Origin of the sequence: Pseudotenacibaculum sp. MALMAid0570 (genome assembly GCF_040151415.1) — a bacterium.
In the GTDB taxonomy this organism is placed as follows: Bacteria; Bacteroidota; Bacteroidia; order Flavobacteriales; family Flavobacteriaceae; genus Polaribacter.
This window is the reverse complement of sequence record NZ_JBDKWF010000047.1, coordinates 1-384645: the sequence shown is the minus strand read 5'-3', so window position 1 is coordinate 384645 and position 384645 is coordinate 1. Positions and strand designations below refer to the sequence as shown.

The 384645-nt window shown below is 32.0% G+C and carries 347 protein-coding genes, 3 tRNA genes, 2 other RNA genes, 2 pseudogenes and 1 riboswitch; of the genes and pseudogenes, 175 read left to right on the top strand and 179 right to left on the bottom strand.

Translation table 11 applies throughout. The annotated features are described in order from the left end of the window. On the bottom strand, nt 1–1374 hold a 1374-nt coding region (locus tag AAON49_RS08180; RefSeq protein WP_349554021.1), incomplete at its 3' end, for an endonuclease. 169 nt (nt 1375–1543) lie between these two features. Here AAON49_RS08180 and pheT point away from each other — a divergent pair. Continuing rightward, the gene (pheT, locus tag AAON49_RS08175; protein WP_349554020.1) at nt 1544–3970 is read left to right on the top strand and encodes a phenylalanine--tRNA ligase subunit beta; all 2427 of its coding nucleotides are present in this window, start codon (nt 1544–1546) and stop codon (nt 3968–3970) included. Nucleotides 3971–3981: 11 nt separating this feature from the next. After that, nucleotides 3982–4998 (top strand): quinone-dependent dihydroorotate dehydrogenase, encoded by a 1017-nt coding sequence (locus AAON49_RS08170; RefSeq protein WP_349554019.1) that lies wholly within the window; start codon nt 3982–3984, stop codon nt 4996–4998. Here the strand turns inward: AAON49_RS08170 and AAON49_RS08165 are convergent. Further along, complete coding sequence (locus AAON49_RS08165) at nt 4984–5877, bottom strand: spondin domain-containing protein (RefSeq protein ID WP_349554018.1); 894 nt, start codon at nt 5875–5877, stop codon at nt 4984–4986. The two genes, AAON49_RS08170 and AAON49_RS08165, sit on opposite strands and share 15 nt — an antisense overlap. Nucleotides 5878–5964: 87 nt before the next feature. On the opposite strand from AAON49_RS08165, the gene AAON49_RS08160 reads away from it, so the two are divergent. From AAON49_RS08160 to AAON49_RS08145, 4 genes are all read left to right on the top strand, one after another. Next, nucleotides 5965–6582: a LysE family translocator gene (locus AAON49_RS08160; protein ID WP_349554017.1), complete on the top strand. Its 618-nt coding sequence runs from the start codon at nt 5965–5967 to the stop codon at nt 6580–6582. Nucleotides 6583–6643: 61 nt separating this feature from the next. Continuing rightward, nucleotides 6644–7162, top strand: coding sequence for an RNA polymerase sigma factor (locus AAON49_RS08155; RefSeq protein ID WP_349554016.1), 519 nt, complete (start codon nt 6644–6646; stop codon nt 7160–7162). A 47-nt stretch (nt 7163–7209) separates the two neighbouring features. After that, the gene (locus AAON49_RS08150; protein WP_349554015.1) at nt 7210–8127 is read left to right on the top strand and encodes a FecR family protein; all 918 of its coding nucleotides are present in this window, start codon (nt 7210–7212) and stop codon (nt 8125–8127) included. After that, the gene (locus AAON49_RS08145; protein WP_349554014.1) at nt 8127–10454 is read left to right on the top strand and encodes a TonB-dependent receptor plug domain-containing protein; all 2328 of its coding nucleotides are present in this window, start codon (nt 8127–8129) and stop codon (nt 10452–10454) included. The genes AAON49_RS08150 and AAON49_RS08145 overlap by 1 nt, the downstream gene beginning before the upstream one ends. Here the strand turns inward: AAON49_RS08145 and AAON49_RS08140 are convergent. Further along, nucleotides 10445–10864 carry a hypothetical protein gene (locus AAON49_RS08140; RefSeq protein WP_349554013.1) on the bottom strand — a complete coding sequence of 140 codons (420 nt, stop codon included), beginning with the start codon at nt 10862–10864 and terminating at the stop codon, nt 10445–10447. The genes AAON49_RS08145 and AAON49_RS08140 overlap by 10 nt on opposite strands. Before the next feature lie 100 nt (nt 10865–10964). Between AAON49_RS08140 and AAON49_RS08135 the strand changes: the two genes are divergently transcribed. From AAON49_RS08135 to AAON49_RS08115, 5 genes are all read left to right on the top strand, one after another. After that, entirely contained in the window at nt 10965–11819 is an 855-nt protein-coding gene (locus AAON49_RS08135; protein ID WP_349554012.1) for a hydroxymethylglutaryl-CoA lyase, read from the top strand. Between the two features lie 77 nt (nt 11820–11896). Continuing rightward, nucleotides 11897–13405, top strand: a complete 1509-nt coding sequence (locus AAON49_RS08130; RefSeq protein ID WP_349554011.1) for a bifunctional metallophosphatase/5'-nucleotidase — start codon at nt 11897–11899, stop codon at nt 13403–13405. 108 nt (nt 13406–13513) lie between these two features. Further along, nucleotides 13514–14695 carry a putative porin gene (locus AAON49_RS08125; RefSeq protein WP_349554010.1) on the top strand — a complete coding sequence of 394 codons (1182 nt, stop codon included), beginning with the start codon at nt 13514–13516 and terminating at the stop codon, nt 14693–14695. A gap of 17 nt (nt 14696–14712) precedes the next feature. Continuing rightward, entirely contained in the window at nt 14713–15252 is a 540-nt protein-coding gene (locus AAON49_RS08120; protein WP_349554009.1) for an FMN-binding protein, read from the top strand. Then, on the top strand, nt 15249–15749 hold the full coding sequence (locus AAON49_RS08115; RefSeq protein ID WP_349554008.1) for an Aq_1264-related membrane protein: 501 nt from the start codon (nt 15249–15251) through the stop codon (nt 15747–15749). The genes AAON49_RS08120 and AAON49_RS08115 overlap by 4 nt, the downstream gene beginning before the upstream one ends. Here AAON49_RS08115 and AAON49_RS08110 read toward each other — a convergent pair. Continuing rightward, a complete protein-coding gene (locus tag AAON49_RS08110) occupies nt 15746–17011 on the bottom strand; it encodes a sterol desaturase family protein (protein ID WP_349554007.1) in 1266 nt (421 codons plus the stop codon). The genes AAON49_RS08115 and AAON49_RS08110 overlap by 4 nt on opposite strands. Before the next feature lie 88 nt (nt 17012–17099). Between AAON49_RS08110 and guaB the strand changes: the two genes are divergently transcribed. Both guaB and AAON49_RS08100 read left to right on the top strand, forming a co-directional pair. Further along, complete coding sequence (gene guaB, locus AAON49_RS08105; protein WP_349554006.1) at nt 17100–18575, top strand: IMP dehydrogenase; 1476 nt, start codon at nt 17100–17102, stop codon at nt 18573–18575. A 25-nt stretch (nt 18576–18600) separates the two neighbouring features. Next, nucleotides 18601–19467 carry a hypothetical protein gene (locus AAON49_RS08100; RefSeq protein ID WP_349554005.1) on the top strand — a complete coding sequence of 289 codons (867 nt, stop codon included), beginning with the start codon at nt 18601–18603 and terminating at the stop codon, nt 19465–19467. A gap of 7 nt (nt 19468–19474) precedes the next feature. On the opposite strand, the gene AAON49_RS08095 is transcribed toward AAON49_RS08100, so the two are convergent. Genes AAON49_RS08095 through AAON49_RS08075 form a run of 5 tightly spaced genes read right to left on the bottom strand, consistent with a single transcriptional unit; the run spans nt 19475 to nt 24784 of the window. Then, nucleotides 19475–20809, bottom strand: coding sequence for a DUF58 domain-containing protein (locus AAON49_RS08095; protein WP_349554004.1), 1335 nt, complete (start codon nt 20807–20809; stop codon nt 19475–19477). A gap of 7 nt (nt 20810–20816) precedes the next feature. Beyond that, nucleotides 20817–21854: an AAA family ATPase gene (locus tag AAON49_RS08090; RefSeq protein ID WP_349554003.1), complete on the bottom strand. Its 1038-nt coding sequence runs from the start codon at nt 21852–21854 to the stop codon at nt 20817–20819. A 1-nt stretch (nt 21855) separates the two neighbouring features. Further along, entirely contained in the window at nt 21856–23079 is a 1224-nt protein-coding gene (locus AAON49_RS08085) for a DUF4350 family protein (protein ID WP_349554002.1), read from the bottom strand. After that, nucleotides 23076–23822, bottom strand: a complete 747-nt coding sequence (locus AAON49_RS08080; protein ID WP_349554001.1) for a hypothetical protein — start codon at nt 23820–23822, stop codon at nt 23076–23078. Before AAON49_RS08080 ends, AAON49_RS08085 begins: the two co-directional genes overlap by 4 nt. Continuing rightward, on the bottom strand, nt 23819–24784 hold the full coding sequence (locus AAON49_RS08075) for a stage II sporulation protein M (RefSeq protein WP_349554000.1): 966 nt from the start codon (nt 24782–24784) through the stop codon (nt 23819–23821). Before AAON49_RS08075 ends, AAON49_RS08080 begins: the two co-directional genes overlap by 4 nt. 21 nt (nt 24785–24805) lie before the next feature. On the opposite strand from AAON49_RS08075, the gene AAON49_RS08070 reads away from it, so the two are divergent. Beyond that, a complete protein-coding gene (locus AAON49_RS08070; RefSeq protein ID WP_349553999.1) occupies nt 24806–25615 on the top strand; it encodes an RDD family protein in 810 nt (269 codons plus the stop codon). 47 nt (nt 25616–25662) lie between these two features. Here the strand turns inward: AAON49_RS08070 and AAON49_RS08065 are convergent, their stop codons facing one another. The 12 genes from AAON49_RS08065 to AAON49_RS08010 form a co-directional block, all read right to left on the bottom strand. After that, nucleotides 25663–26184 (bottom strand): OmpH/Skp family outer membrane protein, encoded by a 522-nt coding sequence (locus tag AAON49_RS08065; protein ID WP_349553998.1) that lies wholly within the window; start codon nt 26182–26184, stop codon nt 25663–25665. Nucleotides 26185–26256: 72 nt separating this feature from the next. Continuing rightward, nucleotides 26257–27168, bottom strand: coding sequence for a tRNA (adenosine(37)-N6)-dimethylallyltransferase MiaA (gene miaA / locus AAON49_RS08060; RefSeq protein WP_349553996.1), 912 nt, complete (start codon nt 27166–27168; stop codon nt 26257–26259). Next, complete coding sequence (locus tag AAON49_RS08055; protein ID WP_349553994.1) at nt 27169–27993, bottom strand: ion transporter; 825 nt, start codon at nt 27991–27993, stop codon at nt 27169–27171. A gap of 33 nt (nt 27994–28026) precedes the next feature. Beyond that, nucleotides 28027–32070, bottom strand: coding sequence for a hypothetical protein (locus AAON49_RS08050; RefSeq protein WP_349553992.1), 4044 nt, complete (start codon nt 32068–32070; stop codon nt 28027–28029). Between the two features lie 7 nt (nt 32071–32077). Further along, a complete protein-coding gene (locus tag AAON49_RS08045) occupies nt 32078–33562 on the bottom strand; it encodes a C1 family peptidase (RefSeq protein WP_349553990.1) in 1485 nt (494 codons plus the stop codon). Nucleotides 33563–33659: 97 nt separating this feature from the next. After that, entirely contained in the window at nt 33660–35636 is a 1977-nt protein-coding gene (locus tag AAON49_RS08040) for a DUF3858 domain-containing protein (protein WP_349553988.1), read from the bottom strand. A 44-nt stretch (nt 35637–35680) separates the two neighbouring features. Continuing rightward, a complete protein-coding gene (locus AAON49_RS08035) occupies nt 35681–36760 on the bottom strand; it encodes an exonuclease domain-containing protein (RefSeq protein WP_349553986.1) in 1080 nt (359 codons plus the stop codon). A 12-nt stretch (nt 36761–36772) separates the two neighbouring features. Continuing rightward, nucleotides 36773–37438: a YggS family pyridoxal phosphate-dependent enzyme gene (locus AAON49_RS08030; protein ID WP_349553984.1), complete on the bottom strand. Its 666-nt coding sequence runs from the start codon at nt 37436–37438 to the stop codon at nt 36773–36775. 2 nt (nt 37439–37440) lie between these two features. Next, nucleotides 37441–38676 carry a DUF1015 domain-containing protein gene (locus AAON49_RS08025; RefSeq protein WP_349553982.1) on the bottom strand — a complete coding sequence of 412 codons (1236 nt, stop codon included), beginning with the start codon at nt 38674–38676 and terminating at the stop codon, nt 37441–37443. Nucleotides 38677–38679: 3 nt separating this feature from the next. Next, nucleotides 38680–39630, bottom strand: coding sequence for a D-2-hydroxyacid dehydrogenase (locus AAON49_RS08020; protein WP_349553980.1), 951 nt, complete (start codon nt 39628–39630; stop codon nt 38680–38682). Nucleotide 39631: 1 nt separating this feature from the next. Then, nucleotides 39632–40696 carry a 3-phosphoserine/phosphohydroxythreonine transaminase gene (serC, locus tag AAON49_RS08015; protein ID WP_349553978.1) on the bottom strand — a complete coding sequence of 355 codons (1065 nt, stop codon included), beginning with the start codon at nt 40694–40696 and terminating at the stop codon, nt 39632–39634. Between the two features lie 67 nt (nt 40697–40763). Continuing rightward, a complete protein-coding gene (locus AAON49_RS08010; protein WP_349553976.1) occupies nt 40764–41825 on the bottom strand; it encodes an acyl-CoA reductase in 1062 nt (353 codons plus the stop codon). Nucleotides 41826–41895: 70 nt separating this feature from the next. On the opposite strand from AAON49_RS08010, the gene AAON49_RS08005 reads away from it, so the two are divergent. Beyond that, the gene (locus tag AAON49_RS08005) at nt 41896–42246 is read left to right on the top strand and encodes a 4Fe-4S dicluster domain-containing protein (RefSeq protein ID WP_349553974.1); all 351 of its coding nucleotides are present in this window, start codon (nt 41896–41898) and stop codon (nt 42244–42246) included. A 68-nt stretch (nt 42247–42314) separates the two neighbouring features. Here the strand turns inward: AAON49_RS08005 and AAON49_RS08000 are convergent, their stop codons facing one another. Then, nucleotides 42315–44987 carry a TonB-dependent receptor gene (locus tag AAON49_RS08000; RefSeq protein ID WP_349553972.1) on the bottom strand — a complete coding sequence of 891 codons (2673 nt, stop codon included), beginning with the start codon at nt 44985–44987 and terminating at the stop codon, nt 42315–42317. Between the two features lie 205 nt (nt 44988–45192). On the opposite strand from AAON49_RS08000, the gene ychF reads away from it, so the two are divergent. The 3 genes from ychF (at nt 45193) to AAON49_RS07985 (ending at nt 47660) form a co-directional block, all read left to right on the top strand. Then, nucleotides 45193–46284, top strand: coding sequence for a redox-regulated ATPase YchF (gene ychF / locus AAON49_RS07995; protein WP_349553970.1), 1092 nt, complete (start codon nt 45193–45195; stop codon nt 46282–46284). 66 nt (nt 46285–46350) lie between these two features. Next, the gene (locus tag AAON49_RS07990; protein WP_349553968.1) at nt 46351–47148 is read left to right on the top strand and encodes a DUF6597 domain-containing transcriptional factor; all 798 of its coding nucleotides are present in this window, start codon (nt 46351–46353) and stop codon (nt 47146–47148) included. Nucleotides 47149–47210: 62 nt separating this feature from the next. Beyond that, complete coding sequence (locus AAON49_RS07985) at nt 47211–47660, top strand: DUF6265 family protein (protein ID WP_349553966.1); 450 nt, start codon at nt 47211–47213, stop codon at nt 47658–47660. 374 nt (nt 47661–48034) lie between these two features. On the opposite strand, the gene gcvT is transcribed toward AAON49_RS07985, so the two are convergent. After that, nucleotides 48035–49120, bottom strand: a complete 1086-nt coding sequence (gcvT, locus tag AAON49_RS07980; protein ID WP_349553964.1) for a glycine cleavage system aminomethyltransferase GcvT — start codon at nt 49118–49120, stop codon at nt 48035–48037. 145 nt (nt 49121–49265) lie between these two features. Here gcvT and AAON49_RS07975 point away from each other — a divergent pair, with 145 nt between their 5' ends. Next, complete coding sequence (locus tag AAON49_RS07975; RefSeq protein ID WP_349553963.1) at nt 49266–50897, top strand: aminopeptidase P N-terminal domain-containing protein; 1632 nt, start codon at nt 49266–49268, stop codon at nt 50895–50897. Between the two features lie 34 nt (nt 50898–50931). Here the strand turns inward: AAON49_RS07975 and AAON49_RS07970 are convergent, their stop codons facing one another. Both AAON49_RS07970 and lysA read right to left on the bottom strand, forming a co-directional pair. Continuing rightward, a complete protein-coding gene (locus AAON49_RS07970) occupies nt 50932–53244 on the bottom strand; it encodes a type IA DNA topoisomerase (protein WP_349553962.1) in 2313 nt (770 codons plus the stop codon). Between the two features lie 146 nt (nt 53245–53390). Continuing rightward, the gene (gene lysA, locus AAON49_RS07965; RefSeq protein WP_349553960.1) at nt 53391–54599 is read right to left on the bottom strand and encodes a diaminopimelate decarboxylase; all 1209 of its coding nucleotides are present in this window, start codon (nt 54597–54599) and stop codon (nt 53391–53393) included. A 199-nt stretch (nt 54600–54798) separates the two neighbouring features. Here lysA and AAON49_RS07960 point away from each other — a divergent pair, with 199 nt between their 5' ends. Both AAON49_RS07960 and AAON49_RS07955 read left to right on the top strand, forming a co-directional pair. After that, a complete protein-coding gene (locus tag AAON49_RS07960; RefSeq protein WP_349553958.1) occupies nt 54799–56655 on the top strand; it encodes a DNA topoisomerase IV subunit B in 1857 nt (618 codons plus the stop codon). A gap of 191 nt (nt 56656–56846) precedes the next feature. Next, on the top strand, nt 56847–59516 hold the full coding sequence (locus AAON49_RS07955) for a DNA gyrase/topoisomerase IV subunit A (RefSeq protein WP_349553956.1): 2670 nt from the start codon (nt 56847–56849) through the stop codon (nt 59514–59516). A 1-nt stretch (nt 59517) separates the two neighbouring features. Here AAON49_RS07955 and AAON49_RS07950 read toward each other — a convergent pair whose 3' ends face one another. After that, the gene (locus tag AAON49_RS07950) at nt 59518–60657 is read right to left on the bottom strand and encodes an ABC transporter substrate-binding protein (RefSeq protein WP_349553954.1); all 1140 of its coding nucleotides are present in this window, start codon (nt 60655–60657) and stop codon (nt 59518–59520) included. A 71-nt stretch (nt 60658–60728) separates the two neighbouring features. Then, a riboswitch (cobalamin riboswitch) is annotated at nt 60729–60974 on the top strand. 86 nt (nt 60975–61060) lie between these two features. Between AAON49_RS07950 and AAON49_RS07945 the strand changes: the two genes are divergently transcribed. Continuing rightward, the gene (locus tag AAON49_RS07945; RefSeq protein ID WP_349553952.1) at nt 61061–62965 is read left to right on the top strand and encodes a TonB-dependent receptor plug domain-containing protein; all 1905 of its coding nucleotides are present in this window, start codon (nt 61061–61063) and stop codon (nt 62963–62965) included. Between the two features lie 101 nt (nt 62966–63066). Here the strand turns inward: AAON49_RS07945 and AAON49_RS07940 are convergent, their stop codons facing one another. Together AAON49_RS07940 and AAON49_RS07935 are read right to left on the bottom strand one after the other, a co-directional pair. After that, a complete protein-coding gene (locus tag AAON49_RS07940; RefSeq protein WP_349553950.1) occupies nt 63067–63579 on the bottom strand; it encodes a DUF7935 family protein in 513 nt (170 codons plus the stop codon). A gap of 72 nt (nt 63580–63651) precedes the next feature. Further along, a complete protein-coding gene (locus AAON49_RS07935) occupies nt 63652–65400 on the bottom strand; it encodes a hypothetical protein (protein ID WP_349553948.1) in 1749 nt (582 codons plus the stop codon). Nucleotides 65401–65572: 172 nt separating this feature from the next. Between AAON49_RS07935 and AAON49_RS07930 the strand changes: the two genes are divergently transcribed. Further along, a complete protein-coding gene (locus tag AAON49_RS07930) occupies nt 65573–66493 on the top strand; it encodes an ABC transporter ATP-binding protein (RefSeq protein ID WP_349553947.1) in 921 nt (306 codons plus the stop codon). Nucleotides 66494–66510: 17 nt separating this feature from the next. Next, nucleotides 66511–67626 (top strand): ABC transporter permease, encoded by a 1116-nt coding sequence (locus tag AAON49_RS07925; protein WP_349553945.1) that lies wholly within the window; start codon nt 66511–66513, stop codon nt 67624–67626. Between the two features lie 50 nt (nt 67627–67676). Here AAON49_RS07925 and AAON49_RS07920 read toward each other — a convergent pair whose 3' ends face one another. Then, nucleotides 67677–67976: an ArsR/SmtB family transcription factor gene (locus AAON49_RS07920; RefSeq protein WP_349553943.1), complete on the bottom strand. Its 300-nt coding sequence runs from the start codon at nt 67974–67976 to the stop codon at nt 67677–67679. A gap of 349 nt (nt 67977–68325) precedes the next feature. Between AAON49_RS07920 and AAON49_RS07915 the strand changes: the two genes are divergently transcribed. From AAON49_RS07915 to AAON49_RS07870, 10 genes are all read left to right on the top strand, one after another. Then, nucleotides 68326–70647 (top strand): ATP-dependent helicase, encoded by a 2322-nt coding sequence (locus AAON49_RS07915; RefSeq protein WP_349553941.1) that lies wholly within the window; start codon nt 68326–68328, stop codon nt 70645–70647. Between the two features lie 63 nt (nt 70648–70710). Further along, nucleotides 70711–71346, top strand: coding sequence for a DUF4290 domain-containing protein (locus AAON49_RS07910; protein ID WP_349553939.1), 636 nt, complete (start codon nt 70711–70713; stop codon nt 71344–71346). Continuing rightward, nucleotides 71347–72660, top strand: coding sequence for a UDP-N-acetylglucosamine 1-carboxyvinyltransferase (gene murA / locus AAON49_RS07905; RefSeq protein ID WP_349553937.1), 1314 nt, complete (start codon nt 71347–71349; stop codon nt 72658–72660). It abuts the gene before it with no gap. 108 nt (nt 72661–72768) lie between these two features. Beyond that, entirely contained in the window at nt 72769–73302 is a 534-nt protein-coding gene (locus AAON49_RS07900; protein ID WP_349553936.1) for a nucleotide exchange factor GrpE, read from the top strand. Between the two features lie 72 nt (nt 73303–73374). Next, complete coding sequence (gene dnaJ / locus AAON49_RS07895; RefSeq protein ID WP_349553935.1) at nt 73375–74496, top strand: molecular chaperone DnaJ; 1122 nt, start codon at nt 73375–73377, stop codon at nt 74494–74496. Nucleotides 74497–74658: 162 nt separating this feature from the next. Further along, an RNA gene (gene rnpB / locus AAON49_RS07890) (RNase P RNA component class A) lies at nt 74659–74973 on the top strand. A 194-nt stretch (nt 74974–75167) separates the two neighbouring features. Next, the gene (locus AAON49_RS07885) at nt 75168–77435 is read left to right on the top strand and encodes an aconitate hydratase (protein WP_349553934.1); all 2268 of its coding nucleotides are present in this window, start codon (nt 75168–75170) and stop codon (nt 77433–77435) included. Between the two features lie 118 nt (nt 77436–77553). Beyond that, the gene (locus AAON49_RS07880) at nt 77554–78240 is read left to right on the top strand and encodes a Crp/Fnr family transcriptional regulator (RefSeq protein ID WP_349553932.1); all 687 of its coding nucleotides are present in this window, start codon (nt 77554–77556) and stop codon (nt 78238–78240) included. 63 nt (nt 78241–78303) lie between these two features. Next, the gene (locus AAON49_RS07875) at nt 78304–79161 is read left to right on the top strand and encodes an anti-sigma factor (RefSeq protein WP_502942927.1); all 858 of its coding nucleotides are present in this window, start codon (nt 78304–78306) and stop codon (nt 79159–79161) included. A 71-nt stretch (nt 79162–79232) separates the two neighbouring features. Further along, a complete protein-coding gene (locus tag AAON49_RS07870) occupies nt 79233–79796 on the top strand; it encodes a TlpA family protein disulfide reductase (protein WP_349553929.1) in 564 nt (187 codons plus the stop codon). Nucleotides 79797–79861: 65 nt separating this feature from the next. Here AAON49_RS07870 and AAON49_RS07865 read toward each other — a convergent pair whose 3' ends face one another. From AAON49_RS07865 to AAON49_RS07800, 14 genes are all read right to left on the bottom strand, one after another. Beyond that, a complete protein-coding gene (locus AAON49_RS07865) occupies nt 79862–80215 on the bottom strand; it encodes a hypothetical protein (RefSeq protein WP_349553928.1) in 354 nt (117 codons plus the stop codon). Between the two features lie 114 nt (nt 80216–80329). After that, on the bottom strand, nt 80330–80896 hold the full coding sequence (locus tag AAON49_RS07860) for a hypothetical protein (RefSeq protein ID WP_349553927.1): 567 nt from the start codon (nt 80894–80896) through the stop codon (nt 80330–80332). Between the two features lie 5 nt (nt 80897–80901). Then, nucleotides 80902–82077, bottom strand: coding sequence for an aspartate aminotransferase family protein (locus tag AAON49_RS07855; RefSeq protein ID WP_349553926.1), 1176 nt, complete (start codon nt 82075–82077; stop codon nt 80902–80904). Nucleotides 82078–82089: 12 nt separating this feature from the next. Beyond that, nucleotides 82090–83688 (bottom strand): OstA-like protein, encoded by a 1599-nt coding sequence (locus AAON49_RS07850; RefSeq protein WP_349553925.1) that lies wholly within the window; start codon nt 83686–83688, stop codon nt 82090–82092. Between the two features lie 65 nt (nt 83689–83753). Then, a complete protein-coding gene (locus tag AAON49_RS07845; protein WP_349553924.1) occupies nt 83754–85025 on the bottom strand; it encodes an adenylosuccinate synthase in 1272 nt (423 codons plus the stop codon). Nucleotides 85026–85050: 25 nt separating this feature from the next. Next, nucleotides 85051–85500, bottom strand: a complete 450-nt coding sequence (locus tag AAON49_RS07840) for a Fur family transcriptional regulator (RefSeq protein WP_349553922.1) — start codon at nt 85498–85500, stop codon at nt 85051–85053. Nucleotides 85501–85568: 68 nt separating this feature from the next. Beyond that, nucleotides 85569–87785: a RelA/SpoT family protein gene (locus AAON49_RS07835; protein ID WP_349553921.1), complete on the bottom strand. Its 2217-nt coding sequence runs from the start codon at nt 87783–87785 to the stop codon at nt 85569–85571. 82 nt (nt 87786–87867) lie between these two features. Next, nucleotides 87868–89100: a M48 family metallopeptidase gene (locus AAON49_RS07830; protein ID WP_349553920.1), complete on the bottom strand. Its 1233-nt coding sequence runs from the start codon at nt 89098–89100 to the stop codon at nt 87868–87870. An 11-nt stretch (nt 89101–89111) separates the two neighbouring features. Continuing rightward, a complete protein-coding gene (locus AAON49_RS07825; protein ID WP_349553919.1) occupies nt 89112–89552 on the bottom strand; it encodes a nucleoside deaminase in 441 nt (146 codons plus the stop codon). 2 nt (nt 89553–89554) lie between these two features. After that, nucleotides 89555–90340, bottom strand: a complete 786-nt coding sequence (locus AAON49_RS07820) for a TrmH family RNA methyltransferase (RefSeq protein WP_349553918.1) — start codon at nt 90338–90340, stop codon at nt 89555–89557. A 14-nt stretch (nt 90341–90354) separates the two neighbouring features. After that, complete coding sequence (locus tag AAON49_RS07815) at nt 90355–91398, bottom strand: acyltransferase family protein (RefSeq protein WP_349553917.1); 1044 nt, start codon at nt 91396–91398, stop codon at nt 90355–90357. 92 nt (nt 91399–91490) lie between these two features. Continuing rightward, nucleotides 91491–92810 (bottom strand): amidohydrolase family protein, encoded by a 1320-nt coding sequence (locus tag AAON49_RS07810; RefSeq protein ID WP_349553915.1) that lies wholly within the window; start codon nt 92808–92810, stop codon nt 91491–91493. A gap of 11 nt (nt 92811–92821) precedes the next feature. After that, a complete protein-coding gene (locus AAON49_RS07805) occupies nt 92822–95785 on the bottom strand; it encodes an amidohydrolase family protein (RefSeq protein ID WP_349553914.1) in 2964 nt (987 codons plus the stop codon). A 91-nt stretch (nt 95786–95876) separates the two neighbouring features. Continuing rightward, the gene (locus tag AAON49_RS07800; RefSeq protein ID WP_349553913.1) at nt 95877–96965 is read right to left on the bottom strand and encodes a DUF3810 domain-containing protein; all 1089 of its coding nucleotides are present in this window, start codon (nt 96963–96965) and stop codon (nt 95877–95879) included. 138 nt (nt 96966–97103) lie between these two features. Between AAON49_RS07800 and dnaB the strand changes: the two genes are divergently transcribed. Both dnaB and AAON49_RS07790 read left to right on the top strand, forming a co-directional pair. Beyond that, the gene (gene dnaB / locus AAON49_RS07795) at nt 97104–98627 is read left to right on the top strand and encodes a replicative DNA helicase (RefSeq protein WP_349553911.1); all 1524 of its coding nucleotides are present in this window, start codon (nt 97104–97106) and stop codon (nt 98625–98627) included. A gap of 205 nt (nt 98628–98832) precedes the next feature. Further along, on the top strand, nt 98833–100056 hold the full coding sequence (locus AAON49_RS07790) for an asparagine synthetase B (protein ID WP_349553910.1): 1224 nt from the start codon (nt 98833–98835) through the stop codon (nt 100054–100056). Between the two features lie 150 nt (nt 100057–100206). Here the strand turns inward: AAON49_RS07790 and AAON49_RS07785 are convergent, their stop codons facing one another. Then, entirely contained in the window at nt 100207–100617 is a 411-nt protein-coding gene (locus tag AAON49_RS07785) for an ester cyclase (RefSeq protein WP_349553909.1), read from the bottom strand. A gap of 185 nt (nt 100618–100802) precedes the next feature. Between AAON49_RS07785 and AAON49_RS07780 the strand changes: the two genes are divergently transcribed. Next, complete coding sequence (locus AAON49_RS07780; protein ID WP_349554027.1) at nt 100803–101648, top strand: transketolase; 846 nt, start codon at nt 100803–100805, stop codon at nt 101646–101648. A gap of 136 nt (nt 101649–101784) precedes the next feature. Next, nucleotides 101785–102918, top strand: coding sequence for an N-acetyl-alpha-D-glucosaminyl L-malate synthase BshA (gene bshA / locus AAON49_RS07775; protein WP_349553908.1), 1134 nt, complete (start codon nt 101785–101787; stop codon nt 102916–102918). Here the strand turns inward: bshA and aroB are convergent. Next, nucleotides 102915–103973, bottom strand: coding sequence for a 3-dehydroquinate synthase (gene aroB, locus AAON49_RS07770; RefSeq protein WP_349553907.1), 1059 nt, complete (start codon nt 103971–103973; stop codon nt 102915–102917). The two genes, bshA and aroB, sit on opposite strands and share 4 nt — an antisense overlap. Nucleotides 103974–104060: 87 nt before the next feature. Between aroB and AAON49_RS07765 the strand changes: the two genes are divergently transcribed. The 3 genes from AAON49_RS07765 (at nt 104061) to typA (ending at nt 107391) form a co-directional block, all read left to right on the top strand. Beyond that, on the top strand, nt 104061–105221 hold the full coding sequence (locus AAON49_RS07765) for a proline dehydrogenase family protein (protein ID WP_349553906.1): 1161 nt from the start codon (nt 104061–104063) through the stop codon (nt 105219–105221). Beyond that, nucleotides 105221–105520: an LETM1 domain-containing protein gene (locus tag AAON49_RS07760; protein ID WP_349553904.1), complete on the top strand. Its 300-nt coding sequence runs from the start codon at nt 105221–105223 to the stop codon at nt 105518–105520. Before AAON49_RS07765 ends, AAON49_RS07760 begins: the two co-directional genes overlap by 1 nt. 98 nt (nt 105521–105618) lie before the next feature. Next, entirely contained in the window at nt 105619–107391 is a 1773-nt protein-coding gene (gene typA, locus AAON49_RS07755; RefSeq protein ID WP_349553903.1) for a translational GTPase TypA, read from the top strand. Between the two features lie 93 nt (nt 107392–107484). Here typA and AAON49_RS07750 read toward each other — a convergent pair whose 3' ends face one another. Further along, nucleotides 107485–108009: a thioredoxin family protein gene (locus AAON49_RS07750; protein ID WP_349553902.1), complete on the bottom strand. Its 525-nt coding sequence runs from the start codon at nt 108007–108009 to the stop codon at nt 107485–107487. A 346-nt stretch (nt 108010–108355) separates the two neighbouring features. Between AAON49_RS07750 and hisG the strand changes: the two genes are divergently transcribed. The 8 genes from hisG (at nt 108356) to hisIE (ending at nt 115404) form a co-directional block, all read left to right on the top strand. After that, nucleotides 108356–109213 (top strand): ATP phosphoribosyltransferase, encoded by an 858-nt coding sequence (gene hisG / locus AAON49_RS07745; protein WP_349553901.1) that lies wholly within the window; start codon nt 108356–108358, stop codon nt 109211–109213. Further along, nucleotides 109214–110506: a histidinol dehydrogenase gene (hisD, locus tag AAON49_RS07740; RefSeq protein WP_349553900.1), complete on the top strand. Its 1293-nt coding sequence runs from the start codon at nt 109214–109216 to the stop codon at nt 110504–110506. After that, the gene (gene hisC / locus AAON49_RS07735; protein ID WP_349553899.1) at nt 110496–111533 is read left to right on the top strand and encodes a histidinol-phosphate transaminase; all 1038 of its coding nucleotides are present in this window, start codon (nt 110496–110498) and stop codon (nt 111531–111533) included. The genes hisD and hisC overlap by 11 nt, the downstream gene beginning before the upstream one ends. Continuing rightward, nucleotides 111530–112666, top strand: coding sequence for a bifunctional histidinol-phosphatase/imidazoleglycerol-phosphate dehydratase HisB (gene hisB, locus AAON49_RS07730; RefSeq protein WP_349553897.1), 1137 nt, complete (start codon nt 111530–111532; stop codon nt 112664–112666). Before hisC ends, hisB begins: the two co-directional genes overlap by 4 nt. Beyond that, nucleotides 112666–113247, top strand: a complete 582-nt coding sequence (gene hisH / locus AAON49_RS07725; RefSeq protein WP_349553896.1) for an imidazole glycerol phosphate synthase subunit HisH — start codon at nt 112666–112668, stop codon at nt 113245–113247. Before hisB ends, hisH begins: the two co-directional genes overlap by 1 nt. A 1-nt stretch (nt 113248) precedes the next feature. After that, nucleotides 113249–113974, top strand: a complete 726-nt coding sequence (hisA, locus tag AAON49_RS07720) for a 1-(5-phosphoribosyl)-5-[(5-phosphoribosylamino)methylideneamino]imidazole-4-carboxamide isomerase (protein ID WP_349553895.1) — start codon at nt 113249–113251, stop codon at nt 113972–113974. Between the two features lie 81 nt (nt 113975–114055). Beyond that, nucleotides 114056–114811: an imidazole glycerol phosphate synthase subunit HisF gene (gene hisF / locus AAON49_RS07715; protein ID WP_349553893.1), complete on the top strand. Its 756-nt coding sequence runs from the start codon at nt 114056–114058 to the stop codon at nt 114809–114811. Then, a complete protein-coding gene (hisIE, locus tag AAON49_RS07710) occupies nt 114808–115404 on the top strand; it encodes a bifunctional phosphoribosyl-AMP cyclohydrolase/phosphoribosyl-ATP diphosphatase HisIE (protein ID WP_349553892.1) in 597 nt (198 codons plus the stop codon). Before hisF ends, hisIE begins: the two co-directional genes overlap by 4 nt. Nucleotides 115405–115438: 34 nt before the next feature. Here the strand turns inward: hisIE and AAON49_RS07705 are convergent, their stop codons facing one another. The 3 genes from AAON49_RS07705 to AAON49_RS07695 form a co-directional block, all read right to left on the bottom strand. Continuing rightward, on the bottom strand, nt 115439–116386 hold the full coding sequence (locus AAON49_RS07705) for a DUF5694 domain-containing protein (protein ID WP_349553891.1): 948 nt from the start codon (nt 116384–116386) through the stop codon (nt 115439–115441). Nucleotides 116387–116473: 87 nt separating this feature from the next. Next, nucleotides 116474–117286 (bottom strand): LytTR family DNA-binding domain-containing protein, encoded by an 813-nt coding sequence (locus AAON49_RS07700; RefSeq protein ID WP_349553890.1) that lies wholly within the window; start codon nt 117284–117286, stop codon nt 116474–116476. Nucleotides 117287–117307: 21 nt separating this feature from the next. Then, nucleotides 117308–118135, bottom strand: coding sequence for a DUF1853 family protein (locus AAON49_RS07695; RefSeq protein WP_349553889.1), 828 nt, complete (start codon nt 118133–118135; stop codon nt 117308–117310). Between the two features lie 109 nt (nt 118136–118244). Here AAON49_RS07695 and AAON49_RS07690 point away from each other — a divergent pair, with 109 nt between their 5' ends. Further along, entirely contained in the window at nt 118245–118916 is a 672-nt protein-coding gene (locus AAON49_RS07690; protein WP_349553888.1) for a DUF2461 domain-containing protein, read from the top strand. A gap of 1 nt (nt 118917) precedes the next feature. On the opposite strand, the gene AAON49_RS07685 is transcribed toward AAON49_RS07690, so the two are convergent. From AAON49_RS07685 to AAON49_RS07670, 4 genes are read right to left on the bottom strand one after another with little or no spacing between them, the layout of a single operon-like run. Continuing rightward, nucleotides 118918–119277 (bottom strand): DUF1801 domain-containing protein, encoded by a 360-nt coding sequence (locus tag AAON49_RS07685; RefSeq protein ID WP_349553887.1) that lies wholly within the window; start codon nt 119275–119277, stop codon nt 118918–118920. A gap of 12 nt (nt 119278–119289) precedes the next feature. Beyond that, nucleotides 119290–119700, bottom strand: coding sequence for a hypothetical protein (locus tag AAON49_RS07680; RefSeq protein WP_349553886.1), 411 nt, complete (start codon nt 119698–119700; stop codon nt 119290–119292). Between the two features lie 13 nt (nt 119701–119713). Next, a complete protein-coding gene (locus tag AAON49_RS07675; protein WP_349553884.1) occupies nt 119714–120172 on the bottom strand; it encodes a YciI family protein in 459 nt (152 codons plus the stop codon). 55 nt (nt 120173–120227) lie between these two features. Then, complete coding sequence (locus AAON49_RS07670; RefSeq protein ID WP_349553883.1) at nt 120228–121565, bottom strand: MATE family efflux transporter; 1338 nt, start codon at nt 121563–121565, stop codon at nt 120228–120230. A 46-nt stretch (nt 121566–121611) separates the two neighbouring features. On the opposite strand from AAON49_RS07670, the gene AAON49_RS07665 reads away from it, so the two are divergent. Genes AAON49_RS07665 through AAON49_RS07650 form a run of 4 tightly spaced genes read left to right on the top strand, consistent with a single transcriptional unit; the run spans nt 121612 to nt 124308 of the window. Continuing rightward, nucleotides 121612–122058, top strand: coding sequence for an acyl-CoA thioesterase (locus AAON49_RS07665; RefSeq protein ID WP_349553882.1), 447 nt, complete (start codon nt 121612–121614; stop codon nt 122056–122058). 32 nt (nt 122059–122090) lie between these two features. After that, nucleotides 122091–123209, top strand: coding sequence for a DEAD/DEAH box helicase (locus AAON49_RS07660; protein ID WP_349553881.1), 1119 nt, complete (start codon nt 122091–122093; stop codon nt 123207–123209). A 5-nt stretch (nt 123210–123214) separates the two neighbouring features. After that, entirely contained in the window at nt 123215–123835 is a 621-nt protein-coding gene (locus tag AAON49_RS07655) for a trimeric intracellular cation channel family protein (RefSeq protein WP_349553880.1), read from the top strand. Nucleotides 123836–123846: 11 nt separating this feature from the next. Further along, on the top strand, nt 123847–124308 hold the full coding sequence (locus AAON49_RS07650) for a MaoC family dehydratase (RefSeq protein WP_349553879.1): 462 nt from the start codon (nt 123847–123849) through the stop codon (nt 124306–124308). A 55-nt stretch (nt 124309–124363) separates the two neighbouring features. Here AAON49_RS07650 and AAON49_RS07645 read toward each other — a convergent pair whose 3' ends face one another. Continuing rightward, nucleotides 124364–124804 carry a hypothetical protein gene (locus AAON49_RS07645; RefSeq protein WP_349553878.1) on the bottom strand — a complete coding sequence of 147 codons (441 nt, stop codon included), beginning with the start codon at nt 124802–124804 and terminating at the stop codon, nt 124364–124366. Between the two features lie 129 nt (nt 124805–124933). On the opposite strand from AAON49_RS07645, the gene AAON49_RS07640 reads away from it, so the two are divergent. Together AAON49_RS07640 and AAON49_RS07635 are read left to right on the top strand one after the other, a co-directional pair. After that, on the top strand, nt 124934–125377 hold the full coding sequence (locus AAON49_RS07640; RefSeq protein ID WP_349553877.1) for a hypothetical protein: 444 nt from the start codon (nt 124934–124936) through the stop codon (nt 125375–125377). Nucleotide 125378: 1 nt separating this feature from the next. Then, nucleotides 125379–125579 (top strand): helix-turn-helix transcriptional regulator, encoded by a 201-nt coding sequence (locus AAON49_RS07635; protein WP_349553876.1) that lies wholly within the window; start codon nt 125379–125381, stop codon nt 125577–125579. 51 nt (nt 125580–125630) lie between these two features. On the opposite strand, the gene AAON49_RS07630 is transcribed toward AAON49_RS07635, so the two are convergent. Next, nucleotides 125631–126686, bottom strand: a complete 1056-nt coding sequence (locus AAON49_RS07630; RefSeq protein ID WP_349553875.1) for a glycoside hydrolase family 113 — start codon at nt 126684–126686, stop codon at nt 125631–125633. 384 nt (nt 126687–127070) lie between these two features. On the opposite strand from AAON49_RS07630, the gene AAON49_RS07625 reads away from it, so the two are divergent. Beyond that, nucleotides 127071–129428, top strand: coding sequence for a TonB-dependent receptor (locus AAON49_RS07625; RefSeq protein WP_349553874.1), 2358 nt, complete (start codon nt 127071–127073; stop codon nt 129426–129428). On the opposite strand, the gene AAON49_RS07620 is transcribed toward AAON49_RS07625, so the two are convergent. Further along, nucleotides 129425–129922, bottom strand: coding sequence for a mechanosensitive ion channel domain-containing protein (locus AAON49_RS07620; RefSeq protein ID WP_349553873.1), 498 nt, complete (start codon nt 129920–129922; stop codon nt 129425–129427). The two genes, AAON49_RS07625 and AAON49_RS07620, sit on opposite strands and share 4 nt — an antisense overlap. A gap of 186 nt (nt 129923–130108) precedes the next feature. On the opposite strand from AAON49_RS07620, the gene AAON49_RS07615 reads away from it, so the two are divergent. The 3 genes from AAON49_RS07615 (at nt 130109) to AAON49_RS07605 (ending at nt 132113) form a co-directional block, all read left to right on the top strand. Beyond that, nucleotides 130109–131146 (top strand): helix-turn-helix domain-containing protein, encoded by a 1038-nt coding sequence (locus AAON49_RS07615; protein WP_349553871.1) that lies wholly within the window; start codon nt 130109–130111, stop codon nt 131144–131146. A gap of 110 nt (nt 131147–131256) precedes the next feature. Further along, nucleotides 131257–131610 carry a hypothetical protein gene (locus AAON49_RS07610; RefSeq protein WP_349553870.1) on the top strand — a complete coding sequence of 118 codons (354 nt, stop codon included), beginning with the start codon at nt 131257–131259 and terminating at the stop codon, nt 131608–131610. A 35-nt stretch (nt 131611–131645) separates the two neighbouring features. Then, nucleotides 131646–132113 (top strand): YHS domain-containing (seleno)protein, encoded by a 468-nt coding sequence (locus tag AAON49_RS07605; protein ID WP_349553869.1) that lies wholly within the window; start codon nt 131646–131648, stop codon nt 132111–132113. Between the two features lie 53 nt (nt 132114–132166). Here AAON49_RS07605 and AAON49_RS07600 read toward each other — a convergent pair whose 3' ends face one another. Next, nucleotides 132167–134395 (bottom strand): vanadium-dependent haloperoxidase, encoded by a 2229-nt coding sequence (locus tag AAON49_RS07600; RefSeq protein ID WP_349553868.1) that lies wholly within the window; start codon nt 134393–134395, stop codon nt 132167–132169. 533 nt (nt 134396–134928) lie between these two features. Between AAON49_RS07600 and AAON49_RS07595 the strand changes: the two genes are divergently transcribed. Then, the gene (locus AAON49_RS07595; protein ID WP_349553867.1) at nt 134929–135369 is read left to right on the top strand and encodes a hypothetical protein; all 441 of its coding nucleotides are present in this window, start codon (nt 134929–134931) and stop codon (nt 135367–135369) included. A 56-nt stretch (nt 135370–135425) separates the two neighbouring features. Here AAON49_RS07595 and AAON49_RS07590 read toward each other — a convergent pair whose 3' ends face one another. Then, the gene (locus AAON49_RS07590; RefSeq protein ID WP_349553866.1) at nt 135426–138668 is read right to left on the bottom strand and encodes a S41 family peptidase; all 3243 of its coding nucleotides are present in this window, start codon (nt 138666–138668) and stop codon (nt 135426–135428) included. A 326-nt stretch (nt 138669–138994) separates the two neighbouring features. Between AAON49_RS07590 and AAON49_RS07585 the strand changes: the two genes are divergently transcribed. The 8 genes from AAON49_RS07585 to AAON49_RS07550 all read left to right on the top strand — a co-directional run bounded on the left by AAON49_RS07585 (nt 138995) and on the right by AAON49_RS07550 (nt 145719). Beyond that, on the top strand, nt 138995–140686 hold the full coding sequence (locus tag AAON49_RS07585; protein WP_349553865.1) for a patatin-like phospholipase family protein: 1692 nt from the start codon (nt 138995–138997) through the stop codon (nt 140684–140686). A 120-nt stretch (nt 140687–140806) separates the two neighbouring features. Next, complete coding sequence (locus AAON49_RS07580; RefSeq protein WP_349553864.1) at nt 140807–142204, top strand: tyrosinase family protein; 1398 nt, start codon at nt 140807–140809, stop codon at nt 142202–142204. Beyond that, on the top strand, nt 142201–143061 hold the full coding sequence (locus AAON49_RS07575) for a copper chaperone (RefSeq protein WP_349553863.1): 861 nt from the start codon (nt 142201–142203) through the stop codon (nt 143059–143061). The genes AAON49_RS07580 and AAON49_RS07575 overlap by 4 nt, the downstream gene beginning before the upstream one ends. A 31-nt stretch (nt 143062–143092) precedes the next feature. Continuing rightward, nucleotides 143093–143539, top strand: a complete 447-nt coding sequence (locus AAON49_RS07570; RefSeq protein ID WP_349553862.1) for a DUF7868 domain-containing protein — start codon at nt 143093–143095, stop codon at nt 143537–143539. Nucleotides 143540–143635: 96 nt separating this feature from the next. Then, complete coding sequence (locus tag AAON49_RS07565; protein ID WP_349553861.1) at nt 143636–144139, top strand: hypothetical protein; 504 nt, start codon at nt 143636–143638, stop codon at nt 144137–144139. A 113-nt stretch (nt 144140–144252) separates the two neighbouring features. Next, the gene (locus AAON49_RS07560; protein ID WP_349553860.1) at nt 144253–144687 is read left to right on the top strand and encodes a MarR family winged helix-turn-helix transcriptional regulator; all 435 of its coding nucleotides are present in this window, start codon (nt 144253–144255) and stop codon (nt 144685–144687) included. A gap of 56 nt (nt 144688–144743) precedes the next feature. Then, complete coding sequence (locus AAON49_RS07555; protein ID WP_349553859.1) at nt 144744–145277, top strand: cytochrome b; 534 nt, start codon at nt 144744–144746, stop codon at nt 145275–145277. Nucleotides 145278–145287: 10 nt separating this feature from the next. Then, nucleotides 145288–145719, top strand: coding sequence for an antibiotic biosynthesis monooxygenase family protein (locus AAON49_RS07550; RefSeq protein WP_349553858.1), 432 nt, complete (start codon nt 145288–145290; stop codon nt 145717–145719). A gap of 265 nt (nt 145720–145984) precedes the next feature. Here the strand turns inward: AAON49_RS07550 and AAON49_RS07545 are convergent, their stop codons facing one another. Beyond that, a complete protein-coding gene (locus AAON49_RS07545; protein ID WP_349553857.1) occupies nt 145985–147163 on the bottom strand; it encodes a tetratricopeptide repeat protein in 1179 nt (392 codons plus the stop codon). 757 nt (nt 147164–147920) lie between these two features. Between AAON49_RS07545 and AAON49_RS07540 the strand changes: the two genes are divergently transcribed. The 6 genes from AAON49_RS07540 (at nt 147921) to AAON49_RS07515 (ending at nt 154146) form a co-directional block, all read left to right on the top strand. After that, complete coding sequence (locus AAON49_RS07540) at nt 147921–149708, top strand: ATP-binding protein (RefSeq protein WP_349553856.1); 1788 nt, start codon at nt 147921–147923, stop codon at nt 149706–149708. Nucleotides 149709–149719: 11 nt separating this feature from the next. Next, nucleotides 149720–150814 (top strand): response regulator, encoded by a 1095-nt coding sequence (locus AAON49_RS07535; protein ID WP_349553855.1) that lies wholly within the window; start codon nt 149720–149722, stop codon nt 150812–150814. A gap of 484 nt (nt 150815–151298) precedes the next feature. After that, nucleotides 151299–152156 (top strand): AraC family transcriptional regulator, encoded by an 858-nt coding sequence (locus AAON49_RS07530; protein WP_349553854.1) that lies wholly within the window; start codon nt 151299–151301, stop codon nt 152154–152156. A gap of 231 nt (nt 152157–152387) precedes the next feature. After that, entirely contained in the window at nt 152388–153038 is a 651-nt protein-coding gene (locus AAON49_RS07525) for a hypothetical protein (RefSeq protein ID WP_349553853.1), read from the top strand. Between the two features lie 96 nt (nt 153039–153134). Then, nucleotides 153135–153899 carry a DUF3108 domain-containing protein gene (locus AAON49_RS07520; RefSeq protein ID WP_349553852.1) on the top strand — a complete coding sequence of 255 codons (765 nt, stop codon included), beginning with the start codon at nt 153135–153137 and terminating at the stop codon, nt 153897–153899. Then, entirely contained in the window at nt 153874–154146 is a 273-nt protein-coding gene (locus AAON49_RS07515; RefSeq protein ID WP_349553851.1) for a hypothetical protein, read from the top strand. Before AAON49_RS07520 ends, AAON49_RS07515 begins: the two co-directional genes overlap by 26 nt. A gap of 819 nt (nt 154147–154965) precedes the next feature. Here AAON49_RS07515 and AAON49_RS07510 read toward each other — a convergent pair. Beyond that, nucleotides 154966–155508 (bottom strand): DUF4251 domain-containing protein, encoded by a 543-nt coding sequence (locus AAON49_RS07510; protein WP_349553850.1) that lies wholly within the window; start codon nt 155506–155508, stop codon nt 154966–154968. Nucleotides 155509–155625: 117 nt separating this feature from the next. Here AAON49_RS07510 and AAON49_RS07505 point away from each other — a divergent pair, with 117 nt between their 5' ends. Next, nucleotides 155626–156330: a pseudouridine synthase gene (locus AAON49_RS07505; protein ID WP_349553848.1), complete on the top strand. Its 705-nt coding sequence runs from the start codon at nt 155626–155628 to the stop codon at nt 156328–156330. Here the strand turns inward: AAON49_RS07505 and AAON49_RS07500 are convergent. The 7 genes from AAON49_RS07500 to AAON49_RS07470 form a co-directional block, all read right to left on the bottom strand. After that, complete coding sequence (locus AAON49_RS07500; RefSeq protein ID WP_349553847.1) at nt 156317–157411, bottom strand: hypothetical protein; 1095 nt, start codon at nt 157409–157411, stop codon at nt 156317–156319. The two genes, AAON49_RS07505 and AAON49_RS07500, sit on opposite strands and share 14 nt — an antisense overlap. Beyond that, nucleotides 157402–158517 (bottom strand): hypothetical protein, encoded by a 1116-nt coding sequence (locus AAON49_RS07495; RefSeq protein ID WP_349553846.1) that lies wholly within the window; start codon nt 158515–158517, stop codon nt 157402–157404. Before AAON49_RS07495 ends, AAON49_RS07500 begins: the two co-directional genes overlap by 10 nt. 97 nt (nt 158518–158614) lie before the next feature. Further along, nucleotides 158615–159157, bottom strand: coding sequence for a PepSY-associated TM helix domain-containing protein (locus AAON49_RS07490; RefSeq protein WP_349553845.1), 543 nt, complete (start codon nt 159155–159157; stop codon nt 158615–158617). A gap of 48 nt (nt 159158–159205) precedes the next feature. Beyond that, nucleotides 159206–161194 carry an alpha-ketoacid dehydrogenase subunit alpha/beta gene (locus AAON49_RS07485; RefSeq protein WP_349553843.1) on the bottom strand — a complete coding sequence of 663 codons (1989 nt, stop codon included), beginning with the start codon at nt 161192–161194 and terminating at the stop codon, nt 159206–159208. Nucleotides 161195–161247: 53 nt separating this feature from the next. Further along, complete coding sequence (locus AAON49_RS07480) at nt 161248–162390, bottom strand: methionine aminotransferase (RefSeq protein ID WP_349553841.1); 1143 nt, start codon at nt 162388–162390, stop codon at nt 161248–161250. Nucleotides 162391–162451: 61 nt separating this feature from the next. Further along, nucleotides 162452–162931 (bottom strand): Lrp/AsnC family transcriptional regulator, encoded by a 480-nt coding sequence (locus AAON49_RS07475; RefSeq protein ID WP_349553839.1) that lies wholly within the window; start codon nt 162929–162931, stop codon nt 162452–162454. 86 nt (nt 162932–163017) lie between these two features. Further along, entirely contained in the window at nt 163018–164067 is a 1050-nt protein-coding gene (locus AAON49_RS07470) for a M14 family zinc carboxypeptidase (RefSeq protein WP_349553837.1), read from the bottom strand. A 341-nt stretch (nt 164068–164408) separates the two neighbouring features. On the opposite strand from AAON49_RS07470, the gene AAON49_RS07465 reads away from it, so the two are divergent. Beyond that, a complete protein-coding gene (locus tag AAON49_RS07465; RefSeq protein ID WP_349553835.1) occupies nt 164409–164774 on the top strand; it encodes a helix-turn-helix domain-containing protein in 366 nt (121 codons plus the stop codon). A 6-nt stretch (nt 164775–164780) separates the two neighbouring features. Here AAON49_RS07465 and AAON49_RS07460 read toward each other — a convergent pair whose 3' ends face one another. The 5 genes from AAON49_RS07460 to AAON49_RS07440 all read right to left on the bottom strand — a co-directional run bounded on the left by AAON49_RS07460 (nt 164781) and on the right by AAON49_RS07440 (nt 169472). Then, entirely contained in the window at nt 164781–167234 is a 2454-nt protein-coding gene (locus tag AAON49_RS07460; protein ID WP_349553833.1) for a M1 family aminopeptidase, read from the bottom strand. Nucleotides 167235–167363: 129 nt separating this feature from the next. Beyond that, nucleotides 167364–167894 (bottom strand): GFO_1091 family lipoprotein, encoded by a 531-nt coding sequence (locus tag AAON49_RS07455; RefSeq protein ID WP_349553831.1) that lies wholly within the window; start codon nt 167892–167894, stop codon nt 167364–167366. Between the two features lie 58 nt (nt 167895–167952). After that, nucleotides 167953–168483, bottom strand: coding sequence for a GFO_1090 family protein (locus tag AAON49_RS07450; RefSeq protein WP_349553829.1), 531 nt, complete (start codon nt 168481–168483; stop codon nt 167953–167955). A gap of 34 nt (nt 168484–168517) precedes the next feature. Continuing rightward, entirely contained in the window at nt 168518–168976 is a 459-nt protein-coding gene (locus tag AAON49_RS07445) for a PG0215 family putative anti-sigma factor (RefSeq protein ID WP_349553827.1), read from the bottom strand. Further along, complete coding sequence (locus AAON49_RS07440) at nt 168963–169472, bottom strand: GFO_1088 family ECF-type sigma factor (RefSeq protein ID WP_349553825.1); 510 nt, start codon at nt 169470–169472, stop codon at nt 168963–168965. The genes AAON49_RS07445 and AAON49_RS07440 overlap by 14 nt, the downstream gene beginning before the upstream one ends. 155 nt (nt 169473–169627) lie before the next feature. Between AAON49_RS07440 and AAON49_RS07435 the strand changes: the two genes are divergently transcribed. After that, a complete protein-coding gene (locus AAON49_RS07435; protein ID WP_349553823.1) occupies nt 169628–171115 on the top strand; it encodes a S41 family peptidase in 1488 nt (495 codons plus the stop codon). Then, on the top strand, nt 171115–172569 hold the full coding sequence (locus tag AAON49_RS07430; RefSeq protein WP_349553821.1) for a GFO_1087 family putative carboxy terminal peptidase: 1455 nt from the start codon (nt 171115–171117) through the stop codon (nt 172567–172569). The genes AAON49_RS07435 and AAON49_RS07430 overlap by 1 nt, the downstream gene beginning before the upstream one ends. A gap of 4 nt (nt 172570–172573) precedes the next feature. Here AAON49_RS07430 and AAON49_RS07425 read toward each other — a convergent pair whose 3' ends face one another. Beyond that, on the bottom strand, nt 172574–173467 hold the full coding sequence (locus AAON49_RS07425; protein WP_349553819.1) for a DUF72 domain-containing protein: 894 nt from the start codon (nt 173465–173467) through the stop codon (nt 172574–172576). Nucleotides 173468–173503: 36 nt separating this feature from the next. Here AAON49_RS07425 and AAON49_RS07420 point away from each other — a divergent pair, with 36 nt between their 5' ends. The 4 genes from AAON49_RS07420 to AAON49_RS07405 are packed head-to-tail and all read left to right on the top strand — an operon-like array spanning nt 173504 to nt 176980. Next, nucleotides 173504–174544, top strand: a complete 1041-nt coding sequence (locus AAON49_RS07420; protein WP_349553817.1) for a WD40/YVTN/BNR-like repeat-containing protein — start codon at nt 173504–173506, stop codon at nt 174542–174544. After that, a complete protein-coding gene (locus AAON49_RS07415; protein ID WP_349553815.1) occupies nt 174545–175096 on the top strand; it encodes a hypothetical protein in 552 nt (183 codons plus the stop codon). A 1-nt stretch (nt 175097) separates the two neighbouring features. Continuing rightward, complete coding sequence (pepT, locus tag AAON49_RS07410; protein WP_349553813.1) at nt 175098–176339, top strand: peptidase T; 1242 nt, start codon at nt 175098–175100, stop codon at nt 176337–176339. A 5-nt stretch (nt 176340–176344) separates the two neighbouring features. Beyond that, complete coding sequence (locus AAON49_RS07405) at nt 176345–176980, top strand: HAD family hydrolase (RefSeq protein WP_349553811.1); 636 nt, start codon at nt 176345–176347, stop codon at nt 176978–176980. Here the strand turns inward: AAON49_RS07405 and AAON49_RS07400 are convergent. Next, a complete protein-coding gene (locus AAON49_RS07400; protein WP_349553809.1) occupies nt 176972–177511 on the bottom strand; it encodes a lysophospholipid acyltransferase family protein in 540 nt (179 codons plus the stop codon). The genes AAON49_RS07405 and AAON49_RS07400 overlap by 9 nt on opposite strands. A 44-nt stretch (nt 177512–177555) precedes the next feature. On the opposite strand from AAON49_RS07400, the gene AAON49_RS07395 reads away from it, so the two are divergent. Then, nucleotides 177556–178845, top strand: coding sequence for a DNA recombination protein RmuC (locus AAON49_RS07395; RefSeq protein ID WP_349553807.1), 1290 nt, complete (start codon nt 177556–177558; stop codon nt 178843–178845). Here AAON49_RS07395 and AAON49_RS07390 read toward each other — a convergent pair. Together AAON49_RS07390 and glyA are read right to left on the bottom strand one after the other, a co-directional pair. After that, on the bottom strand, nt 178842–180539 hold the full coding sequence (locus AAON49_RS07390; RefSeq protein ID WP_349553805.1) for an FG-GAP-like repeat-containing protein: 1698 nt from the start codon (nt 180537–180539) through the stop codon (nt 178842–178844). The genes AAON49_RS07395 and AAON49_RS07390 overlap by 4 nt on opposite strands. A 48-nt stretch (nt 180540–180587) precedes the next feature. Next, on the bottom strand, nt 180588–181859 hold the full coding sequence (gene glyA / locus AAON49_RS07385) for a serine hydroxymethyltransferase (RefSeq protein ID WP_349553803.1): 1272 nt from the start codon (nt 181857–181859) through the stop codon (nt 180588–180590). A gap of 99 nt (nt 181860–181958) precedes the next feature. On the opposite strand from glyA, the gene fahA reads away from it, so the two are divergent. Continuing rightward, nucleotides 181959–183239 (top strand): fumarylacetoacetase, encoded by a 1281-nt coding sequence (fahA, locus tag AAON49_RS07380; RefSeq protein WP_349553801.1) that lies wholly within the window; start codon nt 181959–181961, stop codon nt 183237–183239. 57 nt (nt 183240–183296) lie between these two features. Here fahA and AAON49_RS07375 read toward each other — a convergent pair whose 3' ends face one another. Then, nucleotides 183297–184874: a DEAD/DEAH box helicase gene (locus tag AAON49_RS07375; RefSeq protein WP_349553798.1), complete on the bottom strand. Its 1578-nt coding sequence runs from the start codon at nt 184872–184874 to the stop codon at nt 183297–183299. Beyond that, a complete protein-coding gene (ytxJ, locus tag AAON49_RS07370; RefSeq protein WP_349553796.1) occupies nt 184867–185259 on the bottom strand; it encodes a bacillithiol system redox-active protein YtxJ in 393 nt (130 codons plus the stop codon). The genes AAON49_RS07375 and ytxJ overlap by 8 nt, the downstream gene beginning before the upstream one ends. A gap of 232 nt (nt 185260–185491) precedes the next feature. Between ytxJ and AAON49_RS07365 the strand changes: the two genes are divergently transcribed. Next, entirely contained in the window at nt 185492–187954 is a 2463-nt protein-coding gene (locus AAON49_RS07365) for an ATP-binding protein (protein WP_349553794.1), read from the top strand. A 75-nt stretch (nt 187955–188029) separates the two neighbouring features. On the opposite strand, the gene AAON49_RS07360 is transcribed toward AAON49_RS07365, so the two are convergent. After that, complete coding sequence (locus AAON49_RS07360; protein WP_349553792.1) at nt 188030–192274, bottom strand: DUF8693 domain-containing protein; 4245 nt, start codon at nt 192272–192274, stop codon at nt 188030–188032. A gap of 329 nt (nt 192275–192603) precedes the next feature. Between AAON49_RS07360 and clpB the strand changes: the two genes are divergently transcribed. Next, nucleotides 192604–195207, top strand: coding sequence for an ATP-dependent chaperone ClpB (gene clpB / locus AAON49_RS07355; RefSeq protein WP_349553790.1), 2604 nt, complete (start codon nt 192604–192606; stop codon nt 195205–195207). Between the two features lie 49 nt (nt 195208–195256). Here the strand turns inward: clpB and AAON49_RS07350 are convergent, their stop codons facing one another. From AAON49_RS07350 to AAON49_RS07340, 3 genes are read right to left on the bottom strand one after another with little or no spacing between them, the layout of a single operon-like run. Continuing rightward, nucleotides 195257–195856 (bottom strand): hypothetical protein, encoded by a 600-nt coding sequence (locus tag AAON49_RS07350; RefSeq protein ID WP_349553788.1) that lies wholly within the window; start codon nt 195854–195856, stop codon nt 195257–195259. A 26-nt stretch (nt 195857–195882) separates the two neighbouring features. Next, nucleotides 195883–197700: a UvrD-helicase domain-containing protein gene (locus AAON49_RS07345; RefSeq protein WP_349553786.1), complete on the bottom strand. Its 1818-nt coding sequence runs from the start codon at nt 197698–197700 to the stop codon at nt 195883–195885. Next, the gene (locus AAON49_RS07340) at nt 197700–199706 is read right to left on the bottom strand and encodes an ATP-dependent nuclease (protein WP_349553784.1); all 2007 of its coding nucleotides are present in this window, start codon (nt 199704–199706) and stop codon (nt 197700–197702) included. Before AAON49_RS07340 ends, AAON49_RS07345 begins: the two co-directional genes overlap by 1 nt. Before the next feature lie 133 nt (nt 199707–199839). On the opposite strand from AAON49_RS07340, the gene AAON49_RS07335 reads away from it, so the two are divergent. The 3 genes from AAON49_RS07335 (at nt 199840) to AAON49_RS07325 (ending at nt 201599) form a co-directional block, all read left to right on the top strand. Then, entirely contained in the window at nt 199840–200436 is a 597-nt protein-coding gene (locus tag AAON49_RS07335; protein WP_349553782.1) for a TetR/AcrR family transcriptional regulator, read from the top strand. 47 nt (nt 200437–200483) lie between these two features. Beyond that, nucleotides 200484–200975 carry an acyl-CoA thioesterase gene (locus AAON49_RS07330; protein WP_349553780.1) on the top strand — a complete coding sequence of 164 codons (492 nt, stop codon included), beginning with the start codon at nt 200484–200486 and terminating at the stop codon, nt 200973–200975. Between the two features lie 129 nt (nt 200976–201104). Further along, on the top strand, nt 201105–201599 hold the full coding sequence (locus AAON49_RS07325) for a histidine phosphatase family protein (protein WP_349553778.1): 495 nt from the start codon (nt 201105–201107) through the stop codon (nt 201597–201599). 40 nt (nt 201600–201639) lie between these two features. Here AAON49_RS07325 and AAON49_RS07320 read toward each other — a convergent pair whose 3' ends face one another. Continuing rightward, the gene (locus tag AAON49_RS07320; RefSeq protein ID WP_349553776.1) at nt 201640–203265 is read right to left on the bottom strand and encodes an aryl-sulfate sulfotransferase; all 1626 of its coding nucleotides are present in this window, start codon (nt 203263–203265) and stop codon (nt 201640–201642) included. A 56-nt stretch (nt 203266–203321) separates the two neighbouring features. Continuing rightward, nucleotides 203322–204080 carry a DUF6503 family protein gene (locus AAON49_RS07315; protein ID WP_349553774.1) on the bottom strand — a complete coding sequence of 253 codons (759 nt, stop codon included), beginning with the start codon at nt 204078–204080 and terminating at the stop codon, nt 203322–203324. Nucleotides 204081–204175: 95 nt separating this feature from the next. Here AAON49_RS07315 and smpB point away from each other — a divergent pair, with 95 nt between their 5' ends. The 5 genes from smpB (at nt 204176) to AAON49_RS07290 (ending at nt 207850) form a co-directional block, all read left to right on the top strand. Next, complete coding sequence (gene smpB / locus AAON49_RS07310) at nt 204176–204637, top strand: SsrA-binding protein SmpB (RefSeq protein ID WP_349554026.1); 462 nt, start codon at nt 204176–204178, stop codon at nt 204635–204637. Next, nucleotides 204634–205575: a geranylgeranylglycerol-phosphate geranylgeranyltransferase gene (locus tag AAON49_RS07305; RefSeq protein ID WP_349553772.1), complete on the top strand. Its 942-nt coding sequence runs from the start codon at nt 204634–204636 to the stop codon at nt 205573–205575. Before smpB ends, AAON49_RS07305 begins: the two co-directional genes overlap by 4 nt. Beyond that, complete coding sequence (locus AAON49_RS07300; protein ID WP_349553770.1) at nt 205575–206159, top strand: Maf family nucleotide pyrophosphatase; 585 nt, start codon at nt 205575–205577, stop codon at nt 206157–206159. The genes AAON49_RS07305 and AAON49_RS07300 overlap by 1 nt, the downstream gene beginning before the upstream one ends. 51 nt (nt 206160–206210) lie before the next feature. Then, nucleotides 206211–207164, top strand: a complete 954-nt coding sequence (locus tag AAON49_RS07295; protein ID WP_349553768.1) for a transketolase family protein — start codon at nt 206211–206213, stop codon at nt 207162–207164. A 74-nt stretch (nt 207165–207238) separates the two neighbouring features. Further along, nucleotides 207239–207850 (top strand): porin family protein, encoded by a 612-nt coding sequence (locus AAON49_RS07290; protein WP_349553766.1) that lies wholly within the window; start codon nt 207239–207241, stop codon nt 207848–207850. Between the two features lie 73 nt (nt 207851–207923). Here the strand turns inward: AAON49_RS07290 and AAON49_RS07285 are convergent, their stop codons facing one another. Further along, on the bottom strand, nt 207924–208811 hold the full coding sequence (locus AAON49_RS07285; RefSeq protein WP_349553764.1) for an FKBP-type peptidyl-prolyl cis-trans isomerase: 888 nt from the start codon (nt 208809–208811) through the stop codon (nt 207924–207926). A gap of 75 nt (nt 208812–208886) precedes the next feature. Between AAON49_RS07285 and AAON49_RS07280 the strand changes: the two genes are divergently transcribed. Together AAON49_RS07280 and AAON49_RS07275 are read left to right on the top strand one after the other, a co-directional pair. Then, complete coding sequence (locus tag AAON49_RS07280) at nt 208887–209273, top strand: RNA-binding S4 domain-containing protein (protein ID WP_349553762.1); 387 nt, start codon at nt 208887–208889, stop codon at nt 209271–209273. Further along, nucleotides 209270–209773, top strand: coding sequence for a phosphoribosyltransferase family protein (locus AAON49_RS07275; RefSeq protein WP_349553760.1), 504 nt, complete (start codon nt 209270–209272; stop codon nt 209771–209773). Before AAON49_RS07280 ends, AAON49_RS07275 begins: the two co-directional genes overlap by 4 nt. On the opposite strand, the gene AAON49_RS07270 is transcribed toward AAON49_RS07275, so the two are convergent. Continuing rightward, nucleotides 209765–210283 (bottom strand): shikimate kinase, encoded by a 519-nt coding sequence (locus AAON49_RS07270; protein WP_349553758.1) that lies wholly within the window; start codon nt 210281–210283, stop codon nt 209765–209767. The two genes, AAON49_RS07275 and AAON49_RS07270, sit on opposite strands and share 9 nt — an antisense overlap. A 93-nt stretch (nt 210284–210376) precedes the next feature. Here AAON49_RS07270 and AAON49_RS07265 point away from each other — a divergent pair. From AAON49_RS07265 to AAON49_RS07255, 3 genes are all read left to right on the top strand, one after another. Then, nucleotides 210377–210449, top strand: a tRNA-Lys gene (locus AAON49_RS07265). Between the two features lie 25 nt (nt 210450–210474). Beyond that, nucleotides 210475–210559 (top strand) — tRNA-Leu (locus AAON49_RS07260). A gap of 65 nt (nt 210560–210624) precedes the next feature. Further along, a complete protein-coding gene (locus AAON49_RS07255) occupies nt 210625–211446 on the top strand; it encodes a carboxypeptidase-like regulatory domain-containing protein (RefSeq protein WP_349553756.1) in 822 nt (273 codons plus the stop codon). 198 nt (nt 211447–211644) lie between these two features. On the opposite strand, the gene AAON49_RS07250 is transcribed toward AAON49_RS07255, so the two are convergent. The 11 genes from AAON49_RS07250 to AAON49_RS07200 all read right to left on the bottom strand — a co-directional run bounded on the left by AAON49_RS07250 (nt 211645) and on the right by AAON49_RS07200 (nt 225771). Continuing rightward, nucleotides 211645–212475 carry a prohibitin family protein gene (locus AAON49_RS07250; RefSeq protein ID WP_349553754.1) on the bottom strand — a complete coding sequence of 277 codons (831 nt, stop codon included), beginning with the start codon at nt 212473–212475 and terminating at the stop codon, nt 211645–211647. A gap of 193 nt (nt 212476–212668) precedes the next feature. Next, nucleotides 212669–214693 carry a vWA domain-containing protein gene (locus tag AAON49_RS07245; protein WP_349553752.1) on the bottom strand — a complete coding sequence of 675 codons (2025 nt, stop codon included), beginning with the start codon at nt 214691–214693 and terminating at the stop codon, nt 212669–212671. Nucleotides 214694–214879: 186 nt separating this feature from the next. Next, nucleotides 214880–215626 carry a 3-oxoacyl-[acyl-carrier-protein] reductase gene (gene fabG, locus AAON49_RS07240; protein ID WP_349553750.1) on the bottom strand — a complete coding sequence of 249 codons (747 nt, stop codon included), beginning with the start codon at nt 215624–215626 and terminating at the stop codon, nt 214880–214882. A gap of 108 nt (nt 215627–215734) precedes the next feature. Continuing rightward, nucleotides 215735–218698: a M16 family metallopeptidase gene (locus AAON49_RS07235; RefSeq protein ID WP_349553748.1), complete on the bottom strand. Its 2964-nt coding sequence runs from the start codon at nt 218696–218698 to the stop codon at nt 215735–215737. A 95-nt stretch (nt 218699–218793) separates the two neighbouring features. Next, the gene (gene sucD / locus AAON49_RS07230; RefSeq protein WP_349553746.1) at nt 218794–219669 is read right to left on the bottom strand and encodes a succinate--CoA ligase subunit alpha; all 876 of its coding nucleotides are present in this window, start codon (nt 219667–219669) and stop codon (nt 218794–218796) included. 69 nt (nt 219670–219738) lie between these two features. After that, the gene (locus tag AAON49_RS07225) at nt 219739–220665 is read right to left on the bottom strand and encodes a UDP-3-O-(3-hydroxymyristoyl)glucosamine N-acyltransferase (RefSeq protein WP_349553744.1); all 927 of its coding nucleotides are present in this window, start codon (nt 220663–220665) and stop codon (nt 219739–219741) included. A gap of 49 nt (nt 220666–220714) precedes the next feature. Beyond that, nucleotides 220715–221281, bottom strand: coding sequence for an elongation factor P (gene efp, locus AAON49_RS07220; RefSeq protein WP_349553742.1), 567 nt, complete (start codon nt 221279–221281; stop codon nt 220715–220717). A 13-nt stretch (nt 221282–221294) separates the two neighbouring features. Continuing rightward, on the bottom strand, nt 221295–222077 hold the full coding sequence (gene lpxA / locus AAON49_RS07215) for an acyl-ACP--UDP-N-acetylglucosamine O-acyltransferase (RefSeq protein WP_349553740.1): 783 nt from the start codon (nt 222075–222077) through the stop codon (nt 221295–221297). Between the two features lies 1 nt (nt 222078). Further along, nucleotides 222079–223470 carry a bifunctional UDP-3-O-[3-hydroxymyristoyl] N-acetylglucosamine deacetylase/3-hydroxyacyl-ACP dehydratase gene (locus AAON49_RS07210; RefSeq protein ID WP_349553738.1) on the bottom strand — a complete coding sequence of 464 codons (1392 nt, stop codon included), beginning with the start codon at nt 223468–223470 and terminating at the stop codon, nt 222079–222081. Further along, nucleotides 223463–224503 carry a UDP-3-O-(3-hydroxymyristoyl)glucosamine N-acyltransferase gene (gene lpxD, locus AAON49_RS07205; RefSeq protein WP_349553736.1) on the bottom strand — a complete coding sequence of 347 codons (1041 nt, stop codon included), beginning with the start codon at nt 224501–224503 and terminating at the stop codon, nt 223463–223465. The genes AAON49_RS07210 and lpxD overlap by 8 nt, the downstream gene beginning before the upstream one ends. Before the next feature lie 29 nt (nt 224504–224532). Further along, nucleotides 224533–225771, bottom strand: a complete 1239-nt coding sequence (locus AAON49_RS07200) for an HD domain-containing protein (RefSeq protein ID WP_349553734.1) — start codon at nt 225769–225771, stop codon at nt 224533–224535. 150 nt (nt 225772–225921) lie between these two features. Here AAON49_RS07200 and porX point away from each other — a divergent pair, with 150 nt between their 5' ends. The 5 genes from porX (at nt 225922) to AAON49_RS07175 (ending at nt 233672) form a co-directional block, all read left to right on the top strand. After that, nucleotides 225922–227469, top strand: coding sequence for a T9SS response regulator signal transducer PorX (gene porX / locus AAON49_RS07195; protein WP_349553732.1), 1548 nt, complete (start codon nt 225922–225924; stop codon nt 227467–227469). A gap of 23 nt (nt 227470–227492) precedes the next feature. Further along, a complete protein-coding gene (gene tsaE / locus AAON49_RS07190) occupies nt 227493–227909 on the top strand; it encodes a tRNA (adenosine(37)-N6)-threonylcarbamoyltransferase complex ATPase subunit type 1 TsaE (RefSeq protein ID WP_349553730.1) in 417 nt (138 codons plus the stop codon). Continuing rightward, nucleotides 227906–229102, top strand: a complete 1197-nt coding sequence (locus AAON49_RS07185; protein ID WP_349553728.1) for an alanine dehydrogenase — start codon at nt 227906–227908, stop codon at nt 229100–229102. Before tsaE ends, AAON49_RS07185 begins: the two co-directional genes overlap by 4 nt. Before the next feature lie 90 nt (nt 229103–229192). Then, on the top strand, nt 229193–233245 hold the full coding sequence (locus tag AAON49_RS07180; protein ID WP_349553726.1) for a choice-of-anchor L domain-containing protein: 4053 nt from the start codon (nt 229193–229195) through the stop codon (nt 233243–233245). Between the two features lie 52 nt (nt 233246–233297). After that, nucleotides 233298–233672, top strand: a complete 375-nt coding sequence (locus AAON49_RS07175; protein ID WP_349553724.1) for a DUF4258 domain-containing protein — start codon at nt 233298–233300, stop codon at nt 233670–233672. On the opposite strand, the gene AAON49_RS07170 is transcribed toward AAON49_RS07175, so the two are convergent. From AAON49_RS07170 to AAON49_RS07160, 3 genes are read right to left on the bottom strand one after another with little or no spacing between them, the layout of a single operon-like run. Beyond that, complete coding sequence (locus AAON49_RS07170) at nt 233669–234256, bottom strand: YdeI/OmpD-associated family protein (protein WP_349553722.1); 588 nt, start codon at nt 234254–234256, stop codon at nt 233669–233671. The genes AAON49_RS07175 and AAON49_RS07170 overlap by 4 nt on opposite strands. Before the next feature lie 3 nt (nt 234257–234259). After that, nucleotides 234260–234670: a VOC family protein gene (locus tag AAON49_RS07165; RefSeq protein ID WP_349553720.1), complete on the bottom strand. Its 411-nt coding sequence runs from the start codon at nt 234668–234670 to the stop codon at nt 234260–234262. Nucleotides 234671–234715: 45 nt separating this feature from the next. After that, a complete protein-coding gene (locus AAON49_RS07160; protein ID WP_349553718.1) occupies nt 234716–235378 on the bottom strand; it encodes a TrmH family RNA methyltransferase in 663 nt (220 codons plus the stop codon). A gap of 80 nt (nt 235379–235458) precedes the next feature. Between AAON49_RS07160 and AAON49_RS07155 the strand changes: the two genes are divergently transcribed. After that, nucleotides 235459–236142, top strand: coding sequence for an SIR2 family NAD-dependent protein deacylase (locus tag AAON49_RS07155; protein ID WP_349553716.1), 684 nt, complete (start codon nt 235459–235461; stop codon nt 236140–236142). On the opposite strand, the gene AAON49_RS07150 is transcribed toward AAON49_RS07155, so the two are convergent. The 8 genes from AAON49_RS07150 to AAON49_RS07115 all read right to left on the bottom strand — a co-directional run bounded on the left by AAON49_RS07150 (nt 236123) and on the right by AAON49_RS07115 (nt 241357). After that, nucleotides 236123–236590, bottom strand: a complete 468-nt coding sequence (locus AAON49_RS07150; protein WP_349553714.1) for a DUF6495 family protein — start codon at nt 236588–236590, stop codon at nt 236123–236125. The two genes, AAON49_RS07155 and AAON49_RS07150, sit on opposite strands and share 20 nt — an antisense overlap. 58 nt (nt 236591–236648) lie before the next feature. Then, a complete protein-coding gene (gene rplI, locus AAON49_RS07145) occupies nt 236649–237101 on the bottom strand; it encodes a 50S ribosomal protein L9 (RefSeq protein ID WP_349553712.1) in 453 nt (150 codons plus the stop codon). A 16-nt stretch (nt 237102–237117) separates the two neighbouring features. Beyond that, nucleotides 237118–237417, bottom strand: a complete 300-nt coding sequence (rpsR, locus tag AAON49_RS07140; protein ID WP_349553710.1) for a 30S ribosomal protein S18 — start codon at nt 237415–237417, stop codon at nt 237118–237120. A gap of 3 nt (nt 237418–237420) precedes the next feature. Continuing rightward, on the bottom strand, nt 237421–237762 hold the full coding sequence (gene rpsF, locus AAON49_RS07135; RefSeq protein ID WP_349553709.1) for a 30S ribosomal protein S6: 342 nt from the start codon (nt 237760–237762) through the stop codon (nt 237421–237423). A gap of 142 nt (nt 237763–237904) precedes the next feature. Continuing rightward, complete coding sequence (locus tag AAON49_RS07130; protein WP_349553707.1) at nt 237905–238768, bottom strand: TraB/GumN family protein; 864 nt, start codon at nt 238766–238768, stop codon at nt 237905–237907. Nucleotides 238769–238851: 83 nt separating this feature from the next. After that, nucleotides 238852–239940: a hypothetical protein gene (locus AAON49_RS07125; RefSeq protein ID WP_349553705.1), complete on the bottom strand. Its 1089-nt coding sequence runs from the start codon at nt 239938–239940 to the stop codon at nt 238852–238854. A gap of 24 nt (nt 239941–239964) precedes the next feature. Next, nucleotides 239965–240807, bottom strand: a complete 843-nt coding sequence (locus AAON49_RS07120) for a hypothetical protein (protein WP_349553703.1) — start codon at nt 240805–240807, stop codon at nt 239965–239967. Beyond that, on the bottom strand, nt 240797–241357 hold the full coding sequence (locus AAON49_RS07115) for an RNA polymerase sigma factor (protein ID WP_349553700.1): 561 nt from the start codon (nt 241355–241357) through the stop codon (nt 240797–240799). Before AAON49_RS07115 ends, AAON49_RS07120 begins: the two co-directional genes overlap by 11 nt. A gap of 122 nt (nt 241358–241479) precedes the next feature. Here AAON49_RS07115 and AAON49_RS07110 point away from each other — a divergent pair, with 122 nt between their 5' ends. Next, entirely contained in the window at nt 241480–242634 is a 1155-nt protein-coding gene (locus AAON49_RS07110) for an NAD-dependent epimerase/dehydratase family protein (protein ID WP_349553698.1), read from the top strand. 63 nt (nt 242635–242697) lie between these two features. Here AAON49_RS07110 and priA read toward each other — a convergent pair whose 3' ends face one another. Continuing rightward, entirely contained in the window at nt 242698–245142 is a 2445-nt protein-coding gene (gene priA / locus AAON49_RS07105) for a replication restart helicase PriA (protein ID WP_349554025.1), read from the bottom strand. A 64-nt stretch (nt 245143–245206) separates the two neighbouring features. Between priA and AAON49_RS07100 the strand changes: the two genes are divergently transcribed. Beyond that, nucleotides 245207–246445 (top strand): T9SS type A sorting domain-containing protein, encoded by a 1239-nt coding sequence (locus AAON49_RS07100; protein WP_349553693.1) that lies wholly within the window; start codon nt 245207–245209, stop codon nt 246443–246445. Continuing rightward, nucleotides 246438–247331: an alpha/beta fold hydrolase gene (locus AAON49_RS07095; RefSeq protein ID WP_349553691.1), complete on the top strand. Its 894-nt coding sequence runs from the start codon at nt 246438–246440 to the stop codon at nt 247329–247331. Before AAON49_RS07100 ends, AAON49_RS07095 begins: the two co-directional genes overlap by 8 nt. 75 nt (nt 247332–247406) lie before the next feature. Here the strand turns inward: AAON49_RS07095 and AAON49_RS07090 are convergent, their stop codons facing one another. After that, nucleotides 247407–248570: a THUMP domain-containing class I SAM-dependent RNA methyltransferase gene (locus AAON49_RS07090; protein WP_349553690.1), complete on the bottom strand. Its 1164-nt coding sequence runs from the start codon at nt 248568–248570 to the stop codon at nt 247407–247409. Nucleotides 248571–248743: 173 nt separating this feature from the next. Between AAON49_RS07090 and AAON49_RS07085 the strand changes: the two genes are divergently transcribed. The 8 genes from AAON49_RS07085 (at nt 248744) to AAON49_RS07050 (ending at nt 255790) form a co-directional block, all read left to right on the top strand. Then, the gene (locus AAON49_RS07085; RefSeq protein ID WP_349553689.1) at nt 248744–249469 is read left to right on the top strand and encodes a class I SAM-dependent methyltransferase; all 726 of its coding nucleotides are present in this window, start codon (nt 248744–248746) and stop codon (nt 249467–249469) included. Beyond that, entirely contained in the window at nt 249466–250143 is a 678-nt protein-coding gene (locus tag AAON49_RS07080; RefSeq protein ID WP_349553688.1) for a ZIP family metal transporter, read from the top strand. Before AAON49_RS07085 ends, AAON49_RS07080 begins: the two co-directional genes overlap by 4 nt. 175 nt (nt 250144–250318) lie before the next feature. Next, nucleotides 250319–250645, top strand: coding sequence for a hypothetical protein (locus AAON49_RS07075; RefSeq protein WP_349553686.1), 327 nt, complete (start codon nt 250319–250321; stop codon nt 250643–250645). 18 nt (nt 250646–250663) lie between these two features. Beyond that, a complete protein-coding gene (locus tag AAON49_RS07070; protein ID WP_349553684.1) occupies nt 250664–251626 on the top strand; it encodes a hypothetical protein in 963 nt (320 codons plus the stop codon). Nucleotides 251627–251633: 7 nt separating this feature from the next. Next, nucleotides 251634–252188: a hypothetical protein gene (locus AAON49_RS07065; protein ID WP_349553682.1), complete on the top strand. Its 555-nt coding sequence runs from the start codon at nt 251634–251636 to the stop codon at nt 252186–252188. Next, nucleotides 252185–254113, top strand: a complete 1929-nt coding sequence (locus AAON49_RS07060; RefSeq protein ID WP_349553681.1) for a sensor histidine kinase — start codon at nt 252185–252187, stop codon at nt 254111–254113. The genes AAON49_RS07065 and AAON49_RS07060 overlap by 4 nt, the downstream gene beginning before the upstream one ends. A gap of 145 nt (nt 254114–254258) precedes the next feature. Then, on the top strand, nt 254259–254900 hold the full coding sequence (locus tag AAON49_RS07055; RefSeq protein ID WP_349553679.1) for a response regulator: 642 nt from the start codon (nt 254259–254261) through the stop codon (nt 254898–254900). A gap of 77 nt (nt 254901–254977) precedes the next feature. Then, complete coding sequence (locus tag AAON49_RS07050) at nt 254978–255790, top strand: hypothetical protein (protein WP_349553678.1); 813 nt, start codon at nt 254978–254980, stop codon at nt 255788–255790. A 33-nt stretch (nt 255791–255823) separates the two neighbouring features. Here AAON49_RS07050 and AAON49_RS07045 read toward each other — a convergent pair whose 3' ends face one another. Beyond that, the gene (locus tag AAON49_RS07045; protein ID WP_349553677.1) at nt 255824–258007 is read right to left on the bottom strand and encodes a RecQ family ATP-dependent DNA helicase; all 2184 of its coding nucleotides are present in this window, start codon (nt 258005–258007) and stop codon (nt 255824–255826) included. A gap of 155 nt (nt 258008–258162) precedes the next feature. Between AAON49_RS07045 and AAON49_RS07040 the strand changes: the two genes are divergently transcribed. The 4 genes from AAON49_RS07040 to lptB are packed head-to-tail and all read left to right on the top strand — an operon-like array spanning nt 258163 to nt 261068. Further along, on the top strand, nt 258163–259134 hold the full coding sequence (locus AAON49_RS07040) for a KpsF/GutQ family sugar-phosphate isomerase (RefSeq protein WP_349553675.1): 972 nt from the start codon (nt 258163–258165) through the stop codon (nt 259132–259134). Continuing rightward, nucleotides 259135–259950 carry a twin-arginine translocase subunit TatC gene (gene tatC, locus AAON49_RS07035; RefSeq protein ID WP_349553674.1) on the top strand — a complete coding sequence of 272 codons (816 nt, stop codon included), beginning with the start codon at nt 259135–259137 and terminating at the stop codon, nt 259948–259950. Further along, entirely contained in the window at nt 259934–260290 is a 357-nt protein-coding gene (locus AAON49_RS07030) for a carboxymuconolactone decarboxylase family protein (protein WP_349553673.1), read from the top strand. The genes tatC and AAON49_RS07030 overlap by 17 nt, the downstream gene beginning before the upstream one ends. A gap of 43 nt (nt 260291–260333) precedes the next feature. Beyond that, the gene (gene lptB, locus AAON49_RS07025) at nt 260334–261068 is read left to right on the top strand and encodes an LPS export ABC transporter ATP-binding protein (RefSeq protein WP_349553671.1); all 735 of its coding nucleotides are present in this window, start codon (nt 260334–260336) and stop codon (nt 261066–261068) included. Here lptB and AAON49_RS07020 read toward each other — a convergent pair. Then, complete coding sequence (locus AAON49_RS07020) at nt 261065–261832, bottom strand: CDP-alcohol phosphatidyltransferase family protein (protein ID WP_349553670.1); 768 nt, start codon at nt 261830–261832, stop codon at nt 261065–261067. The two genes, lptB and AAON49_RS07020, sit on opposite strands and share 4 nt — an antisense overlap. 104 nt (nt 261833–261936) lie before the next feature. Here AAON49_RS07020 and AAON49_RS07015 point away from each other — a divergent pair, with 104 nt between their 5' ends. The 3 genes from AAON49_RS07015 to AAON49_RS07005 all read left to right on the top strand — a co-directional run bounded on the left by AAON49_RS07015 (nt 261937) and on the right by AAON49_RS07005 (nt 265234). After that, nucleotides 261937–262905, top strand: coding sequence for a YheT family hydrolase (locus tag AAON49_RS07015; RefSeq protein ID WP_349553668.1), 969 nt, complete (start codon nt 261937–261939; stop codon nt 262903–262905). 73 nt (nt 262906–262978) lie between these two features. Next, nucleotides 262979–264049, top strand: coding sequence for a putative type IX sorting system protein PorV2 (locus AAON49_RS07010; RefSeq protein ID WP_349553666.1), 1071 nt, complete (start codon nt 262979–262981; stop codon nt 264047–264049). A 3-nt stretch (nt 264050–264052) separates the two neighbouring features. Beyond that, on the top strand, nt 264053–265234 hold the full coding sequence (locus AAON49_RS07005) for a lipoprotein N-acyltransferase Lnb domain-containing protein (RefSeq protein WP_349553664.1): 1182 nt from the start codon (nt 264053–264055) through the stop codon (nt 265232–265234). Here the strand turns inward: AAON49_RS07005 and AAON49_RS07000 are convergent. The 31 genes and pseudogenes from AAON49_RS07000 to AAON49_RS06850 all read right to left on the bottom strand — a co-directional run bounded on the left by AAON49_RS07000 (nt 265214) and on the right by AAON49_RS06850 (nt 295610). Further along, nucleotides 265214–266596 (bottom strand): exopolysaccharide biosynthesis polyprenyl glycosylphosphotransferase, encoded by a 1383-nt coding sequence (locus AAON49_RS07000; protein ID WP_349553663.1) that lies wholly within the window; start codon nt 266594–266596, stop codon nt 265214–265216. The genes AAON49_RS07005 and AAON49_RS07000 overlap by 21 nt on opposite strands. Nucleotides 266597–266677: 81 nt before the next feature. Next, nucleotides 266678–267898, bottom strand: a complete 1221-nt coding sequence (locus AAON49_RS06995; RefSeq protein WP_349553661.1) for a glycosyltransferase family 4 protein — start codon at nt 267896–267898, stop codon at nt 266678–266680. Further along, nucleotides 267891–269213 carry an acyl-CoA synthetase family protein gene (locus AAON49_RS06990; RefSeq protein ID WP_349553659.1) on the bottom strand — a complete coding sequence of 441 codons (1323 nt, stop codon included), beginning with the start codon at nt 269211–269213 and terminating at the stop codon, nt 267891–267893. The genes AAON49_RS06995 and AAON49_RS06990 overlap by 8 nt, the downstream gene beginning before the upstream one ends. Nucleotides 269214–269217: 4 nt before the next feature. Continuing rightward, a complete protein-coding gene (locus AAON49_RS06985) occupies nt 269218–270237 on the bottom strand; it encodes a glycosyltransferase family 4 protein (protein ID WP_349553658.1) in 1020 nt (339 codons plus the stop codon). Further along, on the bottom strand, nt 270224–271546 hold the full coding sequence (locus tag AAON49_RS06980) for an O-antigen ligase family protein (RefSeq protein WP_349553657.1): 1323 nt from the start codon (nt 271544–271546) through the stop codon (nt 270224–270226). The genes AAON49_RS06985 and AAON49_RS06980 overlap by 14 nt, the downstream gene beginning before the upstream one ends. Further along, nucleotides 271543–272613 carry a glycosyltransferase gene (locus tag AAON49_RS06975; RefSeq protein ID WP_349553655.1) on the bottom strand — a complete coding sequence of 357 codons (1071 nt, stop codon included), beginning with the start codon at nt 272611–272613 and terminating at the stop codon, nt 271543–271545. The genes AAON49_RS06980 and AAON49_RS06975 overlap by 4 nt, the downstream gene beginning before the upstream one ends. Continuing rightward, the gene (locus AAON49_RS06970; protein WP_349553654.1) at nt 272614–273171 is read right to left on the bottom strand and encodes a GNAT family N-acetyltransferase; all 558 of its coding nucleotides are present in this window, start codon (nt 273169–273171) and stop codon (nt 272614–272616) included. After that, nucleotides 273168–273467 (bottom strand): annotated as a pseudogene (locus tag AAON49_RS06965) (glycosyltransferase); the annotation flags it as partial. The gene AAON49_RS06970 and the pseudogene AAON49_RS06965, both read right to left, overlap by 4 nt. Then, nucleotides 273424–273771: a glycosyltransferase gene (locus AAON49_RS06960; protein ID WP_349554024.1), complete on the bottom strand. Its 348-nt coding sequence runs from the start codon at nt 273769–273771 to the stop codon at nt 273424–273426. The gene AAON49_RS06960 and the pseudogene AAON49_RS06965, both read right to left, overlap by 44 nt. Before the next feature lie 542 nt (nt 273772–274313). Beyond that, nucleotides 274314–275012 (bottom strand): WbqC family protein, encoded by a 699-nt coding sequence (locus AAON49_RS06955; protein ID WP_349553653.1) that lies wholly within the window; start codon nt 275010–275012, stop codon nt 274314–274316. Between the two features lie 10 nt (nt 275013–275022). Further along, nucleotides 275023–275640 (bottom strand): PIG-L deacetylase family protein, encoded by a 618-nt coding sequence (locus tag AAON49_RS06950; RefSeq protein ID WP_349553651.1) that lies wholly within the window; start codon nt 275638–275640, stop codon nt 275023–275025. Next, nucleotides 275640–276641 (bottom strand): glycosyltransferase family 2 protein, encoded by a 1002-nt coding sequence (locus tag AAON49_RS06945; protein WP_349553650.1) that lies wholly within the window; start codon nt 276639–276641, stop codon nt 275640–275642. Before AAON49_RS06945 ends, AAON49_RS06950 begins: the two co-directional genes overlap by 1 nt. Nucleotides 276642–276644: 3 nt before the next feature. Continuing rightward, nucleotides 276645–278024, bottom strand: coding sequence for a hypothetical protein (locus tag AAON49_RS06940; protein ID WP_349553648.1), 1380 nt, complete (start codon nt 278022–278024; stop codon nt 276645–276647). Further along, nucleotides 278017–279477 carry a hypothetical protein gene (locus AAON49_RS06935; RefSeq protein ID WP_349553646.1) on the bottom strand — a complete coding sequence of 487 codons (1461 nt, stop codon included), beginning with the start codon at nt 279475–279477 and terminating at the stop codon, nt 278017–278019. Before AAON49_RS06935 ends, AAON49_RS06940 begins: the two co-directional genes overlap by 8 nt. A 1-nt stretch (nt 279478) precedes the next feature. Then, entirely contained in the window at nt 279479–280174 is a 696-nt protein-coding gene (locus AAON49_RS06930) for a glycosyltransferase family 2 protein (protein ID WP_349553645.1), read from the bottom strand. After that, the gene (locus AAON49_RS06925; RefSeq protein WP_349553644.1) at nt 280162–280863 is read right to left on the bottom strand and encodes an acylneuraminate cytidylyltransferase family protein; all 702 of its coding nucleotides are present in this window, start codon (nt 280861–280863) and stop codon (nt 280162–280164) included. Before AAON49_RS06925 ends, AAON49_RS06930 begins: the two co-directional genes overlap by 13 nt. Continuing rightward, complete coding sequence (gene neuC / locus AAON49_RS06920) at nt 280863–281996, bottom strand: UDP-N-acetylglucosamine 2-epimerase (protein ID WP_349553642.1); 1134 nt, start codon at nt 281994–281996, stop codon at nt 280863–280865. The genes AAON49_RS06925 and neuC overlap by 1 nt, the downstream gene beginning before the upstream one ends. Then, nucleotides 281989–283029, bottom strand: coding sequence for an N-acetylneuraminate synthase (gene neuB, locus AAON49_RS06915; RefSeq protein ID WP_349553641.1), 1041 nt, complete (start codon nt 283027–283029; stop codon nt 281989–281991). The genes neuC and neuB overlap by 8 nt, the downstream gene beginning before the upstream one ends. Then, nucleotides 283026–284216, bottom strand: coding sequence for a glycosyltransferase (locus AAON49_RS06910; RefSeq protein ID WP_349553640.1), 1191 nt, complete (start codon nt 284214–284216; stop codon nt 283026–283028). Before AAON49_RS06910 ends, neuB begins: the two co-directional genes overlap by 4 nt. Beyond that, nucleotides 284213–285364: a glycosyltransferase gene (locus AAON49_RS06905; protein ID WP_349553638.1), complete on the bottom strand. Its 1152-nt coding sequence runs from the start codon at nt 285362–285364 to the stop codon at nt 284213–284215. Before AAON49_RS06905 ends, AAON49_RS06910 begins: the two co-directional genes overlap by 4 nt. 1 nt (nt 285365) lies before the next feature. Further along, a complete protein-coding gene (locus AAON49_RS06900; protein WP_349553636.1) occupies nt 285366–286313 on the bottom strand; it encodes a class I SAM-dependent methyltransferase in 948 nt (315 codons plus the stop codon). After that, nucleotides 286301–286645 carry a Wzt carbohydrate-binding domain-containing protein gene (locus tag AAON49_RS06895; RefSeq protein WP_349553634.1) on the bottom strand — a complete coding sequence of 115 codons (345 nt, stop codon included), beginning with the start codon at nt 286643–286645 and terminating at the stop codon, nt 286301–286303. Before AAON49_RS06895 ends, AAON49_RS06900 begins: the two co-directional genes overlap by 13 nt. Before the next feature lie 122 nt (nt 286646–286767). Further along, nucleotides 286768–287553, bottom strand: a pseudogene (locus AAON49_RS06890) (ABC transporter ATP-binding protein); the annotation flags it as partial. Nucleotides 287554–287555: 2 nt separating this feature from the next. Beyond that, a complete protein-coding gene (locus tag AAON49_RS06885) occupies nt 287556–288419 on the bottom strand; it encodes an ABC transporter permease (RefSeq protein WP_349553632.1) in 864 nt (287 codons plus the stop codon). 10 nt (nt 288420–288429) lie between these two features. Further along, a complete protein-coding gene (locus AAON49_RS06880; protein WP_349553630.1) occupies nt 288430–289737 on the bottom strand; it encodes a glycosyltransferase family 39 protein in 1308 nt (435 codons plus the stop codon). Next, on the bottom strand, nt 289727–290854 hold the full coding sequence (rffA, locus tag AAON49_RS06875) for a dTDP-4-amino-4,6-dideoxygalactose transaminase (protein ID WP_349553628.1): 1128 nt from the start codon (nt 290852–290854) through the stop codon (nt 289727–289729). The genes AAON49_RS06880 and rffA overlap by 11 nt, the downstream gene beginning before the upstream one ends. Nucleotides 290855–290857: 3 nt before the next feature. Further along, nucleotides 290858–291526 carry an acetyltransferase gene (locus AAON49_RS06870; protein WP_349553627.1) on the bottom strand — a complete coding sequence of 223 codons (669 nt, stop codon included), beginning with the start codon at nt 291524–291526 and terminating at the stop codon, nt 290858–290860. Further along, nucleotides 291513–292121: a methyltransferase domain-containing protein gene (locus tag AAON49_RS06865; RefSeq protein ID WP_349553625.1), complete on the bottom strand. Its 609-nt coding sequence runs from the start codon at nt 292119–292121 to the stop codon at nt 291513–291515. The genes AAON49_RS06870 and AAON49_RS06865 overlap by 14 nt, the downstream gene beginning before the upstream one ends. Nucleotides 292122–292135: 14 nt before the next feature. Next, a complete protein-coding gene (locus AAON49_RS06860) occupies nt 292136–293068 on the bottom strand; it encodes a glycosyltransferase family 2 protein (protein WP_349553624.1) in 933 nt (310 codons plus the stop codon). Nucleotides 293069–293081: 13 nt separating this feature from the next. Continuing rightward, nucleotides 293082–293759 carry a WbqC family protein gene (locus AAON49_RS06855; RefSeq protein WP_349553622.1) on the bottom strand — a complete coding sequence of 226 codons (678 nt, stop codon included), beginning with the start codon at nt 293757–293759 and terminating at the stop codon, nt 293082–293084. Nucleotides 293760–293762: 3 nt separating this feature from the next. Further along, a complete protein-coding gene (locus AAON49_RS06850) occupies nt 293763–295610 on the bottom strand; it encodes a DCC1-like thiol-disulfide oxidoreductase family protein (RefSeq protein ID WP_349553621.1) in 1848 nt (615 codons plus the stop codon). A gap of 137 nt (nt 295611–295747) precedes the next feature. Here AAON49_RS06850 and ftcD point away from each other — a divergent pair, with 137 nt between their 5' ends. Both ftcD and AAON49_RS06840 read left to right on the top strand, forming a co-directional pair. Then, complete coding sequence (ftcD, locus tag AAON49_RS06845; RefSeq protein ID WP_349553619.1) at nt 295748–297442, top strand: glutamate formimidoyltransferase; 1695 nt, start codon at nt 295748–295750, stop codon at nt 297440–297442. Nucleotides 297443–297509: 67 nt separating this feature from the next. Further along, the gene (locus tag AAON49_RS06840; RefSeq protein ID WP_349553617.1) at nt 297510–298442 is read left to right on the top strand and encodes a bifunctional helix-turn-helix transcriptional regulator/GNAT family N-acetyltransferase; all 933 of its coding nucleotides are present in this window, start codon (nt 297510–297512) and stop codon (nt 298440–298442) included. Here AAON49_RS06840 and aroQ read toward each other — a convergent pair. Continuing rightward, nucleotides 298437–298850, bottom strand: a complete 414-nt coding sequence (aroQ, locus tag AAON49_RS06835; protein ID WP_349553615.1) for a type II 3-dehydroquinate dehydratase — start codon at nt 298848–298850, stop codon at nt 298437–298439. The two genes, AAON49_RS06840 and aroQ, sit on opposite strands and share 6 nt — an antisense overlap. Before the next feature lie 123 nt (nt 298851–298973). Between aroQ and xerD the strand changes: the two genes are divergently transcribed. Next, on the top strand, nt 298974–299873 hold the full coding sequence (gene xerD, locus AAON49_RS06830) for a site-specific tyrosine recombinase XerD (protein WP_349554023.1): 900 nt from the start codon (nt 298974–298976) through the stop codon (nt 299871–299873). A 159-nt stretch (nt 299874–300032) separates the two neighbouring features. Here the strand turns inward: xerD and rny are convergent, their stop codons facing one another. The 4 genes from rny to AAON49_RS06810 all read right to left on the bottom strand — a co-directional run bounded on the left by rny (nt 300033) and on the right by AAON49_RS06810 (nt 302417). Beyond that, nucleotides 300033–301598 carry a ribonuclease Y gene (gene rny / locus AAON49_RS06825; protein ID WP_349553614.1) on the bottom strand — a complete coding sequence of 522 codons (1566 nt, stop codon included), beginning with the start codon at nt 301596–301598 and terminating at the stop codon, nt 300033–300035. A 49-nt stretch (nt 301599–301647) separates the two neighbouring features. Beyond that, a non-coding RNA gene (ssrS, locus tag AAON49_RS06820) (6S RNA) lies at nt 301648–301764 on the bottom strand. A 51-nt stretch (nt 301765–301815) separates the two neighbouring features. Then, a complete protein-coding gene (locus AAON49_RS06815) occupies nt 301816–302106 on the bottom strand; it encodes a cell division protein ZapA (RefSeq protein WP_349553613.1) in 291 nt (96 codons plus the stop codon). A 20-nt stretch (nt 302107–302126) separates the two neighbouring features. Then, nucleotides 302127–302417 carry a coiled-coil domain-containing protein gene (locus AAON49_RS06810; RefSeq protein WP_349553612.1) on the bottom strand — a complete coding sequence of 97 codons (291 nt, stop codon included), beginning with the start codon at nt 302415–302417 and terminating at the stop codon, nt 302127–302129. 158 nt (nt 302418–302575) lie between these two features. Between AAON49_RS06810 and AAON49_RS06805 the strand changes: the two genes are divergently transcribed. The 5 genes from AAON49_RS06805 to AAON49_RS06785 all read left to right on the top strand — a co-directional run bounded on the left by AAON49_RS06805 (nt 302576) and on the right by AAON49_RS06785 (nt 309604). Beyond that, entirely contained in the window at nt 302576–304267 is a 1692-nt protein-coding gene (locus tag AAON49_RS06805) for a M23 family metallopeptidase (RefSeq protein ID WP_349553610.1), read from the top strand. A 15-nt stretch (nt 304268–304282) separates the two neighbouring features. Next, nucleotides 304283–306733, top strand: a complete 2451-nt coding sequence (locus AAON49_RS06800; RefSeq protein WP_349553609.1) for a TonB-dependent receptor — start codon at nt 304283–304285, stop codon at nt 306731–306733. An 11-nt stretch (nt 306734–306744) separates the two neighbouring features. Beyond that, the gene (locus AAON49_RS06795; protein ID WP_349553608.1) at nt 306745–307590 is read left to right on the top strand and encodes an acyltransferase family protein; all 846 of its coding nucleotides are present in this window, start codon (nt 306745–306747) and stop codon (nt 307588–307590) included. Nucleotides 307591–307986: 396 nt separating this feature from the next. Then, complete coding sequence (locus AAON49_RS06790) at nt 307987–309072, top strand: amidohydrolase family protein (protein ID WP_349553606.1); 1086 nt, start codon at nt 307987–307989, stop codon at nt 309070–309072. 73 nt (nt 309073–309145) lie between these two features. Continuing rightward, entirely contained in the window at nt 309146–309604 is a 459-nt protein-coding gene (locus tag AAON49_RS06785) for a hypothetical protein (RefSeq protein ID WP_349553605.1), read from the top strand. A 15-nt stretch (nt 309605–309619) separates the two neighbouring features. Here the strand turns inward: AAON49_RS06785 and bcp are convergent, their stop codons facing one another. Next, complete coding sequence (gene bcp, locus AAON49_RS06780) at nt 309620–310069, bottom strand: thioredoxin-dependent thiol peroxidase (RefSeq protein WP_349553603.1); 450 nt, start codon at nt 310067–310069, stop codon at nt 309620–309622. A 106-nt stretch (nt 310070–310175) separates the two neighbouring features. Here bcp and AAON49_RS06775 point away from each other — a divergent pair, with 106 nt between their 5' ends. After that, nucleotides 310176–310832, top strand: coding sequence for an endonuclease III domain-containing protein (locus tag AAON49_RS06775; protein WP_349553602.1), 657 nt, complete (start codon nt 310176–310178; stop codon nt 310830–310832). 247 nt (nt 310833–311079) lie between these two features. On the opposite strand, the gene AAON49_RS06770 is transcribed toward AAON49_RS06775, so the two are convergent. Next, entirely contained in the window at nt 311080–311664 is a 585-nt protein-coding gene (locus tag AAON49_RS06770; protein ID WP_502942930.1) for an RNA polymerase sigma factor, read from the bottom strand. A gap of 220 nt (nt 311665–311884) precedes the next feature. Between AAON49_RS06770 and uvrA the strand changes: the two genes are divergently transcribed. From uvrA to AAON49_RS06740, 6 genes are all read left to right on the top strand, one after another. After that, nucleotides 311885–314677 (top strand): excinuclease ABC subunit UvrA, encoded by a 2793-nt coding sequence (gene uvrA, locus AAON49_RS06765; protein WP_349553599.1) that lies wholly within the window; start codon nt 311885–311887, stop codon nt 314675–314677. A gap of 4 nt (nt 314678–314681) precedes the next feature. Continuing rightward, complete coding sequence (locus AAON49_RS06760) at nt 314682–315797, top strand: MauE/DoxX family redox-associated membrane protein (RefSeq protein WP_349553598.1); 1116 nt, start codon at nt 314682–314684, stop codon at nt 315795–315797. Nucleotides 315798–315898: 101 nt separating this feature from the next. After that, the gene (locus AAON49_RS06755) at nt 315899–316099 is read left to right on the top strand and encodes a hypothetical protein (protein ID WP_349553596.1); all 201 of its coding nucleotides are present in this window, start codon (nt 315899–315901) and stop codon (nt 316097–316099) included. Between the two features lie 64 nt (nt 316100–316163). After that, nucleotides 316164–317255: a hypothetical protein gene (locus AAON49_RS06750; RefSeq protein ID WP_349553594.1), complete on the top strand. Its 1092-nt coding sequence runs from the start codon at nt 316164–316166 to the stop codon at nt 317253–317255. Between the two features lie 103 nt (nt 317256–317358). Further along, a complete protein-coding gene (locus AAON49_RS06745) occupies nt 317359–320409 on the top strand; it encodes a ligand-binding sensor domain-containing protein (RefSeq protein WP_349553593.1) in 3051 nt (1016 codons plus the stop codon). A 2-nt stretch (nt 320410–320411) separates the two neighbouring features. Next, the gene (locus AAON49_RS06740) at nt 320412–321161 is read left to right on the top strand and encodes a LytR/AlgR family response regulator transcription factor (RefSeq protein WP_349553592.1); all 750 of its coding nucleotides are present in this window, start codon (nt 320412–320414) and stop codon (nt 321159–321161) included. Between the two features lie 35 nt (nt 321162–321196). Here AAON49_RS06740 and AAON49_RS06735 read toward each other — a convergent pair whose 3' ends face one another. The 5 genes from AAON49_RS06735 to AAON49_RS06715 all read right to left on the bottom strand — a co-directional run bounded on the left by AAON49_RS06735 (nt 321197) and on the right by AAON49_RS06715 (nt 325648). After that, nucleotides 321197–322132 (bottom strand): pyridoxal-phosphate dependent enzyme, encoded by a 936-nt coding sequence (locus tag AAON49_RS06735; RefSeq protein ID WP_349553591.1) that lies wholly within the window; start codon nt 322130–322132, stop codon nt 321197–321199. A 56-nt stretch (nt 322133–322188) separates the two neighbouring features. After that, nucleotides 322189–322264: transfer RNA gene (locus AAON49_RS06730), tRNA-His, on the bottom strand. A 54-nt stretch (nt 322265–322318) separates the two neighbouring features. Beyond that, a complete protein-coding gene (gene bshB1 / locus AAON49_RS06725; RefSeq protein WP_349553590.1) occupies nt 322319–323035 on the bottom strand; it encodes a bacillithiol biosynthesis deacetylase BshB1 in 717 nt (238 codons plus the stop codon). Continuing rightward, entirely contained in the window at nt 323032–324198 is a 1167-nt protein-coding gene (locus AAON49_RS06720; protein WP_349553589.1) for a trans-sulfuration enzyme family protein, read from the bottom strand. The genes bshB1 and AAON49_RS06720 overlap by 4 nt, the downstream gene beginning before the upstream one ends. Before the next feature lie 37 nt (nt 324199–324235). Further along, complete coding sequence (locus AAON49_RS06715; protein WP_349553588.1) at nt 324236–325648, bottom strand: MATE family efflux transporter; 1413 nt, start codon at nt 325646–325648, stop codon at nt 324236–324238. 185 nt (nt 325649–325833) lie between these two features. Here AAON49_RS06715 and AAON49_RS06710 point away from each other — a divergent pair, with 185 nt between their 5' ends. Next, entirely contained in the window at nt 325834–326538 is a 705-nt protein-coding gene (locus tag AAON49_RS06710; protein ID WP_349553586.1) for a Rossmann-like and DUF2520 domain-containing protein, read from the top strand. Then, nucleotides 326522–327049, top strand: a complete 528-nt coding sequence (locus AAON49_RS06705) for a KdsC family phosphatase (protein ID WP_349553584.1) — start codon at nt 326522–326524, stop codon at nt 327047–327049. The genes AAON49_RS06710 and AAON49_RS06705 overlap by 17 nt, the downstream gene beginning before the upstream one ends. Here AAON49_RS06705 and AAON49_RS06700 read toward each other — a convergent pair whose 3' ends face one another. Together AAON49_RS06700 and AAON49_RS06695 are read right to left on the bottom strand one after the other, a co-directional pair. Next, nucleotides 327050–327604 carry a hypothetical protein gene (locus AAON49_RS06700; protein WP_349553583.1) on the bottom strand — a complete coding sequence of 185 codons (555 nt, stop codon included), beginning with the start codon at nt 327602–327604 and terminating at the stop codon, nt 327050–327052. 59 nt (nt 327605–327663) lie between these two features. Beyond that, complete coding sequence (locus AAON49_RS06695) at nt 327664–328305, bottom strand: protein-L-isoaspartate(D-aspartate) O-methyltransferase (RefSeq protein ID WP_349553581.1); 642 nt, start codon at nt 328303–328305, stop codon at nt 327664–327666. Nucleotides 328306–328503: 198 nt separating this feature from the next. Between AAON49_RS06695 and AAON49_RS06690 the strand changes: the two genes are divergently transcribed. From AAON49_RS06690 to AAON49_RS06680, 3 genes are read left to right on the top strand one after another with little or no spacing between them, the layout of a single operon-like run. Then, on the top strand, nt 328504–329469 hold the full coding sequence (locus AAON49_RS06690; RefSeq protein WP_349553580.1) for a Gfo/Idh/MocA family protein: 966 nt from the start codon (nt 328504–328506) through the stop codon (nt 329467–329469). 25 nt (nt 329470–329494) lie between these two features. Continuing rightward, on the top strand, nt 329495–330382 hold the full coding sequence (locus AAON49_RS06685) for a 3-hydroxybutyryl-CoA dehydrogenase (RefSeq protein ID WP_349553578.1): 888 nt from the start codon (nt 329495–329497) through the stop codon (nt 330380–330382). After that, entirely contained in the window at nt 330360–331001 is a 642-nt protein-coding gene (locus AAON49_RS06680) for an acyloxyacyl hydrolase (RefSeq protein ID WP_349553576.1), read from the top strand. Before AAON49_RS06685 ends, AAON49_RS06680 begins: the two co-directional genes overlap by 23 nt. 48 nt (nt 331002–331049) lie before the next feature. Here the strand turns inward: AAON49_RS06680 and AAON49_RS06675 are convergent, their stop codons facing one another. From AAON49_RS06675 to AAON49_RS06660, 4 genes are read right to left on the bottom strand one after another with little or no spacing between them, the layout of a single operon-like run. After that, nucleotides 331050–332162 (bottom strand): efflux RND transporter periplasmic adaptor subunit, encoded by a 1113-nt coding sequence (locus AAON49_RS06675; protein ID WP_349553574.1) that lies wholly within the window; start codon nt 332160–332162, stop codon nt 331050–331052. 54 nt (nt 332163–332216) lie between these two features. Next, a complete protein-coding gene (locus AAON49_RS06670) occupies nt 332217–333455 on the bottom strand; it encodes an ABC transporter permease (RefSeq protein ID WP_349553572.1) in 1239 nt (412 codons plus the stop codon). A 2-nt stretch (nt 333456–333457) separates the two neighbouring features. Further along, a complete protein-coding gene (locus AAON49_RS06665; protein ID WP_349553570.1) occupies nt 333458–334687 on the bottom strand; it encodes an ABC transporter permease in 1230 nt (409 codons plus the stop codon). A gap of 2 nt (nt 334688–334689) precedes the next feature. Continuing rightward, complete coding sequence (locus tag AAON49_RS06660; RefSeq protein WP_349553569.1) at nt 334690–335394, bottom strand: ABC transporter ATP-binding protein; 705 nt, start codon at nt 335392–335394, stop codon at nt 334690–334692. A 178-nt stretch (nt 335395–335572) separates the two neighbouring features. Here AAON49_RS06660 and AAON49_RS06655 point away from each other — a divergent pair, with 178 nt between their 5' ends. Together AAON49_RS06655 and AAON49_RS06650 are read left to right on the top strand one after the other, a co-directional pair. Next, entirely contained in the window at nt 335573–336001 is a 429-nt protein-coding gene (locus AAON49_RS06655) for a thiol-disulfide oxidoreductase DCC family protein (RefSeq protein ID WP_349553567.1), read from the top strand. Continuing rightward, nucleotides 336002–336658 carry an HAD family hydrolase gene (locus AAON49_RS06650; protein WP_349553565.1) on the top strand — a complete coding sequence of 219 codons (657 nt, stop codon included), beginning with the start codon at nt 336002–336004 and terminating at the stop codon, nt 336656–336658. On the opposite strand, the gene AAON49_RS06645 is transcribed toward AAON49_RS06650, so the two are convergent. Genes AAON49_RS06645 through AAON49_RS06625 form a run of 5 tightly spaced genes read right to left on the bottom strand, consistent with a single transcriptional unit; the run spans nt 336650 to nt 341875 of the window. Next, nucleotides 336650–337810: a peptidase MATCAP family protein gene (locus AAON49_RS06645; RefSeq protein WP_349553564.1), complete on the bottom strand. Its 1161-nt coding sequence runs from the start codon at nt 337808–337810 to the stop codon at nt 336650–336652. The genes AAON49_RS06650 and AAON49_RS06645 overlap by 9 nt on opposite strands. Nucleotides 337811–337839: 29 nt before the next feature. Beyond that, nucleotides 337840–338670 carry an N-formylglutamate amidohydrolase gene (locus AAON49_RS06640; protein ID WP_349553563.1) on the bottom strand — a complete coding sequence of 277 codons (831 nt, stop codon included), beginning with the start codon at nt 338668–338670 and terminating at the stop codon, nt 337840–337842. Nucleotides 338671–338672: 2 nt separating this feature from the next. Next, entirely contained in the window at nt 338673–339515 is an 843-nt protein-coding gene (locus tag AAON49_RS06635; protein WP_349553562.1) for a sulfurtransferase, read from the bottom strand. Beyond that, entirely contained in the window at nt 339515–340549 is a 1035-nt protein-coding gene (gene gshB, locus AAON49_RS06630) for a glutathione synthase (RefSeq protein ID WP_349553560.1), read from the bottom strand. Before gshB ends, AAON49_RS06635 begins: the two co-directional genes overlap by 1 nt. Nucleotides 340550–340561: 12 nt before the next feature. After that, on the bottom strand, nt 340562–341875 hold the full coding sequence (locus tag AAON49_RS06625) for a dicarboxylate/amino acid:cation symporter (RefSeq protein WP_349553558.1): 1314 nt from the start codon (nt 341873–341875) through the stop codon (nt 340562–340564). A gap of 209 nt (nt 341876–342084) precedes the next feature. Between AAON49_RS06625 and AAON49_RS06620 the strand changes: the two genes are divergently transcribed. The 4 genes from AAON49_RS06620 to AAON49_RS06605 are packed head-to-tail and all read left to right on the top strand — an operon-like array spanning nt 342085 to nt 347755. Beyond that, complete coding sequence (locus tag AAON49_RS06620) at nt 342085–345897, top strand: DUF8693 domain-containing protein (protein WP_349553557.1); 3813 nt, start codon at nt 342085–342087, stop codon at nt 345895–345897. Between the two features lie 48 nt (nt 345898–345945). Further along, the gene (locus AAON49_RS06615; protein WP_349553556.1) at nt 345946–346257 is read left to right on the top strand and encodes a DUF6787 family protein; all 312 of its coding nucleotides are present in this window, start codon (nt 345946–345948) and stop codon (nt 346255–346257) included. Between the two features lie 5 nt (nt 346258–346262). Next, nucleotides 346263–346889, top strand: a complete 627-nt coding sequence (locus AAON49_RS06610) for an NUDIX hydrolase (RefSeq protein ID WP_349553554.1) — start codon at nt 346263–346265, stop codon at nt 346887–346889. A 56-nt stretch (nt 346890–346945) separates the two neighbouring features. Next, nucleotides 346946–347755 (top strand): lysophospholipid acyltransferase family protein, encoded by an 810-nt coding sequence (locus tag AAON49_RS06605; protein ID WP_349553552.1) that lies wholly within the window; start codon nt 346946–346948, stop codon nt 347753–347755. Nucleotides 347756–347814: 59 nt separating this feature from the next. Here AAON49_RS06605 and AAON49_RS06600 read toward each other — a convergent pair whose 3' ends face one another. Then, on the bottom strand, nt 347815–348285 hold the full coding sequence (locus AAON49_RS06600) for a Dps family protein (RefSeq protein ID WP_349553551.1): 471 nt from the start codon (nt 348283–348285) through the stop codon (nt 347815–347817). Between the two features lie 98 nt (nt 348286–348383). Here AAON49_RS06600 and AAON49_RS06595 point away from each other — a divergent pair, with 98 nt between their 5' ends. Continuing rightward, the gene (locus AAON49_RS06595; RefSeq protein WP_349553549.1) at nt 348384–349325 is read left to right on the top strand and encodes a hydrogen peroxide-inducible genes activator; all 942 of its coding nucleotides are present in this window, start codon (nt 348384–348386) and stop codon (nt 349323–349325) included. 35 nt (nt 349326–349360) lie between these two features. On the opposite strand, the gene AAON49_RS06590 is transcribed toward AAON49_RS06595, so the two are convergent. Next, on the bottom strand, nt 349361–350980 hold the full coding sequence (locus AAON49_RS06590) for an ABC-F family ATP-binding cassette domain-containing protein (RefSeq protein ID WP_349553547.1): 1620 nt from the start codon (nt 350978–350980) through the stop codon (nt 349361–349363). A 240-nt stretch (nt 350981–351220) separates the two neighbouring features. Between AAON49_RS06590 and AAON49_RS06585 the strand changes: the two genes are divergently transcribed. From AAON49_RS06585 to AAON49_RS06570, 4 genes are all read left to right on the top strand, one after another. After that, nucleotides 351221–352600 carry a TlpA family protein disulfide reductase gene (locus tag AAON49_RS06585; protein WP_349553546.1) on the top strand — a complete coding sequence of 460 codons (1380 nt, stop codon included), beginning with the start codon at nt 351221–351223 and terminating at the stop codon, nt 352598–352600. A gap of 138 nt (nt 352601–352738) precedes the next feature. Continuing rightward, entirely contained in the window at nt 352739–354496 is a 1758-nt protein-coding gene (locus AAON49_RS06580; protein ID WP_349553544.1) for a DEAD/DEAH box helicase, read from the top strand. Between the two features lie 128 nt (nt 354497–354624). Then, complete coding sequence (locus tag AAON49_RS06575; RefSeq protein WP_349553542.1) at nt 354625–355260, top strand: hypothetical protein; 636 nt, start codon at nt 354625–354627, stop codon at nt 355258–355260. A gap of 192 nt (nt 355261–355452) precedes the next feature. Beyond that, nucleotides 355453–355620 carry a hypothetical protein gene (locus AAON49_RS06570; RefSeq protein WP_349553541.1) on the top strand — a complete coding sequence of 56 codons (168 nt, stop codon included), beginning with the start codon at nt 355453–355455 and terminating at the stop codon, nt 355618–355620. Nucleotides 355621–355695: 75 nt separating this feature from the next. On the opposite strand, the gene capB is transcribed toward AAON49_RS06570, so the two are convergent. The 3 genes from capB to AAON49_RS06555 form a co-directional block, all read right to left on the bottom strand. Then, nucleotides 355696–356940, bottom strand: coding sequence for a cysteate-C-fatty acyltransferase (gene capB / locus AAON49_RS06565; protein ID WP_349553539.1), 1245 nt, complete (start codon nt 356938–356940; stop codon nt 355696–355698). Nucleotides 356941–357065: 125 nt separating this feature from the next. Next, a complete protein-coding gene (gene capA / locus AAON49_RS06560) occupies nt 357066–358103 on the bottom strand; it encodes a cysteate synthase (RefSeq protein WP_349553538.1) in 1038 nt (345 codons plus the stop codon). 58 nt (nt 358104–358161) lie between these two features. Beyond that, nucleotides 358162–360258 carry a S9 family peptidase gene (locus tag AAON49_RS06555; RefSeq protein ID WP_349553536.1) on the bottom strand — a complete coding sequence of 699 codons (2097 nt, stop codon included), beginning with the start codon at nt 360256–360258 and terminating at the stop codon, nt 358162–358164. 137 nt (nt 360259–360395) lie between these two features. Between AAON49_RS06555 and AAON49_RS06550 the strand changes: the two genes are divergently transcribed. Genes AAON49_RS06550 through AAON49_RS06540 form a run of 3 tightly spaced genes read left to right on the top strand, consistent with a single transcriptional unit; the run spans nt 360396 to nt 361361 of the window. Further along, nucleotides 360396–360716 (top strand): YbaB/EbfC family nucleoid-associated protein, encoded by a 321-nt coding sequence (locus tag AAON49_RS06550; RefSeq protein WP_349554022.1) that lies wholly within the window; start codon nt 360396–360398, stop codon nt 360714–360716. Beyond that, complete coding sequence (locus AAON49_RS06545; protein WP_349553535.1) at nt 360716–361021, top strand: DUF2752 domain-containing protein; 306 nt, start codon at nt 360716–360718, stop codon at nt 361019–361021. The genes AAON49_RS06550 and AAON49_RS06545 overlap by 1 nt, the downstream gene beginning before the upstream one ends. Before the next feature lie 10 nt (nt 361022–361031). Then, complete coding sequence (locus AAON49_RS06540) at nt 361032–361361, top strand: CCC motif membrane protein (RefSeq protein WP_349553534.1); 330 nt, start codon at nt 361032–361034, stop codon at nt 361359–361361. 26 nt (nt 361362–361387) lie between these two features. Here the strand turns inward: AAON49_RS06540 and AAON49_RS06535 are convergent, their stop codons facing one another. The 4 genes from AAON49_RS06535 to AAON49_RS06520 all read right to left on the bottom strand — a co-directional run bounded on the left by AAON49_RS06535 (nt 361388) and on the right by AAON49_RS06520 (nt 364217). After that, nucleotides 361388–361843, bottom strand: a complete 456-nt coding sequence (locus AAON49_RS06535) for a DUF5362 family protein (protein WP_349553533.1) — start codon at nt 361841–361843, stop codon at nt 361388–361390. 25 nt (nt 361844–361868) lie between these two features. Next, nucleotides 361869–363107 carry an ornithine--oxo-acid transaminase gene (gene rocD / locus AAON49_RS06530; RefSeq protein WP_349553531.1) on the bottom strand — a complete coding sequence of 413 codons (1239 nt, stop codon included), beginning with the start codon at nt 363105–363107 and terminating at the stop codon, nt 361869–361871. 176 nt (nt 363108–363283) lie between these two features. After that, nucleotides 363284–363667 carry a DUF6768 family protein gene (locus AAON49_RS06525; protein WP_349553530.1) on the bottom strand — a complete coding sequence of 128 codons (384 nt, stop codon included), beginning with the start codon at nt 363665–363667 and terminating at the stop codon, nt 363284–363286. Further along, nucleotides 363657–364217, bottom strand: coding sequence for an RNA polymerase sigma factor (locus AAON49_RS06520; protein ID WP_349553528.1), 561 nt, complete (start codon nt 364215–364217; stop codon nt 363657–363659). The genes AAON49_RS06525 and AAON49_RS06520 overlap by 11 nt, the downstream gene beginning before the upstream one ends. Before the next feature lie 134 nt (nt 364218–364351). Between AAON49_RS06520 and rlmD the strand changes: the two genes are divergently transcribed. The 9 genes from rlmD (at nt 364352) to AAON49_RS06475 (ending at nt 371270) form a co-directional block, all read left to right on the top strand. After that, nucleotides 364352–365806 carry a 23S rRNA (uracil(1939)-C(5))-methyltransferase RlmD gene (rlmD, locus tag AAON49_RS06515; RefSeq protein WP_349553526.1) on the top strand — a complete coding sequence of 485 codons (1455 nt, stop codon included), beginning with the start codon at nt 364352–364354 and terminating at the stop codon, nt 365804–365806. A gap of 81 nt (nt 365807–365887) precedes the next feature. Continuing rightward, nucleotides 365888–366340 (top strand): DUF6452 family protein, encoded by a 453-nt coding sequence (locus AAON49_RS06510; RefSeq protein WP_349553524.1) that lies wholly within the window; start codon nt 365888–365890, stop codon nt 366338–366340. Next, nucleotides 366321–367013, top strand: coding sequence for a DUF6048 family protein (locus AAON49_RS06505; protein ID WP_349553522.1), 693 nt, complete (start codon nt 366321–366323; stop codon nt 367011–367013). The genes AAON49_RS06510 and AAON49_RS06505 overlap by 20 nt, the downstream gene beginning before the upstream one ends. A gap of 59 nt (nt 367014–367072) precedes the next feature. Then, nucleotides 367073–368023 (top strand): isopenicillin N synthase family dioxygenase, encoded by a 951-nt coding sequence (locus AAON49_RS06500; protein ID WP_349553520.1) that lies wholly within the window; start codon nt 367073–367075, stop codon nt 368021–368023. Nucleotides 368024–368030: 7 nt separating this feature from the next. Then, entirely contained in the window at nt 368031–368354 is a 324-nt protein-coding gene (locus tag AAON49_RS06495; RefSeq protein ID WP_349553518.1) for a translation initiation factor, read from the top strand. A 56-nt stretch (nt 368355–368410) separates the two neighbouring features. Then, nucleotides 368411–369355, top strand: coding sequence for a DUF1835 domain-containing protein (locus tag AAON49_RS06490; RefSeq protein WP_349553516.1), 945 nt, complete (start codon nt 368411–368413; stop codon nt 369353–369355). Nucleotides 369356–369360: 5 nt separating this feature from the next. Continuing rightward, the gene (locus AAON49_RS06485) at nt 369361–370230 is read left to right on the top strand and encodes a nucleoside phosphorylase (RefSeq protein WP_349553514.1); all 870 of its coding nucleotides are present in this window, start codon (nt 369361–369363) and stop codon (nt 370228–370230) included. Continuing rightward, nucleotides 370231–371091 (top strand): substrate-binding domain-containing protein, encoded by an 861-nt coding sequence (locus AAON49_RS06480; protein ID WP_349553512.1) that lies wholly within the window; start codon nt 370231–370233, stop codon nt 371089–371091. Nucleotides 371092–371111: 20 nt separating this feature from the next. Further along, a complete protein-coding gene (locus AAON49_RS06475) occupies nt 371112–371270 on the top strand; it encodes a hypothetical protein (RefSeq protein WP_349553510.1) in 159 nt (52 codons plus the stop codon). 60 nt (nt 371271–371330) lie between these two features. Here AAON49_RS06475 and AAON49_RS06470 read toward each other — a convergent pair whose 3' ends face one another. Then, entirely contained in the window at nt 371331–371996 is a 666-nt protein-coding gene (locus tag AAON49_RS06470; protein ID WP_349553508.1) for a uracil-DNA glycosylase, read from the bottom strand. A 128-nt stretch (nt 371997–372124) separates the two neighbouring features. Between AAON49_RS06470 and AAON49_RS06465 the strand changes: the two genes are divergently transcribed. Together AAON49_RS06465 and AAON49_RS06460 are read left to right on the top strand one after the other, a co-directional pair. Then, nucleotides 372125–374329 carry an endonuclease MutS2 gene (locus tag AAON49_RS06465; protein ID WP_349553506.1) on the top strand — a complete coding sequence of 735 codons (2205 nt, stop codon included), beginning with the start codon at nt 372125–372127 and terminating at the stop codon, nt 374327–374329. Between the two features lie 96 nt (nt 374330–374425). Then, complete coding sequence (locus tag AAON49_RS06460; protein ID WP_349553504.1) at nt 374426–375574, top strand: hypothetical protein; 1149 nt, start codon at nt 374426–374428, stop codon at nt 375572–375574. Between the two features lie 62 nt (nt 375575–375636). Here AAON49_RS06460 and AAON49_RS06455 read toward each other — a convergent pair whose 3' ends face one another. Both AAON49_RS06455 and AAON49_RS06450 read right to left on the bottom strand, forming a co-directional pair. Next, nucleotides 375637–375861 carry a DUF8828 family protein gene (locus AAON49_RS06455; protein ID WP_349553502.1) on the bottom strand — a complete coding sequence of 75 codons (225 nt, stop codon included), beginning with the start codon at nt 375859–375861 and terminating at the stop codon, nt 375637–375639. Between the two features lie 5 nt (nt 375862–375866). Continuing rightward, a complete protein-coding gene (locus tag AAON49_RS06450) occupies nt 375867–377237 on the bottom strand; it encodes an MATE family efflux transporter (RefSeq protein WP_349553501.1) in 1371 nt (456 codons plus the stop codon). Nucleotides 377238–377355: 118 nt separating this feature from the next. Between AAON49_RS06450 and tpx the strand changes: the two genes are divergently transcribed. From tpx to ribB, 6 genes are read left to right on the top strand one after another with little or no spacing between them, the layout of a single operon-like run. After that, on the top strand, nt 377356–377853 hold the full coding sequence (tpx, locus tag AAON49_RS06445) for a thiol peroxidase (protein ID WP_349553499.1): 498 nt from the start codon (nt 377356–377358) through the stop codon (nt 377851–377853). Nucleotides 377854–377863: 10 nt separating this feature from the next. Further along, a complete protein-coding gene (locus tag AAON49_RS06440; protein ID WP_349553497.1) occupies nt 377864–378244 on the top strand; it encodes a diacylglycerol kinase family protein in 381 nt (126 codons plus the stop codon). Nucleotides 378245–378286: 42 nt separating this feature from the next. Further along, the gene (locus tag AAON49_RS06435; RefSeq protein ID WP_349553496.1) at nt 378287–380761 is read left to right on the top strand and encodes an FtsK/SpoIIIE family DNA translocase; all 2475 of its coding nucleotides are present in this window, start codon (nt 378287–378289) and stop codon (nt 380759–380761) included. Continuing rightward, nucleotides 380754–381419, top strand: a complete 666-nt coding sequence (gene lolA1 / locus AAON49_RS06430; protein WP_349553494.1) for an outer membrane lipoprotein periplasmic chaperone LolA1 — start codon at nt 380754–380756, stop codon at nt 381417–381419. The genes AAON49_RS06435 and lolA1 overlap by 8 nt, the downstream gene beginning before the upstream one ends. A gap of 3 nt (nt 381420–381422) precedes the next feature. Continuing rightward, on the top strand, nt 381423–382874 hold the full coding sequence (locus AAON49_RS06425; protein WP_349553492.1) for an LptF/LptG family permease: 1452 nt from the start codon (nt 381423–381425) through the stop codon (nt 382872–382874). Beyond that, nucleotides 382871–384019 (top strand): 3,4-dihydroxy-2-butanone-4-phosphate synthase, encoded by a 1149-nt coding sequence (gene ribB / locus AAON49_RS06420; RefSeq protein WP_349553490.1) that lies wholly within the window; start codon nt 382871–382873, stop codon nt 384017–384019. The genes AAON49_RS06425 and ribB overlap by 4 nt, the downstream gene beginning before the upstream one ends. Here the strand turns inward: ribB and pepE are convergent. Further along, nucleotides 384009–384645 (bottom strand): dipeptidase PepE (pepE, locus tag AAON49_RS06415; protein ID WP_349553488.1); only part of this gene is annotated, 637 nt, incomplete at its 5' end. The two genes, ribB and pepE, sit on opposite strands and share 11 nt — an antisense overlap.

Sequence of the window (384645 nt, the reverse complement as noted above, 5' to 3'; positions counted from 1 at the left end):
ATTTCCGTTAAAGGTAACAATACCTGAACCAGTAGTTACATCAGCTACACTTGTAATTGCAGCAATAGCACTGCTATTAGCAATAACAAAAACATCACCATTAGCTAAAGTACCGGATAATTGATAGGTACTTCCCCAAGAGCCAGAACCGTTGGTTGCTTTTCTAAGATCGTAAGCGGAAAGATCAACAGCGCTTCCTGTAAAATTGGCAATTTCCAAAGCTTTATTATTAGATGAACCTTCTATATATTCTGAGAGTAGCAATTCTGTAGCCGTTCCTCCTGAAGAGGCATTGGTTGTCACATTCACGGTATTACTAGATGGAGATTCATTTCCAGCAGCATCTTTTGCTTTTACAGAAAAAGTATAAGCAGTACTGGCAGCAAGACCAGTTACAGTGTATGTAGTTGTAGATGAAGAACCTACTAAAGAAGCTCCATTATATACATCATAAGAGCTTACAGACACGTTATCTGTAGATGCAGTCCATGATAACATGGTTGAAGAACTAGTTGTGTTGCTCGCTAATAAGTTAGTTGGAGCTGTTGGAGCTTCCGTGTCTGGAGTTCCACCACCAAATAAATCTTCAGCTTGAGGGCCTCCCCAAATTTGAGTTGCAAAAGCTGGATTATCAATAAAAGGATTTCTATTTCCTTGCAAGCCTTCTAAAACAGGATTACGTTGTAACTCTATAGCTGAGACAGGATCTTCGGCATTCCATTCAAGGAATAGCATAATCATATTATTATCTGAGGCAACAGGAGTTCCAACACCAACAGCGGTTGGTAAGGTTTGATTTCCATAACGTAAATACATATACATCATCATACGAGCAACATCTCCTTTCCATTCGTCACCTGGATACCAATATCCTTCAGCAGTAATATATGAAGCAGTACCGCTTCCGTCAGCAAATTTTCGATTGCTTCTAGATGTGTTTCTAGTTCTATCAGCTGGTCTAAGATTATGAGCATCTGTTCCAGCGCCTGCGCTACTGGTTACCAACGGTGGATTGGCAAGAGATTTAGAGAAAACATGTTCTCTATTCCAAACAAAAGTTGCACCACTACCTGTATCTTGTAGTGTTTTATCTCTGGTTCTATCATTAGTAATATCACCATCATTGTCATCCCAACCATAAATCAAAACAACTTTTGTATTGTCATTTGGATCAAGATCGGTAAGTCTAAGAGCATCCCATACAGCCGGAGTATAGGTTAAATTTGTAGTATGAGTTGTAATAATTTTGGTTGACAACTCATTTTTAAGGGCAGTTCCCGTTAATGTGAGATTCACATCGTTGTAATAACTGGGAATTTGAGCAAATACTACTACAGACCATAGCAGCATAAAAAACAGTAGTGTTTTTTTCATGTAGGGTTAGTTTAAGTTAGTTAATTTTTACAAAGCAAACTAACTATAAATTGCAGTTGTATAATATCAACAAATCATTAATTATCAAATAGATATTAACAGCTTGTATTTCCTCGAAAAAATCAACAAAAATGGTTACATTTGCGGCTGAATCCAGAAGAAAAATTCAATGAAGATATCATACAATTGGCTGAAACAATTCTTACAAGTAGAATGGAATGCAGAAAAAACAGGTGAGTTATTAACTGACCTTGGTTTAGAAGTGGAAGGAATTGAAACAAGAGAATCAATTAAAGGAAGCTTGGCAGGTGTTGTAGTAGGAAAAGTTCTTACTTGTGAGCAACACCCTAATGCAGATAGATTAAAAGTTACTACAGTTGACCTTGGAAAAGAAGAACCTGTTCAAATTGTGTGTGGTGCGCCTAATGTTGCTGCTGGACAAACAGTTCCTGTAGCTACTATTGGAACAATTTTATATGATGACAAAGGTGAAGGTTTTAAAATTAAGAAAGGAAAGATAAGGGGAGAAGAGAGTCATGGAATGATTTGCGCTGAAGATGAACTAGGTTTAGGATCCAGTCACGATGGAATCATGGTTTTAGATAAAGACCTAAAAGTTGGTACTCCAGCTTCAGAAGTTTTTGATATTGAAATTGATCAAGTCTTCGAAATTGGACTAACACCCAATAGAGCTGATGCTATGAGTCATTTTGGTGTTGCAAGAGATTTAAGAGCTGGATTGATTCAACACGGAATTAACTTAGAATTAATTTCTCCTTCAGTAAGTAATTTTCATGTAGATGAAAGAACTTTAAGAATAGAGGTTGAAGTAGAAAATAAAGAACTGGCACCTCGTTATTGCGGTATTTCTATTACTGATATCGAAGTAAAAGATTCTCCGGAATGGATTCAAAATAGATTAAAAGCTATTGGTTTAACTCCAAAAAACAATGTTGTAGATATTACGAATTACGTTATGCATGAGTTAGGTCAGCCATTGCATGCTTTTGACGCTCAACAGGTTAAAGGAAATAAGATTGTTGTAAAAACCTTAGATGAAGGAACAAAGTTTACTACTCTTGATGATGTAGAAAGAGAACTTCATAAAGATGATATCATGATATGTGATGCAGAAGACAATCCTTTATGTATTGCTGGTGTTTTTGGAGGTATTGGATCTGGTGTTACAGAAAAAACAAGTTCTGTCTTTTTAGAAAGTGCTTATTTCAATCCAGTTTCTGTTCGTAAAACAGCAAAAAGACATGCTCTAAATACTGATGCTTCTTTTAGATTCGAACGCGGTATTGATATCAATTTTACTGAATATGCTCTGAAGAGAGCAGCTTTACTATTAGAAGAATATGCTGGAGGGAAAATTGCTTCTGATGTGATGGACTTCTATCCGGAAAAAGTTGAAGATTTTCAAGTGTTTTTATCTTATGAAAATGCTTTCAGATTGATTGGGCAGGAAATTGATAAAGAAACTATCAAGAATATTTTAGCCTCTTTAGAAATTAGGATTAGTAGCGAAACGGAAGGAGGTTTAGGATTAACAATTCCTTCATATCGTGTTGATGTACAGAGAGAAGCAGATATTATAGAAGAAATATTAAGAGTTTACGGATACAATAGTATTAATTTCTCTCATAAGTTAAATACATCCATTTCTTTTGATTCTGATAAAGAAGTCAAAATAGAAAATATTGTAGCTAATCAATTAACCTCTTTAGGTTTTTATGAGACTATGGCCAATTCTTTAACTAAAGAAGAATACATTTCTCTTACAGAGAATTTAAAATCAGAACATAATGTTGAAATGTTAAACCCTTTAAGCAACGATTTAAAGGTGATGAGACAATCTTTGCTATTCAGCGGTTTAGAGTCTATTTCATACAACATCAATAGGCAGAATAATTCTCTGAAATTATATGAATTTGGTAAAACCTACCATAAGTATGAAAGCGGTTATCAAGAAAATAAACACTTAACATTATTTGTTTCTGGTGACCGAACTAAGGAAAGTTGGAAAGTTGATAATAAAACTTCAGATTTCTTTTATGTAAAAGGAGTTGTTAACTCAATTTTTGGAAGATTAGGAATGAAGAATTTAAAATCTTCACCCATTAAATCAGATGTTTTCTCTGAAGGAATCACGTTAAGCTTAGGGAAGAAGAAATTAGCAGATGTTGGAGTGGTAAAGAAAAAAGTCTTAAAGGAATTTGGAATCAAGCAAGAAGTTCTTTTTGTAGATTTTGATTGGTCAACGACATTGGAATTAACAGGGAATAAAAAAGTAAAGGTTATGGATTTGCCTAAGTTTCCTGCTGTAAAAAGAGACCTAGCATTACTATTAGATCAAAAGATTTCATTTAAAGAAGTTTACAACTTAGCTTTTCAATCAGAGAGAAAGTTGTTAAAAGATGTAGATCTTTTTGATGTATATGAAGGTAAAAACCTTCCTGAAGGAAAAAAATCCTATGCTGTTAGTTTTGTATTACAAGACGAAAGTAAAACACTTGCCGATAAGCAGATTGATAAGATAATGCAAAAATTGCAACAGACATTTGAAAAGAATTTAGATGCTGTTTTGAGATAGAATACGCTAACATGTACAAATTACTCATTCGCCCATTATTGTTCTTATTTGACCCTGAAAAGGTTCATTATTTTACTTTTTCTCTAATCAGAACTCTATCAAAGATTCCTCTTTTGCCATCTTTATTTAGAGGCTTGTATCTAGTTAATGATAAACGATTGGAAAGAAACTTATTTGGGTTAACTTTTAAAAACCCTGTTGGTTTAGCTGCTGGATTCGACAAAGATGCTAAGCTCTATAATGAGTTGTCAAATTTCGGGTTTGGATTTGTAGAAATAGGAACAATTACACCAAAACCTCAAGAAGGAAACCCTAAAAAAAGGTTATTTCGTTTAAAGTCTGATTCTGCGATTATCAACAGAATGGGGTTTAACAATGGAGGTATTGAACTAGCAGTAGAAAGATTAAAGAAGAACAAAGGAGTTTTAATAGGAGGTAACATAGGTAAAAATAAGGTTACTCCAAATGAAAATGCAGTTGATGATTATGTAATTTGTTTCAATGCATTGTTTAACTATGTAGATTATTTTGTGGTAAACGTAAGCTCTCCAAATACACCTAATTTGAGAGCCTTACAGGACAAAGAACCTCTTACTCATTTGCTAAATACTTTACAAGAATTAAATTCACAGAAAGATTCTAAAAAGCCAATTTTATTAAAAATTGCTCCAGACTTAACTGATGAACAATTGCTAGATATTATTGATATTGTTTCTGAAACTAAAATTGATGGAGTTATTGCCACCAATACTACTATTTCAAGAGAAGGACTACAATCCTCAAATAAAAAAGAGGTAGGAGGGTTAAGTGGAAAACCATTAACAAGTCGTTCAACAGAAGTCATTCGTTTTTTGTCTGAAAAATCTAACAAAGCCTTTCCTATTATTGGAGTAGGAGGTATACATTCTTCCAAAGATGCTTTAGAAAAAATTGAAGCAGGAGCAGACCTGGTTCAACTGTATACAGGTTTTATCTATGAAGGACCTAGGTTAATTAAACAAATCAATAAGTCTTTATTGAATAACTAATTTTTGAGTTTTCACTTTATTGTCTTTAGAAATCAACTTTAAAATGTAAACTCCTTGCTCTAATTCTGAAAAATCATAGTCAGTCAAACCACCTTCTTTTGAAGAAACCATTTTTCCTAGAATATTATATAGTTTTACCTTTTTTATATCAATTCCATTATCATTAGATATTTTAATTGATCCACTAGTCGGATTAGGATAAATCTTAATGTTATCTATAGAATCTATTGTATCTACACTTAAAACTGATTGTAAGACTATAGTAATAGTTCCCATTTTGTTTCCATTTATTGGGGCAGAATTAATCATAGAAATTGGCTGAAAAGGGTTCGTAACCAAATTTGCAGATGAATAATCAGTTCCACTATCAGTGCCGGCATCATAAGCAAACATATCTAATGTCACAGAAGTTTTCCAATCTCCATTAGTATCTAATAAATTGTAACTGTTTAAGACCACAAACCAATCAGGACTTGGAGCAATCATGGAAACCAAGGTTAATAAGGGGAAACTTTCATCTACTTGAAGACTTGATAAGACAATATTTCCTGTTGCTGTTCCTAATGATGACCCATTTATATATTGATCTGCTTCTCCATTAGTAATTTCAGTATTTACTTCGCTATTAAAAACGGTGTTGTTTCCTCTTTCAGCTACATCTTTAATTCCTAGAGTGGCCAACTGACCAAGTTCAAGAAAAGTATTAGGAGTTTTATGAGTGGCTCCTACCAATTTAGACCAATGTGCACTATTTGGAACACTAGTGTGATCAGTTACATTCCAAATACTATTGAATGTTACTCTATAAGTAGCTACAGATTGACCTGCAATTAAAATAGATGAAAACAAGAAAATGAATAGGAAAGCTACTTTTTTCATATTTGTTAGTCAATAAATAATTATTTTCGTCTCAATATTTTTAAATGCCTTACATAGAAGGTGTTTTTTTAACAAGTTTACATTCAATTGGATATAGAAATATTACTTTCATTTGTTGCTTCTGTTGCTGCTCTAGCTTTCTCTCCAGGACCTGATAATATATTTGTTCTAATGCAAAGCGTAGTCTATGGCAAAAAGTACGGTTTAGCAACTGTAGTTGGATTAATGACAGGCTGTATTATTCATACAACGTTGGTGGCATTTGGAGTTTCAGCAGTTATTACAAATACACCAGAAATTTTTTATGGAATTAAAATTTTAGGAGCAGTTTACTTGATATATTTAGCGTATAAAGTATTTAAAAGCAGTTCAGACATCACCATGAGTAGTGATAATCTAGAGAAGAAATCGCCAATACAATTGTTTAAAGTAGGCTTTCTAATGAATGTCTTAAATCCTAAAGTAACAATCTTCTTTTTAGCATTATTTCCAGGTTTTTTATTTTCAGATTCATTGTCTAATGTGTTACAGTTTTATGTTCTTGGAGCATTGTTTATTTTAACATCTTTCGTAATTTTTTCAGCGATAGCTTTGTTAGGAGGTACTATTTCTGAAAGAATTCAAAACAATAGGAAAATTGGTGTTTGGCTAAAATGGTTGCAAATAATTGTGTTTATAGGAATAGCTATTTTTATATTACTCTAAATACAAATTGATAGCCTAGAATTGAAAATAAAAAACTAAGTTTGCCAGAGAGCATTAACCAATGAACAAGCCCTTGAATTCAGTTTGTGAAAAACGAGTTTTTGAAAAAGTCTTTCGTGAATATTCGAAGTCTGTTAGGAATTTTATCCTGTTTAAATGCGGGAACCCAGATCAGGCGGATGATTTAACGCAGGATGCTTTTGTAAAACTTTGGAATAACTGTGCCAAGGTTCCTTATGAGAAGGCAAAATCATTTCTTTTTGCTGTAGTTAAAAACGATTTTTTTAATCAAGTAGAACATCAAAAAGTAATTTTAAAGTATCAACAAACAAAAAGAGATTCTGTAAATAAAGAAACTCCCGAGTTTGTTTTAAGAGAAAAAGAATTTCAAAAGGAGTTAAATGATGCGATTAATTCATTAACAGAAAAGCAAAGAGAAGTATTTCTGTTAAATAGAATAGAGAAGAAAAAATATAAAGAAATAGCCGAAATGTTAGAGATATCACAGAAGGCTGTTGAAAAAAGAATGCACCAAGCAATGTTGCATTTAAGAACTAAGATTAAGAATTATAAATTATAAGTAGGGTTTTTTCTAAAGAAACTGTTCTTTAGATGAAAATGAATTATATGGAGCAACACTACGATGATACTTTTTTAGCTAGATGGCTTAGCAATAAATTGACTTCTGAGGAACTTCAAGAGTTTGAAAATTCTAAAGACTTTATAAAGTATAGTCAAATTGTTGAGATGTTAGATACTGCTCAAGTGGATAATTTTGATGTAGAAAATAATCTTCAGGCTACACTAGAGAAACTTAATTCAACAATAGAAAGCAAGAAGAAAAAAGTAATTCCTTTATGGAGTTATGCGGCAGCAGCTTCAGTAGCCTTATTGTTTTTTGTTTATTCATTCTTTTTTACAGAAGCAACAACTATTTATACAACGCAATTAGCTGAACAAAACAATTTTGAGTTACCTGACGGATCTTTGGTGAATTTAAATGCAGGATCAAAATTATCTTTTGAAAAATCTGATTGGAAGAATAATCGTTCTTTAGATTTAGAAGGAGAAGCATATTTTAGGGTAGAAAAAGGAAGCACATTTGCTGTAAATACAAAAGACGGTCAAGTAACGGTCTTAGGAACTCAATTTATAGTTAACTCAAGAGATAATTATTACAATGTTGTATGTTATGAAGGAAGAGTACAAGTTGTAACTGCAAATAATGACTCTATAGTCCTTACCAAAGGAAAAGCATTTTCTATTAGTAAATCTGTTAAGCAAGAATATCAAATAGATGATATCGAGCCAAGTTGGATTAATCATATCAGCTCTTTCAAAGAAACATCAATAGAACTTGTTTTATCTGAAATAGAAAGGCAGTTTGGTATTACAATCAAAGGAAAAGAAAATGTTAAAACATCACTATTTACAGGGAGTTTTTCACATAAAGATATTAAATTAGCTCTTCAAACCGTTTTCACCGCCATGGAAATTAAATATTCAATAGAGGCCAGTGGAGATGTTGTTATTGAAAAGCATTAATGAACAAACAACTTTTACTAGTCCTCTTCTGTCTTTTTGCATTTTTTGCAAATGCTCAAGAACAATCTTTTAGTTATAATAATACGCCTTTAGTAGAAATTATAACCGACCTAGAAGATCGTTATGATATTCGTTTTTCTTACAAAAGTAATTTGATTCTTAAGGAAGTATTTTCTTATAAAGGAAAAACCGATTTAAAAGCATTTTTAAATACTATATCTGAAGAAATGAATCTTGAATTCATTTTTATAGGGAAAGAAAATGTTGTTATTAAATCGTCTTTTGATTCATCTTATGATTCCAACAAGTTAAATGAAGTAGTTTTAACTACTGAATATTTAACTTCTGGTTTTGACCAAAATAAAAAGGATGGTTCTCTAACAATGAAACCTACAAAACTAGGTGTTTTACCAGGACTAACAGAACCAGATGTTTTGCAAAGTTTACAATTGTTGCCAGGAATTTCGAGCCCAACAGAATCTGCCTCAAATCTTCATATTCGTGGAGGAACTCCTGATCAAAATTTAATTCTGTATGATGGAATTAAAATTTATCATCAAGGGCATTTATTTGGAATGATATCGCCTTTTAACCCTTATGTTGTTGAATCGGTTAATGTAATTAGAAGTGGAACAAAATCTGAATTTGGAGACCGAATTGCGGGAGTTATTGATATCAACTCTCTAACCGAAGTACCACGTAAACTTTCTGGAGGTGCAGGAGCAAATTTCTTACACGGAGATTTTTTTGTAAAAGCACCAATAAAAAAAGATAAATCAGGTTTTTTATTCTCTGTACGTAGATCGATAAATGATGTTTTGAACTTACCTACGTTTAACCTTTTTAGCGATAAAGTTTTTCAAAATACTAGAATTGAAGAAGTAAACAATATTGTACAAGAAGAAGAACTACAAGTTTTAAATGATAAATTTAATTTTTTAGATATCAACACAAAATTTATTTTTCAACCCAATGAGAAAAATAAAATAAGCCTTAGTGCTTTGCTAGTTGATAATGAGTTGAATTATGCTAATGTAGATAGTGATGGTTTTGGAACAAGTGATCGTTTAAATCTTAATAACAAAGGGTTGAGTGCAAATTGGGCGTATCAATCCAAAAAACCATGGAATTTTAAAGCATCTATAAACTATTCTGAGTTTAACTCTGATTATGAGTTTGCTCAGATTGTACCAGTGATTGGTAATGTGAACACAGCTGCTAATAGTAATAAAGTTGAAGATTTTGGTTTTCAATTCCAAGCTAAAAAAAATATAAATGATTATTGGAAACTGAAAACAGGTTATGAATTGATTAATTATAAGGCAGATTATAAATTGTCTTTCAATAATTCTGCAATTACAATTGAAGATATCAGAACTAAATTGTCTATTCATAACATCTATACGGCTACAGAATATCAATCCGATAAATTTTTTATAAGAGCAGGAGTTAGAACAAGTTTTTACTCTCAGTTAGAAGAAGTTTTTGTAGAACCAAGATTATATTCACATTATAATTTGAGTGATTCTTTTAAACTGAAAGCTTCTGCAGAAGTAAAAAATCAAGGTATTAGCCAGTTGGTATCATTTGGTTTTAATGACCTTGGCGTAGGTGAAGCTGTTTGGGTATTAGCCGATGAAGAACAAGCAGTACCTGTTCTTAACAATAAACAATTTACATTTGGTTTCTTCTTTAGTAAAAATGGTTGGAAAATAGATATCGAATCGTACTACAAGAAGGTAAAAGGATTAACTACGTTTACTTCTAGTTTTGCTACAAACCCATTCTCAGAGATTTATTCTTCAGGAAATAGTAGCATTTTTGGAGTAGATATACTACTAAAAAAGAAAATTAACAGATTTAGAACTTGGTTAGGATATACTTATAGTAAAAACACTTTTGAATTCCCTGATTTACAACAAGAAAAGTTTGCTGGAAATTTTGACCAAAGACATGTTCTTTCTATAACAAACTCCTTAAAATTGGACAAGTTTCAATTTTCATTAGGCTGGCAATTTGCTTCAGGAAGGCCATATTCTCTGGCTGAACTTGTTGGAGGCGAATTAACTTCACCAAAACAAAATAATGCTAGATTGTCGCATTACCATAAATTGGATGCAAGTGCTTTTTATGATTTCTATTTAGATAGTAAGAGCAAGATAAAAGCTAGATTAGGAGCATCAATTATCAATCTTTACAATAGAGATAATGAAATTGATAGATCTTTTGGAACTACTGATGATGGTAATGGAAATACAGTGTTAACAGAACTAACTAGTGTAGGATTAGGGATTACCCCCAATGTAGTTTTTAGAATCTATTTTTGAGTATGTTTTTTTAAGTGTTTGATTGCGCTTATATGTAATTGGTCTTTATCAAATAAAAAAACAGGATCTTTTTTATAAAATTCAATTTTTTGTATGTGTTCTATCCTATAAGCTAGAGTCCCTTTGTCATTAACATCTTCATAAATTTGAAGCTTATCATCATTATTAATATACCGTGCATTTTCAATAAAAAAGATTCCTTTTGCTTTTTCATTTTTCTTCATTCTCTCAACAATAGATTTCTTCATTTGTCCATAAATAAAACTATTACTGGTATCACTTTTCATTACTGTTTCAATCTCTAAATAAACCCAATCTCTATCAAAAGAGTCTTCAGTTGAACTAAGGCAAGAATACATAACAGAACCTAATAAAACTAATATGAAACCTCTAAGAATATTTTTTCTCATAAACAATGCATTTTGATTATGTGTGAAAGATAGTTTTCTTCTACAGAAGAGACAAATTAATCTATGATTTGTAATTGCTATTTATCGTATATTTGACACAATGAACCAAGTCAAGATCATTGAATGCCCTCGAGATGCTATGCAGGGTATTAAAAGCCACTTTATTCCAACAGAAGCTAAAGCTCAATATATCAATTCTTTGTTACGAGTTGGGTTTGATACAATTGACTTTGGAAGTTTTGTGTCTCCAAAAGCAATTCCTCAGATGAGAGATACTGCAGCTGTTTTAGAAAAATTAGATCTTTCTAAAACAACAAGCAAATTGTTAGCCATTGTAGCTAATGTCAGAGGGGCTAATGATGCTTCTCAATTTGATGAGATTGATTACTTAGGATATCCTTTCTCTATTTCTGAGAACTTTCAAATGAGAAATACGCATAAGACGATTGCTCAGTCTATTGAAACACTGCAAGAAATATTAGCGATTGCAAATAGGACTAATAAAGAAGTAGTAGCATACCTTTCGATGGGATTTGGAAACCCTTATGGAGATCCATGGGATGTTGATATTGTAGGTGAATGGACAGAAAAGCTATCTACAATGGGTGTGAAAATCTTGTCGTTGTCTGATACAATCGGAAGCTCTAACCCAGAAGTAATCAACTACTTATTCTCTAATTTAATTCCTAAATATCCCGAAATAGAGTTTGGAGCTCATTTGCATACGACTCCAAATACTTGGCATGAAAAAGTTGACGCTGCTTATAAAGCTGGTTGTAGACGTTTTGACGGCGCAATTAAAGGATATGGAGGTTGTCCAATGGCAAAAGATGAGTTGACAGGTAATATGCCTACAGAAAAGCTAGTTTCTTATTTCACTGAACAAAAAGCAGAAACAGGAATTAGACCCATGAGTTTTGAAAGTGCATACAATCAAGCACTACAAATTTTCTGATTCTTCTAAATAATTAAGCATTTATACCCGTTAATTTCTGAAAATTTGGATGTAGATTTGTTACAAACCAAATTACCATGAAGCAAATCAAACTACTTATTGCATTTCTATGTTTTTCATTTTTGTTCTCTTGTAAGCAAGATGATCAAAAAATTGAGTTTACGTTACTTCAAGTGAATGATGTTTACGAAATAGCTCCTATACAAGGTGGAAAATATGGAGGAATGGCGCGTTTAGAAACAATACGTCAAGAACTATTAAAGGAGAATTCAAATACAATGCTAGTAATGGCTGGAGATTTTCTAAATCCTTCATTATTAGGAACTATGAAATATGAAGGAGATAGAATTCGTGGAAAACAAATGGTAGAAGTAATGAATGCCATGAGTTTTGAAGTAGTTGCTTTTGGAAATCATGAGTTTGATTTGAGTAATAATGATCTGCAAAAAAGAATGGATGAAAGTAAGTTTCCTTGGATTATAGGAAATGCTATGAATGTAAAAGGAGATAGTTTGGTTCCTTTTTACCAAAATAGAAATGAAAAAACAGAGCGAGTAAAAGGATCTTATATCAAAGAAATTTCTGATAAAGACGGAACTACAATCAAGATAGGATTCATTAGTGTTTGTATTCCTTCAAATCCAAGAAGTTATGTGAAATACACAGATATGTATGAAGAGATTCAAAGAGAATATAATGAGATAAAAGATAAGGTAGATATTGTTTTTGGTTTAACACATGTAAAAGTAGAGCAAGACAAAAAAATAGCTGAACTGCTTCCCAAGATTCCTTTAATTATGGGTGGTCATGAGCATACGCATAAGAACGAAACAGTAGGAGAGGTGTCTATTCGCAAGGCAGATGCCAATGCTAAATCTGCCTATATTCATAAAGTTACTTATGATCAAAAAGAAAAGAAAACTTCTATAACTTCAACTCTTAAAGAGATTACTGATGAAATAGCAAGCGATGCTACCGTAAAAAGGGTTGTTGATAAATGGCAAACCATTATGGACAATCAAATATCTCAAGTTGTAGAGAATCCTTACGATGTTATTTACACAACGGATGTTCCGTTAGATGGTAGAGATACACCAATACGATCTGTTCAAACCAACTTAGGAGAAATTGTTACTAAGTCTATGGCATTTTCTTATCAAAATAAAGTGGATTGTTCTATTGTGAATGGAGGATCTATACGAATAGATGACGAATTGATAGGAGACATCAATAGTGTAGATATTTTTAGAGTACTTCCTTATGGAGGAGAAGTATATAAAGTACAAATGAAAGGAAGTTTACTTTCTGAAGTTTTAGACTTTGGAAAGAATGCTGCAGGAACAGGAGCCTATTTGCAGAGAGATGGAATTCTATATGAGAATAATCAATGGAAAGTGAATCAAAATAAGATAAATCCTAACAAAACATATACTGTAGCCATTAGTGATTTTCTATTAAAAGGATTGGATATACCTTTTCTAACAGAAGACAATAAAGGAATCATTTCAATATATAAACCTAATACTAAGGAACTTGCATATGACATTAGAAAAGGTGTCATAGCTTATTTAAAAACACTCAATTAAATCTTCTTATTTTTATTTAAAATAAATCTAAATAAAGTTTTTTTCATTCAATTTGTTGGCTATATTTGCGGCATCAAATAAACACTATTTAAAATTAATCTAAATAAAATGAAAAGAGCAATAATAGCTTTATCAATGGCTTTTTCAGTTTCTGCTTTCTCTCAAACTGTAAATCAAGATTCAATAAACAACCCTCAAAATCAAATTAATGCCGCTCAAAGAATTTTGACTGGAAACATCAATACTGGAGTTACAGTTGGAGGATATGGTGAAATTACATATAACAATCCAACAGGTAAAAATGCAGAAATGGATGTGCAAAGATTAGTATTACTTTTTGGATATAAATTTGATGATAGAACACAGTTTGTAACAGAGATTGAACTTGAACATGTAAATCAAGTATTTGTAGAGCAAGCATTTTTACAATATAGTGTTAGTGATAATTTTAACTTTAGAGGTGGTTTAATGTTAGTTCCTATGGGGATTGTAAATGAGTATCACGAACCTACTACTTTTAATGGAGTAGAAAGACCGAGTATTGATGGAGCAATTGTACCAACAACATGGAGAGAAATTGGTTTTGGTGTTACTGGAAAGTTTGATGAAGCGTCATTACGTTATCAAGCCTATATTTTTAATGGATTTAAATCAGTAGAATCTGATGGTAATGGTAATATTACAAATGGACTAATTGGTGGAAGTAAAGGATTACGTGGAGGTAGACAAAAGGGAATCCAATCAACCTACAATAATGCTAATTTTTCTGCTAAGTTAGATTACTATGGACTACCTGGATTACGTTTAGGATTATCGGGTTATTTCGGGAGAACTCAATCACCTGCTGATGTTCAAGACATTGATGGGGCTGATGTAGGAATCTCTATGGTAGGTTTTGACGCAAGATATGCTAAAAGAAGATTTACAGCTAGAGGTCAGTTTATTTATGCAAGTTTATCAGATACAGATTTATACAATACAGCTACTGGTGGTAATCTAGGAAGTGCTTTACAAGGATATTACTTAGAGGCAGCTTATAATTTAATTCCACTAGGAAAAAGGCAACAACTTTTTGGATTTGTAAGATATGAAGACTATGACACTCATGCCTCTGTTGATGGAGCTTTAGTAAGAAATGATGCTTACAATAGAGATGAGTGGACTCTTGGATTAAGTTATAAGATTGCACCTGGAGCTGTTGTAAAAGCAGATTATCAGATTAAGAATAATGCAGCTGCAGGAAGTACAACAACAAAACAATTAAACTTCGGAATTGGAGTTTGGTTCTAAAAAATTATTTTTGCAACATGAAAAATAAGCGTTTTTCCATATTTCTTTTTTTACCAGTTCTTTTGTTTTTATGCTCTTTCGGTTTACCTAAAGTAATAGAAAAAAAAGTAAGGAAAGAGATTGGGAAAACGTTTGATATTAAAGAATTCTCTTTACAGCCTCTTAAAGTATCTCCAGAAGTAAATAAGTTATTACCCAACAAAATAAAAGGAGAAAAACTATTTAAAATAGAAAACAAAGAGAAAGTTCTTGGGTATGCTTTTGTAGATAAAGCTCCTAGCAGAACAGATGAGTTTGATTATTTAATTCTGTTGAATAAAGATTTAATCATTGCCAAAACAAAAGTGCTAATTTATAGAGAAGACTATGGAGGTGAGATTGGAAGCAAACGATGGTTAAAACAATTTGACGGTTTGAATTCAGAAAAAGAAGTTGTTTATGAAAAAGATATTATCCCAATTTCTGGAGCTACAATTTCTGCATTGTCAATGACAAAGGCAGTAAATTCGTTTCTTGGAAATTTAAAAATACTCATTAAACAGAAAGTTTTTGAATGAAAATCCATGGTATCATTGCTACATTTCCTAAAGAATTAAAACTTTTAATTCTTTTCTTTTTAATTCCGCTTAGTATTGGTTTCTATTCAGGAATTTCTTTCGTTAGAACTACCACAGGAGCAAATCCAACTGGAATAGAACAACGATATTTAGGAAATGAAGATGATGAGAATGCAACTAAAATGCTATTCAAAAAATCGGAAGGAGAAATACTTACAACAATTCATAGCCATTTGTTATCACTGTCAGTAATCTTTTTTATTGTAGCATTAATAGTGGCTACCACTAGTATTTCCAAAAAAATCCAATTATTCTTAATGATTGAACCCTTTATTTCTTTACTAGTTACATTTGGTGGAATTTACTTCTTATGGAAAGGATTTACTTGGGTGAAATACATAATTATGCTTTCAGGATTCTTAATGACTGCTACTTACACGATTTCTATCTTAATTGTTTTCAAACAATTATTCTGGTTCAAAAAAAGAACTACTTAAGCAAAACTGTTTACAGTCTTTCTTTTCTCGAAATACAAAAAGTATATTGAGCTTATGACACTTGCTAAAAAATAGAAAGCAACCAATGAGCTTCCAAAAGAAAGAAAAGCATTCAATCCAAACCAATCTGCGGTAGTATAAATTATATAGAATCCAAGGATGCTCCTTGCACTTTCAAAGACTAAAGAAAATTTATTTCCATCCATTACAGAAGTGTAGGAATAAATACCAAGAAATAAGATCAAACCGTAGATTAATAAGTTGTCAAAACCAATGTTTCCATAATTGTAAAACATAAATAAGATCAAGATCAAAGTAATTACAAAATGCATAATTGAATAAGCAGCAAGTAATTTAGAAGGACTAGTTCGATACTTTTCATATGTATACGGGTCTTCTATAATCTGAACAGGATATTTTTCTTTTACATCTTTTGGTCTCCAACCTGTGGGCATAAACCAAATACGAAGTTTGTCAAAGTAATTTGTTGTCCTCCAAGCATCTTGAATCAATCTCCATAAATGCTGAAAGTTAATCAACACGGGGTTCCATGTTTTAGCTGGTTTCAAAACACCATAAACAGGAGGAACATCATCTAACTCTTCCTGAAAAGTTCCAAAAGCTCTATCCCAAACACAAAAAATAGCGGCTAGGTTTTTATCTAGATAGATATCATTGATGGCATGGTGTACTCTATGTTGAGATGGAGTTACTATGATGTACTCTAAGAGACCTAATTTTCCAATATGTTTGGTATGATACCAAAATTGCGCAAACAAATGAATTGGTAATAGTAAATTGATTACTTCAGAAGGAACTCCTAACAAAGCAGCTGGAATTAAAAGAATGCCAATATATCCGAAGAAATTTGAAATAGATTGTCGCAATGCACACGCCAAATTAAACTCTTCACTGCTATGATGAATTACATGCTGATTCCAGAAATAATTGACATGATGAGAAAGTCTATGGTTCCAATAACTAGCAAAATCGATGGCTATAAAAGCAATAATGTAAACTAAAACCGAACTTTCAACAGAAAATAATGCTAATTTTTCTAACAAAAAAGGATAGGATACTATTACTATAACTAATCCAATAGAATCTTTAATAATATTTGTCAATCCAGAGCTAAGACTAGATATAGTGTCTAATACACGGTGTGTTTGCTTCTTTACAAAATATCCATAAGCAATCTCAAAAAGAACTAAAAACGTAAAAAAAGGGATTGCATAAAGTAACGCGTTCGCGTAAGTTTCCATCAAAAAAAAATTTTCATCAAAATACAAATTTAGATTTAGATAATTAGTTGTAAATTTGCTTGCAATTAATTTTTAAGTTGATTGCACTATGATTGCTCACGATTCCAAATTTGTAGGAGAAGGTTTAACATACGATGATGTACTTTTAGTACCGGCCTTTTCTGAAGTTCTTCCAAGAGAAGTTAATATCCAAACAAAATTTACTAGAAACATTACAATCAATGTTCCGATTGTATCGGCAGCAATGGATACTGTAACTGAATCTGCAATGGCAATTGCTATAGCTAGAGAAGGAGGAATAGGTGTGTTGCATAAGAACATGACTATAGAACAACAAGCTCAAGAAGTACGCAAAGTAAAAAGAGCAGAAAGCGGAATGATCATTGACCCTATAACTTTACCTGAAACAGCTATTGTTATAGATGCTAAAAATGCGATGAGAGAGCACAAAATTGGAGGAATTCCAATTGTAGATTCAAATGGAAAACTTGTAGGAATAGTTACCAATCGTGATTTACGTTTCGAAAAAAACAATGAGCGTTCTATATTGGATGTTATGACTTCTAGTAATTTAGTTACTGTTTCAGAAGGAACTTCTTTAACAGATGCTGAAGTTATTTTACAAGAAAACAAAATTGAAAAATTACCTGTGGTTAACTCCGATGATAAATTAATCGGATTGATCACTTTTAGAGATATCACCAAATTAACTCAGAAACCGATTGCCAATAAAGACAGTTATGGTCGTTTACGTGTAGCTGCAGCATTAGGAGTGACTCATGATGCTGTTGATAGAGCAGGAGCATTAGTAAAAGCAGGTGTAGATGCTGTTATTATTGATACTGCACATGGACACACAAAAGGAGTAGTTACTGTTTTGAAAGAAGTAAAGAATTCTTTCCCAAAGTTAGAAGTGGTTGTAGGAAATATTGCAACACCAGAAGCTGCAAAATATTTGGTAGAAGCAGGAGCTGATGCAGTTAAAGTGGGGATTGGCCCAGGATCTATTTGTACAACTAGAGTGGTAGCAGGAGTTGGATTTCCTCAATTTTCTGCTGTATTAGAAGTTGCTGCAGCGATCAAAGGTACTGGAGTTCCAGTTATTGCTGATGGAGGAATTAGATATACAGGAGATATCCCTAAAGCTATTGCTGCTGGAGCTGATTGTGTAATGCTAGGTTCTTTATTAGCAGGAACAAAAGAATCTCCGGGAGAAACTATTATTTACGAAGGAAGAAAGTTTAAGTCTTATAGAGGAATGGGATCAGTTGAGGCGATGAAACAAGGATCTAAAGACAGATATTTCCAAGATGTAGAAGATGATATCAAAAAGTTAGTTCCCGAAGGTATTGTGGGACGTGTTCCTTATAAAGGAGAGCTGTTTGAAAGCATTCATCAATTTGTAGGAGGTTTACGTGCAGGAATGGGGTATTGTGGATCTAAAGATATAGAGACCTTAAAAAATAACGGAAAGTTTGTTAGAATTACTGCATCTGGAATCAATGAAAGTCATCCGCATGATGTAGCCATTACAAAAGAAGCTCCTAATTATAGTAGAAGGTAAACTGTTGACTTAAAAATGCTATACTATGAATGACTTAAATTATGTAGAATTTAAAAAGCAACGAGATTTAGGGGCTTTAATTTCTGATACTGTAAAGTTCTTACGAATAGAGGGGAAACCTTTTTTCATTACTATTATTAGGGCATCTATAATTCCTATGATTATTGCAATTGCTGGAGCTTTATATTATACTTTTACTGTTGCGGAATCGAGTTATTTAAATTCAGGAAATCTATTTAGCTCAGGTAACATTTTACTATCCTTACTAGGATATTATGGAACGCTAATACTTGTAAATGCTTCCATATCAAATTCAGCGCTATCTTATATCAAATCATATGCGTTTAACAGAGGTGTTATAAATTATGAAGATATTCAAGAAACAACAAAAAGTAAGTTTGGTTCTGTTTTAGGGCTAAGTTTCCTTAATGCAATTGTTATGGCAGTTGGATTTATGTTTTGTTTTTTACCAGGAATTTATTTTGCAGTTGTTTTGTCAGTTTCTACAAGCATTTTAATGTTTAATAACCTCGGAGTTTTTGACGCTTTTGGAGATGCATTCAATTTTATAAAAGGAAATTGGTGGGAAACGTTTGGAGTTTTATTAGTAGCAGGTTTAATAATTATCGTTTTAAATATAATTTTAAATCTTCCTGCTATGATTTATCAATTTGGAACTGACGGTTTTAATTTTTTTACTATAGAAAATACTGTAAGCGCTACAGAATTATTTTCAGATCCAGTATTCTTGATTTTAACGGTGTTGTCTTATTTGATAAATTATTTTTTCCATGCTGTTGGTGTTGTTCTAAGTGCCCTTATTTACTTTGATATTGAGGAACAAAGAAATCCAAGTGCTCCTGATATTATTGATGAAATTGGCGGTGTATAATTCTAATTTATACTAACCCTCTAGACTTTAATTCTAGGTATTTATTAATTGTATCATCGGTAAGATCTTGAGGTCTTGTTAATACAGATTGGATTCCATATTTTTTAAGTTCACTTACAATTTGCTTTTTCTCATACATGAATTTTTCGGCAATAATTGTATCGTACACTTCTTGAATATTTCTTGGAGTTTTTTCTAGTAAAGAATTCAATTCGGTATTCTTAAAAAAGACAACCAAAAGTAGATGATTCTTAGCCAAAGCTCTTAGATAACGAATTTGCCTATTCAAACCATCCATAGTTTCAAAGTTTGTATAGAGAATTAACAAACTTCTATTGGTTATTTTTCTTTTGACAACATTATACAATTGACTAAAATCTGATTCTGAAAAATTAGTATTGATGTTATATAAAGCTTCAGAAATCAAATTCATTTGTTTGTTTCTCTGCTCAGCAACAATCATATCTTCCACTTTACCTGAAAAGGTTAGCATACCAGCTCTATCTTGTTTTCTTAGCGCAGCATTACTAACTGCCAGCGTAGCATTGATTGAGTAATCTAGCAAAGACAAACCATCAAAATGCATTTGCATCGTTCTTCCTTTGTCTATAATAGAATAGATTGGTTGTGATTTTTCTTCGATATACTGATTTACCATCAATTGATTTCTTTTGGCGGTAGCTTTCCAGTTTAATGTTCTAATATCATCACCAGCCACATACTCTTTGATTTGCTCAAATTCTAAAGAATGACCAATTCTACGTACTTTCTTAGAACCATACGTATTAGAATCTGTAAATGCATTAATAGCAAAGCTTCTTAGCTTTAAAAATGATGGATAACATTTTAACTCTTTCTCTTCACCAAGTATATATTTCCTTGTAGCCAATTGCAAAGGTGAACTTAGATAGATGTTTACATGGCCAAAGTTGTATATTCCTCTTTTAGTTGGTGTAAGTTCATAGTCTATTCTCTTTTGTTTTCTTTCAGGTTTTACAACAATCCTAAAAACAAAATTTCTTTTTTGAAATTGAAATGGTAATTCTTCAATTACAGAAATATGAGCCGGAAACTTGTATTTATTCTCTATTATTAATCGAATAGCATTCTTATCTCCGTTAGACAAACGTTCTGGCAACATACGTTCTAAGGTGATTCCCTTTTTCACAGAGTATATAACAATAATATCTATGATAGTTAGTAAAGAAATAACCCATAGTAAGATTTTAGCTACTATGAATATAAATGGAGTAAAAAAACCTAATACAAATAGACCTGCATTAATTCCTAAGAATAGAAATAAGCGGTTATTTAAAAATAAAGAATGATATAGGTTTTTCATTGTTAGTTTACCTTGGAATTTCTACAGACTCAATGATTTGTTGAACAATTTGCTGACTGGTTAATCCTTCCATTTCACGTTCTGGAGTTACAATTACTCTATGTTGTAATACTGGAATTGCCGCTCTTTTAATATCTTCTGGAGTTACAAAATCTCGTCCTTGTATAGCCGCAAAAGCTTTTGAAGCTCCTAAAATTGCAATACTTGCTCTTGGTGATGCTCCTAAGAACAATAACGAATTTGTTCTTGTATTCACTACAATATCAGCGATGTATTTTAAAAGGTTAGCTTCTATTTGTATTTGATTTACAAGCGATCTATACTTTTCAATATCTTTTCCAGTAATAATAGTATCTACTTTTTGTAGCTTTTGCGTGTTCTCAAGTTGTTGTTCTCTTGTGATAATCTCTAGTTCATCTTCTGCATTTGGATATTCTACATTAATCTTAAACAAAAAACGATCTAACTGAGCCTCTGGTAATCTGTATGTTCCTTCTTGTTCTATTGGATTCTGAGTAGCCAAAACAATGAAAGGATTTCCCATTTCGTAGGTAGTTCCATCAATAGTTACTTGCTTTTCTTCCATTACTTCAAATAAAGCGGCTTGTGTTTTTGCTGGAGCTCTGTTGATTTCATCAATTAAAATCATATTGGAAAAAATAGGGCCTTTTTTAAATTCGAAATCAGAGTTTTTTACATTAAAAACAGAAGTACCTAATATATCTGAAGGCATTAAATCTGGAGTAAATTGAATCCTACTAAAATCTACAGACAAGGTTTTAGATAATAACTTTGCTGTAATGGTTTTCGCAACACCAGGCACACCCTCTATAAGCGCATGACCATTGGCTAACATTGCTACCAATAATAGATCAACCATGTCTTTTTGCCCCACAATTACCTTATGAAGCTGTTCTTTTATTTTAAAGATACTTTCTTGTAGCTCTGATAAATCGATACGATTCTCAAACTCAACGTTTTGATCTGTTTTTACTTCTTCCGATGCTTTGTTTTCGTTGGAAATATTTTCGTTTTGTTCTTCCATATTATTTTCGTTTCAAAAAATTATCAATCATTTTATTTAATACCATCAAATCTTCTTCTGAACATTCTTCCTTTTTGTTTAAGGCGAGTATTGTATTAATCAGGTATTTTGTATTGTGTAAGTTGTTTCCAGATTTTGAAGCCAGTTTTTCTATAAATGACTTATTTAAATTATTTGTGTCAATTAAATAACGGGTTCTTATTTTTTCTAAAAAGAATAGAATCTTTTTATCTACTAAACTCTTATGATTTTCATTCTTTAAATAAAGATTTGAAATCGTATGCGTAAATTCTAAAGTTGAATTTTTTGGAGGTAAAATAACTGGAATAGCCCGTTGTTTTCTTCTTGCATTAAATAATAGAAAGATTAACAAACCAAAGAGGCCTAAATATAAAAACCATTTTAAAGGTTCATTATTCAAGAAAAAGACGAAAACTGATTTGGCATTTCCCTTATCATCTTCTCCAGAATTGTCTATTCGACTCCATTTTATTTGAGAGTCCCATAAAGTTTCTTCATCAGGAAGATAAGAGAGAACATTTTCTGCATATGCATGATTTTTATTCAGCATATTATAATTTGTAAATGCAATGGGTTGTGTATGAAGATAAATAGTTCCTTTACCGTGATATATTTTTATAAAAACAGGCCTTTCTTTACCGTCAATATTCTGAGTTCCTAAAACAACAGTATTTTTCTTGTTGAATGATGAAAAGTAGTTTCTTCTTAGATTTCTATCAAAACTAAAAGTAGTCTCATCAAAGTCTTTATTTTCTAATGTTAGATTTCCTTTAAGGTTTTTAAGATGTGAAATAGAATATGAAAGCTGATCTAAATTTATTGTTTCTACTTCTAAGGCATCTTTCAAAGCTGAATTAAAATAATTTAAAGAGAAAAACGCATTGCTACCTTGTTCTATATAATAGAGTAGTTGCTCTACACCATCATCAGTAATTTTACTAGCCGAGTTTTTAATGCATACATAGTTGAAGTTATAGTCTTCTTCAAAAAATGTTATTGTTAGATAATCATAGATATTTTGATCTATAAGGTGATTCTTTTTGTAATCAAATAATTCTTCAAACTCATTATAAACAATATAAGTTCCAAAAGGGCTTTTAGATTTTTCCTTGAAATTCTCATTCCAATTAGTCTTTTTACATTGAGTAAGTAAAGAACTAACAAGAGCAATCATCAACCATATGTAGAGTCTTCTTAATTTCATTTGATACCCTTTATAAATGATTGATATTTTTCTTCTATGATTGCAAACTTGAATTCATCAATAGAAAATTCTCCATACCATACATAACTATAGATATAAGAAAGGTATGAAAATGCAGATCTCATTTTTTTGTCTTTCAATTCAAATTGATATTCTGCATTGGTTTTATCTTTATGATACTCTATATGATTTTTTTGCGATAAGTTTTTCAATAATGATAAATAGTAATAGCGAGTGGCTAATCTGTAATCTTTTTTCTTGACAGCTAGTTGCAAAAGCTTTTCATAATCATTTTCATCGATGTTTTCTTCTTCACTTATCAGTTTTTTTACATCTTCTTTTTGAACTTTACTTACTTTCCAAAAACTAGTGTCTAAATTAAAAAAGACTTTTAAAACAATTAGAACAACAACTATACCTAGTAATATTGGAAAAATAGTTGACATAAAAGAACCAAAGGCTGCTGAAGAACCATTAGATGTTTCAGTATTTACTTCCGGAACAATAGGGTCTGGCTCAGATTCTTTAACATAATCATCATATGTAAATTCTTTCCCAGAGTATTTGTCTTTTAGTTCCTTTTTGAAAGTACGTTCTTTGGAATATTCTATACTCTTAACAAAACTAGTATCTATACTAATTTTTGATTTATCATCATTACCAATAGTAAACTCATAATTAGTTTGCGAGTATGAGTAACTAAAAAGCAATAAGAATGTTATGGAAAAGAAATGCTTTATCATCGTTTTCCATGTTTTTTAGCAACCTGAAAAGGAAGAACAAAGTAATAATATGAAATAGTAACCAGACAAAACAGAATAATCAAATAGCAAAAGATGGTTGGCATTGTATTGGAATATCTAGTTACGTATCCTTCTAAAAATCCTGCTATAAAAGTAAAAGGTATGGTGCTTAAAAAGATAAAGAAAGCATTTCTTAGCCCAGTTTTAAAGGATTCAAAACGCTTTAATGTACCAGGAAACAATATACTCGCACCAATAATATATCCTGCAGCTGATTCTATAATCATACTGAAAATTTCATAAGTACCATGAATCCAAATTCCTTTTACACTATCCCATAATGTGTTTTGTTGGTAAAAGAAGGCTTGAAAAACAGCTACCATAATTGAATTATACACAATATAAACACCTGTTCCTATACCGATAAATAATCCAGAGAGAAACATTTTTAATCCAACCCATAGGTTGTTGTTAAAAATACCAATAAAACTTCCCCAATTGCTACCACCTTTATATACAGCCAAAGTATCTCCACTTTCTATATTCTCTAGAGTTTTATTTACATAACTATCTCCAAGAATTTGTCTTGCGAAAGATTCATCATTAAAAGTAGAAAGGAGGCCAACAAAAAAGAATACGAAAAATACAGCAAAAGCTGTATAGATATATTTTCGATATCTATAACATAACAAGGGAACCTCATCAAAAAAGAAATAAAGAATAGGATTCTTGTCAACTCTTTTGGTATGGTATACTTTAGAATAACTAGTTTTTGCTAACTTATTTAAGTAAGGAACAACTTTACTTTTAGGATAGAATGACTGTGCGTAAGCTAGATCATTCATGATCTTAATATGTAAGTCAGCTAATTCGTCGGGATTTTTTTTCTCTTTATTTGAAATTACTCTCTCAAATTCTAGCCATTTTTCTTTATTTTGCTTGATAAAAGCGACCTCTCTCATTGAAGCTAAAATAATGAATGCATGAAAACACTCCAAATAAATACAACACAAAATGTAAATATCAATTTTACACTGGCTAGCGAGTTTCAAAGAGTCGGTGCTTTTTTGATTGACAACGTGCTTAAGTTTGCTTACTTATATTTTATTTATTGGGTAATTCCTGTGAACGTAATTAATGCTATGGCTGATGATGAGTGGTCTATAGCTGCTATTCATATATTAATCTCTTTGCCAGTTACATTTTACTCTTTGTACACAGAATCTTTAATGAATGGTCAAACAATAGGGAAGAAGGCACTTAATATAAAAGTGGTAAATATAGGCGGATTTAAACCTTCTATTACCGATTATATGATTAGATGGTTTTTAAGAATAGTTGATTTTAACTTGTTTTTTATACTTGTTGTTTATGCTTATGCTTTAGGATGGGATCAATATATAGGTCTGATAATCGTTCTTTTTTTAATAGGTAAGTGCATTGGAATTATTAGTGTAGTAATTTCAAATAAGAATCAGAGAATAGGAGACATGTCTGCAAACACAGTAGTTATTTATTTAAAAGACAATGCAAAGTTTTCTCAAACAATTTTAGAGGAAATAACAGACAATTATATTCCTAAATACCCGAACGTAATAAAGTTATCTGATAATGATGCTAGGATTATTAAGGATACGTTTACTGTTGCTTCTAGAACAAAAGATTATAAGACTTTAATTAAATTAAGAAACAAAATAGAAGAAGTAGCACAAATAAAGTCTGAAGAAAGTAGTGATATCGACTTTATTGATAAAGTTTTAAAAGATTATAACTACTATACTCAGAATATGTAATAAAAAAAGGGAAGCTAAAAGCTTCCCTTTTTTACAAAATATTTTTTTTACTTTTTATTTTGTTCAGGCATCTTAATTCCTAGTTTGGTCATTACTTTCTTAGTGATGTCAAATTTTTCATCAACATAAGCAAATTCATTTCCTGAGATTGTTAAAACCTGAGTGTAACCTTCCGCTTTAGCAACTTCAGAAATAACACCTCTTAATTTTTTATATAAAGGACGCATTAATTCATCTCTTTTAAGTTGAACTAATTTACTTCCGTTTTGTTGAGTTAATTGTAGCTTTTTTTCCATTTCAGCTAATTCTTCAACTTTGATCTTTTTAAAATTGTCTGAAATCTCTTTCCCAAGTTTTTGAAAACTTTCAACTTTAGCTTTATACTCATCTAACTTAATTTGATAAGAAGAGTCTAATCTTTTAGCATATGAGTTTAGCATTGATAGGACTTTCTTCGTTTCAGGCATTAAGCCAACAATTAAATCTGAATCAATAGATCCTACTTTTGTTTGTCCAGTAGCAAACATACTTGTTAAGAAAAGTGCTACAGTTAGTATTCTTAGTTTCATAATTATTAAATAATTTGCAGCAAAGATAAAAAAGCGCTTGATGTACAAAAATTTAATCGTCTTTAAAAAGCGTTAAAGTTTTTTGAGTATAGAGTTTATAATCTCTTGTCTTTCAGTTTTAAAGTCGAACCAAAGAATTTCTGAATCCTTTCTGAACCAAGTAAGTTGTCTTTTTGCAAATCGTCTGGTGTTCTTTTTAATTTCTTCAATAGCAAATTCTTTTGTGAAATCACCGTCGAAAAAAGAAAACAATTCTCTATAGCCAACCGTTTGCAGTGCATTTAGATTTTTATGTTGATGCAGTTTTTTTGCTTCATCAATTAATCCAGCTTTTATCATCAAATCAACTCTAAGATTAATTCTCTCATAAATTTTCTCCCTGTCACCATTCAAACCTACTTTGATTGAATTGAATTTTCGTTTGTCTTTTGCTTTTCCTATAAAACTAGAGTAGGGTTTACCAGTACCGATACAAATTTCTAATGCTCTTGTTATTCTTTGCGGATTGTCTATTGCAATGCTATTGAAAGTTATGGGATCTAATTCTCTTAATTTTTCTTGAAGAGAAGACAATCCATTTTGATTTAATTCATTTTGGAGTTTTTCACGAATACTTTTATCTACTTTAGGAAATTCGTCGAACCCTTTTAAGACAGCATCTACATAGAGTCCGCTTCCACCAACCATAATTAATACATCATGCTTTTCAAATAACTCATCTATTTTTTTTAAAGCATCTTTTTCAAAGTCACCAACGTTGTAATCTTCAAAAATACTTCTATTTTGTATGAAATGATGTGGAGCAGCGGCTAGTTCCTCAGGTTCTGGAACAGCGGTTCCAATGTTCATTTCTTTATAGAATTGGCGTGAGTCGCAAGAAATAATCTCAGTATTAAAATGTTTTGCCAACTCAATACTCAATGAGGTTTTCCCAATAGCAGTTGGGCCTATTACTGTAATAAGAGTTTTATTTAATGCGCTCATTTATTCATTGAGTTTGTTACCGCAATGATAACAAAATTCAGCTCCATCTTGATGATTTTCTTTCAAACAATTGGGACAAGCTTGTGTGTTGGTATGGATAATGTTTTTTACCATTTCTGAACCAACAATTCCGGTTGGAATAGCAATAATAGCATAACCTAATATCATAATCGCACTTGCAATCAATTGTCCAAGAGGAGTGCCAGGGGCAATGTCTCCATATCCAACTGTAGTCAAAGTTACAATGGCCCAGTAAACGCTTCTCGGGATGCTTGTAAACCCATTTTCAGAACCTTCTACCATATACATTATTGTTCCTAAAATGATACAGAGTATTAATACAAAGAAAAGAAAGACAGCTATTTTGGCTCTACTTGCTCTTAGGGCAACTAAAAGCCGGTTAGATTCTCCAATATAGCGTGCTAATTTTAGGATTCTGAAAACTCTTAATAGTCTGAGTGCACGAAGTGCAGCTAGATTATGTGACCCAACTAAGACTAATGATATATATTTTGGAATTGTAGAGAGTAAATCTATAATTCCATAGAAGCTAAAAACATACTTTAAAGGTTTTTTTATACAGATGATTCTTAAAATATATTCGATTGAAAAAAGAATGGTAATTACCCATTCTGCAATATCTAAGAATTTACCATATTTCTGATTTATACTCTCAACACTTTCTAGCATTACAAAGAGTATACTAGCTAGGATAGCTATGAGAAGTACTACATCAAAGAGTTTTCCAGATGGAGTATCGGCTTCATAAATAATTTCATGAAGCCGATGTTTATATGATGTCTTTTTTTGTTTATTTTGATTCAAGAATTATCAATTGATAGCACAATATACTACAAATTAATTTTTTCTGATGAAGATAAAGTCACCACCTTCATCTCCAACTTCTTGAATGGTTCCGTATTGAGGAACATTTTTACTATTGTTCATTACGGGTTCTTCAATACGATCAAATATCCTTCTTGCAGTTAGATATAACTCGTTGTTGTTTCTAAGTCTATCAATAAGATATTTCAAGAATACACTTTTATTAGGAACAGTTTTTAGAGTTCCACTGGTAATCGCTTTTCTACTAGGGAGTTCAAATTTTCTTGTAATCGATTTAGGAGCTGTTTTATAGGAACGAGTTTTAAAAATACTTCCACTGAAACAAGCATCAGAAATTAATAGAGTATGTTTGGAGTTGATTCCTTTGATATAATCTTTGATAGTAGAATTACTAATCATATTCAATCCGTACTCTGGGTCAGCATCGGAAGGTAACCAACTTCCAGTTTCGGTAGCTTCGTCATAAATACCATGACCTGCATAGAAAATAAGTACGTTGTCTTTATTTGTTACTTTTTTCTTAAGTTTTACAAATTCTCTTAAGATTTGATTTTCTGTAGGACTGTTATTTAAAAGAACAACATTTTCTTCTTCGAAACTATATTTGCTAACTAACAAGTCTTTTAAATCTTTAGCATCTTTTGTTGGTAATCCTTCTAAATCAGGAACATTACTAGCATCATTGTAATCGCTAACTCCTATTAAAAGGGCATAATACTTCCCAAAACCGATGTCTAACTGATCTTCTTTTTTAATAACATCAGTTTTTACAACATCAACTTCTGGCGATTTTCTTTTGATTCTAAATGTCTTTGTTGAAGAAGCTTGTTTAATGTCTGTTGCTTTTACTACCAAATCATTACTTCCAATCTTTAAAGGAACACTTGCATAAAAAGTACCGTCTTCATTTACTGTAGCATCTACACCATTGATTAAAATCTCATAGATACCATCTTTGTCAGTAGCTTTTCCTCTTACTTCAATTCTTTTTGTCTTAACAATCTTAAACCCACGCTTTAGATCTACATCTGGCTCAGTGATGACAACAACAGGAGGGTTGTTGTATGAGCTTGTTTGGTATTTTATGTTCAAATAATCTATAGAAATCTTTTGTTCATGATAGGCAGTAAATCCTAATTTAGTTCCAAAGAAACTCTGGAAAGGAGCTTCGTTCATATATTGACCATTGATATAGAAACGTAGTAATTTTCCGGACTTAACTATTTTGATTTTATTAGCTTCGCCAACTCCTGTTTTTACAGCACTATTTGAAGTAAAAGGAATAATCTTACCATATTTATCATTGTCGAATTTCCTAAACATGTAGCTTCCATTTGTGCTAATTAGGAAGGTATATTCATTACTTGAATTTTTACGTCCAAAAGTTAATCCGTATAAACCTGTGGCTCCAGCTTTTTGTCTACTAATGGAAGTTTCGATAATGAAATCTCTGCTGGTATCAATGTTAATATCCTTGCTAATGAAAATTCCACCTTCTTTCTTACGATGAATGTTCAATTTTCCATTACTAATACCTGATGTGTAGTTATCTACGTTATCCATAGACCATCCATTCGTATTGCTAGAAAAACTTTCGTTTAATGGAAGTCTTAGAACTTTATTATTAGTAACAACTGTATTAGTTGTACCTAAGTATTTTATTCTAATATAATCAACTGCTACAGCTTGGTTATTATACACAACAAAACCTAAGTCATTACCATAAAAACTTTCAAATTCTGTTTGATAAACATAGTTTCCATTAATATAAAACTTGTATTTACCATTCTCTTTTTTGACTTTTAATGTATTGGATTTAGCATTACCACTTTTTACATAACTTGAAGTCGTCCATTTTTTAATAACTTGTTCAGAGTTGTTAACCATTCTGGCTACTTTATAATAACCACTAGAAGAAATATAAAAACGGAAATCACTATCACCTTTTTTTCCAAAGATTAAACCATATCCATAGTTGTTAACACCACTTATTTTGTCAAGTTTTGTTTCAATTTCAAAATCCTTACTAGTATCAATATAGTTGCTGCCATAGCTGGCCCATCCTTTTTCATTTCTTTTATGCTTTAGATAGTACTTTCCATTCTTAATACTAAAATCTTTCTTATCATCACTACCTATAAACCAATTGTTACTATTACTGTTGAATTGATCGCTAAAGTGATAACCAGAATTACTATACGTATAATTACTAATATTATCCGTTACGTTTGTGTTTGTGTTATAAGTAGTTTTCTTTTTATCTAAATATCCAACACTTAAGTAGGCTACAGATATTTTTTGTTTGTCATACAAGATGTACCCCAATCGATCTCCAAAGAACTCAGGGCTATAGTCTGTATATACCTTGGTATTATTGATGTAATATTCAAGTTTACTACCATTCTTAACCACTTTTAAAACATTATATGCGCCATTTCCTTTTCTAATAGCGCTTGAAGGAGACCATTGCTTCAAATAGTTATCCTTACCATTTTTCATTTTGTTAATGCAGTAATTTCCTTTGCCACTGACGTAAAATAGATTTTGATTGTTAGAATCTTTACGACCAAAGACAATTCCGTAACCATTGTTTTGAATTCCACTTTCTTTTTTAATATCCGCTAAGATTTTAAAATCTCGTGAAGTATCTATATACTTTACAATGGTAGAAGACCAACCTCCTTTATCTCTCTTATGGTCAAAATAGTAATTTCCATTTTTGATATCTAAATCAATATTTTGATTTTTAGAAGTAGACCAATTGTTTTTGTTAGAAGTATATCCATCAAAAAGAATAGTTTCTTTACTAGCATGCGTATTCGTATTTGTTGTTGTATTGGTTGTATTTGTGTTTGTTGTGGAACCACCACTCGTATACATCATACTTAAATATCCTACCGATATTTTTTGTTTATCGTATACAATAAATCCAGTCCTACTTCCATAGAACTTTGTTGAGTAGCTTGTATACACTAATTTACTGTTGATATAAAATTCAACTTTACTACCTTTCTTTTGTACCTTTAAGTAATTGTATTGACCATTTCCTTTTTTGATATGACTGGAAGATGTCCAGTTTTTCACATAGGTTCTTTCTCCATTTACAAACTTGTTAATAATAAAAGAACCTCCAGCAGAAATAAAGAATTGATTCTGATTGTCTTTATCTTTTCTTCCAAATACAATTCCAAAACCGTTTCCTTGAACACCACTTACTTTTTTTATTTGTGCAGTGATGTAAAAGTCTCTAGATGTATTGATGTATTTATAAATACTTGATGATGTTCCGCCAGAAGAAGTTTTTCTATCTATAATATAATCACCACCTTGTATTTTTAACTCATAGTCAGAAGTATTTGATTCAGCCCAATCATTATTGTTGTTATTGAAGCCTTCAAACAAGATGGTTTTTGAACTTGTATTTGTATTTGATGTTGTAGTTGAACTAGTATATTTAACTCTGAAATAGTCAACTGCTACTTTTTGATTTCTGTACAAACGGAATCCCATTTTATTTCCTTTGAATTTTTTAAAATCCATTCCATAAACATAAGATCCGTTGATGTAGAAGGTAATTCTATTTCCTTTCTTTTTGATTTTTAGTTTGTTCGTTGCGTAATTGCCTTTTTTTAGATATGAAGATTCAGTCCAACTTTTGATATTTGAGTAGGTACCACTATTAGACTCTGCAACACGATAATATCCTGTAGCGGTATATCCAAATTCGGTATAATCATCACTGCTTTTGTAGTCAAATAAGAATGAAATTCCATAATCTTGTTCACCAGAAATCTTTAAAATTGAGGTTTCTATTTCAAAATCCTTAGAAAAATTTATAAAAAAAGTACGTGTAGTAAAATCTCTACTACCTTGTTTTTCTTTATGCTCAAAATAGTACTTGCCATTAGAAACATAAAGCTCTCTAATTTCATTATTTCCTTTTGTCCAGGTTCCTTGACTATCGAATTCTTCTTGATAGACATAAGTTTGAGACCATAAGTTTGAACTGCATACTATAAAGAGGGATAGGAATACAATAATGGTTTTAAGTTTCATGATCTTTTTATTGGTGATTTACAGATATAAATATAGGAACTACTTTAGAACTAGACGAATTAGAAGATGCTTTAAATGCAATCTTATTAGAATCAAAAGTTAATTCAGATCCTTTAAACATTTTGTATTGCAAGGCTTTCTTCATATTTGCAACAAAATCTCCTGAACCGTATCTTACTTTGCTAATAATGGTATTGATGTTTAATCGTTCCTTGCTATACAATACGCATAAAATATCTTGCCCAGGTTTGTTATCAAACTCTATATAATAATCTTCATTTGGAATAGCAATCTCACTATTGGTATAATTAAAGAAAGGGCTGAAATTTTCGAAAGGATATAATTTGTTTACAGATTTGTCTGAGCCTCCATAACCAATCAGATAAACATAACCTCTTTGTTTACTCTTTAAGTAGATTCTAAACTGAGTTCCTGAAGAGTAAGCCTTATCGATAGAGTAGGTAGTTTTAATTTTCTTACTATTACCAGCTTTAACAATATTAAAATTTCGCTTCGCTTCACTAGAAAGAGTTGGAATCATATTTCTACCGTTGCTTAATTTTAATGTGATTTCTCCTGAAAGGTTATAGTATTTGGTTACGGTAGTATTAGTGTTATTGTCTATTTTATTTGGGATAGACTTGGCATTGTCTACCAAAACGTAGGCTGTTTTCGTATACTTTTTAAAATCGTTATAGCGAACCCAAAAGAAACCACCATTTCTAAAACGAGTTCCCCAAGAGTTCATAATTTCAAAAGCGCCTCCATATTTAGTATCGTCATATCCAACAACTACCATTGCATGTCCGCCTCCAAAAGCATTTGCTGGCGGAGTCCATAGCTCACCAAAACCGCCCAATTTTCCGTATCTGAACATTCCAATTACTACAGGGTTTTTATTGGCTATTGCCTTTTTTACTTTTCCAACTAAATTGTACGGATTGTCCCATTTAGCCAAACGTTCAAAGGTTAAAATTTTATGATTTTTAGCTTTTTGCAGCGCATAACTTGTAGGTTTGGTCGTACAGTTATTTGGGTTATAGCTAAATTCGCTTTTCTTTAAAATTCCTGAGTTATTCATTAATTTCATAGCATCAGCTATGTATGAACCTCTAGTACAATTATTATCTCCAGTGGCTTTAATTTGATTATAAACAAAGGAAGGTGAAAAAGCATTTTGATTAATTTTAGTTTTGTTGTACTTCCAATTATTTTTTATGGCAAAAGCAATTGTTCTTGCACCATAACCACTTGCCCAACCTACACAAGAAGGTTGTCTTCCTTGATCTCCAGGAGTGGGAGCGTAGGCTTTAAGACTAAAACTTTTAGGAAGATTGGTGTAGCTCCGAGTAAGTATTGGAGCCGACATTGGAATAGATTCGTACTTTTCTTGGCTAAAATCTAATCCGGTGCCTCTATCTTCATCTTGTTGAGAAAAAGTATTGAAAACAGTAAATAGGAGGAAGGCTAAAATCAGGCTTACTTTTTTCATGATAGTAGTTTTAACAGGTTGATTTTCAAAAGTCTCATTAAATATAGAAAAAAAAAATACGTCATTTGACGTATTTAAAACAGGAAAACCCCTAAAATTACTTCTTTTGTATTACTATATGCGAACTTTGAGCTTTAACCATTGTATTGTATAATTCTTTTAGAACATTGTAATCCTTTCCTAAGTATTTAGCTTTGTTGATTTGCAATTGTGAGAGTATGCTAATTTTTTTCTCGTCTTTTTTTACTTTTAGAACATAACTACCACCATTTCCTGGTAAATTATATTTGATGTCTTTAGGATAATCAATTACAACATACCCATCTGGAATCATAAAATAAATATAAAAGATCTCTGATCGATTATGTCCATAATTGATAGGGAATAAACGCTCTTTCATTTTGAAAGGATTGGTTTTATATCTATGCAGTAGAAATGGATTTACTTTTATATTAGAAGTTGAAATATCATTTAAATATAAATTAAAATGAAACTCTTCTTGCAACGCTTTTCCAACATCATCTAAAAAAAAATTCTTGTAATTTTCAATCTCTAGATCTACATTTTCAGATTCTAAAGATTCCAAGTAAAGGTCATTATTGGTCTCTTTAATTTTTTTTCTATTATCTGTCGCATAATAACCAGTAGTTTTTATACTGATTTTTCCTTCAAATTTTTCTGATTCAGGAATAAACTCGATTCTTGACTTTATCAAAGATTTGTTGTTCGAAATTGGCTTAATTTTTTGCCAATAACTTCCAACACCATAATTATGGTCTTTGAATAGATTAAAAATACGGACATCATCATTAAGGCATTCATAAGGCAATTGTCCAAAAGAAATGTTCTTTCTGGAAGCGTCTAAAACATATTTTTTTCCTTCAATTTCTATAGCTACTACTAAATAATTAAAGCTATTAGGTGTGGGATGCAACTTTGTAATCTTTCCATTATTTCTAGTTGACAATAAACCTATATTAGCATCAAAGTTATATGCTCTAAGAGCATTTAAAAGTGACATGTTAATTTCTGAAACAGAAGCAACTTTCTCCTTAAAAGCCTTGTTATAGTTAACTTTTTTATACAAACCAATTTTTTTATTCCATGCATAATGGTTTTGTATATACTTAAATATTTCGTTTGCTATTTTTAACCTAGAGCCATTGTTTACTGAATTCTGGGGAATTCTTTTCTTAAAGAAGCTACTCTTATTGATACTTGAAAGATAAATTGATTTTAATCTTTTGTCAATTGCTTTCCAACCTTTAATTACACCTACCTCCGAGTTTACAGAAAACTCTTCGGTAAACGTCAATTTAGAGATGAAGTTTTCGCTACTAGTCATATACTTTTCTTTATGGAAAGCAGGAACAGAATCAAAAATATAATGTACATAATAGCATTCATGCTTATTTTTAATACACTTTTTTTTCATTTTAATTTCTTTGAATGAAGGTTTAAGCAAACCGTTCAATCTTATGTAAAAATCATAGTTGGTGGCATTTAATAATTTATAATCAACCTTGAGCTTAGGAATATTAGATTGAAACCTTTGGTCAAGAATGTAAGAATCTCTAGTTGTGTATGTATATTTAAATTCAATTACAGAACCTTCATTTACTTTTGGAAGCAAATAGATAATATAATGGTTATTATCATCAATCTTTTGTATAATGGCATCTTTTGGATCCATAGTTTCTTTGATAATTTTCCCATCATTTGATAAGTTGTAAGTTATCCCTTTGACATCAGAAATACCTTCAACTCTAACATATGAAGAATATTTACTTGGTTTGAAAACATGTATTTTAAACTTAGCTCTATCGAGTTCCTCTTTGTTGAAGAACTTAATTCTTACATAATAATCTCTAGTATAGCTATAGTACTTTTTTGGATTGGAATATATAAACACCTTTTCATCTAAAACAACTGCTCCTACACTGGAGTCTTTTTCGAAAAATTTCATTTTTAATTCTTCTAAAGAAACTTTCCCCATTTTTTGAGACCTGTTTTCTTGAGAAGAACAATAAAAGCTACTAATAAATAAGGATACTAATAGGATAATTCTTTTCATAGTTTTTTTAATTGATAGAGCAATCTAAAAAAACTATTTGAAAATTAAAAACGAATAATACGAGGAACAGAATTGTTTTTCAAGTAATTCTTAACAATGCTTTTAGCAAGCTGTTTGTTTTCTGTAGGTGTTAATATAGACCGTAAAATATCTAAATGAGATTCTTGAAACGATAAATTGGTAAAACCATAACCAACAACTTCATTATTCTCAACCAAAATAATTGCATTTTCTTCTAACTCACGACCTTTATGTTGAAGGATAAAATCGCTATGAGCGAAATTCTCTTTTGTGTTTTTTCTTTTTTTGCTAAAGTTGAATTTAGGTTGCAAAGTGTCTAACTCTATATTATATCTTAATCTGTTAAATAGTTCATTTCCAGTAAATTCATAAGTGACATTGTGAACTCTTTCTTGAATTTTTTGAGCTCTTTTACTTTCTTTTAAAAAGAGTCTAGTAACTTCAGATTTTAAGTTTTTTCCCTTTCCTAAATAGATTACTTTTCCTTGAGAATTATGGATGTAAAAAACACCCATTTTCTCTGGGATATTTTCTAAAATAGAGTTCAGTTTATCCTTAAGATTTCTATTATCAAAATATTTGATGGATTGCTGAATAATTTCTTTGTTACTGTCTTTGTCTAATAATAGCTTAAATAACTGTACAGTGGCCATTGCATCTCCAGAAGCTCTGTGTCTATTGCTCATTGGAATGCCTAAAGATTTGCATAATTTGCCCAAACTGTAAGAGTCTTCATCAGGAATTAATTTTCTACTTAATTCTACTGTGCATAGCGTATTCTTCTGATAATCAAATCCTAAACGTTTAAACTCTGTGTTTAAAATCCGAAAATCAAAAGAAGCATTATGAGCTATTATAGTACAATCTTTAGTGATTTCTATAATGCGTTTAGCAACTTCATAAAATTTAGGAGCATTTCTAAGCATTTTATTATTAATTCCCGTGAGTTTTACAACAAACTCTTGAATTGGTTTCTCAGGATTAACAAGACTGATGAATTGGTCGGTTACTTCATGACCATCAAACCTGTAGATGGCTACTTCAGTAATACCTTCTTCATTATACTTACCACCAGTAGTTTCTATATCTAAAACTGCGTACAACTTTTTCTTTTTCTAGATTACATAATTTCGTGCCCCAAATATAGAACTTCCAACTCTAATCATAGTGCTACCTTTTTCAATTGCAATTTTATAGTCTCCACTCATTCCCATAGATAAAATACTAAGTGAAGAATGTTGCATGTTAAGCTCATCAAAAAGCTCTTTTAAAGAGCTAAACTCATCAGCTACAATATCAAGATTATCTGTAAAACTTGCCATTCCCATCAAACCAACTACAGAAACATTGGTTAATTCTTGAAACTCTGATGAGTTTAAAATATTTTTAATTTCATCAAAAGGAAGTCCAAATTTAGTTTCTTCTTTTGCAATTCTTGCTTGAAGTAAACAATGGATGATTCTATTGTGTTTTTTGGCTTGCTTGTCTATCTCCTTTAAGGTTTTAAAACTATCTACACCATGGATAAGGTCGACAAAATGAGCCATATATTTGACTTTGTTTCTTTGTAAATGACCTATCATATGCCATTTAATATCTTTTGGTAAGACTTCATATTTACTTACCATTTCCTGAATTTTATTCTCACCAAAAACTCTTTGCCCAGCATCATAAGCTTCTTTAATGTCAGATATAGGTTTCGTTTTAGAAACGGCAACCAATGTTACATTCTCTGGTAAAGATGCATTAATAGTTGACAAGTTATCTTTGATAAAATTCATAATTAAAATTCATACATGATTAATCCACTTCTCAATTTTGGTTCAATATAACTACTTTTTGGAGGCATTTTTAATTCAGCGTCTGCAATCTCTTTCATTTCATTGATAGATATTGGTACCATTCCAAACCCTACTTTATAATTTCCACTATCTACATTGGTTTTAATAGACAAAATATCCAATTTGTTATTTGTATAACCAATACGATTATTGTGATTTAAATCATCAATACCTAAAATGGGTTTTAGAATTGTTCTGTAGAGTATTTCTGTATCTAATTTGCTTAAAGCATCGTTAAACTCATACTGATTCTTTCTAAGGTATAAAGAATAAAACTCACCATTTAAATACATACTAAAATGATGTTTCTGCGATGGCTTGTATAAATTAGTTCCTTTGTTTTCAATTCTAAAGGATGTATCTAATTCAATTAAAAACTCTTCAACACTTAACCCGTTAAGGTCTTTAATAAGGCGATTAAATTCAGCAATTTGCAAATGAGACTCTGGAATTAAATAACTCATAAAAAAGTTATAATTCTCATGTCCATTATGATTTGCATTTTCTGATCTTAAATCATCTGCCAATAGGGCTGAAGAGGCACTTCTGTGGTGTCCGTCAGCAATATATAAGTTATTTATTCCTTCAAAAAAGCTAATGATTTTTTCTACATAATCTGCATCCTGCACTAACCATAGACGATGGAGCTTTTTATCGGTTGTAGAAAATTCATACTCAGGTCTTTCTTGCTTGATATTTTCTATAAAATTGTTGAAGCTTCTATCATCTTCATAAGTAAGCAAAACAGGTTCTGCGTTAAAGCCCGTTGCTTTCAAATAGGTTTCAAATAAAACTTCTCTTTTATGAAGAGTTCCTTCGTGTTTTTTAATAAAACCATTTTTATAATCTTCAACAGCAGTAGCAGCAATAATACCACAAAATGTATTATGAAAATCTGAGCTTTCATAGATGTAAAACGATGGTAATTGATCATGAACAAAGATTTTACTCTCTTTGAATTCTTCATAACGGTTGTGAACCATTTGAAATCGCTGTTCTCCAGATATTTCCTGATGATACTTATAACCAGGATTGATAATATGTAAGAAAGTAAAAGGATTAAAATCTAATTTAGCAGCTAACTCTTCATCAGTATAGGCCTCATAGGATTTTGAAGAAACCAAAGCAACTTTATCTCTGCTAGGTCTCACTCCTTTAAAAGGTTTTACTGTAGCCATATATTATTTTAGCAATTTAGTAATTTGACTTGCTAATTCGGTTCCAATTCTGTCTTGCGCTTCTAATGTAGCAGCACCAATATGAGGTGTTAAAGAAATTTCAGGATTCATTAACAACTGCACTTCAGGTTTTGGTTCATTTTCAAAAACATCTAAACCAGCAAACTTTACTTTTTTACTTTCTATTGCATTTACTAAAGCTACTTCATCAATAACTCCACCACGAGCGGCGTTTACAATACCTACTCCTGTTTTCATTTTTTCAATCTCATTAGCTCCAATAATGTATTCGTCTTGTGCTGGTACATGAAGCGTTATGAAATCACTTTCTTTTAATAAAGTATCTAAATCAGAAGTTTCAATATGTATGGTAATGTTTTGTCCATTAAAGAAATCAATTGTAATAGGAGCTCCTTCGCTAAATGCGTCATTGGCAAGTACTTTCATTCCCAATCCTAAAGCAATTTTAGCAACTTCTTGACCGATTCTTCCAAATCCTATGATTCCGATTGTTTTTCCTCTTAATTCGATTCCTGAACCGTAAGCTTTTTTTAATTCTTTGAAACGTAAATCTCCTTCAAGAGGCATTTCTCTATTGGATTGGTGTAAAAATCGAACCATTCCGAATAAATGAGCAAAAACCAATTCTGCAACTGAACTTGAAGAAGCAGCAGGAGTATTGATTACATGCAATCCTTGATCTTTTGCATATTGAACATCAATATTATCCATTCCTACACCACCACGACCAATTAATTTTAAACTCGGACAAGCGTCAATTAATTCTTGTCTTACTTGAGTTGCACTTCTTACCAAAATTGCATCAATTTGATGTTCGTTGATGTAATTTTCTAATTGTTCCTGAGCTACTTTAGTTGTAATTACTTCAAAACCTTCTTTTTGAAGTGCATCAATTCCGCTTTGAGAAATTCCGTCGTTTGCTAATATTTTCATTTTATGCTTTTCTTTCTAGTTCTTGCATTACATCTACCAACGCCTGTACACTATGTAAAGGTAATGCATTATACATGCTAGCTCTGTAACCTCCAACACTTCTATGACCGTTCAATCCGTTTATTCTAGCTTCTTTCCATAGAGAATCAAAAGTATCTTTTAATGCATCATTTGTAAGTGTAAATGTTGCATTCATATTACTTCTGTCTTCAGTATCTACAACTCCAGTAAACAAAGGATTTCTATCGATCTCATTATATAGCAAATTTGCTTTTTTCTCATTTACTTTTTCAATAAATGGAATCCCTCCAAGGTCTTTTAACCACTCTAATGTTAGCATAGAAACATAAACAGGAAAAACAGCAGGTGTATTAAACATACTATCTTTTCCTAAATGAACTTTATAATCTAACATCGAAGGAATAACTCTATCTACTTTTCCTAAGATTTCTTCTTTAATAATTACTACTGTAGTTCCAGCAGGTCCCATGTTTTTTTGAGCACCAGCATAGATTAAATCAAATTTTGAAAAATCTAGCTGTCGTGAAAAAATATCTGAACTCATGTCACAAATCAACGGAACATTTGTTTCAGGAAAATCCTTCATTTGTGTTCCAAAAATGGTGTTATTACTAGTACAGTGGAAATAATCTGCATCTGAAGGAACCTCATATCCTGTTGGGATATATGTAAAGTTTTTATCCTGAGAAGAAGCTACTTCGATTAACTCACCAAATAATTTTGCTTCTTTAATAGCTTTAGAACTCCATGTTCCGGTATTTAAATAACCAGCTTTATTATTCAATAAATTGTAAGCAGTCATTAAGAACTGTGTACTAGCTCCTCCTTGTAAAAATAATACTGAATAACCTTTATCTTCTAATCCTAATAATTCTAAAACTAATGATCTAGCATTTTCCATGACATCTACAAAAGGTTTACTTCTGTGTGAAATCTCTATTAATGAAAGGTCATCATTATTAAAGTTAATAACAGCTTCTGAAGCTTTTTGTAATACTTCTTCAGGTAAGATACAAGGACCTGCGCTAAAATTATGTTTTTTCATGAGTTGTTGCGTTGTTTTAACAAGTGGCAAATTTCCTAATTTTTAATGGATAATAAAGCAATTACGCTCAAATTGTGGATAAAAAATGTAAAGTGTTGATACCATCTGCATAGTCCCATAATTCTGGATGTTGAGTTTGGCCAAATTTCACTTCGTTTTCTATAAAGTTATTGGCAACAATACATTGAATATTTTCTGCGTCTTGTTGTAATTTAATCTTTAAATCTAAAGGGTTTTCGTAATATTCATAAAACACGCTAGCAATGGGTGATGCATAGCTTTCATCTTCTTTGATCATTAAGAATCCATTCTCCAAAATATCAAACTCACTCATTAAATACACAGCTTTATTATAATCGTAGTTATTGGCGTATTTGGCATTGTTGATAATTTCATTTTTTTGATACATTCCTTTAAAAAAGGCATCAAAATCAAAGTTTTTTGGAACAAATAATTTAGAAACACTCCTACAACCCAATCCGAAATAACGGAAAACATCTTCACTCAAATTCTCGAAGTCATCCTGAGTTTCATTTCCTTGTATAACAGCCACAGAGTTTCTATTTCTTCTTATAATGTTCGGTTTGTCTTTAAAGTAGTACTCAAAATATCTTGCGGTGTTATTACTTCCTGTGGCAATTACAGCATCATAGTCTTCTAATTTTTCTTCAGTAAAGGAGATTTGTCCTTTAAAAGATTCATTGGCGTATTCTAAATACTTAGCAAGAAAGGGTAGTAAGTGTTTATCATTTGAAGATTGTTTTACGAGAACAGAATGTCCAGCAATAAGAACAGATAAAAAATCATGAAAACCAACGAGAGGAATGTTTCCTGCCATCACAATTGCAACTTTTTTAGAGTTGTTTTCCTGAATACTTTCATTGGAGATCCATCTTTCAAGATTTTCTTTCTGTAAAGCTTTGCTCCAGTTTTCTAAAGAGAATAAAATATTTTCTTTTGTAAACCAAGTATTGCTTTCTTCAGCTAGTTTTATTTGATGTTTGAAACCATCAAAGAAGATTTCATTATTAAGAATTTCTTCTTGCTTTTTTATCTCTTTTCTCGAAAATTGGTTTAAAAATTTACCTAATTCGGAAAAAGTGTTAATTCTACTTTGAATACTACTCATTTCTTTTGGTTACTACTTTTTTAGCGCTTATTTTTGCGCAGCAAAGTTACACAAACTAAAGCGAATAACGATGGCGATAATTATAACTGATGAGTGTATAAATTGCGGGGCTTGTGAACCCGAATGCCCAAATACAGCAATTTATGAAGGAGCTGATGACTGGAAATATTCTGACGGTACTGATCTTTCTGGAAATATTGTATTACCTAACGGAAATGAAGTAGATGCTGATGAGGAGCAAGAACCTGTTTCTGATGAAATCTATTATATAGTTGTAGATAAATGTACAGAATGTAAAGGTTTTCATGAAGAACCACAATGTGCGGCTGTATGTCCTGTAGATTGTTGTGTGCCAGATGAAGATAATGTAGAAACAGAAGAAGAGTTATTGGCGAAGCAACGTTTTATGCACGATGATTAAATAATATATGATATAAAGAAAAGGCCGAACTTTTAAAGTTCGGCCTTTTTTATGGTATGTATAAATGATTAGAATTTGATAGTTACTCCAGCATTTACAATAGTTCCGTTGAATCCAAATTGATTTACTTCCCATGGATATCTAAAACGACCTCCAAGATCAGTTACAAAATCACCTTTTGTATCAATTTCATCAGGATATACGTTGAATAAATTATTTATAGATACATTTCCTGATATCTTATCAGAAAAGTCATAGTTAATAATAAAATCAGTAACAATTTTTCCAGCAAAAGTTTGATCATATGCAGCATCATCTATTGGAAGAGCAGAACCTCCAGGTCCTAATGGAGCTCCGTTTAAACCATTGTTAGAATGCTGCCAAGCAACTTCACCAAAATATGTATTGTTAAAAGAGAAAGTCCATTTAGAAAGATTATAATCAAACCCTAAAAGGATTTTAGATTTTGGTCTAGCAGATGTGATTCTCGATTGTTCTTTACGGTTAAAAATTTCATAACCATTTGCTGCTAATAGAGATGGAGTTGCAATTTGCCCTTCTATTTTAGTTTCATTGAAATTAGCAGCAAAATTAACATCAAGTGTATTTTCACCAATCTCAATATTTCTGTAATTAGCAACAAAATCTACTCCTGTTGTTTTTGTATTTACAGCATTTACAAAGAATTTTAAACTTGTAATATCATTATCTGATAAGATTTGTTCTACTGGGTTTGTTGGACTTCCTGGCGATCCGTTGATATATCCAATCTCTCCAGTAAATAAAACTCTGTCATCAACTTTTACATTATAGAAGTCTAATGATAAAGAAAATTTAGGCTCAGGTTTGTAAGTAATCCCTAGAGTAAAGTTTTTAGAAGTCTCAGCAGTTAATTGCGGAACTCCTAAGCCACTTCTAATAATAGGGTCAACGTTGTTGAAAGTACCTTGGTTAGAAACCGTACCGCCAGAAATTAATGTTTGAACATTACTTAAATAAATTTGATGTAATGATGGGGCTCTAAAACCTGTACTATAAGATCCTCTAATAGCGCCTTTGTTTCCTAAAGAATATCTAGAGCTAACCTTCCATGAAGTATTACTACCAAAATCACTAAAGTCTTCATATCTAAGTGCTCCAGTTAATAAGAAACTAGTAGTTGGTTCCCATTCTACATCTACATAACCTCCAAAACTACTTCTAGACTCATCTACTACATTAGATGGTTGTAATCCTGGAAAAGATTGTACTCCACCACCTACATAAGATTCCTCTTGCCCAGCAACAGCCTCAAAATTTTCAATTCTTATTTCAGAACCAAATCCTAAGCTTACTTTATCAAAATTTCTTGAGACGTCTAGGTTAGCTAGTGTATTGCTAAATCTATAACCACCTACATCAAAAGAAGTTGGACTAGCAGCACCCAATGCAGGATTAAGACTATTATTTACTTCATAATCAACTGAGTTTTTCCCATAAGTAGCACTTAAATCTATATTGAATTCACCAGATTTCCATTTAGATCCTAATGTAAAGTTTACATCGTTTACGTCTGTTTCAAAAGTAGGTTGGAAACCTTGATATACTGTAAAGAATTGATGTAATAAGTTATGTGGATCTGGAACCCAGTATGGAGCTCTATACAAAGCAAAACTCTTACCGTATCTTGTAGTAATACCACCAAAAGAGTAAAATTCTCCTTCTCTGTTGCTATAAGGGAAAGCAGCATTGTAAAATAGATCAGTTTTATTTAATTCAGGTTGACCTACTGTCATTCCTAAATCAGGATTTTGAGCCAACCAATCTCCCCAAATAATATTATCAGCAGCAACACCAAATAAAACATCTTCTCCGGGAGTACCAGCTCTATTGGTTTTTTCCTGAGAATAATAACCTAAACTTAAGTTTACAAAACCTCCATTTTGTCCAACATTAAATGCTGTGTTAAAATCGGCTCCATAATTAAATCCGTCTCCTTCAGTTGTTACTCCAGAATTTACATTTATAGTAGAATATTCTACATTTCTTTTCAATACCATATTAATTACACCCGCAATTGCATCTGATCCATATTGAGCAGAAGCACCATCACGAAGTACTTCTATTCTTTCAATAGCAGCAGCAGGAATACTCTTAAGGTCAACACCAACTTCACCTTTACCAGGCGTATCATTGATATACACTAACGCACTTAGGTTTTTACGTTTTCCATTTACAAGAACTAATGTTCTACTAGGGCCTAAACCTCTTAAATCAGCTGGGTCAAAATGAGCCGTTGCATCAGATATAGTTTGGTTAGTTGAATTAAAAGATGGGATTTTATAGGTTAGCATTTTATCGATTGTAGGTTGCCCAGTTGCTACCAAATCTCCTACGCTAACATTGTCGATTGGAACAGGAGAGTTTAAAATTGTTCTAGGTTTAGAACGGTTACCTGTTATAACAATTTCATTTAAGGTTTCGCTATCTGATAAAGTAACGTCGATTATAGATTTTCCATTGACACTAACTTCTTGTGTGCTAAAACCTACGTAACTAAAAACAAGAATAGCATTGTTTCCGACAGTAATGGAATATTTACCATTTTCATCTGTGGTTACTCCGTTGGTTGTTCCTTTTTCAAGAACATTTACCCCAAAAAGAGCTTCTCCATCATTAGCTTTTACAGTTCCGGAAACATTTACTTGCGCAAAAGTTCCCAATGCACTACAAAAGAATAATAGTAAAAAAAAATTTCTCATAATTGTAATTGATGTTTGGTTAGGTAGTAAATATATAAAAAAATAACAGTTGCAAATGATTAGTAATGAGATATTTATTTACATAAGCTAGTTTTTTTCATAGCTTTTTGCTATATGAATAAAAGTTTTCAATACAATTATTTGTCTATATCGTATTCTTGATGCGCTTGAAAATAGTATCTTTGCGGCTTTAAAAATCTAAGAGATGAAAGCTGGAATTGTAGGATTACCTAACGTAGGAAAATCAACACTATTTAACTGTCTATCCAATGCAAAAGCGCAAAGTGCAAACTTCCCTTTTTGCACTATTGAGCCCAATTTAGGCGTTGTAAATGTTCCTGATCCTCGTTTAGAGAAATTAGAAGAACTGGTGAATCCAGAGAAAGTTTTACCTGCTACTGTTGAGATAGTAGATATAGCTGGATTAGTTAAAGGAGCAAGTAAGGGAGAAGGTTTAGGGAATCAATTCTTAGCAAATATTAGAGAAACAGATGCTATTTTGCACGTATTACGTTGTTTCGATAACGATAATATTATTCATGTAGATAACTCTATAGATCCAGTAAGAGACAAAGAAACAATTGATATTGAACTTCAATTAAAAGATTTAGAAACAGTTCAGAAACGTTTAGAGCGTGTAAAGAGAACTGCTAAAACTGGAAATAAAGAAGCGCAAGCTGAATTAGAAGTATTGTTAAAAATAGAAGAAACTTTGTTAGAGGGAACTTCTGTTCGTGCTATAGAGTTCAATGAAAAAGAAGAGGAGTTTGTAAAACCATTACAATTTATTACTTCGAAACCTGTATTATATGTTTGTAATGTAGATGAAAACTCTGCTGTACCAGGAAATTCTTATGTAGATGCTGTAAAAGAAGCTGTGAAGCATGAAAATGCTGAAGTAATAGTACTTGCCGTAGGTACAGAAGCCGATATTACGGAATTAGAAGACTATGAAGAGCGTCAGTTGTTTTTAGAAGATATGGGCTTAGAAGAAGCAGGCGTGTCACGTTTAATTAGATCTGCTTACAAGTTATTAAGTTTACAAACTTATTTTACTGCTGGGGTAAAAGAAGTAAGAGCTTGGACAATTCCTATTGGAGCAACTGCTCCACAAGCAGCTGGAGTGATTCACACTGATTTTGAAAAAGGATTTATTAGAGCGGAAACCATAAGCTATGAAGATTATGTTACTTATGGAACTGAAGCTAAGGTGAAAGAAGCTGGAAAAATGCGAGTAGAAGGAAAGGACTACATTGTTCAAGATGGAGATGTAATGCATTTTAGGTTTAATGTCTAGAAAACTTATCAGATATAAAATAAAAATCCTGTTCCTAAAGAGCGGGATTTTTTGTTTCTTGTCTGTATGATATATGAGCAAGAATTTCCAAGAAAAGAACTAAAACCAATTATTCAAAAATTTTGGATAATTGATAGTGTAGAAGATGCTACTATTAGAAAGGAAAAAATCATTCCAGATGGATATCCAGAAATGATTTTTCACTATGGAGATCCTTATAAAATTAATATTTCAGGTACTTGGGAACAGCAAAGCAATCAGCTAATAGCTGGTCAAATTAGAAATCATTTTTTCTTGGAAAATATAGGTGTTTCTAGAATGTTTGCTATTCAGTTTCAACCTTGGGCTATTAAAGAATTATTTGCTCTTGAAATGTCTTCTATAACAGATCAAGTAATAGAAATGCCTAATCCTATAAAGAAAGCTATGAACTATGTAAATGGAGTAGCTACCAGCAGTTCTTCTTTTCAAGAGAAAGTAAGACTAATAGAAGAATGGTTCTTGAACATGAAGGTAAAACCTTTTAATTCTAAAAGGGATGCAGTACGTTATATTCATGAAAAAAAAGGATTAATTCAACTTCACGAGCTAGAAAACTTGTGCAAAACATCTGAAAGAACCCTAGAACGTTATTTTAAATCCTATGTTGGTCTTTCTCCAAAATTCTACAGCCGTATTATTCGTTTTTCATCTATTTTTAGATTGATTCAAGAAGGTGATATAGATTGGCAAGATATTGTATACAAGGCAGGTTATTATGATCAATCACATTTTATAAAAAATTTTAAAGAGTTTACAGGTGAAGATCCATCTCGTTATGGATTTTCAGAAAAGAACATGGCAAATTTCTTTTTGAAAAAATAGTGTCGGTTTCTTACAATTCTTTTTAAATCATGCCATTTACTTTTGAAGAAAAATCAAATCACATGAAACATATTAAAATCTTATTGGTATTACTTATTCTTCCCTTTTTAACTTCTTGTGAAAAGAACGAGTTGAAAGATGTTGAGTTTTTAGTTGGAACATGGAAAGTTGAAGGAAGAGAAAGTTATGAGTCTTGGGAGCAAATAGAAGGCAAGTTATCAGGTGAGTCTTATAAAATTAAAGAGGGAATTAAAAAAGTTTCAGAAAGTTTAAAAATAGAATCTAAAGACAATCAAATTGTCTATACAGCCACTGTTTTTAATCAAAATCAAGGAAAAGGAATTTCATTTGTTTTGAATACAGATAATAAACAATTATTTTCATTTGAAAACCCAAACCATGATTTTCCAAATAAGATTCAGTATAAAGTTCTCTCTGAAAAAGAACTAGAGGTACATGTGTTAGGGAATGATGGAAAAGGTTTTTCATATAAATTAATCAAAAAGGATTAAAATTCATCTAAGAAGTAGATCAAATCAACCCTATTTATTTTGTGGTAGGTTTTACATATTTAAATATAAACAATGTGAATGTGATAGTAATTTCACAAAGATTTGTTAAAGAATAATTAGTTGTGTAACTAGAGTTAAAAATATCAGTCTTAGTAGTATAAAAACATAAAAAAAATACTCTAAAATGATAACAGAAAATAAAAACATCAGAAAGATTAAAGAAGTAGCACCACAATCGAAAAGTTTAATTTGGAATACCAAAAGAAACCATAGCTATAAGAGTAGAATTAGTTTCTACAGTTAAATAAAAAACAATTGAATAAAAAAAGCGGCATTTATAAATGTCGCTTTTTTTATGCTGAAAAGATATAGTTTTACCCTTTGTAGAAAGGTAACTTTACAATAGTAGCAGGAATTTGTTTTTTACGAACTTGAATAAAAATTTCAGTTCCTGATTTTGTATGGGGTCTATTTACATATCCTAGCCCAATTCCTTTTCCTAAGGAAGGGCTCATAGTTCCTGAAGTTACACTTCCAATTAGATTTCCTTCAGCATCAACAATTTCATATCCTTGTCTTGGAATTCCTCTTTCTGTCATTTCAAAAGCCACTAATCTTCTGGTAATTCCTACTTCTTTTTGCGCTTTTAAATTGTCAGAATTCACAAAGTTTTTGGTAAACTTAGTAATCCAACCTAATCCAGCTTCAATAGGAGAAGTAGTATCATCAATATCGTTTCCATATAAACAATAACCCATTTCTAACCTTAGCGTATCACGAGCAGCCAATCCAATAGGTTTAATACCCCAATCAGCTCCAGCTTCAAAAACTTTGTTCCATACTTCTTCCGCTTGTTCGTTTTTTACATAGATTTCAAATCCTCCAGAACCTGTATATCCAGTCGCAGAAATAATTGCATGATCAACACCAGCAAAATCAGCAACTTTAAATTTGTAAAAAGGAATTTCAGCTAGATTAACAGATGTTAATGATTGCATTGCTTCAATTGCTTTCGGACCTTGAATAGCTAATAAGGAATAGTTATCGGACACATCTTTCAATTCAGCTCCAATACCATCATTGTGTTTGCTAATCCAATTCCAATCTTTTTCAATATTTGAAGCATTAACAACCAATAAATATGTTTCTTCCTTTACTCGATAACATATCAAATCATCTACAATTCCGTTTTGATCGTTTGGGAAGCAACTATATTGAGCATCTCCTATGTTTAATTTTGATGCATCGTTGGAGGTAACTTTTTGAATTAAAGTCAATGCATTTGGGCCTTCCACCAAGAATTCACCCATATGACTTACATCAAAAACCCCAACACCTTCACGAACAGTTTGGTGTTCTACTGTTACACCTTCATATTGTACAGGCATATTATAACCTGCAAACGGAACCATTTTTGCTCCTAAAGCTTCATGTACATGTGTTAAAGCTGTATTTTTCATTGTTTGTTTATTTGATGATTTGTGAAGGCAAATGTATTGAAAATTCAAAGAAAATCGTGTAGCTAAACGAAACCAAAAATTTTGTTAATTATTTTAACGAAGAGAGAATTAATAGTAGATTTGGTTTTCTCAAAAAAACCAATTCATGAAAAAATTATTTTCGTCACTTTTTATGCTGGCATTTATTGCCTTGGGTGTTGCTCAAGATGGAACTCCAACAGATTATTTATCTAAAGAATTTCACAAATCTAGAAGAGATCTTCTTAGGAGCAAAATGCCTAAAAATTCTGTTGCTGTTGTTTTTGCAAACCCAGTGAGAAATAGAGCAAATGATGTAGATTATGTGTATCATCAAGATCCTAACTTTTATTACTTAACTGGATACAGAGAACCCAATGCTGTATTGGTGATTTTTTCTGATGACCAAACTGATGAAAATGGAAATAATTACAACGAAGTAATTTATGTACAACAAAGAAATGCTAGAGCTGAGATGTGGAATGGGAGAAGATTGGGAACCGAAGGGGCAAAAAAACAACTAGGTTTTTCCAAAGCATATAACGGAATTGATTTTGTGAATTCTAAAATTAATTTTAAAGAGTTTGATAAAGTATTTATCGATGGTAAATTCAAGGATGATTATAGAAACCTAGGTGGCGGAACAGATATTTATGATTTGGTAGTTTCTTTTAAAGAAAAATCTGGTTACAATCCTGATAGCTATATTTCAAACGTGAAGAAATATTTCTATAGTCAAATCAAAGAAACTCCAGTAGAAAATAGAGCTAATGTTATTTCTGTAATTAAGAGATATGAAAATCAATATACAGAGCTAAAGAAAGATGCTATCATTCAGGGTTATATTAATGCTGCAGATGAAAAATTAGCCAAAGAAATGCAACAAAAGGTTGCTTTAGCAATGAAGCCTAAAACTAACGTTGATCTAGATTTTATGGGAGCTGCTTTGGCTGATATGAGAGAGATTAAAACAGAGGAAGAGATTAAGTTGCTAACTAAAGCTATCCGAATTTCAGCTGTGGGTCAAATTGAAGTAATGAAGGCGATGAAACCTCATATGTCTGAGACAGAGTTACAAGGAATTCACGAGTTTGTTTACAAAAAATATGGAGCTGAATATGAAGGATATCCATCAATTGTTGGGGCTGGAAATAACGGATGTATCTTGCATTATATAGAAAACAATAAAACCAAAGTAGGAAACGATTTGGTATTAATGGATTTAGGAGCTGAGTACAGAGGATATACAGCTGATGTTACAAGAACGATTCCTGCTAACGGAAAATTTACTCCTGAGCAAAAAGCTATTTATGATATTGTATATAAAGCTCAAGAAGCGGGTATTAAAGCAAGTGTTGTTGGAGCTGGATTTAACGCACCAAATATGGCTTCAAAAGCGGAGATTAACAAAGGTTTATTAGCATTAGGGATTATCAAATCTATTGATGAGAGACATAATTATTTACCGCATGGAGTTTCTCATTATTTAGGATTAGATGTTCATGACCCAGGAACATACAGTAAATTCCGACCTAACACTGTGATTACGGTAGAACCAGGAATCTATATTCCAGAAGGAAGCCCTTGTGATAAAAAATGGTGGGGAATAGCAGTTCGTATTGAAGATGATATCTTAATTACAGAAAAAGGACCTGTAAATCTTTCTGCTGAAGCGCCAAGAACTTCTGATGCTATAGAAAAGATGATGGCTAAACCAAGTGTTTTAGATGCTTTCTTACTGCCTGATTTAGATAAATAAAAAGAAAAATAAAAAAGCGCCAATCGGCGCTTTTTTATTGACTAATAATTTTAAAAACTAATTCTTTTGTTAATGGTTGCCCACTGGCAATTTTTTTAAGCCTTTCAAACGGAAAAATAAAGTCACAACCTTGTTTGTATTCAGAACAGCCGTAAGCCGATTTCCCTTTTAATATTGTTCCTTTTTGGCATTTAGGACAAGGAATTTTATCGTTTTGAGAATTCTCTACTCTTTTCGAAATAACAGATTCTTTCTTAGTTTCTAGTTTGATTGTATAGTTTTCATCAAAACGAAGTAAGCCTTCTACAGATCCCAATTCGGCTTTAAAACCTTTTAAATTTGTCGTAGAACCTTTTTCTAGCAAACGTACTATTTGATTCTCTGAAATCTTTTTTTCATAAATTTTAAAAGGTATTTTGAAAACACATCCTTCTTGATAAGCTGAGCAACCAAATGCAGTTTTTCCTTTCAATAAAGTACCCTTTTTACATTTTGGACAGATTTTGCCAGCAACTTGTTTTTTGGTTTTCTTTTTTGATGATTTTTCTTTTGTATCAATATCAATTGCAGATGTAGTGTGAGATATACGAACTTTGGCTTTACTAGAGCGGACTTCATATACCAAATCATCTACCATTTTTTTCATATTCTTGATAAAAGTTCCAGCATTAAATTCACCTCTTTCTATTTCTTTCAAACGCTTTTCCCATCTCCCAGTAAGCTCTGCAGATTTTAATAATTCATTATCAATTAATTCAATCAACTGAATTCCAGTTTGAGTAGGGACTACCAATTTCTTTTTTCGTTCTATGTATTTTCTTCGAAAGAGCGTTTCTATAATACTAGCACGCGTAGAAGGTCTACCAATTCCATTTTCCTTCATCAATTCTCTCATTTCATCATCATCAACTTGTTTACCAGCTGTTTCCATAGCTCGTAGCAAACTTGCTTCTGTATAATTTCTTGGAGGTTTGGTTTCTTTCTCTAAAAAAGAAGGTTCATGTGTACCTTTTTCACCTTCAATAAAAGAAGGAAGAGTTTGATTATCTTTCTTTTCATTGTCTTTTATCTTAAATACCACTCGCCAACCTTGAGTTAGGATTTCTTTTCCAGTTGTTTTAAAAGGAACTTCAGCAGCTTTAGCAAATACAGAGGTGTTTGACACTTCACTATCATCATAAAAAACAGCGATAAAACGCCTAGTTATTATATCATATACTTGTTGTTGATTGTACTGCAAATTCGCTTCAATCCCAGTAGGAATGATTGCATGATGATCGGTTACCTTGGCATCATCAAAAACCTTTTTTGTTTTTCTTATTTTCTTACCTAATAAAGATTGTGTAAGTTCACTGTACTTAGTGAGTCTTTTTAGAATATTAGGAACTTTAGGATATAAATCATTGGGTAAAAAAGTAGTATCAACTCTAGGATAGGTAACTACTTTCATTTCATATAATTTTTGAACAATCTTTAAAGTTTCATCTGCCGAAAATCCAAATTTATTATTACAATATACTTGTAGTCCTGTGAGGTCAAACAATTTAGGAGCATAATCTTTACCTTTCTTTTTAATTACAGAAACAATTTCAAAGTCAGCAGCTTTTACTTTTTCAGCTAAGATTTGTCCATCTTCTTTTTTGGTAAAACGCCCATCTTCATAATTAAACAAAGTGTTTTTATACGTAGTTTGCAATTCCCAATAAGGTTTTGGCTTGAAGTTTTGAATTTCTTGATAACGATTAACTAGCATTGCTAGGGTAGGAGTTTGTACTCTTCCTATTGACAAAACTTGTTTATAGCCGCCAAATTTAACTGTATATAAACGAGTAGCATTTAATCCTAATAACCAATCACCAATGGCTCTAGAATAGCCAGCATAATACAAATTGTCATACTTTTCTGAGGATTCTAAATTCTCAAAACCTTCTTTGATTGCTTCTTCTGTTAAGGACGATATCCATAATCGTTTTACTTTTCCTTGATAATTTGTTTGATTGATAACCCAGCGTTGTATTAACTCTCCTTCTTGTCCAGCATCACCACAATTGATAATAACTTCTGCTTTTTCAAACAAACTCTTCACAATATTGAATTGTTTTTGAATTCCAGAATCATTGGTAACCTTTGTAGAGAATTTTTCTGGAAGCATTGGTAAGTTGTTTAAATCCCAACTTTTCCAATGAGGTTTGTAATCTTTAGGTTCTAAAAGAGTACATAAATGTCCGAAAGTATAAGTAACGGCATAGCCGTTTCCTTCAAAGTAACCATCACGTTTTGTGTTGGCTCCTAGAATGTTAGCAATTTCTCTAGCAACACTAGGTTTTTCTGCAATACAAACTTTCATCTATTCATTTTGAATAGCGGAAATTAATAAAATATTTGAGAAGATTGACATAAATAAAAGAGCGCTTATAAAGCGCTCTTTTTTGGCAATCAACCAAAATCACCAACCAGATTTGTATTACCATTAATCAATTCAAATCTGGATTTTTATATTAGATCTACAACTTCTTGATTTTTTAAAATATCTTCAAAAGTTTCTCTTTTTCGAATCAAATAATCTTTTCCTTCATAAATCATTACTTCTGCTGGACGATAACGTGAATTGTAGTTAGATGACATAGAAAAACAATAAGCACCAGCATTATGAAAGCACAAAATATCTTCTTCAGAAATTTCAGAGATTCTTCTATTTGAACCAAAAGTGTCTGTTTCACAAATATATCCAACCACAGAGTAGTAACGATCTCTACCAGAAGGATTTGAAATATTGCTAATATGATGATATGAATCATACATCATTGGTCTAATCAAATGATTGAAACCGCTATCAACACTAGCAAAAACAGTTGAAGTTGTTTGCTTTACAACATTTACTTTGGCTAAAAAGAAACCAGCTTCGGAAACCAAAAATTTTCCAGGCTCAAACATCAATGTTACTTCTTTTCCTATCTCATCACAAAACTCATTAAAACGTTGCGAAAGTTGTACACCTAGCTGTTCAATATCTGTGCATATGTCTCCTTCTTTATAAGGAACTTTAAAACCGCTACCAAAATCTATAAAATCAATATTCTCAAATTGCTTAGCAACATCAAACAAAATTTCAGTAGCTCTGATAAATGTGTCAATATCTAAAATATCAGAACCTGTATGCATGTGTATTCCGTTAATATGCATTCCAGTATTTTCAACTACACGTTTGATATGAGGAACTTGATGAATGGAAATTCCAAACTTCGAATCTATATGACCAACAGAAATTTTACTATTTCCTCCTGCCATTATATGTGGATTGATGCGAATACAAACAGGAATGTCTGGATGCTTTTGTCCAAACAATTCCAAAATAGAAAGGTTATCTATATTAATTTGTACTCCTTTCTTAGCAACATTTTCTATTTCTTCTAATGAAACACCATTAGGTGTATATATAATCTTTTGTGGTTCGAAACCAGCTTCCAATCCTAATTGTACTTCTTGAATAGAAACAGTATCGAGACCTGAATCTAACTTCTTAAAATATTTTAAAATATTAATGTTTGATAATGCTTTTACAGCATAATTTAGTTGTAAGCTATTTACCTTATCAAAAGCCTTTGTTATTCTTTGGTATTGTAATGCAATTGTATCTGTGTTATACACGTACAAAGGACTCCCATATTTCTCTGTTAACTCTAATAAAATGTCTGATTCCATGCTGTCAATTTCAATACGAAAGTAGAAAATAATCCATCTTAAAAACAATATGTATTAAAATACAACAAATTGTTATTTTTTGTAAAAATATAATCATTCAGCTAGTGAAAACTCTGTTAATAACTAATGTTCATGGTCATTTTGATTTTTAACGAGAAATCCTATTTTAGCAACTACTTCAAAACTGCAGTTAGATTTTATGGCTCAAGAAACTAAGTATACTGAGGATAATATACGATCTCTAGATTGGAAAGAACACATCAGGATGAGACCCGGTATGTATATTGGGAAGTTAGGTGATGGTTCTTCGGCAGATGATGGTATTTATATTTTGGTAAAAGAAGTACTAGACAACTCAATTGATGAGTATGTTATGGGTGCTGGAAAGACAATTGAAATTTCTATACAAGGGAACAAGGTTACCGTACGTGATTATGGTCGTGGAATTCCTTTAGGTAAAGTGGTTGATGTTGTTTCTAAAATGAATACGGGAGGAAAATATGATTCCAGAGCATTTAAGAAATCTGTTGGGTTGAATGGAGTTGGTACCAAGGCAGTAAATGCATTGTCAACATATTTTCGTGTAGAATCTAATAGAGAAGGTAAATCTGCTTCAGCAGAATTTGAGCAAGGAAATTTAGTTAATCAAGAAAAGTTAGATGAAACCTCCAGAAGAAAAGGAACAAAAGTTTCTTTTATTCCAGATGAAAGTATTTTTAAGAACTACAAATTCAGAAATGAGTATGTAGCAAAAATGCTGAAAAACTATGTGTACCTAAATCCTGGATTGACAATTATTTTTAATGGAGAGAAGTATTTCTCAGAAAATGGTTTGAAAGATTTATTGGAAGACAACAATAATCAAGATGATATGTTGTATCCAATTATTCATTTGAAAGGTGATGATATTGAGGTAGCTATTACGCATAGTAAGACACAATATTCAGAAGAATATCATTCTTTTGTTAATGGTCAGCATACAACACAAGGAGGAACACATCAAGCAGCATTTAGAGAAGCTGTTGTAAAAACTGTACGTGAGTTTTATGGAAAAAACTTTGAAGCTTCTGATGTTCGTAAATCCATTATTTCCGCTGTAAGTATCAAAGTAATGGAACCGGTTTTCGAAAGTCAAACCAAAACAAAACTTGGGTCCACTGAAATGGGCGGAGGCTTGCCAACTGTTCGAACGTATATCAATGATTTTGTTAAAACAAACCTTGATAATTATCTGCATAAAAATGCAGATACAGCAGAAAAACTTCAAAAGAAAATACTACAAGCAGAAAAAGAACGTAAAGAACTTTCTGGAATTCGTAAACTAGCAAGGGAGAGAGCTAAAAAAGCCAACTTGCATAACAAAAAATTACGCGATTGTAGAGTTCACTTTGGAGATACCAAGAAAGAAAACTATTTAGACACCACATTATTTATAACAGAGGGTGATTCTGCTTCTGGATCCATTACTAAATCTAGGAATGTAAATACACAAGCAGTTTTTAGTTTAAAAGGTAAGCCTTTAAATTCTTATGGTTTGTCTAAAAAGATTGTATATGAGAATGAAGAATTCAATCTTTTACAAGCTGCTTTGAATATAGAAGATGGTTTGGAAGATTTAAGATATAACAACATTGTAATTGCCACAGATGCAGATGTTGATGGAATGCATATTCGTTTGTTATTGATTACGTTTTTCTTGCAGTTTTTTCCTGAGTTAATCAAAGAGGGACATTTGTATATTTTAGAAACACCTTTGTTTAGAGTAAGAAACAAGAAAGAAACGATATACTGCTATTCGGAAGAAGAAAAACAACAGGCAATAGATAAATTAAGAGGAAAACCAGAAATCACACGATTTAAAGGATTGGGTGAAATCTCTCCTAATGAGTTTGTGCATTTTATTGGAGATGATATTCGTTTAGACCCAGTAATGCTGGATAAAGAAATGTCGATAGATCAAATGTTGCAGTTCTACATGGGTAAGAACACACCAGACAGACAAAAGTTTATTATTGAGAACTTAAAAGTAGAATTAGATATTGTAGAAGAAGCGTGAAAAAGAAGGCCATAAATATTGTTATTATACTAGCCTTGATTATTATTATATCATGGTTTTTTGAAATAGATTATCAAAATCTCTCTTTTAGTAATAACAGATCACCTTATTTAGGAATTCTCTCCATGGCTCTTCTAATTTTAGCAATGAGAATGGTAAAAAGGCAGCAAAAAAAGTAAACCTGCAATTGAATGAGTGAAGAAATTAACGAACAAGAAGAATTTGACGAAGAATTAAGTCAAGCATCAACTACTGAAGCTACAGAAACCATTACGAAAGTAACTGGAATGTACAAAGAATGGTTTTTAGATTATGCTTCTTATGTAATCTTAGAAAGGGCTGTGCCGGGAATCAATGATGGATTCAAACCAGTGCAACGTCGTATCATGCATTCTATGAAAGATTTGGATGATGGGCGTTATAATAAGGTCGCCAATATAGTAGGACATACTATGCAATATCATCCTCATGGTGATGCATCTATTGCAGATGCTATGGTGCAAATGGGACAGAAAGAGTTGTTGATTGATATGCAAGGAAACTGGGGGAATATTCTTACAGGTGACAGAGCTGCAGCTTCTCGTTATATTGAAGCACGTTTATCGAAGTTTGCTTTAGATGTTGTGTTCAATCCAAAAACAACAGAATGGCAAGCATCATATGACGGGCGTAAAAAAGAACCGGTTCATTTACCTGTTAAATTCCCATTATTGCTAGCTCAAGGAGCAGAAGGAATTGCTGTAGGTTTATCAACTAAAATTCTTCCTCATAACTTTAATGAACTTATTGATGCCTCAATCAAATACTTAAAAGGAAGAAGTTTTAAGATTGTTCCTGATTTCTTAACAGGAGGTATAGCTGATTTTTCAAATTATAATGATGGAAAACGCGGAGGTAAAGTTCGTGTTCGTGCTAAAATATCTCAACTCGATAAAAAGACATTAGTCATTACCGAAATTCCTTTTGGAACTACCACATCGTCTTTAATAGATAGTATCTTAAAAGCCAATGACAAAGGGAAAATAAAGATCAAACGTATTGAAGATAACACTGCAGCTAATGTTGAAATCCTTGTTCATTTGCCGCCAAATATTTCGCCAGATAAAACCATAGATGCCTTATATGCATTTACAAATTGTGAGAACTCTATTTCGCCTTTATGCTGTATAATTGAAGATAATAAACCAAGATTCATTGGAGTTTCTGAAATGCTAAAATCATCTACAGATTATACTGTAGAACTCTTAAAAAGAGAGTTAGAAATTCAACTAAATGAATTAGAAGAACAATGGCATTTTGCTTCATTAGAAAGGATTTTTATTGAAAACCGAATCTACCGAGATATTGAAGAAGAAGAAACATGGGAAGGTGTTATTGCTGCTATAGATAAAGGATTAGAACCTCATGTTAAACATTTAAAAAGAGCGGTAACTGAAGAAGATATTGTTCGTCTTACTGAAATCAGAATTAAGAAGATTTCAAAGTTCGATATAGACAAAGCAAAGCAATTCATTGAAGGTTTAGAAGAGAAAATAGAGCAAGTAAAGCATCATTTAGCCAATCTGATTGAATTTGCTGTAGATTATTTTAAAGAACTCAAATCTAAATACGGTAAAGACAAAAAACGTAAAACAGAGATAAGAACCTTTGATGATATTGTAGCTACTAAAGTTGTAATTAGAAATACCAAACTTTATGTAAACAGAGAAGAAGGATTTGTTGGTACTTCCTTACGTAAAGATGAATATGTAACAGATTGTGCCGACATTGATGACGTAATCATCTTTAGAAAAGATGGTAAAATGATGGTTACTAAAGTTGCTTCAAAGACTTTTGTTGGAAAAGACATCATTCATGTTGCTGTATTTAAGAAAAAAGACAAACGTACAGTTTACAACATGATGTATCGTGATGGTAAAGGCGGACCTAGTTATATGAAACGTTTCAATGTTACTGGTGTCACTCGAGATAAAGAATATGACCTCGCTAATGGCAGTAAATCATCGTTGGTTCACTATTTTACAGCCAATCCTAACGGAGAAGCCGAAGTAGTAACAGTATTATTAAGAGCTGTAGGTAGTGTTAAAAAGCTCAAATGGGATATAGACTTTGCTGATCTTGCAGTGAAAGGTAGAGGCGTAAGAGGAAATACAATTACCAAATACGCTATTCGAAAGGTTGAATTCAAAACTGCTGGAGTTTCTACCTTAAAACCTAGAAAAATTTGGTTTGATGATGCTGTACAGCGCTTAAATGTTGATGATAGAGGGGAATTGTTAGGAGAGTTTAGAGCAGAAGATAAGTTGTTAATAGCAACACAATCAGGGAAAATAAAAGCAGTTTCTCCAGATTTACAAATGCATTTTGAAGAGGATATGATTGTTTTAGAAAAATGGGTGCCCAAAAAACCTATTTCCGCAATCTATTTTGATGGAGATAAATCTAAATACTATGTCAAGCGTTTTTTAATTGAATCTCCAGATAAGGAAGAAGTATTTATATCTGATCATCCAAACTCTCAACTTGAAATTATAGCTACAGACTATAGACCAGTAGGTGAAATAGTATTCTCTAAACGATCTATAGAAAATAAAGAAATCAATTTTGAAGAATTTATTGCAGTCAAGGGAATCAAAGCTCAAGGAAATCAGTTAACATCTGAAAAGATTAAACAAGTAAATCTTTTAGATTCTTTACCTTATGATGAACCTGAAGAAGAACCAATAGAAGAAGTAGAAGTAGTAGATGAAGAAGTAGTAGAAAATTCAAAACAGAATACTACTTCAGTAGAAAAGGAAACTCCAGAAGAGAATTCACCAGACGATACTAATAGTGGCGATGGTCAAATAACTTTATTTTGAGCTATTTCATACGCTCAAAAAAAGTAAGCTCATAATCAGGAAGTAATTCTGGATTGGTGATTTTAATGATATCCTTTAAAACAAGATCTGGTCGAGTAGGAGCTAGTTCAAAATAAATAACTCCGCCTGTTTTTCCTGTTTTAGTTGAAGGTGTATAAATGTTGTTATTTTTAAATGCTTTAAAATCTGCGTAATGCTTATTCGCTTCTAACATTTGTTCTTTTGAAGAAAAATAACCTGGAGCTATCCAAAAATCTGCATCTTGCCCTTTGTCAAAAACACTTTCGAAACTTAAATTCAAGCTTCCTTTACCTTCAGAGTCAGCCCATAAATATTCAACATTAGCATCTTTTAAAAATTGAGCTACAAAGCTTTCGCCACCTGGCAAACTCCAAACATCATTTCGCATAATAGCTCCAGATAAGATAGAAGGTTTATTCTTCGATGTTTTGGCAATCTCTATAGCAGCTAAGTAATCTGATTCTATTTTGTTAAATATACTGTCTGCTTCTTTTTTCTTATCAAATAATGCTCCAAAAAACTTAATCCATTCAGCTCTTCCTAATGGAGTTTCCTCTAACCAATCTCCATTGATAATTACTGGAATTCCATTTTGCTCTATTAAATTGTAGGTTTTATTCGTTTTAGTCATAGAAAACCCTACCACAACATCAGGATTTAATTCAAAAAGAACTTCGGTATTCATTGAAAATTCTTTTCCTAATTCTTTTACAAAACCTTGTTCAATTCTTTTTCTTGTTCTTTCAGAAGAAACATATTTGGTGTTTTGAAATCCAACCAATCGATTTTCCACTTCTAATAATTCCAACATTGGAATATGAGTTGTAGATGTTACTACGATATTTTCAATAGGAGTAATTATTTGTGCCAAACTTTCTGAAGAGTCAACTTTATTTACAAGTAGGTACTCAAATTGTTCTTTCGCCTTAGGATACGGAGTCTTGATTGTTATTTTTTTACTTTTATTAAAATACTGAATATCAAAGCTTTTAGAATGCTTTATTTCAAGTGTAAGTTTATTTTTAGTCTCTTTGCTTTTTTTTCTAGAATCTTTACTGCATGAAAAGCAAAAGAAAGAAAATATAAGCGCTAAACAGAGTGCAAGACTATGATGTTTCATAAAGTGTATTTGGAAGAACAAGATTACAAAATGTTTTATAAACACTTAGTTAAACTAAATTATTTTGTTATACATTTGCGCTGATTTTTGGTTTTACTACCAACATCGTTGTTAGTAAATTAAAAGGGAATTTGGTGAAAATCCAAAGCTGTTCCCGCAACTGTAAGTTTATGTCGAACATGTTTCGGCACCTCTTTTTTAAGAGAAGCTATTACTACAAATACCACTGGTCAGATGTCGAAATAAATTCGACAGAAGCTGGGAAGGTTTAATAGTTTAAAACAAGCCAGGAGACCTGCCTAAAATCACGAGTAAAAACTTTCGGGATAAAAGTTTGTGCACTATACCAACATGTGATACAAAAATTTTACCTGATTTATTTGTAAAAATTAAATCATTAAAAATGAAAAAACAATGGATGCTTGTAGGTGCTTTTGCCTTAAGTCTATTGGGCTCTGCCTACGCGCAAGAAAAAAAAGAAACTGAAAAAAGAGAAAAGTTAGATGAAATAGTTATCGACTCTCGTTTCAAAATTAAAAAAGAAAACTCTGGTAAAGTTGTTCATAAGATAACACCAGCTGTAATTGAACAAAACAAAGGGAAAACAGTAATTGATTTGATCAATAGAGTTTCTGGAATTGAAATTAATGGAAACACTAGTGTTTATGGACAAAATCTTGGATACTTTGTTCGCGGTGGACGTTCTAATGAAGTAGTAATTTTGATTGATGGTTTACAAGTTGTGAATCCGTTACAAAACAGCTTCGATCTTCGGTACATTGATCTTGAACAAGTAGAATCAATTGAAGTTAGTAAAGGAGCTTCAAGTACTTTATATGGGTCTGGAGCAGCTACAGCTGTAATTGATATCCGTACTAAAAAAGCTTCTGAAGGTTCAATTAATGGAACAATTGGAACTTTTCTAGGAACTAACCAAACTCAAGATTCAGAAAATGTTGGAAGTTTGATACAAACTAACTTTGGCATCAATGGGAAGACAGATGATTTTAATTATTTAGTTACATTTTCATCTTTTGAATCAGCTGGAATGACGGCAGCTAAAGACGAAACTTTGAATCAAATCTTTACTGAAGATCCTTTCAGAAGAAATAACTTTGATGTACGTTTAGGATACGATTTTTCAGAAAAGTTTACGACCAACGCGACTTTCTCTATCAATAATTTTAACTATAGTTATGATGCAGGGTCTTTTGTTGATGCAGAAAATAGAGCAAGAGAAACCAACACTCGTTTTGGATTATCTTCTGAATATCGTTATGACAAAGGGACAGTAAACGTAAATTTTGCTTACAGTAAATTTGATGTTAATCGTGTAAATACTTCATTTCCTGGGAAAAGTAACGGTAGTAACACTATGATTGATGCTTTTATAAAGCATAACTTTGATAAAATCAAGTTGATTGCTGGTGTTAACTTCCAAAGTAATGAGATTCAAACATTTTCTATTCCTTTCGGAGCAACTGAATTAACTGAAACTCAGTTTGCACAAGACCCAAAGACTACAATTACAGATCCATATGCAAATATTGTATACATCTCTGAAAATGGATTCAATGTCAATGCTGGTGTACGCTTAAATAATCACAATATTTATGGTAATCATCTTGTATACAATTTTAACCCGTCTTATCGTTTTACAAATGAAAATGGTTACACACGTATTTTTGGATCATATAGCACTGCATTTGTTGCACCATCAATCCAAGAGTTATTTTCTTCATTTGGAAACCCTGAGTTAGATCCGCAAGAAAGTACTACGTATGAGTTTGGAGCTGAGTATAAGCGTAACACATTTACGGTAAATGTTGTATACTTTAATAGAGATGTAGAGAACATTATTGTTTATGATTCAACATTATTCAAAATGGTTAATGGGGGTGACACAACGATCAATGGAGTAGAAGTAAACTCTTCTTTTGATATTATTGATGATTTGGTGGTGAATGCTAATTATACATATACAAAGAATGATGATATTGCTATTCGTATTCCTAAGAACAAATTCAATGCTGGAGTTACTTACAGCTTATCAGATAAAACAAACTTCTTACTAGACTATCAATATGTAAGCGATCGTGATGATACTGATTTTAGAGATTTCTTAAATGTTCAGAATGTTACTTTAGAGTCTTACTCTTTACTAGATTTAGGAGCTACTCATAAATTGATGAAAGGTCTTACCTTGTACGGAAATGTAACAAATTTACTTAATGAAGATTACCAAGAGATTTTTGGATTTTCAACAAGAGGAGTTAACTATAAATTCGGACTCCGTTTTAAATTTTAATTCCTGATTCTTCAGGATTCCCCCGATTTTTGCTTTATTGTAGAATTGCAAAAAGAAAAGCGCCGATTTCTCGGCGCTTTTTACTTTCTATTTATAAAATATTATAAAAGTCTTCTAACTTCTTTTTTCAAAAACGCCACAGCAGTGTTGGTTTGTGGTTCTTTTTTAGAATACTCTAAAAGAACCTTTTCTCTAAAATCATTGGCAGAATCTGAAGTGTCTGCAACTAACCTTAAGGTATTAATCATGGCAGATTTTGAAGCAATAATTACATTCCAGCATTCATCCGTAATATAGAGTTGTTGTACCATATTATGTTCAAATTCTTGATCTATATTACCCATCAACAATTGTAAATAAGCTTCTTTATTATCTCCAATCGGTTTCACCCTTAATAATAGCTTTACAGGATTAATTCGTTCACAAAACAATAGCATTCTTTCATAAGCTTGAAGCTTGATGGGTAAAGATTCTTTTTTCTTTTCAGCTAAGAGTTCCAGTTTCTTTTCACTATTTCCTTGTTTTAAGAAACCACTAAATATAAAGTAGGCAACTCCTCCAGTTACAATTGCTGGTAGTGCATAAGCCAAACCTTCTAAAATTTTGTCTTCCATAATTCAAAAATATTCTTTTTGAATGGGATGGTCAAAATTTTATCAGCATTTATAAATAGTTGATTCTCTTTATTATTTGCCTTTTAAGAAATCGAAGACTTCTTTATTACTGTAGACATTCCATGCGCTTAATTGATATAATAGATTTACTTGCTCTTTTGTGAGGGAAATCCCATTAATTAAACCATTCTCACCAATAAGTTTATACAAAGGAAAGTCTGGAAATTTTCCATTAGGACCTTTGCATATCTCTTTTTTTACTTCATCAGGTAAATCTTTATACCAATCATATACAAATTCATTATAGACCCATAAAACTTCAACAGATTGGTTTTCTTTAATCCCCCACCATTTATTTGCTTTTGTCTTCAATTTCGTTTTTGTCATTACAGTTTTACCTTCTTTCTTAGCTTTTGCCAAACCTTCATAAACTATATTAAAATCTGATTGTTTGAAAACTTGATTATGTATTTGGTTTCCAGTGTTGTATCCGAATAAAGGAAATAAATCAGAAGATACTTGACTTGGTAATGGTGGACAATTAGCACTTGGCTCTAATGTAACGTCTAACGGAGTATTTGTATTAATAAATACCACTGCTTTTTTTACGCCACGTTGCAACAAAGAGATAAGGCCAAAATTCTCTAAGTTTCCTCCATCAGTAAAACGATATTTTTGAGCATCTTCTACAACTCCATTTTCAGAAATAGGCCAATATTCTTCTTCAGGAATCAATTGATCTGCGGAAAAATGTGTTAATATTTCTGAGCCTACTTGCGCTAAAAGACTAGAACTAAACATAGCTCCATAAGCAGCACTGCTGGTTCCAGTTGCATCAACAGCTTCAAAACGTTGTTTTGCTAATTTTACTCGAAGTTTAGTAGCTTGATTGTTTAATAATTGTCTATTCTGAGAACGAAGTAAGTCACTACCAAATCCAAAAGACTCAACAAAACCACCACCAGCATTAAAACTAATTGTTTTACCTGTTAAGATCTCAGTATCTGTTACTCCAATAGGATTGTTAGAACCTATATATAAAGGTGTGTAATTGAATACAGATAAATTTTCTGGGTTTTTAATTGGTAAATATTTATTTGGAGCTAATAAGCTTGAATTAACAATCAAAAAAGGTCTTTTTATATCTCCTTTTTGATTGTGAACCGTAATAAAATCACTAACCTTTAATTTAGGATTTCTGTCTAAAATAGCATTTCTAGTACTGTCATTTAATGTAAAATACTTTGGATGCTTTGGGTCATATAAGCCATAAGGCTTTAAGTAAGTACTACCTACAGCGTCAATCCATACATAATCCATCTTTTGTAAAATACCTAGAGTAAGTGAACCTAGAGCTAGCCTTTCTAAAGCATCATCAATCAAATGCTTTGAGATTACTTCTCCCATAAAACCTTTAGGCATATAACCTAAAAGCTCCATGCTAATTTCATTTGGTTTTGCAATAGTTCCTAGAAGTTGTTTGTCATTTTCAGCACCACTATTATAGTAAGTAAAAATAGTAGAAGCCCAAGAACCTCCAGAGACAGCAGATATATAGCCAATATCATTCCATAATCCCAAGCTATCAAGGCCTTTCATTTGCCCTAAAGCACAATTCATTGCTCTAGTACCACCTCCCGAAAAGCATACTCCAGTAGAAGGTAAATTCAATTTTGCTTCTGGGAAATCTAGAGGTGTATTTGCCGTATCCCATGCCAAAACAGTAGCTTTTGTTCTACATCCCAAGCAGAAAACTATTGAAAATGCTAAGACTATTGTTGCTTGAATATAAATATTAGATTTGATTTTAGTTGAATTCATAATAGGTTGATTTTGAGTGGTTAACATACAAAATCTTACCACGCCATTTATAGGTAATTCTACGCGTTTACGATAGAAGATGACAATTCATCTATCAAAAATTACATTTCAGTAAGAAGATTTTTACACAGCATGTCAATTTTATGACTTTTGAGGCATAATTCAATTAGATATGATACAAGTAACCAATCTTTCCAAATCGTATTCAGATATCAAAGCAGTAGATGGTGTAAGTTTCTTTATAAAAAGGGGAGAGGTTTTCGGTCTTTTAGGACCAAACGGAGCTGGAAAATCAACTACTTTACATATGATGAGTTCACTTTTAAAAAGTGATACAGGAACCATACAAATTGATGGGGTTACATTAAATGGAGACTCAAAAAAATTCAAACAACTTATAGGTGTTGTTCCTCAAGAAATATCATTATATGAAGAATTATCGGCTTATGATAATTTAATGTTTTGGGGTAACCTATATAAAATACCGTCAAAAGAGCTAAAAGAAAGAATATCTAAAACCTTACAATTAATAGGTTTATTTGATCGTAAAAATGATTTGATAAAGACATATTCAGGAGGAATGAAAAGACGAATTAACATTGCTGCTGCTTTATTGCATCAACCTAAAGTGTTGTTAATGGATGAACCAACTGTAGGAATTGATCCCCAAAGTAGAAATCACATTTTCGAAGTAATTGAAGAATTAAATAAACAGGGAATGACAATTATTTACACAACGCATTATATGGAAGAAGTAGAGCGATTGTGTAATAGTATTGCAATTATTGATTCAGGTAAAATCATTGCTCAAGGAACACAAGAAGAATTACAAGAATTAGTTCCAGCAAAAGAAATTGTTGAATTAGAATTTAATTTTCTCTCTGAAAACCAAGTTATTCAATTAAAGGAAATGCTTTCATATCAAATGATCCAAAAAGAAAATAAATTAATTATTGAGTCTTCAGTAAGGGAGCTTTCGCAAATAATAACAGCTTGCAATAGTCTCGATTTAACTATTAAAGACATTCAACTTCAAAAAATAAATTTAGAAACAATCTTCTTGAATCTAACAGGAAAGCAATTACGTGATTAATTATAAAACAACCAGACATGATACTTACGATATTAAAAAAAGAATTAAAAATTTATTTCTCTGATAAGAAAGGAGTGCTTTTAACATTCTTACTGCCGGTTATCTTAATCAGTTTATTTGCTTTCTCCTTTGGAGGAGTAGGTAGAAAGAAAAGTTCACCAAGACCTTCTACTTTGGTCATTGTAGATAAAGATAGTACAGAAACGTCTATGAATTTCATATCCAAATTAGAACAGCAGCCTACATTACGTTTAGTAAGATATCAAGAAGCAGAAGCAGAAGAACGTATCCGTAAAGGAAAAAGTACAGCAGCTCTTATTGTAAAAGAGGGTTTTGGAAGGGCAGTGAAAGATCAACAAAGTTTGCCTCTAGAACTAAAATATGATGTTGCTAGAGAAATACAAACAAGAATGATATTGGCGGTTGTAAGAGGAAATTTAGTTAGAAACTATGGAAACATTGAAGCTTTAAATAATGTACATGTAAAGATGACTTCTGTTATTAAGCCTAGTAACAATAAGCCAAATCCTGGTTTAGTACAGGCGGTAGCTGGGACAGCTATTATGATGCTGTTGTTTACCATAGCTGCTATTGGAGGTGGATTATTAGAAGAAAAAGAAGCAGGAACTTTAAAACGATTGTTAAGCTCTCCTATAAAACCGATGGATATTCTGTTTGGAAAAATGCTAACAGGAATTATTATATCCATTTTACAATTAACTGCTATGTTTGTCTTTGCCTGGTTGGCATTCGGTTTACCAATTTTTATGGATACAGTATCTTTAATCCTGCTTATTTTGACTATTTCCTTTGCTGTTTCAGGTTTTGGAGTGTTGCTTGTGTCAACTGTAAAAACTCGTCAACAACTTCAAGGTATGAGCACCATTATCATTATTTTAATGTCAGCAATTGGAGGTAGTATGATTCCAATTTCGATGATGCCTGCATTTATGCAGAAGGCAGCTGTAGTTAGTGTTAACTATTGGGGTATTCAAGGCTTTTTTGATATTTTCTGGAGACAATTAACACTTGTTGAAATTCTACCAAAAATGGGAATCTTAATGGCTATAGGATTTGGAATGACATTAATTTCTATGCGATTATTTAAGAAAAATATAGTGTCAATAGAATAAAAGCTACTAAGCTCAATGCTAAGGGGGTTATTGCAAAGAGCTTTTGTAGCTTATTTTAGGGGGGTAGGGGTATGATTTTTCTTTTCTTTCCAAAGTTCTTTATACTGATCTATCCATTTAAATGCTGGAACTAACATCTTTGGCTCTACCTTACACAAGCGTTCTCTTCCCTTTTTATTGATGCTTATAATTCCACATTCATTTAGAATTTTTAAATGCCTTGAAATTGCTGGACGACTAATTTCATAATTCTTTGCTACGTTGTTAACATTCATCGATTGCTCTGCTAAAAGTTTGATAATATCTCTTCTAACTGGATCTGCAATAGCTTGATAAACGTCTCTTCTCATAAGTTTTTGATAATTAATCTGTTACAAATATATATGTAACCATTCGGTTACGCAAATTTTTTTACAAAAAAATGCACAAAAAATTCATAAACCCTTTATAGAGTAGGGCTGTAGAGTGTAAAAAAAAATTAAGTGAAGGTTTAAATAAGATAGTTTTTTAACTTTTCAATCTTTTAAAATCAATAATCTGAGAGTAAATTAGTTACCAGAATTACAATTAAATGTGGTTTTAGTTTTGTTATGCGTTTTTGTTTATCCAATTGTTACTTACTAACCCAAAATTGTCAATAACTTTACTTGTCGCTATGCATTGCTAATGGTATTTTAGCGTCTCCAATTTCGAGTTCACTTGAAGCACTATTTAGATACATTAAATCCGGCACAAAAAGCTGCGGTATTACAAAAAGATGGCCCAATGATTATAATTGCTGGAGCCGGATCAGGTAAGACCAGAGTACTTACATTCCGTATTGCACATTTAATGCAAGAAGGAGTTGATGCTTTTAATATTCTAGCATTAACATTTACTAATAAAGCAGCCAGAGAGATGAAAGATAGAATTGCATCTGTGGTAGGAGTAAGTGAAGCCAAGAATCTTTGGATGGGAACATTTCACTCAGTTTTTGCAAGAATCTTAAGAGCAGAAGCTGATAAACTAGGATTTCCATCTAATTTTACTATTTATGATACGCAAGATTCTGTTCGATTGATTACGTCAATCATCAAAGAAATGGGATTGGATAAAGATCGTTACAAACCTAAGCAGATTTTAAACCGTATCTCTTCTTTTAAAAATAGCTTAATAACCGTTCGAGCTTATTTTAATAACTCAGATTTACAAGAAGCTGATCTAATGGCTAGTAGACCTAAAGTGGGAGATATTTATAAAGAATACGTAGAACGTTGTTTTAAATCAGGAGCGATGGACTTTGATGATTTATTACTTCGTACTAATGAATTACTAGCAAGACATCCTGATGTCTTGGCTAAATATCAAGATAGATTTCGGTACATTCTAGTTGATGAGTATCAAGATACAAATCACTCTCAATATTTAATTGTACGTGCATTAGCCGATCGCTTTCAAAATATTTGTGTAGTAGGAGATGATTCTCAAAGTATCTATGCGTTTCGTGGGGCGAATATTCAAAACATTCTCAATTTTCAAAAGGATTACCCAGATGTAAAAACATTTAAGTTGGAGCAAAATTATCGCTCCACTCAGAATATTGTAAATGCTGCCAACTCTGTTATTGAAAAAAACAAAACGAAACTAGATAAACAAGTATGGACTTCAAATGACAAAGGTGAGTCAATTAAAGTAATGCGAACTATTTCTGATGGTGAAGAAGGACGCTTTGTTGCACAATCTATATTTGATAACAAAATGAATAAGCAATTGCAAAGCGATCAGTTTGCAATTTTGTATCGTACCAATGCGCAATCTAGAGCTATGGAAGACGCATTACGAAAAAAGGATATTCCTTATAGAATATATGGAGGCATCTCTTTTTATCAACGAAAAGAGATTAAGGATTTACTATCCTATTTAAGAATGCTCATTAACCCAAATGATGAAGAAGCATTAAAACGAATTATCAATTACCCCGCAAGAGGAATTGGAGCAACCACTATCGATAAGCTAACCATTGCTGCTAATCACTATAAAAAATCCATTTTTGATATCATCAAGAATTTGGATAAGATAGATTTAAAGATCAATACAGGAACAAAAACCAAATTGCAAAATTTCCTAAACATGATCTTACGTTTTCAAATTGATGCCCAAAAATTAAATGCATTTGAAATAGCTGATTTGGTTGTAAAGCAAACACAACTTATTAAAGATCTTGAAAAAGATGGTACTCCAGAAGCGGTAAGTAAAGTTGAGAATGTTCAAGAGTTACTTAATGGAGTCAAAGATTTTATTACAGATAGAATTGAAACAGGAGAAGATTCTTCTCTAACAGCCTTCTTAGAAGATGTTGCTTTGGCCACCGATTTTGATTCAGATAAAAAAGATGACAAACCTAGGGTTTCTTTGATGACAATTCACTTAGCAAAAGGATTGGAATTTCCTTATGTATACATTGTAGGATTAGAAGAGAATTTATTCCCTTCCGCAATGAGTATGAATACGCGAGCAGAATTAGAAGAAGAAAGACGTTTATTTTATGTAGCATTAACAAGAGCTGAAAAACAAGCTTATTTAACATATGCTCAAACTCGTTATCGTTGGGGTAAGCTTACCGATGGAGAACCTAGTAGGTTTTTAGAAGAAATTGATGAGCAATTCTTAGAGTATTTAACACCTAAAGTAATTGAACCTTCTGTAAATAGATTTGTAGACCAAAGTATTTTTGGTGATGCCCCAAAGAAGATTCGCTTTCAAAAGCCTATTCAAAGAAAGAGAGCAGAAAGAGAGCAGGCGAAAAAAACAAACTTCACACCTCCTAAGAACCTTAGAAAGGTTTCTCAAACGCAATCAAATGCTAACTTATTTGATGATAAAATTACTGTAGGCAACTTCGTAGAACACAATAGATTTGGTAAAGGAGAAGTTATTGGATTAGAAGGAGCAGGGGCCAATAAAAAAGCAGAAATATTGTTTGGAACAGTAGGAAAAAAGAAACTATTATTACAATTTGCAAAGCTTAAAATTATTGGATAAATCGATGCAATCGAACCAAATAATACGTATTTTGCAAAGCATAAAACTTCATAAGAAAGATAGATGACATTTGATTTAGAATACAATTCAGAAAGAACCACCATGATTATTCCTGAATATGGAAGACATATTCAAAAACTAGTAGACCATTGTGTGAGCTTAGAGTCCAAAGAAGAACGAAATAAAATGGCGCAAGCTATTGTTGATGTTATGGGTAATTTACAACCTCACTTACGTGATGTCCCAGATTTTAAACACAAATTGTGGGATCAATTACATATCATGTCTGACTTTAGATTAGATGCAGATTCGCCTTATGAAAAACCATCTAAAGAAGAATTACAAGAGAAACCAGAACCTTTAAATTACCCGAAATCAGCTTCAAAATATCGTTTCTATGGGAACAATATTCAAATTATGATTGATACAGCGCTTACATGGGACGGAGGTGAAATGAAAGATGCTTTAGTTTATACTATAGCAAATCACATGAAAAAGTGTTTTTTAAGTTGGAACAAAGACACAGTTGAAGATGATGTTATTTTTGAGCATTTATTTGAATTATCTGACGGAAAATTAGATTTAAGGAATTCTGAAGAACCATTATCTGAATCTAAAGATTTACTGAAAAGTAGAAGAGGTCAAGGTCAGAACAAAGGGAAAGGGAAGAATCAACAACATAAAAATAGAAAAAGATAAATGGCTTCTTTTAAAATTGAAGGCGGACACCAATTAAATGGATCTATAACGCCACAAGGCGCTAAGAATGAAGCATTGCAAGTAATATGCGCTGTTTTGCTTACCCCAGAAAAAGTGCGTATTGATAATATTCCCAATATTATTGATGTTAACAAACTGATATTTATCCTAGGAGAATTAGGAGTGAAAATTGAAAAGCATTCTGTCAATAGTTATACGTTTCAAGCAGATGATATCAACTTACAATACTTAGAATCTGCCGATTTTAAAAGAGACGGGAGTTCTTTACGGGGCTCAATAATGATTGTAGGTCCTTTGTTAGCTAGATTTGGTCGAGGATATATCCCTAGACCTGGAGGAGATAAAATTGGTCGTAGAAGATTGGATACACACTTTGAAGGATTTATTCGTTTAGGTGCAAAATTCCGTTACAATAGAGAAGAATATTTTTATGGTGTTGAAGCTGAAAATGGGTTAACAGGTACAAACATGTTACTCGATGAAGCTTCAGTTACAGGAACAGCCAATATTATCATGGCTGCTGTTCTAGCTAAAGGAACTACAACAATCTATAATGCAGCTTGTGAGCCTTATATTCAACAATTATCTAAAATGTTGAACAGTATGGGAGCTAAAATAGGAGGAGTTGGCTCAAACTTGTTAACCATAGAAGGAGTGGATTCTTTAGGAGGTTGCTTACACAGAGTACTGCCAGATATGATTGAAATAGGAAGTTGGATTGGAATGGCTGCTATGACACAATCTGAGTTAACCATTAAAAATGTTAGTTGGGATGACCTTGGACAAATTCCAGATGTATTTAAAAAATTAGGAATTCAATTAGAGAGAAGAGAGGATGATATCTATATTCCTCAACAAGATTCTTATGAAATACAAACTTATATTGATGGATCTGTGTTAACAGTTGCAGATGCGCCTTGGCCAGGATTTACGCCAGATTTACTAAGTATCGTTTTAGTAGTTGCTACCCAAGCTAAAGGAACAGTTTTAGTACATCAAAAGATGTTTGAAAGCCGCTTGTTCTTTGTCGATAAGTTAATCGACATGGGAGCAAAAGTAATTTTATCAGATCCACACAGAGCTGTAGTCATTGGACATAACAGACAATCTCAGTTGAAAGCGACTAAGATGACATCGCCGGATATTAGAGCCGGAATCTCGTTGTTAATTGCAGCCTTGTCAGCTAAAGGAACAAGCATCATTAATAATATAGAGCAAATAGATCGTGGGTATGAAGATATTGAAAATCGTTTACGCTCTTTAGGTGCTAAGATTGAAAGAATTAAAGACTAATTTATTAGTCAAACAATAATAAACAAGATAATAGTGCCACTTTGGCACTATTTTTTTGTTGGCAAAATTATTGACTATAAAATGTAAACATTTTAATCATTACTAAAAATGAGTAAAGAAGAAAAGATACACGAAGAAGAAATTAAAAATCAAGAGCAAGAAGCTCAATCAGAAGAAAATCAAGAGGTTGTAAAAGAAGAACCAACTGCTGAAGATTTATTACAACAAGAAAAAGATAAATATTTACGTCTGTTTGCAGAGTTTGAAAACTATAAAAAACGTACAACAAGAGAACGAATAGAATTGTTTAAAACTGCCAGTCAGGAACTCATGACATCTTTACTGCCAATCTTGGATGATTTTGACAGAGGTTTGACAGAAATCAAAAAAGCAAAAGACAAGGAGCTGTTAAAAGGGATGCAGCTGATTAATGATAAATTTAAAAGCACCTTAACTCAAAAAGGGTTATCTGAAATTAAAGTAAAACAAGGAGATACTTTTGATGCTGAAGTTCACGATGCAATAACTCAAATTCCTGCACCTAATAATAAGTTAAAAGGGAAAATTATTGACGCAGTTGAAAAAGGGTACAAGCTTGGAGATAAAATTATCAGACACCCAAAAGTGGTTGTTGGACAATAAAAACGATTAACAATTTACAATTAGCAATGTTCAATTGAAAATTGACCACTGATAATTACTCATTGAATAACTATGGCTAAACAAGATTACTACGAAGTATTAGGGATTTCTAAATCAGCTTCGGCAGCTGAAATAAAGAAGGCTTACAGAAAGATGGCAATAAAATACCATCCTGATAAAAATCCTGATGATAAAGGCGCAGAAGAAAAATTCAAACAGGCAGCGGAAGCTTATGAAGTATTAAGTGACGAAAATAAGAAAGCTCGTTACGATCAGTATGGACATGCAGCTTTTGAAGGAGGTCAAGGTGGATTTGGCGGCGGCGGAATGAATATGGATGATATCTTCAGTCAATTTGGAGATATATTTGGAGGAGCTTTCGGAGGTGGATTCGGAGGATTCGGAGGAGGATCAAGACAAGCTAGAGTCAAAGGAGGAAATTTGAGAATTCGCGTAAAACTTACTTTAGAAGAAATTGCAAAAGGTGTAGAGAAAAAAGTAAAGGTTCGTCGTAAAGTTCAAGCCGATGGAGTTTCTTATAAAACCTGTTCAACTTGTAATGGATCTGGTCAACAAATGCGTGTTACCAATACTATATTGGGAAGAATGCAAACAGCAACTACCTGCGGAACATGCCAAGGAACTGGAGAAGTTATTAGTAGCAAACCCAATGGATCGGATTCTCAAGGATTGATTGTAAAAGAAGAAACAGTTTCTATCCAAATACCAGCTGGAGTTACCGAAGGTGTTCAGTTAAAAGTTGGAGGAAAAGGAAACGAAGCGCCTGGGAAAAACTCTATATCAGGAGATTTATTAGTGTTGATAGAAGAAATTCCACATGAAATATTAAAAAGAGAAGGTACCAATGTACACTATGACTTGTATGTAAACCTTTCTGAAGTAATTCTTGGAACTAGTAAAGAAATTGAAACAGTTACAGGAAAAGTAAAAGTTAAAATAGATGCAGGTACTCAATCAGGAAAGATATTACGATTAAAAGGAAAAGGGTTGCCAAGCATAGAGCGTTATGGAACAGGAGATTTCTTAATTCATATCAATGTTTGGACTCCTCAAGAGCTAACTAAAGAACAACGTCAGTTTTTTGAGAAAATGATTGATGATGAGAACTTTACACCATCGCCTAAAAAGTCAGATAAATCTTTTTTTGAAAAAGTAAAAGACATGTTTTCTTAAATAAAGAGAATTTTTTCAAAAAATGTTTTCTCAATTTAAATAAAATATTAAATTTGTCTTGTTGTTGGTAAAACAACAACACTTTTTCTTTTTCATAGCAATTTTTCCCACTCAATCTTTGAGTGGGTTTTTTTATGAATAAAGATGTATTTTAGACAACATAAAGCAGGCCTATCTTATCGCCACGCTTTTGGCGTGGAGGAAAGTCCGGACACCATAGAGTAGCATAGCGGATAACATCCGTCCGGTGTAAACCGAGGACCAGTGCAACAGAAAGCAAGTACAGTTCGGCTGTAGTGAAACCAGGTAAACTCTATGCGGTGCAATGCCACGTATATTGGAGCTTCGAAATTTCGTAAAAGGGTTACTCGCCCGATTCCAAGGGGTAGGCAGATAGATTCTAAGAGTAATTTTAGAACTAGATAAATGATAAGACTCACTTGAGTACAGAATCCGGCTTATTGGCCTGCTTTTTCATACATTATTTACGTTTCTTGATTATCAACTTGATAATATAAGCTGCTTTTTTTAGTTAAAAATTACAAATAATTCATTTATAGAGATATTAAATGAATTATATCTATTAATTAATCGATTTTAGTGTTTATCTTTCAAATGTCATTAGAAAGCATTAATTTTGTGCGACCAAAAACACTTAAAAACAAATATTTATGGCTTTTGATATTCAGATGATCAAAGAGGTCTACCGTAATGTTGCTGAAAGAGTAGATGCGGCAAGAGAAATTACAGGCAAACCTCTTACACTAGCAGAAAAGATATTGTACTCTCATTTATGGGATGGAAACCCTAACAAAGCATTTGTTAGAGGTAAGGATTATGTAGACTTTGCACCAGACAGAATTGCTTGTCAAGATGCAACAGCGCAAATGGCCTTATTACAATTTATGCAAGCTGGTAAAAACAAAGTTGCTGTTCCAACAACAGTACATTGTGATCATTTGATACAAGCAAAAGTAGGAGCAGGTAAAGACCTTCAAAATGCACTTAATACAAGTAATGAGGTTTTTAATTTCTTAGAATCTGTTTCTAATAAATATGGAATTGGATTTTGGAAACCTGGAGCAGGTATTATTCACCAAGTTGTTTTGGAAAACTATGCTTTCCCTGGAGGAATGATGATAGGTACAGATTCGCATACAGTTAATGCTGGTGGATTGGGAATGGTTGCCATCGGAGTTGGAGGAGCTGATGCTGTAGATGTAATGGCAGGTATGCCATGGGAATTAAAATTCCCAAAATTGATAGGTGTAAAATTAACAGGAAAACTATCTGGATGGACATCACCTAAGGATGTTATTTTGAAAGTTGCTGATATCTTAACAGTAAAAGGAGGAACAGGAGCTATCGTAGAATATTTTGGCCCTGGAGCTACGGCAATGTCATGTACAGGTAAAGGAACTATTTGTAACATGGGAGCAGAAATTGGAGCCACAACTTCTACTTTTGGTTATGATGAAACAATGGAACGCTATCTAAGAGCTACAGAAAGAGCAGATGTTGCAGATGCAGCTAATGAAGTGAAAGAGTACTTAACTGCAGATCCAGAAGTTTATACAAACCCTGAGCAATATTTCGATCAAGTTATTGAAATCAATTTATCGGAGTTAGGACCATTATTAAACGGACCTTTTACACCAGATCTTTCTACTGAAGTAGGAAAAGATATGACAGCGAAAGCTACAGAAAACGAATGGCCTTTACAAGTGGAGTGGGGATTGATAGGTTCTTGTACAAACTCTTCATATGAAGATTTATCAAGAGCTTCTTCTATTGCACAGCAAGCTTTAGACAAAGGATTAGAAACTAAGGCAGAATTTGGAATTAATCCGGGATCTGAAAAAGTTCGTTATACTGCTGAAAGAGATGGAATCTTAGAAATTTTTGAAAAACTAGATGCTAAGATTTTTACAAATGCATGTGGACCATGTATTGGTCAATGGGCTCGTTATGAAGATCCAAAGAATGCCCCAAAGAATAGTATTGTACATTCTTTCAACAGAAATTTTGCAAAAAGAGCAGACGGAAACCCAAATACTCACGCTTTTGTAGCATCGCCAGAATTGGTAGCAGCAATTGCTATCTCTGGAAGATTGGATTTCAATCCAATGACAGATTCTTTAATTAATAAGAATGGAGAAGAAGTAATGTTAGATGAACCTACAGGTTGGGAATTACCTCCAAAAGGGTTTGAAGTAAAAGACAATGGTTATCTTGCTCCAGAAGAAGATGGTAGTCACGTTCAAGTAAATGTAGACCCTAGTTCTGAAAGACTTGAATTATTAACTCCATTTGTTCCAATTGGAAGCGAAATTAAAGGAGCTAAATTATTAATTAAAGCTCACGGTAAATGTACAACGGATCATATTTCTATGGCAGGACCATGGTTACGCTATAGAGGACACTTAGATAATATTTCGAACAACTGTTTAATTGGTGCAGTAAATGCATATAATATGCAAACTAATTTTGTTAAGAGTCAGATTGATGGCGAATATGATGCAGTACCAAAAACACAAAGAGCTTACAAAGAAGCAGGAATTCCTACTATTGTAGTTGGAGATCACAACTACGGTGAAGGTTCTTCTCGTGAGCATGCTGCAATGGAGCCACGTCATTTAGGTGTGGTAGCTGTATTGGTAAAATCGTTTGCTAGAATTCATGAAACAAACTTAAAGAAGCAAGGAATGCTTGGATTAACTTTTGTAAATGAAAGTGATTATGATTTAATTCAAGAAGATGATACATTCAACTTTTTAGATCTGAATGAGTTTACTCCTGGAAAGCCATTAACTATTGAAGCAGTTCATGCAGATGGGACTAAAGACATTATCATGACAAACCACACATACAACGTTGGTCAAATAGAATGGTTCAATGAAGGATCGGCATTAAATTTAATCAAAAAGCAAAACGCTTAATTATTGATAATTTCCTACTTAAAAGCTCCTGAATTTTCAGGAGCTTTTTTTATGATAAAAATTTCTGTTGCTGTAAGGCTTTAAACCTTTTTAAGACAAAAAGTGAAACAAGCTTTTTATGAAATCCTCTATTTGGTATTTTGACGATGTTAACTTATTCAAGATTCTTTGTCCACATAAATACCCAGCATATACAAAAGATCATAATCTTGATGTATATAGGAAAAGTGACTATATCTATTTTGAAGAAGACAATGCCAACAAAATTTATTTGATAGATTCTGGTAAAGTAAAGATTGGTTACTATACAGAAGAAGGAGATGAAATTGTAAAAGCAATACTTACAAAAGGCGAAATTTTTGGAGAAAAAGCTATTCTAGGAGTAGATAAAAGAAACGAGTTTGCTCAATCTATAGATAACAATACTTCCATTTGTCCAGTATCTAAAGATACAATGTACAGCTTAATGAGAGACAACGTGTCAGTAAGCTTTAAGATTTATAAATTTATTGGTTTGCGTATGAAAAAATTAGAACGCAGATTACAGTTATTACTTTTTAAAGATGTGAGAACTCGATTCCTTGAATTTTTAAATGAGTTGTGTGAAGAGTATGGATATGATTGTGAACAAACAGGAGATAAAGTCATCATTCACCCTTATACTCAGAAAGATATAGCTAGTCTTATAGGAACTTCTAGACCTACTTTAAACTCAGTGATGAACGAATTAAAAGAAGCGAGAGAGATTAGTTTCAATAGAAAAGAAATCCGTTTTTTGAATAAAAGTTTCGTAAATGTAAGCTAGCTTACATTTTATTTTTTTTTGCCAACCTAATTTTGACTCAGTTTAATATTAAATATGGTTAAAATGAGAAAAATTTTAGGATTGTTAATTGCAGCTAGCCTTTTTACTGCATGTAACGACAATGATGATGTAATTACAACATCAGACTTAACACTTAATTTATCAGGATTAGAAGCTTTAGGAAATGATTATGTTTACGAAGGTTGGGTAATTGTAAACGGTAACCCGGTTTCTACAGGAAGATTTTCTAGTGTTTCATTTCCACAAACATTTCAAGTAGATACAGATGATTTAAACAATGCAGCAGCATTTGTATTAACAATTGAACCTAGCGTTGATCCAGATCCAGCACCTGCAGCTACTAAGATTTTGAGAGGTGCTTTTTCAGGAAATTCAGCAGCAGTTTCTACAGAAATTGTTGGTGACTTTACTAACGCGGCAGGTTCTTTCTTTTTAAGAACTCCAACTGATGAAACAGGAACAAACAATGGAAACGATCATTATGGCGTATGGTTTGGGGTACCAGGAATGCCACCAACACCAGACTTTACATTACCTACTTTACCCGATGGTTGGGCATATGAAGGTTGGGTTATTGGTGATGCTGGTCCTATTTCTACAGGAACGTTTACAGCTTTTAATACAATGGATTCTGGAAACCCGTTAAGCGGAACTCAAAACAATGCAGGTCCACCAATTCCAGGTGAAGATTTCTTCAATAATGCGCCTACAGGAGAAACATTTCCTTTAGATGTTAGAGGAAGAATGGTCGTAATTTCTGTTGAACCCGTTCCAGATAACTCTGCAGCACCTTTTACATTAAAGCCACTAGTAGGGACTGCTGGACAAGCTACAGCACCTTCTACTCATCAATTTGCTGCTAACTTAGGATCATTACCTACAGGAACTGTAAGTAGATAAAACAATATTTATTTTATTTTGTTAGTATTATAGCGTAGTTTCGACTTAGATTCTACGCTATATTCTTTATTATGAAGCTTAAAAGATCTCAAATATTTAATATAATCACTGTGGTGATTATTCTACTATTAATTATCCCTCAAACTAGAAAAACTATTCAAGTTTCTATTCATAAAGTATTTGCATTATTTAGCCCATCAATAGAGAATGAAGCAGATAGGAAAGAACTAAGTACATACAACTGGACTCTATTAGATAAAGATGGAAATGAATATAATATGGTAGATTCAAAAGATAAAGTTCTGTTTGTAAATTTGTGGGCTACTTGGTGCCCGCCATGTGTAGCTGAACTTCCTAGCCTACAAAAATTATATACTGATTACAGTGATAAAGTGACATTTTTATTTGTTACAAATGAAGAAATGGAAAAAGTAACTCTTTTTCTAGAGAAGAGAGATATGACAATTCCGGCATTTCAACCAGCTAGTGTAATTCCTCAAGAATTGTACAGTAGATCTATTCCTGCTACTTATATTATTGGAAAGAATGGACAAATTCATGTAGATAAAAGAGGGGCAGCAAACTGGAATAGTGATAGTGTGAGAAATCTTTTAGACAACCTATTGCAAGAATAAAAAAATGCCCGAAGCAACATAATGTTGCATTCAGGCACCCAACTAACCAACCGTTGTAATTATAATTATGATTGTTTTATCGTTAAAGGAACTCTATAGATTTCTCCTTTCTTCAATCCTTTAACATTAACTTTTTGATAATTCAATTTACTCTTTAAGTACTTATCTACAGTGTTACTTTTTGTATCTACTGAGACAATGATTAATTGATTTTGATTGTTTACAATTAAAGAAACATTAGCCTTAATATCTGAGTTGTCAACTAGATACGAAGGAACTTGAGTTCCTAAAATTGATACAATTTCGCTACGTAGTTCATTTTTACTTTTTGTAGCTAATGGTTCTGTTTCATTTGCAAAAGCAGTTAATGTTGCAAAACATAATGCTATTGCGGTAATTGTTAATTTAAGTTTTTTCATGATGATTTATTTAGATTAAACGTACACTCATAAGACTACGCAGAATCTAAAATGTTTCACTAAAAGAAAGAGTTTAATAAAAACTTAACGTGTTTTAACAATTTTTTGTAAAAATCACTTCAATTCATAAAATGATTTTAAAACAGACTGGAAAGTATCTTGATATCTTTTTTTTCTGTCGTATAAAGTCCAACAGATAACCATGTATATATTTTCTTTTCCTTGTATAAATGAAAAGCTATAAGCAATTTTATGACCTTCTACTATTCCTGAGGCTTCTTGAATAACTGATATAAGTTTTTTGTTTCTAAAATTTCTAGGACTGGAAGTTTTAAAATCTACAATTACTTCTTTAAAACTACTCATTTGTATCATTTGATAGTTTTTAGCCACAGAAAGCGAATCGATGTATTCTCCAGAATCTTTAAAAACATCAACAAAATCTTTACTAGGCTCATCAATAATAACACAATATGTTTCTTTAAGTGCATTCATATATTGAAGAGATGCTTCATCATTTAATTCTGTAGTCACTTTCATATATGAAGGTAATTTTATACCATATCTATTTTCTATGACAACATCTTGAAACTTTACATTCTTTTCAGGAGTATTCAAGACATCCATACAAGAAGTAAAAATAGTAACTTGTAATAGTAGTAATAGGAAAGTTCTTTTCATAGCTTTTAGAGTTTGTTTAATGTTGATAATATAATGTCACAACCTTCAATAATTTCTTCGTCTGTAATGGTTAGAGGAGGAGTAATTCGGATTGCTTTTCCTTCAAAAAGTAAGAAAAATAAAATTAACCCTTTTTCTAAGCATTGATGAATTACTCTAGAAGCTATCTCAGGAGACTCAAGAATAGCTGCTAACATCAAGCCTTTTCCTCTGATTTCTATGATGTTAGGGTGCTTTAAATGCTTTCTAATAATTGCTTCTTTTCTTAGTGTTTCAGAAATTAGATTGGATTTTTTAATTGTTTGTATGGTTGCTACACCCGCAGCTGATATTATAGGATGACCCCCAAAAGTAGTAATGTGACCTAATTTTGGAGACTCTTTGAGTAAAGACATCAAATGTGCTTTTGCAAGAAAAGCACCTATAGGCATTCCGCCACCTAATCCTTTTCCTGTAATGATAATATCGGGAATAACATTATAATTTTCAAAACCCCAAAACTTCCCTGTTCTTCCAATTCCGGTTTGAATTTCATCTAAAATGAATAAAGCACCAACTTCTTTACAGCGTTGTTCTATTTTTTTTAAATAGTTGTTCTGAGGAACAATAAAACCTGCACCACCTTGTATGGTCTCTAAAATAACTGCGGCAGTCTTGTTTGTAATTTTTAATAAATCCTTATCATTATTATAACGAATGAATTTAGTTCCTGGAATTAATGGTCTAAAGGCTCTATTTTGTTGTTCGGCTCCAGAAACACTCATAGCACCTTGTGTATTTCCATGATAAGAATTGTTAGCTGCTATAATTTCTGTTCTATTTGTTGCTCTTTTAGCTAGTTTTAATGCTCCCTCACATGCTTCAGTACCTGAGTTAGTAAGGTAAACACTATAATGTTCTTTTTGTAATGTTTCACTTAAAAGTTTACACAATTCTAATTGAGGCTTTTGAATAAACTCACCATAAACCATTACATGTGTGTACAAGTTTAATTGTTTCTGTATCGCTTCGTTTACCTTTGGATGTTGATGACCTAAGCTATTTGCTGAAACGCCAGCTACAAAGTCTAAGTATTTTTTTCCTTGTGAATCGTAGATATAATTCCCTTCGGCTTTACTAATTTCGATAGCTAAAGGGTAAGGACTTGTTTGAGCTTGGTATGTAAAGAAATCATCTTTCATCAAAGTCCAAATTTAAGGATTTGATTTTTCTTTCTTTTCCCTTGATTTCTTTTCTTGCTTTTTACCAATAGTACCTTTAAAAAGTGGTTTTCTAACAGTTTTGCCATCTTTTATAAAGATATCGTCTTTAGTTTTTGGTTGCTCGTCTTCTCTCCAAAGAAAGCCTTGTAATTTTCGATCTACTTCTGGAAACTTTGATGGAGGATAGGTTTTTCCATCAGATTGTTTTAGACACTTAATCTGATCTATTTCATTATCTATCAATTCAAATTCAATATTACTACACAATTGTTTTGTAATAGTTTCTAAAACACCATTGTCATTTCGGTTGAAATTTACAGCTTGCCCATTTCCTTTAACCAACAAAGTACGAAGTTTATTTTCTATAAACTTACCATACATATTCTTTCCCTTTATTTGGTTAAAGTTTTTTGGGTCTAATGAATCTTTTTGAATGATAAATGAATTCCCTAAAATTTTAAGAGAATCTAACTTATCGGTTTCTTTGTCTGATAAAAGCTGAATGCTATCTCCGGTAATTTGACTTTTTCCAGACCAAATCACAGGGCTAAAATACATCTTGGTTATTCCAGACGCCTGGTTTGTATGTAATGAATCGCATTTCCCTTGAAGATCACTTTTAAAAATTTTCACATTGTTATAAGTGCGAATGACTCTTTGATTCTTTTTACCTGTAACCAATAATGTATCACCATGAACAAACATTGAATCTTTTTCCATTACTGAAATAGCCACAGCTTTTTTGATCATAAAAATCGAATCTAATTTTTCATAATACTCTGCATAATTACCTTTTGCTAAGAAATTCTCAGCGGTATCTATAACTTGTATGTTATTTGTGGCTGATGCAAATCCTCTGGGTTTGTCATAATATAAGCTATCACCTTCTATAGTTCTATTATCTATATAGAGTTTAGCATTTTTCACAAAGTGAGAGACATCTGTTTTGGTATTGTAAAAACCTCGTTCTGATTCTATTTTATTACCATCTTTTTTACCTGTGATCGTAGACGGACCATAGAGATATGCGTGACCAGAGTTGGTATAGTAATCAAGATGGTTTGACTCGATAAGATTATCTGGATTATCAATAGTAACCTTTGTAGTAGCAGTAAATTTTTTATTTTCTAAATAATAATTACCATTCTTGCTATTTAAGGTATTTGTTTCATCTTTTATAGTAGCGTAATCTTGGTAATATAACTTTTGCTTCTCTCTATTAAAGTAGAGTGTATCTGTAGTTAAGGTCATTTGAGTGTCTTTCAACACAACATTTCCCCAAGAGATTGCAATCTTAGCATTTCCATCATAATCAACATAATCACTGGTTTGTCTTATGGTATCGCCTTGATTTATAACAACATTTCCAATGGCTTTGAAGAAATTGTCTTTCCTATAATAAAAAGCTTTTTGACAATCGAGAATAGCTCCTTCATGTTCAATTTTCACTTTTCCTATTAAAATTGTTGCGCCAGGATGTTTTTCTTCATCAGTGTAACTTAACTCACTTTTAAGAATCTTGATTTTTCTTTGTTGAGAAAATCCAACAAAACAAGAAAGGACAAATATGGCTAACAGTATCTTTTTCAACGATATTCTATTTTTGAGCTAAAATACTGAAAAGAGTATGCCAAATTCTTAAATTTTAGATAAAACTAACGAGTAATCGTTTGTTTTCTATCGGGTCCAACTGAAACAATTTTGATTGGAACTTCTGTTTCCTTCTCAATAAAATCGATGTAATCCAAAAGGTTTTTTGGTAATTGACTTTCTTCTGTTAAAGTTGTTAAATCTTTTTGCCAACCTTTGAATTCTGTATAGATAGGAGTAACGTTTTCGGGTTCTATATTGTAAGGTAAGTGACTAATTTCTTCTCCTTTATATTTGTATGAAGTACACACTTTTAAGGTGTCAAAACCAGAAAGCACATCACCTTTCATCATCATTAATTGCGTTACACCATTTACTTGAATCGCATATTTTAAAGCTACTAGATCTAGCCATCCACAACGTCTTGGTCTTCCAGTTGTAGCTCCAAACTCATGACCTACTTTTGCCATTGTGGCTCCATTATCGTCAAATAATTCTGTAGGAAATGGTCCAGATCCTACACGCGTAGTATAGGCTTTAAATATTCCAAAGACATCACCAATTCTATTAGGAGCAACGCCTAAACCAGTACATGCTCCAGCAGCAGTTGTATTAGAAGATGTTACAAAAGGGTAGGTCCCAAAATCGATATCTAGTAAAGATCCTTGAGCTCCTTCAGCAAGAATAGATTTATTTTCTTTGATGGCATTATTCAAAAACTCTTCGCTATCTATAAATTGTAAAGTTCTTAGCTTATCTACACCTTTACAAAACTCTTGTTCTAACTCTTCCAAATCATATTGAATATCTACATCAAAGAAGTCTAACATTTTAATATGTTTATTGGTAAGAGCTTTGTATTTATCTTTCCAATTATCTAATTCAAGATCACCAACACGCATTCCGTTTCTACCGGTTTTGTCCATATAAGTTGGACCAATACCTTTTAAAGTAGAACCTATTTTAGCTTTTCCTTTGGATGTTTCAGAAGCAGCGTCTAATAATCTATGAGTTGGTAGGATTAAATGCGCTTTTCTAGAAATTAAAAGCTTCTCAGTGTAAGCGATATTATGTTTGTCTAAGTTTTCTAGTTCTTTCTTAAAAATAACAGGGTCTATTACAACTCCATTTCCTACTACATTTAAAGCAGAATCATGAAAAATTCCGGAAGGAATAGTATGCAATACATGTTTATGTCCGTCAAAAATTAAAGTATGCCCTGCATTTGGTCCTCCTTGAAAACGTGCTATAATATCATAGTTCTTAGTAAGAACATCTACAATTTTACCTTTTCCTTCATCTCCCCATTGTAGTCCTAGTAATAAATCTACCGCCATGTAATAAGTTAGTTATGTTGTGTTGTTAGTTGTCTGAATTTCTTTTTTTTCCGTAAAAATAAAGTGAGTGATTGTGAATGTCTATGTCAAAGACTTCTTCAATCGTTTTTTTAATAATCTGGATTCTTGGATCACAGAACTCTTTTACTTCACCTGTATCTGTAAGAATCACATGATCGTGTTGTTTGTCGAAATAACTTTTCTCATATCTAGCCATTGTTTGACCGTCAAATTGATGTTTTCTTACCAAACCACAATCTAATAGAAGATCTATTGTATTGTATAGAGTAGCTCTACTTACACGATAGTTCTTGTTTTTCATTTTAATATATAATGATTCTATATCAAAATGTTCTTCTACGTCATATATTTCTTGTAGGATAGCATATCGCTCTGGAGTTTTGCGATGCTTGTTTTCTTCTAAAAAGCTTGTAAAAACCTTTTTAACAATTTCTTGGTTTTCGTTCGAGCCCATAATCCATTTATTAAAAGACAAATTTAAGCTTATTATTCGGAAATAAACATGTTTTTTAAGAAGGTTATTTACATTGTATTAACACGTTCTACCTTTTGAACTCCATCAACTTTTTTAATACTGTCTATTAGTTTAGAAAGTTGAGTTCTGTTTTTAACACTTAAGGAAAGTTTTCCTTCAAAAACACCTTCGTTTCCAGCAATATTAATGCTGTGAATAAACACATTCATATTATTAGAGATAATACGTGTTAGATTGTTTACGATTCCTTTATTATCTACACCGCTAACTTTTAGAATTGCTTTAAATTCTTGGTTTGAAGAATCAATCCACTTAGCTTTAATAATTCTATAAGCGTAATTAGATTGCATAGAAATAGCATTCGGACAATCTTTCTTATGCACTTTAATTCCTTCGTTAATAGTAATAAAACCAAAGACATTATCTCCAGGAATTGGATTACAACATTTAGAAATCTTATAGCTTAATTTTTCATCATCATTCCCAAAAACTAAATCATCATACTTGTTTGTAACCTCTTCTTTATCTATGACTTCTTTTGAAGGAGCTCTTTTTAATCGACTTTTGAAAAAACTCATGAATCGATTGTTTCGTTGACTCACAAATGCTTTAAGCTGAGTATTGTCAATTGCTCCATTTCCTATTCTGAAAAATAAATCGAAACTAGTTTTTAACTTAAAGTAGTTTACTAGTTCATTCACGGTTTTTTCATTAAAAGGAATTTTAAGATGTCTTAGTTTACGGCTTAAGATTGCTTTACCTTCTTCGGCAATCTTTTTTTCCTCTTCTTTTAAAGCTGTTTTTATTTTAGATCGAGCTCTTGCAGTAATGACAAAATCGAGCCACCTAGCATTCGGTTTATTATTTGATGAAGTGAGTACTTCTACTTGATTCCCACTACTTAACACATGACTTAAAGGAACTAATTTTCCGTTTACTTTGGCGCCTCTACATTTTAATCCAACATCTGTATGTATAGAAAAGGCAAAATCTAGAGCAGATGCTCCCTTTGGAAGGGATTTTAAGTCCCCATTAGGAGTAAAGACATAGATTTCTTTTGAATACAGGTTTAGTTTAAAATCCTCAACAAAATCAACAGCATTGATATTTTCATTTTCAAGAGTCTCTTTTAAACGATTTAACCATCCTTCTAATCCGTTTTCATTTTCTTTTCCTTGTTTGTATTTAAAGTGAGCAGCATATCCTTTTTCTGCAATTTCGTCCATTCTTTCGGATCGAATTTGAACCTCAACCCATTTAGCTTCAGGCCCAATTACAGTAATATGTAATGCTTCATATCCAGTTGTTTTGGGTTGGGAAATCCAATCACGCAAACGAGAAGGATTGGGTTTGAAATAATCTGTTACAATAGAATAAATTTTCCATGCATCAAACTTTTCATCATCAGAGCTAGGTTTGTAAACGATACGAATGGCAAACTTGTCATAAACTTCTTCAAAGGATACATTTTGCTTTCGCATTTTTCTACGGATAGAAAAAATAGATTTGAATCTACCTTTGATAACGTATGAAAAATTTTCATTCTTCAATCCGCTTTTTAGAGTATTGGCAAAAGATTGAATATAGTTTTCTTGTTCTTCTTTGCTTTCCTTAATCTTACTAGCAATATCGTTGTAAACTTCTGGTTCTGTATATTTTAAACCTAAGTCTTCTAACTCAGTTTTTATGTTATATAATCCTAATCGATGGGCAAGAGGAGCATAGATGTATAAAGTTTCAGATGCTATTTTTACTTGTTTGTGTGGAGGCATAGCATCCATGGTTTGCATATTGTGTAATCGATCTGCAACTTTAATTAGAATAACACGAACATCGTCATTTAAGGTTAACAACATCTTTCTGAAATTCTCAGCTTGAATAGAATGATCCTTATCTTTTTTTAGATTGGATATTTTCGTTAAACCGCTAACAATTCGCGCAATGGTTTCTCCAAAAAGACGTTCAATGTCATCAACAGTATAAGGAGTATCTTCAACCACATCATGTAAAAGAGCAGCAGCAATAGATGTAGCTCCTAAACCAATTTCATTAGCTACAATTTTTGCTACAGCTATGGGATGAAATATATAAGGCTCTCCAGTTTTTCTTCGTTGCTCAGAATGTGCTTCAACGGCAATATTAAAAGCTTTCCGTATCATTAATTTATCAGAACGCGATAAAGTTTGATAGGAATCTTTTAGGAGATCTTTATATCGTTTTGCAATCTCTTTATTTTCTTCTTCTATGGTTGCTGTATACTTCAATTGTCAGTGAATCTTTATCCTTTGTCAAAGGATAGAATGAAAGTAGTACAAAAAAAAAGTTTGAGCAAGTTTTTAGAATGGATTAATTCGTCAAATTTTTAACTCTTTTCATGAGCGTTGGATGTGAGTAATGAACAAAAACATAAGAAGGATGAGGGGTTAAATTACTTAAGCTGTTTTTAGATAGTTTTTTTAGTGAAGACACTAAAGGTTTACTTGCATAAGTTTCTTTCGCATAGTTATCTGCTTGGTATTCAAATTTTCTTGAGATATAGTTCATTACCAATCCTGTAATCTCAGATATTGGCGAGTATAAAATTCCAAATGCAATCAAACCAATATGAAAACTATGATTAGAAACTCCTAATGCTTCTGATAAAATGGGAGAGTTGATAAATAAAGATAGAATAAACAGAGTAAGACCTGTGAGTAGAATAGAGGTGATTAAGTTAAATATGATGTGTTTTCTTTTGTAATGCCCCACCTCATGTGCTAATACAGCAACGATTTCTTCTTTTTCTAAATCGTTGATTAATGTATCGTACAAAGTAATTCTTTTCTGACTACCAAAACCAGAGAAATAAGCATTAGCTTTTGTAGATCGTTTAGAACCGTCTATGACGAAGATATTCTCTAAAGTGAAACCAACTTTTTTTGCATACTCTGTAATTGCGTCTTTAAGTTCACCATCTTCAAGAGGAGTTTGTTTATTAAATAATGGAACAATTAATTTTGAATAGAACATATTCATAAAAAGAGAAAAAACTGCTACCAATCCCCATGCATATAGCCAAAATTGCTCCTTAGTTAATTCATAAAACCATATAATTAAAGCTAATATTCCCCCTCCAAGAATAGCTGTCATGATCCATCCTTTTATTTTATCTAAGAGAAAAGTTTTGCGAGTAGTTTTGTTAAATCCAAATTTCTCTTCAATAATAAAAGTTTTATAATAAGAAAAAGGAAGCGTTAAGATATCACTACCTATCATAATAATACCAAAGAAAATTAAGGCAATTATAATTGAGTTGTCTGAGTAAGATCGTGCAAAGTTGTCTACAATTTCAAATCCATCTGCAAAGAAAAAAGTTAGGGTTAAAGCAATAGAAAACAAAGAGGTTAGATTTCCGAATTGGTAATTTGTTTTTTTGTAAGCTTGCGATTTCTTGTATTCTTCTTCGTCATACACATCATTCAGTTGTTCAGGAATTTCATCATCAAAATGTTTTGCGTTTAGTGAGTCTAAAATTTTATCAATTATGAAATTGAAAACTAAAATTCCAATTAGAATATAAAAAAGTGTAGTTGGTTCCATTTAGTTATGTTTTAGTCTTCTCCGATATCTTCATTCCATAATTCAGGTTTTTCCTGAATAAAAGTTTCCATGAGTTCAATGCATCGATTATTATTAACAACTTTTACATCAACTCCTTTGCTCATAAGTAATTCCTCTTCACCCATAAAAGTTTTGTTTTCACCAATAACCACTTTAGGTATTCCATACAAAAGAATTGTTCCAGAACACATTGAACATGGAGATAGGGTAGTGTACAGAATAGAATTTTTATATACACTGGCAGGTTGACGTCCGGCATTCTCCAAGGCATCCATTTCTCCATGAAGAATGGCGCTTCCTTTTTGTACACGACGATTGTGTCCACGACCAATGATCTTTCCTTCATGAACAATTACACTTCCAATCGGAATTCCTCCTTCGTTATATCCTTGTTCTGCTTCTTTTATAGCTTCTAATAAGAATTGATCCATAGTTATTTTTTACGTTGTCTTTTTGCTTCAAAGATTAAAATAGCTGCTGATACAGAAACATTCATGGAATCGATTTCTCCTTCCATAGGAATGTTAATACATTGGGCGGCATGTTCTCTCCAAATCTCCGTTAAACCTGTGGCTTCAGTTCCTACAACAAGTGCTGCTCCTTTTGTATAATCCTCTTGGGTATACTCATTAGAATTCTGTAATGTGGCACTATAAATTGAAATATCTTTTTCTTGCAAAAATTTAACTATATCTTCTGAACTTCCTGTAGCAACTTGATTTGTAAATAAACATCCCACACTAGAACGAATTACATTAGGGTTGTATAAATCAGTTTTTGGATTTGCAATAATTACTGCATCTAAATTCGCAGCATCAGCAGTTCTCAATAAAGCTCCTAAATTACCAGGTTTTTCAATAGATTCGGCAACTAAAACTAACGGGTTGTTGTTTTTAAAAATAATAGAATCTAAGGTTAAATTTTTCGACTTTACAACAGCAATTACACCTTCTGTAGATTCTCTGTAAGCTATTTTTTGATAGATTTCTGGTGTAACTTCAATAAGTTCTGCATTGGTAAAATGATTTAAGTAATCGTCATCAATTTTACTAGAAAGAAATAGGAGAGAGGTGATTATATAATTTCCTTTTTGAGCTAAAAGAATTTCACGTTTTCCTTCAATAACAAATAAACCTTGTTTCTTACGTTCGCGAGATTTTTCTTGTAGTTTGAGAATGTTTTTAATCAATGGATTTTGAAGACTTTCAATTTGCTTCATAATGGGAAAAGACTTTACTGGGCTAATTTAATGCTTTTGATTTTCTTTCGTAATGGAGTTTCAATGTATTTATAAGTTATTGAAGAAGTTACAATGAGTACAAGAAAACATCCGTAAAAAATAATGGTCTTATCTGTAATTCCTAAATACATTAAGAGTCTTCTTGTAATACTAAAAATAGGGATTTGTAAAATATACACTCCATAACTTATTTCGCCTAGATGAATAAACAGTTTTGACTTAGATAGTTTTGATATCCATCCATGATCATAGGATATTAATAAAATCATCGGAGCAAAAATAATTGCCAATAAACCATTGTGATAGTCAATGGCATTCCCGTATGCCAAAATTAATGCACACAGAATAATAAGTCCTAGTATGAAGAATGAATTATTACGAGTCTTATACTCACGTTGAACAAAGTATAAACCTATTAGGTTTCCAATTAAAAATTCATTCAGGTGTATAACAGGGAAATAGAATAGTAGATTGTGGCTTATTGTATGCTGACCTTGATAATGTTCAGAGTAAAAGAAATAGAAAAATACAAGTTGACTAATTACAAAGAAGAACAAGATAGGTAGAGCTAATTTTTTGTAATTAAATTTTTTATATAAATAGTTGAACAAGAGAGGAAAAGTAACATAAAAGAAGAATTCAACACTTAGAGACCAGCCAGGAAAGTTAAGCGTCAAAACTTTTGCAGGCACCCAGCTTTGCAGGAGTGTTATGTTTAAAATTAAATCTATTGGCTTAACATCTACATTGGTCGCAACTAAATAATAACCCACTAGAATTAAAGTAGCTAATAAATACACTGGATAGATTCGTGCAAATCGATTCCTAAGATAATTGAGTACTGAAATTTTTTGTTTCTTGTGATAAGCAATAATCATGACAAATCCAGAAAGCACAAAGAAATAACTCACTCCAATATTTGCTCCTAGAAACATTGTCTTTTGCAAGTTGAAAGGAAAAATATCTATTCCGTAATGGAAAATAACAATCAAAGAGGCTGCTATAAAGCGTGTAAATGTGAGTTGTTCAATTCTCATTTATGAGGTTAACTTCTAGCAAATATATTTAATATAAATAAAGCACCGCTTTACAAACGGTGCTTTATATAATTTTTTGAGAAAACTACTTATTATTTCCCGTTAATCTTTTTGTCATATCGTTTCCAAAGTGTTGTTTGATGCGATTCTAGACTGATCTTTCTTCCTTGAATGAAGGCTTGTATAACAATATTGGTACGCATGTCTAAAGCATCACCTTCAGAGATAAATAGAGTTGCATCTTTACCAGTTTCTAAAGTACCAGTAATATCTTCTACTCCTAAGGCTTTGGCAGCATTTCCAGTAATCATCTGTACTGCTTTTTCTTTATCAACTCCATAGGCTGCGTAAGTACCTGCATAAAAAGGTAGATTACGAGTATTCATACGCTCCATTTGTCCTTCCATTCCAATGGCAACAGTAATTCCTGCATCCATTAAAATTTTAGCATTTCTAAAAGGAAGATCGTAATCGTCATCTTCATTGTTAGGAATTCTATGTGCTCTGTCTACAACCACTGGTATATTGTTTTTTACCAAAAGATCAGCTACTTTTTCAGCATCGTTTCCGTGCACAATTACAAGGTTATTAATACCAAGAGATTTGGCTGTATTTACAGCATCTGTAATTTCTCTTGATCCACTTACATGCAAGTAAAGCTTTTGAGATCCGTTAAACAATCCTTTGGTAGCTTCATAAGCTAGATTTACTTCTTTTTTGTTTCCTGCTAAATATCTTTTAGCATTTGTGAAATAATCTTTGATAGATTGAACATTCTTAGGATAGTTTTTATCCGGTTTTAAACTAGGATCTTCACCAAGCCACCAACGACCACTTGTAAAACTACCAGGCCAGTTGATGTGGATTCCGTGATCAGCTTTAATAGCAGCATCTTCCCAATTCCAAGCATCTAATTGCATTACAGAAGCTGTTCCAGAAATGGTTCCCCCTCTAGGAGTAATTTCTGCAACTAAAACTCCATTTGGTCGCATAGACTCTACAACTTTACTCTCTGCATTATAAGCAATTAAACTTCGAATATGTGGAAGCATTGATCCGGTTTCATCAAAATCTCTAGTTGCTCTAACGGCATCTACTTCAGAAAGTCCTAATGATGCATTTACTGCAATAAACCCAGGATATACATGCTTTCCTTTTGCATTAATTACCGTTCCTTTTGCATTAATTACCGTTCCTTGTCTTGCGATTTTGGAGTTGGCACTTCCTACAAAAGTGATTTTTCCATCGTTGAACATAATCAACGAATTTTCTATAACTTCTCCGTTTCCTAAATGTGCAGTTGCACCTTCAATAGAGTAGGCCTGAGTTTGCTTTGGAGCGGGAGTTTGCTGTGCGATGATAGTTCCTGCAAAGAAGAAAGCTACCAAACTATATATAATATGTTTTTTCATGATTTCTTGAATTAATGGGTTCCTTCTGTTTCACAAGTAAATTCTTTCAATACTTTCTTTCTCGGTGCTTGTACTTTACCACCGTTTAGCTTTTCACTAAGCATCATGTTAATCAGCTTGCTTTTTTCAGCTTTAATAGCAGCACGCTTTTTCATGTCTTCCTCTAAATCAAAATATACTTTTCCTTCAATAATTGTTTTTTCAGCCTTAGCATAAACAGATAAAGGATGATCACTCCATAAAACAACATCTGCATCTTTTCCTACTTTGATACTTCCCACACGATTATCGATATGTAAAAGTTTAGCAGGGTTGATAGTTACCATTTTCCAAGCGTCTAATTCTGTCATTCCTCCATACTTAATGGTTTTTGCAGCTTCCTGATTCAATCTTCTAGACATTTCTCTATCATCAGAATTAATAGCTACTGTAACACCTGCATTGTGCATGATAGCGGCATTGAAAGGAATAGCATCGTTTACCTCATATTTATAAGCCCACCAATCAGAAAAAGTAGAACCTCCTACACCGTGTTCTTTCATTTTATCAGCTACTTTATATCCTTCTAAAATGTGTGTAAATGTGTTGATGTTGAAATTGAATTTTTCAGCAACTTTCATCAACATGTTTATTTCACTTTGTACATAAGAGTGACAAGAAATAAAACGTTCTTTATTAATTATTTCTGCCAATGTTTCAAGCTCTATATCTTTTCTATACGACTTACCACTTTTCTTTAAAGCATCATATTCTTTAGCTCTTTGGAAATAATCTACAAATACTTGTTCAGTACCCATACGAGTTTGTGGGAAACGTACTGTCTGATTATCACCCCAATTAGATTGTTTTACATTTTCACCTAAAGCAAATTTGATAAACTTAGGAGTATTACTGTAAATCATTGCATCTGCATTCTCTCCCCATTTTAGTTTGATAATAGCAGATCTACCTCCAATTGGATTAGCAGAACCGTGTAAGATTTGAATTGATGTAACACCTCCAGCTAAGTTTCTGTATATATTGATATCGTCTGGATTAACAACGTCTTCTATTGTTACCTCAGCTGTTGAATTATGACCAGACTCGTTAACAGCAGATGTGGCTATATGTGAATGTTCATCAATAATTCCAGCTGTTAAATGTTTTCCAGTTCCATCAATTACTTTAGCTCTTCTAGCTTTTAAATTCTTTCCAATTTGAGCTATTTTTCCATCTTTTAGTAAGACATCAGTGTTTTCTAAAACACCATCAGCTTCACTAGTCCAAACAGTAACGTTTTTAATTAAAAGTGTTTCTTGCTTTGGTTGAGAGAAGTTTCCTAAACCAATGTTAGGATAACTTACCGGCATTACAACTGGAGCGGTATCTTTTTTCTTTTTGCTCTTCTTCTTACTGGCTTTGTCATTTTTATTACCACCTGTTTTAGAAGCTACCCATGCAGACTCATTTCCTTCTATATCAAAAGTAGTTCCTGAAATTCCATTAGAAGTAGGTTGTCCTACAATTCTAGTGAAATAACCGTCATCATTAATGGTAATATGTACCCATCCATCAGCAAAACTAAACTTAGATTTTACTTTTTTGTCACCAGATTTTAAGCTACCACTTTGTTTAGCTCCTTTTCCTGATATAGTTAGAGTAAAAGGTTTATTATCTATAGAAAAAACATACAGTCCAGTGATGTCTTGTACATTCATATTACTGATTACATTCTGATTTCCTTGCACCCAGTTTTCATAGATGGTTGTTCCTTTATCAAAAACATCACCGTTAGTAATTAGAAAATTAGCATAACTACCAGTATTTAGGTTACCAATAGTAGATTTTCCTAGAATTTTCGCAGGTACAGTAGTCAAAGCTTCTAAAGCCTTTGTTTTGTCAAAACCGTACTTGATAGCTTTCTGTAAGTTCTTATGGAAAGAACCAACTGATTTTAAATCATGAGTAGTTAAGGCAAAAGGAACTCCATTTTTAGACAAAACAGCTAAATTAGAAGGCTCTTGGTTCCATCTTCTCATATCTCCTAAAGAAATTTGATTTGCAAGTAAAGGGTTACTTACATCATAAGCTTTTCTAAAGTTTATTGGGATAATAAGATTAGCACCCGTTGCTTTGATGTCATTAATTCTTTCAAATTCGCCACCATCACCAACAATAGTATATTGAATTCCAAATTCATCACCTACTTTATCAGCTCGAGTTACATCTAAGTGACTACCTGCATCAAAAATTTGTACTAAACCTTTATTGTTGTTTAAAGCCTCTAATGCGGCATCTTTATTTTTTGCATTTCCTGCAGCATACCAGTCGGCATCTAAATACATTTGACGTAACAGAGCCATGGCTCCCATACGAGAAGTTGGGTAAGACTGTCTAGATTTTACACTTTTGCTAAACGATAAATACTGCGCTGATCTTTTATCAAGAACTCTATAAGCATCAGTAGAAGATGAGTTTAAAGCGACTAAGATTCCGTTTCCTCGAACTATTCCATCATGAACATGAGTATTCACTACTCCAAATCCTGCTTTCACAAGTTCTTTTGCTTTTCTATTATCAAAAGCAAAACTTTCTGAAGCATTGGTTTCAGGTCGAATATGGTCATTCCAGTAATAGCCAGATCTATTTGCATCATATTGCGGACGTTGACTATTACTTCTAGGTCTTTGGGGTTTCTTTACTCCAAAATCTGAGTAAATATCAATAAATGAAGGATAGATAGTTTTACCGGAAAGGTCAACCGTCTTAGCTCCATTAGGGATTTTCACCGATTTCCCTACGCCAATAACTTTACCATCTTTAACGAGTAAAGTTCCTTTTTTTATGACTTGAGAAGGGGTTACATAGATTTTTGCATTCGTAAATGCAACGGTTGTGTTCTTTGTAGTTTTCACACCCGTGTTAGTTGGAAAGTACTCTTGCGCATGCAGTAATGGTGCTGAAAGCACCATGAGTACCAGAAGTAGTTTTCTCATGTGTTATTTATTTGAATCGTCTATAAATTTATTGAGAAGCAACGGGTTGACTTAAGTTCAAAGCCGTTTTAACAAAATTTTAAGAAAATTATTAGAAAATAGATGAGCCTTTTAGTCTTTTTGTGTAATAACTAATAAATAAGTCAACAACATAGTTATAAGAGTCCACTCCCTTAGCTTGTTTATTTGATTTTAAGTAGGCATTATACCCCTTTTTTAAGATCGGCTCAAATGGATTTTCATATGAAGCCCAGAATTCAGAAGACGTTTTGAAATCTTTGAGGATTCCTTTGTTTATAGATGCATAAACACTTTTAAACTGATCTGGGTCTCGTTTATAGAGTTCGAAAATTGTGTAGCGGACTGCCATCCGATAAGCAGCATATTGAAAGTAAATATCTTTATTATGTAATGCAGCTAAGAAACCAACAAAATTGGCTTCATTCTCTGCAGCAAAACCAATTTGATGTGCCATTTCATGACAAGTTGTGGTTGGAAAACTTGTTTTAGGAATTCTACTATTCACTTGGGCTTCCCCAGTAAGTGGATTTAAATACCCAGAAGTTCCATTATAACTTTGTAGTAAACTCATTAAAGAACTTTTTGCAGTTCCAAATTGATATTTGAATTGAGGAAGTTCTTTTGCTAAGCTGTCATATCCTTTCCTTGCTAATTTATACATTTCCCTCTGAGAGTAGTTATTTTCTACCTTTATAGTATCTGATGTTGTGATTTGGATTTGAACAGAGTTTAATTCATTAATCAAGTATTTTGACAAACGAATCAATTCTTCATTTGTATACTTCGTTTTTTCATATCCTAAGTTTTTAGAAAGTGGTTCTCTGTAATAATTGAGCCCCCAAAAAAGATAGAAACAAAAGTAGATTACAGAGAAGAATGCTGTAATCCCCAAAATTTTGTTTAGGAAATTTTTGAATTTGGTTTTAAACAATCGGTAGATAAAACGTAAAGAGTAGAAGATAAAATAGAAGATTAAAAGATCACCTATAGAAAAAGGAATCCATCCGAATAATATTCTAAAGAAAGAACTAATTACAGGATACAAACCATTGGAATAATAGTTTTCTATAAAAGAAGGGTAATGCTCAACCAATCTCATTAAAAGCAGTTGTGCTCCTAAAAAAAGCGTTAAGTATAGGTTTCTTTTTTGTATCTTCATTGTGGTAAAAATACAGAAGAATTTTACAACATTACACTTTGTTAACAGGATAATAACAATTTGGTTAACAAAACCTGTGTACAAATAAATTTATAAAAACCTCCTTTGGGTTAAACCTAAAAATATACATTTGTCCTCATGGAAAAAATGCAACCAATTCCCGGTCAAAAAGTAGATAAATCTCGACTCATTAGTTTGGAAAAAGGAAAAATCCCTCCTCAAGCTGTTGATTTAGAGGAGGCTGTGTTAGGAGCGATGATGATTGACAAAAAAGGAATTGATGATGTAATAGATATTTTGCATCCTGATGCTTTTTATGAAATTAAACATCAAGAGATTTACAGAGTCATTTATCAGCTATTTCAAGAATCGAAGCCCATTGATTTATTGACGGTATCTAATTCTTTAAAGAAAGCAGGGAAATTAGATTTGGTTGGCGGTGATTTTCATTTAATTCGCTTAACACAAAAGGTTGCATCTTCTGCTCATATTGAATTCCATGCCAGAATCATCCTACAAAAGTATATTCAACGTCGTTTAATTGCAATCTCAAGCGATATTATTGAGAATGCCTACGATGAGTCTTCTGATGTTTTCGATTTATTAGACGATGCTGAAGCTAAATTATTTGAAGTAACACAAGGTAACTTAAAGAAAAGTTCAGAAGGTGCAGGAGATCTTGTAAAACAAGCTTTAAAGAAGATTCAAGATATTTCTAACAAAGAAGGAATGAGCGGTTTGGCTACTGGTTTTACGAAGTTAGATGCTTTAACTTCTGGTTGGCAACCTTCAGATTTGATTATTATAGCGGCTCGTCCTGGTATGGGGAAAACGGCCTTTGTAATCTCAATGGCTAAGAATATGGCTATTGACTTTGAACATCCTGTTGCAGTATTTTCTTTAGAGATGTCATCTGTACAGTTAATTACTCGTATGATTTCTTCAGAAACAGGATTAACTTCAGAAAAACTTCGTAAAGGAAATTTAGAACCACATGAATGGGAGCAACTAAACGTAAAAGTAAAACGTTTGTCAGATGCTCCTATTTTTATTGATGATACACCTTCATTATCTATTTTCGACTTACGTGCAAAAGCTCGTCGTTTAGTATCGCAACATGGAGTAAGAATTCTAGTAATTGACTATTTACAGTTAATGACAGCAGGAACTTCTGCTAAAGGAGGAGGAAATCGTGAACAAGAGATTTCTACAATTTCGAGAAACTTAAAAGCTTTGGCAAAGGAATTAGATGTTCCTGTAATTGCTTTATCTCAGTTATCACGTGCTGTAGAAACTCGTGGAGGTAGCAAACGACCATTATTATCAGATTTACGTGAATCTGGAGCAATTGAGCAAGATGCAGATATCGTTTCGTTTATTTATCGTCCTGAATATTACGGAATGACAGAATGGGATGATGATGATCATACACCTTGTGAAGGCCAAGGAGAATTCATTGTAGCTAAACACAGAAATGGTGGATTGGATAATATTCGTTTGAAGTTTACTGGACACTTGGCAAAATTCTCTGACTTAGAAGAAGGCTTTAGTAGCGAGTTCCAGTCTAGTATGAATACAGGTTTTGCAGATGATGTATTCCCAGACACTCGTATTGAGCCTAAAGATGCCTTTGGTTCAGAAGAGGATGATGTGCCGTTTTAACACCTAAATTAAATGAGTAAAAAAGAACAAGAAATCGTTAATGTAAACGAACTAGATGTTTCCTACATTGTAGTAGAACCGAATCTCATTTATTATATAGGTTAAACAATTCCTAAAAAAAGTATCTACAAATAAACAAATCCATAAAAGGTTGTACTTTTAGGGCTAGATGAAGAAGCTTTTATTTATACTCACTTTTCTATTCATGTCAAATTCTATTTGGGCGTCGTTTATATATATCCCTATGAGTCACGACAATCAGAAGAATCATTTAAAAGCATATGGAATTGTATATTTTTCATTACAAAACGGTTTAAAAGCCAAATGGTTGCTAAATTATGATGGTGGTGCATTTTTGATAGAAAACAATCCTCTATTAGAGAATGAATGTAAAATTAGAGGTGTTTCATATGAAGTAATTTCAGATGCAAAATCACAATTGATTCTACAAGAAATTTCATCACCTTCTAAAAATCAAGAAGCAGTAACCTTAGAAAAGGCGCCAAAAATAGCCGTGTATTCTCCAAAAGACAAAATGCCTTGGGATGATGCCGTAACCATGGTGCTAACTTATGCTGAGATTCCGTTTGATGTGATTTATGATGAAGAGGTGTTAAATGACAAGTTGTTGTTGTATGAATGGTTACATCTCCATCATGAAGATTTTACAGGACAATATGGTCGCTTTTATGGAGCTTTTAGAACAGCTCCTTGGTATATTGATGGAAAACAAAGAGCTGAAAAACAAGCAACAGAGCTAGGATATAAAAAAGTATCGCAATTAAAACTAGATGTTGCCAAGAAAATTCGTGATTATGTCATTGGTGGTGGATTTATGTTTGCCATGTGTTCGGCTACAGATAGCTTTGACATCGCTCTCTCTGCTGAAGGTGTAGATATCGCAGAATCCATGTTTGATGGCGATCCAGCTGAATCTAATTATCAGAGTAAAATCGATTTTTCAAAAACATTTGCTTTTAAAGATTATCAACTTATTAGAAATCCTGTTGTATATGAATTCTCATCGATAGACATGACTCGAAAAAGAAGAATTCCAAAGACTTCAGATTATTTTTCTTTGATTGAATTTTCAGCCAAATGGGATCCAGTTCCAACAATGCTTACGCAAAACCATACGCAATTAGTAAAAGGTTTTATGGGACAAACTACTTCTTTTGACAGAAGAAATGTAAAACCTAATGTATTGGTCATGGGAGAAAACAGAACAAACAGAGAAGCTCGATATATTCACGGAACCAAAGGAAAAGGATTGTTCACTTTTTATGGAGGTCATGACCCTGAAGATTATACCCATAGAGTAGGAGATCCAAAAACAGAATTAGACTTACACCCAACGTCTCCTGGATATCGCTTAATATTAAATAATGTACTGTTTCCTGCTGCTAAGAAAAAAAAGCAGAAAACATAAACATATATTAGTAGCAACACTTATAGTTCCTTTCTAAGAACATGATAACTTTGTTTTTGAAGGGTTCGTCACTTTAAAATCAAAAGTCTATTTGATACTATGAAAAAGAGAGTGAGTTAGGAGCCCTTTTTTTTATCAATAAAAAGTTGTCTATACTTTTAGAACTTTAAGTTGTTTTAAAAGATCATAAATATCCATTTCTGCCCATAGTTCAGCTATTTTACCATCTTTATCAAATCGTTCAATGGTAATTCCTTTTAAAATAATTTTTTTTCCAGTTGGAGGAATATTCATAAAATTGCCAAGATGATTTCCAATATATCTCCATCGAATACAAACTTTATCGCCTTCACCAAAAATATCATCAATTTTGAGTTCACCATTTTGAAAAGCTTGAGTTATGACGAGTACATTCTTTCGGATTCCTTCATTGCCTTTTGAAGGATTGATGAGATGACCTGTAAAATCTGGAGTAAAAACTTCCTCAATAATATTAAAATTCTGTTCTTCCCAGAGTTCTTTAAAGTACCTTTTAACAGTAGCTTTATTGTTTTCTAGCATTGTTTTAGATTTAGTATATCGGTAATTTATTAATATATTTTCAAACTAACATGATTATTTCTGTCGAAAGCCTTATACCTTTCTTCTTTCTCTTTTAAGCCGTTAATAACCTGTTGATTTTACTTCTAAAATTTTGTTGTTGTTTGTAGATGAAAAAACTACATTTGCTCAACAATAAAAACAACATGGCAACTACACAACAATTACAAGATTTTACACAGCAAGTACGCAGAGATATATTACGAATGGTACATGCTGTAAATTCAGGCCACCCAGGAGGTTCTTTAGGATGCGCAGAATTTTTTACAGTTCTTTATCAAGATGTAATGAGTTATTCTACAGATTTTACGATGGATGGCGAAAACGAAGATGTTTTCTTCTTATCTAACGGTCATATTTCACCCGTTTATTATAGTGTGTTGGCTAGAAGTGGTTTCTTTCCAGTAGAAGAGTTGGCAAGTTTTAGAAAGCTAAATACTCGTTTGCAAGGGCATCCAACAACTCATGAAAAATTACCTGGAATAAGAATTGCTTCAGGGTCTTTAGGGCAAGGAATGAGTGTAGCAATCGGGTCTGCTGTTGCTAAAAAATTAAATGGCGATGATAAACTTGTGTATTCATTGCATGGTGATGGAGAATTGCAAGAAGGTCAGATTTGGGAATCTGCAATGTTTGCATCAGCAAAAAAAGTAGACAATTTAATTGCTACTGTTGATTTAAATGGAAAACAAATTGATGGGTCTACAGATGATGTATTGCCAATGGGAAGTATCAAAGGAAAATTTGAAGCTTTTGGATGGGATGTATTAGAAGTTAAAGAAGGCAACGATGTTGAAGCCATCAAGGCTGGTTTAGCAGAAGCTAAATCAAGAACTGGACAAGGAAAACCAGTTTGTATACTATTACATACTGAAATGGGGAATGGTGTTGATTTTATGATGTATACACATGCATGGCACGGAAAAGCGCCTAATGATGATCAATTAGCATCTGCGCTAGAGCAAAATCCTGCAACTCTAGGAGATTACTAAAATGTTATTCTCAATTTATTGAGAACTTATATACTATAAATCCTACTGATAACTCAGTAGGATTTTTTTATACTTTTCTTCACATTACCCTGTAAGTAAAAAAGTATCTTTACGTCTGTAAAAACAAAACAAAATTATGCGAATAGGTATTGTATGTTATCCAACATTTGGTGGTAGTGGTGTATTGGCAACCGAGCTAGGAATGGCGCTTGCTGACAAAGGTCACGAAGTACATTTTATCACCTATAATCAACCTGTTCGATTAGATTTTATCTCTCACAAGCTTCACTTTCATGAAGTGTTGATGGAAGAATATCCATTGTTTCAATATCAACCATATGAGTTAGCGTTATCTACAAAATTGGTAGAAGTGGTTAAAAAGAATAAGTTAGATATTCTGCACGTGCATTATGCAATTCCACATGCCTATGCTGCCTTTATGGCGAAGATGATGTTGAAAGAAAAAGGAATTGATATCAAAGTAGTTACAACATTACATGGTACAGATATCACATTAGTAGGAAGCCATCCAAGTTATAAAACGGCAGTTGAATTCAGTATTAACAATTCTGATGTAGTAACAGCGGTTTCCAACAGTTTAAAGAACGATACTCTACGATTGTTTAATATTGAAAAAAACATTCAAGTAGTTCACAACTTCATTGATACAGAAAAATACGATAAAGAACATCAAAACGAGTGCAAAAGAATAGCATTAGCTAAACCTTCTGAACGTATTTTAACTCATGTTTCTAATTTTAGACCTGTAAAAAGAATTGAAGATGTAATTAGAGTTTTTGAAATTGTTCAAAGAAACATTCCTTCAAAATTACTGATGGTTGGAGATGGACCCGAAAAAGTAAACGCAGAACGTTTAGTAAAAGAATTGGGAATAAACGATAAGGTAATCTTTTTAGGAAATAGCAACGAAGTTGCAAAGATTCTTTGTTATACTGATGTGTTCTTATTGCCTTCTGTGAGCGAGAGCTTTGGGTTGGCTGCATTGGAAGCTATGGCAGCTGATACTCCAGTAATATCAACTAATACAGGAGGATTACCAGAAGTAAATATTCACGGCAAAACAGGATTCTTAAGCAATGTTGGTGATGTGAAAGACATGGCTAACAATGCCTTGAATATTCTAGAGAGTGATGAAAACCTAGCAATGTTTAAAAGAAACGCTAAAGAACACACAAAACAATTTTCGTTAAATAATATCTTGCCTATCTACGAAGAGATCTACAACTCGGTTTTAGAAAAAGCAATTTAGGAATTGTAGTAGTCCAAACTTTCTATCATCAATTCCTCTGGAACGATACAATCTAATTGGAAATCTTCAAAATCATTTAACAAAACAAAATTTACATTCCCACCTACATTTTTCTTATCATGTTTAAGTAATGATAAAATATGTGGATAATCATCTTTCTCAATTGTTATCTTATTATAGATAGAATCAACGAGCGTTTTTAATTCAACTAGTTTTTCCTTTGGAAAAGAAAGTAATTTAGAAGAAATATAAGATTCACAGATCATTCCTATAGCAATTGCTTCACCGTGTTTTAATGATTCTTTGTGTTCAGACTCTAAAAAATAAGACTCAACAGCATGACCTAAAGTATGACCAAAGTTTAAAATTTTACGTAAGCCATTTTCTTTTGGATCTTGTAAAACAACTTCGTTTTTAATTTCTATAGAACGATGTATTAAATCGTTGTTTTTTAAATGATTATAGTATTTTATATTATGTAAAAGTTTAATGTCGTATGTAGCGCCATATTTTATAATTTCAGCCATTCCAGATCGTAACTCTCTATCATTTAAAGTATCTAAAAAGTCAATATCTACAAGAACTATTTCTGGATTAGCAAATAGTCCAATTTGATTTTTTAAAACACCTAAATCTACACCTGTTTTTCCTCCAACAGAGGCATCCACCATACTTAATAAAGTAGTTGGGATGTTTACAAAATCAATTCCTCTTTTGTAAGTAGAAGCAACAAAACCACCTAAATCTGTAATAACACCACCTCCTAAAGTAATTAGCAAACTCTTTCTGTCAGCTCCAAGTTCAGTCATAGCTTGCCATACCCCAGAACAAGTTTCAAGGTTTTTGTGAATTTCTCCAGATTCTATTTCAATGACTTCAATCGTTAAAGAAGTTTCTAGATTAGAAATAAACCTTGAATAGCAGTAATCCATAGAGTTCTCATCAACCAAAATGAAGATGCTAGAATACTTTTTGTTAGCGATTAATTGATTTAACTCGCTGTATCCCTTTTCTTTAAAGTGAACAAAATAAGTACTGGCTTTGATAGATTCCATGCTTCAAAAATTACGCTGCAAATTAAGAACAAAATATTGAATAATTTGGCCTCGCTGACTATCTTTGTTCAACCAAACAAAACTTATATGAAAATCTTCGACAATACCGAGATTGCATTCTCTTTAAAATCTGATTCTGAATTAGAACGTGCGTATTTTCTGTTCAAATTAATTCAAAGTCAACCCATGGTTAGAATAGGTACAGCTGTAACCAACTTTGCTCTAAAAGCACACTTACCAGTAGAAGGGTTAATTCGTTCAACAGTATTTGATCATTTCTGTGGTGGAGTTACAGAAGAGGATTGTATGGTGAACATAGATAATATGTTTAAAAGCGGAGTGTATTCTGTATTAGATTATTCAGTAGAAGGAAAGGAAACTGAAGAGCAGTTTGACTTTGCTATGGAGAAAACTTTAAAAAGTTTAGACTTTGCTAAAGAAAAAGAGTCAATTCCTTTTGTAGTGTTCAAACCTACAGGAGTTGGAAGATTTGCATTGTATCAGAAATTGACTGAAAAAGAAGAGCTTACAGATGATGAAAAAAGCGAATGGTTAAGAGTAGTCAATCGTTACTATACTATATGTGAAAAAGCTAAGAAATATGACATTCCTATTCTAATTGATGCAGAAGAAAGTTGGATGCAAGATGCTGCAGATAATTTGGTTGAAGAATTGATGGAGAAATTCAATAAAGAAAAAGCAATTGTTTTTAATACGTTGCAAATGTATAGACATGATCGTATGGATTATTTAAGACAAATGCATCAAAGAGCTTATCAAAACGATTATCATATTGGATTAAAAATTGTAAGAGGAGCTTATATGGAAAAGGAGAGAGACCGTGCTAAGGAAAAAGGTTATCCATCACCAATTTGTGTAGATAAACAAGCTACAGATGATAATTATAATGAAGCTATTAATTATATGATGGATCATAAAAAGATGGCTCTATTCGCAGGAACTCATAATGAAGAAAGCTCTTACATGTTGATTGATCTTGCAAAACAACACAATATAAAACCCGAAGATAAACGTTTATGGTTTGGTCAATTATATGGAATGAGCGACCATATCAGTTTTAATTTATCTAAAGAAGGTTATAATACAGCAAAATATGTACCTTTTGGTCCTGTAAGAGATGTGATGCCTTATTTAATAAGAAGAGCAGAAGAAAATACATCAGTTGCAGGTCAAACTAGCAGAGAGTTAAATTTGATCAAAGAGGAACGTAAAAGAAGAAAACTATAGTGACATCAGTTGAGGAAATAAAAGAATTACTTCAGAAGAACAAGAAACGATTAAATAAAGAGCTTCAACAAAGTAAAGAAGCAATGTCTTTGATTAAAAAATCTACCTATTCCTCACTTACAGAAGAAGAAAAAGAAAAAGTTAAAGTTCAAATGCTAGACATTTGTAAAGCCATCCCAGCTTTTACTGTCTTTATGCTTCCAGGAGGAGCGCTACTACTTCCTTTGTTAATTAAATTGATTCCTGATATTCTGCCTAGCGCCTTTAGAGAAGATGATGAAGAAACTGTAAATGAATGATTCGATTACCGTTTTTGAATAATTTAAAAATTCATCCTTCATAATTCATAATTAATCATTTAGAAAAGACTACTTTTGCAACTTCAAAAATCAGAAGTATGCAATCTATTAGAAATATTGCCATTATAGCTCACGTAGACCACGGAAAAACAACCTTGGTAGATAAGATTATTGATCAAGCAAAAATCTTGGATGATCGTAAAGAACGTACAGATTTATTATTGGACAATAATGATTTAGAAAGAGAACGTGGAATTACAATCCTATCTAAAAACGTATCTGTAAACTATAAAGGAGTAAAAATCAATGTAATTGATACTCCTGGTCACGCCGATTTTGGAGGAGAAGTAGAGCGTGTATTAAAGATGGCAGATGGCGTTTTGTTGTTGGTAGATGCTTTTGAAGGGCCAATGCCTCAAACTCGTTTTGTTTTAGGAAAAGCTTTAGAGTTAGGATTAACCCCAATTGTTGTAGTAAACAAAGTGGACAAAGAAAATTGTACTCCTGATTTAGTGCATGAAAAAGTATTTGATTTAATGTTTGCTTTAGATGCTACAGAAGATCAATTAGATTTTACAACGATATACGGTTCAGCTAAAAATGGATGGATGAGTACAGATTGGCAAGAGCCAACTACAGATATTGTTCCATTGTTAGATGCTGTTATCGATACAATTCCAGAAGCTCCATACAGAACAGGAACTCCACAAATGCAAATCACATCTTTAGATTTCTCCTCATTTACAGGAAGAATTGCCATCGGACGTGTATTTAGAGGTGATTTAGAAGAAAACAAAGATTATATGCTTTGTAAAGCTGATGGAACTACGAAAAAAGTCCGTATCAAAGAATTGCATGTGTTTGAAGGAATGGGGAAAGCAAAGGTTTCTAAAGTAAGAAGTGGAGATATTTGCGCTATTACTGGAATAGAAGGTTTTGAAATTGGTGATACGATTGCCGACTTAGAAGCCCCAGAAGCACTACCAAGAATTGAAGTAGATAAGCCTACCATGAGTATGCTATTTACCATTAACAACTCACCATTCTTTGGAAAGGAAGGAAAGTTTGTGACTTCTCGTCACTTGCGTGATCGTCTTTTTAAAGAGATGGAAAAGAACTTGGCTTTAAGAGTAGATGAAACAGATTCAGAAGACAAATTCAATGTCTTTGGTCGTGGAATTCTTCACTTATCGGTATTGATTGAAACCATGCGTAGAGAAGGGTATGAGTTACAGGTTGGAAGACCACAAGTAATCTTAAAAGAAGTTGACGGAAAGAAATGTGAGCCTTATGAAACCTTGGTGATTGATGTACCAGAAGAATTGGCTAGTAAGGCAATTAACTTGGTCACCATGCGTAAAGGAGACTTATTGGTGATGGAACCCAAAGGAGATTTACAACATTTAGAATTTGATATTCCTTCAAGAGGTTTAATAGGTTTAAGAAATAAGTTATTAACAGCTACGCAAGGAGAAGCCATTATCAATCACAGATTACGTGGTTATGATGTCTATAAAGGAGAATTTGCAGATGTTGTTAACGGAGCTATTGTTTCTTCAGAAGCAGGAAAAGCTACTGCCTATGCAATTGATCGCTTACAAGACCGAGGAAAGTTCTTTATCGATCCAAATCAAGAGATCTACAAGGGGCAAGTAGTTGGAGAAAATGCAAAACAAGACGATTTAGCTGTAAACCTAATCAAAGGGAAAAAGTTAACTAATGTACGTGCTTCAGGATCTGATGACGGAGTGAAGATTGCTCCAAAAATCGATTTCTCATTAGAAGAATGTATGGAGTACATCAAAGAAGATGAATACTTAGAAGTAACGCCAGAAAGCTTACGAATGCGTAAGATTAACTTTGTAAAGTAAATAGTTATTGCCCTTGACAAAGTCGAAGGGTCGTTCATAAACAAAAAAGCTCAAGAATACTCTTGAGCTTTTTTGTTTAACGTTATCTGAAAACTACTTCTTCAAAATAAATTGTTTCGAGATCATGGTTGCATCATCTTTAGTAAATTCAGGAACAACTTTCTTTAATTTTTTAATAAAAGCTTTTACTTCTTCCTTACTAGCTGGGCAACCTAAATTTTGACCTCTTGAATCAAAAGAATCAGTAATCAAATTTAAATCACTGTCTAAGATTACCCAGAATGGTAATCCTGCTTTTTCTCCTTTGTATTTCTTTACTAAATCTTCTGAACCTGGATTTTCCAATTTTTTATTTTTTGGGGATTCAAAGACAACAACAGGAACAGATACAAAATTATCTTCAAAGAACTTTTTAGTACTTTCAGCTTTCATGTTTTTAGTCATACGATGACACCAACCACACCATGAAGCCTCAAATTTTATAAAAATTGCTTTGCCTTCTTTTTTAGCTTTAACTTTTGCTTTGTCTAATAAAACAGTTGTGCTTTCTTGAGCCTCAGTTTGAATATTTACAGCTAACAAAGCAGTAATAAAGAGTGCTAGTATTTTTGTTCTCATAGGATATAAGGGTTTTATGTACTTCAAATGTAAACATATCAATAGAGATAAAATGTTAAAATTTAAACCCAAGAAAAGCTTTTCGTTTTTTTTATAAAAAAGAGTTGTGTAATTAAAATTTTATTTGCAAAATTTGTTCAAACAAAATAAGACATGAATTTTATTCAAAACCATCATCATCATTTTCATATTTCGGCTCAAGCGAAGTGAAAGTGTATTGAATAAAATCAACATATTGAAACCCGTTTGAGTAAATCAAGCGGGTTTTTCTTTTCTAGCAAATACCTAGAAACTTCCCAAAAGGTTTACTCAAACACAAACAAAACTCAAGAAAGAGGACATAAAAATGAGTAAACTAAGAATAGCGATTCAAAAATCAGGAAGATTGAATGAAGATTCTTTAAAGATTATTAAAGAATGTGGCATTTCAATCGACAATGGTAAAGACCAATTAAAAGCATCTGCCAGAAATTTTCCTTTAGAAGTATTTTATCTACGCAATGGTGATATTCCTCAATACCTAAGAGATGGTGTAGTAGATATTGCCATCATTGGAGAGAATGTACTTGTAGAAAAAGGAGAAGATATTCGTTTTGTAGAACGATTAGGCTTTTCTAAATGTAAAGTTTCATTAGCTGTTTCAAAAAGAGAAACCTATGAAGGAATGGAGTTTTTTAACAACAAAAAGATAGCCACTTCATATCCAAATACAGTAAAGAAGTACTTAAATAACAAAGGGATTAATACAGAAATCCACTTAATCAACGGATCCGTTGAAATAGCTCCTAATATTGGATTAGCAGACGGAATCTGTGATATAGTATCATCAGGAAGTACCTTGTTTAAAAACAATTTGAAAGAAGTAGAAGTACTTCTAACATCAGAAGCTGTTTTAGCTGTTTCTCCAAAGATATCAGAAGAAGCTCAAGCTATTCTCGATAAACTACAATTCAGAATCAAATCTGTGCTAAAAGGAAGGAATTCAAAATATGTTTTATTAAATGCTCCTAATGATAAACTAGATGAGATTATTAACGTATTGCCAGGAATGAGAAGCCCAACAGTATTACCATTAGCTGAAGATGGATGGAGCTCTGTACACTCTGTGATTAGTAAAAATGAGTTTTGGAACATTATTGATGAACTAAAAGCAAAAGGCGCAGAAGGAATTCTGGTTTGTCCAATTGAAAAAATGGTAATGTAAATGAAAACAGTAAAATATCCATCTAAAGAAGAATGGTCTGATATTTTAAAAAGACCTACAAAAACAGTTGACGATATAGAGATAACTGTCAATCAAATCTTTGATGATGTTCAGAGAAACGGAGACATGGCAATTCAAAAATACACCTCACTTTTTGACGGTATTGAATTAGCTAGTATTAACGTGAGTGAAGAAGAAATAAAGGAAGCTGTTAATTCAGTTTCAAAAGAACTCAAAAATGCTATCGAACTAGCAAAATCTAATATTGAGAAATTTCATGTTGCTCAAAAAACAGATATTGTGTATAAAGAAACAATGTCTGGAGTAGAATGTTGGCAAGAAAAAAGACCTATTGAGAAAATTGGATTATACATTCCTGGAGGAACAGCTCCTTTGTTTTCAACTGTTTTAATGTTAACAGTTCCCGCTCAAATAGCAGGATGCAAAGAGATTGTATTATGCACGCCTCCAAATTCTAAAGGAAAAGTTGCTAATGAAATCTTATATGCTGCTCAATTATGTGGAGTAACTAAAATTTGCAAAGTAGGAGGGATTCAAGCCATAGCTGGATTAACATTTGGAACAAATTCAATTCCTTCTGTGTATAAGATTTTTGGACCAGGAAATCAGTTTGTCACAGTCGCTAAACAACTAGCTACCAAATATGGAGTTGCGATTGATATGCCTGCTGGACCTAGTGAATTGTTGATAGTAGCAGATAACTCAGCGATACCATCTTATGTTGCATCTGATTTATTAAGTCAGGCTGAACACGGAACAGATAGTCAAGTAATCTTAGTTTCTACATCCAATAAATTGATAGAAGCTGTTTCAGAAGAAATTAGCAAGCAGTTAAATGAACTTCCTAGAATAGAGATAGCAGCTAAAGCAATTGAAAACTCAAGATTGATTTTGGTAGATAGTAAAGAAGAAGCATTAGAGTTAATCAATGAATACGGCCCAGAACACTTTATTATTTGTACAGAAAATGACGAATTCTTTGTTGATAATATTAGCAATGCAGGTTCTGTATTTATTGGTAATTATACCCCAGAAAGTGCAGGAGATTATGCGTCAGGAACTAATCACACTTTGCCAACCAATGGTTTTTCTAAAGCTTATTCTGGTGTGAATTTAGATAGTTATACCAAGAGTATTACGTTTCAAAAAATTTCGAAACAAGGAATCAAAAATATTGGCCGCAGTATTGAATTAATGGCCGAAGCAGAAGGGTTACAAGCACACAAAAACGCAGTGTCATTAAGATTAAAAGATGTTTATAATGAGAATTGAAAGTTACATTCGAGAGAATATCAAAAAGATGATGCCTTATTCATCGGCAAGAGATGAGTTTAAAGAAGCATCTCAGGATATGATTTTTATTGATGCTAATGAAAGTCCTTTTGATACTGGTTTGAATCGCTATCCTGATCCTCAACAAGGAAAAGTAAAGCAGATGTTATCTGAAATGAAAGGAGTGAATCCAAATCAAATTTTATTAGGAAATGGAAGTGATGAAGTGTTGGACCTAATCTTTCGTGTGTTTTGTGAACCTCAAAAAGATACTGTAATTGCTTTACCGCCAACTTATGGAATGTATGAAGTATTAGCAAATACTAATGATGTAGAATTGATTAATATTCCATTGGACAAAAATTTTCAACCCAATGTTGAGGAAATTTTAGCAACTCAGAATAAGCAGACAAAGATTTTGTTTTTATGCTCACCTAATAATCCTACAGCTAATAGTTTCAATAGTAAAAAAGTAGAAGAGCTTATCAAAGGTTTTGAAGGTATTGTTGTAATTGATGAGGCATATATCGATTTTTCTAAAGAAGAAAGTTGGCTAAGCCGATTAAGTGAGTTCCCAAATTTAATAGTTACTCAGACCTTATCAAAAGCCTACGGATTGGCTGGAATACGTTTAGGAATCTGCTATGCTTCAAAAGAAATTATTACTGTTTTGAATAAAATCAAACCACCTTATAACGTAAATCAACTCACACAAGATACAGCAGCAGAAGCTTTATCAAATATTGATAGAGTCAAAAGAGATATAAGAAAAATAATTGCAGATAGAAAACAACTGACTTTAGAATTGAAAACCATCAGTTTTGTTGAAAGAGTATTTCCCTCTGATGCTAACTTTTTATTGGTAAAAGTAGATGATGCCAATCAAAGATATCAGCAATTGGTAGAAAAAGGGATTGTGGTAAGAAATAGAAGTAAACAACTTTTGTGTGAAAATTGTTTACGTATAACTGTAGGTAATTATATAGAAAATGAAGAATTAATATTGGTTTTAATGCAACTACAATGAAAAAAATTTTATTTATAGATAGAGACGGAACACTGGTTATAGAACCTCCAATAGATTATCAATTAGATAGTTTTGAAAAATTAGAATTTTACCCAAAAGTATTTCAGTACTTAAGTAAAATTGCCAAGGAATTAGATTACGAACTTGTAATGGTAACCAATCAAGATGGTTTAGGAACTGAAAGTTTTCCAGAAGATACTTTTTGGCCAGTACACAATTTTGTAATGAAATCTTTTGAATTGGAAGGAATCTCTTTTCAAGAACAATTCATTGATAGAACTTTTGCAAAAGATAATGCAGCAACAAGAAAACCAAATACAGGTTTACTAACTCGGTATTTTTCTAAAGAATATGATTTAGAGAACTCATATGTTATTGGAGATCGTTTAACAGACGTTGAGCTTGCCAAAAACCTTGGTGCAAAAGGAATATTTATAAATGATCATCCAGAAGTTGGAGCAGAAGAGATTAGCGTTAAAAGAGAGGAATTAAACAATTCTATTGCTCTAGAAACCAATGCTTGGTCTGAAATCTATCAATTCTTAAAAGTACAAGATAGAACTGGAAGTATAGAAAGAAACACTAATGAAACTCAAATTCAGATTGATTTGAACTTAGACGGAACTGGAAAAAGTAATATTGATACTGGAATTGCCTTTTTTGACCACATGCTAGATCAAATTGCTCGTCACGGACAATTGGACTTAAACATCAAAGTAAAGGGGGATTTAGAAGTGGATGAGCATCACACAATTGAAGACACGGCTATTGCTTTAGGCGAAGTATTTGCACAAACTTTAGGAAATAAACTAGGGATAGAACGTTACGGGTTTTGTTTACCAATGGATGATTGCCTAGCACAAGTTGCTATTGACTTTGGAGGAAGAAATTGGCTAGTTTGGGAAGCAGAGTTCAAACGAGAAATGATAGGAAAAATGCCTACTGAAATGTTTATGCACTTTTTTAAATCTTTCACGGATGGTTCCAAATGTAATTTGAATATTAAAGCAGAAGGAACAAACGAACACCACAAGATAGAAGCTATTTTTAAATCCTTTGCAAAAGCCATTAAAATGGCGGTAAAGAGAGATGTAGAAAAAATGATTTTACCATCAACTAAAGGGGTACTATAATGAAATTGGTTATCATAAATTATGGTGCTGGAAACATCAAAAGCATTCAGTTTGCTTTTAAAAGATTGGGAGTTGATGCTATACTCTCAAGTGATTGGGAAGAAATTAAAACTGCAGATAAAGTCATCTTTCCAGGTGTAGGAGAGGCAAGTTCAGCAATGAATAAATTGAAAGAATCTGGACTAGAAAAGCTGATTCCAACATTAAAACAACCTGTATTAGGAATTTGTTTAGGTATGCAATTAATGTGTAATACTACCGAAGAAGGATTTACAAAAGGGTTAGGAATTTTTAACGTAGCGGTAAAACAGTTCTCTAAGAATGTGAAAGTCCCACAAATGGGGTGGAATACTATCTCAAACTTGAGTTCACCACTGTTTGAAGGAATTAAAGAGAATGATTATATGTATCTGGTACATAGCTATTATGCTGATAATTCTGAGTTGAACATTGCTAACACAACGTATGATGTAGAATACGCTTCTGCATTACAGAAAGATAATTTTTATGGAGTGCAGTTTCACCCAGAAAAGAGCGGGTCATCGGGAGAGAAAATTTTACAAAACTTTTTAAATATTTGATATGAGAATCATACCTGCAATAGATATAATAGAAGGGAAGTGTGTGCGCTTAACAAAAGGAGATTACAATACGAAAAAAATATACAATGAAAACCCAGTAGAAGTTGCCAAAGAATTTGAAGAATATGGAATACAATACTTACATGTGGTGGATTTGGATGGTGCGAAAGCAAGTCATATAATTAATTACAAAACTTTAGAAGCGATAGCTACTAAAACGAATTTAAAAATTGATTTTGGCGGAGGATTAAAGTCTGATGAAGATTTGCGAATTGCTTTCGAGTCTGGAGCAGATCAAATAACCGGTGGAAGCATTGCTGTTAAAAAACCTGAAGTATTTGAAAGTTGGATCAAAAAATATGGTAGCAATCGAATTATACTAGGAGCCGATTGTAAAGATAAAAAGATTGCTGTAAGTGGATGGCAAGAAGAGAGTGATTTAACGGTAATTCCGTTTATACAAAACTATCAAAAGAAAGGAGTATCATATGCAATATGCACAGATATTTCAAAAGACGGAATGCTTAAAGGACCTTCTTTTGAATTATACCAACGAGTTTTAAATGATGTGCCTAAAATTAATTTAATTGCTTCTGGAGGGATTTCAACTTTTGATGAATTGCCAAGATTACAAGAATTAGGATGTGAAGGAGTTATTATTGGAAAAGCTATTTACGAAAATAGAATCAGTTTACAACAATTAGAAAAATATATAATTAAAAATTAAGCTTGTCATTCAGAACTGTAGTGGAGGAATCTCAATTAGAGAAAGACCTTTCGACTGCGCTCAAGGTGACATAATAAAAGTATGTTAACAAAAAGAATTATTCCTTGTTTGGATATTAAAAACGGACGAACAGTTAAAGGAGTCAATTTTGTCAATTTAATCGACGCTGGAGATCCTGTAGCCCTAGCAAAGACCTATGCTGAAGTAGGAGCAGACGAATTGGTGTTTCTAGATATTTCTGCTACACAAGAAGGTAGAAAAACAATGAGAGAAATGGTTTTAAAAGTGGCAGAACAAGTCAATATTCCCTTTACAGTTGGTGGAGGAATTTCTTCCGTAGAAGATGTAGATATATTGTTGAAAAGCGGAGCAGATAAGATTTCTGTCAACTCATCAGTAGTCAAAAGGCCAGAATTAATTAATGAGTTGTCTCAGAAATTTGGGAGTCAATGTGTGGTAGTCGCTATTGATGCAAAACAAGTTGATGGAAAATGGAAAGTTCACTTGGCTGGGGGGACTATTCCCACAGAATTAGATTTATTTGGATGGGCAAAAGAAGTAGAACAACGTGGAGCAGGCGAGATATTATTCACTTCTATGGATAACGATGGAACTAAAACAGGTTTTGCCAATAAAGCTTTGGCTAAACTTTCTCAATTAGTAAACATTCCTATCATTGCTTCAGGAGGAGCAGGTAGGGTAGATCACTTTATAGACACGTTCAAAGAAGGAAAATCGGATGCTGCTTTAGCAGCCAGTGTATTTCACTTTGGAGAAATACCCATTCCGGAATTAAAACAAGAATTAAAAAACAACAATATAGAAGTACGATTATGAAAATAGACTTCACTAAGAATACAGATGGTTTAGTACCCGCTATTATTCAAGATGCATCAACGAAGAATGTTTTGATGTTAGGTTATATGAATAAGGAAGCTTTTGATCAAACACAAACAACAAGAAAAGTTACTTTTTATAGTAGGACGAAAAAACGTTTATGGACTAAAGGAGAGGAAAGTGGGAATTATCTAAACCTAATTGACATGAAATTAGATTGTGATAATGATACATTGCTGATTCAAGTAAAACCAGTTGGCCCAACTTGTCACAAAGGTTCAGATACTTGCTGGAGTGAGAAAAACACAACTTCCTATGGTTTTCTTTCGAAATTAGAAAGTGTAATCTCAGAACGTATTGAAAAAGCAGATACAAAAAAATCGTATGTAGCTAGCCTATTTCAAAAAGGAATCAATAAAGTGGCTCAAAAAGTAGGTGAAGAAGCCGTAGAAGTAGTAATTGAAGCTAAAGACAATAATGATGAATTATTTTTGAATGAAAGTGCAGATTTATTATTTCACTATCTAATGCTTTTACAAGCTAAAGGATACCGATTAGAAGATGTTGTAGAAGTTTTGAAGTCTAGAGAATAGTAAAGCGACCCCTTAGAAAGAGGTCGCTTTAAAACTACTCATACGCAAGTTTCACCTTAAGATTTGGATAATTCTTTTTCAATTCTTTTTCCAAACCTATGATATGAGCAGCTCCTACAATAACAATATTTCTCTCATTACCTGATCTTAGTATTTGAGTTGCAATATTTTTTGCCATTCTTGCATCACGCTCATGAAAATAACGTCTTCCTTCTATACAACCTGAGGTGTCCTCAATAACATACTTAAAAGAACTCATTGTATGCAATCTGAGTAAACTTTTTCTTTTGTTTGTATGTCTACCTAAACCTCTGAAAATTGCTGGAATGATAGCACTATTGTAATCTTTCTTATTTAACTTCTTTGATATTTTATTGTTTCCATTTCTTACCCCTTCTTTAGCACATTTTCTCCATTCTTCATGGTATTCTTTATTCGTTTGTTGGTCATCCATGTTAAAAACCATTTTGTGTCCCAGTTTTATTGCAAGCTTGTAAGTGAGATCTCCATTTTCATTTCTTGTTGGTTTTTTAGATCCCTTTATTCCATGAGTCTTTAAATAATTATAGAACTCAAAATTTCCAACATCTCTCTTATATCCAAAGCTATTTATTAGATATGATAAATCATCTTGAGTCATATCCTTATGATTCTTCGATAAGATTCTATTGAATGTTTTTTCATTAAAGTCAAATGATTTTTTTAAGGAATCTGATAGATAATAAAACTTTTTATATCCTTTAGACCAACCATTCTTTAGGTATTCCCAGCTGATAGAATCTTGTGCCATTGGATTTTCAACATAAATAGCTTGTGGATTGTATTTAGTTGCATATCGTAACATAGGTTTATAGCTATTCTTTACAATTTTTGGAACTGTATGCATGGTTCCCATTAATAGAACTTCTTGTTGTTTTTCTTGACAGAAAGAGGCTAAAGAAATAAATACAATAGCTACAGTAGTATAGATTTTTGTTGTCATGATTATAATTTTTAGGTGAAACTTTCTGATTCAAAATTACAATCAAGAAGTGTTAAAAACTTAACAAAGACAAGCTATTGGGGTGAATTACTGGTTATTTGTGGTAGAATTTAAAAACGATTTAACCTTGTTTTTGTAAGTGTTAGATATAGGGGTGAAAATAGAAGAAGAGAGCTCCGCAAATAACTTTCCGTTTTCCGTTTTCCACTGCTGAAAATGATAAGGATTGATAATATAGGAGCGATGGACACGAAGCAACTCAGGAAAATCTTCTGCAATGACAGAAAGCTTATTTCGAATCAATGCTTTTTTGACTTCCTTTCCAGAGTAGTAAAAAACCTCAATATAATTATCTGAAGATTGAACACAAATCAAATCATTTAATAACAATCGTAGACCATCATATGTTCCTTCTCCTTTAATTTCAATTTTTGATTCTTCAAGTTTCTTTTCCTTGTATTTACCAAAAGCAAAACGACCAATCAATACAATGGGTAAAATAGTTGCAATTGCTGGTAATGTTATAGAAGTCAACTGATAATTAAAACTGTAAGGATTACTTTCTCCAAGCATTACCACATACAAATAAAAACCACGAACAATGAAAATAGAAATACCAACAAATAAAAGAATAAATAACACTTCCTGTAAAATAAACCAACGGTCCTGATTTCTCTTATAGAGAAGGTATTGTAATGGTAGAAAAAACAAATACATCACACCACCAACCAATCCATAACCAGGTAAATAAATAAGTTTTTCTCGATCTCCAAATTCATTCACATCAAGGGGTTCTGTGAGATATAGGAAACAAAAAATCCATATAAATAAACCTAATGCAATAATTGCATGGTGCTTAAAGGTAGGATCAAAAGGATAAGGATGTTTAAATAAACTCATTGTGAATAAAAATACAAATACTTATCTAGTTTGAATTTCCCACCAAACCACAAATATTTTGGTTATTTCTCCATTAGGTTGTTTTAACCAGCATAATGGAGCTGATTCTTTTTGATGGAACATTTCAATTTGTTGTTGTAGTTGTTCAAAATTCAACCAATCTACATCTACATGAGGCTCAATTAACCAATCAAGTTTTTTTGGAATGTGAAATTTACAGTCAGAAAATTTTTGTAGCAGATTTGTATTTATATAAAATCCGCAAACGCAATCAGGATTTAATAGCTCTATCTCTATTTCTTTACCGTAAGGAAGATATAACTGTCCTTTGAAATAGGTTTTTTGTTGAATGTCATCAATAGTTAGTTGTAATTCTGAAAGTAACGATTCACATTCTTTTGAATAAAGAAGAGGAAACTGCTTGTTTTTCACCTTATTGATTTTTAGAACCAAACTATCTCTTCGGTTTGGACCTATCCAATGTTCTAAAAAAGTTGATCCTACTGAAGAATCATACAAGTAAAATTTATAAGCAATCTCTAAATGAACTGGTTGATTACTATGTAATAACAGACAATCAATCTCTCCTAATGTTACCTTATTGGAAATAATTTGAACATTTTCTTTAAGAATTTGAATATCGCAATTTTGATGTAGTGCGTAAGAAACCAATCGCTCAACATAATTCCCTAGTCGAATAGCGCTTTTGTCATGAGTTAGGTTTGGAACTTTCTCTCTAATACTCAACAACTCAGTAGAAGATTCGAATTGCTCTAGTTCAGAAAGAAATCCGTTCCATAAGAACGGAGTGTTTTGAAAGCCATAGAAACGTTGTTGAGTTAGATTCATGATGCATAGATAATCAATTAATCGAAATTTTTATAAGAAACTTTAACAAGCGCTCTTTGACGCAGTTTTTTGTTTTTTGTAAATTGACCTTTCCAAAAAAACAACCAGCATGCAATTCAACAAATCAAGCTTTCAATTCCTAAAAGATCTTAAAAAGAATAATAACCGCGATTGGTTTGCAGAACAAAAACCAAGATTTATAGAAGCGCAAGACAATGCGAAAGCCTTATACGCATCTATTCGCAAGAATTTAGAAGAGCATGACGAAATAGAAAAATTCAAACTTTTTAGAATTTATAGAGATGTTCGTTTTTCAAAAGATAAAACTCCCTACAAACCTCATTTTGCTGGTTCTTTTTCTAGATTAGGAAAACACTTACGAGGCGGTTATTTTTTACGTATTCGACCAGGAGAGAGCTTTTTAGCAGGTGGTTTTTGGGAGCCAAATAAAGAAGATTTATTCCGTATTAGAAAAGAAATAGAAATTGATGCATCAGAAATGCGTGCAATTCTTGACGATAAAAATTATCAGAAATATTTTGGAGGAAAATTTGATGGGGATGAATTAAAAACAGCACCCAAAGGTTTTGATAAAGAGCATCCAGATATTGATTTGATTCGTAAAAAAGGTTATATAGCTGTTAGGAATTTTACTGATGCTGAAGTTTTAGACCCTGATTTTATCAACGAAGTAGATCGTACATTTAAAGCATTACGCCCTTTCTTCAATTATATGAGTGATGTGCTTACTACCAATCTAAATGGAGAGAGTATAATTTAAATTAAGAAACAGTTCCGTTTTTATAGACATTAATAGCATTCTGTATTAGTAATGTAATTGTATCTATAGGAATATCTTGATCTGGATTGACTCTGAAAATTTTCATGCGTTTTCGTGATCCTGATTCTAGTTGATAATGATTTAGATGTTTTCCTTCTACAAATAAAATATAAGGTTCATTGGTTTTCTTGTCTGTCCACAAGTAACAAAACATTTTTTTTCCATAACAAAAACAAGGCATACCGTACTTCTTAGTTTCGTTGATGCTTTTATCTTGTTCAAGGATCAACTTTCGCAGTACTAACAGACAGCTTTTGCTAGGCTCTTCTTTGCTTAAATAAAATTCATCTAAAGAACTCATTGTACTATGATTTTACATTCCAATGGTATCATAAATAAGGACAATTCGAGTTTCCTTATGAATAAAGAAACGTGATCTATTATGTACATCTTTAGGTTTGTACATGTAATATTCTTTATTTAGAGAGAACCATTTAGGAATATCATTATTGGTAAACCTATTCCATTCACTTGTATCTCTAACTAACTTTTTTTGATTAACTAGTGCTTTCCACCAATATATTGTGGGCTTAATTTTTAAAAATGCTTCATATTCTAAAGTGAAATGAGGGGATTGATAATATTGACCATTTAAAATCTGAATAGAATCTCCTGGTGAAAAACCTGCCCAATATTCAAATGCTTTTTTAGGGTTCTTAGTTTCAACAGAAAAACAACTAATAACTAGTACACTAATAAATAAAAATGGTATAATTTTTTTCATAGCGAATCAAATATCAAAATCCTTTTTTCCAAACTTTATCGGCAGATTCTAAATAGGTTACTAGGGCAGCAGAACCATACCAGACATATAAATCAGGTTCTAAATACTTTTCTTTAATAGCTGGATCAGTTAGCAATAGTTTTTCTGCCTCTTCAATAGTAGATACATCTAGAATGAAAATTCCGCGATAGGATTTATCATTTTTTTGCATAGGACCTGCTACAATCATTTTTTTATTTTTTACCAAACGATTGATATTATCCATATGGCCTGCAAAAGCCTTATTTTTTAATTCTTTGTCTTGAGAAGTATTACTACCTGTTTTTAGAATTACAAAAATGTAGGATTTCATTCCATAATCATCCGCATTAACTTTTTTAGCTAAGTCAGCATCGTAATTTGGATTTGTCTTTTGAGCTAAACAAATACTTGTAGTAAAAATTAATGCGAAAATGAGAACAATATTTTTCATGATCAATATATTTTGATCACAAGTTACTCATATTCTCTTCAAGATGAAAAATAAGTTATGTCAAGTTCTTTTTAACTTCTTTTCTTAAAACAAGCACAGTAATTAAAGTAGCTAGGATATCAGCAATTGGAAAAGAAAACCAAACACCATTTAATCCAAAAAATTTTGGTAAAATATAGACCAGAGGAATTAAAAATATACCTTGTTTTAATAGTGTTAGTATTAATGCTGGCAATGCTTTTCCTGCTGCTTGAAAATATGCAGACCCAACCAATTGAGTTGTAATTACAGGAGTAGCTAAAAAGCTTAATAGTAAAGCATTTGGAGTTTCAGAAATCAGATTAGCATCGTTAGAAAACATACTAGCTATTGTTTCTGGAAAAACGATAATTCCGATAAAGACAATTGTAGCAACACCGGTTCCATAAAGAATGGCTGTTTTAATGGTTTCTTTAACTCTCTTTGAATCTTTAGCACCATAATTATATCCTGCAATAGGAAGAAATCCTTGAGTAACACCTAGTACTGGAAATAGTGCAAACATCATAACACGATTGATAATACCATAAACAGCAATAGCAGATTCGCCACCATACTTAAATAAAGTTGCATTCAAGACAATCATTAGTAAACTTATGGTTCCTTGTCTAATTACTGTAATACCTCCTAATTGGATGATTTCCTTTACAATTGGAAAACTTAGGATTAAGTCCTTTAGATTGATGGATAGTTCGCTTTTTTTTGAAAGAAAAAAACCAAGTATAAACAAACCACAAGCAAGATAAGATAGCGAAGTTGCTAAACCAGCACCAAACATTCCCATATCTAGTATCTTGATAAAGATAATATCCAGTACAATATTTGTGATTGCAGGAATAATCATAGCATACATCGCAAATTTTGGTTTTCCTTCTGCACGAATTACAGGGTTTCCCATCATAGCAAAAGCCAAAAGAGGAACACCATATAAAACTACATGGAAGTATTCTGTTGCTGGAACCAAAATATCTCCGTTAGCTCCAAAAAGCAATAGGAGAGAAGAACAAAAAAATGTACCAATAACAACAAAGAATACTGAAAGACAAAGCGTTAATGTAATTTGATTTCCGAAGGTTAAAAATGCTTTGGAAAAATTCTTAGCTCCTAAAGCTCTTGAAATAATTGAACTTCCACCAATTCCAATTCCCATTCCTATTGAAGAAATCAAAAATACAATCGGTAAGACTACAGTAATTGCAGCAATTGCTAAGGATCCAATCCATTGTCCAACAAAAATTGTATCAACAATCATGTTTAAAGACATCACCAAAATACCTATAGATGCTGGGACAGCTTGTTTAATAAGGAGTTTGCTTATTTTTTGGGTACCAAGTTCGTTAGCTAAATCTGTCATATAAGGACTACAAATATCACAATTATAAAAATGTAATTTTCTACGAATGAAAATATTTAGGGATAAATTAACATATCCAGTGTATTTAAATTATGTTTGTTTTATGAGTGTTTTTGAAATTCAAATTACTGTTTTAAAAGAAGATATTGACGAATTAAATCATGTGAATAATGTTGTCTATTTACATTGGGTGCAAAACATTGCTAATTTGCATTGGAATGAACTTAAAAAAGGACACAATACTTCTAATTATGTTTGGGTTGTTCTACGTCACGAAATAGATTATTTAGCTCAAGCTACAATTGGCGATAGATTAAAAGTAAGAACTTGGGTAGGAAAAACAGGGGGAATTAAATCTTTGAGGCATGTAGAATTTTTTAAAGATGAGAAACTTCTTGTGAAAGCCCAAACAACTTATTGTTTATTGGATGCAAAGACATTTAAACCAACACGAATAACAAATGAGATTTTAGATACATTAGCTCCCAAATAACTGTACCTTTGCGGTAGAATTAAACATGAATTATGAGCACATTTGCCGCTTTAGGAATTAAGAAGGAGTTTGTGAAATCTATTAAAGAACTAGGAATTTCTACACCTACAGAAATTCAAGAGAAAACAATTCCTATACTAATAGACAAAAAAACCGATTTTGTTGGTTTGGCACAAACAGGAACAGGAAAAACGGCTGCTTTTGGTTTGCCTATTGTACAACAAATAGACCCTAATAATGCTACTATCCAAGCGCTTATTTTATCGCCAACAAGAGAGTTAGTTCAGCAAATAAAAAAACAGCTCTTTAAGTTTACAAAGTATAACAATCATAAGATTTTTGTTGAAGGAGTTTATGGAGGTGAAAAAATAGACAGACAAATTCACAATCTAAAGAGAACAACACATGTTGTTGTTGCCACACCAGGTCGTTTGATAGATCTTATTGAAAGAGGAAGTATAGATTTAAAGGAAATTAAAACTTTAGTCTTAGATGAAGCTGATGAAATGCTAAGTATGGGTTTTAAACAAGATTTGAATAGAATTTTAAAATATACTTCAGGAGAAAGGAATACTTGGTTATTCTCTGCAACAATGCCAGAAGAAATACAGAGAATTATCAAAACCTATATGGATCCGAATTCGTCTCGAGTTGAAATCAATAGAAATGCTCTGGTAAATGCGAATATTAGTCATCGCTTTGTGAGAACTTCTATCAAAGAAAAAACAGAAGCAATCATTACTTTTTTAGAGCGAAGGCCAGAAGAAAGAGGAATTATTTTTTGTAGAACAAAAGCAGGAACTCAAAATCTTACCAAACAACTTATAGATGAAGGGTTTTCTGTTGGAGCTTTGGAAGGAGATATGCAACAAAGAGAACGTGATAAGGCTATGCGAGCATTTAAAAATGAAAGCTTGCAATATTTGGTTTCTACTGATGTGTCAGCAAGAGGAATAGACGTGAGTGGATTATCATTTGTAATTCATCATCAGTTACCAGAAAAATTAGAATATTACACACATAGAAGTGGAAGAACAGCCAGAGCCGGAAAAACAGGTATATCTATGGCCTTTGTATTACCGAATGAAATACAACGAATTCATGAAATACAAAAAGAACTTAATATTTCATTTACAGAAACTTCAATTTAATTGAAATGGATATCATTTATGCTTTAGATATTATCGGAACATTTGCTTTTGCTATTAGTGGTGCTTTGGTAGCTATGCGAAATGATTTCGATTTATTTGGTGTAGGAATCATCGCTTTTGTAACTGCTGTAGGAGGAGGGATGTTAAGAGATGTTTTAATCAATGCACATCCAATTAACTGGATAGGGGATTTAAATTATATATGGACGATACTTACTGCTGTATTTTTTACTTTCCTATTCAGAAGTAAAATAGCTCCTTTACGCAAAACTTTCTTTTTATTTGATACAGTTGGAATTGGAGTTTTTACACTTCTTGGCTTACAAAAAGGACTTAGTTTTGGGTTACCAGTATTTGTTTCTTTGTTAATGGGAATGGTTTCTGCAGTTTTCGGAGGAGTTATTCGTGATGTATTAACTAATCAAGTGCCTTTAATTTTTAAGAAAGAAATCTATGCATCAGCATGTTTGTTAGGAGGAGTATCATATTTAGTAGCTATTAAATTATCTGTACCAGATCATATAAGTTTTATCATTGGAGCTTCAGTTATTATTATCACTCGCTTAATTGTAGTTCGTTATCACCTTGAATTGCCCAAAATTAAAAGTGATATCTTCGGTAAATAAAGAACCCAGATATGGAAAAGTTAAGATTCAAAAACTTATCGGATTTTAAGTCTATGGTTGGAAAAGAGTTGCCTAAATCTGATTGGATTACTGTAACTCAAGAAATGATTAATGACTTTGCAAATGCAACACTAGACAAACAATGGGTACATGTAGATGTTGAAAGAGCCAAAAAAGAATCGCCATTCAAAAGTACAATCGCACATGGTTTTATGTCTTTAGCTTTGCTATCAAAAATGTTAGAAGACTTAATTGTAATTGATAGTTTAAAAATGGGATTAAATTATGGCCTAAACTATGTACGATTTCCACACCCAGTTCCTGTAAATAGTAAACTTCAAATACATGCATCAATTAAAGATATTGAAGATCAAGGACAAGGTGTAAAGGTTACTTTTTCTTGTATTGTTGTAATTGATGGGTTTGAAAAACCCGCTTGTATTGCCGAATTTTTAGGAATGATGTTTGAATAAAAAAGCACCTCTAATAGAGATGCTTTGCTTTATATTTGATTGTAATCTTCTTTTTTTAAGACAACCAACCTTTTCTACTAGCGCTTTTAGAGTATAAGTATAAAAAGACAGCAATAACAGGAATTAAAATTAACATACTGTATTGAAAAGCATCGTAATGCTCTTTACCATCATTCATAAACAAATTATATCCTGTTTGAACAATTACTGCTATTAGTGATAGGAAAAATAGCAACTTTGCTAAGTTCTTTCTTAACAGTAAAAGAATACATGCTAATGTAGATCCAAAAACAGCAATAGCAAATAATGCCGTATACCAACTTGGTAAATTATTTACAATCTCTAAAAGTTCTGGAGAATCTTTATACATTTCTTTAAAAGCATCTGTTTGATAAGCTTGATCTAAATAAGCTTTCACACCCATAGCATTCCATAGCAGAGCCACAATACCTATGATCCAAAACAGAACATTAGGTTTATTTGAATTTTCTGACATAAATAAAAAGTTTAATTGATTGATTTCTAAAATTAGATAAATATTTTTAATTCTATTTTGTTTTTTACAAAATGTAAAGTATATTTGTCATTATAATAAGTTAATTTGTCAATTTGTAAAATATAAATCATGAAAAATAAGTCAATATGTGAACAAGAAAGAAGTCATTTAGAAAAGATGAATAGATTTCAGCTATCACATAAATTCAAAAAAATAGGAGGATATGTTGTCTTAATTGCATTTCTACTAATGATTGCTAAGAAATTTGTAGATGAACCTATTTGGGTGAAACCTGTTTTAAGAAACATTTTTGTTCTAGGGTTATTACTTGTTTCCTTAGCAAAAGATAAAATTGAAGATGAATTTATAGATTCTTTACGATCACAATCGTATCGTATAGCCTTTATATTAGGTGTAGTATATGCAATTGTTCAACCACAAATAGAATACGCAGTTGATTATCTTATTGATGGAGATGATGCAACTAACGGTTTTAGCTATTTTCAAGTATTAGTGTTTATGCTTGTCGTACAAATTGCTGTTTTTTATCAATTAAAAAGATACAATAGATAAGATGAAAAACACAATTAAAGTACAAAGAGCTATTAAAGATCTTACACAAGACCAATTGGCTCAGAAAGTAGGTGTTTCAAGGCAAACCATTAATTCTATTGAAAAAGGGCGTTATGTGCCTTCTACGCTACTAGCGTTAAAGTTGTCTGCTGTTTTTGAAGTTTCTGTAAATGAATTTTTTGAATTAGAAGATGATGATTAAATTAATTTTAGTTGTTATAGTCTTGGCTTTATATATAGTAAAAACATTGTTTTAATCAGAAACAGAATACCATTTAGCAATACAATTCTGTGCTGGCGCATCTTTTATCTCAAAATCACTATTGTCCCATTGCCATATATAAGTTCCTGCAAACCACTCTTGAATCCATAGTTTTTGATATAGAGCTTCAAAGGCTAAATATTGAGTTTTAGTAGACTTTCTCTTAAAAAGAGGAGAGAAGAATGATCCCCATTCCCATGGTTTTTTCGTAGCTGTTCTATCTGGCCTATAACCAACTTCAGTAAATAAGATTTGTTTGTTGTATTTATTAGATAGCTTTTGTAAAACTGCAATATGTTTATCCCATCCTTCCTTTATTTCATTCAAATTCGGATTGCTATTTTGAGTAAGAGGAAAGTAAGCTTGAACTCCTATATAATCTAACTCATGCCAAAAAGGAATGACGTCAAATTGATCATCCCAATTAGCTGCATAGGTGAGTTTACCGGAGTAGATAGTTTTGATTTCTTTAATTAACTGCATCCATAAATCAGGTTGATTTCTAATAGAACTTCTTAACTCAGTACCAATACAAAACAATTCGGTTTTTGTTTTTTCAGCCATTGCTGCATAATGTAAAATGGTCTTTCGATACGATTCAAACCAATTATTCCAGTCTTCTTGATTCTTGAAATTGATGTTTGATCTCCATCCAGAAGACATCCATAAATGAGGTTTTAAATGAACACGAATATTGTTTTGATGAAGCTGTTCTATACTTTTAATAAACATAGAATCTCGTTGAGACCATTTTCCTATTTCTTTAGGGTTTCTAATAGAATTGGTTTGTTCATTTTCCTGATAGAAATAGGGCAGGACCACAACCCACTCAATATTATTTCTAATAATCTCTTGAATATTTGTACGATTGTTTCTACCTAAAGCATAAACAGTCATCCCGCGATGTTTCTGATCAATTGAATAAAGATTTTGGACAGTATCTGTTTTATTCTCTATACTATAATCCCATGAGTAAGAAAAGTCTTCCTTGCTATTACTTTCTACAACAGAAGTTATTCCATAATAAATTAGGAATATGGGAACCATGAATTGAAGTGTTAAACGTGCAATAAAAGTTTTGAATCCTTTATTCCTATAGACCCGAATGAAATAACGAATCAATAAATAAAGGCAATAAAAAACAAGGACAATACTATGGAGAAAAAGTTGCCCAGAAGCAGAAGAAATAATCTGCCAGTAACTTTCTAATAAATCAATAAAACTAATTCTTGGATTTAATAGATTTAAAAGAAACAGTAAGAAAGTTGTAATCCAAGTAAATAGATATACTTTTAAAAATGATTTGACTTCCTTTTTTAACAACATGATAATTCTAAGACGCTCACAATATGAGAAAGTTACACAAACTTAACACTCTATGAAAACATTGAGTAAAATGGAAAGCTTATTTTTGTAGTTCATTACTATGATATGAATAGCACCCTTAGCAAACATATACTATTTCTGGTTTTTCTTTTAATAACTTCAGTTGCTTACTCGCAAATTAAAACAACTATTAAAGGTAAAGTTTTGGATGAAAAAGGAGCACCTATTTTTGGGGCAACCGTATTTTTAAATAACAATCAAGGTAGTATAACAGATGAAAAAGGAACCTATAGAATAGCAAATGTAACACCTGATTCATATAATATTACAGTAAGTTTTTTAGGGTATAAATCTCAAACGAAATTTAATATCATCATAAAATCAAAAGGAAACCCATCATTTGATTTTGTTCTTATTGAATCTAATGAAGAGCTAGAAGAAGTTGTACTTACCAATCAGAATAAAATTAGTAGGCCTAAAGAAACCCCTTTATCCACTCAGTCTTTATCTGCTGTTGAGATTGCAACTTACCCAGGTGGTAATAATGATGTTGTACGTGTGGCCCAGACATTTCCAGGAGTTTCCCCTTCAGTAGGAGGTTTTCGTAACGATCTTATTATTCGTGGTGGAGCACCCAATGAGACTGTGTATTATTTAGATGGAATGGAGATTCCAAACATAAACCATTTTGCTACTCAAGGAAGTGCAGGAGGTCCGGTAGGTTTACTCAATGTATCCTTTATTAATGATGTAACATTGTCTACTTCTTCTTTTGGAGCGCAATATGATAATCCATTATCAGGTGTATTGCAGTTTAAACAACGAGATGGAAATAAAGAAAATTTCAACACAAATGTTCGAGTAAGTGCTACAGATGCAGCTTTTACGCTAGAAGGACCTTTATTCAAAAGAGAAGAAAAAGAAAGTAAAACAAGTTTCTTGTTTTCTGTAAGAAGAAGTTATCTACAAGCACTTTTTAAACTGATAGGATTACCCATTAGACCTAACTATTGGGATTACCAATATAAAATATCACATGAAATTGATGAATACAACAATTTGTATATACTAGGATTAGGCTCTATAGATGATTTTACGGTAGAAGCTCCGGATGAATTCGATGAAGAAGCGCAACTTGTTTTAGATCAAGCTCCTTTTATCGAACAAAGAACCAATTCAATTGGTATTACTTGGAGAAAAAGATTTCAAGATGGTAGCGGATTTATGCAAACAACCTTAAGTAACAATAGATTAAAGAATATTTTTACAACCTATCAAGATCCTGAGAATGAAAGCGGAGTGATTTTTAAAAATGATGCTATAGAATCGGAAACAAAATTAAGATATCTGTTTACTAAGTTTGCTAATGATTGGAAGGTTACTGCCGGATTTAACGCACAATATTCTTACTATACCAACAATACTGTTAATAATACTGATAACATATTTTTTGATACTGAAATTGATTTCATGAAATATGGAGTGTTTATTAATTCTGCTAGATCATTTTTCAATGATCGATTGGATATATCTGCTGGTTTTCGTTTGGATAGTGATGGTTTTACAAATACCAATCTTCTCTCTACATTTTCTCCAAGATTATCTTTGTCATATGAGTTTATTCAAGATTGGAGAATAAGCGCAACTGTTGGAAGATATTATAAATTGCCTCCATATACGATTTTAGGATTCAGGAATAATATATCTAATCTTATAAATCAAAATGCTAAGTATACAAGCAGTGATCATTATGTATTAGGGTTTCAATACATACCATCTCCATCAACTATAGTTTCTCTAGAAGGATTTTATAAGAAATATGATAATTATCCTGTTTCTGTTTTAGATCAAGTTTCGTTGGCTAACAAAGGTGCAGATTTTGAAGTCTTAGGTAATGAAGACATAGAAACAGTAGGTAAGGGAAGAAGTTATGGTTTAGAATTCCAGTATCAACAAAAACTCACAAATAATTTTTACGGAATCTTTTCATACACTTATTTCTTTAGTGAATTTACTGGGTTTGACACTTCAAAATATATTCCATCGGTATGGGATAGTAGACATTTGATTTCTTTCGTAGGTGGATATAAATTGAACAAAAATTGGGAGATTAGCTCTCGTTATCGCTTTGCTGGGAAAACGCCATATGTACCTACTGATTTGAGTCAAACGTTGCTAACATATCCAGAAATCACTTTAGATTATAGTAGACTAGGAGAAGAGAAGCTGAATACATTTAGTCAATTAGATATTCGTGTAGACAAGAAATGGAATTACTCTAAGTGGTCTTTGAATATCTTTTTAGAAGTTCAGAATATTTTAGCGCAAGATATTCCATTACCACCAGAGTATGGTTTAAATAGAGACGATCAAGGAACTATCATAAACCCTATTAGTCTTACTGAAGTAGAACAAGATTCTGGAATTCCAATCCCTAGTATTGGAATTGTAGTTGATTTTTAAGAATTATTCAAAAACTCTGTTCCTTTTTGAAGTATAATAGAGTTAGGAACAGTAACCTCTCTGCCTTCATCAGTTTCTATCAAAACATAAAAACCAGTCATATTTTTAACAGTACCTGAAAAGTCAAACTCTTTATCAAGTACTTTTACTCGATCTCCAATTTTTAGTGGATGATAAAAGAAAATAATTACACTAGCAGTTAAATTTGAGAGCAAAGACCATTGCGCGAAAAAAGCAATACCAATAATGGCTAGTAAAGATGAAAAGAAAATAGAAAGGTCTTCAAGTTTAATTCCAAGAATTAGAATTACAGCGACAAAAAAGACCACGTAGTAAGCAAAATAAAAGGTGTTTTCAACTACCTTTTTACGATTAGGCTCTAAATTTTTTACCAATGTCACTTTTTTTGTAATCCTTTTGGTAATTGCCATCAATGAAATTAACACTAAAAAAGCGGCTACTATAAGTACAATTTGAAGTTTTACATCATCCATAATAGAAAATTTTCTCACAATAAAGATACTACAATAGTATGTTATAAAACTACAACGAGTTAGTAAACTATAACAACATTATGATGCTAAAATAGCTTTTAGTTTTATGCTATAGAATTGAAGTATAACAATGATTGTTAGCAATAATCATTTTTAACGACTTAGTAGGCATCAAACTAAACTACATTGGTCAGTAAGTTCACGGCAGAAATCAATAAGGTATATTTTATCAATCAATATACACTAGTACACATCTTAGAAGGATCAGGTAATATTCAGGTAGATTTTAAGAATTACAGTGATTGGGAAGACAAGATAATCTATCTTAATAAAGGGCAATATATAAAGTTCATGTCAGATAATTTTATCGTCCGATTTATTGAATTTTCTGATGAAGTCATGTTCAATTCAAAAGATGTTCGTGTACTCTTTAAACACTTAGTTTCATTAGGATACATAAATTTTAATGACTGTAAAGATTGTAAACAATTCTTATCATCTACAACTTTTAATGATAATATGCATAGCTTGATAGATGTTTCAACAGAACAATGGTTTTGGCAAAATCCTTTTGGAGCTACAAAAGATGAATATCAAATTATTTTTGATATTAAAGATATTATTGATAAAGAATATTCAGAACAAATCAATGTAAAAAAACTGTCAGATTATTTTACCAATTCTAAGTACAATGTAAAGCATTTGATGAAGAACAGAGTTGGAATTACTATTAGTAATTTGATACGAAAAAAACATATTGATGAGAATAAGAAAGAACTGGCTTTTACAGATAAAAGCATAAAAGAAATTGCTTATGAGCAAGGTTATAAAGACCCTGCTTATTTCAATCGTTTTTTTAAGAAGAAAGTGGGGCAAACTCCTAAAGAATTTCGAGATAATTTTGATTACCAACGTAGAGATCAATTTTCTCAAAACCTATTAGAACTTATTCAATTATTTCATAAAGAACAACACTCACTAGGCTTTTATGCAGATCGAATGAATATGAGTGTTAATACATTGTCAAAAAAAGTAAAGTTTAAGATGAACCTTTCTTTAGGGCAAATGATTAGGTATGAGCTTATTAACTCTGCAAAAAAAATGCTTTCAGAAAAAGTCACGGTTAAAGAAGTGGCTTATACTTTAGGCTTTGAAGAACCCAATAATTTTTCTTCATTCTTTTCTAAATACGTAGGCATTTCTCCTTCTAGTTACGCAAAATAAGTACAACTTTTATCCTGTTTTTTATACGCTTTCTTTTAGCCTTCATTTAGACTTTTGTAGTGTAATTGTAGAATTGCAAAACAAGAGAGTTTAATAAAAAAATAATTAAGATGAACATTAAAGAGCAAGCATCTCAAATGGATGCAATAGTGTCTAAAGGCGCAATTGTAGAAGCTGTACAACAGTTTTTTGCTGAAAACGCAACTACTTCAGATTATAATGGAGCAGTTACATCTAATAAACAACAAATGGTAGAAAAAATGGAAGGCTTTGCTGGTTCAATTGCTACTGTTAACGGAATTACCCATCATTATACAATAGTTGATGGAAACGTTTCTGCATCTGAATTCACCTTTGATTTTACCATGAAAGATGATTCTAAAATCTATTGGCACGAGATAATAAGACGTCTTTGGAATGCAAAAGGTGAAGTAATTCAGGAAGAATACTTCAACGCAAACTAGTAATCAAATTAATAAAAATTTAAAAGAATTTTAAAATGAAAACAACAATTAAATCATTAGTACTTGCAATCATTTTTATACTTACAAGTGCATTAGGTTTTTCGCAAAACAAGAAAGAAAATAATATTGACGACAGTAATATTGCATTACAAGGATATAGTGCAGTTTCCTACTTAGATATGGGATTAGCACAAAGAGGAACAAAACAATTTAAGACTATTCATAACAAGATAGCTTATTATTTTACATCAGCTGAGCAAAAGGAGAAATTTGATAAAAATCCAACTAAATATTTACCACAATATGGAGGTTTCTGCGCTTTTGGAGTATACGTAGGAGCTAAATTTAGAGTTGATCCAAACAAGTTTGTTATCAGTAATGGTAAATACTATTTGTTCTTAAATGATTTAGAAGTAGATGCTAAACAATTATGGATTTCAGAAAAAGAACCTAAGCTTATTAAAACTGCCAATAAAAACTGGAAAAGCTTGAGATCTAAATAATCTTCGCTTAAAATCTTACTCATCAGTACGCTCTTTTGAAAGAGCGTACTTTTCTATTTGATTAATTTCTTTTGAATGACTAGTTTGCTATCCAATGAAATTCCTTTCAAAATATAAACACCATTAGATAGTTTAGGTAAATCAACAGTTCTAGATTCATTTAAGTTTTTCTTTTGAGAAAACACCATTTTTCCTCGAATGTCAAATAATTGTAACGTTAATTCACCGCTGTAATTGTTAGAAATTGTAATCTGATTTTCAAACGGAATTGGGTAAACAGCAGGTTTGACATTTTCTTGTTGAAAGTCATCAACACTTAAAGTACCATTAAAGTATTGTTCAGCTAAGGCGAAAGATTCTCTTCCAATTTTATCTCCAATAACTCTTCCTCTAATATCATCAATAGGAGGGTGGATACCTCCCCAAATTCTTGATAAACTTGTTTGGTCAGAAGCATCTCTATATGTAGCCCATTGAAGCGTAAAACTTTCAGAAGGTCCTTCTTCAAAAACTAAGAATTCATTTTGTATTACATCAAAAGTTCCCATTCCTCCAGGAAAGAAAGCATCTCCTGTTAGTAGGGTTAAAGCCTCAGAAGCTGCTCTTGAAAAAGTAGAGTGTCCTGAAACATATCCTGCAAAAGGAGGAGTAACAAATGTAGGCCTTTGATAAGGCCACCAATGTGTTCCTAAAATCCAATCTACCCCCGCAACGTCTGTGTCAGGATCATTAATATAATCTGGACCTTTCCAAGATTTAATTTTAATTTTCCCTAGGTTTTCATTATTAGCTCCAACAAGTGGATCTCCCATTTTTATCAATTCTATCAATCCAGAAACTAAGGGTAATCCATGAGGGTCAAAATTACTTAAATTAGGATTGGTGCTTTGTCCTTTTGCTGCCATATATCGTATCGCAGAAATAGGTCTGATATAATCATAATAACCTTTTACTCCCCAAGTATTTACAGCCGAATCATGCATGGCACCACCAAGTATCAAATAACTTTTCACATCCCATTCTAAATTGCTTAACACAGCGCCTTCTCCTTTAAATTTTTTGACAGTTTGAGGATGATCACTCACATAATTAAGTAATGTAAACCAATGACCAGGAGGAGTTTCTGAATCTGGACCATCTGCCCAAAATTCTGCTAATACTCTAGCGTAATCTGCCCTTTTGACCATTTGAGTTGTATAAGGAGCATTTGTGGTTGGGTTGATAGCATGTCCTGTTCCAATATCACCACCGTTTGTGAAATCATAAAAATTCTTATACTCTTCAAAAGTTGTAGGGAAAGAAGAGATGTCTACATTTCCTATAGAGCTTGGAGAAATATCAATCATAGTGTTATCAGCAGGATCTAAATGAGCGGACCAAGCAATAACTAAAGCAAAATGCCATTTATAAGGATCTTCTATTCCATTCATAGTTGAATTTTGGATGTATACAGGAGGTCCAGGATCGTTGTACACATAGCAATCAAATCCATTATTAAGAATCTCTAAATCTTCAGGACGTAAAGAAAAAGGAGTCACTTCTCCCCATTCGGGACTCAAAAACTCGGGAGTATTCAAAGGAAAAGGGTTTCCACTCTGATCTACAAAAACATCAAAAGCCAGAGGCTGCCAAGCATTTGGGTCATTTAATAAATTATCTTCATATAACTCTAAAATGAGTGGTGAATTTTCAGGTAGATAGTGCTGATTATCATATCCGTTAATTTCGTTGGCCCCATCTTGCATTCCGAATGCAATCATTTGTTCAGCTAAATAATTTCCTAATGCAGCATAAGAATTGTTAGAATAATCTGTTGTCGTAAAATTTGGACCATAACCATAAGATTGAAACAATGTTGTAAAAGCATCTAAAGAAGCTGTTGCACCAGGCGAGTTAGCAAATCTGTGAGTTAACAAACGATACATTGCATAGCTCATTATTTGATGTGTAGCATATTCTTTGTCTGTAGGAGTTGCTATTCCATCAAAATTACAAGTATATCCTCCAAATGTCTTTCCTAAGAAAATAGTTTCTGCCGTATCATCAAAAATAGCCCAAGCATCATACATAATAATTGAACTATGAAACAGGTTTCTTGCATGCACTGTTGGTCTAGCATAATCATTACGAATTGCTTCTAAAAGCTCTTCGTTCCAATCTCTAGCAACAGAATGCTGAGCATCAATAGTAGTGAGTGTTAGTGTAAAAAACACTAACAAAATTCTCATTGGGTTGATCATCAAGTCTCTAATTTCAGCAAACTTAAAAAATATCTTAAACAAATATTAAATTCTACTGAAAACTTTGGTAGAAATGTGTATTAGATATAGTTGAAATAAAAAGGGGAAAAACCCTGTAGATAATTCTATTGATTGCTATTAATTTTATCTAAAGTTTTAAACTATCTGTTTTCAAAACAGATTGAGTATTACATGATAAAGAAAAAGTTAAGGTAGAATTTAACCTTAGGGGGTATCCGTTTCCCAAACCACAAGGGGACATTGTTTGGGAGGGATGCTTCTTGAAATTTAGTCTTCAAAATTCATTACATGAATTGTTGCTCTTGTATATCCTTCTATAGCTTTATGAAATTTTTCCATTGTGCACTAACTACATTGATTTCTATTGAAATTAGACAGAAGGAATCCTAGGTTGTTTTCCTTGAGTTGAATAAGAAAATCACGTACATATCTTTATTAGAGAAAACCCGTAATAAAGTCTATTTTTCCCTATAAAGAAACAGGGTATTACAGAAGGTGTCTGTTGTTGTTTCAATGCAACTTTGTGATGTTATTAATCATTAAAATTTAAAATCATGAGTGCAGAATCATTGTATGACAACATTCAAAGTTATCTTAGATTAGCTTCTAGAATAACTTCAAGAGAAGGAGACAACATTAATGTTGGAGAACGTTTTACGATTAGGTTTACTGGAAGCAACAGTGCTTACGCTACAAACCTAGTGGGTAAACCTAATATTATATTTAACAATACAAGAGTGTATGTTCAAGGAACAGAATTTGCTAGACCTGTTGGAGGAAACGGGTGGCATAATTTATCTGACACAGCGTTAAGACCTGGTGAATCAAGCTTTATTGACGTTGAGTTTGAAGCAATTGACGATCTTGATTTCTGGTCAGATATTTTTGGAGTTGAACATGTAGCTAAGGCATGGATATTAGCAGATCTTGATCAAAATGAATTTTTCAAAATCTGGGATTATAAAGATGTTCATGAAGAAATTATTGAGACATAGAATATTAAAAGTTGTCAAAAAAAAACTCCTCGAATTTATGTCGAGGAGTTTTTAATTTATTTTACATCTTTTAGCATTTCAGCAACTGATCTTTCTAGTTGTTGATCTCGCCCTTTGTCTATAACTCCGGGCATATTTTTAACTTTAATAGTTGGTTCTGTTTGTAAATTTTCCATCCATTTTCCATCGATGTTTTTAGCACTTACAGGAACAACTCCCCAATAAGAACCATTTGGTAAGCCTTCCCAACCTGCAAAACTACAAGTACCAGGTACTGGCATTCCAACAGTTTTACCAATTTTCAGGTCGGTATATCCTTGCGCATAACAATGCCCATCTGAATACATACTTTCATTAAAAATGGATAATGTTGGTTTTGTCCAACGTGATGTAGGTTCTCCACCTACAACTTTAGCTTCAGTAGCATAAGTAATAAATGGAACTCCTGTGAAAAACATAGCTAAGTCGGCAACTAAATCTCCACCACCATTGAAACGTGTGTCTATAATTACTCCTTTTCTATCAGCATATTTACCCATCATGTCTTGATATATACTACGATAAGGGCCATCACTCATTCCAGGAATATGAACATATCCTAATTGACCGTTACTTAATTTCTCTACTTCTTTCTCATTAATTTTTACCCAACGATTGTATAACAAACGGTTTTCAGCTCCTAAAGAAATAGGTTTTACAGTAATGGTTTGTTTTTTCTTTGTTGTTGGATCAAGGATATCTAGTAACACAAATTTTCCAGATTTTCTATTCAGGTACTTTGCAACATCTTGATTCTTATCTACAGTTTCACCATCTATCTTTTCAATAATCATCCCTGCAGTTACATTAAACTTGGCTTTGTCAAGAGGTCCGCCTTTGATGATTTCATCAATTAAAATTCCATCACCTTTGTGTTTATAGCTCATAAATATTCCTAATGAAGCTGTTGCATCTGCATTTGGAATACTAGTGTTATATCCGGCACCAGCATGAGAAACATTTAATTCTCCTAACATTTCAGAAAGCATTTCAGAAAACTCATAAGAGTTTCCTATATAAGGAAGGTATTTTTCATACTCTGTTTTCATTTTTTTCCAATTTACACCATGGAAATCAGGGTGATAAAAAATTGCATTAGTACGAATCCACACATGGTTGAACATAGCTCTTCTTTCTGCATCTGCATCTAACTTCATCTCACCTCTAATAGCAACACTTTTTCTCTTTTTTGATGCAGGATTGATACTTGCTATTCTTCCTCCGCTTAACAAGTAAAGGTTTTTCATTTGTTTATCCCATTGTAAACTTCCACCTCCAGCATTTAACTTCATAACCATTTTGGTTTCTCTGGTACGTAGATTTGTACTCCAAAGATTTTGTCTTCCTTCAAAGCTTGCTAAGTAATAAAGAACATCTCCTTTTTTAGAAAGCACAGCATCTCCCAAATTAGATGAGTGAATAGTTAATCTACGAGTTCTATCTTTCATGTGATCCCAATCAAAAGTTAACTTCGTTTCTTTCTTTTTCTTATCATCCTTCTTTTTAGAAGTTTTCTTCTTGTCGTCCTTTTTATCTTTCTTAGCTTTCTCTTTTGCTTTCTTCTCTTCTTCTTTAATAGCTTGAGCTAATTTATAATCTTCATCACTTAAGTTGAATTCATCCCAAGCTCCTTGAGTAAAGAACATACTGTATACATCACTTTGAGAACGACCACTAGTGGCATAGGATTTTAACCCATTTTTATTACTAAACCAAATCATTTGTTTTCCTCCATTTACCCATTTAGGATAAGAATCATAGTAACCACTTTCATTAAGATTAACTCTTTTCGAACCGTCAGCGGCCATTAGTAAGACTTCACTATTGCTTAGCGTTTTAGCCCAATCTACTAACAACCATTTACTATCTGGACTCCATGTATAATATTTGTCTCCGTCTCTCATATGAAACAAATCTTTAGGAGTGAGTAAGGTAATGTCTTTATTGCTCTTTACATCTTTTACTTTTAGTGTTCTTCTTCCTTCTATAAAAGCAAGTTTTTTTCCATCTGGAGAATATTTAGGTAAGTAATTGTCATATTTATTTTCAATAACAGTTTCTTCTTTAAGAAGGGTTGCAGCATAAAAGAAAGGTTCTTCTTTGCGCACTTTTTCTGTTTTATAAATACTCCATTTTCCGTTTCTTTCACTGCTATATACTACAGACTTTCCTTCAGGCCCCCAAGTAACAAAACGTTCTTGTTGAGGCGTATTAGTGAGTCTTTTTGTGAATGATTTATCTACTGAAGTCACAAAAACTTCACCACGAGCTATAAAAGCAATCTCTTTTCCGTTCGGAGAAACAGCCATTTCGCGAATACCACCATTTACAGAAACAAACTTGTCTGAATTGTCTTTGTCTTGCGTTCTTACGGTGATTTTAACTTTTTTAGGGCTTCTACCATCTTTCATGGTATATATTTCTCCATCATAACCAAAACATAAAGTTCCGTTCCCCATACTTAAAAAACGCACAGGGTGTAATTTAAACTTTGTAAGTTGTTGATCTTGGTTCGGATTGGAAAGATTAAGTTTATGTACATTAAAGCTTCCACTTTTTTCACTCAAATAGTAAATACTTTTTTCATCGGTAGTAAAAACAGGCTGTCTGTCTTCACCAGCGAATGAGGTAATCATTTTATGTGTATCAGTTTTCTTATTGTAAGTCCAGATATCACGTGTAATGGAAGATTTATGATGTTTTCTCCATTCATTTTCTCCACCTTTCTTGTCATGATACACCATTATATTTCCATTTTTTGAAACCTGAACATATTCAACAGGAATAGTAAATAGTTGATTTACTTTTCCAGATTTTACAGGAACGCTATACAATTCAGATTGAGATCTATGAGGATATTGTCTGTGTTTTACATCATCTTGTCTTAATGCTCCAAAAATGATCTCTTTGTCATTGGAAGCAAATGTGTAAGGATGCTCATCGTTAGAGTGGAAGGTAAGTCTATTTGCTTCACCACCTTTGGCATCCATTACATAGATGTCAAAATTTCCATATCTGTCAGATGCAAAAGCAATTTTAGAACCATCTTTACTCCAAATAGCTTTATAATCGTGAGCTTTGTGATAGGTTAATTGTGTAGCATCTCCGCCACTAGATGACACCTTATACAAATCTCCTTTATAGGTAAATACAATTTCTGTTCCGTCTGGAGAAATAGCTGCATGTCGCATCCATTTGGGATTCTCTTGAGCACTTAAAGCAAATGTACCCAACAAGAAAGTAAGAATTAGTTGTTTCATGGGTTAAAAATTTTGGCTCTAAGCTAAGAAATAAGTCGGTGTTATTGTTAAGAAAACACAATGTTAAAATTATTTTAACATTTTAAAGATGTCAATTAAGCTCCATATCATAAATACCTATTTTTAAAAGAAGGTTTATTCCAAATTACCTATAGCTAGGGATATTGGATATCTCTGATGTGAAATAATTTGCAGTCATCATTTTAAAATGGGTATATATACCTATTGTTCTTGAGGGCATAGATTCCTAAATTTAGAATTGTCCTCATTACAAGATGTTTACATCTTAAACTAAGCATATACCTACAAATTTAAAAACATAAAAAATGTCTGAAAACACTATTGAAAAACAATCATTACAACCATTTGAAACAATTGGACTTTGTTTTAGTGGTGGTGGATATCGTGCGACTTTTTTTGCATTTGGAGTCATTTCCTATTTGCAACAAGCAAAGTATAAAGACAATCCTCTTTTGTCTTCCGTAAGAGCGCTAAGTACAGTAAGTGGAGGGACGTTAACCGGTGTAGGATATACAAAGGCATTACAGGAAGAAAACTATAATTTTTACAAATTCTTTAAAACATTTTATAACACATTTACACCGGAAAATGATAAGTTGTTACATACAGCTGTAGCTAAACTTATTGATGATCAAGTGTGGAAAGATCATCCGTATAAGAAACGTTCTTTAATCAATGCATTTGCTTTAGCTTATCAAGATTTAGATGTATTTAAAGGAGATTTTAGTTCGATACAAAAAGACAATATCAAACAACTAAAAAAAGTAAGTTTTAATGCAACAGATTTTTCTTTTGGATTGACTTATCGCTTTCAAAATGTAGGTTATTTTGGCAACAATCCTTTGTATAGAAGTAATCAAAAAGAGATTAATGTATTGAGGCCTCTTGTGAAGTTTGGAGATGTTATTGCTTCTTCCTCTTGTTTTCCTGTTGGGTTTGAGCCATTGGTTTTTCCTGATGATTATTTTGAAGATCATCAATCAGTTGAATATCAAAATCTAAAGAAACTTGATGATTTTGTTGACGGAGTAGGTATTATGGATGGAGGAATTACAGATAATCAGGGTATTGGAAGCATGCTCAATATTAACAGAGAACTCAAATTAGATTTAATTATCGTTTGTGATGTAAGTAGTTATAAAATGGATCCTTGGGAACCAGAAAAAGCAGAAGTAAAAGATTCTTCCAGCATTCAAAAGTTATTAGGAAGGTTTATGAAATCTGTGGCATTCCGTCCTATTTATTGGATCACTATTCTTCTAGGTCTATTTTTAATATTATACAATTTATTTTTTGAAATAGGGAATACATGGAATATTGTATTGAAAATTGTAGGTAGTTTGTTACTTACAGTTGGTTTATTATTCAGTATTGTTAGCTTAGGGATTTCATCTATTGTAAATTTTGCTTCTAAGAAATTGAAAGCCTTGTTTAAGAAGAAAGTTCCAAAAGATTTATCAAAGCAAATTCTCTTGTTTAAGAAACTGGATATTTCATTAGTAAAAAGAATGTTGGTTGAAAGAGCAACTTCTTCTATGAAAATGATTAGTGATGTCTTTTTAAAGCAAATACGACGCATCAATTACCAGTTCTTTTACTACAAGGATAGTTTAAAACACAGACGTATTACAGCTACAGTATATCGTCTAAATGGATTGGAAACACCTTATTCTACGAAAAACTTAGATTATAACGAGCAGATTCAACCAGCACCTAGTAAATCTCTACAGAAGGTAGCATTAACAGCATCTCAAACTCCAACTACTTTATGGTGGGATGATGAAGATATTAAGAAAAAGAGAATGGATACACTCATTGCTTGCGGTCAGTTTACCATTTGTTATGAGCTGATGAACTATATCATTAAGTTAAAAGCTGATAAAGATTCTGGAATTACTGATTTTACTGAGATAGATAAACTATATGATGGTTTACAATCAGACTGGACTGCTTTTAATGACAAACCTATGTGGTTGGTGGATGAATTGAAAAAATAATTGATTTGAAGCCTAAATACAGGTATTTCTACGCTTTTATTTCTCCAAGCAAACTTCTTTCTTTATTCCGTAAGATACTGATTACAAATAAATTATAAATCAACATAAAATAAATCTCAAATGAAAGTAAGAAAAGATGTGTACGGATTACCAAAAGGTGATACAACCTTAGAATGGTATGAAAAGGCAGTGGCCTTGATGAAAACACGTGATACAAGTGATCCCACAAGTTGGGCTTATCTAGGAGCTATTCACGGAATTAGTCCAAACCCTCAATGGAATTATTATTGGAGTCAATATGCTCCTTTTCCCCCAAAAACAGAAACAGATGGTTTCTGGGAACGTTGTCAGCATCAATCTTGGTATTTTTTACCATGGCATAGAATGTATTTAGCGTATTTCGAACAAATTGTAGCTCAAGCTATTGTTGAATTAGGTGGGCCAGATGATTGGGCACTTCCATTTTGGAACTATTGTGATACAGAAAACCCTTTAGCTTTAGATATTCCAGAAGCATTTACTACTCCTGCAGATTCTAGCAATAATCTATGGATGCCTAACAGGCATAATCAGGTTGATAGATCTAGTGTTACCTTAAAAGCTTTAAAGAAAAAAATCTATACAACATCACCTCAAGAAACAGGATATGGTGGACCAGAAACAAAGTTCAATCACAGTGGTGGTTCAAACGGAGCTTTAGAAAGCTATCCTCATAATCATGTGCACGTTGATATTGGTGGAGCAATGGGTAATCCTGATACAGCAGGATTAGATCCAATTTTCTGGCTGCATCACGCAAATATTGATAGATTATGGCAAGTTTGGCTCAATGAAGGAGAAGGAAGATCAAATCCTGATGAGAAAAATTGGTTGAACTTCAAGTTTAACTTCCATGATAAAGATAAACAAGCTGTAACTCTAACACCTAAAGAAGTAGAAGATACAAGAAAAGTACTTTCCGGTTATACATATGAAGGAGTTGCACCAAGTGCACCTGGAGCTGTAACTAAGGCAGCAAAAGGAGCCGTTGCAGGAAGAAAAATGGCTGTAATGCCCTTGGAAATTGTAGATGCTACGCAAAAAGCACAAGCTTTAACTGCACAGCCTTCAAGGGTTTCACTTTCCTTATCAGCAAAAAAGGCTTCAAGAAAGTCGGCGAAAACTGTAAGTAAACAAGAAGGAGGGAAGCGAATGATGTTACGTTTTGAAAATATCAAAGGAACAGGTTTGGTGCCAGTTCAATCTGTGTATCTAGAGATTCCTGGTGAAGATGGAATACCACAAGCTTATTTAGCTGGTTCACTAGCTCTATTTGGTTTAGAAAGAGCCTCAACTGCTGATGAACATCATTCTGGAAGTGGTTTGAGTGAGCATTTAGACATCACAGAGCTTGTTAATTCTTTACAAGATTCTGGAAAGTTTAACGCTGATAAATTAGATGTGTTAATTCAATCTAATCGTCCTATGCCAAACGAATCATCGGTTTCTGTAGGTAAGATTAGTTTGTATAGTGAATGAGTTTTTTAGCTGATACATCTAAATTTCAAGTTGCATATCATAAGTATGCAGAAAGAATCCGTATCTCAAAAGCATTGAATCCAGAATGGTGGGTGTTTTTGTTAAGCGGAACTGTCTGGGTTTTACTTTGTATTCAGAGTATTTCTAACTCTATATATTCTGAGAATTCTTCTACAGCTTTTCAATTATGCTATTCTATAAATAGTGTAATAGAAGTAACAGATATAACTTCTACAGGAACTTTCACTAATAAGCTTGAAATACTATATGTTACTATCAAAGGAAACATTATCTCTTGGATTATAATGATCGTAGCGATGATGTTTCCTTTATTAGAAAAATCCATTCGTCATGTGGGAATCTCAGTAAGAAGAACTCAACGTGACATAGGAATTTTCTTCTTTTTAATAGGCTATTTATTTCTTTGGACTCTTATAGGGTTTGTATTTTTACTATTGCCACTATTTCTAGAATGGTTCCTGCCAAATAAAACATTCTTATCACTTCTTATAGGAATACTTTTTATCATTGCTGCTGTATTGAGTTGGAAACCTTCTCGAAGAGTGATTATGATGAAGTGTGAATTTACCATGCCTATCCGAATTTATGGATGGCTTTTTTACAGAGATACATTAGTTTATGGTTTTAGAATTGGTTGGGCTTGTCTGGGAATGTGTTGGCTGGTAATGACAGCTTTAATGTTAGCTAGACATCATTTTGCTTTAATGTTTGTTGTAAGTAGTATTGTGTTGATTGAGCGCTATTTTGTGGCACATGAAAATAAGTTACCTGGTTATGCTTGGATGTGCTTAGGAGTTTTGTTGATAGGAGTAGAGCTAACATCACTTTTATTCTAGAAAGAATTGTATTTTAGAGTTTTAGAATTATATGTCAATAGTACTTGCCCAAACATCTCAGGTTCAAATTTCTTTTAAAGAAAAGAATGTAAGATCTATTGTCTTAGAAATCAACAATGCTGCTGTGCAACAATGGAAAACAACCTCATCAAATACCCGTTTTCGTTTGCATTTGAATCATATAAAAGGAAAAGCTATGTTTCCTGGAATTCAAATTTTTTTAGACGCATCAGATCATAAATCAATAGAAAAACCAATGTTAGGTTCTTTAGCCTTGTATGGACTTCATACTGCATCTAAAGGGGAACAAGGAGAAAAAGTAAAGGGAATTACTGAAATTATTGAGATAGAAAAATCACTTCATATTGCTATTGAAAAAGTTTTAAACTCTCAAAGTTTTTTGAAAATCGAATTTATTCCAAAGCGTAGTATTTCAGAACAATTTAGTATTGATAGCATTGAGTTAAAGACTCTATAAATCAATTTTTAAGAAAAAATTAGTTATTGTTCCTATATGAGATTTGTAATTTGTGGTTATTAAATCATTGACAACCAAATTTATTACACACAATCCATGAAAAAATTAGCAGTTGTATGCCTATTGTTTTTTGTAGCATTTAATTCTGAAGCTCAGTATGAAAATGATGTTACATCTATTGAGAATATTGGTAAAGCGTATTACGAAATAGTATCAGGTCCTATTGGAGAAAAAAGAGATTTTAACCGATTACGAAACCTTTTTCACCCAAAAGCCACTTTAACCTATAGCTATTATTCAAAAGAAGAGAAAAAGAATAAGCTCATGCATATGGATATTGAGGGCTATATCGGAAAACTAGATTATTTAGATAAGAAAGGATTTTATGAAAAGGAACTCTATGTTTCGTCTGAAACCTATGGTTCTATCACCCAATCTATAAGCACTTACAAGTTTTGGATGGAAGACAAAACCGCTGAAGGAAAAGGGTTTACCAGCTATCAGTATTTTTGGGACGGCAAGCGTTATTGGATTCTCTCAATGTTTTGGATGATGGAAAGCGATCAGTATCCCATTCCAAAAAAATATTTGAAAGAGTAAATTAGCTTTTAAAATAGGAGAGAAGTCATAGAAATGATGATCAACTTTCTATTAGATTATCAAAGTTATATTTTATATTTGTCACGTTATCTAATTACATAACAAATAATAAAATGGAATCTTTTTTAGACCAATCAGCAGGTTACTTAATTAATATGTCGGCTCTCTTGTTAAAAAGAGAATTAAATACAGCGATAAAGAATAATAAGATTGACATTACGCCTGAGCAATGGGCTATATTAAATAGATTAAAAGAGAATTCTGGATTAACCCAAAAAGAAGTTGCTAAGCTTACATTTAAAGACAATGCCAATATTACACGAATAGTTGATAAGCTAGAAGCTAAAGGATTGGCTGTCAGAAAAGCTGATTCTGATGATAGAAGAGCTTGGAAAATTTCAATCACTAAAAAAGGAATAGAAATCCGTGATTTGGTTGAACCTTTAGCCATAGAAGTTTTGAAGAAAGCTACCAATGGATTAAGTGATAATGATGTTCAAGAATTTAATAATACTTCAAAAAAAATATTAGAAAATCTATCTAAATAATTTTTTATAATTATATTTGATATGACAAATATTGTTGTAGCAAGTCAATTATAATTATGAATAAGTCTAAAATTAAAAATGATCTCTCACAGAAGTATAGCAAAGCTACAATTCTAATTCACTGGTTAACAGCGGTATTGATAATAGCTTTATTTCCTTTGGGAAAATATATGTCTGGAATTTCAGCTTCCGAAAAAATGGATTTGATAAAGATTCACGTCATATTAGGAAGCATCGTGTTTGTGTTAACACTTATCAGAAGTTATTTGTTCTTTAAATCAAGTAGACCAGAAGGTATAAAAACAGGTTCTAAGATTAATGACAAACTTGCTGTTTGGATTCATCATGCTTTTTACTTTCTACTGATTGGGATTTCAATTGCCGGTATAGTGACTATGATGGTTGGGGGATATGTTGATGCTTTACAAACAGGAGCTGCAGATTTGATACAATCTAAAGAAGAATTAATGCCTTTAAAGGCTCACGGCTTACTAGCAACAATAATGATACTATTATTGGTACTACATGTAATAGGTGTAGCTAAGCATTACCTAATAACAAAAGAGAACACTTTAAAAAGAATATCTTAATAATTATAGTATGAATACCATAAAACAAGTTAAAAACAGCGTAATCAAAATTTCAAGAATACTTTTAGTTTCATTATTGTTAATTTATATCTCTTCTTGTAATAATGAAGATAATTCTAAAAACAAAACCAATATGGAAGCCAACAATTCAACACATGTAATTCTTATCAATCCGTTTGAAGTGCCAGAAGGAAAATTAGAAGAATCTATACAATATTGGGAAGCTTGTAGAGACTTTTTAAAGAAAGAGCCAGGGTATATTTCAACAAAACTACATCAATCTTTAAAAAGCAATACAAAATTTGAGTTGATCAATGTTGCGGTATGGGAGAGTGCAAAAGCATTCACAGAAGCTAGCCAAAAAATGGCTAAAGAATTAGGAGTTCCGCCAACAGAAGGCTTAAAAGCCAATCCGTCTTTATATACCGTAGTAAGTGAGTAGTTTGTGAATTTATATTTGGTGTTTAGCTTAAAGCTATATTCATATAACTTGTAAGAATTGGTAGTGCCCCTCAAACCATTTTTCTTACAGCTACCACCAATTACTTTTAACTTTCCAACAATTGAATCTGTCCTGACTAATCTTATCGCGTGATGCCTGTCCCTAACTCATTTTGAGTTTTATCCGTTTTAGATCCTATTACAATAGAAAAGAGGAGGGAAGCTGCAATGCCTGCCTGTCCGGCAGACAGGTGTGTGGAATGAAATCATAAACTTAACTTCTTTTTTACTTCTTCTATGTATTCGTCAAGTAAATAAGTTTTTTCATCAATTTCTTTTGCTTTATTGTAATATTCTAAAGCTTTTTGATATTCACCATTATCATGATAATAGATGCCGAAATTTAAATAACAATAGGAATTAGTCCCGTCTAAAATCATTGATTCTTGAAGGTCTTTGAAACCTTCCTCTTTGAAGCCAAGCTTAATCTTTGCAAAACCTCTATTATTTAATGCATAAGCAAAACTCTCATCTAACAATATTGCTTTTTCGAAATCCTTGATAGCATTTTCATAATCTTTCATTACATTATAGGTATATCCTCGATTATTGAAAGCAATACTATTTTTTGAGTTCAGTTCAATAGCTTTATTATAATCTTTTAGTGCCTCATTATACAAACCAGAAAAGGATTTTATTAATCCTGAATTTGTATAATCATTAGAATCAAATTGTTTTTTGAATTTATTATCATATAAGTTATTAACTCTCATTGCATTTTGATAATCTTTTATTTGCAAATAGGCGCTAATTAACAATTGATAAATTATTCCTTCTTGATAACCTTCATTGTAAACTTTTTCCAATTCTATAACTGCTAGATTATATTCTTGATTGTTATAGTATTCAATTCCAACATAATATTCATTAGGTATATTTCTATGCTTCAATAAATCTAATATTTGTTTACCATCATTGAAAACTATAGTACCGCCATGTAATTCTATAGGTTCTTTACTAGGAACAATGTTTATATAAAAGTCATAATAGGTTGAAACATTGAAAAAAAATAAAATAGCTTTAACATGATCATTTAAATTACTAAAGAAAACCAAATAGCTTAGAATTATAGATAAGATTAACGATGCCAAAGGCCCCATTAAATTAATAAATATTTGATTACTTATTGATAGTTTTTGTTGCTCAAATAAACAAAGTCCAATCTTCCAATTAAAAGGTTTTTTGTTAAAAAAAAGTTCTAATCTTCCAATCACTACTTTGAAACTTTCCTTTGGGTTTCCATAAGAACCTAAATATAATGTCACTTTTTTGTCAGTGAGTAATAGAGCAGGAATACCATGTCCTAATTCATGAATTAAAGTTGAAAACGGTCTTAATATTACTGCAAAAAGAATTAAGAAAACTAGGTAATAAAAAAATAACATACGTTTTTAAATCTCTTTTAATAAGGTTTCAATATAGAACAATTTTAATATTAGATATTATCTGTATTCAAAGAAACACTCCTTGAGTTACCGACGTTCTATAAATCAAATAGTAGAACAGGAGGGAAGCATAATTAGTGTAAGGTGGAAATACTATATTGATAAAACATTAAATCAAATTAATCATTATCTCCTGAAAAGTTTTACCAATAAAGCAATTACCATTATTCCTAATAAAACATATTGGGCGATTATAAAATCATCATTTTTGTCAAAAATTTGGAGTGAAAAAATAAGCACAATAGGTATATAAATCAAATATTCTATTTTTTTATTTTGGTTAGTCATTTGTTATTTAGGTTTTCTTAAATAATTTAAAGTTGTCATAATTTTTTTGTTTTAATAGGTTAAATATTAGCTTATTACGATTTTTATAAAGTTATAATTACTATTAATTCTCAAAGAAATTTTCTCCATAAAAAAAGTAAGGGAAAACCTTACTTTTTATTATTCACGCTTGAAAAACAATTTTTTCTTGATAAGAATGTTGCGAGCTAAACACTCTTTGGAGTTGCCGACGTAGGAGGGAAGCTTTAATGCCTGCCTGTTTTGCAGACAGGTGTGTGGAATGGAACTCTATCTCATTTTAATATGATTTACAATTTCTTCCAAACACTATTTTTTCCAATAATTAAGTTACATATTGTTCTTATAAAATTCAAAAAAAGCTTAAATTGCTATAGCATAAACTTAAAAAATGGCTAAGCAAAATAGAAATAGACTAAGATGTATTTCAATTCTACAAAAAAATAGAGTTAGTAAAAGCTTAAATACCTTAATAGCAGATGTAGTGAATAGCTTAGGTTTAAATTATCAATCCATTTACTTTCAAAGAAGAAAGAATTTAAATAACAATAATGGAGTTGAAAATATACAGCAAAATGATATTATTATTGTAGATGCAACTCTTTTAAGCCCGAACTTATTTTACGAACTTGGAATAGCTCAAGCAAATGGAAAACAGATAATTTATTTAATTGAAGAATCTTTTGTAAATATACCTGATAACCTTAGAGCTTATTCAGCCTTGCCTTATGATCCAAATCGTTCAGATTTTCGTGGATTAGGAGAGAGAATAAAAAAGTTATTATTAAAGCTGATAAAAATACCAAATAAAAAATCAACTGTAGAAGTTTTTCCAAAAACAGTATTTAGACAGCCTCATGTAATTGATTTAGAAAACTTAGACATGAGAACATTTGAAAACATGTGCTATGAGTTGATAGTCCAGATGGGTTATAGACAGGTAGAATGGGAAAAATCTAACGAATTTGTTGACATGTTAGCTACTTATCCTAAGAGTGATCCAGATGGATTTGAATATGGAGAACAGTGGTTTATTTCCATTGCTGATGGGTTTCATAGAAACAAAGAGTTCGATATGCTTATGGAAGATCCTGCATATATGATGGATCGTTTGTTGAGAAAAAACAGGAAAGCAAGAGATCGAGGAACAGATCATGTAACACTTTTGTTCATAACCAAAAGTAAATCTAGGTACGTAGAAAATTTTATTAGAAGGTATGGAAATAGTTTGTCCCATAGACCTCTTTTTTCTAAGCGTAATAATTTTAATATCAGATTTAGGCATTGGACTTTACATAGAATAGTTCAACTGTTGCACGAATATCCAAATATTGTTACTAAATATTTTTCGGAAGATGCATATGAAGGATCAAAATATCGTAAAAACTTTGAAGAACTCTACAAAGAAAATATTACAATAACGGATGAATTACAAAAAGCAAAAGATGATTTAGAGAAAGAAAAAAAATTAAGATTCATTGCAGAAAGAGATGCAGCTTGGAAAGATGTTGCGTTTAAAGCAGCTCACAAGCTAGGTAACCCGATTGATGCTATTGACACTTTTTTGCAAAGCCTAAAAAAAAGGATTAATGACGATTGCAAAGGTGCATTGAATATTGCTAATGAAATAGATACATCTGTGGAAGACGCTAAACTTGTTATTGATCAATTTAAATCTCTTACAAAAGTATTAAACATAAAGCTATCTCCTGTTGATATAGAACCTATTATAACTCATGCTTCAATGCCTTATAAAGAAAAGGGAATTAAAGTTGAAATATCTGTAAGGAAAAAGTGCCCTAAATTAATTGCAGATCAAGAAAGGTTGACTGAATGCTTTCAAGAACTTTTTGCAAATTCCTCAAAATGGTTTGATGAAAATAAAGGTGAGAAAAAGGTTAATATTAAAGTAATACGACCTACTAAAGCAACACTTCCAGATAAGTTAAATAAAAATTCTTCCTATTTGAAGATTACATTCAGTGATAATGGTAAAGGCGTTCCTTATGGATTTAAGGAAAAAATGTTTTCTCCTTTTATAAGTAAATCTACTCATGGAACTGGTTTAGGCCTTTCTCTTGTTCAAAGTATAATTGAAAAGCATGGAGGAATAATTTTTGAAACTGGTATTCATTTAGAAGGCGCTCAATTCCAGATTTATTTACCAATTTCAAACTAAAAAAATTAATAATGAAAAATACTATCCTAATTGTAGATGATCAAGAAACAAATAGAAAAGCATATAAATTAACCATAGAAGATAGTGGTTTATTTCATAACATTCATCTTGCTGGTAATCAAAAAGAAGCGGCTAATTTAATAAAAGAAAATAATTATGATATTATCCTGACTGATATGATAATGGACGATGATGATGATGGTATAAAGGTTTTAAAATTGGCAAAAGAAAAAGATCCTTGGTGTATGGTATTAGTTATTACAGCCAATGATAAAAAGTTACAACGTTACGAAGCTTTCGATAAAGGAGCATTTGATTGTATATCGAAGAGTGCTCCAGGTATTAAATCTTCTGATGAGATTATTGCAAAATGCCGAACAGCATTGAATTTTAGGAATACGGCGCTTAAGCAAATTAAAAAGGAAAGAAAATTAAATGCATTAAAAAGATACTTTGATCCAAATATATTTCAAATTATAGATTCAAATCCGGAAATATTAATTCCATCTAATAAAATTGTTTCAATAGTTTTCTGGGATATTCGAGGCTTTTCTAAACTAAGTGAAACATTAAAGGCTCATCCAGATTTAATCGCTGGCTTTTTGAAAGAGTACTGTGAGTTAGCCGCTAAATGTATTTTTGAACAAAATGGAGTTCTTGATAAATTCATAGGTGATGGAGTTATGGCTTTATTTGGTGCTTTAGAAACAGAAAGTAATAAGGATGCTGAGCACGCGATTAATGCATCAAATGCAGCTTTGAAAATGAGAGATGAATTTGTGAAAGTACATGAAAAATGGATGGAGAAATGGACTCTTTATTCACCCGAAAAAATTGATATAGGACTTGGTTGTGGAATTCATACAGGTCAAGCTATTGTCGGTAATATCAATACTGAAATTCGTGATGATTTCACGGCTCTGGGTCCTAGTGTAAACCTTGCTGCTAGGGTGGAATCTAGGTCAAATAAAGGTCAAATTTTAATATCTAGTACTACTCAAGCAAGAGTTCAAAGCGAATTCTCTACTAATCAAGTAGGTGTGATTGATGATATTAAGAATATTCCTGGAGAGTATGCAATTTATGAAATATCACATAAAAAATAAATGATAACGACCTCATAAACTTTTATTCATTTCATTCTTATTGTTTTCAAAGGAATTCATGAATCTCGTAAACTCGATTTCAATGCCAAAAGTCCTTAAATATCGTTAAGAATCTACACAGTCTTTGGGAAATTTAACATAGTATAGAATTATAACTACAACTGAAATCTAGATTATTAAGCCGTAATTTCTTTCAACATAATTGTCTAACGATATAGACCTAAAGGCGCTATATCTACAATTATGTATAAATAGCTCGTTGTACGGCTATACAGAAATTACTATGCAATTGCACTATAATGTTCTGCGTTATGTTACTTTGCTTTGGAAAAGCAAAGAATGTTAACGTAATTTTCTTCGAAAAAAATCTCTTCTAGAAGCTTCTTTCATAAAAGTTAATGGAACACTCTTTATACGACGACGTAGGAGGGAAGTATAATGTGTGTGAAATGGTTATTTAATCATTTTGTGTTATTTTGTCGGGATGAAGAATGAGACTCAACTTGAACGTTATAAAAAACTAACTTCTTATATAGATAAATACTTCAAGGAAGATATAGATATAAAGAAGATAGAAGAAATATGTCATTATTCGTACCGAAATATCAATCGTATCTTTTTGGCATTACATAACGAAACGATTGGAAAATATATAAAACGCATACGTCTTGAGAAAGCAGCCCAGTATTTAAAATTCTCCAATTCAAAAATTGCAGACATTGCTTTTCAAGTTGGTTTTGAAAATGCACCAGCATTTAACAAAGCCTTTAAAAGTAAATTTAATTGTACACCCAAAGATTTTCGGAATAGTGCTGAAGCTAATCGAAATATAATTAAAACGGCTTTTGATATAAATGCGAAACCTTTAGAGTTTAGTATAGAATTCCTACGAGATTTTGATTTCTTATATTTAGAATATCGTGGAATTTTCAGTGATAACATTGCTGTGGAGAAAACTTGGGAAGAACTTTTGCATTATTGCGAAAAAGAAAACCTAATATCTTCTAACACGATTTTTTTAGCTGAACTTTTAGATGATAACGAAATTTGTGATAGTATTCATTTTCGGTATAATTGTGCAATAAATCTCGATAGGCCAAATGAGATTGAACCTAAAGGTTTATTTAAAGTTAAAAAGCACAAAAGGCAGAAATATGCCAAGTTTAAACATATTGGAGCTTATGAAAAAAGTCATGAAACCTATAATAAAATCTATGGGTATTGGCTTACAGACGTACAATTAGAATTTGCGGACAAACCTTCAATCGAAAAGTATCCAAGCTTCTTTAAAGCCATTCCTGAAGAGCAACAAGTTATAGAAATTTATATTCCCGTTCAGTAGATTGTCCTAAAAGGATAATTTCTTATAGATATTCATATCTAATTTTGTCATAATAATAAATGATAAAATGGAGTAATTATGAAAAAAAACAATCTGTACAATAGAATACAGTTAGTAATAATAATTTGTATTATTATATTTAGTAGTGCCTGTAGTAACGATGATAATTCTTCAACTGCTGAAAAAAATTTTAATCCACCAACTAATCTGCGTGTTCAAAGGACTTATAAAATGAGAACTGCTGGAGCAGATATAGGGGGAATCCAATCTACTCGTCAAGTTGATCAAACACAAAACACTCTTTTAATAAAAGATGAAATTTATGGTGTGATTGGTATAGCAGATGGAGTAGAGGTTAATAATACCGAAACACTTTGGATAGGAGCAAGAGGAGCCGAGAAATACCAAGGTGAATTTGTACAAACAAATAATGATACTATTACCAATATTTCATTCCAATTAAGAAATGATAATTTTTTAGATTATTATTATCAAACATCATATGATTCTTCACCATATCATTTAGAGTTATTTAAAGGTGTTGACTATCATTGGAGTACAATATACATTGATCCAACAAATAGAGAACTTGAACAAGGAGTAACCTATAATGATAGGAAAGTATTAGATGTGTCTTTTGCTAGAACAATGAATTTAACAGAAAAGTTTTTAAGGATGGAAAACTATACTGTTGATGGTTATACATTTGAATGTCATGTCATGGAAATTGATTATGGACATGTCATTGGAGAAATTTGGGTAGCTAAAGATGAATTAGGCTGGTTTCTTGTTTATGAAGATGCTACAGCAACTCAAGACCCTACCGCACCAGAAGGGGCATTCGAGTTAGTAATGGATAGTTATACGAGAACAACTAATTGATAAGTGACAGTTGTCCAAAAAGGATAATTTAATTAAACTCCTCAATGGTAATTTTGTTACTGTAATTAATAATAAATCAATTTAAAAATATATAAAATGAAAAACACTAATTTTTTAAACCTCTGTATGATGATTTTTTTTACAGCATGTGGGCAGGAAAAGGAAGAGCTAAAAGAAGATGTCAATTTTAATCCGCCAACAAACATTGAAATTAAGAGAACCTATGCTATGTCAGCTGATGGCTATAAGACCGGAAAAATGGAAGCGGTTAGAAAAGTAGATACATCAAAAAGTACATTATTAATAAAAGATATCGCAAGTAGTTTACTTAGTTTTAATGAACTTAATGACACTAAAGTTGAAGAAGTATTTTGGCTTGGTTCCAAAGGAATCCAAGAGTATTATGGTGAATTTACCAATGTAAAAACTGGAGAAATAACAAATAATAAATTTAAGCTAGAAGGTAATATACTTAATTTTGAATCTAAAACACCTAATAGTTCAAAGCCTTATAAACAATCATTTGAGCGTGGGAAAGATTATCATACAGCAACAATTTATATTAATCCAACCAACAGAGAAATGGAACCAGGTAAGGAATATAAAAGAAAGATGCTAGATGTTTCTTTTGCGCGAACCATGAAGCTAAAAGAAAAGTTTCTACGTATGGATACGTTTACATTAGGAAAACATACTTTCGATTGTCATGTCATATATATAGATTATGGTCATTTACATGGAGAAGTTTGGTTGGCAAAAGATGAATTAGGTTGGTTTCTAATTTATGAAAAGGCTACTGCTACCGAGGGATCATTCGAGTTAAAATTAGATAGCTATGAAAAGACCAAGCTTGATGACTAAACAATTAAATAAGAATCGAAAAATTTGGATATTATTTACAATTGTAATGCTGATTTTTTTATCAGGAATGGTATATCTATTAGCCAACAAAATTGAAAATACTTGGATTTGGATTGGATATATAGCACTTTGGTCGTGGGTAGAACATGAAATTGCAAAGCCATTGAAATTAAGCTCGAAAACTTGGCTACTTATTTTAGGTTTAATATTAATAATTGATGTTATAGTTATTTGGTTCGTAAGTTAGTTGGCCTCATAAAATTTTGGCTAAAACAATAGGCGAGTAGAGCGGTCACATTTTAGAGGGCGAGAACTTAATTTTGTTGAGTTCTCGCTTTTTAATTGGAGTTCTACATAATCTAAAGCGTTCTAATGTTTTCTAAAATATAGAGAAACGAGGCGTAGATTGTTTCCAAAATTATATGCAGCCTTGATTTTTTGTTTCTTTTGCATCAAGGCAAAAGATAGAAATTAACAACTCCAGAGTTTAATTTCTATTTTACATAATATTAAGGAGTAGAGTTTTAAAAGTTTAATTTGAAGCAGAATGTGAGCAAGTGTATAGAAATTATCTCGCAGAGTAATTTTATACTCTTGCGTAAAGCTTGCATAAATGTTAATGAGATTTTTTATTGCAGAATATTCAATTCTGGACGAATGCTTAATACGAAGCTAAAAGTATTTGCTTTTTTTGGCGTGGGCAAAGTGGCTGGGAATTGTGTATAAAATAAATTGTGAAAACAATTTGATTTTATTTAAACAATAAGCGTTTGCGCGCGGCAATTTTACATAACGTCTAATTATAGATACAAATGCATTAACGTAGCGCAGCGTACCGATTAAAAAAGTTTCATTGCCCAAGCAGGATGTTTCTTTATTAGTTCTGCACGTTGTGGGATATTTTACATAATATAGAATTATAGCTTACGAATGGCAAAACACTTAAACAACAAATATTGACGTTTGTACTATAATTTATATTATGTTAAATAGAATATTTAAAAAGAAAGCAGAGATTGTTTTGTCTCCACTATTCTTAGTTGTCTATAGATTTAAAAAATAAAATTTATTCTGTACTCGCTTCTAGCTCACTGGCAACTCCTTGATAGGTAATTGAAGTTCTACGATTGGTATTGATATGTACAACCGCTTTTAAACTAGGAAATAATTTTACTGTCATTTCAAAAGTCTCATTACCATTGGTCAAATCCATTTGCATGGTATAAATCTTTTTCTTTTCGTTATACTCAACTTTATAACTGTCTGGGATTCCTTCAAATTTTACTCCACTTTCACTAAAACTAAATGCTGTAGATTGTTGCTGCGTACCATAATATGGGAAATCTACATTCACATGATCGCCTTTCATCGTAAAGTAATCGTTGCCATTTAGTAAAATTCTATTGGCAGAACTTCCTTGTGGTAACAATCGTAAACTCGCAAATTCATTTGCGGCCAATGGTGACGCTGAATTCAATACTACTTTGATGGTTTTATTTTCTACCCATTTGCTCAATGCTTTGCTGTTTTCAGCATTTTTAACCGCAGTCTGAGTGCTATTGCATCCTAATAATAAGACAGCCATAGCGATGTATAGTAATTTTCTCATAGGGAATGAATTTAGTCCATTAATAATCAATCAGATACATCAAATATCGTGCTAAAATCTTAAAACTCCCAGCAAAAACACCATTTTAACGTTACTTTTGTGGCAAAAATCAGTAAAATGCTGGAAATTGTACATCAAGACAAATTTTGTGTTGTGGTTAACAAACCCAACAATGTTTTGGTACATCACGCCCATCATTCTCGTAATAAATCAGATGAACTCTCTTTATTGCAATTACTTGAAAATCAGTTAAGTAATAAGCTATATCCTATTCATCGTTTGGATCGAAAAACTTCTGGTATTCTACTTTTAGCAACAGAAACGAAGTATGTTTCTGCATTTCAAAAACTCTTTGAAAATCAGGAAATTAGTAAAATCTACTATGGTATTGTACGTGGCTTTGCTCCTGCTTCTTTAATCATCGATTCGCCCGTAAAGGGACGCGATGCCGATGTGTATAAAGATGCTGAAACGGAATTGACTTGTTTGGAGAAAACTACACTCAACATTCCTGTAAAACCTTATGATTCTTCTAGATATAGCTTGGTTGAACTCAAACCTAAAACTGGACGTTTACACCAGTTACGCATTCATATGAATAAGATTTCTCATCCTTTGATCAATGATGCAAAATATGGCGATAAAAATCACGATCTCATGTATGCAGAAAACTTAGGTTGGAAAAACATGTTTTTACATGCTGGTAAATTAGAATTCGCGCATCCGTTTACCAATGAACAATTGAGTCTAAATGCTGATTTCCCTAAAGATTGGAAAGAACTATTTGACAAATTTGATTGGAAAAACCCTATTGAATCGTAAATGAAATCTTTTTGGTTTTAGAATAATCAACCACTTCCCCACTTTGCAAGTCAGTATCAAACAAACGATTTAGATTATTTCCAGCTAGATCTTCTAATCTACTTTCAACTTCAATGGTGTATTTTCCTTCAGCCCAGAAATTTTCTGGGATAAATAAAGCACTTTTAGCATTCTTGCTAAGAAAAAATTCGCCTTTTATTACTTTGCTATTAGAATCATAAACTCTTACCGTTTCTATGAATAACTTCATATCTAACGATTCATGAAACATAAAGCCTATAGACTCTTTTGTGTCTCTAGCGGGTTTAGTGATCTCCCATTTTTGGATATTAGGTTTGCTTTCATCTCTATTTCCTACAGTAAATTCTTTACGCTTACCAATAATGCGCTTTCCATTGATGTCACGCAAATTTTCTACAACAACAATCTCGTACGTTCTCCATTTGATAAGAGGGCTTCCATGTTCTTTATTGGGAATCAAATCTTTTTTAATGCGTCCTGGATCTAACCACAAGGTAACTTCTGTACGATCTTTATTCCATAATTCATTCTCTAATCGTAAGAAAATATCCCTAGTTTCTTTGGTTTCCGTATCATATACAACAATATGATCTAGAATGTTTTGTGATGCATCAATAGAATGGGAAAATGTAAAATACATTTTGAGTAGGTTTTCAGGAACTGTATCTACCTCTGGATATATCTTTAGTAATTCAGTAGACTTATAATCAACAGTTTGTGTAGATTGCATAGGAAGAAAACTAAAATAGTCTTCTCCATTCTTAGTAACTTCATATACTTGTTCTGCTGTAAATGGAAACGTAGGTATAAACTCTATATAATCTCCACTTTTTTTATACTCGCCTAATACCGGATGCTGATTGTTTTCTCCTTCGATAATAACTTTATATTCATCATTCTTATTATCAATAAGAATTTGAATGGAATCAGGAGACAATCTATACAGATAAGGTTCTGGTTTATTATACCACTCGAAAATCCAAACACTAATAATCAAAAAGAAAAACAGAATCTGAAACAGATTTCTGTTTTTTCCTGATTTTTTCTCTTCTACATCCATTTTTTATTACGACTGTGCAAGTACAAATTTCCGTCGTTTCTTCTTCTTAAAATTAGCACATTATCATTGTCTAAGTTGTCCAATTGCTGCACATTCACAAAAGGAAGATTGTCATAGGTAAGACCTACATCTTTTCCGAATTCTTTAACTGGTTCTGTAAGTGAGCCTTCAAACTTAGAAATATCTGATAAGTTCATTCTCATCACTGGACGATTGTTATTAGACATATAAAATTTCACTTCTTTCCCTTTTTGAAAACTGATGATATCTAATGGTGAATTTCCAGAACCTAATTCAGCAATTGTTCTTCCTTTTAAATGCTTCCCTCCTGTTAATTGACTAATTGGAAACAATACCAAAGGCGTACAAGTATAACTGGCCAATAAATAATCTTTTTTATTGATACTTACTACATCAAAAGTTTTAATGGGTGCATAAGTTTCATAACGACCATGAGCGGCATGATAAATTTCTAGTGTAGCAAAATCTTCTTTGGCAGTAAACGGAAAAGGAATACTTCTAAATGAAGAACTAAATTCTTTATTTGATAAACCTGAAACCATTATTTTTCCTTTGTGATACTTCATATCTGAGATAGCCCATCTTCTCAAAGCTCTTCCTCTCCTATCTTTTGCATCTTTAGCTACAGCATTGTTTAAAGAAGTTTCAGAATAACTTACGTCTGTTAATGAAACATTTTCTAATTTACCATTGATGAGTTTTAACAATACAGGCTTTCCTTCTCTAGTATGGACGGAAAAATAAGCTGTTTTTGAAGCAGGATTCACTGCCATATCTGTAATACGAATATTCTTTGGAGTAGTACCTAAAGCCGCAGCAACTTTTACATCAAAATCTTCAACTGCAATTTGTTCAGCTTTTTCTTTTAACTGATGATCTTTTGTGTCAATTGCATAAATAGCAGCATTATCAGAATCTCCAATAAATAAGATCCCTTCTGGACCAAAACTCAAGCTGTTTATGGAAGCAATTCCTGGGTTTCCACTAATAAAATCTTTGGTTAATGAATCTTTATCCTTACTAATTGCGGCAATAGTAATTAAGCCAACAAAAAGTAGACTGAGAGTGTAAATTAGTTTTTTCATTATAGTTGGTTTTTGATAAAATTACTGTTTTATGAGTCCAAGCAGAAATTCATCAAGGTCAATTAACTAATTTTTAACAGCTAATTTTCAATCAATTCTAAGGAAATAGAATTAAAAATAATAAAGGAAATAACATTCCAGCCACAGCAAGTTTCCATCCTCTTTTCTTAAAACCATTTTTTCCTGCAGGAATTAAAATTCCTGTAATGGCTATGAGTAACATTGCTGCACCAAAAATATCAGAATACCAAATCCAAAAGTTATTGGTGGTTTTATGTAAATACATCGTATGACCAATAAAAGGAGTTTTTCTCTTAAATTCTAATTCTCCTTTTCCAGTTTCCATATCGGCATCTAAAATTGCATTATTTTTAAAATACACACGAAGTTTTCCATCTCTCACCCTATGACTATTGTATTCTACATCAAACTCTTTGGTGGCATTTACTAAGAACTCTTTGGTAATGGCATTGGCTTCTTTTGGTAAGCTAAGTGCTACTTCTTTGGCTTCAAAGGTGTAATCCATTGGATACCAATCTTGTCTGTGGTTTAAAATAATTCCAGAAAAGGAAAAAGCAATAATTAATCCTACATAGAAATAGGCAAAATCTCTATGTAAACTTCTATTTGTAATCTTCATGGGTAAATTTTGAAGCACAAATATATTTAGAATTAATCTAAATAAGAGTTAAAATTTATAAATTTTAAGAAGTTCTTCTTGAAAACGTTCTTTGGGTAAATACTGTTTTTCTAAAGCTGATTGAAAAGGAATAGGAGTCTCTAAACTAGCCACTCTCTTAACAGGAGCATCTAAGTATTCAAAACAATTCTCAGTAATCATCGCAGACAGATCACTAGCAATACCTCCAAACAATGAATCTTCTTGAAGAATAATTACTTTACCTGTTTTCTGAACAGAAGTAAAAATTGTTTCTGTATCTAAAGGTTGCAGGCAACGTAAATCAATAAAGTCAGCTTCAATTTCTGGATTGTTTTCTAAAGCTTCTAAAGCCCAATGTACTCCAAGACCGTAACTTATAACTGTGAGGTCTTTTCCTTCTTTTAACATATTAGCTTTTCCAATTTCTAGAGTAAAGTATTCATTAGAAACATCTTGATAAACAGAACGATAAAGCGCTTTATGTTCAAAGAAAAGTATAGGATTTGGATCATTAATAGCTGAACAAAGTAATCCTTTTGCATCTTGTGGAAACGCAGGATAGATTACTTTTAGTCCAGGTGTTTTGGTAAACCAAGCTTCATTGGTTTGACTATGAAAAGGACCAGCTCCTACTCCTGCTCCACAGGGCATTCTTACAACAACATCAGCATTCTGATTCCAACGGTAATGAGATTTTGCTAACAAATTAACAATGGGGTTAAATCCAGAGCTCACAAAATCGGCAAACTGCATTTCCATAACAGCTTTCATTCCGTTTACAGACAATCCATAAGCTGCAGAAACAATTGCAGATTCACATATAGGAGTATTTCTTACACGTTCTCTACCAAATTGTTCTGTAAATCCTTCAGTAATCTTAAATACACCACCATATTCGGCAACGTCTTGTCCCATAATCACAAGATCATCATGTCTTTCCATAGATTGTTGCAATCCTTTTGAAACAGCATCTACAAAACGGATATTTTCTTTGCTTTCAGAAGGATGAATAATTTCAGGATGGTATTCTCTGTAGACATCATTTAGTTCTGAATCTAAATCTGGAACAATAGCTTCTTCATCAAACGCCATTTGTAAATGTTGATTGATCTCATCTTTGATTTCATTTTTTGAAGCTTCAATTATAGTTTCAGTGATGATCCCTTCAGATAGTAGATAATTTTCAAAATTTGCAACAGGGTCTTTCTGAGCCCAGAAATCCATCAACTCTTTAGGAACATATTTGGTACCACTAGCCTCTTCATGACCGCGCATTCTAAATGTTTTGAACTCTATAAGTACTGGTCTAGGATTCTTACGAACACTTTCTGCTAATGCCTTTACTTTTGTGTAAACTTCAACAATATTATTTCCATCAATAATGTGGCTCTCCATTCCATATCCAAGACCTCTATCGGCAATGTTTTCACAATTGTATTGCTCAGAAGTTGGAGTAGATAATCCGTATCCATTATTCTCTACACAAAAAAGAACTGGTAAACTCCATACAGAAGCTACATTCAGAGCTTCGTGAAAATCTCCTTCACTAGTTCCTCCTTCACCTGTAAATACAGCACAAACTTGATGATTCTTCTTGAGTTTATTAGCTAAGGCAATTCCATCTGCAACTCCTAATTGAGGTCCCAAATGAGAAATCATTCCTACGATATTGAACTCTTGCGTTCCAAAATGAAAGCTTCGATCTCTTCCTTTTGTAAATCCATTCATTTTACCTTGCCACTGAGAGAATAATCTGTGTAAAGGAATTTCTCTAGTTGTAAAAACTCCTAGATTTCTGTGCATTGGCAAGATGTATTCTTCTTTATCTAAAACAGAAGTAACACCAACAGCAATAGCCTCTTGACCAATTCCAGAAAACCATTTAGATATTTTTCCTTGACGCAACAAAACCAGCATCTTTTCCTCTATCAATCGAGGTTTTAACATGCTTTTATAAAGGTGAATAAGAGTATCTTTTTCTACATCTGATAAGTTATATTCTATAGATACGTTCATAGAGTTGCTAAATTATTGGTTGACTAAAGTACGAGTTTCATCACAAAAACAATTTATATTTTATTTAAAATCTCTGCAGCTTGTAAAAGTGTTTTTTCTTCTTTAGCGAAACAGAATCTTAAGGATTTAAAATCTAATTGATCCTGATTAAATACCGACAAAGGAATTGAAGCTATTTGAAACTCTTTGGTTAATCTTTTTGCAAAGTCAATATCGTTTTCTTCTGAAATTTCAGAATAGTTAAGCACCTGAAAATAGGTGGCTTGACTAGGAATGAATGTGAATCGAGATCCTGAAATAGCCTCTAAAAACACATCTCTTTTTTGTTGAAAGAAAGAAGGAAGTTGTAAATAATTCTCTTCTTCTTTTAAATATGTTGCTAAGGCAATCTGCACAGGATGATTAACAGAGAAAACATTGAATTGATGTACTTTCACAAACTCATCCATTAATTCTTTTGGACCACAACAGTACCCAACTTTCCAGCCAGTTGTATGGAAGGTTTTTCCAAAAGATGCTGTAATAAACGATCGTTTTTTCAATTCTGGAAAAAGACAAGCGCTTTGATGCTCTTTTCCATCAAATATAATGTGTTCATATACTTCATCACTTAACACAATAATATTGGTATTATTGGTAATTCTTTGAAGTTCTAACATGTCTCCTTTAGAGAAAATAGTCGCACAAGGGTTTTGTGGAGTATTTACCACAATCATTTTTGTTCTTGAATTAATTTTTTCTTCAACCTCTTTCCAATCTACTTGATAATTAGGATGTTTTAGTTGTATGGGAATTACTTTTCCTTCATGAAGTTCTATGGCAGGTTCATAACAATCATATGCAGGCTTAAATAAAATTACTTCATCTCCTTTTCCAATAAAAGCAGAAATGGCTGTAAAAATAGCCTGAGTAGCTCCAGCAGTAACTACTATTTCATTGTTTGGATTGTATGAGCTCTTATATATAGCTTGAAATTTATTTGCAATGGCCTCTCTTAATGATGGGTTTCCCATCATAGGAGCATATTGATTATGTCCTTGATTCATAGCTTTTGAAACAAGTTCAGATAGTTTAGCATCTGTTTGAAAGTTGGGAAATCCTTGAGATAAATTAATTGCATTGTGCTGTCTAGCTAAGCTGCTCATGACAGTAAATATTGTAGTTCCTACATTAGGAAGTTTAGAAGTCAAATTCATCATTGGAAGATATAAAAAACCACGCTAATAGCGTGGCTCTTTGTATTTGAAAGTAATAAATTTATAGCTCTTTAAAAATAGCGTGCATCATTCGTTTCTTATCATTGATGCTCTCTTCTAGAGCAATCATGGTTTCTGTTCTACTAACACCAGGAACCTCATCTATTTTATAGATAATATCTTTTGCATCGTTTGTTCCTCTGGCTCTGACTTTACAAAATATATTGTATTTACCAGCAGTTACATATGCTACAGTAACATTAGGAATTAAACGAAGGTTAGAAATTACACTTTGGGTCATTGAAGTTTTTTCTAGGAAAACTCCAACATGAGCAATAAAGGAATAGCCCATTTTTTCGTAATTCAAGGTAAGTGTTGATCCTTGAATGATTCCTTCGTCCTCCATTTTCTTTACTCTAACGTGAATTGTTCCTGCAGAAACCAGCAACTTTTTGGCTATATCTGTAAAAGGAGTTCGCGCATTTTCGATCAAGATGTCTAATATCTGGTGATCGATTTCATCTAGCATGAATTTTTTCATATTATTATTAATTATTCAAACAATAATACAAAAATATAGATTAAATATATTTTTTTACTTAAAAAAGTGAATAAAATTCAACAAAATTAGTCTTCGAAAACGATTTCTTTGTGAAAAAAAAGTGCAGAAATGTCATCTGTTACTTTTTTTGGGATAAAATTAATCTTATTATTCTCTAAAATTTCTTCATACTGAAAAGCTTCATTTTGCCTATTTGAATATTTATGAAGTAAATCTCTGAAGTTTTTTGAATTATCTGGAATGGTAAAATACTCTTCAAATTCATCAAAATTTTCTGCGCTAGCTATATGCGCAATACCTTGTATTAAGGCTGAAAAAGTAAAAAAACGACTTTCTTCTCTTTCATAATCTTCAGGATAATGGCCAGATTCTATTAAAACAGTTGGATAACCAAGCTTTTGAAAGTTATCTCCTGTGGCGGTAGGATAGAACTCATCTGTATATCTGCCTATATGATTAGGAATTATAGTCTGCATCAATTTATTCATGGCTACAATAACATTCATAGTTCTTTTTCTTCCTTCAGTAAGTTTTCTGGTAATTTCTTCAGAAGGTGCTAAAAATGATAGTGTAGCTGGGTTTAAAGTACCTTCTACTCCAAAAATAGTTCTTTGATCATGTAAGTTAAAACAGAAATCAGGTTGAAATTCATCTAACTGTGCTCTTAATAACTGACTCTCTTTTGCACTTCTATCTACAGCATCTCTATTAAGATCTATAGAGTTTGCATTCACCCTTGTATAATATTCTGCTCCATCTGGATTTACAATTGGAATAATTTTGATTGTACAATTATTGAATATTGAAGTTGAAAACTCATCTTTAGCTATAGTCATATAGTTTAAAAGATCAAAAACTGCTTTAGTACCTGTACTTTCGTTGCCATGCATTTGGGTCCAGATAAGTATTTTTCTCTTACCATTCCCAAAACTAAACTGATGAATAGGTCTATTTTCTTCAGATTTTCCGATTTCATTGTATGCAATTACTTCATTAGAATCGTATTTAGAAAAAACTCTCTTCAAATGATTCAATGTAATCCATCTCCCAGAAATGGAAGTTTCTTTTACCTGATTATAGATTGATAGGATATATGATGATTCTAATGTTCGCATACAACAAATTGTCTCTGGCAAAAATAACACAAAGCTAGAAATAGATGGATGATAAATTCAAACAAATGTTTTAATAAGATTTACAATTGTTAATTAATAATTTTCGCTATTCATTGTGTTTTGTAAACACCTTTAAGAGTGCTTTACTTCTGTAATAACTTATATATAAGATTTCTTTATTAATTATAAAATAAGTTAATTAAACACATGTTTATCAAATATTTATAAAGTTTATATGAAGTTTTAGTTTAATGTTTGATTTTATTTTTTGTTAAAGTTTAAGAATCGTTTGTAAAGATAATGGACTAGTTTTACATTTGTAATAACTAATTAAGTTTACAATGGTAAACAGCACTGAGTTTACAGCAAGACTAAAAAAAATTCTTACGCACTACGAATTATCAGCATCTATATTTGCCGATAAGATTGGTGTGCAACGTTCTAGTATCTCTCATATTCTATCAGGAAGGAATAAACCGAGTTTAGATTTTATTTTAAAAGTGACTAATACTTTTACTGAAGTAGACATCTATTGGTTGTTGAATGGTAAAGGAAGTTTTCCTAAAGAAAATAAAACAACTCCTACTCTATCTCAAGGAGATATTTTTCAACCTCAGACACAAAAAGCTGTTGGTAATGGTAAAAAAATTAGTAGAATCGTCGTTTTCTATAACGATGGTACTTTTGATGAATACAAGAAAGATTAAAGCTTTTTATTGAACTAACTGTGCAATTCCTGTTTTGATTACCTCAATATTCTTGAATTTGTTAGGTTTATTTGCTTTGTTTTGCTTTTGAACCATCTGACGGAGTAAATTAATCCCTACTTTATCAAAATTGAACTGTTTGTATTGATTTCCTTTCGCCACAACGTCTTTTACTAAATTACGAATCGCCTCAGTGTTATTACTAGTTGCTATTTGTTCGTAAGCTTTTTGGTATATGGCCTGTATCTTCGGGTTATTGTTTAAAAACATTCCTGAAAGAACATTATTGGCAATAAAGACCATTTCAGATTCATCTTTTTCTTCGATATAAATTCTAGTTAATGGAGTCGCAATAATATTTTTAACCTCTAAAGGAAGTTCTTTAGACTTTTTAATTGCATAGTCTTTGTCTATATAGTACATGCCTACTAAAGCCTTTCCTAATACATTATAAGATTCGCTTTGTAATGCTTTTTCAAAAACAGGTCTTAATTCAGGGTCTGTTAATTTTCCTAATGTTTCAATAGCTGCCGCCCTTACTAATGTTTTCTTATCATTACTAGCAATTCTTTGAATCTTATCAATAACATTCTTTTTAGACCATTTATTGATGAGATCAATATTTTCTAAGGCCAGTATTCTAATCTTGTAAAAAGAGTCGTCCAAAGCTGAAACAACAGCGTTGAAGGCCTTTTTATCATCTTGCTTTTTAACTACTTCCAACAAAGCTTCTCTTCGATGTTCATAACTAACAGCATTTTTTAATTGAAAGATATAATCGCTTAAGACTTTATTTTCAATAAAATCAGCCAATAAAACTCCATCAGCATTTACTTGTATCAAATCTGGAGACTTACTAGAGAAAGAAAATTTATAGGAAGCGTCTCTACCATCTACAAAAACATTGTATCTAGTTCTAGAGCCATTTTCAAAGATATCTATAGCAATTGGAAACTTAAATTCGTTTTGCTGTGACTGAATAAAGTTTACAGTTACTGTTTTCTCTAAAGTATTATAGTCATAAGAAACTTGAATCTTAGGATGTCCAGATCCAAAATACCATTGATTGAAGAACCAATTTAGGTCTTTACCGCTAACTTCTTCTAGAGTTAATCGTAATTGATGTGCTTCTGCAGCTTTATATTTGTAATCATTTAAATACTTTTTTAATCCAGTAAAAAAAGCTTCATCTCCTAAATATCTTCTTAACATATGCAAGATTGCTCCGCCTTTGTTGTAGCTTACAGCATCAAACATATCTTCTTTATCTGCATAGTAAAAGCGTACTAAATCTTTGTCAAAATTCTGACCATCTTTATATGCTTTTACATCTTCAAATAAATGTGCATCAGCATCATCTTTTCCATATTTATATTCTCTCCATAAATATTCACTGTAATTGGCAAAAGATTCATTCAGCGTTAGATTGCTCCAACTTTCTGTAGTTACTAGATTTCCAAACCAATGATGAAACACTTCATGAGCAATTGTATTTTCTTGTTTGTTCTCATCAATGAGTTGACCCTTCATTTGATTTGCTTGTTCGCCATGAATAACAGCAGTTGTGTTTTCCATAGCCCCACTTACATAATCTCTTGCAACTATCTGACTGTATTTATTCCAAGGATATTCTACACCAAGTTTTTCAGCAAAAAAACCAATCATTTCCGGAGTATGCCCAAAAATATCCTTTGCATAAGGTGCATATTTCTTTTCTACATAATAATTTACTGGAATATTTTTGTAGGTGTCTTTAATGATTTCATATTCGCCAACACCCATAAAGAAAAGATAAGGTGCATGTTTTTGATCTAATTTCCAATAATCTGTTCTATTGCTCCCTGTTTTTTCTTGATTGACTAATTCTCCGTTAGATAAGGTTACAAACTTATCTGGAACAGTAATATAGAGTTCTTGTGAAGTTTTTTGATTAGGAGCGTCAATGGTTGGAAACCAACAACTACTAGCCTCTGTTTCTCCTTGTGTCCATACTTGAATAGGCTTATCTTCTTCTAAACCTAACGGATTGATAAAATACAAACCTTTGGCACTAGTAATAGCAGAACTTCCTTTTTGTTTTACTTTTTCTGGTCTTGCAGTATACTTAATATAAAGTGTATACTCTTCTCCTTTTTTATACTCTCTCGGTAAGTCTATAATGATTTGGTAATCATCATAATGATAGTCTAATTTTCGCCCTCCAAGTTCAATGGAATGAATTAACATAGCTTTGGCATCAAGAGTTACTTTGCTAGTTGGATAAAAATGAGGTGTTAGAGTCACCCACTCTTCTCCATTAAGTTGTCTGTTTTTAAAATCGAAGTCAACTTTTAGTTTAGTATGAACTAAATTGTTAATTCTTTCACGTTCTCCTCTGTATATAGATAAAGGATCTTGTTGTGCATTTAAAAAAGAAAATACAAACAGAAAAAATAGAATCAGTACTTTTTGAAACTTCATAGGGTTGTAAATAGAAATTCAAAAATACTAAATATAAAGAAGTGAGTTGTTAACAGCTAGTTAAAACAAAAAAACCGTTATTTCAAAAGAGATAACGGCTTTGGAGTTTGATTATGGTTGATTTGACTATTAAAATGCTAAGTTGAATTTTTTAAGGTTTAATTGACCTGAATCAAGAGTGATGTTGTTCATCATCGTAATGATTTTACTTGGGTCCATATCGTTTCCTAAAATTCTAGCCACTCCTACTCCTTTATCTTTTGCATATCCAAAAGCAATTACTTCATCAATTGCATCTGACGATCCTGTATAATAGATGCTCATCTTGATTCCTTGGGCATTCATACGCATCAAACTTTTGTACTTATCGCTTTTTAGAATTTTAGTCAATTTATCTTTTTCAGATTGATATGTGTCTTCATTTCCTTGATAAGGTAAAGCCACAAGGTTTACTTTTCTAATACTATTGATTGTTTCCTGAACATCAGTAGGAACGTCTAAAGATTTCGGTTTGATAAAATTCACAGGAATATCTATGGTCATAAAACCTTCTTTTTCCTGGCTTTTAACTAGGTATTCTTGTATTGTTGACTCATTGTTACATGATGTAGCAAAAATAGCCAATACAAATAATGCTAAAACGGTTGTTATTTTTTTCATGGGTTGATTTTTTAAAGACTACTCTGAATCATCTAATCCAGAGCAGTATTATTTTTTATTAGTCTCTACTTACTTTTACATTGGCACTTTTAGTAAATGTATCCGCCAATTTAGAAAGCTTATTAATATCGATGTTACCCGTTAAAGAAACTACAACAGATTCTGCAATTCCATTCGTTTTCTCATCTATTCCTTTTACAAACATTAATACTTCGCTTACAAAATCTTTGTTTTTTCCAGCTTTTACGTAGATCCAAACTCTAGATTTATCTTCTTTTAGACGCATTAATTCTGTTAACTTCTGACTTTTTACAGCAGACTTTACCATGCTTTCCATCTTTGTAGCAACACTTGCTTTATCTGTAGAAAACACCTTTAATTCATTTAAATCTTGAATCATTTTGAAGACTTCCATTGCATCATTGTCTTGTAAACTCTCTGCATTAAATTTTGAAAGGATTTCAAAGGCGTCTTTACTTACAATTACAGAAGATACTCCATCCATGTCTTCTAGTTTGTCAAAGATTGACTGACCGTAGCTTAACATTGGCGCTGCTACTAACGCTATTAATAAAATTACTTTTTTCATCTTTCTAAGGTTTACTTGGTTCTTTTATAAAAATTTACTTGGTTTTAAATATTTTGTTCACTGAATTCTCATAGGCATAAAGATTGTCAAAAGCTTGACTTCCTTTATTTAGAGTTCCAGATAACATTTTTAAAGCTTTTTCAGCTTGTTCATAATGAAATCTCTGCTCTACTGATAGTTCACTAAGAGAAGGTAAATCTTTCTTGCTATCTGTGATCTTACCATATCCTATAAATACACTGAATAATAAAGCGAATGATGCTGCAACAGATAACCATTTGTAGTTTCTCTTTTTCTTCGTGTTAAACTCTAGGGTTTTGTTGTAGGTTTCGTCTTTACTTGTTTGAAAGTACGCAAACATCATTTGATATTCTTGTAAATGAGGTGCTACATCGTTTGATTGGAAATAATCTTTTAAGATTGCTTCTTCTTTTAAAGTAGTCTCTGCGTTTTCGTACTTTACAACTAATTTTTCTATGCTAGCTAACTCCATAGTTATGTTGTTTTATTAGTTCTTGTCTTATTGTTTTTCTCGCTCTTGATAATGCTACACGAACAGCTGTAGGTTTCATATCTAACATTTTGCATATTTCATCAAAGTCGTATTGTTCTACATCTCTTAACTGAATAATCAGTTTTTGTTGTTCTGGCAGATTTTCAATGAGCTTATGTACTTGGTTTACTGTATCTCTGTACTCAACTTTTTTATCTAAGCTGGTATCTTTTTCTTTGTAATTACTGTGAACTAATGTTAGATTGCTGGCTTGTTTCGACTTTAATCTGTCATAACAATAATTCTTAGTCATGGTCATGGCAAAAGCCTCTACATTCTTATAATCAGATAACTTTTCTTTGTTTCTCCATAATTTAAAGAATAGCTCTTGAGTAGCATCTTCTGCTTCTTCCGTAGATACTAAAAGTCTTTTTGCTAATCTGAAGACTTTATCTTTAAACGGTAAAACAACTTTTAAAAAGTCTGATTGGTTCATTAGTTACTTGTAATTAGTTGTAAACTCTGATGTTTTATTTATTTTTTATCAGTTTTACATCATTACGACGATGGGGTCAATAATTTGTTACATAGATATATAAAAAAATACTAATTATCCTTAAATTGCGTTATCTGTATTATAAAATATTGTTCATGTTTCGCACATCCCTAAGAAGAATTTTTTACTTTTTACTCATTATTATTACTTATTCTTCTTGTGAAAAAGATGATACATTTCCTGTAGACATTCAGGCACAGGATTTTGTATGGAAAGGGTTTAATGCCTATTACTTATATCAAGATCAGGTTGATGATTTATCCGACAGACGTTTTAATAACGATCAGCAGTTAATGAGTTATTTAAGTGGTTTTGGTTCTGCAACCGATATTTTTAATGCACTAGTAGTTTCTAACGATACTCGTTCAGTACTTGTTGATGATTATAATTTATTAAGTCAAGATACTCCTTTAAGGAGTTCATTTACAACCGGACTTGAGTTTGGTGTTATGAGAGATCCAAACAATCCAAATAATGTAATTGGATATGTATTGGATATTCTTCCAAATTCTAATGCGTCCAATCAAAATATTTCTAGAGGTGAGTTCTTTTATGCTGTAGTAGATTCAAATAACAACACAATTCAATTAACGGAAGACAATTATACAGAGCAATTGACTAATGCTCAACAGTTGGATTTATCTATTTTAACTGCCGATTTTGATGGCACAACATTAACACCTAATGGGAAACAAGTAGATTTAGTTCGAGAACAATATCAACACCCTCCTATTCATTTCAGAAGAATAATTGATGTAGCTCCCAATAGAATCGGCTATTTGATGTATAATAATGATTTTTCAGGAAATTACATTCAAGATTTGAATGCTACGATGTTAGATTTTCAAAACAATAATGTTAGCCAATTGATTATTGACCTACGTTACAATATTGGCAGTGGTTCTTTTGCAAGCACTGTAGCTGAATTAGCATCAATGATTACAAGACAGTTTGACAATCAGCCTTTAATTAAGGAAACGTGGAATATAAAAGCACAACCTTGGTTTGAAGTTAATCAACCTGATTCTTTAATTACTAGATTTCCAACAAGTTTAAGTAATGGAACAGCAATTAATAGTTTAAATCTTACAGATGTTTATATCATTTTAAACGGTAGAGGATTTAGAGGGTCCTCTGCGTTAGAATTATTAGTTAATAGCTTGAGACCTTATATCAATGTTCATGTAATTGGTAACAATACTATAGGAGATAATTTAGGGTCAATTACATTGTATGATTCTATTGACTACAATTTTAGTGCTACAGGAGTTAATGCAAATCACACTTTTGCTTTACAACCTACAGTGCTAACTTTTTCTAATGTGAATGATGAAACTTATAGCACAGGAATTTTACCCACAATGACTATTTGTCCTGTTGAAAACCCAATGGACTTGGGCGAATTAGGACAAACTTCAGACCCTTTATTAAATAGTGTACTGAATTATATTACGAATGGAACAATAGTTGCACCAGCTTGTAATCCATTTGATTTTGAAATACTATACAACTCTATTAATCAGCAAATACTGCCAGATAGAGGAGTTTTTATTGAGCAACATTTACCAAATCTAGGAAGATAATGAGAAGAGTAAACACAACTATAAAAATTGCAGCAATACTATTTATTGCTCTTATTTCGTCTTGTGAAAAAAGCGAACGTTTTACAGCTACTGGAAATGATGAGATTCACCTTTTTATTTGGAGAGGGATGAATAATTATTATTTATGGCAACAAAATGTTGCTGATTTAGACGATAATCGTTTTGATAATGTTGGACAAGTATATAGCCATTATTCTGATTTTTCTTCGCCTGCTGATGTATTTCAATCATTGCGTTACCAACCAGGAGTTATTGACCGTTTTTCTTGGATTGTTGATGATTATATTGCTTTAGAGAACTCGTTTCAAGGAATCAATCAAAGTAATGGAATGGAATATGGTTTAGTAAGATATGATAATAACCCTCAGAATGTATTTGGATATGTTCGTTATGTAGTTCCTAATTCTGATGCCGAAGCGAAGAATGTGACAAGAGGAATGCTTTTCAATCAAGTAGATGGAACTCAATTAACCGAAACAAATTTTAGCTCTTTATTAGGACAAGATAATTACACTATTAGTTTAGCAGATTATAATAGTGGTAATCCTTCTGCAAATGGGAATTCAATTTCCTTGACAAAATCGCAATTGCAAGAAAATCCGGTAGCTATTGCTAAGACTATTATTGATGGATCGGCTAGAATTGGTTACATCATGTATAATCAATTTGCATCATCTTATGATGGTGAGTTAAATGCAGCGATTGCTCAGTTAAAAGCAGATAACATTACTGATCTTATTATAGATCTTCGTTACAACGGAGGAGGATCTGTAAGAACAGCAACTTATCTTGGTGGAATGGTAACAGGACAGTTTGATGGACAATTGTATTCTAGACAAATTTGGAACTCAAAAGTTCAGAATGCAGTTGATCCTAGTAATTTCATCAATAATTTCACAAATGAAATTCTCAATAGAGATAGAGATGGCAATATTATATTGCAAGAACCAATCAACAATCTTAATTTAACTAGAGTGTATTTCATTACTACACGTAGTTCTGCATCAGCTTCTGAATTGGTAATGAATAGTTTGTCTCCATATATAGATGTAAAATCTGTTGGAACCACAACCATTGGTAAAGTACATGGTTCTGTTACTTTGTATGATTCAGATAATTTTACCAGAGAGGGCGCAAACTTAAACCCAAACCATACTTGGGCTATGCAACCTTTGGTTTTAGAAATTCAAAACAGAGACAATCAAAATCACCCAAGTGGAATTGTACCTGACATTAATTTACCAGAAGATTATGAGAACTTAGGAATCTTAGGAGAAAGGTCAGATCCATTGTTAGACAGAACTATCGTGTATATTTTAACGGGAGCTAAAGGTAATTTTTCTACAAAAAAGTCAATGATAGAGCATCAAGAAATCAGTAATTCGAAGATGGCAAACCCAGCTTCTAACAATATGTATACTAACTTTAAGTAATCGTTTAAAACAAATTCGTTTGTGCAGTATTCTCTTCGTTTGGAATTTTCAATTGAAGTCCAAATTCTGCATTGATGTTTCTAATAAAGTGTGCTGTTAACAATGGCGATTCTTTTTCTAGGTTTTGATGTACAAAAAAATGGATTTTTTTTAGCCCTAATTCTTTCCATTCTTTCAATCGAACTACCCAGTCATCTAAACGATCGTAATCTGAAGGATGATTTGCTCCTACATATCTAATAAAAGCTTCGTTATTGGTCAATCGCATATGCATCATATCTCTTCTACCAGCTGTATCAACCAATACATTGGCAATATTATAATCTTCTAAGAGCTGAAAGAATTTTTTTGAAATAGTTTCATCAGTAAACCAATCTGTATGCCTACACTCAACAGCTAATGGCAAGCCTTTTGGCCAACTTTTGACAAAATTTTCGAGTATGGCAAAATTTTTCGGTCCAAAATTAGCATGTAGTTGTAAAAAAATTGTTCCTAATTTTTCTCTCAGATTACTAAAATTATCAATATATGAATTGACAACATCTTCTACTCCATTTAAACGTTTCCAATGGCTAATCTCTTGACCTAGTTTTGGAAAGAACTTAAAATTATCAGGAGTTTTATCATACCACTTTTCAAACTGCAGAGCAGGAAAATTCCGATAAAATGTAGCATTTAACTCAATACAATTAAACTGTCTCGAATAATACTCTAATTCATCTTTTGTTCCTCTCGGGTAAAACCCTTTTAAATCGGCTCTATTCCATTTTGCACATCCAATATAAATAGACAAATTATCGTTACTATTTTGTTCATTTAATACACGAACTGTATCTGGATGTGTAGGTGGAATAGTAAAATCAATAATTTCAGGATTGTCTACCTTTCCAAACTTCATAATTTATGTATTTTCGTGGTATCAAAAATAGCAATAATGAAGCGTTTCTTCTTACTCATTTTTACATTCGTTTTCTTTTTCTCTTGTCAAAAAGAATACCAACCCAGAACAATTGATGCAATTTCACTTCAAAAGTATACTATAGATAGCACGAGTATTCGAGCGATTTATGCTGCAGATTCAAACAGTTTATACTATGTTGGATCTAAGGGAGATATAGGTAAAACTACCGATGGAGGAAAAACATGGAACAAGCAGTTTGTCACTTATCAAGATTCGATTGTTCCTCATTTTAGAAGTATGGCTTCTAATGGTTCTATTTTATACGCTTTAAGCATTGGAAACCCAGCATTACTATATCAAGTTAATTCTGGAAACCCAAAAATTGTGTACAAAGAAGAACATGAAAAAGTATTTTATGATTCTATGAAGTTCTTTGATGAACTCAATGGAATTGCCATGGGTGATCCTACAGAAGATTGCTTGTCTATTATTCTTACAAGTGATGGTGGAAAGACATGGCGTAAAATTCCTTGTGATAAACTTCCCAAAACTGACGATGGTGAAGCTGCTTTTGCCGCGAGTAATACAAATATTGCAGTTTTAGGGGAAACTGCTTGGATAGTTACTGGAGGAACGAAAGCAAGATTGTTTAAGACCACCGATTTAGGGAAAACATGGAGTGTATTTGACACACCTATCGTACAAGGCGATGGACCACAAGGTATTTATTCTGTGGATTTTATTGATGAAAACAATGGAATTATATTTGGTGGAAATTATTCGAAAGAAGAAGAAAACACAGCTAATAAAGCAGTAACAATAGATGGTGGCAAAACATGGTCTTTAGTTGCTAATGGTCAATATCCAAACTACAAAAGTTGTGTGCAATATGTACCAGATACAGACGGAAAAGAGATTTTTGCTGTAGGAAAAACAGGTGTTTCGTATTCAAATGATGGTGGATATACTTGGAAAGAAGTGAGTAAAGAAGGGTATTATGTGATTCAATTTGTAGATAGAAACACTGCTTGGCTAGCTGGAAATCAAAAAATTGGAAAATTAACACTGCAATAAATGAAAAGAAGTGTATTTCTTTTGTTACTACTTGTAACAATTGCATCCTGTAACTCTGGTTCACAAATATCCAAAGATTTAGACTGTAATCCAGAGACATATAAAAACCTAGAGCTTGTTGAAGATGTAGATAAAAAGTTCAAAGTTAAACTTCCTGATCATTGGAAAACTAATCTTTATTTCGATAAAAATCAAACATCTATTTTTTCTGCAGACACAACAAAGCAACTTACCAATACTTACACCATAGATATTACATACATTTATAACGAACTGAAGTTAGATGATACGTTTATTCAAAAGTTTAAAACTAGTTTAACTCAGAATCAATTGGTTGAAGCTACTTCCTATGAATTAAAGTTTCAAGGAAAAGAATCGTATTATTCCAGAGCCTTAGGGAAAAGAGGCCGATTTTCTTATCAAGTTTGTAACTTATTTATCAAGGTTAATAGTGGTAATTATATCCATGCAAAAGCTGAAGTTTATGGCGATTCTTTGGTGAATGAAAGAATATGTAATGCCATAAGTTTAATAGAAAAAATAAAATATTAGAATGAATTCGAAACATATCATCAACAGGTTTATTAGTTATGTAACTATAGATACAGAATCTGACCCTAATAATCCAGACTTCCCTAGCACAGAAAAACAATGGGATTTAGCCCGACTTTTAGAAAAAGAGTTAATCCAAATAGGGATGCATAATGTAACTTTAGATGAAAACTGCTATGTGATGGCAACATTACCAAGCAATTTAGATTATGAAGTTCCTACCATTGGTTTTGTTTCACATATAGATACAAGTCCAGATTTTACTGGAGCAAATGTAAACCCTCAAATTCATGAAAATTATGATGGAAAAGATATCATTCTAAACAAAGAACAAAATATTGTATTAAGTCCCTCCTATTTTGAAGATCTTTTGCAATACAAAGGACAAACTATTATCACTACAGATGGAACTACATTGTTGGGTGCCGATGACAAAGCTGGAGTTACAGAAATAGTTTCTGCAATGGAGTATTTGATAAATAATCCTGAAATCAAACATGGTACAATTCGAATTTGTTTTACTCCAGATGAAGAAGTTGGAAAAGGCGCTCACAAGTTTGATGTTAAAAAATTTGGAGCTGATTGGGCTTACACAATGGATGGAAGTCAAGTTGGAGAGCTTGAATATGAGAATTTTAATGCTGCCGGAGCTAAAGTCACTATAAAAGGAAAAATTGTTCATCCTGGGTATGCCAAAGGAAAAATGATCAATTCTATGACCATTGCTAGTGATTTCATCAATAGACTTCCAGCGAATGAAGTTCCTGAAAAGACAGAAGGTTATGAAGGTTTTTTTCATTTGTATTCATTAGAAGGGAAAGTAGAGCAGACAGAACTTCTATATATCATTAGAGATCACGACAAAACAATTTTTGAAGAAAGAAAAGAACTGATTCAAAAAATTGCTGATGATATGAATAAGGAAATGGGAAGTGATTTAATTTCATTAGAAGTAAAAGATCAGTATTATAATATGAAAGAAAAGGTAGTTCCTGTAATGCATATTGTAGATATTGCTGAAGAAGTAATGAAAAGTCTAGACATTACTCCGCTTATCAAGCCTATCCGTGGTGGAACCGATGGTTCTCAACTGTCATATATGGGGTTGCCTTGTCCTAATATTTTTGCTGGCGGTCACAATTTCCATGGACGTTATGAATATGTTCCTGTAGAATCTATCATAAAGGCAACAGAAGTTATTGTAGGAATTGCTCAAAAAGTAGCAGAAAGGTTTAAGAATTAATTTTGATGAATTATAAATGCATCATTTTTGATTGCGACGGTGTTTTAGTTGATAGCGAGACAATCTCTAACCAAGTGGTTGTAGATTTAGCCAACTCTTATGGAGCTAATATTACATTAGAATATGCCATACAACACTTTGCAGGAACATCTTTAAGTTATGTAAAATCCCACATAGAAGAGCTTATTCAACAAGATTTACCTGATAATTTTGAAAAAGACTATAGAAGGATTTCTTTTGAACGATTTCAACAAGACATACAACCTATTCAAGGAATTACAGAATTGTTGGATGAACTAACAATTCCTTTTTGTGTTGCTTCAAATGGTCCTTTAAATAAAATGAAGTTGAACTTAGAGCTTACGGGACTTCTTCATTATTTCAAAGGCAATTTGTTTAGTGCTTATGAAATTAAAAAATGGAAACCAGATCCAACCCTTTTTCTATACGCAGCTAAAACAATGGGATTTCAGCCTAAAGACTGCTTAGTAATTGAAGATAGTATCTCCGGTATTAAAGCAGCTAAATCAGGTGGTTTTGATGTTTTTGCTTTTACAAACAAACACAAAAAAGAAGTTTTTGAAAAAGAGAATGTACCTTCTTTTTCTTCTATGAAAGCAATACGAGACGCTTTAAAATAACTCAGGATTCTTACCTTTTACTCCTTTATAGTAAGCATGAAATACTTCGAAATCTTTCTCCTTATCATTTGTAGGATAATAAGGCTTAGAAATTTTAATTTGCTTCTTTCCAAAATCTAGAGTCCCCATAATGATAGGAACATTAGCTCCTTTTGCTATGTAATAAAATCCTGTTTTCCATTTCTCCACCTTTTTTCTTGTTCCTTCTGGAGATAATGCCAATCGAAATTCATCTCTAGAATTAAAAACATCTACAATAGCATCAACCAGATTGTTACTTTTACTTCTATCAACAGGAGCACCGCCAAGTGCTTTGAAGAGAAATCCAAACGGAGGTTTAAAAAGAGAATCTTTACCAATATAATTGATCTTTTCTCCTGAAGCATATTTTGCTAAAATTCCTATAGGAAAATCTTGCCAACTTGTATGTGGTGCAGCAATAATTACATACTTTTTAATATCCTTGGGAAAATCGCCAACAATCTTCCAACCCAAAATATTCATAAAGATAAACCTAGAGAATCCTTTCATTATGATGAAATAAAAACTAAATTTAAGGACTTATTTTTTAAATGATGTCAGATTTATTTATTTACCTACTTGTCAGTGTTTTAGGAATAGCTTTAGGCTTGTTTATAGGACGATTACAAACTAAAGCCAAATATGGCTCTCTTGATAATGAGAAAGAGATGCTTACAAATACTAGCAATAAACTGAGCGAAGATTTAAGAAAGTTACAATCTGAAAAAGAGCAATTACTCACAGTAAATGCTCGTCAAGACTCAGAATTAAAAGGTTTACAATCAAAATTAGAAGAGAATCAAAAAGATATAGAAAAGCTACAAGAGAAATTCACTAAGGAATTTGAAAATCTTGCTAATAAAATCTTAGATGAAAAATCAAATAAGTTCACGGAGCAAAACAAGCAGAATATTGAGAATATCTTAAACCCTCTTCAAGAGAAGATAAAACTGTTTGAGGATAAGGTAGAAAAGACTCACAAAGAAAGTATTGATTACCATGCGGCTCTTCGCCAACAGATTCTTGGATTAAAAGAATTAAACCTTCAAATGAGCAAAGAAGCCATAAATCTTACCAAAGCTTTAAAGGGTGATAGCAAAGCGCAAGGAAACTGGGGTGAATTAGTTTTAGAACGAGTCTTGGAAAAATCAGGATTAGAAAAAGATAGGGAATACTTTGTACAACAAGCTTACACCAATGATGAAGGAAAAAGAGTAATGCCTGATGTGGTGATTCATTTGCCTGACAATAAAAAGATGATTGTGGATTCTAAAGTATCGCTTACCGCTTATGAACAATATGTAAATTCTGATGATGAATCAGAAAGAGAATCTAACTTAAAAGAACATGTAAGTTCTTTAAAACGTCATATAATTCAATTAAGTGAAAAAAAATATGAAGACATCTATGATATTGAATCGCCGGATTTTGTCCTTCTTTTTGTTCCTATTGAACCTGCTTTTGCTATGGCTTTAAAATTAGATGGTAATATATACAATCAAGCTTTTGAAAAGAATATAGTTATTGTTACTCCTGCTACTCTATTGGCTACGTTACGTACAATAGACACTATGTGGAATAATGAAAAACAACAACGTAATGCCATTGAAATTGCTAGACAAGCTGGTGCTTTGTATGATAAGTTTAATGGTTTGCTAACAGATTTAATTGGTATTGGGAAAAAGATAGATGCTTCAAAATCCGATTACAATGCCGCTATGAATAAATTGGTTGAAGGAAAAGGAAACCTTATAACTAGCGTAGAAAAACTTAAAAAAATGGGCGCAAAAGCTAAAAAAGCCCTTCCAGAAAATATTCTAGAAAGAGCGAACGAAGAAGATTAGTTACGAACTAATTTTATCGTTTTACTCTTGTTGTCAGAAGTTGATACTTTTGCTAAATAAACACCTTTTGCAACGTTTATTAAATCGATTTCTTGAGAGTTATTAATTTCTTTTTTCGCAACCACTACTCTACCTGAAAGATCAAAAACTTCAATAAAACACGTGTTTTCTTCTCCTGTATTAAATTTGTATAAACCTTCTGCACTTGGATTTGGATAAATACTAAAAGTATTTAGCTCCTGACTCTCAACACTTAAAACGATTCCGTTTCCTTCTTGGATAAGAATTGCTTGATTTGGAGTGATATTATTGATAGTTTCTACTTGCCCCGTTTTATTCCACGTAACTTTTACATAATCAATATTAGTAGCTGTTCCTACACCTACAAATTCGTAAGAAGAATTTTGGCCTAAATATCCTTCTCCACTTACAGTATACCTATATTGAATTTTACCACCTGCGGAAATTTCAATTCTATTTCCAACACCATCTTTATTACTACTAACTCCTTCTAATTTGATTTTAAGCCAATTATTGGTGTTTACAGAATTATCACTCCACAGATAATAGTTATCCGTATCGTTCATAACTACAATCTCTGGTCTACCATTATTGTCATAATCACCAATTGCATTTCCATAGCTTTGACCTACATCATTAGAAAGACCTATATTATTCGGAATCGAAAAGATTTCAGCACCGTTGTTGTGATAAAAAGCAGAAGGCAACCTGTTAGGGTCAGAACCGTCTAACATTCCACTTACATATAAATCTAAGTTAGAATCATTATCTGCATCTAAAAATACAGCTCCCCAAGCAATACTAAGGAATTCTGTTCCTGTTGAAGGTGCTGTATTGGTAAAAGTTCCGTCACCATTATTCTTCAATAAATAATTTCCAGCGTCGGTATTAGTTATATAGATATCAAAATGACCATCATTGTTATAGTCTCCGATAGTTGTAGACATGGCATCTATAGTAATACCAGCTCCACTAGAAACAGAAACGTCTGTAAAAGTACCATCACCATCATTCTTATACAATCTATTCATGTCTGCTTTATCATTAGCTACATAAATATCTTGAAAGCCATCATTGTTGTAATCAAAAAATGAAGAACAGAAAGAAAGTTCTCCACTAGAAACAATACCAGCTGCTGAAGAAATATCTACAAAAGTTCCATTATCATTTCTATACAAGTAATTTCTATTCGCTGCATCTTGACCTCTATTAGAAATAAAAAGATCTAAATCACCATCGTTATCTATATCACCAAAGGAAGCTCCATAAGTTAAAAGATCGTTTGTGAATATTCCACAAGTATTAGTAATATCAGTAAATATCATATTACCGGTATTCTCATAAAATCGATTGATTCCATTTAAACTTGTGGTGAAAAAATCTTTATCTCCATCATTATCAAAATCAACCCACATTACAGATTTAGCCAAATCTTTATTATCTATTCCTAATAGTTCTACTTTAGAGAAAGTGCTATTTCCATTATTCTCAAGAAAAATAATCTTTTCTGTGGCATCTGTAGAATATGTAAGGTCATCCCATCCATCATTATTAAAATCTGAAAAAGAAACACCACCTCCAAAAACACTATTACCATAACTATAATTTGCACCTGCTGAAGTTGCCTTGTCAAAAAAATTGAACTGAGCTAACACAGATGTACTAACCAGCATCAAAAAAAATGTGCAAATTGTTTGGTAATTTTTTATCATATGAAAGTTTTAAACAAATAAAGGTCTGTGGTTCATAAAATTATGAACTTTCTCTGCAATTTTACTTAAAATTTCTTCTTTCTCAAAATTTTGAATGGCTTCATCTATAAATTCTACAACAGTAACCATATCGTCTTCTTTTAGACCTCTGGTAGTTACAGCAGGTGTTCCAATTCGAATTCCTGAGGTGACAAAAGGAGATTTATCATCAAACGGAACCATATTTTTATTTACGGTAATCTCTGCTTTACCTAAAGCAGCTTCAGCTTCTTTACCTGTAATGTTTTTATTTCTAAGATCAATCAACATCATGTGATTATCTGTTCCGCCAGAAATTATATGGTATCCTTTTTTAACAAAAGCATTAGCCATAGTAGCAGCATTCTTCTTCACTTGAATTTGATAGTGTAAAAATTCATCTGTTAAAGCTTCACCAAAAGCAATTGCTTTTGCTGCAATGATATGCTCTAATGGCCCTCCTTGATTTCCAGGAAAAACAGCACCGTTTAATAAAGCAGACATTTTCTTTGGTTTACCACTTTTTAATGTTAGACCAAACGGATTGTCAAAATCTTTACCCATTAAAATTAGTCCACCTCTAGGGCCTCTTAATGTTTTGTGTGTTGTAGTTGTAACAATATGACAATGAGGTATCGGGTCATTTAAAATTCCTTTTGCAATCATTCCAGAAGGATGAGAAATATCTGCCACTAAAATAGCATCAATGCTATCGGCAATTTCTCTGAACCTTTTAAAATCGATGTCTCGAGAATAAGCAGAAGCTCCTGCTATTATTAGCTTTGGTTGTTCTTGGTTAGCAACTTCTTGAATTTTATCATAATTCAAAACACCAGTTTCTTTCTCTACTCCGTAAAAAGATGTTTTGTATAGTTTTCCAGAAAAGTTTACGGGTGATCCGTGTGTAAGATGTCCTCCATGAGAAAGGTCAAAACCAAGAATCTTATCTCCTGGTTGTAAACAGGCTGCAAAAACAGCTGTATTGGCTTGTGAACCAGAATGCGGTTGCACATTGGCATATTCTGCTCCATACAATTCTTTTGCTCTATCTATTGCAATCTGTTCAACAATATCAACAACTTCACATCCTCCATAATATCTTTTATTAGGATATCCTTCTGCATATTTATTTGTTAAAACAGAGCCAGCTGCTTCCATTACTTGTTCGCTTACAAAATTCTCTGAAGCAATTAATTCTATCCCATTGATTTGCCTTTCTTTTTCAGCGTCAATTAGTTCAAAAATCGTAGTATCTCGTTGCATTGTTAAAATTTAATTAAGAAATCCAAATGTAATGAAAAAACGTTTTGAGGATTGTAACTTTCTACTATATTTGATACAAACTTTATTAACAACTTTTTAATGGAAATTACAGCAAACAATCCTAAAAGAAAATCATGGTTGAAAGTAAACGAGAATTCTGATTTTCCTATACAAAATATCCCTTTTGGGGTTTTTATAACAAAAGATGATATTATTACTATTGGAAGTAGAATTGGTGATTTTGCAATTGACCTTGGAGCGCTTCATCAATTAGGGTATTTTAAAGGAATTCCTTTAACTGACGATATCTTTTTGCAGGATAATTTAAATGATTTTATTGCAGATGGTAGAAAAACATGGAGATTGGTTAGAAATCGTATCGCAGATATTTTTGATGTAACCAATGGCGAGTTGAGAGATAATGCAGAGCATAAAGATAAAATCATTTTTAGAATGGATGAAGTTGAAATGTTATTACCTGTAAGTGTTGGTGATTATACCGATTTTTATGCTAGTAAAGAACATGCAACTAATGTAGGTAGTTTGTTTAGAGACCCAGAAAATGCGTTGTTACCTAATTGGTTGCAAATTCCAATTGGATATCATGGTAGAAGTTCTTCTATCATTCCTTCTGGAACTCCAATAAGAAGACCTTTAGGACAAACAAGACCTGCTGAAGGATCTAAAACTCCTGGTTTCGGACCTTCTAAGCTTTTAGATTTCGAATTGGAAATGGCATTCATTACTACAGCTTCAAATCATTTAGGAGAAAGAATTCCTATTGAAGAAGCCGAGGATTATATCTTTGGATTGGTTCAATTTAATGATTGGTCTGCAAGAGATATTCAGGCTTGGGAGTACGTTCCTTTAGGTCCATTTTTAGGAAAAAACTTTGCGTCTACAATTTCTCCTTGGATTGTTACTTTAGATGCTTTAGAACCTTTTAGAGTTGACAACCCAAAACAAGACCCTCAACCACTTCCCTATTTGCAACACAAAGGAAAGGGAAGTTTTGACATTAATCTCCAAGTAGGAATTCAACCAGAAGGCGAAAAAGAAACTGTAGTTGCCAATTCTAATTTTAAGTATATGTATTGGACTATGGCACAACAATTAGCACATCATACCGTAAACGGTTGTCCTGTGAATTCTGGTGATATGATGGGTAGTGGAACCATTTCTGGGCCAACTAAAGATAGTTTTGGTTCGATGTTAGAATTAACTTGGAGAGGTCAAAATCCTATCAAATTATCTGATGGAACTGAACGTAAATTCATCAACGACAATGATACTGTAATCATGAGAGCCTATTGTCAAAATAATACAATTCGAATTGGTTTTGGCGAATGTGTTGGTAAAGTTTTGCCAGCAAAAGAATAAAGAAAACTAATAATTAAGTATAAAAAAAGCTTCCTTATAATCAGGAAGCTTTTTTATTTACTCATCTTCTATAGGCGGATGCCCAAATATCTTTTCATAATCACGATCAAAATTTGCTCGTAAGTAAGCATTTAATTTTTTTCTATAATCATCTTTTAACCAAGTAACAAAATTGTGAGTGCTTTTAGAAATACATTTAGCATATCGGTTAATTCTATCATCGATCTCTTCTCCTAAGAGTTTAGCTAATGCAAGAGCGTCCCATAAGTCTTCACTGTTTTCAATACATATCTTTGCATGATGAGCAATTGATTTTTCTAATACTTTTTTAGAAGATTCACCAGCTGCTATTGTATCACGATATTGTTTCTTCATATCAAAATGAAGGTCTGTAGATTTAGCAAACTCTTTTTTCAAATCTCCAGTGAACTCAAAAGTAAAGTTGCTTTCAATTTCTTCATCAGAAAGAATTGCATCTAAGTAGTAATCAGGAGCTTTAAACATACGTTGCCAATCTAAATTAGCTCCCCAAGGACCAAATCTATGAAAGTTGTTTCCTAAATCTACCACTCTAAAAGTTGATTTATTTTCTAAGATTCGAGAACCACGTCCAATCATTTGGTAGTATAAGGTTAATGATTTTGTTGCTCTATTTAGAATAATAGATTCAATTGTAGGTTCATCAAAACCTGTGGTTAAAATACTTACCGATGTAATAATAGCATTAGGAGTCTTCTTAAACCAAGTTAAGATGAAATCTCTTTCTTTCTTAGTATTTGTATTGTCTAAGTGAGCTATAGGATATCCTGCTTTTTTAAACGCATGAAAAACTTGTATTGATGTATTGATTCCATTATTGAAAATCAATGTTTTCTTTCCTTTTGATGTTTCTTCATAAGCGCTTACCAGTTTTGATAGCATATCATTACTCGCATAAAGATCTTCCGATGATTTTACCGTATAATCTCCATTTGCGCCAACTTCCAACGTAGTTAGTCCAACATTATAAGAATAAAATTCTGCACTAGACAGATATCTATTATCAATTAAATACTGTATAGACTCTCCAACGTATAATTCATCATAGTTCTCATACATTGGTAATTTCACGTTCGAGCTCAACGGTGTAGCTGTAACACCTAGTATAATCGAATTATCAAAAAATTTAAAAATTTTGGTAAATGAGTTGTAATGGGCCTCATCAACAATAACCAATCCGATATTAGAAATATCTAATTTATTATCATTAAGTCGATTGTTAAGAGTTTCTACCATCGCTACAAAACAATCATAACTATCTTGATCATCTAATTTAGCTGTGCTATTGATAATTTTATTGTTCACTCCAAACTCGTCTAACATGTTAGAGGTTTGCTTACTTAACTCAATTCTATGAGTAAGTACTAAGACTTTTTTCTTGTAAAGCGAAAGAAAACGTCTGGCGATTTCAGAAAAGATAACAGTTTTTCCTCCTCCTGTTGGAAGTTGATACAATAAATGATAATTTTCAGCAGCTCCTTCAAACTTCTTAAAGACTTCTTCTATAGCTGTTTTTTGATACTCATATAAGTCTTTTCCTACGGTGGTATTCTTTGGTGTGTTGATCTTAAAAAACTTTTTAAAATTTCTATTCAATGAATTTTGATATATCTATTTGGGTAATATCATAATGAGAAGCGTTTGCAACAGCAACTTCATTCTTTATTATTAATAATTGTGGCGATTCATGTAAAACTTGAAATGTATAGCCTACTTCATTAGAAACATCTCTATAATTTAGAAGGTCTAAATAATATACTTTGATAGAACGCATTGATTCATCAAACATCTTTTCAAATTGTTTAATGACCATTCTACTAATTCCACATCTAGTAGAATGTTTAAATATAAGAACCGTTTCTGATTTTGATAACTCTTTGATAGATACTAATTGATCTATCGAATTAAGAGGTAACCAATTTACATTACTAAGCTCTTCTTTTTTTTCACTCCGTCCAAATAACGTATTTAATAAACTCATATAATTTGTTTTGTGATGAGTCGGATTTTAAAAATTGTGCTTTCAAAATTATGCAGAATTTTAGTTTTGTAATCATCTTTTCTTAAAAAATAAATATTGAATCAAAAATCAACAATAAATTTAATTAACTTACCTTCCAAGAACTCACAAATACATTAGTATGAGGAACATAAACATGAAACTTATACCATATTTTCTTATTGTTTTTTTTGTTTTTTTTGGAAATCATTCGATGGCGCAAACCATTTCAAAAGAAAACTATAAAGAAAAATATAAAGAAGCTGTCAACTATATTCGTCAAGATGATGTAGGAAATGCCACTAAATTAACATATAAACTTATTGACTATCTCACAAATAGTAGAGATATTTATAAGGATAGTACAGATATTCTATTATCCAAAAATTACTGGAATCTTACAAATACCTATTTGTGGAAAAATCAAGAGTTAAGTATTAAATATGCTGACTCTACTATAGCTATAGCTCTTCGTACAAATAGTCCAGCAACAAAGCAAAGAGCCTACTCTATCAAATACTATTGTCTATACTATGAAAAAGGAGCTGAAAAAACATTGGACTTTTTAGCCGATGAATGTATCAAATATTCCCTTCAAACTAACAATAATAAAATGCTTGGTGAATCTTATATGCACAAATGCAATTCTATGGTTGAGTTGGGAAAGACAGAAGAAGCAACCAATTATTGTAACAAAGCTGTTGAAGCCTTTAAAAAAATTGGAGATGAGGCATATTTAGCCTCAGTATATAATAACATTGGAAATGTTTTTACAAAGAAAAAAGAGACACAAAAAGCTTTGTCATTTTATGAAAAGTCGCATGAATTATCCTTGCGTGTTGAACCCGCCATTGAGATTTCTAAATCGGCTAGAAATATTGCAGAAAAGAATGAAGAGCTAAAAAACTTCAAAAAAGCTGCTGCCTATTATAGAGTATATGGAGATAGTCTAGAATCTCATATGAATCAAGTATTAAAATCGAAGTTTGCTGAAGCTGAATCAAAATACCAAGTAGAACAAAAGGATAAAGAAATTGCGCAAAATCAACTAGAAATTGCAAAACAAAAGAATACAAGAAACTTATACATCATTGTCTTACTATTTATATTTATGGGTGTGGTAGCTTATCTACAGTATCGATATAATAGACAAAAAAGACTCAAGCTATTTGTTGAGAATAATTTAGCTAAAGAGCAAGAAATTAATGAGATGAGAACAAAATTTCTAGGAAATATCTCTCACGAAATTAGAACTCCACTTACCTTAATTCAAGGAAACATCGAACTGGCAATAGAAAAAGGATCATTAGATAAAAATGTAAATGAATATTTGAATAATGCATTGTCTAGCAGTAAACAAGTAATTGATGATGCTAATGAAATACTACACATACTCAAATTTGAGAAAGGAAAACAGGAAATTAATTTGATCTCCACACCTATTCATAAATTTTGTAAAAGAGTCTTTTTATCTTTTGAATCTGCTGCAAATGATAAGAAGATAACACTGAAGTATTCTAGTAAAATCTCTGAGGACGTTTTGCTTAAAATAGATCAGAATAAAACAGAAAAGATTATCAATAATTTAATTACAAATGCAATAAAATTTAGCTCATCTAATAGTGAAATTCTTTGTGATGTGAGAAAAAATAATGAACTCTTAGAAATTTCTGTAACTGATTTTGGTATTGGAATTCATGAAGAAGATCAGCAAAAGATTTTTGATCGATTTTATCAGTCAAGTAAAACCAAATCCATTGGTGGTATTGGAATTGGCTTAGCTCTTAGCAAAGAATTTGCTCAACTTTTAAAAGGGAAACTTCGAGTAGAAAGTTCAGTAGGAAAAGGAAGTCAGTTTGTCTTAGAGCTTCCTTATACTCTAGTAGAAATACAGCAAAATAATCTTGAACAAATATCTAATCTTGAGCAAACTCATAAACCAAAAATATTAGTGGTTGAAGACAATATAGAAATGAATAAATTCTTATCTGAGATTCTTCAAGAAAACTATCATGTTACTACTTGTTTTGATGGAGATGAGGCTCTAGATATGATTAAAAAGCATGATTTTGATTTGATTAGCTCAGATGTAATGATGCCTAAGATAGATGGATTTGAATTGAGAGAACAAGTAGCTAAGCTACAAGACAAAAAAGATGTTCCATTTATTCTTATCACCGCTAAAAACTTAGAAATAGATAAGATTAAAGGTTACAGGTTAGGCATCAACGACTATATTGTAAAGCCTTTTAATAAAAATGAATTATTAGCTAGAGTGACAAACTTGATAGAGAATAGTGCTAATAAAAAAGCGTGGAAATTAGAGAATAAAGACTTACTTGATAATTCAGAACCTTTTGATCAAAGATTATTAGCTAAAATCCAAGAGGCTGTTATTGAAAACATTAGCAATGAAGAATACAAGATTGAAGACCTAGCAAAAAAGGTAGGATATAGTCAAAGACAATTGTCTCGAATTTTAAATGAACATACAGGTATGTCGCCTGTAAAATTTGTATTAGAGATAAGATTGCAAAAAGCATATCAAATGCTACAGAATAAAACACATGCTACGCTAGCGGAAATAAAATACGATGTTGGAATTTCTTCCACTTCTTATTTTAATAAAAAATTCAAAGAGCGGTTTGGTGTAAAACCAAGTGACTTCTTGAGTTAACCATTTAAAAAATCTCATTCCCTAACCACGCCAAGTTTATAGGAAATGAGATTATGAATCATCAAGCAAACTATCCTAATGCTTGAAGACCTTCTTCACAGTTCTTCCCTGATCTGTATTCACATGGATGATGTATAATCCAGTAGTTAATCGTGGTAGTTCAACTTCATTAGAAGTTGTCCCTATGAACTGAGAACTTAACATCTGTTGCCCCCTGATGTTATAAATTTTCAATGTTGCTTTTTTTCCATTCTCAATACCCGTTATTCGCAAGAAATTATTTGCTTTCAAAAACATGGCAATATTTGAAACCTGTGAGTGCTCATCTACACTCAAAGCAGATTGGGTAACATGTAGGTAAAGCCTACCAGTGCCATTTACATCTGAATTTAATGTTGTGCTATATGTCTCACCCATATTTCCTATACTTGTGAACGAATTATCATTTTTGTCTTCTACAAAAACATTGTATCCAGAAGGTAAGCTAGTTACATTAGCAGAAATCTCAACAGTTTCACCATTCGACCCTTTAAATCCAATTGGAATGATCATGGTTTCATAATTACTGTCTGGCAAGGATTGAATTTCAATCTTTCTTCCAAAGTTATTCTCAACCAACTGTGTGTAGAAGTCAAAACTATTTCCTGATGAGAATAGGTCAAAAATCGAGCTATCCAAACCAGCATCAAAATCGGTAGTAGCATCACTTCTGTATGCAATGGTTGAAGTTTTTGAATTGGCTCCATTAGTCATTGTAAGCACAATACTTGCGGTATTGTTTACACTTCTAGCAAATACATCTGTTTGGTGACTTTGCATTGATTCTTGGAGTTTGAAAGATCCTACTCCGTTAGTTACAATAAAGAATCCTTGGCCTGGTGGAATATATCTAGGAGCAGAAGCTTGATTGACTGCTTCATAAATACCCAAACTAGCATTATATAACCAAAGAGATTGCTCGGCTAGAATGTTTTTATTTACATTTAGTAGATCTGATGATTGCTGTGTTAACGCATTTGCTGCAATAGAAGAAGGAAACGGATTTCCTATAAAACTAAAACTATTTACTGAAGAAGTAATAGGTACTGATACATCAGATTCTGGAAAAGTACCGTTAAATGTAAGATCTCCAGAAGTTGTAAGTTGAATAGATCTTCCCGTACCTTGTTGAATATTTCCTGAGGTAGTAGATCCGTTCTGATAATAATTCCATGTCTGATTTGTGCTATCAAAATCTCTTAAAAAAAGATCATTGGCTCCAGGTCCAATTGCTAGTGGATGATTACTTGCAAAATTGTCGATATCTTGACCAGCAACCGGTGATGAAATCCAATACTCATTTGTAGTCCCTAGCGTTCTTTTGTACGTTAAGGAAATAGAAGATGTTCCATCAACCATCACAGATCCTCCATTATTAACAACCAATTGACCACTTCCCATTATATTTCCTTTTACGGTGAAAAAAGCATCTTTTTTCAACGTTACTGTAGCACCTGTTTCTATCGTTAGATTTTTTACCTCATAGGTGATACCCGCATCTATTTCCGGTTGCACAGTGGCTGAAGAAGGAATCAATGCTGATATTCCAGCTGTGGGTGCTCCGTTAGACCAATTCCCTCCTATCGACCAATCAGTACTTGAAGCACTCTGCCATGTTGTAATTGTTGTTGCTCCTTCATACGGACCCAAATCAATCGTTGTGTTTTGTATTCTTGTGTTTCCATCTAAATCTTCAGTTTGCGTATTGGAAGCGTTGGTTCCTACATCAAGAGCAATGGAATTGAGAAGCAAACGGAAGTTTCCGGAAGTGTTAGGAGCAGTATTTGGATCGATTCCTCCTACAAACGTTGGATTAGCAACAGAAATAACTCCAGATTGACCTGTAAAATTTTCTACCAAGGATGTGGTAAACGTCGTTGTACTTGAATTGTTTTCTGAAACAGATGCTGAAGCTGTATTGGTAATACCCGCTGCATCATTATTCCAGAAGATGCTATTAGCCACGGTTATTGTAACACCATCATTATAGATTCCACCTCCATCAGATGTAGCCGAATTTGCACTAAATGTAGAGTTTACAATGCTAGGAGCGGCATCTACAGAGTTATCCATTCCTCCACCAGTGCTTGAAGCCTTATTACCAGTAAATAAGCTATTGGTGATTATAGGTGATGCAAAATTGATATTATACATTCCTGCACCATTACTTGCCGAATTTCCTCTAAAAATGGTATTCACAACATCGCCTGAAGCAGTGTCGTTTAACATCCCTCCTCCACTTACAGTGGCAGAATTCAACTCAAACACACAATTTTTATACTTTGGTAGTGCTTGTAAATTAGCTGCTCCAGCTCCAGAGGTAGCTGTATTTCCACTAAACAGACTATTTTGAACATCAGTTTCTGAATCGAAAATATTAAAGATTCCTCCTCCATTACTTGCTGAGTTCCCAGTAATTGTACACCATGCTATTGTAGGCAATGAGCTTTCTACATAAATACCTCCACCTTCATTTTGAGCTTCATTACCTTTAATCGTAGAATGCTCAATAGTTAAGTCGCAGTTTTCCAAGAAAATCCCACCTCCTTTTTTGTCTTTAGCATCTGTACCATTAGCTAATCCATTTTTTACGGTAAAACCACTTAATTTTGTGTCTTTTGAGAACGTAGTACCATTTGTTACAACATGATACGCGTTCATACCTGATGGAACACCTGAGTCATTTTGATCTAAATCGCCACTCAAAATAGTTTCATTACTCACAATATCGCGTTCAGAGAGTTCTTGCTCATTTCCGAAAAAGCCACCATATAGTGCTACTTGATCTTTTAATAGAAATGTTGAAGCTCGATCATTATCTACTTGTCCAACACCTTCATCAGGATAGTACGTCCCTTTTTCTACCCATATTTGATCGCCATTTACAGCCAAAGCAATAGCCGACTGTAAATTTTTAAAAGCTTTTACCCATGACAGTCCATCATTATTATCGTTTCCGCTTGTAATGGATACATGATATATTCTACTTGTTCCTCCTTCTATTGCTCCTAAATCGATTGTTGTATCTTGAATTCTAGGGTTTCCAAGAATGTCTTTCGTTTCTGTATTTAAACTGTTGTTTCCAACATTTAAAGCAATTGAGTTCAAATGCAATCTGAAATCTCCACCTGTGATGGGAGCCATAGATGGTGCCACGTTTTTGATGAAATCTGGACTTCCATTCGATAAAACACCTGTAGTACCTCCTTGACTTTCTGGAGTGAAGTTATCAACTAAAGAGTTGGCAAAACTTAGTGTACTATTTGTTTCTGTTAATGTTGCACTGACCAAGTTTGTAGCGCTATTCGCCATATTATTCCAAATAATAGTATTTTGAATGACTGCAAGATTTGTATTATTTAAATATAGTGCTCCCGCTTCTATGGTAGCATTATTTCCTGTTATTGTACAGTTAATCAAATTCAAAGGTGTACCTGTATTGTAGATTCCTCCTCCTTCTTGAGTAGCCATATTTCCAGCAATGATACAGTTCGTAAAACTATTAGAATTGGTCCCTGTATTATAAATAGCCCCTCCTTGAGGTGAAGAATTCTCTGTAAACCTAGAGTTTACAAAAGTGGTATTCGCATTGTCATTATATACAGCACCTCCAGCATTTGAGGAATTTAAAACGAAGGTTGTATTTCTTACAATAGTTGTAGATAACGTACCGTTATACATTCCTCCTCCCAAGTTTCCTGCATTTTTCTCTATCACACAGTTAACTATTGTCGGGCTTGCTCCACTATTGAAAATTCCTCCTCCTTTATTTTCATCAGTTCCAGTACCATCAGCTAAGCCATTTTGAATAGTAAATCCATCTAATATTGCATTATCACTTCCTGTTACTACATGATAACTATTCTGTCCTGTTGCTGATGCTCCATCATTTTGATCCAGATCACCGTTTAAAATTGTTTTGAAAAGTAGTGGGTCTCGAGGAATGATGGCTCCATTTATTCCAATAAATCCTCCTACTAATTTTACACCATCTTTTAAAACAAATGTACTCGACCTATCATCGTTAGTTTGACCAGTTCCATCATCAGGATAATACGTTCCTTGAGCCACCCAGATTTCATCCCCTGGCTGTGCTGTAGACAAGGCTGTTTGTATATTTTTAAAAGGAGTAATCCAAGAAAGACCATCATTGCTGTCACTTCCTGTAGTACTTACATGAAAAACCGTTTGCGCTTTTAGTGCAATAGAGCTCAATAATAAAAATCCTAGTACCAGTAATTGGTAATATAGATGATTTTGATTGTAATTTTTTCGTTTCATAATTCGGATAGTTTTTTATTTGGTTCAAAGCTAGAATACCTTTATTGTGAGGGAATTCGTTAATTGGACAAATAGCTACTCATTTTGGACATTCACTTTTAATTGTCTCATTTTCAATCTGTTTATCGTTCGATTACAAAATTCTTGGATAACAACTACTTTGTAAAGAGGTTTTTTCCTGAAAATGATTTGGTTAATTCCCTGCAAACGTCAAAAAGTCAGTAGGTTTAAGTTTTTAAAGACATTATGACTGGAATTATGGAAAGTTAACGCATGGTATACTCTTTGACTTTCCATGGTTGTAAATTGAAAAGAAAAAAGAACATCGAATGAATTTTAATAACTATACAATAAAATCACAAGAGACCATTCAGCAAGCACAGCAGCTTGCTCAAGAATTAGGTCATAATCAAATTGAGAACGAGCATATTTTCAAAGCGATTACTCTCGTTGATGAAAATGTACTTCCTTTTCTATTGAAGAAATTGAACATCAATCCAGAAATTATTCAACAGATCATTGAAAAGCAATTAGAAAGTTTTCCTAAAGTTTCTGGTGCCGAACTTATGTTATCTCGCGAAGCCGGTAAAACGGTTACAGAAGCTTCTGTAATTGCTAAAAAGATGAATGATGAGTATGTTTCAATAGAGCATCTCATTTTGGCCATATTTAAATCAAAAAGTCAAATTGCTCAAATGCTTAAGGATCAAGGAGTGACAGAAAAAGCGTTGAAAACTGCGATAGAAGAGCTTCGCAAAGGAGAACGTGTAACTTCACAAAGTGCTGAAGAGACCTATAATTCGTTGAGTAAATATGCTAATAATTTAAACCAGTTAGCACAAGATGGTAAACTAGATCCTGTAATTGGACGTGATGAAGAGATTCGTCGTCTTTTACAAATTCTATCTCGTAGAACTAAAAACAATCCTATACTAGTTGGAGAACCAGGTACTGGAAAAACAGCCATTGCTGAAGGATTGGCACATAGAATTATTCGCGGTGATGTTCCTGAAAATCTAAAAGAGAAACAAATTTTCTCATTAGATATGGGAGCATTGATTGCTGGAGCAAAATTCAAAGGAGAGTTTGAAGAGCGTTTAAAATCTGTTATTAAAGAAGTAACTACTTCAGAAGGAGACATCGTTTTGTTTATTGATGAGATTCACACATTAGTAGGTGCTGGTGGTGGACAAGGCGCTATGGATGCTGCTAATATTTTAAAACCTGCTTTAGCGCGTGGTGAACTCAGAGCAATTGGTGCCACTACCCTAGACGAATATCAAAAGTATTTTGAAAAAGACAAAGCTTTAGAAAGACGTTTTCAAAAGGTAGTTGTAGACGAACCAGATACTGAAAGCGCTATTTCTATCTTACGTGGAATCAAAGAGAAATACGAAACACATCATAAGGTGCGCATCAAAGATGAAGCAATTATTGGTGCTGTTGAGTTATCTCAGCGTTATATTACCAATCGTTTTTTACCAGACAAAGCCATCGATTTGATGGATGAAGCTGCATCAAAACTACGTATGGAAATCAACTCTAAACCTGAAGAGTTGGATGCTTTGGACAGAAAGATCATGCAGTTAGAGATTGAAATAGAAGCTATTAAACGTGAGAACGACAAAAATAAATTAAAATCTTTAAATGCTGATTTGGCGAATTTAAAAGATGAACGTAACGAGATCAATGCGAAATGGCAATCGGAAAAAACAGTGGTAGATAGCATTCAATCGTTGAAAACAAGTATTGAAGAATACAAGCTTGAAGCTGAGAAAGCAGAACGTAATGGCGATTATGGAACGGTGGCTGAGCTTCGTTATGGAAAAATCAAAGAAGCACAAGAACAATTAGAAGTGCAACAAAAATTGTTGTCAGAGCAACAAGAAACTGCATTGATTAAAGAGGAAGTAAACTACGAAGACATTGCAGAAGTGGTAGCCAAGTGGACCGGAATTCCTGTAGCGAAGATGATTCAGTCGGAACGCGAGAAATTGTTGAAGTTGGAAGATGAACTCCACAAACGTGTGGTAGGACAAGAAGAAGCGATTGAAGCCGTTTCGGATGCAGTGCGACGCTCAAGAGCAGGGTTACAAAATCCAAATAAGCCTATTGGTTCGTTTTTATTCTTAGGAACTACGGGAGTTGGAAAGACGGAATTGGCAAAAGCTTTAGCAGATTATTTGTTTGACGATGAAAATGCCATGACACGTATTGATATGAGTGAATACCAAGAACGCCATTCAGTAAGTCGTTTGGTGGGAGCGCCTCCAGGCTATGTGGGATATGATGAAGGCGGACAATTAACGGAAGCTGTGCGACGTAAGCCCTACTCTGTAGTGCTGCTAGATGAAATTGAAAAAGCACATCCGGATACTTTTAATGTTTTATTACAAGTTTTGGATGAAGGACGATTGACCGATAACAAAGGACGTGTGGCTGATTTTAAAAATGCTATTATCATCATGACTTCGAATATGGGAAGTCATATCATCCAAGAGAAGTTTGAAAATTTAAAAAAAGATGTAGATACCGCAATGGAGCTTGCCAAAACTGAAGTTCTTGGTTTACTAAAGCAAAGCGTACGACCTGAATTCTTAAATAGAATTGATGATATTGTATTATTTACGCCATTATCACAAGAAAATATAAAATTGATTGTATCTTTACAACTGGAGAATGTAAAAAGGATTCTCTCAGATCAAGATATTACGTTGGATGCCACAGAAGAGGCAATTGCCTATCTTGCTGAGAAAGGCTACCAACCTGAGTTTGGAGCCCGACCTGTAAAAAGGGTCATTCAAAAAGAAGTTTTGAATCAGTTGTCGAAAGAAATTCTTGCAGGAAACATTACAACTGATAGCATCATATTACTAGATTCTTTTGATGAGAAACTGGTATTTAGAAACCAATCGGATTTAATTTTAAGTTAATTTAGATTGGACGTACACCCAAACACCACACTTGAGAGTGTGGTGTTTTTTAATTCAATAATTCCGAAATGCTATCAATTTCTGAAAGTGCTTCTTCTATTTCTTCTTTACTGTAATTTTTTAAGAAATGTTTTCCTAATTCAATACAATAGACTCCGATAGATATATCTTCATAGCTTCTAACATATTTCTTAGCATAGTAATGTTGAATTATAGGAAATCTCAATTCTGATTGCCAATAGTAATCTTTTTTTATGATTAAGTAAATTTCAAATTTTGTTTTTTTTGTCATGTCAAAACGACTGATTTCACCATAAAGAGTATTACCTTTTTTTAAACTTATGTTTATCCGGTCATTCATTTTGACTACACCATTCCCCAATCTTTCAAAGCTACTTACATAGACTTCTAAATCAGAAATATATTTTTCCATTTCCCTCTTATTTGCTGTACTACTAACAAAATTATTTTCAAATAAATTAATAAAATGTTGAACAGCTTTATTAAGATTCTTTACTTTGTGATAATGATTTATTCCGTTTTTCCAACGTAGATATTTAGAGTTACCAAAAACAGCTGGTTTCAAAATTTCTTCATGATTCTTTGGGTTAGACCTAATATCTTCTAATTTACTATGTGGTATCCTCATCTTTATTTAATCTTTGAATTAGACGACTAATTAGTACTACTTTTAGAGCCCATTTTATTATTCCAAACTTCTACATCTGAATCCGGAACAGCCATTATTAGTACTTTTCTGGGTCTAGTTATACCAACATATACGATTCTTAATTCTTCTTTACAATTGTCTGGTAAAGCATTAAAATCTGGCACATTTATTATATTTACATAATTCCTTATTGCTTTTTTGCCTAGAAGTAATAAAACAGCTTCAAAAGTTTTTCCCTTAACAGAATGAACCGTGCCATAATAAAATGGGTGAATACTATTCGAATTTAAATTACTTGCATAATAGTCATCAATTAAAATATCCCCATTTTCTGTATTAATATTTAATGTTATTCCACTGTCTTTTAGTTCCTTATTAGATTCCTCAACCCACTTATTAAAAGTTTTTCCATTAGTCTCTGAAAGCTTACCAATGAAACTGAAAATAGTATCTCGATGTTTCATAAATCCATTTAATTCAATTTGAGCCTTTATAAAATCATCTGTACAATAAAAATTACGATTAGTTTTTCTTATTAGTGCCTCAAAATATCCTTTTTCTATGAGTTTGTATCCTTTAAAAAAATCGTAATTTTCTATTAAATGCTTTCCTAAAATGATATTTCTAACGTGATATTGTTTGTCTATCCACGGGATATTTTCATAAGATGAAATATCAAGATTTAATCCTAAATATTTAGAACTGCTTTTACCTCTGTATAATACAGCCACATTTTCCTTGTTAATTTCGATATCATTCTCTTTGCATAATTTTAAGAATTCTGATAAAATATAGTCGAAACTAGACTTACTTTCTTCTTGACTTATTATTGTTGGATCTTTTTTAGTTGCTTTTTTTGGAAGCTTATAACCTATTATTTGAGGTACAAAATCATAATCTGCTACTTCTTCATTTACAGCATCTGATTTTTCAAATGATGATAAATTACTTGTAAAGTTACAAATGGCTTGAGAACTTCTTCGATTTTCATCAAGTAGAATATTATCCCATTCTTCAAATTTTTTATCAAATAGTTCTGGTTTAGCGTCGTTCCATTCAAATATAGATTGGTCTCTATCTCCAATTAACATTAAATTATTAGCACCTGAATTCTTTAAAATGTCAAGAATTCTCATCTGAACTTCATTAGTATCTTGTGCTTCATCAATTATAAAATATTCAAAAAGATTAGCTACATTAGCTGCAATAAGGGGATAGTTATCTAATATTTTTAAGGCTATATAATTAGCATCAGATTGATTTGCATAACCTTTAGAAAAAAAATCCCATTTAGAATTAATTATATTCTGAATATTTCCATTTAGCTTACCTGCTTTTGTATAATAATTCCATATAAAATGGAATGCCTGATGTGGAGCAAGCCTTATTAGTTCATCATTTATGTTGAAGCTTGTTTTATCAAAATATTGACTATAATCCGTAGGGAATAATTTGTGTGACCAATTAGAATGGGGTTCGCCAACAAGTATAGGGCGAATAGAGCATTTCATAATCAAATGACCAAATGGAAGAAATATATATGTATTAATAAAACTGTCAATAGTTCCTATAAAATGAGGATATTTTAGAGGAACATATGTACCAAAATCATCTCTAAGTTTCTCTTCGATTTCTGAACAAGCAACATTTGTAAAAGAAATTGCTGCAATACCTTTTCTCTTAAAATCATTTTCATGTAACAATTTAGAGATTCGAGCAGATACAGAATAAGTCTTACCACTTCCTGGGCATGCTTTTACGACAACTGCTCCGTGCTTATAATTTAATATTTCTTTTTGCTTATCTGATAAATGCTCGTACATTATTCTCTATTTATTACCCAACGAATTGAATCCTGAATATAATCTGGAACTACAAAAATCTTTCTCAAAACAATTGTTTTTTCTAATTCAACTGCGAGCTGTTGTGCGAATTCAGATTTATCTTTATTTGATTTTAATTTTTCTAATAAATCTAATGCTTTATTTTCTAATGATTCATCATCAGCTACGAAGATTGTTCGTGGGTGCATACGTTTATAAACATCCAACATAATCTTAGCATTAGCAGTGTTTGAAACCATTAATTCATATTCAAAGGTGTTTTCTGCTAAAACAACCTTTAAATGTGCTTCTTCTAACTTTTTTGCTTTGGAAGCCCTGTCAGATATCTTATCATGCATTTCATTTAAAACTCCTTTAATAAATACAGATTTGTCTTCATAACTTTCAATTATTAAATCTAAATTATTATCAAAGTTTATTATTCTATTATTAGCATCTACGATTCCTATTTCTTTTAGCTTATTAAAAATAAGTTTAGCATTAACAGAATCTATGTTTAGTTCTTCACTAAGAAAATGTTTTGGAGCAATTAATCCTTTATCATTATCAGTTATGATTGAACAAAAGGCAGATAGACGTTTATTAAAATCTTTAGAGTTATAAAGTTTTGCAAACGGTTCAAAAGCAACTCCATTAATATTAATTAATTCAATTCCATTTTTATCTAGATTAAATTCTTCTCCCATTATTTCAGCAAATACAGGAAGCAATAAAGCTTCGGATATTCCTTCAACTAGAATTGTTCCATTCGAGAAAAAGAGTTGAGATTTAGTAACATCTAAAAATTTTCTTAAATAACTTTTATTATTGATATCTAACTCCGAATTTTTAATTGTAAAACCACTAATTAAACTATCTTGACTTTGTAACACTAATAAATTATCTAAGTCAGATTTTGCTGTTATAGTAGGAGAATGAGAAGTAATAAATATCTGTACTCCTAAATCTTTCAAGCTACTTAAATAATTAAAAAATGAATTCTGCCTTTGAGGATGCAAATGAGCTTCTGGCTCTTCAATTAAAAGAGCATAATAATGCTCTATTTGTTCTAATCTTCTGTTTTTTAAATCCCCAAGAACTGATGATGCTAAAATCAGATTGTTTTCTCCCAAACCATTTTGACTGATGTCGAAATATTTTTGTTGGGTAAAATCTTCACCTAATAACTCCTCCTGATATACAGGTTTCCGAGTTAAAACTCCTTTGACTATATTGTTATATTTATATTCCAATAATTTTAAATGTATTCTAGATTCCTTTTTTCTTATATCTGCTTTCTCTAAATGTTCGTTTACAAAACTTTCACCTGTCTTTACTAGTCCTGTCCAATCTCTATCTTGAATTACACTTTGGAGAGTACTTGCTAGCTGATTTTTTTTATCAATATTTAGCTCAACTTCTTCATCTTCTCCTTGTTCATTTCTTTTATTGTATTTAGTCATTTCTTTAAATAAAGAAGTGACTTTATTACCTTTTGAATAAGGCTTTAACTCTAATTCAGCGTTTCTTAATGGCTCTAGGTAAGAATAAAATAATAGCTGGGCTTCTTCTGGCTTTATTCTTTGACCTGGATTTTGTCCTCCCCAAATATCCCATCTTAATACTTGATTACCTTTAGGGTTGGTTTCTAATGAATATCTTGCTTGAATTTGTAAGTTAATATCATCTGGATCATCTGGGTTTTGCCAAAGTAAACTTTGAAAGTATTCTCTGTCTTGAGGAGCTTCTATTTTAAATACTAAACCAAATTCTATGGGTTCTAGAGGAGAGTTTAACTCGTAAACATTAATATGAAAATCTTCGTCATTCTTAATGCCAACATCTTTCCATTGCTTTCCAATACTTAAACAAATACGAAGAGCGTCTATAATTGTTGATTTTCCTGCATTATTTTCTCCTATTATAATATTTACATTATCATTGAAATTAAGTTTTAACTCTTTGATTCCCCTGAAGTTTTTGATGCTAAGTGTTTCTATATACATTGATTAAGTATTTATGCTAAAAAGTAATTAATAAATAGATTTAATATTTACGTAAAACCGCATTTTAAACTGCAGATTTCCGCATTTAAAAATATTTTTATACCAATCGGTATATTTTTACTATCTTAGCAGCATGACAACAAAAGCTGCCATTACCAAACAGTTTATTATAGAGACTTCTGCTCCTATTTTTAACAAGCATGGTTATGCAGCAACAAGTTTGAGTACTTTAACCAAAGTTACGGGTCTCACCAAAGGTGCCATCTATGGAAACTTTGAAAACAAAGAAGACTTAGCCATTCAAGCTTTTAATTACAATATTGGTGGTGTTTTTAGGGCTATTAGACATCAAGTAGATCTTAAAGAGAACAGCGTAGATAAATTATTGGCCATTGTAGATTTTTACAAAGATTACCTAGAATATTCCAAAAAGCATGGAGGTTGCCCCATTATCAATGTGGGTGTAGATGCCAACAATCAGAATACAAAGTTGTTACAGCATGTACGAAATATCATTCAGAAGATTCATGTATACATCCGAGATATTATTGAGCTAGGTAAACAAAAAGGAGAAATTCAATCCAACATCTCCTCTACCGATTGGGCCATTCGTATCGATAGTATGATACAAGGAGCTACCTTTATGGCTGGCACCATGAATGATGCTCGTTATTTGCATGAGATGAGTAATCAATTACACGAGATTGTTATGAAACAAATCAAAATATAAAATTTTTTAATCAAAAATATACCGATTGGTATAATAAAATACAAAACATGAAATACCCAAAAACAGTAGAAAGCAGCGCAACAATTCGTTTTCAAGATTGTGACCCATTTAATCATTTAAATAATGCAAGCTATATCAATTATTTTATGAATCATCGTGAAGACATGCTGCTAAAGCATTATGATATTGATATCTATAAAATGGCGAAAATAAGTGGTAAGAGCTGGGTAGTTGGAAGTAATCAAATTGCTTATCTAAGACCCGCCTTTTTGATGGAAGAAGTAGTAATACAATCAGAGTTAATAAAATACGATGCCTCTAGTTTACTCGCAGAAATGAGAATGTACACCAAAGATAAAACTCAATTGAAAGCCATATTTTGGGTAGGGTTTGTACATTTTGATTTGTTAACTCAGAAAAAACACATTCATAGTCAAGAATTTATGGAGCTATTTAGCAATATCCTCCTCCCAAAAGAAGAAACTTTATTTGAAGAACGTGTACATAGCATAAAGTCTAAGATGTATCATTCTGTGTAAATTTGTTAACTACATTTTATTCTTTTTAAGCGATGGTCATGGCCATCGCTTTTTTATTTCTTCTTTAACTTTTCAATACTTTTCTCTTTTGTCATTTTATGTATCTTAGTCCTATTAAAATTTACAAACATGAAAAAAGTACTCTTTATTTTAGCCTTTGCCTTATTTTCATTGGCTTCGTATGCACAAGAAGTTACCACATATTATTTTATTCGTCATGCAGAAAAGCAGCGAACAAATCCGAAAGATAGAAATCCTAGTTTAACCTTTGACGGTTATAAAAGAGCAGATAATTGGAAAGAAGTTTTTAAATACATCCCTTTAGATGCAGTGTATTCTACAGATTACAACAGAACAAAACTCACTGCTAAACCTACAGCTGATAGTAAGAAATTGCCTATTCTAGTATACAACCCTAGAAATATGTATTCTGAAGGTTTTCAAAATAATACCAAGGGAAAACGAGTTTTAGTGGTTGGTCATAGCAATACGACACCTGCTTTTGTTAATAAAATCTTAGGAAAAAATAAATACAAACAAATTGACGATTCTAACAATTCTAACTTATACATTGTCACTGTTATTGATGGAAAAGTATCAGATACTGTTTTGAAAATCAATTAAATAGAATCGAAATCTATAAATAAAAGGTCATCAAGAAGAATTACTTTTTGATGATCTTTCTTGTTTCTATCTTCTCTCCAGAGTACATTTTAAGAATATAAATTCCTTGATTGAATGAAGACATATCAAATGATGTTGTTTGATACTTCACTCCTACTTTCTTCCCTAAGACATTGTATACCTCTATTCGATCAATCTCTAAAGTAGATTGAATGTGAATACTTCCTTCAACAGGGTTTGGATAAACTCTTACAGCAGAGAAACTTGCTTCGTCGTTAGAAAGCGTATTACAAGGATCTAAATTAAAGTTGGTTTCAATGGGGTTACCAGGAGTTAAATCTCTTCCCGTAAACCCAACATAGTTCATTGCGTATTTAATAGCTCTAAATGTGCTATTTCCGCTTGTAGGTGTTGGATCACCTTGTGCAGTAATTGCTCCAGTAGTATTGTTCATGGGTAAAATATAATCCCACACGATGTTGTTCATAGCATCCAATTCAAAGAAATGACCAGAAGCTCCTTCACACACCAAGATGTTTCCATTAGGAAGTCTAACTGCACTACTTAAAATTGATGAGAAGAAATCTGGAGAATCTGAATAAGTGAAATCTGTATTTGCTGGTCCGTAAGCAACATTGGAAGTATATGGGTATACACCCGGACTTGTCATTGGTGGATCAATAATCATTACCTCAGAAAAATTAGGCGTTCTTCCATTTCCATTATTGAATAGAATGATTTTCCCAGCATCTTGCAAACCAGAAGGAATGAAATGTGGGAAATGTTGCCCGTATAACTTTCGATCGGTTTCGGTTCCGTGATCATAAGATTGAGGATTTCCCCATCTATACAATAAATCACCTCCTTTGCCATAAGTACCTCCTAATCCTGTTGCTGCCTGTGCTGTTGTGGTAGAATGATCTATAATCCACAATTCGCTTAAGTTTCTAGAACTCAAAACAATTTGATCTAAATCTTCATTGTATTGAATAGAGTTGATATGCAGCCAGTTAGCACCTCCGTTCAATCCATTTAAAAAGTTGATGTCTAGTTTTTCAGGATGATCAGCTACTACCCCAAAATTATCTTTAGTATTGTCTAAATCTTGAATTAAATGATCGTTGATGTTCCATTCCCAAACAATATTAAACCCATTGGATCCAACCGGTTCAATTTCTAAGATTCTTTCATTATATAAATCTCCGTCCACTAAAAAATTTGAATCTCTTCCCGCTTGAATCGCTTCAGCATTGGTCATTCTAGTGGCTGCCAATACCAAGATATTTCCATTAGGCATTGGATAAATATCATGATGTAATCTATGTTGATCAGTACTGTAATCAAATTCCCAAATGAGGTTTCCATCCCAATCAAACATTTCTACAATTCCTCCTACACCACCAAAGTTTATAGTGCTCGTATTTTTTCTCCCAGCTCTAATTAAGTTCCCATTGGGTAAAATGTATACCGAATGACCAGGTAAATAAGTACTAGTCCATTCATTTACAATCTGTCCACAATTATTGATTAAAAATGTCTTGGTATTTGATGAAAACAAAGTAAGTCCATCATAGGCGTCATTAGTTACAGAAATTGTACCTACAGTGTTCTGTGAAAACGCTGAAAAACAAGCAAATAAGAAGATGAAAAGTAGTTTTTTAGTCATATAGGGTTGCTAAGAGATTTCAATAGTAGTAATTTTTACAATACCCTACAATTCATTTAACAAGAATTACACTCGTTTTCTACCAACTGAATGTTCTCTAAATTTACCTCAGAAACTTTGGTTAGATCATTACTTTCAAAAGCTTTGTCTATAGAAGATAATTCAATATTCGAATTGTTGGGTTTGTAGTTGTTATAATTAACAAATCTTACTCCTTCAACTATATGCTCTTTACTCACTTCTCTAAATCGTTTCCCTCCTCCATTTACGTGAAATAAATACGCTAAGTAGTCTATTGTAAATCTCTCTTTATCAATCCAATATACAAAGACATCTTCAAAATCAACTCCACCTCCATTTTGATCAAAAGTTACTTGTACTTTATAATACTCCTTTCCTTTAACAGTAGTATCTTCTAACAACTTTTTATTCACAGCTGCATCATTTAAACCGTACGGAAGTACAGAAAAATAATGTACCGAATTGATAGATTCGCTATATCTAAAAGCCATAGAATCTGCTACATGAATTTTTTCTCCATTTAAAAGCCTTTGAAATCCATCATTCGAAAGAATATCTGTGATGGTTTCGGTTCCTTTTTTTGTGATTCTTTTCAGGGTGAAAACACCAGAATTTCTATCAGCAATATAGGTTCTCTCTCTAAAATCAAATGAAAGTGTTGCATTGGATACTTTATCAATATTTGCATTTTGTATTGATTTATCAATAATCTCTTGTGCAGTAAGTTGTTTTTCTTCTGTTTTACAAGAAATTAAGACCAAAGAAAATAGAGCTATGAGTATTCTTGTTTTCATTAAATTGGATTTGACTTTTTCAGTCGTTGTTTATTCTTCAAAATTACAGTTTCTAACATTTCTAAAAATGTATCTTTGTGAAGATTTTCATAAAAGTGCAAAAAACAATAAACATACAAAACAAAAAAGCTCGATTTGAGTTTGAAATTCTCGACAAATATGTAGCTGGAATTCAGTTGACAGGTACAGAAATTAAGTCTATTCGTCAAAGTAAAGCAAGAATTACAGAGAGCTTTTGTGAATTTAACGAGCGAGGTGAATTGTTTGTTGTGAATATGTATATCGAAGAATATATGTATGGAAATCACTACAACCACAAGCCTAAGAGCGAACGAAGATTACTCTTGAATAAGAAAGAACTGAAAAGTTTAAAGAAAGATGTAGATCAAAAAGGAAATACTATTGTTCCGCTTCGTTTGTTTATCAATGACAATGGTTGGGCTAAATTGGAGATCGCCCTTGCTAAAGGTAAAAAGATACACGACAAGAGAGAAACCATGAAAGATCGCGATAATAAACGTGATTTGGCTAGAATAAAAAAGAATTTCAATTCATGATTTCTTTTTTAAAGCTTATTCGTTATAAGAATTTGTTAATGGTTTTGTTATCCATGATTTTAACGAAGTATGCTTTGATAGATTATTTCTTACCTGAATCTTACTTATCAAATTTAGAGTTCTCACTTCTATCTTTAAGCGTTTTACTAATTACAGCTGGCGGATATATTATTAATGATATTTTTGATATAGAAGCAGATGAAATAAATAAACCCTCAAAAGTTTTTATAGGAAGAACAATCTCTAAAAGGAAAGCGTGGTTATCTTATGTGTTTAGTACTGTTATAGGATTAAGTATTGGTATTTTCCTGTCATTTCAAAAATACGTATTTGACCATTCCTTCTTTTTTATTGGAGTAACATTAGCACTGTTTTTATATTCAAAGTTTTTAAAGAAGATTGCTCTGATTGGAAACTTATTAATCGCTTTTTTATGTTCCTTAGTCATTTATTTAACTTATAGTTTTGATTTTAGAGTTAATTCAGACAATTTTTTGAATCAGTATAATTATACCGACCTAAGTATTGAAGAGTTCTTTGCTTTCAGTAAGATTTCTATTAGATTCTTTATTCAATTTAGTTTTATTATGACCTTTTTAAGAGAAATCATAAAAGACATTGAAGATATTGATGGAGATTATAATAAAAACTACAAAACACTACCCATTGTATTTGGTAAAATAAGAACAAGAAATAGTATTATAATATTAAGTATCATTGCCTTTCTGTACTTATCTTTATTTGTTTATATCTTTTATGAAGCTTTTGGATTATATCCTCTAACTATTGCAACAATTATTATCCAGATTGCTTTCCTGTATTTTATCTATAAACTATGGAACTCAATAACTAAAAAGCAATTCCATGAACTGAGTAACCTCATAAAACTTATTATGTTAGCAGGAATTTTATCAATGGGACTTTTTAAATTTATCTAATGTTACGAGAAAAACTAGCCAACTATAACATCATACTTGCTTCTGGATCTCCCAGAAGGCAAAACTTTTTCAAACAATTAGATGTTCCGTTTACCATTCAACTGAAAGAAGTTGAAGAAATCTATCCAGATCATTTGAAAGCTGCTGAGATTACAGATTACTTGGCAGACTTAAAATCGAAAGCCTTTACAGAACTTTCTGAAAATGATCTTTTAATTACCTCTGATACCATTGTTTGGTTTGAGGGTAAAGCCATCGGTAAACCAAAAGATAAAGAAGATGCTTTTCAAATGTTAACCTCTATGTCAGGAAAAAAGCACTATGTATATACTTCTGTGAGTATTAAGAGTAAGAATTTTCAAACCGTCTTTCACGATGAAACCATGGTTGAGTTTTCTACACTTACCACTGAAGAGATCAATTATTACTTGGAAAAGCATCAACCATATGACAAAGCTGGAAGCTACGGAATACAAGATTGGATTGGTTTAATTGGAGTAAATAAGCTACAAGGAAGCTACTTTAATGTGATGGGGTTACCTGTTCATAAATTGTATAAAGAATTGATAAAAATTGCTACATAGCACACAATTAAAAACTTATTTTTACGCACATATTTAACAACACAATTAAAAATGAAAAAATACACGTACACAGAAATGAAAGATACCCGTTCTGGTTTTGGTGATGGGTTAACAGAATTAGGAAAGACAAATCCTAATGTTGTAGCTCTTTGTGCAGACTTAACAGGTTCTTTAAAAATGAATGAGTTTGAAAAGAATCATCCAGAACGTTTTATTCAAGTAGGAATCGCTGAAGCAAATATGATGGGAATTGCAGCTGGATTAACCATTGGAGGTAAAATTCCGTTTACTGGAACTTTTGCAAACTTCTCAACTGGGCGTGTTTATGATCAAATAAGACAGTCTATTGCTTACTCTGATAAGAATGTGAAAATTTGTGCTTCTCATGCCGGATTAACATTAGGAGAAGACGGTGCCACTCATCAAATTTTAGAAGACATCGGACTGATGAAAATGTTACCAGGAATGACTGTTATTAATACTTGTGATTACAATCAAACCAAAGCTGCTACTATAGCAATCGCAGAACATGAAGGTCCTGTATATTTACGTTTTGGAAGACCAAAAGTACCTGTGTTTATGCCTACAGATCAAAAATTTGAGATTGGTAAGGCTATTAACTTAACAGAAGGAACAGACGTAACAATTATTGCTACTGGGCATTTGGTGTGGGAATCTTTACAAGCTGCTGAAAAGTTAGAAGCAGAAGGAATTAGCGCTGAAGTAATTAATATTCATACTATCAAACCATTGGATGAAGAGGCTATTCTAAAATCTGTAGCTAAGACTGGATGTGTTGTAACTGCTGAAGAGCATAACAAATATGGTGGTTTAGGAGAAAGTGTTGCTAGATGTTTAGCTCAGAACAACCCTACTCCACAAGAGTTTGTGGCTGTTAACGATACTTTTGGAGAATCAGCAACTCCAGCTCAATTAATGGAAAAATATAATATTAACGACGAAGCAGTCGTTAATGCAGTAAAGAAAGTTTTAAAAAGAAAATAACCTTTTTCCTTTTTAAAGCGTCTTACTTATATCCTGAAATAATTTCAGGATTTATATAACGAAAAACAAAAATTATGAAAAAAGTCTTATTAGCCTGTCTTTTGATGGTGGGTATTAGTCATTATTCTCAAGCTCAACTTCAAGTGGGTTTAAAAGCTGGGGTGAATTACAATTCGGATTCTTTTAGTAATGTGTCTAATGATGTATTGAATGGAGCCGAAAGTAGAACAGGTTATCATGCAGGATTATGGTTTAGAGCCAAACTTCCTGTAGTTGGTTTATATATACGTCCTGAGATTGTATATACTGAATTAGCTAACGATGTTGTTTATGATAATAGTACACTATTGAGAACAACAGATTTTAAATTGAGAAAAATTGATATTCCTGTATTGTTAGGAAAAAAGATTTTCGGAATTGGAAATGTTTTTGCGGGACCTTCTTTTCAATACATTCTCTCTTCTGATTTTGGTTTGAATGATCTTTCTGAAGTTTCTACTGATGAATTTTCATTAGGAATTCAATTAGGAGCAGGAATAGAGTTTGGACGTTTAGGTATTGATGTGCGTTGGGAAAGAAGCTTAAGCAAAGCTGAAGCTAAGTTTGTTGACAATAACATTAGCAGTAATGTAAATTTCGATACAAGGGTGAATCAAATCATCTTTGGTCTCTCTTACCGATTATAAAAGAAAAATTATTAGTTTATAAAAAAAAGCTCTTGTTTTCACAAGAGCTTTTTTATTTTGTATTTATTATCTATTAAGTATCGTGGTTTTCTGTGATGTTTGGATTTAGATAATCTGGTAATGTAGGATTGTTAGGATCACTAAAATCGTTGGTAGGATCACCATCTCCATTAGCATCTTCATTCCTTGTTAATACTCCATCTCCATCATCATCTGTATCTATAAAATTAGGTATGCTATCACTGTCTGTATCATCATTTCTTGGGTCACCATCACCATCAGGGTCTTCATTAATTGAAGGAACACCATCGCTGTCATGATCTGTATTTTCGATAATATCGAATAAATCAACATAAAAAATCAAAGGAGAACTCCCAGGAACTAAAGTGTTTCCTAAGTTTCTATAGGCAAGACCAGAAGGGATAAAAAGAACTCCTTTTCCGCCATCTTCATAAGTAATAGGTCCATTTGTAGTAACATTTCTTCCTCCCTTAAAATGAACCAAACCATGTGTCCAACCTCTAATTACAGTTGTTAAAGTAAACCAGCGTGGGCTAATAACTCTTTCAAAAAGCACCAAACTATCAGTTCTTACCATAAAACTACCTTCATATCTAGTTAAAACAGAATCTGCTTCAGTAGGGAATCCTTTTACAGGATCTGGAGTTCCTACTCTATTAACAAGGTAGTACAATGTATAATCTACTTCTTCTTCAGTAACCTGCTTCTGCATTAGTCTTGAGTCGTTAATCAAAGCAGTTTGTCCAGCAATCAACGGTTTGATTGAATCTATAGTATCATCATAATAATTGTTTTGTAGATACACCAACAGTGAATCATTGTCTTTTAAAGCTTGTGCAGCATGATCAAAGTCATCAACAGTTGTACCACCGTTATTATCGCCACAGGCATAGATTAAAGCAAATGCCAATCCAAATAGAAAAATCAATCTTTTATTCATCAAAAAATATTTTGTGGCGCAATTTACCATTTTTATACCTTTGTATAAAATGAATCTATCATTTTTAACTTTTTTATGAGAATTGATAAATACCTTTGGTGTATTCGAATTTTTAAAACCAGAAATATTGCTACAGAAGCTTGTAAAAAAGGCCATGTAAAAATTGATGGAAAGAATGTAAAACCTTCAAAGGAGGTTTTTGGCAACGAACTCATTATAGTAAGAAAGAACCAACTTAATTACGAATTTGAAGTTTTAGATATTCCTCAGAGCCGAGTTGGAGCAAAACTTGTAGACCTATATAGAAAGGATAAAACACCTAAAGAAGAGTTTGAAAAACTAGATTTATTAAAGTATTCTAAAGATTATTATAGAAAAAAAGGAACTGGAAGACCCACAAAAAAAGATAGAAGAGATATTGATGAGTATTACGATTCATCAGAATTTAACGAAACTACATGACAACAACGAACAATATTATTTTAGATAACAATCAAATTAATCAAAAGACGAAAAGAATTGCATATCAAATTTATGAAAGCAACAGTAATGAGAAAGAGATTGTATTGGCTGGCATTCAAGGAAACGGAATGTATTTTGCGAAAAAAATTGCAGCTGTTCTTAGTGAGATTTCTCCTATCAATGTAATTCTATGCGAGGTCTATATCAATAAAAAGAAACCTTTAAACTCTGTAAGTACTTCATTAACTTCAGATGATTACAAAAACAAATCCTTAGTTCTTGTTGATGATGTTTTAAACTCTGGATCTACTTTAATTTATGGTATTAAGCACTTTTTAGACGTTCCTTTGAAACGGTTTAAAACAGCCGTTTTAGTGAATAGAAATCATAAAAAGTACCCTGTGAAGGCTGATTTTAAAGGAATTTCCTTATCTACCTCAATCAAAGAACACATAGAAGTAGTTTTTGACAAAAAGAGCTCTTATGCAACTTTAATGTAGTAGAATTCTAATTTCTGCTACCACAGTATCAATGTCTTTTTTATCAACAATAACTGAATGTTGAGCTTGCTCATAGTAAGATCTTCGTTCAAATAGATGCTTTGCGATAAATTCTGTTAATTTTTCTTCTGATAAAGAAGCTACCAAAGGACGCTTGGTTTTGTTTTTTGATATTCTTTCTTTGAGAGTTGGAATTGAAGCTTGTAGGTAACACGAAGTAACATTTGTATTACTGAGTATCACATCCATATTTCCAGCATAGCAAGGGGTACCACCACCTAAAGAAAGTACGTATGAATCTTTTTCAGACAAAAACTCTTTTAAATAAAGGTGTTCAATTTTTCTAAAATAGATTTCTCCTTTTTCTTTAAATATATCAGAAATACTTGCTCCTTCTCTACTTTCTATATAGTGGTCTAAATCAAAAAAAGGCACGAACAGCTTCTTAGACAATTGTTTACCAATTGTTGTTTTTCCGCTACCCATATATCCTAATAGGATAATTTTCATCTGAATAAAATTTGAAAGCAAATATCGATAAAAAATAAGGGAAAAACGTGTTTTTCTTGTTGAATGAAACTATATTTGCTGTCTCAAAATTAAGACCGGGTAGCTCAGTTGGTAGAGCATCTCCCTTTTAAGGAGAGGGTCCTGGGTTCGAGCCCCAGCCCGGTCACTTTTTTTTGAAATCCTCTTTTAATGCGTGTATGGCGGAATTGGTAGACGCGCAAGGTTGAGGGCCTTGTGTCCACTATGGACGTGCTGGTTCGACTCCAGTTACACGCACTACATCCTCTCTTTTCACATAAAATTAACCCTTGCATCTCTAATTTAATGCTTACTTTTGTTGTATGCATAAACACAGATTACTCCTATTATTATTTTTTGCACTGTCTTTTTCATTGTATTCGCAAGAAAAAACTGACAGCTTAAAAGTTACTTCTCTTAAAGGGCAAGTAATTGATTCTGAAACTAAAAAGCCTCTAAGTGCTTCTCATATATTGAATTTGAATTCTGTTGTGGGTACAATTACTGATGATAAAGGTTTCTTTGAATTAACGGCTCAAGCTAACGATACAGTAATGGTTTCTTATCTTGGGTATTCTTCTATAAAGATTAAGGTAACAAATGACTTATTAAAAGGAAATGAGTTGTTGATTGCTTTGTATGAAAAATCTGAAGAAGTAAAAGAAATTATTATTCGATCTTCAAAACTGATTGGTGTTTTAGAAGTAGATGTAAAACAAGTTCCTAAAGACAGGTATACAAGAATAAAAATTAATGGAATCAGGCAAACCTATGAAATTGCAAGACCGAAAACTAGCGATTTCTCTTCACCGGTAGCTGCTTTATTTCAACCCGTAGATTTTTTGTATAAACTCTTTGGTAAAAAACCCAAACAGTTAAAAAAGTTACAAAAGATTAAAAAAGAAGATAATCTGCGAAAAATCATGGCAGGCAAGTTTGACCGTGAAGTTATGATGGAATATCTAGAAATGGATAGAAATGATTTAATGAAGTTAATCTCAGATTGTAATTATTCTGAATACTTTGTAAAGAAAGCGAGTGATTTACAAATGATAGAAGCTGTCTTAGACTGCTATGAGAACTATAAAGCTCTTAAAAAAGGAAAAATAGAACGTAGCAGGTTACCAGAAAAAAAGAATAACTAAAAAAGCCAGGATTGAAGTCCTGGCTTTTCACAACTATTAAAAACTAACTAATTACTAACTAAAGTTCTTTTCTTTAGAGTATATACATGAGACGTCTATCTTTACAATTAGTTACACAGTATTTTTAGTTTAACACATCTTTAAGAAAATAAAAAATCCAGCCGATTGGCTGGATTTCTTTTTATATAAAATTAAGATTTATTGGTTTCCTAAAATAATAGGCATTCCGTTCTTTCCAGAACCAATAACAATTACTTTACTGTTTGTAGATTCAGATAACTTTAACGTAGCCTCAATTCCTTTTTCTTGTAAGATTTTGTCTGTTAATGAAGCACTTAAAATTCTATTTGCAGTCGCTTTACCTTCAGCATCAATTTTTTGACGTTCAGCTTCTTTTTTAGCTTTTGCCAATCTAAACTCGTACTCTAAAGATTCTTGCTCTTGCTTTAACTTTGTTTCAATTGCTGTTCTAATTGTTGGAGGTAATTTCACATCCTCTACTAAGACTCTTTTAACTACTAAGAACTGATCTTTTAATACCGTTGCTACTTCGTCTAAAATTTCTTGTTCAATTACATCTCTCTTACTAGAATATAACTGCTCTGGTGTATATCTTCCTACAACACTTCTTGCTGCTGCATTAATTGCTGGATCTAAAAGTTCTCTCTCGTAATCTTCTCCTTTTGTTTTAATTAATTTCCCTAAGTTTTGAAATTCTGGTTCATACCATACTGTACCACTTACTTTAACTTCTAATCCATTAACAGAAAGTACATTCATTTCATCAGAAACAGATTGTTGACGAACTTTTCTAACGATCATCTTATTCCAAGGAGCTACGATATGAAATCCTTCTCCATATGTTTTTTCTACATTAATACCACCTCCAAAACGCTCAAAAACCACACCTCCCTCACCAGGACCTATAGTAACTGCAGACTTGGCTATGAAGATAATTAGTAATACTACGATAACTATTGTAAAAGCTCCTCCTTTAGGAAACTTAAACTCCACTTGATTGTTTGCCATTTTTAAATTTTTTTGATTTGAAACAAATTTACAATTAAAAGTTCTTTAATCGCATTCTTTATATGCACAATCTTCTGTAGATAGTTCTAATTCTAAAGTTATGTGCTCTAAATGAAAATAATTCTTATTATTCTTTTGCTTTTTGATTCACCTTAAAACGTATTCTCTCTCATTAGAATACTATGAGAAATCACTAAATTTTTCCGTGGTACTTTCTTGTAAACCATTCAATTGTAAGCAATCCAACAATTAGAAGTAATACCCATAGCCAATCAACTAAGTTTTCTTTCTTTTGAATTGATTTTTGAACAGTTGCATATTTAGCATTGTTCAATAAATCATCAAAAAGTAATTGAGTTTGGTCTTTGTTGTATAATTTACCATTGGTTCTATTCGCCAATCTTTGTAGTTTGTCTTTATTGGCATTTGTAAATTGTTCTTCTACGCTATATTCACTTACTCTAAAAGAACCTTTTTGAGTTATATTTTGTCCTTCTACAGTAACTGTGTATTCATATTCTCCCGATTCTAAAGCTTCTAATTCTGCTTGATAAGAGTTTACTTCTAAGGAAAAAGGAATAGATTTTACTTCGTTAGTATTTTTGTTCGCAACAGTCAATAGCAATGTAGCTCTATTATCAAACTCAAAATTGTTATCAACATAAAAAGCTCCTACTCTAATTGTAGAGTTTGCATTGTAAATACTATTAATATCTAAATCTAAACGTTTCCGTATTTTTTTTGATGAAGCATATTGAATAATATTTCCTATAAATTCATCAAAATTTTCAAATGTATTCCCTTTTAAAAAACTCGTAGATCTCCATTTCCAAATTCCTTCTCCTAAGAGAAATACTTTTTTATGATTGCTTTCATCTGCAGTAAACAGTAAAGGTTCTTTAGAAGAAAATCCATTAATGCTTTGGTATAATAGGGTTTGATAAGGAATACTTATAGTAGTTTGCCCGAATTTATCTATCAAAGGTGGAAAATCATTAAAACCTATGTCCTTTTGAGAAAAAATTAAATACCCTGCGTTGTAATTGGCTGAATAATTTTCAGATTGATTGATACTATTTTTTCTTAGTCCTAATTCTTGAGTATTGATAAAATTCCAATTTGTTTTAGAACCCGTAATTAAAAAATAATTGATTTTTTCTTTTTTAATTTCATCAATAACTCCTTTAAATTGTGAATTTGGTTGATACAAAACAACCAATTGATAGTCTTTTAATTTATAATTGTCCCCTATCAATTTTATGGAAACTTTTCTTTGTTGATCTTTTTCTATCGATTTCTTAAGGCTTCCTAAATCTGGATGATACAATGAACTTAAGATCAATATTTGGCTTTGTTTGTCTATTACTTCAATAGAAAAATTCTTAATGTTATTACTCTTGTTTTTTTCTTCGTTTAAATATTCAATTTTTGCACGGTAAAAGTTAATTCCTTCTTTGTCAGATTTCAAGTTTGTTCGTACTGTTTGGGTACTTTTATTTGAAGAAAAATTTAAGGTTTTGCGATATACAATTTTCCCTTTATGCTCTATTGTAAACCCTGCCTTTATATTCTCATTCCCTTCATAAAGAACAATAGCTTCAATTGGAAATTGATTGTTGAGAAAACTAAATCTATTTGCATTTAATTGATCAATAGCGAGATCTTCATATTTGGTTGTATCACCAATAACAACAGGGTAAATGGGCTTTTTGCTATTGATGTATTCATAATCATTTCCTAAAGTTTGATTTCCGTCTGATATGAGTATAATTGGGTTTTCTTTTCCTTTGTTGAGACCTTGTAGCGTTGAAAGTGCATTGTATATATTGGTTTGACTTTCTTCGAAAGTAAGACTATCGTTTAATTGCACTTCTTCTCCAAATGAATAATAGTTGATATCAAACTTGTTATTGAGTAAATCACTTTTTTTAACATCTGTTAAGATGCTATTTACAAGTGAATCTTGTTGAAAAAAACTAGTAGACTCAGAATTATCAATTAATATTGATAATGCAGGTTTCTCATTTTTAAAACTCGTTCTTTCTATTGTTGGGTTAATGAATAATAACAGCAATAAAAATAAGCTTAGACTTCTCAAAAGGAATAAGAGAGGTGTAATCTTTCCAATGTTTTTTGTTCTAAAATAATATTGGAAATATCCAATAGCAAGACTTACAGCAAGAGAAAGTATAAGAAGTAATATGGTAGATGTTTCCAAATTATGTATCTAATCAAGCGCAGCTCAGACCTTTTGTTTATAATGTTCTAAATAAAAAAGACCTCTCGACTGCGCTCGAGGTGGCTTCTTTTCTATTTAAGCGAAAGATAAAAAGAAGTATTCTAAAAAAGAAAAGCCTAGGCATGAAATCAACCTAGGCTTCTATGAAATTGTGTTAATCTTTTCTTAAGTGAGCATTCCTCCATCTACACTAAGAGTCTGACCAGTAATATAACTACTCATATCTGATGCTAAAAACACGCAAGCATTTGCAATATCTTCTGGTGTTCCTCCTCTTTTCAAAGGAATAGCATCTCTCCAACTTTGTACAACAGCTTCATCTAATTTACCTGTCATTTCTGTTTCTATAAATCCTGGGGCAATCACATTACTTCTAATATTTCTAGAGCCTAATTCTAAAGCTACAGATTTAGAAAAACCTAAAATCCCTGCTTTTGAAGCTGCATAATTCGCTTGCCCGGCATTTCCTTTCAATCCAACAACAGAGCTCATATTAATGATTGAACCTCCTCTTTGTTTCATCATAGGTCTGATAACTGCTTTTGTTAAATTGAATACCGATTTCAAATTAACTTCAATTACTTTATCAAAGTCGTCTTCAGATATTCTCATTAACAAATTGTCTTTTGTAATACCAGCATTGTTAATCAAAACGTCTATCGTTCCAAATTCTTCTAAGACGTTTTTTGCCAATTCTTGAGCTGTATCAAATTCAGCTGCATTGGACTGATATCCTTTTGCTTTTACTCCTAAAGAAATTAATTCTTTTTCTAGAGCATTTGCTGCATCTACAGAAGAATTATACGTAAATGCTACATTAGCTCCTTGTTTTGCAAATTCTATTGCAATACCTCTACCAATACCACGTGTAGCTCCCGTAATGATTGCTGTTTTATTTTCTAGTAGTTTCATGTAATTCGTTAGTTTATGGGCCAAATATACTAAAACATATTTGTTGAAATAAAAAAACTCGTAAGGCATTTCTGCCTTACGAGCTTGTATAAAATTTTGATCTATTGATTATTGTTTTACTTTTTCTTCACTTACATAGTTAAACAAATAATCTACATCCATTTCTTTAATCTTTCCTAGTTTTTTCAAAGATTTTACATCAAGATCTTTCTTATTACCAATAACCATAACATTATAGGATTGTCCTTGAATGTTTTTATTGAAGAAATTCTTTAGATCTTCCATTGTCATATTCTTGATCGTATTGTACATTTCTTCTCTATTATCATTGTCTATTCCTCTTTGTTTTAAGGCTTCATAAGACCAGAAAATACCTGACTTGGTAATTCTTTGAGCTGCTAGTTTCTTTAAAGTTGATTCTTTAGCAGCATTGAATTGCTTTTCAGCTTCAGGCATGTTGTTCATAAGCTCCATCATAGCGTCTACAGCTTGAGACAGTTTATTTGCTTGAGTTCCTACATATGCCATTACATAGTTAGGATCGTCCTTTTTAGCAGCATTACTAAATGAAGCAAATGCTGAATATGCCAATGATTTAGACTCTCTAATTTCTTGGAAAACAATTGAAGACAATCCGCTTCCAAAATAGGTGTTGAATAATGTTGATGCAGCTAAGTTTTCTGGTTTGAATGGCTCTCCTTTTGCTAAGAATAGCATTTCTGTTTGAACCATATCATAGTTTGTGTAGAAAACATTTCCTCCAGTTTCTGTTCTCTTATAAACTTTTGCTGGTGGATACTCTTTTAAATCTCCATAGATTTTATGGTGTGTATCTAATGAAGCAACTGCAGCATCTACGTCTTTTCCGTAATAGAATACACGCTGCTTGTAATTCTTCATATCTTTTACCAATGCTACCAATTCTTCAGGATTAATAGCTTTCAACTCATCTACTTGCATGATGTCTCTTAAACGAGAATTCTCACCATACATTCCATAATTCATCAACCCATTGAAAAGAATATTTCCTTTTTGAGTTTTCCCATCAACACGTCCTTTTGCAATTTGATCAACATATTTATCATAAGCATCTTGATCTGCTTTGGCATTATCCCATAAATGCTCTAATAATTCTAATCCTTTAGCTAAGTTTTCTTTTAATCCACTTAACCCTACATAGGTTTTATCGTTACCAGCACTAACAAAATAAGAGACTCCTAACTTATAGAACTCTTTTTTGATTTCTTCAGCAGTATACTTTTCTGTTCCTAAGTATGATAAATAGTTAGCTGCTAAGCTTAGTTTCTTATCATTGTCACTTCCCATATCAAAAATGATATTTAAAGAGAATAGATCGTTTAGTTCATTCTCTACATAAGAAACTTTAATTCCATTATCTGTTGAAGTTTCTTTAATAGCCTCTTTGTAATCTACAAATTTTGGTTGTAAAGGTTCTGATTCTATTTTATTAAATGCTGTTAAATAGTCTGAACTTTTTCCTCTATTTAAGTTTACAGGTGTAATTCCAGGGTTCTTTACTTTTACTATATTTTTGTCTTCACCCTTTCTTTTGTAAGTAATTACATAGTTATCTTTATAGAAGTTGTTAGCAAAATCTACCAATTCTTGTTTTGATATCTTCTTTAAGTCATCTAAGAATTTAGCTTTATCACTCCAATCTTCGTGATGAATAAATGCATTGAAATAAGCACTAGCCAACGCAGTATTGTTCTCGTATTGTCTTGTCTGGCTTAGTTTTAAGTCGTTTACAACAGCTTCAATCATCCAGTCTTCAAACTCTCCTTTTTTAAGTCTTTCAATTTGCTCTAATAAAAGGTCTTTAACTTCATCTAGAGTTTGACCAGCTTTTGGCGCTCCTGTAAAGCTATGGAAACCATAATCATTTAAAAATGTTGGTGAACAACTAGCTCTTTGTACTACTTGTTTTTGATTTAAGTTTAAATCAATAATTCCAGCGTTTCCGTTAGCTAAAATCATATCAGCTAAGGTTACAAACTTCTTTTGTTCAGAATTAATTCCTTCAGTTCTATAAGCAATAGAAATTGATTCTGAAGTTGGTCCAAATACCTCTTTTACAATAGGCGCTGTAATAGGCTCCTCTTTAGGTAAAGTTGGATGTGCAAGTTCTTTTTTCTCAAACTTACCAAAAGCATCATTTACTTTTTTGATAGTTGCGTCAAAATCTAAATCACCAACCAATACAATTGCCATATTATTTGGCACGTAATATTTATCAAAGTAGTTATGAATATCTACCATTGATGGGTTTTTCAAGTGCTCACCAGTACCAATAGTTGTTTGTTGCCCGTATGGATGATTTGGAAATAAACCATCTAACATTGCAGCATACTGTTTTCTAAAATCATTATCCTGACCTCTATTAAACTCTTCAAAAACAGCTTCTAACTCGGTATGGAATAAGCGTAGTACTAGCGTACTAAAACGCTCAGCTTCTAAATCTAACCATTTGTTTAATTCATTAGCTGGAATTTTGTTCTTGTAAACTGTTTCTTCAAACCAAGTATGAGCATTTGTTCCTGTTGCTCCTAAAGAAGCTGTCATTTTATCATACTCGTTAGCAATTGAGTAATTAGATGCTTCTAGAGAAACTTTATCTATTTCTTTATAGATAGCTAATTTCTTTTTTGGATCTTTCTCAGCTCTATGCTTTTCGTATAAGTCAGAGATTTTCTTTAAGTATACTTTCTCTTTTTCCCAATCAGCAGTACCAATTTTGTGAGTTCCTTTAAAAACCATGTGCTCTAAATAATGAGCTAACCCTGTAGATTCTTTAGGATCATAATTAGATCCAGCTCTTACAGCGATATAGGTTTGAATTTTTGGTTCATCAGAATTCTTGCTCAAGTAAACTTTTAAACCATTGTCTAATGTGTACAGACGTAATCCTGTTGGATCATTCTCTACTGTTTCATAACTGAACCCATTGGCATCAGTATTATTTGATACTTCATAGGTTTTGATTTTGTCATTTTCACACCCTATCAACGATAGGAAAAGTAGGGATGCAAAAAGCAATTTAATTTGTTTCATAATAGCTTGTTTATTTTTGTAAATGTAAAAATCCGTTGAATTTACAAATTCAACGGATTTTATATTGTTTTATTAAGAAACTTTAACAGTAAATCTTATTTATTCATAACATTAGCTACCATTTCTCCAATCTTCGCTGGAGATTCAACAACATGAATTCCATTTTCAGCTAATATCTTCATTTTTGCTTGTGCAGTGTCATCAGCACCACCTACAATAGCTCCTGCATGTCCCATAGTTCTTCCAGCTGGGGCAGTTTGACCTGCAATAAATCCAACTACTGGTTTTCTATTTCCATCAGCTTTGATCCATTTTGCAGCTTCGGCTTCCAATTGCCCTCCAATTTCTCCTATCATTACAATAGCTTCCGTTTCATCATCATTCATTAACAATTCAACTGCCTGTTTTGTTGTTGTTCCAATAATTGGATCACCACCAATACCAATAGCAGTAGTGATACCAAAACCTTGTTTTACAACTTGGTCTGCTGCTTCGTAAGTTAATGTTCCTGATTTAGAAACAATACCTACTTTCCCTTTTTTGAAAATAAAACCAGGCATGATACCTACTTTAGCTTCGTCTGGAGTGATTACCCCTGGGCAGTTAGGTCCAACTAACGTACAATCTTTATCAGCTAAATAAGCTTTTACTTTGGTCATATCAGCAGTAGGAATACCTTCTGTAATACAAATAATTACTTTAATTCCTGCATCTGCAGATTCCATAATTGCATCAGCAGCAAACGCTGGTGGTACAAAAATGATTGAAGTATCTGCTCCTACTTTTTCTACAGATTCTTTCACTGTATTAAAAACTGGCTTTCCAAGATGTTCTTGGCCTCCTTTTCCTGGAGTTACACCGCCTACTACATTTGTTCCATAATCAATCATTTGACCTGCATGGAATGTACCTTCACTTCCCGTAAAACCTTGTACAATAATTTTTGAATCTTTATTTACTAAAACACTCATTGGTTTGTTTTTAATTTCTGATAATTTAGTTGCAAAAATAGTTGATTAGATGAATCAAAAAAAGGAAAATTATGCTTTCTTTTCCTCTTTTATTAATCTCTTTAAGTGAGCCAATTCTTTCAGCTTATCTCTTGACTCAGAAATGGGTGTTCCAAAATAGGTTTTACCACCAGAAACAGACTTTGTTACTCCTGTTTGACCCAAAATAACAGCTCCTTTTCCTATTGTAATTCCGCTATTAGTTCCTACTTGACCCCAAAGCGTAACTTCGTCTTCTATTACAACACATCCAGCTATTCCTGTTTGAGAAGCAATTAAACATTTTTTTCCAATCACTGTATCATGCCCGACATGAACTTGATTGTCTATTTTCGTTCCTTCTCCTATTGTAGTATCACCTGTTACTCCTCTATCAATTGTACAAGAAGCTCCAAGGTCTACATTGTTTTCTATAACTACTCTACCTCCTGAAACTAATTGATCGAAACCTTCTGATCTTTTCTTATAATAAAATGCATCTGCTCCTAATACAGTATTAGCATGAATTGTAACATTATCGCCAATAATTATATTGTTATAGATTGTTACGTTAGGATGTATCAAACAGTTTTTGCCTATGATAACATTGTTTCCTATAAAAACATTGGGTTGAATTACAGTTCCTTCTCCAATAATTGCACTTTCTGAAATGCTTTCTTTAGAACTGATAAATGGATTAAAATGTTTGGTTATCTTATTGAAATCTCTAAAAGGGTCATCAGAAATTAAAAGTGCCTTCCCCACAGGACATTCAACTTCTTTGTTAATTAGTATTGTGGTTGCATCTGAATTGAGTGCTTTATCATAATACTTTGGATGATCTACAAAAACAATATCACCAGAAGTGACTACATGAATCTCATTAATTCCGGTAACACTAAAATTTGCATCACCTATAAATTTTGCTTGTATTAAATCAGCTATTTGTTCTAATGTTTGAGCTTTTTTAAATTTCATACAAGCTGTTTTTTCTGTAGATAGATATCAAGAGATTTTACAGACATAACTATTCCTTGATTCTTTCTGTATATGCTCCTTTCTCTGTTTCTACTCTGATCTTATCTCCTTCATTGATGAACAACGGTACATTGATTCTAGCGCCTGTTTCAACTGTAGCAGGTTTGGTTGCATTGGTAGCAGTATTCCCTTTAACTCCTGGTTCTGTATGAGTTACTTCTAAAATAACGTGAGAAGGCATTTCTACAGATAAAGGCAAACTATCTTCAGTGTTAATCAAAACCGTAACAACTTCGCCTTCTTTTAATAGATCTGGAGCATCTAATGTACTCTTTTGAAGTGAAATCTGATTGTAGTCTGCTGTATTCATAAAATGATAGGTATCTCCTTCATTGTACAAATACTGAAACTTATGTGTTTCTACTCTTACATCTTCAATTTTATGACCTGCAGAAAATGTATTGTCGATTACTTTTCCTGTGGTAACACTTTTTAATTTGGTTCTTACGAAAGCTGGTCCTTTTCCAGGTTTAACATGTAAGAATTCAATAATTTTGAAGATATCGTGATTGTATTTAATACACAATCCTTTTTTAATGTCTGATGTTGTTGCCATATTTAAATTTTGATTAACCTCCCCAATATCCTTTCATAATTCCACGTTGAGAATTACGGATGAACAATAATATTTCATCTCTTTCTGGAGTAGCTTCCATCTCTGCTTCAATCTTCTCCATTGCTTGGGTATTGTTGTAGTTTTTTTGATATAATATTCTGTAGATATTCTGAATCTCTCTAATTTGATCGGTACTAAATCCGCGTCTTCTTAATCCAATAGAATTTATTCCTACATATGATAAAGGTTCTTTAGCGGCTTTCGTATAAGGGGGAACATCTTTCCTTACTAATGCTCCACCAGACACCATTGCGTGATCACCTATATGAATGAACTGATGTACTGCAGCTAAACCACCAATGATTGCATAATTACCAATAGTTACGTGTCCTGCCAAAGCAACTCCGTTAACTACAATAGCGTTATCTCCAATAATACAATCATGCGCTATATGAGCTGTAGCCATAATCAGAACATTCTTTCCGATTCTAGTTTCCCCTAAAGCATTGGTTCCTCTATTAATTGTTACACATTCTCTAATTGTAGTATTATCTCCAATTACTGCAAGTGAATCTTCACCTTCAAATTTTAAATCTTGAGGAATAGCAGAAATTACAGCTCCTGGGAAAATTCTACAATTCTTACCAATTCTTGCTCCTTCCATAATCGTAACATTAGAACCTATCCAAGTTCCTGATCCAATTTGCACATTAGCATGAATTGTGGTAAAAGGTTCTATTACTACATTTCTAGCAATTTTTGCTTGTGGATGTACGTATGCTAAAGGTTGATTCATATTATTTTCTTTTTGATATCTGCGCCATTAACTCTGCTTCTACTACTAACTTATTATTAGCATAACCATATGCTTGCATATGGGCAATTCCTCTTCTAATAGGAGTTAATAACTCACACTTAAATATTAAAGTATCTCCTGGTAAAACTTTTTGTTTAAACTTAACATTATCTATTTTCATAAAATAAGTAAGATAGTTTTCTGGATCTGGGACAGTGCTTAATACTAATATTCCTCCACATTGTGCCATAGCTTCAACTTGAAGAACTCCAGGCATCACTGGCGCTCCGGGAAAATGACCTACGAAAAATCCTTCGTTCATTGTTACGTTCTTCATCCCTACTACATGCTTATCAGATAATTCGATAATACGATCTACTAATAAGAATGGAGGTCTGTGAGGTAATATATCCATGATTTGATGAATATCCATTAAAGGAGGTTCATTTAAATCAATTTGAGGGATATTATTACGTTTTTCCATCTTAATCAACTTTGCCAATTTCTTAGCAAATTGAGTATTGACTAGATGCCCTGGTTTGTTAGCAATTACTTTACCTCTAATTCTAGTTCCTGTTAAGGCTAAATCGCCAATAACATCTAGCAACTTATGCCTAGCAGCTTCATTAGCCCAATGAAGAGTTAAGTTATCTAGAATTCCGTTAGGCTTAATTTTTATATGATCTTTTTTAAATGCTTTTTTTAATTTTTGCATAGTAGCATCAGATAGCTCTTTGTCTACATATACGATAGCATTATTAAGATCACCTCCTTTAATTAAATCGTTTTCTAGAAGCATTTCTATTTCATGCAAGAAACTAAAAGTTCTGGCTGCTGCAATTTCTTTTTTGAAATCTGAAATATTATCTAATGTAGCATTTTGAGTTCCTAAGATTTTTGTTCCAAAATCAACCATAGTTGTTACTTGGTACTCATCAGCAGGCATTAAAATAATTTCACTACCAGTAACATCATCCTTGTACGAAATTATTTCTTTAACTACATATTCTTCTATTTCTGCATCTAATTCTTTGATTCCAGCCTTTTCTAAAGCTTCAATAAAGAATTTAGAAGATCCGTCCATAATTGGAGGTTCAGAAGCATCTATTTCTATCAAGAGGTTGTCAATATCTAATCCAACTGCCGCTGCTAAAACATGCTCAGAAGTTTGAATTAGAACACCGTTCTTTTCAAGGTTTGTTCCTCTTTGCGTATTCACTACATATTCAGCTTTTGCCTCAATAGTTGGTTTTCCTTCAAGGTCAACTCTAACAAAGGCAAATCCATGATTTTCTGGGGCTGGCTTAAATGTAAGTGTTACGTTGTTTCCAGTATGCAATCCTACACCTGATAAACTTATTTCGTTTTGTATTGTTTTTTGTTTTTTACTCATCATCTACGTTTTGAGTATTGAATTCTTTTTCTATTTTATTAATCGTCTCTACTATCTTAGGCAAGTTTCTAAAGTATACATATGATTTGTTGAACTCAGAATACCCAAAAGCAGGTGTTCCTTGAACAACTTCATTATCCTTAAGACTCTTTGATATACCTGATTGTGCTTGAATTCTTAGATTGTTTCCTAAATTCAAATGTCCTGCAATACCAACTTGCCCACCAATCATACAGTTCTTACCAACTTTGGTAGAGCCTGCTATTCCTGTTTGTGCTGCTATTACTGTATTCTCTCCAATTTCTACATTGTGAGCTATCTGAATTTGGTTATCTAGTTTTACTCCTTTTCTAATAATTGTAGAACCAAGTGTAGCTCTGTCAATTGTAGATCCAGCTCCTATATCTACATTATCTTCTATAATAACATTACCTGTTTGAGGTACTTTATTAAATTCTCCTTTTTCATTTGGAGCAAATCCAAAACCATCAGAGCCTATAATCACACCAGAATGAATAGTACAATTATTACCAACTTCAGATTCTGAATAAATCTTTACTCCTGAAAAAATTATACAATTATCTCCAATAATAACATTATCACCAATATACGAATTAGGATATATCTTAACATTATTACCAATTTTAACATTATTTCCTATGTAAGAAAAAGCTCCTATATATTCGTTTGCACCAATAATGGCTGATTCAGATATAAAATGAGGTTGTTCTCTACCTTCCTTGTTGTTTTTTACTTGATTGTAAAATTCCAACAGTTTAGAAAAAGATTTATATGCATTGTCTACTTTGATTAAAGTAGTAGACACTTCTTTTTCTAACTCAAAATCTTTATTAACTATGGTAATAGAAGCTTCTGTAGTATATAAATATGAATTATACTTTGGGTTAGATAAAAAGGTTAAAGATCCTTTTTTGCCTTCTTCAATCTTAGAAAGTTTGGAAACTTCTTCATTTGGGTTTCCCTCAATCTCACCTTCTAAGATTTGAGCTATTTGTTCGGCTGTAAATTTCATCTGTGGCAAAAGTAAAAAAAAACTTAAGATTAGGCTAATCTCATTTTCTTAGGATAACAGATAAAATGCTTGGTTACTGGTTTTGACAACGCTTGTAAATTCAATTGATCTGATGCTTTTGCAATATCCTTTAGTTTTCCTTTTTTATTTAAAATTTTGATTGGTTGTTTTTTGTTATAGGCTTGGTTTGAAATTTCTCCGGTAAATACAAAATAAGTAGCCTCACTTTTATGAAGTTCATTCTTATCTAAAAATTGATCTATTATTTTATCTTGATTTTGCTTAGATATTTTTTTATCCTGAATCTCAATCTTTAATAATTCTCTATCAACAATCATTGAAGATAACTTGCTAAGTACTTTATCTGAATGATTTGTCCATTCTTTTATTGCTGACAATAAATCATAATCATCTAACCTAGAGAAAATATCTAGAACTTGATTATCAAAATTCTCTTCATTTATCTTATTGTAGAGAAAGAAAGACAATGCTTTACTTGCAAATAACGTTACTTTTTGTTCTGCAAGTTCTTTAGCTCTCATAAGCACCTTTACCAACATATGCTCTGCAACTATACCTGTTTTGTGTAAGTACACTTGCCAATACATTAATCTTCTAGCTATCAAGAATTTTTCAACAGAATAAATTCCTTTTTTCTCTATGACTAGTTCATCATCTACGACATTCATCATCGCTATCAATCTATCGGAACTAATATTACCTTCAGCAACACCTGTATAAAAACTATCTCGTTTTAAATAATCTAATCGATCAATATCTAATTGGCTTGAAATTAATTGATGTAAAAACTTGCGAGGGTATTTATCAGTGAATACTTGAATAGCCAAGTCTAATTGCCCTTCAAACTCTTCGTTTAACTTGTGCATGAATTTTAATGAAATTTCCTCATGAGTAATTCCACTAACAATACTATGCTCCAGTGCATGTGAAAAAGCTCCGTGTCCAATATCATGCAATAGAATAGCAACACACAATGCATTTTCTTCTTCTGAAGATATTTGAATTCCTTTTACTCTTAAAACTCGAACTGTTTTTTGCATCAAATCTAAGCAACCTACAGCATGATGAAACCTTGTATGATTAGCTCCAGGATATACTAAATTTGATAACCCCATTTGAGAAATACGTCGTAATCTTTGAAAATAAGGATGCTCAATAATATCGAAGATTAAACTGTTGGGTATTCTTATGAATCCGTATATAGGATCGTTAAGTATTTTTAATTTGTTTGTTGAAGTCTTTTTCAAACTTTGTTTTTAGAATTATTACTACAAACTAATAGCAAAAATTAATGATTCCAAAGGTACAATATTTTAATTGGGAATATTTTATCATTTTGTACGTGTAATAACCATAACAAATGAATAATTTTAACGTTTTAAAAGAAATTTCTCTTTATGAATAAAATACAAATATTGTGGGTAGATGATGAGATAGATTTACTAAAACCACACATCCTTTTTTTAGAACAAAAAAATTATAGTGTTACAACTTGCACAAATGGTACAGATGCAATAGAGCTTGTTGATGAAGAGAATTTTGATATTGTTTTTTTAGATGAAAACATGCCTGGTATTACTGGTTTAGAAACTTTATCTGAAGTCAAACAAAAGAAACCGAATCTTCCTGTAGTTATGATCACTAAAAGTGAAGAAGAATATATTATGGAAGAAGCTATAGGTTCTAAAATATCAGATTATCTAATTAAGCCTGTAAATCCAAATCAGATATTATTAAGTTTGAAAAAGAACTTAGATCATTCAAGATTAGTCTCAGAAAAAACAACCTCTAGTTATCAACAAGAGTTTCGTAAGATTTCAATGGATCTTGCCATGGTAAATTCTTATGAAGAATGGATAGATTTATATAAGAAATTAGTTCATTGGGAATTAGAGTTAGAAGACATTAATGATACTGGAATGCTTGAAATACTTGAAAGTCAGAAATCTGAAGCTAATAACTTATTTTTCAAGTTTGTAAAAAAGAACTATCAAGATTGGCTTACTTCAGATGATAAACCAACGTTCTCTAATACTCTATTTAGAAATTATGTTGTGCCTCATTTAAATAAAGACCAAGGTGTTTTATGGGTAGTCATTGATAATTTAAGATACGATCAGTATAGAGTTTTAGAACCTTTTATTAATAATCACTTTAAAAAGGAAGAAGAACATTCGTACTTAAGTATTTTGCCTACTGCTACTCAATATGCAAGAAATGCCATGTTTTCCGGTTTAATGCCTTCTGAAATGGAGAATAGATTACCAGATTATTGGAAAAATGATACTGATGAAGGCGGTAAAAACATGTATGAAAATGAATTTTTAACAGATCAAATAAGAAGATTAAATCTTTCTATTAAACACGAGTACTATAAAATTGTTTCTTTAAGAGACGGAAAAGATTTGGCAACAAATTATAATGGAACCAAACAAAACGATCTTACAGTTGTTGTATACAATTTTGTTGATATGCTTTCTCATTCCAAAACTGAAATGGAAGTTATCAAAGAGTTAGCTGGTGATGATAAGGCATACCGATCATTAACTTTAAGTTGGTTTAAAAATTCTCCTTTGTATGACATCATTCAAAAAGCACAACAATTAGGTCAGAAATTAATTGTTACAACAGACCACGGAACAATTAATTGCAAACACCCTTCTAAAGTAATTGGAGATAAGAATATTAGTTCAAATTTGCGTTACAAAACTGGTAGGAGTCTTAGCTATGAAGAAAAGGATGTTTTTGCAGTAAAAAACCCAAAGGATATCTTTTTACCCAGTATTACATTTAATAGTCCGTTTGTCTTTGCCAAAGAAGATTTATTCTTTGCATATCCTAATAATTACAATCATTTTGTAAAATACTATCGTAACACATATCAACACGGAGGAATTTCTTTAGAAGAAATGATTATTCCTTGTTCTATTTATAGTCCTAAATAAGGATAGTTTTATAGTTTTGCGATATGAATAAAAACTATTCGCTATCAGGTTTAAATCAAATAGCAAAAGATGTTATTGAAAAGTCAAAAAGCAAAAAGATTTTGTTTTATGGCAATATGGGAGTAGGAAAGACAACTCTAATTAAAGAAATATGTAAAGAATTAGGTGTTAAAGATGTAATCTCCTCTCCTACTTTTTCATTAGTTAATGAGTACAGAACTCAAAATAATGATATAGTATACCACTTTGATTTTTACAGAATTGATAATGAAGAAGAGGCTTATGACATTGGAATAGAAGATTATTTTGATTCAAATGCTTGGTGTTTTATAGAATGGCCAGAAAATATTCAAAATTTACTACCTTTAAAGTCAACAGAGATTTACTTAGAACAAGTAAGTAATGATCACCGCAACATTCAACTAAAATCGTTTTTATGAGTTCATTCTCACCTTTTAGCAAAGAAGAGTTACTTCCACAAGAAGAAAAGCTTGAAATTAAGAAACAAAAAGGAGAATTATTTATTGGGTTACCCAAAGAAACTCACTTTGAAGAACGAAGAGTTTGTTTAACACCTGATGCGGTAGCGGCATTAACTGCTCACGGTCACAGAATTGTTGTTGAGACTGGTGCCGGTGAAGGTTCTAATTATTCAGACAAAGAATACTCAGATGCTGGTGCAAAAGTATCCTATGATGTAAAAGAAGCTTTTGCATGTAGTATTGTTTTAAAAGTAGAACCTCCTACCTTAAAAGAAATCGAACTTATAAATCCTCAGAGTATTCTAATCTCTGCTTTGCAGTTAAAAACTCAAAATAAAAAATACTTTGAAGCACTCGCTAAAAAGAGAATCACTGCAGTTGCTTTTGATTATATAAAAGACGAACATGGTGTATACCCTGTTGTAAAATCATTAAGTGAAATTGCAGGAACAGCTTCAGTTCTAGTAGCTGCCGAATTAATGACAAGTGTGAATCAAGGAAATGGATTACTTCTCGGAAACATTGGTGGTGTACCACCTACCGATGTTGTAATTTTAGGTGCGGGAACTGTTGGAGAATTTGCAGCTAGGTCTGCATTAGGACTAGGTGCAAGAGTAAAAGTATTTGACAATTCTATTACCAAATTAAGAAAACTACAGCACTGCTTAAACTCTCCTATTTATACATCTACTGTACAACCAAAAACACTTGCAAAAGCATTAAGAAGATGTGATGTTGCTATTGGTGCAATTAGGGGGAAAAACCGTTCACCTGTCATAGTAACAGAAGCCATGGTTGAACAAATGAAAGAAGGTTCTATAATAGTAGATGTAAGCATAGATAGAGGGGGGTGCTTTGAAACCTCAAAAGTTACAACTCATTCTAAGCCAACTTTTGATGCACACGGTGTGATACACTATTGTGTTCCTAATATTCCTTCTCGTTATGCTAGAACTGCATCTTTTTCAATAAGTAATATTTTTACCCCTTATTTATTAAATATTGCTGAAGAAGGAGGTTTTGAAAATGCTGCTAGATTTGATAAGAGTTTACGTAATGGAATGTATTTCTATCATGGTATTCTAACAAATAAAACAGTTGCAGATTGGTTTGATCTTCCTTTTAGGGACATTAATTTGCTAATCATTTAAATCAGAAAATAAGTTACATTGAGAATTTCCCCCAAAATAGCGGCAAAAAGAATTATCCTTCTTTTTGTGTTCTTCTTTGGAAGTAAACTTATGTCATCTCAAACAATCTCTGTTGATGACACGGGATATAGCGCACAACAATTGGTAGATTTATTATTATCTACTTCCTGTGCTACAAATTCAAACATTAGTATCTCCTCTAATCAATCAGTTGCCTACTTTAACGGTAATGGATCTACTTTTCCTATTTCTGAAGGAATTATCATACGAAGTGGATTGGCTAGCAATACTGCTGGAATCTATACTGGAAATGGATTAGACAGTCAAGTAACAACAAATGGTGATGCAGATTTACAAGCAATTAGTGATCAATCTGGTCAATCAGCTACAATAACTGATGCTGCTTTCTTACAGTTTGATTTTGTTCCTTCATCCACTAGTTTTTCTTTCGATTTCCTATTTGCTTCCAACGAATATGGAGAATGGCAATGTGGTTTTAGTGATGTATTTGCTTTTCTATTAACAGATTTAAATACTGGAGTTACCACAAATCTTGCTATAATACCAGGAACTACTACACCTATTTCTGTACGAGATATTAGAGATAATCAATATAATTTGTCGTGTAATTCTGTAAACCCTGAACTATTTAGTACCTACAATGTAAATGACCCAGCCAACTCTGCATTGAATATGAGAGGTCATACGGTAGTTTTAAATGCCTCATCAAGCGTCATCCCTAATAATCCTTATAGAATAAAACTTGTTATTGGGGATTATAATGACTCTGATTTTGACTCTGCTGTTTTTATAGAAGCTGGAAGTTTTAATACAGCTCTAGATATTGGACCTGATCAAGAATTATGTGATGGTGATGATATTTTTCTAGATTCAGGATATACAAATACTACCGACTTTAGTTATGAATGGCGAAGAAATAATGTTGCTATTCCAGGAGAAACAAATCCTTCTTTAACAGTAACACAATCTGGAACATACGACCTTATTATTACAACTATTGCTACTGGTTGTGAGCTCACAGATCAAGTTATTATTTCCGATTTATCTGTAAATGCTCCAAATGATCTTTTAGAATGTGATACAGGAAACACAGTTACATTCAATCTAACTCTTAATGACCATACTGTATTAGGATTAGACCCAAATGAATATGATATTTTCTATTATGATTCTTTAGCTAATGCAAACAATAACATTCCTATAGACAATGGGCTTATTAGCGCATTCCCTGCCGTAGGTGGTGAAACTATTTATGCAAGGATTCAAAATAGGAATACAAGTAATTTTTGTAGTTTAATTTTAGATTTTGAACTTTCTGTTGCGGCAATACAGGCAACAATGCCTAATGACTTTATTGTTTGTGAATCTGACACTACTGTTGATTTACCAACACAAGTAGAGGCACAGATATTAAATGGGTTGAATCCCGCCAACTATACTATACTTTATTTTACATCAGAAACTGATGCTCAAAATAATATCAATCCAGTTGCAAATCCTTCGTTATTCCCTTTACCTGGAGGAACAGCTCCTATTGATATTTGGGCTAGACTTATTGATAACACAAACCCTGTATGTTTTGATGTTACTAGTTTTACAATCAACATAAGCCCTTCGCCTGATGTTGATGATCTGGATGATGTATTTGTTTGTACAGAATACACGCTACCAACTTTAACTAATGGAAACTACTTTACAGCTTCTGGTGGAACAGGAACACAGTTAAATGCTGGTGATTTGATTACAAATCAAACAACAATTTTCATCTATAATGAAAATGCTGATGGTTGTTTTAGTGAAACGAGTTTTATTGTTTATATGGCAGATGAATACAATATGGAAACTGAGTATTGTGGTGAGTTTATTGTTCCTTCATATCCTGATGCACAATTCTATACTGAAACCGGAGGACCTAATGGAACTGGAACAGTAATACCGGCTGGAACAATTTTTAATAATGATATTACTATTTTTTTCTATGCTGAACCTAATGGAACTTTTTGTGTAGAAACTCAATTTGATATTCAAGTTCATCCTTTACCTATTGTTGAACAAAGAGACGATGTTATTACTTGTGATTCTTATACGCTTCCTCCTGTAATTAATGGTGAACAATATTTTACTGAAGCAGGTGGTACAGGAACCGAATTATTCCCTGGAGATCAAATAACTTCAAGTCAACTTATTTATTTGTGGGGAATTGATGCAATCACATTATGTACTGATCAAACTTCTTTTAATATTACTATTATTGATACTAGTGTTTATCAAGATTTAGATGCTTGTGGTGTTTATACAGTTCCTACCGAAGCGTTAGGAGGGTATTTCACGCAACCAATGGGTGGTGGAACTTCTATTCCAGCTGGGACAGAAATTACTAGTTCTCAAACGATATATTATTATGCTAGTGAAGTAACAACAGCACCTAATTGTACAGATAATATTGAAATAGAAGTTACCATTAATCCTATACCTCCAGTTGATGAATTAGACGATATTCTAAGATGTCAGGATGATTTACCTACCTTACAACCTTTAGTCAATGGTCAATATTTCACAGAGTCTGGTGGATTAGGAACTCAGCTTTTACCAGGAGATCAAATTAGCTCATCGCAAACAATTTATATTTATAATACCAATGCTTTCTGTGATGCTGAAACAAGTTTTAATGTTGAAATACGACCTTTCCCATTAATAGATAATTTTACAGATATTTTTAGTTGTGAACCTTATACATTACCTGTTCTTAGTAATGGGCAATACTATACAGAAACAGGTGGCCCTAATGGTATTGGAGTTCAAATGAATGCAGGTGATATTATTTCTGAAACTCAAACTTTATATATCTATAATGAGTATGCCGATTTAGCTGGTTGTAGTAGTGAAAATGTTTTCACTATTAATATATTAGGAATTGAAGTAGATGAACCTGCTGATGCTATTGCTTGTTTAACCTATGAACTCCCTCCTTTAACTGTTGGAAATTATTTTACTGAATCTGGTGGTCTAGGAACTCAACTAAATGCTGGAGATATCATCACATCTACTCAAACTATTTATGTGTATGCCGAAAATGGTGATCGATTTGTTTGTAGTGATGAACATCAATTTACAGTTACAATTTTTGAAGAACCTGTGCTTCCTCCTCTCCCACACTTAGAAGCGTGCGAAAGTATTACTCTTCCCACATTAAATATTCCTGGAGTTACAGTTGAATATTATAGAAGACCGAATAGAGTTGATTTAATTGCTCCTTCAGATTATACAATTACTGCCCTAGGATCAAGAATTATTTATGTATATGCTTACCAAAATGGTAATCCAGACTGTTCTACAGAAACTTTTTTCCAAGTAACTGTTTTCCCTTTGCTAGATCTAGAAATTCAAGGAGGAACTATCTGTGTAGATGCTGAGACAGGAGAAACTAGAAATCCTCTTTTATTAGAATCAGGCTTAGATCCTAATGAATTTACAGTGAATTGGTATTTAAATGGAGCTTTAGTTGGTACAGGTCCTAATTACAATGCAATAGAAGAAGGCACATATGTAGTTGAAACAACAAAACTTACTGCAGATATAGGCGCTAATTGTAACTATAATCCAACAGAAGTAGTTGTGAATAGTTCAACCCCAAGGTTTGAAATAAATTTCTTGACAGGTGTTTTTGCTCAAACTTCTATTGTTGAAATTCTTACAATAGATCCAGGATTGGGTTATTATGAGTTTTCATTGGATAATGGTATTTTTCAAGAGTTTAACAAGTTTTACAATGTTGCACCAGGCACTCATACAATAACAGTAAGAGACTTATCAGGTTTGTGCGGTGACTTTGTTTTCGAATTTATGGCTTTAGATTATCCTAAATTCTTTACTCCTAATGATGATGGAATCAATGATACATGGAATATCTATGATTTAAGAAATAATTCTGAAGCTACCATAAAGATATTTAACAGATTAGGAAGGTTAGTATCTGAAATAAAAACGAATGGAAATGGTTGGAATGGTTACAATAATAGCGGTAAAAAAGAACCTTCTTCCGACTATTGGTTCCTTGTTGAATTTATGCACAATGGAGTTCCAACTAAATTTGAAGGGCATTTCTCTTTATTAAGGAAATAAATTTCTCGCTATATTCAGAAAATACAACTAATTTTGCTGTCAAATTTTTAGAATGAAATTATTAAAACGAGTTGGATTTTATTTAATCGGAGTTACCTTCGGAAGCATTATTGTTTTGTTTATTTGGAAAGGAAAAGACGTAGCTTTTCCTTATGGCCCAGATGCTAGAACTTTAAGTTCAATTCGTAAGAAAACACTTCTTTATTCTGAAAATGCTGAAAAATCTATGAAGGAGTTTGAAATTGATTCTACCTATATCAAAGCAATTCTTGTGAGCGGTGATGTTTCTTTTGGAAAAAGTGAGCCTAGAAAAAAACCTTGCGCAGAATATTATATCTCAGGAACACATAACGAAAAACAAGTTGATTTTTATGTTATTCGTTGCGATTCTACTGCTACTATAGATAAAGTCTGGTTAAAGAATTAGCAGTTTTTATACTTGTCATACAATCCTTTATTTTCTAAAATCATAGGAATAATTTTCTCTAAACGAGATTGTTTGGTTGCTTCTCTTTTTGCTTCTGATATATGATCTGCATATTCTCTCTTTTTACTTAAAGTAAAAGACTCATACATTTCCTTTAATTTAGGGTTATTATCAAGTTCTTTTTGCAATAACTCTGGTACAATCAAAGGTTTCTTCTTAGGTTTAATTACTTTCCCTTGATCTTTATTTTCTAACGCTTCTAAGACGTACTCACGAACCAAATCTTCATCAATCTCTTCTACAGAATTGAATCGCCACTGACGCATGGCTGAGGTTTTACCTTCTTGAGCATTAATCAATACTTTATTTTTATCTTTTAGTAAAGCACCTTGTATAAACCACAATCCGAAATAGTTTTTAAAAGCAGACATTCCTACTATATTCTTTCCTCCATTTGTATAAAAAGGCGAACCCCATTTAATAGTCTCTTCAACAGGCAATTTTTTTAAGATTGCTCTAAGTGTATTTAATCCTTCACTCCAAGCTTCCTTCTTCTGAATATAATCTGTAACTCTTTGATCCATAACTTATCCTTTATGTGGAGTACTAATCATCCACTGTATTCCATATCTATCAATTAAACTTCCAAATTTTCCGCCCCAAAATACATTTTGAAATGGCATGGTAATCTGTGCACCTTCAACTAGTTTGTTAAAAAATTCTTCTCCTTGTTCTTCACTATCGGCACCAATAGATACATGGTAAGCATTCCCTTTCTGTACAGGTTCATTAAAGACATCAGCCGCTTTTAATTCGGCTCCATTTTCCATACTTAAAGTCATATGCATAATTTTGCTTTCAGTTCCTTTTACAATGTATTGAGGTGGACCATCAGCATATCGCATTACTACAGTAAATTCACCTCCAAAGACTTGTTGATAAAAGTTCATCGCTTCTTCGCAATTTCCATCAAATGATAAATACACATCACATTTCATTATCTGTTATTTTAAGTTTGATATAAAGTTATAGAATTTTAGGCTTTATTTAGAAAGATAATGTTTCTTGATTTTCTCAACATTTTTAATGGATTTTTCAATCCACTCCTCATATAAAACTTCTTTCTCTTTATGAGACAACTCCCAATTTATTTCTGATTTTCGTAGACGAGAGGTTAAGTTTTCAAGAATAATTGCTGCTGCAACTGAGATATTTAAGCTTTCTGTGAATCCTACCATTGGTATTTTCAGATATCCATCTGCATTCTCCAAGGTATAATCTGAAACTCCTTCCTTCTCTACTCCAAAAACAAATGCCGATTTTTTTGAAATGTCAAAATCATGCAGGTAACAAGAATCGTTATGAGGTGTAGTTGCAATAATCTGATATCCTTGCTTTTTTAACTCATCAAAGCATTGAGAAGTGTTATTTGTATCATTATTATATTGATGGAAACTTAGCCATTTTTGTGAACCCTTGGCTACATGTCTAGATACTTTACTAGTGTAAGTGTTTTCTATAACATGAATATCCTGAACTCCAAAAATATCACAACTTCTCACCACTGCACTTGAATTGTGTTGCTGATAAATGTTTTCTAATACAACTGTGAAGTGTCGTGTTCTACTATTTAAAACTTGACGAAAAAGGTTTTTCCTTCTTTCTGTCACATAACCTTCTAAATATGTCAATAAATTTTTATCCATGAAATTGTTTCATTCAAACAAACATACTAAAATTTCTTACTTTTAGAATTGTTATTATTACTATAGTATAAAACAAAATAATGAAGAAACTTGTTGTTTTAACTGGCGCTGGAATGAGCGCAGAAAGTGGTATTAAAACCTTTAGAGACGCAGATGGGCTTTGGGAAGGTCATGATGTGATGGAAGTTGCTACACCTGAAGGTTTTGAAAGAAACCCTGAATTAGTTTTAGAATTTTATAATCAAAGACGCAAGCAGCTTAAAGAAGTGAATCCTAATGAAGCGCACAAAGCTCTTGCAGAGTTAGAAAATCTTTTTCAAGTAACCATTGTTACTCAAAATGTAGATGATTTGCATGAAAGAGCTGGAAGTTCTGAAGTTTTACATCTTCATGGTGAGTTAAGGAAAGTACGTAGTACTCAAGATTCTAATTTAGTATATCATTGGGAAGATGATCTTGTTTTGGGAAATAAATGCAAAAAGGGCTCTCAATTAAGACCTCACATTGTTTGGTTTGGTGAAGCTGTTCCAATGATTGAAAGAGCTATAGAAATTGTAGAAAGAGCCGACATACTCGTAATTATAGGTACTTCTATGCAAGTATATCCTGCGGCAAGTCTTATCCATTATATTCAAAGTAGTGTACCAATATTCTTTATTGATCCAAAACCCAATATCAATCAGAATGATTATCGCAACCTAACAGTTATTGAAGACACAGCTGTTGGTGGGATTAAAACACTGCTTAGGAAGTTAATCGATTAAAATATTCAAACAATTCTCCTTTAGAAATTTGACTTCCTTTTTCAATAAGGTCAAAAAGCTCTTCATTTCTATTTGTTTGATATTCTTTATTTCCTTTAAAGTATTCTACAGAATCGTCTTTAGGATTTTTAAGCAACCATTCATATCCTTCTTTTGACAGTAAATCAACTTCTTTATGTACCTGCACAACAATTCTTGAAATTGATTCTTCCTCTGTCTTAAACAGATTGATTGAATTTTTAGAGAAATGTTCTAAATATTCTATTTTAGATAATACATCTTCCCAAACCAAATCGCTAAACAAATTCAATTCTTCTTCGGCTAACTTTGGATTGGTTTCTTTGATGTTATTCCATTCGTTAACATCAATCTTTTGCGTTGCTAAAAATTGTGCAAACTCATGGTGCAACGACTCAAATTGTTCTTTTGTAAGTTGTCTGTACTTCATAATATGAAACAAAAAAGCCTACCAAATACGGTAGGCTTTTTATTCTAATCGTTAACGATTATTTTTTTTCTGCTACTACTTCAAAAGTAATATCAGCAATTACATCTCTGTGTAATCTTACAGAAGCGTTGTATTTACCTAATCTTTTTACAGAACCTCCAATAACTTTGATAAATTTCTTATCAATTTCAGTTCCAGATTTAGCAATTGCTTCAGCAAGATTGATGTTGTTTACAGAACCAAATAATTTGTCTCCTGTACCAACTTTAGATGCAATCTTAATATCTAATCCTTTGATTGTTTCTGCCAATTTGTTAGCATCTTCAATCAATTTAGCTTCTTTATGAGATTTTTGCTTTAAATTTTCAGCTAATACTTTCTTTGCAGAAGAAGTAGCTAAAACAGCATAACCTTGAGGAATTAAATAGTTTCTACCGTAACCATTCTTAACAGTTACAACATCATCTTTAAATCCTAAATTTTCTACGTCTTGTTTTAATATCAATTCCATAATTCTACTTCTTTAATTATTTCAACATATCACCAACGTAAGGCATTAATGCTAAATGACGAGCTCTTTTGATAGCTTGTGCAACTTTACGTTGATATTTTAATGAAGTTCCTGTTAAACGTCTTGGTAAGATTTTACCTTGTTCGTTTACTAAATACATTAAGAAGTCAGCATCTTTGTAATCGATATACTTAATACCGCTTTTTTTGAAACGACAGTATTTTGCTTCTTTTTTAGTTTCGATGTCAAGCGGAGTCAAGTATCTTACTTCACCTTGCTTGTTTCCTTTTGCTTGTTGTTCAATAGATGATGCCATGTCTTACTTTTTTGATGATTTAACACGTTCTCTTCTTTTTTCAGCCCAAGCTGCAGCGTGCTTGTCTAACTTTACAGTTAAATAACGCATAACGCTGTCGTCTCTTCTGAATTCTAATTCGAATGACGAAATAGCTTCACCAGCTACTTTGTATTCTAATAAGTGATAAAAACCACTCTTTTTCTTTTGGATTGGGTAAGCTAATTTTTTTAAGCCCCAGTCCTCTTTCGAAATCATTTCGGCACCTTTAGAAACCAAATAGTCCTCAAACTTTTGTACTGTTTCCTTTATCTGAGTATCAGATAAAACGGGATTCAAAATGAAAACAGTTTCGTAATGATTCATAATTGTTATTAATTAATGTTTATTTTGAGGGTGCAAATATAGTGACTTTTTTCATTTCAACAATAGGAAAATACTATATAAAACAAAAGGAATCAAAAAGTATATTTTCCTGATTCCTAGTGTTTTTATTTATTGAGAAGATTTACATCACAGGAGTAACCGTGTATCCTGCTTTTCTTAAGAGTTTGATTACGCCATTTTCGCCAGCCAAATGTCCTGCGCCTACACCGAAAAAAGTAGGCTTTTCTTTAGATAATGCCTTTATTTTTGGTATCCAATTTTTATTTCTGTCATCCAATAATTTATCCATATTCTTAGACATATAGCTGTCTGTATCATCACTTATCATCTTAAGCAAGCCGTTAATATCTTCATCTTTATACACTTGCATCATTTTTATGGTATTAGCTTTATCACTAGCAAGATTATCCTTCGCACTTCTTACTAAATCTTTTACCTGTTCTTTATATGGGATTTCATCGAAAACTTTAAGTTGAAATTGAAATGTTTCTAACCCGATTACTTCTTCTTTTTGTTCTTTTGCAATTTTCATTAGCTCTTCTTCTATAGATTCTATAGGGCAGTCTAATAGTGTAGGATAGAAAGAAGCAGACAAGAAAAACGGTTTTACCCTTTCCATCATTTTTACAGACATTCCTAGATTTTTAATAAACAATGAATCAATAAGCTGATATTCTTTATCGTCTACAAAATCTTTGAGCGTTTTGTTATCACTCATAAACATACTTTTCACCATTTGAGATTGCATCTCTGGATCATCCATATCTAATTCTAGGACTAACTGACTTGTTTCATCTAATGCTTTTTTTACTTTATTACTTAAAGTTGCATCACATAAAATGTGCATTGTTCCAAATAAATAAGAGGGTTGCTCTAATCCGTTTCCAGAAATTTTCCAAAGGTTCGAATTCTCTAGTTTTTGACCAAGAACTGATCCTGTAGATACAATCAAAAATCCTAGAGCTAATAAAAAGTGTTTTTTCATGGTTGTAAATTTACAACCATTAGTAGCATCTAATGAAATAATGTTACAAAAAAAACCGAATCTAAAAAGATTCGGCTTTAAATTTAATCTAAATCAAAACGGACACCCATTGAGATATTTCTAGTTTCAGTTCCTTTAAATAAGGGATTCAAATCGTATTTCACATACAAACCACAGCTTCTATAAGCTAGATATGTACTTATTCCGTAGTTGTAAATATTGGTATTAAAACTTCCTCTTTGTAATTCTTCTATTTTTGTACCAGAAGCATTTCTATACTCTAGGTATTGTCTTGTTCCCATTTTAAATCCAACAAAACCTCCAATTCCGAAACGTATAGATCTATTTCTGTAATCTCTAAAAGTTCCGTCATCATATTCTCTGTCCTTCGAAAAATCAAACTCTAAATGCATCGGAAAAGTCATTTGTACATGTCGCAATCTGCTTTCAGATGTTGAGAAAGGAAATGTTTGCAGTTCTGTTTGAGAACCATTTACTACGTGATATTGATTTCCATCTGGTCTTAAATTATTCCATAAAACAGATAGACCATATTTTAAATAGGTTTGTGAAGCTTTCTCAGTTAATCTATACTTAAACGTGAAACCTACTTCATAAAATCTAGATTTCCAGAACTTATAAGGGTTCCCATCTAATGAGGATAGTTTGTGATCTACCAATACATTATTTGCTCCCATAGCAAAAACAAACTGACTGGTTGTTCTTCTGGTCCACCTTCTCTTCCATCTTCTTTTTCTGCGTTCTTGACGTTGATAATAATCCTCATCAGTGAGTCTAAATTGAAAGGTTCTTCCTCCTATAGAGAATGTACTTTCTTCATAGTAACGATCTTCTCCCAAAATTTTTCCATCTATTTTATCTTGTACTAACTGTTGTATTTTTCTCTCTTGAACAGCTACCAAAACTTCTATTTGTTTTGCATGATATTTCGCTGCAGACTTTTTTAATTCATCAGCTTTTGTTTTGGTGATTTTTCCTTCTTCTAATTGAAGATTAATTTCTTTAACCTTCATCTTTAAAGAATCTTTTTGCTGCTGCGTTATCCTATCTATTCTATTTGATATTTTTTTTACTTCGCTTTCAAAGGTTCTTTCCTGTGACATGGCAATAGTTGTACTAAACAACACTAGTATGATTAGTATTCTTTTCATCTTTTTAAATCTTAAATTTTGTTTTTAATTGTTTCTGTTAGCAATGGCGGTAGCTACATCTGAAACTCTTTTTTTGATGAATTGGTAAAAATTATTCTGAAAACTCTCTTCATTTACATCTCGTTCTACTTCTGCGAGGATGGTATTAGCATCTATGGTAAGGCTCGATTTTTTCAATTCTTTCTCAATTAAATTCAAAACCTTCTTTCTATCTATTTTGTACTGAGCGTAGTAAGCTCTTACATCTTCTCTAGAATGTGTTACTGAATATAACAAGGCATCACTATCTACAGTAATTCCTGAAGGTTTTTTCTTTACATTTTTTTCTTTAACAACCACATTCTTCTCTATAGGATTGGTTTGAGTAATATGTGTTTCTTCTTTGTTTAACTCTTTGATTTTTTGTTGAACATCAATTTTTTTAGTCTCTTTTGTTTCTATTGCATCTACTTTCTTAGCAATTGTAGTTTCTGTTTGTACTTCTCTAAAAGATGGAATTGATTTCTTTTGAATAAGTTTTTCTTCTCTTTTTTTTACAACTTGAACTTTGTTTTCTACAATTACATTATTTTCAGAAGGAGTTGTCGTAAATTCTTTGCTTTTATCTATAATAGGTTCTTTTACTTGTTCTTCAACCAACTTATTCTCTGGAATAGATTCTTTATTATTCTTCTCTTGAAGAAAAAAGAACAGAGAAACAATTAACAAAATTGAGGCCGCATAGCCTACGTATAAAAACCAACTTTTCTTTTTCTTCTGTTCAACAACATCAAGTTTAGCAGACAAACGTTCCCAAGCTGAAGCTGAAGGTTGTATCTCTCTACCTTGCAATTTTTCTCTAATCTCTCTATCCAAATTATTTTCCATCATTGCTTATCTGATTCATCTTTATATAATTCTCTTGCAACCACTTTCTAGCTTTAAATAATTGCGATTTTGATGTACTCACAGTAATTCCTAGTTCTTTAGAAATTTCTGCATGTTTATAGCCTTCAATAGCATATAAATTAAACACCATTTTATATCCTTCTGGTAAACCATCAATGAGTTTTTGTATATCTTCAACAGAAGTGTTTTCTAAACTCTCTGTTGCATAATCATTATATACATACTCTTCATCGGTTGTTTTAATAGGATTTTTTTTTCGTAGATATGATAGACATGTATTTACCATAATTCTACGTATCCAGCCTTCAAAACTTCCTTCGTGTTTGAATTTGTGTAAATGAGTAAAGACTTTCAAAAATCCTGACAACATCAATTCTTCAGCATGATGATTGTCTTTTACATACCGTCTGCAGACACCCAACATCTTCGGTGAAAACTCATCAAAAATTTGTTGTTGAGCTTCTCGATTTTGTTGAATCGCTTTTTTAATGGTCGACTTTTGCGATGTATGTAATGGAATAATTTTCAATCCGAATGTTTCGTTTTTACCGCCTTACAAATATAGAGACTACAGCTTTTTAAAAAGGGTTGCTTGTTCATCATTTTTTTTCTGTAGCTTAGTAATCAATTCAACCTTAAAACTTGTCAATCATGAGCAATACAAATAAATCAAGAAGGAAGTTTATTAAGAATTCTTTACTCTTTGGGATTAGTATTCCTCTCATAGGTCAAGGTTTGTACTCTTGTGTTAGCAACAATGATTCCAAAAAACTAAAAATATTAATTCTTGGAGGTACAAGTTTTTTAGGACCACATCAGATAGCTTATGCAATTTCTAGAGGTCATTCTGTAACTACATTTACACGTGGAAAAACAAAATCTACGATACATAAAGAGTTATTTAGTCAAGTAGAACAACTTATTGGAGATAGAGAAGACAACTTAACAGCCTTAAAGAATAGAAGCTGGGATGTTATTATTGACAATTCTGGGAGAAAAACAGAATGGACAAAGAAAACAGCCAATTTACTAAAAGAAAAATCTGGAATTTATCTTTATATCTCTTCTACTGGAGTTCATTTTCCATATTTAAAAGCTGGATTAAATGAAGAATCTGAAGTAGCTCTAAGTGTACCGGAAACCTTACCTAAAGACTATATGAAAATGAGTTATGATTATGGTGTAATGAAAGCCACCTCAGAATTAGAAGCTCAAAAAGCGTTTGGTAAAGATAGAACCATTGTTGTAAGACCTACTTATATGTTTGGCCCTGGAGATTTAACTAATCGGTTTATTCACTGGCCTATCAGATTAGCAAAAGAAGGTGAGATTTTGGTGCCAGGTAGAAAAGAAGATCCCGTTCAATATATCGATGTCAGAGATGTAGCAGAATGGTGTATTCGTTTGGCTGAAAACAAAGCAGCTGGTACTTATGCCGCTGTGGGCCCTGCTCAAAAAGAAACTATCCAAGATTTTGCTAAAAAAGCACAAAAGACATTTGATATACAGAACGAATTGGTTTTTGTGGACGATTATAAATTCCTAGAAGAAAATGGTGTTTACTATATTGTACCTTGGATACTTGAAGATGAGTATGGTTATGGTTCTGCACGTATAGATAATACAAAAGCTAAAGAAAACGGATTGACATTTCGTAACCTAAATACGTCAATTAAAGAAACACATGATTGGTGGTATTCAGATGCGCTTACTCAAGAACTACGTGATAAATTTGAAAAAAACTCACGAGGAGTGTATGCCAGAGAACAAGAGTTATTAAAAAAATGGAAAGAGTTGAATTCTTAATTGGAATTTAGAATTTGTTTTTACTTAAGAAAGCTTTTCATTCGCCATTAAAAATTCATAATTCTAGTAGGCATCCACATCTACAATAAAGCGAATAGGTCTAAAATCAGCCACTGCTTGAAAGGTATTTTTAATCTTAGCTATTTGTTGTTTAGTTTTTCCTAAAGATTGCTTGGGAGGAATTTTAATGACTAAATTTTTGATGTACTGATTTCGTATTCTAGAAACAGCTGGTGCTGAAGGTCCCAATACATTCTCCTGAAATACATTTTGCAAAGCTTTTACCAACCAATTAATACCGGCATCTACTTTTTGGTAGTCTTTATGTTTCAACGTAATCTTAATGAGTCTATAATACGGTGGATAATGAAATTGCCAACGATCTTGTAATTGCTCTTTATACATGGCTGTATAATCTGTCGTAGATACTTGTTGTAAGATTTGATGATAAGGGTTGTAGGTTTGAATCATCACCTTGCCTCTTTTTTGAGAACGCCCTGCCCTACCTGAAACTTGTACCATCAATTGAAAAGCTCTTTCATGAGCTCTAAAATCAGGGAAATTTAACATGGTATCTGCATTAAGAATTCCAACTAAAGAAACATTGTCAAAATCCAGTCCTTTAGATAACATTTGTGTCCCAACTAAAATATCAATCTCTCTAGCTTCAAAAGCGCCTATGATCTTTTGATAACCATATTTTCCTCGTGTTGTATCCAGATCCATCCTTCCTACATTATGATTGGGAAATAGCTCTTTTAATTCTAATTCTATTTGTTCGGTTCCAAAGCCTTTTGTGTCTAACTGATTACTACCGCAAGCTCCACAACTATTAGGCATAGCACGTTGATAATTACAGTAATGACATCGTAATTCATTTTTAAACTTATGAAAAGTTAAACTCACATCGCAATTGGGACATTGAGGGGAAACACCACAAGTTTTGCATTCTACTATTGGAGAAAATCCACGTCTATTCTGAAATAAAATCACTTGCTCTTTTTCATCCAACGCTTCTTGAACTTGTTTGATCAGCGTATCTGAAAAATGTCCATTCATTTCTCGTTTACGATGTTTCTCTTTTATATCGATCAGTTCTATCGTAGGCAATTGAACATTCCCATAACGTCTATTGAGTTCAATAAAGCCATATTTCTTCTCTTGAGCGTTAAAGTAACTTTCTAATGAAGGTGTTGCAGAACCTAATACTATTTTTGCTTGATGCATTGCAGATAGTACTATTGCTGTATCTCTTGCATTGTATCTAGGAGAAGGTTCAAACTGCTTATAAGACGTCTCATGTTCTTCATCAACAACAATTAATCCTAAGTTAGAAAAAGGTAAAAAAATTGACGAGCGTGCTCCTAAAACTATCTGTGCTTTGGGTTTGTTATCTAATACATTATTCCAAACTTCAACCCGTTCGTTCATCGAATACTTAGAATGAAAAACAGAAATTTGATTTCCAAAGTAATTCTGTAATCGAGTAATAATTTGCGTAGTTAAAGCTATTTCTGGTAACAAGAACAAAACTTGTTTTCCTGTATCTAAAACTTCTTGTATTAATTTTGTGTAGACTTCTGTTTTACCAGAGCTTGTAATTCCGTGTAGTAAGGTTACATCTTTATCTTGAAATGAATCTTTAATTTCTTGTAAAGCTGTTTCTTGAAATTCATTGAGTTCTTTTAAAGCATTAGTTTCTCCTTTGTAGGAAATACGATCTGTTTGAATATGATAAAATTCAAAAATTTCTTTGTCTACTAAAGCTTTAATAACCGCTTTAGAAACTCTAGCTTGCTCTTCAAGAGTTTTTGCTTTGATTGGTTTTTTAGAAGTTGCCAACTGAAAATAGCTAAGCACCGCTTCTCGTTGTTTCTTAGCTCTCGATAATTCCTCCAGTAAAGGTTCTAAATAACTTTCATTGCTATACTGTGAATGCAAACGTACATATTTAACCAACTTTGGTTTGTACTGTTCGTAAATCTCTTCTTTGATATAAATTGCAGACTTCTGAATCAATTCATTGATGATAGGCAACACCTTATTTTTCCCTAAAATATCCGAAATTTGATGCACGGTTAATTGAGATTGGTGCTGTAAAGCTTCAAAAATCAGAAACTCGTCATCATTGAGAATTTCTTCATTTTGAAAAGCTTGATTCCTATAAATAATGGTTTCACTTTCCAATAAAAATGCTGAAGGCAAAGCTGCTCTATATACATCGCCCAGCGCGCACATATAATAGTTAGATATCCACTGCCAATGTTTTAATTGAGTTTCATTAACGATTGGTTTTTCATCTAGAATTTGCAGTATGTCTTTGGCTTCATACAATTCAGGAGGGTTTTGATGAATTTCAAACACCAATCCTGTGTACATTTTGGTATTACCAAAAGAAACTGCCACACGCATTCCTTTTTTCACAAAACCAAACTCTGCCTCTGTTACCGAATAGGTAAAGGTTTTCTGAATTGGAATGGGTAATATGACGTCTATGAAATACTGCAAAGTTGTGTTCAAAACTACTGAATTTTCACTACATTGTAACATCTAATTAACTAAACCGAAAATTATGAAAAGGATATCATTCTTACTGATGTTCTTAATCAGTATAGTTTCCTATACACAAACCGATTCAGGTGATTTAGAAGTCTATCTTAATAATATTATTTCCAACATGCCTGGTGACTCTGGAAACGATTATACAATTCCAAGCAATGCAAATTTAACTACTTGGGAAAACTGTATTACTAGCTTACTCTCGGGAGATCTTACTACCGCAAGAACTCATGCAGATGCTGTGAATTATGAAATTGTTTTGTATACAGATACAGCTTTTTCTCCAAGCATTAATAATTATTATGTGTTGAAAGAAAAGAGCAGTCCCACAAACTATTGGGGAACTTATGTTTTTCTTCAAGCAGCTGCTTCTAATGAAATGGTCATACAAGCTCCGCATTCAGATCATGATTTTAACACGGGCAAACAAGCCATCTACAGCTTTGTGCGTCTCCAAAACTTTGCGCTGTTTTTAAATGGTACACATCGTTGTAATCACAATCAGGCATCCACATGTAGCGGTACCACTTCAGTATGTAGTGGTTCTTCAGAAGCATTTAAGGTTTCAGATTTGGCACACAATACAAATTCAGTATTTCAAAAAACTACTGAAGTTATCTATAATACATATTCAACATCAGTTTTTGTTCAATTACATGGATTCACCAAATTGGCTTCAGATCCTTATGTGATCTTGAGTAACGGAACGGATCAGACTCCTTCTGGAACTGATTATGCTTTGGAATTAAAAAATGCCTTATCTAATGAAGATGCAACCCTAACATTTCAAATTGCTCATATCGATAATTGGACGCGTTTGGTAGGATTTACAAATACGCAAGGAAGATACATCAATCAAAGCGCTAATCCCTGTAATTTATCTGCCACTTCTTCAACGGGAAGGTTTGTGCATGTAGAACAAGAAAAAAGTAAATTGAGGCAAGATGCCACTGGTTGGGAAAAAATGCATCAGGCACTGAATACTGTTTTTACAGGAACTGTAAGTGTAGATGATTACGTAAAAATTCAATTTAAAACCGAAAACCCTTTTCAAAATTCTATTGAGTTTTCCGCGGATGGTGTAAAGAGTTTTTCACTGTATTCGTTAGTAGGAAAAGAAATCTATTCACAAATGAATACCGCAAATATTTCAGGCTTCTTTATCAATACAAGTCAACTTCCCCACGGTATATACCTCTTAAAAGTTACTACAGACAAAGGGATTGCAAATAAAAAGTTGATTCGTGAATAGCCTTGATTGGAAAAAACTGGGAAACTACCATACTATTGATGGTCATCAACTTTTTGTTATTGATACGAAAAAGATGCAATCAACCTTGGCCATGCATCATGAAGAATATCGCAAAGATTTTCCTGTGATGGTCTTTTTACATGGATATCCCACTTCTACTTTCGATTACTATAAAGTCTTTCCTGAATTATCTGAACATTATCGTTTGGTTATGCATGATCATTTAGGGTTTGGGTTTTCTGACAAACCCAAAGATGTCTCATATTCCTTAATGGATCAAGCTGATAGAGCCTTAGAGCTCTGGCAAAGCTTGGGATTAAAAAAAGTAACCTTGTTTGCTCATGATTACGGAACTTCTGTAGCTACCGAAATCATTGCAAGGCATAATGCTAGAGAAATTGATCTTGACATTGAACAGTTAATTCTATGCAACGGAAGTATACATATTGAACTATCACAATTAAGAACTATCCAGAAATTATTGAAACATAAGTTCTGGGGAAAATATGTGGCAATGCTTACCAATTATCCCATTTTTAGAAAGAATATGCGAAATATTTATTTCGACAGATCAAAAGTAACTGATCATGAGTTACGAGAAATGTGGAACCTACTTGAGTTAAATGGAGGTAGAAAAGTGATTCATAAACTCACTCAATACATCGCTGAGCGCTATGAATATTGGGATCGTTGGGTTGGTGCTATTCAATATACTCAAATTCCTACGAAGATTATCTGGGCAAAAAATGATCCAATTGCTGTTCCTGAAATTGGTGAATTATTAGCTTCAGAAATTCAAAATAACGAATTGAACTGGATGGAAAACACAGGTCATTTTTTAATGTTGGAGAATCCAAAAGAATGGATCAAACTCATTTTAAAATAGTTGTCATTTCGAAATGAGTTTTATTATAAAATCGATTGAGAATTCTAAAAAAGTAACTGCAAAAAGAATGACATGTTAATTGTCTAATTTCTTCGCCTTCCTTGATCCTTCATACAATTCATATTTGACAAATCGACAATCGAGATCTGCATTTTTTAATTCAATGCGCTTAGAAGTACGTAATCCTACATGTTTTAATGCTTGGATGTCAGAAGTAATCATCCATGCTGTTGATCCTGAATAGTTATGTTTTAAGGTATCCCCTATTTTTCTATAAAATTCTTCAACATCTATATTCAACCGTTCACCATATGGTGGATTGAATAAAATGGTAGTGTTTCCAAATACTTCTTTTGTGGAGTTGAAAAAGTTAACATGATGAACTCCAATAAACTCTTCTAAATTGGCATTGATAATATTTTGCTGCGCTTTCCTCACAGCCGACGGAGCTTTATCAAATCCCATAATTTTAAAGTGAGAACTTCGAATTTTCTTCAATAAAGAATCTTGAATGATAAAATACAAATCTTCATCATAATCTTTCCAATTTTCAAAAGCGAAATGTTTTCTATTGATATTGGCAGGAATACGATTAGCTACCATTGCTGCTTCAATTAAAATAGTTCCAGAACCACACATTGGGTCAATAAAATTCTCATCTCCTGTATAGCCTGAGAGTAAAACTAATCCCGCTGCCAATACTTCGTTGATTGGTGCAATATTGGTAGCACTTCTATATCCGCGCTTGTGCAAGGAATCTCCTGAAGAATCTAGAGAAATGGTACACCAATCTTTTTGAATGTGTACATGAATCTTAACATCAGGATATTTTAAATCTACATTGGGACGTTTGCTGTATTTATGGCGGAAATAATCGGCAATAGCATCTTTAGATTTTAAAGAGATATAATGCGAATTAGAAGTAAAATTCTTGGAATTCACTACAGCTCCAATAGCAAAAGTTCCCTCTACATCAAGATACTTTTCCCATTTGATCTTCTGAATAGCCTCATACAAATCTTCTTCATCATAAACTTTACAAGTTTTAATTGGCTTTAGGATACGAATCGCAGTACGTAAAGCAATATTAGCTTTGTAAAGAAATCCTTTATCTCCACGAAAAGAAACACTTCTTATAGACTCTTTGATGTCTTTAGCTCCTAATTTTCGTAATTCATCAGCTAATACTCCTTCTAAACCTTTTAAAGTAGTGGCCGTCATTTTAAAATCTTGATTCATGTAAGATAATTTGCTCTGCAAAAGTACACTTTATTAAAGAAGAAAGAAGAAAAGATCAAAGGAGAAAAGAGAAAAGGACAAAGAGAAAGGAATAATGATTGCAAGAAATAAGAAAAGGAATTCCTTTTTATGGAATCATTGTAAGAAAAACGTACTTTTGCGTACTTACAATTATGGAAAAAACTGACTGGTTTACATCTTGGTTCAATTCACCTTACTATCACATTCTCTATCAACATAGGAATGACCAAGATGCACAGCTCTTTATGCAAAATATCAGTCGATTTCTACAGCTTAAAAAAGAAGCACATATTCTAGATTTGCCTTGTGGCAAAGGAAGACATGCTCGTTATCTTAATTCATTAGGCTATAAAGTTACTGGTGGAGATTTATCTGAAAATAGTATTGCTTACGCGAAGCAATTTGAGAATGATCAATTGAGCTTTAAAGTAAAAGATATGCGCGAAGCTTTCCGATTGCGATACGATGCCATCTTTAATTTATTTACCAGCTTTGGTTATTTTGAAAATGATACTGAAGAAATTCAGGTGTTAAAAAACATGAAACAAGGATTGAAAGAAGGTGGCGTCTTGGTTTTAGATTTTTTAAATGTGATGAATGTGAGGGATCATTTGGTATCCTCAGAAGTTAAAGATATTGATGGAATTACTTTTCACATTACCAGAGAAATCAAAGATGGATTTATTTTAAAACACATTTCTTTTCAAGATAAAGGACAAGACTACTCTTTTAAAGAACAGGTAAAGTATTTAGATTTACAAAAATTTCAAGAGTATTTTAAAGCTGCAAATTTAGAAATAGAACATATCTTTGGTGATTATGAACTTTCTGAATACAACGAGAAAAACTCAGAACGATTAATTTTGGTAGCTAGATGACATATGCTTTTCTCATAGGATCTGTTTTAATTGGTGTTTTATTAGTCTTACTTCTAAAACCTAACAAAAAAATTACCCAACTCTTATTGGCGTTTAGTGGTGCTTACCTCTTATCGGTAACCATTTTACACTTGTTACCTGATGTATACGGTCATGCTGAGGATACTAAAATGGTAGGTATTTGTATTCTTTTAGGAATAGTCTTGCAATCTGTCCTAGAGTCTTTCTCTAAAGGTGCTGAACACGGACATATCCATTTTCATACGGATGGAAAAACATTTCCTACACTGTTGTTTGTTAGTTTGAGTTTACATGCTTTTTCTGAAGGTTTGCCAATTCACCATGCTGGAGAAAATCTGTTATGGGCTATTGTGGTACATAAAATCCCAATTGCTGTGGTATTGACTTCCTTCTTAGTCAATTCAAATTTCTCAAAAACAAAGATTTTTATCTTTTTAGCTGTCTTTGGTTTGATGAGTCCTTTAGGTGTTTTACTTTCAGAAGAACTTATGTTGTTTGAAAAATACATCATGGAAATCACGGCAGTGATTATTGGAGTATTCTTACACATCTCTACCATCATTTTATTTGAAAGTACCGAGAATCACAAGTTCAATCTTACAAAGTTCCTAGCGATTTTAGCGGGTATTTTACTAACGATCTTTACGTTATAAACTACTTCTACGGAAAGTAAGCCTTAGTCATTACTCTTTTCTCTTTAGTCCTTTCTTCTTTCTCTTTTTAAAATAACTACCTACTGTTAAGGATTTGTAAATACCTAGTTGTAGGGATGATTCTCAATATCTAAAAGCCTGAGATTTGACATATATCAATCATAAAGCATTTCTTATGGCAAATTCAAAACAACTTAATAAGATATCTATTGCAGGTATGATTTTATTCATCTTAGTAATGTGTATTTCTAAATTCCTTGATATAGATATGGAAGACGATTTTTTCTGGTTTTTAAGAATACTAACGGCTTTATCAGCGGCTGCTATTAGTACTTCAATTCCAGGAGAATTAAAGGTGGAAACTTTTGAAGATAAAAGTGGAAAACGTATTGTCAAAAACTTTGCGGATAAGTTTCCAAAAATTACAGCATCAGGAGCAATAGCTGTATTTGTATTAGTTTACCTTTTAGAACCTATTGATTTCAACAGTTTAAATTCTTGATTTTAAAACTTAAGAAAGATGTATAATAACACAGAAGCGAATAATTTAGTCGATTCACTTGCAGAAAAGTTATCAAGAAAATTTAATTACTCTTTTTATGTAGCAAAGATTATAAATAAACCAGAAGAAAGTATTAATCAGTTTGAATTAGAAGTCTGTTTTAACGAACTAGATAAATCTTTTGTTGATAAGTCATTAACTGATATATGTGATAAGTTTCAAAATACTCATAATATAAAAGTAAAAGTTAATTATTATCAAGAACCACATGATTTGGATGAACAAATTCAAAAAAGTATTAAGAAAGATTTTGATAATGAGGAAAATCTAGAGACAATAGTTGCCGGAGGTGGAGGAATAGCAATTGATCCTAGTAACAATTATGATAGAACTTTAGGAATTATTTTTTCTGACCAAAACGGTTCTAAAAAATATGGTATTACTTGTGAACATGGTAATTTGAAGTTATACCAAAAACTAAGATACGCTAGAAGAAAATTAAAAAGACCTAATCCATTGATAGGAGAGATAATTTATCAAAACTGTGAACTAGATTATTCAATAATTGATTTGTATGAATTACCTAATCCTTACACATATGAAAAATTCATTATTGACATTAATGATGCTATTAATTTTGAAGAGAGATTAAACTTAAAAAAAGATGATCCTGTCTTAAAGTACGGTAATAAAACAAGCTTAACAAAAAGTAAAATATATTCTGACTATTCATCATTCAAGATTAAAGATGATAAGCTAAGGAAGTCTTTCATTTTGGTAGACAATTATAAACTAAGGTTCTCGAAAGAAGGTGATTCAGGTTCTGTCGTACTAACTCAAATTAATAACAAAAAGTATGCTATTGGTCTCATTAGTTTCCATTCAAATGGTAAATTACATGTGTCTCCAATTACAAAAATTTCCAATCACTTAGAAAAAAATAGCAAAGAAAAAATTAGAATTATTAACAATAAAAAATAATAAAATTATGAATCCAGAAAACACATTTAACGCACCAGATGGTGACAGACATTTGAGATTTGAATTGAATTCAAAACATTTTCATCCTTTATCTTTTAACAGAAGATATGGAACTTCTTTTTCAATACTAGGAAAAGTTACTACAAAAACTGCTATAATTAACGGCAAAGAAGAAATTGTGATTGACGAAGTAAAATTACGATATCATAGAATATATGGTCTGCTAAACTTTTCAATAAATCAGGTTCTAAAGGTCACACGTGATTATGTATCTCCTGCAGGAGGCGAAGGAATCATTATTCATATTCAATTGAGAGCATTTAACAATAGAGAGTTAGAAGAGACCAATTATATTGTTCCGAATAATGTTGTTGTGAAAAAAATAAAACACACTAATCCTACTGCTCCAAATTGTGAGAAAGAAAGGTATGATGATATTATTCATCTTTCAATTGATGATGAAGAAATATTAAATTTTGATGAAAATGACGATATTTACTGGAATGAAAAACAAACAAGTCATGATCAAATTGATATTTGTGTCAACAATTTAATACCTTGATAAAGTTTAAACTATTAATATACTCTCTCTCTCTATTTTTAATTCAGGTTCATGCCCAGAGTTATCAAAAAACACTCTCGCAAATAGATTCTGTATTAATAGATATAAAACTGGATCGGCTACAAAAAGCTGATTCAGTTTTAGCACTTCTAGACTTGCCGTCTGATTTTAAAAAAGTAATCCAGTGGCAAATTGATTTTAAAAAAAATGGTAGACCGAGTTCCTTGATTTTTGAAAACAATAAAGTCCCTAAATATCTTTCATCAAAATACATTTCTTTAAAAAAAATCACACTAGGAGATTACCTAGTAAATAAAGAATTAGAATTTGGAAAGGCATATAAATTATTCTTTGAAGCAAAAGAAATTGCAAAAAAAAATAACGATAGAATATTACTTTGTGAAGCTTTAAAAAGAATTATCAGGTTTGACCTTGAAAAAGCTGATATGATAGATTTGATTTATGATGAAATTGTAGATTTAAAAAAGTATGCCTACGATGATTATGAAGATGCTTATCAAAAATTTCTTAACCTTAGACATGAACATCTTGTTTATTCAGAAAGAAAAAGAAAAGAATATAAAAATATTGATAAATCTTATGATAGTATACCCGATAGTTTAAACATTGTAAATCGTATGATTAAACTTGAAAAAAGTTTAAAAAGTAAAAAGCTTTCTTTCGTAAGAGGTAGGTTACAACAATACATTGGGACTCTTCAAACATTTTACAGATCTAATAAAGAACAATCAGATATCTACTATAAAAAAGCAATTAATAGTTACAAAACTTTTGATAATTACTATAATCAAAGTTTTTTATTTGGTGTAAGAATAAATTTGTCAGCTAATCAATTTAGAAGAAAGAATTACAAAGTTTCTATCGACAGTATTAATGAAATTTTTAATAAGCATCATCATAAGATTCCAGGTTTTAAAATACATGAAAAAGAAGTTGTATATCGTATACTAGCTAGTTCATATTTTTATCTTAAAGAAGATCGATTAGCTTATCAAAAACTAAGTCTAGCCTATATTGAGAGAAAAGAAAATTATCTAAGGAGAAGAAATTTAATTTTTGCCATCATTTCGAAAAGATATAAAGAAGAAGAAAATTTAAAAACTATAACTCTAAAGCGAATTGAAAATAACCTTCTATATTTCATTTCAGCAATCATATTATTAATAGGTTATTTCATTATACAAAACTCAAATAAAAAACGTCTTCTGGCACTCCAAGAAAAAGAACTCGAAACTCAAAAGAATCTAACACTAATCAAAGAACAAGAAATTACGACCATCAATGCGATAGTTGAAGGTCAAGAAAAAGAACGAAAACGTGTTGCGGAAGATTTGCATGATAATTTAGGAAGCGTGATCGCTACCTTAAAATTGCATTTTGATAATCTACGCATCAACAGAGAAAAGAAAAAGATCGATCAAGAAACTTTGTTTGATAAAACCGAAAGTCTGATTGATGAAGCCTACAAAAAAGTTAGAAGTATTGCCCATGCTAAAAATGCAGGTGTCATTGCCAATCAAGGTCTCTTAATAGCTGTGGAATTGATGGCAGAAAAAATATCTTCTGCGAACACAACACAAATTCAGGTGGTTCATAGTGGTTTGGATAAGCCTCTAGACAATAGTTTGGAAATTTCCTTGTTTCGTATTGTGCAAGAACTAACAACCAATATCATCAAACATGCTAAGGCTTCTCATGCTACTATTGGATTGAACCAACATGAAAATGGTATCAATATTATGATAGAAGACGATGGAAAAGGGATGGATATTACACAAATTGATCTAAACAAAGGAATGGGCTTGCATTCTATTCAAACTCGAGTAGAGCATTTGCAAGGTGATTTTACCATTGACTCCACTCCTACCAAAGGAACTACGATTATTATCAATGTCCCCACTTGAGATTTAATTTCACTGAAACTTAGGATTCCTCTACTACGTCTATCTACCGCCAGGCAGGCTCGAAATGACAAATACCTATTCGAAGGGATTTTCAAAAAGAAATTCTTTTGTAGATTTAACTATGCTAATTAAAAGATTAAGTCATATGATAACCCTTGCCATTGCAGAAGATCATCAAATGCTTATTGATGGAGTGAAAGCCTTCTTTGAATATGATGAAGAAGTCAATATTATTGGAACTGTCAATAACGGACAAGATTTGATAAAACTCGTTTCCTTAAAACAACCTAAGTTGGTCATTACCGACATACGTATGCCTATTATGGATGGTATTCAAGCCACTAAACTCATAAAGCAACAATTTCCTCATATTCGTGTGTTGGCCATGACCATGTTTGATCAACCAGATGCTATTAAACAAATGCTAGATGCTGGAGCTACAGGATATATTTTAAAGAATTCTGGAATTAAAATGTTATCCAAAGCTATTGTCACAGTGGCCAATGGAGAAACCTTCTTTGATCCAAATGTGGCTTTTAATTTTATGAATGATTACATAGAGGATAATGTCAAAATTGGCAAAACAGATAAAGTAGTACTATCAAATAGGGAAAAAGAAATTTTACATTTGATTGCTAACGGAAAAACGTCTAAAGAAATTGCTAACGAACTCTTTATTGCTAAAACTACGGTAGACACGCATCGTAAAAATATGATTCGTAAACTACAGTTAAATAGTGGTAATGAGTTGATTAAGTATGCTATTGACAAAAAGTATCAGTTCTAAATTTACCTACCGATAGGGATGTTATAGCCTTTCTTTCTATTCTAAGTTTGACATAAAATCATTAAAAGCTTAGAATTATGAAAGTTAAATTACTATTAATCACCGTAGTCTTTTCTATTTGTTCACTGAACTCGCAAAATAATAAATTATACTACTTCCAAAAAGATAATCTTAAAATTGAAACTGTTAAATCAGAGCAAGCAGAAATTGAAATTACGTATCAAAAAAAAAGGAATAAAGATGGAGGAATTCAATCTTTCGATGGTGGGACAATAATAAATGTTCTTGCTCCAAAATTACTTGAGGAACTTTCTAGGTTAATTTATAATCCAAAAAAATATATATTCTCTTCAAGTAATAAATATAAATTTATCAGACCAGATAGTATTGGGGTATTCAGTGACATAAAAACCCTAAAATATACCCGTGTAGGCTCAATTTCAAAAGAGAAAAGGGATACATTAATGGTAGCTCATTTCTCCACTAAAAATATATCAGCTGGAGACAATGTATTCGGAGCCGTTGGTTTTACCTTACTAAAATTAGACTCAATAATTTATAAAAGGAGTAGGAGTAAAATTACAAAAAGAAGAAATTCAGTTAATTTAATCATTGAGGCTGAAATTGAATACTTTAACTTTCTTGGTGAGAAGAAAATAATGGCCTTAAATCCTATACAAATCAACAATATAAAACCAGATATATCTAATAAATATAAAAGTGTTAAAAAGAACTCTTGGGCAATTCCTAACTCAATTTTTCCAAGCACAATTTTTATTGAAATCACTGAGGTAAACTCGCATAAAAAAGCAATGGACAAATGGCGAAAATTATATGAAGACAATAAAGATAAAATTGTAGAAAAAATCATTGAAAATATAACCAACTAAAAAAAACCGACTTTACAGTCGGTTTTTTAGTTTTTAATTCGCCACTTCAGAAATAAACTTGATACGCATAAGTCGGAGTTCTTCGTCGTCATAATCGCCATCAAATTCATCCATAGCGTCTTGTATTTTGTCGGATTCAGCTTCCATAAAATATTCGAAAATCTCTTCTTGCTGATCTTCATCAACCAAATCTTCAATGGCATAATCTATATTAAGCTTCGTTCCAGAATAGACGATGGCCTCCATTTCTTTAATCAATTGAGGCATTTCCAAACCTTTTGATCTGGCTATATCCATTAAAGGAAGTTTTCTATCAGTATTCTGAATGATGTATAATTTCAATCCTGAGTTAACTCCAGTACTTTTTACAATCAAATCGTCGGGTCTCATGATATCATTATCGTCTACATATTTTTCTATAAGAGTTAAAAATTCTTTTCCGAACTTTCTTGCTTTCCCTTCACCAACACCATGAACTTTAGACAATTCATCCATTGTAATTGGATATTTTAATGCCATATCGTCTAACGAAGGGTCTTGAAAAACAGCAAAAGGTGGTACTCCTTGTTTAACAGCTACTTTCTTACGTAAATCCTTCAATATTTTTACAAGATTTTCATCAGCAGCGGCTCCAGAACTCTTCGTATTTGTAATTATATCAGAAGAATCCTCTTGTGAATACACATGATCTTCTGTCATCATAAAAGATGTAGGATTTGAAATAAAATTCAATCCGGCATCAGTTAACTTAATTACACCATATTGCTCTATCTCTTTTCTTATAAAGTTGACTACCAAAACTTGACGCAATAAGGCCATCCAATAAGCACCCTCTTTTTCATTTCCACATCCAAAGAAGGGTTGTAAATGAGTTTTGTGAGAATTCAACATGGCATTCTCCTTCCCTATTAAGGTATTCACAACTTCTTTCGATTTGTATTTTTCTTTGGTGTCTCTTACAATTGACAGTAGTTTTACTACATCATCTTTGGCTTCATTTTTTTTCTTAGGATTTCTAGTATTGTCATCCATATCTGCACCTTCACCGTTTACTTCATCAAACTCTTCGCCAAAATAATGCAATAAATACTTTCTTCGAGACATAGATGTTTCTGCATATCCAACAACTTCTTGCAATAATGCATGTCCTATTTCTTGTTCGGCTACTGGCTTACTTGCCATGAATTTTTCGAGCTTTTCTATGTCTTTATAAGCATAAAAAGCTAAACAATAGCCTTCTCCATCATCACGTCCCGCTCTTCCAGTTTCTTGATAATAGCTTTCCAAGCTTTTTGGAATATCATGATGAATTACATAACGAACATCAGGTTTGTCTATTCCCATTCCAAAAGCAATGGTAGCCACAACAACATCACAATCTTCCATCAAAAACATGTCTTGATGTTTTGCTCTTGTTTTAGCATCTAAACCGGCATGGTAAGGAACTGCTTTGATTCCGTTTACCTGTAAAATTTGTGCAATCTCTTCAACCTTTTTTCTACTAAGGCAATAAATAATTCCAGATTTGCCTGTTCGTTGCTTAACAAAACGAATAATATCTTTTTCAACATCCTTTGTTTTTGGTCGAACCTCATAAAATAAATTCGCACGGTTAAATGATGCTTTAAAGGTTTTAGCATCAGAAATTCCCAATGTCTTTAGAATATCTTCTTGTACTTTTTCTGTTGCGGTTGCTGTTAAGCCGATCACAGGAACATTATCTATTTTCTTAATGATATTCTTTAAGTTTCTGTATTCAGGTCTAAAATCGTGTCCCCATTCAGAAATACAATGAGCTTCATCAATAGCTACGAAAGATATTTTCTGTTCTTTTAGAAAATCTACATATTCTTCTTTTATCAAAGATTCAGGAGCAACATATAACAGTTTTGTGATACCAGTTGAAATATCTGACATAACTTGTTGAACTTCTGATTTATTTAAGGAAGAATTTAAAACGTGGGCAATTCCGCGGTTTTCTGAAATTCCGCGTAAAGCATCCACTTGGTTTTTCATTAAGGCAATAAGCGGAGAGATTACAATGGCTGTTCCATCTTTCATTAATGCTGGCAATTGATAGCACAATGATTTTCCTCCACCTGTTGGCATGATCACAAATGTGTCATTGCCTTCAAGAATGCTTTTGATAACATCCTCTTGCAAGCCTTTAAATTGACTAAATCCAAAAAACTTTTTTAAAGAAGCGTAAATATCCATTTATAAATTTTTCATCTTAAACTTGTCATCTTCTCTACAGAACGACAATCCGTTTACAAATGTTTGGGGTCTATGAATTTTGTAGTAAATTTGTCTAATATTTTTATTACTTAAATATATAACTTTTTTTATTACAGATAAAAATAAATCAGTCTTTGGGAGATTTAAAAAATATCACTGCAATTGCTAAGGAAACTATTCTTTCAGAAAGCAATGCTATAGCTAATTTAACGAATTTAATTAATTCAGATTTTGAAAAAGCTGTTAAATTCATATTAAACTCAAACGGTAGAGTTGTTGTTACCGGAATAGGTAAAAGTGCTAACATTGCTACTAAGATTGTAGCAACATTTAATTCAACTGGAACTCCGGCTATTTTTATGCATGCTGCAGATGCAATTCATGGTGATTTAGGAATTATTCAAAAAGATGATGTAGTTATTTGTATTTCTAAAAGTGGAAACACTCCTGAAATCAAGGTTTTGGTTCCATTGATAAAAAATTCTGAGAACAAAATTATTGCTATCACCGGAAATGCTGATTCATTTTTAGGGAAACAAGCCGATTTTACTTTAAACACTTATGTAGAAAAAGAAGCCTGTCCTAACAACCTTGCTCCTACTACGAGTACAACTGCTCAATTAGTTATGGGAGATGCATTGGCAGTATGTCTACTTAAAATGAAAGGGTTTACAAGTAATGATTTTGCTAAATACCACCCTGGAGGAGCCTTAGGAAAGAAATTATATTTGCGTGTTTTTGATTTAATTAAAAACAATGAAAAACCTCAAGTAAACCTTTCTACACCTGTTGCTAATGTGATTGTGGAGATCACTGAAAAAAGACTAGGAGTTACAGCTGTTTTAGATAATGATGATACTATTGTAGGGATTATTACTGATGGAGATATACGACGAATGTTAAGTAAGTCTTCTGACATAAGTAGTTTAACAGCCAAAGACATCATGGGAACACATCCTAAAACAATTTCTGAAAGTGCAATGGCTGTTGAAGCATTAGATACTTTAGAAAATAATAACATTACACAAATTTTGGTAACTGATGACAATCAAAAATATATTGGTGTTGTTCACTTACACGATTTACTAAAAGAAGGAATTTTTTAGATGGGAGAAGAAAAAGAAATGTCCTTTTTGGCTCATCTTGAAGAACTAAGATGGCATTTGGTAAGAAGTGTAGTTGCAATTTTAATTGTGGCTATTGTTCTATTTACTTTCATAGGATATGTTTATGAGGACTTTTTATTAGCTCATTTAAAGCCAGACTTTATTACTTACCGTTTGTTTTGTGATCTCTTTACCTATTTTGGAATGGAAAGTGACTTTTGCAATGTAAGCTTAGATAACAACTTAATAGCCATAAAAGTTACGCAGCAATTAATGGACTCTATTTGGACTTCTTTCATCTTAGGTATCATTATTACCTTTCCATATATCTTATGGGAAATATGGAGATTTATCTCTCCTGGATTGCATGAAAAGGAATTGAAAAAATCTAGAGGCTTTATTTTTATTGCCTCGCTCCTATTCTTTATTGGTGTGCTGTTTAGCTATTATGTAATTGCTCCAGTTTCTATTAATTTCTTATATAACTATCAAATTACACCTCTTATTGAGAATCAGTTTACGATGGATTCACATGTAGGATTGGTGACAAATATGTTATTAGGTGTTTCTATTATGTTTGAATTACCTGTAATTATCTATTTTCTAACTAAAATTGGATTGATCACTCCAAAATTTTTAAAGAGATATAGAAAACATGCATTGGTCGTTGTATTAATATTAGCCGCCATCATTACTCCTCCTGATGTTGCAAGCCAGGTAATTGTTGCAATTCCAGTATTGGTATTGTATGAAATAAGTATTAAAGTTTCTCGTAGAGTTATTAAAAGACAGCAAAAAAATGCCAACAAATACTAAAGTTCAAGAGTTCAATGAATATCGTTCAAAAATGAACGACAAAATTTTAAATGGAGATCATAAGATCATCAAAAGAATTTTCAATTTAGATACCAATGCCTATAAAGAAGGTCATTTACCTGTAAAAACAAAAGAGTTGTTAGGTTTAGTTGCCTCTGCTGTATTACGCTGCGATGATTGTATTGCTTATCATTTAGAAACTTGTTATAAAGAAGGAGTAACGAAAGAAGAAATGATGGAGACTATGTCTATTGCAACTTTAGTTGGTGGAACTATTGTTATTCCACATTTACGAAGAGCCTATGAATTCTGGGAAGCTCTTGAAGAAAGTGATTTATAAGTATTTTAAGAGAATCGTTCATTTCTATTCCTATATTTGATACATGATTTTACGAGCTGATAATATTCAAAAAACCTACGGTAGCAGACAAGTTGTAAAAGGAATCTCTTTAGAGGTTCAACAAGGAGAGATTATTGGTTTGCTAGGACCAAACGGTGCTGGTAAAACAACTTCCTTCTATATGATTGTAGGAATGATCAAACCCAATGGTGGTCAAATTTTCTTGAATGATGAGGACATTACTACTTACCCTATGTACAAAAGAGCTAAAAAGGGAATTGGATATTTGGCGCAAGAAGCATCTGTATTTAGAAAACTGTCTGTAGAAGACAACATCATGTCTGTTCTACAATTTACTGACCTTTCTAAGAAAGAACAAAAGATGAAATTAGAATCTTTGATTGAAGAGTTCAATATTGGGCATGTTCGTAAAAACAGAGGTGACTTACTTTCTGGTGGTGAACGCAGAAGAACAGAAATTGCCCGTTGTTTGGCTTCTGATCCTAATTTTATTTTATTGGATGAACCTTTTGCAGGTGTAGATCCTATTGCTGTTGAAGATATTCAAAGTATTGTAGCTCATCTTAAAGATAGAAATATCGGTATTTTAATTACCGATCATGATGTACAAGCTACATTAGCAATTACCGATAGAACCTATTTAATGTATCAAGGAGGAATCTTAAAAGAAGGAGTTCCAAAAGATCTTGCCGAAGATGAATTGGTTCGTAAAGTGTATTTAGGAAAAGACTTCGAATTGAAAGAGAAAACGTTCTAACTCTCTTTTGCCTTCATATTATTTAGTATTGATAATAGAATATACACTAGTATAATTAAAGGAACTGCTAAAAACTTTAGTGTTATAATCATACCTGCTGAGGATAAAATTAGCACATATTTCATTGCATTTTCTTTCCATCCAAAAGTTTTGAATTTTAAGGAGAACAAAGGCAAGTTAGCATTCATGAGATAACTAAGCACCAAGGTAACTCCAATTAAAAAGTAATTGTTTTTAATTAATTCACTAACAAATTCGATATTAGTACTCATTTCTACCAATGGTAATGCAACAACAAACAAACTCATTGCTGGTGTAGGTAAGCCTATAAATGATTCTGATTGACGTGTATCTATATTAAACTTAGCCAAACGATAACAAGCAGCCAGTGTTAATGCAAATCCTACAAATGATAGATAATAATTAGTATCCTCATTATTTAAAAAGCTTAAGGTTACATCTGCATGATTTGAAAAAAACTGTTCATTAATAAACCTTGATTTATTGATTAAAGTAAACATTACAATTCCTGGAACAACGCCGCTAGTAACCATATCGGCTAAAGAATCTAATTGTTTTCCTAATTCTCCGGTAACACCTAAAACTCTAGCCAAAAAGCCATCAAAAAAATCCAACACAATTCCTATCAATACAAATAGTGCAACGTATTCAAATATTCCAATCACTGCATAAATTGTAGCAAGTGTTCCACAAAAAAGATTACCAAGCGTAAATAAATTAGGAATGTGTTTTTTGATATTCATAGTATCTAAATCAGCCACTAAAATAGTAAATCCTTTGAGTGTGTTTTTAAAATCCTGATTTTTTCAGCATATTTGTTTACACAATTGCTAGATAATCACAATAAATGCCCATATTAGAATCAGACTTCATCCCTTCTCTACCGTTTAGAAATGGTCATCTAAACACAGTATATCGTCCTTTATTTATGAAGGAAAAACATGCTTATGATAGAGTAAGAATAGATACTTGGGATTATGACTTTATTGATCTAGATTTCTCCAAAGTTGGTTCTAACACACTAGTTATCTTAATTCATGGTTTAGAAGGAAGTTCAGAATCTAAATACATTCTTTCTGCTGCTACAGAAATCAATAAGATTGGCTTTGATACTGTTTCTTTTAATCTTAGAGGTTGCAGTGGTGAAGACAATAGGTTATTACAAACTTATCACAGCGGAAAAACAGAAGATGTAGATTTTGTGGTGAAGTATTTGCTCGATAATTACAACTATGAAAAAATAATGATTGTTGGATACAGTTTGGGAGGTAACTTAACTTTAAAATATCTAGGAGAATACGCCGATCATATTTCTGAAAAAGTTGCTTGCGGAATTGCCGTTTCAGTACCCGTAGATTTAGCATCTTCAGGAAGGCTTATGGCCAAACTCAAGAACAAAATATACATGGAAGAATTTCTTAAAACTTTACGATTGAAGGTTTTAGAGAAAGCTCACAAGTTTCCCGATTATCAATTAGATAAGGACAAACTCTTTAAAGCAAAGGCCTTTAAAGATTTTGATGAATTGTACACCGTTCCTGTTTTTGGATTTGATAGCCCTGAAGACTATTGGGAAAAAGCAAGCTCAAAACCCTATCTGTCTAAGATTAAAAAGCCTTGTTTATTAATTACGTCATTAGATGACCCCTTTTTGTCTGATGAATGTTATCCGTATAAAGAAGCAGAAAACTCCCAATATTTTCATTTACTAGTAACAAAATATGGTGGACATGTAGGTTTTATTTCTGGTTTTAGACAACAAGACAATAGATGGTTAGAACATAAAATCATTCATTTTTTGAAGGACTACACCTAGTTGATACAATATCTCTCCTATTCTCAAGTTATTTCAATATTATATTAGATATTTGCGAAAAGAACTCATTCCGTTGAAAAAAATACTGCTTTTACTCTTATTTATTTTCTCATTCACTGCGAATGCTCAAACGGTTAGAAACTATTCTAACGAGTTTTTAAATATTGGAGTTGATGCCGCTGCTTTAGGGATGAGTAAATCTGTAGTAGCCACTACAAGTGATGTAAATTCGGTCTATTGGAATCCTGCTGGACTTGTGAATATTGAAGATTATCAAGGTTCTATAATGTATGCCTCCTATTTTGCTGGTATTGCTACATACAATTATGCAGCGTTTGCTATGCCAATTGACAAAAAAAGCGCTTTAGGAGTATCTATTATCCGATTTGGAGTTGATGACATTTTAAATACAACCGAATTAATTGACAGTCAAGGAAATATAGATTTTAATCGTATCAGTTTATTTTCTGCAGCAGATTATGCATTAAGTGTTTCTTATGCTAAGAACCTAATTTTTAAAGATTTGTATTTAGGTGTGAACGCAAAAGTGGTAAGAAGAACCATTGGTAAGTTTGCTAATTCTTGGGGATTTGGATTTGATGCAGGTATTCAATACGAAAAAAGTGGGTGGAAATTTGGTTTGATGATACGAGATATAACCACAACTTTTAATATTTGGAGTATTGATGAAGATGCTTTTGCTACAATACAAGGAGCAATTCCTGGTCAAAATCAAGAACTTCCAGAAACTACAGAAATAACGAAACCTAAAGTGCAATTTGGAATGGCTAAGAAGTTTTCTATTGGACGTTCTTTTCATTTACTATCAGAGTTTGACTTGAATTTACGTTTTGCCAGAACAAATGATATTATCTCTACAGGTTTTGGAAGCATAGATCCTGCTTTAGGGTTTCAACTCGATTATGAAAATTTTGTTTTTTTACGTGCAGGTGTTGGTAATTTTCAAAAAACTACTGAGTTTGATGGAAGCAAAAGTATATCGCTACAACCCAACTTTGGTGTTGGATTTACCTATAAAGGAATTCAAGTAGATTATGCACTAACCAATATTGGAAGTATTGGAAACGCATTATTTTCGAATATTTTTTCAGTAAAAATTGATTACAGTTTCTTTAGAAGATAGTTTATGAGAAAAATTTACTTTATTCTTTTTTTATTTTTTATTTCATTTCAAAATCTTAATTCGCAGAGTTTACAACTCTCTGTGTATTCTGAAGTAAGTATTATTACTGTTGGACCAGGAAATGAATTCTTTGAAACATTTGGTCATAGTGCCATTAGAATTAAAGATCCTGTTTTAAATTTTGATCTTGTTTACAATTATGGGATGTTTAATTTTAATCAACCTAATTTCTACGCCAACTTTGCAAAAGGAAGACTTTTGTATAGATTAGGAAGATACCCATTTCATATTTTCGTTAAGAACAATAATAAAGATCATCGATGGATTAAGCAACAAGTTCTAGATCTAAATCAACAAGAAAAACAAGCTTTTTTTCAATTTTTAGAGAACAATGCTTTGCCACAAAATGCTGATTATTACTATGATCCTTATTTTGATAATTGCGCAACCAAATTAAGGGATATTACCAAAGAAATTTTAGGAAATCGCGTTCAGTTCCCTGATGATTATGCTAGCAAAAATCTAACATTACGTCAGTTAATGAATAAAGAGCTTCCATGGAATCATTGGGGTAGTTTTGGTATTAACTTGGCTTTAGGAACCAAGTTAGACAAAACTGCAACTCCAGCCGAATATATGTATTTACCAGACTATGTATTTACGGCTTTTAAAGATGCGGAAAAGAATGAAAATGGAATTACCAAACCATTAATTAAAAAGGAAATAGATGTTCTTAGTTATCCAGAAAATAAAACATCAATTGTATGGTATAATCCGTTACTTATTTTTTCAATCCTTCTTCTTATAGCTATCGTTATTACCTACAAAGATTTAAAAAGTCAAAAACAATCAAAGTGGTTCGATTTTATAGTTTTCTTTTTCACAGGAATCTTAGGTGTTTTGATTGCGTTTCTATGGTTTTTTACGGATCATAAAACAACTCCTAACAATTTTAACTTCTTATGGGCTTTTGCGCCAAACATTATCATTGCATTTCTATTCTTCAAAAAGAAACTCCCAAGTTGGATGAAGTACTATATAAGAGTATGTTGTTTGCTTTTATTTGTTTTGGTAATAATTTGGGTTTTGAAAATTCAATTGTTTTCGCTAACAATTATCCCAATTCTTTTGATGCTGATTTTACGATATTATTTTCTAAACAAATTACTGTCCTCTGAAGAATAAAACAGTTGTCATTGTTTTTATAATAATCTTAAAATCTAGGTAAGCACTCTGTTCTTTTATATAGAACAAGTCATAACGAAGTTTTTTCTCTTGTTCATCTAGATTCCCAGCATATGGAAAATTAACCTGTGCCCAACCCGTTAATCCTGGTTTTACAACATGTCGGATTGCATAAAAAGGAATTTTATCTTCTAAATCCTTTACAAATTCAGGTCTTTCTGGTCTTGGGCCAATAAGACTCATATCTCCTTTTAAAATATTAAAGAATTGAGGAGCTTCATCTATTCGCGTATTTCTTAAAAACTTACCAAATGATGTAATTCTTTTATCATTTTTTTCAGCATATTGAGCTCCAAGAGATTCAGCATTAACAACCATAGATCTTAGTTTAAAAATGGTGAAAATCTTTCCTTTTTGACCTACTCTTTTTTGAGTATAAAACAAAGGACCTCTATTTGCTATTAGGTTTAGAATTAATAAAATTGGAATGAAAGGTATAAAAGCCAATAACCCAATAATAGAGACAATTATATCTAAAAATCGATGAAAGAATAGATATAATTTTTTTTCACTATTGCTACTAAGATTGATATTCTTATAAAAGTGATGGTCTAAATATTCTTTAGGAACTCTATCTGTAATTTCTTCATAGAAGCTTTCAAAACTTTTAATATTTATTCCTTCTTCAAAAAGAGCAATAATATTGTTGTTTAGTTTAGCAACTCCAGTACTAGGAAATCCTCTAGTGCTTAAAACTACTTCTTTTGCGCCTTTTTCCTTTACTAATTTATAAACATCAATATTTTCTATATCATAGAATTGCCCATAGCTTTTGTTTTCTTCATTTGATATATAGCAAATCACGTTGTGAAATCCTCTTTCTTTTACTAGATCTAGCATTTTCCCCATTCTAGATGAATGTGAAATCACAATGATATCTTTAAAAAACTTAGGTGAAAAAAGTACCCACATGTAAATAAATCTCCATATTAACACAGGAATAAACATTAATACAAACAAGTAAATTATTTCGATTCTTTTTTCAGGTAATGATGGTGAAAGATAAGGCGTGAATGTAAAAAACAGAGTAGTTATTACCGTTGTTAAAAACAAACTTCTAGATATTTTAAACCTACTACTTGAAATATTTAAATCATATAATTGAAATATCTGCGCAAATAAAAAATAATAAAAAACTAGTAAAATTAACCATTGATATATAGTCTCAGAGTCAAAAGCAATATATTCCTGAATTAAGAACTTAGATGATAGCCAAAGGCTTGATATAATAACAAAAACATCTAAAGATCGAAGAAGAATCTTTCTTTCTGATAAATCTATATGGGTGATTTTTAAGCTCATAATTACATTATGACTTCACAATATCAGGGGAGGAATTATGAATAAAGCCAAAATTATAAAAAAAAATCATCTAGGAGTATTCTAATCAAACAATTTAATATACAAATTACTTAAGTAATCAAAATTGTGATATTTCTTTACATATTCATATCCTTTAGAAGCTAATGAACTTCTTTCTTCTTCATTCATTTCGTATAATTTAAGAACAGCATCCTTAATAGACTCACCATCTTCAGGTTTAACAACATAACCTGCTCCTGATAATTCTACAGGGTCTTTAATTTTATTAGATGATGAAATTATTGGTTTTCTAGCGAGCATGTAATCAAAAAACTTATTGGAAGAAACTCCATAATCAAAAAGAGGTGTATTATTTCGCCCTACAAAGCAAACAGAAAAACTTTTTAGCATTTCTTGAACTTGATTTTTATTGATTTTTCCTATGAAAGTTACATTATTGTTATTTAGAACTCTATTTTGAAGCTCTTCCTTTAAATATCCATCTCCCACAAAGACAAAGTGAATGTCTTGATTTTCCTTTAAAAGAATTGAGCAATCTACTAAATATTCTAAAGCATTGGCCATTCCCATAGTTCCAGTATAACCAACAATGAATTTATCTTTTGGCAATTGCGCTTTAATATTATCAGGAAGTTGTTCGTTCTCTAAAAGAGATTCATCTATCCCGTTAGGAATCCAAAAATATTTTGAGGGATCTTTTGATATTTTATCTATGTATTTGTTTGCATTTGGTAATAATGATACAATGGCATCTGATTTTTTATATCCGAATTTTTCTACCCAAGACATGATAATAACAACAGGGTGCCACTTAGGATATCCTTTAAGGTAAATTGGAGTTAATGGCCATAGATCTCTTATCTCAAAAAACAATTTTTTGGCTTTTAATTTCTTTTTCAAATACCATCCCGTTACAATAGGAAACAATGGCATTGAGGAAACTAATATATAGTCTGGTTTTCCAAGAAGGTCTGCATTTAGTTTTCTTGTTCTAAACGCAAATCTTATCATACTCCACAATTTGAAAACACTACCTCCATCGTATTTTGGAATTTTCACCCAACAAAAGGTGATTCCATCTTCAACTTTCTCAAGCGTAAATTTTTTATTTTCATCAATAGTGGGTTGATTTTTAAATAAGTGATTGTATGACCCTGAAATTATTTTAACTTCATATCCTTTCTTAACCCAATACTTACTAAAATAATAATGACGTTCTCCCCAGCCTGAATCTGGTTTTCCTGACGTCATGTTTAGTACCCAAATGATCTTTTTATTCATTCTTTAATCTCGATTCAATAATTTGCGGTTTTCCTGATTTACTAGAAGCAATAGAACTTACTTCTTTAAAAATGATAGAAAATTTATTGTCTTTTATGTAATTTCTTAATTCTTTTTCTGCTCTTTTTAGTGCAGTTTCTTCAAATGTGCTTGATTTTATATACTCTATGATAATTCCGCTTTTGTCGTTTTGAATTACCTTGAACTGCTTTATTTCCTTAATATACTCAAATATACCAGTAAATGAATGTACTACTAACTTAGTGGCATCAGGTAATAAAACAATATCTGTTTCTCTTCCTACAACTTTTTTTAGCAAAGGATAGTTATACTTTCTTTTAATCGGATATTCATCAATAGGTAATTTAACTCCCAAATCGCCAATTTTATAACGAATCAAAGGCATTGAAAAACAGTCCAATCTAGTAACTACAATATGTCCTATTTCTCCATCTTTTATTGGTTGATTATCATCATCAACTATTTCAACAAAAACATGAGGACTTAACATATAATAATAATCTAAATCATCTTGAGCAGCAATCATAAAACCTTCGTTACTACCATAGGTGTCATATGTCTTTGCTTTAAAGGCTTTTTTTATGTTTTTTTTGTAATGATCGAACAATTTATCTCCCAAGCTAATCACTCCTTTTGATGTGATATTGTATTTATTTTCTATGGCGTATTCTGCTATGACATTTAAGGAAGAAGCATATCCTGCAAAAAAGAAGTTTGAAGATCTTTGTACTTTCTCACAAACATTTTTTAACTGATCATGCGTATGAGAGAAAGCATTTATATAAATAGTTCTAAAAAGTTTGTCTTTAATAGTCTTTAAGAAGCCTCTTTGAGGCGTAATTCCTGTTTGAACAATAGGTTTTCCTATTTTGTATCCCGACCATTCCCACCAGTGTGTTAAAATTCCTCTAAGAACGGATTGTTCTTGTTTGGTCATATAAACAGTAGTTTGAGTTCCAGTAGACCCACTACTTGAGTATGGTATTAACTTTTTTTTCTGGTATCTATTGGATATTAATTGATCTACTTCTGTTCTTATAATATTCTTATCAATAATTGGAAAATCGTTTAAGTTCACCTCTTTTTCAGAAGATACCTCAAGGTTCTTATAATAAGGAACATTTTGCAAAGCTTCTTGTAAAACAGCTTGAAGATTCTTGATTTGTAATGCATTAAGGTCTCTTTCAGAGTAGGTATCTATCTTTCTCCAGAGTTTAAGCTGCTTAATGTAAGAGGATCCATTTATAAGATCTCCTAAAGGTAATAGTATATGTTCCAACAAAAAGTTATACATGAAGCTATTTTAGAATTTCAAACCACTGCTTTTTTACCACATTCCATGAAAATGATTCTACTCTAGCTCTAGCATTAAGTGTCATTTCATAAGCCCCTTCGTTCAGTATATTACAAATTTCTTTTGTCATTTCTGAAGGGTTTTCTTTTTCTACTAGAATACCTTCATTATTGTGCTTTACTAAGAAGGGCATTCCTCCAACATTCGTACTTACTACTGGCAACCCAAGAGCCATAATTTCCATAACGCTAACTGGAGTATTATCAAAGTTTGTTGTATTAATAAAAATGTCATATTCTTCGGATTTCTTATGCCAATCTTCTTTGCTTAATACACCTGTAAATTCAACATCCTCTTCTAATTTATGTTGTTTCACTTTTTCTTTAACCAAATCAAAAGAATCGTCTTTTGCTGGCCCAATCATACATAAAGAAGCTTTAGGGTAATGCTCTTTCAAAAGATTTAATACTTCAATAGCCATCACTGGGTTATATAAATGTTTAAAAGCTCTTACCCATAGTAATCGTGGGCGTAAAGTTTTTCTTTCTTTAAATTCACAGAAATCTAATTCTAAAATATTTGGAATATAATTTACCTTAAAACCTTGTTCTTCAAAAGCTTTTTTTAAATAATCTGAAGGTGAAATATTCATGTAAGAATTAGAAAAAATCATCTTTGACTTTTTCTTAGATCTTTTAATTCTATTAGGTAAATCTCCACCGTGAAGAATGGTGATATACTTAATAGAAAATAATCTTGCTAACTGTGAGGTTACAAAAGCAAAATAGAAATTTAAGCTACTATATGTATCAATAAAGATATAATCTACTCTCTTTCTGTTTTTTATAGTAGTCCAGCACATATCCAACAACCTTAAAATTTTATTTTGTTTTGATGAAGAACGAATTATCTTGTATCCTTCAGTTGACAATAGAGTTGATAAAGTATGCATGGTATTAACATACCCTGTTATAGCCGAATTATCATTTCCTATATAAAGAATTGTCTTTTTACTCTTCTTCATATCTGAGATTTATAAGAGACAATGCATACATAAAACCAGGAAAAGCAATCCGCATTGCAGAATGATTAATTGTGAAAAACCAAAAAAGGTAAAATGATATTAAAATTGACCGTTGGAAAAAATCTAACCTGAGAAAATGGGATAATGGTACAAAAATTAACATCATAAGTGCAAAAAGACCTATAAGTCCATGTTCTTCAATAAGTCTTGCTACTTCATTGTGAGAAGTCCCTTTTTTATCTCCTTCAGCAAATCTTTTATACTTACCATTACCTACCCCAATTCCAAAAACGGGCGTATCTGTAAAACCTGATAATTGTGAAGTAAATAATTCTAGTCTTCCAGCAGTAACATCTTTTTTCTTAATTCCTCGTGCATTTCTTCCTGAATATCTATTATCAATCATTCCTCCTGTTACATCAGAAGTATATAGCCAAACACCAGCTAGAAAAACCCCACCAACAATAGCATATTGGAATATTTTACCGTAATCTCTTTTATGAATTATATATAATAAAGCAAATACAACGAAGCAGATACCAGCAGCTAAAATACCTCCTCTAGAAAAAGTTAAAAGCCCTCGATAAGTGAAATACATTAATATGATAGCATCTAACAAGAAAAACCCTGTTAAGGTCTTTTTAGTAAGCATAAAGAAGCCAATAACAAAAGCTGCAAAACCAATAATAGTTGCTACTTGATTAGGTCCGAAACCACCAGAAGTTTCACCAAGAGATACCCCTCCAAAAACAATCTCGCTAAAATTTGGTGTTCTAAAATAGATGAATGTCACCATAGCAAAAACTGGTAGTAAGAAAAAAAACAAAGCATTATATACTTCACTAATCTTGATAGTTCTTTTATAGAAATAAATAGCACTCACTCCTAACATAAATGGACCGCTTAGGTTAAATGCTATTGCTTTTCTAATCGATTCGCCAGCAGGAACCTTTGTAAAGACGATTCCAAGTAATAATAACATTAAATAAATTGGGAAACTTAACGTGAGTTTTTGTTTTGTTTGACCATTTATCAACCCTAAGAATAAGACTATAATAGTTGTATATTTTCCTGTTTCAAACAAAGGGGCTCCTTTGATCATCCGCAGAAAAACCTCCAATCCAACTATATAAGCAGCAATAATAAATGCTTCTTCATTTCTATTGTCAGAAAAAAGAACAATAGAAACACAGACAGCAACAATAATGTAACCAAAAAGTGATGGAAAAACAGGTAACGTAGCAAAAAACCCAATAACAACATGGATTATTATAAACATCAACTTATTATCTGTTACTAACTTAATCATAAACTAAAATAAGTACTTTTTAATTTACTAATAAAGTGTTCTTCTGAAAAAAAAGCGATAACTTGTTTGTGTAAACTATTGGCTATTTCATCACTGATTTCTTTATTTTCTACTATTTTAATCATGCAATTAGCCAATTCTTCATGATTTTCAGGAATAACTATAGCTCTATCATCATTAACAACATCTTTATTATTTCCAACATTAGTCAAGACCACAGGTAATTTAGCCAATCCGTATTCTAATACCGAAATTGGAAAACCTTCTTTCTTAGAAGTTAATGTACCAATTGTAGCTTGACTCAGAATATGTTCTATATCTCTTCTTACTCCGTAAAAAAATATTTTTTCTTCTAAGTTTTTGTCTAAAATGAGTTCTATAACTTGATCCGCATAATTATCTCCATAGTTTTTCCCTATTAGATGTAGCGTCCAATCAGGGTGTTTTTTTAGAAATATTTCAAATGCATTAATTAAATTTGGGTGGTCTTTTACTGGCCGTAGACCAGCCAAACAGACAATTCTTTTACCGAATTGACCTTTTAAGTTAGTTATCTTTTCCTGATTTGTAAATGATGCAAAATTATTTAAAACGAAGTTATTTTTTGCTTTCAAATTTTTAATCGACCATTCATTAAGACCTTCATTTACATTCAAAATAGCGTCAAATAATCTAGAAAAAAGTTTTAAAATTAAATATTTTACTCCTTTTAAGTTTACATACGCTCCAGTATGATTATGCCAAATTAATTTTATTCTTCTATTAAAAAGAAATTTAACGATTGTACAAGAAAAATAAGAAGTGTTGTGAGCATGAATAATATTGATTTGATGTTCATCAATATAATCACGTAAAGACTTATAAAATGACCTGTCTAGGGTTTTTCTTTTTTCTAGAAATATATAGTTAACTTTCTTATGTATATTCTCTTTAAGAGAACTTTCTTTTCTAGAAACGCATAAATGAACTTCTATATCTGGTTGCGCTGCAAGTAAATTTACTACATTGACCGTTAAAACTTCAGCTCCTCCAACAGTTAATTGATCGATAACATGCAGTACCTTCATTTAAGAAAATTTAAAAAGGTCTAAATAATATGCTTCTTCTTTTGCTATATACTCTTCTTTCAAGATTGAAAACAAGATATTATCATGGTATTCATTATTCATATATATAGATTTTCTTTCTACACCTTCTTGAATCCAGAAACATTTTTCAAATAGTTTCTGTGATGCGAAATTAAAATCTATGATATGAGTATGTAATCTTCTTACATTAATCTTATTAAATAGAAATGACATAGCGGTTTTAAGTGTATCTGTTCCTATCTTTTTACCTCTAGATTCATGTACTAATTTTATTGCAACCAATCCATTATTAGATATCTTATTAGTAGATTTAAAAGAAAAATATCCTAGTTTTTGGTTGGTCTCTTTATCGCAAACAATAAACCTATGTCCTTTGTCTTTAAAGGATTCAAACCATTTTTTTTGTTTTTCTTTCGACACTAAAAATTCATTTTTACCTTCCCAATATGCTAATTCTTGGTCGTTTACTAATTCCAACATAAAGTCTATGTCTGAATTTTCTAGAGGTCTCAAATAGATTTTTTTCCCTTGAATCATAAAATAGATTTAATGATTTTTTTTAACTCTTCTTGAAAACTTTCTAACGAGTAGTTTTCTGCATATTTTATAAAATTAGCGCTTTCATTTTTACTTATAAGATAATTATGGGCTTTTTTAATTGCATTCACCAATTCTTGCTTTGTTGGCTCAAAAGCAATTCCTTTATTTTCGTCATTAATAATATCAGGAACATTCCCTTTATTTGCTCCAAGAGGAAATATGTTATGAGCCCAAGCTTCAGCTATGGGTTTAGGCCAGCCTTCTTTTTCTCCTGGCATAATTAAAACATGACTCTTTGCTAATAACCTCTGAGCCTTTTGAAATTTTAGAGCTCCATAAAAAGTTACTTTTTTTTCTTAGATCATAATCGTCTACCATCTTCTCCAACTTTTCTCTTAAATGACCATCTCCTATCATGTGAAAACACCAATCAAAATCTACACTTTTATCTTTTTGTAATAAGTTTAAAGCATCAAAAATTAGTTCAAAGTTTTTTGCCCAATACAATCTCCCAATGGCTATAATCTCAAGTCCTTGGGTAATTGAAGGCTTATCTTCAGACAGTTTTCTAGCTTCATTAATCTCAGCTTTACTCATAAGAGCAGGAATAAAGTTTACAAAATGTTTTTTATATACCTTATCATATATCAATACTTTGTGTTTTTTATGATACCAATTGATAACTTTCCTATCTATTTTGGTTATCATATTTTCTCCTTCATAAGGCATGTAACTTCCAGCCCATTTGGTAACAGTAGGTTTTGGAAAAATCCTAGTAATAACACCTAATACAGCGCTAAAGAATCCTGAGTTTCGAATGTTGATTACTTCATATTTTCTTAATGAAAATAGTAATTGTAGAGATATAATCGGAAGAGATAGTATCAGTCCAAACTTATGAAGTAATCCTTTGGATGCATCAAAACTTAAAAGTGAAATTAGCTTAACATTACTGTCTTTAAAATTTGCAAACTTATGACTTTGGCTTTCATCATAAGGTTTCAAGATTGTATAGATATGTACTTCTTCAAACATTTCTGTCCATAAGTTCATTTCTCTAACATAGGGTTCATAAGAAACAGGTTTTCCATCCTTATCATAAGAATGAGGTGCTGCCGACAGAACCATTAACCGTTTTCCTAATTTTTCCATTCAGTAAAGATAAGCTCTCTTGTTTTATCTGCTCCTATATTAAAAAGAGCGTCAAGAATTGACAACCCCATGATAAAATTTTCTCCTCTTTGTTGATATTGAATGTCTTGTACAGGAAATTTCTGCCATAGTATGTTGATACTTTTTTCCTGAAAAAGAGATTCATCCATATAATTTAGCCCTCCTTTTCCAGCTATATAATCTGTTCCCTTTAATTTAGCACATAATTCTACTAAACGTATGTTGGGGTCATCACTCTGTAAATCAAGTTCTGAAGATCGAATTATTTGAGTATCAATATCAAGTGTATTCAATAAATATGTAAATAAATTATAATTGAGTTCGTTAAGAGAAGTTTCATCTGAATTGATGATATTCTCTATATCAGCAAAAAACTCAATGTAATGAGGAGTCTTAGAATACGTGCTAGCTATAGTTTTTGTGATTTTTCTATAATCTTTAGATTTCACAACTTCTATATCAGCAATATGAGTCTCTAAACTTGCTTTTTTTACAGGTACTGTGAGCCAAAATTCATCTTCTCCTACTTTTATCTTTGTTCTATTTTGAAAATAATTCTTTCTAAACTGGACATTTTCTAGCCAAACAAAAACATCAGATTTAGCTACCTTATTAAAGTAACCTAACCATGGTAAAAAATGTGGCTGATGAGCAGAAACTATCAAATGATAAAAATTAAATAATAATACGTGTTAGTTCAAAACACTCGGCAAAATCTTTTCCGATTTGCTTTCCTCTTAACTTGGCTAAATCTGTAATAATATCATTACTAAAGAACATTCTATGTTTCTGGGTTTCAAAAGAGTTGATAGAAGCTTGTTTAGCTTTAATATTATCTTCAGAAATTTCAATAAAAACATCCATATCAAATGTCATGCTATTCCAAGGAAGCTCATATCCTAAAATTGTCGAATACTTAAAGGCTCTTCTAGCTTCTTGATAAGCAACTTGATGCGATTGATGGATATCTTTACTATTGGGAACAAAGACGATGTCTGGTTTTACAGATTTATTGGTGTCATAAAACAATTGCAAGATATCCATACGATCTTTAAATAAATCTCTCGGATTGTAATCTTTAAGTACCATTCTGTCTTTAGAAAGTTTGAGATGTTTACAGCTTTCCCAAAACTCTTTCATAAAAACCTCTTTTTCAACTAGAGGTGGCATAGACAATCCTAAATAGTGAATTGTATTGTTTTCACTTAATTTATGTATTGTAGCACCTAAACCTAGCTCTATATCATCTAAATGAGGAGCGATTGCTAATATTACCTTGTTCTTTATTTCCATTAGTATTGCACTTTAGGTTTATTAAAAATCAGTGTTAGTAATCCATAGAATCTTCCCATGGACTCAGTAAATGCAGCTTTTCTACTTGAAGCTTTCAATATATTTGTAAATCTAATTATTGCTAACAAAACCGCAATAACATTCCATTTAATTTTTGATTTAAAAGAAGGTTTTGGGTGTCTAACTCGCCATACATACCAACCATTTCTAGTAACCATTTTACCATAACTGAACTGATTAGGTCTTCCTGAGGGTTCGTGAAAATGTGCAAGCTTAGCTGCTGTATTTACATATAAATCGTATTTCTTAGAAACTCTCAAGCAAAAATCAGAATCTTCATACAGTCCGTATCCTTCAAAATACGTAGAAAATTTAATCTTATCAACTACATGCTTTCGAAAGGATGATACGCCTCCCATGAAATGCTCTACTTTGTATACTTTATCTATCGGCGGAAAAAAACCTATTGAAAATCCATTTGAAAATTCAGGCATAATACAAGGTGGTTTATCAGACAAAAGCCCTAATTTTTTTCTAATTACATTTCTAGATCCAATAGATCTTACCCAATTTTCTGATTCATATTCTCCGTATGAAATAATTTCACCTTCTTTTAGCTTTCTCCAAACAACTTCATTTGTTATATAACCTCCAACACCACCTGCATTAGGGTATTGGCTATAAGTACTTATCAATTTTTCAAAATATTTCTCACTCAAGATAATGTCGTCATCTAAAAAACAAACAACTTCAATATCGTCAGTTAGTTTTCCTATTCCAAAGTTTCTTTGTTTAGTTAATCCGCGATTGTTATCATCAACCATGTGATATTCGAGGTTTTGATAATCTTTCTTTTTTAGAGCTTCTTTGGTAAGTTCGTTTTTTGAACCATCTACAATAACAATCTGATTTGGGTATAAAGATTGCTTTTCAACCGACTCTAATAAATCAGTCAAAGCTTTTGGACGCATATATGTACAAACAATAAGGCTAAATTTCATTCTTTATACTAAATATTTCCACATTCTATTGATAGTTTCTTCTATAGGGAGTTGAGTAGCTCTTGCCATCCATTTTTCTCTTCCTTCTTTCTTGTCTTCAGTATTGGTTAAAGCTTCTTTTAAAACTTCTAAACGAGCTTCTCTGTTATTAATCCAGAATACTGGATCAATGTCTTTAATCATCTTGAAATGTATGAATTTGTAGGTTCTATTCACAGACCAATCAAATGTGCTTTCAACATCATAATTAATATAACAAGACGGTTTTCCTAAAATCGCTGCATCTAATGCCATTGTTGACCCCATATTTACAATTAAATCTGAATGAATAATTGTATTTATTAACAAAGAAACATCTTTTTTACTAGGACCTCCTTTGTTCCATAAAAAAACATCTGTTCCAAACCAATCTGGTTTGATCTCAGTAAGAACATCAGAAAATTCATCAAGTACAGTATTAAATCCTTCATTTCGATCAATAGGGTTTGGTCTGAATAAAACTCTATAGATATCTTCTTCTTTATTTAATTCTTTGATAGACTTACACAAATCTGACAAATACACTGGATCATTAGGAGATGTTGTTTTATCATTTCCAGAAAACAGAATGTATTTCTTCTGAGTGTCTAAATCAAATTGATTAAAAAATACTGAACGTTCTAATCTATATTCATCATTAAAATAGTAAGTAAATTGTGGAGTTCCCGTAACTTTAATATCATTTTCGTTAATGAAAGGGTAATGTTCAATCATTTCATCCTTCATGTAAGAACTCCAAACAAAATATTTGTCAGCTTTAACCAATTGTACTCCTTTGGGGATATTATCCCAAGAATGGATAAAACAAATGGTTTTAATACCTAAGTCTCTTGCGGCTAACATTGGTGCTAATGCATTACTAGCACGTTGATGAGTACAATAAACTACGCTTGGGTTTTCTTTAATTAGTTGGTCCTTACAGTTTTTGTAGTAACTAGTTTTTCTAATTCTTTTATAAAGCGGTTTATCTAAATTCTCTATTCCTTTAGCATTGGCATAGAAATTAGCAATCATCTTAATAAGATTGTTTCTTAATTTGCTTCGCAAGGACTGATTCTTATATATACCTACTAAATAACTTAAGTAATTTTTATTCCCAGTTCTTTTCACATTAAAAAACAATTCTGCCCTGTTTTTTACTTTGAGCAAGAAATTTATTTTAGAGTTATATTCGAATTTGGGAAGTTTTACAAATTGATTTTCTATTCCATATTGTTCAATATAATCTTGATCAGACCAAAACACAAAATCAAGGTCAGGTTGGTTTAAAAATCCAGATAAAATGAAATTTCTAGCGCTATAGCCAGATTGAATTAATAATAAAACTTTCTTTTTTTTACTCATTGCTTTTTAAAACATAGAAATCTAAACCGAATTTTTGTTCTTTTAAAACATAATTGGTTTTGACAATTTTTAGAAACTCCTTTAAGTTTCTCTTTTGACCTTCATCTATCTCTAAAGAATTAGAACCATCTAACTGCAACATACCACTACGTTTTCCATCTATAATTAATGAAGGTTTATTTTTTGAAACCTGTTGATGAAACTCTTCTATTTTTTTTCTGATGTACTCTGTATCATACTTAAAAGTAGAATGATAGAAGAATGTTGTTGGGGAAAACTTATCGGTTTGGTTATAAATATCTGTTGAATTCCCCCAAACGAGAAGGGTGTCATCTTTATAATTTTCTGAAACATAATCCCCTACTATTTTAGTTTCATCCGCCTCTAATAAAATCCACTTCCAGTTTTTCAAAGTCATATATGAAGGAACATAAAAACTTCCTGCAAATATCACCCCCATTAAGATAACAACAAGAGTATTTGTAATTTGCAACCTTTCTCTAATTTCAGCAATTATAACAGCTGTAGAGAAGATCACCAATGGTATCCACATCATATAATAATGTGCATACAATCGATCAGAAATGTTCCCAAAAAACAATTCAATAGGAATCCAAAAAATCAAGATTAATTCTAATTTTCTTCTTTTATCTTTTATAAACCTTAGAAGAGAAATAATAAATCCTATTATAAAAATTACTGAAAGGTGATACTTTTTTACTACAGAAAAAATTGTAGAAAACACTGATGTTTTTGAGGCTCCTGAATAAGAAAAATTAAATGTAAATGCAGCATCTATGAACTCATCTAGGCTATTTGTACTCAATAAATAAACAAGTAATAATGATATTATTGCGATAGCTCCATAACTCATTTTAACAAACTGCATTAAAATAACTTTGAAGCTTTCCTTTTTTAGAATGAGCTGAGCTAAATAAGCACAAAATAATGCAACCCAAAAGGCAATTAAGTTAGCTCTGAGTGTAAAATTGATAATAAAAAACGCTCCAACCAACGCATAATCTAATGTTTTTGCTTTTTCTTTTAATATTAATGATATAGATAGTAGGCTAAAAAGAGCTCCATATTCTTCGGTAAGATTACCTCCATCAAAGAAATATTTTAAAGTAAATAACCCAAAACTAGCTGCTATGAAAGCTATTAACCAAGAATATTCTTTTTTTAAAAAATCAAAAATTCTGATAAATGTATAGAGTATCAATAATAGTTCAACAATTTTTATTCCTATCATTGATTTAAAACCAATAGCATATCCAAAAGCATTAATTAGATACAAGGATACTCCTTTATGATCCCAACCATCTACATAGGGAACATAACCATTAACTAATAGTCTTCCCATATAAGCAAAAACATTTGCATCTGTATAAAAAGGAATAAAAAGGATTGGTACAAAAAGAACCAAAATAAGTAATACAAAAAGTTTTTTCATCTTACTTAAATCTAAACATAATGGTTTGTATCAAAGATTTAAAAGCTGCTTTAAAAAGCTTCCATTTTTTTATAGACACCTCTCCAGTTTCTCTATGATGATGAGTAACTGGAAATTGTTGAATACGTAACTTTCTTAAATTGGCGATTCCAGAAACTATAAGGTTTGGAGCAAAAGTATCATCAGGTATTCTTAAAATATCATCATGAAATTTACTTGTTCTTATCAAACGAAAAGGTGCGTTTACATCTTTTACTCTATTTCCATAGAAAAAACCAACAGTTAATCTAGAAATTAAAGTAGTGATTATTCTAGGTAATGGGCTGTTACGTTGAATTCTATAACCAATTAAGAAATCAAAATCGTTTCTTGCTTTCCAAAACTTTTCAAATTCATTGGCTTTTAACTCATTATCAGAATCTATCTGAAATAACCACTGCGCATCTAAGTTCTCTTTGTAACCCTTTAAAATAGTAGGCCCATGACCTGAGTTGGGTTTATCTACAACATAAAGTTTTTGATTTTCTTTAGCTAGTTGATTTAAAATATTCAATGTTTGGTCTTTTGATCCATCATTGAATGTATAAATAGTGTAGTCTATTTCTAATGAATTAAGCGTTTGGGTCCAATCACTGATAACATCAGAGATAGCTCCTTCTTCATTATAAACGGGTATGATAATCTTTAATTCTGACAAGGGGGAATGTTTTTTAGTTGACTTTCAATCTTTGCGATATCTTCATAAGAATCTACATCAAAACTTTTTGATGTTGGCATTATGTATTCAATAGTTCTTTCAGTAAAAAATGTCTTTCTCTTCAAAAACTCTTTAATTTCAATGACATAAATAGCTCCGTTAGGTTGGTAAGCAACAGGAAGTTCTTGTCTAGGCATAAAAGGAAAATCATTATTAACAATTCCTTCTAGAAATCCTTCTTTATTCTTTTTAAAGCTTTTCAAAGGGTGATGATCTGGTTTTACAACACTAATCAACGAATTTGCATTTGTTTCATTTAATAGTTTCAAAGCTTTATCAATATCTTCAGCTGTTCTTAAAGGTGATGTTGGTTGCAATAAAATTAAATATTTATATTCATCACCTGAAATGTCAAATTGATCTAAAGCATGTTCTATCACCGGTGCTGTAGGTGTATTATCTTGAGCTAAACTCTCAGGTCTTTTTAATATTTCTACTGATTTATATTGATCTGAAAACTCCAAAATATCTTTTCCATCAGAGGTTACGATAATTCTATCTACTCCATTAGAATTTTCCGCAGCTTCAACAGACCAAGCAATTAAGGGTTTCCCTCCTACTTTTGTAAGATTTTTATTAGGAATTCCTTTTGAACCTGATCTCGCTGGTATAATTGCTACAACTTTCATTATAAATCTTGAAACTGTTTTTGACAGTTAACCTTCCATATTTCATCGGATAGCAGTAAATCTAAGAATATTTGATCGCTATTTCCTGATCCAAATTCAGAAAAATCAATTTCTGCATAATTCTTAGTTTTTATCTCTTGAATAACATTTACAATTTCTGCTTTGTTGTGAGGGACATTTACAATTGTTTTGGCCTGAGATCTATTATGCTGTCTAGTACCTATATCTACAGTAGGAACCTGATAATAAGGAGCTTCCCTAACACCAGCGCTAGAATTTCCTATTACAAATTCTGCTTCCTTTAATAAAGACAAGAAATATTCAAATCTCAGAGAAGGGAAAATTCTAAAGCGATTGTTCTCTTCTAATCTTTTATACTCTTCTAAAATTTCATTTGTTCCTAAGTCGTTATTAGGGTAAATAAGAACATAGTTTTCTTGAGACTCCAACATAGCATCAACAAATATCTTTATATGATCTTTGATAACATCATATTCTGTTGTTACAGGATGATACATTGCTATTCCGTAGTTGTTAAAAGGAATCTCATAATAGTCTTTTACAAAATCTAATTTTGGAAGCGTCTTGGGATTCATCAGATCTAAATCTGGAGAACCAATAATATAGATTGAGGAATCTAACTCTCCCATTTGCACCAATCGTTTTTTTGCAAGATTATTAGAAACTAAATGAATATGCGATAATTTGCTTACAGAATGTCTAATCAATTCATCTACAGTTCCTGAGATTTCTCCTCCTTCAACATGAGCTACAAGTACATTATTTAAGCTTCCTACAATGGCTCCTGCTAGTGCTTCTACTCTATCTCCATGAACCACAATTAAATCAGGCTGATGCTCTCCAACAAAACTTGAAAAACCTTCTATAGTTTTAGCCAAAGTTCTATCCATATGTTCAGCCTCCTTGTAATTTCTGAACGTAGCAATATTCTTAAAATCGCTTTTGTAAATTTCATTAACAGTAGAACCGTATTGAGCATCCATATGCATACCGGTTACAAAGATTTGTACATCAAACTGTTGATGTTCTTGCGTAATCTTCATCAACGATTTCAATTTACCGAAATCGGCTCTGGTTCCAGTTAGGAATACTATTTTTTTTCTTTTACTCAATATCTACCCAGTTTAAATGCTCATCTGAAGCAATTTCTCTTGCTGCTATTTTTCCCAATATACCATTGTATTCATCGGCTAATATTTCTCCAGTTCCCGGTCTTTTCACCCATAAATTTTCTTTTGAAAAGGCTTCTCCTTTCTTTATAGTTTTGATTGTAACTACAGTAGCAAAAGCAAAATCTATGGTAACTTGTTCTTCTTTTGCAGGTTCTTTTTTACCTCCTCGCATTTTCCAGATCAACTCGCTACCTTCTACCAGTTCCTTACAAGCAGTTTCATCCATAGAACAAACAATATCTGGCCCTGTGCGATTCATATGATCTGTAAAATGTCTTTCTAGTACTGAAGCTCCTATAGCTACGGCTCCAAGACAAGCGTGATTTGTAATAGTATGATCTGATAGACCAAAAACATGTTTTGGGAAAGCATTGGCCAATTCTTGCATAGCTCCATATCTCACAAGTTCTGGAGGAGTTGGATACAAATTAGTTGTGTGCAATAATGCTAAAGGAACATTAGCTTTATCAAAAATTTCAACAGCTTTAGAAACGCTTTCTATAGTGTTCATTCCTGTACTTAAAATTACAGGTTTTCCAAAAGAAGCAATATGCTCAAGCAATGGATAATTATTACATTCTCCTGAGCCAATCTTATATGCAGATACTCCCATTCTTTGCAATCTATCTGCAGCAGCTCTAGAAAAAGGTGTAGAAATAAAAATCATCCCTTTACTTTCTACATATTTTTTTAATTCTATTTCATCTTCTTCGTTTAAAGCACAACGCTCCATAATCTCATAGATAGAAACATCAGCATTACCAGGAATGACTTTCTTTGCGGCTCCGCTCATTTCATCTTCTACAATATGTGTTTGATGTTTTACACATTCTGCTCCTGCTCTGTGAGCCGCATCCACCATTTCTTTAGCTACACTTAAGGAACCTTCATGGTTGATTCCAATTTCCGCAATTACCAATGGTGGAAAATCTGGTCCAATTTTTCTTCCTTTTATTTCTATTGTATTTCTCACGAATGAATCGTTTTTAAAAAGTCTCCTAACTTGTTTAATTGACTAGGTACTGTATAATTATCTATAAAGGTTTGTTTTCCTTTAGTTCCTAACAAATGTAGCTTTTCTCTATTAGAGTACAAATGAATTATTTGCTCTTTCATTTCATCTAAATCATCACATAAAATGGCATTTTCTTCAGTAATCTCTGGATAGCATCTAACAGATTCTCTTGTAACTACTAACACTTGCTCATGGTTTAATGCTACTGGAATTCTGGTTCTTGTTCCTGTATTATACTCCCAAGGAACAATATGAATATCCTCAGGAAATAGTACTGTATTTAAATCCTCTACGAAGCCTAAAGATTGAATACGATTGTCTTCTAATTTTCTTTTCAATGAATCATGTGCTTTTGTAACGCTTCCTATTACTTTTAATTTTGCCGTTGGTATCTCTGATTTAATGGAATTCCAACAAACATCTAAAAACCGCTCTAATCCTAAACGGTTTGCTGTAGTTCCCATACCACCTAAATGGACTATTGAAGTCTTTTCATGAGGTTCTAAAGTAGTTTCAATTGCTTTGTAGGTTGTTGGTAAATACAATGCAGGTTTCTGTGATATGGATTTAATTTCATCAGATTCTGTTTTAGAACCTGATATGCAAGCATCAAATGTTCTAACCATTTGAAACTCTACTCTTTTTTTCTGAAAGGAATGAAATTTCTTGTTAAGAGATGGTTTTCCTCTCAACAAAGAAAGCTTGTACTCCCAATCGTGATGTGAATATATTTTGGGTACTGACAATTGAGTTTTCATTGCTAAGATTGCAGACCATCTCCATTCGCACCATACAATATCTATTGATTTTCTAGCAACTAAATCTTGCAAATAAGTAGTATTCTTCTTGTTTACAAAAAAATATTCAAATTCTGTGGGTTTAAAAATAGCATGATAGAGCCAGTTCAATCTTCTTTTTCTCTTTCCTTCATCAACTTTGTAATGAACAATCTCTGTTATAAAAGGCTTTACTTCATTGTAGTCTTCTTCTTTGAAAGAGTATGAAGAATTCCATTCTACAGCTAATAGTATTACTTTATAGTCTAAAGCAGAAAGGAGTTCTAAATGACTATATAACACAGCTGCTCCACCGTTAGCATTTGGTGAAATTTCTTCTGCATTTACTATGAATAGAATCTGCTTCATATTTCTTCTTCTATCTTTTTATAAGAATCTAAAACTTTACTTTTGATAGATTTGTAATCTAGTTGTTTTGCTTTTTCCTGATTAATTTCAAATGCCTTTTCTATCAATTCTTTATGGTTAAGAGCCTTCTTAATTTTCTCTGCTATTTCAGTAATGTCTTCAGGATTTGTTATTAATAATCCATTTACTCCATCTGTAATATGATCTTCTGTTACACCACCTGGATTGGATTGGATAGGAAATGCACCACATATGATAGATTCTAGCAATGTATTTGGTATTCCGTCTGTAACACTATTTCCAATTGCAATTGTTGCTCTACCAAATTGTTCTAAAAGATCTTCATGGGAGAGTTCTTCATTTCTTGATGAATACTGGATATTCAAACTATATTTTGTATTTAACTCTTTTATTTTATCAATTACAATCTGATGTGCAGAGTATACATAGATTTCATACTTAATTAGTTCTCCCAAAATAGATTCTAGAGCTTCTAAGACATATAAGGCTCTTCCCGCCCAATGGTGGTATCCTTTGATAAGAATTGTTTTTCTCTCATTGACAGGTTGAATATACTTTTTATAATGTTGAAATTCATAACCACCTCCACCAGGAAATATTGGCATAAAATGTCCTGAAAATCCATGATTCTTTGCTAATGAAATATCTCTAGAATTGTCTGAAAAAAAATAATCTACTTGTTTTAAGACATTTCTGATTTTTTTTACGTGTCTAGCATTATTCTGATAATGATAAATATCACTTCCCCAAGAAGAATAAGCCCATCTAAATGATTTTTTTTCTCTTACTTTAAGTAGCGGGTACGTTTCCGATTGCATTTCCAAGGAATGGATTAAATCTGGTTGAATCTCTTTTATGAATTCTATTAACTTTTCGGAAGCTGTTACTTGCAAATAACTTTCAATTTTTTCGTAAAAAACAGGTTTTTTCTTTCTTAACCTATCTTCTCCTTTTATGTAAGGAAGCTTTCTTTGTGACCAATTTTCTTTATAAGTCGTCCATCTAAGATCTGGGTGAATTTCTCTATCCAAGCAATCAAATACATATACTTCGTGATGGGAATCTTTTAGTTGATTGATCCATCTCGCTGAATGTATATATTGCTGACAAACAAAGAGAATTTTCATATTACTTTTTTCTCAAAACTACAATAACAGCTTCTCCTTTTTTATTTTTTGTATTTAACCTAATTCCAAATACGTTAATCATCTTTTTGACAAGTTTTTTTACAAATCTAAAACGAGAAGTGTTAGACATGATAATTCCTTTGCTTGAGAAAATCTTATATACTCTATTGGTTAAAAGATTGAGTGTGTAACTTTTCTTTAATCTATCGGAAACAGGCTCATTATTTACCGAAACTAATTCTACATTAAATATGTTTTCAAAACCCTGAAAAGTTTTGTTATACCATCGTGTTATATGATGTGGAGGAAAGTTTAACGTATGATTGATATTATCGGTTAATATTGAATCTGCTGACGGCACTCCAAAAATAATCAACCCTCCTTTTTTCAAAACCTTTAGTGATGATTCTATATAATCATGTGGGTTTTCTACATGTTCTAAAACTTGAAAACTACATACAACATCAAATTCGTTTTCATGTTCAATAGCAAAATCTTCAATAGGTTTTTTAATCAATTGAATTCCTTTTTCTTTTGCATCAGCTATTGCTTTATCATTGTACTCTAAGCCAGTATAATCATCAACATTGATAATTTGTGAGAAATGACCGCTTCCCGAACCAATTTCCAACACTTTATCTGTTTTATTAATATGTTTCTTAGCCAAGAAAAACTCATAACGATCGTCTTTATAGTAAAACTCTTCTGGTTTTAATAAAGATTCATAAAATTTAGGGCTTCCTGTAAGAACAGGTGAAAAAAAGTGAAGGTGACAATTTGAGCATTCTTTATACTCAATTTCTTTGTTTCCTTTAAACTCTAACAAAACATCGACATCTAAATCTCTTACATACAAATCATTAATATCGGATGCTTTAATTTTTTGGACCGTTTTAAGCCGATCGCTTTTACATAAAATACACGTATCACTCATTTTCAATATCTCCATTTCGTCTCTAAATACAAAGAGCCAAATTCTTTTAAAGGGGGTTTCTTGTTCGTTTCTGTATCCCAAAACACCATAAATGTGATGGCGTCTTCTATTATATCAATATCTAATTTACCATTTCCTAAGTATAGTGAGAGGCTATAAGAACCTGGCGATAAAGCTAAATTCTGAAATGTTATTTCAAATTGTTTTTTCTCTTTAATTACTTTCATCGAATTCTCTTTTTGATAAGAGTTTTCGGCAAAAAGTATCTGATTTTTTTCATTTTTTAAGACATATCCAAAAGATAGATTGTCAATTTTTGAAGTATCAAAATCAACAAATACATTCAAATTTTGACCAGAATAGACGTTAGATATTCCATCACCAATGGTAATTTTTTCTAGTACTTGAGTGCTATTTCTTTTTCTATTGTTATGGTTTTTAAATCCATTACATAGCTCTCTTTACTATCGCTTAAATATTGCCTAACAATTTCGTCTGTCTTACCATGAGATTTTAAACGTCCATTTTCAAGTAAAATAGAATGATCACATAAATTTTCTATGGCTGTCATATCATGACTTACAAACAACACTGTTCTTCCATCGGCATTAGAGATATCTTTCATCTTACCGATAGCCTTTTTTTGAAACTCAGCATCTCCTACAGCCAATACTTCATCTACAACCAAAATATCAGGCTCTAAATGCGCAGCTACAGCAAATGCTAATCGAACTTTCATTCCACTGGAATATCTTTTTACAGGAGTATCTATATAACGTTCACAGCCTGAAAACTCAACAATCTCACTTAGTTTGGATTTGATTTCTTTTTTTGTCATTCCCAAAATAGCTCCGTTCAAGAAAATATTTTCTTTTCCTGTCATTTCTGGATGAAATCCTGTTCCGACTTCTAAAAGTGATGCAATTCTTCCTTTAGATTTTATAGAGCCCATAGTTGGACTAGTAACTTGAGATAATATTTTAAGAAGTGTAGATTTTCCTGCGCCATTTTTTCCTATGATTCCTAGCACCTCACCTCTTTTTACTTCAAAACTAATATCATTTAAAGCCCAAACGTATTGCGAGTTCCCTTTTGATGACCTGTCATTTGCTTCTCCAATTTTCAAAAATGGATCTTGTTTTCCACGAATTCGATGCCACCAACGATTCAAATCATGGCTTATGGTGCCTGAACCAATAAGTCCAAGCCTATATTGTTTTGATATATTTTCTACTTTTAAAATCGTGTCAGGCATAATTAAATCGTATCAATAAAACTTTTTTCTGTTTTATTAAAAATCAAAATTCCAATCAATAAGGTTACAATACAAAATGAGCCTGTATAAATAAGTCCAAATTGCGTTACTTCTCCAGAACCAATCAACATCAATCTACTTGTTTCTATCAGATAAGCCAAGGGGTTATACTCTACCAACCATGCATAATCCGGCAACTTTTCTTTTGCCAAACCTATTGAGAATACTACGGCTGAAATATACATCAGTAATTGCACTCCAAAAGCTACCAAAAAACTTAAATCTCTATATTTTGTTACCATTGATGAAATAATCATTCCCAGTCCTAATCCCAACATTCCCATGAATAAAATAATCAATGGGTAAAAGAAAACATAAGTAGTATCTGGTGCTACTTGATCTCCTTTTATAAAAGCATAATAAAGGTAAAATGCGATGAAAATTCCAAATTGAATTCCAAACTTTAGAAGATTTGAAATTACAATAGACAAAGGCATTATGATTCTGGGGAAATATACTTTTCCGAAGATTTGTTCATTCTTTTTGAATGTATCTGATGTAGCAGTTAAACACTCTTTAAAATAATTCCAAGTAGTTACTCCAGCCAAGTTGAACAAGAAAGGATTGATTCCTTTTTCAGGTACAATTCCTGCCACATTGTTAAAGATTAAAGTTAATATTACAGATGTTAACAAAGGTTGAATTAAATACCATAAAGGGCCTAATATCGTTTGTTTGTATAAAGTAATTACATCTCTTTTAACAAAGAGCATCAATAAATCACGGTACTTCCATACCTCTTTAAAATTAAAATCTAATAAATTAGATTTTGGAGTAATTTCTATGATCCATTTATCTTCTTTCATACAACTATAATCAGATAATAACTTTAAAATTTGTAATTACGTACTTCATATTCATAGCTACAAAAATTAACAACGATGCATTAACTATTAAAAAATTGAATACTTCTTTGCGTTTATTTTTTTCTAAACTCTTTTCCATCATCTTTAAAATAGGCAAAGGTAATAGCGCTAAAACACTAATATACCATCTGGGTTCTACATAACTTATCACTATAAAACACAAAGCCAAAATATATACTGTGCTAAAAAGTAGTATGAACTGTTTATTTGGTAATGAAAGTTTTATTCTATTTTTTATGTTAAAAATGATGCTCAAAATGATTAAAAAGATTAAAATTCCAGTCAATCTAGAAATAGGAACTATTTGAATTAATACATTTTTAAAAAACTGTTTTATTGTAAAACCTAGATCAAAAAACATAGAGCTAGTTACCGAATTTTCTGGTAATGAATTCAGTCCATTCTCTTTGAGGTACTCTTTAGTCTCATCAATACTTACATGTTTTCCATAAGCTAATTCACCTTGACTATTCTTTATTGCAGTTAGATATTGCAACTGCACCCAGTTAATCTCATTATCTAGTTTCTTCTCATGAAAAGAAAGGCTTTTTCCTTGAGTTATATTTGCAAAATTAGCTGCTACAACGATGACTATTGTACTTAAAAACATAAAACTAACTCCTTTTAACATTTGCAACCATTGAATTCGTTCCTTCTTAAAAAACATTAAGAAAACTACCGAAATCGGTAATAAATAGATAATTCCGAACTTACGTGTAATTAGCATTAGACCAAAAATAACGCCTATATATATGTAGTATTTAAAAGAATTTTTATTCTGAGTAAGATGTAAGAAAAAATAAAAGAAAAGTGATGTTAAAAAATATAGGATTGAATCGTTTATTCCTGAAAATATAATACTACTCACAATAAACACATTCAATGAAGTAATCCATGCTAAATTTCTATAGCTTTTGTTTTGGAAAGGGAAAAACTTCTTTTGAATCTTTAATATCATGTACATAGTCAAAATTCCAAAGAGAAGACTAGTAACTCTGAGAGAAAATAATGGGTCAGAAACAAAAAGGTTTACAAATGATGATGTTACATTAAAAAGAATGGAGTTTCCTTCTGCTAGTGCTTCAGAATATCCATTTTCTAAATAAAAATTAAACATTTCTAAAAAGCTATTCTCATCACCTTTCCCTTCTGGTCTTAGAAAAATAATTTTATATCTTATAACTCCATAACAAAAAAGTAATAAGCTGGTTACTACAAAATTTGTTTTGGTTAATATGTTCATCAAGTTACCCTTCATAAAACGCTTTTATCTTACCTATTAAAAAGTCTATTTGATGTTTACTTAATTCATAAAACATGGGCAATCTTACTAAAGTAGAAGTAAAAGAATCAGAGTTTTCTAATTCTTCACCTTGATACTGATTTTTAAAAAAAGGGCTTTTATGTAAACTTAAATAATGAAAAACAGAGCTAATATCGTGCTCTTTAAGCTTAGCTATTAATCCTGATCTTTCTTCTATAGAATTACAAATCAAATAAAACATATGAGCATTATTTGTAGCATAATGTGGAGTTTCTGGTAATTTAACTCCATATTCTTTCAAGAATTGTAAATTCTCCTTGTAGTAATTCCAGATAGATTTCCTCTTTTCTTGTATAGATTCTAAGCTTTCTAATTGAGCCCATAAAAATGCTGCTGTTACATCTGAAGGTAAAAAAGATGAGCCGATATCAACCCAACCATACTTGTCTATTTCTCCTCTGAAAAATGCAGACCTATTGGTTCCTTTTTCCCAAATAATCTCGGCTCTTTCTTCAAATCTATCATCATTGATTGCAAGCAAACCACCTTCACCACACTGAATATTCTTGGTTTCATGGAAAGAAAAAGTTGATAAATGCCCTATTCCACCTAAAGGTTTTCCTTTATAGTAAGAATCAATTGCTTGTGCAGCATCTTCAACAACAAATAAATTGTACTTATCTGCCAAACTCATAATTGTATCCATTTCGCAAGCTACTCCGGCATAATGCACTACTACAATTGCCTTTGTTTTGGATGTAATAAGTGATTCTAATTTGGTTTCATCTATATTTGGGTGATTTGGTTTAGAATCTGCAAAGACTACTTTTGCTCCTCTCAGTACAAATGCATTAGCTGTAGACACAAATGTATAAGAAGGTATGATCACCTCATCTCCTTCTTGGATATTCAGTAAAATAGCAGACATCTCTAAAGCATCTGTACAAGATGTTGTGAGTAAAGTTTTCTTAAAACCATATTCTTTTTCAAAAAAAGACTGGCATTTTTGAGTAAACATACCATTTCCCGATATTTTCCCAGACTTTACTGCTTCTTCTATGTAAAGTGTTTCTTTTCCTGTTAAATAAGGTTTGTTAAAAGGAATATACATGAACTACACTTTTGTGTTTTTACTATTGCTGTTATATAAATCAGTCTTTCTTGCCGAATAAACTCCGTCTTCCTCTGTATCTTTTTTGATAATTGCCCCACCACCTACAATAGTTTTTTCTGCAACAACTACATTATCTCTAACCGTTGAATTAATACCTATAAAACAATTGCTTTTAATAACAGATCTTCCAGATACAGCAGCTCCCGGTGCCATAAAACAATGATCTTCTAATGTTGAATGATGAGCTAATATTGCTCCACTCCACATGATACAATTATTTCCAACTTCGGCAAAAGGTTCTACAGTTACATTAGGGAAAATGAAAGAGTTCTCTCCTACTTTGCTATGATTCCATACATAAGCATCAGGGTGTATGTAACTTATACAATTGTATCCTTTTGCTTTAACTTCTTCATATAATCTTTGTCTAACGGTATTTACTTTGTTGGGGCCAACTGCTACTAAAATTTTAACCTCTTCAGGTTTGAAAACTTGAGTTAGCTCTTCAAAATCATAGTTAGTAATATTTAAAATTTCTTCTTTCTTTTTGTAAGCAGTTTCTTCAGAAAAGCCAACAATTTCATATGACTCCTTCAGATAAAAATGAGCCATAAGAGCATAATCTCCCGTACCTACTATGATTAGTTTTTCTTGTTTATTTTGAGACATACACAGTCATTTCATATAGATCATAAGAATGGTCAATTATAAAATCTCTTGACAAATTCTTAACGATAAAACTTGTTAAGTCAGATAAATTAGGATAGAAAAGTCGATCATATTTCCAATCTACATGTTGAGTCATGCAATTGAAAACAATACCTTTTTTACTTATTTTGAACATCTTCGTAAGATTTCCATAAAAGAAATCTTTCCAATCTTCCTCTGTTTGTTCTAATTTTAAATTGAATGTTCCACTTACTATCGAATAATCAAATTCTAGGTCTTCATCAATACTGTTTAGGTCCCCTAAAATAGCCGTTCCTTCTCCAAATCTATTATTAGATTCATTTACCATTTCTTCAACTACATCTATTCCTTGATATTGACATGAAAGTTTATTGTTCTGACAAAAATTTAAAAATTCACTGCTACCACAACCTACATCAAGAATTGATGGATTGTTTTCAAAGTTGATATATTTTGCCAACATTTCAAACCTTAGGTACTGGGTATCTTCATTTTTCCAATCCATACCTTCAGCCCCCGTACCGTGAGCTTTAATTTTATCCTTATAATATCCTCTTATATTTTCTAAATCCATTTCTTTATCTAAGCTTATTTTTTTTCATAAACTCTCTTCACAATTGCATTAGGTCTACCTTGTACCTGAATAAAAACTTTGTATAGATATATTCCTATAATTCCTAAGAAAGTTGATAAGATTCCTAATATAAATATACTTACAGCTACTAATGAAGTCCAACCTATTTGAACTTCATCCATATATATAAGTTTTCGTACAATGAGATATACAATAAAAATCACACTGAAAATTGAGATTGTAATTCCAAAGTAAAATAAATACACAAGAGGTTTACCAGAGAAAGATGTAATAGCTTGAAGCATTAGTTCTGCTCTCTTACGAAATGAATATGTACTCTGCCCTTGACGTTGTCTTTTCTTGATAGGGATTCCTTTCTGTTGAAAACCTACCCAGTGCATCATTCCTCCCAAAAAAAGGTTGGCATCATTTAAACTTAACAATGCTTCAACATATTTCTTTGTCATTAATCGTTCTGTAAGGATATTATGAGGAATCTTAGTGTCAGACAGTTTATTAATTAATATCCAAAAAAGCTTTCCTAAGTATTTTTCTAAAAAGCTTCCTTTTCTGTTTTCTTGATAGCCATAAACTACATCTAGATTTTCATCATCTTTTATCTCTTGAAAGAACGTAAGTAATACATCAGGTGAAACTTCTAAATCGTTGTCTATTAAAAAAACATAGTCTCCTGTGGCATACTTTAACCCAGCCTGAATAGCATAATGATGGCCAAAATTTCTAGAGAGGTCAATTACTTTGATTCGGTTGTTATTTTCTTGTAACTCTAGTAAATAATCTACAGATTCATCGGGAGAACCATCATTTACAAAAACCAATTCATATTTTTCAATTGCTAACTCTTCTATAGACTTTTCTATAACCTCAATAAACTCCTCAAGGAAGTTTTTAGATTTATATAATGTAGATACAACAGATAATGTCATATAGAAATTTTGGTTAGTAATTTAAAAATTCTCTTGCCTTTTCCCCTTCATTAAAAATTAGGTCTAATATAGTAACTTCATGGACAAATGGAGGATATAATTGATTGTATGTTTTATATCCCTTATAATCCATCCAATCGACGTTTATTCCTATTGCTTCAAATCTTTGTTCATCTAAATAAGATTTTGCTGCATTTCCACTTAAATATCGATCAGCTTTTAATTTTCTACAAGCATCTTCTAAACGTTCCTGTCTTCCACCTTGTAAATTAAGATCTCTAGAATCTATAATTTCAGTATCTATGTTTAAAATTTCGCAGATTACTTCAATTAGATGTTTATTTATAGTACTTAAATTGGTTTCTCCTCTTTCATATATTGGTTTAAGTGTTTCCATAAATTCTTTAAAATACGGAGCTTTCCCATAATTAGTTTGCAATGCATTGATGTGCTTCTTGTACCAATTAGTTTTTAGCACTTCTGTTTCGTATATCTTTTGATCTAATGATGACTGTTTTACAGGAATAGTTAACCATTGTGGCCCGTTGCTTGTTTTAATTTTATTCCTGTTTCTCCAATCATTCTTAGTGTATTGTACTTCATCATAAATAACAAATACATCTGATCTTGCAATAAGATCAAAATAACCTTTCCAAGGAATGTAGTTGGATTGAAGTATAGATACTGTCATTTCTTAATATAAAATCAAACTTGCGTTATTATCTTTCCAAACTAACTTACCTATTTTTTCCCAAGGAGTAGCTAGATTATTTTTAAGTCTATCTTTCTCCCATTCGAAAGCCACTTTTACTTTTTTTCTAATAATTTCAAATTCAATACTATCGGTTCCTAAACCATTCTTGTGCACCCAAAATGAACTATAACGAATCAATCCTTTTTCTAAATCCGAACTGTTTGATGTTCCAAAAGGTCTATCAACTCTAAAAACATAATTCACCCAAGAACCTCCTCTGAGGTAATTACCTGGCTGTCCATTTTGCTGGATCATTGGCAAAAATTCTCCTTTATATGTCATAGTGTGAATATAATCTTGTCCTTTAAAATGTCCATCTACAAAAACTCCATGTGGTGTAATTCCAAACAATTTAGTAGCATATACGTGAGTATTTATCTGTATAGGTTCTAAAAAACTTCCAAAAGATGCTGAAACTGAAGATATTTTATTGAGCGCTGATGGTCCAAAACGACCGTTTAACTGTAATAACACAACTAACACCAACATCAACTTCAATCCAAAAATTCGAACATCTTGAACTTTCAGGTTTTTTAATAGAAGAATATCATCAGATGCCACAGGTATAATTGGCGGTGTATACCCACAACTATCTTCTGTACACCTTTCAAGTTCTCTATTTTTAGCTATATATCCGTATATTTTCTTTGCAAGATGATATATACCGGGAATGTATAAAATCAGACCTAACAGAAAGAACACAGGGATATATAAAAATGCTTTTCTATAAGAAGCTACGCCTACTCTTATTGTTGATTTTCTATCAACAGTGTGCATATCTGCTAAAAGTTTATCTTTAGAAATATTCTTCAATACTTCGTTTTCAAAGCCATGCACTTGAACACTTTGAAAATTTACGGCTCCAAAAAAATCAAAAAACTCAACAATTGTTTTTGTACGAGCACAAAGTGGACATTCATTGTCATAAAAGAAAGTCAGTTTAGATTTCTTAAACTTCAATTTAGCAGCTAATCTCTCCCAGTAAATATTTGGTATTAATAAAACATACAAAGCTGTTACACCTAATCCGAAATACGGTATTGGAAAAATTAAAAATATTCCTATATGTAAACCTACTCCTATGATAGCGAAGAAAATTCTTAATCTTTTTACCCAAAAAAAGAAAGGAAATACAATTTCAAAAGCAAATGTTAAATATCCTAAAAATAGCACTATTACTTTTTGATTTAACAACCAATGAGGGGCAATTAAAGTTACTTGTGGTAGTGAGGCTGGCATCCATAGACCAAGGCCATTCATCCAAGATTCAGAATGCACTTTAGCATAAATAGAATCAAGATATACAATACCTACTCCTAAAAAAATTAAAATATAATAGTAGAGAACACTTACTTTGTCTTCTGGTTTATAAAACTGCTTTGTATTAGAATATTTTAATCTTTTGCTAAGGTTATCTAATGAGTATGATTGTGCTATTGGAAATAAAATCATTAAAAAGCCTATTCCTGCATAAGCATAATCCATGTGGTATTCAAAATAAACGTGTGGTGATAAGAAGAATACAATAAAGATGTAATTTAAAATCGCAGATACTCTCGTATACTTTCCAAGAATTAAAAGTATTAATACAAACATCCAAACTACCAAAGGAATTCCGAAATCTATGTAGTTAGCCTCTAAAAAAGGAATCGGGTCATAATACAACTCTTTATGTTTGAATATGTGCAATACTTCAAAGAATAAATTCAAAGAGAATAGAATTCTAAAAATTGCCAATCCTTTTGATGAAATTTTCTTTGAATAAAGTCTATTTACAAAACGGAACATAATTGAAGGGTGGTTGATAATTATGAAGAGTTATTTTTCTTAAATCTCTTATAAACAAATATAGATTATTTTACCACATTTTAACATTTTGAATCAAGTTTTATATCAACTACATTTACACCAAATAAACAAACCAAATGAATCAACAAATTATAGAGTGCGTTCCTAATATTAGCGAAGGGCGCGACATTCAAAAAATCAATGAAATTGCTCATGTTGTTAAAGAAATAGATGGGGTACAACTTTTGGATATTGATCCAGGAAAAGCTACCAATAGAACAGTTATTACTTTCGTTGGAGAACCTCAAAAAGTAATTGATGCTGCCTTTTTGTTGATAAAAAAAGCATCAGAATTAATTGACATGAGTAAACATTCTGGAGAACACCCAAGATTTGGTGCTACAGATGTTTGCCCGTTAATTCCTATCGCTAATATTTCTATGGAGGAGACCGCTAAATATGCTCACCAATTAGGAAAAAGAATTGGAGATGAGTTAGGAATAACTGGATATTTTTATGAGAATGCTGCTACAAAAGAAGATCGTAAGAATCTTGCAACTGTTAGATCTGGTGAATATGAAGGCTTAGAGCAAAAGTTATCAGATCAAAATTGGACTCCAGATTTTGGTCCAGAAAAATATAATGATCAAGTAAAAAAATCTGGTGTAACAGCAATTTCTGCTAGAGATTTTTTAATTGCTTATAACGTAAATCTTAACTCAACTTCTACTAGACGTGCCAACGCCATTGCTTTTGATGTTAGAGAAGCTGGTAGAGTTAAAAGAGAAGGAAATCCGATTACTGGAAAAAAAGTGTTGGATGAAAATGGAGAAGCTGTTCGAGTTCCAGGTAAGTTAAAAGCTGTTAAGGGAATTGGATGGTATATTGAAGAGTATGGAATCGCACAAATTTCTTATAATCTAACTAATATAAGCATCACATCAATGCATCAAGCTTTTGATGAAACTGTTAAATCTGCTCAAAAAAGAGGTTTGCGGGTTACAGGATCTGAATTAGTAGGGCTAGTCCCTTTACAAGCTATGTTGGATGCTGCTGATTATTTCTTGGTAAAGCAGCAACGTTCTCTCGGAATTAGCGAATCAGAAAAAATAAAGATAGCTGTGAAGTCTTTAGGTCTAGATGATTTAAAACCTTTTAACCCTCAAGAAAGAATTATAGAATATGTAATGAGTGCCAATGCTGATAAAAAATTAATAGACTTTTCAGTTAAAGGTTTTGCTGAGGAAACAGCATCTGAATCTATGGCTCCAGGTGGTGGTTCTATTTCTGCATATGTAGGAGCATTAGGAGTTTCTTTAGGAACCATGGTAGCTAATTTATCTGCTCATAAACCTGGATGGGATGATCAATGGGAATATTATTCTCAATGGGCTCAAAAAGGACAAGAATATAAAAATGAGTTGCTTTTCTTGGTTGATGAAGACACAAACGCTTTTAATAAAATTATAGATGGTTTTAGAATGCCTAAATCTAACGACGAAGAGAAAACTGCAAGAAGACAAGCTATTGAAAATGCAACTAAGTACGCCACTGAAATTCCGTTTAGAGTGATGAAAACAGCTTGTAACTCTATGGAAGTAATGAAAGAAATGGCTGAAAAAGGTTTACAAAATTCATTATCTGATGCTGGCGTTGGGGCTTTATGTGCAAGAACAGCAGTAATTGGAGCTTACTTTAATGTACGTATTAATGCTAAAGATATTAAAGACAGAGATTTTGCCGACAAAATACTTTCCGATGCAAAAACAGTTTATGATAAGGCTATTTCATTAGAAAATGAAATGATCTCTTTAATAGATTCAAAAATTTAATTTACTATTAACTCTTGTTCTTAATCAAGAGTTTTATATATTTGCATAAGTACTTATATAAATAGTTATGGATAAATTTTTAGAATTACAAGAACTTGGGTTTGGTTCAAGAATGAAAAGACTTAGCGATACATTAATGCGTGATGTAAAAAAGGTTTACAAGAGTTTATATATAGATTTTGACCCTTCTCTTTTTCCCATATTCAAAACAGTAAGTGATGAAAAAATTATTAGTATCGGTGAACTAACTCAATTGCTTCAGATATCACAACCAGCCGTTACCCAATTTGTTAATATTCTCATCAAAAAAGGATTAATAGTAGTCTCGGCTGATAAAAATGATAAAAGAAAAAAACTCATTTCTTTATCTGAAAGTGGTAAAACTCTTGTTCAAAAACTAGAACCTGTATGGAAAATTATGCAAGAAGAACTTACTGCATTAATTGATAGAGAACCAACTTCTTTTATGAATCATATTAGGTTAACGGAAAACAGACAACAAGAAAAAAGTTTATATGAAAGAATTATGCAACGAATAAGAGATAAAGTAGAAATTATTGATTTTGACTCTAGTTATAGTAACGAATTTTGTGATTTGAATATCGAATGGTTAGAAGCTTATTTTTATGTTGAACCTTATGATAAAGAAGTTCTTGAGAATCCAAAAACTTATATCATAGACAATGATGGTCATATTTTCTTTGCAAAGTTTAACGACGAAATTGTGGGTACAGTAGCTCTCATCAATAATAAAGAATGTTATGAACTAAGTAAAATGGCTGTATCTCCTAAGTATCGTGGGTTAAAAATTGGTCAGAAGTTAATGGATAAATGTATTCAGTTTTCTACTGAACAAGGATGGGAAAAAATCAAACTTTATTCTAACAGAATATTAACTCCTGCAATTAATCTTTATAGAAAAGTAGGTTTTGAAGAAGTAGAATTAGAGAAAGATGTTCATTATGAAAGATCAAATATCAAAATGATTCTCAAACTATAAGAAACTTTGAATGGCTAACTCGTAACTTTTTAAACCAAAACCAAAAATAACTCCCTTTGCATTAGCAGCAATAAAACTTTTGTGTCTAAAATCTTCTCTTGAGTGTACATTAGAAATGTGAACTTCAACTACAGGAGTATCAATAGCCTTTACGGCATCGCCAATACCCACTGAAGTATGTGTGTAAGCAGCTGCGTTTAAAATAACTCCATCATAATCAAATCCAACTTCATGTAATTTATCTATCAACTCACCTTCAATATTTGATTGGTAGTATTCTAACTCCATTTGTGGGTATTTCTTTTTTAAATCGACAAATAAATCATCAAAAGAGTGAGAACCGTAAACTTCAGGTTCTCTTTTTCCTAACAGATTTAGATTTGGCCCGTTGATAATGATAAGCTTCATATCACGAAAGTAGGAATAATTTCATAAAAGAAACAAGAGAAACAACTTCATTATTGAAAGATTTAATAATAATTTGACATCATTTTTTTTATGCTACATTTCTTTTTTGATTACTTTCATCAAGTGAAATGGAACCACGCCATAAAAGACTATCAACTCTATCTTAAAATAGAAAGAGGACTCTCAGAAAATACTATTGAGAATTATGGACGTGATATTAATAAACTACTCATTTTTTTAGAGGAAAAAGAAATTGCCTTCTCTCCTATTAAGATTAATGATGAAACTATTCAACAATTTATTTACGAGATTGCTAAAAAGGTAAACCCAAGAAGCCAGGCCAGAATAATATCTGGCTTACGAAGTTTTTTTGATTATTTGGTGTTTGAAAACTATAGAGAAACAAACCCTACAGATTTAATTGAAACTCCTAAAATTGGCAGAAAATTACCAGATACTTTATCAGAAAATGAGATAAACAATTTGATTAAAGCTATAGATCTTAGCAAGCCTCAAGGTGAGAGAAATAGAACAATTATTGAAACTATGTATAGTTGTGGTTTACGTGTAAGCGAAACTGTAACTCTTAGGATTTCAGATTTATTTTTTGATGAGGGTTTTATAAGAGTTTTAGGGAAAGGTAATAAAGAACGTTTTGTTCCTATTCATCAACAAGCACAGAAATATATTCTTTTTTATATCAAAGATTTAAGATCTCATATTAATGTTGATAAAAAATTTGAAGACACACTGTTTTTAAATAGACGAGGAAAAGGATTAAGCAGACAAATGATTTTTATGATTTTAAAGGATCTTGCTGTAAAAATTAATTTAAATAAGAAAATTAGCCCACATACATTACGTCATTCTTTTGCAACTCACCTACTAAAGAGAGGCGCAGACTTAAGAGCTATTCAGCAAATGTTAGGTCATGAAAGTATTACAACTACTGAGGTTTATGTTCATTTAGACAATAGTTACTTAAAAGAAGTTGTCGAGAAATTTCACCCAAGAAGAGGTTAGATATATTTGATATTCAGAATTCGTATTTAAATTTCAATAAATATATACAACCCTATAACGAGTATTCAATAAATTAAGTTTTCAAAAAGTTAATAGGAATAGAAAAAGGCGACTTCGAGAATTCTCAGTCGCCTTTAGTTTTAAACTTTAAATCGTGAATTATTTAGCAACATTTACTGCTCTAGTTTCTCGAATCACGGTGACTTTTACCTGTCCAGGATATGTCATGTCGTTCTGTATCTTTTGACTAATGTTAAAAGATAACTCAGCAGCTTTTGTATCATTTACTTTGGTGCTTTCTACCATCACGCGAAGCTCACGTCCTGCTTGAATAGCATAGGCTTTTTGAACTCCAGTAAATCCAAATGCAATCTCTTCTAGATCTTTTAAACGTTGAATATAAGAGTCTAAGACTTGTCGTCTTGCACCTGGTCTAGCTCCTGAAATAGCATCACAAACTTGAACGATTGGAGCAATCAAACTCTTCATTTCAATTTCATCATGGTGAGCACCAATAGCATTACAAACATCTTTCTTCTCACCATATTTTTCTGCCCATTGCATTCCTAGCAATGCGTGCGGAAGCTCGCTTTCAGTTTCTGGAACTTTACCAATATCATGCAATAGTCCTGCTCTTTTAGCTAGCTTAGGATTTAAACCAAGTTCCGATGCCATAATACCACAAAGGTTAGCAACCTCTCTTGAATGCTGTAATAAGTTCTGACCATAAGATGAACGGTACTTCATTCTTCCTACAGTTTTAATTAATTCAGGATGTAATCCGTGGATTCCAAGATCAATTACTGTACGTTTTCCAACTTCAATAATTTCTTGCTGAATCTGTTTTTCGGTTTTCTTAACTACTTCTTCAATACGAGCTGGATGAATACGTCCATCTGTAACCAATTTATGCATTGATAATCTAGCTACTTCTCTACGAACTGGATCAAAGCAAGACAGTATGATAGCTTCTGGTGTATCATCAACTATAATTTCAACACCAGTTGCAGCCTCTAAAGCCCTAATGTTTCTTCCTTCTCTACCAATAATTCTTCCTTTAACGTCATCAGACTCTAAATTAAAAACAGAAACACAGTTTTCTACTGCTTGTTCTACTCCTACTCTTTGAATGGTATTTAAAACTACTTTTCTAGCTTCTTGTTGTGCAGTTAGTTTTGCCTCTTCAACAGTTTCTTGAATAAAGGCCATTGCATCGGTTTTAGCTTCATCTTTTAAAGACGCTACTAATTCTTTTTTAGCTTCATCAGCAGAGAAACCAGAGATTTGCTCTAAAAGATCTACATGTCTTTTATGCATCTTCTCTAACTCATTTTCCTTCTTGTCTAAGAATTCTAATTTGTATGTTAAATCGTTTTCTTTTTGCTCTAAAGCTTTATTTAATTTTTTGTTTTTATCTATTTCTGACTGAACTTGAGATTCTTTATCTCTTGCTCTTTTTTCTACATCGGAGATTTTTTTCTCTCTACTTAAAATTACTTTTTCATGTTCAGCCTTTAACTCTATAAATTTTTCTTTTGCTTGTAATATTTTATCTTTTTTTAATGCTTCTGCTTCAACCCTTGCTTCTTTTAAGAGTGTATTAGCTTCTTTCTTAGTACTTGCTATGATTTTGTTTGCTTTTGTCTTTTCTAAAGACTTTGCTATCACAAAACCTATAATTAATCCTATAACTCCCACAGCTATGGGAAGTATCATTCCATCCATAATTTTGATTTAATTGTATAAAAAAAGCCTACATCAGCAGGGTTTATATAAACTCCATTATGACAAGTTTAGGACTAACTAGTTGATCAAGGATCCTCCTGATGTAAACATCTAAGGCTTGCTTTAGCAACTAAGACTTATCCTTCATAATAGAATAGCGTTGAGTTTATCAAACAAATTACTAATGTAGGCAGTATATCTATGTATTTTAAAGAACTTATTCTAAATGATTACTCACTAATTTGGTGAGTTCATTGATTTTATCTAATGCTTCTGTATCTGTGGCTTCTTTATTTAAATTTGATATTTCTAGTTTTGATGCAAATTGCAATGCACACATAGCTAAAACATCTTGCTTATCACTCACGGCATAATTTTGCTCGTATCTACTGATAAGATCATTAATACTGGCTGCAGCTTTTCGCATTCCTTCTTCTTCTTGTGTATTATTAACACTTAAAGGGTAAGTTCTACCTGCTATTACCAAATTAATTTTCAATTTTGCCACTATAAGAATGAACTTTAAATTTATTCGCTCAATTGAACGATACACTTATCGATTTCTCGAATTAAAGCATTTATTTTGAGTTTTGTATCTCTGGTACTATTATCACTGCCTTCTATAGTTTTTGCAATTTTAAGCAGATTATATTCTTTTTGTTGCTGCTCTATAAATTGTTCCTTTTCTAAAAGTTGTCGTTGTAATTTCGACGTGTTTTGAAGCAAAATCTCGTTTTCTTTCATTAAAAATTCATAGTTAGAAAGTAAGCTCTTTAGCTTATCTTCCAGTAAATGAATTGCTTCAACCGTATTACTCATTCAGCTTTTATCAATAAAACTATACGAACAAAGTTAGTATTCTGTTTTTTAAATCACAACTGTTTTTTTGCTTTTCACAAGTAATCAACAAAACATTCGTTAAGTTCTTAACATAAATGTTTGAATACTTTTCCTATTTTCGTTAAAAATTTCTAGAATTGAAAAGATATTTTCTTCTATTATTTCTTCTATCAAATTTCAGTGGATTTTCTCAAAAGAAATATCCAACTGATTATTTTAGAAGTCCTTTAGACATTCCCATTATATTGTCTGGAACATTTGGAGAGTTACGCAATAACCATTTTCATGCTGGCATGGATATCAAAACCAAAAGAAGAAACGGGCTAAAAGTCTATGCAACGGCTGATGGTTATGTTTCTCGTATTAAAGTTGCACTTTGGGGTTATGGAAAAGTAATTTATGTAACACATCCAAACGGTTATACTACGGTATATGCTCATTTAAGTAAGTTCGGAGATGGTATTCAAGAATATGTAAAGAATGTTCAGTACAAAAAGAAGAGCTATGAAACTGGTAATATTTTTCCAAAAGAAGGAGAAATTCCTGTAAAAAAAGGTCAAATTATAGCTTACTCAGGTAGTACTGGCGGATTTGTTGCTCCTCATCTTCACTATGAAATAAGGGATACAAAAACAGAACATATTATTAATCCTATGCTGTTTGGATTACGTGTACAGGATAGTATTACTCCAACTGTTTCTAAACTTATGGGGTATCCTATCAATAAAAGTGCTAGAATAAATAGCAACAATAAAAAGTTAATTCTTCCATTAAAAAAAGTAGGAAGTAACTATGTGACAAATCGTATTACAGCTAGTGGAAAGATTAGTTTTGGAATAAACACTTTTGATAGATTAGGTAAAGCTTTGAATAAAAATGGGGTTTATAGCATAGAAATGAAGGTAAATGGAAAACGTTACTATTACCATGATGTAGAGACTTTTTCTTTTGCTGAGAGTAAATTCATCAACCTTTTGATTGATTACCCTCATTTTGCAAAATATAAAAGTAGAATTCAAAAAACATATAGAGAGAAAGCAAATAAATTAAGTATCTATGAAAACCTTCTCAACAATGGTATTATTGAAGTTCAAGAGGGTTTAAATTATAATGTTCAAATTATTATTAAAGACTTTAATGGAAATACAACCAAAGTAAAGATTCCTGTGATTGGTAAAAAAAGTGAAGTTCTTTTTACCAAACCACCAGACACAACAAACTACAAGGTTATAGCAAAAAACTTTCAAAAATTCTCTAAGGATGGAATAACGATTGCCTTTCCTAAGAATACATTTTATGAAGATGTTTATTTAGATTTTGATGTGCTAAATGATGTTGCCAAAATACACTATCCAAATATTCCTCTTGATAAACGATTTACAATTACTTTCGATTCTACAAGATATAAACAAAAAGATTTAGAACATATATACATTGCCAATGTAAACAATAAAAAGTATGCTAATTACCAAAATACACGTAAGAGAAAAGGAAAAGTATTTACTACAACAAAGACCTTAGGCAATTATACTTTACTCATTGACAGTCAAAAGCCTAAAATTTACAACCCTAATTTTAAAAATGGAAGTTGGATGACCAATCATAATTACTTGACTATTCGTGTTTCTGATGCTCAATCTGGAATCAAATCTTACCAAGCTTATATTGATGATGAATGGGTTTTAATGGAATATGATTTAAAAAAGAAAAAATTATCGTATGATTTTCGCGATAAAAAATTGGTAGGTAGCAAACATATCTTTAAACTTGTAGTTTCTGACAACGTAGGAAATACGAATACTTATACTGCTACGTTTTATAGAAAGTAAGGACTGATAAATTACGTGAGAAAACTAACACTCTTATTATTGTTATTTCCAGCATTGATCTGGGCTCAAAAAACCACTATTGTTAGAGGGATTGTTAAGAACAAACAAAACCAATCTATAGAAAACGTATCTGTAAGTTACGGAACTGTTGGTACTACTACCAATAGTAAAGGGTATTATGAAATACGTATTCCTCTCAATAAAACAATTACACTTACATTTCGCTCTGTCAACTACAGAACTCTTACTAAAGAATTTAATGCTAAAAAGAGAACTATTATTCGCTTCTCTCCTATTTTAACAGCTACTTCTGAAGTTTTGGATGAGGTTGTAGTTAAAAACGATAAAAAAGATGCCACAGGAGAAATAAGTATTGATGCAAAAACAGTTACCAAAATTCCAGGAGCTAACAAAGGTGTAGAAACCATACTAATGACACTTCCTGGTGTAAGCAATAATAACGAACTAAGTACACAATACAACGTTCGAGGTGGTAACTTTGACGAAAACTTGGTATATGTAAATGGAATTGAAGTTTACAGACCATTTTTAATTCGCTCTGGACAACAAGAAGGATTGAGTTTTGTGAATACAAACATGGTGCAAAACATTAAGTTTTCTGCAGGAGGATTTCAAGCAAAATATGGAGATAGACTCTCCTCTGTGCTAGACATTACTTATAGAAAACCGAAAGAATTTGCTTTAGCTATAGATGGTAGTTTATTAGGAGGAAGTATTACTATAGAAGATTTATTGTTAAATGATAAGTTGAGTGCCATCGTAGGAATTCGTTATAGAGATAATAGTTTGTTTGTAAACAGTAAACAAATAGAAACGAATTTTAGACCGCGATTTACAGACGTTCAAAGCTTCTTATCCTATAAGCATAATGAACAATGGACCTTTAATTTTTTAGGCAATTTCTCATTAAATGATTATGATTATCAACCAGTAACACGACGTACTCGTTTTGGAACGCTTAGTGATCCTTTAGAATTAATTGTTTTTTATGAAGGACAAGAAAGAGATCAGTATTTAACAATGTTTGGAGCACTAAGTGCAGATTACCAAGTTAGTGATGATCTTAAACTAACAGCTACCATATCTACATACAATACACAAGAAGAAGAATATTTTGATATTGCTGCATCCTACAATTTAGGAGAAGTAGATTCTAATATAGGTTCAGAAACCTTTGGAGAAGTAACTTCTTCGCAAGGAATTGGATCTCAATTGAATCATTCTCGAAATGATTTAGATGCCTTAATCAGTAATATTCAAGTTCGCGGAACGTATAAAAAAGATGAAAATCAATTAGATTTTGGTATTAAATATCAAAGTGAAGACATAAAAGATCGTATTCGTGAATTCGAAGTAATTGATTCTTTAGGGTTTTCTATTCGTCCTACAGGATTAGGCTTCATCAACGATCAACCTTATACTCCTTTCACAGGACCTATAGTTCCTTTTCAAAGCGTGAGAACGCAAAATGAATTGACTATCAATCGTATTTCTGGTTTTGTACAGTACAGTAAAAGAGGATTTTGGGGAGATCACAAAATTTGGTGGAATGTTGGTTTACGCGGACAATCTTGGAGTGTGAAAGCTAACAACAATTCAGCTGTTAATCAATTTATTATAAGTCCTAGAGCACAATTTGCTATTAAGCCTGATTGGGAAAAGGACGTGTTGTTTCGTATCTCAGGCGGCTCCTACTCTCAACCTCCTTTTTACAAAGAATTAAGAGGTTTTGATGGAAACATCAACCCGAATGTCAAAGCGCAAAAGTCTATTCATGCTGTAATTGGAAGCGATTATAGTTTTACTATGTGGGATAGACCTTTTAAGTTAACTACAGAAGTATATTATAAAAGTTTATCTGATGTGAATTCTTATGTTGTAGATAACGTTAGAATACGTTATCAAGCTAATAACAATACAAAAGCTTATGCAACCGGAATTGATGTTCGTTTAAATGGAGAGTTTGTTCCAGGAAATGAAAGCTGGATTAGTTTAGGAATTTTAAAAACTGAAGAAAACAACAATGGCCGCGGTTATATTGCTCGTCCAACTGATCAGCGTTTTAAATTGGGTATCTTATTTCAGGATTATGTTCCTAGTATTCCAAATCTAAAAGCTTATTTAAATTTAGTATACAATTCTGGGGTTCCAGGAGGCGCGCCTGCCTATGCAGATCCTTATGATTTTCAAAATCGTTTGCGTGACTACCGCAGAGCAGATCTTGGAATCTTATACGTTTTTACCGATGCTAAAAAACCTGTACAAACTGGCTGGCTTAGACAGTTTAGAGAATTAACCGCAGGATTAGAGCTCTTTAATATGTTTGACATACAAAACTCTATTACAAATACTTGGGTGAGAGATGTTGCTACAAAAAATCAATTTGGAGTTCCTAATTTCTTATCTGGACGTATCCTAAATTTCCGTTTAGGCATGAGATTTTAACTCTTCTTATCATGAAAAAAATTTACCTAAAGGGTTTAACCGAACTAAGAGCTATTGCAGCCCTTATGGTAGTTTTTCATCATATTGAGTTATACAAAACAAGAGAGGGTTTTTCTAGTTTATTTCATACTAGTTTAAAGGATTTTATTTCTAATGCGGGAAAGAATGGTGTTTATATCTTTTTTGTATTAAGTGGATTTCTAATCTCTTATTTGCTCTTAGCTGAAAAAGAACGATTTGAAAGAATTAATGTTCGGAAATTTTACATTCGTAGAATTCTGAGAATTTGGCCTTTGTACTATATCATTGTCTTTCTTTGCTTTTTTGTACTTCCTTTTATAGCTGATTGGATTCCAGCTTTGTCTAAAGAATCATATTATTTTGGTTTAATACAAACATTGCAAGATGCTCCTTGGAAGCCTTTACTCTTATTCATATTTTTCCTTCCAAATTTAGCTGTTTATTTAGCTGCTCCAGTGGCCGGAGCAAGCCAAGCTTGGTCTGTAGGAGTTGAAGAACAGTTTTATTTGATTTGGCCACACTTGTTCAACAAGTTTCACAATAAAACTACATTTATCAGTGTTTTAGTTTTCATATGCTTAACACCTATAATTCCTGAAATAGTTTCTCTTTTTGATTTGAATCTTTCAGAAAAAGCAATGATTATCATCAATATATTTCCTATTCATTATATGGCTTTTGGAGCTATTGGAGCTTTTTTTCTGTTCGAACCTTCAAAACTTATAACCTCTTTGCTTAACAACCATTTCTTGTTTCTTTTCAATACAATTTTATTTATTACTTTTTTATTTGTAAAAGTACCTTGGTATCTACATGGATCTATTATAGCAACGTAACTTTTATTCATCACTCAAGAATCATTTCGTTTTAACTTACGAAGTACCTTTTTAGAGGGTTTAGGCGACATTTCTTATGGAATTTATATGTATCATCCCCTAGTAATGTTTTTCTCTTTTGCTATTTGTAGATCTTTTTTATCGGATAATTTTGTGCTTTTTAATCTTGGTATCTACGTATGCATTGTTATTGGAACTGTTTTCATAAGTAAACTATCATATCGCTATGTAGAGTTATGGTTTATTTCATTGAAGAAAAGAAAATACACTCTTATAAAGAGTGGAAAATAATTTACTTTATAAAGTTTCAACAGTGATTTAGTCTGTTAAACCTCTCCTAAAATTTTCGTTTACTTTTTTGAGATGATTATCTTTAGATTTTCTAAAAATCATCTTATGAAACGTATCTTTACTCTTTTCACTTTATTCTTTTCTCTTTACTCCATATCCGCTCAAAATCTAACTTTTGAAGAATATAACCCTAAGTCTACACTTGTTGTACCGGGAAAAGTGATTAAAAAAGCAAAATTTCCATTTATAGATGTTCACGGACATCAATATCGCATGCCCACACAAAATCTAGCTCCCGTAATTGCTGCGATGGATACACTAAACATGGCTATTATGGTGAATTTAAGTGGGAGAACTGGTGCAGATTTACAAAAATCTGTCAAAAATATTGCTGATAATTATCCAAATCGTTTTGTGGTTTTTGCCAACATTCGTTTTCATAATAACGTAGGAAAAAAAGGATGGATAGAATCGACTGTAAAACAATTAGAGCAAGATGTTAAAAATGGAGCAAGAGGACTAAAAATATATAAAGGATTAGGTTTACGTGATTTGGATGTTCAAGGAAAACGAGTAGCAGTAAATGATCCAAGATTAGATCCTATATGGGCGAAATGTGGCGAATTAGGAATTCCAGTATTAATTCATTCTGCTGATCCAAAACCTTTCTGGGATGATTTTGATGCCGATAATGAGCGTTGGCTAGAATTAAAAACGCGTCCGAGAAGAAAACGTGGACCCAACAATCCAGCTCCTTGGGAGCAAATTATGCAAGAACAGCATGCTATGTTCAAAAAACATTCAAATACAACCTTTATTAGTGCACATATGAGTTGGTTGGCTAATGATTTAGGTAAACTAGGAGAACTCTTAGATGAAATTCCAAATATGAATGTTGGAATAGGAGCCATCATAGCGGAGTTAGGTCGTCAGCCAAGATTTGCAAAGAAGTTTTTTATCAAATATCAAGATCGAATTCTATTTGGGAAAGATAGTTGGCAGCCTAAAGAGTTTCCCACCTATTTTAGGGTCTTAGAAAGTAATGACGAGTATTTTCCTTATCATAAGAAATACCACGCTTTCTGGGCGATGTATGGTTTAGATTTACCCGACAATGTGCTCAAGAAAGTGTACTACAAAAATGCTTTACGTATAGTTCCTGGTTTGGATAAAACCTTGTTCCCAAAGTAATCTTAAAAAAAGAAATATCTACAATGTAACAAATAGACCATGAGTTGGTCTAATCATTTGCAAAATAAACTCAATGACTATCCAAAAACTAAATTCTAGAACACGATTTAATAATGAAAGACTTGGAAGATGCTACCAACGATTTGATTCTTTAATCGATGAATTGAAAAATCAAGACCTTTCAGATAATGTAATTAGTACAATCAATGAACATATAGCGCTCATTAATAGATCCATTGAAGAAAAAGCATTAAAAAAACAGTTGAGAATTAGTCAACATAAAATTATTAAGATGCTTGAAAAAGAACATAAGATCGTTCCTAAAAATTATTATCGAAATTTATGGATGATTTTAGGAATGACTGCTTTCGGTTTGCCTATGGGTGCAGCTTTTGGTGCTAGTATTGGCAATATGGCATTTTTGAGCATAGGAATGCCAATAGGGATGGTAATAGGACTAGCAGTTGGAGCTTCAAAAGATAAAGAAGCTGCCTTACAAGGAAGACAGCTTAAGTTTGAAGCAAAATCATAATTTAATTTTTAAAAATTATAATATTTGCGCAGTATGTTCTTTTGTTTTTACTTTTAAGATTACGTCTTCTAAAACGCCTTTTTCATCAATAACAAAAGTAGTTCTGTGAATTCCATCGTATTCGCGTCCCATAAATTTTTTAGGACCCCATACTTCAAAAGCATTTAGTACAGAATGATCTTCATCTGCTAACAATGGAAAAGGAAGATCATATTTGTCAACAAACTTCTGTTGTTTCTTTTCTGTATCTGCACTTACGCCTAAAATTTCATACCCTCTTGCTTGAAAAGTATGGTAGTTATCTCTTAGGTTACAAGCCTCGGCTGTACATCCAGGAGTATCAGCTTTTGGGTAAAAGAAAACTACAAGTTTTTTTCCAGCATAATCACTCAATTTTCTAGTAATCCCTTGATTATCTTTAGCTTCAAAATTAGGGGCTTTATCGCCAACTTTTAATGTTGTCATTTTTTCAGGTTTCAAATTTGTTTCCTAACAAAGATACAAAGTTGTTCATTGAAAGCCGATAAATTATTTCACACTTTGTAACTTTGCTTATCTCGAAAATCAACAAATGACCAAAGCCGAAAAAGTACAATTTGTAATCGATACTCTCGAAGAGTTTTATCCTGAAACCCCTATTCCTCTAGATCATAAAGATCCATACACATTACTCATAGCCGTATTAATGTCTGCTCAAAGTACTGATGCTAGGGTGAATATTATCACTCCTCTACTATTTGAAAAAGCAGATAATCCTTATGATATGGTAAAGTTATCTGTAGAAGAAATTAGAGAAATTATCAAACCAGTAGGTTTGTCTCCAATGAAATCGAAAGGAATTTATGGTCTTTCAAAAATTTTGATAGAAAAACATAACGGAGAAGTTCCTCAATCTTTTGAAGCTCTAGAAGAATTACCGGCTGTTGGTCATAAAACAGCAAGTGTTGTAATGAGTCAAGCATTTGGAATTCCTGCATTTCCTGTAGATACTCACATTCATAGATTAATGTATCGATGGAATTTAAGTAATGGTAAAAATGTAGACCAAACAGAAAAAGATGCAAAAAGATTGTTTCCAAAAGAACTTTGGAACAAATTGCATTTACAAATTATCTATTATGGGCGTGAATACAGTCCTGCTCGTGGTTGGAAATTAGAAAATGATATCATCACCAAAACTATTGGTCGAAAATCTATTTTGGATGATTATTACAAGAAAAAGAAATAACTACCATAAAAAAAGCCTCGACTCATGTCAAGACTTTTTCCACTCTTAATTCAAATTCAATTCAATGAGAAAATTTGATTTGGTTTTAACAACTGATAGCGATTTGGAAAAATTAATCAAAAATTGAACTGTTTCTTGTTTGGGTTGCTCCTGAAATTCAGAAGACTTTTTAGAGTAAAGTTGCTTCATACAAATAGCTTTAGTGATTGACTTTCAATATGCTAACGAAGCGCTTTTACTTTTATTGTTAATTCACTAAAATAATTTTATTTTTTTCTATAATCTTTCTTAAATTAATCAATGCATAACGCATTCTACCTAGTGCTGTATTAATACTAACATCTGTATTTTCGCTTATTTCTTTAAAGCTCATGTCTTTATATATACGCATTACCAGTACTTCCTTTTGCTCTTCAGGAAGCTCGTGGATTAACTCTCTTACATCCGATAAAATTTGTTCTTTAATAATTTTCTTTTCGGCATTTAAATTTCCATCACTAATTACTGAAAAGATATCAAATTCATCTGTATTCTTAAACGAAGGCATTCTATTTGACTTTCTGAAATAATCAATAATCAAATTCTGAGCAATTCGCATTACCCAAGGTAAAAATTTACCTTCTTCGTTATAATTACCTCTTTTTAAGGTTCTAATTACTTTAATAAAGGTATCCTGAAAGATATCTTCTGTAATATCTCTGTCTTGTACTTTGCTATAAATAAAGCTGTACAAACGTTGTTGATGTCTTTTAATTAGTATTTCAAGGCTAGTTTCATTTCCTTGAATATAATTGCTTACTAAAGTACTGTCCGGCGTGGAATTTCTATACATCATATCACTACTTTTAAGAAAAGCGTTAGGGGCTTCTCGATTACTATTTCATTAATAATTTAAAAGTAGTTTTTGTCTATATGAGTATAATTTTCTGATTAATAGAGAATCAAATATTGTAATTATTTTTTTGAATGACAAATTTTTTAACAAATTTCAATTCAATTCATTTATGTAAGAGGTTAAAAATGATTATTTTTAGGGCTTGTTTTTTGAGCCCATGAACACAGACATCTCTAAAGTAAATCCAAAAGAAAACATTATCATTAAAGGAGCAAAACTCCATAATTTAAAAGATATTGATGTTGTTATACCACGAAACCAATTGGTTGTAATTACTGGTCTTTCTGGTTCAGGGAAATCTTCTTTAGCTTTTGACACATTATATGCAGAAGGTCAAAGACGTTATGTAGAGAGTTTATCTTCTTATGCACGCCAGTTCCTGGGAAAATTACACAAGCCAAAAGTAGATTATATAAAAGGCATTGCTCCAGCCATAGCTATTGAGCAAAAGGTAAATTCAACAAACCCACGTTCTACTGTTGGCACCTCTACAGAAATTTATGATTATATCAAATTACTTTATGCAAGAATTGGGACCACTATATCTCCTATTTCTGGAAATGTGGTAAAGAAACATACCGTAACAGATGTTATTGATTTTGTGAAAAGTTGTAATGAGAAATCAAAATTGTTACTCTTAAGCCCAATTGAAATTAATGAAAAGAGAGACATTGCAACAGTTCTAAAAGTTTTGTCTCAGCAAGGATATGCCCGCTTACAATATAAAGATAAAGTATATCGTATTGATGATTTGCCTAAAAATCAATCTGAATATAAAGATTTAAGATTGGTAGTAGACCGAATAATTGTTCAAAATGATGAAGATTTTTATAATCGTTTAGCTGATGCTGTTCAAACTGCTTATTTTGAAGGAAAAGGTGTTTGTTTTATTGAAAATTTATCTGATAATTCCGTCACCGAATTTAACAATAAGTTTGAGTTAGACGGGATGTCTTTTCTAGAACCCAATACACATCTCTTTAGTTTTAATAATCCTTATGGAGCTTGCCCAAAGTGTGAAGGCTACGGCAATATTATCGGGATAGATGAAGAACTAGTTATTCCAAATACTGGGCTTTCTATTTATGATGATGCTATTTTCCCATTTAGATCGGATTCTTATCGACATTACAAAGAAGAATTGATTGCTCATGCATATAAATTTGACATTCCTATTCACAAACCTTGGTTTGAATTAAGTCAAAAGCAAAAAGATCTTGTCTGGAATGGGAACAAAAGTTTCAAAGGAATTCATCATTTTTTTGAAGCTCTCGAAGAGAAAAGCTATAAAATTCAAAATAGAGTAATGCTTTCTAGGTATCGCGGTAAAACAACCTGTACAGAATGTAATGGAAAGCGTTTACGAAAGGAAACTAATTATGTTCAGGTATACGGAAAAACTGTTTCTGATCTAATTATAATGCCTTTAGATGAGTTATATGATTTCTTTCAACAAATTGAGTTGAACTCTTACGAACAAAAAATAGGAAAACGTTTGTTAACTGAAATCAATAATAGATTACAGTTTTTACAAGATGTTGGTTTAAGTTACCTTACACTTAATAGAACATCCAACACTTTATCCGGAGGAGAAAGCCAACGAATTAACTTAGCTACCTCTTTAGGAAGCAGTTTGGTAGGATCTATGTATATACTAGATGAACCAAGTATAGGGTTACACCCTAAAGATACTGAACGACTGATAGGTGTTTTAAAAGAACTTAGAGATTTAGGCAATACAGTAGTTGTAGTAGAACATGATGAAGATATTATGAAAGCTGCTGATCATATTATAGATATTGGTCCTGAAGCAGGAACCTATGGTGGAAAAGTTGTCGCTAAAGGCACCTATGATCAGATACTAAGCACAAGTTCACTTACGGCTAAATATCTTAATGAAAGTCTAAAAATAGATGTTCCTGCTAATAGAAGGAATTCAAAAAATTACATTCAAGTTGTAGGCGCTAGAGAAAACAACTTAAAAAACATCACAGCATCTTTTCCTTTAAATAGCCTAAGTGTTATTACAGGAGTATCTGGAAGTGGTAAAAGCACATTGGTGAAAAACATTTTATATCCAGCGATGCAAAAACACTTGATTGGATATGGAGAAAAGATAGGGCAACATACAGAAATAAAAGGAAGTTTTGAGCATTTAAAACATGTAGAGTTTATAGATCAAAACCCTATTGGGCGTTCCTCTCGTTCTAATCCTGTAACCTATATCAAGGCTTATGATGATATCAGAGCTTTGCTCTCGTCACAAAAACTTTCTAAGATTAGAAATTACAAACCCAAACATTTTTCTTTTAATGTTGAAGGCGGAAGATGTGAGGTGTGTAAGGGCGAAGGTGAGGTGACTATTGAGATGCAATTTATGGCTGATGTTCATTTACAATGTGACACTTGCAATGGAAAACGATTTAAAAAGGAAGTCTTAGAAGTTGCTTATGAAGGAAAAAATATTGATGATATATTAAATTTCACCATTGATGATGCTGTAGCATTTTTCGCTGAACATAACCAAACTAAAATTGCATTAAAACTAAAACCCTTGCAAGATGTTGGTTTAGGATATGTGCAATTAGGACAATCTTCCTCTACTCTTTCTGGTGGTGAAGCACAGCGTATCAAACTTGCTTCTTTTTTAGTCAAAGGAAATACCAAAGACAAAGCATTGTTTATTTTTGATGAACCCACAACTGGATTACATTTCCATGACATTAAAAAACTGTTAGCTTCATTTAATGCTTTAATTGAAAAAGGGCATTCTATCGTTGTGATTGAGCACAATATCGAATTAATTAAATGTGCTGATTATATTATTGATCTTGGTTTAGAAGGCGGTAAAAAAGGTGGTGATTTAGTTTTTGAAGGAACTCCTGAAGAATTAATACAAAACAAAAAATCATATACCGCAACTTATCTCAAAGAAAAGTTGATATCTTAGGTGCATGAAACTGGAGTTACAGTTAACAAATCATCAAAAACTCAATTGGGTTCGCATAGCAGCTTTGGCTTCTACCTTAGTATTAATGTTATATGCTCCTAAACTTTGGTTAAGCAGTAAATCATTTCCTGTGGTTCCTTTGTTTGAATGGATTCCTATTCCAATTGGAGTTTTAGAGTATATTTTCTGGGGCTTATTTTTTGGAAGTCAACTTATTTATATATTTATAAATAAACGTTGGATAGGTTGGTTTGTAGTGTTGCTTTATGTGTATTTATCCCTAGTTGATCAAAATAGACTCCAACCCTACTTCTATCAATCAGCTTTAACAATACTGGCTATTGTTATCTTTCCAAGTAAAACTGAAACCAAAAAAGTTTTATATGCTGTAATCTTAATCTTTTTCGCTACCTATTTTTGGAGTGGAATTCAAAAGTTAAACGAGGCTTTTTACATTCAATGGTTAAGCGCTATCAATAAACATTTTAGTTGGCTTCCTCAATGGTTTTTAAAATCTTTCACCTATGCTGTACCATGGCTAGAAGCTTCTATGGGAGTATTGCTTTTATTTAATAGAACAAGAACATTTGCTATTACTTTTATATTAGGAATGCATGCAATTATTGTTGGTTTGCTATTCTATCTTGGATACGGATACAACGTAGTTCCTTGGAATTTTCAAAACATGATTAGCGTTGTTGTATTGTTCTATGGTTTAAAAACTGTATCTTCTCATGAATTCTTTACTTATCAATTTGATAAACAAAAGGTATTAGTGCTTGTATTTACAATGCTTTTACCAATTGCTAATAATCTTTTTGGGTATTATGATAACTTACTTTCTTTTCATTTTTTCACTGCAGATCTAAGTTATTACAATGTCATTATCCATGAAGATTTAGAGGAAAAACTTCCACAAGACGCAAAAGATTTCTATCGCTATTATGAAGGTCAGACGTACATCAATATTAATGAATGGGCCCAATACGATAACAAAGTACTATTCTATCCAGAAAAAAGGGCGATTCACTTTATAGATGCTTATTTACGCTCTTTTGCTGATAATCCTAATCAAGAAAACCTCACACAATTGATTGATTACAATAAGGTGACTGATTAATTCTCTACGAATTCTAGTTTCTTTTCTACGAATTCTAATTCTGCTTAAAAAGAACATATATACCCTACTACATTTGAAGTGTAAATCATAATAGTTAGTTAATGGGACTAGGCAGTTTTTCAAATATCAGTAACAAATATCCAAAGATTAAAGTACATATCAACAACGATGGGGAAATTGTAACTATTGAAAGAGAAGAAAATGGTTCATGGAAAAAAGATTCCAAACTTACCACCTTATTTGATCAACTGCCTAGATTATTAAATATCAAGAAAAAAGCAATCATCACAATAATTCAATAATCACACAGCACCAAATAAGTAATAACTCTGTCTGCTAAAATGTAGACAATAAAAATCAAAAAGTATGAAAAAAGGAATTGTAAAAGCAGGTTTAGTAATGGGATTACTAATTGTAACAGGTAGCTTTATAAGCTGTGATAAAAAAGCTCCAGTAAAAAAGAAACAAGTTATTGCAGACAATATTGAAAACATATCAACAGAAACTGTAGAAAAAGAGATCATGTACAGGAAACCTGTTGTGTTTATTACAGGAATAGATCAGGAAGAGCAAAATTTTTATAAAAGTGCACGATCGTATTTTTTAGACAAACAGTTTGAAGTTGTGGATTATGCATTTTCATTACAAGAGGTATTTACTTGGTTAAACAAAAATTATGATGGAAATACCTATGGCGAAATTCATATTGTAACCAATCATAATCAATGGGAAGGTTTGTCTATGGAAACCTTAATTAAAGGAGATCGAGTAACTACAGAAAGCTTAAGAAAAGCCATTACTTTAGGAGAGCTACCCGTTTTAAAAGATGGAATCAAAAAAGGAACAAAAGTAGTTTTTCATTCCCAAGGTTTAGGAGAAAACACTAGTTTGATGAAAACTCTAAAAGACGCTTTTGTAGCTGATGAAGTTCCTAGTGTTGTAGCTTCTCCTTATGTAGATATTTTTGGAGGTGAATTTTCTGAACATTATTTAGCAAAACCATATTATGTATTTTATCCTTATTCACTTTCTCCAGGAAAAATTGATCTTTCAAAAGAGATTGCTAGAAAATATCCAGAAGAAAAAGAAATCGACTGGTATGATGCTTTAAATAATTACAAAGAGCGTTATGTAGGAGATGCCTATACATATAGATTTAGTATTCCAGTTAAATGGGAATTTGACTATACCAATTCAGATAACGAGGTTCCTAACTTTAAGTCGCCAGAAGAAATTATGGATTGGATAGAACAAGATCAAGAATTATTAAAAGTAGTAAGTAAGTATAACATTCCGTTAGAGAAGTTCAGATGGAGATCAGCTGTTAAGGGTAATAAATTGATTATTAAAGGAAAAGTAACTGTTCTGTGTGTGTTAAAGCCTTTAATCAAACCTTATGGAGATTTACAACATGTAGAGCCTGATACAGAAAATTTGCGTCTGTACGCAATGAAGTAGATTTTTGGAATGCTATTTGTTTTGGTTGAAAAGTAACTGTTTGTAATGAGCAGTTACTTTTTGTGTAAGTTTGTTCTCGTAGAGAAATTAAGTTTTAAAATTTGTGAATATAATTACAACATTGTCATCAATTAAAAGTAAAAAAGAAGACACATTTCAAATTCTTCTCTTTTGTCTTTGTTGTTTATTCTTTACTTCTCTCTCCTATTCACAAAACAGTCAGCTACAAAATTTCAACACCAAAGAAGGATTACCTCAATCTCAAGTATATGACATTGTACAAGATTCTATTGGTTACCTATGGTTGGCAACTCAAGGTGGTGGTTTAGCTCGATTTGACGGAGATGAATTTACCGTGTTTAATGAGAAAAAAGGATTGAAATCTAACTTTGTTAACTCGTTACTAGTAAGAAATGATAGTCTTTTTATAGGAACCTATTCAGGACTTTCTATTTATACAAAAGGGAGATTTAAAAATTATGAAAGTCCAAAAATTAATAAAGTTGTTGCTATTAATCAATCTATATATCTGGCAACAGACAAAGGAATCTATTCTTATAAAAACGATTCTCTTCAACCTATAAGCTCGGTTACTAAAGTAGATTTGAATACTGTTACAGATATTATCAAAGAGGGTCCTAATTATTTGATAGCTACTAAAAAAGGATTGTGGGTTTTAGATCAAATAAACAACCCAAAAAAGGCTGTCAAAATTGATGCTTCAGATTACACTTCTTTTTTAAAACTTGAGAATAGAATATTAGCCTCAACTTTTGATGCTGGAATTAAAATCATTGACAGTGGAAAAATTGTTGGTGTCCAAAAAGATATCCAGAGAAGTAACAAAATATACCTTATAGACAATCAGTATTGGATTGCTAGTGATACCGATGGAATTATTGTTACCGACAATCGATTTAGAACAAAACAAGTTATTAATCAGAACAATGGTTTGGCTATCAACCAAATTCGATCTATCATCAAAGACAATCAAGAAAATATCTGGATTGGTACTTCTGGTGGAGGTCTATACAAACTCACTCAAAACAATTTTCAACACTTCGATCGTAATTCTGGGTTGAAAGGAAATAGAATTTATGCAGTACACAAAAAGGATCATGAAATATGGATTTCTAATTCTGAAAAAGGAGTTATTAAAATTGATAGCTTAGGTATATACCCTATTTTAGAAGATAACGGATATCTGAATAATGTAAAAGTAAAAACCATTGCTTCAGATGGCTCTGACAATGTTTGGGTAGGAACTGATGGAAAAGGTATTCTTATTTTTAAGAAAAAATACATCGAGTTAGATTCGCTTCAAAAAGAATCAAAATTTGATGTTCTTGATAAAAAACTATTTCCTGAATATACCCTAGAAACCGATACTCTTACTATTGAAGATGGATTAACATCAAATTGGATCAAAAAAATTAAGATTCGTAATGACATTATCTGGATAGCCACATATTCATCAGGTATCATTCAAATGCGTTATGGCAAAATGGGTATTTCTCCTAGTGTTAGTAATTATTATGGCACAAAAAAAGGGATTAAAGACTTATTTATCAATGATTTGAAGATTGATAATAAAGGTAGAGTTTGGTATGCAACTAGAGAAGGAAATTTAGGGTATATTAATCAAAAAGGTCAGGTTCGCGATTTTTATCGAATTCTAAATAAAGAAATTTCCATTTCTACCATTTTATTTAAAGATCAAAATATTTACTTAGGAACTTTAGGTGATGGTATTTGGATAGCTAATGCTGCAAATCCAAGAGAAGTCAAACAACTTTCTGGAGTTAAAAACTTGAATTCCAATAATATTTATCAATTAATATTTGATAATGAAAATAATCTTTGGGTAGGTACAGAAAAAGGTGTAAATAAAGTTGTCTTGGATGCAAACAATTCAATTAGTGACGTATTTTACTTTGACAGAAGTGATGGATTCTTAGGAATTGAAACATGTCAGAATTCAGTTGATATAGATTTTAAGGGAAATATTTGGTTTGGAACCATGAATGGTTTAACAAAGTACATTCCAACTAACAACCAATTAAAAAAGGCAAAACCTACTATTTATTTTGAAAACATTGAAGTTGCCTATCAACCTGTTGACAGTTTAAACATCAATGCTTTTTCTGAAATACTGCAATTAAAAACCGATGAGAATCACCTTTCTTTTCAATTTAAATCTATAGATATCAATCACCCTAAAGGGATCGAATACCGATGGAAATTAAATCATGGTGAGTTAGAAGGAGATTACGGGCCATGGTCATCAAAAGATTTTATCGATTTTGCGAATTTAAAAGATGGAAACTACGAGTTTTCCGTTCAAGCAAGGAACATTGATTGGATACAAAGTGATGTTATTAATTTTCAATTTTTTATTGATAAACCTTTATATCAAAAATCTTGGTTTTTATGGGTTATATACTCTAGTCTAGGGCTCATTGCTCTCATTATTATTTTAGTCACCGTAAAAAGAATCAAACGAAAAAATAAACAAAAACTAGAACAGCTTACTGTAGAAAATCATCTGTTATCTCTTGAACAAAAAGCATTACAGCTTCAGATGAATCCACATTTTATATTCAATGTTCTTAACGGAATTAAAGCCATGGGTTCTGTTGGAGAAACAGAGCAGATGAATTCTACAATTAACACATTTGCTACCTTACTAAGGAGTATCTTGAATAGCTCGCGTCAGGAAGAGGTTTCACTTCAAGAAGAAATTAAAACACTTGAAAATTATTTAACACTTGAACAACAGATGTCTGTGAAAAAGTTTGAATATCAAGTTCATACAGCAACCAATGGAATAAATATTGAAGAAATACTTATTCCTCCAATGCTCATTCAACCTTTCGTAGAAAATAGCGTAAAACACGGTTTTCAACAAATTGAAAGAAATGGTAAAATTGATATTAAATTTGTAGTGAATGGTGAGTTTTTAGAGTGTGAAGTAAGAGATAATGGAATTGGAATTGAGCAATCCAAGCAACAAAAGAAAAGTCATCATCCTTCAACAGCTCTTAAAGTAACCAAAGAACGTATTCAAAGTTTATCAAAAGAGCATTCTCTAATTATTAAGGAAGAAAATGGGACAATTGTTTCTTTTCGTTTACCTTTAAAAACCGATTTTTAATTGTGAGTCAACACACTGCCATATTAGTAGATGATCTTCCAGCAGCTTTACAGTTGTTGGAAAATGATATCCAACAAAAACATCCGTCAATATCAATCATAGGAAAAGCTGCCAGCGTTGTTGAAGCTGCTAAACTTTTACGAAAACAACAACCTGATATTCTTTTTTTAGATATCATGCTTGGAGATGGAACCGGATTTGATGTATTGGAGATTTTTCCTAACCTACGATCTAAAATTATATTTGTAACTGCTAGTGATGAGTTTGCTATTAGAGCTTTTAAGTTTGCTGCTATCGATTATGTTTTAAAACCCTATTCTGATGAGGATTTAAATAAAGCTATTGAAAAGGCAAAGCAACATATTCAACCAGATAGCGAGCAACTAAATGTCCTGAAAGAGTCAATTACAGCACCGAATCAGCGCCCAAAAAAAATATCACTCCATACTTTAGAAAAGATTGTTGTAGTTGATTTGGATGAAATTATTCGCTGTGAATCTGATAATAATTATACAAAGTTCTTCTTTCAAGATGGAAGTAAAATTTTAGTAACAAAAACGCTAAAATCATTTGCAGATATGTTGAAAAATTATCAATTTTTACGTGTGCATCAAAGCCATTTGGTAAATGTAAAGTACGTGAAAGCCTTTATCAAATCAGATGGTGGGTATTTGATTTTAAAAAATAAAAATACGGTTCCTGTTTCAGTAAGAAAACGCGCTGAAGTAATTGAAGCGTTAAATACTATCTAATTTTAAAGCAAAGTCTTGCTACTAGGCTTTAAAACTTAAAAAGGTAAATTTTCTACATCTACATTTCCTCCAGAAATAATTACTCCCACTTTTTTTCCTTGAAAAACCTTTTGATTATATAACACAGCAGCCACAGCAACTGCACTAGAAGGTTCTATAATGATTTTCATTCGCTCCCATACCAAACGCATTGCAGCAACAATTTCTTCTTCGCTCACTCGAATGATTTGCTCTACATGTTCTAAAATGATTGGGAAGTTATGGTTACCAAGATTAGTTCTCAAACCATCTGCAATAGTGTTTGTTGTTTCATTGGTTTCTATTTGACCACTGATTAGTGAACGATATGCATCATCTACATTAGCAGGCTCTGCACCAATCACTTTGGTTTTCGGAGAAAAGGCATTGACAAACAGGCATGTCCCAGCTATCAATCCACCTCCTCCTATTGGAGTAACAATGAAATCAAAATCGATTTCTTCTTGCAACAACTCATAAGAAGCAGTACCTTGACCATGAATGACTTCTAATTGATTAGATGGATGCAAAAAAGAAGCTCCTGTTTCTTTCTGTATCTTTTTTGAAGCTTTCTCTCTGGCTTCAATAGTTGGTTCGCATTCAGTAATGATACCATCATAAGCTATGGTTCCTGCTTTTTTTGCTTTAGGAGCATTGGTAGGCATTATAATATGTGCAGAAACACCTAGGTTTTTTGCTGCTAAAGAAACAGCTTGAGCAAAATTACCTGAAGAATGGGTAACCACTCCTCTTCTTCGCTCTTCATGCGAAAGCTGCAAGATAGCATTGGTGGCACCGCGAATTTTATAGGCCCCTCCTTTTTGAAAGTTCTCACACTTCAAATATACTTCACATCTAGCTATTTCATCAATCAACCGCGAATGATGAACTGGGGTTTTATGCACATGAGGTTCTATTCTTTTGTAAACGGAAAGGAGATCGCTTTTTTGCATTCAGAAATGATTTGTGTAAAAATAAAAAAACCTTCTCAAATTCTTGAGAAGGTTTTGGGTGAAAGACCGGGTTCGAACCGGCGACCTCCGGAACCACAATCCGGCGCTCTAACCAGCTGAGCTACAATCACCATGTAACTTGCGGGTGCAAATGTACTTTATTTTTCATTTTTTAAAAAGAAAAAATCAAATTAATTTATCTAAAGATTCTACAGCAACAAAGCGTTCTACTGTAAATCCTTCAGCATAATCTACTCCTATTAATCTTCCTAAATCTCTAGCTCTATATTCTATACTGTCCGTAAAATTTTTACTTGTAATTGGAGTTTCAGGCTCTTTACTATTTGGATCAAAAAATTGAGAACTATAGGCCATAACAGAATCTATTTTTTTATTCATAAATCCTGTGACATCCACTACAAAATCAGGCTCTATATTTTTCCATTGAATGTAATGATATACATGCTTAGGTCGCCATTTATTTTGTTTTTTACCTTCTAACTCTGTTTCTATTTTCTGTAATCCACTTAAAAAACAAGCGTCAGAAACTAGTTTACTTCCTTTACCATGGTCTATATGACGGTCATCAATAGCATTACATAAAACAATTTCTGGCTGGTATTTACGAATCATTTTGATAATTTCTAATTGATGCTTTCTATCATTTAAAAAGAAGCCATCAGCAAATCCTAAATTTTCACGTACGTTTACACCAAGTATCTCAGCGGCTTTTGTTGCCTCTACTTTTCGTAATTCGGCAGAGCCTCTTGTACCCAATTCACCTCTAGTTAGATCTACAATTCCTACTTTTTTTCCCAAAGAAACCTCTTTGGCTATGGTTGCAGCACTACCTAATTCTACATCATCGGGATGTGCTCCAAAAGCTAATATATCTAACTTCATACGAGTTCTTTTTTTGTTTTTAAAATAGCTTGTTCTATATCAGCAATCAAATCTTCAGGTTCTTCTATTCCAGTAGAGAAACGAATTAATCCGTCTTTTATACCCCTCTCTAATCTTTCTTCTTCGCTTAACAAAGCATGGGTTGTTTGGGCCGGACTCACAGTTGTACTTTCTAATCCTGCTAAACTCATAGAAGGTTTAATTAATTGTAATGCATTTTGAAATTCCATAGCATCAATTCCTTCAGATAATTCGAAAGATAGCATGGCTCCAAAATTTTTCATTTGAGATTTTGCCAATTCATAATTTGGGTGTGACTTCAACCCAGGATAATATACCTTATCAATATTAGGGTTCTCATCTAAGTATTCAGCAATTACTTGCGCGTTTTTTGTTTGCTCTTTTACGCGTAAGTTTAGAGTTTTTAAACTTCTCTCAAGCATCCAGACCATAAAATCGCTCAAGTTTCCACCAAAATTTCGGGCCGTTTCCCAAATTTGCTCAATGTGTTTTTTAGAACCCGCTACGGCTCCAGCTGAAATGTCTGAATGACCTCCCATATATTTTGTTGCAGAATGTACAATAATATCTATTCCAAAATCTACAGGAGTTTGATTGATAGGTGTTGCAAATGTATTGTCAATCATTGTTAGAACGTTTCTCTCTTTGGCTAAATCAGCAATTGCTTTGATATCAGTAATTCCAAGCAAAGGATTTGAAGGTGTTTCTATATAAATGATTTTGGTATTTGGTTGCATTAACTTTTTGAAATCTTCTATAGAATGACTCTCTGTGTAAGAATATTCTATACCGTATTTCTCAAACTCTTTGGCTACAAAATTATACGTCCCTCCATAGATTACTTGTTGAAGAATGACATGATCTCCTTTTTGTAAAAAAGCAAATAATGCAGAACTTATTGCAGCCATTCCAGAGCTAAAAATTAAAGCATCTTCTGTTTTTTCTAAAGTGGCAATTTTTTTGCACAGACCTTCTTGATTTGGAGTGTTAAAATACCTTGGATAACGTTTTACATCAACATTATCAAATGCATACGATGTAGACATGTATACAGGAGAAACTGACCCTTTAAATTGTTTATCTTCTATCTCTCCAACATGAGTGCATATAGTATTAAGTCCTAATTCCTTTAATTTTCCCATTCTTCATTTATTATCAAACGAATTTACAAAAGAAAGGTTAAACCTGAACACTTTTCCATTTTCCTTTTCTAAACCAGATAACTCCAATAATAGCTATTAAAACTTCTGCAAGTGTTATAGACCAGAAAACTCCTTGTGGGCCAAAATCTAGAGTAATTGCCATCAAATAAGCAAAAGGTAATTGAAATAAGAAAAAACAAATAAAATTAATAATTGTAGGTGTTTTGGTATCTCCAGCTCCATTAAAGGACTGAATTACTACCATTCCGTATGCATAAAATATATATCCAGCCGCTATAACCTGTAAACACAAGGCTCCATTTTCAACTACTATTGGATTGTCACTAAACCATCCTAAAAAAGTCGGTGCAAAGAATATATATATTAGAGAAACTAGGCCCATAAATATGGCGCAATATTTACCTGTTTTCCATACAGAAGTTTCCGCTCTATCTGGTAATTGAGCGCCTAAATTTTGTCCTACTAAGGTTGCTGCAGCATTACTCATTCCCCAAGCTGGCATCAAAGTAAACATCATTATACGAATAGCAATAGTATATCCTGCCAAAACTTCACTACCGAATTCTGACATTATTCTCATTAAAAACACCCAGCTAGCGGTAGCAATAAAGAATTGAAAAATTCCTCCTATTGAGACTTTAATTAAATTCAACATAACCTGAACTCTTAAGACAATGTCTTTCAGTGCTATTTTGATATATGAACTTCCTCTAAATAGAATAACTAACTGCGCAACTACTGCTATTCCTCTTCCTGTAGTAGTTGCAATAGCTGCTCCTTCTACACCAAAAGCAGGGATAGGACCAAATCCAAAAATAAAAATTGGATCTAAAATTATATTCAATCCATTAGATAGTATTAATGTCCACATGGCTATCGAGGCATTTCCTGCTCCTCTAAACACTGCATTAATTAAAAATAGTAGCATTACGGTTGCATTTCCTCCTAAAAGAACTTGGGTATAACCATATCCTTCCTCTATTAAGTCTGGCTCTCCTCCCATAAGCCCTAGTATTTCTTTTGGGAAAAGAATTCCAATTATACTAATTAAAGTCGCTATAAAAATTCCAAGAAAGATTACTTGAACTGCTGCTTGTTTAGCTCCTTCTTGATCTTTCTCTCCTGTTCTTCTTGCTACAATAGCTGTAGCAGCCATACTTAATCCAATTGCTACAGCATAAACGAGTGTTAATACTGATTCTGTAAGTCCTACAGTAGCTACAGCATTTTCGCTAACTCGTGAGACAAAAATTATGTCTACTAGAGCAAATATGGACTCCATAAGCATTTCCAAAATCATTGGAATTGAAAGCATAAAAACAGCTTTTCTTATGCTTCCAGTAGTAAAATCGTTTTGTTTACCACGAACAGCTGCCATGAATAGCGAAAAAATATTTTGTTTTGATTGTTGATTTGTATCAGTTGTCATTATGATATTGTCTTAAAATAATTGAATGCTCAGCTCATTTGAATTCAATCAATAGCTGAAATTAAAGGGAGTCTTTGATATAAAGACTAAAAAAGCGGAAGGTTGTTTTAGACTATCATGTAACAAATATGCAAAAAATAATTTAACTCATATCTGTACACCGATAAATTCAATATCTTCGTTTTATGATTTCAGTAGCCATCGTTGGAAATGGGAATGTTGCTTTTCATCTGTATAAAGCCTTCAGTAGTATAAATACTTTAAAAGTTTCTCAAGTAAACTCAAGAAGCTTAGATTCTATAGAGCCTGCAGACGTTACTATCATAGCTGTATCTGATGATGCTATCTCTGAAGTCTCATCAAAAATTAAAAACTCTTTAGTTGTGCATACCTCTGGTACTACTGATATGAATGGTTTGCAAAATATAACTAGAAAAGGTGTTTTTTACCCATTGCAATCATTTTCAAAAGATAAAGCAGTAGATTTTACTAAGGTTCCTTTTTGTCTAGAAGTTGAACATACTAATGATATGTATTTATTGGAAAAACTTGTTGAAGTTCTTAAAGGTAAAGCTTATCATATCAATTCAGAGCAACGTAAAAATATTCATGTTGCAGCAGTTTTTGCCAACAACTTTACCAACTATATGTATCAAATATCAAAAGACATTTGTGATACTCATAGCATTCCTTTTGATATTTTATTACCTCTTATTGAAGAGACATCTGAAAAGATAAAATCTTTAACTCCTGAAGAAGCTCAAACTGGGCCTGCAAAAAGAAATGATGAGAAAACGATAAAAAATCATTTAAATTTGCTCAGTTCTTCTCAGAAAGAGATTTATCAAAAACTGACTGAATCAATACAAAAACATGGAAAAAAGTTATAAGCAATATCTTGCACAAATCAGTACTCTAATCTTTGATGTTGATGGAGTTTTGACCAACGGAATGGTTACAGTTATGCCTGATGGTCAATTGGTTCGTCAAATGAATATTAAAGATGGATACGCTTTAAAAACTGCTGTAGATTGTGGTTTACGTATTTGCATTATTTCTGGAGGTAAAAACGAAGGAGTACGCACACGATTGAAAAATTTAGGCATTCAAGATATTTATTTAGGAGCTCATGATAAGATTGAGCAATACCATGAACTTTCAGACATGTATGGTTTGCAAACTGAAAACGTATTGTACATGGGTGATGACATCCCTGATGTTCCTGTGATGAAACTAGTAGGTTTGCCTTGTTGTCCTAATGATGCTGCTCCTGAAATTCAACAGATTTCAAAATATATTTCTAACAAAAATGGTGGAGAAGGTTGTGTAAGAGATATCATTGAACAAGTTTTACGTGTTCAAGGAAAATGGGATGGTAATTTTGATGCTAAGTATGATTAATTAACGATTGATTTCGATAATTGTATTGGAATAATTCTGATAATTTTTTAACTCTTCTCTTACTTTCTTTTCCCACAGTATTTGTTTCTCTTTATCAACCGAGTTTACAGTTTCTTTATCGTACTTCTTTTGATATTCTAAATAAGCGTTATAATTCTTTATATAGACAATATTGAATTGACCTCTGTCTTTAAAGAACTTCTTTTTATCGGTTAACAGAATCTTTTTTCTAAGCTTTCTTGCATATAATTCCCCTATTAAAAAATGAAGCCGCTCATGTTCTAAAACTTTATCATCGTAAATCCCTGTTCTTGACTTAGATTTATCAAAGTAAGCATATACTTCTAACTTTATCTTTTTAGTAGTACTTACAATAGGTTTAAGCTTAATAGCTACAGCACTGTAGGCTAGTTTTGTTCCTTTCTTCTCATTAAAATCATCCCATGTCAATCTAACATCCTCACTCCATTTAATGATTTTTTTTTGTGAAAAAACATCAATGGTTTGTATAGATAATATAATTGTTAGTAATAAGAATGTGTTTTTTTGAATCATTGGAATCGTAATGCAGTTTTATCTTTTTGATTTATAAAAACTTAGCTTATTTATAAAATTTAATTTTTCTTTTCTAACATAGGTACAAAAGCAAAATTTCCTAGCTCACGCTTTTCAAATTCTTTTGGAGATTTTCTAATAAACAAAGTCATTATTTGAGTCTTATCTCCTACTGGAATTAAGAGCATCCCTCCTACTTTTAATTGTGCTAGTAAAGCTTTCGGAACATAAGGTGCTCCTGCAGTAACTATAATTTTATCATAAGGAGCTTTCTCTTTTAATCCTTTATAACCATCACCAAAAATAAATTTCTTAGGACGATATCCTAATTTTGGTAGAAATAAAGATGTTCTTTTAAACAATTCATGTTGGCGCTCTATAGAATAAACTTCTGCTTTTAATTCCAATAAAACAGCTGTTTGGTAACCTGAACCAGTTCCTATTTCCAATACCTTGTCACCAGATCTAACTTCTAATGTTTGAGTTTGAAAAGCTACTGTATAAGGTTGCGAAATTGTTTGCTCTGCTGCTATTGGAAACGCTTTATCTTGATAGGCATGATTTTCAAAAGAAGAGTCTATAAATAAATGACGTGGAATTTTACGTATCGCATTCAATACATTTTCATCATGAATTCCCTTTTGTTCTAAAACGTTTGCTAACTGATTTCTAAGCCCTTGATGTTTGGAAGTATCTTTCAAATTTCTATTCGTTAAAGCGACCTAAAAGTAGAATAAATCCCCTAAAATTCCTATAAAATTGTATCTTTGTTCTCGTTCGCTTTTTTAGAAAAAAAGCAATTAAAAGTTGTCAGTTCGAGCGCAGTCGAGAACTCTCTGATTGCTTTTATAATTATTAACCTCTCGACTGCGCTCGAGGTGACATAAAATTCAAACTTTATGCTAAAAGCGGGAGTACTAGGAGCTGGACATTTAGGTAAAATCCATCTTAAATTACTGCAACAATCAGGACGTTATGATCTCGTAGGTTTCTACGACCCTTCTAAAGAAAATGCTCAAAAAGTATCTAAAGAATTTGGTTACCATTCATTTGATTCAATTGAAGAATTAATTAATTCTGTAGATGTTGTTGATATTGTTACTCCAACTCTATCGCATTTTGAATGTGCAAAAATGGCTATTGAAAATGGGTGTCATGTTTTTATTGAAAAACCAATCACCAATACTGTTTTGGAAGCTGAAGCTATTAGAACTTTAGCTAGTCAGAAACATGTTAGAGGTCAAGTTGGTCATGTAGAACGATTCAATCCAGCCTTTACTGCCGTGAAAGATATGATTGGAGAGCCTATGTTTATCGAAAGTCACAGATTAGCTGAGTTTAATCCAAGAGGAACAGATGTTCCTGTTGTGTTAGATTTGATGATTCATGACATCGATATTATTTTAAGTGTTGTGAAATCTCCAGTAAAAAATGTTCACGCTAGTGGTGTTTCGGTAATTTCTGATACTCCAGATATCGCAAATGCTCGTATAGAATTTGAAAATGGATGCGTGGCGAATTTAACTGCTAGCAGAATTTCTATGAAGAATATGAGAAAATCTCGATTCTTTCAGAGGGATGCTTATATTTCGGTTGATTTTTTAGATAAAAAATCTGAAGTAGTTCGCATGAAAGATGCTCCAGAAAGTCCCGATGAATTTGCTATGATATTACAAAATGCTGAAGGAGTTAAAAAGCAAATTTATTTTGACAATCCTGAGGTAACGCCTAACAATGCTATCCTAGATGAGTTAGAATCTTTTGCAGACGCTATAGAAAACGATACAACTCCTATTGTTTCTTTAGAACAAGGAACAAACGCATTAAGAGTAGCACAACAAATTATCGATTGTTTCGACGAATAATCAACATTAAAACAAATCAAAATACATGAAGAATATAGCTGTTATTGGAGCAGGAACAATGGGAAATGGAATTGCTCATACTTTTGCTCAATTTAATTATAACGTACAACTAATAGACATTTCTCAAGCTTCTTTAGATAGAGGGATTGCAACTATTACTAAGAACTTAGATAGGATGGTTGCTAAAGAGAAAATATCAGAGGCTGATAAAGAAAAAACGTTATCTAATATTACTACTTACACTTCTATAAAGGAAGGGACGCAATATGCTAGTTTGGTTGTAGAAGCTGCTACTGAAAACTTAGATTTAAAACTAAAAATATTTCAAGAGCTTGATGAAGTTTGTCCAGATGACACAATACTAGCTACCAATACTTCTTCTATATCAATTACACAAATAGCAGCAGCAACGAAACGTCCAGAAATGGTGATAGGTATGCACTTTATGAATCCCGTTCCTATTATGAAATTGGTAGAAATTATTAGAGGATACAATACTTCTGATGAGGTAATGGATTTTACTGTTGATCTTACCAAAAAGATAAATAAGATTCCTGTGGAAGTAAATGATTATCCAGGTTTTGTTGCCAACAGGATTTTGATGCCAATGATTAATGAATCTATTGAAACTTTATATAATGGCGTAGCTGGAGTTAAAGAAATTGATACCGTGATGAAATTAGGTATGGCGCATCCTATGGGACCCTTACAATTAGCTGATTTTATTGGGCTTGATGTATGTTTGTCTATTCTAGAAGTAATGTATGATGGGTTTAAAAATCCTAAATATGCTCCTTGTCCATTATTAGTAAATATGGTAAGAGCTGGTAAACTAGGTGTAAAATCAGGAGAAGGGTTTTACGATTATTCTGAGAGCAGAAAAGCTGAGCATGTCTCTAAACAGTTTGCCTAAGTATTTATTTATTTTTTTCTTGTTTTTTTCTGTTTTAGCAATTGGGCAGGAAAAACAAAAAAAACTTAAAAAAGTAGGTGTTTTATTCAATAGTGCTAAACAAAATAATATTCTGTTTAGTGATCATGATTATGATTATAAAACATCTGTATTTAAAGCACAGTTGTTTTACAACTTAGAAAATTGGGGTGAATGGGACTTTAATCTAATCATACAGCCTCAATTTCAAATCGCGAAGCATCAGTTGTTAAATCCTTATTTTATTACTTCTGATGAACCTAACTATCTTGAATTACGAGAACGATTGACTAAAAAGCGAACAATTTCTTTGTATGCTTTTGAATTAGGATTTCAACTAAAGAGACAAGTTACAAGGAATCTATTCTTTGAAGCGAATTTCGGTTTAGGAGCTGGATATATAGATGTAGAAACAGAACGATTGTCTCAAGGGTTTACTTTTATTGAAAATATTTCTTTAGGATTCGCTTATTCAATAAAAGAATCCGAAATTTACTTTGGCAGTAATTTGGGTCATGTCTCTAACCTTAACTTATTGCCACAAAATAGCGGTTATAATTTGCTTGGATTTGAAATTGGATATCGGATTCAAATTAAATAAAAAAGGAGCTCTATAGAGCTCCTTTTTTATTTATATCAATTAATTTTATTAATCGTTATCGTTGTTACCATCTTTCTTGGCCTTATTCCAAATTTTCAATTCATCAGTAACAGTAATTCCAGATTTCACTTCAATATTCACACCGTCTGAAACTCCTAATTCTAATTCTTTCTTTTCATAGTCATTCTCTCCTACTTTAACTTCTACGTAAGGCTTCTCTGTTTTCTTGTCGAAACGCAACAATGCTTCTTTAATAGATAATACACTATCTCTCTTTTCAAGAACTATATCTGCATTTGCGCTATAGTTAGCTCTTACAAAGTAGTTATCATCTAAAGTAATTGTAGCTTTGATTGTAAATTGCACAGCTCCTCCTTCTTCAGTTCCTTTTGGAGCAATGAAATCTAATTTTGCAGGAAACTTTTTTTCTTCAATAGCTCCTAATGAAACTTGAATGTCTGTCCCACTGATTAATTTGCTAACCTCTGATTCGTCTACTTTTCCTTCAAAGATCATTTTACTCATATCAGCAATAGAAGCAATTGTTGTTCCAGCATTAAAGTTATTACTTTGAATTACTTGATCTCCTTCTTTTACAGGAATCTCTAAAATAGTTCCTGAGATTTGGGCTCTAATATCTGTATTGGTAAAGCCACCAGAACCTGAAGATCCGCTTTTGATAATCTTATAATCGTTTTCAGCATTTACAAGATCTTGCTTTGCCTGTTCAAAGGTTAATTCAATTTGCTCAAAAGTAGATGCAGATACAACTCCTTTATCAAAAAGAGCTTTGTTTCTCTTATAGGCTATTTCAGCATTTTTTAATCGAATTTTTACGTTATCTACACGTCCTTTAGCGCTAATTAAAGATTGTTCATTTGGAACAACTCTAACCGTAGCAATTAGATCTCCTTTTTTAACTTTTGTTCCTTCTTCTAAATAAATCTTATCTATAATCCCTGTGATTTGAGGTTTGATTTCAATCTCCTCTAATGGAATTACTTTACCTGTAGCAACTGTTTTCTTAACAATATTGGCTTTAAAAGCTGTTTCAGTCTTAAAAACTTCAACATTGGTTTCATTCTTTTTCTTTAACCATATTACAATGGCTATGAAAAGGACTACTACAATACCTAATATGATTTTTGCTCTTTTACTCATTTTGATTGTTTATATAAACGTTTGGTTAATTATTATCTATTTGTATTTCAATTTTTATTCGTCTCGTAGGGCATCAATAGGTTTTACCAAAGTTGCCATATACGCTGGAATTAATCCGATTAGTGTTCCTAATGTAATTAATATGATAAATGCAATTAAGATTACGGGGACACTTACTGTGGGGTTTAACAGTGTTGGATCTGGTCCAGAGCCAATAGTTGAATCCATAATGTACAATACGGTTCCTCCAAATACAATTCCTAGCATACCAGCAATGGTAGTCAAGAAAACTGATTCTAAAATTACCTGTTGACGAATTTCTTTTGGAGTTGCTCCAATTGCTCTTCTAATTCCTATTTCTTTCGTTCTTTCTTTTACTGTAATCAGTAGGATGTTCCCAATTGCAAATACTCCAGCTATTAAAGTGGCTATTCCTACAAACCAAGTTAAAAACTGCATTCCAGTTAAAAACCCAGTGATTTTCCCAATTTCTACAGCTAAATTAAAACTTCCGAAAGCACGTTCGTCTTCAGGATCTACTTTGTGCAGATTCTTGAGCGTAAGCTTTACATCTGCTTCTAATTGCTTAATATCAAACCCTTCTTTAGCTGTAATCATCATCCAACTTATACGGTTGGCTCTATTATATACTTGCTGATAGGTTGTAAACGGAATGTAGGTAGCTGTTCCATCAATTCCTATATTACCTCTTTTATATACTCCTACAACTTTATAATTGATATTATTAATAATTACGTATTGTCCAATAGGTACTTCATTCTTTTCAAAGAGTTGTTTGTATGTTTCTTCTTCAATTACACAAACTTTTGCTTTGTTCTTTATATCATTTCCGTTTAAGAACCTACCATAAATCAAATCCTTCTTTTGTACTTTGTCTAAAACGGGATAATCACCACTAATATTAAAATCACCTGATTTAAATCCGTTGATAATTGTACTTGAAGTTTGACTTCTTGGAGCCAAGTATTTGATCTCGTCAAATTCACTCTCTAAAACAGCAACATCCTTGGTAGTTAATTGAATTCTTCTCCCTTTTTGAAATCCTTTAAACGGTTTTTCTGTTCTTTGTGCCCAAACAAAAACACTGTTTGTTGCAAAGTCACCAAACAAGTTTTTAAAGTTGTTCTCCATTCCTCTTGCGGCTCCTAAAAGAACTACCAATAAGAAGATTCCCCAAAGAACACCGATAATCGTAATTATGGTTCTGGTTTTATTTTTACGAATTCCTCCGTAAATTTCTTGCCATGTATCTGAATCAAATAAAAACTTCATAATTAATCTGCTCTTAGTGCTACTATGGGTTTAATTCTAGCGGCTTTCTTGGCAGGTACATATCCTGCAATTAAACCGGCAATAATCAAGGTAATTGTAGCTCCAACTACAACTCCTGTATTTACACTAGGGTCTTTGATAAAGTAATCTTCTAAACCATTACCTATTTGAGCTAAGATAAATGTCCCTAAAGAGAGACCTGCATATCCTGCCAGTGTTGTTATTAAAATAGACTCTTGAACAACCATTCCAATAATTGAAGATGGTTTGGCTCCTAAAGCTTTACGAATTCCAAATTCTTTAGTTCTCTCTTTAATTACAAATATCATGATATTACTGATCCCAATAATACCTGCAATTAATGTTCCAGATCCGATAAAAATCACAATAAACGACAACACAAACATAAATGTATTTACGTTCTTATTGGCTTCAGCCATATTTCTCACAAATAAAGCATTTTGATCGTCTGGGTGTATGTCTAATTTGTCTTTTAAATCTCTTTCTAATCTATTTCCAAAGGCAACAGCAGCATCTAAACTTAAATTAGGGTTGTAGCCTATGTTTATTTGACTGATATAATCATTGTTTCCATAAAGTCTTTGAGCAGTTGTTACTGGAATATAACACTGACGCTCTTCATTATCACCTCCATCATCAGAAAAAATTCCAATAACTTTATACGATATTCCGCTTACATTTACTCTTTTTCCTAATGCTGGTTTTTCACCAAACAAATCGGATTTAACCAATCTACCTATTACAATTACTTTTGAAGCTTCATCTATGTCGATTTGGTTGATGTATCTTCCTTCTTCAATCAATGTTTTTTCTAAAAATTGATGATCTGGGTGAACTGCTCTAAAATTATAATTGTCTTGATTGTTTTTATAGGCTACATTAAAATTTTTGTAAATTCTAGCTGTTAAATATTGAATTTTGGAGTCATACTTCTCATCAACATAATTGAAATCTTTATTCTTTAGTTGAACTCTTCTTCCCGACTGTAATCCTCTATAAGGTTTACTTGTTTTCCAAACTCTAACAAAAATTGAATTTGCTGCATCATCAACAAAAGCATCAGCAAACGTATTCTTTAATCCTCCTACAATTCCAAAAAGAAGTGTAAATAATAAAATGGCAAATGCAATGGTGAATCCAGAAAGAGCAGAACGCAATTTGTTCTTACTCATACTTTGGAATATTTCTCGCCAACGATCTAAATCAAACATACTTATATAGCTTGAGGTTTCACTCCAACTGATTTATCAGCTGTATCACTAATTATAACACCATCTTTAAGACGTACAATTCTTTTTGTCTGAGCTGCCACTTCTTCTTCGTGAGTAATCACAAATACGGTCATTCCTTCATCATTAATATCCTTTAACAAATCCATTACAGAATCTGTAGTAGTAGAATCTAATGCTCCTGTAGGCTCATCAGCCAAAACAACTTTTGGTTTTGTTACCAATGCTCTAGCAATGGCCACACGTTGTTTTTGACCTCCAGACAATTCATTAGGCAAATGAGATGCCCAATCTTTTAATCCAACTTTATCTAAGTATTCCAATGCAATTCTTTGGCGCTCCTTTCTTCCCATACCAGAATAATATAGTGGTAAGGCTACATTTTCAAGAGCAGTTTTATATGAGATCAAGTTGAAAGATTGAAAGACAAATCCTAAGAACTTATTTCTTAGAATTGCTGCTTTTTTCTCATTCAAATTCTTGATAAGTTTTTCGTCCAAATAGTAGTCTCCTTCATCGTGTTCGTCTAGTAATCCAACTATATTTAACAATGTAGATTTTCCAGATCCTGATGATCCCATGATAGAAACAAATTCTCCTTCTTTGATATGAAGATCTATTCCTTTTAAAACATGAAGAGAATCTTTTCCAATTGGATAAGATTTATGAAGGTTTTTTATACGAATCATTTGTGTTGGTTAATTTTAGTATAAAAGTAGATAATGACTGCGTTTGCCGTTACTAATTTTATGTTAAAAACAGGAAATTGCATCCTTTAGTTTTTACTTCTACTTCACATAAGACGGCTCTAAAATTAAATTGTTACACTCTTATTTAAATTTTTAAGTTTTATTTTTGCTCTAGATTATGGCAGATTTGAATTTTGATATTCCAAAAGGTAAAAAAATCATTCTTTTTGATGGTGTTTGTAACCTTTGCAACAACTCTGTAATTAGAGTCATAAAGTATGATAAAAAGGATGTTTTTTTATTTACAGCTCTTCAGTCTAATACTGGAAAACAAATACTAAATCATTTAAAAATAGATACTTCAAAGGTAGATTCGATAATATTATTCGATCCTGAAAAGGCTCACTATATTAAATCTGCTGCTGCTCTTGAAATCATGAAACAGTTTTCTGGAATATGGAAATTAACACAAATCTTTACAATTCTACCTAACTCGTTTAATAATATCTTCTATGATTTTGTTGCTAGGAATAGATACAAGTGGTATGGCAAAAAAGAGAGCTGTATGATCCCTAGCCCAGAGTTAAAAGCTAAATTTATAGAATAAATGAATTTTCCAAAGGAAGTTAAATGTGTCATTTTTGACATGGATGGAGTAATAATAGACTCTGAAGAATTACATAAAAGAGCTTATTATGAAACATTTGAATCTATTGGTGTTCATGTTTCTGATGATCTTTATAAAACTCTTACAGGTTCTTCTACTATTAATACTTTTCAAAAATTGGTGCGTCATTTTAATCTAGATGAAGACCCTGAAAATTTGGTTTTGAATAAAAGAGAACGTTATGTGAATTTTTTTGAAAGTGACCCAACATTACACTTAGTTAAAGGTGTTGAAGATCTTATAAAATATTTGTATAACAAAAATATTACATTGATTTTAGCTTCTTCTTCGGCAATGGTGAATATCAATCGTGTTTTTGATCGATTTGATTTAAATCAATATTTTAAAGCGAAAATTAGTGGTGCAGATTTGAAAGAATCTAAACCTCATCCAGAAATTTTTGAAAAAGCTGCAGTACTGGGAAATGCTTCAAAAGAACATTGTATTGTTATTGAAGATTCTGACAATGGTGTGAAAGCAGCAAATGATGCTGGAATATTTGTTGTAGGATACAGAAATCCTTTGGCTGCTGATCAGACTCTACAAAATGCAAATACAGTAATTGAAGGTTTTAACGAACTAAACGATTTATTTTAAACTTTTTAGGATAAAGTCTACTTTTTCATTAGTGTTATTATTTTCTTTGAAGGATGAAGTAAAATGTTTTGGTTTAACAGCAAATCCTTTTTCAATCATATATTCGATTTCCTGACAATATTCTAAACACACTTTACCTGTTAATAAGATTCCTAAATCTTTACCTGCTTGGTAGTAATCATAAACTTTCTTTAAACCTGTTAGATATAAATAATCTTTTGTGTAACCTCCTCCTCTATGAGCTCTAGTAGTTATATAAAATGCATCTTCTTTATTTAAATCATATGTATTGTGAAGTAATCTAAATGTTTTAGAAAACGAGTACCCTTTTGCTAAACTATCTACCGCAATTACTCTGTATGAAAGTTCTTTTAATCTTTTAACAGTGAGATTTCCAGACATGTATTCGCTAAAAACGGCCAATCCTTCTTGTGTTTCTTCATAATTTGGAAACCCGTGCGAGAAGATTTTTAAGTGATGTAATAATCCGTTCATGGTTGTAACCATGTGAACTCCAATTTCATGATTATTCAAGACATTCATCTCATTGTCTGAAAATGTATGGTTCTTGTTAATAACTAATGTTTTGATATTGTTTAAAACCATCGCAATTGCACCCATATGTGAAGAGTGTTTTATATCAAAACTAAAGTCGTAATCCTCAGCATAGTTTCTGAAAATCTTCTCTGCTTCTTCGCAATTGTATTTAGGCTGAAAAATTTCTGAAGATTCGTTTTCTGAATCAAAATGTAAAATGAATTTTGCATTTTCTACATCTTGCTCTGTTGGAGTTCCAAAAGAACGTAAACTATTGTAATAGAACTTTCTACCTTCTCCAATCGTTTCTATACATTGAATTAAACCTGAATAAGTATATATAATCTCTTCATACAATTTTCTAAGTTTTTCATCTTCAATCTCTTCTATTGATTGTGAAAAGAACTCTCTGTGCAAGTTGAATTTGTCGAAATCGATTTTAGGGTATTTGAATACTGGATCCGTTAAATATTTTGAAGCAAAGAATTTTTCTTTTTGCTCTTCAATATTCATCGGATTAACATAGCTCAATAGTTCAATCTTCTTAACTAAATGATCTATATATTCATCTATTTCAAATAAGGTTTTTGTTGCCACAGAGATATCATTCATCATATACATCAAACTTAACGGAGAATACAAATTTAGACTTTATACTCTTTATAAAAAGTATCTGCATGATTTTTTAACTCTTTTCTTAAATATACCTCAACAGCATCTACTACTTCTGGATACATAACTTGCTCTAATTCATCACAATAAACTTTAGCAATTTCTGTAGCTAGCACTAGCGTATTAGAAAAATTTTGAGTTATAAACTTCAAGAAATAACCATTACCTTGAAAGGTGTCGTTAATTTTTGACGTAGATTTTATATGATTTGGTAATGGTGTTTTTTCTAGAATTGCTCTCCAAGATTCTATACTGCCTTGAAACCTTTCTTGATCTACATTTGCCGTCCCTAAATTCCATGTAGGAACTTCTCTTTCCCAGCGTTTCCAATTATATGAATGCATATCATACACTACACATATACCAAATTTTTCTTCTAATTTGCTAATCAAAGCATGAACAACTTTATAAAAGTTATAATGTTTCGATAGACTTTTCTCTCTCATTTCTGTAGACAATGGCTGATGCCAAAGTTGTTTTCCCCAAGCATCATCATAAATTGCAGTTTCAGGCGCTCTATTTAAATCGTATTCAAAACGCGAATCCATTCCTGCGATTACTATTGGGTGTGACTTAACCATTTCTTTAGTTTCTGGGTCTTCTTCAAACCAACGTTCATATTCTGTATGAATACAATTGACCCATAATTCTTTTCTAAATTGATGTCCGTCATGAACAGCACCACAAGCATAGTGTACATACGCATCAATTTTTATGGTGAAAGAATAATCTGAGGAAACAGCATGAAATATTTCCTCGCTTTCAATTTTTTGGATAATTTGATCTACGGATAATCTTATCATAACTAAACTTCTATTGGTAATTCTAAAATACTTCCCCATTCTGTCCATGATCCGTCATAGACAACAAAATCTTCATAGCCTGCCAACTCGGCTCCTAATGCTAAAACACAAGCAGTAATTCCTGTTCCACAAGAAAAGATCATTTGTTGTTTGTCTTTAGCAACCTCTTTATACAACAGTCTCAACTCTTCTTTCGTTTTTAATTTTCCTTTTGATAGTAAAGTTGAATAGGGTAAATTTTTTGAGCTTGGAATATGACCGCTTCTCACATTCTTTCTTGGCTCAGGGTCTTTGCCTTTAAATCTTCCTATAGATCTAGCATCAAGAATTAATTTTTCGGAATCATTTAAGGTACTTAAAACAAACTCGCTATTCACAAATTTTTCCTTTTGGAGATTAGCTTTAAAGTTTCCTTTTATGTACTTAGTGCCTAGTTGTTCTTCTGTTTCAAAACCTTTTGAAATCCATTCAGGTAATCCTCCGTCTAGAACAGCAATATTATCAAACCCCATTGCTTTAAACATCCACCAAGCTCTTGGACTTGAATAGACTCCATGAGTATCATAAACAACAATACAACTCTCATTGTTAATTCCTAATCCTCTTGCGTTTTTTTCAAACTCCTCTTCAGAAAGCATTGTATTTGGAAATTCGGCATTCTTAAGAGAAAACGTTTGTTTAATATCAAAAAAACGCGAGAAAGGAATCTGAGAATTGTCACCGATCGGTATTGCTCCTTTGGCGGTAACTTTAGGAATGGTAGCATTTAGGATAATTAAATCTTCATCTTTTAAATGTTGATTTAACCAACTACAATCTACTATGGCGCTAGGTACTTTAAGCATTATGCTTCTTCAACCATTCGTTTTAAATCTGTTTTTCTTTTAAAAGCAGCATTTCTTTCTAACACTTTGCTCTCCATAAAATCGACTACTTTTTCTTGAATTTTAGTTTTATACACTTTATTCATGTAAGTAATTCCACCTGGGCTCATCACATTTACTTCCACTAATTTACCGCCAATTACATCAATCCCTACAAAGTAAAGACCGTCTTTAACCAATCTAGGTCCGATTTTCTTACACAATAATTTTTCTTGAGCGGTTAGTTTGTGTTTAGCCACTGTACCACCAGCAGAAACATTAGATCGATGATCTTTATCACCAGGAACTCTCTTCATTGCTCCAATAGGCACACCATTAAGGATTAGAATTCTCACATCACCTTTATCTGCCCCTTCAATGTACTCTTGTAAAATAACATAATCTGAAGTTCCGTCTTTTTTATGAATGTAGAAATCTAGCAAAGAGTTAATGTTACCCATTGCAGATTTTTCAATAAGAATTACTCCAGAACCTCCAAAACCGTCGAGTGGTTTTAAAATCATTTTATCTGACTTAGATTCTTCAATCATTTGAATCAAATAATCTTTATTTTTAGAGACATGCGTTACTGGTATAATTTCATTATCTGGATCTTCAAAAGCAGCCGTATATAATTTATTATTCGCTTCTCGTAAACCTCGTACCGAATTGATTACAAATACATCATCTTTTACAGAATCCAAAAAGTTTAACATTAAAGGATCTAATGGTGGTTCAGCTCTCATAAAAATCACATCAAAACCTGCAAGAGGAAGCATTTCTTCTCTTGTAGTTGTTTTCTTATAAAAAGATTTTATACTAGCTGGTATTTTTTCACTTCTATTTAAGATGGTACAAAAAGCATTTGTAACACTATTTCTTATTGTGAGATTAGATGGAGTACAGATTGCAACACCATGACCTCTTTTAGCACACTCATGAATAAGTGTAAGTGATGTATCATTTTCAGGAGATTTAATGCTCTCCCATGGATACATTAAAAAACATACATTCATAGTTATTTATTTTTAATTCCCTTTTACGTCATCGTAATTATCATCCCATTCTTTAGGCTTCGGTTCTCCTAATTTTCCAACAGATTTAGCAACCAACATAGATACTGATGCATCTCCAGTAACATTAATTACTGTTCTACACATATCTAAAGGTCTGTCAACTGCAAAGATCAGAGCTAAACCTGCTTCTGGGATTCCAGCGTAACCCAAAACACCAACTAACATAACCATTCCTGCTCCAGGAACGGCAGCAGAACCAATAGAAGCTAGCGTAGCTGTTGCTATAATTCCAAGTTGAGTTCCAAAAGTTAAATCCATTCCAAATGCTTGAGCTATAAATACGGCTGCTACAGCTTGGTATAAACTGGTTCCATCCATATTGATTGTTGCCCCAATTGGTAATACAAAACTTGCAACTTCTTCTTCTACTCCAATATGTTCTGTAACTCTTTCCATTGTTACTGGTAAAGTAGCTGCACTAGAACTTGTTGAAAATGCTAATAATTGAGCTGGAGATATCCCTTTCATAAAGAAACTTGGTTTCTTCTTTGTAAACACAAGTACAATAGCAATATAAACTCCAATCATTATTGCCAATCCGCCAACAACGGTTATTGCATACCAACCTAATGCTTTAAATAAATCTACGCTTGGCGATTCTACAACTAAGGCAGCTAATAATGCAAAAACTCCATAAGGTGCTGCCAACATAATTAAATCGACCATCTTTAAGATGACTTCATTAAATCCGTCAAAAAAGCTTTTTACTGTTTTTCCTTTTTCTTCAGGAATCAAGATAAGTGCTATTCCAAAAAATACTGCGAAGAAAATAACTTGTAACATGTTTCTATTACTTGTTGCTGCTGAAAATATATTCTCAGGAACTAAATCTTGAAGTGCTTGTAAAGGGCCTTGTTCCTTTTGTAATGCAGCTTGATCTTTATATTTTGTGGTATTATCACTGTAGCTATCAACTAATTCGGTTCTCGTTTTATCAGAAATAGAATTTCCAGGTTTGATAATGTTTACTAGAACTAAACCTATTGAAACAGCAATAACTGTAGTCATTATGTAAATAGCAATGGTTCTTCCTCCCATTTTTGAAAGCTTCGATATATCTTTCAGATCTGAAACTCCTTTTATTAAGGCTGCTAAAATAAGTGGAATAGCAATCAACTTAAGCGAGTTAATAAAAATAGTACCAAAAGGTTTGATCCAATCTTTAACAAAATCTTTACCAAAGTCGAAATTAGTCATAATCAAAGCGAAAATAACTCCTAGTAACATTCCTAATAGTATCCTCCAGTGTAATGCTAGTTTTTTCATGTAGTTGTCTTATGTTTAATTGTTGAAAGGTAAAAAAATTATAAATATAAATTGTCTTTTCTATTTGAAAACTATCACTCAAAAAACTGTTTTAAAAATGTATTTTAAAAATTGTTAAATAAATAGTCATAAATTAAATTCATCTGTTATAATAAATTTACTAAATTAGATAGCTCTATAACATAGGTTCCCCTCCAAAAAAATAATCTATGGTAAACAAATCAAAGAGTTTCTTAATTGCTATGATAGTGTTTCTATTCGCTGTCATTAACATTAATGCTCAAAGCTTGAGTTATTCAGGCCCTAATTCTTATAATATAACATCTCCTACTCATCTTAATAACTATATAATACCTTCTATTGAAAGAACTCCTACGGGAATGGTATTTGGGGATAGTGGTAATAAATTTTACATGGTTGGTGCTGCTGGAGATATTGTTGTACAATATGCATTAAGTACAGCTTACGATTTTACTACCAGAGGGACTATTGAAGCTTATTTTAGAGTTAATGCCGAAGAAAGTGTTCCACAAGATGTTGCCTTTAACGATGTTGGTACTAGAATGTATATTGTAGGTAATTCCGGTGATGACATCACAGAATATTCTTTATCTACAGCATGGGATGTATCAACAGCTACTTTTACAGATGTTTTTGATGCCCGAACTGCTATTGAAAATTTACTTGGAGCAACCAATGGTGACCTTTTAACTGGAATGGCCTTTAATAATGATGGTTCAAAATTATATGTTGCCGATAGAAGAAGTGATGATGTTTTTGAATTTGATTTGTCTACAAATTACGATGTTTCTACTGCTGGAGCTGTTGTGAATAATATGCCTATTACAGGAGAAAATAATGTTAGGGGAATAGCTTTTAATAATGATGGAACTGAATTATATGTGATTGGAAATTCGGGTGATGATGTAAATACATTTCCTTTGTCTATTGCATACGATCTTTCTTCTGTAGGAACTTCTTCTGTAAATTCACTTCCTGGATCTCCAGACAATACTCCTCAAGCAATCTTATTAAATGATGATGGGACAACATTTTATGTTGCTGGGTCATCTGATGATGAGATTAAAGAATATTCTCTATCCACTGCTTATGATTTTAGTTCAACCATTACTTTTATTGAAGCGAATGGTTTTCCAACTGTTGAAATTGCTCCTCACGGAATGGCTTTTAATAATGATGGAACGAAGCTCTTTGTTGCTGGAGATCAATTAAATGCTGTTTCTGAAATAGCTTTATCTACACCTTATGATATTACTACAGGAAGATATACAACAGGTTTATATGTAGCTTCTGAAGAAACAGGAATAAAAGGCTTAGCTTTTAACAATACTGGAACAACATTATATATCATAGGAAATAACGGTGATGAAATTAATGGGTACGATTTATCATCTGCTTATGATTTATCGTCAACAATTACCACAACAACTGGCAGTCCTTTTAGTATTTCAGCAGAAGATAACAATCCTTCTGATATATTTTTTAATAACGATGGAACCAAATTATATGTTTTAGGAAATACAGGAAATGATTTAAACCAATATTCTTTATCTCCAGCCTACGATATTGCAGATGCAACTGCAGCAAATCTAGACATTGCTTTTCCGCTAAATGATGTTTCTGGTTTAGTGATTGATTCTGCTCCATTAGGAATGGCTTTTAATAATGATGGTTCTAAACTTTTCATTGCAGGAAATACAGGGAATGACATTAATGAGATTTCTTTATCAGTAAATTTTGATCTATCAACTGGTACTATTACCAATACAGCTACCTATAGTGTAGCTTCTGAAGAAACTACGATTACCGATGTTGCTTTTAATGGTGATGGATCCAAGTTCTTTATAGTTGGTACAAATGGAGATGATATGAATCAATATCAAACCAAAGGAAACCTTATTGAGGCGACTGCTAATGATGGAACTATTGATGGTACAGACCCTCTCGTTATTACACTCACTGGAGATACTTTCGCTGACGTGGATGCTGATGATTTATTAGATATCACAACCGAATTTACAATTGCTAACATACCTACAGGTTTAACTCCTGTCTTTACTTTAAGCGGAGGTGACACAGTTGCAACATTAAGTTTTACTGGAAATGCTGAAAATCACTTAGATGTTGATGATATTGCGAATTTGGTATTTACTTTTACCAATGCTGCTTTTACTTCTTCAAACGCAGCAGATGTAACATTAGCTGTAGGTCATACTAATGTAATGGGCATTGATTTTAGTGACTGTCCTCAAGATATTGTATATACTTCTTCTTGGTCTGGTGGTAGCGGACCAGGTGGCGCCCCAGATAATACAGATACAGCCTCTGGTGTTAGCGTACAAGGGGATGTAACGATTACTGCAGATGTAAGTTGTGCTTGTATTAATATTGCAACAGGACAAACCTTAACTGTTGCTGACGGAATACAACTATCTGTTACTGGTGCAGTTGAAGTCATTGGTAATATCCGTTTAGAAGGAGATGCCCAATTATTGCAGACACATTCTGGAACTAAAAATGTTCAAGGTTCTGGAAACCTAACTATAGATCAAACTAGTGCAACAACAAATATATATCAATCTGGTTATTGGACTTCTCCTGTTACAACCAACGGTTCAACGTTTACAATAGGTGGAACCATGAAAGATGGAACCACTTCTACTCCACAAGACATTACATTTACAGATATTCATACTCTTGATGGAGATGGAACAACCGTACCAATTACGATTAGCGGTCGTTGGTTAGCAAAATTTGCTAATGATACTAACTGGACATTTCCTGTAAGTTCTTCTGGAGAAACCTTTAATCCTGGAGAAGGATATAATATGAAAGGAACAGGTGGAATAGATGGAAGTTCTACACAAAATTATTCTTTTGTTGGTTCTCCAAATGATGGAGATTATTCCCTAACAATTGATGATGTTCGTCTTTATTTAATAGGAAATCCTTACCCTTCTGCTTTAGATGCCAACCAGTTTATTACTGATAATACAGACGCTATTGGTGGTACATTGTACTTTTATGAATCTGGAACAGAAACTTCTCATGCAGTTATAGATTATAATGGAGGTTACGCAACTTATAATGGTATAACTGGTGTACCATTTGGAGCTGGAAAAACACCGGGTCAATATGTTCCTGTAGGTCAAGCTTTTTTTGTTTCTCGTGATGTAGACAACTCACTAGGAACAGGGACTATAGGTTCTAGTGCTGAAATTACATTTAACAATTTACAAAGAGATTTTGTTGTTGAAGGTGCTACATCTGTTTTCTTTAGTAGAACTACTCAAGAAGCATCGCAAAACGTAAATCCAGTATTAAAAATTGGATTAGAATTTGATGTAAACGCATCAAAAACATTCCACAGACAATTAGCTATTGGATTTGTAGGAGCTACAAGAGGATTTGAAAATGGTCTTGATTCACAAATGTTTGGAAGAGAACCTACAGATTTCTCATTGACTGTTGAAAATAAATCAGAGCCTTATGTAATAATTGGTGTCGAAGATTTTACCAATGATGCAGAAATTCCATTACATGTTTTTCTTGATATCAATCGTAGTGTATCATTCTCAGTTGATTCGCAAACAAATTTTCCAGAAGGTCAAAAAATATATTTGATAGATTATCAAGAAGGAATGTATTATGAAATTCAAGATACCCCTAAACAACTTTCATTAGATGCAGGCACTTACTTGAGTCGTTTTACTATCACCTTCAAAATACCTGCTTCATTAAGCACCAATAATGAAAGTTTAACTGATGAAATAAGTATTTTTAATGATTCTTCTTTAAAGCAAATTGTTGTGAAAAGTTTGAATCTATCTATCAATAAAATTGAGGTCTACAACTTGCTAGGTCAGAAAGTTATTGAAGATATAAATGTAAATTCTTTAGTAGAAATTAAAATTCCATCAGATAATTTAAAACCAGCAGTTTATATTGTAAATATTAAAACTGAGAAAGGAAGTTTGAATAAAAAAATTGTAGTTGAGTAATTTTTTTCAGAACAATTCATGTCGTAATTTTGCTGTAATACAATTCCAATGGAAAAACTTAAACAACGCTGGGGCATTACCTCCAATATTCAAATCGTTTTAATTTTTATTGTTTTTGCTATTAATGGTTCCTTTTCAGCTTGGGTAGCTGAACCTGTAACGGAATTCTTTGGCTTAACAAAAGAATCTGTGAGCGGTTGGATTTACTGGCCAGCAAGAATTATTTTAATCTTTCCTATTTATCAGATAACCTTACCTATTGTTGGTTGGTTATTTGGTCAATTCCGTTTCTTCTGGGAATTTGAAAAGAAATTTATGAGAGCCATAGGCCTTGGCTTTTTCTTTAAAAAGGATTCTTAATATCTATGAAATTCCAAGAATTTTTAGACAATATTCATAAGTTTAAATCTATTCCTTTAGGAGGTTTAGAAGCTCAATTTAAATTAGCTCCAAAACTAAGATTGAAATACGATGCTGAGAAAATAGAAGCTAATAATCCCAAAAGAGCAGCTGTTTTAGCATTGTTTTATCCAAATCAAGATGAAGAAGCTACCTTTCTGTTAACACAAAGAGCTAGTTATAAAGGAACACATTCAGCACAAATTAGTTTTCCTGGAGGTAAAATTGAAGAGCGAGATATTTTGCTTGTAGATACAGCTATTAGAGAGGCTAATGAAGAAGTTGGTATTATCAAAGATGACATTAATATTATTAGAGAAATAACCGATGTTTATATCCCTCCAAGTAATTTCTTAGCAACTCCTTTTATTGGATATACAGACTATAGGCCAAACTTTATTATCAATCAAGAAGTAGCTTCCACTATAGAAGTCTTGGTAAGTGATTTATTAGACGATTCTAATATTGATAGTATTAAAATGAATACTTCTTATATGAAAAATGTTGATGTTCCTTGTTTCAAACTCAATGATTATATTGTTTGGGGAGCAACAGGAATGATGCTAAGTGAAATTAAAGAAATACTAAAATAATGTTCTCTTAGGAATACTTTTGTATTTTAGCACACGACTATTAAAAAACCAAGTAAATGCCACTATTCAAAAGGAATCCTTTTGGACATTATCTATGGATAAAAAAATGGCTCATTAGGATACTAGGAGTAGTTTCTCACGGTAGATACAGAAGCTTCAACCGACTTCAGATTGAAGGATCAGAAATTATAAGACAACTCCCAGAAAATAATGTGCTTTTTATTTCCAATCACCAAACTTATTTTGCTGACGTAGCCGCTATGCTTCATGTTTTCAATGCTGCATTGAAAGGAAGAAATGATAATATCAAAAATGTTGGGTATATCTGGAATCCAAAATTGAATATCTATTATGTGGCTGCAGGTGAAACAATGAGATCTGGATTTTTACCTAAGGTATTTGCATACACTGGATCTATTTCAATTGATAGAACATGGCGAAGTGCTGGTAAAAACGTAAACAGACAAGTAAAAATGTCTGATATTACAAATATTAGCAAGGCTTTAGATGATGGTTGGGTTATAACGTTTCCACAAGGAACCACTACTCCATTTAAACCTATTAGAAGAGGAACTGCTCATATTATAAAAACTTACAAACCAACTGTAATCCCTATTGTTATTGATGGTTTTAGACGTTCTTTTGATAAAAAAGGGCTGATGATTAAAAAGAGGAATGTCTTACAATCTATGGTTATAAAACCACCAATGGAAATTGATTACGAAAACGAATCTATTGATGATATTGTAACAAAAATTGAATATGCCATAGAACAGCACCCTTCTTTTTTAAAGGTTATATCTCCTGAAGAATATGCAAAACAGGAAGAAGAGTTAAACAAGAAAAGAGAGTTCTGGAATTTATAGAAATACTAAGTGCCTAAGTAATGAGTTCAAACTAACTACCTAAGCACTCATATTCAAATTTATCCCAACCAAGCGTTCATCATCCACATTGTTTTTTCTTGTTCAGAAATAAAATCGCTCATCATAGAATTTGTTCCTTCGTCTTCTGCATTATCAGAAAGCTCTAAAATGTTTCTTTCTATTTTCAGTAATTCTGATAATGAATTCACTATCAATTTAACTGATTCCTCATCATTAGATATGTTATGAGCCACTGGTACTTTAGCTATTGAAGTGTAATCTGAAAAAGTATGCAAGGGAGTTGCTTGCAATGTTAAAATACGCTCCGCAATCATATCAACTTTCTCTTGAGCATCAGTATATAATTCTTCAAATTTTAAATGCAGTTCAAAAAAGTTTTTCCCTTTAATATTCCAATGCAATCCACGTAAACTCTGGTAATAAGTTTGAAAATTTGCCAATAAAACATTTAATTCTTTTGTTAATTCCTCTGTTTGTTTTTTATCTAATCCTAAAATTGTAGTATTCATTTTTTTCATTTTTGATACCTCAAAATTACTTCCAAAAAATTTTAAATAACTATAGTTTTTATTGATAGTTTTAATATCTTTATCAAAAATTTTTATAGATGACAATCACTCAATTAAAATATGTTCTCTCTGTAGCTGAGTATCAAAATTTCACAGTTGCAGCAGAACACAGTTTTGTTACTCAACCTACTTTAAGTATGCAAATTCAAAAGCTTGAAGAAGAATTAGATGTACAAATTTTTAATCGTTCTAAAAAACCTATCGAATTAACTGATGTAGGAGAAAAAGTCGTAGAACAGGCAAAAATTATAGTGAATGAAAGTAATCGAATTACAGATATAGTCCATCAACACAAAGGCTACATAGGAGGAGAATTTAAGTTAGGAATCATTCCTACTGTAATGCCTACCTTACTTCCTATGTTCTTGCATAATTTCACTAAGAAATATCCAAAAGTGAAACTAATTATAGAAGAATTAACCACTGAAGAAATTATCAGAAAGTTAATGGATGGTCATATAGATGCTGGATTGGCAGCTACACCTTTAGAAAATGAGGCTATTAAAGAACGTCCGTTATACTACGAACCTTTTGTAGGATTAATTCCACAAGGTCATCGTTTGTTTAATCAAAAACTTATAGAGGTAGATGAATTAGAAATGGATGATATATTACTTTTAGAAGACGGACATTGCTTTAAAGATAGTGTAATTAACCTTTGCAGAACTTATAGAACCGACAATAAAAAAGGGTTTCAATTAGAAAGCGGAAGTTTTGACACTCTGGTGAAACTTTCTAAAGAAGGTTTAGGAATGACACTCCTTCCCTACTTACACACTTTAGATTTAAACGAAACAGATAAAAAGCACTTAAGAGAATTTACAACTCCTCCTCCAGCCAGAGAGGTGAGTTTGATTTTCCACAAATCTCAGCTTAAAATGCAGTTGATAGATGCATTAAAAAACACTATTGATGGTGTCATAAGAGGAGCTATTTCCTTTAGCGATGTAAAAATTATCAGTCCGTTACAGCATCATTAAAAATTAAAAGGGAAGCTATTTAGCTTCCCTTTTAATTATACGTACATTTTTGTTCTCAATTCTTTTACTTTCGAATCACCTAGGTAATCATCAAAAGTTGAATATCTATCTATAATTCCATTGGGAGTTAACTCTATAATTCTATTGGCTACAGTTTGTGCAAACTCATGATCATGAGTAGAAAATAGTACTGTTCCTTTGAAATTAATCAAAGAGTTATTCAAAGCCTGAATAGATTCTAAGTCTAAGTGGTTTGTAGGTTCATCTAACAATAAGATATTAGCTCTCTTCATCATCATTTTAGATAACATACAACGTACTTTTTCTCCTCCAGATAAGACATTGCTTTTCTTAAGAGCTTCCTCTCCAGAAAAGATCATCTTCCCTAAGAACCCTCTTAAAAATACTTCTTCTCTCTCCTCTTCAGTTTGTGCATACTGACGTAGCCAGTCAACCAAGTTCAAACTTCCATCTTGAAAATATTCAGAATTATCCAGTGGTAAATAAGATTGTGTAGTAGTTACTCCCCAATTAAATTTTCCAGAATCAGGACTTTCATTGCCTGCAATAATTTGATAGAAAGCCGTTAATGCTTTCGAGTTTTTAGAAATAACAGCAACTTTATCTCCTCTATTTAAATTGATATCAATATTTTGGAATAATACTCCTTCATCATTTGATTTAGATAATCCTTCTACATTTAAAATTTGGTCTCCCGCTTCTCTTTCCGCTTTAAAAATAATTGCTGGATAACGTCTACTAGAAGGTTTAATCTCATCTACATTTAATTTTTCTATCATTTTTTTACGACTCGTAGCTTGCTTAGATTTTGCTACGTTGGCAGAAAAACGACGGATAAATTCTTCTAATTCTTTCTTTTTATCTTCAGCTTTCTTGTTTTGTTGTGCTCTTTGTTTAGCTGCTAACTGACTAGATTCATACCAAAATGTATAGTTCCCTGAATAATGATTGATTTTACCAAAATCTATATCTGAAATATGTGTACAAACAGCATCTAAAAAGTGACGGTCGTGAGAAACAACAATTACAGTATTGTCATAATTCGCTAGAAAAGTTTCCAACCAAGAAATTGTTTCAAAATCTAAATCATTGGTAGGCTCATCCATAATTAGAACATCAGGAGTGCCAAATAATGCTTGTGCTAGTAAAACACGTACTTTTTGTTTTCCGTCTAGCTCACTCATTAAAGTATAATGTAAATCTTCCTTGATTCCTAGATTTGATAACATGGCAGCAGCATCAGAATCAGCATTCCAACCATTCATTTCTTCAAATTTCACTTGTAACTCCCCTATTTTCTCCGCATTTTCATCAGAATAATCGGCATACAAAGCATCAATTTCAGATTTAATAGCAAATAAATCTTTATTTCCCATAACCACAGTTTCTAATACTGGATGCTCATCAAATGCAAAGTGATCCTGACTCAAAACAGACATTCTCTTTCCTGGCTCTAAATGAACATGACCAGAAGTTGGTTCCATTTTACCAGAAAGGATTTTTAAAAACGTTGATTTTCCTGCACCGTTAGCACCAATAATTCCGTAGCAATTCCCTTGTATAAACTTTGTATTTACTTCATCGAACAATACACGTTTTCCAAACTGAACAGATAAATTAGAAACTGATAACATTGATTTTTCTCTTTTAAATTTCGATGCAAAAGTATGAAATTGATTTAGGAATTTAAACCTAAAACACAAGATGTTTCACAAGGTATTACATGAAATTTTCATTTTTAATTTCAATTCCATATTTTAGCTCGGCTTTTTATCAAATCAACAATGTTAAAAAAGCTGTTTTAACACCCCATTAACAACAAAGCGAATTATAGATATGTACTTTTGTTTGTTGAAAATGAGATTGATCTGAACATGATAGAACGATTAAGTAAACTGATAGCACTTTTTATTATCACAGCTTTTATAAGCTGTAATCAGGCGTCTGAAAAAAGTATGACTTTTTTTGGAGGTAAGATTATCAACCCCAAATCTGATCATGTAATTTTATATGATAATGAAATTGTATTAGACACTTTTTTCTTAGACCAAAATGATACTTTTCTAGGACAGGTAGAAGCTCTAAGCGAAGGTCTATACTATTTCAAGCACGGAAATGAACACCAATATATCTATCTTCAGCCAAAAGATAGCCTCCTTATACGATTAAATACTTGGGATTTTGATGAATCTTTAGTTTTTAGTGGTAAAGGCGCAAAACGTAATAATTTACTTATAGATTGTTTTTTAGATTCAGAAAAACAAGATAAATTATTTTACAAATATTACGATTTAACTCCTCATAAATTTAGAAACAAAGTAGATTCTATAGAGAAAATCAAACTTGCTACCTATAAAGAGTTTGAAGATAATAACCCTGAAGAATCTGATAATTATAAGGATATTCTTAAAATCGCATTAACCTATCCTTTGTATTCAAAAGTAGAAAGTTACCCTATGGCACATAGTGCTATGAGTAGTCATAATAAACATAATGAAGTAAATGCCTCTTTTTATCCTCATAGAGCTTCGATTTCGCTGGAAAGAGATTCTATCATGTATTTTTACGCGTATAGAGATTTTGTTATCAATCACTTATACAACAAAGTAAATACAGCTGGACATGATTATCATTCAGATGAGTTTACTGTTAGTTTATTAAAGACAATTGCTAATGAACTTAAAAGTGAAAATACTCGAAATGCTATCTTAAGGCAAACCATGGTAGGTCACTTTTATAGAAAATCTAGCTGTAATGTAAATAAAGAAGCTTTTGACACTTATTTAAGCTTAAGTAGTGATGATAATGATAAGAAGCTTATTAAATCGTTATTAAACGATTCTAAAAAGATACACAAAGGAAAAAAATTAGGAAACTTTAAAGTAACTGACTACAACAAAACAGATCGATCTATCAAATCACTTATCAAAGGTAAAAACGTTGTTCTTTATTTTTGGAATCCAGAGTATGTTTCTAAAGACTACATAGCTGCTCGTGTAAACTTCTTATCAAGAGAATACCCAGATGTTAAGTTTATTGGTGTTAAGATTGATGGTGATGGTAAAGAGCGCATCAAGAAGATTGATATAAAAAAACAATATTACTTGAATTCTACAAGTGCGGCCAATCAGTTTTTAACTAGCAAAATGCCTCGCACAATTCTAATCAATAAAAAAGGAGTTGTTACCAATGGTTATGCAGCACTTTCTTCAAGAAATATTTATAGTCAAATCAATAAACTCAGAAAAAACTAATCTACGTTTCTTCTAATATCCATTTTATTTAACCTACCTTTGCACGATTTTTCTATTGAGATTCAATAGATTAAAAATCAAAGTCGTTATATAAATCAGGATTTGCAGGTGGGCGTCTGTGGATCTAAAAAACACAGTATGTCAACATTTTTAGAATTAGGCTTAAAAGAGCCTATTAATAGAGCATTAACCGATTTAGGTTACGAAAAACCTACAGTAATTCAAGAAAAAGCAATTCCTCAGATTATCTCTTCTACCGATGATCTTAAAGCTTTTGCTCAAACAGGAACTGGTAAAACAGCCGCCTTTAGCTTACCCATTTTAGAATTAGCAGATGAGAATAATAAAAATACTCAGGCTATTATTCTTTCACCTACAAGAGAATTAGCAGTTCAGATTGGAAAAAACATCCAAGACTTTGCTAAGTATATTCCTAATATGAAAGTAGTAACAGTTTATGGAGGAGCAAATATTGAGGAACAAATTAGAAAACTTAAAAAAGGAGCACAAATTGTTGTTGGTACACCAGGACGTACAGTAGACCTTATCAATAGAAGAGCTTTAAAGCTTGGAAACGTAGAATGGTTAGTTTTAGATGAAGCTGATGAGATGTTAAATATGGGATTCAAAGACGAATTAGATAAAGTGCTAGCGTCTACTCCAGAAACAAAACAAACATTATTATTTTCAGCTACATTTCCAAGAGAAGTTGAGGCGATAGCAAAAAACTACATGACCAGACCTGTAGAAGTAACTTCTGGAGAGAAAAATTCTGGATCCGATAATGTTAAACATTTATATTATCAAGTATCTGAAAGAACTCGATATCCTGCTTTAAAAAGAATTGCAGATATTAATCCAGATATCTATGGAATCATATTTTGTAGAACTCGAAGGGAAACTCAAGAGATTGCTACAAAATTAATTGCAGACGGATACAATGCAGATTCTTTGCATGGAGATCTTTCTCAGGCTCAACGAGATAATGTGATGGAGAAATTCCGTCAGAAGAATATTCAAATGTTAGTAGCTACTGATGTTGCTGCTCGTGGTTTGGATGTGAATAACTTAACACACGTTATTAACCATAAATTACCAGATCAAACAGAGAACTACACTCATAGAAGTGGGCGTACTGGTAGAGCAGGAAATCAAGGAATATCTATTGTTTTAATTAATCGAAAAGAAAAAGGGAAAATTTCTGCTATAGAACGTAAAATCAAGCAAAAGTTTGAGCAAGGAATGATTCCTACTGGAGAAGAAGTTTGTCAAAAACAGATCTTACATCTAATTGATAGAGTAAAAAATATTGAGGTAAATGAAAGTGAAATTGAAGGCTTTTTGCCTCATATCAACGAAAAATTAGCTGGTTTGGATAGAGAAGAACTGATTAAACGATTTGTTTCTTTAGAATTCAACACTTTCCTATCTTATTATGAAAATGCTCAAGACTTAAATGATTTGAGTAAGGATTCAGGAAAAAGTAGCGGAAAGGGTTCTTCTGAGAACATGACTCGTTTCTTTATCAATCTTGGACGTAAGGATAAGTTAAATCCAGCTAGACTAATTGGTTTAATTAACGAACAAAATATTACTGAAGCATTAGACATTGGAGCTATAGACATATTAGATACTTTTTCATTTTTCGAAGTTGATAAAAACTTCCAAGATGAAACCTTAACTGCTTTTGAAGCAAATCAACCAGATTTTAATGGTCGTAATGTAAATATTGAAATCACTAAAAAGGAAAAGCCAACAGGAGGAGGCAGAAGACGGGGAAGAAGACCTTTTAAAGATGGTGGCGGAAATAGAAGCAGTCACGGAAAAGGAAATAGAGGTAGTAGACGAAGTAATAATAATCCATCTTCTGGTTTTGGAAGAAGACGAAGAAAGTAAGAAGTTTTAAATTATACATATGTAAACCCATCTAAATTAGATGGGTTTTATTTTGCTGTAAAACAGGTATTTATACTCTTACAAAAACAAATTGGTCATTCTAACTTGAATGCCAAAACCATCATATCATGAAAATCAATAAACCAATTTTTATAATTATAGCTTTCCTATGTATAGCCATAGCTTGTAAAAAAACAGAGAAAAAAGCTGAGAAAGAAACTGAAAAAGTAAAAAAGAAAAATCCTTGTGATAGTCCAAAAACAGTTAAAGAATTACTTGCTTGTGCTAATACAGTTGGCACTGTTGATAGTACTTGGGTAAGCATTGGGTCAAAATTTAATAATGGCTGTTACACTTCTTGGAACCCTCAAGATACTGTTCTAACAATTACTTACAAAGATTCTATTGTCTTATGGCGCGTGAATGAACATGCGAATACACCAGGACATTATTCTGGAAGTTGGTTTACAAACTACAGCGCTAAAGCTGCCGGATTAACTAAGGAAGAAACATTAGATCTTTTTGCTTTAAATCCTTGTCCGGATCAAAATGCTTCATGGGATACTTGCAAGTGTCCAAACGGAAAACAACCTATAGATTCAGTAATTCAGTATGAAGAAAAACTAAAAATAGGGCCTAATCAGCGCATGCTATTTGGTGTTGTAGGTAAGAACCCTTTTGGTAAAGGTGGGCAAATGCAATGGAATATAATTAACAAAAAGACTCCCCCTTACCGATTGTTGGAACAAATTAGATGGGAATAATTTATACCATTATTCAATAAAGCTTTATCTATTATTTCAAACTACCCTTTCTGGGTAGCAGTTTCGTTTTTATTATTCTATACATTAGTGTTATTGCTAAAAAATAAGCAATATATCTCTTGCAAGAAAAGACATGAATGTTCAAATGTCTCTAAACAATTTGGGCAATTCGTTTAACCAAATTTTAAAAAAATGAAAAACAAAATTTTGAATTTAGGAAAAGTTCTAAACAAAAATCAACAGAGAAACGTAAGCGGAGGCGCTAGCGGAACAGGTTTTATCAGATGCTATTTTGGGGGCAGTTGCGTCCGATACGGTAAAATGTGTAGAGAAGCTGTTTGTAGGTGGAATCCTGCTTAATATTAGCATTTAATGAAAACAAAAAACCGAGCTGAATTGGCTCGGTTTTTATATTTTATACTTATTTCTATTTACTTATATAGAAGCATCTACATGCTTATAAGCTCCACTTTCTAATTTACTCCTAATTGCAGTAAAAGCGGCAATAGTTTCATCAATATCTTCTTGCGTATGAGTAGTTGTAGGTATCAATCGTAAAATAATCAAACCTTTAGGAATTACAGGATATACTACTATAGAACAGAAAACTCCATGGTTTTCACGTAAATCTTGTACTAAAGCCATCGCTTCTGGCACATCTCCTTTTAAATATACCGGTGTAATACATGTTTGAGTAGTTCCCAAATCAAAACCAGCATTTCTCAAACCAGATTGTAATGCATTAGTATTCTCCCACAATTTGTCTTTCAACTCAGGCATAGTACGAATCATATCCAAACGTTTCAATGCTCCTTTTACCATTGGCATTGGTAAAGATTTTGCAAACATTTGAGAACGCATATTGTACTGTAAATACTGAACAATGTCTTTGTCTCCCGCGAAGAAAGCTCCTATTCCAGCCATTGATTTTGCAAAAGTTGCAAAATACACATCAATTCCATCTTGAACTCCTTGTTCATATCCAGTTCCTCTCCCTCCTTCTCCAAGAGTTCCAAAACCATGAGCATCATCTACTAAAAAGCGGAAATTGTATTTCTTTTTTAACTCAATGATTTCTTTTAAACGACCTTGTTCTCCTCGCATTCCAAAAACTCCCTCAGAAATTGCCAGAATTCCTCCTCCAGTTTTCTCAGCCATTTTCACAGCACGCTTCATGTTTTTCTCAAAGCTTTCTATATCATTGTGTTTGTAAACAAAACGTTTTCCTGGATGCAAACGAACTCCATCTATAATACAAGCATGAGTATCTACATCATATACTATAATATCGTTCTTACCTACAAGTGCATCAATTGCTGAAACCATTCCTTGGTAACCAAAGTTTACTAAGTATGAAGCTTCTTTACCAACAAATTCGGCGCATTCTTGCTCTAATTGCTCATGATATTTTGTATGACCTGACATCATTCTGGCTCCCATTGGATATGCCATTCCGTGTTCTGTAGCTGCTTCACCATCTGCTTTTAAAACATCTGGGTGATTTGCTAACCCCAAATAGTCATTAACACTCCAGGTAATTACTTTTTTTCCATTGAAAAACATTCGATTAGAAATAGGTCCTTCTAATTTTGGAAATACATAATATCCTTCTGCTTTATCTGCCCAACTTCCTATAGGTCCTTTTTCTTCTCTAATTCTTTCAAATAAATCTTTCGTCATGCTCTAAATGTTTTCTTTGCTAATTATCTTAGCGGGTGCAAAGTAACCGAATTTTTAGGAGTTAATCAAATAAAAAGAAGTGTTGATTATCAACAAATTATAACTCTAAAACGATTTCGATTTAACTATTTAATATAGTTTGTAGGTTTATTTTGAGGAAGTTGCTCGTCATAAAAGCCTTGTTCTTCCATCCAAGTATCGTTATAAATTTTGTTCATATAACGAGAACCATGATCAGGAAAAATAAGAACTACAACACTATCATCATAAAACATCCCTTTTTCTGCATACTGTTCGGTAGCTTGCATAACAGCCCCACAAGTATATCCTGGGAAAATTCCTTCTTCCTTAATAATCTCTCTGGCTTTGTAAGCAGCATCTTTATCGCTAACTTTCTCGTAAATATCTATAACAGAAAAGTCTGTAGAAGTTGGTATTAAGTTCTTTCCTAATCCTTCTATCTTATATGGTTTGATTTCATTCTCATCAAACTCACCTGTTTCGTGATATTTTTTTAATACAGAACCCACCGCATCTACTCCTAAAATCTTAACATTCGGGTTTTGTTCTTTTAAATATTGTGCAGATCCAGAGATAGTACCTCCGGTACCACTAGCAACAACTAAATGAGTTATTTTTCCTTCTGTTTGTTCCCAAATTTCTGGTCCTGTAGTAGCATAATGAGCTTCAATATTTAATTCATTAAAGTATTGATTGATATAGATAGAATTTGGAGTTTCTTTATGAATTCTTTTAGCAACTTCATAGTAAGATCTTGGATCATCGGCAGGAACATTTGCAGGGCATACAAATACTTCAGCTCCCATAGCTCTCAATCCATCAATCTTATCAACTGATGATTTATCGCTTACAGCTAACTTACATTGGTATCCTTTAACCATGGCAATCATAGCTAAGGAAAAACCAGTATTTCCGGAAGTAGTCTCTACAATAGTGCTTCCCGGTTTTAAGATTCCTTTTTTCTCTGCATTTTCAACAATGTGTAATGCTATTCTGTCTTTTGCAGAATGTCCAGGATTGAACATTTCTAGTTTAGCAAAAAAAGTACCTGGAATGTTTTTAGTAATACGATTTAGGCGAACCATTGGAGTTTTTCCAACCAATTCCAACAAATTTTTATACACACCTAAATCTCTATTCATTCCTCTTGTTTTATCTAAATCTTTTGATAATTCTGTTTGTACCGCCTGCAAAACTAGTCTATTTTTCTAATTTATTTTCTAAAGCTAAGAAAAAGGTGTAATCTCTAGCTGTTTCTTTTAATGCATCAAACCTACCTGAAGCACCACCATGACCGGTATCCATATTAGTATGCATCAACAAAATATTAGTATCTGTTTTTAGTTCTCTAAGTTTAGCAACCCATTTTGCAGGTTCCCAGTATTGTACTTGACTATCAAAATAACCAGTAGTAACTAACATATTAGGATATTCCTTGGCTTCTACTTGATCGTAAGGTGAATAAGATAAAATATAATCGTAATACTCTTTATTCTTAGGATTTCCCCATTCGTCAAATTCTCCTGTGGTAAGCGGAATTGTTTCGTCTAACATGGTAGAAACAACATCTACAAAAGGAACAGCAGCAACAATTCCGTTGTATAACTCTGATGCCATATTCACGATTGCTCCCATCAACAAACCTCCTGCAGAACCTCCCATGGCATATAAATGATTTGCTGAAGTATAGTTATTCTCAATCAAATATTTAGAACAATCTATAAAATCATAAAATGTATTTTTTTTATGCAACATTTTTCCATTTTCATACCATTCGCGCCCTAAATATTGACTTCCTCTAATATGAGCAAGTGCATAAACAAATCCACGATCTAACAAGCTTAAACGAGTTGTAGAAAATCCATCTGAAATTGTATATCCGTATGATCCATAAGCATATTGTAACAATGGAGTATCTTTTCCTAGCTTAGTGTTTTTATGGTAAACTAGTGAGATGGCAACTTTCTTTCCGTCTCTAGCTGTAGCCCAAACTCTTTTGCTTGTATAATTATTTTTGTCAAATTTCCCTCCTAAAACGTCTTGTTCTTTCTTAATATCCTTTGAATGATCTTTCATATTAAAATCAATCACAGAATTAGGAGTTGTAAAAGAATTATATGAGTAGCGGATAATATCAGTATCGAATTCAGGGTTAGCATAAACACTTACAGAGTATGTTTCTTCATCAAAAGGTAAATAATAATCTTCTTTCCCGTCCCATCGTTTGATTCTTATCGTATTTAATCCATTGGTTCTTTCTTCTAAAACTAGATAATCTCTAAAGATAGAAATGTCTTCCAATAAAGTATCTTCTCTGTGAGGAATAACGTCTACCCAATTCTCTTTCGTAGTTTTATGTATTGGGGTTTTCATTAGTTTGAAGTTCTTGGCACCATCTTTATTGGTTTGAATATAAAAATGGTCTCCAAAATGCGATAAACTATACTCTAAATCTCTTTCTCTTTCTTGAATCAATTTGAATTCTCCATCAGGATTATTGGCAGATAAAACTCTAAATTCGCTTGAAACAGTACTATAAGACCCAATAACAATATATTCCTCAGACTTAGTCTTGTAGACATAAGTCCCGAAGGTTTCATCCTTTTCATGAAATACTTCTATATCTTCTGAAGTATTAGTTCCTAAAACATGTTTAAATATTTTCTCTCCGCGAAGAGTTATTGGATCTTTTTTGGTGTAATACAATGTTTTATTATCATTAGACCAAACCGAACCTCCTGTTGTATTTTCAATCTTTTCAGGATAGATTTCACCAGTCTCTATATTCTTAATTTGAATTGTGTATTGCCTTCTACTTACTGTATCTGTTGCAAAAGCTGCCAATTTGTTATCTCTACTGATGTTTAAACCTCCTAATTGAAAATATTCATATCCTTCAGCTTCATTATTTACATTAAATAGAATTTCTTCTTTTGTATTTAAGTTTCCTTTTTTTCGAGAGTAAATAGGGTATTGTTTTCCTTTTTCGTAGCGAGTAATATAAAAATATTGGTTTTTAAAATAAGGAACAGATTCATCATCTTCTTTGATACGTCCCTTCATTTCTTGGAATAATTCTTCTTGAAAATCTTTTGTGTTTGCAGTTACTTCATCAAAGTAGTTGTTTTCTTCATTTAAGTAAGCCTCAACCTTCTTGGTCTGATTGTCTTTAACTTCTGCATCTTTTTGGTCATCAGTCAAACGCATCCAAAAGTAGTTATCTATTCTAGTATGATTATGTATTACTAATTCTTCTGGTTTTTTCTCTGCTATAGGAGGAATTGCGCTTAGTTTCATTTATCTGATGCTTTTTATGCGGATGCAAAAATAAAACTAATTCCTAGAGATTGTAAAAAGATTTATTTCATTTTTAATTGATTTCATATTTTACAATAGAAAAGAGTAATTTTGATGTTGACAAAAATAGATACGATATGTTTGGAGATATTTCTGGAATGATGAATCAGTTGCAACAAGCGCAACAAAAAGTTGAAGAAACCAAAAAACGACTAGATACTGTTTTAATTGATGAAGAAACAAGTGGGAAATTAAAAGTCACTGTAACTGCCAATAGAGAAATAAAAAGCATTCAAGTAGATGAGAGTTTACTTGCTGATGCAGAAGAATTAGAAGACTATTTAGTGCTTACGTTAAACAAAGCTCTAAAAAGAGCCAATGATATTAACGAACAAGAAATGGCTGCTGCTGCAAAAAGTGGAATGCCAAATATTCCTGGAATGGATCTTTTTAAATAATGACTTTTTTGCTTTTACAAACAGAAGATTATTTACTCCCTTGTCTTAACAAACAAATGTTTGGTATAGATTGCTTAGGTTGTGGCATACAACGTTCTTTGGTATTGATAGGTAAAGGTGAGTTTGTTGAAGCGTTTAAAATGTATCCGGCTATTTATACGTTGATTTTGCTTGCTTTGGTTATTCTGATCAATTTCAAATTGAAATTTAAAAACAGGAAACGAATTATTATTACATTAGCAATCATAAATTTACTAATCATTGTGATTAGCTATTTTATAAAAATGAATCATTTAATCAACTAATTCAAAATATATGGAAAGATCTACTTTACCCAATTCAACCGCAGCCTTAGTTTTAGGGATTATATCAATCGTTACTTGTATCTGCTATGGAGTTATAGGACTACCTTTAGGTATAATTGCAGTAATACTTGGAAGTAAAGCCAAGAAAATCTACAGAGAAAACCCTGAAGTTTATAGCGGAGTTGGAAATGCTAGTGCTGGTATTATTACTGGAATTATAGGGATAATTCTGAATTTAATTTATTTATCGTTTGTTATTTGGTTAATTTCTATAATTGGATGGGATGGCTTACAAGACCCAGAATTAATACAAGAACGAATGCAAGAAATCTTTCAATAAAAAAAAGAGCCTTTCGGCTCTTTTTTTTATACTGATAATGCTGCCATAAATCCAATAAAGAATAGCAATAAGTATATGGATAAGATTATGATTGTAAGTATTCCCATAAACTTATAATGCGACTTTAGCATTTCAAAAGCATCAGTCAACTGATCTTCTTCTTCTGATTGTAATGCAGCTTTCATATTGTTAGCAAATTTGTACAGATAATAGACTGGAAAGAAATAAATAATTGCTAGGATAAGTACAACAACCATTCCAGCTATTCCTCCATCTGTTTCAAAAGTGAAGGTGTTAGAATTAGCTGCATACAACGAAAGATATTCGCCAAAAACTGCCAATAGAACCATAAGTCCAATACCAACAAATCCAACAATGGATAAAAATTTTGCCCATTTAGCTGTTTCTCTTAAAAAAGATTTTGAATGTTCATTAATTCTAAGTCCTCTTGGAGTGTTACTCCCAATATCATCTATTGCCATAAAATAAAGTTGATTCTAATTTTTATTAAAAATTTGTAATTGTTTCTTTAATAATTCGAATACAATCTCTCAATTGTTCTTCATTCATTACTAATGGAGGAGCAAAACGGATAATATTACCGTGTGTTGGTTTTGCCAACAATCCATTGTCTCTTAGTTTCATACAAATATCCCATGCAGTAGAACTATCTTCAGTATCATTAATCAAAATGGCATTCAATAAGCCTTTCCCTCTAACTAAAGTCACAAGGTCATTTGTAGAAGCAAACTCAGATAACTCACTACGAAAAATTTCTCCTAATCTATCTGCATTTTCAGCTAAAGATTCTTCTTTTACAACTTCTAAAGCTGCTATAGCTACAGCAGCAGCAATTGGATTTCCTCCAAATGTAGAACCATGATTTCCTGGTTTGATTACATTCATAATGTGATCATTTGCTAAAACAGCTGAAACAGGATAAGCTCCACCACTTAACGCTTTTCCTAAGATTAAAATATCTGGATTTACTTCTTCATGATTTACAGCCAATAATTTACCTGTTCTGGCAATACCTGTTTGTACTTCATCAGCAATGAACAAAACTCCGTGTTTCTCACATAAAGCTTTTGCAGCAGTTAAATATCCTTCTGAAGGAACGTACACTCCTGCTTCACCTTGTATGGGCTCTACCAAGAAACCAGCAACATTTTTATTATTTTCTAAAGCTTCTTCTAAGGCCTTTAAATTATCATACTCTATTTTGATAAAACCTTTGGTGAAAGGACCAAAATTCTTTCTTGCTACTGGATCATTTGAAAATGAAATAATTGTTGTTGTTCTTCCGTGAAAGTTATTTTCACAAACAATAATTTCAGCTTCATTTTCTTGTATTCCTTTTACTTCATACGCCCATTTTCTACAAAGTTTTAAAGCTGTTTCTACAGCTTCTGCTCCAGTATTCATAGGTAATAACTTATCAAAACCAAAATACTCTGTAGCAAACTTTTCATATTTCCCAAGCATATCATTATAAAATGCTCTAGAAATTAATGTTAATGTTTGTGCTTGTTGTACCATTGCTCCTACAATCTTAGGATGGCAATGCCCTTGGTTTACCGCTGAGTATGCTGAAAGGAAATCATAATATTTTTTTCCTTCTACATCCCATACATACACACCTTCTCCTCTACTCAATACTACTGGAAGTGGGTGATAGTTGTGTGCTCCATACTTGTTTTCTAAATCGATCGCTTGTTGCGAAGTCATGTGCTCTAAAACAGCCATTTTAAATTCTTTTTTAATTCATAAAATAACCATTCCTGCTCTACCTTTATTCTTTCGGAGGCTAGTTCGCTAAAACATCACGAGAGTGAAAGCGAAGCTCGAAAAAGCAGCGTGGGAGAGAAATCATCCCTGAGGGCTTGCAAATTACTAAATATTAACCGAGCAATAAAATGTATTTAAGAGATTTTACTCGACATAGAACTTAATAACAATTCTATTCTTTTGATTTCTCTAATAATTGTTTTCCTTTCAACCTGCATCCAAGCATATAATTTTAACATCGAAGATGCCATGATACAAACAATTCCTGCCAATCCCCACTGAATTAATTCGTTTGTTTCATCGGTATGTAAAAATTCTACCAAACAATAAATAAAAAGCCCAAAGAAAGCAGCTTGTATAATGGAAGTTAAGATCATCAGCCATTTGTTTTTTCCTGAGAAAATTCCCCATAACATCTGAAATACATTTTGTTCTTCTAAACTATCGTAAAACTTAGTTTCTTGTTCTGTTAATGTCTCTTTGATCAATTGATCGATTTCTTCTAAATTATTTTTCATCGTCTTTATTTTTTACAATTAATTTTAGTTTTTCTCTTGCATGAAACAATCTGGATTTTGCTGTTCCAACCGATATACCTACAATCTCAGCTATCTCTTTTAACGAATAATTTTGTAGATAAAACAATCTGATTACATATTGCTGATCTACTGTAAGAGATTGAATAGCATGTAATAACTTTAGTTTTTGTTTTTCCTTTTGAGTTGTTTCTTCATTAACACTATTTACTTGATTCTCTTTATGAAATTCATATAACTTATTTCTTTCTCTATTATTTGCCCTTATCCAATCAATAGATCTTCTATTCACCAAGCTTATTGCCCAACTCTTAAACTTTTCAGGTTCTTGAATTGTATTTATTTTTCTGATAATTGTAGACCAACATTCTTGAGCAATATCTTTAGCGACATCGGCATCCTTAACATAAAAAAATGAAAGTCTACAAAAACTAGTGTGCCATCTTTCTACAAGTAACGAGAGTGCTTTTTTATTTCCCGATTGATAACTCTCTATCAAAGCAGCATCAGATATGTTATTGTTTTTCTTCATGAAGATCTTCACCTTATAGACGGCTGTAAAAAGAAAAGGTTCATTTTTACTTAAAAATAAGAATTAATGTGAGAGCAACCTCCTCTCGCAAAATATCTTTTCCTAATTTTGCAGACCATAAATTCTAGTAGAAAATGCCAAGAAGACAACGAAATAAGTTTGTAAAAAGAGGACAGGTTTTAGAGTTAAAAATTGAAGATTATGCTTTTGGGGGGAAAGGAATTGCTAGAATTCGCTCTGAAGAAGGTGAATTTGTTGTATTTGTACCAAACACATTACCTGGACAAACTGTAAAGGCCCAAGTAAAAAAATCGAGTAAAAAATATGCCGAATGTAAATTGATGGATGTACTAGAAGCATCTCCTGACGAGATTCAAGTTCCTTATCAAGACATTCCTGGTGCACCTTATATTCAATTACCAATTGATTTACAACATCAATATAAAAAAGAAAGTACTTTATCCTTATTTGAACGTATTGGTAGAGTAGAAAATGTTGAAGATTTATTTGATGAATTTGTAACCTCTCCAAATGTGTTTCATTACAGAAACAAAATGGAATACGGTTTTTCAGCTATCGGTTATGACAGGCAAAACAAAACTGACATAGACGTGTTTACTCTTGGTTTTAAAAGACGTGGAACTTGGTGGATGGGTGATAACTTAGAGAAAGACTCGGGATTGTTTGACAAACAAGTAGAAGATAACATAAAAGTAATCAGACACTATTGCGAGAAAACAGGGTTAAATCCTTGGCACGGTCCAAAAAAGGAAGGTTTTTTCAGGTACTTTGTTGTAAGAAAATCCTACAAAACAGATGAGTTGCTATTTAATTTAGTAACTACTTCTCCTGAGTTACCAAAGTTTGATTTGGAAGCATTTTCAAACGTATTAAAAGACATCTTTAAAGAACGATTTGCGGGTTTATTGCATACTATTAATGATGAAGTTGGAGATAGAACTATAGCAACATCGGGAAGCATTACTCTTGTTTCTGGAAAAGATAAGATTGTTGAAGAATTGTTAGGGTTAAACTTTGAAATAAGCATGAAAAGTTTTTTTCAAACTAATCCAAAATCGGCAGAAAAATTATATTCAAAAGTAATTGATTATGCATTAGAAAATAGAGATGCTATAGACAATACTGTTGTTATGGATCTATTTTGCGGAACCGGCACAATAGGTCAAATTTTAGCTTCTAGAAGTGAAAATACTAAAATTATTGGTGTAGATATTGTAGCTTCAGCTATTGAAGATGCAAAAAAGAACGCAAAAAGAAATCATATTGATGGATTACAATTTTATGCTGCTGATGTAGGAAAATTCTTAAATCAACATCCTGAATATCAAAACAAAATACGTACAATTATTTTAGATCCTTCTAGAGCGGGTATTGTTCCAAAGACATTGCTGAAAATTATTCGATTGAATGCAGATCGTATTGTATATGTTTCTTGCAACCCAGCTACACAAGCTAGAGATACTCAAGAACTATATAACAATGGATATCAAATAAAAAAGATAAGTTTGGTAGATCAGTTCCCTCACACAGCACATATAGAAACTGTCGTTTTGTTTGAGAAAAGTTAACTCCGCTATTTTAACATTATATCAATAAGAATTAATTATACTAAATACTTACATTTGATGTTTTAGAATGAAACTTAATTGATGAAAAAATATCTTTACATCTTAATACTACTTACTCTTATAACTACAAGTTGTGAGAAGGATGATTTTTGTATAGATCCCGTAACTCCTAATCTAATTATTCGTTTTTACGACGCCACAAACAATTCAGACACAAAAACAGTAAGCAACCTATATGTATGGCCTGAAGGAAGAGATAGTATCATTGTTAATTCTGTAACTGATTCTATTGCCATACCACTAGATGTATTAAATACTCAAACCATTTATAATTTTTCAGATGGCACAAATCAAGATCAGATTACTATAAATTATACAGTAAATGAAGTTTTTGTTTCTAGATCCTGTGGATATAAAGCAATATTTAATGACGTTAGTTTTGGTTTAGTATCAAATAATTGGATAAATAGTTTAACAGCAACAACAATAGCAATTGAAAATGAATCAGCAGCTCATGTACAGATTTTTCATTAGTTTTTTCCTTCTTTTTTTTATTGTTGATGGCTTTTCACAACAAACAGAAGAAACTCAAAACGATTCTATCGTTTATAAAACAAATTATGGTTTTCGATTGGGAATAGATATTAGCAAACCAATTAGAGCTATGATTCAAAGCGATTACAAAGGGTTAGAATTGGTGGGAGACTATAGAATTTCAAAAAAATGGTACATCGCTTCTGAAATAGGTTTTGAAGAAAAAATAACCAAAGAAGATTATACCAACTCTACTGCTAAAGGAAGCTATATTAGATTAGGTGTTAACTATAATTCATATAAAAATTGGTTAGACATGAATAATGAAATCTTTTTAGGATTTCGTTATGGGTTTGCTACGTTTGAGCAAACTCTAAACAGCTATCAAATTAATACCGGAAATACGGTCTTTGATTCTCAAACAATTACCACTCCTGTAACTACAAATGGTTTAACAGCTCATTGGTCAGAAATTATGGTAGGAATCAAAGCAGAAGTCTTCAATAATATATTTGTTGGAATTAGTGGCTCCTATAAAGTTATGATTAATGTACAAGATCCACCAAATTTCAAAACGCATTTTGCGCCAGGGTTTAACAGAGTATATGTTAGCAATACAGGATTTGGATTTAATTATACAATCTCATATTTAATACCATTTAGTAAGAAGTAATCCTTTGTTTTTACGTTCTTTTTACTAATTTTATCTTTCCGTAAATAAATACTACTACCATGAATAAGATACCTAGCGTAAATTTATCTGACTTTTTATCTGGTGATGAGTCACGTAAACAAAAGTTTATTAATGATATTGGAAATGCCTATGAGAACATCGGTTTTGTTGCTTTAAAAGGTCATTTTTTAGATGATGAATTAGTAGAGGAATTATATAGCGAAATTAGAAAGTTCTTCGAATTACCTTTAGACGTAAAACAGAAGTATGAAATACCTGGAATTGGAGGTCAAAGAGGTTTTGTTTCTTTTGGTAAAGAAAGTGCCAAAGGTAAAAAAGAAGGAGATTTGAAGGAATTTTGGCATTTCGGACAATACGTAGAAAACGATCCTAAATTAGAAGCTGAATATCCAGACAATGTTTATGTAGAAGAACTACCAAACTTTAATGAAGTAGGAAGAAAAACTTTTAAATTGTTAGAAAAAACTGCAGTTTATGTATTACGTTCTTTAGCCCTTCATTTGGGATTGGAAGAAAATTACTTCGATCAATATATCAAAAATGGAAATAGCATATTAAGACCTATTCACTACCCTCCTATTTTACATGAGCCTGATAATGCTGTTAGAGCTGCTGCTCATGGAGATATTAATTTAATTACACTTCTAATGGGAGCTCAAGGAAAAGGCTTACAAGTTCAAAATCATAATGGAGATTGGATTGATGCTGTAGCTGAAGACGATGAGTTAATGATTAATGTTGGAGATATGCTGTCTAGGCATAGTAACAATAAATTGAAATCTACAATTCATAGAGTAACAAATCCTCCAAGAGAATTGTGGAGTACATCAAGATTTTCAATTCCATTTTTTATGCACCCAATTAGTGACATGAAGTTAGATGTTCTAGAGAGTTGCATAGATGAAAATAACCCTAAACAGTTTGATGATATTACAGCTGGTGAGTTTTTAGATGAGCGTTTAGGTGAATTGGGTCTAACCAAGAAGTAATCTAAGCATGGATTTGCAAGATCAATTAAAAAACTTATTTCCAGACCATCAATTTCAGGAAAAAACTACAGAAGAAGCTTCTAATGTATGGCTTCAAGAAGATCCCCTATTGTGTAAATATGAAAAAAGAAAAGGAAAACCCATTACAATCATCGATGGTTATAATGGAGCTACCCAAGATTTTAAAATTTTAGCCAAGGAAATTAAAACTAAGTTGAGCGTTGGTGGGAGTTTTAAAAATGATGCCATCATCATACAAGGTGATTATCGCGATAAAATCATGGATATCCTTAAAGAAAAAGGATTTTCTGTGAAACGCGTTGGTGGTTAAATGTTAAAACTAACTATTTATAAAATAATCTCAAATTAACTAACGTTCCTAACTTTATGAAACCTTCTATTTTACACATTACCAATGGAGATAGTACAACAAACTATCTTCAGGCGTTGAAGTTTGAAGGAGAATTTATTACCTGGCGAGAAATGTTGTGTGAAGGAAAAACATCTATTGATGTTGGTAGTGAATCCTTTTGGAAAACTCGATTCGATTTTTTTAAATCATCCTACAAAGTCACAAAAAAAACTTTTATCGATCTTACTCTAAAAGAGTACAGAAACCTTTGTCAAAAGAAAGACCAAAAAGAGATTGTTCTCTGGTTTGAATACGATTTGTTTTGTCAAATTAATATGATTGCAATTATTAGTTGGATTAAAAGATATCGAAAAGGAGAAAAAGTAAGCTTAGTATGTAGTGGAACTGTAAAAGGAAGTAAGAAAAAGCTAGGTTTAAGCGAATTAAACAAAGAACAAATTCAACAACATTATAAAAACAGAGTTGAATTGTCACAAGATGATATAGAATATGCAGACTATATATGGCAGCTCTATTGTTCAGACAGTCCTTTAAGACTTGAAACAGTTCACAAGTTTAATCCAATGAGCCCTTTTGTTTACTTGAGCGATGCTATAGATGTACACTTACAAAGATTTCCATCTATAGAAAACGGATTGAACGTTGTAGAAAATTATATCTTAGATATTGCTAACAAAACAAAACCAGAATCAAAAAATCAGCTAGTTGGAAATTTATTGAAGAATCAAGAAACTTTAGGTTTTGGAGATACTCAATATTTTCAAAAACTTGAAAAACTAAAAAGTTTATTCACCTCTTTTCACCCAGTTAAACTAAGTCGAAAAGGAAAAAAAGTATTAGATCATCAATTAAATTTTTATCAAAGTTTAAGAAACGAGCACACCTATTTAGGTGGTGTAAAAAAGTACAGTTACTTGTACCATAATGCTACCGATAAGTTGCTTAAAATCACTTCATAATATACATGAGTATACAAGCATCTGAACTAATTTTAAATCCAGATGGTAGCATCTATCATCTGAATTTAAAACCAGAACATATTTCCAATGATATTATTTTTGTTGGAGACCCAGATAGAGTAAATAAAGTAACCAAACATTTTGATAGTATAGAATTTACTACTCAAAAAAGAGAGTTTAAAACCACAACCGGGACCTTTAAAGGAAAAAGATTGTCTGTAATTTCAACAGGAATTGGTCCAGACAATATAGATATTGTTCTTAATGAGTTAGATGCTTTGGTAAACATCGATTTAGAAACTAGAACTATAAAAAAAGAACATACAGCGCTTAACATTGTTAGAATAGGAACTTCTGGATCTTTGCAAAAAGATGTTCCTGTAGATAGTTTCTTGATGAGTACACATGCCCTAGATATTAACGGAATGCTACGATCATACAATACAGATTCTATTGCTCATCCTAAATTAGAGGATGCTTTTGTTACTCATACAAACTGGAATTCAAAGAAAACATATCCATTAATTGTCTCAAATAGTCAAATATTAGAAGATAAGATAGATTCTGAAATTGTTTTTAAAGGTATGACAGCTACTGCTGGTGGTTTTTACGGGCCTCAAGGAAGAGTTTTACGACTTTCTATTCAAGATCCAAATCTCAACAACAAAATTGATTCTTTTAACTATAAAGGAGTAAGAGTTACCAATCTTGAAATGGAAACCTCAGCTATTTATGGATTGTCTAAACTCTTAGGACATCATGCCTGCTCTATGAATGCAATTATAGCCAATAGAGCTTTAGGTGAGTTTAGTTCAAATCCAGGAAAGGTAGTAGCTGACTTAATTCTTTATACGCTTAATAAGATTGTTGAGTAAATGGTTCATTTAAAAATTGGTGGTGTTCCAGAACATTTCAATTATCCTTGGTATCTCACACTAAAAAACAAAGAATACACTAAACTTCAAGTTAATCTACGTTGGAAAGATTTTCCTGGCGGAACTGGTGATATGTGTAAGGCATTACGAAATGGAGACGTAGACATTGCCATTGTTCTTACAGAAGGAATTATAAAAGATATTATTGATGGTAATCCATCAAAAATTCTACAAACCTATGTAGAATCGCCATTAATTTGGGGAATTCATGTCAATGCAGAATCCCATATCAATACAATTAACGATTTAAAAGGAAAAAGAATTGCTATTAGTAGATATGGTTCAGGTTCTCATTTAATGGCCATTGTGAATGCTCATAACCAAGGTTGGAATATTAACGAGTTAGATTTTAAAATTGTAAAAAGTTTAGAAGGCGGAATTGCTGCATTACAAAACAATGAAGCTGATTATTTTCTGTGGGAACATTTTACCACAAAGCCCTATGTAGATCAGGGTATTTTTAAAAGAATTGGTAACTGCCCTACTCCTTGGCCTTGCTTTGTAATTGCAGTTAGAAATGAAATTTTAGAAAAATATCCAGAACAAATTAAAAATATTTTAAATATTATTAATTCTCAGAATAGGAAATTTAAATCAATTTCAGGAATAGAAGATGTTCTTTCTAAGCGATATGAACAAAAAATTGACGATATCCAAAAATGGCTTTCTATTACCGAATGGAATTCTGGAAATCCCATTACTGCTGATTTTATTTCAGATGTACAAAATAAATTGATAGAGTTCAACGTTATCAAAGCAAAGAAAAGTGCAAATGAGTTTATAAAAAATGTGTACATTTAACGCATCAAATGAAGAGATCAATGAAAAGAATCGTATTTATTGCAATTTGTGTTTTAGGCTTGTTAAGTTTTTCTTCTTGTAGAAGTACGTCAGATCCTTGTGGTTTGGCAGACAACTCAACAAATCAAACTGAACAATTACAGTCACCTGCTAAGTCTACTGCAACCGATTTAGTTTAGGAACTGTTCTTTTTTCAAATTCAATAAATCCGCTTTTTTAGGCGGATTTTTTTGTTTCTTCTACCATTCAATAAAAGGTCTACCACTTTTCTCTAATAATTCATTTGCTTTTGAAAAATGTTTATTTCCAAACCAATACCCTCTGTTTGCACTTAAAGGTGAAGGGTGTCCGGAAGTTAAGATATGATGTTTATTCTTATCAATCTTAGCTCCTTTTTTCTTAGCAAATCCACCCCAGAGTAAGAAAATAACATTTTCCTTTTGTTCTGATATTTGCTGAATTACAGCATCTGTAAATTCTTCCCATCCTTTTCTTTGATGACTTCCGGCTTGATGCGCTCTTACCGTTAGAGTAGCATTTAACAACAATACTCCTTGATTTGCCCATGCTGAAAGATCTCCAGAAGTTGGATATGTTTTTCCGATATCAGTTTCTAGTTCTTTAAAAATATTGATTAGCGAAGGTGGATGCGGAATTCCATCATGTACAGAAAAGCAAAGTCCGTTAGCTTGATTAGGCCCGTGGTAAGGATCTTGTCCAATAATAACAACTTTTAAATCATCAAAGGAACAATAATCAAAAGCAGCAAAAATATTTGATCCTTTAGGAAAACATTGTGCTGTCTGGTATTCAGATCTTACAAACTGAATTAAATTTTGAAAGTATTCTTTTTCAAATTCATGTCGTAAGATATTTTTCCAGCTTTCCTCTATTTTAACATCCATTCTTTGCTATTTTTGCTATCAAATTTAATGTCTCGTCGAGCGCAGTCTAGAGGTGAATTAAAAATAAATTCGTAGTTCTTGACTGCGCTCGAACTGACAACAATTGTTTGTCGACCAAAAATACATATTTGAAAACACATATTTCTGAGAAAGTATTGCAAGATTTAGAATTTACAACCGTTTTACAGCAGGTTGCAGAATTCTGTATCTCAGAATTAGGTAAAGAGCAAACACTAACTATTGTTCCTTTTACAAGCAAAAAAAATCTTCTTAGAGAACTTAATTTTGTAAACGAGTACCTTTCTTCTTTTGAAAGCGAGAATAGAGTTCCTAATCATGGTTTTGAAGATATCTATGAGCAAATTAAAAGATTGTCTATAGAAAACAGCTATTTAGAGCCTAAGAGTTTTCTCACCATAGCCACAACAACAGAAACTATTGGTTCGCTGAAGAAATTCTTTAAAAAATTTCAAACCTATTTTCCAACCTTACATGACCTTAGTGAGGAAATTGATTTCATAAAGGAAATCGTTGATGAAATTAAAAAAGTGATTACTAATTATGGTGAACTTCTTGATAGTGCTTCTCCTACCCTAAAAAGCATTCGGAAAGAAAAAACTATGCTTCAAGGTAAAATAGGTCAGAGTTTTACTTCAGCATTAGCTAGAGCCAAATCTTCAGGGTATTTAGACGATATTAGAGAAACAGTAATAGACAATCAACGTGTCTTAGCTGTATTAGCTATGCATCGTAAAAAAGTAAAAGGAAGTTTGTTAGGTTCTTCTAAGTCAGGTAATATTGTATATATAGCACCACAAGCAACATTAGCTCATCACCGAGAATTCCAAAATTTAATCTTTGAAGAAAAGCAAGAGGTTATTAGAATTCTTAGAGAGCTAAGTGAAAAAATAAGACCTTATACACCACTTTTAGAATCGTATTTAAAGTATTTAACCCATTTAGATGTTATAGCCGCAAAGGCTAATTATGCAAACGACATTCAGGCTATTTTACCGACTATCAGTACAACTAAGAATATCTTCTTCAAGAATGCCTATCATCCTATACTTTGGATAAAGAATAAGGAACAAAAAATAGAAACTATTCCTCAAACTATTCAGTTGAATGAAAAACAGCAAATTATTGTTATTTCAGGACCCAATGCTGGAGGAAAAAGTATCACGCTAAAAACAATTGGGTTACTTCAAGTGATGCTTCAAAGCGGTTTGCTTATTCCTGTTGATGAGAAAAGTGAAACATACATTTTTAATACAATACTTACAGATATTGGAGACAATCAATCTATTGAAAATCAATTAAGTACATATAGCTACCGCCTTAAGAATATGCGCTACTTCTTACGCAAATGTAACGATAGTACTTTATTTTTAATTGATGAATTTGGAACTGGTAGTGATCCTGAATTAGGAGGTGCATTGGCTGAAATCTTTCTAGAAGAATTCTACGAGAAAAAATCTTTTGGAATTATCACCACTCACTATGCAAATCTTAAAGTATTAGCTAATGAGTTAGATAATGTAACCAATGCAAACATGCAGTTTAATGAACGTACTCTAGAACCTATGTATAAATTGTACATTGGACAAGCAGGAAGTTCATTCACCTTTGAAGTAGCACAGAAAAACGGAATTCCGTTTAGTTTGATTAATAAAGCTAAGAAACGTGTAGAGAGTGAGAAAATTCGTTTAGACAGAACCATTTCTAAACTTCAAAAAGAACGCAATCGATTGCAAAAAACTTCAGACAACTTAGAAAAGCAACAAACCAAAGAACAAGAACAGTTAGAAAGTCTACAAGAAAAAGAGCAAAAGATTCGTGAAAAACTAGAAGGCTTTCAAGAACTATACGATAGCAATCAGCGAATGTTAACTCTAGGAAGAAAAACCAATGAGTTTTTAAATAAATATTTTCAAACCAATAACAAGAAAGAACTTACTGCAAATTTCTTAAAATGGGTTGCCGCTGAAAAAACCAAGCATTTAAAAAAGAATCCGTCTAAACCAAAAACAAAGGCGCAGAAAAAAGTACTCAAAGAGAAAGAAGTAAAGAGAAAGGAAACTATCAAAAAAGTAGAAAAAGAAGTACTGAAAAAAGTTGTAGAAGTACGAAAAGAGAAGAAAAAAGAAGCTCAAAAAATTGCCAAAGAAAAAGCCGCTTATATTTTTAAAGTGAATGACAGAGTTCGTTTATTAGATGGAAATGCGGTAGGAACCATAGAAAAAATTGAAAAAAAGAAAGCCTTTATCAATTACGGTCTTTTTACTACAGAAACCAGTGTTAGCAAGCTAGAACTAGTTGAAAAGGGGAAGTAATCTCTTCTAAGTCAGTTAGTAATTCTTCATCATCAAAGTAGGGTAAAATCAAAATCGCTTGTTTACATAGCATATTAACATTTAATATCTATGATAATGAAAACACCCTTAATAAACAAAGCACTAATAGCTTGTTTTATTTTCGCCTTGTCAACTTTATTCATCTCTTGTGATGCAAATAATGACACAACTCCACCAAATGTAAATAGAAGTTTTAAAGCCTCTGCAAGTAGTATTGTAACACAAAATGCTACAACAAACAATCCTAATGATCTTGATCATATAGATGACTTAATTGATGATTTTGATTGCTTTGAACTTGTATTTCCATTAGATGTTACAGATGGAACAAATACCACAACAGTAAACAACTTTGATGAGCTATATAATTTCTATGAAAATTTAACTGCCAACGCTCAACCAGATTTCATATATCCTATTCAAATCGAACTTGAAGACGGATCACAGCAGACAATAAACAGTCAAGCAGAACTAGAAGCTGCCTTTATCAATTGTATCGGAAACGCTATTCAAGAGTGTTTTACATTTAATTTCCCAATCACAGTAACTGACGGAAATGGAAACAATACGGTTGTAAATAACGAAGGTGAATTGATAACTTATTTTTATAATATAGGACCTAATGACGAGCCGGATTTTGTGTACCCAATTTCAGTAACCAAAACATCAGATAATTCTGTAGTTACAATCAATAATGATGAAGACTTTGATGATTTATATGAAGATTGTTATGGTATAGAAGATTGTGGCGATTTTGATGAGTTTGATTGTTTTACTTTCCAATATCCAATTACTGCAACTTCCGCTGCCAATGGATCAGTAACAATTAATTCTGATGAAGATCTTGACAATTATTTTGATAGTTTAGGTGACAATGAAGAGCCACAATTTAATTTTCCACTTACCATTGTTTTTGATGACGGAACCGAAAAACAAATCAATACTTTAGAAGAATTAGAAGACGAATTTTATGAGTGCTATGATGATGAAATAGAAATTGAAGATTGCTTTACTTTCAATTATCCATTAACACTTGTTAAAGAAGACAATACCACTGTAACTGTAAACAGTGACGACGAATTTGAAAGTTTCATCGACGGATTAACCAATGATGAAGAGTTCAACTTTCAATACCCCTTTAGTGTAACACTAGAAAACGGACAAACACAAACGATCAATAACGAAGATGAGTTTTTCGAATTGTTCGACTCTTGCGATAATTAGTTTGAACGGGGAAATGCTACGTGCATTCATTAGACCTTGGATTTTTTCCAAGGTCTTTTTTTTTATTCGTACTCTCCTACTTGTTCATCATAAAAATTTCCGGCTTCTTCTATTAATGAAGATACTTCATTAGCAAGCTCTTGCTCATTTTCTCCAGAAAGATCTTCAAAAAACTCAACAGAATCATCCTTTAAATTAATTAACAACCTAGGATATTCTGTATGTAACACAAATATATCTTCTGGATAATTGCTATTATCAGCTAATAAGAATTTAGGTAAATTCATGATGTTTAGTTTTTGATAAGTTTTAAAGTTAAATAATTAAATCGAACATAAAGTAAAATAGCAGCTGTAGAAAGTCCGGCTAGTAAACCTAACCAAATTCCATAACTTCCATACATATCTTCTTTACCTAAGAAATAACTGATAGGGAATCCAACGGCCCAATATGCGATAAAAGTAATTAGAGTTGGTATTTTCACATCTTGCAAACCTCTTAAAGCTCCTAAAACCATTACTTGTATGCTGTCGCTAATTTGAAATATCGCAGCAGCCAATAACAATTGAGTGGCAATTGATATTACCTCAATATTATCTGCAAAATTAGCAGCATCATTAAGATCTACATATAGTTTCGGTAACTGATGTCGGAAAATTAAAAAGATCAATCCGAAGAAAACTGCTAGAATAAAACCTAATAAAAAGATTGAAAAAGCTATTCTTCTTAATTCTCTAAAATTCTGTAAGCCCTTCTGATTTCCAACTCTAATCATAGATGCTACACTTAATCCCATAGCAATCATAAAAGTCATCGATGATAAATTCAATGCTATTTGGTTTGCAGCTTGAGGATTTTTCCCTAGTAACCCACTCAACCAAATCGCTGCTGTAAAAATGGCAACTTCAAAAAACATTTGCATAGAGCTAGGTGTTCCTAAACTGATAATCTTACGAATCATTAACTTATCTAGCACAAATACTTTTAGATTAGAAACAAAGGCTTTAGATTTTTCCTTCTTTAACAATAAAATCCATACATAAGCAACCATGATAAAGCGTGAAGCTAAGGTACCATAAGCAGCTCCAATGATTCCTAATTTCGGAAATCCGAAATGGCCAAATATTAGCACGTAATTCAATCCTATATTTACAATATTTGCCAATAGTGTAGCATACATAGGATATCTAGTCATAGAAAGTCCATCACTAAATTGTTTGAATGCCTGAAAAACTATTAATGGAATTAATGAAAAAGCAACTAAATCTAAATAAGGTTCAGCTAAAACAACAACCTCTTCAGGCTGTTTCATGAAATACAATAAAGGTTTCGCAAAATAAACTCCTAAAAAGAGAAAACTTCCAAGTAAAAAACACAATACCAATCCATTTTTGAATACAGACTTTGCTTGTGCACCATTTTGAGCACTATCAGCTTCAGCAGTTAAAGGTGTAATTGCTGTAGAGAAGCCAATTCCTAAAGACATAGCAATAAACATAAAACTATTCCCCAAAGAAACTGCCGCTAACTCAGCCGTCCCTAACTGTCCAACCATGATGTTATCTACAAAACTTACAAAAGTATGACCTAGCATCCCTAACATTACAGGAGCTGCTAGTTTCCAATTGTATTTAAATTCTTTTGTGTAGTTTGAGAGTGTCATGATTAACTAAAAACCAATTGCGAAGATATTGAGAATAATTGAGGTAATAATTAACAAAAATCAAACATATTTTATAGATTTATACTATTAATTTTAACCCTAATAAAATATATAAATAATGGCTTCAATAACTCTAGGAGGAACTCCAACAAATACTATAGGCGAACTGCCAGCAATCGGATCAAAAGCACCTGATTTTAAGATGTCTGTATCAGATTTATCTTCAAAATCTTTAGCGGATTTTTCAGGATCTAATTTAATCTTAAATATTTTTCCGAGCGTTGACACAGGTGTATGTGCAACATCTGTGAGAACTTTCAATAAATCCGCAGCTAGCTTAGATAATACTAAGGTATTGTGTATTTCAAGAGATCTTCCGTTTGCTCAAGCGCGTTTTTGTGGTGCAGAGGGTATTGAAAATGTTGTGATGTTGTCTGATTTTATAGACGGTAGTTTTGGAAAAGATTATGGTGTTGAAATTATTGATGGTGCTTTTAACAGTTTACACTCTAGAGCTATTGTTGTTATCAACTCAAACGGGGAAGTTGTATATACAGAACAAGTTCCTGAAGTTGGACAAGAACCTAATTATGATAAAGCTTTAGCAGCAATTTAACCGATAGTTATTGAAAAACTCGAAAGACAATTTCTTAATAGAAAGATTGAAGAGCATTAAATTCTCTTTAAAGGGAATTTGGTTACTTATAACAACTGAGAGCAGTATAAAAATACAAGTTGTCATTGCTTTACTAGCAATAATTGCAGGATTTTACTTTAAGATTTCTGCTGTTGAATGGTTGATTCAGATTATGGTTATTGGATTGGTCTTAGTTGCAGAATCTTTAAATACTGGTATCGAAAAATTATCAGATTTTGTTCATCCAGACTATCATAAAAAGATAGGTTTTATTAAAGATGTATCAGCAGGAGCAGCTGGCATTGCAGCCATCATTTCTTTAATCATTGCAGGAATTATATACTTCCCAAAAATTGCCTCACTATTCTAAGTAAATACTTATATTTACCCATTAATCATTCTACCATTCTTTATGGCAAAAAAGACCAAAAAAACGAGCAAGAACAGTTCAAAAATAAAAAAACCTAATCCAATTATCACTTTTTTTAAAAGTAGACAAACACAAACAGTTATTGGTTCTTTTTTAATCTTGTTCTCTTTATTTCTTTTGGTTGCTTTTGTTTCTTTTTTCTTTAGTTGGAAAGAAGATCAGAGTGTTGTTTCAGAATTTACTAACAAAGCTATTCATACCAATAACCTTTTAGGTAAAGTAGGTGCTTCTTTAAGTCATTTCTTTATATACAAAGGTTTTGGACTAGGAGCTTTTGCAATCCCATACTTGCTTACTATTTCAGGTCTTTTTTGGTTGTTTAGAACTCGACTTTCAAAAGTTATTATCTCTTGGAATTGGGGTTTGTTAGGTATGCTATGGATTTCTGTAACCTTCGGTTTCTTTAGCAAAACATCAACAAATCTATCAGGAACCATAGGGTTTGAGGTTAATGATTACTTACAAGCTTTCTTAGGAAAAACTGGTTTAGGACTCATCCTTTTGTTTCTGTTCTTGGCTTATTTAACCATTAGATTTAGAGTAACTCCAGAGGCAATTATCAAAAAATTCCGTTCGCAAAAAGCTTCTGAAGCTACTACTGACGAAATTTTAGAAACAAAATCAGAAGAAGATCAAATTTCTGAAGAAATAGTTTTAGAGGAAAAAATAGAAGAAGAAATCAATGACAAATCTGAGTTTGAATTATCTGTAGAAAATTTACAACCTACAATTCAGAATCATTCGGAAGTATCAACAACAAAAGAGGAAGAAGATATAGTTCATGAAGGGCATGATATAGATTTAGAACCTGTATTAAAATCAGAAACCCAAGAAAAACCTAAAGAAGAAACTAAAACAAATGTAGAAGAAGTTCAAATAGATGTAGAAGAAGTAGCTGAAGAACAACATGTAAAAGAAAACCTCTCTGAAAAATTGGTCAAAGATTTTGGCGAATTTGACCCTACCTTAGAACTTGGAAACTATAAGTTTCCTACATTAAACTTACTAAAAGAATATAATGAGAGTATCTCTATAGATCCAGATGAACTGGAACTAAACAAAAACAGAATTGTAAATACTCTCAAGAATTATAAAATTGGAATTGCTCAAATAAAGGCGACTGTTGGACCTACAATTACTTTGTATGAGATTGTCCCAGAAGCCGGAATTCGTATTTCAAAAATTAAAAATCTAGAAGATGATATTGCACTTTCTTTATCTGCATTAGGAATTCGTATCATTGCTCCTATTCCTGGAAAAGGAACCATTGGTATTGAAGTTCCAAATAAAAAATCTACCATCGTTTCTATGCATTCTGTAATTTCTTCGAAGAAATTCCAAGAATCTACGATGGAATTACCTATTGCTCTTGGAAAAACAATTTCCAATGAAACATTTACTGTAGACTTGGCAAAAATGCCACACTTACTAATGGCAGGTGCTACAGGTCAAGGAAAATCTGTAGGTTTAAACGCTGTGCTAACATCGCTCTTATATCGTAAACATCCTGCAGAAGTAAAATTCGTTTTGGTGGATCCTAAAAAAGTAGAATTGACCTTATTTAATAAAATAGAGCGTCATTATTTAGCTAAATTACCGGATACAGAAGATGCAATTATTACTGATACAACTAAAGTAATTAATACATTAAATTCTCTTTGTATTGAAATGGACAATAGGTACGATTTGCTTAAAACAGCAATGGTTCGTAACATTAAAGAGTATAACGTAAAATTTAAAGCTAGAAAATTAAATCCTGAAAATGGACATCGTTTCTTACCTTATATCGTTTTGGTAATTGATGAATTTGCTGATCTTATCATGACTGCCGGCAAAGAAGTAGAAACTCCTATTGCACGTTTGGCTCAATTAGCAAGAGCAATTGGAATTCATTTGATAGTTGCCACTCAAAGACCTTCTGTAAATGTAATTACTGGTATTATCAAAGCCAATTTCCCATCAAGGGTAGCGTTTAGAGTAACTTCAAAAATAGATTCGAGAACTATTTTAGATGCTCCTGGTGCAGATCAATTGATAGGTCGTGGAGATTTATTGTATTCCGGAGGAAATGAAATTACTCGTATTCAGTGTGCCTTTGTAGATACTCCTGAAGTTGAAAAAATCACCGATTTTATTGGATCGCAAAGAGCGTATTCTGAAGCATATCAATTGCCAGAGTATGTTGGTGAAGAAGGTGGCACAAATCTTGATATCGACATCGCAGATAGAGATAAATTATTTAAAGAAGCAGCTGAAGTTATTGTTACCGCACAACAAGGTTCTGCCTCTTTATTACAAAGAAAATTAAAACTCGGTTATAATAGAGCTGGTCGCTTAATAGATCAACTAGAGGCAGCTGGAATTGTTGGACCGTTTGAAGGCAGTAAAGCTAGACAAGTATTAGTGCCAGATTTAATTGCTTTAGAACAGTTATTAGAAAATGAAAGAAATGGATAGAATGAAAAGAGTTTTTACGTTATTATTAGCAATTTGTTACAGTAGTATTGTTTTTTCTCAGGATGGAGATCAAGCAAAAAAATTGCTAGATGAAGTTTCCAACAAAATGGGTGCTTACACAAATATGCAAATCGACTTTAGCACATCACTTATTAACAAGGATGCTGGAATTAATGAAAATGATGAACCTCCAATTAATGGTAAAATCACTTTACAAGGAGAAAAATACAATTTAGACTACCTTGGTAATACCTTTATTTTTGATGGAAAGATACTATATGTAATTAATCATGATGATAAAGAAGTTACAGTTAATGAAGATGATTTAACTGAAGATGATGGTTTTATTTACCCTTCAAAATTATTAACCTTCTACAAAGAAGGTTACAATTACAGCATAGGTAAATTAGAAAATATGAGTGGTAGAAAAATTCAGTTTGTAGAACTTACCCCAATCGATAGCAATTCTGAGATTGTTAAAGTTCAATTAGGAATTGATGCTAAAACAAAACACATCTATCAGTTAATTCAAACTGGAGAAAATGGTGCGGAAACTACCTTAACTATTAATCGATTAAAGAGCAATCAAAAAATATCTGAACTAACTTTTCAATTTGATAAAGACAAGTACGAAAAATTAGACTACTTGATAGACTAAAGAATGAAAGTAATAGATAGGTACATACTTAAATCTTTTTTAATACCATTCTTAGCAACATTCTTTATTGTCTTGTTTGTATTGGTAATGCAATTTCTATGGCTTGCATTTGAAAGTATTGCAGGAAAAGGAATTAGCATATTCTTTATTTTAAAGTTTTTATACTATACCTCATTGGTGGTATCAGCTCAAGCCTTACCCATAGCAGTACTACTATCCTCTATTATGGCTTTAGGAAACTTATCAGAAAACTATGAGTTTGCTGCGGCCAAATCTGCCGGTATTTCATTGGTGCGATTTTTAAGGCCTCTAATTGCTTTTACTTTTATCATTAGTATTTTTAATTTTTTCTTACTCAATAATGTGTTGCCTTACGCTACTTTAAAACAAAAGAACTTAACAATTAATATTCGTAAGAAAAAGCCAGCATTAGCTCTTGTTCCTGGGAGTTTTAATACTGAAATTCCTCATTATCAAATAAAGTTTGATGAAAAATATGGTAAGGAAAAAAACTTTCTGAAAAAAGTGCTTATTTATGATTTATCATCTGGTAAAGGAAACAAAAAAGTAATTACTGCCGAAACTGGAAAAATCATCACTGAAGAAGGAAGCAAATATATGACACTTGTTTTGTATGATGGATATTATTACGAAGAGCATACCAAAAAGGTAACACGGGCAAATGAAATTAATAAAATGCCTGCCTCAAGTGCTAATTTTAAAGAGTATTCATTCAATATAGATATTTCCTCTTTTTCTGATGACGACTTAGAACAAGAGAAATTCAAAAACAGTTTTAATATGTTAAGTCTTGGTCAATTAAATGATACAATTCCAATCATGAAGGTTGACTATGATGAGTATGTAGATTCGAGATCAAGAACAATTTATAGAAAAGTAAATGCCAACAAACTATACAACTCACAAGATTCTATTGTAAAGTATAAATTAGAAAAAGAGACCTTAGATAACTTTAACAATATTGGAAAACTAAGTATTCTTAGCGGAGCAATTAGCTCTGCAAAAGCATCTATAAATAATGCAGAAAGCTATAACAAAGCCATGAAAGTAAAACGAAAACGGCTTAATCTATATGATGTTGAGTTTCATAACAGAATTGCCTTTTCGCTTTCATGTTTGATCTTATTTTTTATTGGAGCTCCTTTAGGTTCTATTATAAGAAAAGGAGGTTTTGGGCTACCGATGATTTTAGCCATAAGCATTTATGTAATTTACTTTTTCGCAAATACCTTTGGTAGAAACCTTGCTGAAGAAAGCTCTATAACTGCAATACAAGGAGCTTGGGTTTCTAGTGTTATTATGATTCCTTTTGCTTTTTTCTTAACAAGAAGAGCCTCAAAAGGTATGGGGTTATTTAATATTGATGTATTTTTGCAACCAATTACTAAAATCTTTAAAAAGAAAGATTCTAACGATATAGATACTCAAGAATGATATCAACAAATACAGAACAAGCATTGATTCAACTAAACACTATTCAAGAAGCCATTCAAGACATCAAGGATGGAAAAGTAATTATTGTTGTAGATGATGAGAATAGAGAAAATGAAGGTGATTTTGTTGCTGCTGCCGAAATGGTAACTCCAGATATGATCAACTTTATGGCTACTCATGGTCGCGGACTTATTTGTACTCCCTTAACAGAGAATCGTTGTAAAGAGCTAGAATTAGGAATGATGGTAAATAACAATACCGATCCTATGGAAACTGCCTTTACTATTTCTGTTGATTTACGTGGAAAAGGAGTTACAACAGGTATCTCTGCTTCTGACAGAGCGAAAACTGTACAAGCTCTTTTAGATGATGCTACCAAACCTTTTGATTTAGCTAGACCTGGACATATTTTTCCTTTAAAAGCGAAAGAAGGCGGTGTTTTGAGAAGAACTGGTCATACAGAAGCAGCTATTGACTTTGCAAGACTTGCAGGTTTAAAACCTGGAGGTGTAATTGTTGAGATCATGAATGAAGATGGTACCATGGCTCGTTTACCACAGTTGATGGAAGTTGCCAAAAAATTTGATATCAAAATCGTTTCTATTGAAGATTTGGTTGCCTACAGAATGGAACACGATTCGTTGATTGAGAAAAAAGAAGATTTTACAATTCAAACTAGATTTGGAGAATTTCGATTAAGAGCTTATCAACAAACCACAAACAACCAAGTACATTTAGCACTTACTAAAGGTGATTGGAATGCAGATGAACCTGTATTAACGAGAGTAAACTCAACGTTGGTAAACAATGATATTTTAGGAACATTAACCAACAATGCAGATAAGAAGTTAGATAAAATGTTTAAAGCCATTAACGAAGAAGAAAAAGGCGCTATTTTATTTATCAATCAACAAAATCAATCTCAAAACTTACTAAATAGATTAGGAATCTTAAAAGAAAGTCAGTCTAATGGAGAACTAAAAGCTCCTAGGATTGCAATGGACAACAAAGATTTTGGGATTGGAGCTCAAATGCTGCATGATATCAACATTAGCAAAATTCGTTTGATGACTAATACACAACAAACCAGACGTGTTGGAATGATTGGTTATGGATTAGAAATTGTTGACTACGTTACTTACTAGTTAAATAATTAAGTAAACTACTTTTTGGTGCTATTTCTTCAGGGTTTTTTCCTTGACGGAACAATCTTGCTGTTAATTCACCTTTTAATTGAATCTCCTCTCCTATTACTTCCAACCAACTTCCTTCTCGCAAACCAAGAACTGGCGTTGAATTAAATACATGAAACTCTTTAATTCTTGTTTCTCTAGTTTCGCCCATGTGCGTTGAGTTTGTATCTGGATCTAAATAATGTGCATTAATGTTAAACGGAATCATAGCAAGAGTATCAAAGCTAGGCGGATACACGATAGGCATATCATTGGTGTTCATCATAGTAACTCCACAAATATTGCTTCCAGCACTGGTTCCTAAATACGGAGTTCCATTGTTCAACACATTCTGTAAAGCATCCACAAGTTCGTTTTTGTACAATTGATTGACTAGCTCAAAGGTATTTCCTCCTCCAGTAAAAATCCCTTTAGCTTCTTTTACTGCATCTATTGGGTTTTTAAACTCATGAATTCCTTTCACTGTAATATCAATCTTAGAAAAGGCTTTTTTGGCAATCTCGGTATAGTTATCATATGAAATTCCACTAGGTCTGGCATAAGGAATGAATAATAATTCACCAACTCCTTTAAAAAAT

What these genes read in the sequence shown, in the direction of transcription:
- pheT (WP_349554020.1), top strand. Translation starts at nt 1,544, where the DNA reads ATGAAGATATCATACAATTGGCTGAAACAATTCTTACAAGTAGAATGG.
- AAON49_RS08170 (WP_349554019.1), top strand. Translation starts at nt 3,982, where the DNA reads ATGTACAAATTACTCATTCGCCCATTATTGTTCTTATTTGACCCTGAA.
- AAON49_RS08165 (WP_349554018.1), bottom strand. Translation starts at nt 5,877, where the DNA reads ATGAAAAAAGTAGCTTTCCTATTCATTTTCTTGTTTTCATCTATTTTA.
- AAON49_RS08155 (WP_349554016.1), top strand. Translation starts at nt 6,644, where the DNA reads ATGAACAAGCCCTTGAATTCAGTTTGTGAAAAACGAGTTTTTGAAAAA.
- AAON49_RS08150 (WP_349554015.1), top strand. Translation starts at nt 7,210, where the DNA reads ATGGAGCAACACTACGATGATACTTTTTTAGCTAGATGGCTTAGCAAT.
- AAON49_RS08145 (WP_349554014.1), top strand. Translation starts at nt 8,127, where the DNA reads ATGAACAAACAACTTTTACTAGTCCTCTTCTGTCTTTTTGCATTTTTT.
- AAON49_RS08140 (WP_349554013.1), bottom strand. Translation starts at nt 10,864, where the DNA reads ATGAGAAAAAATATTCTTAGAGGTTTCATATTAGTTTTATTAGGTTCT.
- AAON49_RS08135 (WP_349554012.1), top strand. Translation starts at nt 10,965, where the DNA reads ATGAACCAAGTCAAGATCATTGAATGCCCTCGAGATGCTATGCAGGGT.
- AAON49_RS08130 (WP_349554011.1), top strand. Translation starts at nt 11,897, where the DNA reads ATGAAGCAAATCAAACTACTTATTGCATTTCTATGTTTTTCATTTTTG.
- AAON49_RS08125 (WP_349554010.1), top strand. Translation starts at nt 13,514, where the DNA reads ATGAAAAGAGCAATAATAGCTTTATCAATGGCTTTTTCAGTTTCTGCT.
- AAON49_RS08120 (WP_349554009.1), top strand. Translation starts at nt 14,713, where the DNA reads ATGAAAAATAAGCGTTTTTCCATATTTCTTTTTTTACCAGTTCTTTTG.
- AAON49_RS08115 (WP_349554008.1), top strand. Translation starts at nt 15,249, where the DNA reads ATGAAAATCCATGGTATCATTGCTACATTTCCTAAAGAATTAAAACTT.
- AAON49_RS08110 (WP_349554007.1), bottom strand. Translation starts at nt 17,011, where the DNA reads ATGGAAACTTACGCGAACGCGTTACTTTATGCAATCCCTTTTTTTACG.
- guaB (WP_349554006.1), top strand. Translation starts at nt 17,100, where the DNA reads ATGATTGCTCACGATTCCAAATTTGTAGGAGAAGGTTTAACATACGAT.
- AAON49_RS08100 (WP_349554005.1), top strand. Translation starts at nt 18,601, where the DNA reads ATGAATGACTTAAATTATGTAGAATTTAAAAAGCAACGAGATTTAGGG.
- AAON49_RS08095 (WP_349554004.1), bottom strand. Translation starts at nt 20,809, where the DNA reads ATGAAAAACCTATATCATTCTTTATTTTTAAATAACCGCTTATTTCTA.
- AAON49_RS08090 (WP_349554003.1), bottom strand. Translation starts at nt 21,854, where the DNA reads ATGGAAGAACAAAACGAAAATATTTCCAACGAAAACAAAGCATCGGAA.
- AAON49_RS08085 (WP_349554002.1), bottom strand. Translation starts at nt 23,079, where the DNA reads ATGAAATTAAGAAGACTCTACATATGGTTGATGATTGCTCTTGTTAGT.
- AAON49_RS08080 (WP_349554001.1), bottom strand. Translation starts at nt 23,822, where the DNA reads ATGATAAAGCATTTCTTTTCCATAACATTCTTATTGCTTTTTAGTTAC.
- AAON49_RS08075 (WP_349554000.1), bottom strand. Translation starts at nt 24,784, where the DNA reads ATGAGAGAGGTCGCTTTTATCAAGCAAAATAAAGAAAAATGGCTAGAA.
- AAON49_RS08070 (WP_349553999.1), top strand. Translation starts at nt 24,806, where the DNA reads ATGAAAACACTCCAAATAAATACAACACAAAATGTAAATATCAATTTT.
- AAON49_RS08065 (WP_349553998.1), bottom strand. Translation starts at nt 26,184, where the DNA reads ATGAAACTAAGAATACTAACTGTAGCACTTTTCTTAACAAGTATGTTT.
- miaA (WP_349553996.1), bottom strand. Translation starts at nt 27,168, where the DNA reads ATGAGCGCATTAAATAAAACTCTTATTACAGTAATAGGCCCAACTGCT.
- AAON49_RS08050 (WP_349553992.1), bottom strand. Translation starts at nt 32,070, where the DNA reads ATGAAACTTAAAACCATTATTGTATTCCTATCCCTCTTTATAGTATGC.
- AAON49_RS08045 (WP_349553990.1), bottom strand. Translation starts at nt 33,562, where the DNA reads ATGAAAAAAGTAAGCCTGATTTTAGCCTTCCTCCTATTTACTGTTTTC.
- AAON49_RS08040 (WP_349553988.1), bottom strand. Translation starts at nt 35,636, where the DNA reads ATGAAAAGAATTATCCTATTAGTATCCTTATTTATTAGTAGCTTTTAT.
- AAON49_RS08030 (WP_349553984.1), bottom strand. Translation starts at nt 37,438, where the DNA reads ATGAATTTTATCAAAGATAACTTGTCAACTATTAATGCATCTTTACCA.
- AAON49_RS08025 (WP_349553982.1), bottom strand. Translation starts at nt 38,676, where the DNA reads ATGGCTACAGTAAAACCTTTTAAAGGAGTGAGACCTAGCAGAGATAAA.
- AAON49_RS08020 (WP_349553980.1), bottom strand. Translation starts at nt 39,630, where the DNA reads ATGAAAATATTAGCAAACGACGGAATTTCTCAAAGCGGAATTGATGCA.
- serC (WP_349553978.1), bottom strand. Translation starts at nt 40,696, where the DNA reads ATGAAAAAACATAATTTTAGCGCAGGTCCTTGTATCTTACCTGAAGAA.
- AAON49_RS08010 (WP_349553976.1), bottom strand. Translation starts at nt 41,825, where the DNA reads ATGAGTAGTATTCAAAGTAGAATTAACACTTTTTCCGAATTAGGTAAA.
- AAON49_RS08005 (WP_349553974.1), top strand. Translation starts at nt 41,896, where the DNA reads ATGGCGATAATTATAACTGATGAGTGTATAAATTGCGGGGCTTGTGAA.
- AAON49_RS08000 (WP_349553972.1), bottom strand. Translation starts at nt 44,987, where the DNA reads ATGAGAAATTTTTTTTTACTATTATTCTTTTGTAGTGCATTGGGAACT.
- ychF (WP_349553970.1), top strand. Translation starts at nt 45,193, where the DNA reads ATGAAAGCTGGAATTGTAGGATTACCTAACGTAGGAAAATCAACACTA.
- AAON49_RS07990 (WP_349553968.1), top strand. Translation starts at nt 46,351, where the DNA reads ATGATATATGAGCAAGAATTTCCAAGAAAAGAACTAAAACCAATTATT.
- AAON49_RS07985 (WP_349553966.1), top strand. Translation starts at nt 47,211, where the DNA reads ATGAAACATATTAAAATCTTATTGGTATTACTTATTCTTCCCTTTTTA.
- gcvT (WP_349553964.1), bottom strand. Translation starts at nt 49,120, where the DNA reads ATGAAAAATACAGCTTTAACACATGTACATGAAGCTTTAGGAGCAAAA.
- AAON49_RS07975 (WP_349553963.1), top strand. Translation starts at nt 49,266, where the DNA reads ATGAAAAAATTATTTTCGTCACTTTTTATGCTGGCATTTATTGCCTTG.
- AAON49_RS07970 (WP_349553962.1), bottom strand. Translation starts at nt 53,244, where the DNA reads ATGAAAGTTTGTATTGCAGAAAAACCTAGTGTTGCTAGAGAAATTGCT.
- lysA (WP_349553960.1), bottom strand. Translation starts at nt 54,599, where the DNA reads ATGGAATCAGACATTTTATTAGAGTTAACAGAGAAATATGGGAGTCCT.
- AAON49_RS07960 (WP_349553958.1), top strand. Translation starts at nt 54,799, where the DNA reads ATGGCTCAAGAAACTAAGTATACTGAGGATAATATACGATCTCTAGAT.
- AAON49_RS07955 (WP_349553956.1), top strand. Translation starts at nt 56,847, where the DNA reads ATGAGTGAAGAAATTAACGAACAAGAAGAATTTGACGAAGAATTAAGT.
- AAON49_RS07950 (WP_349553954.1), bottom strand. Translation starts at nt 60,657, where the DNA reads ATGAAACATCATAGTCTTGCACTCTGTTTAGCGCTTATATTTTCTTTC.
- AAON49_RS07945 (WP_349553952.1), top strand. Translation starts at nt 61,061, where the DNA reads ATGAAAAAACAATGGATGCTTGTAGGTGCTTTTGCCTTAAGTCTATTG.
- AAON49_RS07940 (WP_349553950.1), bottom strand. Translation starts at nt 63,579, where the DNA reads ATGGAAGACAAAATTTTAGAAGGTTTGGCTTATGCACTACCAGCAATT.
- AAON49_RS07935 (WP_349553948.1), bottom strand. Translation starts at nt 65,400, where the DNA reads ATGAATTCAACTAAAATCAAATCTAATATTTATATTCAAGCAACAATA.
- AAON49_RS07930 (WP_349553947.1), top strand. Translation starts at nt 65,573, where the DNA reads ATGATACAAGTAACCAATCTTTCCAAATCGTATTCAGATATCAAAGCA.
- AAON49_RS07925 (WP_349553945.1), top strand. Translation starts at nt 66,511, where the DNA reads ATGATACTTACGATATTAAAAAAAGAATTAAAAATTTATTTCTCTGAT.
- AAON49_RS07920 (WP_349553943.1), bottom strand. Translation starts at nt 67,976, where the DNA reads ATGAGAAGAGACGTTTATCAAGCTATTGCAGATCCAGTTAGAAGAGAT.
- AAON49_RS07910 (WP_349553939.1), top strand. Translation starts at nt 70,711, where the DNA reads ATGACATTTGATTTAGAATACAATTCAGAAAGAACCACCATGATTATT.
- murA (WP_349553937.1), top strand. Translation starts at nt 71,347, where the DNA reads ATGGCTTCTTTTAAAATTGAAGGCGGACACCAATTAAATGGATCTATA.
- AAON49_RS07900 (WP_349553936.1), top strand. Translation starts at nt 72,769, where the DNA reads ATGAGTAAAGAAGAAAAGATACACGAAGAAGAAATTAAAAATCAAGAG.
- dnaJ (WP_349553935.1), top strand. Translation starts at nt 73,375, where the DNA reads ATGGCTAAACAAGATTACTACGAAGTATTAGGGATTTCTAAATCAGCT.
- AAON49_RS07885 (WP_349553934.1), top strand. Translation starts at nt 75,168, where the DNA reads ATGGCTTTTGATATTCAGATGATCAAAGAGGTCTACCGTAATGTTGCT.
- AAON49_RS07880 (WP_349553932.1), top strand. Translation starts at nt 77,554, where the DNA reads ATGAAATCCTCTATTTGGTATTTTGACGATGTTAACTTATTCAAGATT.
- AAON49_RS07875 (WP_502942927.1), top strand. Translation starts at nt 78,304, where the DNA reads ATGAGAAAAATTTTAGGATTGTTAATTGCAGCTAGCCTTTTTACTGCA.
- AAON49_RS07870 (WP_349553929.1), top strand. Translation starts at nt 79,233, where the DNA reads ATGAAGCTTAAAAGATCTCAAATATTTAATATAATCACTGTGGTGATT.
- AAON49_RS07865 (WP_349553928.1), bottom strand. Translation starts at nt 80,215, where the DNA reads ATGAAAAAACTTAAATTAACAATTACCGCAATAGCATTATGTTTTGCA.
- AAON49_RS07860 (WP_349553927.1), bottom strand. Translation starts at nt 80,896, where the DNA reads ATGAAAAGAACTTTCCTATTACTACTATTACAAGTTACTATTTTTACT.
- AAON49_RS07855 (WP_349553926.1), bottom strand. Translation starts at nt 82,077, where the DNA reads ATGAAAGATGATTTCTTTACATACCAAGCTCAAACAAGTCCTTACCCT.
- AAON49_RS07845 (WP_349553924.1), bottom strand. Translation starts at nt 85,025, where the DNA reads ATGGCGGTAGATTTATTACTAGGACTACAATGGGGAGATGAAGGAAAA.
- AAON49_RS07840 (WP_349553922.1), bottom strand. Translation starts at nt 85,500, where the DNA reads ATGGGCTCGAACGAAAACCAAGAAATTGTTAAAAAGGTTTTTACAAGC.
- AAON49_RS07830 (WP_349553920.1), bottom strand. Translation starts at nt 89,100, where the DNA reads ATGGAACCAACTACACTTTTTTATATTCTAATTGGAATTTTAGTTTTC.
- AAON49_RS07825 (WP_349553919.1), bottom strand. Translation starts at nt 89,552, where the DNA reads ATGGATCAATTCTTATTAGAAGCTATAAAAGAAGCAGAACAAGGATAT.
- AAON49_RS07820 (WP_349553918.1), bottom strand. Translation starts at nt 90,340, where the DNA reads ATGAAGCAAATTGAAAGTCTTCAAAATCCATTGATTAAAAACATTCTC.
- AAON49_RS07815 (WP_349553917.1), bottom strand. Translation starts at nt 91,398, where the DNA reads ATGAGAATTGAACAACTCACATTTACACGCTTTATAGCAGCCTCTTTG.
- AAON49_RS07810 (WP_349553915.1), bottom strand. Translation starts at nt 92,810, where the DNA reads ATGAAAAAACATATTATATATAGTTTGGTAGCTTTCTTCTTTGCAGGA.
- AAON49_RS07805 (WP_349553914.1), bottom strand. Translation starts at nt 95,785, where the DNA reads ATGAGAAAACTACTTCTGGTACTCATGGTGCTTTCAGCACCATTACTG.
- AAON49_RS07800 (WP_349553913.1), bottom strand. Translation starts at nt 96,965, where the DNA reads ATGAAGATACAAAAAAGAAACCTATACTTAACGCTTTTTTTAGGAGCA.
- dnaB (WP_349553911.1), top strand. Translation starts at nt 97,104, where the DNA reads ATGGAAAAAATGCAACCAATTCCCGGTCAAAAAGTAGATAAATCTCGA.
- AAON49_RS07790 (WP_349553910.1), top strand. Translation starts at nt 98,833, where the DNA reads ATGTCAAATTCTATTTGGGCGTCGTTTATATATATCCCTATGAGTCAC.
- AAON49_RS07785 (WP_349553909.1), bottom strand. Translation starts at nt 100,617, where the DNA reads ATGCTAGAAAACAATAAAGCTACTGTTAAAAGGTACTTTAAAGAACTC.
- AAON49_RS07780 (WP_349554027.1), top strand. Translation starts at nt 100,803, where the DNA reads ATGGCAACTACACAACAATTACAAGATTTTACACAGCAAGTACGCAGA.
- bshA (WP_349553908.1), top strand. Translation starts at nt 101,785, where the DNA reads ATGCGAATAGGTATTGTATGTTATCCAACATTTGGTGGTAGTGGTGTA.
- aroB (WP_349553907.1), bottom strand. Translation starts at nt 103,973, where the DNA reads ATGGAATCTATCAAAGCCAGTACTTATTTTGTTCACTTTAAAGAAAAG.
- AAON49_RS07765 (WP_349553906.1), top strand. Translation starts at nt 104,061, where the DNA reads ATGAAAATCTTCGACAATACCGAGATTGCATTCTCTTTAAAATCTGAT.
- typA (WP_349553903.1), top strand. Translation starts at nt 105,619, where the DNA reads ATGCAATCTATTAGAAATATTGCCATTATAGCTCACGTAGACCACGGA.
- AAON49_RS07750 (WP_349553902.1), bottom strand. Translation starts at nt 108,009, where the DNA reads ATGAGAACAAAAATACTAGCACTCTTTATTACTGCTTTGTTAGCTGTA.
- hisG (WP_349553901.1), top strand. Translation starts at nt 108,356, where the DNA reads ATGAGTAAACTAAGAATAGCGATTCAAAAATCAGGAAGATTGAATGAA.
- hisD (WP_349553900.1), top strand. Translation starts at nt 109,214, where the DNA reads ATGAAAACAGTAAAATATCCATCTAAAGAAGAATGGTCTGATATTTTA.
- hisC (WP_349553899.1), top strand. Translation starts at nt 110,496, where the DNA reads ATGAGAATTGAAAGTTACATTCGAGAGAATATCAAAAAGATGATGCCT.
- hisB (WP_349553897.1), top strand. Translation starts at nt 111,530, where the DNA reads ATGAAAAAAATTTTATTTATAGATAGAGACGGAACACTGGTTATAGAA.
- hisH (WP_349553896.1), top strand. Translation starts at nt 112,666, where the DNA reads ATGAAATTGGTTATCATAAATTATGGTGCTGGAAACATCAAAAGCATT.
- hisA (WP_349553895.1), top strand. Translation starts at nt 113,249, where the DNA reads ATGAGAATCATACCTGCAATAGATATAATAGAAGGGAAGTGTGTGCGC.
- hisF (WP_349553893.1), top strand. Translation starts at nt 114,056, where the DNA reads ATGTTAACAAAAAGAATTATTCCTTGTTTGGATATTAAAAACGGACGA.
- hisIE (WP_349553892.1), top strand. Translation starts at nt 114,808, where the DNA reads ATGAAAATAGACTTCACTAAGAATACAGATGGTTTAGTACCCGCTATT.
- AAON49_RS07705 (WP_349553891.1), bottom strand. Translation starts at nt 116,386, where the DNA reads ATGACAACAAAAATCTATACTACTGTAGCTATTGTATTTATTTCTTTA.
- AAON49_RS07700 (WP_349553890.1), bottom strand. Translation starts at nt 117,286, where the DNA reads ATGAGTTTATTTAAACATCCTTATCCTTTTGATCCTACCTTTAAGCAC.
- AAON49_RS07695 (WP_349553889.1), bottom strand. Translation starts at nt 118,135, where the DNA reads ATGAATCTAACTCAACAACGTTTCTATGGCTTTCAAAACACTCCGTTC.
- AAON49_RS07690 (WP_349553888.1), top strand. Translation starts at nt 118,245, where the DNA reads ATGCAATTCAACAAATCAAGCTTTCAATTCCTAAAAGATCTTAAAAAG.
- AAON49_RS07685 (WP_349553887.1), bottom strand. Translation starts at nt 119,277, where the DNA reads ATGAGTTCTTTAGATGAATTTTATTTAAGCAAAGAAGAGCCTAGCAAA.
- AAON49_RS07680 (WP_349553886.1), bottom strand. Translation starts at nt 119,700, where the DNA reads ATGAAAAAAATTATACCATTTTTATTTATTAGTGTACTAGTTATTAGT.
- AAON49_RS07675 (WP_349553884.1), bottom strand. Translation starts at nt 120,172, where the DNA reads ATGAAAAATATTGTTCTCATTTTCGCATTAATTTTTACTACAAGTATT.
- AAON49_RS07670 (WP_349553883.1), bottom strand. Translation starts at nt 121,565, where the DNA reads ATGACAGATTTAGCTAACGAACTTGGTACCCAAAAAATAAGCAAACTC.
- AAON49_RS07665 (WP_349553882.1), top strand. Translation starts at nt 121,612, where the DNA reads ATGAAAATATTTAGGGATAAATTAACATATCCAGTGTATTTAAATTAT.
- AAON49_RS07660 (WP_349553881.1), top strand. Translation starts at nt 122,091, where the DNA reads ATGAGCACATTTGCCGCTTTAGGAATTAAGAAGGAGTTTGTGAAATCT.
- AAON49_RS07655 (WP_349553880.1), top strand. Translation starts at nt 123,215, where the DNA reads ATGGATATCATTTATGCTTTAGATATTATCGGAACATTTGCTTTTGCT.
- AAON49_RS07650 (WP_349553879.1), top strand. Translation starts at nt 123,847, where the DNA reads ATGGAAAAGTTAAGATTCAAAAACTTATCGGATTTTAAGTCTATGGTT.
- AAON49_RS07645 (WP_349553878.1), bottom strand. Translation starts at nt 124,804, where the DNA reads ATGTCAGAAAATTCAAATAAACCTAATGTTCTGTTTTGGATCATAGGT.
- AAON49_RS07640 (WP_349553877.1), top strand. Translation starts at nt 124,934, where the DNA reads ATGAAAAATAAGTCAATATGTGAACAAGAAAGAAGTCATTTAGAAAAG.
- AAON49_RS07635 (WP_349553876.1), top strand. Translation starts at nt 125,379, where the DNA reads ATGAAAAACACAATTAAAGTACAAAGAGCTATTAAAGATCTTACACAA.
- AAON49_RS07630 (WP_349553875.1), bottom strand. Translation starts at nt 126,686, where the DNA reads ATGGTTCCCATATTCCTAATTTATTATGGAATAACTTCTGTTGTAGAA.
- AAON49_RS07625 (WP_349553874.1), top strand. Translation starts at nt 127,071, where the DNA reads ATGAATAGCACCCTTAGCAAACATATACTATTTCTGGTTTTTCTTTTA.
- AAON49_RS07620 (WP_349553873.1), bottom strand. Translation starts at nt 129,922, where the DNA reads ATGGATGATGTAAAACTTCAAATTGTACTTATAGTAGCCGCTTTTTTA.
- AAON49_RS07610 (WP_349553870.1), top strand. Translation starts at nt 131,257, where the DNA reads ATGAACATTAAAGAGCAAGCATCTCAAATGGATGCAATAGTGTCTAAA.
- AAON49_RS07605 (WP_349553869.1), top strand. Translation starts at nt 131,646, where the DNA reads ATGAAAACAACAATTAAATCATTAGTACTTGCAATCATTTTTATACTT.
- AAON49_RS07595 (WP_349553867.1), top strand. Translation starts at nt 134,929, where the DNA reads ATGAGTGCAGAATCATTGTATGACAACATTCAAAGTTATCTTAGATTA.
- AAON49_RS07590 (WP_349553866.1), bottom strand. Translation starts at nt 138,668, where the DNA reads ATGAAACAACTAATTCTTACTTTCTTGTTGGGTACATTTGCTTTAAGT.
- AAON49_RS07585 (WP_349553865.1), top strand. Translation starts at nt 138,995, where the DNA reads ATGTCTGAAAACACTATTGAAAAACAATCATTACAACCATTTGAAACA.
- AAON49_RS07580 (WP_349553864.1), top strand. Translation starts at nt 140,807, where the DNA reads ATGAAAGTAAGAAAAGATGTGTACGGATTACCAAAAGGTGATACAACC.
- AAON49_RS07575 (WP_349553863.1), top strand. Translation starts at nt 142,201, where the DNA reads ATGAGTTTTTTAGCTGATACATCTAAATTTCAAGTTGCATATCATAAG.
- AAON49_RS07570 (WP_349553862.1), top strand. Translation starts at nt 143,093, where the DNA reads ATGTCAATAGTACTTGCCCAAACATCTCAGGTTCAAATTTCTTTTAAA.
- AAON49_RS07565 (WP_349553861.1), top strand. Translation starts at nt 143,636, where the DNA reads ATGAAAAAATTAGCAGTTGTATGCCTATTGTTTTTTGTAGCATTTAAT.
- AAON49_RS07560 (WP_349553860.1), top strand. Translation starts at nt 144,253, where the DNA reads ATGGAATCTTTTTTAGACCAATCAGCAGGTTACTTAATTAATATGTCG.
- AAON49_RS07555 (WP_349553859.1), top strand. Translation starts at nt 144,744, where the DNA reads ATGAATAAGTCTAAAATTAAAAATGATCTCTCACAGAAGTATAGCAAA.
- AAON49_RS07550 (WP_349553858.1), top strand. Translation starts at nt 145,288, where the DNA reads ATGAATACCATAAAACAAGTTAAAAACAGCGTAATCAAAATTTCAAGA.
- AAON49_RS07545 (WP_349553857.1), bottom strand. Translation starts at nt 147,163, where the DNA reads ATGTTATTTTTTTATTACCTAGTTTTCTTAATTCTTTTTGCAGTAATA.
- AAON49_RS07540 (WP_349553856.1), top strand. Translation starts at nt 147,921, where the DNA reads ATGGCTAAGCAAAATAGAAATAGACTAAGATGTATTTCAATTCTACAA.
- AAON49_RS07535 (WP_349553855.1), top strand. Translation starts at nt 149,720, where the DNA reads ATGAAAAATACTATCCTAATTGTAGATGATCAAGAAACAAATAGAAAA.
- AAON49_RS07530 (WP_349553854.1), top strand. Translation starts at nt 151,299, where the DNA reads ATGAAGAATGAGACTCAACTTGAACGTTATAAAAAACTAACTTCTTAT.
- AAON49_RS07525 (WP_349553853.1), top strand. Translation starts at nt 152,388, where the DNA reads ATGAGAACTGCTGGAGCAGATATAGGGGGAATCCAATCTACTCGTCAA.
- AAON49_RS07520 (WP_349553852.1), top strand. Translation starts at nt 153,135, where the DNA reads ATGAAAAACACTAATTTTTTAAACCTCTGTATGATGATTTTTTTTACA.
- AAON49_RS07515 (WP_349553851.1), top strand. Translation starts at nt 153,874, where the DNA reads ATGAAAAGACCAAGCTTGATGACTAAACAATTAAATAAGAATCGAAAA.
- AAON49_RS07510 (WP_349553850.1), bottom strand. Translation starts at nt 155,508, where the DNA reads ATGAGAAAATTACTATACATCGCTATGGCTGTCTTATTATTAGGATGC.
- AAON49_RS07505 (WP_349553848.1), top strand. Translation starts at nt 155,626, where the DNA reads ATGCTGGAAATTGTACATCAAGACAAATTTTGTGTTGTGGTTAACAAA.
- AAON49_RS07500 (WP_349553847.1), bottom strand. Translation starts at nt 157,411, where the DNA reads ATGGATGTAGAAGAGAAAAAATCAGGAAAAAACAGAAATCTGTTTCAG.
- AAON49_RS07495 (WP_349553846.1), bottom strand. Translation starts at nt 158,517, where the DNA reads ATGAAAAAACTAATTTACACTCTCAGTCTACTTTTTGTTGGCTTAATT.
- AAON49_RS07490 (WP_349553845.1), bottom strand. Translation starts at nt 159,157, where the DNA reads ATGAAGATTACAAATAGAAGTTTACATAGAGATTTTGCCTATTTCTAT.
- AAON49_RS07485 (WP_349553843.1), bottom strand. Translation starts at nt 161,194, where the DNA reads ATGAACGTATCTATAGAATATAACTTATCAGATGTAGAAAAAGATACT.
- AAON49_RS07480 (WP_349553841.1), bottom strand. Translation starts at nt 162,390, where the DNA reads ATGAATTTGACTTCTAAACTTCCTAATGTAGGAACTACAATATTTACT.
- AAON49_RS07475 (WP_349553839.1), bottom strand. Translation starts at nt 162,931, where the DNA reads ATGAAAAAATTCATGCTAGATGAAATCGATCACCAGATATTAGACATC.
- AAON49_RS07470 (WP_349553837.1), bottom strand. Translation starts at nt 164,067, where the DNA reads ATGCGAACATTAGAATCATCATATATCCTATCAATCTATAATCAGGTA.
- AAON49_RS07465 (WP_349553835.1), top strand. Translation starts at nt 164,409, where the DNA reads ATGGTAAACAGCACTGAGTTTACAGCAAGACTAAAAAAAATTCTTACG.
- AAON49_RS07460 (WP_349553833.1), bottom strand. Translation starts at nt 167,234, where the DNA reads ATGAAGTTTCAAAAAGTACTGATTCTATTTTTTCTGTTTGTATTTTCT.
- AAON49_RS07455 (WP_349553831.1), bottom strand. Translation starts at nt 167,894, where the DNA reads ATGAAAAAAATAACAACCGTTTTAGCATTATTTGTATTGGCTATTTTT.
- AAON49_RS07450 (WP_349553829.1), bottom strand. Translation starts at nt 168,483, where the DNA reads ATGAAAAAAGTAATTTTATTAATAGCGTTAGTAGCAGCGCCAATGTTA.
- AAON49_RS07445 (WP_349553827.1), bottom strand. Translation starts at nt 168,976, where the DNA reads ATGGAGTTAGCTAGCATAGAAAAATTAGTTGTAAAGTACGAAAACGCA.
- AAON49_RS07440 (WP_349553825.1), bottom strand. Translation starts at nt 169,472, where the DNA reads ATGAACCAATCAGACTTTTTAAAAGTTGTTTTACCGTTTAAAGATAAA.
- AAON49_RS07435 (WP_349553823.1), top strand. Translation starts at nt 169,628, where the DNA reads ATGTTTCGCACATCCCTAAGAAGAATTTTTTACTTTTTACTCATTATT.
- AAON49_RS07430 (WP_349553821.1), top strand. Translation starts at nt 171,115, where the DNA reads ATGAGAAGAGTAAACACAACTATAAAAATTGCAGCAATACTATTTATT.
- AAON49_RS07425 (WP_349553819.1), bottom strand. Translation starts at nt 173,467, where the DNA reads ATGAAGTTTGGAAAGGTAGACAATCCTGAAATTATTGATTTTACTATT.
- AAON49_RS07420 (WP_349553817.1), top strand. Translation starts at nt 173,504, where the DNA reads ATGAAGCGTTTCTTCTTACTCATTTTTACATTCGTTTTCTTTTTCTCT.
- AAON49_RS07415 (WP_349553815.1), top strand. Translation starts at nt 174,545, where the DNA reads ATGAAAAGAAGTGTATTTCTTTTGTTACTACTTGTAACAATTGCATCC.
- pepT (WP_349553813.1), top strand. Translation starts at nt 175,098, where the DNA reads ATGAATTCGAAACATATCATCAACAGGTTTATTAGTTATGTAACTATA.
- AAON49_RS07405 (WP_349553811.1), top strand. Translation starts at nt 176,345, where the DNA reads ATGAATTATAAATGCATCATTTTTGATTGCGACGGTGTTTTAGTTGAT.
- AAON49_RS07400 (WP_349553809.1), bottom strand. Translation starts at nt 177,511, where the DNA reads ATGAAAGGATTCTCTAGGTTTATCTTTATGAATATTTTGGGTTGGAAG.
- AAON49_RS07395 (WP_349553807.1), top strand. Translation starts at nt 177,556, where the DNA reads ATGTCAGATTTATTTATTTACCTACTTGTCAGTGTTTTAGGAATAGCT.
- AAON49_RS07390 (WP_349553805.1), bottom strand. Translation starts at nt 180,539, where the DNA reads ATGCTGGTTAGTACATCTGTGTTAGCTCAGTTCAATTTTTTTGACAAG.
- glyA (WP_349553803.1), bottom strand. Translation starts at nt 181,859, where the DNA reads ATGCAACGAGATACTACGATTTTTGAACTAATTGACGCTGAAAAAGAA.
- fahA (WP_349553801.1), top strand. Translation starts at nt 181,959, where the DNA reads ATGGAAATTACAGCAAACAATCCTAAAAGAAAATCATGGTTGAAAGTA.
- ytxJ (WP_349553796.1), bottom strand. Translation starts at nt 185,259, where the DNA reads ATGAGTTTATTAAATACGTTATTTGGACGGAGTGAAAAAAAAGAAGAG.
- AAON49_RS07365 (WP_349553794.1), top strand. Translation starts at nt 185,492, where the DNA reads ATGGCGCAAACCATTTCAAAAGAAAACTATAAAGAAAAATATAAAGAA.
- AAON49_RS07360 (WP_349553792.1), bottom strand. Translation starts at nt 192,274, where the DNA reads ATGAAACGAAAAAATTACAATCAAAATCATCTATATTACCAATTACTG.
- clpB (WP_349553790.1), top strand. Translation starts at nt 192,604, where the DNA reads ATGAATTTTAATAACTATACAATAAAATCACAAGAGACCATTCAGCAA.
- AAON49_RS07350 (WP_349553788.1), bottom strand. Translation starts at nt 195,856, where the DNA reads ATGAGGATACCACATAGTAAATTAGAAGATATTAGGTCTAACCCAAAG.
- AAON49_RS07345 (WP_349553786.1), bottom strand. Translation starts at nt 197,700, where the DNA reads ATGTACGAGCATTTATCAGATAAGCAAAAAGAAATATTAAATTATAAG.
- AAON49_RS07340 (WP_349553784.1), bottom strand. Translation starts at nt 199,706, where the DNA reads ATGTATATAGAAACACTTAGCATCAAAAACTTCAGGGGAATCAAAGAG.
- AAON49_RS07335 (WP_349553782.1), top strand. Translation starts at nt 199,840, where the DNA reads ATGACAACAAAAGCTGCCATTACCAAACAGTTTATTATAGAGACTTCT.
- AAON49_RS07330 (WP_349553780.1), top strand. Translation starts at nt 200,484, where the DNA reads ATGAAATACCCAAAAACAGTAGAAAGCAGCGCAACAATTCGTTTTCAA.
- AAON49_RS07325 (WP_349553778.1), top strand. Translation starts at nt 201,105, where the DNA reads ATGAAAAAAGTACTCTTTATTTTAGCCTTTGCCTTATTTTCATTGGCT.
- AAON49_RS07320 (WP_349553776.1), bottom strand. Translation starts at nt 203,265, where the DNA reads ATGACTAAAAAACTACTTTTCATCTTCTTATTTGCTTGTTTTTCAGCG.
- AAON49_RS07315 (WP_349553774.1), bottom strand. Translation starts at nt 204,080, where the DNA reads ATGAAAACAAGAATACTCATAGCTCTATTTTCTTTGGTCTTAATTTCT.
- AAON49_RS07305 (WP_349553772.1), top strand. Translation starts at nt 204,634, where the DNA reads ATGATTTCTTTTTTAAAGCTTATTCGTTATAAGAATTTGTTAATGGTT.
- AAON49_RS07300 (WP_349553770.1), top strand. Translation starts at nt 205,575, where the DNA reads ATGTTACGAGAAAAACTAGCCAACTATAACATCATACTTGCTTCTGGA.
- AAON49_RS07295 (WP_349553768.1), top strand. Translation starts at nt 206,211, where the DNA reads ATGAAAAAATACACGTACACAGAAATGAAAGATACCCGTTCTGGTTTT.
- AAON49_RS07290 (WP_349553766.1), top strand. Translation starts at nt 207,239, where the DNA reads ATGAAAAAAGTCTTATTAGCCTGTCTTTTGATGGTGGGTATTAGTCAT.
- AAON49_RS07285 (WP_349553764.1), bottom strand. Translation starts at nt 208,811, where the DNA reads ATGAATAAAAGATTGATTTTTCTATTTGGATTGGCATTTGCTTTAATC.
- AAON49_RS07280 (WP_349553762.1), top strand. Translation starts at nt 208,887, where the DNA reads ATGAGAATTGATAAATACCTTTGGTGTATTCGAATTTTTAAAACCAGA.
- AAON49_RS07275 (WP_349553760.1), top strand. Translation starts at nt 209,270, where the DNA reads ATGACAACAACGAACAATATTATTTTAGATAACAATCAAATTAATCAA.
- AAON49_RS07270 (WP_349553758.1), bottom strand. Translation starts at nt 210,283, where the DNA reads ATGAAAATTATCCTATTAGGATATATGGGTAGCGGAAAAACAACAATT.
- AAON49_RS07255 (WP_349553756.1), top strand. Translation starts at nt 210,625, where the DNA reads ATGCATAAACACAGATTACTCCTATTATTATTTTTTGCACTGTCTTTT.
- AAON49_RS07250 (WP_349553754.1), bottom strand. Translation starts at nt 212,475, where the DNA reads ATGGCAAACAATCAAGTGGAGTTTAAGTTTCCTAAAGGAGGAGCTTTT.
- fabG (WP_349553750.1), bottom strand. Translation starts at nt 215,626, where the DNA reads ATGAAACTACTAGAAAATAAAACAGCAATCATTACGGGAGCTACACGT.
- AAON49_RS07235 (WP_349553748.1), bottom strand. Translation starts at nt 218,698, where the DNA reads ATGAAACAAATTAAATTGCTTTTTGCATCCCTACTTTTCCTATCGTTG.
- sucD (WP_349553746.1), bottom strand. Translation starts at nt 219,669, where the DNA reads ATGAGTGTTTTAGTAAATAAAGATTCAAAAATTATTGTACAAGGTTTT.
- AAON49_RS07225 (WP_349553744.1), bottom strand. Translation starts at nt 220,665, where the DNA reads ATGAAATTTAAAAAAGCTCAAACATTAGAACAAATAGCTGATTTAATA.
- efp (WP_349553742.1), bottom strand. Translation starts at nt 221,281, where the DNA reads ATGGCAACAACATCAGACATTAAAAAAGGATTGTGTATTAAATACAAT.
- lpxA (WP_349553740.1), bottom strand. Translation starts at nt 222,077, where the DNA reads ATGAATCAACCTTTAGCATACGTACATCCACAAGCAAAAATTGCTAGA.
- AAON49_RS07210 (WP_349553738.1), bottom strand. Translation starts at nt 223,470, where the DNA reads ATGAGTAAAAAACAAAAAACAATACAAAACGAAATAAGTTTATCAGGT.
- lpxD (WP_349553736.1), bottom strand. Translation starts at nt 224,503, where the DNA reads ATGAAATTTACAGCCGAACAAATAGCTCAAATCTTAGAAGGTGAGATT.
- porX (WP_349553732.1), top strand. Translation starts at nt 225,922, where the DNA reads ATGAATAAAATACAAATATTGTGGGTAGATGATGAGATAGATTTACTA.
- tsaE (WP_349553730.1), top strand. Translation starts at nt 227,493, where the DNA reads ATGAATAAAAACTATTCGCTATCAGGTTTAAATCAAATAGCAAAAGAT.
- AAON49_RS07185 (WP_349553728.1), top strand. Translation starts at nt 227,906, where the DNA reads ATGAGTTCATTCTCACCTTTTAGCAAAGAAGAGTTACTTCCACAAGAA.
- AAON49_RS07180 (WP_349553726.1), top strand. Translation starts at nt 229,193, where the DNA reads ATGTCATCTCAAACAATCTCTGTTGATGACACGGGATATAGCGCACAA.
- AAON49_RS07175 (WP_349553724.1), top strand. Translation starts at nt 233,298, where the DNA reads ATGAAATTATTAAAACGAGTTGGATTTTATTTAATCGGAGTTACCTTC.
- AAON49_RS07170 (WP_349553722.1), bottom strand. Translation starts at nt 234,256, where the DNA reads ATGGATCAAAGAGTTACAGATTATATTCAGAAGAAGGAAGCTTGGAGT.
- AAON49_RS07165 (WP_349553720.1), bottom strand. Translation starts at nt 234,670, where the DNA reads ATGAAATGTGATGTGTATTTATCATTTGATGGAAATTGCGAAGAAGCG.
- AAON49_RS07160 (WP_349553718.1), bottom strand. Translation starts at nt 235,378, where the DNA reads ATGGATAAAAATTTATTGACATATTTAGAAGGTTATGTGACAGAAAGA.
- AAON49_RS07155 (WP_349553716.1), top strand. Translation starts at nt 235,459, where the DNA reads ATGAAGAAACTTGTTGTTTTAACTGGCGCTGGAATGAGCGCAGAAAGT.
- AAON49_RS07150 (WP_349553714.1), bottom strand. Translation starts at nt 236,590, where the DNA reads ATGAAGTACAGACAACTTACAAAAGAACAATTTGAGTCGTTGCACCAT.
- rplI (WP_349553712.1), bottom strand. Translation starts at nt 237,101, where the DNA reads ATGGAATTGATATTAAAACAAGACGTAGAAAATTTAGGATTTAAAGAT.
- rpsR (WP_349553710.1), bottom strand. Translation starts at nt 237,417, where the DNA reads ATGGCATCATCTATTGAACAACAAGCAAAAGGAAACAAGCAAGGTGAA.
- rpsF (WP_349553709.1), bottom strand. Translation starts at nt 237,762, where the DNA reads ATGAATCATTACGAAACTGTTTTCATTTTGAATCCCGTTTTATCTGAT.
- AAON49_RS07130 (WP_349553707.1), bottom strand. Translation starts at nt 238,768, where the DNA reads ATGAAAAAACACTTTTTATTAGCTCTAGGATTTTTGATTGTATCTACA.
- AAON49_RS07125 (WP_349553705.1), bottom strand. Translation starts at nt 239,940, where the DNA reads ATGAAAAGAATACTAATCATACTAGTGTTGTTTAGTACAACTATTGCC.
- AAON49_RS07120 (WP_349553703.1), bottom strand. Translation starts at nt 240,807, where the DNA reads ATGGAAAATAATTTGGATAGAGAGATTAGAGAAAAATTGCAAGGTAGA.
- AAON49_RS07110 (WP_349553698.1), top strand. Translation starts at nt 241,480, where the DNA reads ATGAGCAATACAAATAAATCAAGAAGGAAGTTTATTAAGAATTCTTTA.
- AAON49_RS07100 (WP_349553693.1), top strand. Translation starts at nt 245,207, where the DNA reads ATGAAAAGGATATCATTCTTACTGATGTTCTTAATCAGTATAGTTTCC.
- AAON49_RS07090 (WP_349553690.1), bottom strand. Translation starts at nt 248,570, where the DNA reads ATGAATCAAGATTTTAAAATGACGGCCACTACTTTAAAAGGTTTAGAA.
- AAON49_RS07085 (WP_349553689.1), top strand. Translation starts at nt 248,744, where the DNA reads ATGGAAAAAACTGACTGGTTTACATCTTGGTTCAATTCACCTTACTAT.
- AAON49_RS07080 (WP_349553688.1), top strand. Translation starts at nt 249,466, where the DNA reads ATGACATATGCTTTTCTCATAGGATCTGTTTTAATTGGTGTTTTATTA.
- AAON49_RS07075 (WP_349553686.1), top strand. Translation starts at nt 250,319, where the DNA reads ATGGCAAATTCAAAACAACTTAATAAGATATCTATTGCAGGTATGATT.
- AAON49_RS07070 (WP_349553684.1), top strand. Translation starts at nt 250,664, where the DNA reads ATGTATAATAACACAGAAGCGAATAATTTAGTCGATTCACTTGCAGAA.
- AAON49_RS07065 (WP_349553682.1), top strand. Translation starts at nt 251,634, where the DNA reads ATGAATCCAGAAAACACATTTAACGCACCAGATGGTGACAGACATTTG.
- AAON49_RS07055 (WP_349553679.1), top strand. Translation starts at nt 254,259, where the DNA reads ATGATAACCCTTGCCATTGCAGAAGATCATCAAATGCTTATTGATGGA.
- AAON49_RS07050 (WP_349553678.1), top strand. Translation starts at nt 254,978, where the DNA reads ATGAAAGTTAAATTACTATTAATCACCGTAGTCTTTTCTATTTGTTCA.
- AAON49_RS07045 (WP_349553677.1), bottom strand. Translation starts at nt 258,007, where the DNA reads ATGGATATTTACGCTTCTTTAAAAAAGTTTTTTGGATTTAGTCAATTT.
- tatC (WP_349553674.1), top strand. Translation starts at nt 259,135, where the DNA reads ATGGGAGAAGAAAAAGAAATGTCCTTTTTGGCTCATCTTGAAGAACTA.
- AAON49_RS07030 (WP_349553673.1), top strand. Translation starts at nt 259,934, where the DNA reads ATGCCAACAAATACTAAAGTTCAAGAGTTCAATGAATATCGTTCAAAA.
- lptB (WP_349553671.1), top strand. Translation starts at nt 260,334, where the DNA reads ATGATTTTACGAGCTGATAATATTCAAAAAACCTACGGTAGCAGACAA.
- AAON49_RS07020 (WP_349553670.1), bottom strand. Translation starts at nt 261,832, where the DNA reads ATGAATATCAAAAAACACATTCCTAATTTATTTACGCTTGGTAATCTT.
- AAON49_RS07015 (WP_349553668.1), top strand. Translation starts at nt 261,937, where the DNA reads ATGCCCATATTAGAATCAGACTTCATCCCTTCTCTACCGTTTAGAAAT.
- AAON49_RS07005 (WP_349553664.1), top strand. Translation starts at nt 264,053, where the DNA reads ATGAGAAAAATTTACTTTATTCTTTTTTTATTTTTTATTTCATTTCAA.
- AAON49_RS07000 (WP_349553663.1), bottom strand. Translation starts at nt 266,596, where the DNA reads ATGAGCTTAAAAATCACCCATATAGATTTATCAGAAAGAAAGATTCTT.
- AAON49_RS06995 (WP_349553661.1), bottom strand. Translation starts at nt 267,898, where the DNA reads ATGAATAAAAAGATCATTTGGGTACTAAACATGACGTCAGGAAAACCA.
- AAON49_RS06990 (WP_349553659.1), bottom strand. Translation starts at nt 269,213, where the DNA reads ATGTATAACTTTTTGTTGGAACATATACTATTACCTTTAGGAGATCTT.
- AAON49_RS06985 (WP_349553658.1), bottom strand. Translation starts at nt 270,237, where the DNA reads ATGAAGAAGAGTAAAAAGACAATTCTTTATATAGGAAATGATAATTCG.
- AAON49_RS06980 (WP_349553657.1), bottom strand. Translation starts at nt 271,546, where the DNA reads ATGATTAAGTTAGTAACAGATAATAAGTTGATGTTTATAATAATCCAT.
- AAON49_RS06975 (WP_349553655.1), bottom strand. Translation starts at nt 272,613, where the DNA reads ATGAAGGTACTGCATGTTATCGATCAATTAACTGTTGGAGGAGCTGAA.
- AAON49_RS06970 (WP_349553654.1), bottom strand. Translation starts at nt 273,171, where the DNA reads ATGATTCAAGGGAAAAAAATCTATTTGAGACCTCTAGAAAATTCAGAC.
- AAON49_RS06960 (WP_349554024.1), bottom strand. Translation starts at nt 273,771, where the DNA reads ATGAGTAAAGCTGAGATTAATGAAGCTAGAAAACTGTCTGAAGATAAG.
- AAON49_RS06950 (WP_349553651.1), bottom strand. Translation starts at nt 275,640, where the DNA reads ATGGAAATAAAGAACAAGGTAATATTAGCAATCGCTCCTCATTTAGAT.
- AAON49_RS06945 (WP_349553650.1), bottom strand. Translation starts at nt 276,641, where the DNA reads ATGAAATTTAGCCTTATTGTTTGTACATATATGCGTCCAAAAGCTTTG.
- AAON49_RS06940 (WP_349553648.1), bottom strand. Translation starts at nt 278,024, where the DNA reads ATGAGTAAAAAAAAGAAAGTTTTATTATTAATTCAATCTGGCTATAGC.
- AAON49_RS06935 (WP_349553646.1), bottom strand. Translation starts at nt 279,477, where the DNA reads ATGAAAAAACTTTTTGTATTACTTATTTTGGTTCTTTTTGTACCAATC.
- AAON49_RS06925 (WP_349553644.1), bottom strand. Translation starts at nt 280,863, where the DNA reads ATGAAAGTTGTAGCAATTATACCAGCGAGATCAGGTTCAAAAGGAATT.
- AAON49_RS06910 (WP_349553640.1), bottom strand. Translation starts at nt 284,216, where the DNA reads ATGAAGCAGATTCTATTCATAGTAAATGCAGAAGAAATTTCACCAAAT.
- AAON49_RS06905 (WP_349553638.1), bottom strand. Translation starts at nt 285,364, where the DNA reads ATGAAAATTCTCTTTGTTTGTCAGCAATATATACATTCAGCGAGATGG.
- AAON49_RS06900 (WP_349553636.1), bottom strand. Translation starts at nt 286,313, where the DNA reads ATGGAGATATTGAAAATGAGTGATACGTGTATTTTATGTAAAAGCGAT.
- AAON49_RS06885 (WP_349553632.1), bottom strand. Translation starts at nt 288,419, where the DNA reads ATGAAAGAAGATAAATGGATCATAGAAATTACTCCAAAATCTAATTTA.
- AAON49_RS06880 (WP_349553630.1), bottom strand. Translation starts at nt 289,737, where the DNA reads ATGAAGGGTAACTTGATGAACATATTAACCAAAACAAATTTTGTAGTA.
- rffA (WP_349553628.1), bottom strand. Translation starts at nt 290,854, where the DNA reads ATGTATATTCCTTTTAACAAACCTTATTTAACAGGAAAAGAAACACTT.
- AAON49_RS06870 (WP_349553627.1), bottom strand. Translation starts at nt 291,526, where the DNA reads ATGTCTCAAAATAAACAAGAAAAACTAATCATAGTAGGTACGGGAGAT.
- AAON49_RS06865 (WP_349553625.1), bottom strand. Translation starts at nt 292,121, where the DNA reads ATGGATTTAGAAAATATAAGAGGATATTATAAGGATAAAATTAAAGCT.
- AAON49_RS06860 (WP_349553624.1), bottom strand. Translation starts at nt 293,068, where the DNA reads ATGACATTATCTGTTGTATCTACATTATATAAATCTAAAAACTTCCTT.
- AAON49_RS06855 (WP_349553622.1), bottom strand. Translation starts at nt 293,759, where the DNA reads ATGACAGTATCTATACTTCAATCCAACTACATTCCTTGGAAAGGTTAT.
- AAON49_RS06850 (WP_349553621.1), bottom strand. Translation starts at nt 295,610, where the DNA reads ATGTTCCGTTTTGTAAATAGACTTTATTCAAAGAAAATTTCATCAAAA.
- ftcD (WP_349553619.1), top strand. Translation starts at nt 295,748, where the DNA reads ATGAATCAACAAATTATAGAGTGCGTTCCTAATATTAGCGAAGGGCGC.
- AAON49_RS06840 (WP_349553617.1), top strand. Translation starts at nt 297,510, where the DNA reads ATGGATAAATTTTTAGAATTACAAGAACTTGGGTTTGGTTCAAGAATG.
- aroQ (WP_349553615.1), bottom strand. Translation starts at nt 298,850, where the DNA reads ATGAAGCTTATCATTATCAACGGGCCAAATCTAAATCTGTTAGGAAAA.
- rny (WP_349553614.1), bottom strand. Translation starts at nt 301,598, where the DNA reads ATGGATGGAATGATACTTCCCATAGCTGTGGGAGTTATAGGATTAATT.
- AAON49_RS06810 (WP_349553612.1), bottom strand. Translation starts at nt 302,417, where the DNA reads ATGAGTAATACGGTTGAAGCAATTCATTTACTGGAAGATAAGCTAAAG.
- AAON49_RS06795 (WP_349553608.1), top strand. Translation starts at nt 306,745, where the DNA reads ATGAAAAAAATTTACCTAAAGGGTTTAACCGAACTAAGAGCTATTGCA.
- AAON49_RS06790 (WP_349553606.1), top strand. Translation starts at nt 307,987, where the DNA reads ATGAAACGTATCTTTACTCTTTTCACTTTATTCTTTTCTCTTTACTCC.
- AAON49_RS06785 (WP_349553605.1), top strand. Translation starts at nt 309,146, where the DNA reads ATGACTATCCAAAAACTAAATTCTAGAACACGATTTAATAATGAAAGA.
- bcp (WP_349553603.1), bottom strand. Translation starts at nt 310,069, where the DNA reads ATGACAACATTAAAAGTTGGCGATAAAGCCCCTAATTTTGAAGCTAAA.
- AAON49_RS06775 (WP_349553602.1), top strand. Translation starts at nt 310,176, where the DNA reads ATGACCAAAGCCGAAAAAGTACAATTTGTAATCGATACTCTCGAAGAG.
- AAON49_RS06770 (WP_502942930.1), bottom strand. Translation starts at nt 311,664, where the DNA reads ATGTATAGAAATTCCACGCCGGACAGTACTTTAGTAAGCAATTATATT.
- uvrA (WP_349553599.1), top strand. Translation starts at nt 311,885, where the DNA reads ATGAACACAGACATCTCTAAAGTAAATCCAAAAGAAAACATTATCATT.
- AAON49_RS06760 (WP_349553598.1), top strand. Translation starts at nt 314,682, where the DNA reads ATGAAACTGGAGTTACAGTTAACAAATCATCAAAAACTCAATTGGGTT.
- AAON49_RS06755 (WP_349553596.1), top strand. Translation starts at nt 315,899, where the DNA reads ATGGGACTAGGCAGTTTTTCAAATATCAGTAACAAATATCCAAAGATT.
- AAON49_RS06750 (WP_349553594.1), top strand. Translation starts at nt 316,164, where the DNA reads ATGAAAAAAGGAATTGTAAAAGCAGGTTTAGTAATGGGATTACTAATT.
- AAON49_RS06735 (WP_349553591.1), bottom strand. Translation starts at nt 322,132, where the DNA reads ATGCAAAAAAGCGATCTCCTTTCCGTTTACAAAAGAATAGAACCTCAT.
- bshB1 (WP_349553590.1), bottom strand. Translation starts at nt 323,035, where the DNA reads ATGAAGTTAGATATATTAGCTTTTGGAGCACATCCCGATGATGTAGAA.
- AAON49_RS06720 (WP_349553589.1), bottom strand. Translation starts at nt 324,198, where the DNA reads ATGGGAAAATTAAAGGAATTAGGACTTAATACTATATGCACTCATGTT.
- AAON49_RS06715 (WP_349553588.1), bottom strand. Translation starts at nt 325,648, where the DNA reads ATGACAACTGATACAAATCAACAATCAAAACAAAATATTTTTTCGCTA.
- AAON49_RS06710 (WP_349553586.1), top strand. Translation starts at nt 325,834, where the DNA reads ATGATTTCAGTAGCCATCGTTGGAAATGGGAATGTTGCTTTTCATCTG.
- AAON49_RS06705 (WP_349553584.1), top strand. Translation starts at nt 326,522, where the DNA reads ATGGAAAAAAGTTATAAGCAATATCTTGCACAAATCAGTACTCTAATC.
- AAON49_RS06700 (WP_349553583.1), bottom strand. Translation starts at nt 327,604, where the DNA reads ATGATTCAAAAAAACACATTCTTATTACTAACAATTATATTATCTATA.
- AAON49_RS06690 (WP_349553580.1), top strand. Translation starts at nt 328,504, where the DNA reads ATGCTAAAAGCGGGAGTACTAGGAGCTGGACATTTAGGTAAAATCCAT.
- AAON49_RS06685 (WP_349553578.1), top strand. Translation starts at nt 329,495, where the DNA reads ATGAAGAATATAGCTGTTATTGGAGCAGGAACAATGGGAAATGGAATT.
- AAON49_RS06680 (WP_349553576.1), top strand. Translation starts at nt 330,360, where the DNA reads ATGTCTCTAAACAGTTTGCCTAAGTATTTATTTATTTTTTTCTTGTTT.
- AAON49_RS06675 (WP_349553574.1), bottom strand. Translation starts at nt 332,162, where the DNA reads ATGAGTAAAAGAGCAAAAATCATATTAGGTATTGTAGTAGTCCTTTTC.
- AAON49_RS06670 (WP_349553572.1), bottom strand. Translation starts at nt 333,455, where the DNA reads ATGAAGTTTTTATTTGATTCAGATACATGGCAAGAAATTTACGGAGGA.
- AAON49_RS06665 (WP_349553570.1), bottom strand. Translation starts at nt 334,687, where the DNA reads ATGTTTGATTTAGATCGTTGGCGAGAAATATTCCAAAGTATGAGTAAG.
- AAON49_RS06660 (WP_349553569.1), bottom strand. Translation starts at nt 335,394, where the DNA reads ATGATTCGTATAAAAAACCTTCATAAATCTTATCCAATTGGAAAAGAT.
- AAON49_RS06655 (WP_349553567.1), top strand. Translation starts at nt 335,573, where the DNA reads ATGGCAGATTTGAATTTTGATATTCCAAAAGGTAAAAAAATCATTCTT.
- AAON49_RS06650 (WP_349553565.1), top strand. Translation starts at nt 336,002, where the DNA reads ATGAATTTTCCAAAGGAAGTTAAATGTGTCATTTTTGACATGGATGGA.
- AAON49_RS06645 (WP_349553564.1), bottom strand. Translation starts at nt 337,810, where the DNA reads ATGATGAATGATATCTCTGTGGCAACAAAAACCTTATTTGAAATAGAT.
- AAON49_RS06640 (WP_349553563.1), bottom strand. Translation starts at nt 338,670, where the DNA reads ATGATAAGATTATCCGTAGATCAAATTATCCAAAAAATTGAAAGCGAG.
- AAON49_RS06635 (WP_349553562.1), bottom strand. Translation starts at nt 339,515, where the DNA reads ATGCTTAAAGTACCTAGCGCCATAGTAGATTGTAGTTGGTTAAATCAA.
- gshB (WP_349553560.1), bottom strand. Translation starts at nt 340,549, where the DNA reads ATGAATGTATGTTTTTTAATGTATCCATGGGAGAGCATTAAATCTCCT.
- AAON49_RS06625 (WP_349553558.1), bottom strand. Translation starts at nt 341,875, where the DNA reads ATGAAAAAACTAGCATTACACTGGAGGATACTATTAGGAATGTTACTA.
- AAON49_RS06620 (WP_349553557.1), top strand. Translation starts at nt 342,085, where the DNA reads ATGGTAAACAAATCAAAGAGTTTCTTAATTGCTATGATAGTGTTTCTA.
- AAON49_RS06615 (WP_349553556.1), top strand. Translation starts at nt 345,946, where the DNA reads ATGGAAAAACTTAAACAACGCTGGGGCATTACCTCCAATATTCAAATC.
- AAON49_RS06610 (WP_349553554.1), top strand. Translation starts at nt 346,263, where the DNA reads ATGAAATTCCAAGAATTTTTAGACAATATTCATAAGTTTAAATCTATT.
- AAON49_RS06605 (WP_349553552.1), top strand. Translation starts at nt 346,946, where the DNA reads ATGCCACTATTCAAAAGGAATCCTTTTGGACATTATCTATGGATAAAA.
- AAON49_RS06600 (WP_349553551.1), bottom strand. Translation starts at nt 348,285, where the DNA reads ATGAATACTACAATTTTAGGATTAGATAAAAAACAAACAGAGGAATTA.
- AAON49_RS06595 (WP_349553549.1), top strand. Translation starts at nt 348,384, where the DNA reads ATGACAATCACTCAATTAAAATATGTTCTCTCTGTAGCTGAGTATCAA.
- AAON49_RS06590 (WP_349553547.1), bottom strand. Translation starts at nt 350,980, where the DNA reads ATGTTATCAGTTTCTAATTTATCTGTTCAGTTTGGAAAACGTGTATTG.
- AAON49_RS06585 (WP_349553546.1), top strand. Translation starts at nt 351,221, where the DNA reads ATGATAGAACGATTAAGTAAACTGATAGCACTTTTTATTATCACAGCT.
- AAON49_RS06580 (WP_349553544.1), top strand. Translation starts at nt 352,739, where the DNA reads ATGTCAACATTTTTAGAATTAGGCTTAAAAGAGCCTATTAATAGAGCA.
- AAON49_RS06575 (WP_349553542.1), top strand. Translation starts at nt 354,625, where the DNA reads ATGAAAATCAATAAACCAATTTTTATAATTATAGCTTTCCTATGTATA.
- AAON49_RS06570 (WP_349553541.1), top strand. Translation starts at nt 355,453, where the DNA reads ATGAAAAACAAAATTTTGAATTTAGGAAAAGTTCTAAACAAAAATCAA.
- capB (WP_349553539.1), bottom strand. Translation starts at nt 356,940, where the DNA reads ATGACGAAAGATTTATTTGAAAGAATTAGAGAAGAAAAAGGACCTATA.
- capA (WP_349553538.1), bottom strand. Translation starts at nt 358,103, where the DNA reads ATGAATAGAGATTTAGGTGTGTATAAAAATTTGTTGGAATTGGTTGGA.
- AAON49_RS06555 (WP_349553536.1), bottom strand. Translation starts at nt 360,258, where the DNA reads ATGAAACTAAGCGCAATTCCTCCTATAGCAGAGAAAAAACCAGAAGAA.
- AAON49_RS06550 (WP_349554022.1), top strand. Translation starts at nt 360,396, where the DNA reads ATGTTTGGAGATATTTCTGGAATGATGAATCAGTTGCAACAAGCGCAA.
- AAON49_RS06545 (WP_349553535.1), top strand. Translation starts at nt 360,716, where the DNA reads ATGACTTTTTTGCTTTTACAAACAGAAGATTATTTACTCCCTTGTCTT.
- AAON49_RS06540 (WP_349553534.1), top strand. Translation starts at nt 361,032, where the DNA reads ATGGAAAGATCTACTTTACCCAATTCAACCGCAGCCTTAGTTTTAGGG.
- AAON49_RS06535 (WP_349553533.1), bottom strand. Translation starts at nt 361,843, where the DNA reads ATGGCAATAGATGATATTGGGAGTAACACTCCAAGAGGACTTAGAATT.
- rocD (WP_349553531.1), bottom strand. Translation starts at nt 363,107, where the DNA reads ATGGCTGTTTTAGAGCACATGACTTCGCAACAAGCGATCGATTTAGAA.
- AAON49_RS06525 (WP_349553530.1), bottom strand. Translation starts at nt 363,667, where the DNA reads ATGAAAAATAATTTAGAAGAAATCGATCAATTGATCAAAGAGACATTA.
- AAON49_RS06520 (WP_349553528.1), bottom strand. Translation starts at nt 364,217, where the DNA reads ATGAAGAAAAACAATAACATATCTGATGCTGCTTTGATAGAGAGTTAT.
- rlmD (WP_349553526.1), top strand. Translation starts at nt 364,352, where the DNA reads ATGCCAAGAAGACAACGAAATAAGTTTGTAAAAAGAGGACAGGTTTTA.
- AAON49_RS06510 (WP_349553524.1), top strand. Translation starts at nt 365,888, where the DNA reads ATGAAAAAATATCTTTACATCTTAATACTACTTACTCTTATAACTACA.
- AAON49_RS06505 (WP_349553522.1), top strand. Translation starts at nt 366,321, where the DNA reads ATGTACAGATTTTTCATTAGTTTTTTCCTTCTTTTTTTTATTGTTGAT.
- AAON49_RS06500 (WP_349553520.1), top strand. Translation starts at nt 367,073, where the DNA reads ATGAATAAGATACCTAGCGTAAATTTATCTGACTTTTTATCTGGTGAT.
- AAON49_RS06495 (WP_349553518.1), top strand. Translation starts at nt 368,031, where the DNA reads ATGGATTTGCAAGATCAATTAAAAAACTTATTTCCAGACCATCAATTT.
- AAON49_RS06490 (WP_349553516.1), top strand. Translation starts at nt 368,411, where the DNA reads ATGAAACCTTCTATTTTACACATTACCAATGGAGATAGTACAACAAAC.
- AAON49_RS06485 (WP_349553514.1), top strand. Translation starts at nt 369,361, where the DNA reads ATGAGTATACAAGCATCTGAACTAATTTTAAATCCAGATGGTAGCATC.
- AAON49_RS06480 (WP_349553512.1), top strand. Translation starts at nt 370,231, where the DNA reads ATGGTTCATTTAAAAATTGGTGGTGTTCCAGAACATTTCAATTATCCT.
- AAON49_RS06475 (WP_349553510.1), top strand. Translation starts at nt 371,112, where the DNA reads ATGAAAAGAATCGTATTTATTGCAATTTGTGTTTTAGGCTTGTTAAGT.
- AAON49_RS06470 (WP_349553508.1), bottom strand. Translation starts at nt 371,996, where the DNA reads ATGGATGTTAAAATAGAGGAAAGCTGGAAAAATATCTTACGACATGAA.
- AAON49_RS06460 (WP_349553504.1), top strand. Translation starts at nt 374,426, where the DNA reads ATGAAAACACCCTTAATAAACAAAGCACTAATAGCTTGTTTTATTTTC.
- AAON49_RS06455 (WP_349553502.1), bottom strand. Translation starts at nt 375,861, where the DNA reads ATGAATTTACCTAAATTCTTATTAGCTGATAATAGCAATTATCCAGAA.
- AAON49_RS06450 (WP_349553501.1), bottom strand. Translation starts at nt 377,237, where the DNA reads ATGACACTCTCAAACTACACAAAAGAATTTAAATACAATTGGAAACTA.
- tpx (WP_349553499.1), top strand. Translation starts at nt 377,356, where the DNA reads ATGGCTTCAATAACTCTAGGAGGAACTCCAACAAATACTATAGGCGAA.
- AAON49_RS06435 (WP_349553496.1), top strand. Translation starts at nt 378,287, where the DNA reads ATGGCAAAAAAGACCAAAAAAACGAGCAAGAACAGTTCAAAAATAAAA.
- lolA1 (WP_349553494.1), top strand. Translation starts at nt 380,754, where the DNA reads ATGGATAGAATGAAAAGAGTTTTTACGTTATTATTAGCAATTTGTTAC.
- AAON49_RS06425 (WP_349553492.1), top strand. Translation starts at nt 381,423, where the DNA reads ATGAAAGTAATAGATAGGTACATACTTAAATCTTTTTTAATACCATTC.
- ribB (WP_349553490.1), top strand. Translation starts at nt 382,871, where the DNA reads ATGATATCAACAAATACAGAACAAGCATTGATTCAACTAAACACTATT.